This is a genomic window from Streptomyces sp. WZ-12 (assembly GCF_028898845.1).
Lineage (GTDB): Bacteria > Actinomycetota > Actinomycetes > Streptomycetales > Streptomycetaceae > Streptomyces.
This window is the reverse complement of the sequence record NZ_CP118574.1, coordinates 741,766-1,199,876: the sequence shown is the minus strand read 5'-3', so window position 1 is coordinate 1,199,876 and position 458,111 is coordinate 741,766. Positions and strand designations below refer to the sequence as shown.

General features: G+C 71.5%; 409 protein-coding genes, 8 pseudogenes and 3 riboswitches (2 of these 420 only partly in view). Of the genes and pseudogenes, 215 read left to right on the top strand and 202 right to left on the bottom strand.

Annotated elements, in window-relative coordinates; translation table 11 throughout:
- Positions 1–2 carry a 2-nt sliver of a nitrilase-related carbon-nitrogen hydrolase gene (locus PV796_RS04890; RefSeq protein WP_274911665.1) on the top strand. Its footprint begins 1,537 nt before the window's first position, so only 2 of the gene's 1,539 nt are visible here; the start codon falls outside the window, past its left edge; the stop codon is cut by the window's left edge — 2 of its three bases fall inside, at positions 1–2.
- A 6-nt stretch (positions 3–8) separates the two neighbouring features.
- Here the strand turns inward: PV796_RS04890 and grpE are convergent, their stop codons facing one another.
- Together grpE and dnaK are read right to left on the bottom strand one after the other, a co-directional pair.
- Entirely contained in the window at positions 9–671 is a 663-nt protein-coding gene (gene grpE, locus PV796_RS04885) for a nucleotide exchange factor GrpE (RefSeq protein ID WP_274911664.1), read from the bottom strand.
- Positions 668–2,557 (bottom strand): molecular chaperone DnaK, encoded by a 1,890-nt coding sequence (gene dnaK / locus PV796_RS04880; protein WP_274911663.1) that lies wholly within the window; start codon positions 2,555–2,557, stop codon positions 668–670. Before dnaK ends, grpE begins: the two co-directional genes overlap by 4 nt.
- 460 nt (positions 2,558–3,017) lie before the next feature.
- On the opposite strand from dnaK, the gene PV796_RS04875 reads away from it, so the two are divergent.
- From PV796_RS04875 to PV796_RS04860, 4 genes are all read left to right on the top strand, one after another.
- The gene (locus PV796_RS04875; RefSeq protein WP_274911662.1) at positions 3,018–4,310 is read left to right on the top strand and encodes an erythromycin esterase family protein; all 1,293 of its coding nucleotides are present in this window, start codon (positions 3,018–3,020) and stop codon (positions 4,308–4,310) included.
- A 124-nt stretch (positions 4,311–4,434) separates the two neighbouring features.
- Positions 4,435–5,196, top strand: a complete 762-nt coding sequence (locus PV796_RS04870; RefSeq protein WP_274911661.1) for a DUF72 domain-containing protein — start codon at positions 4,435–4,437, stop codon at positions 5,194–5,196.
- A gap of 120 nt (positions 5,197–5,316) precedes the next feature.
- The gene (locus tag PV796_RS04865) at positions 5,317–6,270 is read left to right on the top strand and encodes an IS481 family transposase (RefSeq protein WP_274911660.1); all 954 of its coding nucleotides are present in this window, start codon (positions 5,317–5,319) and stop codon (positions 6,268–6,270) included.
- A 94-nt stretch (positions 6,271–6,364) separates the two neighbouring features.
- Positions 6,365–7,351, top strand: a complete 987-nt coding sequence (locus tag PV796_RS04860) for an LLM class flavin-dependent oxidoreductase (protein ID WP_274911659.1) — start codon at positions 6,365–6,367, stop codon at positions 7,349–7,351.
- A 48-nt stretch (positions 7,352–7,399) separates the two neighbouring features.
- Here PV796_RS04860 and PV796_RS04855 read toward each other — a convergent pair whose 3' ends face one another.
- Positions 7,400–7,723 (bottom strand): putative quinol monooxygenase, encoded by a 324-nt coding sequence (locus tag PV796_RS04855; protein WP_274911658.1) that lies wholly within the window; start codon positions 7,721–7,723, stop codon positions 7,400–7,402.
- Between the two features lie 202 nt (positions 7,724–7,925).
- On the opposite strand from PV796_RS04855, the gene PV796_RS04850 reads away from it, so the two are divergent.
- The gene (locus tag PV796_RS04850) at positions 7,926–9,614 is read left to right on the top strand and encodes a CocE/NonD family hydrolase (RefSeq protein ID WP_274911657.1); all 1,689 of its coding nucleotides are present in this window, start codon (positions 7,926–7,928) and stop codon (positions 9,612–9,614) included.
- A 21-nt stretch (positions 9,615–9,635) separates the two neighbouring features.
- Here PV796_RS04850 and PV796_RS04845 read toward each other — a convergent pair whose 3' ends face one another.
- From PV796_RS04845 to PV796_RS04835, 3 genes are all read right to left on the bottom strand, one after another.
- Positions 9,636–10,376, bottom strand: coding sequence for an FAD:protein FMN transferase (locus tag PV796_RS04845; RefSeq protein ID WP_274918863.1), 741 nt, complete (start codon positions 10,374–10,376; stop codon positions 9,636–9,638).
- Between the two features lie 64 nt (positions 10,377–10,440).
- Positions 10,441–10,863 carry an FMN-binding protein gene (locus tag PV796_RS04840; protein WP_274911656.1) on the bottom strand — a complete coding sequence of 141 codons (423 nt, stop codon included), beginning with the start codon at positions 10,861–10,863 and terminating at the stop codon, positions 10,441–10,443.
- Between the two features lie 46 nt (positions 10,864–10,909).
- Complete coding sequence (locus tag PV796_RS04835; RefSeq protein WP_274911655.1) at positions 10,910–12,271, bottom strand: ferredoxin reductase family protein; 1,362 nt, start codon at positions 12,269–12,271, stop codon at positions 10,910–10,912.
- A 144-nt stretch (positions 12,272–12,415) separates the two neighbouring features.
- Between PV796_RS04835 and PV796_RS04830 the strand changes: the two genes are divergently transcribed.
- From PV796_RS04830 to PV796_RS04795, 8 genes are all read left to right on the top strand, one after another.
- Entirely contained in the window at positions 12,416–13,153 is a 738-nt protein-coding gene (locus PV796_RS04830) for a response regulator transcription factor (RefSeq protein ID WP_274911654.1), read from the top strand.
- A complete protein-coding gene (locus PV796_RS04825; RefSeq protein ID WP_274911653.1) occupies positions 13,150–14,616 on the top strand; it encodes a sensor histidine kinase in 1,467 nt (488 codons plus the stop codon). The genes PV796_RS04830 and PV796_RS04825 overlap by 4 nt, the downstream gene beginning before the upstream one ends.
- Before the next feature lie 153 nt (positions 14,617–14,769).
- Positions 14,770–15,645, top strand: a complete 876-nt coding sequence (locus PV796_RS04820; RefSeq protein ID WP_274911652.1) for a universal stress protein — start codon at positions 14,770–14,772, stop codon at positions 15,643–15,645.
- Between the two features lie 148 nt (positions 15,646–15,793).
- Positions 15,794–16,456, top strand: a complete 663-nt coding sequence (locus PV796_RS04815) for a CBS domain-containing protein (RefSeq protein WP_274911651.1) — start codon at positions 15,794–15,796, stop codon at positions 16,454–16,456.
- A gap of 150 nt (positions 16,457–16,606) precedes the next feature.
- Positions 16,607–18,097 (top strand): ATP-binding protein, encoded by a 1,491-nt coding sequence (locus tag PV796_RS04810; RefSeq protein WP_274911650.1) that lies wholly within the window; start codon positions 16,607–16,609, stop codon positions 18,095–18,097.
- Positions 18,098–18,114: 17 nt separating this feature from the next.
- A complete protein-coding gene (locus tag PV796_RS04805) occupies positions 18,115–18,519 on the top strand; it encodes an Hsp20/alpha crystallin family protein (RefSeq protein WP_274911649.1) in 405 nt (134 codons plus the stop codon).
- A 186-nt stretch (positions 18,520–18,705) separates the two neighbouring features.
- Positions 18,706–18,933: a DUF1918 domain-containing protein gene (locus tag PV796_RS04800; protein ID WP_274911648.1), complete on the top strand. Its 228-nt coding sequence runs from the start codon at positions 18,706–18,708 to the stop codon at positions 18,931–18,933.
- An 816-nt stretch (positions 18,934–19,749) separates the two neighbouring features.
- Positions 19,750–20,556 carry an ArsR/SmtB family transcription factor gene (locus PV796_RS04795; protein ID WP_274911647.1) on the top strand — a complete coding sequence of 269 codons (807 nt, stop codon included), beginning with the start codon at positions 19,750–19,752 and terminating at the stop codon, positions 20,554–20,556.
- A 41-nt stretch (positions 20,557–20,597) separates the two neighbouring features.
- On the opposite strand, the gene thiI is transcribed toward PV796_RS04795, so the two are convergent.
- The 12 genes from thiI to PV796_RS04735 all read right to left on the bottom strand — a co-directional run bounded on the left by thiI (position 20,598) and on the right by PV796_RS04735 (position 37,247).
- Entirely contained in the window at positions 20,598–21,926 is a 1,329-nt protein-coding gene (gene thiI, locus PV796_RS04790; protein ID WP_274911646.1) for a tRNA uracil 4-sulfurtransferase ThiI, read from the bottom strand.
- 211 nt (positions 21,927–22,137) lie between these two features.
- Positions 22,138–23,040 carry a glycosyltransferase family 2 protein gene (locus PV796_RS04785; protein WP_274911645.1) on the bottom strand — a complete coding sequence of 301 codons (903 nt, stop codon included), beginning with the start codon at positions 23,038–23,040 and terminating at the stop codon, positions 22,138–22,140.
- Between the two features lie 526 nt (positions 23,041–23,566).
- Positions 23,567–25,186: an ABC-F family ATP-binding cassette domain-containing protein gene (locus PV796_RS04780; protein ID WP_274911644.1), complete on the bottom strand. Its 1,620-nt coding sequence runs from the start codon at positions 25,184–25,186 to the stop codon at positions 23,567–23,569.
- 182 nt (positions 25,187–25,368) lie between these two features.
- Positions 25,369–26,118: a class I SAM-dependent DNA methyltransferase gene (locus PV796_RS04775; protein ID WP_274911643.1), complete on the bottom strand. Its 750-nt coding sequence runs from the start codon at positions 26,116–26,118 to the stop codon at positions 25,369–25,371.
- A gap of 122 nt (positions 26,119–26,240) precedes the next feature.
- On the bottom strand, positions 26,241–27,185 hold the full coding sequence (locus tag PV796_RS04770; protein WP_274911642.1) for a GNAT family N-acetyltransferase: 945 nt from the start codon (positions 27,183–27,185) through the stop codon (positions 26,241–26,243).
- Between the two features lie 400 nt (positions 27,186–27,585).
- Positions 27,586–28,608: an LppY/LpqO family protein gene (locus PV796_RS04765; RefSeq protein ID WP_274911641.1), complete on the bottom strand. Its 1,023-nt coding sequence runs from the start codon at positions 28,606–28,608 to the stop codon at positions 27,586–27,588.
- Between the two features lie 259 nt (positions 28,609–28,867).
- On the bottom strand, positions 28,868–29,296 hold the full coding sequence (locus PV796_RS04760; RefSeq protein ID WP_274911640.1) for a MarR family winged helix-turn-helix transcriptional regulator: 429 nt from the start codon (positions 29,294–29,296) through the stop codon (positions 28,868–28,870).
- Between the two features lie 63 nt (positions 29,297–29,359).
- A complete protein-coding gene (gene asnB, locus PV796_RS04755) occupies positions 29,360–31,204 on the bottom strand; it encodes an asparagine synthase (glutamine-hydrolyzing) (protein ID WP_274911638.1) in 1,845 nt (614 codons plus the stop codon).
- A 449-nt stretch (positions 31,205–31,653) separates the two neighbouring features.
- Positions 31,654–33,915 carry an FUSC family protein gene (locus tag PV796_RS04750; RefSeq protein ID WP_274911637.1) on the bottom strand — a complete coding sequence of 754 codons (2,262 nt, stop codon included), beginning with the start codon at positions 33,913–33,915 and terminating at the stop codon, positions 31,654–31,656.
- Between the two features lie 105 nt (positions 33,916–34,020).
- Positions 34,021–34,965: an ornithine cyclodeaminase family protein gene (locus tag PV796_RS04745; protein ID WP_274911635.1), complete on the bottom strand. Its 945-nt coding sequence runs from the start codon at positions 34,963–34,965 to the stop codon at positions 34,021–34,023.
- 114 nt (positions 34,966–35,079) lie between these two features.
- Positions 35,080–36,324, bottom strand: coding sequence for a chitinase (locus PV796_RS04740; RefSeq protein WP_274911633.1), 1,245 nt, complete (start codon positions 36,322–36,324; stop codon positions 35,080–35,082).
- Positions 36,325–36,482: 158 nt separating this feature from the next.
- A complete protein-coding gene (locus PV796_RS04735; protein ID WP_274911631.1) occupies positions 36,483–37,247 on the bottom strand; it encodes a trypsin-like peptidase domain-containing protein in 765 nt (254 codons plus the stop codon).
- Between the two features lie 233 nt (positions 37,248–37,480).
- Between PV796_RS04735 and PV796_RS04730 the strand changes: the two genes are divergently transcribed.
- From PV796_RS04730 to PV796_RS04715, 4 genes are all read left to right on the top strand, one after another.
- A complete protein-coding gene (locus tag PV796_RS04730; RefSeq protein WP_274918861.1) occupies positions 37,481–38,329 on the top strand; it encodes an endo alpha-1,4 polygalactosaminidase in 849 nt (282 codons plus the stop codon).
- 76 nt (positions 38,330–38,405) lie between these two features.
- Positions 38,406–39,026, top strand: coding sequence for an L-threonylcarbamoyladenylate synthase (locus PV796_RS04725; RefSeq protein WP_274911629.1), 621 nt, complete (start codon positions 38,406–38,408; stop codon positions 39,024–39,026).
- 14 nt (positions 39,027–39,040) lie between these two features.
- Positions 39,041–39,592, top strand: a complete 552-nt coding sequence (locus tag PV796_RS04720) for a hypothetical protein (protein ID WP_274911627.1) — start codon at positions 39,041–39,043, stop codon at positions 39,590–39,592.
- 235 nt (positions 39,593–39,827) lie between these two features.
- Complete coding sequence (locus PV796_RS04715; protein ID WP_274911626.1) at positions 39,828–41,630, top strand: coagulation factor 5/8 type domain-containing protein; 1,803 nt, start codon at positions 39,828–39,830, stop codon at positions 41,628–41,630.
- Between the two features lie 144 nt (positions 41,631–41,774).
- Here the strand turns inward: PV796_RS04715 and PV796_RS04710 are convergent.
- From PV796_RS04710 to PV796_RS04695, 4 genes and pseudogenes are all read right to left on the bottom strand, one after another.
- A pseudogene (locus PV796_RS04710) lies at positions 41,775–41,873 on the bottom strand (winged helix-turn-helix transcriptional regulator); the annotation flags it as partial.
- Positions 41,874–41,891: 18 nt separating this feature from the next.
- The gene (gene xylB / locus PV796_RS04705) at positions 41,892–43,292 is read right to left on the bottom strand and encodes a xylulokinase (protein ID WP_274911625.1); all 1,401 of its coding nucleotides are present in this window, start codon (positions 43,290–43,292) and stop codon (positions 41,892–41,894) included.
- Between the two features lie 43 nt (positions 43,293–43,335).
- Complete coding sequence (locus tag PV796_RS04700) at positions 43,336–44,334, bottom strand: zinc-dependent alcohol dehydrogenase family protein (RefSeq protein ID WP_274911624.1); 999 nt, start codon at positions 44,332–44,334, stop codon at positions 43,336–43,338.
- Positions 44,335–44,393: 59 nt separating this feature from the next.
- Positions 44,394–45,191 carry a DeoR/GlpR family DNA-binding transcription regulator gene (locus tag PV796_RS04695; RefSeq protein ID WP_274911623.1) on the bottom strand — a complete coding sequence of 266 codons (798 nt, stop codon included), beginning with the start codon at positions 45,189–45,191 and terminating at the stop codon, positions 44,394–44,396.
- 209 nt (positions 45,192–45,400) lie between these two features.
- Between PV796_RS04695 and PV796_RS04690 the strand changes: the two genes are divergently transcribed.
- The gene (locus tag PV796_RS04690) at positions 45,401–46,774 is read left to right on the top strand and encodes a cryptochrome/photolyase family protein (RefSeq protein WP_274911622.1); all 1,374 of its coding nucleotides are present in this window, start codon (positions 45,401–45,403) and stop codon (positions 46,772–46,774) included.
- Between the two features lie 12 nt (positions 46,775–46,786).
- On the opposite strand, the gene PV796_RS04685 is transcribed toward PV796_RS04690, so the two are convergent.
- The gene (locus PV796_RS04685; protein ID WP_274911621.1) at positions 46,787–47,686 is read right to left on the bottom strand and encodes an RNA polymerase sigma factor SigF; all 900 of its coding nucleotides are present in this window, start codon (positions 47,684–47,686) and stop codon (positions 46,787–46,789) included.
- Between the two features lie 180 nt (positions 47,687–47,866).
- Positions 47,867–48,316, bottom strand: a complete 450-nt coding sequence (locus PV796_RS04680; protein WP_274911620.1) for an SRPBCC family protein — start codon at positions 48,314–48,316, stop codon at positions 47,867–47,869.
- Between the two features lie 228 nt (positions 48,317–48,544).
- On the opposite strand from PV796_RS04680, the gene PV796_RS04675 reads away from it, so the two are divergent.
- Entirely contained in the window at positions 48,545–50,683 is a 2,139-nt protein-coding gene (locus PV796_RS04675; RefSeq protein WP_274911618.1) for an ArnT family glycosyltransferase, read from the top strand.
- 109 nt (positions 50,684–50,792) lie between these two features.
- Here the strand turns inward: PV796_RS04675 and PV796_RS04670 are convergent, their stop codons facing one another.
- A complete protein-coding gene (locus PV796_RS04670) occupies positions 50,793–51,638 on the bottom strand; it encodes an alpha/beta fold hydrolase (protein WP_274911616.1) in 846 nt (281 codons plus the stop codon).
- A gap of 215 nt (positions 51,639–51,853) precedes the next feature.
- On the opposite strand from PV796_RS04670, the gene PV796_RS04665 reads away from it, so the two are divergent.
- Positions 51,854–54,649, top strand: coding sequence for a sensor histidine kinase (locus tag PV796_RS04665; RefSeq protein ID WP_274911615.1), 2,796 nt, complete (start codon positions 51,854–51,856; stop codon positions 54,647–54,649).
- Between the two features lie 32 nt (positions 54,650–54,681).
- On the opposite strand, the gene PV796_RS04660 is transcribed toward PV796_RS04665, so the two are convergent.
- The 3 genes from PV796_RS04660 to PV796_RS04650 all read right to left on the bottom strand — a co-directional run bounded on the left by PV796_RS04660 (position 54,682) and on the right by PV796_RS04650 (position 58,535).
- Entirely contained in the window at positions 54,682–55,728 is a 1,047-nt protein-coding gene (locus PV796_RS04660) for a methyltransferase (protein WP_274911614.1), read from the bottom strand.
- Positions 55,729–56,048: 320 nt separating this feature from the next.
- A complete protein-coding gene (locus tag PV796_RS04655) occupies positions 56,049–56,696 on the bottom strand; it encodes an RraA family protein (RefSeq protein WP_274911613.1) in 648 nt (215 codons plus the stop codon).
- Between the two features lie 147 nt (positions 56,697–56,843).
- Positions 56,844–58,535 carry an alpha-keto acid decarboxylase family protein gene (locus tag PV796_RS04650; protein WP_274911611.1) on the bottom strand — a complete coding sequence of 564 codons (1,692 nt, stop codon included), beginning with the start codon at positions 58,533–58,535 and terminating at the stop codon, positions 56,844–56,846.
- Positions 58,536–58,663: 128 nt separating this feature from the next.
- Here PV796_RS04650 and PV796_RS04645 point away from each other — a divergent pair, with 128 nt between their 5' ends.
- Complete coding sequence (locus PV796_RS04645) at positions 58,664–59,176, top strand: MarR family winged helix-turn-helix transcriptional regulator (RefSeq protein WP_274911609.1); 513 nt, start codon at positions 58,664–58,666, stop codon at positions 59,174–59,176.
- Here the strand turns inward: PV796_RS04645 and PV796_RS04640 are convergent.
- Positions 59,106–59,597 carry a helix-turn-helix domain-containing protein gene (locus PV796_RS04640; RefSeq protein ID WP_274911608.1) on the bottom strand — a complete coding sequence of 164 codons (492 nt, stop codon included), beginning with the start codon at positions 59,595–59,597 and terminating at the stop codon, positions 59,106–59,108. The two genes, PV796_RS04645 and PV796_RS04640, sit on opposite strands and share 71 nt — an antisense overlap.
- Before the next feature lie 81 nt (positions 59,598–59,678).
- On the opposite strand from PV796_RS04640, the gene PV796_RS04635 reads away from it, so the two are divergent.
- Complete coding sequence (locus tag PV796_RS04635; RefSeq protein ID WP_274911607.1) at positions 59,679–61,292, top strand: FAD-dependent monooxygenase; 1,614 nt, start codon at positions 59,679–59,681, stop codon at positions 61,290–61,292.
- Between the two features lie 64 nt (positions 61,293–61,356).
- Here the strand turns inward: PV796_RS04635 and PV796_RS04630 are convergent, their stop codons facing one another.
- Both PV796_RS04630 and PV796_RS04625 read right to left on the bottom strand, forming a co-directional pair.
- Positions 61,357–62,985 carry a multicopper oxidase family protein gene (locus tag PV796_RS04630; protein WP_274911606.1) on the bottom strand — a complete coding sequence of 543 codons (1,629 nt, stop codon included), beginning with the start codon at positions 62,983–62,985 and terminating at the stop codon, positions 61,357–61,359.
- 108 nt (positions 62,986–63,093) lie between these two features.
- On the bottom strand, positions 63,094–63,591 hold the full coding sequence (locus PV796_RS04625; RefSeq protein ID WP_274911604.1) for a hypothetical protein: 498 nt from the start codon (positions 63,589–63,591) through the stop codon (positions 63,094–63,096).
- Between the two features lie 320 nt (positions 63,592–63,911).
- Here PV796_RS04625 and PV796_RS04620 point away from each other — a divergent pair, with 320 nt between their 5' ends.
- Positions 63,912–65,045 (top strand): hypothetical protein, encoded by a 1,134-nt coding sequence (locus PV796_RS04620; RefSeq protein ID WP_274911603.1) that lies wholly within the window; start codon positions 63,912–63,914, stop codon positions 65,043–65,045.
- An 18-nt stretch (positions 65,046–65,063) separates the two neighbouring features.
- On the opposite strand, the gene PV796_RS04615 is transcribed toward PV796_RS04620, so the two are convergent.
- Positions 65,064–65,837 carry an N-acetyltransferase gene (locus PV796_RS04615; RefSeq protein WP_274911602.1) on the bottom strand — a complete coding sequence of 258 codons (774 nt, stop codon included), beginning with the start codon at positions 65,835–65,837 and terminating at the stop codon, positions 65,064–65,066.
- Entirely contained in the window at positions 65,834–66,706 is an 873-nt protein-coding gene (locus PV796_RS04610; protein WP_274911601.1) for a class I SAM-dependent methyltransferase, read from the bottom strand. Before PV796_RS04610 ends, PV796_RS04615 begins: the two co-directional genes overlap by 4 nt.
- Before the next feature lie 147 nt (positions 66,707–66,853).
- Between PV796_RS04610 and PV796_RS04605 the strand changes: the two genes are divergently transcribed.
- Positions 66,854–68,335 carry a N,N-dimethylformamidase beta subunit family domain-containing protein gene (locus PV796_RS04605; protein ID WP_342456882.1) on the top strand — a complete coding sequence of 494 codons (1,482 nt, stop codon included), beginning with the start codon at positions 66,854–66,856 and terminating at the stop codon, positions 68,333–68,335.
- On the opposite strand, the gene PV796_RS04600 is transcribed toward PV796_RS04605, so the two are convergent.
- Both PV796_RS04600 and PV796_RS04595 read right to left on the bottom strand, forming a co-directional pair.
- Entirely contained in the window at positions 68,319–69,050 is a 732-nt protein-coding gene (locus tag PV796_RS04600; RefSeq protein ID WP_274911599.1) for an HAD family hydrolase, read from the bottom strand. The two genes, PV796_RS04605 and PV796_RS04600, sit on opposite strands and share 17 nt — an antisense overlap.
- 6 nt (positions 69,051–69,056) lie before the next feature.
- The gene (locus tag PV796_RS04595) at positions 69,057–70,220 is read right to left on the bottom strand and encodes a serine/threonine protein kinase (RefSeq protein WP_274911598.1); all 1,164 of its coding nucleotides are present in this window, start codon (positions 70,218–70,220) and stop codon (positions 69,057–69,059) included.
- Positions 70,221–70,515: 295 nt separating this feature from the next.
- On the opposite strand from PV796_RS04595, the gene PV796_RS04590 reads away from it, so the two are divergent.
- From PV796_RS04590 to PV796_RS04575, 4 genes are all read left to right on the top strand, one after another.
- Positions 70,516–71,808: an extracellular solute-binding protein gene (locus PV796_RS04590; protein ID WP_274911597.1), complete on the top strand. Its 1,293-nt coding sequence runs from the start codon at positions 70,516–70,518 to the stop codon at positions 71,806–71,808.
- Positions 71,809–71,822: 14 nt separating this feature from the next.
- On the top strand, positions 71,823–72,767 hold the full coding sequence (locus PV796_RS04585) for a carbohydrate ABC transporter permease (protein ID WP_446750674.1): 945 nt from the start codon (positions 71,823–71,825) through the stop codon (positions 72,765–72,767).
- The gene (locus tag PV796_RS04580) at positions 72,764–73,612 is read left to right on the top strand and encodes a carbohydrate ABC transporter permease (RefSeq protein WP_274911595.1); all 849 of its coding nucleotides are present in this window, start codon (positions 72,764–72,766) and stop codon (positions 73,610–73,612) included. Before PV796_RS04585 ends, PV796_RS04580 begins: the two co-directional genes overlap by 4 nt.
- A 157-nt stretch (positions 73,613–73,769) precedes the next feature.
- Entirely contained in the window at positions 73,770–74,882 is a 1,113-nt protein-coding gene (locus PV796_RS04575) for a radical SAM protein (RefSeq protein WP_274911594.1), read from the top strand.
- Here PV796_RS04575 and PV796_RS04570 read toward each other — a convergent pair.
- Together PV796_RS04570 and PV796_RS04565 are read right to left on the bottom strand one after the other, a co-directional pair.
- Entirely contained in the window at positions 74,875–75,930 is a 1,056-nt protein-coding gene (locus PV796_RS04570) for a mevalonate kinase family protein (protein WP_274911593.1), read from the bottom strand. The two genes, PV796_RS04575 and PV796_RS04570, sit on opposite strands and share 8 nt — an antisense overlap.
- A gap of 135 nt (positions 75,931–76,065) precedes the next feature.
- Positions 76,066–77,103: an NAD-dependent epimerase/dehydratase family protein gene (locus PV796_RS04565; protein WP_274911591.1), complete on the bottom strand. Its 1,038-nt coding sequence runs from the start codon at positions 77,101–77,103 to the stop codon at positions 76,066–76,068.
- Positions 77,104–77,437: 334 nt separating this feature from the next.
- On the opposite strand from PV796_RS04565, the gene PV796_RS04560 reads away from it, so the two are divergent.
- Positions 77,438–79,216, top strand: a complete 1,779-nt coding sequence (locus PV796_RS04560) for a hypothetical protein (RefSeq protein WP_274911590.1) — start codon at positions 77,438–77,440, stop codon at positions 79,214–79,216.
- 36 nt (positions 79,217–79,252) lie between these two features.
- On the opposite strand, the gene PV796_RS04555 is transcribed toward PV796_RS04560, so the two are convergent.
- Positions 79,253–80,125, bottom strand: coding sequence for a MaoC/PaaZ C-terminal domain-containing protein (locus PV796_RS04555; RefSeq protein WP_274911589.1), 873 nt, complete (start codon positions 80,123–80,125; stop codon positions 79,253–79,255).
- 161 nt (positions 80,126–80,286) lie between these two features.
- Here PV796_RS04555 and PV796_RS04550 point away from each other — a divergent pair, with 161 nt between their 5' ends.
- Together PV796_RS04550 and PV796_RS04545 are read left to right on the top strand one after the other, a co-directional pair.
- Positions 80,287–81,453, top strand: coding sequence for an acyl-CoA dehydrogenase family protein (locus PV796_RS04550; RefSeq protein ID WP_274911587.1), 1,167 nt, complete (start codon positions 80,287–80,289; stop codon positions 81,451–81,453).
- Between the two features lie 254 nt (positions 81,454–81,707).
- A complete protein-coding gene (locus PV796_RS04545) occupies positions 81,708–82,637 on the top strand; it encodes an ATP-grasp domain-containing protein (protein WP_274911586.1) in 930 nt (309 codons plus the stop codon).
- A 58-nt stretch (positions 82,638–82,695) separates the two neighbouring features.
- On the opposite strand, the gene PV796_RS04540 is transcribed toward PV796_RS04545, so the two are convergent.
- Positions 82,696–83,487, bottom strand: a complete 792-nt coding sequence (locus tag PV796_RS04540; RefSeq protein ID WP_274911585.1) for an SDR family NAD(P)-dependent oxidoreductase — start codon at positions 83,485–83,487, stop codon at positions 82,696–82,698.
- Positions 83,488–84,016: 529 nt separating this feature from the next.
- On the opposite strand from PV796_RS04540, the gene PV796_RS04535 reads away from it, so the two are divergent.
- On the top strand, positions 84,017–85,198 hold the full coding sequence (locus PV796_RS04535; protein WP_274911584.1) for a serine hydrolase domain-containing protein: 1,182 nt from the start codon (positions 84,017–84,019) through the stop codon (positions 85,196–85,198).
- A 60-nt stretch (positions 85,199–85,258) separates the two neighbouring features.
- On the opposite strand, the gene PV796_RS04530 is transcribed toward PV796_RS04535, so the two are convergent.
- Entirely contained in the window at positions 85,259–88,021 is a 2,763-nt protein-coding gene (locus PV796_RS04530; RefSeq protein WP_274911583.1) for a SpoIIE family protein phosphatase, read from the bottom strand.
- Positions 88,022–88,428: 407 nt separating this feature from the next.
- A riboswitch (M-box (ykoK) riboswitch) is annotated at positions 88,429–88,602 on the top strand.
- Positions 88,603–88,902: 300 nt separating this feature from the next.
- On the opposite strand from PV796_RS04530, the gene PV796_RS04525 reads away from it, so the two are divergent.
- The 5 genes from PV796_RS04525 to PV796_RS04505 all read left to right on the top strand — a co-directional run bounded on the left by PV796_RS04525 (position 88,903) and on the right by PV796_RS04505 (position 92,568).
- Positions 88,903–90,552 (top strand): NRAMP family divalent metal transporter, encoded by a 1,650-nt coding sequence (locus tag PV796_RS04525; RefSeq protein WP_274911582.1) that lies wholly within the window; start codon positions 88,903–88,905, stop codon positions 90,550–90,552.
- A gap of 128 nt (positions 90,553–90,680) precedes the next feature.
- Complete coding sequence (locus PV796_RS04520) at positions 90,681–91,019, top strand: hypothetical protein (RefSeq protein WP_274911581.1); 339 nt, start codon at positions 90,681–90,683, stop codon at positions 91,017–91,019.
- Positions 91,020–91,172: 153 nt separating this feature from the next.
- Complete coding sequence (locus tag PV796_RS04515; RefSeq protein WP_274911580.1) at positions 91,173–91,448, top strand: hypothetical protein; 276 nt, start codon at positions 91,173–91,175, stop codon at positions 91,446–91,448.
- A gap of 56 nt (positions 91,449–91,504) precedes the next feature.
- Positions 91,505–91,978 carry a winged helix-turn-helix domain-containing protein gene (locus PV796_RS04510; RefSeq protein WP_446750556.1) on the top strand — a complete coding sequence of 158 codons (474 nt, stop codon included), beginning with the start codon at positions 91,505–91,507 and terminating at the stop codon, positions 91,976–91,978.
- Between the two features lie 170 nt (positions 91,979–92,148).
- Positions 92,149–92,568, top strand: a complete 420-nt coding sequence (locus PV796_RS04505; RefSeq protein ID WP_274911578.1) for an ArsR/SmtB family transcription factor — start codon at positions 92,149–92,151, stop codon at positions 92,566–92,568.
- 9 nt (positions 92,569–92,577) lie between these two features.
- Here PV796_RS04505 and PV796_RS04500 read toward each other — a convergent pair whose 3' ends face one another.
- Positions 92,578–93,969 (bottom strand): ABC transporter ATP-binding protein, encoded by a 1,392-nt coding sequence (locus PV796_RS04500; protein WP_274911577.1) that lies wholly within the window; start codon positions 93,967–93,969, stop codon positions 92,578–92,580.
- Positions 93,970–94,012: 43 nt separating this feature from the next.
- Complete coding sequence (locus PV796_RS04495; RefSeq protein WP_342456955.1) at positions 94,013–95,746, bottom strand: ABC transporter permease; 1,734 nt, start codon at positions 95,744–95,746, stop codon at positions 94,013–94,015.
- A gap of 478 nt (positions 95,747–96,224) precedes the next feature.
- Between PV796_RS04495 and PV796_RS04490 the strand changes: the two genes are divergently transcribed.
- From PV796_RS04490 to PV796_RS04480, 3 genes are all read left to right on the top strand, one after another.
- Positions 96,225–97,556 (top strand): magnesium transporter MgtE N-terminal domain-containing protein, encoded by a 1,332-nt coding sequence (locus tag PV796_RS04490; protein ID WP_274911576.1) that lies wholly within the window; start codon positions 96,225–96,227, stop codon positions 97,554–97,556.
- A gap of 287 nt (positions 97,557–97,843) precedes the next feature.
- Positions 97,844–99,397: an NRAMP family divalent metal transporter gene (locus PV796_RS04485; RefSeq protein ID WP_446750673.1), complete on the top strand. Its 1,554-nt coding sequence runs from the start codon at positions 97,844–97,846 to the stop codon at positions 99,395–99,397.
- A gap of 5 nt (positions 99,398–99,402) precedes the next feature.
- Positions 99,403–99,927: a hypothetical protein gene (locus PV796_RS04480; RefSeq protein ID WP_274911574.1), complete on the top strand. Its 525-nt coding sequence runs from the start codon at positions 99,403–99,405 to the stop codon at positions 99,925–99,927.
- A gap of 90 nt (positions 99,928–100,017) precedes the next feature.
- Here PV796_RS04480 and PV796_RS04475 read toward each other — a convergent pair whose 3' ends face one another.
- Entirely contained in the window at positions 100,018–101,556 is a 1,539-nt protein-coding gene (locus PV796_RS04475; protein ID WP_274911572.1) for a glycoside hydrolase family 3 N-terminal domain-containing protein, read from the bottom strand.
- A 515-nt stretch (positions 101,557–102,071) separates the two neighbouring features.
- On the opposite strand from PV796_RS04475, the gene PV796_RS04470 reads away from it, so the two are divergent.
- From PV796_RS04470 to PV796_RS04450, 5 genes are read left to right on the top strand one after another with little or no spacing between them, the layout of a single operon-like run.
- Complete coding sequence (locus tag PV796_RS04470) at positions 102,072–103,136, top strand: phytanoyl-CoA dioxygenase family protein (RefSeq protein ID WP_274911571.1); 1,065 nt, start codon at positions 102,072–102,074, stop codon at positions 103,134–103,136.
- Positions 103,118–104,449, top strand: coding sequence for a DUF6271 family protein (locus PV796_RS04465; protein ID WP_274911570.1), 1,332 nt, complete (start codon positions 103,118–103,120; stop codon positions 104,447–104,449). Before PV796_RS04470 ends, PV796_RS04465 begins: the two co-directional genes overlap by 19 nt.
- Positions 104,446–105,690, top strand: coding sequence for a type III PLP-dependent enzyme (locus PV796_RS04460; protein ID WP_274911569.1), 1,245 nt, complete (start codon positions 104,446–104,448; stop codon positions 105,688–105,690). The genes PV796_RS04465 and PV796_RS04460 overlap by 4 nt, the downstream gene beginning before the upstream one ends.
- Positions 105,681–106,292 carry a GNAT family N-acetyltransferase gene (locus PV796_RS04455; protein ID WP_274911568.1) on the top strand — a complete coding sequence of 204 codons (612 nt, stop codon included), beginning with the start codon at positions 105,681–105,683 and terminating at the stop codon, positions 106,290–106,292. Before PV796_RS04460 ends, PV796_RS04455 begins: the two co-directional genes overlap by 10 nt.
- Positions 106,292–107,506: an MFS transporter gene (locus tag PV796_RS04450; RefSeq protein ID WP_274918858.1), complete on the top strand. Its 1,215-nt coding sequence runs from the start codon at positions 106,292–106,294 to the stop codon at positions 107,504–107,506. Before PV796_RS04455 ends, PV796_RS04450 begins: the two co-directional genes overlap by 1 nt.
- 75 nt (positions 107,507–107,581) lie before the next feature.
- On the opposite strand, the pseudogene PV796_RS04445 reads toward PV796_RS04450, so the two are convergent.
- Positions 107,582–108,628, bottom strand: a pseudogene (locus tag PV796_RS04445) (chitinase); the annotation flags it as partial.
- Between the two features lie 258 nt (positions 108,629–108,886).
- Positions 108,887–109,084, bottom strand: coding sequence for an antitoxin (locus tag PV796_RS04440; protein WP_274911567.1), 198 nt, complete (start codon positions 109,082–109,084; stop codon positions 108,887–108,889).
- Positions 109,085–109,616: 532 nt separating this feature from the next.
- Between PV796_RS04440 and PV796_RS04435 the strand changes: the two genes are divergently transcribed.
- On the top strand, positions 109,617–110,324 hold the full coding sequence (locus PV796_RS04435) for a hypothetical protein (RefSeq protein WP_274911566.1): 708 nt from the start codon (positions 109,617–109,619) through the stop codon (positions 110,322–110,324).
- Positions 110,325–110,445: 121 nt separating this feature from the next.
- Here the strand turns inward: PV796_RS04435 and PV796_RS04430 are convergent, their stop codons facing one another.
- Positions 110,446–110,691: a hypothetical protein gene (locus PV796_RS04430; protein WP_274911565.1), complete on the bottom strand. Its 246-nt coding sequence runs from the start codon at positions 110,689–110,691 to the stop codon at positions 110,446–110,448.
- A gap of 64 nt (positions 110,692–110,755) precedes the next feature.
- Positions 110,756–111,520, bottom strand: a complete 765-nt coding sequence (locus PV796_RS04425) for a MerR family transcriptional regulator (RefSeq protein ID WP_274911564.1) — start codon at positions 111,518–111,520, stop codon at positions 110,756–110,758.
- Between the two features lie 155 nt (positions 111,521–111,675).
- Here PV796_RS04425 and PV796_RS04420 point away from each other — a divergent pair, with 155 nt between their 5' ends.
- Together PV796_RS04420 and PV796_RS04415 are read left to right on the top strand one after the other, a co-directional pair.
- Positions 111,676–112,194: a GNAT family N-acetyltransferase gene (locus PV796_RS04420; protein WP_274911562.1), complete on the top strand. Its 519-nt coding sequence runs from the start codon at positions 111,676–111,678 to the stop codon at positions 112,192–112,194.
- Between the two features lie 124 nt (positions 112,195–112,318).
- Positions 112,319–112,666 carry a DUF1330 domain-containing protein gene (locus tag PV796_RS04415; RefSeq protein WP_274911561.1) on the top strand — a complete coding sequence of 116 codons (348 nt, stop codon included), beginning with the start codon at positions 112,319–112,321 and terminating at the stop codon, positions 112,664–112,666.
- Positions 112,667–112,740: 74 nt separating this feature from the next.
- On the opposite strand, the gene PV796_RS04410 is transcribed toward PV796_RS04415, so the two are convergent.
- The 3 genes from PV796_RS04410 to PV796_RS04400 are packed head-to-tail and all read right to left on the bottom strand — an operon-like array spanning position 112,741 to position 117,196.
- Positions 112,741–113,769 (bottom strand): S66 family peptidase, encoded by a 1,029-nt coding sequence (locus PV796_RS04410; RefSeq protein WP_274911560.1) that lies wholly within the window; start codon positions 113,767–113,769, stop codon positions 112,741–112,743.
- Between the two features lie 41 nt (positions 113,770–113,810).
- The gene (locus PV796_RS04405) at positions 113,811–115,250 is read right to left on the bottom strand and encodes an MFS transporter (protein WP_274911559.1); all 1,440 of its coding nucleotides are present in this window, start codon (positions 115,248–115,250) and stop codon (positions 113,811–113,813) included.
- A gap of 5 nt (positions 115,251–115,255) precedes the next feature.
- The gene (locus PV796_RS04400) at positions 115,256–117,196 is read right to left on the bottom strand and encodes an MmyB family transcriptional regulator (protein ID WP_274911558.1); all 1,941 of its coding nucleotides are present in this window, start codon (positions 117,194–117,196) and stop codon (positions 115,256–115,258) included.
- A 152-nt stretch (positions 117,197–117,348) separates the two neighbouring features.
- Between PV796_RS04400 and PV796_RS04395 the strand changes: the two genes are divergently transcribed.
- A complete protein-coding gene (locus tag PV796_RS04395) occupies positions 117,349–118,062 on the top strand; it encodes a helix-turn-helix transcriptional regulator (protein WP_274911557.1) in 714 nt (237 codons plus the stop codon).
- A gap of 215 nt (positions 118,063–118,277) precedes the next feature.
- On the opposite strand, the gene PV796_RS04390 is transcribed toward PV796_RS04395, so the two are convergent.
- Positions 118,278–118,988 (bottom strand): SDR family oxidoreductase, encoded by a 711-nt coding sequence (locus tag PV796_RS04390; RefSeq protein WP_274911555.1) that lies wholly within the window; start codon positions 118,986–118,988, stop codon positions 118,278–118,280.
- A gap of 586 nt (positions 118,989–119,574) precedes the next feature.
- On the opposite strand from PV796_RS04390, the gene PV796_RS04385 reads away from it, so the two are divergent.
- Entirely contained in the window at positions 119,575–120,792 is a 1,218-nt protein-coding gene (locus tag PV796_RS04385; protein ID WP_274911554.1) for a cytochrome P450 family protein, read from the top strand.
- Between the two features lie 280 nt (positions 120,793–121,072).
- Positions 121,073–121,699 (top strand): ScbR family autoregulator-binding transcription factor, encoded by a 627-nt coding sequence (locus PV796_RS04380; RefSeq protein ID WP_274911553.1) that lies wholly within the window; start codon positions 121,073–121,075, stop codon positions 121,697–121,699.
- A 65-nt stretch (positions 121,700–121,764) separates the two neighbouring features.
- Here the strand turns inward: PV796_RS04380 and PV796_RS04375 are convergent, their stop codons facing one another.
- Positions 121,765–122,529, bottom strand: a complete 765-nt coding sequence (locus PV796_RS04375) for a helix-turn-helix domain-containing protein (RefSeq protein ID WP_274911552.1) — start codon at positions 122,527–122,529, stop codon at positions 121,765–121,767.
- Between the two features lie 585 nt (positions 122,530–123,114).
- Between PV796_RS04375 and PV796_RS04370 the strand changes: the two genes are divergently transcribed.
- From PV796_RS04370 to PV796_RS04360, 3 genes are all read left to right on the top strand, one after another.
- The gene (locus tag PV796_RS04370) at positions 123,115–123,525 is read left to right on the top strand and encodes an MmyB family transcriptional regulator (protein WP_274911550.1); all 411 of its coding nucleotides are present in this window, start codon (positions 123,115–123,117) and stop codon (positions 123,523–123,525) included.
- A gap of 919 nt (positions 123,526–124,444) precedes the next feature.
- A complete protein-coding gene (locus tag PV796_RS04365) occupies positions 124,445–125,176 on the top strand; it encodes a ScbR family autoregulator-binding transcription factor (protein WP_274911549.1) in 732 nt (243 codons plus the stop codon).
- Between the two features lie 272 nt (positions 125,177–125,448).
- Positions 125,449–126,105 (top strand): DUF4328 domain-containing protein, encoded by a 657-nt coding sequence (locus PV796_RS04360; protein ID WP_274911547.1) that lies wholly within the window; start codon positions 125,449–125,451, stop codon positions 126,103–126,105.
- On the opposite strand, the gene PV796_RS04355 is transcribed toward PV796_RS04360, so the two are convergent.
- Positions 126,095–126,955, bottom strand: coding sequence for a hypothetical protein (locus PV796_RS04355; protein WP_274911546.1), 861 nt, complete (start codon positions 126,953–126,955; stop codon positions 126,095–126,097). The two genes, PV796_RS04360 and PV796_RS04355, sit on opposite strands and share 11 nt — an antisense overlap.
- Positions 126,956–127,306: 351 nt before the next feature.
- Here PV796_RS04355 and PV796_RS04350 point away from each other — a divergent pair, with 351 nt between their 5' ends.
- From PV796_RS04350 to PV796_RS04335, 4 genes are read left to right on the top strand one after another with little or no spacing between them, the layout of a single operon-like run.
- Positions 127,307–128,362 (top strand): ABC transporter permease subunit, encoded by a 1,056-nt coding sequence (locus tag PV796_RS04350; RefSeq protein WP_274911545.1) that lies wholly within the window; start codon positions 127,307–127,309, stop codon positions 128,360–128,362.
- Positions 128,363–128,421: 59 nt separating this feature from the next.
- Entirely contained in the window at positions 128,422–130,200 is a 1,779-nt protein-coding gene (locus PV796_RS04345; RefSeq protein ID WP_274911544.1) for an ABC transporter substrate-binding protein, read from the top strand.
- Positions 130,201–130,209: 9 nt separating this feature from the next.
- Complete coding sequence (locus PV796_RS04340) at positions 130,210–131,202, top strand: ABC transporter permease (RefSeq protein WP_274911543.1); 993 nt, start codon at positions 130,210–130,212, stop codon at positions 131,200–131,202.
- A gap of 8 nt (positions 131,203–131,210) precedes the next feature.
- Complete coding sequence (locus PV796_RS04335) at positions 131,211–133,013, top strand: dipeptide ABC transporter ATP-binding protein (RefSeq protein WP_274911542.1); 1,803 nt, start codon at positions 131,211–131,213, stop codon at positions 133,011–133,013.
- A 79-nt stretch (positions 133,014–133,092) separates the two neighbouring features.
- Here PV796_RS04335 and PV796_RS04330 read toward each other — a convergent pair whose 3' ends face one another.
- The gene (locus PV796_RS04330; protein WP_274911541.1) at positions 133,093–134,508 is read right to left on the bottom strand and encodes a carboxylesterase/lipase family protein; all 1,416 of its coding nucleotides are present in this window, start codon (positions 134,506–134,508) and stop codon (positions 133,093–133,095) included.
- A 68-nt stretch (positions 134,509–134,576) separates the two neighbouring features.
- Positions 134,577–135,242 carry a class I SAM-dependent methyltransferase gene (locus PV796_RS04325; RefSeq protein WP_274911540.1) on the bottom strand — a complete coding sequence of 222 codons (666 nt, stop codon included), beginning with the start codon at positions 135,240–135,242 and terminating at the stop codon, positions 134,577–134,579.
- Between the two features lie 238 nt (positions 135,243–135,480).
- Here PV796_RS04325 and PV796_RS04320 point away from each other — a divergent pair, with 238 nt between their 5' ends.
- The 4 genes from PV796_RS04320 (at position 135,481) to PV796_RS04305 (ending at position 137,591) form a co-directional block, all read left to right on the top strand.
- Positions 135,481–135,792, top strand: a complete 312-nt coding sequence (locus PV796_RS04320; protein WP_274911539.1) for a hypothetical protein — start codon at positions 135,481–135,483, stop codon at positions 135,790–135,792.
- Positions 135,793–135,869: 77 nt separating this feature from the next.
- On the top strand, positions 135,870–136,028 hold the full coding sequence (locus PV796_RS04315) for a hypothetical protein (protein WP_274911538.1): 159 nt from the start codon (positions 135,870–135,872) through the stop codon (positions 136,026–136,028).
- Between the two features lie 237 nt (positions 136,029–136,265).
- Entirely contained in the window at positions 136,266–136,823 is a 558-nt protein-coding gene (locus tag PV796_RS04310) for a Uma2 family endonuclease (RefSeq protein WP_274911537.1), read from the top strand.
- 174 nt (positions 136,824–136,997) lie between these two features.
- Positions 136,998–137,591 (top strand): glycoside hydrolase family 30 beta sandwich domain-containing protein, encoded by a 594-nt coding sequence (locus PV796_RS04305; RefSeq protein WP_274911536.1) that lies wholly within the window; start codon positions 136,998–137,000, stop codon positions 137,589–137,591.
- Between the two features lie 91 nt (positions 137,592–137,682).
- Here PV796_RS04305 and PV796_RS04300 read toward each other — a convergent pair whose 3' ends face one another.
- Positions 137,683–139,182 carry an EF-hand domain-containing protein gene (locus PV796_RS04300; protein WP_274911535.1) on the bottom strand — a complete coding sequence of 500 codons (1,500 nt, stop codon included), beginning with the start codon at positions 139,180–139,182 and terminating at the stop codon, positions 137,683–137,685.
- Between the two features lie 161 nt (positions 139,183–139,343).
- Positions 139,344–140,234, bottom strand: coding sequence for a transcriptional regulator CynR (cynR, locus tag PV796_RS04295; RefSeq protein ID WP_274911533.1), 891 nt, complete (start codon positions 140,232–140,234; stop codon positions 139,344–139,346).
- A gap of 216 nt (positions 140,235–140,450) precedes the next feature.
- Here cynR and PV796_RS04290 point away from each other — a divergent pair, with 216 nt between their 5' ends.
- Positions 140,451–142,004 carry an MFS transporter gene (locus PV796_RS04290; protein ID WP_274911532.1) on the top strand — a complete coding sequence of 518 codons (1,554 nt, stop codon included), beginning with the start codon at positions 140,451–140,453 and terminating at the stop codon, positions 142,002–142,004.
- Between the two features lie 73 nt (positions 142,005–142,077).
- Here the strand turns inward: PV796_RS04290 and PV796_RS04285 are convergent, their stop codons facing one another.
- A complete protein-coding gene (locus PV796_RS04285; protein ID WP_274911531.1) occupies positions 142,078–142,740 on the bottom strand; it encodes a class I SAM-dependent methyltransferase in 663 nt (220 codons plus the stop codon).
- A 777-nt stretch (positions 142,741–143,517) separates the two neighbouring features.
- On the opposite strand from PV796_RS04285, the gene PV796_RS04280 reads away from it, so the two are divergent.
- Genes PV796_RS04280 through PV796_RS04265 form a run of 4 tightly spaced genes read left to right on the top strand, consistent with a single transcriptional unit; the run spans position 143,518 to position 147,091 of the window.
- Positions 143,518–144,609 (top strand): 50S ribosomal protein L11 methyltransferase, encoded by a 1,092-nt coding sequence (locus PV796_RS04280; protein WP_274911530.1) that lies wholly within the window; start codon positions 143,518–143,520, stop codon positions 144,607–144,609.
- A 50-nt stretch (positions 144,610–144,659) separates the two neighbouring features.
- Positions 144,660–146,078, top strand: a complete 1,419-nt coding sequence (locus PV796_RS04275; RefSeq protein ID WP_274911529.1) for an iron-containing redox enzyme family protein — start codon at positions 144,660–144,662, stop codon at positions 146,076–146,078.
- Complete coding sequence (locus PV796_RS04270) at positions 146,069–146,407, top strand: Rieske 2Fe-2S domain-containing protein (RefSeq protein ID WP_274911527.1); 339 nt, start codon at positions 146,069–146,071, stop codon at positions 146,405–146,407. Before PV796_RS04275 ends, PV796_RS04270 begins: the two co-directional genes overlap by 10 nt.
- 21 nt (positions 146,408–146,428) lie before the next feature.
- Positions 146,429–147,091, top strand: a complete 663-nt coding sequence (locus PV796_RS04265; protein ID WP_274911526.1) for a LysE family translocator — start codon at positions 146,429–146,431, stop codon at positions 147,089–147,091.
- Here the strand turns inward: PV796_RS04265 and PV796_RS04260 are convergent.
- From PV796_RS04260 to PV796_RS04215, 10 genes are all read right to left on the bottom strand, one after another.
- Positions 147,054–147,656 (bottom strand): methylated-DNA--[protein]-cysteine S-methyltransferase, encoded by a 603-nt coding sequence (locus PV796_RS04260; protein ID WP_274911524.1) that lies wholly within the window; start codon positions 147,654–147,656, stop codon positions 147,054–147,056. The genes PV796_RS04265 and PV796_RS04260 overlap by 38 nt on opposite strands.
- Positions 147,657–147,700: 44 nt before the next feature.
- Positions 147,701–148,528, bottom strand: a complete 828-nt coding sequence (locus tag PV796_RS04255; protein ID WP_274911523.1) for an MGMT family protein — start codon at positions 148,526–148,528, stop codon at positions 147,701–147,703.
- Positions 148,525–149,112 carry an RNA polymerase sigma factor gene (locus PV796_RS04250; RefSeq protein ID WP_274911522.1) on the bottom strand — a complete coding sequence of 196 codons (588 nt, stop codon included), beginning with the start codon at positions 149,110–149,112 and terminating at the stop codon, positions 148,525–148,527. Before PV796_RS04250 ends, PV796_RS04255 begins: the two co-directional genes overlap by 4 nt.
- Positions 149,113–149,114: 2 nt before the next feature.
- Positions 149,115–150,623: an MFS transporter gene (locus PV796_RS04245; RefSeq protein WP_274911521.1), complete on the bottom strand. Its 1,509-nt coding sequence runs from the start codon at positions 150,621–150,623 to the stop codon at positions 149,115–149,117.
- Positions 150,624–150,648: 25 nt separating this feature from the next.
- Positions 150,649–151,323: an HAD family hydrolase gene (locus PV796_RS04240; protein WP_274911520.1), complete on the bottom strand. Its 675-nt coding sequence runs from the start codon at positions 151,321–151,323 to the stop codon at positions 150,649–150,651.
- 184 nt (positions 151,324–151,507) lie between these two features.
- Positions 151,508–152,983 (bottom strand): amidase, encoded by a 1,476-nt coding sequence (locus tag PV796_RS04235; protein WP_274911519.1) that lies wholly within the window; start codon positions 152,981–152,983, stop codon positions 151,508–151,510.
- A gap of 64 nt (positions 152,984–153,047) precedes the next feature.
- Positions 153,048–154,382 carry an ATP-grasp domain-containing protein gene (locus PV796_RS04230; protein WP_274911518.1) on the bottom strand — a complete coding sequence of 445 codons (1,335 nt, stop codon included), beginning with the start codon at positions 154,380–154,382 and terminating at the stop codon, positions 153,048–153,050.
- 219 nt (positions 154,383–154,601) lie between these two features.
- Positions 154,602–154,844, bottom strand: a complete 243-nt coding sequence (locus tag PV796_RS04225; protein WP_274911516.1) for a hypothetical protein — start codon at positions 154,842–154,844, stop codon at positions 154,602–154,604.
- 1 nt (position 154,845) lies between these two features.
- A complete protein-coding gene (locus PV796_RS04220) occupies positions 154,846–155,121 on the bottom strand; it encodes a hypothetical protein (protein ID WP_274911515.1) in 276 nt (91 codons plus the stop codon).
- Between the two features lie 123 nt (positions 155,122–155,244).
- Positions 155,245–156,333, bottom strand: coding sequence for a YncE family protein (locus tag PV796_RS04215; protein WP_274911514.1), 1,089 nt, complete (start codon positions 156,331–156,333; stop codon positions 155,245–155,247).
- A 130-nt stretch (positions 156,334–156,463) separates the two neighbouring features.
- On the opposite strand from PV796_RS04215, the gene PV796_RS04210 reads away from it, so the two are divergent.
- The 3 genes from PV796_RS04210 to PV796_RS04200 all read left to right on the top strand — a co-directional run bounded on the left by PV796_RS04210 (position 156,464) and on the right by PV796_RS04200 (position 160,149).
- A complete protein-coding gene (locus PV796_RS04210; protein ID WP_274911513.1) occupies positions 156,464–157,375 on the top strand; it encodes a LysR family transcriptional regulator in 912 nt (303 codons plus the stop codon).
- Between the two features lie 246 nt (positions 157,376–157,621).
- Complete coding sequence (gene pepE / locus PV796_RS04205; protein ID WP_274918857.1) at positions 157,622–158,353, top strand: dipeptidase PepE; 732 nt, start codon at positions 157,622–157,624, stop codon at positions 158,351–158,353.
- Positions 158,354–158,526: 173 nt separating this feature from the next.
- The gene (locus tag PV796_RS04200) at positions 158,527–160,149 is read left to right on the top strand and encodes a peptide-N4-asparagine amidase (protein ID WP_274911512.1); all 1,623 of its coding nucleotides are present in this window, start codon (positions 158,527–158,529) and stop codon (positions 160,147–160,149) included.
- Positions 160,150–160,161: 12 nt separating this feature from the next.
- Here PV796_RS04200 and PV796_RS04195 read toward each other — a convergent pair whose 3' ends face one another.
- The 6 genes from PV796_RS04195 to PV796_RS04170 form a co-directional block, all read right to left on the bottom strand.
- The gene (locus PV796_RS04195; protein WP_274911511.1) at positions 160,162–160,464 is read right to left on the bottom strand and encodes a hypothetical protein; all 303 of its coding nucleotides are present in this window, start codon (positions 160,462–160,464) and stop codon (positions 160,162–160,164) included.
- A 208-nt stretch (positions 160,465–160,672) separates the two neighbouring features.
- A complete protein-coding gene (locus PV796_RS04190) occupies positions 160,673–161,896 on the bottom strand; it encodes an alginate lyase family protein (protein WP_274911510.1) in 1,224 nt (407 codons plus the stop codon).
- Positions 161,897–162,102: 206 nt separating this feature from the next.
- Entirely contained in the window at positions 162,103–164,493 is a 2,391-nt protein-coding gene (locus PV796_RS04185) for an excinuclease ABC subunit UvrA (RefSeq protein WP_274911508.1), read from the bottom strand.
- A 247-nt stretch (positions 164,494–164,740) separates the two neighbouring features.
- Entirely contained in the window at positions 164,741–165,160 is a 420-nt protein-coding gene (locus tag PV796_RS04180; protein WP_274911507.1) for a VOC family protein, read from the bottom strand.
- A 118-nt stretch (positions 165,161–165,278) separates the two neighbouring features.
- On the bottom strand, positions 165,279–166,337 hold the full coding sequence (locus PV796_RS04175) for a zinc-binding dehydrogenase (RefSeq protein WP_274911506.1): 1,059 nt from the start codon (positions 166,335–166,337) through the stop codon (positions 165,279–165,281).
- A gap of 135 nt (positions 166,338–166,472) precedes the next feature.
- Positions 166,473–167,189 (bottom strand): SDR family oxidoreductase, encoded by a 717-nt coding sequence (locus PV796_RS04170; RefSeq protein WP_274911504.1) that lies wholly within the window; start codon positions 167,187–167,189, stop codon positions 166,473–166,475.
- 100 nt (positions 167,190–167,289) lie between these two features.
- Between PV796_RS04170 and PV796_RS04165 the strand changes: the two genes are divergently transcribed.
- Entirely contained in the window at positions 167,290–168,108 is an 819-nt protein-coding gene (locus PV796_RS04165; protein ID WP_274911503.1) for a helix-turn-helix transcriptional regulator, read from the top strand.
- Positions 168,109–168,192: 84 nt separating this feature from the next.
- On the opposite strand, the gene PV796_RS04160 is transcribed toward PV796_RS04165, so the two are convergent.
- On the bottom strand, positions 168,193–168,984 hold the full coding sequence (locus tag PV796_RS04160; RefSeq protein ID WP_274911502.1) for an AraC family transcriptional regulator: 792 nt from the start codon (positions 168,982–168,984) through the stop codon (positions 168,193–168,195).
- A gap of 120 nt (positions 168,985–169,104) precedes the next feature.
- Here PV796_RS04160 and PV796_RS04155 point away from each other — a divergent pair, with 120 nt between their 5' ends.
- The 3 genes from PV796_RS04155 to PV796_RS04145 all read left to right on the top strand — a co-directional run bounded on the left by PV796_RS04155 (position 169,105) and on the right by PV796_RS04145 (position 172,293).
- Positions 169,105–169,908, top strand: coding sequence for a sulfite exporter TauE/SafE family protein (locus PV796_RS04155; RefSeq protein ID WP_274911500.1), 804 nt, complete (start codon positions 169,105–169,107; stop codon positions 169,906–169,908).
- 361 nt (positions 169,909–170,269) lie between these two features.
- Complete coding sequence (locus PV796_RS04150) at positions 170,270–170,683, top strand: hypothetical protein (protein ID WP_274911499.1); 414 nt, start codon at positions 170,270–170,272, stop codon at positions 170,681–170,683.
- A gap of 188 nt (positions 170,684–170,871) precedes the next feature.
- Entirely contained in the window at positions 170,872–172,293 is a 1,422-nt protein-coding gene (locus PV796_RS04145) for an amino acid permease (RefSeq protein ID WP_274911497.1), read from the top strand.
- Between the two features lie 104 nt (positions 172,294–172,397).
- On the opposite strand, the gene PV796_RS04140 is transcribed toward PV796_RS04145, so the two are convergent.
- Positions 172,398–173,846 carry a short-chain fatty acyl-CoA regulator family protein gene (locus PV796_RS04140; RefSeq protein ID WP_274911496.1) on the bottom strand — a complete coding sequence of 483 codons (1,449 nt, stop codon included), beginning with the start codon at positions 173,844–173,846 and terminating at the stop codon, positions 172,398–172,400.
- 218 nt (positions 173,847–174,064) lie between these two features.
- Here PV796_RS04140 and PV796_RS04135 point away from each other — a divergent pair, with 218 nt between their 5' ends.
- Genes PV796_RS04135 through PV796_RS04120 form a run of 4 tightly spaced genes read left to right on the top strand, consistent with a single transcriptional unit; the run spans position 174,065 to position 177,867 of the window.
- Positions 174,065–175,573: an MmgE/PrpD family protein gene (locus PV796_RS04135; RefSeq protein WP_274911494.1), complete on the top strand. Its 1,509-nt coding sequence runs from the start codon at positions 174,065–174,067 to the stop codon at positions 175,571–175,573.
- A complete protein-coding gene (gene prpB / locus PV796_RS04130; protein WP_274911493.1) occupies positions 175,573–176,481 on the top strand; it encodes a methylisocitrate lyase in 909 nt (302 codons plus the stop codon). Before PV796_RS04135 ends, prpB begins: the two co-directional genes overlap by 1 nt.
- Before the next feature lie 16 nt (positions 176,482–176,497).
- Positions 176,498–177,628 (top strand): bifunctional 2-methylcitrate synthase/citrate synthase, encoded by a 1,131-nt coding sequence (locus PV796_RS04125; protein ID WP_274911491.1) that lies wholly within the window; start codon positions 176,498–176,500, stop codon positions 177,626–177,628.
- Positions 177,629–177,681: 53 nt separating this feature from the next.
- Positions 177,682–177,867 (top strand): DUF1272 domain-containing protein, encoded by a 186-nt coding sequence (locus PV796_RS04120; RefSeq protein WP_274911490.1) that lies wholly within the window; start codon positions 177,682–177,684, stop codon positions 177,865–177,867.
- Between the two features lie 28 nt (positions 177,868–177,895).
- On the opposite strand, the gene PV796_RS04115 is transcribed toward PV796_RS04120, so the two are convergent.
- The 4 genes from PV796_RS04115 to PV796_RS04100 form a co-directional block, all read right to left on the bottom strand.
- Positions 177,896–178,813, bottom strand: coding sequence for a ketopantoate reductase family protein (locus PV796_RS04115; protein ID WP_274911489.1), 918 nt, complete (start codon positions 178,811–178,813; stop codon positions 177,896–177,898).
- A 17-nt stretch (positions 178,814–178,830) separates the two neighbouring features.
- Entirely contained in the window at positions 178,831–179,322 is a 492-nt protein-coding gene (locus PV796_RS04110) for a GNAT family N-acetyltransferase (RefSeq protein ID WP_274911488.1), read from the bottom strand.
- 16 nt (positions 179,323–179,338) lie between these two features.
- A complete protein-coding gene (locus tag PV796_RS04105) occupies positions 179,339–179,857 on the bottom strand; it encodes a hypothetical protein (protein WP_274911487.1) in 519 nt (172 codons plus the stop codon).
- A 260-nt stretch (positions 179,858–180,117) separates the two neighbouring features.
- A complete protein-coding gene (locus PV796_RS04100; RefSeq protein WP_274911486.1) occupies positions 180,118–180,579 on the bottom strand; it encodes an Lrp/AsnC family transcriptional regulator in 462 nt (153 codons plus the stop codon).
- Between the two features lie 490 nt (positions 180,580–181,069).
- Between PV796_RS04100 and PV796_RS04095 the strand changes: the two genes are divergently transcribed.
- From PV796_RS04095 to ectB, 8 genes are all read left to right on the top strand, one after another.
- A complete protein-coding gene (locus PV796_RS04095) occupies positions 181,070–182,392 on the top strand; it encodes a SidA/IucD/PvdA family monooxygenase (RefSeq protein ID WP_274911485.1) in 1,323 nt (440 codons plus the stop codon).
- Between the two features lie 38 nt (positions 182,393–182,430).
- Positions 182,431–183,759, top strand: a complete 1,329-nt coding sequence (locus PV796_RS04090) for a SidA/IucD/PvdA family monooxygenase (RefSeq protein WP_274911484.1) — start codon at positions 182,431–182,433, stop codon at positions 183,757–183,759.
- Positions 183,760–183,796: 37 nt separating this feature from the next.
- Entirely contained in the window at positions 183,797–184,207 is a 411-nt protein-coding gene (locus PV796_RS04085) for a cupin domain-containing protein (RefSeq protein ID WP_274911483.1), read from the top strand.
- Positions 184,204–185,406: an NAD(P)/FAD-dependent oxidoreductase gene (locus PV796_RS04080; protein ID WP_274911482.1), complete on the top strand. Its 1,203-nt coding sequence runs from the start codon at positions 184,204–184,206 to the stop codon at positions 185,404–185,406. The genes PV796_RS04085 and PV796_RS04080 overlap by 4 nt, the downstream gene beginning before the upstream one ends.
- The gene (gene epsC, locus PV796_RS04075; RefSeq protein WP_274911480.1) at positions 185,393–185,998 is read left to right on the top strand and encodes a serine O-acetyltransferase EpsC; all 606 of its coding nucleotides are present in this window, start codon (positions 185,393–185,395) and stop codon (positions 185,996–185,998) included. Before PV796_RS04080 ends, epsC begins: the two co-directional genes overlap by 14 nt.
- Entirely contained in the window at positions 185,995–187,638 is a 1,644-nt protein-coding gene (locus PV796_RS04070) for a methionine--tRNA ligase (protein WP_274911479.1), read from the top strand. The genes epsC and PV796_RS04070 overlap by 4 nt, the downstream gene beginning before the upstream one ends.
- A gap of 11 nt (positions 187,639–187,649) precedes the next feature.
- On the top strand, positions 187,650–188,654 hold the full coding sequence (locus PV796_RS04065; RefSeq protein WP_274911478.1) for a hypothetical protein: 1,005 nt from the start codon (positions 187,650–187,652) through the stop codon (positions 188,652–188,654).
- Positions 188,655–188,719: 65 nt separating this feature from the next.
- Complete coding sequence (ectB, locus tag PV796_RS04060; protein WP_274911477.1) at positions 188,720–189,988, top strand: diaminobutyrate--2-oxoglutarate transaminase; 1,269 nt, start codon at positions 188,720–188,722, stop codon at positions 189,986–189,988.
- Between the two features lie 138 nt (positions 189,989–190,126).
- Here the strand turns inward: ectB and PV796_RS04055 are convergent, their stop codons facing one another.
- The gene (locus PV796_RS04055; RefSeq protein WP_274911476.1) at positions 190,127–190,636 is read right to left on the bottom strand and encodes an Lrp/AsnC family transcriptional regulator; all 510 of its coding nucleotides are present in this window, start codon (positions 190,634–190,636) and stop codon (positions 190,127–190,129) included.
- A 112-nt stretch (positions 190,637–190,748) separates the two neighbouring features.
- On the opposite strand from PV796_RS04055, the gene PV796_RS04050 reads away from it, so the two are divergent.
- Both PV796_RS04050 and PV796_RS04045 read left to right on the top strand, forming a co-directional pair.
- A complete protein-coding gene (locus PV796_RS04050; RefSeq protein ID WP_274911475.1) occupies positions 190,749–192,062 on the top strand; it encodes an APC family permease in 1,314 nt (437 codons plus the stop codon).
- Between the two features lie 295 nt (positions 192,063–192,357).
- A complete protein-coding gene (locus PV796_RS04045) occupies positions 192,358–192,879 on the top strand; it encodes a DinB family protein (protein ID WP_274911474.1) in 522 nt (173 codons plus the stop codon).
- A 341-nt stretch (positions 192,880–193,220) separates the two neighbouring features.
- On the opposite strand, the gene PV796_RS04040 is transcribed toward PV796_RS04045, so the two are convergent.
- The 3 genes and pseudogenes from PV796_RS04040 to PV796_RS04030 form a co-directional block, all read right to left on the bottom strand.
- A complete protein-coding gene (locus PV796_RS04040; RefSeq protein ID WP_274911472.1) occupies positions 193,221–193,697 on the bottom strand; it encodes a (2Fe-2S)-binding protein in 477 nt (158 codons plus the stop codon).
- A 39-nt stretch (positions 193,698–193,736) separates the two neighbouring features.
- On the bottom strand, positions 193,737–196,022 hold the full coding sequence (locus tag PV796_RS04035; RefSeq protein ID WP_446750672.1) for a molybdopterin cofactor-binding domain-containing protein: 2,286 nt from the start codon (positions 196,020–196,022) through the stop codon (positions 193,737–193,739).
- A 283-nt stretch (positions 196,023–196,305) separates the two neighbouring features.
- Positions 196,306–196,791 (bottom strand): annotated as a pseudogene (locus PV796_RS04030) (class I SAM-dependent methyltransferase); the annotation flags it as partial.
- 115 nt (positions 196,792–196,906) lie between these two features.
- Between PV796_RS04030 and PV796_RS04025 the strand changes: the two are divergent.
- Positions 196,907–198,367 (top strand): alpha/beta hydrolase, encoded by a 1,461-nt coding sequence (locus tag PV796_RS04025; protein ID WP_274911470.1) that lies wholly within the window; start codon positions 196,907–196,909, stop codon positions 198,365–198,367.
- A 90-nt stretch (positions 198,368–198,457) separates the two neighbouring features.
- Here the strand turns inward: PV796_RS04025 and PV796_RS04020 are convergent, their stop codons facing one another.
- Positions 198,458–200,665 carry an ArnT family glycosyltransferase gene (locus tag PV796_RS04020; RefSeq protein WP_274911469.1) on the bottom strand — a complete coding sequence of 736 codons (2,208 nt, stop codon included), beginning with the start codon at positions 200,663–200,665 and terminating at the stop codon, positions 198,458–198,460.
- A 204-nt stretch (positions 200,666–200,869) separates the two neighbouring features.
- Between PV796_RS04020 and PV796_RS04015 the strand changes: the two genes are divergently transcribed.
- Positions 200,870–201,730: an alpha/beta fold hydrolase gene (locus PV796_RS04015; RefSeq protein WP_274911468.1), complete on the top strand. Its 861-nt coding sequence runs from the start codon at positions 200,870–200,872 to the stop codon at positions 201,728–201,730.
- Positions 201,731–201,838: 108 nt separating this feature from the next.
- On the opposite strand, the gene argG is transcribed toward PV796_RS04015, so the two are convergent.
- From argG to PV796_RS03980, 7 genes are all read right to left on the bottom strand, one after another.
- The gene (argG, locus tag PV796_RS04010) at positions 201,839–203,284 is read right to left on the bottom strand and encodes an argininosuccinate synthase (RefSeq protein ID WP_274911467.1); all 1,446 of its coding nucleotides are present in this window, start codon (positions 203,282–203,284) and stop codon (positions 201,839–201,841) included.
- Positions 203,285–203,453: 169 nt separating this feature from the next.
- On the bottom strand, positions 203,454–204,893 hold the full coding sequence (locus tag PV796_RS04005; RefSeq protein ID WP_274911466.1) for an amidase: 1,440 nt from the start codon (positions 204,891–204,893) through the stop codon (positions 203,454–203,456).
- Between the two features lie 124 nt (positions 204,894–205,017).
- Entirely contained in the window at positions 205,018–205,722 is a 705-nt protein-coding gene (locus PV796_RS04000; RefSeq protein ID WP_274911465.1) for a class I SAM-dependent methyltransferase, read from the bottom strand.
- 149 nt (positions 205,723–205,871) lie between these two features.
- Positions 205,872–206,339 carry a hypothetical protein gene (locus PV796_RS03995; RefSeq protein ID WP_274911464.1) on the bottom strand — a complete coding sequence of 156 codons (468 nt, stop codon included), beginning with the start codon at positions 206,337–206,339 and terminating at the stop codon, positions 205,872–205,874.
- A 115-nt stretch (positions 206,340–206,454) separates the two neighbouring features.
- Positions 206,455–207,414: an aminoglycoside phosphotransferase family protein gene (locus PV796_RS03990; RefSeq protein ID WP_376562915.1), complete on the bottom strand. Its 960-nt coding sequence runs from the start codon at positions 207,412–207,414 to the stop codon at positions 206,455–206,457.
- 215 nt (positions 207,415–207,629) lie between these two features.
- The gene (locus tag PV796_RS03985) at positions 207,630–209,168 is read right to left on the bottom strand and encodes a cellulase family glycosylhydrolase (protein ID WP_274911462.1); all 1,539 of its coding nucleotides are present in this window, start codon (positions 209,166–209,168) and stop codon (positions 207,630–207,632) included.
- A gap of 169 nt (positions 209,169–209,337) precedes the next feature.
- On the bottom strand, positions 209,338–209,676 hold the full coding sequence (locus PV796_RS03980) for a putative quinol monooxygenase (protein ID WP_274911461.1): 339 nt from the start codon (positions 209,674–209,676) through the stop codon (positions 209,338–209,340).
- Positions 209,677–209,786: 110 nt separating this feature from the next.
- Here PV796_RS03980 and PV796_RS03975 point away from each other — a divergent pair, with 110 nt between their 5' ends.
- Positions 209,787–210,125, top strand: coding sequence for an ArsR/SmtB family transcription factor (locus tag PV796_RS03975; protein ID WP_274911460.1), 339 nt, complete (start codon positions 209,787–209,789; stop codon positions 210,123–210,125).
- A gap of 183 nt (positions 210,126–210,308) precedes the next feature.
- On the opposite strand, the gene PV796_RS03970 is transcribed toward PV796_RS03975, so the two are convergent.
- Both PV796_RS03970 and PV796_RS03965 read right to left on the bottom strand, forming a co-directional pair.
- Complete coding sequence (locus PV796_RS03970) at positions 210,309–211,349, bottom strand: NAD(P)-dependent alcohol dehydrogenase (RefSeq protein ID WP_274911459.1); 1,041 nt, start codon at positions 211,347–211,349, stop codon at positions 210,309–210,311.
- Between the two features lie 54 nt (positions 211,350–211,403).
- The gene (locus PV796_RS03965) at positions 211,404–212,012 is read right to left on the bottom strand and encodes a TetR/AcrR family transcriptional regulator (protein WP_274911458.1); all 609 of its coding nucleotides are present in this window, start codon (positions 212,010–212,012) and stop codon (positions 211,404–211,406) included.
- A 344-nt stretch (positions 212,013–212,356) separates the two neighbouring features.
- On the opposite strand from PV796_RS03965, the gene PV796_RS03960 reads away from it, so the two are divergent.
- From PV796_RS03960 to PV796_RS03950, 3 genes are all read left to right on the top strand, one after another.
- A complete protein-coding gene (locus PV796_RS03960; protein ID WP_274911457.1) occupies positions 212,357–213,007 on the top strand; it encodes an SDR family NAD(P)-dependent oxidoreductase in 651 nt (216 codons plus the stop codon).
- A gap of 100 nt (positions 213,008–213,107) precedes the next feature.
- Positions 213,108–213,989: an alpha/beta fold hydrolase gene (locus PV796_RS03955; protein ID WP_274911456.1), complete on the top strand. Its 882-nt coding sequence runs from the start codon at positions 213,108–213,110 to the stop codon at positions 213,987–213,989.
- A 201-nt stretch (positions 213,990–214,190) separates the two neighbouring features.
- Positions 214,191–214,958: a GNAT family N-acetyltransferase gene (locus PV796_RS03950; RefSeq protein ID WP_274918856.1), complete on the top strand. Its 768-nt coding sequence runs from the start codon at positions 214,191–214,193 to the stop codon at positions 214,956–214,958.
- A 57-nt stretch (positions 214,959–215,015) separates the two neighbouring features.
- On the opposite strand, the gene PV796_RS03945 is transcribed toward PV796_RS03950, so the two are convergent.
- Entirely contained in the window at positions 215,016–215,708 is a 693-nt protein-coding gene (locus tag PV796_RS03945) for a nitroreductase (RefSeq protein WP_274911455.1), read from the bottom strand.
- A 125-nt stretch (positions 215,709–215,833) separates the two neighbouring features.
- Between PV796_RS03945 and PV796_RS03940 the strand changes: the two genes are divergently transcribed.
- The gene (locus PV796_RS03940; protein WP_274911454.1) at positions 215,834–216,439 is read left to right on the top strand and encodes a TetR/AcrR family transcriptional regulator; all 606 of its coding nucleotides are present in this window, start codon (positions 215,834–215,836) and stop codon (positions 216,437–216,439) included.
- 29 nt (positions 216,440–216,468) lie between these two features.
- Here PV796_RS03940 and proS read toward each other — a convergent pair whose 3' ends face one another.
- From proS to PV796_RS03925, 3 genes are all read right to left on the bottom strand, one after another.
- Positions 216,469–217,881, bottom strand: a complete 1,413-nt coding sequence (gene proS / locus PV796_RS03935; RefSeq protein ID WP_274911453.1) for a proline--tRNA ligase — start codon at positions 217,879–217,881, stop codon at positions 216,469–216,471.
- A 102-nt stretch (positions 217,882–217,983) separates the two neighbouring features.
- Entirely contained in the window at positions 217,984–218,889 is a 906-nt protein-coding gene (locus tag PV796_RS03930) for a polysaccharide deacetylase family protein (protein WP_274911452.1), read from the bottom strand.
- Between the two features lie 73 nt (positions 218,890–218,962).
- Positions 218,963–219,121: a hypothetical protein gene (locus tag PV796_RS03925; protein WP_274911450.1), complete on the bottom strand. Its 159-nt coding sequence runs from the start codon at positions 219,119–219,121 to the stop codon at positions 218,963–218,965.
- A 255-nt stretch (positions 219,122–219,376) separates the two neighbouring features.
- Here PV796_RS03925 and PV796_RS03920 point away from each other — a divergent pair, with 255 nt between their 5' ends.
- Together PV796_RS03920 and PV796_RS03915 are read left to right on the top strand one after the other, a co-directional pair.
- The gene (locus PV796_RS03920) at positions 219,377–220,063 is read left to right on the top strand and encodes a GntR family transcriptional regulator (RefSeq protein WP_274911449.1); all 687 of its coding nucleotides are present in this window, start codon (positions 219,377–219,379) and stop codon (positions 220,061–220,063) included.
- A 132-nt stretch (positions 220,064–220,195) separates the two neighbouring features.
- The gene (locus tag PV796_RS03915) at positions 220,196–220,633 is read left to right on the top strand and encodes a VOC family protein (protein ID WP_274911448.1); all 438 of its coding nucleotides are present in this window, start codon (positions 220,196–220,198) and stop codon (positions 220,631–220,633) included.
- A gap of 63 nt (positions 220,634–220,696) precedes the next feature.
- Here PV796_RS03915 and PV796_RS03910 read toward each other — a convergent pair whose 3' ends face one another.
- On the bottom strand, positions 220,697–221,623 hold the full coding sequence (locus PV796_RS03910) for a VOC family protein (protein WP_274911447.1): 927 nt from the start codon (positions 221,621–221,623) through the stop codon (positions 220,697–220,699).
- A gap of 404 nt (positions 221,624–222,027) precedes the next feature.
- On the opposite strand from PV796_RS03910, the gene PV796_RS03905 reads away from it, so the two are divergent.
- Positions 222,028–223,323, top strand: a complete 1,296-nt coding sequence (locus tag PV796_RS03905; protein ID WP_274911446.1) for a C2 family cysteine protease — start codon at positions 222,028–222,030, stop codon at positions 223,321–223,323.
- A 115-nt stretch (positions 223,324–223,438) separates the two neighbouring features.
- On the opposite strand, the gene PV796_RS03900 is transcribed toward PV796_RS03905, so the two are convergent.
- Entirely contained in the window at positions 223,439–225,310 is a 1,872-nt protein-coding gene (locus tag PV796_RS03900) for a transketolase (RefSeq protein ID WP_274911444.1), read from the bottom strand.
- Between the two features lie 291 nt (positions 225,311–225,601).
- Here PV796_RS03900 and PV796_RS03895 point away from each other — a divergent pair, with 291 nt between their 5' ends.
- Entirely contained in the window at positions 225,602–226,729 is a 1,128-nt protein-coding gene (locus tag PV796_RS03895; RefSeq protein ID WP_274911443.1) for an NADH:flavin oxidoreductase, read from the top strand.
- 51 nt (positions 226,730–226,780) lie between these two features.
- Here the strand turns inward: PV796_RS03895 and PV796_RS03890 are convergent, their stop codons facing one another.
- A complete protein-coding gene (locus PV796_RS03890) occupies positions 226,781–227,938 on the bottom strand; it encodes a hypothetical protein (protein ID WP_274911442.1) in 1,158 nt (385 codons plus the stop codon).
- Positions 227,939–228,226: 288 nt separating this feature from the next.
- On the opposite strand from PV796_RS03890, the gene PV796_RS03885 reads away from it, so the two are divergent.
- The 4 genes from PV796_RS03885 to PV796_RS03870 all read left to right on the top strand — a co-directional run bounded on the left by PV796_RS03885 (position 228,227) and on the right by PV796_RS03870 (position 232,396).
- The gene (locus PV796_RS03885) at positions 228,227–229,276 is read left to right on the top strand and encodes an alpha/beta hydrolase (RefSeq protein WP_274911441.1); all 1,050 of its coding nucleotides are present in this window, start codon (positions 228,227–228,229) and stop codon (positions 229,274–229,276) included.
- Between the two features lie 93 nt (positions 229,277–229,369).
- Positions 229,370–230,494, top strand: coding sequence for a serine hydrolase domain-containing protein (locus PV796_RS03880; RefSeq protein ID WP_274911440.1), 1,125 nt, complete (start codon positions 229,370–229,372; stop codon positions 230,492–230,494).
- Positions 230,495–230,703: 209 nt separating this feature from the next.
- The gene (locus PV796_RS03875) at positions 230,704–231,537 is read left to right on the top strand and encodes an alpha/beta fold hydrolase (protein ID WP_274911439.1); all 834 of its coding nucleotides are present in this window, start codon (positions 230,704–230,706) and stop codon (positions 231,535–231,537) included.
- A 142-nt stretch (positions 231,538–231,679) separates the two neighbouring features.
- Entirely contained in the window at positions 231,680–232,396 is a 717-nt protein-coding gene (locus PV796_RS03870) for a GntR family transcriptional regulator (RefSeq protein WP_274911438.1), read from the top strand.
- Positions 232,397–232,729: 333 nt separating this feature from the next.
- On the opposite strand, the gene PV796_RS03865 is transcribed toward PV796_RS03870, so the two are convergent.
- Complete coding sequence (locus tag PV796_RS03865) at positions 232,730–233,122, bottom strand: nuclear transport factor 2 family protein (protein WP_274911437.1); 393 nt, start codon at positions 233,120–233,122, stop codon at positions 232,730–232,732.
- A gap of 117 nt (positions 233,123–233,239) precedes the next feature.
- Here PV796_RS03865 and PV796_RS03860 point away from each other — a divergent pair, with 117 nt between their 5' ends.
- The 3 genes from PV796_RS03860 (at position 233,240) to PV796_RS03850 (ending at position 235,138) form a co-directional block, all read left to right on the top strand.
- On the top strand, positions 233,240–233,707 hold the full coding sequence (locus tag PV796_RS03860; protein WP_274911435.1) for a MarR family winged helix-turn-helix transcriptional regulator: 468 nt from the start codon (positions 233,240–233,242) through the stop codon (positions 233,705–233,707).
- Positions 233,708–233,922: 215 nt separating this feature from the next.
- Positions 233,923–234,153, top strand: a complete 231-nt coding sequence (locus PV796_RS03855) for a hypothetical protein (RefSeq protein ID WP_274911434.1) — start codon at positions 233,923–233,925, stop codon at positions 234,151–234,153.
- Between the two features lie 139 nt (positions 234,154–234,292).
- A complete protein-coding gene (locus PV796_RS03850) occupies positions 234,293–235,138 on the top strand; it encodes an LLM class flavin-dependent oxidoreductase (RefSeq protein ID WP_274911432.1) in 846 nt (281 codons plus the stop codon).
- A gap of 73 nt (positions 235,139–235,211) precedes the next feature.
- On the opposite strand, the gene PV796_RS03845 is transcribed toward PV796_RS03850, so the two are convergent.
- On the bottom strand, positions 235,212–236,147 hold the full coding sequence (locus PV796_RS03845) for a serine hydrolase (RefSeq protein WP_274911431.1): 936 nt from the start codon (positions 236,145–236,147) through the stop codon (positions 235,212–235,214).
- Positions 236,144–237,181 (bottom strand): LysR family transcriptional regulator, encoded by a 1,038-nt coding sequence (locus PV796_RS03840; RefSeq protein ID WP_274911430.1) that lies wholly within the window; start codon positions 237,179–237,181, stop codon positions 236,144–236,146. The genes PV796_RS03845 and PV796_RS03840 overlap by 4 nt, the downstream gene beginning before the upstream one ends.
- A gap of 153 nt (positions 237,182–237,334) precedes the next feature.
- On the opposite strand from PV796_RS03840, the gene bla reads away from it, so the two are divergent.
- Positions 237,335–238,273 carry a class A beta-lactamase gene (bla, locus tag PV796_RS03835; RefSeq protein WP_274911429.1) on the top strand — a complete coding sequence of 313 codons (939 nt, stop codon included), beginning with the start codon at positions 237,335–237,337 and terminating at the stop codon, positions 238,271–238,273.
- A gap of 357 nt (positions 238,274–238,630) precedes the next feature.
- On the opposite strand, the gene PV796_RS03830 is transcribed toward bla, so the two are convergent.
- On the bottom strand, positions 238,631–240,499 hold the full coding sequence (locus PV796_RS03830; RefSeq protein WP_274918855.1) for an ABC transporter ATP-binding protein: 1,869 nt from the start codon (positions 240,497–240,499) through the stop codon (positions 238,631–238,633).
- Positions 240,500–241,054: 555 nt separating this feature from the next.
- On the opposite strand from PV796_RS03830, the gene PV796_RS03825 reads away from it, so the two are divergent.
- Positions 241,055–242,431: a lanthionine synthetase LanC family protein gene (locus tag PV796_RS03825; protein WP_274911428.1), complete on the top strand. Its 1,377-nt coding sequence runs from the start codon at positions 241,055–241,057 to the stop codon at positions 242,429–242,431.
- On the opposite strand, the gene PV796_RS03820 is transcribed toward PV796_RS03825, so the two are convergent.
- Positions 242,388–243,371: an alpha/beta fold hydrolase gene (locus PV796_RS03820; protein WP_274911427.1), complete on the bottom strand. Its 984-nt coding sequence runs from the start codon at positions 243,369–243,371 to the stop codon at positions 242,388–242,390. The genes PV796_RS03825 and PV796_RS03820 overlap by 44 nt on opposite strands.
- 250 nt (positions 243,372–243,621) lie before the next feature.
- On the opposite strand from PV796_RS03820, the gene PV796_RS03815 reads away from it, so the two are divergent.
- Complete coding sequence (locus PV796_RS03815; RefSeq protein ID WP_274911426.1) at positions 243,622–245,202, top strand: TIGR03086 family metal-binding protein; 1,581 nt, start codon at positions 243,622–243,624, stop codon at positions 245,200–245,202.
- Here PV796_RS03815 and PV796_RS03810 read toward each other — a convergent pair.
- From PV796_RS03810 to PV796_RS03800, 3 genes are all read right to left on the bottom strand, one after another.
- A complete protein-coding gene (locus PV796_RS03810; RefSeq protein WP_274911425.1) occupies positions 245,189–245,506 on the bottom strand; it encodes a hypothetical protein in 318 nt (105 codons plus the stop codon). The genes PV796_RS03815 and PV796_RS03810 overlap by 14 nt on opposite strands.
- A 251-nt stretch (positions 245,507–245,757) precedes the next feature.
- Positions 245,758–246,864 carry a hypothetical protein gene (locus tag PV796_RS03805; RefSeq protein ID WP_274911424.1) on the bottom strand — a complete coding sequence of 369 codons (1,107 nt, stop codon included), beginning with the start codon at positions 246,862–246,864 and terminating at the stop codon, positions 245,758–245,760.
- A gap of 182 nt (positions 246,865–247,046) precedes the next feature.
- The gene (locus PV796_RS03800) at positions 247,047–247,733 is read right to left on the bottom strand and encodes a TetR/AcrR family transcriptional regulator (RefSeq protein ID WP_274911423.1); all 687 of its coding nucleotides are present in this window, start codon (positions 247,731–247,733) and stop codon (positions 247,047–247,049) included.
- A gap of 309 nt (positions 247,734–248,042) precedes the next feature.
- On the opposite strand from PV796_RS03800, the gene PV796_RS03795 reads away from it, so the two are divergent.
- The 4 genes from PV796_RS03795 to PV796_RS03780 all read left to right on the top strand — a co-directional run bounded on the left by PV796_RS03795 (position 248,043) and on the right by PV796_RS03780 (position 254,220).
- Positions 248,043–249,341, top strand: coding sequence for a UDP-glucose dehydrogenase family protein (locus PV796_RS03795; protein WP_274911422.1), 1,299 nt, complete (start codon positions 248,043–248,045; stop codon positions 249,339–249,341).
- A 103-nt stretch (positions 249,342–249,444) separates the two neighbouring features.
- Positions 249,445–250,656 carry a glycosyltransferase gene (locus PV796_RS03790; RefSeq protein WP_274911421.1) on the top strand — a complete coding sequence of 404 codons (1,212 nt, stop codon included), beginning with the start codon at positions 249,445–249,447 and terminating at the stop codon, positions 250,654–250,656.
- 92 nt (positions 250,657–250,748) lie between these two features.
- Positions 250,749–252,365, top strand: coding sequence for an MDR family MFS transporter (locus PV796_RS03785; protein ID WP_274911420.1), 1,617 nt, complete (start codon positions 250,749–250,751; stop codon positions 252,363–252,365).
- Between the two features lie 427 nt (positions 252,366–252,792).
- A complete protein-coding gene (locus tag PV796_RS03780) occupies positions 252,793–254,220 on the top strand; it encodes an MFS transporter (RefSeq protein WP_274911419.1) in 1,428 nt (475 codons plus the stop codon).
- Between the two features lie 32 nt (positions 254,221–254,252).
- Here PV796_RS03780 and PV796_RS03775 read toward each other — a convergent pair whose 3' ends face one another.
- From PV796_RS03775 to PV796_RS03765, 3 genes are read right to left on the bottom strand one after another with little or no spacing between them, the layout of a single operon-like run.
- Positions 254,253–255,143 carry an MBL fold metallo-hydrolase gene (locus PV796_RS03775; RefSeq protein ID WP_274911418.1) on the bottom strand — a complete coding sequence of 297 codons (891 nt, stop codon included), beginning with the start codon at positions 255,141–255,143 and terminating at the stop codon, positions 254,253–254,255.
- Positions 255,144–255,151: 8 nt separating this feature from the next.
- On the bottom strand, positions 255,152–255,328 hold the full coding sequence (locus PV796_RS03770) for a hypothetical protein (protein ID WP_274911417.1): 177 nt from the start codon (positions 255,326–255,328) through the stop codon (positions 255,152–255,154).
- Between the two features lie 60 nt (positions 255,329–255,388).
- Complete coding sequence (locus PV796_RS03765; RefSeq protein ID WP_274911416.1) at positions 255,389–256,729, bottom strand: DUF2254 domain-containing protein; 1,341 nt, start codon at positions 256,727–256,729, stop codon at positions 255,389–255,391.
- 35 nt (positions 256,730–256,764) lie between these two features.
- Between PV796_RS03765 and PV796_RS03760 the strand changes: the two genes are divergently transcribed.
- Positions 256,765–257,628: an NmrA family NAD(P)-binding protein gene (locus PV796_RS03760; protein ID WP_342456954.1), complete on the top strand. Its 864-nt coding sequence runs from the start codon at positions 256,765–256,767 to the stop codon at positions 257,626–257,628.
- Here PV796_RS03760 and PV796_RS03755 read toward each other — a convergent pair.
- Positions 257,621–259,261, bottom strand: coding sequence for an FUSC family protein (locus PV796_RS03755; protein WP_274911415.1), 1,641 nt, complete (start codon positions 259,259–259,261; stop codon positions 257,621–257,623). The genes PV796_RS03760 and PV796_RS03755 overlap by 8 nt on opposite strands.
- 87 nt (positions 259,262–259,348) lie before the next feature.
- Here PV796_RS03755 and PV796_RS03750 point away from each other — a divergent pair, with 87 nt between their 5' ends.
- The gene (locus PV796_RS03750) at positions 259,349–259,810 is read left to right on the top strand and encodes a MarR family winged helix-turn-helix transcriptional regulator (RefSeq protein ID WP_274911414.1); all 462 of its coding nucleotides are present in this window, start codon (positions 259,349–259,351) and stop codon (positions 259,808–259,810) included.
- A 156-nt stretch (positions 259,811–259,966) separates the two neighbouring features.
- Here PV796_RS03750 and PV796_RS03745 read toward each other — a convergent pair whose 3' ends face one another.
- A complete protein-coding gene (locus PV796_RS03745; RefSeq protein ID WP_274911412.1) occupies positions 259,967–261,031 on the bottom strand; it encodes an RICIN domain-containing protein in 1,065 nt (354 codons plus the stop codon).
- Between the two features lie 366 nt (positions 261,032–261,397).
- On the opposite strand from PV796_RS03745, the gene PV796_RS03740 reads away from it, so the two are divergent.
- Together PV796_RS03740 and PV796_RS03735 are read left to right on the top strand one after the other, a co-directional pair.
- A complete protein-coding gene (locus tag PV796_RS03740; RefSeq protein WP_274911411.1) occupies positions 261,398–261,805 on the top strand; it encodes a hypothetical protein in 408 nt (135 codons plus the stop codon).
- Positions 261,806–261,890: 85 nt separating this feature from the next.
- Positions 261,891–262,310 carry a hypothetical protein gene (locus PV796_RS03735; RefSeq protein WP_274911410.1) on the top strand — a complete coding sequence of 140 codons (420 nt, stop codon included), beginning with the start codon at positions 261,891–261,893 and terminating at the stop codon, positions 262,308–262,310.
- A 66-nt stretch (positions 262,311–262,376) separates the two neighbouring features.
- On the opposite strand, the gene PV796_RS03730 is transcribed toward PV796_RS03735, so the two are convergent.
- Both PV796_RS03730 and PV796_RS03725 read right to left on the bottom strand, forming a co-directional pair.
- Complete coding sequence (locus PV796_RS03730) at positions 262,377–263,573, bottom strand: winged helix DNA-binding domain-containing protein (RefSeq protein ID WP_274911409.1); 1,197 nt, start codon at positions 263,571–263,573, stop codon at positions 262,377–262,379.
- Between the two features lie 67 nt (positions 263,574–263,640).
- Positions 263,641–264,360 carry an NADPH-dependent F420 reductase gene (locus tag PV796_RS03725; protein ID WP_274911408.1) on the bottom strand — a complete coding sequence of 240 codons (720 nt, stop codon included), beginning with the start codon at positions 264,358–264,360 and terminating at the stop codon, positions 263,641–263,643.
- 145 nt (positions 264,361–264,505) lie between these two features.
- On the opposite strand from PV796_RS03725, the gene PV796_RS03720 reads away from it, so the two are divergent.
- Together PV796_RS03720 and PV796_RS03715 are read left to right on the top strand one after the other, a co-directional pair.
- Positions 264,506–265,465, top strand: a complete 960-nt coding sequence (locus tag PV796_RS03720) for a helix-turn-helix transcriptional regulator (RefSeq protein WP_274911406.1) — start codon at positions 264,506–264,508, stop codon at positions 265,463–265,465.
- 185 nt (positions 265,466–265,650) lie between these two features.
- Positions 265,651–266,118: a GNAT family N-acetyltransferase gene (locus PV796_RS03715; protein WP_274911405.1), complete on the top strand. Its 468-nt coding sequence runs from the start codon at positions 265,651–265,653 to the stop codon at positions 266,116–266,118.
- Positions 266,119–266,611: 493 nt separating this feature from the next.
- On the opposite strand, the gene PV796_RS03710 is transcribed toward PV796_RS03715, so the two are convergent.
- From PV796_RS03710 to PV796_RS03700, 3 genes are read right to left on the bottom strand one after another with little or no spacing between them, the layout of a single operon-like run.
- Positions 266,612–267,040, bottom strand: a complete 429-nt coding sequence (locus tag PV796_RS03710; RefSeq protein ID WP_274911404.1) for an arsenate reductase ArsC — start codon at positions 267,038–267,040, stop codon at positions 266,612–266,614.
- Positions 267,033–268,151 (bottom strand): ACR3 family arsenite efflux transporter, encoded by a 1,119-nt coding sequence (gene arsB, locus PV796_RS03705; protein WP_274911403.1) that lies wholly within the window; start codon positions 268,149–268,151, stop codon positions 267,033–267,035. The genes PV796_RS03710 and arsB overlap by 8 nt, the downstream gene beginning before the upstream one ends.
- Positions 268,148–268,549, bottom strand: coding sequence for an ArsR/SmtB family transcription factor (locus PV796_RS03700; protein ID WP_274911402.1), 402 nt, complete (start codon positions 268,547–268,549; stop codon positions 268,148–268,150). The genes arsB and PV796_RS03700 overlap by 4 nt, the downstream gene beginning before the upstream one ends.
- 84 nt (positions 268,550–268,633) lie before the next feature.
- Here PV796_RS03700 and PV796_RS03695 point away from each other — a divergent pair, with 84 nt between their 5' ends.
- The gene (locus PV796_RS03695; RefSeq protein ID WP_274911400.1) at positions 268,634–269,071 is read left to right on the top strand and encodes an ArsI/CadI family heavy metal resistance metalloenzyme; all 438 of its coding nucleotides are present in this window, start codon (positions 268,634–268,636) and stop codon (positions 269,069–269,071) included.
- Between the two features lie 499 nt (positions 269,072–269,570).
- Here the strand turns inward: PV796_RS03695 and PV796_RS03690 are convergent, their stop codons facing one another.
- On the bottom strand, positions 269,571–270,011 hold the full coding sequence (locus tag PV796_RS03690; protein WP_274911399.1) for an ATP-binding protein: 441 nt from the start codon (positions 270,009–270,011) through the stop codon (positions 269,571–269,573).
- A gap of 367 nt (positions 270,012–270,378) precedes the next feature.
- Here PV796_RS03690 and PV796_RS03685 point away from each other — a divergent pair, with 367 nt between their 5' ends.
- Genes PV796_RS03685 through PV796_RS03675 form a run of 3 tightly spaced genes read left to right on the top strand, consistent with a single transcriptional unit; the run spans position 270,379 to position 271,687 of the window.
- Complete coding sequence (locus PV796_RS03685; RefSeq protein ID WP_274911398.1) at positions 270,379–270,720, top strand: ArsR/SmtB family transcription factor; 342 nt, start codon at positions 270,379–270,381, stop codon at positions 270,718–270,720.
- Between the two features lie 58 nt (positions 270,721–270,778).
- On the top strand, positions 270,779–271,207 hold the full coding sequence (locus PV796_RS03680; RefSeq protein WP_274911397.1) for an ATP-binding protein: 429 nt from the start codon (positions 270,779–270,781) through the stop codon (positions 271,205–271,207).
- Positions 271,208–271,252: 45 nt separating this feature from the next.
- Positions 271,253–271,687 (top strand): anti-sigma factor antagonist, encoded by a 435-nt coding sequence (locus PV796_RS03675; RefSeq protein ID WP_274911396.1) that lies wholly within the window; start codon positions 271,253–271,255, stop codon positions 271,685–271,687.
- A 72-nt stretch (positions 271,688–271,759) separates the two neighbouring features.
- Here PV796_RS03675 and PV796_RS03670 read toward each other — a convergent pair whose 3' ends face one another.
- Positions 271,760–272,800 carry a D-alanine--D-alanine ligase family protein gene (locus PV796_RS03670; RefSeq protein WP_274911395.1) on the bottom strand — a complete coding sequence of 347 codons (1,041 nt, stop codon included), beginning with the start codon at positions 272,798–272,800 and terminating at the stop codon, positions 271,760–271,762.
- Positions 272,801–273,141: 341 nt separating this feature from the next.
- On the opposite strand from PV796_RS03670, the gene PV796_RS03665 reads away from it, so the two are divergent.
- A complete protein-coding gene (locus PV796_RS03665) occupies positions 273,142–273,492 on the top strand; it encodes an ArsR/SmtB family transcription factor (protein WP_274911394.1) in 351 nt (116 codons plus the stop codon).
- A 115-nt stretch (positions 273,493–273,607) separates the two neighbouring features.
- Here the strand turns inward: PV796_RS03665 and PV796_RS03660 are convergent, their stop codons facing one another.
- Entirely contained in the window at positions 273,608–275,218 is a 1,611-nt protein-coding gene (locus PV796_RS03660; protein ID WP_274911393.1) for a carboxylesterase/lipase family protein, read from the bottom strand.
- Between the two features lie 254 nt (positions 275,219–275,472).
- On the opposite strand from PV796_RS03660, the gene PV796_RS03655 reads away from it, so the two are divergent.
- From PV796_RS03655 to PV796_RS03605, 11 genes are all read left to right on the top strand, one after another.
- Entirely contained in the window at positions 275,473–275,982 is a 510-nt protein-coding gene (locus tag PV796_RS03655; RefSeq protein ID WP_274911391.1) for an SRPBCC family protein, read from the top strand.
- Between the two features lie 69 nt (positions 275,983–276,051).
- Entirely contained in the window at positions 276,052–277,011 is a 960-nt protein-coding gene (locus tag PV796_RS03650; protein WP_274911389.1) for a LysR substrate-binding domain-containing protein, read from the top strand.
- A 160-nt stretch (positions 277,012–277,171) separates the two neighbouring features.
- Entirely contained in the window at positions 277,172–279,154 is a 1,983-nt protein-coding gene (locus PV796_RS03645) for a collagenase (RefSeq protein WP_274911388.1), read from the top strand.
- Between the two features lie 301 nt (positions 279,155–279,455).
- Positions 279,456–279,649, top strand: a riboswitch (cobalamin riboswitch).
- A gap of 33 nt (positions 279,650–279,682) precedes the next feature.
- Positions 279,683–280,855 carry a HoxN/HupN/NixA family nickel/cobalt transporter gene (locus PV796_RS03640; RefSeq protein ID WP_274911386.1) on the top strand — a complete coding sequence of 391 codons (1,173 nt, stop codon included), beginning with the start codon at positions 279,683–279,685 and terminating at the stop codon, positions 280,853–280,855.
- Positions 280,856–281,248: 393 nt separating this feature from the next.
- Positions 281,249–281,878 (top strand): DUF3159 domain-containing protein, encoded by a 630-nt coding sequence (locus PV796_RS03635; RefSeq protein WP_274911385.1) that lies wholly within the window; start codon positions 281,249–281,251, stop codon positions 281,876–281,878.
- Complete coding sequence (locus PV796_RS03630; RefSeq protein ID WP_274911383.1) at positions 281,875–283,074, top strand: cytochrome P450; 1,200 nt, start codon at positions 281,875–281,877, stop codon at positions 283,072–283,074. Before PV796_RS03635 ends, PV796_RS03630 begins: the two co-directional genes overlap by 4 nt.
- 154 nt (positions 283,075–283,228) lie before the next feature.
- A complete protein-coding gene (locus tag PV796_RS03625; RefSeq protein ID WP_274911381.1) occupies positions 283,229–283,423 on the top strand; it encodes a ferredoxin in 195 nt (64 codons plus the stop codon).
- 128 nt (positions 283,424–283,551) lie between these two features.
- Positions 283,552–284,754 (top strand): sensor histidine kinase, encoded by a 1,203-nt coding sequence (locus PV796_RS03620; protein ID WP_274911380.1) that lies wholly within the window; start codon positions 283,552–283,554, stop codon positions 284,752–284,754.
- Positions 284,751–285,413 carry a response regulator gene (locus PV796_RS03615; protein WP_274911378.1) on the top strand — a complete coding sequence of 221 codons (663 nt, stop codon included), beginning with the start codon at positions 284,751–284,753 and terminating at the stop codon, positions 285,411–285,413. The genes PV796_RS03620 and PV796_RS03615 overlap by 4 nt, the downstream gene beginning before the upstream one ends.
- A gap of 126 nt (positions 285,414–285,539) precedes the next feature.
- Positions 285,540–287,351 (top strand): sensor histidine kinase, encoded by a 1,812-nt coding sequence (locus PV796_RS03610; protein WP_342456953.1) that lies wholly within the window; start codon positions 285,540–285,542, stop codon positions 287,349–287,351.
- 109 nt (positions 287,352–287,460) lie between these two features.
- The gene (locus PV796_RS03605) at positions 287,461–288,111 is read left to right on the top strand and encodes a response regulator (RefSeq protein WP_274911377.1); all 651 of its coding nucleotides are present in this window, start codon (positions 287,461–287,463) and stop codon (positions 288,109–288,111) included.
- A gap of 63 nt (positions 288,112–288,174) precedes the next feature.
- Here the strand turns inward: PV796_RS03605 and PV796_RS03600 are convergent, their stop codons facing one another.
- Positions 288,175–289,023, bottom strand: a complete 849-nt coding sequence (locus PV796_RS03600) for an oxidoreductase (protein ID WP_274911376.1) — start codon at positions 289,021–289,023, stop codon at positions 288,175–288,177.
- A gap of 80 nt (positions 289,024–289,103) precedes the next feature.
- Positions 289,104–289,994 (bottom strand): helix-turn-helix transcriptional regulator, encoded by an 891-nt coding sequence (locus tag PV796_RS03595; protein WP_274911374.1) that lies wholly within the window; start codon positions 289,992–289,994, stop codon positions 289,104–289,106.
- Between the two features lie 128 nt (positions 289,995–290,122).
- Between PV796_RS03595 and PV796_RS03590 the strand changes: the two genes are divergently transcribed.
- Positions 290,123–290,926 carry an SDR family oxidoreductase gene (locus tag PV796_RS03590; protein ID WP_274911373.1) on the top strand — a complete coding sequence of 268 codons (804 nt, stop codon included), beginning with the start codon at positions 290,123–290,125 and terminating at the stop codon, positions 290,924–290,926.
- Positions 290,927–291,019: 93 nt separating this feature from the next.
- On the opposite strand, the gene PV796_RS03585 is transcribed toward PV796_RS03590, so the two are convergent.
- Genes PV796_RS03585 through PV796_RS03570 form a run of 4 tightly spaced genes read right to left on the bottom strand, consistent with a single transcriptional unit; the run spans position 291,020 to position 294,880 of the window.
- Positions 291,020–292,003 (bottom strand): hypothetical protein, encoded by a 984-nt coding sequence (locus tag PV796_RS03585; protein ID WP_274911371.1) that lies wholly within the window; start codon positions 292,001–292,003, stop codon positions 291,020–291,022.
- On the bottom strand, positions 292,000–292,491 hold the full coding sequence (locus PV796_RS03580) for a MaoC/PaaZ C-terminal domain-containing protein (RefSeq protein WP_274911370.1): 492 nt from the start codon (positions 292,489–292,491) through the stop codon (positions 292,000–292,002). Before PV796_RS03580 ends, PV796_RS03585 begins: the two co-directional genes overlap by 4 nt.
- Complete coding sequence (locus tag PV796_RS03575; protein WP_274911369.1) at positions 292,428–293,906, bottom strand: class II 3-deoxy-7-phosphoheptulonate synthase; 1,479 nt, start codon at positions 293,904–293,906, stop codon at positions 292,428–292,430. Before PV796_RS03575 ends, PV796_RS03580 begins: the two co-directional genes overlap by 64 nt.
- Positions 293,906–294,880 carry a prephenate dehydratase domain-containing protein gene (locus tag PV796_RS03570; protein ID WP_274918850.1) on the bottom strand — a complete coding sequence of 325 codons (975 nt, stop codon included), beginning with the start codon at positions 294,878–294,880 and terminating at the stop codon, positions 293,906–293,908. The genes PV796_RS03575 and PV796_RS03570 overlap by 1 nt, the downstream gene beginning before the upstream one ends.
- Positions 294,881–295,049: 169 nt before the next feature.
- On the opposite strand from PV796_RS03570, the gene PV796_RS03565 reads away from it, so the two are divergent.
- The 4 genes from PV796_RS03565 to PV796_RS03550 are packed head-to-tail and all read left to right on the top strand — an operon-like array spanning position 295,050 to position 297,255.
- On the top strand, positions 295,050–295,808 hold the full coding sequence (locus tag PV796_RS03565) for an AfsA-related hotdog domain-containing protein (protein WP_274911367.1): 759 nt from the start codon (positions 295,050–295,052) through the stop codon (positions 295,806–295,808).
- Positions 295,801–296,178 carry a chorismate mutase gene (locus tag PV796_RS03560; protein ID WP_274911365.1) on the top strand — a complete coding sequence of 126 codons (378 nt, stop codon included), beginning with the start codon at positions 295,801–295,803 and terminating at the stop codon, positions 296,176–296,178. The genes PV796_RS03565 and PV796_RS03560 overlap by 8 nt, the downstream gene beginning before the upstream one ends.
- Entirely contained in the window at positions 296,162–296,833 is a 672-nt protein-coding gene (locus tag PV796_RS03555) for an acyltransferase (protein WP_274911364.1), read from the top strand. The genes PV796_RS03560 and PV796_RS03555 overlap by 17 nt, the downstream gene beginning before the upstream one ends.
- Entirely contained in the window at positions 296,830–297,255 is a 426-nt protein-coding gene (locus PV796_RS03550) for a cupin domain-containing protein (RefSeq protein ID WP_274911362.1), read from the top strand. The genes PV796_RS03555 and PV796_RS03550 overlap by 4 nt, the downstream gene beginning before the upstream one ends.
- Positions 297,256–297,404: 149 nt before the next feature.
- On the opposite strand, the gene PV796_RS03545 is transcribed toward PV796_RS03550, so the two are convergent.
- The gene (locus PV796_RS03545; RefSeq protein ID WP_274911361.1) at positions 297,405–298,001 is read right to left on the bottom strand and encodes a CGNR zinc finger domain-containing protein; all 597 of its coding nucleotides are present in this window, start codon (positions 297,999–298,001) and stop codon (positions 297,405–297,407) included.
- 164 nt (positions 298,002–298,165) lie between these two features.
- Between PV796_RS03545 and PV796_RS03540 the strand changes: the two genes are divergently transcribed.
- Positions 298,166–298,453: a response regulator transcription factor gene (locus tag PV796_RS03540; RefSeq protein WP_274911359.1), complete on the top strand. Its 288-nt coding sequence runs from the start codon at positions 298,166–298,168 to the stop codon at positions 298,451–298,453.
- Positions 298,454–298,599: 146 nt separating this feature from the next.
- Here the strand turns inward: PV796_RS03540 and PV796_RS03535 are convergent, their stop codons facing one another.
- Positions 298,600–300,126 carry an MFS transporter gene (locus PV796_RS03535; protein ID WP_274911358.1) on the bottom strand — a complete coding sequence of 509 codons (1,527 nt, stop codon included), beginning with the start codon at positions 300,124–300,126 and terminating at the stop codon, positions 298,600–298,602.
- Positions 300,127–300,314: 188 nt separating this feature from the next.
- Here PV796_RS03535 and PV796_RS03530 point away from each other — a divergent pair, with 188 nt between their 5' ends.
- Entirely contained in the window at positions 300,315–301,199 is an 885-nt protein-coding gene (locus PV796_RS03530) for a LysR family transcriptional regulator (protein ID WP_274911357.1), read from the top strand.
- A 60-nt stretch (positions 301,200–301,259) separates the two neighbouring features.
- Here PV796_RS03530 and PV796_RS03525 read toward each other — a convergent pair whose 3' ends face one another.
- Positions 301,260–301,553: a response regulator transcription factor gene (locus PV796_RS03525; RefSeq protein ID WP_274911355.1), complete on the bottom strand. Its 294-nt coding sequence runs from the start codon at positions 301,551–301,553 to the stop codon at positions 301,260–301,262.
- Between the two features lie 598 nt (positions 301,554–302,151).
- Positions 302,152–303,051 (bottom strand): Vgb family protein, encoded by a 900-nt coding sequence (locus tag PV796_RS03520; RefSeq protein WP_274911354.1) that lies wholly within the window; start codon positions 303,049–303,051, stop codon positions 302,152–302,154.
- A 264-nt stretch (positions 303,052–303,315) separates the two neighbouring features.
- Here PV796_RS03520 and PV796_RS03515 point away from each other — a divergent pair, with 264 nt between their 5' ends.
- Positions 303,316–304,026, top strand: coding sequence for an SDR family oxidoreductase (locus tag PV796_RS03515; RefSeq protein WP_274911353.1), 711 nt, complete (start codon positions 303,316–303,318; stop codon positions 304,024–304,026).
- Positions 304,027–304,039: 13 nt separating this feature from the next.
- On the opposite strand, the gene PV796_RS03510 is transcribed toward PV796_RS03515, so the two are convergent.
- Positions 304,040–305,209 (bottom strand): anhydro-N-acetylmuramic acid kinase, encoded by a 1,170-nt coding sequence (locus PV796_RS03510; protein WP_274911351.1) that lies wholly within the window; start codon positions 305,207–305,209, stop codon positions 304,040–304,042.
- A gap of 170 nt (positions 305,210–305,379) precedes the next feature.
- On the opposite strand from PV796_RS03510, the gene PV796_RS03505 reads away from it, so the two are divergent.
- The 4 genes from PV796_RS03505 to PV796_RS03490 all read left to right on the top strand — a co-directional run bounded on the left by PV796_RS03505 (position 305,380) and on the right by PV796_RS03490 (position 309,524).
- Complete coding sequence (locus PV796_RS03505; RefSeq protein ID WP_274911350.1) at positions 305,380–306,627, top strand: acyltransferase family protein; 1,248 nt, start codon at positions 305,380–305,382, stop codon at positions 306,625–306,627.
- A gap of 10 nt (positions 306,628–306,637) precedes the next feature.
- Positions 306,638–307,474, top strand: a complete 837-nt coding sequence (locus tag PV796_RS03500) for a maleylpyruvate isomerase family mycothiol-dependent enzyme (protein ID WP_274911348.1) — start codon at positions 306,638–306,640, stop codon at positions 307,472–307,474.
- A 263-nt stretch (positions 307,475–307,737) separates the two neighbouring features.
- Complete coding sequence (locus tag PV796_RS03495; RefSeq protein ID WP_274911347.1) at positions 307,738–308,004, top strand: hypothetical protein; 267 nt, start codon at positions 307,738–307,740, stop codon at positions 308,002–308,004.
- Between the two features lie 575 nt (positions 308,005–308,579).
- Complete coding sequence (locus tag PV796_RS03490) at positions 308,580–309,524, top strand: NmrA family NAD(P)-binding protein (RefSeq protein ID WP_274911346.1); 945 nt, start codon at positions 308,580–308,582, stop codon at positions 309,522–309,524.
- A 51-nt stretch (positions 309,525–309,575) separates the two neighbouring features.
- On the opposite strand, the gene PV796_RS03485 is transcribed toward PV796_RS03490, so the two are convergent.
- The gene (locus PV796_RS03485) at positions 309,576–310,058 is read right to left on the bottom strand and encodes a hypothetical protein (RefSeq protein ID WP_274911345.1); all 483 of its coding nucleotides are present in this window, start codon (positions 310,056–310,058) and stop codon (positions 309,576–309,578) included.
- Between the two features lie 179 nt (positions 310,059–310,237).
- Between PV796_RS03485 and PV796_RS03480 the strand changes: the two genes are divergently transcribed.
- Entirely contained in the window at positions 310,238–311,482 is a 1,245-nt protein-coding gene (locus PV796_RS03480) for a sensor histidine kinase (protein ID WP_274911344.1), read from the top strand.
- Complete coding sequence (locus tag PV796_RS03475; RefSeq protein ID WP_274918848.1) at positions 311,479–312,117, top strand: response regulator; 639 nt, start codon at positions 311,479–311,481, stop codon at positions 312,115–312,117. Before PV796_RS03480 ends, PV796_RS03475 begins: the two co-directional genes overlap by 4 nt.
- A 65-nt stretch (positions 312,118–312,182) precedes the next feature.
- On the opposite strand, the gene PV796_RS03470 is transcribed toward PV796_RS03475, so the two are convergent.
- The 3 genes from PV796_RS03470 to PV796_RS03460 all read right to left on the bottom strand — a co-directional run bounded on the left by PV796_RS03470 (position 312,183) and on the right by PV796_RS03460 (position 314,380).
- A complete protein-coding gene (locus PV796_RS03470) occupies positions 312,183–312,644 on the bottom strand; it encodes an ankyrin repeat domain-containing protein (protein WP_274911343.1) in 462 nt (153 codons plus the stop codon).
- A 96-nt stretch (positions 312,645–312,740) separates the two neighbouring features.
- A complete protein-coding gene (locus PV796_RS03465; protein WP_342456952.1) occupies positions 312,741–312,941 on the bottom strand; it encodes a WD40 repeat domain-containing protein in 201 nt (66 codons plus the stop codon).
- Between the two features lie 230 nt (positions 312,942–313,171).
- Positions 313,172–314,380: an alpha/beta hydrolase family protein gene (locus PV796_RS03460; RefSeq protein ID WP_274911340.1), complete on the bottom strand. Its 1,209-nt coding sequence runs from the start codon at positions 314,378–314,380 to the stop codon at positions 313,172–313,174.
- Between the two features lie 586 nt (positions 314,381–314,966).
- On the opposite strand from PV796_RS03460, the gene PV796_RS03455 reads away from it, so the two are divergent.
- The 3 genes from PV796_RS03455 (at position 314,967) to PV796_RS03445 (ending at position 317,649) form a co-directional block, all read left to right on the top strand.
- Positions 314,967–315,725, top strand: a complete 759-nt coding sequence (locus PV796_RS03455) for a class I SAM-dependent methyltransferase (protein ID WP_274911339.1) — start codon at positions 314,967–314,969, stop codon at positions 315,723–315,725.
- On the top strand, positions 315,700–315,945 hold the full coding sequence (locus PV796_RS03450) for a DUF6332 family protein (protein WP_274911338.1): 246 nt from the start codon (positions 315,700–315,702) through the stop codon (positions 315,943–315,945). The genes PV796_RS03455 and PV796_RS03450 overlap by 26 nt, the downstream gene beginning before the upstream one ends.
- Positions 315,946–316,563: 618 nt before the next feature.
- Complete coding sequence (locus PV796_RS03445; RefSeq protein WP_274911336.1) at positions 316,564–317,649, top strand: protein kinase family protein; 1,086 nt, start codon at positions 316,564–316,566, stop codon at positions 317,647–317,649.
- On the opposite strand, the pseudogene PV796_RS03440 reads toward PV796_RS03445, so the two are convergent.
- From PV796_RS03440 to PV796_RS03425, 4 genes and pseudogenes are all read right to left on the bottom strand, one after another.
- Positions 317,648–318,076, bottom strand: a pseudogene (locus tag PV796_RS03440) (adenosylcobinamide amidohydrolase); the annotation flags it as partial. The gene PV796_RS03445 and the pseudogene PV796_RS03440 overlap by 2 nt on opposite strands.
- A gap of 92 nt (positions 318,077–318,168) precedes the next feature.
- Entirely contained in the window at positions 318,169–319,095 is a 927-nt protein-coding gene (locus PV796_RS03435; protein ID WP_274911335.1) for a LysR family transcriptional regulator, read from the bottom strand.
- A 24-nt stretch (positions 319,096–319,119) separates the two neighbouring features.
- A complete protein-coding gene (gene fdhD / locus PV796_RS03430) occupies positions 319,120–319,944 on the bottom strand; it encodes a formate dehydrogenase accessory sulfurtransferase FdhD (RefSeq protein WP_274911334.1) in 825 nt (274 codons plus the stop codon).
- Positions 319,945–320,017: 73 nt separating this feature from the next.
- Positions 320,018–322,318, bottom strand: coding sequence for an FdhF/YdeP family oxidoreductase (locus PV796_RS03425; protein ID WP_274911333.1), 2,301 nt, complete (start codon positions 322,316–322,318; stop codon positions 320,018–320,020).
- A gap of 510 nt (positions 322,319–322,828) precedes the next feature.
- Here PV796_RS03425 and PV796_RS03420 point away from each other — a divergent pair.
- Positions 322,829–323,872: a methyltransferase gene (locus PV796_RS03420; protein WP_274918845.1), complete on the top strand. Its 1,044-nt coding sequence runs from the start codon at positions 322,829–322,831 to the stop codon at positions 323,870–323,872.
- A 347-nt stretch (positions 323,873–324,219) separates the two neighbouring features.
- On the opposite strand, the gene PV796_RS03415 is transcribed toward PV796_RS03420, so the two are convergent.
- Positions 324,220–325,410, bottom strand: coding sequence for a hypothetical protein (locus PV796_RS03415; protein WP_274911331.1), 1,191 nt, complete (start codon positions 325,408–325,410; stop codon positions 324,220–324,222).
- 533 nt (positions 325,411–325,943) lie between these two features.
- Between PV796_RS03415 and PV796_RS03410 the strand changes: the two are divergent.
- The 7 genes and pseudogenes from PV796_RS03410 to PV796_RS03380 all read left to right on the top strand — a co-directional run.
- Positions 325,944–328,106 (top strand): annotated as a pseudogene (locus PV796_RS03410) (virulence factor); the annotation flags it as partial.
- A gap of 283 nt (positions 328,107–328,389) precedes the next feature.
- Positions 328,390–328,536 carry a hypothetical protein gene (locus PV796_RS03405; RefSeq protein ID WP_274911330.1) on the top strand — a complete coding sequence of 49 codons (147 nt, stop codon included), beginning with the start codon at positions 328,390–328,392 and terminating at the stop codon, positions 328,534–328,536.
- Complete coding sequence (locus PV796_RS03400; RefSeq protein ID WP_274911329.1) at positions 328,533–329,276, top strand: hypothetical protein; 744 nt, start codon at positions 328,533–328,535, stop codon at positions 329,274–329,276. Before PV796_RS03405 ends, PV796_RS03400 begins: the two co-directional genes overlap by 4 nt.
- A 49-nt stretch (positions 329,277–329,325) precedes the next feature.
- Positions 329,326–330,102 (top strand): annotated as a pseudogene (locus tag PV796_RS03395) (amino acid--tRNA ligase-related protein); the annotation flags it as partial.
- A gap of 1,291 nt (positions 330,103–331,393) precedes the next feature.
- Positions 331,394–331,753 (top strand): WXG100 family type VII secretion target, encoded by a 360-nt coding sequence (locus PV796_RS03390; RefSeq protein ID WP_274911327.1) that lies wholly within the window; start codon positions 331,394–331,396, stop codon positions 331,751–331,753.
- Complete coding sequence (locus tag PV796_RS03385; protein ID WP_274911326.1) at positions 331,753–333,063, top strand: WXG100-like domain-containing protein; 1,311 nt, start codon at positions 331,753–331,755, stop codon at positions 333,061–333,063. The genes PV796_RS03390 and PV796_RS03385 overlap by 1 nt, the downstream gene beginning before the upstream one ends.
- On the top strand, positions 333,060–333,971 hold the full coding sequence (locus PV796_RS03380) for a hypothetical protein (protein ID WP_274911325.1): 912 nt from the start codon (positions 333,060–333,062) through the stop codon (positions 333,969–333,971). The genes PV796_RS03385 and PV796_RS03380 overlap by 4 nt, the downstream gene beginning before the upstream one ends.
- A 10-nt stretch (positions 333,972–333,981) precedes the next feature.
- Here the strand turns inward: PV796_RS03380 and PV796_RS03375 are convergent, their stop codons facing one another.
- The 12 genes from PV796_RS03375 to PV796_RS03320 form a co-directional block, all read right to left on the bottom strand.
- Positions 333,982–335,037 carry a bile acid:sodium symporter family protein gene (locus PV796_RS03375; protein WP_274911324.1) on the bottom strand — a complete coding sequence of 352 codons (1,056 nt, stop codon included), beginning with the start codon at positions 335,035–335,037 and terminating at the stop codon, positions 333,982–333,984.
- Between the two features lie 146 nt (positions 335,038–335,183).
- Positions 335,184–336,047 (bottom strand): isocitrate lyase/PEP mutase family protein, encoded by an 864-nt coding sequence (locus PV796_RS03370; RefSeq protein ID WP_274911323.1) that lies wholly within the window; start codon positions 336,045–336,047, stop codon positions 335,184–335,186.
- A 363-nt stretch (positions 336,048–336,410) separates the two neighbouring features.
- A complete protein-coding gene (locus tag PV796_RS03365; RefSeq protein ID WP_274911322.1) occupies positions 336,411–337,583 on the bottom strand; it encodes an FAD-dependent oxidoreductase in 1,173 nt (390 codons plus the stop codon).
- Positions 337,584–337,711: 128 nt separating this feature from the next.
- Positions 337,712–338,464 carry an SDR family NAD(P)-dependent oxidoreductase gene (locus tag PV796_RS03360; protein ID WP_274911321.1) on the bottom strand — a complete coding sequence of 251 codons (753 nt, stop codon included), beginning with the start codon at positions 338,462–338,464 and terminating at the stop codon, positions 337,712–337,714.
- Positions 338,465–338,765: 301 nt separating this feature from the next.
- The gene (locus PV796_RS03355; protein WP_446750671.1) at positions 338,766–339,827 is read right to left on the bottom strand and encodes a S53 family peptidase; all 1,062 of its coding nucleotides are present in this window, start codon (positions 339,825–339,827) and stop codon (positions 338,766–338,768) included.
- 991 nt (positions 339,828–340,818) lie between these two features.
- Entirely contained in the window at positions 340,819–341,742 is a 924-nt protein-coding gene (locus PV796_RS03350) for a phospholipase D-like domain-containing protein (RefSeq protein ID WP_274911318.1), read from the bottom strand.
- Between the two features lie 848 nt (positions 341,743–342,590).
- Positions 342,591–345,155, bottom strand: coding sequence for an ABC transporter permease (locus PV796_RS03345; RefSeq protein ID WP_274911317.1), 2,565 nt, complete (start codon positions 345,153–345,155; stop codon positions 342,591–342,593).
- Between the two features lie 113 nt (positions 345,156–345,268).
- A complete protein-coding gene (locus tag PV796_RS03340) occupies positions 345,269–346,045 on the bottom strand; it encodes an ABC transporter ATP-binding protein (protein ID WP_274911316.1) in 777 nt (258 codons plus the stop codon).
- Between the two features lie 287 nt (positions 346,046–346,332).
- On the bottom strand, positions 346,333–347,007 hold the full coding sequence (locus PV796_RS03335; protein WP_274911315.1) for a response regulator: 675 nt from the start codon (positions 347,005–347,007) through the stop codon (positions 346,333–346,335).
- Positions 347,004–348,683 carry a sensor histidine kinase gene (locus tag PV796_RS03330; RefSeq protein ID WP_274911314.1) on the bottom strand — a complete coding sequence of 560 codons (1,680 nt, stop codon included), beginning with the start codon at positions 348,681–348,683 and terminating at the stop codon, positions 347,004–347,006. The genes PV796_RS03335 and PV796_RS03330 overlap by 4 nt, the downstream gene beginning before the upstream one ends.
- Positions 348,684–348,797: 114 nt before the next feature.
- On the bottom strand, positions 348,798–349,406 hold the full coding sequence (locus tag PV796_RS03325; protein ID WP_274911313.1) for a GNAT family N-acetyltransferase: 609 nt from the start codon (positions 349,404–349,406) through the stop codon (positions 348,798–348,800).
- A 175-nt stretch (positions 349,407–349,581) separates the two neighbouring features.
- Positions 349,582–350,220 carry a DUF1707 SHOCT-like domain-containing protein gene (locus PV796_RS03320; protein WP_274911311.1) on the bottom strand — a complete coding sequence of 213 codons (639 nt, stop codon included), beginning with the start codon at positions 350,218–350,220 and terminating at the stop codon, positions 349,582–349,584.
- Between the two features lie 196 nt (positions 350,221–350,416).
- Here PV796_RS03320 and PV796_RS03315 point away from each other — a divergent pair, with 196 nt between their 5' ends.
- The 3 genes from PV796_RS03315 (at position 350,417) to PV796_RS03305 (ending at position 351,978) form a co-directional block, all read left to right on the top strand.
- Positions 350,417–350,860: a helix-turn-helix transcriptional regulator gene (locus PV796_RS03315; RefSeq protein WP_274911310.1), complete on the top strand. Its 444-nt coding sequence runs from the start codon at positions 350,417–350,419 to the stop codon at positions 350,858–350,860.
- Positions 350,861–350,870: 10 nt separating this feature from the next.
- Positions 350,871–351,281 carry a VOC family protein gene (locus PV796_RS03310; protein WP_274911308.1) on the top strand — a complete coding sequence of 137 codons (411 nt, stop codon included), beginning with the start codon at positions 350,871–350,873 and terminating at the stop codon, positions 351,279–351,281.
- A gap of 139 nt (positions 351,282–351,420) precedes the next feature.
- On the top strand, positions 351,421–351,978 hold the full coding sequence (locus PV796_RS03305; RefSeq protein ID WP_274911306.1) for a cysteine hydrolase family protein: 558 nt from the start codon (positions 351,421–351,423) through the stop codon (positions 351,976–351,978).
- 11 nt (positions 351,979–351,989) lie between these two features.
- Here PV796_RS03305 and PV796_RS03300 read toward each other — a convergent pair whose 3' ends face one another.
- From PV796_RS03300 to PV796_RS03285, 4 genes are read right to left on the bottom strand one after another with little or no spacing between them, the layout of a single operon-like run.
- Positions 351,990–353,780 carry an ABC transporter ATP-binding protein gene (locus PV796_RS03300; RefSeq protein WP_274911305.1) on the bottom strand — a complete coding sequence of 597 codons (1,791 nt, stop codon included), beginning with the start codon at positions 353,778–353,780 and terminating at the stop codon, positions 351,990–351,992.
- 34 nt (positions 353,781–353,814) lie between these two features.
- Entirely contained in the window at positions 353,815–354,075 is a 261-nt protein-coding gene (locus PV796_RS03295) for a lasso peptide biosynthesis PqqD family chaperone (RefSeq protein ID WP_274911304.1), read from the bottom strand.
- 27 nt (positions 354,076–354,102) lie between these two features.
- On the bottom strand, positions 354,103–354,540 hold the full coding sequence (locus PV796_RS03290) for a lasso peptide biosynthesis B2 protein (protein ID WP_274911303.1): 438 nt from the start codon (positions 354,538–354,540) through the stop codon (positions 354,103–354,105).
- Positions 354,537–356,429 carry an asparagine synthase-related protein gene (locus tag PV796_RS03285; RefSeq protein ID WP_274911302.1) on the bottom strand — a complete coding sequence of 631 codons (1,893 nt, stop codon included), beginning with the start codon at positions 356,427–356,429 and terminating at the stop codon, positions 354,537–354,539. Before PV796_RS03285 ends, PV796_RS03290 begins: the two co-directional genes overlap by 4 nt.
- Positions 356,430–356,860: 431 nt before the next feature.
- Between PV796_RS03285 and PV796_RS03280 the strand changes: the two genes are divergently transcribed.
- The 6 genes from PV796_RS03280 (at position 356,861) to PV796_RS03255 (ending at position 362,530) form a co-directional block, all read left to right on the top strand.
- The gene (locus PV796_RS03280) at positions 356,861–356,995 is read left to right on the top strand and encodes a hypothetical protein (protein ID WP_274911301.1); all 135 of its coding nucleotides are present in this window, start codon (positions 356,861–356,863) and stop codon (positions 356,993–356,995) included.
- 1,116 nt (positions 356,996–358,111) lie between these two features.
- Positions 358,112–359,056, top strand: coding sequence for a heavy metal-binding domain-containing protein (locus PV796_RS03275; protein WP_274911300.1), 945 nt, complete (start codon positions 358,112–358,114; stop codon positions 359,054–359,056).
- A gap of 141 nt (positions 359,057–359,197) precedes the next feature.
- Positions 359,198–360,034 carry a heavy metal-binding domain-containing protein gene (locus tag PV796_RS03270; protein WP_274911299.1) on the top strand — a complete coding sequence of 279 codons (837 nt, stop codon included), beginning with the start codon at positions 359,198–359,200 and terminating at the stop codon, positions 360,032–360,034.
- Between the two features lie 80 nt (positions 360,035–360,114).
- Complete coding sequence (locus PV796_RS03265) at positions 360,115–360,549, top strand: hypothetical protein (RefSeq protein WP_274911297.1); 435 nt, start codon at positions 360,115–360,117, stop codon at positions 360,547–360,549.
- 254 nt (positions 360,550–360,803) lie between these two features.
- The gene (locus tag PV796_RS03260; RefSeq protein ID WP_274918843.1) at positions 360,804–361,805 is read left to right on the top strand and encodes a LacI family DNA-binding transcriptional regulator; all 1,002 of its coding nucleotides are present in this window, start codon (positions 360,804–360,806) and stop codon (positions 361,803–361,805) included.
- A gap of 98 nt (positions 361,806–361,903) precedes the next feature.
- A complete protein-coding gene (locus PV796_RS03255) occupies positions 361,904–362,530 on the top strand; it encodes a histidine phosphatase family protein (protein ID WP_274911296.1) in 627 nt (208 codons plus the stop codon).
- Positions 362,531–362,640: 110 nt separating this feature from the next.
- On the opposite strand, the gene PV796_RS03250 is transcribed toward PV796_RS03255, so the two are convergent.
- The 6 genes and pseudogenes from PV796_RS03250 to PV796_RS03225 form a co-directional block, all read right to left on the bottom strand.
- Positions 362,641–363,393, bottom strand: a complete 753-nt coding sequence (locus PV796_RS03250; RefSeq protein WP_274911294.1) for a CbtA family protein — start codon at positions 363,391–363,393, stop codon at positions 362,641–362,643.
- Between the two features lie 21 nt (positions 363,394–363,414).
- Positions 363,415–363,636: a CbtB domain-containing protein gene (locus tag PV796_RS03245; RefSeq protein ID WP_274911293.1), complete on the bottom strand. Its 222-nt coding sequence runs from the start codon at positions 363,634–363,636 to the stop codon at positions 363,415–363,417.
- A 36-nt stretch (positions 363,637–363,672) separates the two neighbouring features.
- Positions 363,673–363,828: riboswitch (cobalamin riboswitch) on the bottom strand.
- 103 nt (positions 363,829–363,931) lie between these two features.
- A complete protein-coding gene (gene alaS / locus PV796_RS03240) occupies positions 363,932–366,577 on the bottom strand; it encodes an alanine--tRNA ligase (protein ID WP_274911292.1) in 2,646 nt (881 codons plus the stop codon).
- Between the two features lie 18 nt (positions 366,578–366,595).
- Entirely contained in the window at positions 366,596–367,657 is a 1,062-nt protein-coding gene (gene tsaD / locus PV796_RS03235; RefSeq protein WP_274911291.1) for a tRNA (adenosine(37)-N6)-threonylcarbamoyltransferase complex transferase subunit TsaD, read from the bottom strand.
- Between the two features lie 105 nt (positions 367,658–367,762).
- Positions 367,763–368,553 (bottom strand): annotated as a pseudogene (cobF, locus tag PV796_RS03230) (precorrin-6A synthase (deacetylating)).
- Positions 368,554–368,654: 101 nt separating this feature from the next.
- The gene (locus PV796_RS03225) at positions 368,655–370,061 is read right to left on the bottom strand and encodes a short-chain fatty acyl-CoA regulator family protein (protein ID WP_274911290.1); all 1,407 of its coding nucleotides are present in this window, start codon (positions 370,059–370,061) and stop codon (positions 368,655–368,657) included.
- Positions 370,062–370,451: 390 nt separating this feature from the next.
- On the opposite strand from PV796_RS03225, the gene aceA reads away from it, so the two are divergent.
- The 5 genes from aceA (at position 370,452) to PV796_RS03200 (ending at position 377,536) form a co-directional block, all read left to right on the top strand.
- Positions 370,452–371,735: an isocitrate lyase gene (gene aceA / locus PV796_RS03220; RefSeq protein ID WP_274911288.1), complete on the top strand. Its 1,284-nt coding sequence runs from the start codon at positions 370,452–370,454 to the stop codon at positions 371,733–371,735.
- Positions 371,736–371,827: 92 nt separating this feature from the next.
- Positions 371,828–373,435, top strand: a complete 1,608-nt coding sequence (gene aceB, locus PV796_RS03215) for a malate synthase A (RefSeq protein ID WP_274911286.1) — start codon at positions 371,828–371,830, stop codon at positions 373,433–373,435.
- Positions 373,436–373,709: 274 nt separating this feature from the next.
- Positions 373,710–374,081: an OsmC family protein gene (locus tag PV796_RS03210; RefSeq protein ID WP_274911285.1), complete on the top strand. Its 372-nt coding sequence runs from the start codon at positions 373,710–373,712 to the stop codon at positions 374,079–374,081.
- Between the two features lie 537 nt (positions 374,082–374,618).
- Positions 374,619–375,911 (top strand): polyprenyl synthetase family protein, encoded by a 1,293-nt coding sequence (locus PV796_RS03205; protein WP_274911284.1) that lies wholly within the window; start codon positions 374,619–374,621, stop codon positions 375,909–375,911.
- A gap of 134 nt (positions 375,912–376,045) precedes the next feature.
- The gene (locus PV796_RS03200; RefSeq protein ID WP_342456951.1) at positions 376,046–377,536 is read left to right on the top strand and encodes an MFS transporter; all 1,491 of its coding nucleotides are present in this window, start codon (positions 376,046–376,048) and stop codon (positions 377,534–377,536) included.
- 114 nt (positions 377,537–377,650) lie between these two features.
- On the opposite strand, the gene PV796_RS03195 is transcribed toward PV796_RS03200, so the two are convergent.
- Entirely contained in the window at positions 377,651–378,148 is a 498-nt protein-coding gene (locus PV796_RS03195; RefSeq protein ID WP_274911280.1) for a MarR family winged helix-turn-helix transcriptional regulator, read from the bottom strand.
- A gap of 117 nt (positions 378,149–378,265) precedes the next feature.
- Here PV796_RS03195 and lgt point away from each other — a divergent pair, with 117 nt between their 5' ends.
- Positions 378,266–379,099 (top strand): prolipoprotein diacylglyceryl transferase, encoded by an 834-nt coding sequence (gene lgt, locus PV796_RS03190; protein WP_274911279.1) that lies wholly within the window; start codon positions 378,266–378,268, stop codon positions 379,097–379,099.
- Between the two features lie 124 nt (positions 379,100–379,223).
- On the opposite strand, the gene PV796_RS03185 is transcribed toward lgt, so the two are convergent.
- The 3 genes from PV796_RS03185 to PV796_RS03175 form a co-directional block, all read right to left on the bottom strand.
- A complete protein-coding gene (locus PV796_RS03185) occupies positions 379,224–379,937 on the bottom strand; it encodes a DJ-1/PfpI family protein (RefSeq protein WP_274911278.1) in 714 nt (237 codons plus the stop codon).
- Positions 379,934–380,905 carry a GlxA family transcriptional regulator gene (locus PV796_RS03180; protein ID WP_446750670.1) on the bottom strand — a complete coding sequence of 324 codons (972 nt, stop codon included), beginning with the start codon at positions 380,903–380,905 and terminating at the stop codon, positions 379,934–379,936. The genes PV796_RS03185 and PV796_RS03180 overlap by 4 nt, the downstream gene beginning before the upstream one ends.
- Before the next feature lie 568 nt (positions 380,906–381,473).
- On the bottom strand, positions 381,474–382,391 hold the full coding sequence (locus tag PV796_RS03175; RefSeq protein ID WP_274911275.1) for a LysR family transcriptional regulator: 918 nt from the start codon (positions 382,389–382,391) through the stop codon (positions 381,474–381,476).
- 1,276 nt (positions 382,392–383,667) lie between these two features.
- On the opposite strand from PV796_RS03175, the gene PV796_RS03170 reads away from it, so the two are divergent.
- From PV796_RS03170 to sbnA, 3 genes are all read left to right on the top strand, one after another.
- Positions 383,668–386,298, top strand: a complete 2,631-nt coding sequence (locus PV796_RS03170; RefSeq protein WP_446750555.1) for a Pls/PosA family non-ribosomal peptide synthetase — start codon at positions 383,668–383,670, stop codon at positions 386,296–386,298.
- A 111-nt stretch (positions 386,299–386,409) separates the two neighbouring features.
- On the top strand, positions 386,410–386,706 hold the full coding sequence (locus PV796_RS03165; protein WP_274911274.1) for a hypothetical protein: 297 nt from the start codon (positions 386,410–386,412) through the stop codon (positions 386,704–386,706).
- Positions 386,707–386,916: 210 nt separating this feature from the next.
- Positions 386,917–387,912 carry a 2,3-diaminopropionate biosynthesis protein SbnA gene (sbnA, locus tag PV796_RS03160; RefSeq protein WP_274911273.1) on the top strand — a complete coding sequence of 332 codons (996 nt, stop codon included), beginning with the start codon at positions 386,917–386,919 and terminating at the stop codon, positions 387,910–387,912.
- Positions 387,913–388,303: 391 nt separating this feature from the next.
- Here the strand turns inward: sbnA and PV796_RS03155 are convergent, their stop codons facing one another.
- Both PV796_RS03155 and PV796_RS03150 read right to left on the bottom strand, forming a co-directional pair.
- Positions 388,304–389,629 carry a TrmH family RNA methyltransferase gene (locus tag PV796_RS03155; protein WP_274911272.1) on the bottom strand — a complete coding sequence of 442 codons (1,326 nt, stop codon included), beginning with the start codon at positions 389,627–389,629 and terminating at the stop codon, positions 388,304–388,306.
- Between the two features lie 31 nt (positions 389,630–389,660).
- Positions 389,661–391,628 (bottom strand): protein kinase domain-containing protein, encoded by a 1,968-nt coding sequence (locus tag PV796_RS03150; protein WP_274911271.1) that lies wholly within the window; start codon positions 391,626–391,628, stop codon positions 389,661–389,663.
- Between the two features lie 266 nt (positions 391,629–391,894).
- Here PV796_RS03150 and PV796_RS03145 point away from each other — a divergent pair, with 266 nt between their 5' ends.
- The gene (locus PV796_RS03145) at positions 391,895–392,713 is read left to right on the top strand and encodes a methyltransferase domain-containing protein (protein WP_274911270.1); all 819 of its coding nucleotides are present in this window, start codon (positions 391,895–391,897) and stop codon (positions 392,711–392,713) included.
- Positions 392,714–393,065: 352 nt separating this feature from the next.
- The gene (locus PV796_RS03140; RefSeq protein WP_274911269.1) at positions 393,066–393,770 is read left to right on the top strand and encodes a DUF2470 domain-containing protein; all 705 of its coding nucleotides are present in this window, start codon (positions 393,066–393,068) and stop codon (positions 393,768–393,770) included.
- Positions 393,771–393,871: 101 nt separating this feature from the next.
- Here the strand turns inward: PV796_RS03140 and PV796_RS03135 are convergent, their stop codons facing one another.
- The 3 genes from PV796_RS03135 to PV796_RS03125 all read right to left on the bottom strand — a co-directional run bounded on the left by PV796_RS03135 (position 393,872) and on the right by PV796_RS03125 (position 396,228).
- Entirely contained in the window at positions 393,872–394,060 is a 189-nt protein-coding gene (locus PV796_RS03135) for a hypothetical protein (RefSeq protein WP_274911267.1), read from the bottom strand.
- A 475-nt stretch (positions 394,061–394,535) separates the two neighbouring features.
- The gene (locus PV796_RS03130) at positions 394,536–395,249 is read right to left on the bottom strand and encodes a B3/B4 domain-containing protein (protein ID WP_274911266.1); all 714 of its coding nucleotides are present in this window, start codon (positions 395,247–395,249) and stop codon (positions 394,536–394,538) included.
- 142 nt (positions 395,250–395,391) lie between these two features.
- Positions 395,392–396,228: an EamA family transporter gene (locus PV796_RS03125; protein ID WP_274911265.1), complete on the bottom strand. Its 837-nt coding sequence runs from the start codon at positions 396,226–396,228 to the stop codon at positions 395,392–395,394.
- 118 nt (positions 396,229–396,346) lie between these two features.
- On the opposite strand from PV796_RS03125, the gene PV796_RS03120 reads away from it, so the two are divergent.
- Both PV796_RS03120 and PV796_RS03115 read left to right on the top strand, forming a co-directional pair.
- Positions 396,347–396,931: a helix-turn-helix domain-containing protein gene (locus PV796_RS03120; protein ID WP_274911264.1), complete on the top strand. Its 585-nt coding sequence runs from the start codon at positions 396,347–396,349 to the stop codon at positions 396,929–396,931.
- A 90-nt stretch (positions 396,932–397,021) separates the two neighbouring features.
- Positions 397,022–397,483, top strand: coding sequence for a VOC family protein (locus PV796_RS03115; RefSeq protein ID WP_274911263.1), 462 nt, complete (start codon positions 397,022–397,024; stop codon positions 397,481–397,483).
- A 68-nt stretch (positions 397,484–397,551) separates the two neighbouring features.
- On the opposite strand, the gene PV796_RS03110 is transcribed toward PV796_RS03115, so the two are convergent.
- Positions 397,552–398,025, bottom strand: a complete 474-nt coding sequence (locus PV796_RS03110) for a flavodoxin family protein (RefSeq protein WP_274911262.1) — start codon at positions 398,023–398,025, stop codon at positions 397,552–397,554.
- Positions 398,026–398,183: 158 nt separating this feature from the next.
- Complete coding sequence (locus PV796_RS03105; protein ID WP_274911261.1) at positions 398,184–399,368, bottom strand: NAD(P)/FAD-dependent oxidoreductase; 1,185 nt, start codon at positions 399,366–399,368, stop codon at positions 398,184–398,186.
- 259 nt (positions 399,369–399,627) lie between these two features.
- Here PV796_RS03105 and PV796_RS03100 point away from each other — a divergent pair, with 259 nt between their 5' ends.
- Complete coding sequence (locus PV796_RS03100; RefSeq protein WP_274911260.1) at positions 399,628–400,149, top strand: hypothetical protein; 522 nt, start codon at positions 399,628–399,630, stop codon at positions 400,147–400,149.
- Between the two features lie 69 nt (positions 400,150–400,218).
- On the opposite strand, the gene PV796_RS03095 is transcribed toward PV796_RS03100, so the two are convergent.
- Positions 400,219–400,776, bottom strand: a complete 558-nt coding sequence (locus PV796_RS03095) for a DinB family protein (RefSeq protein WP_274911259.1) — start codon at positions 400,774–400,776, stop codon at positions 400,219–400,221.
- A gap of 347 nt (positions 400,777–401,123) precedes the next feature.
- Here PV796_RS03095 and PV796_RS03090 point away from each other — a divergent pair, with 347 nt between their 5' ends.
- Positions 401,124–402,377 carry an MFS transporter gene (locus PV796_RS03090; protein WP_274911258.1) on the top strand — a complete coding sequence of 418 codons (1,254 nt, stop codon included), beginning with the start codon at positions 401,124–401,126 and terminating at the stop codon, positions 402,375–402,377.
- Positions 402,378–402,463: 86 nt separating this feature from the next.
- Here PV796_RS03090 and PV796_RS03085 read toward each other — a convergent pair whose 3' ends face one another.
- Positions 402,464–403,645 carry an FAD-dependent monooxygenase gene (locus tag PV796_RS03085; RefSeq protein WP_274911257.1) on the bottom strand — a complete coding sequence of 394 codons (1,182 nt, stop codon included), beginning with the start codon at positions 403,643–403,645 and terminating at the stop codon, positions 402,464–402,466.
- Positions 403,646–403,976: 331 nt separating this feature from the next.
- On the opposite strand from PV796_RS03085, the gene PV796_RS03080 reads away from it, so the two are divergent.
- Entirely contained in the window at positions 403,977–404,993 is a 1,017-nt protein-coding gene (locus PV796_RS03080; RefSeq protein WP_274918839.1) for an alpha/beta hydrolase, read from the top strand.
- Positions 404,994–405,147: 154 nt separating this feature from the next.
- Here PV796_RS03080 and PV796_RS03075 read toward each other — a convergent pair whose 3' ends face one another.
- The 3 genes from PV796_RS03075 to PV796_RS03065 form a co-directional block, all read right to left on the bottom strand.
- Positions 405,148–405,987, bottom strand: coding sequence for a class I SAM-dependent methyltransferase (locus tag PV796_RS03075; protein WP_274911256.1), 840 nt, complete (start codon positions 405,985–405,987; stop codon positions 405,148–405,150).
- 223 nt (positions 405,988–406,210) lie between these two features.
- Complete coding sequence (locus PV796_RS03070; protein ID WP_274911255.1) at positions 406,211–407,032, bottom strand: class I SAM-dependent methyltransferase; 822 nt, start codon at positions 407,030–407,032, stop codon at positions 406,211–406,213.
- Positions 407,033–407,139: 107 nt separating this feature from the next.
- Positions 407,140–407,742, bottom strand: a complete 603-nt coding sequence (locus tag PV796_RS03065) for a TetR/AcrR family transcriptional regulator (protein WP_274911254.1) — start codon at positions 407,740–407,742, stop codon at positions 407,140–407,142.
- A 142-nt stretch (positions 407,743–407,884) separates the two neighbouring features.
- On the opposite strand from PV796_RS03065, the gene PV796_RS03060 reads away from it, so the two are divergent.
- From PV796_RS03060 to PV796_RS03045, 4 genes are all read left to right on the top strand, one after another.
- A complete protein-coding gene (locus PV796_RS03060; protein ID WP_274911252.1) occupies positions 407,885–408,733 on the top strand; it encodes an alpha/beta fold hydrolase in 849 nt (282 codons plus the stop codon).
- 181 nt (positions 408,734–408,914) lie between these two features.
- Positions 408,915–409,436, top strand: coding sequence for a DUF4232 domain-containing protein (locus tag PV796_RS03055; protein WP_274911251.1), 522 nt, complete (start codon positions 408,915–408,917; stop codon positions 409,434–409,436).
- Positions 409,437–409,486: 50 nt separating this feature from the next.
- Complete coding sequence (locus PV796_RS03050; protein ID WP_274911250.1) at positions 409,487–409,870, top strand: VOC family protein; 384 nt, start codon at positions 409,487–409,489, stop codon at positions 409,868–409,870.
- 83 nt (positions 409,871–409,953) lie between these two features.
- Entirely contained in the window at positions 409,954–411,165 is a 1,212-nt protein-coding gene (locus PV796_RS03045) for a cytochrome P450 family protein (protein ID WP_274911248.1), read from the top strand.
- Positions 411,166–411,192: 27 nt separating this feature from the next.
- On the opposite strand, the gene PV796_RS03040 is transcribed toward PV796_RS03045, so the two are convergent.
- The 4 genes from PV796_RS03040 to PV796_RS03025 form a co-directional block, all read right to left on the bottom strand.
- Positions 411,193–412,230 carry a LysR substrate-binding domain-containing protein gene (locus PV796_RS03040; RefSeq protein ID WP_274911246.1) on the bottom strand — a complete coding sequence of 346 codons (1,038 nt, stop codon included), beginning with the start codon at positions 412,228–412,230 and terminating at the stop codon, positions 411,193–411,195.
- A gap of 146 nt (positions 412,231–412,376) precedes the next feature.
- Positions 412,377–412,610, bottom strand: coding sequence for a cold-shock protein (locus tag PV796_RS03035; protein ID WP_274911245.1), 234 nt, complete (start codon positions 412,608–412,610; stop codon positions 412,377–412,379).
- A 263-nt stretch (positions 412,611–412,873) separates the two neighbouring features.
- Positions 412,874–414,076 (bottom strand): DUF418 domain-containing protein, encoded by a 1,203-nt coding sequence (locus PV796_RS03030; RefSeq protein WP_446750554.1) that lies wholly within the window; start codon positions 414,074–414,076, stop codon positions 412,874–412,876.
- A 344-nt stretch (positions 414,077–414,420) separates the two neighbouring features.
- Positions 414,421–415,176 (bottom strand): TioE family transcriptional regulator, encoded by a 756-nt coding sequence (locus PV796_RS03025; RefSeq protein WP_274911244.1) that lies wholly within the window; start codon positions 415,174–415,176, stop codon positions 414,421–414,423.
- Positions 415,177–415,234: 58 nt separating this feature from the next.
- On the opposite strand from PV796_RS03025, the gene PV796_RS03020 reads away from it, so the two are divergent.
- Positions 415,235–416,437 (top strand): erythromycin esterase family protein, encoded by a 1,203-nt coding sequence (locus PV796_RS03020; protein WP_274911243.1) that lies wholly within the window; start codon positions 415,235–415,237, stop codon positions 416,435–416,437.
- Positions 416,438–416,546: 109 nt separating this feature from the next.
- On the opposite strand, the gene PV796_RS03015 is transcribed toward PV796_RS03020, so the two are convergent.
- The 3 genes from PV796_RS03015 to PV796_RS03005 all read right to left on the bottom strand — a co-directional run bounded on the left by PV796_RS03015 (position 416,547) and on the right by PV796_RS03005 (position 420,583).
- Entirely contained in the window at positions 416,547–417,752 is a 1,206-nt protein-coding gene (locus PV796_RS03015; RefSeq protein ID WP_446750669.1) for a cytochrome P450, read from the bottom strand.
- Positions 417,753–418,080: 328 nt separating this feature from the next.
- Positions 418,081–419,481: a peptidoglycan-binding protein gene (locus PV796_RS03010; protein WP_274911242.1), complete on the bottom strand. Its 1,401-nt coding sequence runs from the start codon at positions 419,479–419,481 to the stop codon at positions 418,081–418,083.
- 517 nt (positions 419,482–419,998) lie between these two features.
- A complete protein-coding gene (locus PV796_RS03005; protein WP_274911241.1) occupies positions 419,999–420,583 on the bottom strand; it encodes a TetR/AcrR family transcriptional regulator in 585 nt (194 codons plus the stop codon).
- An 84-nt stretch (positions 420,584–420,667) separates the two neighbouring features.
- On the opposite strand from PV796_RS03005, the gene PV796_RS03000 reads away from it, so the two are divergent.
- On the top strand, positions 420,668–421,423 hold the full coding sequence (locus PV796_RS03000) for a class I SAM-dependent methyltransferase (RefSeq protein ID WP_274911240.1): 756 nt from the start codon (positions 420,668–420,670) through the stop codon (positions 421,421–421,423).
- 163 nt (positions 421,424–421,586) lie between these two features.
- Here the strand turns inward: PV796_RS03000 and pip are convergent, their stop codons facing one another.
- The gene (gene pip, locus PV796_RS02995) at positions 421,587–422,558 is read right to left on the bottom strand and encodes a prolyl aminopeptidase (protein ID WP_274918834.1); all 972 of its coding nucleotides are present in this window, start codon (positions 422,556–422,558) and stop codon (positions 421,587–421,589) included.
- A 283-nt stretch (positions 422,559–422,841) separates the two neighbouring features.
- On the opposite strand from pip, the gene PV796_RS02990 reads away from it, so the two are divergent.
- Complete coding sequence (locus tag PV796_RS02990; protein WP_274911239.1) at positions 422,842–423,408, top strand: methyltransferase family protein; 567 nt, start codon at positions 422,842–422,844, stop codon at positions 423,406–423,408.
- A gap of 96 nt (positions 423,409–423,504) precedes the next feature.
- Here PV796_RS02990 and PV796_RS02985 read toward each other — a convergent pair whose 3' ends face one another.
- From PV796_RS02985 to PV796_RS02975, 3 genes are all read right to left on the bottom strand, one after another.
- Positions 423,505–424,323, bottom strand: a complete 819-nt coding sequence (locus tag PV796_RS02985; RefSeq protein WP_274911238.1) for an SAM-dependent methyltransferase — start codon at positions 424,321–424,323, stop codon at positions 423,505–423,507.
- Between the two features lie 154 nt (positions 424,324–424,477).
- Complete coding sequence (locus tag PV796_RS02980; protein ID WP_274911237.1) at positions 424,478–424,876, bottom strand: GNAT family N-acetyltransferase; 399 nt, start codon at positions 424,874–424,876, stop codon at positions 424,478–424,480.
- A gap of 199 nt (positions 424,877–425,075) precedes the next feature.
- Positions 425,076–425,939, bottom strand: coding sequence for an LLM class flavin-dependent oxidoreductase (locus PV796_RS02975; RefSeq protein WP_274911236.1), 864 nt, complete (start codon positions 425,937–425,939; stop codon positions 425,076–425,078).
- A gap of 501 nt (positions 425,940–426,440) precedes the next feature.
- On the opposite strand from PV796_RS02975, the gene PV796_RS02970 reads away from it, so the two are divergent.
- A complete protein-coding gene (locus tag PV796_RS02970) occupies positions 426,441–426,809 on the top strand; it encodes a hypothetical protein (RefSeq protein WP_274911235.1) in 369 nt (122 codons plus the stop codon).
- Positions 426,810–427,184: 375 nt separating this feature from the next.
- The gene (locus PV796_RS02965; RefSeq protein ID WP_274911234.1) at positions 427,185–427,655 is read left to right on the top strand and encodes an SRPBCC family protein; all 471 of its coding nucleotides are present in this window, start codon (positions 427,185–427,187) and stop codon (positions 427,653–427,655) included.
- Positions 427,656–427,733: 78 nt separating this feature from the next.
- Here the strand turns inward: PV796_RS02965 and PV796_RS02960 are convergent, their stop codons facing one another.
- Positions 427,734–429,089: an aspartate aminotransferase family protein gene (locus PV796_RS02960; protein ID WP_274911233.1), complete on the bottom strand. Its 1,356-nt coding sequence runs from the start codon at positions 429,087–429,089 to the stop codon at positions 427,734–427,736.
- A gap of 549 nt (positions 429,090–429,638) precedes the next feature.
- On the opposite strand from PV796_RS02960, the gene PV796_RS02955 reads away from it, so the two are divergent.
- From PV796_RS02955 to PV796_RS02910, 10 genes are all read left to right on the top strand, one after another.
- The gene (locus PV796_RS02955; protein ID WP_274911232.1) at positions 429,639–430,556 is read left to right on the top strand and encodes a class I SAM-dependent methyltransferase; all 918 of its coding nucleotides are present in this window, start codon (positions 429,639–429,641) and stop codon (positions 430,554–430,556) included.
- Between the two features lie 103 nt (positions 430,557–430,659).
- On the top strand, positions 430,660–431,589 hold the full coding sequence (locus PV796_RS02950; RefSeq protein ID WP_274911231.1) for an alpha/beta hydrolase: 930 nt from the start codon (positions 430,660–430,662) through the stop codon (positions 431,587–431,589).
- Between the two features lie 22 nt (positions 431,590–431,611).
- Positions 431,612–432,397: a class I SAM-dependent methyltransferase gene (locus tag PV796_RS02945; RefSeq protein ID WP_274911230.1), complete on the top strand. Its 786-nt coding sequence runs from the start codon at positions 431,612–431,614 to the stop codon at positions 432,395–432,397.
- 20 nt (positions 432,398–432,417) lie between these two features.
- Entirely contained in the window at positions 432,418–433,218 is an 801-nt protein-coding gene (locus PV796_RS02940) for a class I SAM-dependent DNA methyltransferase (protein WP_274911229.1), read from the top strand.
- Positions 433,219–433,222: 4 nt separating this feature from the next.
- Positions 433,223–434,890: a carbamoyltransferase N-terminal domain-containing protein gene (locus tag PV796_RS02935; protein WP_274911228.1), complete on the top strand. Its 1,668-nt coding sequence runs from the start codon at positions 433,223–433,225 to the stop codon at positions 434,888–434,890.
- Entirely contained in the window at positions 434,887–435,456 is a 570-nt protein-coding gene (locus tag PV796_RS02930) for a GNAT family N-acetyltransferase (RefSeq protein WP_274911227.1), read from the top strand. The genes PV796_RS02935 and PV796_RS02930 overlap by 4 nt, the downstream gene beginning before the upstream one ends.
- The gene (locus PV796_RS02925; protein ID WP_274911226.1) at positions 435,419–436,624 is read left to right on the top strand and encodes a hypothetical protein; all 1,206 of its coding nucleotides are present in this window, start codon (positions 435,419–435,421) and stop codon (positions 436,622–436,624) included. Before PV796_RS02930 ends, PV796_RS02925 begins: the two co-directional genes overlap by 38 nt.
- A complete protein-coding gene (locus tag PV796_RS02920) occupies positions 436,621–438,102 on the top strand; it encodes a pyridoxal phosphate-dependent decarboxylase family protein (protein ID WP_274911224.1) in 1,482 nt (493 codons plus the stop codon). The genes PV796_RS02925 and PV796_RS02920 overlap by 4 nt, the downstream gene beginning before the upstream one ends.
- Positions 438,103–438,317: 215 nt before the next feature.
- Complete coding sequence (locus PV796_RS02915) at positions 438,318–439,112, top strand: SDR family oxidoreductase (RefSeq protein WP_274918833.1); 795 nt, start codon at positions 438,318–438,320, stop codon at positions 439,110–439,112.
- A 54-nt stretch (positions 439,113–439,166) separates the two neighbouring features.
- Entirely contained in the window at positions 439,167–439,718 is a 552-nt protein-coding gene (locus PV796_RS02910; RefSeq protein WP_274911223.1) for an IS5 family transposase, read from the top strand.
- 21 nt (positions 439,719–439,739) lie between these two features.
- On the opposite strand, the gene PV796_RS02905 is transcribed toward PV796_RS02910, so the two are convergent.
- Positions 439,740–440,432: an alpha/beta fold hydrolase gene (locus PV796_RS02905; RefSeq protein ID WP_274911222.1), complete on the bottom strand. Its 693-nt coding sequence runs from the start codon at positions 440,430–440,432 to the stop codon at positions 439,740–439,742.
- Between the two features lie 429 nt (positions 440,433–440,861).
- Here PV796_RS02905 and PV796_RS02900 point away from each other — a divergent pair, with 429 nt between their 5' ends.
- Positions 440,862–441,926, top strand: a complete 1,065-nt coding sequence (locus tag PV796_RS02900; RefSeq protein ID WP_274911220.1) for a chitinase — start codon at positions 440,862–440,864, stop codon at positions 441,924–441,926.
- Between the two features lie 69 nt (positions 441,927–441,995).
- On the opposite strand, the gene PV796_RS02895 is transcribed toward PV796_RS02900, so the two are convergent.
- The 4 genes and pseudogenes from PV796_RS02895 to PV796_RS02880 all read right to left on the bottom strand — a co-directional run.
- A complete protein-coding gene (locus tag PV796_RS02895) occupies positions 441,996–442,928 on the bottom strand; it encodes a D-alanyl-D-alanine carboxypeptidase family protein (protein WP_274911218.1) in 933 nt (310 codons plus the stop codon).
- A 58-nt stretch (positions 442,929–442,986) separates the two neighbouring features.
- Positions 442,987–443,247: a hypothetical protein gene (locus PV796_RS02890; RefSeq protein ID WP_274911217.1), complete on the bottom strand. Its 261-nt coding sequence runs from the start codon at positions 443,245–443,247 to the stop codon at positions 442,987–442,989.
- 586 nt (positions 443,248–443,833) lie between these two features.
- Positions 443,834–444,610 carry a hypothetical protein gene (locus tag PV796_RS02885; RefSeq protein ID WP_274911216.1) on the bottom strand — a complete coding sequence of 259 codons (777 nt, stop codon included), beginning with the start codon at positions 444,608–444,610 and terminating at the stop codon, positions 443,834–443,836.
- Positions 444,611–444,745: 135 nt separating this feature from the next.
- Positions 444,746–445,009, bottom strand: a pseudogene (locus PV796_RS02880) (transposase family protein); the annotation flags it as partial.
- Between the two features lie 229 nt (positions 445,010–445,238).
- On the opposite strand from PV796_RS02880, the gene PV796_RS02875 reads away from it, so the two are divergent.
- Together PV796_RS02875 and PV796_RS02870 are read left to right on the top strand one after the other, a co-directional pair.
- Positions 445,239–445,442 carry a hypothetical protein gene (locus tag PV796_RS02875; protein WP_274911215.1) on the top strand — a complete coding sequence of 68 codons (204 nt, stop codon included), beginning with the start codon at positions 445,239–445,241 and terminating at the stop codon, positions 445,440–445,442.
- The gene (locus PV796_RS02870) at positions 445,439–445,636 is read left to right on the top strand and encodes a hypothetical protein (RefSeq protein WP_274911214.1); all 198 of its coding nucleotides are present in this window, start codon (positions 445,439–445,441) and stop codon (positions 445,634–445,636) included. The genes PV796_RS02875 and PV796_RS02870 overlap by 4 nt, the downstream gene beginning before the upstream one ends.
- Before the next feature lie 907 nt (positions 445,637–446,543).
- Here PV796_RS02870 and PV796_RS02860 read toward each other — a convergent pair.
- Positions 446,544–447,422 (bottom strand): RICIN domain-containing protein, encoded by an 879-nt coding sequence (locus PV796_RS02860; RefSeq protein WP_274911213.1) that lies wholly within the window; start codon positions 447,420–447,422, stop codon positions 446,544–446,546.
- A 663-nt stretch (positions 447,423–448,085) separates the two neighbouring features.
- Here PV796_RS02860 and PV796_RS02855 point away from each other — a divergent pair.
- The 5 genes from PV796_RS02855 to PV796_RS02835 are packed head-to-tail and all read left to right on the top strand — an operon-like array spanning position 448,086 to position 453,127.
- The gene (locus PV796_RS02855; protein ID WP_342456881.1) at positions 448,086–449,855 is read left to right on the top strand and encodes an amino acid adenylation domain-containing protein; all 1,770 of its coding nucleotides are present in this window, start codon (positions 448,086–448,088) and stop codon (positions 449,853–449,855) included.
- A complete protein-coding gene (locus PV796_RS02850; RefSeq protein WP_274911211.1) occupies positions 449,849–450,154 on the top strand; it encodes an acyl carrier protein in 306 nt (101 codons plus the stop codon). The genes PV796_RS02855 and PV796_RS02850 overlap by 7 nt, the downstream gene beginning before the upstream one ends.
- A gap of 14 nt (positions 450,155–450,168) precedes the next feature.
- A complete protein-coding gene (locus tag PV796_RS02845; RefSeq protein ID WP_274911210.1) occupies positions 450,169–450,921 on the top strand; it encodes a thioesterase II family protein in 753 nt (250 codons plus the stop codon).
- Entirely contained in the window at positions 450,918–452,120 is a 1,203-nt protein-coding gene (locus PV796_RS02840) for a cytochrome P450 (protein WP_274911208.1), read from the top strand. The genes PV796_RS02845 and PV796_RS02840 overlap by 4 nt, the downstream gene beginning before the upstream one ends.
- A gap of 29 nt (positions 452,121–452,149) precedes the next feature.
- Positions 452,150–453,127 (top strand): TauD/TfdA dioxygenase family protein, encoded by a 978-nt coding sequence (locus tag PV796_RS02835; protein ID WP_274911207.1) that lies wholly within the window; start codon positions 452,150–452,152, stop codon positions 453,125–453,127.
- 490 nt (positions 453,128–453,617) lie between these two features.
- Here PV796_RS02835 and PV796_RS02830 read toward each other — a convergent pair whose 3' ends face one another.
- Complete coding sequence (locus PV796_RS02830) at positions 453,618–453,926, bottom strand: MiAMP1 family antimicrobial peptide (protein ID WP_274911205.1); 309 nt, start codon at positions 453,924–453,926, stop codon at positions 453,618–453,620.
- Positions 453,927–454,369: 443 nt separating this feature from the next.
- Between PV796_RS02830 and PV796_RS02825 the strand changes: the two genes are divergently transcribed.
- Entirely contained in the window at positions 454,370–455,242 is an 873-nt protein-coding gene (locus PV796_RS02825; RefSeq protein ID WP_274911204.1) for a serine hydrolase, read from the top strand.
- A 148-nt stretch (positions 455,243–455,390) separates the two neighbouring features.
- On the opposite strand, the gene PV796_RS02820 is transcribed toward PV796_RS02825, so the two are convergent.
- A complete protein-coding gene (locus PV796_RS02820; RefSeq protein ID WP_274911202.1) occupies positions 455,391–455,777 on the bottom strand; it encodes a hypothetical protein in 387 nt (128 codons plus the stop codon).
- 428 nt (positions 455,778–456,205) lie between these two features.
- On the bottom strand, positions 456,206–457,087 hold the full coding sequence (locus PV796_RS02810) for an SDR family oxidoreductase (RefSeq protein ID WP_274911200.1): 882 nt from the start codon (positions 457,085–457,087) through the stop codon (positions 456,206–456,208).
- 88 nt (positions 457,088–457,175) lie between these two features.
- On the opposite strand from PV796_RS02810, the gene PV796_RS02805 reads away from it, so the two are divergent.
- A complete protein-coding gene (locus tag PV796_RS02805) occupies positions 457,176–457,754 on the top strand; it encodes a TetR/AcrR family transcriptional regulator (RefSeq protein WP_274911198.1) in 579 nt (192 codons plus the stop codon).
- A 222-nt stretch (positions 457,755–457,976) separates the two neighbouring features.
- Here the strand turns inward: PV796_RS02805 and PV796_RS02800 are convergent, their stop codons facing one another.
- A protein-coding gene (locus PV796_RS02800; protein WP_274911197.1) for an alkaline phosphatase family protein crosses the window boundary here: on the bottom strand, positions 457,977–458,111 show its 3' portion. Its footprint extends 1,371 nt past the window's final position; 135 of the gene's 1,506 nt are visible here — the last part of the coding sequence; the start codon falls outside the window, past its right edge; it ends in the stop codon at positions 457,977–457,979.

The window sequence follows — 458,111 nt, the reverse complement described above, 5'->3', positions numbered from 1 at the left end:
GACCGTCGTCAACGCCGCCTATTCTTCGGGGCGTTGGCCGACGGGGCGCCGGCCACGGCCACCTGGGCGGGGCGCAGCAGGCGGTCGCCCACCCGGAAGCCCCGGCGGAGCACCTCGGCGCAGACCGGGCGTTCGCCGGCCGCGGGGCGCGCGCCCGGTCCGGCGGGGTGGTAGGTCACCGCCTCGTGGACGTTCGGGTCGAAGGGCTCGCCCGGGGTGCCGAAGGGCGCGAGCCCCAGGGAGGCCAGCTCCGTGTCCAGGAGGTCGGCGACCCGCCGGAAGCCGCCGGTCACCTCGCCCTGCTCGGTGGCCTCGGCGATCGCGTCGAGCACCGGCAGCAGCCGTTCCACCACGTTGACCACGGCGATCTGGCCCACCGCCAGCCGGTCCCGGTGGACCCGGCGCCGGTAGTTGTCGAACTCCGCCTTGAGCCGCTGGAGATCGGCCGTGCGCTCCCGCACCTCGGCCGCCAGCCGCTCGGCGTCCGACTGTCGGGCGCCGGGGCCGGGCGGCGCGGTGTCGCGCCGGGCGGTGCGGCCGGCGTCCTGGCCCGGCCGCACCCGGTCCGACTCCGGCCGGGGCGGCGACGCCGGCCCCCGCTCCGGCCCGGTGCGCCCGACGAGCGCCAGCGGCGGGCGGGGGAGCCGACCGGCATCGGTCGGACGGTTCATCGTCCGCCTCCTTCCCGCTTGTCGTCGTCCACGATCTCCGCGTCGACGACCTCGTCTTCGCCCGTGGCCTGCTGGCCCGAGTGCCCGCCGGCACCGTCCGGGCCGGCCGCCGACTGGGCGGACTGGGCCTCGGCGTACATGGCCTGGCCCAGCTTCTGGGAGACCGTCGCGAGCCGCTCCGACGCGGTGCGGATGGCGGCCGTGTTGTCGCCGCCGGCCGACTCGCCCTTGAGCTTCTCCTTGAGCTCGCCGACGGCGGTCTCGACCTCGGTCTTGACCTCGGCGGGCACCTTGTCCTCGTTGTCCTTGAGGAACTTCTCGGTCTGGTAGACCAGTTGCTCGCCCTGGTTGCGGGTCTCGGCGGACTCCCGCTTCTGGCGGTCGTCCTCGGCGTACTGCTCGGCGTCGCGGACCATCCGGTCGATGTCGTCCTTCGGCAGCGAGGAGCCGCCGGTGACGGTCATCTTCTGCTCCTTGCCGGTGCCCAGGTCCTTGGCGGTCACGTGCATGATGCCGTTGGCGTCGATGTCGAAGGAGACCTCGATCTGCGGGACGCCGCGCGGGGCCGGCGGCAGGCCGGTGAGTTGGAACATCCCCAGCTTCTTGTTGTACGCCGCGATCTCCCGTTCGCCCTGGAACACCTGGATCTGCACGGAGGGTTGGTTGTCCTCGGCGGTGGTGAAGGTCTCCGAGCGCTTGGTGGGGATGGTGGTGTTGCGCTCGATCAGCTTGGTCATGATGCCGCCCTTGGTCTCGATGCCGAGGGACAGCGGGGTGACGTCGAGCAGCAGGACGTCCTTGACCTCGCCCTTGAGGACGCCGGCCTGGAGGCAGGCGCCGATCGCGACCACCTCGTCCGGGTTGACGCCCTTGTGCGGGTCCTTGCCGGTCAGTTGCCGGACCAGGTCCGTCACCGCCGGCATCCGGGTCGAACCGCCCACCAGGATCACGTGGTTGATGTCGGCGACCTTGATGCCCGCGTCGTCGATCGCGTTGTGGAACGGCGCCTTGCAGCGCTCCAGCAGGTCCGCGGTCAGCTGCTCGAACTGGGCGCGGGTCAGCTTCTCGTCCAGGTGCAGCGGGCCCTCGGGCGAGGCGCTCAAGTACGGCAGGTTGACCGTGGTCTCGCTGGCCGCGGACAGCTCGATCTTGGCCTTCTCGGCGGCCTCGCGCAGCCGTTGGGTGGCCATCTTGTCCTTGGCCAGGTCGATGCCGTACGCGCTGTTGAACCGCTTGGTCAGGTGGTCGACGATCCGCTGGTCCCAGTCGTCGCCGCCCAGGCGGGTGTCGCCGTTGGTGGCCTTGACCTCGACGACGCCGTCGCCGATCTCCAGCAGGGAGACGTCGAAGGTACCGCCGCCGAGGTCGAAGACCAGGATCGTCTGGTCGTTCTCCTTGTCCAGGCCGTAGGCCAGGGCGGCGGCGGTGGGCTCGTTGACGATCCGCAGCACCTTCAGCCCGGCGATCTCGCCGGCCTCCTTGGTCGCGGTGCGCTGGGCGTCGTTGAAGTAGGCGGGGACGGTGACGACGGCGTCGGTGACGTCCTCGCCGAGGTAGTTCTCGGCGTCCCGCTTGAGCTTCTGGAGCACCCGCGCCGAGATCTCCTGCGCGGTGTAGCGCTTGCCGTCGATGTCGCCGCTCTCCGGGAAGTGCCACTGCGCGTCGCCCATGTGGCGCTTGACCGAGCGGCAGGTGCGGTCGACGTTGGTCACGGCCTGGCGCTTGGCGATCTCACCGACCAGGACGTCGCCGCCCTTGGCGAAGGCGACCACCGAGGGGGTGGTCCGGGCGCCCTCGGCATTGGCGATCACCGTGGGCTCGCCGCCCTCCAACACGCTGACCACCGAGTTCGTCGTCCCGAGGTCGATACCGACTGCTCGTGCCATGGTCTTCTCCTCGTCTTGCGGCCCGATCCGGGGCGACGGCGCGGCGGAGGCTGTCCCGAGGGGCGGCGCCCGGCCGTATCCCTCGCGACCCTTCTCACCTGCCGATATCGCGGCCGAGCCGGCTACATCATCTGCATAGAACGTGCCCCGACGACTGTCAAGGTGCACCTTTTGCCGAGAATGTTCCCCATGGTGGAGCGTGGCCGCGGCCGGGCCGGCGGAAATTCGGGTGCGGCGCGGTGACGGCGGCGGCTACGGTCGTCCGCATGCCGATACACACTCACTTCCTCTGATCGCCGTCCGCGACGGGCGCGACGCACCGCTGGCCGGACGGCCCGGTGCCGGCCGCGCCTGCGCGCTCGCGTCCCGCGGCCCCGCCGGCCCACGGACGCGCGACCGTCCCGGATTTCCGTACGCGGAGCAGAGACCTCCGTACGCAGAGCAGAAGTGAGATACCCCCATGCCTGACCAGACCGCCCCGCACGCCCCGCTCGCCCCCTGGTTCCGCGCGCACGCCACGGAACTGACCACGCTCGACCCGCACGCGCCCCTCGACGACCTCCAGGCGCTCCAGGAGATCGCCGACGGCGCCCGGGTCGTCGCCGTGGGCGAGGGCGCCCACTTCGTCGAGGAGTTCTGGCTCGCCCGCCAGCGGGTGGTGCGGTTCCTCGCCGAACGGTGCGGATTCACCGTCCTCGCCCTCGAATTCGGCTTCAGCGAAGCCTTCGCCGTGGACCGCTGGGTGCAGGGAGAGGGCGACGACGAGGGCCTGGCGGAGGTGAGCCGGGCGGCCGCCGAGTGGGGCGCCGGCGGCTTCCTGCGCTGGCTGCGCGGGCACCAACGCGCCGGCGGCCACCCGCTGCGGTTCGCCGGCCTCGACCTCCCCGAGGCCGGCGGCGCGCTGCGGCCCGCTCTGGAGCCGGTCGGCGACTACCTCCGCGCGGCCGACCCCGACGCCCTGCCCCTCCTGGAGACCGCGCTGGAGATCAGCGACCGCTTCTGCGGCGGCTCCGGCATGACGGCCGCACCGGCCTGGGCCCGCCTCGCCCCCGCCGACCAGGACGCGCTGACCGCCGCCCTCGCCCGGCTCCGGCTCCGGCTGCGGGCCACCGAACCGCAGTGCGTGGCGCACGGCGGCCAGGAGCGCTACGACATCGCCCTGCGCCGGGTGGAGGCCGCCACCCACGCCGACTACCTGTTCCAGGCGATGCACGCCCTCCAGTCCGGCCGCGGCAGCGGCAGCGACCTCGCGGTCCGCGAGGTCTACCTCGCCGAGTCGGTCCGCTGGCACCTGGAGCACAGCGCCCCCGGGACCCGCATCGTCCTCCTCGCGCACAACAACCACATCCAGAAGACCGAGATCTCGTTCGGCGGCGCCTTCAGCGCGCTGCCCATGGGCGGGCACCTGGCGCGCACCCTCGGTGACGCCTACCGCACCGTGGCCCTGACCCACACCGCCGACCACGTCCCCGAGATGCTCCCGGACGCGCACAGCCCGGTCGGCTTCACCCTCGCGGACACGCCCCTGGCGCCCCCGGAGCCCGGCAGCGTCGAGGGCGCCCTCCTGGACGCCGGGCTCGGCGAGCGGACCACCCTCACCGACCTCCGCCGGTCCCCGCGCGGCGCCGACGGGACGCCGCTGCTCGACCGGATCCGCACCCAGAGCGCCAGCGTCGTCACCCGGGTCCCCGCGGCGATCGACGCGGTCCTGTCCGTCCCGACGGTGACCCGGGACCCGTCGGTCCGCTTCTGAGCCCGCGGGAGGTGCCGTCCCACCGGGGCGGCACCCGTTGAGGCGGAGACCCCCGGGACGGGCCTCCGCCTCAACGGACCGCCGCCCCGGTACACCGGACACCGGACCGGGGACACATCCCGGCATGACCCTCCACCTCGGCACCTCCGGCTGGCAGTACCGCGACTGGCGCGGCGTCCTCTACCCGCCCGAACTGCCGCAGCGACGCTGGCTGGAGGAGTACGCCCGGCACTTCGCCACGGTGGAGAGCAACGCCGCCTTCTACCGGCTACCCGAGGCCCGGACCTTCGCCGAGTGGCGGGACCGGACGCCGCCCGACTTCGTCATCGCCGTCAAGGCCAGCCGCTACCTCACCCACATCAAACGGCTCCGCGACCCAGGGGAACCGGTCCGCCGGCTGCTGTCCCGCGCCGGACACCTCGGCCCCCGGCTCGGCCCCGTCCTGCTCCAACTGCCGCCCACGCTGCCCGCGGACGCCGGACTGCTCGACACCTGCCTGGGCTGCTTCCCCGCCGGCATCCGGGTCGCCGTCGAACCGCGCCACGCCTCCTGGTGGACCGACCCGATCCGCGCCGTACTGGAGCGCCGCGGCGCCGCCCTGTGCTGGGCGGACCGCGACTCCCGGCCCGTGACGCCGCTGTGGCGCACCACCGACTGGGGCTACCTCCGCCTCCACGCGGGCCGCGCCGCCCCCTGGCCGCACTACGGCCGGCAGGCCCTGGACACCTGGGCGCACCGGATCGCCGACACCTGGCCCGAACGGGCCGACGTCTACGCCTACTTCAACAACGACCCCGGCGGCGCCGCCGTCCTCGACGCCGCCCGCTTCGCCCGCGCCGTCACCGCCGCGGGTCGGGCGGTGACCCGTACCCCGCCGGAGTGCTAGGTGTTCTGTCCCGGGAGGTTGTGGACGGGTGATGCAGGTCTCGGTTGCGGGATCTTGAACGGGTGAGGGCCTTCCGGGTTCGGTGTGGATTGCGACGTCTACACCGACCGAAAGGCCCTCGTGCCCCACCGTAATGCACCCCTGACCGAGACCGGCCGGCTGCGTCTGGCCCGCTGCGTCGTCGAGGACGGCTGGACCCTACGGCGGGCCGCCGAACGCTTCCAGGTCTCCCCGACCACGGCCCAACGATGGGCCGGCCGCTACCGAGTCCTGGGCGAGGCCGGCATGACCGACCGCTCCTCCCGCCCCCACCACAGCCCACGCCGGACACCGACCCGCACCGAACGCCGGATCATCAAGCTCCGCATCCTGCGCCGCTGGGGGCCAGCCCGCATCGCCGGCCTGCTCGGCCTGGTCCCCTCAACGGTGCATCGAGTGCTGACCCGCTACCAGCTGGCCCGGCTCACGCACCTGGACCGCGCGACCAGCCGAGCCATACGCCGCTACGAACGCGAACGGCCCGGCGAGCTGGTGCACGTGGACATCAAGAAACTCGGCAACATCCCCGACGGCGGCGGACACAAGGTGCTGGGCCGCCACGCCGGCCGCAAAACCCGTTCCGGCACCGGCTACAGCTACATCCACACCGCCGTCGACGACCACTCCCGCCTCGCCTACAGCGAGATCCTGACCGACGAGAAGAAGGAGACCGCGACCGCCTTCTGGACCCGGGCCCAGGAGTTCTTCACCTCGTGCGGGATCACTGTCGAGCGGGTCCTGACCGACAACGGCTCCTGCTACAAGTCCCACCTGTGGCGCGATGCCTTGGCCGCCGCAGGCATCGCCCACAAGCGCACCCGACCCTACCGGCCCCAGACCAACGGCAAAGTCGAGCGCCTGAACCGCACCCTGCTCGACGAATGGGCCTACGCCAAGCCCTACCGCACCGAGCAGGAACGACGCGACGCCTACCCCGCCTGGCTGCACACCTACAATCACCACCGCGGACACACCGCGCTGAAAGGTCAGCCACCCGCCAGCCGCGTCCCCAACCTCACGGGTCAATACAGCTAGGGCGCTCACCAGCGGGCAGGGATACCCCGCCGACACCTGCCGCACCCCGCGGGCGCTCCGCCACCTGGCCGCCCGCGCCGAACGAGAGGACCGGATGACCGCACAACCACCGCTCCGCCTGGGCGTGTTCACCCGTCTCGTGGACGACGCGCCGCCGACCGCGCTCTATGCGCAGGCGCTGGAGCTGCTCACCGCGGCGGAGGAACGGGGCTTCGCCAGCGGCTGGGTCGCCCAGCACCACGCCCGCCAGGACGGCGGACTGCCCTCGCCGCTGGTCTTCCTCGCCGCCGCGGCGGCCCGTACCCGACTGCTCCGGCTCGGCACCGGCATCATCACCCTGCCGCTGGAGGACCCGCTGCGGCTCGCCGAGGACGCCGCGGTGCTCGACACGCTCAGCGGCGGACGCCTGGAACTCGGCCTCGGCACCGGGGGCGGCGCGCTCGTCTCCGGCCTCTTCGGCCGCTCCCCGGCGGACCGCCGGGCCGCCTACGCCGACGGTCTGCGGGTGGTGCGCGACGCCCTGGCCGGCGCGGAGTTGGCGCCCGGCGGGCCCGCGTTGTTCCCGCCGGCGCCCGGGCTGGCCGACCGGCTGTGGGAGGCCACGTTCGGCGTGCCCGGCGCGGTGCGGGCGGCGGAGCACGGCAGCGGGCTGCTGCTGGCCCGCACCTCGGTCAGCCCCGTCCCGGGTGGCCGCTCGGCGCCGCCCGGCACTCCGCTCGATGAGGCCCAACTCCCGCTCGTAGAGGCATACTTGGCGCACTGGAAGCATCCGGACTCCGCCCCGCGGATCGGGCTGTCCCGCTCCGTCTACGTCGCGCCCACCCGCGCCGGGGCGTGGGCCGACGCCGAGGCCGGATTCGCCCGCCTCGCCGCGCGGACCGGCCCGGAAGCCGCCCGCGGCGCCCGCAACGACAGTTGCGTCGGCACTCCGGACGAGGTCCTCGCCGCGCTGCGCGCCGACCGCCTGCTGCCCCTCGCCACCGACCTGATCATCCAGGTGCACCCGGTCGACCCCGGCCCGGGCCGGACCCTGCGCTCGCTCCACCTCTTCGCGTCCGAGGTCGCCCCCGGGCTCCGCTGAACCACCGCGCGCCCGCGCCTCACCGCAGGCGAACCGCCGCGCGGGTGTTCAGCCGATGGCCAGCTCGCCCATCGCGCTCCAGCCCTCGGCGCCCGGGATCGTGGTGCTCACGATGTCGGGAGTGCGGCGCAGCAGCGGACGCATCGCCTCCAGGCCGGCGCGGAAGTGGTCGGAGTTGACGTGCGCCTCGCCGGCGTCGTCCTGGAACGCCTCGACCAGCACGAAGGTGTTCGGGTCCTCGATGCTGCGCGACCACTCGAACCACAGGTTGCCGGGCTCCTCCCGGGTGGCGCGGGTGAACGCGGCGACCTTCTCGGGCCACTCCTCGACGTGCTCGGGCTTCACGGGAAACTTCACAACGATAAAGATCATCCGGGTACCCTAAACCATTTGCCGTATCCCACGCATATCGCCTCGCACTGGCCCCCAAGTGGCCGCCGGTAGCGGTGCATTACCCGTCGGTAATTTGGCTGATCATGATCTCGTCCGGGGGCGTCGGGCGGCCCTACGCTCCCGATCACCGCACCCTACGGACGCCATTGTGGCGCCGTGGTCAGACCCCCCTGGAGCACCGATGGCGCGACCCCGCCGTACCGCAGGCAACCCCCTCGGCCGACGACGACGCACGGCAACGTCCCTGTGCGCGGCGGCAGTTGCCCTCGCCCTGGCCGTCGGCGTGCCCGCCGGTCCCGCGGCGGCGACCGGCGGGGAACGGCCCGCGTCCGCCACCGCCGGCGCGTCCGCCGCCCCGGCCTTCCGCCTGGTCGACATCCCGATGAAGGACGGCACCGTCCTCAAGGCCGATGTCTTCACCCCCGCGCCCGGCACCCCCGGCGCCGACCGCAACGGCCACTACCCGCTGGTCGTCCAGCCGGCCAGTTGGGGGCAGAACGACCTGGAGTACGTGGCCCAGGGCAGGGCGTTGGCCGCCGACGGCTACGTCGCCGTGACGTACACCGTGCGCGGCTTCTGGGCCTCCGGCGGGAAGATCGACGTCGCGGGCCCCAAGGACGTGGGCGACATCTCCTCGGTGATCGACTGGTCCCTCGCCCACACCCCGTCCGACCGCGGCCGCATCGGCATGGTCGGCCTCTCGCTGGGCGGCGGCCTGACGCTGATGGGCGCGGCCTTTGACCCGCGGGTCAAGGCGGTCGCCTCGCTCAGCGGTTGGGCGGACCTGACCGACGCGCTCTACAGCGGCCGCACCCGGCACCTCCAGGCCGCCGGCCTGCTCGCCGCCATCCAGATCCCCACCGGCCGCCGCGGCCCCGAGTTCTCCCGGACGCTGTCCGACCTCTTCGCCGACCGCGACATGCCCCGCGTCGTCCAGTGGGCGCACACCCGCTCCCCGGCCACCTACGTGGACCGCATCAACGCCCACGGCACCGCGGTCTTCCTCGCCAACGCCTGGGGCGACAGCATCTTCAACCCCGGCCAGATGACCGCCTTCTACCAGCGGCTGACCGTGCCCAAGCGGCTCGAACTGCGCCCCGGTGACCACGCCACGCAGGAGTTGACCAGCCTGCTCGGCCTGCCCAACGCCACCTGGACCAGCGCCCGCCACTGGCTCGACCGCCACCTCAAGGGCGCCGCCCCGACCCCCGCCACGCGCGAAGGGGTGCAGCTCCAGGTCCGACCGACCGGCGTCCAGGAGGACTACCCCAACTGGCAGTCCGTCAACTCCCGTACGGAACACCTGTCGTTGGGCCGACCCGACTCCCACGGGACCGGCACGCTCGCCACCGGCGCCGCCCCGACCGGCTGGACGCGGCAGGTGGCCGGCGGCACCGACTCGGGCGCCGACGGCGGCATCGCCGAGCTCTCCGGCGCCCTCGACCAGGTCGTCGGCCTGCCGCCCACCGTCGCCGTCCCGCTGCTGTCCCGCCGCTCCGCCGCGGTCTGGCAGTCTTCGCCCTACGCGACGACCCAACACCTGCGCGGCGCCGCCCACTTGCGCACCACCGTCACCGCCTCCGCCCCCCAGGGCACCGCCTTCGCCTACCTCTACGACGTCAACGCGCTCGGCATCGGCAAGCTGATCTCCCACGCCCCCCAGAGCTGGACCGACACCCGGCCCGGCCGCCCCGTCCCCCTCGACGTCAGCCTCTTCCCCACCGCCTACGACATCCCCGCCGGCCACCACCTGGCCCTGGTCCTGGACACCGCGGACCCGCTCTACGGGGGGCGCACCCCGCGCGGCAGCACTGTGGCCTTCGGCTCCCCGGCGAACGCCCCGGCCGAGCTGACGGTGCCGCTGCGGTGAGCACCGCCGCCCGCGCCGTGGTCAGGAGCCGGCGACCAGCGGCGTGCCCCAGTGGGGGAAGCCCGCGGTGTGCCACGACCCGCCGTCCCGGGTGACCGCCAACGCCTCGTGACCGGGCAGGGATTCCAACCAGTCGGCTGCCTTCGCGTCCATCGCGAAGGCAGCCGTGGCGTAGGCGTCGGTCGTGGTCAGCCGGCGGCCGACGACGGTCACGGCGGCGGGCCCGCGGGCCGGAGCCCGGGTGTGCGGGTCCAGGATGTGCGGGCCGCGCTCGGCGGTGCCGGAGGTGGCCACGGCCAGGTCGTAGCCGGTGACGACCGCGCACAGGGCGTCCGCGCGCAACGGATGGGCGAGGCCGATCCGCCAGGGCATCCCGGGCGCCGAGCCGCCGAAGCACTGCAGGTCGCCGCCTCCGTTGACGCACACGTGCCGCGCGCCCGCGGCCCGGAGCCGTTCCGCGGCCCGCTCCACCGCCCACCCCTTGACCAGGCCCGACGGGTCGAGGGTGCCGCCGGCGACCGGGCTGAACCAGCCGCCCGTGGCGCGCCGGGCCGCCTCGCACCGGGCGAGGACCTCGCGCACCTCCGCCGAGCAGTCCTCGGGCCGCGCGGCGCCGCGGGCCAGGCGGCTCACCACGCTGTCCGGGCGGTAGGGGGAGAAGACCCGGTCGACGTGGTGCAGCCAGGCCACCGCGTCCTCCAACGCGGCCGCCACGCCCGGCAATACGGGAGCGCGGACGTCGAAGGAGAACACCGTCCCCATCACGTGCTCGACGTGCCGCAGCCCGGTGTCCCGCTGCTCCGGCGCCCGTCCGGGCCGGGCGCGGTCAGGCACCGGCCCGGTCCAACGCGCTCTGGAGCGACCGGACATAGCCCGCGCTGGTGTAGCTGGCACCGGACACCGCGTCGATCGCGGCCCCGTGGACGCTCAGCGCCTCCTGGGTCAGACGGGGCACCGCGTAGGCGGCGATCTCCTGGTCACGCCCGCTTTCGGAGGGCACCTGGAGCACCTTCACGGCCGTCAGCCGGCCGCCCTTGACCGTGGCGGCGACCTGCACGGTCCCGTAGCGGGTGGGGACCGGTGCGCCGGTGTAGGTGCCGTCGGTGGGCCGGCCACCGGGGTGCCGGGTACCGGCCGGCGACGGGGCCGCGGCGACCGCCGGCAGGCCGGGCGGCTGGTGCGGTTTGAGCGACAGCAGCAGGACGACCAGCGCACCGGTGGACGCGGTGGTGAGGATGGCTCGGCGCACGCGGGGCTCCTTGCGGACGGGGATCGGGACGGGACGCACGGAGGCGTCAGAAGTCGAAGGACTCGTGGTGGATGCGGCGCCGCGGCACGCCGGCGGCCCGCAGGGCGCGGCGCGCGGCCTCGGTCATGCCGGGCGGCCCGCAGACGTAGACGTCGTGCGCCGTCAGGTCCGGCACCAGCCGACCGAGGGCGCGGGCCGTCAACGGCCAGGAGGCGCCGGCGGGTTGACTGACGGAGTAGTGCACCACCGCGCCGCGGGCGGCGGCGATCGCGTCGAGCTCCCCGCGCAGCGCGAGGTCCTCGGGGCGGCGGGCCCGATAGAGCAGGGTGACCTCGCCGGGGAGGGTCTCGAAGAGCGCGCGCAGCGGGGTGATGCCGACGCCGCCCGCCAGCAGCAGCACCTTCGGGGCGCTGCGCCGGGCCGCGGTGAACGCCCCGTAGGGACCCTCCGCCCAGACCCGGGTACCGGGCCGGAGCCGAGCCAGCGCCGCGCTGTGGCCGCCGGCCGCCTTCACCGTGATCCGCAGCCGGTCGGGGTGCGGGGGCGCCGACAGGGAGTAGGGCGTGGCGGTCCACCACAGCCCGGGTGCCAGGAACCGCCAGCGGAAGAACTGGCCGGGCTCGGCCCCCAGGTCCAACAGGCGCCGCCCCGTGACGTGCACCGAGAACACCCCCGGCGCCTCCGGACGGACCTGCGCCACCCGGAGCCGGTGGCGTAGCGCCCGCCGCAGCGGGAGCAGGAAGCGGTACCACGCCACCAGGGCCGCCACCGTGAGGTACAGCGCGTACCAGGCCAACTGCGCGGCCCGATTGCCCACGAAGTCCGCGCCGTTGGAGAGCTGGTGCCCGAAGGTGAGGAACAGCGCCGCGTAGGTGAGGCAGTGCAGGTAGTGCCAGGTTTCGTAGCTCAGCCGGCGGCGGGCGGCGCGCGCGGAGAGCACACCGGTGCCGACCAGCAGCAGGAACCCGGCGGTGGCCTTGAGCATGTCCGGGTAGTGCAGCACCAGGGTGGCGGTCTCCTGGACCACCGGGCTGTGCACGGTGAGCGAGGACCCCCAGACGATCAGCAGGGTGTGGGCCAGCGCCAGGCCGACGGCGTACCGCCCGCCCCTCGCGTGCCAACGGGCCAGCCGGTCGGTACCGACGGTGTGGTCCAGCAGCGGCACCCGCGCCATCAGCGCGACCAGCACCGCGCAGACGTATCCGGCCAGCAGTCCGGTGATCCGGCCGGCGCCGGTCACCCAGCCCGCCGGCCCGGTCACCGACGCGGTGTCCGCCCACCACAGGCCCAGGACGCCGGCCGCGCCCGCCCAGACGGCGAGCTGCGCCAGCACCGGGGCCACGACGGCCGGCGGGCGCCCGGACCGGCGCTTCGGGACGTCGGTGCGGGGAGGGGCGAGGACACTCATGGGGCTCCGTTTCCGAGGGGCCGCCAGCGTGCCAGCGGAACTTCTGAGGAACCTCTGAGCGGCGGCCCGGCCCCCGGATTCACAGGAAACTCAGAGGCCCCCGGGCACCAGGTGCACAGTGGAGCGGGGGATGCTGGACGCACGATGACGAACCACCGCACCACCCCCGCCCGCCTCAACACCGCCGACGGCACGCCGGTCCGGGTCCTGGTGATCGACGACGAACCGGACCTGACCGAGGTCCTCGCCGGCGCCCTGGCGGACGAGGGCTGGGAGGTCCGTACCGCACCCGACGGCGGCACCGCGCTCGCCACCGCCCGGTCCTTCCGCCCGCACGCCGTCGTCCTCGACTGGATGCTGCCGGACACCGACGGCCTCCAACTCCTGCACCTGCTGCGCCGGGAAGTGGAGACCGTCTGCGTGCTCTTCCTGACCGCCCGGGACTCCGTAGAGGACCGGATCGCCGGCATCACCGCAGGCGGCGACGACTACGTCACCAAGCCGTTCAGCCTGGAAGAGGTCATCGCCCGGCTGCGCGGACTGCTGCGCCGGGCCGGCATGGCCCGGGAGCCGGCCGGGGACCGGCTGGTCGTCGGGGACCTCGTCATGGACGAGGAGGCCCGGGAGGTGTTCCGCGGCGCCGACCTCGTCGAGCTGTCCCGCACCGAGTTCGAACTGCTCCGCTTCCTGATGCGCAACCCGCGGCGGGTGCTCTCCAAGGCCCAGATCCTCGACCGGGTCTGGTCCTACGACTTCGGCGGCCGGGCCCATGTCGTCGAGCTCTACATCAGCTACCTGCGGAAGAAGGTCGACGCCGGCCGACCACCCATGATCCACACCGTGCGCGGCGTCGGCTACGTCCTCAAGCCCGACCCCGCATGAGGTCGCCGCTCCCGCGCAGCCTGCGCGGCCAGCTCACCGCCGGGCTCGTCGCGCTCCTCGCGCTCGCCTGCGCGGCCGTCGGCGTCACCACCGTGCTCGCCCTCCGGGGGTTCCTCGTGGGGCGCCTGGACCAGCAACTGTCCGCCTCCGCCGGCCGGTTCGCCGCCAGCCTGGAGCACGAGGCGAAGCCCGACGCCGACAACCAGCCCGACACCCGCGGCCAGGCGAACGGCACCTTCGGGGCGCGGCTGCTGCGCGGCGCCCCCACGCAGGCCGCCGTCGTGCGGCAGACCAACGACGCCCGGGTGCCGCTCACCGCCCACGACCTCGGCGCACTGGCCGCACTGCCGACCGACGGCACCGGGCGCACCGTCCACCTCTCCGCGGTCGGCGCCTACCGGCTCAACGCGGTGTCCGGGGACGACGGCGACATCCTGGTCACCGGGCTGCCGATGCACCCGGTGGAGGAGACCGTGCACCGGCTGGAAGCGGTGGAGGCGGCCGTCTTCGGCGGGGCACTCCTGGCCACGGGCGTCGTCGGGGCGCTGTGGGTGCGACTGTCCCTGCGCCCCCTGCGGCGGGTGACCGCCACCGCGGCCGGAGTGGCGGAACTGCCGCTCGCCAGTGGGGAGGTGGCCATGCCGGCGCCGGTGCCGGTGGTCGACCCGCGGACCGAGGTCGGCCGGGTCGGCACCGCCCTGAACCGGATGCTCGGCCACGTCGGCAACGCCCTGGAACGCCGCCAGGCCAGCGAGGAGCGGCTGCGCCAGTTCGCCGCCGACGCCAGCCACGAACTGCGCACCCCGGTGGCCAACGTCCGCGGCCACGCCGAACTCGCCCTCCGCCACCGCGGCCCGGTGCCCGGCGAGGTCCGGCACGCGCTGGAGCGCATCAACGCGGAATCGGAACGGATGAGCCGCCTCGTCGACGACCTGCTGTTGCTCGCCCGGCTCGACGCCGGCCGCGCCCTGGAGCAGACGCCCGTCGACCTGACCCGCCTGGTCCTGGTCGCGACGGACGACGCCCGGGCGGCCGGCCCCGACCACCGCTGGCTGCTGGACCTGCCCGAGACGGCGGTGACGGTCATCGGCGACGAGCACCGGCTGCACCAGGTCCTCGGCAACCTCCTGGCCAACGCCCGGACCCACACCCCCGCCGGAACCGCCGTCACGGTACGGCTGAGGGCCGCCTCCGGGACCGTACGACTGACCGTCGCGGACGACGGCCCGGGGGTCCCGGACGAGCTCCGGCCCGAGGTCTTCGGCCGGTTCGTCCGCGCCGACCACGGCCGCTCCCGCGCCGCCGGCGGCACCGGACTGGGCCTGGCCATCGTGCACGCGGTGGTCACCGCGCACCGCGGCACGGTCGCCCTGGCCAGCCGACCCGGGCGGACGGCGTTCACGGTCACCCTGCCAAAGAGCGCTCCGGCCGACGGGCCGCAGGGGGCTCCGGCCGAGGGATGACGGCCCCCGTAGACCCGGGGCATGCGGCCCCCACCTGGTGACCTTCGGCCCACTGGCCATGCCGGGCGCGGGCGCGCAGGCTCGATAGCGCGGGGCCGGTGCCCCGGCCCGCGGGGCGAGGGCGTCGCCCACCGTTCGTGTCGAGGGACAGCCATGGAGCCGGAGATCATCACCGTCGGGCTCGACGGCTCGGCGGAGAGCCTGGCCGCGGCGCGGTGGGCCGCCGACGAGGCCCACCGACGGGGAGCCGTGCTGCGGCTGTTGCACGCCTGGATCCTGCTGGCCGCCCAGGCGCCGGACACCGCCCCCGAGCGGGACCAGAACGTCTACGCCCGCCAGGTCGTCCGCGCCGCCACGGACGCGGTCCGGGCCCGCCACCCGCACCTGCGGATCATCGAGGACCTCGTCGGGGACGAGCCGGAGCCGGCGCTGCTGCGGGCCGCCGAGGAGTCCCGACTGCTGGTCCTGGGCTCCCGGGCCCTGTCGGCCTGGAAGAGCTTCGTCCTCGGTGACATCAGCCTGAGCGTGGTGGCGCGGGCCGCGGGCCCGGTCGTCCTCGTCCGGGCCGATGCGCCGGGGACGCCGGCGGAGACGGCGGTCTCCGGGCCGCGGGTCGTGGTCGGGGTCAGCCTCAGCGGGCCGGCCCCGCGGCTACTGGCGTTCGCCTTCGACGCGGCGGCCGGCCGCGGGGTCCTGCTCCAGGTGGTGCACGGCCGCCCGTTCCCGGTGCGGGTCTACACCCCCTGGGGCGTCGACCCGGACGCCGCGGCCGAGGTGACCACGGCCGCGGAGAACGAGCTGCGGGTGGCGCTCGACCCCTGGCGGGCGCGGTTCCCCGACGTGCCGGTGCAGCCGACCCTGCTGTCGGACAGCCCGGCCAGGGCCGTCGTCGAGGCCGCGGACGGGGCCGGGCTCCTGGTGGTCGGCCGCCGGCGGCATGGGCGACGGCTCGCACCCCGCATCGGCCCCGTCGTCCATGCCGCCGTCCACCACGTGACCTGCCCCGTCGCCGTCGTCCCGGACGACTAGCCGGGCCGCCGCCGCGGCACCGCTGCGTCGTCGCACCCGGATCCCGTGCGCCGTTCGGCGGCCCGACGCGGGATCATGAAGATGAGGACTCCGGTCGAAACCGGCCGGGGCCGACCGAACCAGGCACATCCGGAGGTAGTGGCCCACCATGAGGCACCGCAGAGTGGCCGACCTGATGACCCCCAACGCCGTCACCGTCCAGCGCGGCACCCTCTTCCGGGAGATCGCGCGGCTGCTCGACGAGTACGACATCACCGCCGTACCGGTCGTCGACGACGACGGGCGACCGGTGGGCGTGGTCTCCGAAGCCGACCTGCTGCGCCGGCAGCTCTCCAAGGCCGGCGCCGCCACCGCCGAGGCGATCATGACCAGCCCGGCCGTGGTGGCGCGGCCGGAGTGGAGCGTGGTCGAGGCGGCCCGGACGATGGAGCAGCGCAAGGTCAAGCGGCTCCCCGTCGTCGACGACGCCGAGCGGCTCATCGGCGTGATCAGCCGCAGCGACCTCGTCCAGCTCTTCCTGCGCCGGGACCGGGCGATCCAGGAGGAGATCCTGGAGGAGGTGCTGACCCGCACGCTCGGCGTCTCACCGTCCGCGGTCACCGTCGACGTCGCCGACGGCACCGTGACCCTCACCGGCACCCTGGAGCGCAAGAGCCTGCTCCCGATCGCGGTCCGGCTCTGCGAGAACGTGGACGGCGTCATCGAGGTGGTCGACCGGCTCACGTACGCGCGCGACGACGCCACCGGGTACGGCGGCGTGCCCGACGCCACCCCCGCCCGCCCCGGACAGCCGGCCCCCGAACCGAGCTGATCGGCGGCCCCCGAGCGCGGTGCCCCGTACGGCCCACCGGGGCGGACAGCGGCCGGACGCCGGAGGTGTACTTGACCCACAGCGACCCGTACGGACAGCAAGGCCGGCCGCCGGCCGCCGCCGGCGGCCCGTAACGAGGGGAGCGGGCCCGTGTCGCCATCGGATGCCACGACCCTGCCGGTCCGGCCCGACCGGATCTTCGACCGCGCGGAAGAGTGGACGGACCTCGCGCGCTTCGCCTGCGACGACCGCCCCGGGACCACCCTCGCGCTGGTCTCGGGGCAGCGCCGCCAGGGCAAGACCGTCCTGCTGGAGGCGCTCAGCCGGGCCACCGGCGGCTTCTACTTCGACGGGCAGGCGGCGGCTGAGGCGGAGTCCCTGCGGCGCCTGGCGGAGCGGCTCGCCGAGCACACCGGGGCCGACCGGCCGCCGCACTGGCACCGCTGGGACGAGGCCGCCGAGGCACTGCTCGCGCTGGGCGACGAGCGCCCCGCCGTGGTGATCATCGACGACTTCCCCGAACTCGTCGGACACAGCCCCGCGCTCTCCTCGCTCCTGCACTGCGCCTTCCTCCGCGTGCACCAGGAGCGCCCGCACAACCGCACCCGCCTGATCCTCAGCGGCGCCAGCCCCGCCGTCATCCGCCGGCTGTTCGGCGGCCCCTCCTCGCTGCACGGCCTGGCCTCCCTGGAGGTGGCGGTGCGGCCGTTCGGCTTCCGCAAGGCGGCCCGCTTCTGGGGCATCCGGGCGCCCCGGCTCGCCGTGCAGGTGCACGCCGTCGTCGGCGGCACCCCCGCCTACCGCGGCGACCTGGTCTGTGACGACGCCCCCGCCGGCCCGGACGACTTCGACGCCTGGCTCTGCCGGACCGTCCTCAACCCCCGGGTGCCGCTGTTCTGGGAGGCCCGCCACCTGCTGGAGCAGGAGGGCGACTACGCGGACCGCGCGCTGTGCCACTCCGTCCTGGTCGCCATCGCCGGCGGCCGCTCCACCCCCGGCGGGATCGCCGACCGCCTCGGCGCCTCGCTCCACGACGTCTCCCACGTCCTGGCCGCGATGCGCCACCACGGACTGCTGCACGACGAGGCCGACGCGTTCCGGCCCGGGCTGACCCGCTACCGCATCGCCGAACCGCTGCTCGCCTTCGAGCACGCCATCGCCTGGCCGCACCGCGCGGCACTGGAGCAGGAGGAGACGGCCCAGGTGTGGCGCCGGATCCGCCCGGACTTCGACGCCACGGTGGCCGCCCCACACTTCGCCCAGCTCTGCCGGGAGTGGGTCACCCAGTACGCCGCCTGGGACACCTTCGGCGGCGCGGTGCACACGGCCGTCCGCGGCACCGTCCCCGACCCGGAGGGGAACGCCCGGCTCGACGCCGAGGTCGTCGTCCGGGGCACCGCCGACGGGCGGCCCGGCGCGCTGCTCTCGGTCGGACTGGCCCGCTGGAACGAGGCCATGGACGTCCCGCACCTGGACCGGCTGCGCCGGATCCTCGCCCTGGTCACCGCGGCCGGGGAGGACACCGGCCGGACCGTGCTCACCTGTTACAGCGGCGTCGGCTTCGGCCCGGAGCTGCGCGCCGCCGAGGCCAAGGGCGAGGTCCTGCTGGTCGGCGCGGACCGGCTCTACCACGGCGAGTGAGCCCCCGCTCCTGACCGATGGCCGAGTTCCAGGAACTGCTCGACCGGATGAACCACTCCCTGGAGTCCGCCGCGTTCACCCCGCCGCTGGCCGAGGCGCCGGCCTTCGCCCCGCCGGCCGACCTGCCCGAGACCGACGAGGCGTACGTCGTCGAGTGCGAACCGCCCGGCATCCGGCGCGCGGACCTCGACGTCGAGGTCGGCGAGCACGAGGTGAGCATCTCCGGGGAGCTCAGAAAGTCCGAGCGGGCCGGTGCGCTGCGCCACCGCGGCCGCCCCACCGGGCAGTTCGAGTACCGGGCGCCGCTCCCGGTGGACGTGCGGTCCGGTGACGTGACCGCCTCGCTCACGGACGGCATCCTCACCGTGACGATCCCGAAGGCGCAGGCCACCAAGCCGCGCCACATCGAGATCCGGGGCTGAACCGGGCCGGCGGCGCCGTGCTCGCCGCCGCCGGTCGCCGCCGCGGACCGGCACCGCGCCCGCCCGGCGGCCGGCCACCGCCCCCGTGCGGTGCGCGGCGACGCACGCACACTGGAAGGAGGCGCGGCGCACGCCCGAAACGGCGTGCGCGGACAGTCACGGCAGTGCAGGGAAGGGTGAGTGGCGATGCAGGCGCACAAGGGAGACGTACTGCGCATCACCGGACGCGCGGTGGGCAGCCCGGAGCACCGGGCCACGGTGGTCGAGGTGCTCGGCCGCAACGGCGAACCCCCGTACCGGGTGCGCTACGAGGACGGCCACGAGACGGAGATCTTCCCCGGCCCGGGCTGCGTCACCGAAGGCACCGCCGGGGCGCGCCCCGCGCGGAGCGACGCGCCCCGGCACACGGTGTAGCCCCATGGGACGCCGAGCGGCGGCGCGCCGGCAGCGCGCGGGGGCCGCGGGAGTCGGACAGTCGGGGCGGGTCGGGAAGCCCGGCCGGGGCGGCGGGAACCCGGGTCGTGTCGGTGGGCCGGACGCCACCGGCAACTCGCCCAACAGCGCCGGGAGTTCCGGACGTTCCGGGAGTGCGTCGAGTGGCGTCGACCAGCCCCCGCGGGCCGATGAGCTGCCGGGCGGTCGACTGCCGCCGCGCCAGGAGCCGAAGCCCAAGCGGCCGGTGCGGACGATCCGGGTGCCCGGGCTCTTCGGCTGAGGTGGCGCCCCGTCCACAACCTCCCCGGACAGAACACCCAGGTCGGCGAGGCCGAACTGACCGGCGTTCGGCGCGCGGGCGTCGGCGTCGAGATCGGCGACCGGGAACTGCGCATCACCGGCGCGTACCAGGAGTGCGGGAGCGGGGGCGTGCTGCGCCGGACGACCCGCAGGACCGGCCGGTTCGCGTACCGGTCGCGTCTGACCGACGGGGTGCCGACCGCGACCGCCCCGAAGGACGAGCCCGCGCCCCCGCCGGATCGAGATCGCGGACCGAGCCGGCGGTCGGCGCGCGGAGGCTGCTCACTGGCTTGTTGGGCGGCGACCAACTCACTTGTACAGAAGGCGTGTTGTCGCTGTCGCACGCTCCGCCGGGGCTGCCTGCCCGCTCGGGTTCGGTGGCCGTCCCCGCCCTGGGGTGCCACCGCCCCGATTGACATGCAGCCAAATGGCTGCCTATCTTTTTTATGCAGCCAACCGGTTGCATAAAGGGGTGGGGCAGGAGAGACACGGGCCATGGACGAGGTCTTCAGGGCGCTGGCCGACGCGGGGCGCCGCCGGTTGCTGGACAGCCTCAACGCCCGCAACGGACAGAGCCTGCGGGAGCTGTGCGCGGAGCTGGAGATGACCCGGCAGTCGGTGAGCAAGCACCTGGCCGTGCTGGAGGCGGCCAACCTGATCACCACGCTCCGGCGCGGGCGGGAGAAGCTGCACTACCTCAACGCCGAGCCGATCAACGCCCTTGCTGACCGTTGGCTCAGCCACTACGACCGCGACCGGGCACGCGCCCTCGCCGACCTCACACGCGCACTGGAGACGCCACCCATGGACAGCAACGCGTTCGTCTACACCACCTACATCCGGACCACGCCGGAGCGGCTCTGGCAGGCCCTCACCGACCCGGCCTTCACCAGTCGCTACTGGGGCGTGGAGTTCGACACGGACTGGCGCGCCGGGTCGGCCATGACCTGGAACGAGGGCGGCGCCGCCACGGCCCACCCCGAGCAGGTCGTCCTGGAGTCCAGCCCGCACCGGAGACTGTCCTACACCTGGCACACCTTCACGCCGGAGTGGGCCCGGCGCATGGGCGTCGCCGAGGGCGTCCAGGCCGAGTTGGCGGCCGAGCCGCGCTCCAAGGTGACGTTCGAGATCGAGCCGCTCGGCGACATGGTGAAGCTCACCGTGGTCCACGACGGGTTCGCCGCCGACTCCACGGCCCGCGGCATGATCCAGAACGGTTGGCCCGCCCTGTTGTCCAACCTCAAGACCCTGTTGGAGACGGGCGAACTGCTCCAGGAGCCCGAGCCGCAGGCCCGGTCCTGACCCACGTCCCGACGGGCCCTCGCCAAGTCGGGGGAGCGCCCTCAGACCGTTGCCGACGCCCGCGCCGCGCGCGTCGAGGCGTCACCGGGAGCAGTGGACCCACTCCCGACCCGGGCCCCCGCGCCGCCGGCGCCGTCTCCGCCCTCCCCGCCCTCCGCCTCCGGCCGCATGAGCTGGGCGCCGGCCAGCAGTTCCGCGATCAGCTCGTCGAGGTCCAGGCGGCTTTCCAGCGCGTGCAGTTGGGGCAGTGTGGCCCGGGTGCTGACCTGGGGCGGGGCGAGCAGCCGGCAGCAGTCCTCGTCCGGGAGCACGGAGACGTCCGCGGTGCCGATGGCGCGGGCCTCGTCGATGATCTCCTGCTTCTCCCAGCCGACCAGGGGCCGGACGACGGGGAGCGCGGCGGCCTCGTCCACGGCCACGAGGTTCGCCAGCGTCTGGCTGGCCACCTGACCCAGGCTGTCCCCGGTGACCAGTGCCTGCGCCCGGATCCGGACGGCCAGCGCCGAGGCGGCCCGCACCATCAGCCGCCGCTGGGCGACCACCTGGAGCCGGCCGGCGCCGACCACCGCCAACTGCCGCTGCGCCCGCCCGAGGGCGATGACGTACAGCCGGCCCGGCGGCTGGTAACGGTTGAGTTCCCGGGCCAGCGCGTACGCCTTGTACGTCGAGGACGCGTTGGTGTACGGGGCGCCCGTGAAGTGGACGAAGTCGCAGGCCAGACCGCGGCGCATGGCGCGGTAGGCGGCCACCGGCGAGTCGTAGCCGCCCGACAGCAGCACCAGGGCCCGGCCGCTGGTCCCGACCGGCAGCCCGCCCTGGCCCGGATACCGGGCCCAGGACAGATAGGTCTCCTTGTGGTCGATCTCGACGGCCAGCCGGAGGCCGGGGTGGGAGAGGTCCACCGGCAGCCCGTCCAGGGCCTCCTGGATCCGGGCCCCCAGGTGGGCCGCCAGCCGTGACGACGTCATCGGGAACGCCTTGTCCCGGCGCTTGACCCGCACCGCGAAGCTGGCCACCGGCCGTTGGGCGGCCACCTCGGCGAGCGTCCGCACCGCCGCCGCGGTGATGGCGTCCAGGGAGCTGTCCACCCGGATCGCCGGCTGGACGGAGTTGAAGCCGATCACCCGGCGGGCCCGTTCGACCAGTGCCTCCTGCGGCACCTGGCCGCCCAGCACGGTGACGTTCTGCGCGATCTTGATCCAGGTCGATCCGCCGACACCGCGCAGCGCCACCCGGAGGTTGTCGTGCAACCGCTCGGTGAACAGCCGGCGGTTGCGCCCCTTGAGGAAGATCTCGCCGTGCTTGAGCAGGACGCAGGAACGGTCCGGGTCGCGCGTCCCGGTGGTGGGGAGGGATGGTGCGCCGGACACGACTCTCCTTCGGGTGGCGTCGTGCGGCCCGGAGCGCGGGCCCGTTGGGCTCTCGTCCGATGCCCCGCCCGTAGGACCGGGGAGGACCGCCGCACATCCAGAGTAGACACGCCGAGCGGCCCTCCCCTGGGAGCGAGGCGGGGGAACCCGCCGGTGTGCCGGGCGCCGCGTGGCCCGCGCCGGGAGCGGCCCGGGGCGGCGGCGGCCTCGGTCAGCCCGTCGGGGCGGGCCGCAGGCGGCCGGCGAGCGCGCGGGCGGCGAGTTCGAAGCGGAGCGCGCACTCGTGCCGGCCCCAGCCCGGGCCGGTCGGGTCGACGACCGGTTCGAAGACCCGCTGGAGCAGCACCACCACGTCGTCGTGCACGCTCGCGAAGTGGGCGAGATTGCGCCGCCATTCGCCGTGCCGGGCCGCGGGGGGCGACTCCCGGTGCAGGTGGTAGACGGCCGGCTCGGTGGCGTACCGCAGGCGCAGGCCGCGGCGGGTGAGCCGGTAGCCCAGCTCCGCGTCCTCCAACCCCCAGCCGACGAACGCCTCGTCGAAGCCGCCGGCCGCCACCAGATGACCGCGCCGCACCGAGGCGTTGCAGGCCCACACGTAGTGCCAGGCGGTCTCCAGCCCGGCCAGCTCGCAGTCGAACGCCTCCAGCACCGGCTCCCGTTCGTCGCCGCGCACCACCGGCGGCAGCGCCTCGAAACTGAACTCGTACCGCAGTCGCTCCCGGTCGACCGGGCCGTCCCCCAACTGGAACCGCCGGCCGACGACCACCAGGTCATCGCCCTCGGCATGGGCCCGGGCGTGCTCGGCGAGGAACGTCGGCGCCACCACCTGGTCCGCGTCGAGCAGCACGACGAGGTCGCCCGTCGCGTGCGCCAGCCCGAGGTTGCGGGCCCGCGCCCGCCCGGACGCGGGGGAGCGCGGCTCGTAGACGTAGCGGACGTCGAGGCCGGCCGGCAGCGCGGCCACCATCCGGTCCGTGCCGTCCGCGGAGCCGTCGTCCACCACGATCACCTCGGCCGCGTGCGCGGTGTCGAGCGATTGGCGGGCCAGGGCCAGCAGACACAACTCCAGCGCGTCCCGGGCGCGGTAGGCGGGGACGACGACGCTTATCCTCATGCGACGGTGATCCTCACGCTCCGATGGGCCTCGATCCTCGACGGGCGGCAGCCTGTTGAAGGACATGCGTGACCACAGCTCACCCGGAGCCGTGGCGCTGCCCGCGGATTCCGACGGACCCGGTGATCCCTTTCCGGCCTCCGGGTCGCGGGCGCGGAGCGGCGCCGGGTGACGCGGGAAGTCAATCACCGCGTCAAGACAAGGGTCAACTGCCCACTTTCGGGCCCGAATTCACCACCTTGACGGGAATGTTCCGGTGCAGTAGAGCGCCGACCCGGCGTTCCACCGGCCGCGCACCACCCCTGGCGGCGACAGAGTTGGGGATGCTGGGGCGGGTGCGCGGCTCTGGGGCGGATGCGCGCAGGAGCGGACCCGGGGCGTCGAACGTCCTTCTGTCCGCGCCCTGTTCGGCCGGTCCCCGGCGGCCCGAACGGCGCATCGGAAACCGGTCCGAACACGGCCGAGAGTCCGCCCCGAGGGTGGCGGCGGATTTCCCCTCCCGTGCCGCGTGCGCTAGGAGAACCCCCTAGCGACGGCGCTCCACCCGTCCCTCGTCCCACACCGGCTCCGGCACCTCCCGGACCCGGCCGTCCTGACCGAAGACCAGGAACCGGTCGAACGACCGGGCGAACCAGCGGTCGTGCGTGACCACCAGCGCCGTCCCCTCGTACGCCTCCAGCCCCTTCTGGAGCGCCTCGGCCGACTCCAGGTCCAGGTTGTCGGTCGGCTCGTCCAACAGCAGCGCGGTGGCGCCACCGGTCTCCAACAGCAGGATCTGGAACCGGGCCTGCTGCCCGCCGGACAGCTTCTCGAACGGCTTGTCCCCGTGCTGGTCCAGCTCGTAACGGCGCAGCGCGCTCATCGCCGGCCCCCGGCTCTTCGCATGCTCGGTCCACAGGATGTCGCACAGCGTGCGCCCCATCAGCTCGGGGTGTGCGTGGGTCTGTGCGAAGTGCCCCGGCGCCACCCGGGCGCCCAGCTTCCACTGCCCCGTGTGCGCCACGTCCTCGCCCGCCAGCAGCCGCAGGAAGTGCGACTTCCCCGACCCGTTGGAGCCCAGCACCGCGACCCGCTCGCCGTAGAAGACCTCCAGGTCGAACGGCTTCATCAGCCCGGTCAGTGCCAGCCGTTGGCAGGTGACCGCGCGCACCCCGGTGCGGCCGCCCTTGAGCCGCATGGTGATCTTCTGCGGCCGCGGCGGCTCCGGTGGCGGGCCGATCTCCTCGAACTTCTGGAGCCGGGTCTGCGCCGCGTGGTACCGCGACGCCATCTCGTCGCTGCGCGAGGCGTACTGCCGCATGTCCACGACCAGCCTCTTCAACTGGGCGTGCTTCTCGTCCCACCGCCGCCGCAACTCCTCGAAGCGCTCGAACCGCTCCGCCCGCGCCGCGTGGTACGTCGCGAAGCCGCCGCCGTGCACCCACACGTCGCTGCCGGCCGGCCCGGGCTCCACGCTCACGATCCGCCGCGCGGACCGCGCCAGCAACTCCCGGTCGTGCGAGACGAACAGCACCGTCTTGCGGGTCTCCCGCAACTGCTCCTCAAGCCACTGCTTCCCCGGCACGTCCAGGTAGTTGTCCGGCTCGTCGAGCAACAGCACCCCGTCGGGCCCGCGCAGCAACGCCTCCAGCACCAGCCGCTTCTGCTCACCGCCGGACAGCGTCCGCACCGCCCGCCACTGCGCCTTCTCGTACGGGATGCCCAGCGCCGACGTGGTGCACATGTCCCACACCGTCTCGGCCTCGTAGCCGCGCGCCTCCGCCCAGTCGCTCAGCGCCTGGGCGTAACCCATCTGGGCCGCCTCGTCGTCCCGCTCCATGAGGGCGAGTTCGGCCTCGTCGACGGCGTGCGCCGCGTGCCGGATCCGCTCCGGTGCGACCGCCACGAGCAGGTCGCGCACCGTCCGCTCGTCCCGCACCGAGCCGACGAACTGCGGCATCACCCCAAGGCCCCCGCTGACCGTCACCGATCCGCCGTGCGGCTTCAACTCGCCCGAGATCAGCCGCAACAGCGTGGTCTTGCCCGCGCCGTTCGCCCCGACGAGCGCGGCGACGGCCCCCTCGCCCACCCGGAAGGAGGCGTCATCGAGCAACACCCGCCCGTCCGGCAGGTAGTACTCCACGTGCGCGACTTCTACATGCCCCATGAATCGGCCCAAACTGAGGAATCGTTGCGAAAATTGCGGAACCCGGCACCCGATCGCAACGCGACGAGCGGCGCCCCCGCACACTCTTCCTGGTCCGGGCCCCGCCGGCCAATCGGTTTTCGCGCCGGTCGCGTCTCCCGGCCGGCTCGGGGCGCACGAGGGAGACGACCGGTCAACTTCCCTTACCCATCGGCGCGGACGGGCTTCTCCCAGACGGACACGTGCCGTTGGCTCTCGCCCGTGAACAGCTCCTCTGCCCATCCGCCCCACCGCTCGCGCAGCCGCAACCCGGCGAGCTGCGCCATCAGATCGAGCTCCGCCGGCCAGACGTACCGGAAGGGCGTCGAGGAGAAGCTGCCGCGGCCGTCGACCACGTCGACGTAGTGGGAGCTCATCGCCTGCGTCGCCACGTCGTAGACGTCGTACGCCCAGCGCGTCGGGCCGGTCTGGAACGGGACGGCCTGCGCCCCGGGCGGCAGCTTGCGCAGCTCGGGGACCATCACCTCGACGACGAAGGCGCCACCCCGTTCGAGGTGGTCAGCGACGTTGCGGAAGCAGTCGACCTGCGCCTGTTGGGACGTCAGATTCATGACGGTGTTGAAGACCAGATAGGCGACGGAGAAGCGCCCGGCCACCCGCGTCGTCGCGAAGTCGCCGATGCTCACGCCGATGTCGTCGCCGCCCGGCTTGGCCCGCAGCCGGGCGACCATCGCCCGGGACAGGTCGATGCCGTGCACCGGGACCCCGCGGCGGGCCAGCGGCAGCGCGATCCGCCCCGTGCCGACGCCCAGCTCCAACGCCCGGCCCCGCCCGGCCAGTTGGGCCAGCAGCGTCACCGCCGGATCCACCGCCTCCGCCGCGAACATCTCCGCACAGTCCGCGTCGTACCTGGCCGCGACGCCCTCTCCGAAGTACCCGTCCTCGTCCACCATGCCCGGACCGTACTGCGCCGGCCGGGTCCGCCGCCCGGTATTTTCCGGCGGGCTCGGGCGCCCGCGGCCCGGAGCACCGCGCCGCCTGCGCACTGCCGGCACGGCCCCCGGGCCCGCCCCGCTCACTCCCACACCATGGTGATCTCGCGGCCGATGTTGACGTAGCCGGCGCGCTGGAAGGCGGCTGCCATGGGGGAGTTGCCGAGGTCCGTGGACGCCCGGATGCGGGGGACGTCCTGTGCGGCGAGGACGCGGGTGCCCTCGGCGAGCAGGTCGTCGATGTAGCCGTTGCCGCGGTGCTCGGGCAGCACGGCGATATAGGCGACGACGGCGTTGTAGCCGTTGTGGGCGGGGAGGACGAAGCCCACCGGAGCGCCGCCGGGGAGGGTGGCGACGCGCCACCAGTCCCTGGGGCTGGTGTAGTTGGCGAGCTCGCCGTCGTAGTGCTCGACGGCCGCCGCGCGCGGGGACATCCGGGTCAGGTCGGCGCGGCTGTGCGCGTCCAGGGTGCCGGCGAGCGCCCCGGTCATCAGGGCGAGCAGCGGCTCCGGGTCCGGTGCCGGGGTGAAGGAGAGGCGTCCGGTCGGCGTGGGGACCGGCGTCCCCGGGCGCCACTCCAGGCGCAGCCGCTCGACGAACGGCCGGGCGCCGGCGCGCTCCAGGACCGTCATCCGGTCCCGGACGACCTGCCGGGCGGCCGGGGTGTCGCGCCAGTCGGGCGGGACGAAGCGGCCGTACTCGGGCGGGGTGGCGCCGCGCGGGAGGGTGGCGGCCAGGGCGGTGCGCAACAGGCGGACGCCGACGTCGATCCGCTCGTGGCCCGGGAGTTCGTCGTCGAGGTCGAGGAGGTCCAGCAGGGCCGGGGCGTCGTTTCCCGGTCGGGTCCACCAGGCGAGCCTGGCCAGCGGCCGGTCGCCGCGGAGCGCCAGCCACATCCACTCCGGCCGTCGACGGCCCTGGGCGAGGTCGTCCGCCAGCTCGTCGTTGAGGAGGTAGGGCAGGCGGTTGAAGAGGTCGAGCTCGTGCGGTCCGGCGAGCGGACGCAGCGTCAGTTCGGGTGTTTCCACGGTCGGGGGCACTCCCTTGAAGGTGCCCGTCCGCCTCCGGGGTTCAGCTCTGGTCGGAACCCCGGGAGGGGACGGGCGAGATGGTCATGGTGGTCATCGACCCGTCCCTCCTCTCGTTGTGTCGTCGTGGCCCGGCGGCGCGTGGTGGCCGGGGCTCGGAGGTTAGAGGTAATCCCCTCTCGGCGCACCGTGCAACTCCTTTTCGTGGGCGGGAGTGGGAACGGCGGGTCGACCGGGTCAGCACGGCACGGCCCCTCGGTGCGGCGAAGCGGGGCGTGCCGGGGGAACCGGCCGACTGCGCGGGGGAGCCGGTGCGGAGGATGTCGGCCCGGCGCCGGGCCGACAACTGCCGTCCGCCCGGCGGTCGTCGGCCCGTCGCCCGTGGTCGCCCGGCGTCGGATCAGCCGGCCGGGACGACGTTGGTGGCGTCCAGCGCGGGACGCAGCGCGCGGGCGAGCCGGACCGCGTCGCCGACCACCCAGAAGTGCACGAAGAACAGCCGGGGGTGGTCGGTCAGCCCGTGGTTGTGGAGCTCCACCAGCTTGGCGCCGGCCCGTCGCAGCGCCCGGAGCACGTGCTGGACCTCGTCGGCGACCATGCAGCAGTCCGCGCTGATCGCGGCCCGTCCGTGGCCCAGCGGTTGGAAGTTGAGGGCACTGGTCGAGCCCAGGCCCGGCGGGAGCACCATATGGCCGTCGGTGATCTTCTCGCGGCGGACGAAGACGCACTTGTAGATCCCGTCGTCCACGGAACCCTTGGCGCCCAGGGCGCGGGCGATCCCGGCGGTGTCCAGGTCGACCTCCTCGTCCGGGTCGGAGGTCGCCGGCGGCGGGGTCCCGGTGCCGGCGAACGCGGCGCGCAACCCGCGCGCCACCGCCACCGGGTGGTGGCCGTGCGCGTGCACATGGACCCACCAGACGTTGGGGCGCTGGGCCAGCAGGTGCTTGTGCAGGGCGGTCAGCCGGATCCGGTGTTCCTGCAACGTGTCGATGAAGTCCTGCAGTTCGTGCTCGGTGACCACGATGTCGCCCATCAGCAGGGTGCTGTGGTCGGTGTACCGGACGAAGGAGCAGTGCGAGCCCAGGGCGAGGGCCGATCGGACCCGGACGCGGTGGGAGACCACCCGGAGGTCCCGGCGGGGGAGCCCGATGTGGAACATCACGTTGCGCTTCACGTCGCCGCCGCGGCCCATCGCCTTGGCGACGGCCTTCCAGTCGTCGGGGGTGGTGTGGACGGGGGTGATCAGCTTCCGCCCGTGCGCCGCGGTCGACTCGGCGGGGCCGGCGGTGGGGCCGGCGGCGGGGCGGGCGGGTGCGGGGGTGGGCGTCGCGGCGAACACGGGGACGAGCGCCGCCGCGGCCAGCACGCGCCGCCGCGGGGACCCCACGCGCGGATCGGTGGTCTGCTGTCGGTCTTCAGCCATTACCTGAGCACCTCCACGAGGACCTCCATGAGGAGTGGCAGCATGGCTGACCTGATGCCCCGTCATCCCGCAACGAGGGGCCAGGTGGACTAAGCGGTCCAGCGGGATGGGTGAACGGGCGGGCGAAAAACGCGGGTACGGCGCATGCCCGTTCCCGTGAGGGCGGGCATGGCAGCGCGGCCGCCGCCCGGCGACCAGCGGGCAACGTGCCGCAGGGGAGGCGCTGTTGGGCCACCGTCACCAGTGGGCGCGCTGCGCGTCAGTCCCCCGCCTCGGCGAGTCGGCGGAGCACCGGCTCCACCTCGGCCAGCAGTTGGACCTCCTCCGGGCGGAGCACGCTCAGGCGGCGGGCGAGGACCTGGGCCTCGCCGCGGGCCACCTCCGCCAGCGCCGCCGAGCCCCGCTCGGTGAGCAGGACCCGGCTGGCGCGCCGGTCGTCGGGGTCCGCCTCCCGGCGCACCAGGCCGGCGGACTCCAGGCCGAGGACGGCCGCGGTGGCGGTGGGTTGGGAGCACGGCACCCACTGCGCGATCTCCCCGATCCGGGACGGTCCGCGCTGGGTCAACAGCGCCAGCACCGCGGTGTGCGTGAGCTGGATGCTGCCCGCCGTGGCGGACCTGCGCAGGCTCCGGGTGAGCCGGTGCAGCGAAACCACCAACTGCAGCGCCGCGTCGTCACCGATCGTCATCGCTCACCCATCGCCTGCCGTACCGGACTCGGGTCCGAGGGGCCCGTGCGGCCCCGCCGTGGATCAGGAGAGCGTAATGGTGGGGGAGTACATCTCCAACCAGAGCGCCAGGTCCAGGGTGCGTTCGAGGCCGCGCCGGGACGCCTGGGTGATCTGCGGCGCGCTGTGGTCCGCCGCGCGTTGGAGCCAGTTGCGGTCCACGATGTCGAAGATCTGGTGCGAGGGGCGCGCCAACAGGTCCTTGGCGTGCTGCTGGAGCGCGACCGCGTACCGCGGGTCCTGCGTGGACGGGTACGGGCTCTTCACCCGGTCGTACACCGAGCGCGGCAGCACATCGGCGGTGGCCTCGCGCAGCAGGCTCTTCTCCCGGCCGTCGAAGGACTTCAGCGACCAGGGGGTGTTGTAGACGTACTCCACCAGGCGGTGGTCGCAGAACGGGACCCGCACCTCCAGCCCGACGGCCATGCTCGCCCGGTCCTTGCGGTCCAGCAGGATCCGCACGAAGCGGGTCAGGTGCAGATAGCAGATCTTCCGCATCCGGTACTCGAAGTCGCTCTCCCCGTCGAGCCGTTCGACGTCCTTGATGGCGCGGTCGTAGTTGTCCTGGACGTAGGAGGGCAGGTCCAGGGCGCCGTTGAGGTCGGAGGTGAGGATGTGGTCGTCGTCGCCGAAGTGCTGGATGAAGCCCACCAGCCAGGGGAAGGTGTTGGCCTTCCGGGCGTTCTCGTCGAAGAACTGCTTGTACCCGCCGAAGACCTCGTCGGCCGACTCGCCGGACAGCGCCACCGTCGAGTGCTGCCGGATCGACTTGAACAGCAGGTACAGCGAGGAGTCCATGTCGCCCAGGCCCATGGGTATGTCGCGGGCCCGGATCATCTTGGCGCGGACGTCGAGGTCGGCCAGGGTGGCGGAGTCCAGCACGATGTCCTGGTGCTCGGTGCGGGCGAGCCGCGCCACGTCGTGCACGAAGGGGGTGTCGGGGGTGGCGCGGAGGTCGTCGGCGATGAAGTTCTCGGTCTGGCCGACGAAGTCGACGGCGAAGCTGCGCACCGTCTCGCCCACCTCGCCGAGTTGACGGGCCGCCAGCGCGGTCATCGCCGAGGAGTCCAGCCCGCCCGACAGCAGGGTGCAGCGCGGCACGTCGGAGACCAACTGGCGGCGGACGATGTCGTCGAGCAGGGTCCGGACGTGGCCGATGGAGGTCTCGCGGTCGTCCTGGTGGGCCCGGGTCCGCAGTGCCCAGTAGGCGTGCCGGCGCAGCCCGTCGCGGTCGACGGTGACCACGGTGCCGGGCTCGACCTCCCGCATGCCCTCCCACACCGCGTGCCCCGGCGTCTTGACGAAGGCGAACATCTCGCGCAGCCCGTCCAGGCCGACCCGCCGCTCGGCGAGCGGGTTGGCCAGGATCGCCTTCGGCTCGGAGCCGAACAGCACGCCGTCGGCGGTGGGGTAGTAGTAGAACGGCTTGATGCCCATCCGGTCGCGGATCATCACCAGCCGCTGGCGCTGCTCGTCCCAGACCGCGAACGCGAACATCCCGTTGAGGCGTTCGGCGACCGCCTCGCCCCACTCCAGGTAGGCGTGCAGCACGACCTCGGTGTCGGAATCGGTGGTGAACCGGTGTCCCTTGTCGAGCAGTTCGCTGCGCAGCTCGCCGTAGTTGTAGGTCTCACCGGAGTACACGAGGACGACCTTGGTGCCGTCGGCGCGCTCGGCGATCATCGGCTGCCGCCCGCCGGGCAGGTCGATGATGGCCAGGCGCCGGTGGCCCAGTGCCGCGGGTCCCTGTACCCAGGTGCCGCGGTCGTCGGGCCCGCGGCAGGCCATCGTCTCGGTCATCGCGTCCACGGTCGCCTGCTCGGCGCGCAGTTCGCGGTCGAAGGAAATCCAGCCGGTGATGCCGCACATGCCTTGTCCTCCTCCTCCGAGCCCTGGGGGCCGCCGGCGCCGCGGAACCGCGGGACGGGCCGCGGCGGACCGGGGGTCGGGAGGGGGCGGGCAACGCCGAGGAACGGTCGCCCGACCCGTCTCGCCAGAGTCAGTTGTATCGAGCACCTATGTAACGAGAGTGTTCCTCGGAAGCCGGTCGCGTCAACCAGGGCGTCATACGGGACGGCGCGCGCCGGGGCCCGCCGGGGCGCGGGTGACGGCCCGGCGACCGGCCGGTGCGACGGTGCTGAACTGCGGGTTCGGCGAGGGGACGGGCGCCGGGCGGCGCCGGCGGGGGAGCGGGCGCCCTACGGGAACGAGGGAAAGTTTTACCGGGAAGTGACGGACCGGAGTGGCTTCGGAGCCCTGGGGAACGGGAGCGGGCCGGCCGCGCGGAGATCCGCACGGCCGGCCCGGTGGGTCCCGCGTCAGACGCTCTTCTTCCGGCCCGCCCGCCCGGCGACCGGCACGTCCAGGGCGCGGGCGATACCCACCACGCCCTCGTCGAGGCGCTGGAGGTGCCGCAGCACCCGGAAGGTGACGGTGTGCGACGGCGGCACCGGCGAACCGTCGGCCTCCAGCAGCGAGGCGATGCTGGCGCCCGCCTCCACCTCGCCGTCGACGGGCTCGTCGTTCACCCGGGCGGCAATCAGCTCGATGTTGCGCGCGATCCGCCGGCCGGCGCGGGCGAGCCGGGGATCGGCCGCCACCGACCGGCTGGCCGGCAGGAGTTCGGCCGTCGCCGCCAGCGAACGCGCGTGGTAGGCGCAGGTCTCCAGCAGCGCCACCAGATAGCGCGCGGTCTGCCGGCGCACCCGCAGCGGGGTGATGGGGTGCACCAGCGGCTGGGTGGAGCCGCGCAGGTCGCTGAGGGCGGTGTCCAGATCGCGGGCCCGGGTCAGCAGGTCCTCCGCGGGGCCGCCGGAGAGCTGGGTCACCGCCGCCGACACCGCGTCCCGGAGCCGGTCCAGGACCGTGCCCAGGTGCTCGTCGGTGCGCCGGTCGGTGTGCACCGGGAGCACCAGCACCGCGGCGATGATGCCGCACGCCGCGCCCAGCGCGGTCTCCTCGATGCGCAGCACCAGCGTCGCGACGCTGTAGGTGTTGAGGAGGGTGTAGAGCAGGCCGAGCATCGCGGTGACGAAGAAGGACATCAGCGCGTACGACAGCGGCGCGGTGAAGAACATCCCGAAGACGCAGAGCAGCACCAGCGCGAACGCCGTCCAGGTGTGGTTGCCCACCAACCCGGCCAGCGCCACACCGGCGATCACGCCGAGGACCGTGCCCAGCAGTCGGCGGTAGCCCTTGACCAGGATCTCGCCCGTGGAGGCGGTGTTGAGGAACACCACCCAGCAGGTCAGGACCGCCCAGTACCAGCGCTGGGTGGACAGGAACTCCCCGCCGACGATGGCCAGTGCGGAGCCCGCCGCGACCTGGAACGCGGCCCGGGTGGTGGGCCGTTGGAGTCCGGTGCGCTCGTCCTCCTCGTCCTCCTCCGCGCCGACGATCGACAGGTCCTCGGCGTCGAGTTCCTCCCGCGAGCGGGCGGTCGCCGAGGTGTCGTCGGACTCGTCCTGCGGTCCGTCCAGCGCGATCCGCAGGCCCAGCACGGCCCGGGCGGCCTCGCCGAGCGCACGGAACGCGTCCTGCACCGCCGCGGAGCCGCGCGGCAGTTCGTCCTCGTCGCGGTAGCCGAGCAGTCGGTTGCGGACGTGGGCCAGCGCGGTGCCGCGGTCGCCGGGGGAGCGGTGGGCCACCAACAGCCCGAGCGCTTCGAGGTCCCGGCGCAGGGTGGGCACGGCGTTGCCCTCGGACTGCAGGGGTTTGGAGCCGGCCGGCACCGGGGCGTGTGGCAGATGCAGGGTGAGGGTGTCGGTGCGTTCCGCGCTGCGGGCGTTGAGCAGCGTCATGCCCAGGCGTTCGGCGGCGATCTCGGCGTCCGCGATGCGGCGTTGGAGCAGTGCCGCGGTGGCCGCGTCCCGGGTGCCCTCCTCCAGGCGGCCCTGGATCATCAGCGCCGTCTCGTGCAGCCGGGCGGTGTGCCGCCGCAGGTCGTCCAGGACGCCGTCCAACTCCTCGGGGTCGGCGTCCACCAACTTCCGCTGGGTGGCGACCAACTGGGCCAGGCGGGCTCGGAACGCCTCCCGCAGCCGGCCCAGCGTGTGCTCGGGGGTGTCCCGGACGACCGCGAACCGGATCACCGCGCTGCACGCGAACGCGACGGCCAGGGTCAGATACAGCTCCGGCAGCATCGCCACCTTGGCGTGCACGAAGAGCGAGATGAAGTAGACCTGAAAGCCGATCAGGCCCAGCGCCGTGCCGCGGTCGCCGAACCGGCGGGCGTAGGCGGCGCCGAAGATCAGCGCGATGAAGAACAGGTCACCGGTGATCACCTGGTTGTGCAGCAGCGCCCCCAGCGACACCGCGGCCAGCGCCGTCGGCAGCCCGAGGCCGAGGGTGACGGCCTGGCCGCGCACCTCCTTCTCCCGGATGGCGAACGTGGCGACCATCGCCGTCATCGCGCCGGCGACCATCAGCGAGACGCTGGTGCCGAGCAGCGCCAGGGCGACGAGGGCCAGCACGATCGCCCCCACCGTCCGCAACCCCGCCATCAGCCGCAGCAGTCCCGGGTCGGACGCCGCGAAGCGGTCCCAGATGCCGGTACTGGTCCGTCGTATCGCTGCCTTCACGCTGCCGTACGCTCCCCATCCTTGGCATCGGCCGAGGTCACATGCCGTCGGCCGGGCGTCCCCAGCATTGCACGAGGACCGGGAAAGCGGACGAGATCCGTCCCGTCAGGTGGCCTCGTAGGCGGCGCCGGCCACCGCGAGGTCCTCCCAGGCCATGCCGACGCTCTTGAAGAGGCGCGGCCGGTCCGGGTCGGCGGTGGCGGCTCCGGTGGCCAAACCGGCGAGCGTCAGCATCGATGCGGGCGCGAGCCGGCCGCTCTCCAACTCCGGGATCAGGTCGCCGGCCTCGCGGGCCGCGGCGGCCCGCGACTCGACCACGACCGTGCTGTCCAGGACGGTGGTGCCGTCCACCTCGCGGCTGCCGCGCTCGTGGGAGCCGACCGCGGTCACCGTGGCGTGCGGCGGGAGCAGCGCTCCGTCGAACAGCGGGGTGCGGGCGGTGGTGCAGCAGGCGACGAGGTCGGCGGCGGCGACCGTGGTCGGGTCGCCGGCCTCGACGGTCAGGCCGGTGTCCCGGCGGACGTCGGCGACGAAGCGCTCGACGTTGGCGGGGGTGCGGCCCACGACGGTGACGCGACGCAGCGGGCGCACCGCGCGGAACGCGTCGAGGTGGCCGCGGGCCTGCGGGCCGGTGCCGAACACCACCAGGTGGGCGGCGTCGGGGGTGGCGAGCAGATCGACGGCGAGGGCGGAGACCGCCGAGGTGCGCACGGTGGTCAGCGCGATCCCGTCGAGCAGGGCGACCGGGGCGAGGGTCGCGGCGTCGAAGAGGAGGTACTGGCCCTGGACGCGGGGGAGTCCGGCGGCCGGGTTGTCGGGGGCGACGGTGGCGACCTTGACGCCCGCGTACCGGCTGCGGTGCGCGGGCATCAGCAGCAACTGGCCGTGCTCTACGGGCACGATGGTGCGCGGCGGATCGGCCTCCGGGTCCGGGCCGTCGCGCAGCGCGGCGCGCAGCGCGTCGACGGCCGCGGCCATCGGGAGGGCGTGCAGCAGACGGGTCTCGTCGATGGTCCGCGGCAGGTGGGGGACCGGGGGTGTGGTGCTCATACCGCCGAGTCTGCCCCGGACCGGCGCCCGGATGCGTGATCCACCACGCACCGGGGGGAGGGTGCGGAGGGGAGGGGCGTCGATGTCCGGTCGGGTGCCCCTCCCCTCCGCGGCTCAGCAGGCGCCGAGGTCCTGCCAGACCCCGGAGCCGCCGGTGGAGGGCGCCTCGCCCTGCGTCCACCACCGGGCCTTCCAGGAGTGGCCGTTGAAGGAGACGGTGTCGCCGCCCACGTACACGGTGCCCGCGGCGTAGGGGCTGGCGGCGCAGTTGCCGCCCGGGGGCGTGGTGGGCGGCGCGGTGGTGGGCGGCGTGGTGGGCGGGGTGGCGCCGGCGAACTTCACCGAGAACTTGGTGAAGTCCCAGTCGCCCTGCGGCACGCTGCTACAGGTCCCCGACGTGCGGCCGTTGTTGTCCGGCGGGGTGCACTGCCGGTCCCGGTTGACCGACCAGTTGGTGAGCCGCGCCATGTGGTGGGAGGTGGCGAAGTCCAGCACGGTCTGGAAGTCGGCCTGGGTGAAGAACTCCCCGGTGTCGCTGCGGCCGTTCATCTGGGAGATGCCCTCGTGGGCGTAGGCGGTGGCCTCGTCCCAACCGAAGGTGGACCGCAGCACGGCGTTGAAGTTGGTGAGCGCGGAGGTCTGGGCGGCGGCGCCGTTGAAACCGCCGTCGAACGGCATGATGGAGAAGTTGTCCGGGGTGAAGGACTGGGACTTGGCCTCGTTCAGCATCTGCTTGCCGAACCAGCCGGTGCCGTCGGCGGTGCCGGCGGTGGTGACGGAGAGGTAGAGGCCGGGGTTCTTCTGCTGGAGGATCTTGGCGGCGCCGATCTCGTTGTGGATCGCCGCGGTGTTCTCGTACTCCGGCTCCTCCAGGTCGAAGTCGAGGGCCTTCAGGCCGTACTTGTCGATGACCTGTTGGTAGGCGGCGGCGGTGGCCTCGGGGGTGCCGCACGCCTGGCCCAGCTTGGTGCCGTTGTAGCCGCCGATGGAGGCGGAGACGTCGCCGCCCTTGGCGCGGATCGCGGAGATCACCTTGGCCACCGCGGTGTCCGCGTCCACCGGGTGGAGGCCGTCCCAAGTCGGCGCGCAGCCGCCGCCGTTGGGCGCGAGGACGAAGGCGAGTTGGAACGCCTTGATGCCGGTGGCGTCCATCACCGCGCCGGCGTCCGGTGGGTCGTTGTCGAGCGGCATGAGGTACGGCGCCGCCGCGTACCAGTTGCCGCCCAGCGCCGTGGGGGCGGTCACCGGGGCCGGTGGGGCGGCGTGGTGACCGGTGGCGAGCGCCGTGCCGGCGGCGGCGAGCGCGAGCGCGGCCGCCGAGACGGCCGTGGCGAGGGTCCTGAGTTGACGAGGTGGCACATGCCCTCCAGCGAGGCCGACGGGGGGATCCAGGGGGGTGGTCCAGACCAATCGACCACAGCGTGGACCCTCGGCGTGGGCACGTCAACACTTTGGACTGGACCACTACGCGCGAGCGCCGCCCGAGGGGTCCCGGGCGGCGCGGAGGGTGCGCGGACTCAGTCGGCCAGGTGGAAACCCGCGCCGACGCCGCCGTGCGCGTTCAGCTCGTCGATGATGCTCAGGATCGGTGAACTGTGCTGCGCGCCCCAGGCGTTGCCGACCAGCGTCTGGCCGTTGACCACCGGCGAACCGGAGTCACCGCCGTTGGTCCAGATCAGGTGGGTGAACCAGATGCCGTGGGTGCCCAGCTTGATGCCGCAGGTCAGGCCGGTCCGGTGGCCCTCCTTGCACATCCGGGTCCCGTTGGCCGGCGGCGCGCCGATCGACGTGATGGTCACCCCGCCGACCGTACTCGTGGGCCTGACCCGCTTCTCGTCCAGACGGATCACCGTGTAGTCCAGGCCCTTGGGGCCGGTGTTGAGCAGGTTGTTGGGCGTGCTGACGTACGTCACCGTGCCGATCTGGCCGGTCTTCAGGTCGGGGGTGCTCTTCGTGAGCGGGGCGGGCGCGGCCGCCGTCCCCGCGGGCGAGGCGTCCAGATAGACCGGCGCGCCGACCAGCTTGTTGCCCTTCTCGTCGATGAAGCAGTGGGCGTTGGTCAGGCCCACCAGATTGCCGGCCCGGTCCCGGCCGACCGCCGTGAGGGTGCAGACGTAGAAGTTCTTGTGCTGCTCGGGATCGGGCAGCATCCGGAAGATGATGCCGCTGCCGCCGCCGACGGGCGTGCGCGCATCGGCGCTCGCGCTCGCGGCCGGCGCCGCCGAGAGGGACAGGGCCGCCAGCAGGACGGCGGCGCCCAGCGCGCGTAAGGCGCGGAACATGCGATCACTCCCCGTGTGGTGGTGCTCAGTTGGTCGAAGGTCTGACCCGACCAGCTAAGCGCGGGCGGGGGTGTCCGCGCGACACATAATCCATTCTGGACTATGTGAGGTGCGTCACCTTGCGGTGGGTTGAACTCCTTTGTGGCTCAGTGGAGTTGGGCCGGCTGACGGGTTGGGGCTGATGGTGGCCGTGCGGGCGCATAGGGTGGCGTGTCGTGTCGCACATGTCCCGCATGCCCGTGCCGCTGCGCCGTGCCGTCGGCGCCCTGGCGCTCGCCGTCCTGCCGCTCGCCGGCTGCTCCCCGGCCGCTCCGGCGGAGGCGGGGCACCCGTCCCCGACGGCGCACGCCCGGCACGGCGTCGAACTGCCCGCCGCGGGCGCCGCGTTCGACTACCAGATCGGCGGCCCGTACCCCCCGGCCGACGGCGTCGAGGTCGTCTCCCGCGACCGCACCGCCCGGCCCGCGCCCGGCCACTACACCATCTGCTACGTCAACGCCTTCCAGGCGCAGCCCGGTACCGAGGCCCGACGCTGGTGGCAGCGGCACCACCCCGACCTGCTGTTGCGCGACCGGGACGGCGGCCCGGTCATCGACGAGGACTGGCACGAGCCGCTGCTCGACATCTCCACGGCCGCCAAGCGCACGGCCCTGCTCGACGTCGTCGGACGCTGGATCGACGGCTGCGCCACGGCCGGCTTCGACGCGGTCGAACCGGACAACCTCGACTCCTACGAGCGCTCCGAGGGCCTGCTCACCAAGGACCACGCGCTGGCCTTCGCCGCCCTGCTGACCCGACGGGCCCACGACCGGGGCCTGGCCGCCGCGCAGAAGAACACCGCCGACCTCCTCCCCGAAGCCCGCCGCGCCGGCTTCGACTTCGCCGTCACCGAGGAGTGCGCCCGCTACCGGGAGTGCCCCGCCTACGCCAAGACCTACGACGACCGGGTCTTCGACATCGAGTACCGCCGACCGGACCTCGCCACCGCCTGCCGCGCCTGGGGCGAGCGGCTCTCCTTCGTGCTGCGCGACCGCGACGTCGGCCGGCCCGGCGACGACGGCTACCTCCGCCGCACCTGCTGACCCGCCGTCCGTACCCGCCGGGCCCCGCCCGCGCCGGCGCCGCTGACCGGCCCGACCATCACCTAGACTCGCGAAAATGGCCAAGTACTTCGACGTCCATCCGGACAACCCCCAGCGCCGCACCATCGGGACGGTCGCCGAAACGATCCGCTCCGGCGGGCTCGTCGCCTACCCGACCGACTCCTGCTTCGCCCTCGGCTGCCAGCTCGGCAGCCGCGACGGCATCGACCGCATCCGGTCGATCCGGAACCTCGACGACCGCCACCACTTCACCCTGGTGTGCCAGAACTTCGCGCAGCTCGGCCAGTTCGTGCAGATCGACAACGACGTCTTCCGCGCGATCAAGGCCGCGACCCCCGGCCGCTACACCTTCATCCTCCCCGCGACGAAGGAGGTCCCGCGCCAGCTCCTGCACCCGAAGAAGAAGACCGTCGGCGTCCGCATCCCGGACCACACCGTCACCCAGGCGCTCCTCGCCGAGCTCGGCGAGCCGCTGCTCTCCAGCACCCTGCTGCTGCCCGACGAGGAGGAGCCGCTGACCCAGGGCTGGGAGATCAAGGAGCGCCTCGACCACGTCATCGACGCGGTGGTCGACTCCGGCGACTGCGGGACCGAGCCCACCACCGTCGTCGACTTCTCGGGCGACACGGTGGAGATCGTCCGGCGGGGCGCCGGCGACCCGGCCCGGTTCGAGTGAGGGGCGGCGCAACGATGGCACGCGGACGAGGCGGCGTGATACCGGTGGCCGCCGCGCTGTTGGCGGTCCAAGTCGGCGCGGTCGGGGCGGTGTTGGCCCAGGCGGGGCCGGCGGTGGCGAGCGCCCCCGCCGCGTCCCCGGCGACCGCGCTGCGGATCACCGAGGGCCAGGTCGGCGAGGTCGGGCCCGGCGGCACCCTCTTCTACCCCGCGGTGACCAGTTGTCTGACGGTCACCGTCCGGCTGGCGGACGGCGGGCTGATCGGCGCGCACGCGAGCCTGTTCCAGGTGCCGGGGGAGTACCGGTCCGACCGGATCCTCGCCGCCGTCAAGCAGCGGATCGGCGCCAGGGCGGTGCGGGCCGTGGAGGTGCGGGGCGCGGTCGGTGCCTGGCATCCCAGCTACTTCAGCCGGGCGATCGAGAGTTACCCGGAGGGCGCGCAGGTGCCGGTGCCCACCGCGCCCGACCCGGACGGACTGGCCCGGGCGGTGGCGGACGGGCTCGGCCAGCCGCGCGCCGGGGTCACCGTCCAGGACCTCCCCGACGGCGACCAGACGGTGAAGTGAGCCACCCCGACCGGTCACCTCTTGAACGCGGCGGGTATGCCCTGGGCGCACCGCGCCGAAGTGCATAGCGGCATCAACTCCGTTTAACGGCACGTACGTTGACGGTGGCTCGGTGGCCGGTCGGTGAAGTCGGGTAGGCCCTCTTGACGCACCCTTCACGAAGCTGAAGCATGCGACGGCGGGAGCGCGCTCCCCTCCCCCCACGGCTTCACTTCCTGAATCAGGAGGGTCGTCCATGACCCCTGCCTCCGAGGAACCCCCCACCCCGCAACGGCCCGCCGTCGGCCGCCGGGCCGTCCTCGGTGCCGCCGCCGCGGCCGCCGCGGCGCCCACCCTGCTCGGCCCCCTCAGGACGGCCGCCGCCGAAACCCCCCACCGGCCCCCGCGCGCCCTGCCCGGCGGCGGCGACCTCGGGCCCAACGTCCTGGTCTTCGACCCCGCCACGCCGGGCATCCAGGCCAAGCTGGACGAGGTCTTCCACCAGCAGGAGAAGGCCCAGTTCGACCAGGGGCGCTACGCCCTGCTGTTCAAGCCCGGCAACTACCACGGCCTCAACGCCCAACTCGGCTTCTACACCTCCATAGCCGGCCTGGGGCTGTCCCCGGACGACACCACCATCAACGGCGACGTCACCGTCGACGCCGGCTGGTTCAACGGCAACGCCACCCAGAACTTCTGGCGCTCCGCGGAGAACCTCGCCCTCGTCCCCGCCAACGGCACCAACCGCTGGGCCGTCGCCCAGGCCGCCCCGTTCCGCCGGATGCACGTCCGCGGCGGCCTCAACCTCGCGCCCGCCGGGGACGGTTGGGCCAGCGGCGGCTACCTCGCCGACTGCCGCATCGACGGCACCGTCGAGCCGCGCTCCCAACAGCAGTGGTACAGCCGCGACAGCGCCGTCGGCGGCTGGTCCAACGGCGTCTGGAACATGGTGTTCTCGGGCGTCGAGGGCGCCCCCGCGCAGACCTTCCCCACACCGCCCTACACCGTCCTGGACACCACCCCCGCCTCCCGCGAGAAGCCCTTCCTCCACCTCCACGGCGACGAATACCGGGTCTTCCTACCGGAGTTGCGCACCGCCGCCCGCGGCGTCACCTGGGGCAACGGCACCCCGCGCGGCACCGCGCTCCCGCTGTCGCGGTTCTACGTCGCCAAGCCCGGGGTCAGCGCCGCCACCCTCAACCAGGCGCTCGCCCAGGGACTCCACCTGCTGTTCACCCCCGGCATCTACCGCCTCGACCGGCCGCTCCAGGTGACCGCGCCCAACACCGTGGTGCTGGGCCTCGGTTACGCCACCCTGATCCCCGACAACGGTGTCACCGCCCTGAAGACCGCCGACGTCGACGGCATCCGACTGGCCGGCCTGCTGATCGACGCCGGACCGGTCAACTCCGCCACCCTGCTGGAAATCGGCCCGCCCGGCGCCTCGGCCGACCACGCCGCCAACCCGACCACCGTCCAGGACGTCTTCGTCCGGATCGGCGGCGCGGGCCCCGGCAAGGCCACCACCAGCATGGTGATCAACAGTCGGCACACCCTCGTCGACCACACCTGGGTCTGGCGCGCCGACCACGGCGACGGGGTGGGTTGGGAGACCAACCGCGCCGACTACGGCATCCGCGTCAACGGCGACGACGTCCTGGCCACCGGCCTGTTCGTGGAGCACTTCAACAAGCACGACGTGCAGTGGTACGGCCAACGGGGCCGCACCGTCTTCCTCCAGAACGAGAAGGCGTACGACGCCCCCAACCAGGCGGCCGTCCAGGACGGCAACGTCAAGGGCTACGCCGCCTACAAGGTCGCCGACTCGGTCACCACCCACGAGGCGTGGGGACTGGGCAGCTACTGCTACTACAACGTCGACCCCGGCATCGTCCAACACCACGGCTTCGCCGCCCCCAACACCCCCGGGGTGAAGTTCCACGACCTGCTGGTCGTCTCGCTCGGCGGCAAGGGCCAGTACGAACGCGTCATCAACGACAGCGGCGCCCCGACCTCGGGCGGCTCGACCACCCCCTCGACCGTGGTCGCCTACCCCTGACGGGACAGCGGTGACGGGCCACGCGATACCCACTTCTCTGTGGGTACTTGGCCAGCGGCCCGCCACCGGGAGAAGCTGATCACCGGCGGCCACCGGGGCCGCCGACCCGGCGGGAACGGAGGGGAGCGCAAGAATGACGCCACGTCAGGAAGCGCTCCGCGCCAGGCGGCGGTGCCCCCAGGCGTCGAGGGGCGCCAGGACCTCGGCGAGCTCGCGCCCGAAGTCGGTCAGGGAGTACTCGGTGCCGCGCCCGCGGCCCGCTCAGTACAGCGCCGCCCGGGTCGCCGCGTACGTCGCGCGGATCCGGTGCCCCGGCGAGGGGTCGGCCGGGGCGGGCACCTCGCGGGCGGCGGCGACCGGCCAGGGCGGCGGTTCGGCGGTGCCGGCCAGCGCCCAGGCGGCCTGGCGGGCGGCGCCGAGGGCCACGTACTCCTCGGGTTCGGGCACGGTCACCGGCATGCCGAAGATCCCGGCGGCGATCTCGCCGACCACCGGCGACCTGGCCGCCCCGCCGATGATCAGGACCCGGCGGGCCTCGACGTCCTGGGCGCGGAGTTGGTCCAGCGCCTCGGCCATGTTGCCGAGCATCCCCTCGACGGCCGCGCGGGCGAGGTTCGGCGGGGTCGCGTTGTCGTGCCGCAGCCCCTGCAGACTCCCGGCCGCCTCGGGCAGGTTGGGGGTGCGTTCGCCGCCGAAGTAGGGGAGCAGTACCAGGCCGCCGGAGCCCGGTTCGGCGGCCCGGGCCAGACGGTCCAGGTCGTCGAGGCCGACGCCGAGCATCCGGGCCGTGGAGCCCAGCACCCGGGCGGCGTTGAGGGTGCACACCAGGGGCAGGAAGTGGCCGGTGGCGTCCGCGTAACCGGCGACGGCGCCGGTGGGGTCGGCGGTGGGCCGCGCGGAGCGGCCGAACGCGGTGCCGCTGGTGCCCAGGGAGACCACCACATCGCCCGGCCCGAGGCCCAGGCCCAGGGCGGCCCCCATGTTGTCGCCGGTCCCGGCCGCCACCAGGGCGCCGTGCGGGGTGCGGCCGGCCGTCTCGTACGGGCCCAGGACGCGCGGGAGTTGGGGGGTGTGGCCGCCGAGGGCGAGGGCGAGCAGGTCGCGCCGGTAGTCGCCGTCGGCCGGGGACCAGTAGCCGGTGCCGGAGGCGTCGCCGCGGTCGGTGACCGGTTCGGTGTCGCTGCCGGGCCCGCCGCACAGTCGCCAGGTCAGCCAGTCGTGGGGCAGCAACACCCGTGCGGTGCGGGCCGCGTGGCGCGGTTCGTGTTCGGCCAGCCAGCGCAGCTTGGCGACCGTCAGCGCGGCGACCGGCACGGTGCCGACCGCCGTGGCCCACGCCTGCGGCCCGCCGAGCTCCGCGACGAGGTCCGCGGCTGCCCGTGCCGAGCGGGTGTCGTTCCACAGCAGCGCGTCGCGCACCGGCCGGCCGTCGGTGTCCAGGGCCACCAGCCCGTGCTGCTGGCCCGCCACCGCGACCGCGTCCACCTGCTCCAACAGGCCCCCGCCCGCGGCCCGAAGCGCCCGCCACCATGCCTCGGGCGGGACCTCGGTGCCCTCGGGGTGGGCGGCGCGCCCCCGGTGGAGCACCTTCCCGGTGTCGGCGTCGCAGACGACGACCTTGCAGGACTGGGTGGAGGAGTCCACCCCGGCAACGGTGGGCATGACGGTGTCGCCTCCGGGCAACGGGAGGGGGAGGGAGGGGAGTTCAGCGCTGCGGGCGGAGCTGGATCTTGCGCCCGGAGCCGCTGCGGAACGTCTCCAGGGCGGCGCCGAACTCGGCCAGGTCATAGCTGTGGGTGAGCATCGTGTCGGCGTCGATGACGCCCTTCGCCATCAGGTCCACGGCCCGCCCGAAGGTGTGCAGCACGGCCATCGACCCGACGATGGTGATCTCGTCGTTGTAGACGCGGAACGGCGAGAAGGACGCGGTCGCGGCGGACGGCGCGACGCCGAACTGCTGGAAGGTTCCGCCGCGCCGGACCCGGCCGAGCCCGTCCTCGATGACCGGGATGACGCCGGTGCAGTCGATGACGGTCTCCCAGCCCTGCGGACGGTCCAGTTCCGCGGCGCTGACCGCGGTGGCGTCCGCGCCCAGCCGCTCGGCGATCCGCAGCCGGTCGGTGTTGAGGTCGACGACGGAGAGGGACGCCGCGCCGGCGGCCCGGGCGAGTTGGAGCATCATCAGGCCCATGGTGCCGGCCCCGTAGATGAGGTAGTGGTCGCCGAGCCGGCGCGGCAGCACGTCGAAGCCGCGCACCGCGCAGGACAGCGGCTCGATCAGGGTGCCCTGCGCGAGGTCGACGCCCTCCGGCAGCCGGTAGCAGTTGGCGGCCGGGACCTTGACGTACTCGGCCATCGCGCCGTCCACGGTGTCGCCGATCGCGCCCCAGTTCTCGCACAGGTTGCCGCGGCCGTTGGCACAGTAGTGACAGGCGCCGCAGAACAGCGACGGGTCGACGGCCACCCGCTCCCCGGTGCGCACTGCGGTCACCCCGGCCCCCAGTGCCACGACCTCACCGGTGAACTCGTGGCCGGGCACGATCGGATACGGCGTGGGCGCGAACTCCCCCTCGACGATGTGCACATCGGTCCCGCAGATCCCGACCGCGGCGGGCGCGACGACGACCTCGCCCGGGCCCGGGACCGGGTCGGGGACGGTGGTGACCTCGTAGTGCCCGGGGGTGTGGATGACGACGGCACGCATGGGAGGGGGCCTTTCTCGGGGAAGGTGGGGCCTGGGGCTGGGTCGGGGTGGTGCCCGGCTCAGGCGCGGGGGGCGGGGGTCACCGTGCGGACCTCGACGCCGAGGTCCCGGACGGCCCGGAGCTCCGCCGCCGGGGTCGCGGTGTCCGTGACCATCAGGTCGTAGCCGCCGGCGTCGCCGTACGGATGCGTTGCCGTGCGGCCGAACTTGCTGTGGTCGACGGCGAGTACGGCCCGGTCGGCGGCCCGGAGGTAGGCGTGCTTGGACTCGGCGTAGGCGCGCACCGGGTGGAACAGCCGGCCGTGGCGGACCGACGTGGCGGTGACGAAGGCGACGTCGGCGCGCAGGTCGTGGAGCTGGCGCCGGGCCTGCGGGCCGGCGCAGGAGGCGAAGTCCTCGTAGTAGCGGTCGCCGAGCACCGTGACCTCGACCGGAGTGCCGGCCAACAGGGCGGTGATCCGCAGCGAGTTGGTGATCACCCGGACCCCGTCGACGGCGGCGAGCCGGCGGGCCAGCGGGAAGAGCGTGGAGCCGCAGTCGAGCAGCACCGTGTCGCCCGGCGACACCTCGGCCACCAGGGCGTCCGCCAGCGCGGCCTTGATGTCGGCGTTGGCGTGCTCCCGGAAGCGCAGCGCGCTCTCCATGGTGACGTCGGGGAAGGCGGTGGCCACCCCCCGGCCCTTCCGCAGCAGTTGCCGCTGGTGGAGGCTGTCCAGGTCGCGGTGCATGGTCATCAGACTGACCCGCATCCGCTCGGCGAGCGCGGCGATGCGGATCTCGCCCTCCCGCGCCACCAGGCGCAGCACCGCCTGCCGACGCTCCTCCACCTCGGCCTCGGAGCCACGGCTCGTCCCCATCGCGGGTGCACCCCTTTTCGTCTCCCGGCGCCCGTCGCGCAGTGCGCTCACCCTAGAACATCACACACTTTGTGTGAAGTCCTGGGGTTCTGGAGTGCGGGCCCGGCGGCGTGGCGCGGCCGAGCGGGCCCGCGGAGCCGCTGTGATGGGTGCGGGGGTGGCCCGGCGGCGTGCGCAGCGACGCCACTACTGAGCAAGGGAGTTGACGCATGACCGTCGCCGTCGTCCTCTACACCTCCGACCTGCGGCTGCACGACCATCCACCGCTGCGCGCGGCCCTGCGTTCCGCCGACGCGGTGGTCCCGCTGTTCGTCCTCGACGAGGGCATCGCCGCGGCCGGGTTCGCCGCGCCCAACCGCCGGGCGTTCCTCGCCGATTGCCTGACGCAGCTCGACGCCGGGCTGCGCGACCGCGGCGGCCGCCTGGTGGTCCGGGCCGGGGACGTCGTCGACCAGGTGTGCCGGGTCGCCACCGAGGCGGACGCCGTCGAGGTGCATCTGGCGGCCGGCGTCAGCGGTTACGCCGCGCACCGCGAGGAGCGGCTGCGCCGCGCGCTGACGGCCGAGGGGCGCCGGCTCCGCGTCCACGACGCGGTACTCACCGTGGTCCCGCCCGGCGCGCTCACCCCGGCGGCCTCGGACCACTTCGCGGTCTTCACGCCCTACTTCCGGCACTGGTCCCGGCAGCGGCTGCGCGACGTCCTGGCGGCGCCCCGCGACGTTCCGGTCCCCGCACACCTCGGCTCCCGGGACATCCCGACGTCCCGAGGGGTGTCCGGGGTCTCGGCGGGGCTGGCGGCAGGCGGCGAGGCGGCGGGCCGGAAGCGACTGACCGCCTGGCTGCGCGGTGGGGCGGCGGACTACGCCGACCGCCACGACGACCTCGCCGGCGACGCCACCTCGCGGCTCTCCCCGCACCTGCACTTCGGCACCCTCTCGCCCGTCGAACTGGTCCATCGGGCGCGCGAGCGCGGCGGCCCCGGCGCCGAGGCGTTCGTCCGGCAGCTCGCCTGGCGGGACTTCCACCACCAGGTCCTGGCCGCCCGCCCCGACGCGTCCACCGCCGACTACCGCACCCGGCACGACCACTGGCGCACCGCGGAATCGGCCGCCGACGACATCGCCGACTGGGAGGCGGGACGCACCGGTTATCCGGTGGTCGACGCGGCCATGCGCCAACTGCGGTACGAGGGCTGGATGCACAACCGCGGCCGGCTGCTCACCGCCAGCTTCCTCACCAAGACCCTCTACGTGGACTGGCGGGTGGGCGCCCGGCACTTCCTCGACCTGCTGGTGGACGGCGACCTCGCCAACAACCAGCTCAACTGGCAGTGGGTGGCCGGCACCGGCACCGACACCCGACCCAACCGCGTGCTCAACCCGCTCCTCCAGGCCAGGCGGTACGACCCGGACGGCGCGTACGTCCGCCGCTGGGTCCCCGAGCTCGCCGGGCTCGCCGCACCCGCCGTCCACGAGCCGTGGCGGCTGCCAGAGCATGAGCGCGCCGGCTACGACTACCCCGCGCCCCTGGTCCAACTGGCCGACGGGCTGGCCAGGTTCAAGCGGGCCCGCGGCCGGGCCTGACGGTCGGCGGCGTCAGGGCTGGTCGACCAGCCCCGTCCGCAGTTTGGCCAGGATCCGGGCGAGCAGGCGCGAGACGTGCATCTGGGAGACGCCGAGCTCCTGGCCGATCTCCGACTGGGTCTTCTCCTGAACGAACCGCAGGGCCAGGATCCGGCGGTCGCGGCGGTCCAGCTTCTGCACCAGGGGCGTCAACGCATGGAGATCCTCGGCGAGTTGGAGCCGCGGGTCCTCGTCGCCCAGGGCATCGGCGAGGGAGTGGGTCGCCTCGTCCTCGGCCGGGTCGGTGGGCTGGTCCAGCGAGCCCGCGGTGTAGCCGTTGCCGGCGATCAGGCCGTCGATCACCTCCTCCTCGGAGCGCCCGAGGTGTGCGGCGAGCTCGGCGACGGTGGGGTCCCGGTCGAGGCGGGCGAACAGGCGCTCCTTGGCCTGTGCGATCTCGATCCGCAACTCCTGTAAACGGCGCGGCACATGGACCGCCCAGGTGGCGTCCCGGAAGAACCGCTTGATCTCGCCCACGATGTACGGCACCGCGAAGGTGGTGAACTCGACCTCGCGGGACGGGTCGAAGCGGTCGATGGCCTTGATCAACCCGATGGTGCCGACCTGGACGATGTCCTCCATCTCCCCGGGGTCCCCGCCGCGGTTGCGGAACCGCGCGGCGGAGTACCGGACCAGGGAGAGGTTCATCTCGACGAGGGTGTTGCGCACGTACTGGTACTCGTGGGTGCCCTCCTCCAGCGCCGCCATCCGCGCGAAGAACGGCCGCGACAGCGCCTTGGCGTCCTTCGGTGCGACCTTGGACGCGTCCGGGACGTGCGGCAGTCCGCCGGTACCGGAGCGGACGGTCCGGTGTCCCTGGGGGCGACCCTGGCCATGTCGCGTTCCGGGGTGCGTGGTCACTGCCGTCGCCATAACTGCCCTCCCATAATTTGGATCATGGTCTGGTAAGGCGCGCCTGCCCTTCGTTCGCGAGTCAAAACGTCGGATCCGTCTTCGGATCCTTCTTTTGGCGTCCTGGATCTTGACTTGGCGTCAACTGGTGTGGTGCGCGAACGATTTCGGCCAGCGGGTCGATCGACGGCCCGGGCCGGATCAGGGCGCGGTGCGCCGGTCGAGCTGCTCCAGGACGTGCGGCCACGCCTGCTGGTGCCGGTCGCGCGCCGCCTCGTCGGCGAAACCGGCGTGCGAGAGCCGCAGTCGGGTCCCGGTGCCCTCGGCGGCGAGCTCGACGGTGACCACGGTCTCCGCGCCCCGCGTGCCGCCGTCGCCCGTGACCCAGGTGAGCTGCACCAGCCGGTCCGGATCGAGCCGCAGGAAACGGCCGTAGTGCGGGTGGCGGTTCCCCTCGTGTTCGGTCTCGAAGAAGAACGGCGTGTTCACCCGGCCCGTCATCAACACCGAGCCGGGGGCCGCGAACCACCCGTCGAACCGCTCGGTCCAGGCCCGGTACAGCGCGGCGGGCGGCGCGCTCATCAGGCGGTCGACGGAGAGCTGGTGCGGACGGGCGGCGAGGTCGGGGAAGCGCAGCGGTTCGTTGGTCATGGGGGGAATGTAGTGGAAGGGGAGAGAAGGGCGGCAAGGGGCGTTTTGTCCGGCTGGGGGAGTTGGGGCGCCGGGCCCGTCGGACCGCGGGGTGAACCGCGGGCTGAGGAGTTGAACGGGCGGCCCGCGAGCTGAACGTCCGCTGAACAGTCGGCGGCGGGCGGAGCCGCGCCGGCCGGACGGTCATCTGGCACACCGACCGGTGAGTTCCACCAGGGAGGACCGTCCATGGCCAGCACCACCTCAGCGAGGAGCGCACCCCCGGCGATAGCCGCGCCGACCGGGCCCGCGGGCGCCGGCCGGCTGCTGGCGCGGGCCAGGGCGGCGCGGCCGGCCCCGGAGCCGCGGCCGGCGCACGCCAGGCCGGTGCTGCTGGCGATCCTCGTGGTGGCCGCGGTGCTGTTCGCCTGGGACATCCAACACAGCGCGTTCCACGCGTTCTACTCCGAGACCGCCCGCAGCATGTCGGAGAGCTGGTGGGGATTCCTCTTCGGCTCCTTCGACCCCGGCAACTCCATCACCATCGACAAACTGCCGGGCTTCCTGTGGCCGCAGGCGCTCTCCGTGCGGATCTTCGGCTTCCACCCCTGGGCGTTGACCCTCCCGCAGGTGATCGAGGGCGTGCTCAGCGTCGCGATCCTGCACCGCGCGGTCCGGCGCTGGGCGGGCGAGAACGCGGCGCTGCTGGCGGCGGGCGCCTTCGCGCTCACCCCGGCGGTCGCCGGCCTGTTCCGCACCGAGGTCGAGGACCCGGCGTTCACCCTCTGCGTCCTGCTGGCCGCCGAGGCCGCACTGCGCGCGGCCCGCGAGGCGCGGCTGCGTCCGCTGCTGGCGGCCGGTGCCTGGGTCGGCCTGGGCTTCCAGGCGAAGATGTTGGAGGCGTGGGCGGTGCTGCCGGCGCTATGCCTGCTCTACCTGCTCTCCGCGCCGGCCACGCTCCGGCGGCGGCTGGCGCACCTGTCCGCGGCGGGCGCGCTGTGCCTGGCGGCGTCCGCGTCGTGGGTGTTGCTGGTGACGTTCACCCCCGCCCAGGACCGCCCGTTCGTCGACGGGACGACCAACAACTCGGCGGTCAGCCAGGTCGTCGGCTACAACTTCGTCAACCGCTTCTCCAACCTCCACGTCAACGCCGCGGACACCGGGAGCGTCGCGGTGTCGACCATGGCCGGCACCGCCCCGGCGCCACCGACCGGCCACACCCGGCCGACCGCCGCGCAGTGGGTCAAGATGTTCGCCCCGTCGATCGTTTCGCAGATCGGCTGGCTCTACCCGACCGCGGCGCTCGCCACCGTGTGCGGGCTGGTGTGGCGGCGGGGCCGGCCGCGGACGGATCCGCTGCGGGCCGGCTTCGTGCTGTGGGGGGTGTGGCTGGTCACGTACTTCCTGGTGTTCAGCGCCGGGGCGATCGGCGGCCATACCTACTATCTGGGCGTGCTGGCCGTCCCGTTGGCGGCGCTGTTCGGCGCCGGGACGGTGCAGTTCTGGCGCGGCTGGCTGCGCGGCGGCCGGTCGCGGGCCTGGGCGTTGCCGACCGCCGTGGTGGGCACGGTGGCCTGGTCGGCGGCGATAGCGGAGCTGTTCCCGGACTTCCTGCCGTGGCTGGCGCCGGCGGCGGTCGCCCTGGCGGTGGCCGCCCTGGCACTGTTGGCGCGGGGGCGCTCGGCCGCCCGTTCGCGGGTGGCCGTCGACGGCGGACCGGCCGCTGGGTCCGGGGCAACGGCCGGCTCCGGGGCGGCCGTTGACGCCGGGCCCGTCGCCCGCACCGGCGGCCGAACGGCCCGGCGGCGGACGGCGCTCGTCGGTCTCGGCGCCGGGCTGGTGGCCATGCTCCTGCCGTCCGCCGCCTGGGCGTCGTCGGTCCTCGACCCCGCCTACGGCCACTCCGGCATGGGCTCCACCGGGCCCGTGGTCAACCGGCACCGCGCCGTGGCCCATCACCCGAAGCCGTCCGGCAAGAGCGGCCACAAGGGTCACCAGGCCGCCGACCGGGCCTACGACGGGACGGCGCTCAGCCCCGCCCAGCGGCGGCTCCTCGACTACGCCCGCGCCCACCGGGACGGCGCCGCCTTCCTGTTCGCCACGACCAGTTGGCGCACCGCCTCCCCGTACATCCTGCACGCCGGCGCCCCGGTGCTCCCCATGGGCGGCTTCACCGGCACCGCGCCCACGCCCACCGCCGCCGGCTTCCGACACCTCGTCGCCACCGGGCAACTGCGGTACGTCGTCCTCGGCGGCCCGGCGACCGACCCGGGCCGCGCCATCGGCCCCTGGGTGCGCGGGCATTGCACCCCCGTCCCGGGGCAGGCGTACCGGCTCTACCGGTGTACGCCGGCGTCCGCCGGGGCGGGACCGGGCGCGCGGGGCTGACCGGCCGCTCCGCGTCGACCGGACGTCCCGCGAGACCCGTAGTCGGCCGGTCCGGACCGGCGCGACCAGGCACCAGGCACCCGGCACCCCGCCACCCGCGGACGGGTGCCTACCCGCCGACCGGTTCGTCCACCAGCGAGGCGGCATAGGCGGGTTGCTCGTCCAGCAGCAGGTGGCCGGCGTCCGGGAGGACCTCCAGGTCCGTGTCGAGGGCGATGCGCACCGCGGGGCCGAGGCGGCGCGGCGGGAGGAAGGTGTCGTGCGCGCCGGTGACGACCCGGCGCGGCACCGGGCGCGCGGGCAGGGTGGCCAGGCCCGGCGCGCCGCCGGAGCGGGTGTGCCGGGCCACCAGGGTCATCCACTCCACCAGTTCCGGGCGCGGGCGGTGGCCGGGCGCGTGCATGGTGCGCAGCAGCCGGTCGCTGTGCCGGGGCGCGGGGCGGAAGAACCAGGCGGCGGAGGCGGCCAACACGCCGGGCGTCAGGCGCAGTCGGGTCAGCCCACCGGGGGAGAGCAGCACGAGTTGGTCGACGGACCAGGAGGCGGCGGACAGCGCGATGGCGGCGCCGAAGGAGTGGCCCAGCACCGTCACCGGGCCGGCGGCGAGCTCGTCGAGCGTCTCGTCCAGCCAGGCGCCGTACCACGCCAACCGGCCGCCGGCGAGCCCCCGTTCGCCCGTGCTCAGACCGGGTTGCCCCGGGACGTCGAGGAGGATGACCCGGTGGCCCGCCGATACCAGGGCCGTGGCCAGCGGCAGGCACGCGGCGGCGCAGAAGTTGGTGCCCGGCACGCACACCACCGTCGTGGCGCCGGAGCCGGCCGTCACCACGTGGGTCAGGGCTCCCCGGGCGGTGACCGTCGTCCGCTCGTGCGGCACCGGCCAGGCATCCAGTTGGTCCAGGCACCAGCGCCGGACGCGCTCCCGGCCCGATGCGCTGCGGTAGAGGGAGGTCATCCGTCGAGTATCGCCCGCCGGTCCGATCTTCCGCCGTCCCGCCGGGTCAGAGTTGCGTCAACGTCCGGGCCGCGCGGCGTGGTTCGCGCGGGCGGGCGGTGACGATGCTCGCAGGACCCGGAAGAAGAGGTCCGCGCGCCGGCCGGTGACAGACCGCGGGGAGGCACTTCCCGCGGCGCCGCCCGGCGCGCTGTCGTACCGGAAGGGAGTGCGTCATGAAGTGGGGCAGCGAGGGGACCAGGGGGCCGGGGCGGCGGTGTCCCGGCCGGCTGAAGGTCTTTCTCGGGGCCGCCCCCGGGGTGGGCAAGACCTACCGGATGTTGGACGAGGGACGTCGGCGGACCGTGCGCGGCACGGACGTGGTGGTGGCCTTCGCCGAGAGCCACGGCCGGCCCGCCACCGAGGCGATGCTCCAGGGGCTGACCCTGCTGCCGCGGACGGTCCGCCGGCACCGCGGTGTGGAGTTCACCGAACTCGACCTGGACCAGGTGCTCAAGCGGCGCCCCGAGGTGGTGCTCATCGACGAACTGGCCCACACCAACCCGCCCGGCTGCCGGAACACCAAGCGCTGGCAGGACATCGAGGAGTTGCTCGGCGCCGGCATCGACGTGGTGGCCACCCTCAACATCCAACACCTGGAGTCACTCACCGACGTCGTGGAGAAGATCACCGGAGTGCCGCAGTACGAGACCGTGCCCGACGAAGTGGTGCGCCGCGCCGACCAGATCGAGCTGGTCGACCTGCCGGCCGAGGGCCTGCGGCGCCGGATGGCGCACGGCAACATCTACCCGCCGGAGAAGGTCGACGCCGCGCTCTCGCACTACTTCCGGCTGGGAAACCTCAGCGCCCTGCGGGAGTTGGCGCTGCTGTGGGTCGCGGGCCGGGTGGACGAGGCGCTGCGGAAGTATCGCAACGAGCACCGGATCGGGCCGGTGTGGGAGACCCGCGAGCGGGTGGTGGTGGCGCTCACCGGCGGGCCGGAGGGCACCACCCTGATCCGCCGCGCCGCCCGGATCGTGGACCGCTCCGCCGGCGACCTGCTGGCCGTCCACATCACCCGCAGCGACGGCCTGGCCGGCGCCTCGCCCGCCGCGCTGGCCGGCCAACGGCGGCTCACCGAGAGCCTGGGCGGCACCTACCACGCGGTGGTCGGCGACGACGTCCCGGCCGCGCTGCTGGACTTCGCCAGCGCCCAGAACGCCACCCAACTCGTCGTCGGCGCCAGCCGCCGCGGCCGGCTGCGGCGGCTGTTGGCCCCGCGCGGCGTGGGGGAGACCGTCGTCGAACGGTCCGGGGAGATCGATGTCCACACCGTCAGTCACGAGTACGTCGGCCACGGCCGCACCTGGGTCATCCCCGGCAGCGGCCTGCCGCGCACCCGCCGGGTGGCCGGCCCGATCGTCGGACTCGTGCTGCCCGTCCTGCTGACGCTGGTGCTGCGCGGCGTCTCGGCCCCGCTGTCGCTCAACCTCACCAGCGAGGCGCTGCTGTTCCTGCTGACGGTGCTGGGCGTGGCCTGCATCGGCGGGGTGGTCTCCGCGCTGCTCGCCTCGGTGACGACGTCGCTGTTGCTGAACTACTACTTCATCCCGCCGATCGGCGAGTTCACCTTCGCCGAGGCCAACATCGTGGTCGCGCAGGCCGCGTTCACCACCGTCGCGGTGACCGTCGCCGCCATCGTGGACCGTTCGCTGCGCCTGGGGCGGCGGGCGGCCCGGGCGACCGCGGAGGCCGAGACGCTGACCTCGTTGGCCGGCGGCATCCTGCGCGGGGACCGGGCGGTGCCCGAGCTGTTGGAGCGCACCCGCGAGACCTTCGGCATGGACCGCATCGAACTGCGGCCGCGCGCGGACGCGTCGGAGCCGTGGCGGCCGGTGGCGGACGGGGACGGCGCCGGCGGGGGCGTCGGCGCGGTGGTGCATGCCGTGGGCGCCGCCGGCGACCCGGGTGTGGACCATCGGACCGAGGTCCCCATAGGGAACGACAGTGTGCTGGTGCTGATCGGGCGCCGCCTGCCGGCCTCCGAACACCGGGTGCTCACCGCCTTCGCCGCGCATCTGACCGCGGCCGTCGAGCGGGCCCGGCTCGCCGAGGCCGCCGCCGAGGTCGAACCGGTCAAGGCCGCCAACCGGATGCGCACCGCGCTGCTCGCCGCGGTGGGCCACGACCTGCGCACACCGCTGGCCGGAAGCTGGGCGGCGATCAGCTCGTTGCGCAGCCGCGAGGTGGACTTCTCGCCGGAGGACCGCGAGGAACTCCTCGCCACCGCCGAGGAATCCCTCGCCAAGCTCAGCCGCCTGGTCGACAACCTGCTGGACCTGAGCAGACTCCAGGCCGGGGCGCTGACCCTGCACCTGGAACCCGTCGCGTTCACCGAGGTGCTGCCCGTCGCGCTGGACACCCTGCCCGGATCGCCGCCGCAGGCGCCCGGGCGGGTGGTGTCCCACGGGCTGGAGCGCGCCCCCGATGTGCTTGCGGATCCGCCCCTGTTGGAGCGGGTCATCGCCAACCTGGTGTCCAACGCGGTCCGTCACTCGCCCGCCGGCCGGCCGGTCACGATCGGCGCCAGCACGCTCGCCGGCCGCGTCGAGCTGCGGATCATCGACCGCGGGCCCGGCATCCAACTCGACGACCGGGAGCGGGCGTTCGAGCCGTTCCAGCGGCTCGGCGACACCGACAACACCACCGGCCTCGGGCTCGGCCTGGCGCTCTCCCGTGGTCTCACGGAGGCGATGGGCGGCACACTGACCCCGGAGGAGACCCCCGGCGGCGGGCTCACCATGGTCGTCTCCCTGCCGGCGGCCCCGGAAGTGGACGTTCCGGAGGCGGGCGTGGGGGAGGCGGGCGTCGTTGAGGGGGCTGTCGTCGAGACGGGCGTTGCCGATGCGGGCGTTCCGGTTCCGGCGGGCCCCGGGACGCCCGGGGCGGTGGCACCGCGGTCGGTGCCACCTCCGTCGGTGGCGGCGGCACCCGTGGCGGGGGTGAACGGGGGCGAGGCGGGCGGCCGTTAGGGCCGGTCCGACGGATCGGGGTCGGACCGGCGCTAGGCCGCGACCGCCTCCACTATCGAGGCGAAGGTGGGCGTCGGCAGGATCCGGGAGCGGCGCAGACCGGCCCGCGCGAAGAGGACGTCCAGGTCCTTCGGTCCGCGCGCCCTGCCGGTCACCAGCGTCATCATCGCCACGTCCAGGGTCTTGCCCGGGTGCGGGTCGTTGCCCGGCTCCGGCACCGAGTCGACGATCAGGACCCTGCCCTCGGGGGCCAGGCCGCGCCGGCAGGCGCTCAGGATGCGCACCGCCGCCCCGTCGTCCCAGTCGTGCAGCACGTGCTTGAGGACGTAGACGTCGCCGCCGTCCGGCACGGCCGTGAAGAAGTCCCCCGGCTCGGCGCGCCACCGCCCGGCCAACTCGACGCCCTCCAGGACGTGTTCGCGCAGCGCGGGGGCCTGGTCGAAGAGCACCCCTGACAGGCCCGGGTGCCGCAGCAGGACGCGCCGCAGCAGACCGCCCCGCCCGCCGCCGACGTCGACCACGATGCCGTGCTCGGGGAACGGGTAGGCGCCCGCCACCAGGTCGTCGAGCGGCTCGGAGAAGGCGGCCATGCCGGTGTCGAAGAGCGCCCGGGTGGTGTCGTCGCCCCGGAGGTACTCGAAGAACGGGGCGCCGAAGACCTTCGGGAAGGCGGGCGCGCCGGTCCGCACGGTCTCGTCGAGCGCCCCCGACGAGCGCACGAAGATGTCGTCGGTGAGCATCAGCACCGCGTCGCGCAGCGAGCCGGGCACCCCGGTGCGCAGGAACTGCCCGGACGGTGTGAGGTGGAAGGCCCCGTTGTCGTCCTCGCGGAAGATCCCGCGGGTGGCGAGGTAACGCAGCGTGCGCCGGAGGGCGCCGGCGTCGGTGCCGGTGCGGCGGGCGAGTTCGCTGGCGGTGCGGGGGCCGCCCGCCACATGGTCGGCCAGGTGATGGAGGACGGCCGTCCGCAATGCCGCGGAGTACAAGTGCCCCAGCGACTGTTCGATCAGGTGGGCCGCCGCCGCGTGGGCCGCGGCGTCGGACAGGTCGGGGTGGTCGATCGGGTTCTGGGTGTCCACCGTCAGCCTCCGGGCAGTTCAGTCAGTGGGTCGGACGGATGCCCCACCCACTCTTGCCGCGCCGTCCCACCGCAGGTACCGCCCGTGAACGGATCTTCGTGTCGGCCTTCCGGCCTAGGGCTTCCCGACGCGCCGGCCCGGGCTCCGCGGCGGGAGCCGTGTGCGCGGTCGGCGGCGGCGTCCAGGAGGCAGGACCGCCCCCGTCAGCAACGGGGATTCGAGAATGTCGCAGAGCGTGGCCCCCGGCAAGACCCGGTCGCGCCATGGGCGTTGGGATCGGCCCGGCCTGCGGCCCCGCGGTGCCCGGCCGGCCCGCCCGTTCACCCCTCGTAACCGCCCTCGCGCAGGGCCGCGTCGATGCGGGCGCGGTGCGCCGCCGCCCAGTCATCAAGGGACTCGCGGTCCTCCTTGGCCTGTTTCGCACGGGCCGCGCCCAGCACCTCGTCCCGCCGGTCCCCTGGCACCACGACGATGCCCTCCTCGTCCGCCACCACCACGTCCCCGGCGGACACCGGCACGCCACCGCACTGTATGGGGACGTTGAGTGGCCCAACGGCCTTCTTGCCGCCGGGTATCGGGATGACCCCGCGGGCGAAGACCGGGAAGCCGCTCGCGCGGACCTCGGCGAGGTCGCGGATCAGTCCGTCGGCCACGAAGGCGGCGATGCCCCGGCGTTGGGCCACGGCGCAGACATTGCCGCCGGCCAGCGCGTAGTTGAGGTCGCCCGAGTCGACGACGATCACCGAGCCCGGTGCCGCGCGGTGGATCGCGGCGTGCAGCATGAGGTTGTCGCCGGGCGGGCAGTGCACCGTGAACGCGGGCCCGGCGACCCGCGGTATCGACGGCCACAGGGGGCGGATGCCGATGTCCATCACCTGCGCGCGGCCCAGCACGTCCGCGAGGGTGGTCGGCGAGAACTCCCCGAAGGGGTGCGGTGCTTGGGCCGGGGAGCCGGTGGCTTCGGACATCTCTCCTCCTCCGATCGTCGAGCTGTGACGCACGCTAGCACCGGCCACTGACAGCGGGTTGCGGGGTGGTGAGGCGGCGGACGACGGACCCGCGGACCGGCGGGCGGGGGCCGGTGACGACCTCCGGCCCCCGTCCCCGCCTCCGGCTCACTCCCCGTAGTCGTTCTGCGCCGCGAACCGGCCGGCCAGGGCGGTGAGCAGCTCGGGGGCGTCGTCGCGCGGCAGCACGGCCTCGATCAGCACCATCCGGTCCGGGGCGGCGGCGGCCAGACGGAACGCGTCGAGCAGCTCCGCTGGGGTCGTGACCCGTCGGGTGACGCAGTGGTCACCGGCGCCGAACGCGGCCGGCAGCGCGGTGTAGTTCCAGGCGGCGATGTCGTTGTACGGAGCGGTGGCGCCGTGGATGGCGCGCTCGACGGTGTAGCCGTCGTTGTTGATGACGACCACCACCGGTGCCAGGCCGTAGCGGGCCATCGACCCCAGTTCCTGGGCGGTCAGTTGGAGCGATCCGTCGCCGATGACCAGGACCGACCGCCGGTCGGGGGCGGCGAGTTGGGTGCCGAGGGTGGCCGGGAGGGTGTAGCCGATCGAGCCCCACATCGGCTGGCCGACGAACCGGGCGTCGCGCGGCAGCGGGAGCTCCTGGGCGCCGAAGAACGCGGTGCCCTGCTCGGCCACGAGCACGCCGCCGGCCGGCAGGAAGTCCCCCACGGCGGCCCAGAGCGCGTCCTGGGTGAGCGGGCCGTCCGCCGGGCCGCGGTCCGGCCGCGCCGCGGTGGGCACGGGGGGCTCGCCGTAGCCCGCGGGCTCGGGCAGGTCCAGGCCGCGGACCAGTTCGGTGAGGGCCGCGAGCGCATCGGTCATCGTCACGCCGGCGAACTCCGCGCCGCCCACGGTGGCCCGGCCGGGCCGCAGTTCGATGGTGCGGCCGGCGGGGAAGTGGTGGCTGAAACCGCCGGTCACGGTGTCGGTGACCGGGGCGCCGGCCAGGACCAGGCAGTCGGCGTCCTCCACCGCCACCCGCGCCGGCTTGGCGCTGAACTCGCCGGTGTAGACGCCCGCGAAGCCCGGCGCGCCCTCGTCCACCAGGCCCTTGCCGGTGGAGTAGACGGCGGCGCGCACCGGTGCGGCCGCCAGCAGGCCGGCGAGCGGCGCGCGCAGCCCGTACCGGTCCGCCTCGTGGCCCGCGAGCACCGTCACGGTCCGGGCGTCGTCGAGCAGTCGCGCGGCGGCGTCGCGGAAGGCGCGCAGCAGCGCGGGGTCGGTCGGGGCGTCGGCGGCGGGCAGCGGCGCGGCGGGCGCGGGGACGTTGGCCAGCACCACGTCGGTGGGGAGGTTGAGGTGGACGGGCTTGCGGTGCCGGCGCAGGGCGGTCAGCACCCGGTCGATCTCGGCCGGCGCGTTCTGGGCGGTGAGCGTGGCGCGGGCCACGGTGACCTCCGCGAACATCCGGCCGAAGTGGTCGTACTCGCCGTCCATGAGGGTGTGGTGCACGGGCGTGCCGGCCGCCGCCACCGCGGTCGCGGGCATCCCCGTGATCGCCAGGACGGGGACGGACTCGGCGTAGGAGCCCGCTATCGCGTTGACGGCGGAGAGCTCGCCGACGCCGAAGGTGGTCACCACGGCGGCCGCGCCGCGGAGCCGGCCGTAGCCGTCGGCCGCGTAGCCGGCGTCGAGTTCGTTGCAGGTGCCGATCCACTCCAGCCCGGGGAAGTCGACGACCAGGTCCAGGAAGCCGAGGTTGTAGTCGCCCGGCACGCCGAAGACGTGCTCGATGTCCAGCTCGCGCAGACGGCGGAGGAGGTATGCGCCAACGGTGATGTCCGACACCGCGGTCACCGGCCTTTCTTGCGTTCAGCGATGCGCCGGGAGCGCCGATCGGGGCCCGGCCGCACTACGAATCGAAAATAGGTCAAGGTCATTGACCTTAGTGGCGAGCGTAACGGGGCGCCGGGTAATATGTCAACATGCTTGACCCATCTCGCCCGGACGCCTTCGACCGCGACTTCACGCTCTTCTACTTCGCCTACCGCGCCTTCACCGGCGCCGCCGACGAGGCCCTCGCCGAGCACGGCATGGGCCGCGCCCACCACCGCATCCTCACGTTCCTCGCCTACGCGCCCGGCATGAGCGTCGGTGAACTCTGCGACACCCTCGACCTCACCAAGCAGGCCATCAACACCCCGCTCCGCCGGCTGATCGCCGAGGACCTGGTCCGCGTCGCCCCCGGCGCCCACGACCGCCGCCGCAAGGAACTCCACCTCACCGACCGCGGCGCCGCCCTCGAACGCACCCTGCACGCCCGACAGCGCGACCTGTTCCACGCCGCCCTCCAACAGGCCGGACCGGCCGCCGCCGACGGCTGGCGCGCCGTCCTCGCCCCGTTGGCCGGCGCCAACTGGTCGGCGTTCACCGCGGCGGTCGCGGAGCGCGAAGGGGAGGCGCCACGCGAGGGGACGGGCGGCCGTCGGGCCCACTGAGCCCCGCCAACCCCTCCGCCACGTCCCGGTCGAGCTCCGCCCGCAGCGGCGCGCACTCCCGGACCGGATCGGCCTTCGGGCAGGTCAGCAGGTGTTCCAACAGACCCTGGGCGGCCTGGAGATGCGCGATCCGGTCCTTGATCACCGCGATCGAAGCGGTCAACACCTCGCGCCCCGAGGGCTGGTCATCGGCCGGGCCGTCGCTGACCAGCACCGCGGTGTCGGCCAGGCTCACCAGGCCCCGGTGGTGCAGCCGTTGGACGAGGGCGAGGCGGCGCAGCTCCCTGCGACCGTAGTACCGCACGTTCCCCCGCCGCCCGGCCGCCGGCAGCACTCCCAACTCGTCGTAGTACCGCAACGTGGACACCGGCAAGCCGAAGCAACGGGCGGCCTGACTGATCGAGTAGAGCGCGTCTGTCATGGCTCCATGTTGCGCTCAAGTCGACTTGAGCGGGGAGCGTGGTGGGCGCCGATCGTCGAGAAGTCGCGAAGGGAGCGTGCCATGGGCACACGACGTGCGGAACGAGGAGTGCGGGGGATACCCGGCGGGGTGCGGGAGCGGGGGGCGCGCCCCGGTGGCGAGGGCCCGGACGTTCCGGTGTTGGTGGTGGGAGCCGGGCCGGTCGGACTGTCGACGGGAATGTTCCTCGCCCATTGGGGAGTTGAGGCCCTGGTCATCGACAAGCGGGACCCCATGGTGACGGTGCCGCGGGCGAGTACCACTCTGCGCACCCTGGAACTGTTCCGGGCGGTGGGCCTGGGGCCCGCCACGGAGCGCGAGGGGTGGAACGGGGGCGAGCCGGTGCGCTGGGTGTTCAAGGACAGCGGGCTGGGCGCCACCCGGCACCACGGGGGACTGCCGCCGCGGTACGCCGCCTGGTTGGCGAACTGCACGCCGGTGCCGGTGCGCCGCGTGCTGACGCACGATCAGGTGCAGCGCCTGGCGCGGGCGGAACTGACCGGGCGGGGCGGGCGCGCCCGCTTCGGGCTGCGGTTGGTCGGCCTGACGGCCGAGCGCGATCGGGTGCGCGCCCGGCTCGTCGATGTCGAGACCGGCGAGGAACGGGAGATCACCGCGAGCTATCTCATCGGCGCCGACGGCGCGAAGAGCGAGGTGCGCCGACTGCTGGGCATCGACATGCCCGACCGGGCGCCCATCGCCCATCTCAACACCGCCTTCTTCCGGGCCGACTTGGGGACCGCCATGGAGGAGTGGGGCACCCATCTGTGCTTCGTCCGCAACGACGCCGTGCACGCCACCCTGATGTCGAAGAACGGCCGCGACCAGTGGTCCTCGCACCTCATGGGCTACCCCGGCAAACCCGCCGAGGGGCCGGCCGAGTTGACGCCCGACGCCACCGTCGCGCTGCTGCGCGCCGCCATCGGCGACCCGGCGATCCCGATCCAACTCCACGCCGTGAACGCCTGGGAGGCCGCCACCGGACTCGCCTCCGCGTTCCGCCGCGGCCGGGTCTTCCTCGCCGGCGACGCCGCCCACGTCCAGAGCTCGGCCGGCGGCCTGGGCATGAACACCGGCATCCAGGACGGCCACAACCTCGCCTGGAAGCTGGCCGCCGTCCTGCACGGGGCTTGCGCACCGGGGCTGTTGGACACCTACGAGCCCGAACGCCGGGCCGCCGCCCAGGCGTCCCTGGCCGTCTCCCGCGGCCTGCACCAGGGCTACCAGTCCCTGTCCGGCGACCCCAACGCCCTCTACGACCGGCTCGCCGTCGACTACCTGCGCGGCATGGTGTGCTACGGCTATCCGCCGCACGCCACCGAGGGGGAGCTGCCCGACCCGTTGGACGACACCGTCCGGCTCGGCCACCGCTTCCCGCACCGCTGGCTGAACTCCCCCGACGGCGGCCGTCGTTCCACGCTGGACCTGATCGGCTCGCGGTGGACGCTGTTCACCGCGGCGGACGGCGCGCGGTGGCGGGCGACGGCGACCGCGGGCCCGGGCCCGACCCCGCGCGTGCGGGAGCTCGGCGACGCGCCCGCCCGCGAACTCGGCCTGGCGGGCGACGCCGTGTTGGTGCGCCCCGACGGCTTCGTGGCCTGGCGCGGCACCGCCGGCGCCGGGCGGTCGCTGCGCGCTGCGCTGCACGCCACCTGACCGGCGGCCCGTACGGGGCGGGACCCGCGGTGGGGCGGCACGGCTTCCCGCGCCGCCCGCCGGGTCAGCCGCGGTAGCCGACCAGCCCCATCATGCCGCTCTCACCGTGGTACGCGTTGTGGCAGTGCAGCAGCCACCGGCCCGGATTGTCCGCGTCGAAGTCGCAGTTGACCGTGGCGCCGGGGAGGACGATCACGGTGTCCTTCCGCGGGCCGGACGCGCCGAGTTGATAGGTGTGCCCGTGCACGTGCATGGGGTGCCACATGTCGGTCGTGTTGCGGAACTGGAGGCGGACCCGCTGGCCGGACTCCACCGCGTAGGGGTGGGCGTCCGCGTGGTTCATGTCGAACGGCCGGCCGTTGAGCGCCCAGTCGTACCTCGCCATCGAGCCGGTCAGGTCGATGCGGTGGGTGATGTCCGGCGTGCGGGACGCCAACCGGACGTCGTCGGCCGCGCGCAGCGAAGTCGCGGTCGGTATCCGGCCGTTGAGCTCCTTGGGGCGGACGTCGGCGGAGGGGACGTCGCCGGATCCGGTGCGCACCAGGGCCAGGCCGGCCGCGCCCTTGCCCTCGGCCACGGCGACCAGCGGGAAGACGCCGTCTTCGAGCGTGACCAGCGCGTCGTAGCGCTCGCCGGGGCCGAGCAACAGGGCGTCGGCCGGCTGGTGCGCGATCGGGTAGCCGTCGGTGTGGGTGACCGTCAGCCGGTGGCCGCCGAGCGCGACCCGGAACGCGGTGTCGCCACCGGCGTTGATGATCCGCAGCCGCAGTTTCCGGCCGGGCTTGCCGCGGTACGTGGCCGGCGCGGCCGGGACCCGCCCGTTGACCAGATAGTGCGGGTACTTCACGTCGCCGGCGTCGCCGCCCAGCAGCTTGCTGGTCGCCCCCATGAGCATGAACGGGTCGTCCATGGACATGCCGCCCCCGCCCGAGCCCTTGTCGCCCATGTCCATGTCGCCGCCCATGTCCATGCCGGGCATGCCCTCCATGCCACCGTGCGCGCCCTTGTCGTCCCCGCCGCCGTGGCCCTGGTCGCCGTGCGACGGGGAACCGCCCATGCCCCGGCGCAGGGTGGCGAGTGCCTGGTCCGGGGTGCCGGTGACGCCGTCGAGCCAGTCGTCGAGCACCACGACCCACTCGTCGTCGTAGCGCAGCGGCTCGTGCGGGTCCTCGACGATCAACGGGCCGTACAGGCCGCGGTCCAACTGGACGCCGACGTGCGGGTGGAACCAGTAGGTGCCCGGGGTGTCGGTGATGAACCGGTAGGTGAACGAGCCGCCGGGGGCCACGGCGCGCTGGGTGACCGGCGGCACGCCGTCCATGTCGTTGCGCAGGGCGAGGCCGTGCCAGTGGACCGAGGTGCTCGTCGGCAGGTGGTTGGCGAGGTCGGCGACCAGGGTGTCGCCGGCGGTCAGGCGGATCTCCTTGCCGGGCAGTTGTCCGTCGAAGCTCCAGGTCCGGACCGTCTTGTCGGCGCCGAGGTCCACGGTGCCGGCGGTCGCGGTGAGCCGGACCCGGCGTTCCTTGCCGCCGGTGCGCCGGCGCTTCTTCTCGGCCTCGGCCACCGCCGGGGCGGACGGGCTGAGCAGGGTGGGGCCGGCGGCCCGGGGGGCGTCGGAGCAGGCCGCGAGCAGGCCGGCGCCTGCCGCGCCCAGTCCGGCCAGCAGGACGGAGCGTCGGTTGAGCGGATGCATGGGGAGGTGTCCTTACGCAGGGGTGCGCGGCGCGGCGTGCGCGCGCCGGAGGGCGCGACGCCCGTGCACCGCGGGGGGGGGAATGGGCCGTGGGGGAGGGCCGACGGCCTATATGCGCAGGACGGAGAGGGATGTCGGGTCGGGCGGGGAGAGCCCGCTGGTCTGGTGGGGCCCGGGCGGTGTGCCGGTCGCGCACTGGGGCGCGCGGGCGTGGCCGAGGAGCGGAGGCGGGGGGACGAACTGCTCGGACCGGACGTCGTAGGACGAGCAGTGGGCGCCGCCGTGGTCGGCGTGCTCGGACTGCGCGTCGCTGATCCGGGGGTGGTGCCCGGGGTGCGCGTGGTCGGGTCCGGGGTCGGTGTGATCGAGTCGGGGCGCGGCGGCCATCGGCTGCGCCGCTGCCTGGCCCACGGCCGAGGGGTGGGACATGGCCGACGCCATCCGCGGGGTGGTGCCGGGCAGGCTGTGGTGCGAGACCACGGCGACGACCAGCCACAGCAGGGCGAGCAGGACCGCGGGTCGGCGGTGGCCCGACGGGGACCGGCGCGAGCGCGCGGCGCGGCGTCGCGTTCCGCCCCGCGTCCCCCGCGGCAACGGCATGCTCACCTCGCTCCCCTCCCTTCCGCGCAGGTCGGCGCGGTGCTCCCGGCGCCTCCTCGCGAGCCGACCATACCCCCTGGGGCTATGGGCGACGCCACCGGCCTCCCGTGCCCCTCGCGTACCGTGCGCGCCTACGGGACGGCCGGTCGGCCGGCGCGCGCACGGCGGCGCTGCGCGAGGTCCTGGTGGCGGTGGCCGGGCGGACTCCCGCCGCGGGCGTAGGGATTCGGCCACTCTCCGCGGGCGGGCCGGGCGGGCCGCGGCGATCTGCCACGATGAGGCGGCCCGACGGCGATGACCGCGCGACATGAGGAGTGGGTGGCCCGGTGAGCACCACGTCCCTGAGTTCGGCCGTGATGACGCACCCGGTGCGCGAGGCCCAAGCGGCGGCGCTGGCCGCCCGGTTGGGCCTCGACGGGCTGGCGCGCGACCCGGACCCGGACGGGCCGCCGTCGGCGCTGCGCACCGCGTTGGTGGCCTGGGCGGCCCGGGCGGCGGGCGCCGATCACCACCTGGTCGTCCAGGACGACGTGGCCGGGCCGCCGGAACTGCTGGCGCTGGTGGCCGGATCGGTGGCGCGGTTCCCGGACGAGGCGCTGGTCTTCTACACGAACTGGCACGCCCGGAACGGCGCCGCGGCCCGCCTGGCGGCGCTGGCCGGCGCCGGCTGGGTGCGCGCGGTGCCGGAGGAGTTCGCGCCGACGCTGGCGATCTGCCTGCCGGTGGGCACGGCGGACGCGTTCCGGTCGTTCGCCGCGGAGACCGGCGAGCGCCACGACGACGAGGTGATGGCCGCGTTCCTGCGCACCACCGGGCGGTCCGCGCTGCTGGCGGTGCCGAGCGTGGTCGAACACATCGGGACGAGCAGCATCAACGGCCATGCGGCGCAGGGGATTCGGCTCGCGGTGTGCCCGGTCGGGGTCGCGGACGCCCGCCCGCTGCTGGAGCGCGGCTGGGTGCTGGAGGAGGTGGACTGGCTGCCGTACATGCGGTACGGCGAGGGCTATCTGCGGCCGGTGGGGCACGAGCGCGACGCCGATCCGCGCCGGCACCCGCGGTGGACCGAGGCGCTGCCGGACACCGGCCTGACCGAGGGCCGGGTGCGGGACGTGGCGCGACGGCACCGGCCCGGGGGCGCCGCGGCGGAGGTGGGCCGGCTGTTCGGCACCGCCTTCGCGGACGAACTGTGGATCCACTGCCTGCTGTTGGGCCGCCAGGCCGAGGACGCCGCCCGCCGGCACCAGGCGCCGCCACCGGGTTCCGGGCCGGCCGGCGCGGCCGCGGCCCGGGTCCGGACCGCCGCGCTGTCCACGGTCGGCCCGGCCGGACTCCCGCCCGAGCGCCGGCCCGAGGTGACCCCGGAACACACCGCGCTGCTGACCGCGTACGCCGACAGCGCGGTGCGGCGGGGCGGCCTGCTGCTCGGCCCGGTCCCGCGGACCCGGGCCGGGACGCGCTAGGACCCGGGTCGGGACGCCCTAAGTCCCGGCCGCCGCCGGTGGGTTGGACCGGACGTCGTGGGTGATCCAGACGCAGGGTTCCCAGTACGCGCCGCGGTCGCTGGCGCGGTCGATGTCGAGCGGGGCGAGGCCGCCGGGGAAGACGTAGCGGCCGTCGTCGGGGAAGGACATCCCGGTCCACGCCTCCCACTCGGCGAGGGTGCCGGTGATGCGGGACGACTCGGCCACCGCCGCGGCGACGGTGCCGCCCTGGCGCACCTGGGCGCGGATCCACGGGTCGAACGGGGCGCCGTCGGCACGGGCCCAGGTGGCGTAGCGGTCGATGGGGACGAGCGGGTAGCGGTCCTTCCAGGTGGGGCGGACCGGGACGATCACATGGGAGAGGCCGGCCGCGCGGGCCATGTCGGCCATGTGCGCCAGGAGCCGGGCGGAGTGCCCGCAGCCCTGGTGGGCGGGGGCGATCTCGATGCCCAGGGCGCACAGGGCGTCGGGCGCGGCCCCGGCGTCGTGGTCGCGGAAGGCCGCCTCGATGGAGGCGTCGAGGCCGGTGCCCAGACCCTCGGGGGTGCCGTCCCAGGTGCGGGGCAGGGTGCGGCCGGTGCCCAGGACGGTGTCCGTGGCGGTGTCGTGGAGCAGGAACTGATGGTCGGGGAAGTCGCTGAACAGCCGCTCCCAGAAACCGGCGTTGATGTCGCCGTGCAGGTTGTATTCGGGGACCACTCCGGCGAATTCCCCGGTGATCCGGTCCCACAATTCCGGGCGCTCGGAATGGTGCACGAAACGCAGGGTCATACGGCGCGCTCCCGGTCGGTTCCGGCAGGCTTCTCGACGTCCCAGACGACCACCAACGGCATTCCGTCCCAGGCGGCCCGGGCGGCGTCCGCGATGGCCTCCTCGTAACCTCCCGGTGCCAACCGGCCGTTGAAGACCGGTTCGCGGCATTCCCGCACGGTCAGCCCGGCGGCCCGGAAGCCGTCGAGATAACTGCTGGGCAGATGGACGTGATTGCGGACGAAGGCCAACCGTTCGCTGCCGTCGACGAACACGCATTGCCCCTGGAGGGCGATCACGAACGGATGCAGGTCGGAGACGATGATCCGGCCACCAGGGCGCACCACCCGGGCCAGTTCGGCAATCCCGCGGGAGACGTCCGGAAGGTGGGTCAGGGCCAGCGAGCAGAGCGCCAGATCGACGCTTTCGTCGTCGAGCGGAAGGCTTTCCAGACGACCGCGCCGGAATTCCGCCCCGGGCACCTTGTCGGCGGCCCGGGCCAGCATTTCCGGCGACTGGTCGACGCCGATGGTGTGGTACCCGCGGGCGGCCAGCGCGGCGCTCTGCCGCCCGGTGCCGCAGGCCGCGTCCAGCGCGGTGCCCACCGGGCCGCGGTCCAACAGCCCGTGCACGAGCGGCTCTTCGACCTCGATGTACGCGCTGGGCAGCGAGTCGTAGCGGGCCGCCCAGGAGGCGTAGCCGGCCGCCGCGTCCAACTCGCCGACCGCCGTCCCGCCGTCCGGCAGCGACATCCCCTCGCCGGACACGAGGGCCGTGATCTCCGCCAGGCGGGCCTTGAGGAAATCCTCGTCGGCGTCCAACGCATGGCGCAGCAGCGCCAACCCCTCGATGCCCAGCATGAGTTCGCGCACCCGGAATTCCCTGTCCATCTTTCCCTCTCCTTCCGCGACCACGCGGCCAGCGGCTGCGTGGCAATGTGGTTACCCGGCTACTTCGCTGCTCTGCTCCTCGACCACTCGCCCCCTTGGCCGGAAGATCGGTTGTCGGGTTCTCGTTCCCCTGCCTAGCCTGGCGCGGTGATCGAGGGATATCTGGATCGTGAGAGCGTGACAGTTGGTCGGCGTCTGACCTTTCATGTGTCGACGGACGCCGCGGAATTCCGGGTCCGTTTCTACCGTTTGGGACGGGAACTGTCGTTCATGGCGGAGACCGGTCCCTATCCGGGGAAACGGGCCGCCGCGCCGCCGCACCCGGACGGCGTCCCGGACCATGCCTGTCCGGCCGTGGACTGGAGTTGGCCGCCCCACCACCACACCCTGCCCGGCGATTGGCCGCCGGGAATCTACCTCGCCCATTTCGTCGAGGGCGACGGCCGACACGTCCCGCTGCTGGGCGACTCCGAAATCGAGGGTTTCGAGCGGGAGTTCTTCGTCGCCCGGCCGGCCCGGCCCGGCGCGACCGGCGCCCACATCCTCTACAAGAAATCGACCTACACCCGGCACGCCTACAACCGCGCCGACCGGGCCGACGTCCAACGGGCCGGCAGCCTCTACGACAACCCCGTCTACCAGCAGGCCGGCCCCCAGGGCCCGCGCGGCCACCGCCTCAGCCTGCACCGCCCCGGCGGCGTCATCGACCTCGCCTACTGGGACGCCCCGTTCATCGCCTGGCTGGAACGCAGCGGCTACCACGTCGACTACTGCACCGACCTCGACCTCCACGAGGACCCCGAACTCCTCGCCCCCTACCGGCTGTTGCTCAGCGTCGGGCACGACGAATACTGGAGCGCGGCGATGCGCGAGAACGTCGCGGGGTTCGTCGCCGGCGGCGGCAACGTGGCCTTCCTCAGCGCCAACACCTGCTGGTGGCGCGTCCACCCAGTGGACGACAACGCCGCGTTCGTCTCCGACACCGACCACCACGTCGGCACGGAGTACCCGCACCTCCCGGCGACCGACCAGTGGTGGCCCGCGCCGCCCGACGGCGTCGGGGAGCCCGAGAACGCCCTCACCGGCGTCAGCTTCCGCAACGGCGGGATGTGGCCGGGCGATTGGCCCGGCGACCGGCCGCGCGACGGCTACCAGGTCCAGCACGCCGAGCACTGGGTGTACGAGGGCACCGGGCTGCGCGACGGCGCCGACGGCGGGCCGGCCGACGCCCTGGGCGCCGGCACACCGCTGATCGGCTACGAGTGCGATGGCGCGGCCTTCGCCCGGGACGCGGCCGGCGTGGCGCACGCCACCGGCGTGGACGGCACGCCGGAGTCCTTCCTCATCCTGGGGATCTACCTCCTCGATCCGGTGCACGACGACTTCCACCACCTGAAATGGGGGCACTGGAACTGCCCGGCGCGCGAGGCGGCGATCACCAGCCCGCGCGCGGCGACCATGGGGCTCTACACCGCCGGCGGCACGGTCTTCACGGCCGGGACCACCGACTGGCCGGTGGTCTGCGGCCGGGAACTGGACGCCGGCGTCGTCCGAGTCACCCGCAACGTCCTGGACCGGCTCTCCGCCGCCGGCCCCGCCACCCCCGCTCCCGTCACAGCAGCGCGCTGAGCGCGGCCAGCGAGGGGATGCGCGCGGCCCCGTCCGGCAACGGCGGGGCCGCGCCCACCACGACCCGGTCCGGCCGCCACAGGTGCACCGCGCGCATCCCGTGGGCCAGCGGCCCCGCCACGTCCGGTTCCCACATGTCCCCGACGAACAGGGCCTGTTCGGGCCGGAGCCCGCAGCGCTCCAACACCGTCCGGTAGATCAGCGGGTGCGGTTTGCGGGCGCCGGCCCGGGCCGAGGTGACCGCGACATCGACCAGTCCGGCCAGTCCGACGTCCGCCAGGGCGCCGTCCAGGTCCCAGTACCAGTTGGAACAGACCGCCACCGTCAGGCCCCGGGCGCGCAGCCCGGCCAGCGCCGCCGGGACGTCGCCGAACGGCGCCAGGCGCAGGTCCTTCATCGCCCGGTCCAGCTCGACGGCGAGCGGGCCGGCCACGGACGCGGGGACGCCGCAGGACAGCGCCCGGCTCCGCAGTCGCTCCAACTCCCAGGAATGGTAGGTCTGTTGGCTGACGGAGTGGGCGGCGTGCTCCTCGCCCTCCCGGGGGCCGACGGCCCACTGGTCGCCCCACTTGTCGGCGGCCTCGGCCAGGCCCCGCCTCAGGAACAGCGACCGGTGACTGGGCGGCAGCGGTTCGATCAGCCGCACCAGCGTCCCGTAGAAGTCGAGGATCACGCCCCGGACGGCCCTCCGGCCGGGGGGAGTGGGGGCCGACACCGGGCCTCAGTACCGTCCGTAGCGGTGCGGGAAGTAGTCCTCCAGTTCCCCGTCCCGTTCGATGTCGAAGGTGGCGCAGTGCAGTCCGCCGCCGAACGGGCCCACCGCGCGGAACGGCACCGGCACGATCTCGAAGCCGTAGCCGGCCAGTTGGTCGGCGAGCGCGACCTCCTTCTCCTCGACGCACAGGGTGTTCTGGTCGAGGTTGAGCATGTTGCCCGCCAGCCACGGGCTGCAGAACGACAGCTTCGGCGGGTGGTCCCAACTGGCCGGCTGCACCGCCTCGATGATCTCCCAGTCGTTGCGCCGGAAGAACTCCATCAGTTCGGGGTCCGCGAGCCGCTCGCCGCAGTGCAGCACCAGTCCGGGACGGAGCGGCACCCAGGTGGCGTCGATGTGCAGCGGGTGGGTGTTGGTGGAGGTCACCGCGTGCACCCGGTGGTCGGGGAAGTGGCGCCGGAGCCACTGGTAGCCGCTGCGGTTGGTGACGAACGACAGTTGGACGAAGAGGTCCTTGCCGAAGCGCGCGATGTCGGCCGCGTCGAACAGCGGCTCCTCCTCGGTCAGCACCAGGTCGTAGTCGCGCACCCGGGCCAACTGCACCTCGGTGGGCAGGGTGTTGTAGGTGTCCCAGAACCCGGCGTGGTAGGAGGCGTCGGTCAGCCGGGGCTTGGGGGCGGCCTCCCAGCGCATCCGCGGGTCGGCGCGGAAGAGCTCCTGGAGGAGCGGCCGGTAGCAGAGGTACTCGAACCAGCGGCTGCGGTAGGACATGGTGGCTTCGAGGATCTCGTTGCCGACGGTCAGCAGCAGGTCCCGGGGCGGCATGCAGCCGGACATGGACTCCTGGGTCCAGTCCGGGGTGCTCACGCGCTGGTTGAAGTCGACGGGCGCGGGCCGGTCCACGCGGATGCCGCGGCGCCGCAACAGCTCGGCGAAGCCGTCGAGTTGCTCGTTGGCCTCGGCGGTCATGTCGGCCGGCATCGGACCGTAGGTGCCGAGCGGGAAGCCGTCCTCGGGGAAGTCCCGCCGGATCGCGGGTTCGGGAGCCTGCACCACCGCGTTGTCGGCGCGTCCGACGACGACGTGCCGCAGCGGATCCCAGCCGTTCCAGGAATTGACCTTCACCGGGCGGGTGGCCTGATCTGCGGTCGTCGTGCCGTACTCAGTCACGTGCAAACCCTTCGATAGGGGACGTGGGAGACACCCGAGCAAAACTGAGGCAGTGGGGGCGGCACCGTCAAGAGCCGATCATTGGCGGAGCGCGCCTTTTGCGTCAAACCGGTGTCGGCTTTCCCGACGCCAACTCAAGATCGGTATATGGTCCGGCCTGCCGGGTGGTCGTTCGCGGATTCCGCCATGACTCACTTCCGGCCGCCGGAATTTCTGGCCGGAAAGGGTTCCCGGGGTGAAAGCCGAGGTGCCCGGGGTAGATACAGCCGGTTCCGACAACCCGACGGAGGAGATCATGGCCGAACGCATCTCCCGGATAACGGCGGGCCTGGGGGCAATAGCCGTGCTCGGCGCGGTGACCGGCTGTGGCGGCGGCACACCGGTCGCGGCCACGAACCGGACGGGCGAGCTCACGGTCTGGCTGACCGTGGACGCCCAGGAGAGCTGGCCCGATCTGGTGTCCGAGGTCAACGCCCGCTTCCGGAAGGCCTATCCGAAGATCAAGGTCACGGTGCAGTACCAGCAGTGGACGACCAAGAACCAGAAGATCGACGCCGCGCTGGCCGGCCGGAAAGTGCCCGATGTAGTCGAAATGGGCAACAGCGAGACCACCAATTACATTGTCAACGGGGCCTTCAGCGCCGTGGATCCAGGAAAATTCGACCATTCCAAGGAATGGCTCCCGGCCCTCCGCGACGCCTGTCAGGACGGCGGCAAAACGTACTGCGTGCCCTATTACGTGGGCGCTCGCGTCGGAATCTACCGCACCGACCTCCTCGCCCAGGTCGGCGTGCACCAACCACCGCGCAGCTATCCCGAACTCCGCACCGACCTCGACAAATTGAAGGCCACGTTCGGCAGCGCCGACAAGAATTTCTCCGCCTTCTACATGCCGGGCCGCTACTGGTACGCGGCGATGGCCTTCGTCAAGGACGCCGGCGGCGACATCGCGGTGCGCAAGGACGGCCGCTGGCACGGCGCGCTCTCCGCCCCCCGCTCCGTCGCCGGGCTGACGCAGTGGAAGGACCTCCTGGACGCCTACTACACGGGCGACCGCTCCAAGGACAACGGCGACGAGCCCGCCGTCGTCGGCCAGGGCAAGGTCGGCATGTTCTACGGCAACACCTGGGAGGCCAAGGCCGCCACCGACAGCACTTCGGGCGGAAACCCCGCGCTGCGCGGGAAGTTCGCCACGTTCGCCTTCCCCGGCCCCTCCGGCAAACCGCTGCCGCCGTTCCTGGGCGGCTCCACCCTGGCCATCCCCGCCAAGTCCGGCAACCAGGACCTGGCCCAGGACTGGATCAGGCTCTTCACCGACCGCACCTCGCAGCGCCGCCTGATCGCCGCCGACACCCTGCCCAACAACACCGCCCAGCTCCACGAGGTGGCCGCCGGCGGCATCAACGGCCCGGCCGCGCGGGCCGCCGAACACGGCTGGGTGACCCCAACCGCCCCCGGTTGGGGCGCCGTTGAGAAGTCCAACGTCCTGCCGGAGGTGCTCCAGGACATCGCCACCGGTAAGCAGTCGGTGGCGGACGCCGCGCGGGCCGCGGACCGCCGCATCGACGCCGTGATCAACGAGCACTGACCGCCGTGCTGATCGTGCAGAACCCGGGCCCACCGGGGCCCGGCCGGGCACCCCGCGGGCGGCGCGCCCTCCGGCGGCGGGCGCTCCCGTACCTGCTGATCGCCCCGACCGTGCTGGCCCTCGCCGCGGTCCTCGGCTACCCGCTCGTCGACCTGGTGCTGCTGTCCTTCCGGGACATGACCCGCCGCGAGTTGTTCTCCGGGGCCGCACCCCCCTGGGCCGGGCTCGCCAACTACCGCTCGATCCTCTCCGACGGCTTCTTCTGGACCGTCGTCGGCCGCACCGCCCTGTTCACCGTCGCCTGCGTGATGGCCACCATGGCGCTGTCGCTGCTGGTGGCCCTCCTGATGCGGCGGGTGGCGCCCTGGGTGCGGACGACGATGACCGGTGTCCTGGTGGCCGTCTGGGCCATGCCCGTCATGGTGGCCGCGTCCATCTTCCGCTGGCTGTCCGACGCCGACTACGGCGTCGTCAACTGGCTGCTCAGCCTGGTGCCGGGGCTGGACTTCAGCAAGCACAACTGGTTCGACGACCCCTGGCAGGGCTTCGCGGTGATCACCGGCGTGGTGGTGTGGGGCGCCGTCCCGTTCGCCGCCCTCACCCTGCACGCCGCGCTCAGCCAGGTCCCCGCCGAACTGGAGGAGGCGGCACTGGTCGACGGCGCCCGCCCCGGCCAGCTCTTCCGGTACGTCACCTGGCCGGTGATCAAACCGACCGCAGTCCTGGTCACCACGCTCAGCGCCATCTGGGACTTCGGGGTCTTCAACCAGATCTGGCTGATGCGCGGCGGCCAACCCGAGAAGGACTACTACCTGTTGGGCGTCTACTCGTTCATCGAGTCCTTCGCCGTCAACCGCTACAGCGTCGGCGCCGCCATCGCCGTCCTCACCGTCCTGATGCTGCTGGTCGGCGCCGTCGTCTACGTCCGCCAACTCCTCCACCTGGGAGCGGCCGAATGACCACCGCCCCCGGCACCGGGACCCCGCGCCGCCACCGCGCGGCCGCCAACGCCCTCGGGCTCGTCGTCAGCGCACTGCTGGCCTTCCCGCTCTACTGGATGCTGCTCACCGCCTTCCGCCCGGCCACCGAGATCCACGCCGACCCCCCGCACTTCTGGCCCGACCACCTCACCCTCGAACACTTCCGCCGGGCCCTGGCCACCCCCACGTTCTGGTCCAACGTCCGCGCCAGCGTGCTGATCGGCGCCGGCACCGTGCTGATTTCCCTGCTCATCGGCACGCTCGCGGCGTTCGCGCTGGCCCGCTTCGCCTTCGCCGGCCGCAAGGCCCTGGTCCTGGTCATCCTCGGCGTCCAGATGATCCCGCTCGCCGGCCTGATCATCCCCGTCTACCTGCTGCTCAGCGACGCCGGCCTCACCGACAGCCTGGCCGGCGTGATCCTCACCTACCTCGTCTTCACGCTGCCGTTCACGGTCTGGCTGCTGCGCGGCTTCATCGCCGCCGTCCCGGTCGAGTTGGAGGAGGCCGCGATGACCGACGGCTGCACCCGCCTGGGCGCCTTCCGCCGGGTCGTGCTGCCGCTGCTCGCGCCTGGCCTGGTGGCGACCTCCATCTACGCGCTGGTCCAGGCGTGGAACGAGTACGTCCTGGCCTACGTCCTGCTGTCCAGCAACGACAAACAGACCCTCAGCATCTGGCTGATGTCCTTCCAGACCAGCTTCGGCACCGACTACGGGGGCCTGATGGCCGGCGCCACCCTCACCGCGCTCCCGGTGGCGGTCTTCTTCGCCCTGGTCCAACGGCGCATCGCCGCCGGCCTGACCACCGGCGCGGTCAAGGGATGAGTCGCCGAAGACCGGCGGTCGGCCGCCGTTGAGGCGCGCCCGGCCGCCGCCCGATCCCCCCTCCACGGGCCCGCCGCCCACAGCCATGTCGCACGCGCTCGACCCGCGGACCGACGTCCCGCCGGGATACGGAACCTCCGACCAAGCAGGAGAACACGTGACGTTCGACCGTCTCGACCTGGTGTCCAAGCTGTACCAGCCGTCCGGCTGGCCCCGGATCCTCGAAGCCGCCACCGGCACCCGCTCCAGCGGCCCCCTGGTCGTCGACCTGGACCCGACCACGTTCTGCGATCTGGCCTGCCCGGAGTGCATCAGCGGAAAGCTGCTCAACCAGGGCCGCTTCACCCCGGAACGGCTCGCCGAACTCGCCGCCGAACTGGTGGAGATGGAGGTCCGGGCGGTGGTCCTGATAGGCGGCGGGGAACCGCTCGCCCACCGGGGCACCCGCCAGGTCCTCCGCATCCTCGGCGAGGCCGGCATCGCGATCGGCGTGGTCACCAACGGCACCCTGATCAAGCAGAACCTGACCGAACTCGCCGCCTACGCCTCCTGGGTGCGGGTCTCCGTGGACGCCGGCACCAGCGCCACGTACCGCCGCTTCCGCCCCGACCGCAAGGGCCGCAGCGTCTTCGACAAGGTCATCGGCAACATGCGGCTGCTTGCCGAGGCCAAGCGCGGCGCGCTGGGCTACTCGTTCCTCGTCATGACCCGCCAGGAGCCGGACGGCACCGTCGTCAGCAACCACCACGAGGTCCTGCGGGCCGCCGAACTCGCCCACGACATCGGCTGCGACTACTTCGAGACCAAGGCGATGTTCGACGACGGACACCACATCATCCAGGTGCCGGACGACCTCCTCGCCTCCGTGGAGGAGCAGCTCGGGAAGGCCGCCGCGCTCGCCGGCGACGGCTTCGAGATCGTCAACTCCTCGACGCTGACGTCCCTGCGCAACCGCGTCGGGCCCGTCCAGGAGAAGGACTACCACCGCTGCCGGGTCGCCGAGTTGCGCACCCTGGTGACCCCGTCGGGCGTGTACGTCTGCTCGTACCACCGGGGCAACGCCGGGGCCCGGATCGGTGACGCGGTGACCGAGCGCCTCCCGGAGATCTGGCGCACCTCCGACCGCGGCATCGTGGACCCGAGCCGGGACTGCCGCTTCCACTGCGCCCGCCACCGCTCCAACCTCGCACTCGACGGCATCGGGGCCGGAGCGGCGGCGGGCACCGTGTCCGAGCCGGAGCCCGGCACGGACTACGACCCGTTCATCTAGGCGCGGGGGCGGGCCTCTTGGGGACCGGTGCCGCGGCGAGCGCAGGAGCCAGGCCCGCCGCGGCCCGGGCCCCGATGACCCGGGCCGCGGGGTGCACCGGGCCGAGCGCCCGCCGCAGCCGCGCCACCACCTCGGCCCGCTCGACGGCCGGACAGACGCCGACCAGCGCCCCGCCCCCGCCGGCCCCGCTCAACTTCAGCGGCAGGCCGGCGGAGCGCAGCGCCAGCGACCGCAGCTCCTCCAACAGCGGCGTGGACATCCGTTGCAGGTCCCGCATCGCGCTGTGCGCCTCGCTCATCGCCGCGCCCAGGGCGGCCAGGTCCCGGCCCCGCACCGCCTCCCACACGGCGCCGGACGCGGCGTCGGTCCGCTTCCGGTACGCGGCCAGGCGGGCGTCCCCGGTGGCGAGTTGAGCGCGGACGGACCGGATGTGGTCGCGGGTGTCCTTCCGGGTGCCCGAGTCGAGCACCACGACGGACCACTCCGCGGGGAAGTCGACCCGGTGCCGGATCTCCGGCAGGCCGGTGGTCCGCCCGTCGAGCAGCAGCAACCCGCCCGCGATGACCGCGAGATGGTCCATGCCCCCGCCGTTGAAGCGCGCGAACTCGAACTCGTACGCCCACTGGGCCAGCGTCCGCGCGGGGACCGGCCAGCCACCGGGGTCACCGTCGGCCGGCAGCGCGGCCTGGGTGAACGCCCGGAACAGCGCCACGATCAGCGCCGTCGACGACGACAGGCCGCTGGCCGCCGGCGCCCGGCTGTCCGTGGAGACCGCCGGCGGTCGCGGCCCCAGCCCGGGCAGCCGGCGGCGCAGGAACGCCCACACCTCGCCCGCCCAGTCCCCGGCACCGCCGCCGCCCGGCCCGGCGGCGCCGGGCGGGTGGACCGTCACCGACGTCGGCAGGTCCAGCGCCAGACTGACCGACCGGCCGCCCAACCAGTCCAGGTCCTCCCCGGACAGACAGGCCCGGCACGGCACTACCGCCTGCCCCGCGGCCGGCACCGCCGTAGTGCCCTGTGCCCCCGACACCCTCGTCGCTCCGCTCATCGGGCCTGGAACCTTCCGGTCGAGCTGCACTCCCGGAACATCTCCGGGACCACAGCGGTGGGCGGATGCAGCGGATCACCGAGCGCCCGGAACCGCACCTCCCAGAGGTGCGAGCCGACATGACTCACCCGCACGTCACCCTTCGCTCAGCCAACCAGGCACCGCGTGCGGGGTCCTCGTCAGCCAGCGCACATACCGCTCCACGCCCGCCCGCACGTCGATCCCCGGTGTCCAACGCAGCAGTTCGCGGCACTGCTCGGTGTCCGCGTAGCCGCCCAGCGGGTCGCCCTCCGGCAGTGGCGTGGTGAGGAAGTGCACCCGCGGGAAGTGCCGGGCGATCAACTGCCCGACCTCGCGGACCGAAGTCGGCACGCCCGTACCGACGTTGACGGTCGCCCCCGCCATCCCCTCCTCCACCAGGGCCAGCGCGGTGGCCGCCGCCACGTCCTCGACGTGGACCAGGTCCCGCACCTGCACCCCGCCGCCGTTGAGCCGCATCGGACGCCCCAGCCGGGCCTGCATCGACAGCCAGGCGACCATCCACGAGTGGCTGCCCGGCTTGGGCACCTGCGGATCGCCGTAGACGGAGAAGTACCGCAACACCGCGTACTCCGGGGAGCCCGCGCCGCTCAGCAGCAACCGGGTCTGGTGCTCCGCCCACAGCTTGGAGTTGGCGTACACCGAAACCGGCAGCAGCCGCTGGTCCTCCCGGAACACCTGCGGCCCCCGTACACCGGGTTCGCCGTTCCCGTACACCGCCGCCGACGAGATCAGCACCAGCCGCCGCACGTCGGAGGCCGCGACCTCCTCCAACACCACCTGGGTGCCCTCGACGTTCGCCCGGAAGGCGATGTCGGGCCGGCGGGTGCAGGCGGCGACATCGGCATAGGCGGCGGCGTGCACCACGTAGTCGGCGCCGGCCAGCACCCGGCGCACCGCGGCCCGGTCGCAGATGTCCCCGACCACCAGATCCGCCCCGAGGCCGTCGACCCCGAACAGCGTGGCGTGCGCATCGTCCGGATAGGCGTCCAGCCGGTCCAGTATCGTCACCTCGGCCTCCGCCCGGCGCAACAGCCGCACCAGCCGGCTGCCGACGAGCCCGGCGCCGCCGGTCACCACCACCCGGGAATCCCGGAGTTTCTCCAGCCGCGCCGATACCGATTCCGTCAACACCCCGGGCACCGGACTCCCCGCACCGGCACCCGCATTACCGCTCGCATTGCCGTTCCCCCCGACGTTCCTGTTTCCGTTCAGCGTTCCGGGCATCGATCCCTCTCTTCGCATAACGGAGCACGAGCCGACCGCACATGGGCCGGCGGTCAGCATGTCCGGCGCCAATCGGCAGGGCCAGAGCGCCATTTCGGCAGTCTTGCGGGGCGTGTGCGGGCCGCCGTACTGTCCGGATTCACGTGGCCGGATCGACCGGCTGCGACGCAAAAGACCGACGGGCCGGAAAAGCGGAGAACCGGAGGAATTGATGACGCGTTATCGGTTGAGCGGGGCCGTGATGACCCATCCCAAACGCCGCACGGCCGCGGAACGGCTCGCCAGTTCCGCCCCACCGGGCGCCCTGCGCGTCGTCATGGACCCCGACCCGGCCGGTAAACCGTCCGTATTGCGGACCGCGCTGTGCGCATGGGAGGCGATCGAGGAGAGCGCCACCCACCAACTCGTCGTCCAGGACGACATGATCCTCTCGGATGGCTTCTTCGCCCGCGCCCGGCAGGCGATTTCCGCGATGCCCGACGCCGCCCTCGCGCTCTTCGCGCTCTGGGACTCCCGGAACGGCGCCGCGGTGCGATTCGGCGCCATGGCCGGGGCCCGGTGGGTCGGCGCGGTCAATGAGTACTTTCCCTGTGTGGCCATCATTCTCCCCAGGGAAGTCGCCGCCGGATTCGCCGCTTTCGGCCGCCGCCATCTCGACGGCTGGCCCGACGACATCCTCATGAACCGCTACTTACGGGCACAGAAAATCCCGGCGTACGTTTCGGTGCCCAGCCTCGCCGAACACGAGGACCACGGCAGCATCTCCGGCAATGCCTTCCGCGGGCCGCGCCGTTCGGTGTGCTTTCTGCCGCACGACGCCCCCGGCCGCGAGGCGGCCCGGCTCACCGGGCTGCGGGTCCTCCCGTTCTTCAAGCAGGGCGTGGCGCAGTGCGCGGTACGCGTCGACGACCCGTCGAACGGGGCCGCGCTCCAAGGGACTTGGGGGGCCGGTTCCGGCCACTGGCTCCACCTCGACTGCGCGCAGTACCTGGAGGGCTCCGGCATCCGCGTGGAAAGACGGCAACCGGCCATCGTGCGGATGGCCGAAGCCACCACCCCCGAGGCGGCCGAGGGCGCCTGGCTCACCGCCTTCACGATGGGCTTCGTCCACCGCAGGGACGGCCTCCGCTGCGATCCGGCCCCCGGGGACGACGCCGCCCCGGACCCCGCGCCGGACCCCGCCGTGCTCGCCGAGGCGCTCGCCACCGTCGGCCCCGGAGGCATCAGTCACGCCCAGGGCGAGGACCGGATCGCCGCACAGCGGGACGAGTTGGCCCGGATCACCGCGGCCGGGCTGGAGGCGGGCCACGAGGCGGCCGGGCGCCTCCGCCGGCCCCGCCGGGCCGCCGCGCCCGCGGCCGACCCCCGCCCGACCGACCCCCCTCGCACCGACCACCCCCACGTCGCCGTCCTGGGCGCCGGCACCCCGCTCGGCGAACACCTGGTCCGCGGCCTGCGGGACGCCGGACACCCCGTCACCCTCCTCACCCACCTCCCGCCCGACCGCCCCGCCACCGCCCTCCTGGACCTCACCGCCCTCGACCAACCCTCCACCCTCACCCTGCACATCCCGGGCAGCGCAACGGACTTCACCCTCCGCCTCGGCGACCTCTACGGTCCCGGCTGCCCGCCCGACTCGCGCATCGGCCGCCTGGTCTGGGACGCCCTGCGCAGCCACCCGCTGACCCTCGACGACCCCACCGGGACGCTGCGCCCCCTGCACACCCGCGACCTGGTCACCGCCCTGTCCACGCTGCTCCGCACCCCGCCCACGGACCCGGTGACCGGAGTGGCGGACGCCCCCCTGACCGCCACCGAACTGGCCGAGGCGGTCCGCGCCGCCGTCCGCCCGGTCCCCCTTACCCCACCGGAACCGACCACCCCCCGCACCACGCCCGACCCCCTCAACTGGCCCGCGCCCCCGCCCGGTTGGAAACCCACCACCGACCTCCGCTACGGGCTGCACACCCACGCCCAATGGCTCGCCTACGAGGGCATCCACTTCGCCCTGGAGGTATGAGCGGCCGGGGCCGGCCCGTCGGCCGGCCCCGGCCGCTCAGTCGAACGTCACCTCGCCGGTCGCGTGGCCCGTCTCCCGGTGGGTGGCGATGCGCAGGCCGGCCCGCCCGCCCGAGGCGGTACCGGCGGCCAGCAGGCGCTCGCCCGCGAACACCGGGCGCCGCAGTCGGTACGCCAGTGCGCGCACCCGGCGTTCGGGGGCGTTGCGGCGGACGAGTTCGAGCATCAGCAGGGCCAGCAGCGGGCCGTGCACGACCAGGCCCGGATACCCCTCCGCGGCGCGGCAGTAGGGCGCGTCGTAGTGGATGCGATGGGTGTTGGCGGTGAGCGCGCTGAAGCGGAACAGCAGCGTCGGGTCGGGTTGGAGGGGCAGTTGCCAGGGGTCCTCGGCCGTGGGGGCGCCCCGCGCGTCGAGCGTGGTGGGGAGTCCCGGGTCGGCGGTGCGGCCCGAGCGGTAGACGTAGTCCTGCTCCTCGACCAGGCAGCGGCGCCCGTCCTGGCGGTACTCCCGGCGCTCGGTGACGAACAGCATCTCGCCGGTGCGGCCCCGCTTGGGCGTCACCGCGCCCAGACTGCCGACGCAGGTGGCGGGCCGGCCCAGGCGCAGCGGCTCGACGAACTCGCAGCGCCCGCCGGCGAACATCCGCTGCCGGTCCGGGACGGGCGGCAGGAAGCGCTCGTCGTGCGGGTGCCCGTCGGCGCTGAGCGCACGCTGGGCGGGCCAGTGCAGGAAGTAGAACCACTGCCACAGCGGCGGCAGCGGACCGCCGGTGGCGGCGGCCGGTTCGGGCAGGTCGAGGAGTGCCGACACCGCCTCGACCGGCCCGGGCGGCAGCGGGTCCTCGGTGGTGACGGGCTCCGGCCGCCAGGCATCCAGGGCGGGGCCGAACGGGGACTGGGCAGTGGGCATCGTTGCGTCCTTCCACAGGGCACGGCACGCTGGTGATCAACCGGACGGGGCGGACCACCGACCCGACCACCACCCACCCTCCACCATCCGCCCCGTGCCCGGCGACGCCCCGCCCCCGCCCCAACACCCGTTGCCCACCGCCCGTTGACGAGGAGCACCCCATGAGCACGCTCGACGCACTCCCCGAGGACGAGCGGTCCGTCGTCCGCACGGTGCGCGACTTCGTCACCAAGGACGTCAAGCCCGTCGTCCGGGAACTGGAGCACACCAACACCTACCCAGAGGCCCTGATCGAGCGGATGAAGCGGCTCGGCGTCTTCGGCCTGGCCGTCCCCGAGGAGTACGGCGGCACCCCGGTCTCCACCCCCTGCTACGTCCTGGTCACCGAGGAACTCGCCCGCGGATGGATGAGTTTGGCCGGCGCGATGGGCGGCCACACCGTCGTCGCCAAGCTGCTGCTGCACTACGGCACCGAGCGGCAACGGCGCCGCTATCTGCCGCGGATGGCCACCGGCGAGATCCGCGCGACCATGGCCCTGACCGAACCGGGCGGCGGCTCCGACCTCCAGGCCCTCCGCACCGTCGCCCGCAAGGACGGCGACGCCTACCTGGTCAACGGGGTGAAGACCTGGATCACCAACTCCCGGCACTCCCAACTCATCGCCCTTCTCTGCAAGACCGACCCGCGCGCCCAGCCCGCGCACCGCGGCATCTCCGTCCTCCTCGGCGAACCCGGCCCCGGTCTCACCGTCTCCCGCGACCTGCCCAAGCTGGGCTACAAGGGGGTGGAGAGCTGCGAGCTGGCCTTCGAGGACTACCGGGCGCCGGCCGACGCCGTGTTGGGCGGCGTCGAGGGGGAGGGGTTCGGGCAGATGATGAAGGGACTGGAGACCGGCCGGCTCCAGGTCGCCGCCCGCGCGCTCGGCGTCGGTCGGGCGGCGCTGGAGGACGCCCTCGCCTACGCCCAGCGGCGGGAGTCGTTCGGCAAACCGATCTGGCAGCACCAGTCCATCGGCAACTACCTCGCCGACATGGCCACTTCGCTGACCGCCGCCCGCCAGCTCACCCTGTACGCGGCCCGCGAGGCCGACGCCGGCCGGCGGGTGGACATGGAGGCCGGGATGGCCAAGCTGTTCGCCTCCGAAACGGCCCTGGAGATCGCCGTCAACGCGGTGCGCATCCACGGTGGTTACGGCTACTCCACCGAGTTCGACGTGGAGCGCTACTTCCGCGACGCCCCCCTGATGATCGTGGGTGAGGGCACCAACGAAATCCAACGCAACGTCATCGCCCGTCAGTTGGTGCGCCGCGGCGGCCTGGACGCCTGACGTCCCCCGGCCCGGATGCCTGGCACAGACACCCGCGCCCCGGCGGCCCTCCTCGGTGCCGCTTTCCGAGGCCCTCACCGCGCCGGCCGATCCGACCCGCCGGGCGGGCGTGCGGGCGCTGCTTCGACGAGGCTCCCCGGCCTGTTGCGGACCGTCCCCGGCTGCACGTGGGCGCCTGACCGCGCCCCGGCGAACCCTCTAGGATCGCCAGGGCGTCGGAGCGCCGGCGCTGAGGCCGGGGAGAGGAGCCTGGGATGTCGTCGGCGATCGAAGCGCCCGCCGAGGTGTGGGTGTTGGTACGGGAGCACCCGGTGCCCCTGATGAAGGCCACCCGCGTGCTGGCCGCGGCGCTGCAGCGGGCGTACGGCCCGCGCTTCGCCGTCTGGCACTCCAACGAACTCCTCTTCGGCGTGCGGGACGGCCGCTTGGTGCTCCAGACCCTCGGGGGCCTGGACGTCCCGCCGCCCAAGGTCGTCCTGGTGCGACAGACACCAGGCACCATGACGCAGCACCGCGAGTTCACCCTGCTCCGGCACTTGGAACGGATGGGCGCGGTACTGGTCAACTCGGCCGACTCCCACCAGCGGTGCGGCAACAAGATGTGGCAGTTGCAGGAACTGGCCGCGGCCGGACTGCCGGTGCCCGACTCCCTGTCGTACGCCACGGCGCCGTTCGCCGGCGTGGTGCGCAGCCCCGAGGTGGTGGCCCCGTGCGTGGTGAAGTCGGTCAACGGGCGCAACGGAAGAGGGGTGTTCCTGGCCCCGAACACCGACCTGCTGCGGGCGGTGGCGGGCAGCCTGGCCGAGGAGGTGCCGCTGATCCTCCAGGAATACGTCGCCCCCTCCCACGGGCGGGACCTACGGGTGTTCATCGTGGACGGCGAGCCGGTCGCGGCCCAGATCCGCAGCTCGCGCGACGGCTCCCTGGCCTCCAACCTCGCCCGGGGTGCCACCGCGGAACTCTGCCTGGGCCGCTACCCGGAGGCGGAGGCCCTGGCGGTCCGCGCCGCCGCGGCGCTCGGCCTGAGCATCGCCGGGGTCGACCTGCTCTTCACCGCCGACGGTGGCCACACCCTCTGCGAGGTCAACGCCGTCCCCGGCTGGCGCCCCCGCATGACCACGGTGCTGCCCGCCCTCACCGCCTACGTCGACAGGCTGCTGGCCGGCATCAACGCCGAGGCGTAGGACGGCGGTTCAGGTGCCTGGTCCCCGGTGGGATATCGGGCGCCCACCGCCCGCACCGTCACCGACGCCACACGTACCGCCCGAGAGCCCGCTTGAGCGGCGGCGGGGTGAAGGAGAGCAGCACGCTCGCGAGCTTGTAGGGGAACCCGGGCACGCAGCGCCGACTGCCGGCCGCGACCGCCTTCAAACCGGCGGCGGCCACCTGGTCCGCGCCCAACCACAGGAATTTCGGCATCGGCGCGGGCCCGAAGTCGTTCGCGGCGAAGTAGTCGGTCTTGGTCAGGCCCGGCACCAGCGCGGTGACATGGACCCCCGAGCCGCGGTTCTCGATGGCGAGGTTCTGCGAGAAGTGGGTGAGGAACGCCTCGGTCGCGGCGGAGGTGGCGAGCGAGGGCGAGGGCAACTGGCCGCTCATGGACGAGACGTTGAGGATGCCGCCGCGGCCCGCCATGCGCAGGCGCGGCAGGACGGCCCGGGTGAGCCGCACCGGAGCCTGGCTGTTGAGCCGCACCGTGGCCTCCTCGCCGTCCACCGGGAGGTGGGCGAAGACCCCGGCCGCGCCGGAACCGGCGTTGTTGACCAGGAGTTCGATCGGCTTGTCCGGGTCGGTGAGGCGGGCCTCCACCCGTCGGAGCTGCTCGGGGTCGGTCAGGTCCGCGGGCAGCGCCTCCACTTCGACGCCGTGCGCGCGGTGCAGCTCCTCCGCGAGCTCCCGCAGGCGCGCCGCCCGCCGGGCGACGAGCACCAGGGAGACGCCCTGGGCCGCCAGGCGCCGGGCCAGGGCCGCGCCGATGCCGCTGGAGGCGCCGGTGATCAGCGCGGTGCGGTACGGATAGGGTCGGTCAGCCAAGGTGATCTCCCCTCATCTCCCCGTAGAGAAAGCACAGTTGGTCGCCGCGGTCCGCCCAGCGCCCCGTGTCGAGACCCGGTCGCAGCTCGCGCGCACGGATCCGCCGCCCTCCCGGGGCGAACTCCTGAACCGGGCTCCCGAGGCGGAACTCCTGCGACCCCGTGAGTTGCCGTGCGTAACGAAACGTACCCGCCGCGACAGCGGGCCTAAACGGGGCGCATGGACTCACGAGGGAACCGTGGTCGTGCGCCCCACGGAGGAGCCGGGGCTCCTCCACGGTTCCCCGACGGTCCCGTTGGGTGGGTCAACGCGGACGGACCGGCGAGGGGAGGGGACGCACACGCGTGTGCGGGAGGGATGACCGGGCGGGGCGGCCTTGGGGGCGGGGGAGTCGGTTCGCGGTCGCGGGGTGTGGTTAGCCCCACCTCGGATGTGCCGGCTGCCCGGATGGGGCGGCGGGGCCGTAGCGCGCAGTCTGGGAGGGTCCGGATGTCTGCCGTGGTTGCCGAGCGCGCCAGGAGGGTTTGCCATGACCGAGCGTTCTCATCGAGCCGTGCGCCGTGGAGTTGCGCCCACGACGGGGTGTCGGCTGGGGGTGATGGTCGCGGTGCTGGCCGCCTCCCTGGCCGTGAGCGCCGTGCGGCCCGCGACCGCGGTGCAGGAGCACGGCACCGGTGACACCGTGCGGCAGGGGCTCCAACACCTGGTGCACGACGACCGGTTCCCCGCCGCGCTGGCCGCCACCACGGACCGGGACGGGCGCACCCACCACTACGCCGCCGGCGTCGCCGACCTGCGGACCGGGGCGAGGGTGCCCCTCGACGGGCAGGTGCGGGCGGGCAGCAACACCAAGCCGTTCACCGCCACGGTCGTGCTCCAACTCGTCGGCGAGGGCAAGATCGCACTGGACGCGCCCGTCGAGCGCTATCTGCCGGGACTGGTACGGGGCAAGGGCAACGACGGGCGCCGCATCACCGTGCGCCAGTTGCTCCAACACACCAGCGGACTGCCCAACTACACGGAGTTCCTGGGCGACATCCCCGCCCACCGGCACCGCTATGTCCAACCCCGCACGCTGCTCGACCTGGCGCTGGCGCACCAGCCGCTCTTCGCCCCCGGGACCAACTGGTCGTACAGCAACACCAACTACGTGCTGGCCGGCCTGCTCGTCGAGAAGGTCACCGGCCGCCCGCTGGCCGAGCAGATCACCCGCCGGGTCATCGACCGCATCGGGCTGCGCCACACCTACTTCCCGGGCGTCGGAGACGAGCGGCTCCGCGCGCCCCATCCCGAGGGCTACTTCCCGGTCCGGCCCGGCGGGTCGTTGACGGACGTCACGGAGCTGGACCCCGGCTGGGCGTGGGCCGCGGGTCAACTCGTGTCCACCCCGGGCGACTTGAACCGGTTCTTCCGCGCGCTGTTCGGCGGTGAACTGCTGGCCCCCGCGCAGCTCGCCCAGATGCGCACCACGGTCCCGGCCGCCTCCGGCCTGTGGCCCGGCGCCCGGTACGGACTCGGCGTGATCAGCACGCCGCTGAGCTGCGGCGGCCGGATGTGGGGCCACGGCGGCGACATCCCCGGCTACCGCACCCGCTCGGGCGTCACCGACGACGGCCGTGCCCTCACCGTCGCCGTCACCGCCGACCCCACACCCACCAAGGACGCCCCCGACCACGCCCAGGCACTCCTGGACACCGCCTTGTGCCGGTGAGCGCCGACGCTCCGACGTCCGGTACGGATGGCTGCGGGATGGCGTGCCGCACGCCGCGCGTCAGGGCCTGTCCGGTGCCGCACCGGCACCCTCGTCGTCGGCCGCGTCAGCCGCGTCAGCCGCGTCAGCCGCGTCGGACGTCTCGGTCGCCGGCGGCAGCGGCTGTTCGGCCCAGATGACCTTGCCCTGGGGGGTGTAGCGGGTGCCCCAGCGCTCGGTGAGCTGGGCCACCAGGAACAGGCCGCGGCCGCCCTCGTCGGTGATCGCCGCGTACCGCAGGTGCGGCGAGGTGTTGCTGCCGTCGGCCACCTCGCAGACCAGGCTGCGGTCCCGCAGCAGCCGCGCCGTCACCGGCGGCGAGCCGTAGCGGATCGCGTTGGTGATCAGTTCGCTGACCACCAACTCCATGGCGAAGACGGCCTCGGCGAGGTCCCACTCGGTCAGCTTGTCGGAGATGTGGGAGCGCATCTCCGCGACCGCCGCGGGGTCGAACGGCACCTCCCACGCGGCGACCCGGTCCGGGCCGAGCACCCGGGTGCGGGCGATCAGCAGCGCCACGTCGTCCCGCGGGCGGTTCGGGAGCAGACGGGCCAGCACCGCCCGGCAGTTCTCCTCCGGGGACCGGCCCGGATGGGACAGTGCCCCGCGCAGCAGCTCCATGCCCTCGTCGAAGTCCCGGCTGCGCTCCTCGACCAGCCCGTCGGTGTAGAGCACGATCTGGGTGCCCTCGGGCAGCCGCAGCTCCGCGGTCTCGAAGGGCACGCCGCCCAGTCCCAGGGGCGGGCAGGCCGGCAGGTTGGGGAACTCCACGGTGCCGTCTGGGTGGACGAGCGCCGGCGGCGGGTGCCCGGCCCGGGCCATGTCGCAGCGCCGGGTGACCGGATCGTAGATCGCGTACAGGCAGGTGGCGCCGGTGATCCCGGTGCCGCTGCCGGTGTCCGCCTCCTCCTGGTCGATCTGCTCGACGAGGTCGTTGACGTGGCCCAGCAGCTCGTCGGGGGTGAGGTCGAGGGTGGAGAAGGTGTGCACCGCCGTGCGCAGCCGGCCCATGGTGGCCGCGGCGTGCAACCCGTGGCCGACGACATCGCCGACCACCAGCGCCACCCGGCTCCCGGACAGCGGGATCAGATCGAACCAGTCACCGCTCACCCCCGACTGGGCGGGCAGGTAGCGGTGCGCCACCTCCATCGCGCTCTGTTCGGGCAGGGTGCGCGGCAGCAGACTGCGTTGCAGGGTCACCGCCAGCGCGTGCTCCCGGGTGTACCGCCGGGCGTTGTCGATGCTCAGCGCGGCCCTCGCGACCAGTTCCTCGGCCAGCGACCGGTCCTCGTCGTCGAACGGCTCCGGCCGTTCCGAGCGCCAGAAGCTGGCCACGCCCAGGATGTTGCCGCGGGCCTTGAGCGACGTGGCGATCAGCGAGTGGACGCCGTACGCCACGATGCGGTCGCCCTGCTCCGGGTCCTGCAAATGCCAGTCGCGGGTCGTCGACAGATCGGGCACGACCTCGGAGTGTCCGCCGACCATGCCGCGCGCCTGCGGAGTGCCGCCCACCAACGTGATCGAGGTGCCGGAGGGGCGGAAGGGGTGGTCGGCGCGGATGCCGTGCGTCGCGGTGCGCAGCATCTGGTAGGCGCCGCCGGCGGCCGGCTCGTCGCCGTGCAGGACGGGTGCCGCCAGGTCGACGGTCACGAAGTCGGCGAAGCCCGGCACCGCGACCTCCGCCAGCTCCTCGGCGGTGCGCGCGACGTCCAGGGTGGTGCCGACGCTCACCCCGGCCTCGTACAGCAGCCGCAGCCGTTCGTGGGCGACCTCGGCCCGGCCCGAGAGCAGCCGCAGCTCCGTGGAGTCGCGGATGGTGGCGACCGTCCCCGTGCCGGCGGCGTAGCGGTCGGTGGGCCGCTGGTTCACCGCCAGGAGCCGGCCGCCGGCCTGGTGGATCTCGTCGGTGGCCGCGCGGCCGGAGGACAGCAGCTCGGCCAGCCCCGGGGCGAGGTCCGGCAGCCGGGCCACCTCCTGTCCCTCGGCGTCCTCGGGCAGTGCCAGCAGCCGTCTGGCCTCGTCGTTGGCCAGCAGCAGCCGCCCGTCGCCGCTGACGATGACCACGCCCTCCCGGACGGCGTGCAGTACCGCCTCGTGGTGCTCGTACATGCGGCCCATCTCGACGGACCCCAGCCCGCGGGTCTGACGTCGCAGCCTGGTGGTGATCACCCAGGTGGCGGCGGTGGCGAGCACCAGCGCCGCGGCGCTGATGCCGAAGATCGCCGGGAGGTGGGCGGCGATGGCGCGGCTGACGCTCGCCACCTTCATCCCCGCGGACACCAGGCCCACCACCGAGCCGTGGGCGTCGGTGACCGGGACCACGGCCTGCACCTCGTGTCCGAGCGGGCCGTTCACGCTCTCCACCGCCACCTTGCCGGCCAGCGAGGGCTTGATGTCGCCGACGAAGCGCTTGCCGATCTCCGCGGGCTCGGGGTGGGTGTAGCGGATGCCGTGGGTGTTCATCACGACGATGAAGTCGACCCGCGCGCGGTTCCGGGCGGCCTCGGTGAGGGGTTGCAGCGTCTTCGTCGGGTCGGGGGAACGGAGCGCGGCCGGCAGCCCGGGGGAGTGCGCGAAGGTCTCCGCGACGGCCACCGAGCGGTTGCGCGCCTCCTGCTCGGCGTCGTGCCGGGAGGTCAGCAGCAGCGCCCCCAGTACGCCCAGGACCACCAGGAGACCGACGACGAGTTGGAGCAGGAAGACCTGCCCCGCGACGCTCTGCGGGCGTCGTTCGGTCAGTGACCGTACCGTTGCGCGCCGATATCGGCCGGACCCTGCGGCCATGCTGCTATTTCTAACACTCCCGGGGCAGGGCTGCCCATGGATGCGCGGCGATCCGTTACGGAACGTGATCGAGGGGGCGGCTTGCGCACTCCCCGGCGTTGGTGCGGGATGGCGTCTCGACCGAGGAGCGCGGGTCCGGGCGGTCGGGCCTGATGGGTGGGAGTAGCGGGAGGGACCGGTGGATGGTGTCTGGTGGGCGCAGCCGCGGGCACCGTCTGGGGCTTCCCGTTCGCGGAGTCCGCGGCGCCGTCCAACTCGGCCCGAGCGGCGCGCAGTTGCCCTGTTCGTCACCCCAACCGCTGGGTGGCCGTGCCGGGTTCGCCGACGCGTCCGCCGTCAAGGTTCGGTCAAGTAGTTGCGTCCATGTGCAAGTAGACCGGTATGCTGCTGGGCATTCGAGGAAATCGAAGGCACCTCGTTCGGTGAGGCGTCTGCACGGACACAGGCCACTGACCCCACGACGTCGAGAGACGCCCAGGTTCAGGACAGGTCTCCCCGGGTTAAGGGGTGACCCCAAGTGGCTGCCCCGGCAAGGGGATTACGCCGTGGAGTGCCAAAGCTCTGACGAGTAGGGGTGAGCCGGCCCGTGCGCCGGTCCGCTCCTTGCCGTGCCCGTGATGGCGCCCCGGGCGCCCCGGCCGGGAGGAGGCGAGGGACATGGACGGCCATTGCAGTAGTCCGGGCCACAGTTGGCCCCGCACCCGTATGTCCTCGTTGACCTCCGGCACGCGGTAACACCCCTCCTCTCCACGCCCGCTTCCGCCCGTCCGCGGCCCCACCGGCACGGCTCCCCGCCGTCCCGGCACCCGGGCTGCCCACTCGCGGAACGGTGCCGCCGCGTGCCCCCGAACCTCCCCCGGACGGGGGACCGGGAGGCCGTCATGACCGAACTGTCCACCACCGCACCGCCCACCCCGACGCCGTCCTCCGCGGTCCTCGACGACGCGCACACCGGCGACATCCGGGGCGCGCTCGGCACCATCCGGCAGGGCGACACCGCCCCGCGCCGGGGCCTGTCCGCCAAGCTCAAGACCCTGTTGGCGATCGTCGGCCCGGGCCTGATCGTGATGGTCGGCGACAACGACGCCGGCGCCTTCGGCACCTACACACAGGCCGGCCAGAACTACGGCACCAGCCTGCTGTGGACCCTGCTGCTGCTCGTCCCCGTGCTCTACGTCAACCAGGAGATGGTGCTCCGGCTCGGCGCCGTCACCGGGGTCGGGCACGCCCGGCTCATCCTGGAGCGGTTCGGGAAGTTCTGGGGCGCGTTCTCGGTCATCGACCTCTTCCTGCTCAACGCCCTCACCCTCGTCACCGAGTTCATCGGCATCACCCTCGCGGTCGGCTACCTCGGGCTGCCGAAGGTGCCGAGCGTGCTGGTGGCGGCGGCGATCGTGGTGATGGCCGCGTCGACCGGCTCGTTCCGCCGGTTCGAGCGCACCGCGATAGCCCTGTGCGCGGGGTCGCTGCTGCTGGTGCCGATCTACTTCATCGTGCACCCGCCGGCGGCGCAGATGGCGCACGACTTCGTCGTCCCGGGCCTGCCGCACCACTCCCAACTGTCGGACGTGATGCTGCTGATCATCGCCATCGTGGGGACCACCGTCGCCCCCTGGCAGCTCTTCTTCCAGCAGTCCTACGTCATCGACAAGCGCATCACCCCGCGCTTCATGCGCTACGAGAAGGCCGACCTGTGGATCGGCATCGCCGTCGTGGTCGTCGGCGCCGCCGCGATGATGGGGTTCTGCGCGGCCGCGTTCGCCGGGCACGGCGAGTTCGGCAACTTCACCGACGCCGAGGACGTGGCCGCCGGCCTGACGAAGTACGCCGGCCGGACCGCCGGCGTGCTGTTCGCCATCGCCCTGCTGGACGCCTCCATCATCGGCGCCTCGGCCGTCTCGCTCTCCACCGCCTACGCCATCGGCGACGTGCTGGGCCTGAAGCACTCGCTGCACCGCGGCGTGCGCAGCGCCAAGGGCTTCTACGCGGTCTTCGCCGGGCTCATCCTGGCCGCCGCGGTCATCGTGGTCATCCCCGGCTCCCCGCTCGGGCTGCTCACCGAGGGCGTGCAGACCCTCGCCGGGGTGCTGCTGCCCTCCGCCTCGGTCTTCCTGCTGCTGCTCTGCAACGACAAGGCCGTGCTCGGACCGTGGGTCAACGGGCGGGCGATGAACGTCTTCACGTCCTTCGTCGTCGCCGTCCTGGTCGCCCTCTCCATCATCCTGACCGCCGCCGTGCTGTTCCCGCACATCAGCTCGGACGCGATCCTCGACATCATGGGCGTCTGCGGCGTCGCCGGCATCCTCGCCCTCGGCTACGCCGAGGCTCGCCGGCGCCGCAAGGGCTGGGCACTGGCCGCGCGCGTGGACCGCACGGGCAAGGAGGAGTGGCGGATGCCGCCGCTCGACCACCTGCCCACGCCGATCATCTCCACCGGCCGCAAGGTGGGCCTCACCGCCCTGCGGGCCTATCTGCTGGCCGCGATGGTCCTGGTCGCCGTCCGCATCGTGCAACTCGCCCTGGGGCACTGAGCGTTGTCACGCGCGTAGTCCGGGATGGCGTGTCCGCCGTTTCACCGTCCCGGGGCCGGCCAGTCACCCGCACTCCTGCCGGCCGGCAAGCCCACACCGCACCGAACAGAGAGGGGAGGGCAGCAGTCATGCGCCTCCTGAACCAACTGAACCAACTGGACCGACTCCCGCGTCCCCGTACCGGTTCCGATCGGCGCCGCGATCGGCAGGCCGTCCCCGACCACCGCTGCCCGCGGGTCCGACTGGCCCTGCACGACGGGGCCGAGCGCACCTACCTGTTGGAAACGCCGGACAACTGCACGCTCTGCCCGGGCCCGCAGACGTCCTACGAGCCGCGGGTCCACCTGGCCTACCTCCTCGCCCGGCAGGGCCACGATGCCCACTGGTTGGCCGACTTCGCCGATCTTCCGCTCCCCGCGGCCGATCGCCTCACCGAGGCGGCGGCCACGCCGCGGGGTCGCGCCTGACGTTGCGGGAGCACGGGGCCGGTCCCTGAGCCGGCCCCCAGGGGCCCGGCTCGCGGATCCAGACAACTCCCTTACGGCTTAAGCAACTTGCCCCTCTCCTCTTCCCTCCTTTCCCTTCCCCTTTTCCGCCATCCGCACGGAGGCGAGTGCGCCATGTCCGTTCTGTCCGTGATCCACATCCGTCCGCTGCGCTCGCCCGCGGCCCCGACCGCCCCGTCCGCCCACGCCGTCAGGACCGTCCTGCGCGGTGTCGTCGAGCGGCTCGCCCGAGGTGCCGTCGACAGCCCCGTCCTGCACGTGTTGGAGCCGCCGGCCACTCGGCGGCCGTCGGCGGACCGCACCCGCCGGCGCCCGCGCGCCCACTGGCGCTCCGTCGCCGACCCCGATGGCCGTCGTCGACTGGAAGCCCACTGGCGGCCCGAGGCGTGACCGCGACCCACCAGACACCCCCTCCCCAACCGTCGCCCGGAAGGTCAGAAACCGCCATGTGCCTGCGTTACGCACGCCTCCACCATGCCCACGGGAACTGCAGGTTCGGGATACCGGACGCCGGACCCCCGCAGGCCCCGGACCGCGGGTCCGTCGCCGCCGGCGCGGGCCCCGCCCCCAGCGGGCCGCGCCACCGGGTGGCCGGCCTGATGGTGGACACCGAACAGCGCACCGCCCGCGCGGGCGGGCGCGATCTCGTCCTGACCTTCATGGAGTTCGAGCTGCTGGCCCATCTCGTCGCGCACCCCCGGCGGGTGCACTCCCGGCGTCACCTGCTGACGACGCTGTGGGGGCACACGGCGGTCAGCGGCACCCGCACCGTCGACGTCCACGTGGCCCGGTTGCGGCGCAAGCTGGGGCCCGGCTACCAGGCGATCATCAGGACCGTGCGGCAGGTCGGCTACGCCCTCGACCCGACGGCGGTCCCCGCCACCCGCAGTGACGTGCTCGGCCCGGGCGGCGCGGCATGAGGCTGCTGCCCCGTGGCCAGGTGCCCGCGCCCCGGCCCTGGCCGGCGTCGGGCCGGGCTCCCCGTCCCGGAACGCCCCGGTGGCCCGGCGGAGTTGCGCGGCCCGCTCCGGCCGGTGCGGGGCGCATTCGGTTCGTGCCGTCCGGCGGCGCCAGTCGTTAGACTCCCTTCATGGATGCGCAAGCCCCACCCGATGCCGACCCGAGATTCGAGCAGGCCGTTGCCGTGTTGAAGGCAGTGGCCGACACCACGCGTTTCCAGGTGCTCTGGGCGCTGACGCAACGCGAGCACGCCGTGGGGCAGTTGGCCGAGCTGGTCGGCGCGCACGTCGCGGCGGTGTCGCAGCATCTGGCGCGGCTGCGGGCGGCGGGACTGGTGGTGTCGCGCCGGGAGGGCACCAGGATCTTCTACCGCGTCGCGGGCGACCATGTGCGCACGCTGCTGGAGGGCGCCGTGGTGGCGTCCCAGGCACCGCCGGCTGGCGCGACGGACCAGGCTCCGGCGACGGCTGCCGCGGCGGCCGGCGAGGCGGCGGTGGCGCGCGGCGCGGCGCGCGGCCGGCTCCGCGCGCGGCCGGCGCCGGGAGCCTGAGCGGGCCGGTCAGCCGGTGGGCGGGTACGCGCCGGGCCGTCGGACGTCGAGGCCGGTGCCGCCCTCGTCGAGGGTGTACTGCTCCGGGCCGGCGTCGTAGCCGAACAGCGCGGCGTAGCGGCCCCAGTCGGTGGCGGTCTCCAACTGTCGGGCGATCTGCTCGCCGGTGAAGTGGTGGGCGAGCAGGTCGCGGAAGAACCCGGCGCGCAGGGTGCCGTCCCGGCGCTGGAGACTGGTGACGATCAGGCGGACCAGGGGCGCCGAGTCGAGCACCGCGCGGGCGAAGATCTTCTTGGAGTCCTGGACGTCCGCGCCGGCGAACCCGCTGCCCTCGCCGGTGAGTTGGAGCTCCCCGCCGTGGACGACGGCGAAGCCGAGGAGGTCCAGGGCGTCGACCATGGGCAGCAAGTCGTCGACCTCCAGCCCGAGTTCGTCGGCGAGGTCGGCCAGATCGCAGCGGTCGCCGCGCCGGGCCAGGATCTCGGCGAGGCCGGCCATTCCGTCGACGCTGGCTTGCGGCAGCGGGGTGTTGGCCGGGGTGCGGCGCCCGGGGTCGCACGTCTCGGGGCGGCCGAGCCGGGCGGGCCCCGGTTCCTTGTCGCGGCCGGTCATCACCCGGTACAGCCGGTCGACCAGGGCGTCGAACTCGGGGGCGCCGCGGTCGCGGGGGCGCGCCAGCGGTATGTCGAAGGCGGCCTTGAGGGTGCCGGGCCGGGTGTCGAGGACGACCACGCGGTCGGCCATCAACACCGCCTCCTCGATGTTGTGGGTGACCAGGACGACGGCGCGGGTGGGGAACTGGCCCGACTCCCACAGCTCCAGCAGCTCGCCGCGGAGGTTCTCGGCGGTGAGCACGTCGAGGGCGGAGAACGGCTCGTCCATCATCAGCACATCGGGCTCGACGACCAGCGCACGGGCGAAGCCGACGCGCTGCCGCATCCCGCCGGACAGCTCCTTGGGGTAGGCGGACGCGAAGCCGTCCAGCCCGATCAGGTCGATCGCCTGGAGGGCCGCTGCGGTCCGTTCGGCGCGCCGCAACCCCCTTGCCTCCAGGCCGAGTTCGACGTTCTGTTGCACCGTCAGCCACGGCAGCAGGGCGAACGTCTGGAAGACCATGGCGCTGCCCGGGTTGGCGCCGGCCAGCGGTTCGCCCCGGTAGACCACGCTGCCGGAGCTGGGTGGGATCAGGCCGGCCAGGCAGCGCAGCAGGGTCGACTTGCCGGAGCCGGAGCGGCCGAGCAGCGCGACGATCTCGCCGGTGCGGATCTCCAGGTCGATGCCGGCCAGGACGGGGAGTTCGCCGCCGGCACCGGCGTAGGACTTGGTGAGGGCGCGGGCGGCGAGGAGGACCTCGTCGTCGGTCGGGCGGACGGGTGCGTCCCGGAGGGCGCTGGGGTCCACGGCGCGGCTCCTTTCGTCGGGCGGGTGTCTCGTCGGGCGGGGGTCAGAGCGCGTAGCGGGCCTCGGCGAGGCGGTAGAGCCTGCGCCACAGCAGCCGGTTGAGGGCGACGACATAGGCGGCCATCACCGCGACGCCGGCGAGCAGATGCGGGTAGTTGCCCTCGGCGGTGGCCCGGAAGACGTAGGCGCCCAGGCCGGTGGCGGAGAGCGAGGTGCCGCCGAAGGTGACGACCTCGGAGACGATCGAGGCGTTCCAGGCGCCGCCGGAGGCGGTGAGCGCGCCGGTGACGTACGAGGGGAAGATGCCCGGGATGATCAGGCGGCGCCAGCGCTGCCAGCCGCGGACGCCGAGGTCGTCCATGGCCTCGCGGAGGTCGGCGGGGATGGCGGCGGCGCCCGCGATGGTGTTGAAGAGGATGTACCACTGGGCGCCCAGCGCCATCAGCAGCACCCCGCCGACGTTCAGGGACAGCCCGGTCCGCAGGAAGAACCAGGTCGCCAGCGGGAAGAGGAAGTTGGCGGGGAAGCTGGCCAGCAGTTGGACCAGCGGTTGGGCGATCCGGGCCAGTCGCGGCGAGAAGCCGATCTTCACGCCGATCGGTACCCACACCACCGTGGCCACCGCGACCAGCAGCACCACGCGGGCCAGCGTGGCCAGCCCCAGCAGCAGCGGCTCGACGAAGACGCCGAGGCCGGTGCGGTGGTGGAGGTAGCCCAGCAGATCGGCCAGCCCCCAGACGATCAGCCCACCGGCCGCCACCGCGAAGACCAGGTCGCCGGTGCGCCGTTGGGCCCGGCGGCCCGCCAGCGGCGGATCGTCGGTGCCCAGGATGCGCCCCGCCCGGCCCAGCAACTCGCCCAACGGGCGCAGCAGTCGGCCCCACCGGCGCGGCCAGGGCGAGCGGCGCAGCAGGTTCAGCACCAGCGAGCGGTGCACGTCGGTGGCCTCGGACTGCTCGTTCTTGAACCGCTCCGCCCAGGCGGTCAGCGGGCGCCAGAAGACGAGGTTCACCGCCGTCACCATGACCGCCATGGTGGCCACCGCCCAGCCGACCTTGCCCAGGTCCCCGTCGGCGATGGCGGTGCCGGCGAACGAGCCCACGCCGGGCAGCGGGTAGCTGTGGCCGGCGACGCTGATGCCCTCGGAGGCGACCAGGAAGAACCAGCCGCCACCGAAGCTCATCATGCCGTTCCACACCAGGCCGATCGCGCCGGCCGGCAGCTCGATCCGCCAGAACCGCATCCAGCGGGTGAAGCGGAGCGAGCGGGAGACCTCGTCCAACTCGCGCGGCAGCGTGATCAGTGCGTGGTAGAAGCCGAAGGCCATGTTCCACGCCTGCGACGTGAAGATCGCGAAGACCGAGGCGCACTCCAGGCCGAGGGTCGAGCCGGGGAAGAGCGAGACGAATCCGGCCACCGCCACCGTCAGGAAGCCGAGCACCGGTATGGACTGGAGGATGTCCAACGCCGGGATCAACACCCGCTCCAGCCGCCGGCTGCGCGCCGCGGCATAGGCGTACCCCACGGCGAAGGTGACCGCGGCCGCCAGCGCGGCGAACATCCGCAGCAGGCTCCGCGCCGCGTAGTACGGCAGCTTCGCGGGATCGGTGTCCACCGCGACGACATGGGACGGGTCGAACGACACCGGCGTCCCCGTGCCGCCGGCCCGCAGCAACAGATACATCCCCACCAGCACCGCCGCGGCCACCGCCACGTCCATCCACGGCATGCGGGCCAGCCGCCCGGCCACCCGGGCGGGCAACGAGGCGCGGGACACGGCGGACAACGACGGAAACGTCACGGGACACCCCCCGGTGCACGACGGTCTGCGGACCGACGATGGCACAGCCGGACCACGACAGAACGGTCACCGGCGCGCGCGAGAACGTCGGCGCCGGCAACGAGGACGAAGAGTTGGGGAAGGGGACAGGGAGGTCAGGCGCTGCCCGGAAGACAGCCGGGACTATGAGGTTCGCCGCTCACGGCCGCCTCCCTTCCTCGTGTGCGTGCCGCGGAAATACCGCGCAAAGTCTGCCGCTTGTTGCATTCGTATGCAAATAAACGCAGGGAGTTACCGGGAAACCAGCGGGGAGTCACCGTCGCACGCCGCTCCGTGCACGCCGCAGCGGCCCGGCGCCGAGAGGTCTCGCGCCGGGCCCGGACACCTCGCAAGATGGAGGGGGAGGCGTCGTGGTGTGCCGTTGACGCGACGGCGGCGACGCCGCCCCGACCGCACCCCAGGGCAGGGCAGAGCCATGGCCGTCAGCCCCCTTTCCTCCGGGCCGCCCGCCGAGCAACGGCCGGCGCCGCTGCGTCTCTCCGCGCTGGTTCGGCGCCCCGTCGCCGACCGCCGGGGGCGGACGCTCGGGCGGCTGGCCGATGTCATCGTGCGGCTGCGCGGCACGGACTACCCGGAGGTGACCGGGCTGGTGGTCCGGGTCGGCCGCCGCGAGCTGTTCGTCCCCGTCGAGCAGTTGACGTCGTTCGACGGGGGCGGCCAGGTCCGGCTGGAGAGCGCCAAGTTGGACCTGCGGCCGTTCCGCCGCCGCGAGGGGGAGGTGTTGTTGCGCGCCGATGTGCTCGGCCACCGGCTGATCGACGTGGCCAAGGCCCGGCTGGTGCGCGCCTCCGACGTCGAACTGGCCCGCCGCAACGGCCGCTGGCTGCTCTCCGGGCTCGACACCCGCCGCCCCCGCGGCCCGTTGCGGCGCCTGGCCGGCCACCGCCGCGAGAACCGCTGCCGGGACTGGAAGGGCTTCGAGCCGCTGATCGGACACCGCGGCAGCGTCCTTGCCCGCCGCCCGACGACGCGGATGCGCGGCCTGCGTCCCGCGGAGATCGCCGATCTGCTCGAAGACGCCTCCAAGGACGAGGAGCGCGAGATCCTCGGCCGCGTCCACCAGGACCCGGAGCTGGAGGCGGACGTCTTCGAGGAGTTGGAGGAGGAGCGGGCCACCCGGCTCCTCGGCACCCGCAGCGACCAGGAGATCGCCGCGGTGCTCGGCCGGATGCGGGCCGACGACGCCGCCGATGCGCTGGAGGACCTGCCGCAGCCCCGCCGGCGCCGCGTGTTGGACCTGCTGCCGCCGGCCCAGCGCAGCAAGGTCAAGACCCTGCTCGGCTTCAACCCCGACACCGCGGGCGGGCTGATGGCGATGGACTTCCTGGCGCTGCCCGCCGGGACCCGCATCGCCGCGGCCGTCACCGCGCTGCACCACTCCCGCCACCTCCAACCCGAGGCCCTGACCAGTGCCTACGCGACGGACGACGAGGGACGGCTGGTCGCCGCGGTGCGCCTGGTGGAGCTGCTCCAGGCCGATCCGCAGGCGACGTTGGGCGAGGTGAGCGAGCCGGACCCGGTCCGGGTGCGGCCCGACACCGACCTGGTGGACGTCGCGCTGCTGATGGCCGACTACAACCTGACCACCCTGCCCGTCGTGGACGAGAGCGAGGTCCTGCTGGGCCTGATCACCGTCGACGACGTGCTGGAAGCGATGCTGCCGGAGGACTGGCGGCGTCGGGAGCCGGCGCCGGCACCGGCCGTGCACCGCACCGCGATCGCGCCCCAGCAGCGGGAACGGCCGTGACGGGCGGAGCACCGCGGCGGCCTGAGCGGCCACCGCGCCCCACGGGACCGGCCCCACGGCCCGGACCGCGCCGAACGCCCGAACCACCCCCGCCCCCCAACCCGCAGGCCCCACCGCCCGAACGCGGCGCCGGCCCCGCCACCCCGCCCGCGGGCCCGCACCCCGGCCGCCCCACTCCGGCGCCCGGGGCCCGCCCACCGCCGACGCGGACCAGGGCCGACGCGTCCCGACGGCCGCGCTCGCCCACCGGCCCCGCGCGCGCTCCGCGCACCACCCGCGACGACGACATCGAAGGCGCCCTCGGTCGCATCCGCGCCGACGACGCCGACCTCGGGCGCAGCCTCAAGCGCCGCCTGCTCACCTTCCTGGCGATCGTCGGCCCCGGACTGGTGGTGATGGTCGGCGACAACGACGCGGGCGGCGTCGCCACTTACGCCCAGGCCGGCCAGAACCACGGGTACAGCCTGCTGTGGGTCCTGCTGCTGCTCGTCCCCGTGCTGATCGTCAACCAGGAGATGGTGGTGCGGCTCGGCGCCGTCACCGGGGTCGGTCACGCGCGGCTGATCCTGGAGCGGTTCGGCAGGTTCTGGGGCTGGTTCAGCGTCGTCGACCTGTTCGTGCTGAACGTCCTCACCATCGTCACCGAGTTCATCGGAGTCTCCCTGGCCCTCGGCTACTTCGGCATCAGCAAGTACGTCGCGGTGCCGGTCTCCGCCTGCCTCCTGGTGGGGATCACCGCGACCGGCAGCTTCCGCCGCTGGGAACGGGCGATGCTGGCCTTCATCACCGTCAGCCTGCTGCTGGTGCCGCTGGCCCTGCTGTCCCACCCGCGCTTCGGGGACGCCGCCTACCACCTGGTGGTGCCCGGCGTCCAGGGCGGCTTCACCCCGCTCGCGGTCCTGTTGATCATCGCGATCGTCGGCACCACGGTGGCCCCCTGGCAACTGTTCTTCCAGCAGTCCAACATCATCGACAAGCGCATCACGCCGCGGTTCATCGGCCACGAGCGCGCCGACACGGTCCTCGGTTCCCTCTTCGTGGTCGGCGGTGCCATCGCCATCGTCATCGTCGCCGACTACGCGGTCCGCGGGACCGGCGCGGCCGGCCACTTCACCGACGCGCTCGGCGTCGCCGACGCCCTGGGCGCGCACAGCCGCGTCCTGGGCGCGTTGTTCGCCATCGTGCTGCTGGACGCCTCGATCATCGGCGCGGCCGCCGTCACGCTGGCCACCAGCTACGCCTTCGGCGACGTCTTCAACCGCAGCCACTCCCTGCACCGCAGCTTCCGCGAGGCCAAGGGGTTCTACGCCAGCTACACCGGCATGGTGCTGGTCGCCGCCGCCGTCGTGCTGCTGCCCGGCGCGCCCCTGGGCCTGATCACCACCGCCGTCCAGGCCCTGGCCGGACTGCTGCTGCCCTCGGCCAGCACCTTCCTGCTGCTGCTCTGCAACGACCGCGCCGTGCTGGGCCCGTGGACCAACCCGCGCTGGCTCAACGCGGTGGCCGCCCTGATCATCGTGGTTCTGCTGGCGCTCTCCGGCATCCTCGTCGCCACCACCCTCTTCCCGTCCCTGAACGCCCTGAAGGTCGGCCTGTGGGCGGCCGGCGCCCTCGGCGTCGGGCTCCTCGGCGCCACCGCCTGGCTCCGCCTCGCCCGCCGGGGGCGGCCGCCCACCGCCGTGGTCTCCCGCGCCGACCGCGAGAGTTGGCGGATGCCGCCGCTCGCCCTCCTCGAACCCGTCGTCTGGTCGCCGGGCCTGAAGCTGGGCATGGGACTGCTCCGCGGCTATCTGGTGATCGCCGCCCTGCTGCTCTTGGTCAAGGCCATTCAGATCGGATGAGCGACATGCCCGCACCCCGCCTCCGCCACCGCCCCGGCAACGCCGAGGGACACCACCCCGCGCGCACCGCGCCGAACCAGCGGGAGGCGCCGCGTCGTTGGAGCCCCGAGCTCACCGCGGTGCTGGTCGTCATCGCCGGGGGTGCGGCCGTGGTCACCGTGCTGCGCGTGGCGCCGCCCCATGTGCAACCGGCCCTCAGCGGCGCGCTCGTCGCCGTCGTGGTCGTGGTGCTCGTGCTGTTCCGGGCGATCTGGAAGCTGCGGCACGCCCCTAGCCACGAGGTCCACCACCCCGCGCCCCCAAGGGCGGGGCCCGAGGGCTGGTTCGACGCCAAAGCCCTGGAGGGCTTCCCGCTCCAGGAACTCCGCCCCCTGCTCGCCGCCCCCGGCGCCCCCGACCTGGAGCAACTGCACACCGCCTGGATCCTGTTGGATCACGGCCGCGACCCCGCCTGGGTCGGTCACCACCTGGGCCTGCCCCCGGCCGTCCTCAGGACCCTCACCGAGGCCGCCCAACGGCGCGACGCCTGAACCGGCGAACGGGCCCCGGGCGGCGGCCGGTTGGGCGCTTTGCGCGCCGAGGCCGTCGGGCGCCGCCCACGACGACGGTGCCGGTGCGCCCTAGCCGGAGACCGCCGCGGCCCGTCCCGGGCGGCCGCCCGCCAGCACCTCCGCCGCGGCGACGCCGGAGGCGGCCGTCGCGCCGTGCGTGAGGACCTGCACGGCTCCGGGAAGCGAGCCGCCCGGCAGGCCCATCTCGACCACGACGGCATCCGGGCGGGCCGCGGTGAGCTCGACCAGCGCGCGGCCCATCCACGCGTGCCGGGCGGCGTCCCGGACGACGACGACCAGCGGGCGCCCGGCGGCGGGGGCCAGCGCGTGGTCGGCCAACACCGCCGGCCGGTCGGCGAGTTGCTGATGCGGGACCCGGACGAAGGTGGTGCCGGGCAGCCGTTCCCGCAGCGGTGCGCCGACGCCCCACGGCGTCTCCTTGCCGATGGCGAGGTTGGTCGAGGGCACCAGCTCCACCACGTGCGGGGGAGCGGCCAGGGGGAGGGCGGCGGCCGCGGCGCCGCGCAGCCGGATGGCGCGGCGGGCGGCGACGAAGCCGATGTCCCGGTTGACGGGGTCCACCGGGGCGCTGCGACCCAGCGCCCGGGACCACGCGGCGAACGCCCGGACCCGTTCGGCGGCCTCTTCGAGGCGCTCCGCGGCGCGTTCGCCGCCGGACGAGGCGGTGGTGAGCGCCTCGACCAGGCGGGCCACGGTGGCCTCGTCGGCGTTCTCCCCGCCGACGCAGACCGCATCCGCGCCGGCGGCGACGGCCCGGACCGCGGCGCCTCCGATGCCGTAGCGGTCCGCGACGGCGCCCATCTCGATGGCGTCGGTGACGATCAGCCCCTCGAAGCCGAGTTCCTTGCGGAGCAGGTCGTTGAGGAGTCGGGGGCTCAGGGTGGCCGGGAGGTCGGCGTCGTGGGCGGGCACCAGGAGGTGGCCGCTCATCACCGCGCCCACGCCCGCCGCCACCGCCGCCCGGAAGGGCGGCAGCGCCTGCGCGGCGATCTCGTCCGGGCTCGCGTCGTAACGGGGCAGGCCGTGGTGGGAGTCGACGGCGACGTCCCCGTGCCCGGGGAAGTGCTTGGCGCAGGCGGCCACGCCGGCCGACTGTAGGCCCCGGATCCAGGCCGTGGCGTGGCGGGAGACCCGCGCGGGATCGGCGCCGAACGAGCGGACGCCGATGATGGGGTTGTCGGGGTTGGAGTTGACGTCCACGCTGGGCGCGTAGTCCAGGCTCACGCCGGCGGCGCGCAGTTGGTGCCCCAGGTCGCGGGCGACGGCCTCGGTCAGCTCCGGGTCGTCCACGGTGCCGAGGGCGAGGTTGCCGGGCCGGGTGGCGCCGGTCGCGGATTCCAGCCGGGTGACGTCCCCGGCCTCCTCGTCGATCGCGATGATCAATGCCGGGTTCTCGGCGCGGAGTTGAGCGGCCAGTCGGGCGACCTGCTCGGCCGAGGCGATGTTCCGGGCGAAGAGCACGACGGATGACAGTCCGTCACCGATGGCGCGCAGGACCCAGTCCGGCGCCTCGGTGCCCACGAAGCCCGGCTGGAGGACGGAGAGAGCGAGTCGTCGCAACTCCTTGCTGTGCGTGGTGGAGGACATCGACGGGGCCTTCCGTTGTGGGGCGAGGCATCGATCAGAGGTTGTTGGTACAGACCAGCGGATATTGGCCTAGTCCAATCCGCACTGTCAAGGGATCGGGCAATCGCCCCCCGACTCCCCGGCCATGAGCCCCAGTTGACGCGGAGGGCATCGACGGGGGTGGGCGAGGGGTGCTCGGCGGCCGGCCTCACCCCCTCTCGCGATCGCCGCAACCGCACCCTTCTCCCAACTCCGCTCTTGACAGCACGAGTTGGTCTAGTCCACTTTGTTGGTGAGCGAGTGAAGCAAGGGGCGTGAGTTGCGTACGGGGCGGGTCTGATCGCCCCCGGCGGACGAGCGAGCCCGCCGGCCCCTGCTGCACACCCCGCTCACCTTCGGCAAACACCGCCGAGCGGATCGCCCTCCCCGCGACGTCCCGAGCAGCCCGACGGCCCAACGGCGCGCCCCCGTGGCCCGGTGCCCCGCCCGAGAGGGATCCGCACGGCCCGCAATCCATCGAAACCTTGGAGCGCTGCATGCCGGCGACCGACGCATACCTGTACCGAGCCGCCTCCGACATCCCCTACTTCAGCGCGGACGGCGAGACCTACCTGGCCCGCACCGCGCTGCACGAACTGCGCAAGACGCACGAGCTGCGGGTGCTGTCCGAGGCGGACTTCGCCTTCTGGCAGACCTACGGCTTCGTCGTGGTCAAGGAGGCCATCCCGCCCTCCGCCGCCAGGCGCCTGCTGGACTTCGCCTGGGACTTCCAGGGACTCGACCCGGCCCGCCCCGACACCTGGTACCAGGACCGGCCGTTCCGCTCGGACCTCGACCGGGAACTGCACATCTACGGATTCGTCGAGGCGTACCACCACCAGTACCTCTGGGACAGCCGCCAGACGCAACGGGTCTACGACGCGTTCGTCGATGTCTGGGACTGCCCGGAACTGTGGGTCACCCTGGACCGGCTCAACCTCAACCCGCCCAACATCAACAACCGCGACCGCGCGCTCATCGCGCCGACCGAGCGCGGCTTCGACATCGAACTCCACTGGGACATCGACACCACCCTCGGGGTGCTGCCGCAGCGCGTCCAGGGCATCATCGCGCTGGACGACACCCGGCCGGACTGCGGCGGATTCCAGTGCGCGCCCGAACTGTTCCGCCGGTTCGACCAGTGGAAGGCGCGCCAACCGGCCGACCGGGACCCGCTCCGTCCCGCCTTCGACCCCAACGAACTCCCCGTCATCCGGCCCGAGTTGGCCGCCGGCGACCTACTGATCTGGAACGGCCTGCTGGCGCACGGCGTCGCCGCCAACACCTCCCGGGACGACGTCCGCGCCGTCCAGTACCTCTCCATGATGCCGGCCCTCGAAGAACACCGCGCCCTGCGCGCCTCCCGGGTCGACTCCTGGCGGCACCGGCGGACGCCGGACTGGAACGCCACCCTGGTCGGCGACGCCCGGCGCCACGAATCCCTCCGCTACGGCCCGGCGGTGCTCGACGAACTGGGCGCCAGGCTCCTCGGCCTCGACTCCTGGACCGGGCAGGACGCCGCCGAACCCACGGGAGCGGGCGCATGCGCACAATCTGCCTGACCCTGCCCACCAACCGGCCCTGCGCCCCGGCGATCAGGGCCCTCGGCGAGGAGGCCGCCTACGCCGCCGAACACTTCGACGTCGCGGTCCACCTGCTGGTCCTGGACTCCTGCGACGGCGAGGCGTTAGCCGCACACGCCCGGGCCGTGCGGGAGACCCCCCGCCCGCCGAACGTCATCGCACACCACCTCGGCGAACGCGCCCAACGCGGCTTCCTGCGGCGGGTGATCCGGGACTCCGGCGTCGCCAAGCCCGACCTGATGCTGGACCTCATGCTCCCGACGGAGCCCTCCTACGGCGCCTGCACCAACCGGGCGTTCCTGATCGCCGCCGCCCTCGGCTGCCAGTCCGTCCACCGCCGGGACTCGGACAGCCGCTACCAGACCAGCAACGGCACCCCGGTCTTCCCGATCCACCACGAGCTCCGCGCCCTCGGACGGCCCGCCGGCGACGCGGCGCGCCACGTCTACGCGACCACCCTGGACCCGCGGCACGCGCCCAAGCCCGTGACGATGGTGGGCAGTTCCTTCATCGGCGAACTCTCCGTGGACATCGCCGAGATCCACCGCCTGGACCCGAACGTCTACGCCGACGTGGTCGGCCTGTGGGCGCCAGGGCACTGGTCGGAGCAGGCCAAGCGGGAGCTCGCCGCCGAGTCGTTCCGGGGCGGCGGCACGGCCCCGTTCACCCGCGACCACTCCGTCCTGGGCCTGATCGACCCCATGCGGGTGGACATGTGCAACATCAGCTTCCACCGCGTGCACGAACGCGTCCCGCTGCCGCCCGCCACCAACACCATCGGCAGCGACTACTTCCTCATCCACCTGGTGCACGACGCCGGCCTGCCGGGCGTCCTCCACAACCGCAACATCGTGAACTTCTACACCGGCGAACGCCGCACCGGCCCCGGATTCCCCGCCTACCAGACCCGGTTCGCCAAGTTCTTCCTCTCCATGCTCTACCTCAACTTCCTCTACGACCGGATGGCCGCCGCGGGCGACGCGCTCCTCGACGACCAACACCAGGTACGCGCCCCCGCGATCGCCGCGCTGGTCCGCGAGAGCACCGCACTGGACCGCACCGAGAACGTCCGACGACTGGACGTCCTCGACGCCTCCTACCGTCAACTGGGCGGAAAATACGCGGCGTTCGCCGACACCCTCGCCCCGCGCCGGGAACGCCTGCTCCATGAGGCCGGGCAGGACATGGCGGACTTCGCCCTGCTCATCGAGGCATGGGCGGCGCTGATCGACGCGAGCCGCGCCACCGGCCCGCACCCGTTCCCCCACCAGCCGGACCGGGACCGCCGATGATCACCGACAACCCCGCCCTGCGCGCCGCCCTGGCGGCCGCGGACCACGACCAGATCGTCTACGACCTGGCCGGCATCGCCGAGAGCCACGCCACCCTGCAACGCGAACTGCCCGGCGCCGCCGTCCGCTTCGCCATGAAGTCCTGCCCGATGGACGCCGTCCTCGCCTGCCTGGCGCGCCGGGGCGCGGGCGCCGACGCGGCCAGTCCCCGCGAGATCGCCCAGGCACTCCGCGCCGGTATCCCGCTCGACCGGATCCACTACGGCAACACCGTCAAGTCCGACCGGGACATCGCCGAGGCGCACCGGCTCGGCGTGCGGGACTTCGCCACGGACAGCCTGGAGGACGTCGCGGCCCTCGCCGCCCACGCCCCCGGCGCCCGGGTGTTCTGCCGCCTGGCCACCGACGGCGACGGCGCGCTGTGGGGACTGACCCACAAGCACGGCTGCTCCTCCGCCGACGCGGTCCGCGTCCTGGCCGCGGCCCAGGACGCCGGACTGACCCCGTCCGGGCTCTCCTTCCACGTCGGTTCCCAACAGATGACGGCCGACGCCTGGCGCCGCGCCCTCGACCTCGCCGCGGGGACCCTGACCGCCCTGCACCGGCGCGGCATCCGCGTGGACCACGTCAACCTCGGCGGCGGCCTGCCGGCCCTCGGCTACGCCGACGTACGCGGCGGACCCCTCGCCCCGCCCGTGGACAAGATCTTCACCGTCATCCGGGAGGGCATGGCGCGCCTCACCGACACCTGCGGACACCCCCTCGACTTCCGTATCGAACCGGGCCGTTACCTCGTCGCGGACCACGGAGCCATCCGGGCCCACGTGACCCGCCTCACCACCCGCCGACAGCCCAACGGCGAGCGGCAGCGCTGGCTGTACCTCAGCGTCGGCAAGTTCAACGGCCTGTATGAAATGGACCAGTTGACGTACCGGATGGCCTTCCCCACGCACCCCGCCGGCCCGACCCTCCCCGCCTTCGTGGCCGGCCCCACCTGCGACAGCGACGACGCCTTCGCGCCCGAACGCGGCCCCGTCCAGGTGCCCGCGGGCCTCGCCTCCGGCGACCCGGTCTGGCTGCTCTCCTGCGGCGCCTACGCCCTCTCCTATCTGACCCGGGGCTTCAACGGCTTCCACCCGCCCCCGTACACCTGGATCCACGGCACGGGCACCAGACACCACGCCCCACCGCACCGCCCACAGGCACAACCGGTCGCGGAGGTGTGCTGCGGATGCCGATGAACCGCGACACCACCAACGCCCGCGACACCAGCCCCCGCATCCGCCCCCTCACGACGGACGACTGGGACGCCATCACCGCCCTGGAGTCCCGCGCCTACGCCGCCCTCGGACTGTCCGAGGAGCCCGCCGCCCTCGCCTCCCGCGCCCACGCCTCACCGGACACCTGCTTCGCCCTCGACCTCCACCGGCGGCTGGCGGGCTACCTGTTGGCCCTGCCCTACCCGGCGTTCCACTACCCGGACCTGACCCGCCCGGAACGCCCCTCGCCCCCCTCCCGCAACCTCCACCTGCACGACCTGGTCATCGCCGAACCGCTCCGCCGCCGGGGACTGGCCAGGCACCTCCTGCACCACCTCACGACCACGGCGACGCGCGACGGCTACCAGCAGATCTCCCTGATCGCCGTCGCCGGCAGCGAACCCTTCTGGGCGGCCAACGGATTCCACTCCCACCCCGGAGTGGTCTCCCCGGACGAGTACGGCCCGCACGCCGTCTACATGTCCCGGCCGCTGCCGACACCGGCGGCACCACACCACCAACGCGTCAACGCATGCGACGACAACAGATCCGGCCACAAGGCCAACCTCCGAGAAGGGGCATGATGCCGGCGTTCCGCATATCCGATCCGTTCCTCCGGACGCTGTTGGCGATCGCGGCCCTGTTCTTCACCCTGGGGTTCCAGTACGCCACCTGGGCCTCCCGGATCCCCGCCATCAAGGCCCAACTCGGCTTGTCCGCGGCGGAAGTTGGCGTGCTGCTGATGGCCGCCGGCGTCGGCGCGGCGGCCTCGTTCCCCCTGGTGACGCTGTTGATGAACCGGCTGGGCGCCAGGCGCCTGGCGCTGTGGTCGGCGCTCTGCCTGACCCTGTTGCTGTTCGCGCTGGCCGCGGCGCCCAACTACCCGACCGCGCTGGTGGTGATGTGCGGCGACGGCCTGCTCGTGGGCTGCCTGAACGTCGCCATGAACGCCCAGGGCGCCGCCCTGGAATCCAGACACGGGCGCAACGCCATGTCCAAGCTGCACGCAACGTTCAGCGCCGGGTCGTTGGCCGCGGCCGTACTGGCCTCCGGCGTGACCGCGCTGACCGCGACCGTCGTCGTGCACTTCGCGGCGGCCGCCGCGGTGCTCCTGCTGTTGCTCGGCTGCGCCCGGCCCGGGCTGCTCACCGACGAGCGGCCCGCGGCGGGCCGGGAACGGCAACACGCCGGCCGTCGCTGGGCGTTGCCCTCCCGCCTGACGCTGTGGATGTGCTGCGCCATGGCGTTCGGCACGGTGACCGAGGGCGCCATGAACGACTGGTCGGCCCTCTACCTCAAGGACGTCGCCAGGGCGTCCGCGGAACTGGCGCCCATGGGCATCGCCGTCGTCTCCGGCGTGATGGTGCTGTCCCGCCTGTTCGCCGATGGTTGGCGGAGCCGCTGGGGCGACGGGAGGATCGTCCGCGTCGGCAGCGCACTGGCCGGAGTCGGCCTGGCGCTCGCCCTGTTGAGCGGCGGCGTGCTGCCGGCCCTGATCGGCTTCGCCTGCGTCGGTCTGGGCATCGCGGCCGTCACCCCCTGCGTCTACGTGGCCGCGGCCGGACAGGGTCCCCAGGCACTCACGCTGGTCGCCGCCATGGGCACCACCGGCCTGCTCGCCGGTCCGCCCGTCATCGGCTTCATCGCCAACGCCGCCGGACTGGTCTGGGGCATGGCCGCCGTCGCCGCCTCCGCGCTGGTGGTCTCGCTGTGCGGCACACGCATCCGCTGGACACCACCGGCGGCCCCGGCCGACGCCGACCAACCGGCGCACGACGGGGCCCGGACCGCGCCATAGGGACCGCCGGCGCCACCGCGCGGCTGCACACCTGCGGGCGTGCGGCCGCGGCGGTCACCGGGAGGCCGTCGGCCCCGCGGTCCCGCCGCCGGTGAACGGCGCGAAGACATGGGTGAAGTCCCAGGTCTGCTGCGGGATGCTGGAGCAGTTGTCGGCCGACGCGCCGCCGGGACAGCTCCCGTTGTCCCGCTGGAGGGCCCAGAACGACAGGGTGTTGATGCCCTTGTCCACCGCCCACTTGTAGACCTGGTTGGCGTTGTCGAGGCTGAACGTCTCGGCCGGCCCGAAGTCGTCGACGCCGGGCATCTCGATGATGCCGACCATCGCCCACAACTGGGCCGGCGCCTTGTCCGGGTAGAGCTGATTGAGCTGGTCGTACAGGCCCTGGGCCGCGGTCTGGGTGTCGTTGGCCATGTTGTGGGTGGCGTTGTCGTAGTAGTCGAACGTCATGATGTTGACGACGTCCACCCGCGCGCCGTTGCTGACCGCGTTCTGCAACAGGGCGGTTCCGCTGTCGGCCGGGCCCTGGGTCGTCGTCGGGAGGGTGTAGGAGATCTCCACCTTCCGCCCGTTGGTCGCCGCCCAGTCCTCGACCAGCTTGATGGCCTTGTTCCGCCGGTCGACCGCGGCCGAGTCGTCCAGCGAGTCGGCCTCGATGTCCATGTCGAGCCGCGACACGTCGTAGGTCGTGATCACCTTCTCGTACGCGGCGGCGATCTTCTGGACGTCGGTACAACTGTCCGCGATCTCGGTGCCGGTGGTGTCCGCGGTGTAGCCGCCGAAGGAGGGGATGACATCGCCCCCCTTGCCCTGGATGGTCTTGATGTCGTCACCGAAGGAGGACGCGGAGACCGGCGTCTCGGTACTCCCGTTCCAATAGGGCGTGCAGGAGCCCTTGGACTCGGTCTGGAGGAACGCCATCGTCAGGTGCTTGGCACCGGACTGGGCGGAGAGCGCGGCGGGGCTCTCGCCCGTCCACGACTCGAAGTACGGCGCGAACACATGGGTCGGGAGCGGGGTCGCCGCGTGGGCGGCGCCACCGCCCAGGGCGGTCAGGCCGGCCGTGGCGACGGCGGTGACGGTAGCGGTGAGGGCGGTGCGGAGGGAGCGCCTGCGTCTCATGTCAGTCCCAGATGTCGGAGGTGGGCCGCCAATTCCCCTTGTACGCAGCGGTATTGACTCTGGGATAACCCTGACGTCAGGAGCATGTCAATGGACTGGACCAAGTCAGGACTAGACCAATTCGCGACGCGGTCGACCATGCCGCTGTCCAGCGCGCCCGCGGCGCGATGGACCACTCGCCCGCCCTCCGGCGCGCACCCGCCCGCGATCCGGACCCCGACGCACTGCGGTGCCCGGACCGCTCGCCCGTCCGCGCGTTCAGGACTTCTTGTCGCCCAGCTTCTCGACGAAGCCCTGGGCCTTGTCGACGGCGGTGTCGATCTTGTCGCTGTGCTTGTGCTCGGTCCGGTCGTCGATGAACCCGCCGACCTTCTCCAGCCCGTCGGAGATCTTGTCGCCGTGTGCCTCGGCGATCTCCTCGGCCTTCTCCTTGAGGTTCTTCAGGGCGTCAAACATCCGGACTCGTCTCCTTCGGTGTCTTGCCTTGCGGTGAAATCGCCTGGTCAGGACATGATCCCATGGGCGACGAGCGGCGACGACGGCCTGTGGACGCGCCCCCGACGCACGGAACGCCACCGGCGCGCGCAACGGGGGTGATGGGTGTGGGGGTGCGCCGCCCCGCGTGGGATGGGGGGCGCCCGTTTCGGCGGGAGCGCCGGCGCGGAGGGACTGTGGGCGGCCACGGCCACCAACCCCCCGCACAGGGGCATGAGTTGCTCTCCGAGTGGCAGTCGGCCACGGGCCACCAACCAGGTACCGGCCCCGACGCCCACGACGCTTGCCCCACCTGCACCCCCCCGGTTCACCCGACTGACCGCGGCCAATCCCTCCGGCGGTGAACCGCACGCCGTAGAACTGACGCTATGTCACCCAACGTATCCGTCGACGGCCGGAGCGCACCGCCGTCACCGCCGTCACTGTCGTCAGCGCAGCCACACCGGACTCCGCTCCGCTCCGCACCGCCCGCCCGGTGCGCGGACGGTGGCGCGTGAGGCGCCCGGTCGACCGGCCCGCGGACCGGACGGTGCGGATGCCGCGCGCCGCGGCGGCGGCCGGCGTCATCTCCGCACTGCTGCTGGGCGCCGCCTTCCTGCTGGTGCACCTCGCGGTACCCGAGCACCCCCAGGACGCCGCCGACTGGACCCGGCAGACCTCCCAGCGCGACGCGCTGCACGCGGCGCTGGCCCTGTTGCCGTTCGCCGGGATCTTCTTCCTGTGGTTCATGGGCGCCGTCCGGGACTACGTCGGCACGGTCGAGGACCGGTTCTTCGCCACGCTCTTCCTCGGCAGCGGGGTGCTCTTCGTGGCGATGCTGTTCGTCCTGGCGGCAACGGCCGGCAGCCTGCTGTCCGTTACGGACGTGTCCGCCGCCGCCTCCGCGGGACAGCGGGGGCTCTGGCAGTTCGGCCGCCATCTGGTCCTGGAGCTGCTGACCAACTACGCCACGCGGATGGCCGCGGTGTTCGTGGTGTCGACCACCACCATCGGGCACCGACTGGGTGTCTTCCCGCGCTGGCTGGCCTGGCTAGGCTATCTGGTGGGACTGGTGCTGCTGTTCGCGGTCGGCTCCACGAGCCATCTCGAACTCGTCTTCCCGCTCTGGATGTTGGCCGTCAGCAGTCATGTCTTCGTGGTCACCCTGCGCCGTCGCCGCGCGGACGGGGGGCAGCACGGGACCGCGGAAGCCAGCCCCTGATCCGGCCCGCGGCCCCCGGAGGTGACGGGTACAGGTACCGGATCGGATTCGGGGGAGAGCGGGGCTCTCCCGCCACGCCGATCGCGCCCCCTCATCGGCACCGCCCGGCGCGCGGTATCCGTCAACTCCGGCCCCCAAGGCCGACGGTGTCGCCGGAGCCGCCGGTGATGGCCATGGTGCCCGCCGGGATGCGGCCGAGGCGGACGAACGTGATGAGCGCATGGACGGCCAGCGCGACCACCACCGAGGGGACGACCGTCCAGGTCACCAGGCCGGCGATCGCCAACGCGGAGAGGATGACCAGGGCCGGTACGAGGGTGGGCAGGGCGGCTGACCGGGCGATGCGGAGTCGGACGGCGCGGGGCATGACTGGTCCTCGGGAAGGCTCGGAGGGGAACGGTGGGAAACGGCGGGACGGGTGGGGGAGTTGGTCAGGAGGCGGCGCGGGCGCGATCGAGGTAGGCGGTCAGATGCTGCCAGGCATCGGCCGGCGCGGCCGGGTCGCCGGACATCGCGGCCGGCTCCCGCTGCCAGGCACCCTTGACCGCGGTCGAGAGCGTCTCCTCGCCGCCGCTGAACAGTGCGCCGAGCTCGTCCATGCGGGCCACGATCCGCTGCACCTGCGGCGCGCCCGGATCCGTCCCGGCCGCGCGGAGCGCCTCCGCCCGGCGGTACAGCTCCGGCCACTCGATCTCCAACAGGTAGGGGGCGGCGGGCCCGAGGGCCCGTGCCCGGTCCTCCAGGACCCGGATGTGGTCCTCGTCGACATGGCGGCGCAGAGCCTGGTCGGCGGCCGGGCCGGTGCCCCGCATTGCCTGGAGCGCACCGATCAACGTGGCGGCCTCCGGCGGCCGGGCCGCGGTGAGTTCCCCGTGGATATGAGTCAACCGCTGCCGCAGCGCCTCCAGGGAAGCGAGGGCGGCCTCGACGTCGGACAGTTGCTCGGCCACCAACCGCACCGGATCCACGCCGACGTCCAGACACGTGGCGATAGTCCCCAACCCCAACCCCAGGCGGCGCAGGGCGAGCACCTGGTAGAGGCGGACCACGTCCTGCTCGGTGTACTCGCGGTGCCCGGAGACCGTACGGCGGGACGGGCTCAACAGTCCGATCCGGTCCCAATGGTGCAGGGTGCGGACGGTCACCCCGCTCGCCGAGGCGAGCGCCCCGATCTTCCAGGTCTGTTCGAAGCTCATGCCCTCACGATGCCTCCTGACGCCGCGTGAGGTGCAAGTCCGCCTGACACTGGCCGCGCGCCGGCCGATCCGCGCGGGATGCCGTTATCCAGCGGCCCCAGCCATCCCCTAATCTCCTTGCGCGCGGTGTGCTGGCCGGGCCAAGGTCTGGACCCATGGGAATGCTCTCTGTGCGGCCCTTCGAAGTCGGTGACTGGGCCCTCTACCGTGCCGTTCGTCTGGCGGCCCTGGCCGATGCGCCCGACGCGTTCGGTTCCACGCTGGAGCGGGAGCAAGCCTTCACGGAGGAGAGGTGGCGAGAACGCCTGGCCGGGCGTGACCAGTTCCTCGCCGAGGACAGCGGCCAGGCATGCGGACTGATCGGCATCGTCCCCACCGGACCCCGCACCGCCGACCTGGTGTCCATGTGGGTCGCCCCCGCCGCCCGCGGCCGCGGGGCCGCGGACCTGCTGGTGGGGGAGGCCCTGCGAGCGGCGGACGCCGGCGGCATCGCCTGCGTGGAACTGTGGGTCACCCAGGGCAACGACCGCGCGGAGCGCCTCTACGCCCGACACGGTTTCCACCGCACCGGACGCGTGCAACCCGTACGTGAGGGCGAAAGCAGACTGGAATTCGCCATGAAGCGCCGGGCAGCCACGGACGGCAGCAAGGCAACGACACAACTCCCCCATTGACGAACGGAGTTCGCCGCCCTCTCATCCCCTTACCCGGCAGGTAATCGCCTCCCACATCCCCGCCTGTCAGGATCACAGGCGTACGGGGAACTTCCCCAAACCCGATCGACCGGAAGGACGCGCCATGCCCGCCTACGCCATGGCCCATCTCCGGGATGCCGCCCCGCACCCGGAGATCGCCGAGTACATCGAGCGCATCACCGGCACCTTCGAGCCCTACGGTGGCCGCTTCCTCGTCCACGCCACGCAACACGAGGTGAAGGAGGGCAGTTGGCCCGGGAACGTCGTGGTGATCGGCTTCCCCACCATCACCCAGGCACGGACCTGGTGGGACTCACCCGAGTACCAGCAGATCGCCCCGCTGCGCTCGCGCCACATCGACGGCGACATCATCCTGGTCGCCGGCGTCCCCGACGCCTACGACCCCAACACCACCGCCCGCACCCTCCGCGACTCCCTCCCCGTCGAATAGCCCGACGGGTCCCCATCCGCCGACGAACACGCGCGACGAGCCCCCCGCGCCCGATGCCTGCGCACCGCCGTCCATCAGTCCAACCACTGCACCACCTCCTGCCGTTCCGCGCTGTGGAGGACCCGTGCGCGGGCGCCGTTGACCAGGGGGAGGTGGGGTGGGACGTGGCCGCATTCGACGTCGGCGAGGAGGGGGATGCCGAGGGGGCCGAGGGCGTCGAGCACGGCCTCGTGCTGCGTCAGGGAGTCTCGGTCGGGCGCCGTGGTGCGGCCGATGAGCACGGCGTTGGCGGCGTCGAAGAAGCCGGCCAGGCGCATCCCGTGCAGATTGCGGCAGATGGTGAACGCGTTGTCCTCGCACGCCTCCACGTAGACGAGCAGTCCCTCGGGGGCATGCGCGCGGGCGAACGTGGCGACGTCGCCGTAGGGCGTTCCCGCCACGTTGCAGAGCGTTTCGATGCAGCCGCCGATCAGGCGCCCCTCGACGTCCACGTCGCCGTCGGCATCCAGGCGGGTCCAGGTGCCGACGCCGTCCAACTCGTAGGTGGTGACGTCCGGGAAGGCGCGGAAGTCGGCCCAGCCGCCGGCCCGATGGCGGCCCGGCGGGGTCTGGGCGATGCGGCCCCCCTCCGGCACGCCCACCACGTCCAGCCACGACAACAGGCCCTCGGGCACCTGGTAGGGCGTGTCCATCAGGTTGGAGCCGTGCAGGGTCGCGAGGCCCGTCAGGAGGGTGAGCGGGGTGAGGAGCGTGGAGATGTCGGAGTACCCCACCAGCCAGGTTGGTTCGGCGGTGCGGAGCCGGTCCCAGTCGAGCAGCGGCAGCAGGTCGATGGCGGTCTCCCCGCCCCACGGCGGCACGATCGCCTTGACGGCGGGGTCCGTCAGCATCGCGGTCAGCTCGGCCGCGCGCTCCGCCGCGGGGGCGCTGAGGTGTCCCGTCCCGTCCATGCAGCGACCGACCACCACCTCGTAGCCACGGGCCCGTACCGACTCGATCGCCACTTCCAGACGCGCCCGCATCTCCGGGTCGACGCCGCTCGAAGGGGACGTGACGGCCACGCGGTCACCCGGACGCAGGGGTTGCGGATAGCGGATCGACATGGGGGGAGTGTGGCATGCTGTGGGCGCCAACGTCCTTGGAATTACGGCGTGTTGGGTGGTTGTGCGAGGGGGAGTGGGGCCGGTGGCGGGGGTTGGCTGGACTCTTCGTGCAGCGTTCTGTGGTGGGCGTCGGCCCGCACGGTCGTCAGGGCCAGGGCGCCCAGGCCGCAGGTGACCATGACGTAGTAGGCGGGGACATCCGGGTCGCCGGTGCGGCGGATCAACTCCGTGATGAGCAGGCCCGCGCAGCCGGAGAAGACCGCGTTCGCCAGCGCGTAGGCCACGCCCAGGCCGGTGTGGCGCACCGCCGTGGGGAACATCTCGGCCAGCATCGCCGGCCCCGGGCCGGCCAACAGGCCCACCAGGGCGCCCGCGAGCGCCACCGCGCCGTACGCCAACCACGCCGGGGAGTGCCGGTCCTGCACCACGTGGAGCAGGGGCAGCGCCGACACCGCGATCAGCGCCGCCCCAGCGACCGTCACCGTCCGCCGGCCCAGCCGGTCGCTGAGCGCGCCGGCCGGGAGGATGGTGGCGGCGAAGCCCAGGTTGGCGATGACCGTGGCCAGCAGTGCCTGTTGCGGGCTGGCACCCACCGTGTTCTGGAGGTAGGACGGCAGGACCACGAGGAAGGTGTAGCCGGCCGCCGCCCAGGCCATCAGCCGTCCGCACCCGACGATGACGGCCCACGGTGTCTGCGTCTGTGTCTGCGTCCGCGTTGGTGTCTGCGCCTGCCTGGTCGTCGGCGGGGGCGATGCAGTGTCCTTGCCTGGGGCGAAGGGCTCCTGTCCCCGTGACTCCTGTGCGCGGCGGAACGCCGGGGACTCCTCCAGGCGCAGGCGCAGCCACAGGGCGACCGCGCCCATGGGCAGCGCGGCCAGGAAGGGCAACCGCCAGCCCCATGAGGCGACTTGAGGTGTCGTCAGTAGGGTCGTCACCAGAGTTGCCGCCGCGGCACCGGCGAGCAGTCCGAAGGCCACGGTGAGGGACTGCCAGGCGCCGTACCGTCCCCGCTTGCCGGGCGGCGCGCTCTCCGTCATCAAGGCGACCGCACCGCCGAACTCCCCGCCGGCGGACAGGCCCTGCACGATCCGCAGTGCCGTGAGCAGCCACGGTGCCGCGGCACCCACCATGGCGTACGTCGGTAGCACACCGATCAGTGCCGTCGCGCAACTCATCGTCGTCACCGCGGCCAACAACACCGGCCGCCGCCCGAAGCGGTCGCCCGCCCGGCCGAGGAGGAACGCGCCGACGGGCCGGAAGAAGAACGCCAACGCGAACGACGCATACGTCTTGACCAGCGCCTCCGCGGTGCTGCCGCCGTGCGGAGTGAAGAAGTCGGCCGCGATGACGGTGGCGAAGTAGGCGTAGACGCCGAACTCGTACCACTCGATGAAGTTGCCGATCGCGCCCGCGGCCACGGCCCGGGGCACCGAAAGGCGTCGGCGCGCGGCCTGGCGCGAGGCGTCAGTGGAGGTCGTCATGCCACTCAGCATTTCCCCGGCCGCGCCCCGCGGAACGGTGTCGGACCACCGTCGTGCGTCGCATCCGGCGTGCGCCGGCCGGCCTCAGCGTGCGGTCTACCGGGTCCCGGGGTCGGGTCGCCGTACGGTCGCAGGCAGGCGAAGTTGTATCCGTACGACAGGCCGTGCAGCGGTATTCCGGAGGTCAGGCGGATGGCTTGGTACACCCGGTGCGCGGGGTCACCGTCGGGTCCCGGGAGCCAGAGGCCCCGGCCGTCGCCGTCGCCCTCGAAACGGATCGCCCGGCCCCTGCCCTGGAGTTCGCGACGGACCGGTCCCGTATAGGCGTCCCACAACTCCGGATATGCCTCGACCTCTTCCAGGAGGGCGGCGTGCTCGGCGTGCAGCCGATCGTGGTGGCGCAGCAGCGTGGCCCCGAATTCGACCATCCACGGGATCATCCACTCCTCGTACCAGCCGGCGAGGGTTTCCCTGGCGTCCGGATGGAACATGACGTAGCGGAACCCGTTGGTGGCCGGGTGGTTGGGGTCGGGTTCCGGGAGATGGCCGAAGAGCCGTCGATAGGCGTTGTTGCAGGCGATGACGTCCCAGGCGCCGTCCATGAGGGCGATGGGCGACGGCTGCCGGCGATCGTCGACGTGTTCCCGCGCCCATCGCCGGGAACGGGCGGCGATCGCCGGACCGCCTCGAATGCCGGAAGTCGGTGGATCGCCCTTGGTGATGAGGAAATGCAGGAGCCCCTTCACCGCATCGGGCATGTGCAGCGCGGCCGCCAGGGCCGGGAGGTATTTCTTGCGCGGAAGACTCCGCCCGGTCTCCCAATCGCGGTAGGTGCGCGGCGATACCGGAAAGGACGGCCGGCGCGAGAGGACCTCCTGGGACATACCGAGGCGGGACCGGTAGCGGAACAGTAAATCGCCGACGGTTTGGACGCGTTCCGCCGCTGGTTGGATGGCTTCCTCGATGGCGGTCGCCGGACCGGTGGCGCCGAGCGTCTGCGTCGGTGGGGTCGTGCCGACGGTGTTGCGATCCCCGGAGGGTCTGTGGCGTACTTCCGGATGCGGATGCGGATGCGGATGCGGATGCGGATGCGAATGCCGTTGCCGTAAGGCGTCGTTACGCACCGGGGTCAGGGTCAACATCTGATACCCGTACTCACGGCCGTGCCAGGGAACGACGATCGTGAACAGAACGGTCTGCCGGCGGCCGCCGACGCGCAACGCCCGTTCCTCCACGTCCCGCTCGATGACGCAGCCCACCCCGCGCTCGGTGAACTCCTCGCGCACGCGGTTCCGATAGACCTCGCTGAGGTAGGGATCGGCGGCGATCCGCCGTCGGATCTCCAGCAGTTGTTGGTTCTGCGGATATAACTGGAAATGGTGCACGAATTGGCACATCGCCGTGACCAGCCAGCTCTCCTCGTAGTCGAGGAGCATGCGGGAGGCCGCCGGGTGAAAGAGGCAGAATCTCATGGGGTTGTTGAGCGGGTGATCGAGGTGATGCGCTGCCCGCTCGCCCATCTCATCCGCTTCGCTGAAGAGCTCCGCCCACGCGTCGTTGAAACGGACGGCGTTCCAGCCGCCGTCCAGCAATACCGCGGGAGCGTCCTGGACGGCGAGGTGGGAATCGCACCAGTTCGCGGTGGTGGGGTCCACGCCCGATGAGACGTTCAGGCCCTTGAGGGACGGTGCGTCGCCGGTCACCAATCGAAAGAACTGCGCCCGCGCCTGCGGCCCCATCCGGAGGGCGTCCCGAAGCGCACGCATATGGCTCAGGCTGACCTTCCCGCCGTTCTCCATTTCGTTGTACGCGCGGATCGAGAAGCCGTGTTGGAGGGCGAACACCTCCTGGGTGTAGCCGAGGAGTTCACGGTGGTGACGCAACAGGTCGGACGTCGTGATCGGCGCCGTACCACTGCGACGTGCCGCGTCATGGGGTGCGGTCATGGGCTCCTCCGCTTTCTGTCAGGACTGGCGGACCGTGAAATGCCCGGGCTGCTCGGGGAGAAGGGAATTGCGGCATTTTGCCTCGTCGGGAGAATGCTGAGCGGTCGTTACCATGATGTTCGAGTCGTCGAGCGAAGTGAGCGTGGGTGCCGATGAGTTCGGCTGAAATGGACCGCCAGGAGGCGTGCCGGTCCCTCTTTTCGGCGCTGCGGAAGTCCGTTGACGTCTCGCAGCTCGGCGCTCGACGGCACGAGCTGAGGGACGGCCTCTGGACGGACTTCCTGTACGCCAAGAAGTCGCTGAGCCAGTCCGACATGGCGTATCTGCTCGGCGTTTCGAGCGGCACTTACGAAGGGGTCGAACGGGGCCTGAAGGCGCCGTCGGTGGAGTTGTTGCTCGCGTTCGGACGAATATGCGGCATTCGCGATGCCGCCACCCTGGACCGGTTGTGGAAGGTCAGCCTGGGGCGTCCCTTTCCGCGCGCCTCGGACCTGGTCGGCCTGCGCCTCCCGGACGAGCTGCGTGCCCTCGCTCTCGCCGACGGGGGAGGGGGCGGATCGCCCGACGCGGTACCCGCGTTGCAGGCCGCCGCGCTGCGCGCGGTCAGCGCCCTGCTGGGGGGCGACCCCGCCGCGGACGCCAATCCGCACACGGGCCGACTCACCGCGCGCTGTCTGGCGTCGGCCTTCTCCGCGGTGCCCTTGGGGGCCGGAGCCGAGGAGCTGGTGCGCGCGCTGAGCACGGTCGAGGCGGGGCTGCGGGCACCCTGCCGGGACTGGGTGGTCTGGGAGCTCCGGCGACTGGGCCACGTCGAGAGCGCTCGCCGGCTCGTGGAGCGGGGCTTCCGGGCAGATGACGGTGCGTAGGGCATTGGTAGCGGTCTGCGAGATGACGAGGGGTTAAGTCACCGCCAGGCGCGGAACGTTGGCGATCGCCCGTCCCGTCCCCTCGCGCCGGGTCGTCAACGACATCGGCAGTGCCGCATACCGGGCGCTCGCCGGCCCGACCGAAGCCGGTGAGTCCCCCGGTCCCCCGTCCGTCAGCGACCGTCCGTCAGCGACCGCACGCCGGCATCCGCACGTCAGGGTGCCGCGATGCCCCCCAAGGCGCCGCCGTCGACCGTGAGGACCGTGCCGTTGACGAAGCTGGCGTCCGACGAGCGGAGGAAGGCGACCGCGCCGGCGATCTCCTCGGGGGTTCCGGTGCGACCGAGCGGCACCTTCGAGACCACGGCCGCGCGCTGTTCCTCGCTCAGCTCGTAGAACATGTCGGTGTGGATCGGGCCGGGCATCACGGCGTTGGCGCGGATGCCGCGGTCGGCGAACTCCCGCATCAGCGACCTGGTGAGGGAGACCAGCGCGCCCTTGGAGGCCGCGTAGTTGGCCTGGCCGTAGGCGCCGAAGGGGGCGATGGCCGAGGAGATCACGATGATGGAACCGTCGTTGGGCATGGTCCGGCGGGCCCGGCGCGCCGCCGCGAAGGCGCCGAAGACGTTGGTGTCCATGACCTGGCGGAACTGATCGTCGGTCATGTCCAGCAGCAGGTTGTCACTGGTCGTACCGGCGTTGGCGATCAGGACCTCGACCGGGCCGAGCTCCCGCTCCACCTCGTCGAAGGCCGCGTCGACCTGGTGACTGTCCGTCACATCGCACCGCACGGCGTAGGCGCCGGGTATCTCCGGGTCGTCCTTGCGGAAGGTGATCGCGACGCGGTCGCCCTCCTTCATCAGGCGTTCGGCTATGGCTCTGCCGATGCCTCGGTTTCCCCCGGTCACCAGAACGGTTCGGGACATGGGTGCGCTCCTTGGTGTGGATGTCTCGGTTGTGGTGCGGCCGACGTGCGTCGCCGGTTGCCTGGCGGCGCGGCCGCTCGTGGTGACGCGAGCCCATGACTGCCGACTGCCCCGCGGGTCCCCGCCGTTGCGGCAGCGTGAGGGTGCGGACGGCGGCCCATCGGCGGCGGTCACGGTAGATACTTTCAGGCCAACTATGGCGGATGCGTCGCGGGGCTGGTTGTTCCCCGGATGCGGGGGAGGAGCGGGGGAAAGAATGAGGAAGGCGAGCGTGTGAGGGGTGGGGCCCTGGATGGGGCACTGAGCCGAGGGGAGCGGGGCAACGAGAGGTTGGCTGGCCGGTTTTCCCCGGCCGTGCCTGGTCCTCGGCCATCGACCAGCGCGTGTCACGGGGTGGCGCGGGCGCGGCGTGGGGATGCGTCATGCCCCTTCATCCCCCTCCTGCGCGCGGGCGTCCAGCGACCCGGACGACCCCCGACCTCTCCCAAGGCGCGAGCCGTGAAGCCGCCGGACGGACAGCGCGGACGGATGGATGGGCGGGCCGACGGATGGACGGACGGAGTGCACGGATGTGGAGGAGCGACAGATGACTGGTGTGCACCGGCCGGCCTTCGCACTCGATCCCACCGGGGCGGACCACCACGGGGAGGACGCCAGACTGCGGGCCGCCGGGCCCGTCGTCCGGGTCCAACTCCCCGACGGTGTCGTCGGCTGGGTCGTCACTCACCAGGGCCTCGTCACCGACCTCCTGGTCAACCAGGCCCAACAGCTCAGCAAGGACCCGGCGGACTGGCGGGTCGAACTCCCCGAAGGCTGGCCGCTGCGGGGCATGGTGGAGGTCACCAACATGGTGACGGCGGACGGCCCGGAGCATCAGCGCCTGCGCCGCCCAGTCACGCGCTTCCTCACGCCGGGGCGCGTGCTGCGGATGCGGCCGCGCATCGAAGCGATCGTCGGCGCGTTGTTGGACGAGCTGCCCGCGCACGCGGACTCCGCCGGCACGGTCGATCTTCGGGCGCACCTCGCCGGCCCGCTGCCGCTCCGGGTGATCTGTGAACTGGTCGGCGCGCCCGAGGAGTTGCGCGGCCGGTTGACGGAGATGACCGGCAGCATCTTCGACCACACGGCGACGCCCGACGAGGTGCGGGCCACCCAGGACGCCATAGGTCCGCTGATGGGGGCCCTGGTGGCACACCGGCGCGCGCACCCCGGCGAAGACCTCACCACCGCCCTGATCCACCGCCACCGGTGCGGGGAGCTCACCGAGGACGAGCTGCGGCACACCCTGTGGCTGCTGCTCACCGCGGGCTTCGAGACCACCTGCGGCCTGCTCGTCAACGCGGTCGGGGCGCTGCTCACGCACGACGCCCAACGCGCGCTCGCGGTCGGCGGCGACGCGGCGACCTGGCGGGCGGTGGTGGAGGAGACGCTGCGGTGGGACTCGCCGGTCGCGAAGTTCCTGGCGCGCTACGCCCGCACCGACCTGGTGATCGCGGGCACCACCGTCCCCGCCGGCGACGCCATCATCGTCCCCTACACCGCCCTGGGCCGTTGCCCGTCCACGCACGGTCCCGACGCCGGGCGGTTCGACATCGGGCGCACGACGCCCCATCGGTCCTTCGGGGCGGGGCCGCATGTCTGTCCGGGGGCCGCGCTGGCTCGTCTACAGGCATCCGTTGCGCTGCCCGCGCTGTTTTGCCGTTACCCGCGCCTGGCGCTGGCCGTGCCGGAGTCGGCGCTGCGGCCCAACCCGTCCCTCGTCTCGAATTCCAAGCGTGAGTTGCCCGTCGTGCTCGGCCGTTGAACGACCGTAGGGGCGCGGACGGCGCGGCTGTCTTGGGCGGATGCGGCCGGCTGCCGCAGGCCGGGACGCCCTGCCGATGACCGGGATCGTCCCATCCGTAGCACCAGCTCACCGCAGCCCCGTTCATCACCGGCGGCTCGACCTGGATACGATTCAAACCAGCCGGTATTTTTTCGGATTCGTTCGATACGGGCTCGGTATGCGCGGTGAGCGCGCGTGGTGACTGTTTGTCTCTGTCGGCTCACGTAGCGCGACGATCGGTAGGGAAGGGAGGTCGGCTGTGGGGGAACAGGAACGGGCGAAGCGGACCAAGTACAAGATCATTGAAGCGGCCGCCCAAGTCTTCTTCGAGCACGGCTACGACGGGGCGAAGATCGAGCAGATCCTGACGGCGGCCGGCGTCACCAAGGGCGCGTTGTACCACCACTACAGGTCCAAGCAGGAGATCGCCGACGCCCTGCTCCAACAACACGTCGGCGACATCGCCGTCGAGCCCCAGGACGTCAAGCTCCTCGAACTCGTCGTGAAGGGTCAGCGACTGGTCGAGGGGTTGCAGCGCGACGCGGTGCAGCGCGCGGCGGCCCGCCTCACGCTGGAGGAGGGCTCCAACCAACTCGACCGCAAGCAGGCGATGTCCCTGTGGGCCGAGTACGTCGAGGCGCTGCTGGTCGAGGCCGGCCGACGGCACGAGCTGCTGGCGTCGGTCAACAACCCCGAGCGCATCCGCAAGGTCGCCGAGATGTACGTCGGCGCGTTCGCCGGCATCCAGTTGCTCGCCGATGTCACCTCGGAGGGTCACAACCGGGCGGGCTTGCAGCACCAGTTGACGGTCTTCTTCGAGCACACGCTGCCGACCATCGCGGCCCCGCACGTCCTCCCGCACCTCCGCCGCCAGATCGGCGGCTGAGCCAGGGGGGCGAGTGAGGGGCGCGATGCCCCGCAGCGGCCGTTGAGGGGGGCGCGCGTCCGCGGTCAGGCGACCCGGGTGAGGGCCCGGCGCGTGAGGTGGTTGCTCATGGCGCCGGCGGTCTCCATGACCGCGCTCACGAAGCGCGCGCGCTCGCGCGGCGACCGCATCTGGGTGCGCAGTGGCATCAGCGCCACCGCGCCGGCCACCGCCGGCCCGCGCCAGACCGGGGCGGCGATCGTGTCGTACCGGTCCCCGCCGAACGCGGCGGGACCGACGGCGTATCCGAGCTCACGGACGCGCCGCAGCTCGCCCGCCCGAGGGTCGCCCGCCAGGCGGTCGTGCAGCGCCGCGGCGATCACCAACCCCGGGCCGTCGGCGCCGAGCGGGGCGGGGTCCAGGGCCTCGTGGAGGGGGTCGTGGACGCCCCAGACCTGGTCCGTGCAGATGCGCTGCGGGGTTTCGCCGAGGTGGTAGGGCGCGTAGAGGAGCGCGATCTGCCCGGTGCGGCTGCCGAGCCGGACCAGGCGCGCCCGGACCCACGGCGAGGGGACGGCCGGCCGGCGGTCCGTCGGTGTGGGCGGTCGGTCCAGCCAGTAGGTGCCGCGCGGACCGTCCGACGGCCGGCCCACGATGCCGGTCTTCTCCAGGGACTGTAGATAGCGGCAGGCGGTGGCACTGGCCAGGCCGGTCTCCGCGGCGACCTCCCGCAGGTACACCGGGCGCCCCAACTCGCCCTGCAACCGCTCCAACGCCCGCAGCACGTCGACGACGCGACGCACGACCTTGCCGCTTTTGTCCGACGCTACGTCAGGACCGTTGTCGAGCACGTGGATCCCCCTTGAGGTTGCCGGACGGGCGCTCCCGCAGCGCTGCGCGTCCGAGCTCCGATTCTCGTGCGAAGGTCGGACGATGACCATGCAGAAAAATTTCCCAACCGGTATTTGGGGATGCGAAACGCATCGCCTACATTCATCCGCGGCCAGTCGCCCAGCCCACAGGGAAGGCCGTTCGCCATGGACCACATAGACCGGATTGACCGCATGGACCGGACGGAGTGCATAGACCGAAAGTCGTTGCTCAAGGCCCTACTTCGGGCTCATCGCGCGCTCGGGGACCGCACGGAATTCGGCTGGCGGCCGCAGGAGCGCAGAGACGGGAGAGGGAGACCCGTCACCGGAATCGATCAGGGGACCATGGCGCGACTCTTCGGCCGGGAGAGCCTGTGGTATCGGCAGCGCGAGAACGGGGTAAAACCCTTCACCATAGGCGAACTTGACCGCATCGCAGATCGGCTCGGAATGACCTGGCGGGCCCGCGTGGCCCTCTTCCGACGGGCCTTGGGGTGCGACCCGCACCCCGTTGCCGGTCCGGCGTCCCCCAACTCGCCGCGCACGAACGCCTGGTGGACGAAGATGCTGAAACCGCACGCCGCGTGCCTCACCGACGCCGCGTTCAACCTCCTCGACCACAATGCGGAATTCGCCACGATGCTAGGCCCGTTGACGGTCGATCAGTCGTCCCGTACGAACGTGATGCGACTGCTGCTACTCGACGCATCCGCGCCAACTGCCCATCGCTCAAAGGAGGCGTGGCACGCTCCCCTGGCCGCGGAACTCATCGAGGCCGTCGCCCTGCACGCGAACGATCCCGACCTCCGGCAACTGCACGCGGACGCGCTGCGGAACCCGACCGTCGGCCCCCTCTACCGCGGCTCCGCCGCCTACACATTTCCGGACCAGAACAGCAGAATCCTGGTCGCCACCCTCCACCCCGGTGTCCGGCGGGTCGCGTTCCTCCGCTCCGGTGACGCCGCCTCCCGTTGAAGCGGACGGCGCGCGCATTCCACCCTGCGAAACGCCCGGGACCGTCATTCCACGCTGTGCAATCCGCCTGGTCCCCGGGCCGGTTCGAGGTTGCCTCGGGCGCGCTCTTGGGCTGCACTTCCGTCGACGGTGCGACGCACCCCGAGCGGAGCGCCTACCCGGGCCGGGTCGGAAGCGTGCGGTCGGAGCCCGGGTTCGAGCGGGGTACAACGGCGTGCCGCGCGGCTGGCCGGGTGTTGCCCTCCCCTTTTGTGGCACCCGGTCAGCGGTCTTTCGGCCAATCCGCGCCCGCTCCGACTGGCGACAACCCCGAGAGCGAAAAGGAACATTCGAGCAGGGCAAGGAGCAACCGGGAACATACTGATCTCCTTCATGGTTGTGTCAGCCGCGCGCGGTGCCGTGAGGATGCCGCCTTCGGAAACGGCAAAACGGTGAAACGGAGAGGGAAACGACGAAACGGCGAGGCGTGTCGTTGCCCCGATGCCCGTGGAAGATTCGCTGGAGCGATGCGTGAGGGAGTGGCGTGTGGCGGAGTGGCATGTGACAGATGGATATGTGACGGGGCGACTTGTGAGAGACGTCCGAATTCGCGGCCGGCGGCGAGTCCTGCACCATATGTCGGGCGGGGAGTTCCGTCGGTCCCCCATGGATCTCAACGTGTGCCTGGCAGAAGGGCGTTCGGGTGGGCATGTGCCACCTGCCCGGCGAAGCGGGCGAGGCGCAGCCGCAGCGCCCCTCCCGACACGCTTCGCCCCGCTGTCGGAAATGGGCGGGTTCTTGTCCCCTTTCGCTCTAACGTCACGGGGAACTCGCCCGCGTTCGGTAAATTCATCATTCAACTGCTCTGATTCGGGCCGTCGCAGCCCGCAGGGCACCGCCAACGTGGAACTGCTGACGAGCAAGAAGGAAGCCACACCGGATGACACAGCTCAAGCAAGACCGTGCACGAAAAACCCGTCAGCAGGTCCTCGAAGCGGCCGCCGCCGCGTTCGACGAACGCGGCTACTCGGCCTCCATCGACGACGTCGTCAGCAAGTCACAACTCACCAAGGGTGGCGTCTACTACCACTTCGAGAACAAAGATGCACTTGTGCAAGGAGTTCTCGATGCGACCAAACCGGGCCTTACCGGGGCGGTCGAGCCCCAGGAGTTGAAGCTGCAGGAGTGGATCGACACCGGGATGGTCCTCGCCTACCGGTTACCCCGTGACACGCTGCTGCGTGCGGCGCTGCGCCTCTCCATGGAGCCCGTGGTGCAGCAGAGCCTCAGGACCCCCTGGCCGGCCTGGATCCAGCACACCACCCGGCAACTGGCCGTCGCCCGCACCCAGAAGGAACTCCTCCCCGGCGTCAAGATCGAGGACTACGGCAGAATGGTCGCCCAGGCATGGGCCGGCATCGCGGCGCTCAGCCCGGCACTGGACGGAGGCGCCACCCGCGACGGCGGCCGCGCCGACGACGAGAGCCACGCCAACATGGAGCGATGGACGGCGCACATGTACGCCTCCTGGCTGCCCTCGCTCGCCATCAGCGGCATCATCCCCCTGCTGAACACCAGGCCCGATCGCGGACGCCAGGTCTGGGAGGCCCGGCAGCGCAGACAATCGCAGCAGGTCACGGTCCTCTCCGTCGTTCACCGCCTGGCCGGTTGACCCGCCGGGCCGCTCGTCGGCCAACATCCAACAGGGCCCCGGGTGGTTGACCGGTGCAGGGTCCGTGATCGGTGTCGATCGCGATCCGGCCATGGTCGACGCGGCGCGGGCCCGCGCCGCCGACCAGCCCGTCGTGGACGTCCAGTTGGGCGACGTCCGTAAGGAGGTTGGCGTCGGGACCGGGGCGGCGTCGACGTGGGGGCTGGTACGGCCTGGGGACCGCGCGGTACCGCGACTGGCGCCCGTGGCCCGTGACCGGACAGGATGGCGAGGTGAATGCGCTCACCCCCACAGCAACTTCGTCCCCGCAGCCGGTCCGCACCGCGGCCCGCTGCGCCATCGTCACGCTCGCTCTCGCAGGCATCGCCTGGGTGGTCCGGGCGATATGGGAAATCCGACTCTCGGTGGCCGGGATGCCGGCCTCGGGACCACCGGCCCAAGGCAACGGCCAGCACCGCCCGTTGACCGCACTGGAAGACTCGTACCACATCGTCAGCGCGCTCGGCGACGCGTGCGTGGTGCTCTGCGCGATCGCGTTCCTGATGTGGTTGTTCCGGGTCCGGGACAACGCCCAGATCCTCTCCGGCCGGCCGCCGCAGCTTGCCTGGCCGTGGGTCTACCTGGGGTGGATCATCCCCATCGTGAACCTGTGGATGCCCCGGGGCATCGTCGCCGATGTCCATCACGCGAGCGCGCCGGGGGAGCGGCTGGCGCGCGCCGTGAACTGGTGGTGGGGCCTGTGGCTCGTCGCGTTCTGGTGCGGGGCCGGACAGGCGGTCAGCGGGTCGCGGGACGACGCCATCGACCGCGCCTACACGGGCGCCAGGTGGCTGCTCGCCGGCGACGCGGCCACCGTGGCGGCCGCAGTGGCCGGCATCTTCGTCGTCCGCGCCCTCACCGACGCGCAGCAACGGCGCATCAACCACTGAGCAGTTGACCCTTCCGTCGCCCCGCCGTGCGCCGGCGGGGCGCCGCGTACCAGGTCAGCAGCGGGGCGAGCAGCAGGCCCCCGAGCACGACGATGCCGACCTGCTGCAACGTGTCGGCCACCGGGTCGCCCTGCATGGCGATCGCCCCGGTGCTCACCGCGACGAGCACCAGTACCGTCGGCGGGAGGGTGCCGGGGAGCAGGACGTCGCGCGGGGGATTGTCCGGGGCGTAGCGGCGCGCCAGGCACCCGAACCACAGCAGGGCCGGCCCGCCGAAGGCGAGTCCCAGTCCCCAGGCCAGCGGCAGCGCGTGGGCGGTGCGCGGGTTGGCGTCGGTGAAGAGCGTCCGGATGGTGCCGCCGGTGTCGCGGGTCCCGGCGACGGGGTAGTTGATGTGCCTGACCTCGCCGCGCCAACTGACCAGTCGCACTTGGGCTCCCGCGGGCGGCGCATCCGCGTGCGTGCCGCGGTCCAGCCGCAACTCCTGGCGGGTGCCGTCCTCGCGCCGGAACTCCAGGTAATGGCGGACGGGTCTGGAACCCCGGGTCCAGGAGCGCTGCACGGTCGCGTCGACCCCGCGCAAGCAGTCGTCCGACGCGGCTTCGGTGAACTCGGCTTCGCTCGGCCCGGCTTCGTCCGATGCGGCCTCGCCGGACGGTGCCCGGTGCGGGCAGCCGATCGCGGCGTCGTACGCCCGGGCCGCGGCCATGGCCTTGGGGAACGGGATCACCAGGAGCCAGACACCCACCACCATCGCCATGGCGCCCAGTCCGATGGGCAGCGTGGTCGATGCCCAGTTGGTGGCGTATCTGGTGGCCTTCTTAGCTCTTGTGGTTCTCGCGGCGCTCACGCTCTCCAAGAATGCCCGATACGGGCGGTTTCCGCGGCCGCCGGCCCAGTTCGAGCCTTGCCTGCCTGGTGTGATCTACCTCTCCGGTGGGGTTTGAGGTGACGGACCGATCCCCTGCGTGACCGAATTGACCGCATAAGTGCCGCCCTTGCGTTGCGGGAGTATGAACGCGGCAACAATGTGGAAATCATGACTGTATGCGCCCGTGAGCCTTCGAATATTAGGCATTGCGGGGGATTGAATCTCTGTATCTAATGTCTTCCGTCCGGGGTGGCGATCCTGCCCCAGGGCGGTCTGGGCTGCTGCTCCTCGATCGAGGGTGCGGCCGAAGTGACTTGGGAGCAGAGCGAAATGGCAGCACCTTTGCCAGTGGAACCACCGGGGCCGAAGCCCGTTGCGGAGCCGGAGCTGGAGTCGGTACCGGTACCGGAGCCGGAGCCCGCGTCGGAGTCGGACGACGCACGGCATCGCGGCCCGCTCGCCGCGCCGTTGCGGGCGCTGTGCCGCGACCGGATCAGCCTGGTCGCGCTCGGTGTGGTCTGCCTGTACGTGTTCCTGGCGCTGGCCGCGCCCGTGCTCACGTCCCTCTACGGGAAGAACGCCACCGAGCACTACGGGCAGAACGCGCCCGGGCTGCTGAGCCCGGAAGGGCTGCCGGTGCTGGCCAACGGCGGGATCTCCGCCGACCACTGGTTCGGCATCGAGCCCGGGCTCGGCCGGGACGTGCTGGCCCAACTGCTCTCCGGCATGCGGACGTCGCTGCTGATCGCGTGCGCGTCGGCGGCCGTGATCGCGGTCGTCGGAGTGGTGGTCGGCGTCACCGTCGGGTACCTCAGCGGCGTCGTCGACCGGGCCTTCACCTTCGTCTGCAACGTCCTCCTGGCCTTCCCGACGCTGCTGTTGCTGCTGGCGCTGAGCCCGATCATCCAGACCCGCTTCGTGGGGTCGGGGCAGAACGAGCCCGCCTGGATGCAGTTCACGGTGCTCATCCTGGTGTTCTCGGCCTTCGGTTGGGTGCCGCTGGCCATGGTGCTGCGCACCGCCGTCCGTTCGTTGCGGGAGCGGGAGTTCGTCGAGGCGGCGCGGGCGATGGGCGCGAGCCGAGCGCACATCGTCTTCCGGGAGTTGCTGCCCAATGTCTGGGCGCCGGTCCTGGTGCACCTCACCCTCGCCGTGCCGGGCCTCGTCACCGCCGAGGCCGCGCTCTCGTTCCTGGGCGTCGGCATCAACGAGCCGATTCCGGACTGGGGCCGCATGATCTCCCGCGGTGCCGAGGTCTTCTACGACGACCCCACTTACATGGTCTTCCCCGGAGTGGCGATCCTCCTCTTCGTCCTCGCCTTCAACATCCTCGGCGACGGGGTGCGGGACGCCCTCGACCCCCGGGCCCTCCGCAACCTCCGCTGATCCGGCCCGCCCTTCTCCACCCCCTTCCCCATCCCTCCCCATCCACGTTGGAGTTCGCCATGCCCGGAATTCCCCCGCGCGCCGCCGCCCTGCCCGTCCTCGCCACCGTCACCGCCCTGTTGCTGTGCTCCTGCTCCGCGGGCGCGGGAGCCGGCGCGCGGGACGGGAAGGAGAGCACGGCGGCGAAGAGCGGCAAGCGCCTGACCGCGTCCCTGGGGACCGCGAAGGACAGCGCGGGGCCGGCGCCCGCGGTGCCCGGCGCCAGGACGGGCGGCACCGTGACCGTCGCCAACGCCACCGACTACCCGCACCTGGACCCCCAGAAGATCTACACGGGAGAGAGCTACAGCACCTCACTGCTCTGGGGCAGACAGTTGACGCAGTATCAAGTCGTCAACGGCAAACCGACGTTGGTGGGCGACCTGGCCACCGACACCGGTACCTCCGCCGACGGCGGCCGCACCTGGACCTACCACCTCAAGGACGGCATTGCCTGGGAAGACGGCAAGCCGATCACCGCCGCGCAGGTCAAGTACGGGATCGAGCGCACCTTCGCCCCGGGCTTCGAGGCCGGCCCCACCTACTGGCCGGAGTGGCTCACCGGGTCGAAGGACCGCAGCGCGGCCGTGAAGAAGTACCGGGGGCCCGCGGACGGCGACCTCGACGCCATCGAGACGCCGGACGACAAGACCCTCGTCTTCCACTTCCCCGAGCCACAGGCCGATGTCCCGTACATGGCCGCCCAGTCATCCTCCTCGCCGGTCCGCAAGGACAAGGACACCGGAACCGGTTACGACGTCACACCGTTCGCCAGCGGCCCGTACCGGATCGTCGAGCACAAGCAGAACCAGCGCCTCACGCTGGAGCGCAACCCGCACTGGAAGGCGGAGACCGACCCGATCCGCCACCAGTACCCGGACCGCTTCGTGTTCACCTTCGGCAAGCAGGCCCTCAACACCGCCCAGGAGGTGTTCAACGGGCGCGGCGACGGCCCGACCACGGTCAGTACCAAGGGCGAGGTGCCGCCGGAACTGCTCGCGACGGCCGAACGCGACCCGGCCAAGCGGAAGTTGATCGTGTCCGGCAGCCGCGGCGCCTACACCCAGGACCTCTACATCAAGAACAGCCGGGTCACCGATCCCGAGGTCCGCAAGGCCATCCACTACCTCTTCCCCCGGGCCCAGGCCCGCCAGGTCCTCGGCGGTTCCCACGTCGGCGACTTCGCCACCACCCTCTCCTCGCCGGCCGTCGTCGGCTGGCGGAAGTACGACCCGTACCCGGTCGCGCCCACCGGCGACCTCGCCAAGGCCAGGGAACACCTCGCCAAGGCCAGGACCAAGGTCACCCACCTCACCTACGCCTACGCGGCGGACAGTCCGCAGGACGACCGGCTCGCCCAGGTACTCAGCGACGCCTTCGGCAAGGCCGGCATCACGCTCGTCGTCAAGCGCCTGGAACCGGCCGCCTTCCACAGCGAGGTCTTCCGCGGACCGGCCCCCTACGACCTGTGGCTGTCCACCAACTCCGTTGACTGGCCCACCCCTTCGACGCTGCTGCCGGACAGCTTCGACAGCCGACTGGACAGCCTCTCCAACTCCATCCGCTACGCCAACCCCGCCGTGGACCGGGAACTGGAGCGGATCGCCGCGATCGGCGACGCCCAGCAGAAGGCCAAGGCACTGATCGACCTGGAGGAAGTGGTGATGAAGGACGTCCCCCTCGTGCCGTTCCTCTACAGCAGCGTCTCCCAGTTCCGCGGCGCACGCGTCGGTGGGGCCGCCATCCACCCGATCTACGGCTCCATCGCCGCCGCGGACCTGTTCGTCAAGACACCCTGACCGAAGGCCATGACCAGCTACCTCCTCAGGCGCGCCCTGCAAGCCGCCGCCGTGCTGTTGGCGATCGCCGCCGCGGCCTTCGGGCTCTTCTACGCCGCCCCCTCCGACCCGGCCCTGATCGCCTGCGGCCCCAAGTGCGACACCGCACAGGTCGAGGCCGTCCGCACCAGCATGGGACTCGACCAACCCCTGGTCGCCCAGTTCCTGGACTACCTCGGCGGCCTCGTCACCGGCCGCACCATCGCCGACGTCGACGGCACCCCCCTCCACTGCCCCGCCCCCTGCCTGGGCTACTCCTACGCCCTCCACCAACCCGTCCTCGACGCCATCGGGGACCGCCTGCCGGTGACCGTCTCGCTCGCCGGCGGCGCCCTCGTGGTGATCCTCGTCCTCGGCGTCGGCGCGGGCCTGGTCGCCGCGCTGCGCCGCGGCACCGCGACCGACCGGCTGCTGTCGGGCTTCAACCTGATCGGCGCCAGCGTCCAGATCTACTTCCTCGGCTACCTGCTGCAACTCCTCCTGGTCTACGGCACCGGGCTGCTGCCCATGCCGCAGTACGTCCCGCTGGCCGACCACCCCGGCCGATGGGCCGCGGGCCTGCTGCTGCCCTGGCTGGTGCTCGGCTTCGTCAACGCCGCGGTCTTCGCCCGTCTGACGCGCTCGCAAATGCTGGAGACCATGCCCGAAGGGTTCGTACGCACCGCCCGGGCCAAAGGACTTGGCGCCCTGCGTGCGCACCTGAAGTACACCGCGCGCGGGGCGGCCGGGCCGCTGGTCCAACTGCTCGGGCTGGAGATCGGTGCGTTGTTCGGCGGCGCGTTCATCACCGAGACCGTCTTCGGGCTCGGCGGCGTCGGCAAGCTGGCCGTCGACGCGGTCACCGGCAACGACCTGCCCACCGTCGTCGGCACGGTGCTGCTCGCCGCCTTCTTCGTCGTCGTCTTCGTGGCCCTCGCCGACCTGGTGGTGGCCTGGCTCGATCCCCGTGTGAGGCTGACATGAAAGCGGACGTGAAAGCGGACCCGAAAACCGAGCGGGAACTGGGCGCCGTGCTGAGTGTGCGCGATCTGAGCGTGGCGTTCGCGAGCCCGCGCGGTCCCGTTACCGCGGTCGCGGGCGTCTCCTTCGAGCTGGCGCCCGGCGAGACGTTGGGACTGGTCGGCGAGTCCGGTTCGGGCAAGTCCAGCATCGGGCTGGCCACGATGGGGCTGCACGATCCTGGCCGCACCCGGATCGGCGGGAGCGTGCGCATCGGCGGCGGCGTCCGGGGCGGTAGCAGTGGTTCGGCCCGTGACGTGGGCGGGCGTTCGGCCGGTGGGCAAGGCCCAGGCACCACGCCGGAAGCCGGCGTTGAGGTGGTGGGTGCCCCCGAGGCCCGGCTCAAGACCCTGCGCGGCGCCCGCCTCGCCATGGTCTTCCAGGACGCGCTCGACGCCCTCTCCCCGTACCACACCGTGGGCGCGCAACTCGCCGAGGCGTACCGCATCCACCACCGCCGGGCCAGTCGCCGCCAGGCACGGGAACGCGCCGCCGCCATGTTGGAGCGGGTGGGCATCCCCGCCCGGCGCGCCGGGGACCATCCACACCAACTGTCGGGCGGGATGCGGCAACGCGTGGTGATCGCGATGGCGTTGATCAACGAACCGGACGTGCTGATCGCGGACGAGCCGACCACCGCGCTCGACTCCCAGGTGCAGCGCCAGGTCCTCGACCTGCTGCGCGACCTCCAGGCCGAGGCGGGCACCGCGATGCTGCTCATCACGCACGACGTGGGCGTGGTCGCCGCGACCTGCGACCGGATGCTGGTCATGCGCGCCGGCCGGGTCGTCGAACAGGGCCCTACCGAACGGCTCCGCACCGCCCCCGACCACCCCTACACCCGCGCCCTCATCGGCGCCGCACCCACCCTGGACACCGTTCCCGGAACCCGACTGCCCACCGTCGACGAGCCGGAACCGGCACCGGATCGGGTACGGCACCCTGTCTCCGCCTCGGTGCCGGCTCCGCGCCCCGCCGATCTGCCCCACCGCCCCGCACTCGCCGAACTCGCCGACGTACGGGTGGAGTTCCCCGCGCGACGGGAGTCACTGCTGCGGCGCGGGCGGCCGGTCGCCGCGGTGCGCGGGGTGTCCCTGCACGTCGCGCGCGGCGAGACGGTGGGGCTGGTCGGCGAGTCCGGCTCGGGCAAGTCCACCCTCGCCAGGGTCCTCGCCGGCCTGCGCCAACCCACCGCCGGGGCGGTCCGGTTCGACGGGCGGGACATCACCCGCGCGGCGAGGGACACCCCGCTGCGCCGCGAGCTGAGCCGCGAGGTGCAACTGGTCTTCCAGGACCCCTACGCCTCCCTCAACCCGCGCCGCACGGTCGAGGAGCTCGTCACCACGCCCCTGCGCATCCACACCACACTGGACGCCCGGGCCCGCCGGCTCCGGGCCGTCGAACTCCTCGACCAGGTCGGCCTGTCCTCCTCCCAACTGTCCGGTTATCCGCATGAGTTCTCCGGCGGGCAGCGCCAACGGATCGGCATCGCCCGTGCGTTGGCCCTGCGCCCCCGCCTGATCATCGCCGACGAGCCGGTGTCCGCGCTCGACGTGTCCGTCCAGGCACAGGTCCTCAACCTGCTGATGGACCTGCGCGCGGAACTGGGCCTGTCGCTGCTGTTCATCTCCCACGACCTGGCGGTGGTACGGCACTTCTGCGACCGCATCGCCGTACTGAGGGACGGCGAGCTCGTCGAGACCGGAACCCGTGACGCCGTCTTCGCCGCACCCCGCGCCCCCTACACCCGGGAGCTGCTCGACGCCGTCCTGTGATCCACCGTCCACCGCCGAGCGATGAGGGGGCTCCCGTCAGCGTCCCGTCCTCCCGCTCCCGCCCTGCCACCGCGAACGGTCAACTGCGGGCCGCGTGGCGTTGCCAGATGCGCCGGGAGGCGTCCAGTGGATAGGGGGCGTCGGTGGGGGGCGTGTCCCAGATCCGGGTGGTGGGGCGGTCGGGGTGGAAGCGCGGCCACCCCGGGTCGCCGGTTGCCGCGAAGGAGGTCCAGGCCGCGCGCAGGTCCGCGGAGAGCGCGGCGGCATCGGCCGGCGGTGGGGAGCCGAGGAAACGGGCGGCCGGGCGGGTGGTGGCGGTGCCGAAGACGAGGGGGACGTCGATGCCGTGGGCGGCACCCAACGTGGGCCCGCGCCAGGCGAAGTCGTAGAGCCACGTCCGCCCGCCCGCAGCGGCATGCGCCTCGGCCACCCACGTGGTGGGCATCCGGACGACGGCGTCGGAGAGCATCACCGTGCACAACTCCGCGTCGTCTAGGGTCGGTTGGCTGCGGCGATAGGCGGCAGCCGCGGCCCGGTCCAGTCCGAACGCCTCAGCGACGGCCGCCACGTCGACCCCCGGCGGCGCCGGCGGGCCCTGGCCCCGGTATTCCTCGTGGGTGAACCCGCAAACGAGGTCGACACCGCGCCCCGCGCCCGCCCGGAACGCCGTCCAGGGCGGCCCGGTCACCAGGTCACCGTCGATGACGGGGGCGAACGCGGTGGGCCCGGCCATGGTGCGTAGCGGCGCGTCCTGGACGGCGAGCAGCGCCTCGGGCGGCAGGGCGGCCAACGCCTCGGCGGTCGGCGGCACTTCGGCCGCCGCCGCGATCGCCGCCGTGACGGCCTCGGCCTCGTCGGGGGTGCGGGCGCCGGCGGGAATGCTCTGGGCGATCGCGCGCCGGAACAGGCCCGCGGCGGCCGGCGCGGTCGCGAGCAGGGCCGTGGCGGCCGCACCGGCGGACTGGCCGAAGACCGTCACCCGGTCGGGGTCGCCGCCGAACCCGGCGATGTTCTCCCGCACCCACTCCAGGGCGGCGAGCTGGTCGCGCAGCCCGCGGTTGTCCTCGACGCCGGGCAGCTGCCCGAACCCCTCGAACCCCACACGGTAGTTGAAGGTCACCACCACGACCCCGGAGCCGGCCAGCGCGGCGCCGTCGTAGTGGGGCATGCTCGCCGCGCCGTACTTCCACAGGCCGCCGTAGATCCACACCATGACCGGCAACCGCGCCGCGCCCGCCTGCGGGGTCCACACGTTCACGGTCAGGCAGTCCAGTCCGTCGCCCGGCCGCCAGGCCGCCGGCGCTCCCGGCCCCGGCGCCAACTGCGGGGGAGCCGAGCCGAACGCGGTGGCGTCCCTGACCCCGTCCCAGCCGGGCGCGGGCGCGGGCGGCCGGAAGCGCAACGGCCCCTCGGGCGCGGCGGCGTAGGGAATGCCGAGGAAACCCGCGATCCCGTCCCGGGCCACCCCTCTGACCTGGCCGGCGGACGTCGCCACGACCGGTTCCATCGGTTCCTCCGACTTCGTCGATTCCTCTGTACCGTCCTCAGCGGCAGGTCAGCAGCTCAGTCGGGCACCGTCTGCGTGATCCGCCACAGCCGGCGGGGGAGGCCACCCTCCTCGAAGGCGTGGACGTCGGCGAGCCGCCAGCCCGCGGCGAGTGCGTCGACGAGGTGCCGGGGGAAGAAGTGGACGGCGAAGCCGCCGTGTTCGTAGATGTCGTCCCCGTGGGCGGTGCCGGCGCCGTAGTGGACGTCGCCGGTGTGCCGGACCGTGTAGACGAAGACGCCTCCGGGGCGCAGCACCCGGCGGACCTCGTTGACCAGGGACCGGATCTCCTGTGTGGACAGGGCCATGCACAGCACCATGTGCGCGAAGACCGCGTCCGCCGAGCCGTCCGCCAGCGGCAGCGGCTCACGGACGTCGTGCACGGTGGTGGCGATGCGGTCGCCGAGGCCCTGCGCCCGCGCGGTGGCGGAGAGCTGGTCCAGGGCGGTGCGGCTGAAGTCGGTCGCGTGGACGGCGAACCCCTCGCGGGCGAAGTGCAGGGCGTCGCGGCCGTGGCCGGCGCCCAGCTCCAGCACCCGCGCGGCACCGGCGGCGCGGAACGCCTCCGCCGCGTAACGGGCCGCCGCGGACGGCTCGTCGCCGTACATGCCGGGGTGCACGGAGTAGGTCTCCTGCCAGTGCCGCCGCTGCTCGGACGCCAGCTCCGGTCCGCCCTCCGTCATGGCTCGTTCCCCAGCTCGTTCGGTAGGTGGTGCAGGTGGTGCACCTACCACCCTAGTGCTGACGTTCGCACGATGGCGGGTCGGCTCCGAGGGGCGTCCTCCGCCCGCCTACGGGTGCCCCGGCGTACTCGGCAACGCCGTCACCATCGGTAACCGAACGGGCGGGCCCGCGCGGGAGCTCGGGGTTCGCTACCGTGGCAGCACGCATCCGCGCCAGCAGTGTCGTGAGGAGGACCCGATGAACAGCTCCGGTCGGCCGTGGACCGTCGACGGCATCGCGCACGCCCTTCCACACTCGGAACTCCGGGCGACGTTCATGCAGGAGGTCAGCTTCACCGATGTCCGCGAGCTGCCGGCCATTCTGGACCGTTGGATGAGGTTCATCGAGACCTTCGAGGCCGACCGCGAGCGGGTCGAGGGGCTGCGCACCACCCTGAGCGGGGCCGGGAACCTGCCGGCCAACTACCGTGCCGGCCTGGTCGATGTCACCACCGAGGAACTGCGCTCCGCCGCCGGCGATTCGGGCCCCCGGGGACGAGGCGCCGCGTGACCTACCGGCTCCACCTCGACCCCGCCCTCCACGCCACCTACAAGTCCCTGCCCGATGAGGCCCGTAGGGATTTATCAGTGCTGATGCTGGACGCGCTGGTCGACCCCTTGGCCTACTCCGAGCCCTACGGCGCCGACGACCGGATGATGCGGACCATCGCCCGCAGCCACGTCGCCGGGGTCATCCTCATCGGCGACACCGAAATCACCCTCGTCCAGCTCACCTACGTGGGCTGAGGGTGCGGGGCGCGGCGGGGATCGGTTATGATCTTGGTGCAACTCCGGTTCTTCGGGCGGGAGTCGCGCGTCTGTGGTCCAAGGCAAGACGTCCACCAACCGGTGGGAGATGCAGGTGCAAGGCCGGCCAGGCGCTCCACACGAAGGGCCCCATCCGTCAGGGTGGGGCCCTTCGTCGTCCCGGCCGGCGACGCGATCGGGTGCCCGTGCCGCCCCCGCCCCCAGGAGACGATCCCGGTGAGTGAAGTCCCCGCCGCCGACCACCGCGGCATATCCTCCGAACACGCCCTGAAACGCGCCATCCAGTACCTCAAGGACGACCGAGCGGAAATCATCGAAGGGGTCATCGAGACCGTGCCGCCCAGTTGGGACCACGAAGCCGCCGCCGACGCCCTCCGCGAGCAGATCCGCGCCCGGGCACGGGAATTGGGCTGTGTGATCGGCTCCGGCAACCTCGACCTCCCCGGCTCGCCGAACTGGTACGTCCCCGACCTCGCCGTCGTCCCGGCCGACGTGGCGAAGGGCGCGGCGGCGCTGCTGCCGTCCGACACCCTCCTCGTCGTCGAGGTCACCTCGGAGTCGAACGCGGACACCGACCGGGTGGTGAAGCGGAAGCGGTACGCCCAATACGGCGCGCCACTCTACCTCTTGATCGATCGACAGGAGCGCGCCGTGACGCTCTACTCGGGACCGGGGCGGCTCGGCTACACGCGGGCCGACGGCCCGCACCCCTACGGCGCCGTCCTCCACATCCCGGAGCCGTTCGGCATCGCCCTCGACACCGGCGCCCTCTGAGCCGCCGTCTCGCCCGGGCGAGACGGCAAGGGCAGGGGCTTCCCCGCACCCCGCGTATGACATCTGTCATGACGGACTCGTGACGCCGGGCCCTGCCGCCGGCGCCCGCGCCGCGAGACGCTGATCTTGCAGCGTCATAGGGCGCGCACCGTCGAACTGCGAGAGGAAGGCACCATGGTGAAGCGCGTCACCGCCCTGGCCGTCGCCGCGGTGGCCCTGACCGGGCTGGCCACGGCGCCGGGCGCGGCGGCCGCCCAGGCGGCACCGACCGGCACGGACGTCGCGGTCGGGAGCACCGTCGCCCACACCGTGGCACCCACGGCCATCGGTGCCAACACCCCTTTCTGGAACCCCCTCTTGACCCGGCCGGACACCCCCGCGCTCATCAGGAAGGCCGGCATCCGCACCCTCTCCTTCAACGCCGGCGGCGCCAGCGACCTCTACCACACCCTCCAGATGCTCACCACCGCACTCAAGGGCGGCGGCAGCCTGCTGACCACCACGACTTCCGGCAGCGCCACGCTCTCGGCCCACGCGGTCCGCCGGGCCGACGGCACACTGGCCGTCGTGGTGGTGAACAAGGACCCGCGGCACGCCGAGCACATACGCCTCACGGTGCCGCGCGGCTACCACGCCGTCCGCACCCTCACCTGGCACCGGGGCGACGCGGCCGCCCCGGTCGCGCACCCCGCCCGAGCCGCCCGTACCAGCCGGGCGCCGGAGTCGCTCGCGCCGTACTCGGCGACCGTCGTGCTGTACGAGCGGTAGCGGGGGCGGGGCGGGGCGGGCGAGGACGGGAAGGGGCGGCCGCCGGCCGTGCCCGTTCGTCGGCAGCTCACTGGCCCCAGGACCGGTCGGCTCAGGGTCGGCCCAGGAGTTGGGCGCCGGCCGTGGTGTCGGTGCGGGCGGTGAAGTAGTCGGTGAAGGCGCGGAGGAATTCGTCCTCGGTGATCTGGCCGTCGCCGTCGGCGTCGAGTTGTCGGAAGCCGTGGTTGAGCTCGGCGGGATGGACGCGGGAGCCGCCGAAGAGGACGCGGTACTCATCGGCCGTCAGATACCCGCTGCCGTCCGTGTCCGCGGCCCGGAACAGCGCGCGCAGGGCGACGTGCAGGCCGTTGCGGAGGTAGTCGGGGTCGCGGTCGACGCCGGCGAGCACGGCGGTGGTGAACTCGGCGAGGGAGACCCGGCCGTCGCCGTCGGTGTCCATGGTGGCGCGGATGTGCTGCCACCAGGTGTCGAAGCCGGCATACACCCGGGCTTCCTGCTCCTCGCTGAGTTCCAACTGCCAGCAGACGTTGTGGGCCATCGCCTGAAGGTCGGCGGCGGTGATGAATCCGTCGCCGGTCTGGTCCACCACCTGCCGGAAGAACGCCTCCACGCGTACCTGGCGCGCACTGCGACGCCCAGAACGGCGCGGCCGCGGCAGAGGCAGACGAAGGGCCCGCAGGGTGCCGAGGGGACTCTTGCCGTTGCCGCCGTTACCGTTGCCGCCGCTGTTGCTGCCGGCGTTGGCGTTGGCGTTGGGTGTGGCGGTGGGGTGCTCCGTGGCTGACGGCGGCGTGGCGCCGGAGCGGTAGCGCAGGTGGTCGGGGAGGAGGGCCATGGCGTGGCGCATGCCGTGGTGCAGGGTCCAGGACAGCGCGGCGGCGCCGCGGCTGCGGCGCAGGTCGAAGCGCTCGCGGAAGGCCGGGGGAAGATCCGCGACGGTCAGGGCCGTCAGCAGGTGGGCGATGACCGGGCGCAGGAGCGGCCAGGCCGGGCGGAGCCGGCCCAGGCGGCGCGGGGACGGGGCCTGCCGCAGCATCTGGAACAGCAGGTCGTGCGCGGCCTCGGTGTACTCCAGGCGCTCGCGGATGGTGCGGTCCATATAGGCGGGGACGTCCGCGGCGGTCGCCGGAAAGAGCTCCCCCGGCAGGTCGAACGCGGCGCACACGGTGCGGAACTCGCCGTAGAGCAGGTCGCGTTGGCCGGCGCTGAGCGGGGCGCCGGACAGCTCGCACATCGCCGTCATCGACTCGTACAGCGTCACCAGCACCCACACCCGCACCGCCGGATCCAGCGCGGTGAACGCACGGCCCTGGCCGTCGGTGCCTTGGATGCGGCGGTGCGTGCGCTCCAGGCGGGCGATTTCCCGTTGCAGCCCCTCGCGGTCCGAGAAGAACAGCCGCTGGCCGCTGTCCATGGTGTGTTCCACCCGTCGCCAGGGATGGGCCCGGTAGGTCGAGAAGTGCGCGAGGCCGGCGGCGACGGCCGGATCGGAGTTCTGGAGCACCAGCAACCGCCAGGCGACCAGGGCGATGCGCCGCTCGCCGAGGGTGCGGCGCAGCAGGGAACGAGAGTCGGGCAGGACAGTGGACACGGGCGTCTCCCCACGGCAACACGGCGCGGTGCCGGGGCCGTTCGCGCCACCGGCAGTGACGTACAAGTAGCCGCTGTACAGGGGCGTTTGGGAGGGATCCGGGGCGCAAACCACACGACCGGGGGCGATCTCGTGCGCCGTGATGACGGGCCCCCGACCGGTTACGGGATGCGGTAGCGCTCCCTCAGCAGGTTGCCGAAGGCCCGGGCGGCGTTGGTCTCGTGGGCCGCCGCCCGGCGCAGCAGCGTGGCGGTGCGGGTGGGGAGGGCGGGGGTGAGCGGGACGGTGCGCAGGCCGGGGTATTCCTGGGTGACGCGGTCCGGCAACACGGTGACCAGGGTGGTGCGTTGGACGATGTCGATGAGGCCGACGATGGAGTTGATCTCCACCGTGAGGGGCGGTCGGGCACCGTGCTGGACGAAGTGGTCGTCGATCTGGGCGCGGGTGGCGAAGCCCCCGGTGAACAGGGCGAGTTGGTGCCCGTCGAGGGCCCGGACGGGGAGCGGTCGGGGGCGGTCGGCCAGCGGATGGCCGGTGCCGACGACCAGCCCGAGGCGTTCGGTGAAGAGGGGGTCGCCGGTGATGCCCGGCAGGTGGTCGCAGCGGAACGCGATGCCCAGGTCGAGTTCGTCCGCGAGCAGTCCCGCTTCCATCGCCTCCTGCGTCAACTCCCTTATCTCCAGGGTGACTCCCGGCCAGCGGTCGTGGAAGTGCTGGACCAACGGCCCGACCAGATACGTGGTGAACGTGGGGGTGACGGCCAGCCGCAGGCTGCCGTGCGCGAGGTCCTGCACGTCCCCTACGGCGCGTGCGCCGGCGTCCAGCTCCTTGAGCGCGGTGCGGGCGTGGCGGAGGTACTGGGCGCCGGTGTCGGTCGGCCGCACGGTGCGGCCGGAGCGGTCCAGGAGTCGGGTGCCCAGGGCGCGCTCCAATTGCCTGATCTGTTGGGAGAGGGCCGGCTGGGAGAGGTGCAGGGCCTCCGCGGCGCGGGTGAAGCTGCCGTGTTCGGCGATGGCGAGCAGGGAGCGCAGGTGGCGGAGTTCGAGGGCCATGGGGCGACTATAGGGCCACTATAAGCAGGGTCAATGACGATCATGAGTCATCGGTCTTGGACGTTATCGCTCCATGTCACGCAAGGTGGAGGGCGATGCCGGTCGGTGTGCCCGACCCGGCCAGGCGACCCCACCCCGAGGAATCCCGTGTCCCCGAGCCCCGTCCCGTCCCCCTGCCCTGCTGAGCCCGCTCCCGGGTCCGGAACCGCTGCCGCGGTGTCGCCAACCGGGGCCCGGCGGTTGCTCGTTCTGGCCGTCTGCTGTTCGAGCCTGTTCCTGGTCAGCCTGGACAACACCGCCTTGAACGTGGCACTGCCGGCGATGCAGCGCGACCTGCGGACGTCGGTGACCGGCCTCCAGTGGACGATCGACGCCTATCTGATCGTGTTGGCCGCCCTGTTGCTGTTCTCCGGCGCGCTCGGCGACCGCCTCGGGCACCGCCGGGTCTTCCGCACCGGCCTGGCCCTGTTCACGGCCTCCTCCGTGCTCTGCTCCCTGGCGCCGGACGCCGGTTGGCTGATCGTCTTCCGGACGATGCAGGCGGTCGGCGGCTCGATGCTCAACCCGGCGGCGATGGCGCTGCTGACGAACGTGTTCACCGGGCGCCGCGAACGGGCCCGGGCGATCGGGGTGTGGAGCACCGTCCAGGGCGTGACGATGGCGGTCGGCCCGCTGATCGGCGGGCTGCTCACGGACGCCGCCGGGTGGCGCTGGATCTTCCTGCTCAACGTGCCGGTCGGGGTGCTGGCGCTCGCCCTCACCGGCCGGGTGCCGGAGGCCCGCGCCGGGCACCCGCGCCGGCCGGATCCCGTCGGGCAGTTGCTGGTGATCGTGCTCCTCGCCACGCTGGTCTACGTCATCATCCAGGCACCGGTCAGCGGCTGGACCGCGGCGCCCGTAGTGGCCTGTGCCGGCGCGGTGTTGCTGGCCCTGCCCGCGCTGCTCCGCGTCGAGAGCAGCCGGCGCGAACCCCTCATCGAGCTCCGCTTCTTCCGCCAACCGGCGTTCACCGCCGCGGTGCTCAGCGCGATCCTGGCCTTCGCCGCGATGGGCGGCTTCCTCTTCCTCGCCGCCCTGTACTGGCAGAACATCCGGCATCTGGCCGCCTGGGAGGCCGGGGTCCGGCTGCTCCCCATGGCGGTGATGACGATCGTCTGCCCGCCGCTCGCCGGCCGGCTCACCGCCACCCGCGGGCCACGCCCGCCACTGATCGCCTCCGGCGCCGCCACCGCCCTGAGCGGACTGCTCTGCACGGTCCTCGACGCACCTCACCACAGCGTCCTCCTCCTCACCGCCTACGCCCTCTTCGGCATCGGCTTCGGCCTGATCAACGCGCCGATCACGGACACCGCGGTCTCCGGCATGCCCCGCGCACAGGTCGGCGTCGCCTCGGCGATCACCGCCACCAGCCGTCAGGTCGGCAACGCCCTCGGCGTCGCGGTCATCGGTGCCGTCCTCGCGGTGGACGCCCACGCCGACACGACGGCGACGTTCCTCCGGGCCGCCCGTCCCGCCTGGTGGATCATCACCGTCTGCGGCGCGGGCGTCCTGGCCCTGGCGGCGCTCCTGGTGCCGTCGCAGCGGCGCGACCGTCCCCGCCCGGCGTCCGGCAGCGCGCCCGGGCGCGGCTCCGGCCGTCGGTCGCGCGCTGTCTGGATCATCACCGCGGGCGGCGCGACGGTGGTCGGCACCACCGACGACCCCACGCCCCACGCCCGGCCGCTCCCCGACGACGCCACCCACCCCGTCATCCGCGTCACGCCCCACTGACGCGCGCACGCGGTGCGGCTCAGGGTCCTTCCCCCGTTCAACGCCCCTGACTGCGCCGCCTGTTGCCGCGCCCTCAGCCGTGCTGCCACACGAGCGTGTAGCGCCAGAACAGCCGGCGCCGCAAGCGCGCGCCGGGCAGGGCGTGTTGGGCCTCGCGGACGAGGTCGGCGAAGCTCAGTTCCGCCGGGTGGGTCCGGGCCGTCATCGACACCGGGCGGGGCGCCGGGCGGCCCCCGTTCTTGAGCCAGCCGGTGGCGGCGTTGAGCGGGGCGGCGGCCAGGTTGAGCAGGTGGTCGGTGGCGGTCCGCGCGCGGTACAGGCCGACGACCACCAGGGTCCCGCCGGGCGCCAGGCGTCGGCGGAAGGCGGCGAGGGCTTCGGCGAACGGCAGGTGGTGGACGGTGGCGACGCAGGTGATGACGTCGTAGGAGGCGGCAGGGATGCCGGTGAGGGCGTCCGCGGTGGTGAAGGTGATGCCCAAGTGTCCGATGTCTGGCGTGAGGTGGCGCGCCTTTGCGGTGATCTCCGGATCGGCGTCGACTCCGTGCACCGCCTCGGCGCGGGTGGCCAGCAGTCTGGCCAGATCGCCGCTGCCCGAGCCGACGTCGAGCGCCCGGGCGCAGCGCGCGGGGAGCTGCCGCAGGATCCACCGGTGGTAGTGGGCGTTGTGGTCCCAGGGATGGGCGGCGTTGAACCGGTCGAGCGCCCGGAGGATGCGGTGCGTTGGTGCGGTCATTCCGCCAGTGCATCAAGTTCCCGATGGTTGTCGCATCCCGAGAGGTGAACAGTGCGCTGTGGTACTGGAGTTGACGATCACTCGGGCGGGGGCGAGGGCGGGGCGGGCGCGTACGGACCGGGGGCGCTCGTCCGTGTGGCCTTCCGCTCATGTCGGCGTGTGGCCGCTCTTGGCGGGTATACGGTCTCAAGATCGTGGCCGATCCGATCGACGGGCCGACTCACGGGGCGTGGCGCCGCACGGCGGGCCGGACCCCCGAGGCTCTCAACACGGGCCCCAATGACGGTATTTCTCGCATTCTTCGCGCAGCGCCCACCGGGAGCAATTCTCGGCCATGAGCGAATCGGTTGGCCGAAGAGATCCTCCGGTCCGGTACGGGCCGTTGATCGATTCCCGGTCCCGTGCTGCTGTGGTACGAACACCGGCCCCGCCCGACGGGTTGCACGGTCGCATTTCGCGATGGCTCCTTCCCGTCGAATTCGCCTGGTCGATGCCGAAGTGCACTTGCCTGCAGCACCATTGGTTGTCATGCTTCACAGAGCCGCACGTGGGGTAGACCAATGCGGTAGCGGAGGCTGACGAGGTCTGCGTGTGGTCTGCGGTGTATTGATTTTCGGTTTCAGGCGCATGTCGGCGGGGGCCTCGCCTGCCGGTGTTCCGTTTCCCCCAGCTATCCGTAGGTCCACCCCTGCTGCGACGGCGCAACGGTGACCCCGATCGCGTCGTATCGCTGAATCATGAATTCCCCGGAACGGCCGAAAGGGTGTACAGGAATCCATGACTACCGGAATCGCACATGCGCAGGAGAAGGTCGATCTGGCCGCCTTGCGCGACTCGACGGTGGCGGGGACTGACGCCGCCTCAGGCGTGCGCCTGGCGATATCTGCCCTGCACGCCCAGGCGCAGGAGATCACCCGGCTCCTCGGTGAGACGGTCGCCACGCTGTCGAATTCCCAGGCCCTCTTCGAGCCGGAAATGCAGTCCACTGTGCTCGCGCAGGTCGCCCGGAACACCATCCCCCGTTGGCACTTCGCGATGCTCAACGACGAGGAGCGGAACGCCGCGCTCAGTGCGGCGCTTGAGGCATGCGTACCGCCCGGCGCGGTGGTGCTCGACATCGGCACCGGGACCGGCCTGCTGGCGATGGGTGCCGTGAAGGCCGGCGCCTCGCACGTCTACACCTGCGAGGCGAACCCGCTACTGACGGAGATGGCCCGGCAGAACATCGCCGGACACGGCATGGCGGACCGCGTCACCGTGCTCAACACCTGGTCGACGGGGCTGGAGGTGGGCCGGGAACTGCCGCACCGGGTCGACGTCCTGGTTTCCGAGATCGTCGACTGCGGGCTGATCGGGGAGGGCCTGCTGCCGTCCGTACGGCACGCCCGGGAGCGCCTGTTGGCCCCCGACGGCGTGATGATGCCGTTCGCCGCCCGGCTGCGCGGGCAGTTGGTGAACAGTCAGGCGATGATCAATCTCAACCATGTCCAGTACGCCAGCGGATTCGATGTGTCTTTGATCAACAAGGCCGCCACGCAAGGGCACTTCCCGGTGCGACTCGAAACCTGGCCGCACCGGACGCTCTCCGATCCGGTGGAGCTCGCCGCATTCGATCTGCATGCGGGCGAGTTGGGCCCTGGCACCCGCACCCTGACGGTGCCGACGACCGACAGCGGCGAGGCGCACGGACTCGTGGCGTGGTTCGAGTTGGAGCTGAGCGACGGCATCGTGCTCAGCAATGCCCCGGCGAATGTCGGGTCGCACTGGATGCAGGCGATGATTCCCTTGGAAAAGCCCGTCCCGGTGGTTGCGGGCGAAACCTGCCGTGTCGAGTTCGGTTGGAGCGACTTCCACCTCAGCGTGTCCTGAGAAGACATCGAGAGCCGGCCCGAAACCTCGTCAGAAAGGTCACCAGGTACATGAGCTACGCACCCCCGCCGTACACCCCGTTCGAGCTGCATGGTGACGAACTGCGTAACGCGATCCTGCGGTACGCGAGCAATCCTCTCTACCTCGACAACGAGGAGTGGGAGAACGACGACAACCCCTATCGACGCCAATTGCGGCCACAGGTGTTACGGCACCTCGATTTCGACCGGGTGCCGGGGCGCGACCGCATCCTGGAGTACAGCAGCCTGGCCGCGCAGCGCCTGCTCACCACGGTCTACGAGGCCGACTTGGTCTTCCTGCCGAAGGGCGGCCTGAAGGGGCAGTGGGAGGACTTCCGCCAGTTCTACAGCCCCACCAACCGGGCGCTCGGGGAGGCGATACGCCCCGCGCTGGAGCGGTTCGCGTTCGGGTTCCTGGACCAGGAGGTCGAGGTCTCCGGCAGGTGGACGCTTCAGAGCTTCCGGGAGTACGTCGAGTCCCTGGACGCCACGGCGGCCGGGCCGGTCTCGCGGTCGGAGCAGGCGATCCGGGACTCGTCCGACCGCGAACGGGCGGCCCGCATGTGGCTGATCCAGTTCGCGCCGGACTTCCTGTCCGAGGCGTCGCCGATGATCCGCAACGTCCTCGGCCACTACGGGGCACCGCAGTCGGAGTGGTTCAAGATCATCATCGATGAGTACGGCTACGGCGTGCACGACACCAAGCACAGCCAACTCTTCGAACGGACCCTGGAGTCCGCCGGACTGGCGTCGGACGTCCACCACTACTGGCAGTACTACCTCGTCAGCAGCCTGATGATGAACAACTACTTCCACTACCTCGGGAAGAACCACGAACTGTTCTTCCGCTACGTGGGAGCGCTGTACTACACCGAGGCCACCCTGGTGGACTTCTGCCGCCGGGCGACCGACCTGCTCACCGACGTCTTCGACGGCCGGGCCGACGTGCGGTACTTCACCGAGCACGTGCACATCGACCAACACCACGGCCGGATGGCGCTGGAGAAGCTGGTCTTCCCGCTCATCGAGGCCCACGGCGAGGAGATCATCCCCGAGATCGTCCGCGGCATCGAGGAGTACCGCGTCGTCCAGGACCTCGCCGACGAGGACTTCGCCGCGCAGATCCGCTGGATGGACAAGGGCCCGGAGTACAAGAAGCTGCACGCCCCGGTCTGGGACGCGATCTCCAGCGGGCGGGTCACCGCACCGGTCGCCGACATCGTCGAGCCGTACGGCGAACTCTCCAACACCCACAGCCACGAGGGCGATGAGCTGTGCCACATCGTCTCCGGCACGATGAAGTTCGTCAGCGGCTTCGACTCCCACCAGATCCTGCGCGCGGGGGAGGGCACGGTCATCGAGCAGAACCGCCTGCACGGCGCGATCATCGAATCCGAGGAGTGCGTCTACCAGATCCACTCGATTGGGGACCACACCACGTGCCTGTAGTGACGTTCTCGACGGCGGGCCGCGGCAACTGCGTCGTCGTGGCCGGCGTGCCCTACGTGTACGCGCGGACGCCCGACGGGGGGTTCGTGATGCCCGCGCAGTGCCCGCACCGCGGCGGGCCCCTGCACCTCGGCCGCCTCGCCCCCAACGGCAAGCGGCTGGTGTGCCCTTGGCACGGGGGCGGCAGTTCGCTGACCCGGCTGCGCCGCCAGGTCCCGGCGGTCCGCAGCGGCGACCGGGTCACCGCGGTCCTGACGGACCCGGACGGCGCGGCGGCGCGGGAGCCGCGCACGGAGTACCGGCCGCTCTCCGCGGACCTGTCCGCCTGACCACGGCCGGCGGGGTTGGCGATGATCAGCGGCCTGTTCCTTGCCACGTCCCTGGCGGTGATCGCCACACCCGGCCCGGACGCCGCGCTGGCCGCGCAGTTAGTGTTCCGGACCGGGTCGTGGCGGCCGGCCGCGGCCGCCGCGGTGGGCATGATCGCCGCCGGCGCCTGCCACGCGGCGGCGGCGCTGACCGGCGTCTCGCTGCTGCTGCGCACCGTGCCCGCCGTCTTCACGGCGCTGGTCTGGGCCGGGGCGGCCTTCCTGGCGCTGCTCGGGATCAGGGCGCTGTGCGCGGCGGCCCGCCGGCCGCGGACACCGGACGACGCCGGCCCGCCCGGCCCGTTCCGCACGGACCCGCCCCGCTCGGCCTGGCGGTGCGTCGGCCTCGGCCTGCTGTCCACCGGCAGCAACCCCAAGGTCGGCCTGTTCTTCCTGGCCTACCTCCCGCAGTTCCTCCCCACCGGGGGCGCACCCGGCCCCGGCATCGTCGTCCTGGCCGCCGTCTACCTCGGACTCGCCGCGCTGTGGCTCTGCCTCCTCATCACCGTCGCCTACCGCCTGCACGGCTGGCTGGCCGGGCGCGGCCCCGCGCGCTCCGCCCGCCGGGGGGTGGGGCGCGCGGTGGAGGCCCTGGCCGGCGCGGTGTTCATCGCGCTGGCCGTCCGCCTGGTGTGGCAGGGGTGAGCAGCAGCTCCTCCGGGGTGGCCGACACGGAGTTCTCCAGGTCCAGCAGGAACCGCTTGACGGTCAGGCCGCCCGCGTAACCGGTCAGTCCCCGGCTGCCGTTGACCCGGTGGCACGGCAGGATCAGGCAGAGCGGATTGGCCCCCAACGCCGTGCCGACCGCCCGGGCCGCCGTCGGCCGTTGCAGATCCCGCGCCAGGGCCGCGTACGTCGTCGTGCGCCCGTACGGCACCAACTCCTCCAAGGACAGCACCACTTCCTTGCAGAAGGGCGTCGCCAGCCGCAGATCGAGCCGCACGGTGAAGAACGACCGCTCGCGCCGCAGATAGCTGTCGATCTCGGCCCGCGCCTGGGCGAGCAGCCGGGCCTGTGCGGCCGAGAACAGCCCGGGCTCCTCGACGCACCTCCGGGCGGCCCGGCCGATCCGCGCACGCGCGTCCTCCAAGGGAGCGGGCACGCAGTACAACAGGGCCTCCTCGGAAGCCCCGAGGGCCAGCGGGCCGAAGGCGGTCCGGTGGACTGCCAGGGCCACCGAGTCGACCGGTGGCAGGTTCTTGGCGGTCAAGCGGTCACTTTCCTCTCACGACGGACGGGGCGCACCGGCCCGCCTCATGCGGCGGCCGGCCGGCAGCTCTTGCACGGCCGGTAACCGGCCCGACGGGCGGAGCCGGCGGAGCTGAACGGAACTTGGTGCGGCGGGGTGATCCGGCGCGCGTGCGCGCACGTCGGATGGCAGTAGATCCGGGTGGTGCCGCTGCCCAGATACCGCGTGTGCCGACTCGCCAGGCCGTGCAGCAGGCCCCGTTGGAGCCCCTCGGCGGCCCGCAGCGCATCGCCCGTCTCCGGGCCGTAGGCGGCGTCGCAGGGCAGGCCGTTGTCGTAGGCGACCCGGTGACAGGGCACGAGCAGGTGCAGCGGGTTCGTGAGGACGGCGGTCAGCACCACGGCGGGGTCGGTGAGTTCGGCCTCCCGCGCGATCCAGGAGACCGGGCGCATCTGGCCGCGCGGGATGCTGCGCACCGCGGTCAGCGCGGACCGCTCCGCCGCCCGGAGGGCCGACAGGTCCAGGCGCAGCCGCCTCGCCTGACCGGTGCGCAGCGCCGTCCGCACGCCCGGCGGCGGCGCCGTCGTCCGCACCGCGGTACGCCCCGTGGCGGCCAGGTAGTGCGCCTCGAACTCCTCGGACGTGGGCGCCACGGCCCGGAGCACCGCGCGCGTCAACGCGTCCGCGCGCCGGGCCACATACAGTCCGCCGGCCGGGCCGTCCAGCACGGCGTAGGTGTCGTAGGCGCCGTGCGGCAGCCCGATGTGCCGCAGTATGCCGAGGGCGAGGTCCGCGGCGGGCCGCTCGGCCGGGGTGGGCCCCGCGACGGCGGCGAGGGCGCGGGCCAGGGACGCCTCGCCGCCCCCCATGGGCCGGTCGTACTCCTCGCTCACATCGCCACCTCCTTCACCAGTCGACCCTCCTCCGCCAGCAGGCCGCGGAGGTGGCAAAGCCCCCGGGAAACCTGGGCCTTGACCGTGCCGACGGGGCAGCGCTGCACCTCGGCGATCTCCGCGTAACTCATACCCACCACGTGCCGCAGCACGACGACCACGCGGTACTGCTCCGGCAGCGCGGTGAGGGCGTCGATCAGCACCCGGCGGTCGGCCGCGGTCAGCGCGCACTCGTCCGGCCCGGGCCGCTCGTCCGGCCAGGCGTCGCCGGTGTCCTCCACCCGCCCGACGGACACCGGGCGCCGGCTCTTGGCGCGCACGTCGTTGCGCCACACGTTGGTGGCGATGCTCATCAGCCAGGGCCGCGGGCGCAGGGCCCGGCGGCGCGCCGTCGAGTACCCCTGGAGCGCGACGTAGGCGCGCAGGAAGGTGTCTTGGGTCAGGTCCTCCGCCTCTGCGGGCAGACCGGTCAGCCGGAGCAGGTAGATGCGCAGCGCGGCGGCATGGACCTGGACCAGGCCGGCGAAGCCCTGGTCCAGGTCCGCTGCGAGACGCTCGGGGAGCGACCTCTCCACTCCGTCCATCGCTACTGGAACACCGGAGCCCCGTCATCGGTTGCCCTGGTCCGCCGCGCCAGGGTGGCCGCCACCGCGGCGAACACCGACAGCGCCACCGAAGTCCCCAACACCGCCTGCAGCGCCAGGGCCGACGGCGCTGCCGTCCCATCGCCGGCCAGGAACAGGTAGCCGCCGCCGAGCGCCGCGACGCCCAGGGCGCCGCACAGTTGCGCGTTGGTGCTGATGACCCCGGACAGGTCGGCGGCGTAGCGGTCCGGCAGCGTGAACGTCATCTGCCCTATCAGGGAGTTGGAGCTGAGGCCCAGGCCGAGACCGCCGATGCCCAGCAGGACGAAGAGCAGCGGTCCGGTGCGGTGCCCCGTGGCCAGGTAGAGCCACACCGCGGCGTAGCCCGAGGCGAGGATCAGACAGCCCAGCGGGGGCATCGCCGCCCGGCGCCGCTCGGGCGCCCGCGCCAACAACGGGCCGGCGACGCCGAACGCGGCCACCCAGGAGACCATTGCCAACCCCGCGTAGGCAGGCCCCCGGCCCAGCCCTTCCTGGAGGTAGATCGCCAGGACGAAGAGCAGCGCGAAGTACGTCAACGTGGTGATGCCGTGGGCCGCCAACAGCCAGCGGATGGCGGGCGTGCGCACCACCTCCTGGGCGATCAGCGGCCGACCGCCACGGGCCGCGCGCCGGCGCTGGCTGCGCACGAACGCCCCCGCCACCGGCACGCTCGACGCCAGGCTGACCCAGGTCCAGGCCGGCCAGCCGGCGTCGGTGCCCAACAGCAGCGGCACGATCACCAGCAGGACGGCGGCCGACAGCAGCAACATCCCCCGCACGTCCACCTGTTGGACGTCCTCGGGCTCCCGGTCCGCGGGCATGGTCCGCCGGCCCGCCCACATCAGCAGCAGTCCGACCGGGACGTTGATCAGGAAGATCGGGCGCCAACTGGTGCCGAACAGGTCCGCCGCGATCAGCACGCCCCCCAGTGCCTGGCCCGCCACGGCCCCGCCGGACAGGGCGATCGCGTAGTACCCCAGAGCCTTGAGCCGTTCCCGGCCGCTGAAGTGGAGTTGGATGCCGCTCAACACCTGCGGCACCATCAGCGCCGCCCCCGCGCCCTGGAGGATCCGGGCCGCGATCAGCACGGACGGGACCGGCGCCAGCGCACAGGCCAGGGAGGCGGCGGTGAAGACCGCCATGCCGATCAGGAAGACCCGGCGGTGGCCGTGACTGGCGCCCAGCCGGGCGCCCGCGACCAACAGCACGGCGTAGGCCGCCACATAGCCGGAGATCACCAGTCCCGTTTCACCGCCGGAGGCGCCCAGGTCGTGCCGGATGGCGGGCGCGGCGATGTTGGCGATCGCGGTGTCCACGTTGGCCATGAACTGGGCGGCCAACAGCACCGCGAGCAGCCGCCAGCGGTGCCCGACCCCGACCGTGGCCCCGCCCTCCTCGACGGCGGACGGCGGGGCGGTGGGCCGCTCGGGACCGGAGGCGCTGCCCGGTTCGCGGGGGTGGGGGTGCATGGCGGGGTCCGTTCGCGAGGAGTGGTCAGACGGCGGTCGTGGGCAACGGCGGCCAGCCGATCCCCGAGAGGTCGGCCGCGATCAGGTCCGCCGCCGCCAACTCCTGGGCCGCATGGGTCGTGGTCAGGGCCACGCACGCCAACCCCGCCGCCTTGGCCGCGGCGATCCCGGCCGGCGCGTCCTCGAACGCCACCGCCTGTTCCGGGGCCACCCCCAGCGCCGCGCACCCGGCCAGGAAGCCCTCGGGGTCCGGCTTGCCCCGTTGCACGTCCTCGGCCGTGACCATCGTGGTGAACAGGTCCGCCCCGCCGACGTGGGCCAGCAGCGCCCCGGCGTGCTCGCGCAGACCGGAGGTGACCACCGCCATCGGCACCCCGTCGGCGTGCAGCTTCTTCACCAGCACCTCGGCGCCCGGCACCGGGTAAGGCGGCGGAATGTCGGGGCCGTTGAGGTAGCCGACCGCCTCGTCGAAGAGCTCCTCGACGGTGCGGCCGGGGAAGCGGTGCACATGGTCGGCCAGCGCCTCCTGGCCGCGCCGCCCGACGAAGGTGGCCAACAGCGCGTCGTCCACCGCCAGTCCGTGGGTCCGGAACAGCCGGGTCCAGGCGGCCCGGCTGCGGTGTTCGGTGGCGATCAACGTGCCGTCGAGGTCGAAGAGGGCGGCGCGGAAGGGCTCGGTGCGAACGGTGATGTCACGCATCGGGAGTGGTCCTTGCTCGTGTGGGTGCGTGCTGTGCGGGGTGTTGCGTGTGAGGTGTGGGGCATGGCGCGCGGAGCGCTCTGTCTGTCGTGTCCGGTACGTCATGTTCTGTACCAGAGCGTGCGGTGCGGAGCGCTCCGCTGTGCGGGGGCGCGGGGTGCGCCCCCTCAAGCGGCGGTCGGACTCAGCGCGCATCGAGCGCCGGATCGAGGTTCTGGTAGAGGTGCCGCCAGGGCAGGTGCTTCTGACAGGCGGTCGCACCGCGCACCACGGCCGCGTCGTTGTGCCGGCGCGCCGCGAGCTGCATGCCGATGGGCACGCCGTTGGCCGCCCGGCCGACCGGCACGGTGGCCGCGGGGCTGCCGATCAGGTTGAACGGGCTGGTCATCGACCACCCGACGAACCGGTCGACCTCCTGCCCGTCGACCCGATCGGGCCCGACGGTGGTGCGGTTGGCGTCGTTGGGAATCCCGGCTATGCAGTTCACCGGGCTGACGACGAGGTCGAAGCCGTCGAAGAGGTCCTCGAAGGCGTCCAGCACCTGCGTCCGCACCAGGTCACCGAGGCGGAAGTCCACCGCGCTCAGGGCCGCGCCGGTCCGCACGCTGTCCAGGTACGCGGGGTCGACCACCCGGCCCTGCTCGCCCAGCAGATCGATGCCCTGGCGACGGCTGACCTCCGCGGACTCCGCGTGGCACAGCGACAGGTACCGGCGCCACATCGTGGTGAGCTCGGCGTGCGGCAGCGGCAGCGTGAAGTTCACCTCCACCACCTCCGCACCGGCCTCCTTGAGCGCCGGCAGCGCGGCCCGCACGACGGACTCGACCTCGCCCTCCACCGGATAGCCGCCGAGGTCGGGCGAGTAGGCGACCCGCATGCCGGCCAACGACGGCGTCATCGCATCGGCCAACGCGTCGCTCACCGGGAAGGAATAGGGGTCCCGCGGGTGCGGCCCGGACATCAGGTCCAACCCCAGGACCGCATCGCCCACGGTCCGGGCGAGCGGCGCGTAACAGACCATCGGGTTCAGCCGCCGGAAGGCGTTGGGCCGGGCTGGCACCGCGACCCGGCCGAACGTCGTCATCATCGTGAAGACGCCGCAGAAGGAGCCGGGCACCCGCAGCGAACCGCCGGCGTCCGAACCCTGAGCCAGCGGCACCATGCCGGTGGCGACCGCCGCCGCGCTCCCGCCGGACGAACCGCCGGCGTTCATCGCCAGGTTGAACGGCGTGGCGGTCGGCCCGAGCAGTGCGTTGTCCGTGGTGGCCTTGAACCCGAACTCCGGGGTGTTGGTCTTGCCCACCACGATCGCCCCGGCGTCCACGAGCCGTTGGACGCAACTGATGGTCTCCTGCGCGATGTCGTGGGCGAACACCAACGAGCCGCGGGTGGTCCGCACCCCCACCGCCGGGTCGAGGTCCTTCACGCCGATCGGCACCCCGTGCAGCGGGCCCAGCTCGGCCCCCGACATCACCGCCCGCTCGGCCTTCTTGGCCGCGTCCAACGCCTCGTCCGCACAGACCGTGACGAACGCGTTCACCGCGGGGTTGAGCCGCTCGATGCGCGCCAGGCTGTCCTGCACCGCCTCCACCGGCGAGACGGCCCGACTGCGGATCACCTGACTGAGCTGCACCGCCGTTAACGACGCGAGATCGTCCATGCCCCTCGTCCTCCTTGTGAAGACATCCTTGTCAAGACTGCGCATCCGCCGGGTACCGCGCCCGTCAGTCGCCGTCCACCTGCAACTGCCGCTCCATGCGCCGCACCTCCGCGTAATCGGCCCACAGTTGCTCCCGGTCCTCGTGCGCCAGCACCACGAACCCGAGGGAGAGCGTGTGGAGCAGGTCCCGGGTGACCTCCAACACCTGGCCGTTGCGGACCTGGACGGCCACATGGTGCAACGACGCCAGCTTCGCCAGGCCGTCGAAGACCTCGGCATTGCGCACCACGCCGGTGGAGTGGCTGATCAGGAACACCACGAGCATGTTCCGCAGCAGCGTGTAGCTCTCCGGGACCGGTCCGGCGCCGCCGTGCTGGACGGCCCGCACCGTGCGGTCGATCTGACTGTCGCCGGTGGCGTGCCGGCAGAACCGCGGCTGACCGCCGCCGTGCGGCCGCGCGTTGAGCTCGACCAGCCGCGGCCCGTCGGCCGTCAGCATGATCTCCACATGGGCCGCCCCGAAGCGCATGCCCACCGCGTCCAACACCCCGACGGTGTACTCCACCAACCCGGCCACCAGCGGGTCGTCGGGCGCCAACCACTCCATGGCGTCGTAGACCGCCATGTGCCGGCCGTTGTCGATCTTCTGATACCGGGTGACGTCGGTGACGGTGTGCCGGCCGCGGGAGCTGAAGGTGTCCACGACGAACTCCGTGCCGGTGGCGTACTCCATCACCAGCATCCGGTCGTTGACCACTCCCCATTGGTTGGGGTGTCCCAACTGAGCCGCGAACTCCTCCCGCCAGCCCACCCCTTGGGGGATTCGGACCACCCCGTCCGTGCTGGCGCTCTTCGGCGGCTTGACCACCAGGTCCCGGCCGACCAGGTCCTCCCGCACCAGCCAGGCGGCGACCTCCTCCGCCCGGTCCGTGCAGATCTGCCGGATGACCGGCAGGCCGGCGGCGGCCACCGCCGCCGCCATCTCACCCTTGTCCCGACGGGCCGCCGTCAGGGCCGGCACATTGGCCAACTCCGGGGTGAGCTCGGCCGCGAGCACATCGGCGAGCTCCACCCCCGGATCCGACCCCGCGACCACACACCGCACGTCCAACGCCCGCAGGCGCTCGACGACGGGGAGCAGATCGCCTTCGTAGGGGATCACCTCGTCGAAGTCCTCGGGGTGCCAACTGTCGGCGTAGGTCGTGAGCACCTCGGCCCGGGACAGCACGGCGACCGCCGGGATTCCGGCAGCCCGGAACGACGGTGCGAAGAACGTCCCGGAGGAGTACGGGTCAACGATCGCCGCGGGGCGGCCGGCCGCCCGACGCGCTGCGGCCTGCGGGGGCACGGAGGTGGCGGGCGTCCCCGCGTCCGTGCCCGGCGTACGGGCGTGGGTCATGACGGGGAAACACCGGAGCCGGCAGCGCGGTTGCCGCCGCGCGCACGCGCGGCGGCACCGCTGACACGGGGACCAGTCATGCGGGAAAGCTCCTGCCTTCCGGAGGGGACGTTTGCCCTGATCACACCAGTCCGCGCCACCGCCTGTCTGGCGGGATTCGGTCATCGAGTTCGGGCCCCGCCCGCACCCGGGTTCGCGCGGGCGGGGACGGCCCGGGCCTCAGACGTGGACGGCCCGCACGACGGTCACCGTCGCCACCGTGGCACTGACGTAGTAGCGCACCACGACCCCGCTGGCGGCCGCCTCGCGCCGGTCCGCGTCGGCCCGCACCGGCGTCGAGCCGTGACCGTACGGATCGGCCGCCAGTCGGGCCATCCCCGCGTCGAAGGCGCCCCGCAACGCGCGCGGCATCGCACGCCGGATCTCGTCCGCCGGCGGGGCGTACTGCAACCGGTAGGGCACGCTACCGCCGCCCGCCCGAGCCCGGATCGGCGTCGACGGCGCCGATGTCCTCGCCCCTGGCCAGGCGCTCGAAGAGGGCCTCGTCCTCGTCGTCGGCGCCCGCCCCGGCCAACGCCCAACGCACCAGCGCGGCCGGCAACTCGGCCGCCGGCAGGTGCTCGATCTCCCGGTCGAACGCGGCGGCCCGGTCGGCGGTCATGCTGGCGCGGAGCGCGGCGATGGTGCCCGGCAGCTCGACGAGCTCCCCGTCGATGACGGTCTTGAGGGTGGCGTCCATGGGGCCTCCTTCCGCCGGTACGCTACGCCCCGCGACGCGGCGGTGTCCCGCCCCGGACGCGACCGACGCCCAACTCGGCGTCGGCCGCCGGGACCCCGGCCCCGCGCCGGCCGGCCGCGGGCCTCAGACCGGCCGCGGAACGTACGCCAGGCCGTGGGCGCCCGGCGCGTCGCGCTTGGCGATGTCCAACCGGGCCAGGCGCCGCAGCGTCTCCAGGTCGACGACGTCGACGGTGGACGAGATGACGCAGGCCACATACCCGAGCCGGCCGTCGGGCGACGAGGTGATCGTCAACGGGAGCCGCCCGACCTCCAGTTGGCCCAACCGCCGGTGGGTCCCGGCGTCGAAGACGGTGAGGAGCCCCGGTACCGGGCGACCGATCGGCGACGACGGGTCGGGCTCGGTGCGCGTCTCGCCCACCAACAGCCTGCCGGTGGAGGTGAGGTGGACCGCGAGGACGACATCGTCCGTGGGCAGGGTGTCCACGACGGACGCCGTCCGGCCGTCGAGGACCCGGATGCCGCTCTCCGGCCGCTGGCCCGCGGCGGCGGAGAAGGAGTCGGCGTAGGGCGCGGCGACGAAGGCGCGACCGTCGGCGGCGACCGCGAGCCCCTCGCTGCCCGGCACCTCGATCTTCGCGGTGAGGACGTCCCGTTCGAGGTCGACGACCGACACGAACGGTGCCTCCTTGTTGGTGGCGTAACCCGTCCTGCCTGTTGGGTCGATGGCGAACCAGTGCGGGCCGGGCGCGTCCGTGTCGATGCGGCCCAGCGGCCGACGGGTGGCGGTGTCGACCACCACGACGCCGCCTGGACGGTCCTCCGAACCCTCCACGCTGACGTACAGCCGCTGGCGCGCCGGGTCCAACGCCAGCCCGTGCGGGCCGTGTTCGGGGGCGAGGTCGAGGACGTCGACGACGCGGCGGGTGTCGGGGTCGATGGCGGTCAGCTCGGTGCGCCGGCCGGTGTTCGCGTGGTAGTAGCCCGAGTAGTAGGGGTGAGTGCACCACAGCAGTCGCTGCGCGGGATCGAAGCACAACTCGTGGGGTTCGGCGGCCACTTCGACGGTTCCGACGTGCTGGTCGGTGGCGGCGTCGAAGAACGAGACGGTCGGCCCGCTCTGGCTGACCACGGCCAGCAGATCGCCTTCGCGGCCCGCCCGGGGGGAGGCGGAGGGCGACTCGGGGGATGGCGGCATGGGTGACTTCGGCATGGGGACTCCTTGTGGACGCCTCTTCGTGGACGCCTTCACTCTCCGTCCGCGCGGGGGGCAGCAGCAATGCAAAGATTGGCACCCTGTTCTTGTCTCAGGCGTAAAAATGCAGCTCAGGAGCGTGAAGTCGATGGATCTCAATCTGCTGCGGGTGCTGGACGCCCTGCTCCAAGAGAACAGCGTGACCCGCGCCGCGGAGCTTCTCGGCACGTCTCCCGCGGCGGTCAGCCGCACGCTGGCCAGGCTCCGCCGGGCCGTCGGTGACCCGCTGCTGGTCCGCGCCGGCCAGGGCATGGTGCCCACCCCGCGGGCCCTGGAACTCCGGGAAGAAGTAGGCGCGTTGCTGCGCCGCTTCGACGACGTCCTGCGGCCCGGGACCGGTTTCGACGCCGTGCACCTCCAACGCACCTTCACCGTGCAGGCGTCCGACCTGCTGCTGACGGGACTGGCGGGCACCCTGACCGAGCGGATCCGCGCGCAGGCCCCGCACGTGGACGTGGTCTTCGTGCCGGAGGCGGTCGAGGGCGGCCCTGGTCTGCGGCAGGGCTGGGTGGACGTCGAACTGGGGGTGCTGGGACACCTGGACCCGGAGATCCGCACCCAACGGCTCGCCCGGATTCCGCTGCTCGGCGTCGCCCGCAGCGGCCATCCGCTCTTCCGGGGGCGGATCGACGCCCGCCGGTTCGCCGCGGCCGACCACATCGGCATCTCCCGGCTCGGCAAGCGGCTCGGGCCCATCGACGAGGCGCTCGCCGAACGCGGTCTGCGGCGCCGCATCGCGGTCGTCGTGCCCAGTCACACCGCCGCGATGATGCTCGCCCGGAACAACGACCTGATCGCCCTCACCCTGTCCGGCTGGCTCCCCGACACCACCGCCGCGCTCGGCCTGCGCACCTTCCCCATCCCCCTCGACCTGGCCCCGCTCGACCTCGGCATGGCCTGGCACCCCCGCAACGCGACCGACCCGGCGCACCGTTGGTTCCGCGACCGCCTGGCGGCCGCGGCCCTGGCGCCGTTGGGGGCGGAGGGCGAGGGCTCCTGAAAGGGAGGGCTCCCGACCGTGCCCGAGTGGACGCCCCTCTGGCCGGTGCTGACGCCCAGGGCGGAGGGGACGCGGCGGGGGTTGGCGCCGCAGGCACGGTGAGGGTGACTGGGGCCGCCGCCCAGGCACCCGTTTCCCGCCGTCGGGGATAGGGTCGCGTTCGGCGCCGCTGTGTGGAGCCCCGCCAACCAGTCAACCCGCCGACCACCACGCCGAGGAACCGCCCTGATGCCCACGCCCACCGCCATGCGACTGCTGCTGCCCTCCAACTCCTCCGCGCCCGGCCACGGCTACCTCGAACACGCCCGCGAGGCGATCACCCACCACCTGGACGGCGTGACGGAGCTGCTCTTCGTCCCCTTCGCACTGGCCGACCACGACGCCTACACCGCCAAGGCCGCCGCCTTCTTCACGAAGCTGGGCGTGCGGGTGCGCGGCGCACACACCGCCGCCGATCCGCGCGAGCTCGTCGCCTCCGCGCAAGCGGTGTTCACCGGCGGCGGCAACAGCTTCCGGTTGCTCAAGACGCTGCACGAACGCGGCCTGGTGGACGCCCTCGCCGAGCGGGTCCGCGCGGGCCTGCCCTACATGGGTTCCAGCGCCGGCACCAACATGGCCTGCCCGACGCTGCGCACCACGAACGACATGCCGATCGTCCAGCCGCCGTCCTTCACCACGCTCGGCCTGGTGCCCTTCCAGATCAACCCGCACTACCTGGACCCGGACCCGGCGAGCGCGCACATGGGCGAGACCCGTGAGGAGCGGATCACCCAGTTCCTGGAGGAGAACGACGTCCCGGTGCTGGGCCTGCGCGAGGGCACCTGGTTGCAGCGCACCGGCGACCGCCTGACCCTGCACGGACTGCCCGCCGGCGCCCGTCTGTTCCGCCGCGGCGCCGCCCCCGTCGAACACGCCCCGGGCGCCGACCTGAGCGCCCTCCTCGCCACCCGCGCGCAGTTCGACCACCGGGTCGGCTAGGGCGGGTCCCACAGCGACGCGGCCGGGCCGGTGCCTGGGGGTAGCGGGGGAAGGTGGAGGGGGTTCCAGGGCCGGCTGCCGGGCGCGACGGACCCGCGATTTCCGTGCCCCGCCGCGGATCGGGCCAAAGGAGCACTGGCGCACCGGAGTTCGAGGCGCTTCACTCCTGACCCATGAGACGACTGTTCCTCACGTTGTGCGCCGCTGCCGCCGGCCTGGTGCTGGGCGTGAGCCCGGCGACCGCCTCGGCGCCGCCCGCCGAGTTCGGCACCCACTGGCACGACCCGGTCACCGCCGGCCCACCGGTGCCCGTCCCCAACACCCCGTCCTGCCGAGTGACGGTCGCCGACACCGAGTTCCGCGACTTCACGCCGTACCGGGGCACCTACACGCCACCGGACACCTGCGGCCGGGGACACCGTTGGAACAAGGTCGTCCTCCGGCTCCAAGGCTCCGTGGCCGGGCGGCAGTTCGACCGCCTCGGCTATCTGCACATCGGCGGCGTGGAGGTCCTGCGCACCTCGACGCCCGAGCCCTCGCCGCAGGGCATCACCTGGAGGGTGGAGAAGGACGTCACGCGGTACGCCCCCACACTGCGCGCCCGGCAGCCCGTCGAGATGCTGATCGGCAACACTGTGGACGGCACCTACACCGGCGTCATCAAGGTCAAGGTGACGCTGACCTTCTACCTGGCGCAGGGCCGGGCGAAGCCGGCCAGCACTCCCGATCAGGTCCTCACCCTGCGCGGCGCCCACACCGAAGGCGGGGTGTACCAGGGGCAGTTGACCACCCCGCGCAACAGCGAGCGCATCGTCGCCGAGGTGTACGCCACCGGGTCGGGCGGCGGCTGCGAGGAGTTCTGGTACCTGACGGTGCCGGACGCGGCGCCGTACTCGTGCAAGGCCAAGGACGGCCCGTACCGCGAGGTGCAGGTGTCGGTGGACGGCAAACTGGCCGGCATCGCGGCGCCGTATCCGACCGTCTGGACGGGCGGTTGGTCCAACCCCTTCCTGTGGTACGTGATCCCCGGCCCGCGGGCCTTCGACGTCCGCCCGGTGGAGTACGATCTCACGCCCTTCGCCGGCCAGTTGAACGACGGGCGCCCGCACCGGATCGCCGTTTCGGTCGTCGGCGTGCCCGCGGGGCAGAGCGGCTGGAGCACCCCCGCCAACGTCCTGGTCTGGCAGGACGCCAAGGCCGCCCGGGTGACCGGGGCGCTGCTCACGAGCCGCGCGGGCGACCTCGTCAACAAGACGGCGTACCAGCCGGGCACCGAGCGCCGGCTGACGGCCGACGGCGGGCACTCCCTCACGGTCTCCGGATACCTCAACACCTCGCACGGGCGGGTCACCACGACCATCACCCGGAAACTGTCCGGGAGTTCGACGCACCGCTGGAACGCCGACGAATCGCTGGACGCGCTCCGGGCGCGCTGGCACGACGACGAAACGGTGACCGTCCGCGGCCGGGGGCCCGCGACCACCACCCGCGACCAGCGCACCCACACCATGGACGGCGCCACCACCATCGACGGCAACAACCGCCTGCGCACCACCATGACCATGGGCGACCGCGCCGACGGCGCGACCCTGCGCGGCGGACGGCGCACCGACTGGTCGCGGCTGGACGACACCTACACCGGCGACGCCGCCTACACCCAGAACGTGCCCCGCGACCAGCGCCACGCCACCGGCGTCTCCCGCGAGCGCTACCGCCTCCACGGCCCGGGCGCCTGCTACGACCACACCCTGGCCACGGCGCAGGGCGAGTTGACGGCGGACCGGCATGGCTGCTGAGCGGGGCGGCGGTCAGTCGTCGTCCGCTCCGCCCGCGAGGCGGCGCGCCGCGCGCCGGCCCGCGTAGCGCTCCCTGCGGTTGCCGATCCTGGCGAGCTCCTGTCGTTCCCGGCGGCAGGAGCGCACCCGGCAGCCCGCGCAGCAGGTGAAGCCGAACAGCAGCGCGCCCGGTACCCATCGGCAGCGGGTGTCGGCCTCCTCCCGGGTGGGGCTCGGCGGCAGATCGCAGGCGCCGTGCCGGTGATCGTGGACCGGCCGGGGGCGGTGCTCCGCGTAGCGCACCCACAGCGGTTTGGTCCTGTCCGTTCGGGACATCGCGTTCCTTCCGGAACCGCCGCCCGTTCTCCCGGACGTTCCGGGCGGGCGGCTAGGTTCGGGAGGTCCTCACTGTCACGAGGGCGGGCTCCTTCCTTGCGGGGGAAAACCGTTCAGGGTACCGGTGGGTGGCCGCGCCGCACAACGGCATTCAACGGCGGGCTCGTTGGCGCCCCGGAGGGTGTCGGGGCTCAGGGCGAGTGGACGCTCACGGGGCGTTGGTGTGGGTCAGGGTTTCCCAGCCGATGAAGTAGTTGGCCCCGAACGGGCTGTGCGCGGCCACGTACATCTGGGTCCGGGGCATCGGGAGGCCCTCCCGCACGTGGTACTCGTTGTAGGCGAGTTGGACCGTGGGTCCGAGGCCGGTCTTGAGCGTGCCGTTGCACAGCCAGTCCGGCACGCGCGCGCCGTTGGCGTACCCGGCGTGGAACTCCAGGGCCCGGACCAGGCGGTCGCGGCCCTCGGCCCACAGGTCCAGGCCCTGGAGCCGGGCGGTCTCGGCGGTCTGGGCGGCCGCCTCCAGCCCCCAGCCGGTGTGCCCGAGGTCGCGGCAGGTCTCCTGCGCGAGCCCGTTGCGGAAGGTCGACTGGCCCTGCCAGTACTTCACCAGTGCGGCCTTCCCGCTGATGCCCGCGCGCGGGGGCGGCACCGGAAGCGCGCCGTCCGACGTCAAGTAGACGTAGGCGGGCAGGCGTTGGCGCCACATGGTCGCGGCCCGGTCGAAGGTCTTGTGGTCGTCGAGGAAGACCGCGATGCCCATCAGCGCGTCGGTCTCGATCAGTTCCCAGTTGCCGTTCTTGCGCGGGCTGCCCGGCACCAGTTCGGGCAGGTAGGCGGTGCGCAGCATCGTGGCGAAGCGTTCGACGGAGGCGGCCGGCCAGCCCGCCCCGGTGTGCCGGATCAGCTCGCCGGCGCGGGCCCAGTTGTTGCCCGACCAGCCGGTCTGGAGCGGGGCGTTGGAGTTGGTGTGCCCCTTGATCGTTGCCGACCAGGCATCCATGATCTCGATCGCCTTGTCGGCGTACCGCCGGTCGTGGGTGAGGGCCCACTGGAGCGCGTCGGTGTACGCGGCCATCGAGTCGTCGCGCTCGTCGGAACAGCCGTGGTTGGGGTGCGAGCCGGAGCCGCACTCGACGGTGGCACGCGGTGTGGGCCGCCAGTCGAGGGCGGCGTAACGGCTGGCCCGTAGCTGCGCGTAGGCGGACCTCCACGGCTCGGCGCCGGCCGCCAGTCGCGAGCGGACGAAGGCCAACTGCCGGTCGCCGACGAGGACTCCGGGGTGCTGGAACGGCTTGGCCGTGGTCGCAGCCGCGGGCGCGGTGGGGCGGGCCGGGGTGGCGCCGGCGGGCGCGGTGGTGAGCGGGAGTAGCAGGGCGATGAGCGCGGCGCCGGCCAGGGAGGCCGTCACCGCCGTCGTGGTCCTTCGGCCCATCGGGGACCGTCCTCTCGGGAGCGGAGGGAGGGCGAGCGGGCGCCACGGAGCTGTTAGGAAACCTTCCTAACGCTCGCGACGAGGCGCATTGAAGCACCAACATGAGGGCATGCCAAGGGGGTTGGGTGGATCCATACCCAACCCCCTTGGCGGTGCGGCAGGTCGCCCACTCCCACTCGAACGCCCCCTGTGCGAGGGGGTGTTGATCAGGCGCCGACGTATGCGGCCAGATGCTCGCCCGTGAGGGTCTTGCGGGCCGCGACGAGGTCGGCCGGGGTGCCCTCGAAGACGACCCGGCCGCCGTCGTGGCCGGCGCCGGGGCCGAGGTCGATGATCCAGTCGGCGTGCGCCATCACCGCCTGGTGGTGCTCGACGACGATGACCGACTTGCCGGCGTCGACCAGCCGGTCGAGCAGGCCGAGCAGGTGCTCGACGTCGGCGAGGTGCAGGCCGGTCGTCGGCTCGTCCAGGACGTAGACGCCGCCCTTCTCGGCCATGTGCGTGGCCAGCTTCAGGCGTTGACGTTCGCCGCCGGAGAGCGTGGTCAGCGGCTGGCCGAGGGTGAGGTAGCCGAGGCCGACGTCGGCCATCCGCTGGAGGATCTTGTGGGCGGCCGGGATGCGCGCCTCGCCCGCGCCGAAGAACTCCTCCGCCTCGGCCACCGACATCGCCAACACCTCGGCGATGTCCCGCCCGCCGAGGGTGTACTCCAACACCGACGCGTCGAACCGCTTGCCCCCGCAGTCCTCGCAGGTGGTGGCGACGCCGGCCATCATCGCCAGGTCGGTGTAGAGGACGCCGGCGCCGTTGCACGTGGGGCAGGCGCCCTCGGAGTTGGCGCTGAACAGCGCCGGCTTGACGCCGTTGGCCTTGGCGAACGCCTTGCGGATCGGCTCCAGCAGCCCGGTGTAGGTGGCCGGGTTGCTGCGCCGGGAGCCGCGGATCGGGCTCTGGTCGATCGACACGACATCGGCGCCGGCCGGCACCGAGCCGTGCACCAGCGAGCTCTTGCCGGAGCCCGCGACGCCGGTGACCACGCACAGCACACCGAGCGGGAGGTCGACGTCCACGTCCTTTAGGTTGTGCGTCGCCGCGCCGCGGATCGGCAGCCGGCCGGTCGGCTTGCGGACGGCGTCCCGCACGGTGGCCCGGTCGTCCAGGTGGCGGCCGGTGCGGGTGCCGCTGGCGCGCAACCCCTCCACCGTGCCCTCGAAGCAGACCGTGCCGCCCTCCGTGCCGGCGCCGGGGCCGAGGTCCACGACGTGGTCGGCGATCGCGATGACCTCCGGCTTGTGCTCCACCACGAGAACGGTGTTGCCCTTGTCGCGCAGCCGCAACAGCAGGTCGTTCATGCGCTGGATGTCGTGCGGGTGCAGACCGGTGGTCGGCTCGTCGAAGACGTACGTCACGTCGGTCAGGGACGATCCCAGGTGGCGGATCATCTTCACGCGCTGCGCCTCGCCGCCGGACAGCGTGCCCGCGGGCCGGTCCAGCGAGAGGTAGCCGAGGCCGATCTCCACGAACGAGTCGAGGGTGTGCCGCAGCGAGCCCAGCAGCGGCGCCACCGACGGCTCGTCCAACGAGCGCACCCAGTCGGCCAGATCGCTGATCTGCATCGCGCAGGCGTCCGCGATGCTGACGCCCGCGACCTTCGAGGCGCGGGCCGCCGCGGTGAGCCGGGTGCCCTCGCACTCCGGACACACGGTGAAGGTGACCGCCCGGTCCACGAAGGCCCGGATGTGCGGCTGCATGCCCTCCCTGTCCTTGGCGAGCATCGACTTCTGGATCCGCGGGATCAGTCCCTCGTAGGTCATGTTGATGCCCGCGATCTTCATCCGGGTCGGCTCGCGATACAGGAAGTCCTGGAGCTCCTTCTTGGTGTACTTGCGGATCGGCTTGTCGGGGTCGACCAGGCCGGACTCGGTGTAGAGGCGGTAGTTCCAGCCGCCGGACTTGTAGCCGGGGACGGTCAGTGCGCCCTCGTTGAGGGAGAGCGAGTCGTCGTAGAGCTGGCTGAGGTCGAGGTCGGAGACCGCGCCCCGGCCCTCGCAGCGCGGGCACATGCCGCCGGTGATGCTGAAGCTGCGCCGCTCCTTCACCTTTTGCCCGCCGCGCTCCACGGTGACCGCGCCGGCGCCGCTGATCGAGGCCACGTTGAAGGAGTACGCCTTGGGCGAGCCGAGGTGCGGCGTGCCGAGCCGGCTGAAGAGGATGCGCAGCATGGCGTTGGCGTCGGTGGCGGTGCCGACGGTGGACCGCGGGTCGGCGCCCATCCGCTGCTGGTCGACGGTGATCACGGTGGTCAGTCCGTCGAGGACGTCGACCTCGGGGCGCGCCAGGTTCGGCATGAAGCCCTGCACGAAGGCGCTGTAGGTCTCGTTGATCAGCCGCTGCGACTCGGCGGCGACCGTGTCGAAGACCAGCGAGCTCTTGCCCGAGCCGGAGACCCCGGTGAACACCGTCAGCCGGCGCTTGGGGATCTCGATGCTGACGTCCTTGAGGTTGTTCTCGCGCGCGCCGTGCACGCGGATCATGTCGTGGCTGTCGGCGGCGTGCGGCGCGGACGCCGGGGCGTCCGTCCTCAAGGACGTGCTCATGCTGTCTCCAGGTGTGGGCGGGCCGCCTGTGCGACCTCCATCGACGACGCCAGTAGTGGTCTGTTCTGGTTCGGGCGCTATGTCGGATTCTGCTTGATGGGTGCGGTCTCGCGGCAACGGTAGCCGCGGTCCGGGCCCGCGGTGCCGGGTGGGGCGGGGTCGGCCCCCGCCTGGCACCGGTTGGTGATCGGCGCGGGCTCCCGCGCCGCGCCGTCCGCGCAGGTCGCGGCCGTGATCGCCGGACGGCTCAGCGGAGTTCGGCGACCTCGTTGATCCGGACCAGATTGCCCGCGGGGTCCCGGAAGGCGCAGTCGCGCACCCCGTACGGCTGCTCGATCGGCTCCTGGACGACCTCGGCGCCGCTGGCCTGGACCCGGGCGAAGGTGTCGTCGAGGTCGGCGGTGGCCAGGATGATGCGGGCGTAGCTGCCCTTGGCCATCAGCTCGGTGATGGTGCGGCGCTCGTCGTCGGTGAGGCCCGGGTCGACGGCCGGCGGCTCCAGGACGACGGACGTGCCGGGCTGGTCGGCGGGGCCGACCGTGATCCAGCGCATCGGGCCCTGCCCGACGTCCTTGCGGACCTCGAAGCCGAGGATGTCGCGGTAGAAGGCCAGGGAGGCGTCCGGATCGGTGTGCGGGAGGAAGGACGAGTGCAGCGTGATGTTCATGGTCGTCACGCTAGCCACGGCCCGGTCGACGGGGCTTCTCGAAAACTGATCGGTGGACGGGCGCCTCGTGGATGCGGGAAATGGGAGGTTTTGCGGCTTAAGTCGGAGATATTCCGTTTCACGGTACGAGGACGACGACCCCCAACCCCCGCGAGCGGGACGCCGCGGCCAGCGCGCCCGCGGGGTCGTCCAGGCCGACCGTCGTGACATCGAGCACCGAGAGGTCGAGGACGCCGCTGCGGATCATCGACCACAGCGCGAGCACCGTCGCCTTGCGGTACATCCACGACCCCCGCAGCGTCAGCCGTCGGTGCATGAAGTCGCCGTACGGGAGGGGCAGTTCCTGTCGCACCCCGCCGACCAGGACCCAGGTGCCGTCGGGGCGCACCGCGTCGTACCCGGCCATCGTCGGATCCGGGCTCGGCACCGCGCCCAGGGTGTCGATGACCGCGTCGACCGGTCCGGCGGCGGCCGCGATCGCCCGCCCGTCGGCCCCGCGGTCGCCGGTGAGCGGCACGGTCACCACGCGCCGGTCGAGGGCCGCCAACGCGTCCAGCGCGCCGCGGTTGCGACCGACCGCGACCACCGCCGCGGCGCCGCGGGCGAGCGCCACCAACACCGCCGCGGCCCCGAGTTGACCGGTCGCACCGACCACGGCGACGACCTGCCCGGCGCCCACCCCCGCCCGTTCGACGGCCTCGCCCGCGACCCCGAGCCACCCCAGGAACGCGAGCCGCTCCGGCGCCGGATAGGTCTCCGCCCCGGGCAGCGCGACCAGGGCCCGCTCCGGCTGCACCGCGCGCTCGGCGTACAGCCCGTCCCGCCACACCGCGCGGATGCGGTCGGTGGTCGGGGTGGCGCGCCCCTCGCCCCCGATCCCGGTCCACCCCAGCAGCGCCTCCTCCGGCCGGGCCGTCCGCCCGGACCGGAACAGCCCGTTGGCGATGACGACATCGCCCGGCCGCACCCCGAACACGTCGTCCGCCGTCGCCGTCACCCGCCCGATCCCGCCGGGCCCCAACACGATCGGCGTCGGGAACCCGCCGCGGCCGCCGGCCACCAGGGACTCGGTGTACGCGGGGAGCTGCGCGGCGAGCACGTCGAGCGTGGCGCCGCCGCCGCGCAGCGCGGGGTCGGGCAACTCCGCGAGCCGCAGCCCGCTTTCGGGTGTGGTCATCTGCCATGCCTTCATGGCCATCAGTGCACCGGACCCGGCGAGCGTCATCCAGAGGCGCCCGATCCTGGGACCGGGAGCACCAGGAGTGCCGGGAGCCCGGGAGGGGAAACGGCAGGACCAGAACTGGTCAACTCCTCACCAGGGCACGGGTGTTCCATCCCAGGAGAAGAACCCGCCCGTGGGCCCGTCGTCCGCCAGCAGCGCCAGGCGGACGGCGCCCCGGGCGGCCTCCGCCGGGTCCCCGTCGGACGCGGCGGCCCGTGGATTGAGGTCGGTGGCCCGGAGGCCGGGCGCGAGCGCGTTGACCTTGAAGCCCTCCGCCGCCAGCGTCTGCGCGTAGCAGACGGTCAGCGCGTTGAGGGCGGTCTTGGACGAACGGTAGGCGGCGGCCCCGCCACTGCCGGGCGCGAACTGCGGGTTGGGGTGCGTGCTCCAGGTCAACGAGCCGGTGCCGCTGGAGACGTTGACGATCCGCGGGTGCGGGGAGCGGCGCAGCACGGGCAGGAACGCGTTGGTCACCGCGACGACGGCGAACACATTGGTCTCGTACGTGCGCCGGAACTCCTCGACGGTGGCCCCGGTCGGCGGGACCAGCGTGGGAGCGATGCCCGCGTTGTTGACCAGCACGTCCAGCCGTTCCACCCGCGCCGCGGCCCGGGCGACGCTGTCGGCGTCCGTCACGTCGAGCACCAACAGGCGGGCGCCGCCGCCGACTTCCTCGACGGCCCGTTGCCCGCGTTCGGCGTCCCGGGACCCGACGTACACGGTGAGGCCCTCCGCGGCGAGTTGGCCGGCGATGTGGCGGCCGATGCCCTTGTTGGCTCCGGTGATCAGTGCGGTGCGCTCGTTCATGCCCGCTACGCTCCTCTGGCACGGATCGCCCTGCCAGGGACAACCTGTACCAGGCAGGGGGAGGGACCGCGGACGGCGATCGGCAGTCAGGAGGCGCGGTATGGCGCGACAGGAGCTGGCCCGCTTCCTACGGGACCGCCGGGCGGACCTGCAACCGCACGCGCTCGGCCTGCCGACCGACGCCCGTCGCCGGACACCGGGCCTGCGACGCGAGGAGGTCGCGGAGCTGGCCCACCTGTCCGTCGACTACTACACGCGGTTGGAACAGGCCCGCGGCCCCAGGCCGTCGCCCCGGATCCTGGACGGACTGGCCCGGGCGCTGCGACTGACCCCGGCCGAGCGCAGTCACCTGTTCCGCCTGGCCGGCACGCCCGCACCGCCGGGCACCAGCGCGCAGCGACGGGTCCGCCCGCACGTGTCCGGCCTGCTCCGACGCCTGCCGGAGACCGCCGCCCTGGTCACCGACGCGACCTACGGCGTCGTCGCCTGGAACCCGTTGGCCCAGGCACTGTTCGGCAACGACCTGGGGCGCGGCACCACGAACCTGGCCCGGCGCCGCTTCCTCGGACAGGGACCCGGCGTCGAGAGCTCCGGTGCCGAGGAGTTCGGACACCTCGTCGTGGCGCGGCTGCGCCGGGCCGCGGACCGCTATCCGCAGGACGCCCGACTCGCCGCGCTGCTTACCGAACTCCGGTCCGGCAGCGAGGAGTTCCGCCGGATCTGGGAAGCCCGCCCGATCCACGCACCCGGGCACCGCACCAAGACCCTGGCCCATCCCGTCGCGGGCACCCTGCGGTTGAACTGTGACGTCCTGCTCGTACCGGAGGACGACCAGGAGGTCGTCCTGGTCACGGCCGACCCCGGATCACCGTCCGCACGGGCCCTGCGCGGGCTCGCCAGGCACCTGCCCGCGCGCTGACCGGACGCGGGCGGCGCGGGGTGCCAGACACGGACGGCCACGCGGCCACGCAGTCGGGCAACGGGCCGCGCCGTCAGAAGCGCCCTAGGACTGGCGGCCGAGGTCGGGACCACGGCCGCGCGCGGTGAAGCGGGACGGCGGCAGCCCGAAGGCGCGGGTGAAGGCGGCGGTGAACGCGGCGGGCGAGGCGTAGCCGAGGCGCCCGGCGACCTCGCTGACGGTGCCGTCGCGCAGCCAGGGGACGGCCGCCAACAGGCGGGCACGGGCCCGCCAGACGGCCGGGCTGTCGCCGGTCTCCGAGCGGAAGCGCCGGGTGAAGGCCCGTTCGCTCATGGCCGTCCGCGCGGCCCAGGCGGCGTTGGTGACGGCGACATCGGGTGTGGCCAGGTACGCGCGGCAGAGCCCTGCCAGGTCGGGGGAGGGGGGAAGGGCGACGTGGAACGGCAGGGGGGCGCGCGCCGCGATCTCGTGGAGCAGGAGCGCGGCGATGCAGCCCTCTCGCCCGGAGGGGCCGTAGTCGACCTCGAACTCGACGGCGCTCAGCAGGAGTTCGCGGAGCAACGGCGGCACGTCCACCACCGTGCAGGTGGCCGGCCACCACGGCACGGCGTCCGGCTCGATGTAGAGGCTCCGGGTGCTCACCCCCAGCATCCGGACCCGGTGTGGGGTCGCCGCCGGAATCAGCACGGCCCGCTCGGGCGGGACGGTCCAGGTGCCCTCGGCGGTGTCGACCACCATCACCCCGGTGGCGCCGTAGAGGAATTGGGCGCGGCGGTGTTGGTGCCAGTCCAGGAGGTGGCCGGGTGGGTAATCGGTGCCGATCGGCAGGACGACCCGGTCGACGTGGTCGATGTCGTCCAGGGAGACGTTCTTCACCGGGCAACCGTACTGGCCGCGTACGGAGACGCGGGCCGGGTCGCGCGTTGGCCGGGACGCGCAAGAACCGTGCTGGTCTTCGCATGCGGGCACGGGGTCGGGACTGGTGGGGTGGGTTCCGTGGACGTTGTGGCATTGCTAGGGATCGGGCTCCTGACCGGAGTCACGACGGTGTTGTTCGGGTTCGGCGGAGGGTTCGTCGCGGTCCCGGTCGTGGTGTGGGCGGACGCCGCGCTCGGCGGGGACGCGATGCGGGTGGCGACGGCCACCTCGGCGCTGGTGATGGTGGTCAACGCGGGCTTCGCGACGGCCGTCACACCGCGGCGGGTGCTCGCCACCCTCCGCGGCAGTCGGGCGCTGCTCCTGCTGCTGGCGGTCGGCGCCGCCGTCGGCGCCCTCGCCACCCGCCTCGCCCCGGCCGATCTGGTCCGTTGGGCGTTCGTCGGGTACATCGCCCTCACCATCGTCGACCTGCTCCTGCGCCCGGGCTTCCTGCGCCCGCCCGCCCGGGTCGAGGCGGCCGACGGCGCGCCGCGGCCGATGCCGGCCGTCCTCGGCGCGCCGGTCGGAGCGGTCGCCGCCTTCCTGGGCGTCGGCGGCAGCGTCATGACCGTGCCCGCGCTGCGGCGGGCCGGGCACACGATGCGGGTGGCGACCACGTTGGCCAACCCCCTCACGCTCGCCATCGCGCTCCCGGCCACCGTGGTCTCGCTCGCCGGCGCCACGGTCACCACCGCTGCCGATGCGCATCGACATCTGGTGGGCCTCGTCGACCCGCTCTCCGCCGCGGCGTTGCTGCTGGGGGCGCTACCGGTGATCGCGGTGCTGCGCCGCCGCCCGCCGCGCATCCCGGACCGCCTCTATGCCTGGGCGTACATCGGCCTGTTGGCCGTGGTGGCGGTGGCGATGCTGCTGGCGGGCTGACGCGGACCGGCCAGGCAGTGGGTGGCTGCCGGTGCCTGGCGGTCCGGCCGTCGAGTCGCCGGTGCACCCCTGCACTCACCCGCACACCCGTCAATTCCCCGATTACACCGACTTCTCCGGTTTTTTGACGCGCTGCTGACGTTCTTTCAGCGGCAACCGGGCATGGAGGCGCCGGGGAAGGCTGCCGAGAGCCGGCAATGACGGGCCGCGGTCCGCGCGACGATGATGGTGCACCGGGGGATGCGGAGGACGGCCCCGGTGCCGGATGTCGGCAGTCATGCTGAGCGCCGGGCCCGTCTCCTCAACTGCCGTGTAACCGCGGCGGGATGGGAAGCGCACGGTGCGACGCGGGAAGGCCGACATGGGAACGTTGATGTCGGCCGCCGCTGCCTTCCCCACCCTCTTCTTCACCTCGGCCCTCCTGGTGGCGGTGGCGTTCTGGCTGCTGGTCGCCGTGGGACTGGTGGACTCCGGCAGCTTCGACGCGGACCTGGACGCCGTGGCCTGGGGCGTGGGCGGGGTTCCGGTCGCGGCCGCGTGCACGGTGCTGGCCGTGCTGGCCTGGGGCGTATGCCTGGCCGGGACGGTGTTGTTGGTGCCGCGGGTCCCGCCGGGGGCCAGTCAGATGCTGGTGCGCCTGGGCGTGTTGGTCGTCGCGGTGCTCGCCGCCTGGCCCGGAACCCGGCTGCTGCTACGGCCGTTCCGCGCGCCCGTGCCCGGTCGGCCCGGTGCCGAGCCCGCCGCTCGGACAGTCACCGGGTCGCACCGTCAGTAGCCGCATGCCTGGCGGGCCGCGGGTCGGCCGTCCCGGTCGACGGGGAGCGACGGAGCGTCACCCAACACAGTCGCACCCCCACTCTCCGTGAACGCAATGTCCGAATAACGGGCGTTCACACCGTGCCTGTACCGCGCACCGCACACTCGGGAGGCTCAATGATCGTCAAGCAATGAACAGGCACGTCCATGACCCGGACCCTCGCCCAGTCACCCCAGGGCTCCCCACCGGCTGTGCAGGACGACGCTGCGCCCGTGCTGTCGCACGGCCTCAAGCAGCGCCATCTGTCGATGATCGCGCTCGGTGGCGTCATCGGAGCCGGACTCTTCGTCGGCTCCGGCGTAGGCATCGCGGCGGCCGGTCCGGCCATCGTCCTGCTCTTCGCGGGGACCGGCGCGCTGGTCATGCTGATCATGCGGATGCTCGGCGAGATGTCCGCGGCCCGGCCCTCCACCGGGTCGTTCTCCGTGCACGCCGAGGAGGAGCTCGGCTCCTGGGCCGGGACCACCTCCGGCTGGATGTACTGGCTGATGCTGACCGCCGGCGTGGCGGCCGAGGCCACCGCGGCCGGTTCGATCATGCACAACTGGGTGCCGTCCATCCCGGCCTACGGCTGGGTGGCGATCTTCATGGTGTTCTTCTGCGCCAGCAACCTGACCGCGGTCAAGAACTTCGGTGAGTTCGAGTTCTGGTTCTCCGCGATCAAGGTCACCGTGATCGTCGCCTTCCTGGTGTTGGGTGTGCTGGCCATCCTCGGGGTCTTCGGCACCCCGCCCGGCGCCCAACACCTCGTCGGCCACGGCGGCTTCTTCCCGACCGGCGCCGCCGGTCTCGCCGCCGGACTGCTGACCACCATCTCCGGCTTCGCCGGCCTGGAGACCGTCACCATCGCGGCCGCGGAGTCCGACAACCCGAGCCGGAACGTGGCCCGCGCCGTCCGCACGGCCGTCTGGCGCATCGCCGTCTTCTACATCGGCTCGATGGCCGTGGTCGTCACCCTGGTGCCCTGGAACGACCCGAAGGTCGCCGCCGACGGTCCCTACGTCACCGTGCTCGACCGGCTCGGCATCCCGGCGGCCGGCACGATCATGCAGATCGTGGTGCTGATCGCGCTGCTCTCGGCGATGAACGCCAACATCTACGGCGCGTCGCGGATGGCGTACTCCCTGGTCAGCCGCGGGAAGGGGCCGCGGTTCCTGAACCGGGTCACCCGGGGCGTGCCGGCGGCCGCGGTCCTGGCGTCCTGCCTGTTCGGCTTCGTGGCCGTGGTCGCCGGGATCATCTGGCCGAGCACCGTGTTCGCCTGGCTGCTGAACATCGCCGGCTGCTCGGTGCTGGTCGTCTGGACCGTCGTCTGCCTCACCCAGCTCAAGATGCGCCGCCGCCTGGAGCGCGAGCAGCCCGAGCTGCTGATGGTGCGGATGTGGGCCTTCCCCTACCTGACCTGGGTGGCGCTGGCCGCCATCCTCGGCATCTTCGCGGTGATGGCCGCCGGCTCGGACGGCCGGCACCAACTGATCGGCACGGCCGTCGTGGTGGCGGCGCTGATCGCCGCGGACCGCCTCAAGCGGCGCCGCCAGCAACGGGCCGTCGACGGCGCGCAGGTGTGAGTCCTTGACCGCTCTCGTGCCTGGCACGAGGGAGAGGTGGCCGGGGCCCGGACGGAAATCCGTCCGGGCCCCGGCCACCTCGCGTTTCCCGCCGGGCCGCTCGATCAGGGCGCCGTGGTGCGCGTCTCCACCGGATACGGCACATAGGTCCGCCGGTCGGGATCGATGGCCAGGCGCCCGCCGGCCGGGGGCCGGGCGCGTTGCGCGCAGTCGCGGCGCTCGCAGATCCGGCAGCCCAGGCCGATGGGGGTGGCGGCCCGGGGGTCGTCCAGGGCGACGCCGCCGGCGTAGACCAGCCGGTGGGCGTGGCGCAGCTCGCAGCCGAGCGCGACGGCGAACTCGGCGCGCGGCGCGTGGTGGCCGAAGCCGCCCCGGGTGAGGGTGCGGGCGATCCAGAAGTACCGCTTGCCGTCCGGCATCTCGGCGACCTGGGTCAGTATCCGGCCGGGCGCGGAGAACGCCTCGTACACCGTCCACAGCGGGCAGGTGCCGCCCAGGCGGGAGAAGTGGAAGTCGGTCGCGGACTGGCGCTTGGAGATGTTGCCGGCCCGGTCGACCCGCAGGAACGAGAAGGGGACGCCGCGGCGGCCGGTGCGCTGGAGGGTGCTCAGGCGGTGGCAGACGGTCTCGAAGCCGACGCCGAAGCGCGCGGACAGCAACTCGATGTCGTAGCGCACCTCCTCGGCCGTGGCCAGGAAGGCGGCGTACGGCATGAGCAGGGCGCCGGCGAAGTAGTTGGCCAGGCCGATGCGGGCCAGCGCCACCGACTCCGGTGAGGTCAACTCGTGGGCGCTGCCGGAGAGTTGGTCGAGCAGCGGGCCGTGCTCCAGGAGCGCCAACTGGGTGGCGAGTTGGAAGGCGCGCTGGCCGTCGCTGAGCCAGGGGGACAGGAACAGCACCCCGGCGGCCGGGTCGAAGCGGCGGGCGTCGGCGGAGCGGCCCGGCGCGGTCTGGACCACGGTGACGCCGTGCTGCTCGGCGAGCCGGGCGGTGAGCGGGTCGGCGGCCCGGCCCGGCCGCAGCGCCATCGCCGCGGCGCTCCGCTCCGCCGCGGAGTCCAGCGGTTCGAAGTGGTTGTGGTGGGCGTAGAAGAAGTCCCGCACCTCGTCGTGCGGTTCGCCCGGGGGCAACAGGGAGTCGCCGGAGCCCGGTGCGGCCAGGGCCGCGGCCTGTTCAGCGGTGTCGCGGTAGCGGCGGTGGAGGGCGACCAGGGCCCGGGCCACCTCCGGGTGGTCGCGGGCGGCCTCGGCGATCTCCTCGGCGGCGGGCGGCGTCGCCCCGCACGCCTCGTCGGCGAGCGCGGTCCGCAGGTCGGCGGCGAGCCGGTCCTCCCCGGCGCCGGAGAAGAACTCCGCGTCCACGCCGAAGACCTCCGCGATGCGCAGCAGTACGGGGGCGGTCAGCGGGCGCTGGCTCTGCTCGATCTGGTTGGCGTAGCTGGTGGAGAGGCCCAGAGCGCGGGCCATCTCGACCTGGTTCATGCCGTGTTCGCGGCGCAGTCGGCGCAGCTTCGCATGGGCGTAGACCTTGCGGTCGGCCGGTCGTCCGGCCATGGCACACCTCCTCGTCGCGGCCCTTCGCCGGCCCGCGCGCCTCGGGCGGCGGGCGCCGGGCCGTTGCGAACATAGCATCCGCAAGATTCGCAGCATCCGCAGATTCGCAGCCCGGGACGGTAGGGAATCCGCACCCTGGAGCGGTGGCCCGGCGGGCGTCCAACGGGCAGGCTCCTCCCATCAGCACCCGTCAGGACCGACCCGCCGCGAGGAGCCCCGTGATCGAGCACCACGTCCGTGTCCACCCCAGCGCCGACCGCCTGCCGCGCGAGGACCAACTCGCCTGGAAACTGGCGACGGTGGCCACCGGCACCGAGGAGTTGGACGCCGACAGCGCCGCCATGGCCGTCAACCGCGTCATCGACAACGCCTCGGTCGCCGTCGCCTCCCTGTTGCGCCGCCCCGTCGCGGTGGCCCGCGCCCAGGCCACCGCGCACCGCGGCACCGCCCCCGGCGCCTCGGTCTTCGGCACCGCCACCAGGGTCTCCCCGGAGTGGGCCGCCTGGGCCAACGGCACCGCGGTGCGCGAGCTGGACTTCCACGACACCTACCTCGCCGCCGACTACTCCCACCCCGGCGACAACATCCCGCCCCTGCTCGCCGTCGCCCAGCACACCGGCCGCACCGGCGCCGACCTGCTGCGCGCCACCGTCGCCGCCTACGAGATCCACGTCGCCCTGGTCAAGGGCATCTGCCTGCACGCCCACCGCATCGACCACGTCGCCCACCTCAGCGCGGCCACCGCCGGCGGCCTGGGCGCCCTGCTGCGACTGCCGACGGAGACGGTATACCAAGCGGTTCAGCAGGCGGTGCACACCACCACCGCGACCCGCCAGTCCCGCAAGGGCGAGATCTCCAGTTGGAAGGCGTACGCGCCGGCCTTCGCCGGCAAGGCCGCCATCGAGGCCGTCGACCGGGCGATGCGCGGCGAGACCTCCCCGTCCCCGATCTACGAGGGCGAAGACGGCTTCCTGGCCTGGATGTTGGACGGTCCCGCGGCCGACTACACCGTCGCGCTCCCCGCGGCGGGCGAGCCGCGCCGCGCGATCCTCGACACCTACACCAAGGAGCACTCCGCCGAGTACCAGGCCCAGGCGATCATCGACCTGGCCCGCCGACTGCGCGAGAAGGCCGGCCCGTTGGACCGCGTGCGCTCGATCGTCCTGCACACCAGTCACCACACCCACCACGTCATCGGCTCCGGCGCCAACGACCCGCAGAAGTACGACCCCACGGCCAGCCGCGAGACCCTCGACCACTCCGTGCCGTACATCTTCGCCGTCGCCCTGGAGGACGGCACCTGGCACCACGCACGCTCCTACGCCCCCGAGCGCGCCCGCCGCCCGGAGACCGTCGCACTGTGGCGGAGGATCAGCACGGTCGAGGACCCGGAGTGGACCCGCCGCTACCACGACCCCGACCCGCAGCGCCGCGCCTTCGGCGGCCGCGCCGTGCTCACCCTGGACGACGGCTCGGTCATCGAGGACGAACTGGCCGTCGCCGACGCCCACCCGGCAGGCGCCCGCCCCTTCGACCGCCCCGCCTACGCCCGCAAGTTCCGCACCCTCGCCGACGGCATCGTCACCCCGGCCGCCCAGGACCGCTTCCTGACCGCCGCCGAGCACCTCGCCGAACTGCGCGCCCCCGACCTCGACGGCCTCTTCCCGGCCGTCGTCCCGGAGGCCGTGGCCGCCCGCGACGCGAGCCTGCCGAAGGGCCTGTTCTGATGCTGCTGCACACCCGCACCACCCCCGCCGAACGCCGCCGCGCCTTCCGTGAACAACTGGCCACCGGCCGCCTGTTGCGCATGCCCGGCGCCGTGAACCCGCTCTCCGCCCGCCTCATCCAGGAGCACGGCTTCGAGGCCGCCTACCTCTCCGGCGCCGTCCTCGCCGCCGACCTGGGCCTGCCCGACATCGGTCTGACCACCGCCACCGAGATCGCCGCCCGCGCCCAGCAGACCACCCGGGTCACCGACCTGCCCGTCCTGATCGACGCCGACACCGGCTTCGGCGAACCGCTGAACGCCGCCCGCACCGTCCAGTTGATGGAGGACGCCGGACTGGCCGGCCTCCACCTGGAGGACCAGGTCAACCCCAAGCGCTGCGGCCACCTCGACGGCAAGTCCGTCGTCCCCCGCGAGGAGATGACCCGCCGCGTCCGGGCCGCCGTCGACGCCCGCCGCGACCCCGACTTCCTGCTGATGGCCCGCACCGACGCCCGCTCCGTCGAGGGCCTGGACGCGGCCATCGACCGCGCCAAGGCATACGTCGACGCGGGCGCCGACGCGCTCTTCCCCGAAGCCCTCGCCGACGAGGCCGAGTTCGCGGCGTTCCGCGCGGCCGTCGACGTCCCCCTCCTCGCCAACATGACCGAGTTCGGCAAGTCCCGCCTCCTGGACGCGCGGACGCTTCAGGACCTCGGCTACAACATCGCGCTCTACCCCGTCACCCTGCTGCGCCTGGCCATGGGCGCCGTCGAGGACGGTCTGCGCACCCTGGCCGCCGAGGGCACCCAGGAGTCCCTGCTGCCCCGCATGCAGACCCGCTCCCGCCTCTACGAACTCCTCGGCTACCAGGACTACACGGCCTTCGACGCGGCCGTCTTCGACTTCACCCTCCCGCCCGGGACCTGACGCACCGGAGGAACCCATGCCCGCCACCGCGCCCGAAATCCACCGCGGCCTCGCCGGTGTCGTCGTCGACACCACCGAGATCTCCACCGTCATCCAGGAGACCAACTCCCTGACCTACTGCGGTTATCCGGTCCAGGACCTGGCCGCGCACCGCTCCTTCGAGGAGGTCGCCCACCTGCTCTGGCACGGCGAGCTCCCCGACGCCGGCCAACTCCGCGCGTTCCGCGCCCGCGAGCGCGCGCTGCGCCCCGTGGACCGCACCACGTCCGAACTGCTGACCCGACTCCCCGAGACCTGCCACCCGATGGACGTGCTGCGCACCGCCGTCAGCTTCTTCGGCGCAGAGGACCCCACCGAGGACGACGGCAGCCCGGCCGCCAACCGCGCCAAGTCCCTGACCCTGCTGGCCAAACTGCCCACCATCGTCGCCGCCGACCAGCGCCGCCGGCGCGGCCTGGACCCGATCCCGCCCGACCCCGAGCTCGGCTACGCGGAGAACTTCTTCCACATGTGCTTCGGCGCCGTGCCCGAGCCGGAGGTGGTCCGCTGCTTCGAGGTCTCCCTGATCCTCTACGCCGAACACAGCTTCAACGCCTCGACGTTCACCGCCCGTGTGGTCACCTCCACCCTCTCCGACCTCTACAGCGCGGTCACCGCCGCCATCGGCGCCCTCAAGGGCCCCCTGCACGGCGGCGCCAACGAGGCCGTGATGCACATGCTGCAGGAGATCGGCGACCCGCAACGCGCCGAGCGGTGGCTCGACGAGGCCCTGGCCGCCCGGCGGAAGATCATGGGCTTCGGCCACCGCGTCTACCAGCACGGCGACTCCCGCGTCCCGATCATGCAGGCCGCGCTCGACCACCTGGTGGCCCGCGCCGCCGACCCCGAGGCGACCCGCCTGGCCGCGCTCCACGAGGCCCTGCGCCAGGCCGTGTTCACCCGCAAGGGCATCCATCCCAACCTGGACTACCCCGCCGGCCTCGCCTACCACCTGATGGGCTTCGACACCCCCACCTTCACCCCGATCTTCGTGCTGAGCCGCATCACCGGCTGGACCGCCCACATCACCGAACAACTCGCCCACAACGCCCTCATCAGACCGCTGGCCTCGTACGCGGGGCCGGAGCAGCGGGCGGTGCCGGCGTAGGGGGGAGGTAGGGGGATTGGGCCGGGCCGTTGGCGGGTGAGAGGCTGGGGCGCATGGCATTGGAAATGCGTGAGCTGTGCGAGCGGTGCACCACCGCCGTCCTGGTTCCCGACGGCCCGGCCCGGATCTGCTCCTACGAATGCAGCTTCTGCGTCGCGTGCAGCCAGGAGATGGGAGACACGTGCCCGAACTGCGGCGGGGAGTTGGTGCCCCGCCCGCGCCGTCGGGCACGTTCCTGAAACGGCCGGTCCCCCGGAGGGGAACGGGTCAGGCCCGACCGGCGGTGGCGTGGATCTCGTCCACGAGCCGCGTGAGGTGCGGCACCGCCACTCCGGCCGCCCGCGCGGCGCGGAGCACCGCGCCGCCGATCGCGTCGAGCTCCAACTCCCGGCCGGCCTCGGCGTCGCGCTGCATGGAGGAGCGCGAAGCGGGCGGCGCACCGGTCAGAAAGCCCACCACGGCCTCCGTGTCGATCGGTGCGCCGGTGGCGCCCGCCACGGCCGCGACCTCGCCGACGGTGGCCCGGAGGTGGTCCGGGTGGTGGCTGCAGACCTCGCCGAGGGGGACGCCGTACCGGGTGGTGAGCAGCGCCATCGGGGCGAGGAAGGCGATCTTCTCCCACATCATGGCGTTCTCGTCGGTGCGCACCCGGGTCGCGAACCCGGCGTCCCCCAGCACGGCCGCCACGTCGTCGAGCCGGGCCCTGGGGACGGCGTCGGCCGCGAGGTCGATGCGGGCGAACGGGCTGTAGTGCTCGATGCGGCCGGGGGCGGTGCGGGCGGACACCACGCTGATGGTGGCGGCCACGACGCGGTCGTCGCCGTAGCGCGCGCGGAGCGGAACGAGGTGTTCCAAGCCGTTGAGGAGCGGTATCAACACCCCGCGTTCGCCCAGCACGTGGCCCGGTACGCGCTCCAGTGCCGAGGCCAGCGCGGTCTGCTTGACCCCGACCAGGCACAGGTCCACGGGGGTCCGCAGTTGGGTATCGGCCTCGACGGGGACGCTGAAGTCCCCGAACGCGCCGCTGGTGATGTGCAGGCCCCGGCTCCGCAAGACCCGTACGGTCTCGTCGCCGGCCAGGCAGATCACCCGGTGCCCGGCGCGGGCCAACAGGGCCGCGGCGAGCCCGCCGACCCCGCCGGGGCCGAGCACGGCGACCGTCCGAGGAGCGGTGGTGGCGTTCATCTGTGAGTTCCCCTCCATCAATGACCCCGCTGCGCGGGGTGGTTGGCGCCGGGCACCGGCAGGGTGTAGCGGTACTTCTCGTTGGCGTGTGCGCCGAGCCGGTCGTAGAAGCGGGCGGCGTCCGCGTTCCAACTCGGCGTCTGCCACTGGACCTCGGCGAGCCCGAGCCCGCGTGCCTCACCGGCCACCGCGGCCATCAGCAGCGCGCCGACGCCCAGGCTCCGATGGCCGGAGCGGACGAAGAGACAGTCCATGTGGAGGTACTCGCGCGCCTGCCAGGTGGACATCTCGGGCGAGCAGGTGGCGTAGCCGATGAGGCCACCGTCGGCCAACTCCGCCACCAGGCAGCGCAGTCGGGGCACCGGGGCGCCGAAGAGCAGCATCGCGAGCCGCTCCGCGAGGTCGGGCACCGGCGGTGCGGCCCGCTCGTACGCGGCGTGCTCGACGGCCAGTTGGGCCACCTGCGGGAGATCGGACACCCGCGCGGGTCTGACCCGTGCCGACGTCATGGGGCACCGACCTCCCTCACCGCACCTTCCCTTCCAGGACGTCCGCTGCCCATGCGGTCAGCCGGTCGGCCAGCGGGCCGTCGCCGTCGAGGACATGGCGGGTGAAGGCGTCGCGCTCGTGGGCCAGCACGGCGGCCTCCCAGACACAGGGCGCCAGACCCGCCCGCCCGGGGCGCAGTTGGTCCGGCCGCCCGGCAGGTCCGACGAACACCGCCAGATCGGACATGTAGCCCTCGATCCAGGTCGAGACGAGGACGTAGTCGCCGTCGCCGCCCGCGTGCAGCATCACCACGGCGAGTCCCAGTGACCCACGGGCGGGCCCGAGGCCCAGGTGCGCTCCGGCGATCCGCAGCGCGGCCGCCTCGTCCTCCTCCGTCACGGTGCGGCCCGACGCCTCGATGACATACGCCTTCACCAGGTGGCCGGCGGCCTCACGGGGGGCCAACGCCCGCACCGCGCGGGCGTGATGGCCCTCGGCCAGGGCGAGCAGCGCTTCCGCATCCACCGCGGTCGGCAGTTCCTCACGATCGCTCATGGAGACATCATGCAGCCTGTGGCCCCGTTCGTGCGCGAGATGGTACGGGTCCGGCTCAATGTGGCGGCCAGACCACGTCGGTGGCGCTCGTTCGGCTCAACTGCAGGAAGGGGCACGGTATTTGGGTCGGGGGACTCGCCGGCGCGGTGCCGGTCGGCACCAGGCGGCGCCGCATCGCTGCGGCGCCGTCGGTATGCCCGAAAGGTGGTTTCAGCCTCTGTCGTCTCGCCAGCGGCGGCTGGCGACCCGCGACATGGGGATCACTCCAGCCCTGCGAGGAATCCCCGGTGCGCCTTGACCTCTTTCATCGTCATGTGCGAGGTGAGCTTGTTGATCCCGGGTAGGGCGCACAACACCTCGGTGTAGAAGCGCTCGTAGGCGGCGATGTCGGCGACCGCGATGCGCAGCAGGTAGTCGGGGTCACCGAACAGGCGGTGGGTCTCGATCACTTGGGGGAGCTCGGTGATCCGGGACTCGAACTCGGTCATAGTGGCGCGATTGTCGTGCTTCATCGCTACTGTGGCGAATGCGTGGAATCCGCTGTCCAAGAAGTTACCGTCGAGTTCCGCACGGTAACCACGTATGGCGCCGATCTTTTCTAAGTTCCGGACCCGGCGGAGGCACGGGGTGGGCGTAAGCCCTACCTTGGTGGCTAGATCGGCGTTGGCCATGCGCCCGTCCCGCTGTAGCTCGCGCAGGATCATGCGATCAATTTTGTCCATAGCAGGCGATCATGCTACAGGCCCCTCTCCTGAGGCAAGGATTTAGCATCGACTGCTACAGCCTTTGAACTAATGTAGCTTCAGCGGCCACTGAACCGGGAGTCGCTGGTTATCAGCACGTCCGGTGCCAGTAATGACTGACACCCGAGATCACCTGCTATCGGTTTCACTCAAGGGCTACCAGCGTCGGAGGTCATAGGTGCCCTAGCCGGTCACTCAACAGACAGCCGATGCCCGCCCACGGTGCCCACCCCCACCCGGGTCACCCGATTCCCGCGCTGCCCAGTAACTCGCGGAATTTTGCCGCCATCCACCACTACGACGCGGTCAAGTGCCTTGCGTAGTCGCAGCTACGCGATGAGCCAGGGCCGTCGGCCGCGATCTGTGTCGGCGCTGCGACCAGTGCTGGCACGGTAATTCCCGTTTGTGCGCCCCGCCAGAACCATGCCTGAACTCAACGCGATTTAGGAGAATACCCTTGTCTTTTCCCGTGCGCGTTCACGATGTTCTCGGTGTAGGCTTCGGTCCCGCCAACCTCGCCCTGGCAATAGCCATCGAGGAGAAGTACCCCGGTCTGGACGCCCGGTTTCTGGAAGCCCGTCCCACCCCCGATTGGCAGCCCGGGATGCTGCTGAACGGATCGGATATCCAGAACCATCCCAGTCGCGATCTGGTAACCCTGAGGAACCCCCGCAGTCGCTACTCGTTCCTCAATTTCCTGCATGAGCAGGGCCGTTTGGTACGCCATCTCAACCTCCCGGTCGAGTTCCCCCTCCGCAAGGAATACGCCGGGTACATCCGCTGGGCCGCGGATTTCTTCTCCCACCAAGTGGACTGCGGCCAACGCGCCGTCGGTATACAAGCGATCGACCACGACGGCGAACGCGTCTGGGAGGTGGCCACCCAGACCGGCGACCGCTACCTCGGCCGCACCCTGGTCATGGCACCAGGACGCACGCCGTACATCCCGGCGCCCTACGACGCCGTGGACAGCCCCCGCGTCTTCCACCTGACCCAGTACCTGCCGCGGTTGAAGCAGCTCACCGCCGACGGGGCCCCCAAGGCCGTCGCGGTGATCGGCGGCAGCCAGAGCGCCGTCGAGCTCACCCTTGACCTGCACCGGCAGTTCCCCGGCACCCGCGTGGTCACCTACCCGCGCTCCTACTCGCTGCGGCTGAAGGACACCAGCCCGTTCAGCGAGGAGGGGTACTTCCCGGAGTTCACCGAGTACTACTTCCGCGCCTCACGGGACAGCCGGCGCGCCCTCGACGCCTACATGCAGCCGACCAACTACTCCTCGGCCGACGGAGACGTCCTCAAAGAGCTGTATGTGGCGATCTACGAGCAGCAGCTCGACGGCGACCAGCGGGTGTTCGTCCGCGGCAGCCACGAGGCCACCGCCCTCTCGGCGACCGACCGGAGCGTCACCATCGACTTCCAGGAACTGCACACCGGCGAACGCGTCCGCGACGAGGTCGACTTCGTCGTCCTGGCCACCGGCTTCCGCAACCTGGGCCCCGCCCCCCACGAGGAGCTCTGCCCGCCGATGCTGGCCCCCGTCGCGGACCACTTCGCGCGGGAGGAGGACGGCCGGCTGGACGTCGACAGCGACTACGCGCTGACCCCGCGCGAGGACATGGACGAGGTGCCGCCGCTCTTCCTCAACGGCCTGTGCGAATCGAGCCACGGCATCGGCGACGCCGGCTCCTTCAGCCTGTTGTCGCTGCGCACCGGCACCCTGGCGGACGCCCTCGCCGACCGCCTCGGCAACCGGCCGGAAAGCCTGCCGGAATCCGTTCAGTTCGCCCTCTGACCTCGCAGGTCGTGACCCCCGACGGGAGGCATTCCCACATGCAGATCCACGACGTGGTGGTGGCCGGCTTCGGCCCCTCCGGCATCGCGCTGGCCGCGGCCATCGAGGACCACGACGACGCGCACCCTGGAGCCCGGCCCGCGGACGCGGCCTACCTGGAGCGCGCCGCGACCTCGGCCTGGCAGCCCAACCAGGTGCTGCCGGGCACCGACATCCAGCACCACTTCCTCCGCGACCTCGCCACCCCGCGCGACCCCCGCTCCCGCTTCGGCTTCACCAACTTCCTTTTGCAGAGCGGTCGTTTCTATCCATTCACGCTCCTGGGTGGATATGTGAGTCGGCTGGAGTGGTCCGAGTACGTTCAATGGGCCGCGGCACAGGTGCGACAACCGGCCGAATATCACCGGGAGGTCTTGCGCGTCGAGCCGGTCACCGATTCCGACGGGACGGTGCGCACCGCCCGGGTGGTCAGTCGCGATCCGCGGGACGGCGCCGTGCACGAACACCTGGGCCGCAACGTGGTGTTGGCAACCGGTCATGTCCCCTATATCCCGGAGGTCTTCCGGGAGGATCTGGGCGAACGTGTATTCCATGCCGGCGAGTTCCTGCCCCGGATGAACGCGCTGCGTGAGAAGACCGGCCAATCTCTGCGATTCGCGGTCATCGGCGGCGGCCAGACCGCGGGCGAGATCATTCTCTATCTGGCCGGAGAACTCCCCGACGCCCGGATCCATTCGCTGGTGCGGCACGGCGGGTTCAAGATGTACGAACTCGGCCACTTCAGCAACGAGGCGTACTTTCCCACCGAGACGGACTACGTGTACGGACTCGAAGGGCCGGCGCGCGAACAGGCCCTGGCCCACGCCCGCGCCACCAACTACGCGGCCCTGGACCCCGATGTGTCCACGGCGCTCTACCAGGCCGCCTACCAGGACCGGCTGACCGGCACCAACCGCCTGCACCTGCACCGCCGCATCGAGGTCACCGACGTCGCGGTCGCCGGCGACGGGGTCCGGCTGACCACCAACGAGGTCTACACGGGCGAGGCCGGCAGCATCGACGCCGACGCGGTCATCCTCTGCACCGGGTACGAGGAGCCCAAGTTCCCCGAGTCGCTGGAGCCGTTCGCGCCGTACCTGTCCTACGACGCCGACGGACGCCTCGACGTCACCCGGGAGTACCGCGCCCGCACCGTCGACCACTGCACGGTGGGCCTCTACCTCGACGGCATCACCGAGTGGCGGCACGGCATCGCCAGCGCCACGTCCTTCAGCCAGATGGCGGCCAAGGCGGAAACCGTCCACAACGACCTGCGCGCCACGCTCGCCCGGCAGTTGCAGTCCCACCCCGCGACGCTCGTCAGCTGAGCGCGACGGAGTCTCCACGCCCACGAGAGGAACCCCTGTGCACATTTTCCACACGGCTCCGGAGGACATGGTCTTCGAGGAGGCTTACAACGTCAGCGGTCGGCGCATCTTCCCGTGGAACGAGGCCGTCAAGGAACCGTTCTGGGGCGGGGCCTGGGTCGACGTGGCGCCCGGCGAGACCTCCACGGCCCACTCGCACGACGAGAACGAGATGTTCTTCATCACCGAGGGCAGCGGCGTCATGCGGATCGGTGAGGAGGAGCGCCGGGTGAACGCCGGCGACACCGTCTTCATCACCCCGTTCAAGGACCACGACCTGACCAACGACGGGACCACCCGGATACGGTTCGTCACCATCTGGTGGGGCGGTTCCGAGGCCGTGGCCGCCGAACGCGCCAAGTGGGCCGCGGAGTTCGGGATCAGCGACACCGCGGAGCCGAATCGGTGAACCGCAACCGAACCGCGGACGCCATCGTCGTCGGGGGCGGCGTCATCGGTGCGGCGATCGCCCACCGGCTCGCCCTCGCCGGGCTCGGCCGCATCGTCCTGTGCGACCAGGGCAGGGTCGCCGCGCAGGGCGCGACGGCCCGCTCGGGTGGGCTGCTGCGCCTGCACCACACCGCGGCCCCCGACACCCTGCTGACCGCCCGCAGCCTCCCCGTCTTCGAGCAGTGGACGGAGCGGATCGGCGGTGACTGCGGCTACCGGCGCACCGGATTCCTGATGCTGGTGGGTCCTGACCACGTCGAGACGCTGAGGGCCAACGGCGCCGTCGCCGCCGACGCGTTGCGCTACGAACGGGCGGAGATCCTCGCCCCCGACGAGATCCGGTCGCTCTACCCCGGGCTGAGCACCGAGGGCGTCGCCGCCGCCGCGTACGAGCCGGCGGGCGGGTACGCCGACCCGGCGGCCACCGCCGTCTCGCTGGTCGCCTCGGCCCGCCGCCTCGGGGTGATCGCCTCCGAGGGCACCCGGGTCGAGCGGGTGTGGGAGCGCAACGGCTCGGTCGCGGGCGTCCACACGGGGACGGGACGCATCGAGGCGCCGCTGGTCGTCCTGGCCAGCGGTGCCTGGGGAGACCCGCCGGCCGCCCACCTGGGCGTGCACCTCCCCGTCGTGCCGCGGCGGATCGGGCTGGCCCAGGCCCGACTTCCCGGTGCCGGCCGCCGCGGGTCCGACGCGTCCGTGCCGACCTGTATCGACGACACCATCGGCTGCTACTTCCGTCCGGAAGCGCTGGACCAGCTCTACTTCGGCGTGCCGAGCAACCCGGAAGTCGACCTGGGACAGGATGTCGCCCCGCTCACCGACGACGAGGTGGGCGCGGCCGTCCAGGCGGTCTCCCGACGGGTACCCGCGGTGGCCACCGCGGAACTGGTCGGCACCCGCGCGGGTTACGACGGATACACCCCGGACAAGCGGCCCGCGATCGGACCGGCCGGGCCCGACGGACTGTACCTCGCCCTCGGATTCAGCGGCGGCGGCTTCAAAATGGCGCCGGCCGTCGCCGAGTTGGCCGCTCAGGAGATCTGCGAAGGGGGCGCCGTCCTGGGCAAGGCCGTCCAGCCTCTTCTGGAGCCCTACCGGCCACAGCGGTTCGAGAGCGGCAACTTGATCACGCCGGAGGCTTCCTATGCCCACATGTAAACAGGTACTGAACATGCTGCGCGAGGACCTCGCGACGGTGCGAGCCAAGGACCCGGCGGCACGCAGCAACCGGGAAGTGCTCCTGTACCCGCACATCCACGCGCTGTGGACCTACCGGTTCTCCCACCGCCTGTGGAAACGCGGCCGTCGCACCAGCGCCCGCGCGCTCTCCCTCCTGGCCCGGGCCGTCAGCGGCATCGAGATCCACCCGGGCGCGACCATCGGCCGCCGCTTCTTCATCGACCACGGCACCGGGGTGGTGATCGGCGAGACCGTCCGCATCGGCGACGACGTGATGCTGTACCACCAGGTCACCCTGGGCTCGGTGGGATGGTGGAAGGACCTGCGCCGGCCCACCCACTCCCGCCGCCACCCCGTGGTGGAGGACGGCGTCATCATCTGCACCGGTGCCAGCGTGCTGGGGCCGGTCTGCATCGGGGCCAACACCCGGATCGGCGCCCACGCGGTGATCCTGCACGACCTCCCGCCCGACGCCCGGGTCGCGGCCGGCACCGCGCATACCTCCGCCTCGCACCACCTCGTGCCCGATGTCCCCACGCTTCGTATCGCGGAAGGAAGCAGCACCCAGTGAACACCTACGTCGTCACCAGTGCGCCGCCCAACCCCAACGGCGATCTGCACGTGGGACACCTGTCCGGCCCCTTCCTCGGCGCCGATGTGCAGGCCCGCCACCTCCGACAGCGCGGGCACGAGGTGCGCTACGTCGGCTACTCCGACGAGCACTCCTGCTACGTGCCGCGCCGCGCCGCCGAGATCGGGTCCACCGCTCACCAGACCGCGTTGACCTTCGGCGCCAGGATGGAGGAGACGCTGTCGCTGGGTGCCATGCACCACGACTGGTTCACCCGGCCGTTGACCACGCCGAAGCACACCGAGATCGTCCAGGAGTTCTTCACCACCCTCTGGGAGGCGGGGAAGCTGGAGGTCAAGGAGCTTCCGGTGTTCTACTGCACGGGCTGCGCACGGTACTTGTACGAGGCCGAGGTGCGCGGCGAGTGCCAGTTCTGCAGCGCCCCCTCCGACGGCATCTACTGCGAGGCGTGCGGGCTGGCGCAGGAGTCCGGCGGCCTGGGAGCGGCGAAGTGCACCGCCTGCTGGGAGGCGCCCGAGCTGCGGACGCTGCGGCGCATCGTCTTCCCGTTGGAGGAGTACCGCGCGCAACTCCTGGCCTACTACGAGAAGGCGGGCGAGCGGTGGCGGCCGCGGCTGCGCAGCTATCTCGACGGTCTGCTGGCGAACGAGCTGCCGCTCACGCCGATCAGCCGGGAGGCCGACTACGGCATCCCCGTCCCGCTGGACGGTTGGGACGGGCACATCCTCGACACCTGGTTCAGCGGGATCTGCGGATATCTGGCCGCGACCGCCTGCCTCACCGAGGCCCAGGGGCAGCCCGAACTGTGGCGGCAGCAGTGGCGCGACCCGGACACCCGCATCGTCAACTTCCTCGGTTTCGACTGCTCGTTCTCGCACGCCGTGCTGTGGCCGGCGCTCCTGATGGCGCACGGCGAGTACACCTTGCCGAGCCAGATCGTCACCAACGAGTTCTACCGACTGGAAGGCGACAAGTTCTCCACCAGCCGCGGGCACGCCATCTGGGGCGGGGACATCCTGCGCCAGGTCTCCGCGGACGCGTTGCGGTTCCACCTGTGCCTGACGGGGCCCGAGCGGGAGCAGGGCAACTTCGCGATGAAGGAGCTCGCTTCCACGGTGGAGTCCGTGCTCGTGGCGGGCCTCCAACGGTGGGCGCAGACCCTCCTGCCCCTCCTCGCCGAGGACTTCGGCTCCACCGTCCCGGCCGGCGAGGGCTACGCCGGGCCGCTCACCGCGTCGCTGGTGGACCTGCCCAAGCGGATCGCCGCCGCGCTGGCCCCGGACTCCTTCTCGCCCCAACGGGCCGCCGCGTTCCTGGCGTCGACGATCGAGCGGGCGGTGAACGACCTCCCCGAGCTCACCGCGGCCCGCCAGGCCGGGGCGGGGACGCAGGAGTACGCCCGGCGTCTGGTCACGCACCTGGAGGCGCTCGCCCTGGTCTCCGTGCTGGCCACCCCGCTGATGCCCGGCTGGGCCCGGCACATCGCCAAGCACCTGGACATTCCCCTCGATGTGCTGACCCAGATGCCCCGTTGGCCCGAGGCGGCGGACCTGCCGTTGGTGCCCGAGGGCCGCCGGCTCGGCGCGACCGTGCCCGCCTACTTCCACAACCTGGGCTGAGCCGGGGCGACATGAGTGCCTTACGCACCGCGCTCGGCATCATGAACGCCGTGCTGGGCGCGGGGACCCTGCTGCTGCCGGTGGCCCTGGCGCCGTTGGCGCACAGCGGCGCGGTGTCCCTCGTCGTCGCCGGGGCGTTGCTGGTCTGGTCCCTGCTCATCGGCGCCGCCGGTGGGACGCGGGGCAGCGGACCGGCCGGCTTCGTCCGCGCCCGACTCGGGCCCCGCACGACGAACGTGGTGCACGGGCTGTACTTCGGTGGATTCGCGGTGGGGCAGGCCGTCGTGGTCGGCGCCGCCGGGCAGTTCGTCGCCGACGGGCCGGCGGCCGTCGCCCTGGGGGTGGTCCTCCTGTGCCTGGCCGCCGGACTGGCCGCCGCCGGGGCGAACCTGTCGCCGGCGGTGCGCACGGCGCGGCTGGTCGCCACCCTCGCCCTGGCCCTGGTGTGGTGGCTCTTCCCCGGGACGTTCGGGCTGGACCCGGGCCGGTCGCCCTTCGGGGCCGCCGCGCTGATCGCGGTGCCGGTGCTGTTCGCCTGGGTCGGACTGGAGGGATCGCTACCCGCCCTGCGGTCCCCCCGCGCCGCCACCACGCTGGGCGTCGTCCTGGGCCTGGTCGGTGCCGCGGCGCTCTACGGGGTGCTGCTGAATCCGCCGGGCTCCGCGGCGCTCGGCCCGCCCGCGGTCCGGTCCGCGCTCGCCTGGGCCGCGGCCGTGGTGCTGGGCACGTACTGCCTGACCAACCTCCGGGCCGTCGGGGCCCGTTGGAACACCTTCCGCTCCGGCCCGGGGGAGGCCGGGGCCGCCCGCGGTCCCGGCCGGCCGGGGATCGTCGTGGCGGTCGCCCTCGCGGGCACGGCCCTCGGCCTGGCCGCCGCCTTCCACTGGAGCATCGCCGTGCTGCTGCTCGGCCCGGGCACCGCCACGGCCGCCATCTACGCCGTGCTGGCCGTCGCGGCCCTCCGCCGAGGGCGGTCCCGCCCCGGTGCCACCGGGCCCGCGGTGCCCGGCTCGTAGACAAGCCGTTTTCCCCACCCTCCTGCATTCCTTCGACGCTTCTCGCCTGCCCTATGGAGGACGCCATGTCGATCACCGCTCCTGATCTGAGTGTTTTCGAAACCCTGGAGTCGGAGGTGCGCAGCTACTGCCGTGGCTGGCCCACCGTCTTCGACCGCGCGCAGGGCAGCCGGATGTTCGACGAGGACGGCCACACCTACGTCGACTTCTTCGCCGGCGCCGGAACGCTGAACTACGGACACAACAACCCGGTCATCAAACGGGCGTTGCTGGACTACCTGGAGCGGGACGGCGTCACGCACGGCTTGGACATGTCCACCACGGCCAAGCGGGCGTTCCTGGAGTCGTTCCAGAACCTGATCCTGCGCCCCCGTGACCTCTGCTACAAGGTCATGTTCCCGGGCCCGACGGGGACCAACTCCGTTGAGGCCGCGCTGAAGTTGGCCCGTAAGGTCAAGGGCCGGGAGTCGATCGTCTCCTTCACCAACGCCTTCCACGGCATGTCGCTGGGCGCGCTCGCGGTGACCGGCAACTCGATGAAGCGGGCCGGCGCCGGCATCCCGCTGGTGCACGGCACCCCGATGCCGTTCGACAACTACTTCGACGGTCAGGTCCCGGACTTCCTGTGGTTCGAGCGGCTGTTGGAGGACCAGGGCTCCGGTCTCAACTACCCGGCGGCGGTCATCGTCGAGACGGTCCAGGGCGAGGGCGGCATCAATGTGGCCCGAGTGGAATGGCTGCGGAAACTGGCCGATCTCTGCAAGCGCCGCGACATGCTGCTGATCGTCGACGACATCCAGATGGGCTGCGGCCGCACCGGCGCCTTCTTCTCCTTCGAGGAGGCGGGCATCGTGCCGGACATCGTCACCGTTTCGAAGTCCATCAGCGGCTACGGGCTGCCGATGGCGCTGACCCTGTTCAAGCCGGAGTTGGACATCTGGGAGCCGGGCGAGCACAACGGCACCTTCCGCGGCAACAACCCGGCCTTCGTCACCGCCGCCGCGACGTTGGACGCCTACTGGGCCGACGAGCAAATGGAGAAGCAGACCCTGGCCCGCGGCGAACTGGTGGCGTCCCACCTGGCCGCCATGGCCGCGGAACACCCGCACGACATCGCCGAATTCCGCGGCCGCGGACTGGTATGGGGCATCGAATTCCACGACGAGAACCGTGCCACCAAGGTGTGCGCCCGCGCCTTCGAACTCGGGCTGCTGGTCGAGACGTCCGGCCCGCGCAGCGAGGTGGTGAAACTGCTGCCGGCGCTGACCATCCCGACGGAGCTGCTGGACGAGGGACTGTGCGTCCTCGCCCGGGCGGTCCGCGAGACGGCCTGAACCGGCCCCGGGCATCGGCGGCCGCCCACCGTCGATGCCCACCGCGGAGGCCCACCGCCCGGCTCCACCTGCGGAGCGGGCCGGTGTGGCGGGGCGCCGTGGAGGGGAGGGCGTGAGTGGATGGCGGCGGAGGCGTCGTCAGGACGCCTGTTCACACTCAAGTCGGGGGTGCGCGGCGAGGGGTTCGGCCATCTCGCGGGTGATCACGCGGTCGCTCACGCTGGTCGAGTACACGATCGTCGTCGCGATGGAACCGATCTTCGTGATCCGCGCGGTGACCTCTTCGAGATGGCTCATCGAGCGGGCCGCCACCTTGGCGATGAAGCAGTCGCTTCCGGTCACATGGTGGCACTCCAGAATCTCCGGGCAGTCTTTGAAGATGCGCACGTAGTCCTGGTAGTTGCCGCCGGGAAACACGATGTTGACAAAAGCCAGGATCGAGAGCCCGAGTCCGGGCAGATTGACCCGAGTCCGATACCCCTCGATGATCCCGCACTGCTCCATACGCCTGACCCGCTCGGCGACCGCCGGTGGTGTCAGTGCGACACGTCGGCCCAGTTCACTGAAGGTAATGCGAGCGTTGGCCTGTAACTCGCTGAGGATCCGCCAGTCGGTCGCATCAAGCGCCGCTTTCAAATCATTAGCCATTGACCAATGATACGTGATTTTCGATAACCGCGGCCCGCGAACGCTTACAAGTTCCCCTGTGGAACAGTCAGTTCGGCGCAATAGGGTCGAGGGCGTACTTCAAGGAGGACGGATGGCGCGTACCACACAGGCCGTACAGGCCAACGACGACCGTCAGGGCTCGGTCCCCGCCGGGCGGCTCAACTTCGCGCAGGGCACCGCCCTGTATGTGGGGGCGGTGTTGGGGACCGGGGTCCTCGCGCTCCCCGGCCTGACCGCGAAACAGGCCGGTCCGGCGTCGTTGGTGGCCTGGTTCGCACTCATCGTGATGTCCATTCCGCTCGCCGCCACCTTCGCGGCGCTGGCCGCACGGCAACCCGACTCGGGCGGGGTGTCGACGTACGTGCGTCGGGCGTTCGGCAACCGCGCCGCCACGGTTGTCGGTTGGTGGTTCTACCTGGGCGCCCCAGTGGGCATTCCGGCGCTGGCCTTCTTCGGCGCGTCCTATCTGGAACGGACCACCGGCGGCGGTTGGACGGCCACGGCCAGCTACGCCGCGGGCCTGCTCGTCGTGGGCTTCCTGGCCAACGTCTTCGGTGTCCGGGTATCGGGACGGGTCCAGCTCATCCTCTCCGGCTCCCTGGCCCTCCTGCTCGTCGTGGGCATCCTGGTGGCCCTGCCGCACGCGGACCCGGCGAACCTGCAACCGTTCGCCCCGCACGGGTGGTCGGCGATCGGCCCCGCCGCGGCGCTCCTCGTGTGGTCGTTCACGGGGTGGGAGACGGTCACCCACCTGTCCGCGGAGTTCGCCCACCCGGAGCGCGACATCAAGCGGTCGACCATCGGGGCGCTGCTCGCCATCGGCGTGTTGTACCTGGGCCTGGCGACCATCACGGTGCTGGCGCTCGGCAGCACCTCCGGAACGACGGCCACCTCCCTGGCCTCCCTGCTGGAGCTCGGCTTCGGGGCGTTCGGCAAGATCCTCGCCAGCGTGATCGCGATCCTCACCACGCTCGGCACCATGAACGCCTACATCGCCAGCACCGCCAAGTTGGGCGCCGCCCTGTCCCGCGACGGAGCGCTGCCCCGCGGGCTCGGCAGCGGCGCCGAGGCGGGCGGCGTCCCCCGCCGCAGCCTGGCGATCGTCGGGGTGATCTCGGGGACCGTCTTCGTCTACGCCGCCCTGACGAAGTCGGACGTGCAGCCCTTGGTGCTGTGCACCACGGCGTGCCTCGGAGCCGTCTACGCCCTCGGCTCGGCCGCCGGCGCCAAACTGCTGCGGGACAGCACCCGATGGGGCACGTCCGCCGCCATCGCGTCCCTCGTCATCATCGTCATCCTGCTGGTGCTGACGGGGTGGTACATGATCTGGCCGCTGATCCTCACCGCCGCCGCGCTCGTCTGGTGCGCCCGGCACCCGCAGGAACCGGCGGCACCAGCGCACTAGGACCCGCCCGATGGGTCACCGCCGGGGCCGCGATGCCTGGCACGGCACTTCGTGGTGTTGCCGAATCGCCCCAGTAGCCCCGCTATCAGGACGCTCCGGCGCCTTGCGACGCACCGCACCAGACGCCCCGGCCTGTCCGACCCTGACCCATCGGACAGGCTCTGGGGCCTGCCCGACGCATCAGGTTCGGACAGGCCCTGGCAGACCAGGCGGAGTGCCCCGTTCCACGGGCCGAGGCCGAACCCCCGCAGGCGACGCACGCCTGCGGGTTCACCACCAGACCGCGAGGAGACACATGTCGCTACAGGTCCCAGTCGCCCTCGGCACCGAGGGACGCAAGATCCCCGCTCACCAACTGGGCGAAAAGGAAATGCTCTGGGCCTTTCTCAAATTCGCCAGGGCGACCGCCATCGCAAAGGTGGCCGGACTGGGAGAAGAAGACCTGAGGCGCGCCCACACCACATCCGGTATCTCTTTGGGCGGCATCCTCAAGCACCTGGTGACCGGTGAGAACCACTGGTTCGCCAACGTACTCGGCGGCCTGGAACTCCCCATGCCGTTCAGCAAGGAGGACCCCGACGGCGACTGGCGGGTCACCGACGACGAGGGGCCGGAGCGCCTCATCGCCGCCTACCAGGCCGCCTGCCACACCAGCGACAAGGTCATCGCGTCGCTGGACCTGGAGAGCACCGGCGAACAGGTCGACGGCGACTACACGTTGCGCTGGGCGCTGTGCCACCAGGTCGCGGAGACGAACCGGCATGCCGGCCATGCCGATCTGCTGCGCGAACTGACCGACGGCGCCCGGGGTTGGTGACCCCGCCCGCACTCCCGGGCACCACCGCCCCGCGCCGGAAGCCGTCCGCAAGGTGATCCTGCCGGTGCAGGATCGACGCAAGGGTGACCGCTGCTTCGCAGGAAGCGGCGGTCTTGTCGTATCCGGACGCGAAGCCGGCCGCCTCGTGCGCTCCCCGCTCCCGGACGCCGCGCCCCGGATCGTGCACAACTACCTGACGACGGCCAAGGATCGCGCCGGCATCGTCGCCGGGATCCGGATCGCCCTGGAGATCGCGGCGCAACCGGCGATGGCCGACCTCATCACCGGGCCGTACCGCGAAGCGCCGGCCTCGGACTCCGATGCGGAGTTGCCGCGAGACGTCAGAAGTGCTTCGCCCCCTCGACGATGGCCTCGCGGATGCGGTGGTAGGTGCCGCAGCGGCAGACGTTGCGGATCTCGTCCAGGTCGGTCTCGGTGATCTCGTGCCCGTTGGCGCGGGCCTGCTTGACCTTGGCGACCGCGGCCATGATCTGGCCCGGCTGGCAGTAGCCGCACTGCGCCACGTCCCGCTCCAACCAGGCTTCCTGCATGGGGTGCAGCTCCTTGCCCACGGTGGCCGGCAGGCCCTCGATGGTGGTGACCTCGTCGTTCGGCCGGACGTTCTTGACCGGCACGGAACAGGGGTTGAACGCCTTGCCGTTGAGGTGACTGGTGCATGCCTGGCAGACCCCGAGGCCGCAGCCGTACTTCGGCCCGGTGACGCCCAGGACGTCGCGCAGCACCCACAGCAGCCGCACATCGTCCTCGACGTCCACCGTGACGGCCTTGCCGTTGAGGATGAAGGTGTGTTCGGGCACGGTCGCTCCTTGCGCTCTGGTAGGCCCTTGCCAACGGGTCTAGTAGGCGCGGTTCAGGCCGTCGGTCGGCGATTGCGGGATCGGGGGGACGGTCGGCAGCGGCTCGAAGCCGAGCGGGCCGGAGTGGTTGAGGGGGAAGGTGGTGGGCATCGTGCCGGTGGCCGCCCCGTACGCGCAGGCGACCGCGGCCGCGGCGGCGCCGACGGCCAGTTCCCCCGCGCCGCCGGGCTTGTCGCCGGTCGGCGGCATGACCACGATCTCCAGCTCGGGCGGGGTGTTCCACTGGCGGGTGTAGAAGTAGTTGTCCCAACTGCCCTCCAGGAACGCCCCGTCCTTGAGGTGCAGGCCCGAGGAGAGGGTGACCGCGATGCCGTCCATGATGCCGCCCATCATCTGGGCTTCGAGGCCCTTGGGATTGACGGCCAGGCCGACGTCGACGGCGCAGACGACCTTGGTGACGCGCGGTCCGGTGTAGGCGTCGGGGACGTGCCGGCCGGTGGTCTCCGGGCGGCAGTCGATCTCGGCGAGCACCGCGACGACCCCGTGGTACTCGGGGTGCACGGCGATGCCCTGCGCGATGCCGGCCGGCAACTTCCGTCCCCAGTCACCGACTTCCGCGACCTTGTCCAGCACGGCCCTGGCCCGGTCGGTCTTGATGAGGTCCCGCCGCAGTTGCAGGCGGTCCTTGCCCATCTCGTCCGCGAGCCGGTCGATGATCAGCTCCTGTGCGCACCGGACGTTCGGGGAGTAGATGTTGCGCATGCTGCCGGTGTTGAAGCCCTTGTCCACCTCGTTGAGGAGCTGGGTGGTGAGCCCGAGGCGGTACGGCGTCTGCTGGGTGAGGGTGAAGATGGTCTCGGAGAAGGTCAGGTCGCCGACCGGCAGCTTGGCGGCCGTGGCGGTGATGATCTCGCCCAGCCCGTGGCCGAAGTCGGTGGACACCGAGGTGTGCCGGTGCTCGTAGGTGAGCACCCTGCCCCCGACGTGCGTGGCGCGGATGCGGGAGGTGGCCATCGGGTGGGTGCGGCCCTGCCGGAACTCGTCGGTGCGGTGCCACATGAGCTTGACCGGCTTGCCCATCGCCTTGGAGACCTCGGCGGCCTCCAACGCGGCGTCGAAGAACAGCTTGCGGCCGAACGAGCCGCCGCCCTCGGTGACATGCACCGTGACCGCGCTCGGCAACAGTCCCAACTTCGCCGCGATCTTCCCCTGCGCGACGATCGGTGACTTGAGCGCGCCCCAGATCTCGGCCCGGTCCGGTCGCACGTCGGCCACCGCGCAGTTGGGTTCCAACGCGCTGTTGCTGGCGAAGTGGAAGGTGAAGGAACCCTCGACGGTCTTGGCCAGCACGTTCAACTTCGGTACGACCAGCGGTATTTCGGCCGCCCTGAGCTCCCGCAGTACGGTGTCGTCGGACGCCCGCTCGGCCGTCCCCGGGCCCCAGTCGACCTTGAGCGCGCGCACCGCGTCGATGCACTGCCCGAAGGTCCGGGCGCGCACCGCCACGCCGGTGGGGATGGTCACGACATCGGTGACGCCGGGCATCGCCCGCACGGCCGCGAGGTTCTGCACGGCCCGCACCGTGCCGTTGACCGTGGGCGGCCGGCACACCATGGTCGGGGCGGCGCCAGGCACCTTCAGGTCCATGGCGAACTGCTTGCGGCCGGTCACGCTCGCCAGCGCGTCGACGCGGTTGCGGGAGGTGCCGATGACCGAGAACTCGGAGCGCGGCTTGAGGTCGGTGGCCACCCGCACGGTCTTCAGGCTCGCGGCCTTCTCGGCGAGCGAACCGTAGGTGGCGCTCCGGCCGTTGGGGGCGGTGATCACCCCCGCCTTGCTGGTCAGCGTGGATATCTCGGCGCCGAGCAGCTCGCCGGCGGCCGCCAGGAGGCGCTTCCTGGCGATCGCGGCGGCGACGCGGATCGGCGTGTAGGTGGAGATGGTGGTGTTGGAACCGCCGGTGAGCTGGTTGAAGAGCAACTCCGGGCGGGCGTCCGCGAGTGTGACGCGGACCTTCTCCAGCGGCAGGTCCAACTCCTCGGCAACCAGCATCGCGGTGGAGGTGGTGATGCCCTGGCCCACCTCGGCGCGCGGCAGGGCGAACGAGGCCGTGCCGTCGGTGTGCAGGTGGATGGTGATGAGGCCGGAGGTGGGCAGCGCCGCGGTCGTGAGCATGTCGTTGAGGTCGAAGATCTCGGTCAGCTCGGGGAGCGAGGGGGCCGCGGCGTGCGCCGGGGTGGGCCCGGCCGCGGCCTCGCCGAGTTGCGCGGCCACCGCCAGCGTCGGCGCCGCAAGGACGTAGCCGAGGAACCTCCGACGGCCCATCCCGGAACGGGTGTCCGGGGTGTCCGGGGTGTTGGGGATGGCCTGGACGTCGAGGGTGCCTGGCGCGGTGGTGTGGTCGTGCTCCCGTGGCAGACGATCCTGAGTGTCCATCATCTGTCCCTCCGCGGAGCATCGTTGATCGAACTACCGGATGGTAGCGAAACCATGCGCACGACAGAACACGGGGCGGGCAGGTCTGCCCAGGGCCTTCACACGACCACACCGACCGGGCCGACGGACTTTCGTCAACCACCCTGCTTCGAAAGGCCGTTGCCTGTCCCCGTCACTCGCCCTTGCGCAGCAACAGATGTCCCCGACGGAACCGCTCGCCCTCGTTCGGCTCCCGCGGCATCCAGCCGACCTCGACGAAGCCCGCCCCGCGGGCCAGTCCCGCGAGCTCGTCGATCGGCCACCGGTACGCCGTCGTCACCCGGTGGTCGTACGCCGTGACCGGCCCGCCCTCCGACTCGAAGAACCCGAGCAACAGATGCCCGTCGGGCCCGAGCACCCGCCGGAACTCGTCGAAGTACGGGGGCAGCTCCGGCGGCGGGGTGTGGATGACCGAGTACCAGGACACGACGCCCCGCAGCCCGCCGTCCGGCAGGTCCAGGGCGTCCATGGAACCGACCTCGAACCGCAGTTCCGGGTACGCCTCCCGGGCGAGCCCGATCATCACCGGCGACAGATCGATGCCGAAGGCGTCCAACCCCAGGCCCCGCAGACGCGCGGTCACCATTCCCGGACCGCATCCCAACTCGGCGACCGGCCCGGGGCGACCCCTTAAGGGAATTCTCACCGCTTCCTCATTCGGTGCCTATTGTGGGCGCTCGTCGATCAGCGCACGCTGCTTGTTCGTGTACCTCTCTGCTCCCCCGCACGGAAACGTGCCCACGTCTGCCTGGCATTCCGGCACTTCGCTCCTGGACGGCTGGCTGCCGCTGACGCTCCAGATCGTCGCCGGCGTACTGCTCGTCCTCGTCATCGGTTGGCGCACCCGGCGCTGGCGGCTGGTCTGGCTGCCCGTCGCCGGCGCCGTCGGACTCCTCGCCGCGCTCCTGGCCATGTGGTACGTGAACGCCAACGCGCTCGCCACCGACCCGGCGCCCACCTCGCTGTGGGTGTGGATCGGGATCACCGCGGCGGCACTGGCGGTCGCCGTGTTGGGTTGGCGCAGCGCACGGTGGTGGCGGCGCCTGTTGTCGGTGCCGGTGATCCCGATGGGCCTGCTGTGCACGGGACTGGTGCTGAACCAGTGGGTGGGCTACTTCCCGACCGTGCAGGAGGCGTGGTCGCAGATCAGCGCCGGACCGCTGCCCGACCAGGTCGACGCCGCACAGTTGAGCTCCCTGCAGAACAAGGGCGGCACGATGACCACCGGTCGCGTGGTGGGGGTCAACGTCCCCGACACCGCCAGTCACTTCACGCACCGCGAGGAGTACGTGTACCTGCCGCCCGCCTGGTTCGAGGGGGCGCACCACCCGCGGCTGCCCGTGCTGATGATGGTCGGCGGCGAGTTCAACACGCCCGCTGACTGGATCCGCACCGGGGGCGCGATCTCCACCATCGACGCCTACGCCAAGGCCCACCACGGCCAGGCACCCATCCTGGTGTTCGCCGACTCCGGGGGCAGCTTCAACAACGACACCGAGTGCGTCAACGGCCCGCGCGGCAACGCGGCCGACCACCTCACCAAGGACGTCCGGCCCTATGTCGTCTCGCACTTCGGCGCCTCGCCCGCCGCGGCCGACTGGGGCGTCGTCGGCTTCTCCATGGGCGGTACCTGCGCGGTCGATCTCGCGGTCATGCATCCGGAGCTGTTCGGCAGCTTCGAGGACATCGCGGGGGACGAGGGGCCCATCGTCGGCACCAAGCAACTGACCATCAAGGAGCTGTACGGCGGCAGCACGGCGGCCTGGGCGCGGTTCGACCCGCTGACCGTGTTGGCGCACCACCCGCGCTACGCCGACACCGCGGGCTGGTTCGACAACAGCAGCTCCGGCGGCCCCGGCGGACGGGGCGGCTGGGGCGGCAACGGCCCGGGCGGACACGGCGGTAACGGCGGTCGGCAGGGCGGCCACCCAGGGCACCCGCACGGGCACGGCGGCAGCATGACCCGCCCGGGACCGGTGGGCTTCGGCGGGCGCGACATCCCCGGCGACGGCATGGGCAATCAGACGGCCGACGCGCAGAAGCTCTGCGCCGCCGCCGCCAAGAAGGGCATCGCCTGCACGCTGCACGCCCAACCCGGCGGCCACACCTGGCAGTTGGCCTCGGCCGCCTTCTCGGACGCGCTGCCCTGGCTCGCCGAGCGCGTCCACACCCCGACCGCGTCCGCCCGTACCTGACCGACCCGGTAGGCCCACCGCGGACAACGCGACACCGCCCCCGACCCGTGAGCACACGGGCGGGGGCGGTTGTCTGTCGGCGTCCGCCGGCTAGCGCACCGGGGCGCACCGGTAGAGCGTCTGGGCGCCGCCGCCCTCCCGGGCAGTGGCGGCCGCCGGTGCCTGCGCGCCGCCGTACGCCGCGGCCGGGACGCGGGTGCAGGCGGACCGCACCCAGTCGGTGATCCGGCTGGTCGACGTCGTGCCGTTGCCGCCCCCGCCGCCGAACGCCGCGCCCGTGCCGCGGCCTTGGCCCAGCAGGACGTAGCGGACCTGGCCCGCGTTGACCAGTTGCCGGAAGCCGGCCTCGGTGGGGAACGGCACCTGGCCGCTGAAGCCGCCCAGGGCGAGGACGTGGGTGCCCGCGGCGAGGATGTACGGGGACGCGTTGCTCCAGCCGTTGGTGGCGAAGGCGTAGGCGGCCGATCCCTGGTGGGCGGTGGTGTAGTCGAGCAACTTGCGCTGAGCTGCGGTGAGTTGGCCGTCGGACTCGCCGAATCCACCCTTCGGGTGCCCGCCGCGCGGTGCCTTCCCCGTCCCGTGGGCGCCGCCGCGCATGCCGGACGGGCCGACCGCGCCCATCCCGGAGGTGCCGTACGTCGGGTTGAAGACCTGCACCGCCCAGGCGCTCGGCGCGAGCAGCACCGCGACGAGCGACGCGCCGAGCCCGGCCAGGGCCAGCCGACCGCCGCGCCGGGGGCCGCCGGGCCGGGCGAGGACCAGCAGGGCGACGGCGGCCAGTCCCAACGTGCCCATCGCCGGCGCCAACCACGGTAGGAACGACGGGAATGCGCCGGTCAGGTACGCGCCCCACGCCACCGTCGCGGCGACCGCACCGGGCAGCGCCCAGGCACGCCGTCCGCCGGTCCGGTACGCCCGCCACAGCATGGTCAGGCCGCCGCCGGTCAGCGCGGCGAGCGGCACCGCGATCACGCCCATGTAGTACGTGTGCCCGCCGACGCTGCCCGCGCTGAAGACCAGGAAGTACGTGGCCAGCCAGGTGCCCCAGAGGACGAAGCCGGCCCGGAGCCGGTCCGTGCGCGGCCGGCCGCGGCGCCAGAGGAGGACGCAGCCGAGGGCGACGGCGGCGAACGGGTAGAGCCAGCCGGTCTGTGACGCGAGCGAGGGGCCGAACATCTTCGACCAACCGTCCTGGCTCCGGCCGCCTCCGAAGCCGTTGGGGTCGCCGGCGCTGCCGTGGTCATGAGTCCCGAAGTGCGGTGCAGCGTCAGGCAGTTGGGCGGTGCCTGGCGTCATGGCGGCGGGCGACGGCGCGCCACCACCCCGCCCCTGCCCCTTGCCGTGGCCCTCGGCGCGACCGTCGCCGGGGCCCTGGTCATGGCCTCCGTGCTGGCCGCCACCGCCCCGGGTCGCGCTGATGCTGCCGGTGGAGGCGGCGCTGATGCCCAGCGACGAGAAGCGGTTGAGGAAGTTGTAGCCGACCACCATGCTGAACGCAGAGTTGTTGGTGGTGCCGTCGACGTAGGGACGGTCCTTGGCCGGGGTGAGGGCGACGACCACCATCCACGAGGCGGAGACGGCGAACATCACCACCGCGGAGATCCCGAGCCGCGCCAGTCGCTTGCGCAGCGGGACCGGCGCCGAGAGCAGGTACACCACGGCGAGCGCGGGAAGGACCGCCCACGCCTCCAGCATCTTCGACTGGAAGCCGATGCCGACCCAGACACCGGCCATCACCAGTGGTCGCAACCGGCCGGATTCCGCCGCCCGTTGGGTGGCTTCGGCCGCGAGCAGCACGCACAGCGTGAACAGCGGGTCCTCGACGGAGGTGCGGAACAACCCCACCGCCACCGGCGTCAACAGGAACGCGACGGCCGCGAGCAACGCCGCCTTCTCGCCGGCCCAGCGGCGCACCACCCGGTACAGCACCAGCAGGCTCGCCACCCCCTCCAGCACCTGAGGGAGCGTCACCGCCCAGGGGTGGAAGCCGAATATCCGGGCCGAAATGGCCTGCGGCCAAAGGAATCCCGGGAGTTTATCGAGGGTGATGGAATTGCCCGGGTCGAAGGAACCGTAGAAGAACGCCCGCCAGCTCTCCGTCATACTGCGCACGGCGTTGGCGTAGAAGGTGTGGTAATGGCTGTGATTGATCCCCCACGCGTAGAGCACGGCGGCAAGCACGGCGATGACCAGCAGCGCCGGGCGCGCGTACGCGGGCTGACCCACCGGTGATCGCCAGGGCGCGCGGCGGTCGGTGCCGCCGGTGGGGGCAGTTCTGTCGAGGATTGTGGTAGCCATGCGCAGAAGTCTTCGGCATGTTCGTGGCCCCCTAGGCCGCAGCCGGCCTTTTCAAGGAATTTCTCACCGGATGCGGGGAAACCCTTTACCGACCTGATTCCGTCTTTAATCCGCGCGGCGCGATTCATTACCCGTGCCCAGGTCCGTCGGACTCATCGCGCACTTCGGCCCCTTGGGACCCGTGCGTTCCCCTACCGTGGGGCCATGACGCTGCTGCATATTCGCGATCACGGGGGCGACGGCCCGGAGTTGGTGCTGTTGCACGGTGCGGGCCGGTCGCACGCGGACTGGGACGCCGTCGCCGGGGAGCTCACCGCGGGGCACCGGGTCCTCGCCCTCGACCTTCCCGGGCACGGCCGTTCCCCGGATCTCTCCCCGTGGACGATGCCCGCCGCGGTGCGCGGCATCGCCGGGACCCTGGCGGCGCACGGCGTCACGGCGCCGGTCATGGTGGGGACTTCGCTCGGCGGGCTGGCCGCGGTCGAGTACGCACGGGCCCATGACGACGTCGTCCGCGCCGCCGTGAATCTGGACGGCTTCTGGTGGGGCCGGCCCGGCGAGTACCCCGGCGCCGAACGGGTCGGGGAACTGCTCAGGGCTGCCACCGGAGTTGTGGCCCCGCCCGAGTACATCGAGGACGAGGTCGCCCACGCCGCCCGGTACGGGATTCCCGCGGACCGCGCGGAGGCCGCCGCCCGCGCGGCCGCGCGACCGATTCCCGGCGGCGGTTGGCAGACGCTGCCGGAACGGCCGGCGGCGCAGCAGATGTTCGACGAACTGGACCGGCTCGGTGCGCTCGGCGTCACGTCCTGGCTGGCGGGGGTGACCCGCCCGCTGCTGCTGGTGCAGGCCGGTCGGCCGCACGGGCCGATGCCGGTGGCGGGGTGGTTCGCCGAACTGGCCGAACGCTTCGCGCGCGGGCTCGCCGCGGAACTGGCCGAACTGGCCCGCGTCCGGCCGACGATCAGCGTCGCCCGGGTCGAGGCCGGCCACGCCATGGTCCTGGAGACCCCGGAAGCGGTGGCGACGTTGATCGCCGGCTTCGTCCGCGACCTGCCCGCCTGATCCGGCCGGTGCCGGGGAACGCCACCACCGGCACCGCAGCGGGACACGGCAACGGGCCGGCCCGACACCCTCGGTGTCGAGCCGGCCCATGGGGGAGCGGGGAGCGGGTCAGTCCGTCCCGGACTCCATCGCGGCGCGGTCCAGCAGCTCGTCGGCGTCGGACGCCGCACCGCGGGAGGCGATCGCCTGGGCGCCGCCCTCCGGCATGGTGCCGATCAACCCGGTCGCGGCCGCCTGGGCGGCGCCGATCGCGGGGTTGGCGGTGCCGATCAGGCCGATGCCGGCGTACTGCTCCAACTTGGCGCGCGAGTCGGCGATGTCGAGGTTGCGCATGGTGAGCTGGCCGATCCGGTCCACCGGGCCGAACGCCGAGTCCTCGGTGCGCTCCATGGACAGCTTGTCCGGGTGGTAGCTGAACGCGGGACCGGTGGTGTCGAGGATCGAGTAGTCCTCGCCGCGCCGCAGCCGCAGCGTGACCTCGCCGGTGACGGCCGCGCCGACCCAGCGCTGGAGCGACTCGCGGACCATCAGGGCCTGCGGGTCCAGCCACCGGCCCTCGTACATCAGCCGACCCAGGCGCCGCCCCTCGTTGTGGTACTGGGCGAGGGTGTCCTCGTTGTGGATCGCGTTGACCAGGCGCTCGTAGGCCGCGTGCAGCAGGGCCATGCCGGGCGCCTCGTAGATACCGCGGCTCTTGGCCTCGATGATCCGGTTCTCGATCTGGTCCGACATGCCCATGCCGTGCCGACCGCCGATGGCGTTGGCCTCCATGACCAGGTCGACGGCGGAGGCGAACTCCTTGCCGTTGATCGTCACCGGGCGGCCCTGGTCGAAGCCGATCGTCACGTCCTCGGGGAGGATCTCGACCTCGGGGTCCCAGAACCGCACGCCCATGATCGGCTCGACGGTCTCCACGCCGGTGTCCAGGTGCTCCAGCGTCTTGGCCTCGTGGGTGGCGCCCCAGATGTTGGCATCGGTGGAGTACGCCTTCTCCGTGCTGTCGCGGTAGGGCAGGTCGTGGGCGAGCAGCCACTCCGACATTTCCTTGCGGCCGCCGAGCTCGGTCACGAAGTCCGCGTCGAGCCAGGGCTTGTAGATCCGCAGCTTGGGGTTGGCGAGCAGACCGTAGCGGTAGAACCGCTCGATGTCATTGCCCTTGAAGGTCGAGCCGTCGCCCCAGATCTGCACGTTGTCCTCAAGCATCGCCCGCACCAGGAGCGTGCCGGTGACCGCGCGGCCGAGGGGCGTGGTGTTGAAGTACACCCGGCCGCCCGAGCGGATGTGGAACGCCCCGCAGGTGAGCGCCGCCAGACCCTCCTCGACCAGCGCCGCGCGGCAGTCGACCAGGCGCGCGATCTCGGCGCCGTAGGTCTTCGCACGGCCGGGCACCGAGGCGATGTCGGGCTCGTCGTACTGGCCGATGTCGGCGGTGTAGGTGCACGGGATGGCGCCCTTGTCGCGCATCCACGCGACGGCCACCGAGGTGTCGAGGCCGCCCGAGAAGGCGATTCCGACGCGCTCGCCGCCGGGGAGAGAGGTGAGGACCTTAGACATGGGAAGAGTATGCATCATCTCGCATGGTCATGCAATGCGGGGGTGGGTGCGGTGTCTGGGCGGTGTCTGTAGGGGAGTCTGTGCGGCGTCGCGTGGCGCCTGTCGGCGTGCCGGAGCGGCGGCTCGGGTCGCGGGTCGGGGGCGTGCTGCCGGTCGGCCTCCTGCGTGGTCAGTCGGTCTCCGGGGGCGTCAGCGCGGCGAATGCCGGCCTACGGGTCCCGTGCCCGGTTGCCCGCTCGTAGGCGTGGCCGACCCGCAGCACCTGGAGGTCGGCCCGGTGGCGGCCGACGATCTGCAGGCCCACCGGCAGCCCGCCGGCGGTGAAGCCGGCCGGCACCGACAGCGCGGGATTGCCGGCCGCGCTCACGAAGTAGCAGGACCGCATCCAGTCCAGATAGGTCTCCTGCGCGACCCCGTCGATCTTTGCCGGGTACTCCGCCGACGCGTCGAACGGCGCGACCTGGCTGACCGGGAGCAGCAGCACGTCATAGCGCGTGAAGAACTCCCGCACCCGGTGGTACAGCGCGGTGTGCAGCGCCTCGGCCCGCCCGATGTCCGGGCCGGAGAGCCGCCGTCCGCACTCCACGTTCCACCGCAGCGCCGGCTTGACCAGTTCCGGACTTCGGTCCACGAGCCCGCCCAGCGCCCGTTCGAACTGCCAGGCGCGCAGCGTGCGGAACACCTCCTCCGCGCCGGCGAAGTCCGGACAGTCCTCCTCGACCCGGCAGCCGAGCCGTTCGAACACCGGCACCTGGGCGGCCACCGCCGCCCGCACCTCGGGGTCGACCGGCACCGCGCCGCCGAGGTCCGGCGACCAGGCGACCCGCAGCCCGGTGACGTCGCCCGACAGCGGCCCGGCGAACGAGGAACCCGGCTCGGACAGCGCGATCGGGCTGCGGTCGTCCGGGCCCGCCAGCACCGACAGGGCCAGCGCCGCGTCCGCCACGGTGCGCCCCATCGGCCCCTGCACGGTCAGCGTCGACCAGGCCGCCTCGCCCGGCCAGCTCGGCACCCGGCCCGGCGAGGGGCGCAGCCCGACGACGTTGCAGAACGCGGCCGGATTGCGCAGCGAGCCACCCATGTCGCTGCCGTCGGCCAGGGATTGGAGACCGCAGGCCAGCGCCGCGGCCGCGCCCCCGCTGCTGCCGCCCGCGGAGCGCGTCGGGTCGTAGGGGTTGCGGGTGGCCCCGAAAACGGGGTTGAAGGTGTGCGAACCGCCCCCGAACTCCGGGACGTTGGTCTTGCCGAGGGTGATCGCGCCGGCCGCCCGCAGCCGTTCGACCACCAGGTCGTCGACGTCCGGTACGTGCTCGGCCAGCGCCGGGGAGCCGAAGGTGGTGCGGATGCCGGCCGTGAGGTGGGTGTCCTTGTGCGCCATCGGCAGCCCGTGCAGCGGACCGACCTCCTCCCCGCGGGCCAGTCGCTCGTCGGCCGCCTTCGCCTCCGCCATGGCCCGGTCCGGCACCAATGTGACGATCGCGTTGACCACCGGGTTGAGCCGTTCGATCCGGTCCAGGTGCGCCCGGAGCAGCTCCCGGGCGCTGACGTCCCCGCGCCGCAGGGCCGCGGCCTGCTCCAGCGCGCTCAACAGACAGAGTTCTTCGGTCACATGGGGTCCATGCCCGGGGCCTGGGGGTTCGACACGGAATCCGGTGCACCCGGTAACGATCGCCCCCCGGTCCGCTCCAACGCCTTCAACGGCATCGACGTCCTGAAGGGGCTGCCTGCGGCGGTCACGTTGGCCCGACCGGCATCCGTCCGGCCTGCTCTCCCCGCTCCGGCTTCCGCGCCAGGCACGTACCGACCCTCCGCCCACCGCCGCCACCGCCCGCGTCACCGACGGTCTGCTCCAGTCGCGCGGTGACGACGAGCCCGGCCCGCCCCAGCAGTTCCGCGATCCGTTCCAACGGCAGTCGATGGGACTCGTAGGACACCGGATGGCCGCCGTACGCATGCGTCGGACGACGACGCTCGCGGTTCCCCACCTGACCGGCCAACATCATCTGACCGCCGGGCGCCAGGGCGCGATGGAACTCGGCGAACACCGTCGGTAGCGCCTCCGGCGGTGTGTGGTGGGTCGAGTAGTACGCCAGGATGCCGCCCAGTCCGTCGTCCGGGAGCGGCAGCGCGGTCATCGACCCCACGGTGAACCCCACGCCCGGGTGGGCCCGCCGCGCCAACTCGACCATCCTCGCCGACAGATCGATGCCGAACGCGGGCACCCCCAACTCCACCAGATGCGCGGTCACATGCCCCGGCCCGCACCCCAGATCCGCGACCGGACCACGCTCGCCCACCCGCACGAACTCGGCGAACGCGCCCAACACGGCGCGCGACACCGGGTCCAACTCCACTGGTTTCTTGACCACTTCGGCATAAGCGCCGGCAATGCTGTCGTACGACTCCCGGACCGCGGCGAGATAGTCAGGCTCAACCATGCCGGCGACTTTAGGCGACGCCGCGTGATTCCGAGGGAGGCCGGCGGCGAATCAGGCCCAGCCGAGCCGAATCAAGTCCAGCCGATCCGGATCAAGTCCAGTCGAATCGAGTCCGGTCGAATCGAGTCTCCGCACGCGTGCGCCCGCACTCAGCGGGGCCACTTCTCCGGCGTGCTGCTGGTCTTCACCTGACAGACCGCGGGACGACCGGGGGCGGGGGAGCGGCCCTCGGCCACGACCCTGACGCCGTCGAGCAGGATCCGACACGTGGCGACCGTGTCCCCCTCGGGCTCGACCTCCACCCGCGCCAACTCCCCGGTGGTGACCAGCGCCTGCTTGCTCCACGGCAGCGGAGTGCGGCCGACCCGCTCGATGCGATGGTTCCGCTCGTACCTGTCCGGGTTGACGCGGTAGCGCACGGTGGTGGCGTGACCACCGCCGCCGACGGCTGCGGCCTGGTACGTCAGGCTCCAGGCATTCCCGCCGCGCATCCGCTTGAGCCAGGTGGTGTTGTTCTGGGCCCACACCCCGCCGCCGATCATCAGGCAGGCCACGACGAGCCCGCCGAGCACGAGGTAGGCGGTGCCGTGGGAGGTGCGACGCGGCTGAGAGGGCATGGCTGCCGGGCTTTCTGTCGTGCTGGCTCGTATCGATGCGTGCGGACTGCTGGTTGGCGGGTTGCTGTTGTCGACCAAGACGCGAGGGCCACCGGCGCGGTTGATGTGGCGCGCCTCACACGCCTGGGAGCTGGGGCGGGTGCGCGGGCCGCGTGCGGGCCCGGGGTGTCGACCCGACCTCTCCCAGCACTTCCCGGATCACGTGCCGGGCGTTCTGCGCCATCGTGGGGTTGGTCGTCCGGTAGTACGGTAGCGCGTTCAGCGCCTGGGACAGCGTCCGCGCCCGGCCGCGCAGCCAGGTCGCGCCGTCCAGGCCCAGTGCACCGCGGAAGGTGTCCCTGCCGTCACCCACCGGCAGCAGATTCCACGCCGGGAACAGGTCACAGGCCGGATCGCCCGCTCCCAGGCACCCGAAGTCGATCACCGCACCCAGCCCGCCGCCGTCCACCAGCAGATTGCCCGGCATCAGATCGGCGTGCAGCCACACCGGCGGCCCGTCCCAGTCCGGGGCGCGCACCGCCTCGTCCCAGACGGCCAGCGCGGCATCGCAGTCGATGTTCTCCCGCGGGATCCCGCGAAGCTCCTCGATCGCCGCGCGGGTCGACGCATCGAGCGAGACGAGCGGCCCGCCGCGGTGCGCCGCCGGCGCCCCGGGCAGGGCAACGCTCCCCATCGCCCTCACGAACGCGGCCAACTCCCCGCCCAACCGCGCGGGCTCAACCAGTGCCCCCACCCGAGGAGCCTCCCCGGCCAACCACCGGTACACCGACCACGGCCACGGATACCCCTCCGCGGGCTCCCCGGCCCCCCGCACCTCCGGGACCGCCACCGGCAGCAGGGGCGCCAGGCGCGGCAACCACTCCCGCTCCCGCAACACGTCCCCGATGCCGCCCCGCACCAGCGGCAGCCGCACGACCAGATCGTCGCCCAGCCGGTACATGGCATTGACCGTGCCCCCGGACGGAAACCGCTGCACCGCCAGCCCCGCCCACTGCGGGAACTGCCCGGCGATCAACCGCCGTACGAGCCCGGCGTCGATCGGAAACATGCCGGGATGCATCTGTGCTCCACTCATGGAGCGCCATCCGACCGACAACCGCCCCAGGCGTCAACCCCATTTCCGCGCCCCGCCCCGACCCTCGCGACCATCCCCACGCAATGACGTGCCGGGGCTCGACCCCCGGAGCTACGACGTCGCCACCGGGCTCCCTGTGACGGTCCCCGTGCGCCCGCTTTGCCAGGCACCTGGAGCCCCACCCGGGACACCCGCCCCCGCGCGCACGTGCCTGGCTACCGAACGGCGGTAGCCGTCGCCACCACCCGAACCACCGCTCCCGGACGGGCCGTTGGGAGGAGCAACCTGGCGTGCCCCGGGCCGTCGGCCGTCACGATCACCCTCGTCCCGGCCCCGGTAACGGTGATTCGGGCGCCGCGGGGGAAGACGCTGGTCGGCAGCGAAAGGCGGGTCCAGGCGCGGCGCGTGGTGCGGTTGGCGGTCAGGGTGAGGGTGTAGGTCCGGCCGGCCGGGGCGTAGGACTCGGTGCCCGGCACGCCCGCCACGGACGGCGCGTACGGGGCGAAGGCCGGCTCCTTTCCGGGGGCGGGGTGGCCGTTGGCGTCGTAGGCGCAGTAGCCGCCGCCGTCCGCGGAGCGGCAGTCGTACCACAGCGCCCAGCCGGTGGAAAAGCCCTCCATGGAGGTCACTTGACGTTGTATCAGTTCGGCGTTTCCGGGGGTGTGGGCCTGCGGCGGCCCCCATTCGCCGACCAGCACGGGCATCCGGTGGGCGGTCGGGTAGTCGCCGATGGCGGCCTCGTAGTTCTCGATGAAGCGGCCCGACGGGTTCCAGTCGGCGCCCGACTCGACGGCGGTGTCGTAGTAGTGCGGGGCGTAGCCCAGGCGGGCCGCGCCGTGCCGCGGATCGGCGAAGCCGGGCAGGCTGGTGGGGACGCCCTGGCCGACCAGGACGGTGGGTTCGACGAAGAGCCAGGCATCGGGGTCGGCGGAGCGGACGGCGCCGATCAACCGCCGGTACATGTCGGCCAGTCGGCCGCGTTCCAGGGCGGCGGAGGCGTCGATCTGGTCGTCGGGGTTGGTCGGATCCCCGGGAACCGGCCCGAACGGCTCGTTGAACAGGTCGTACCCCAGCAGGGACCGGTGCCCGCGCAACACCGTCGCCACCTTGGCGTACGCGGCGGCCTGGGCCGCGCGCAGATCGCGGTCGTCGTAGAGGTGGGTGAAGGCGGCCTGCACGGCGGGTTGGAAGTACTCCGCGAACCAGTCACCGGGGTTGGGCCTGAAGGGCAGCCCATCGGTGCGGGTGGCCCAGGCGGGCATGCCGTTGTGCCCGAACGCCGGCCCGAAGACGTCCTGGTGCCAGTCGATCAGCACCAGCACCCGATGACGGTCGGCCCAACCCAACACCCGCCCCAGATAGCGCAGATAGCCGGCGTCGTACCGCCCCCGGCGCGGTTCGACCCGCTCCCACCCGATGTTGAGCCGCACCAGCCCGAACCCGTCCCGCGCTAGTTGGGCGAGGTGCGTCTCCGTCACCGTGTCGGTCTTGCCGAGGTTGAGGCCCCGTAACCGCAGCACGCGCCCGTGCCGGTCGGTGAAGAGCGTGCGGCCGTCGGGCGCGGTGACGCTGCCGGTGGGCACGGACCAGTCCGCCGCCCGGCCGTGCGCCGCAGTGACCGCCCCGGTGGCCGTCCGCGCCGCCGCGTCCGCTGTCGTGGCCGCCGTCCGCCCCGCGGCCGGGGCGCCCGCCGGTACGGCCGCGACCAGCGCCGCACCGAGCGCGACGGACATGACGGCGCGACGCATGCGCATAACTGCCTCCCGGTGCCGCCGATGTGATGACCCATCCGCTCGGTGGTCGGCTCTCCGCCGCTCGGATTGTGCGCCACGGAAGCCGCAGAAGGAAGCCATGCGAAGGGCCTGAAGGAGGGAGGCTGGCCGTCAACGGTGGTGTGGCGCTGGTCAGTTGACCGGCATGTCGCTAAGCCGCCCGCGTCTCCGCCTGCCCCCGTCGCGCCTCATACGGGCTGTGCATCGCGAGGTACCGGATCTCCAAGTCCCTCTCCAGGTAGTCCATCCGCCGCTCCCAGAAGTCCCGCAGGTGGGGGAGGGTCAGGTGGGCGTCGAGGTCCTCCTTGCTGCGCCATGCCTCATAGAAGACGAACACGCCCGGCTCGTCCCGGTCCTCGTGAAAGTGGTACTCCAGACAGCCGGGCTCCTGTCGCGTCGGCTCGACGAACGAGAGCAGGAGCCGTCGCAGGTCCGCCGCCCGCTCGGGCTTGGGCCGGGCGATCCCGACGAGGGTGAACGGCTGGTCCATGGTGGCCTCCAGTGGCATAGACATCCATAGGTACGACGGAGTTCGTACCTTTCCGGTGACGCTAGCGATCGCCGAGGTATGATGCAAGCCGTACCTGGGAGGTGAGGGCGATGCCCGACGACGAGGGGCACCCCGGCCTCGCGGAGATGGAACTCGGCAAGGTGCTCTCCGCGCTGGCCGACCCGTTGCGGCGGCGCGTCGTACGGGAGTTGGCGGCCGGGCCGGACGGCGAGGCGCGTACCTGCAGTTCCTTCGCGCTGCCGGTCAGCAAGGCGACGGTCACCCATCACTTCCGTGCGCTGCGCGAATCCGGCCTGATCCGCCAGGTCGACCGCGGCAACAGCCGGATGGCCACCCTCCGCCGGGCCGACATCGAGCGGCGGTTCCCCGGCCTGCTGGCACTCCTCGCCGCCGAGGAAACCACGGCGTCAGCCACCGACCCCGGATAAGGGGACGTCGGCCAGCCGAGCCGCCCGGCGGGCTGTCCGCGTCACCGCGCCGAGCGCTGGTAGACCCCCGGTGTGACGCCAACTCGCTGTGCGCCACCCTCGTCCTGGGGGAGTCCTTCGACTGGCCCCAGGGGACCGGGGCGGCGCCGCGCGCCGTGCGAACGCCGCCTCGCCCCGGCGCCGTCAGCCGTTCGGCAGGATCACCGCGCGTCCGTTGATGGTGCCGGCGTGCAGTCGTTCGTAGGCGAGCGGCGCCTCGTCCAGGGGGAACGTCTCCGTGTGGACGGAGACCGCGCCGGTGCGGGCCAGCGCCAGCACCTCCAGCAACTCGCCGCGGCTGCCCCAGTACGGCGCGCTGACCGACGCCTCGTGGGGCAGGCGGCCGAAGCCGACCGGCAGGGCGCCCCCGCCGATGCCGACGATGCTGATGTCCGCCTCGACCGCGGCGAGTGCCCCGGCCGTCGTCACGGTGGGCGCCGCCCCGACGAAGTCGAAGACCGCCTCCGCCCCGTTCCCGCCGGTGAGTTCGCGCACCGCGCCCGCGGCCCCGGCATCGGACCGGACGGCCTCGTGCGCGCCGACCTCGCGGGCCAGCCGCAGCTTCTCGTCGCTCACGTCGAGCGCGATGACGCGGGCCGGGGTCAGGGCGCGCAGCAGTTGGATCGCGACGTGCCCGAGGCCGCCGGCGCCGATGACCACCGCGGTGGAACCCGGCACCAGCTTCGGCAGCGCGCGCTTGATCGCGTGGTACGGCGTGAGCCCCGCATCGGTCAGCGGAACCGCCGCGACGGGGTCGAGCCCGTCGAGCGGTACCAGATGCCGCGGATCGTCCACGAGCAGGTACTCCGCGATCGCGCCCGGCGCGCCGAGCCCCGGCGAACGGATGCCGAGCGCGTGGGCGCACAGGCAGTAATTCTCCTTACCCTCCGCGCACTTGGCGCAGCTGCCGCAGCCCCACGGGCCGTACACGGCGACCGCTTCGCCCTCCTGCACCGCCGTCACGCCCGCGCCGACGGCGGCGACCGTCCCGACGCCCTCGTGGCCCAGCGTGAGTGGGAGGTCGAAGGGAAGTCCCCCGGCGGGTCGGTTCATCACGGCGAAGTCGGAGTGGCACACACCGGCGGCGGTGACCTTGAGCAGGACCTGACCGGGCCCGGGCTCGGGGTCGGGCACGTGCACCACCTCGGGCGGCGCGCCGACGGTGCGGAACTGGAGGGCCTTCATGCGGGCTGCCTTTCTCGTGCGGAGGGGAGGAGCCGCGGCGGGTGGGCCGGTTCCTCAGGGGGAGCCGGTAGCGCGGACGGCCGCCGCCCTGGTGGCCACCGTGCCGCAGGCGATCCGGGCCACGGCGGACAGCTCCGCCGGCGAGGTGCCGGCACGGCTCAGCACGGCGAGCGACTGGTTGACGCCGACCAGATACAGGGCGAGGTCATCGAGCTCCGCGCCGCCGACCCCGGGGAGCGGCGCCAACGCGGCACGCACCCGCTCCCGCTGCGCACCGAGCAGCGCCCGGATCCGCCCCTGGCTCTCCGCGTCCAACGTCGCTGACTGGGCGGCGGATTGGGCGAGCAGGCAGCTATCGGGCACCGAGGCGTCGGCGATGCGCTCCAACGTGACGTCGAAGAACGCCCGCATCGCGCGGACCGGGTCGCCGGGGTGGGTCGCCAGCGCCCGCTCGTAACGCTCCCCGTACGTCGCGCCGTAGCGGTCCAGGCACTTCCGGAACAGGGTGTCCTTGCTGCCGAAGGTGCCGTAGAGCGACCCGCGGCCCAGTCCCGTGGCCGAACCGAGCAGGTCGAGCGAGGTGTCCGCGTACCCACGCTCCCAGAAGACCCGCATCGAGCGCTCCAGTGCCTCATCGACGTCGAACTGCTTCCTGCCTGCCATGGTGCACCTCTCCGTCCGGCGACTGCCTCCGCTGATCCCGCTGTCCAGGCTGTCCCCGCCTTCTCCGCAGGGTGACTGCGGCAATCACGGTCGCCACTCCGTCATCACCTTAACCCTTTCTTGGACTGATCGGTCAAGGAAGGGGGCGAGGGCCCAGGCTCGGTTTCCGGCGCGTCGCACCTGCCGCCGGGCTTCGCTGACACCCTCAGCAGTCGCTACGTGGACGTCGACGGGCTGCGCAGGCTTGCCGTCGTCGGCGGCGACGGGAGGCGGAACAAGAAGTGGATCAGCCGGGTTCCCCCTGCGATCGCCGTTCGGCGAGAGCGAAGGGGAGCGGACTGACCATGGCTGGAACGTTCGTGATCGGCGCGGGACCCGGCATCGGTCAGGCGGTGGCCCGCCGATTCGCTCAGGAAGGCCCGCCGATCGCGGTGTTGGCGCGCTCCCGGGCCACCGTCGACGGGGCCGTCGCGGCGGTCGAGGGGGCCGGGGGCAAGGCCCTCGGCCTGCTGGCGGACGCGGCTGACGAGGCGTCACTGCGCGCCGGCCTCGATGCCGCCGTCGAACGGCTCGGCGTCCCGGACGTGTTGGTCTACAACGCCGCCTGGGTCCGCTACGACCGCCCCGGCGAACTGTCCGCCGCCGAACTGACGGCGACGCTGCGGGTCAACGTGGTCGGCGCGGTGAGCGCGGTGACGCACCTGGCTCCGCGCATGGCGGCGGCCGGCGGCGGCACCGCCCTGCTCACCTCGGGCATGCCGACCGCGCGCGTCGCGGGCACCAGCCTGTCCATCGGCAAGGCCGGGCTGCGCGCGGCCCGCGCGGTCCTCGCCGGGAGTTCGGGCCGCGGGGCGTGCACCTCGCCACCGTCACCGTCGCCGGCCCGGTCTCCCCGGGTTCCCCGCTCGATCCCGACCGGATCGCCGAACAGTACGTACGGCTTGCCAGGCAGCCCGCCGAGCAGTGGGAGGACGACGTGCTGTTCGACGGCGTGACCGTGAAGTAGGGAGGCGGGGAGCCAAGGAGGCGGGTGAGCGGGTGGGCGAAGTGTCTGCGGTGGGCCCGGGCTGCGGCCGGAACTGGGAGGATCCAGGCATGCCACTCGTTGACGTCTCACCCGGAATGTCCCTCGCCTACGACACGTTCGGCGACCCGTCCGACCCGCCGGTCCTGCTCGTGATGGGGTTCGGCTCCCAGCTGATCGCCTGGCACGAGGACTTCTGCCGCGCGTTGGCCGACCGTGGCCGCCATGTGATCCGCTACGACAACCGCGACTGCGGGCTGTCCACCACGTTCGACGACCGCCCCGTCGACGTGGGCCGGTTCATCGCCGCCGTGGGCTCGGGCGACCTCGCCGCGGCCCGCGCGATGGTGCCGTACACGCTGGCGGACATGGCCACCGACGGCCTCAACCTGCTGACCGCGCTCGGCATCGACCGCGCGCACGTGGTCGGGTCCTCGATGGGCGGAATGATCGCCCAACGGATGGCCCTCGCCCAGCCGGCCCGGGTGCTGACCCTGACGTCCATGATGTCCGCGACCGGCGAACCGGAGTACGGCGGGACCAGTCCCGAGTCCCAGGCGGTGCTCCTGGGGCCGAGGCCGAGCGACCGGGAGGGGTACATCGCCTCGGCGGAGCGCGAACTGGTGTGGTCCTCCAAGCGCTATGGCGACCCCGCGCTGCTTCGCGCGTTGGCCGCCGCCAGCTACGACCGCGCCTACTACCCGGCCGGGGTCGGGCGTCAACTCGGAGCGATGATCCTTGACGGCTCGCGCGCCGAGGCGCTCCGGGCGCTACGGGTGCCGACCCTGGTGATCCACGGCCTGGACGACACGCTGATCGCCCCGAGCGGCGGCGAACGCACCGCGGAACTGGTGCCCGGAGCGCGGCTCATGCTGGTCCCCGACATGGGACACGACCGTCCGCGCGAACTCTGGCCCCAGCTCCTCGACGCCCTACAGGCACACACCGACTGAGCCGACCGACCTCAACTTGGCGCATCCATGGGCTAGTTGAGGTGCAGCAGACAGGTGCAACGGAGCGCCCCGGCGCGTTGCCGTCGGCGGGCGCAAAAATCAGGAGCCTGGCGGCCGACGGGCGTGATGGGATGTCTCACCATGCGACCGATGCAGCACCCGTTCCCCGACGGAAGCGATGACCGCGATCTGCTGGCCAGGATGGAGCGGAACCTGGCCGAACACGCCTGCCATCTGCACCGGGAGACGGCCGGTGCGACCGTCACGGAGACCGACGACCTGTTGGTCGCCGACAGCGGCCTCGACGACGACACCTTCAACGTCGTCGCCGGGGCCCGCTTCACCTCCGGCGATGCCCAGGCGCGGATCGACCGCACCCTCCGGACCGTGGCCGCCACCGGCCGCCGCTTTTCCTGGTGGGTGGGGCCCGCCTCCGCGCCGGAGGACCTGGCCGACCGTCTGGCGGCCGCCGGCCTGCCGCCTGCCGAACGCGAGACGGCCATGTGGGCCGCATTGGCGGACGCGCTACCGCAGCCCGCGGCCGACGGGTTGGAGATCCGCCCGGCGACCACGCCGGACGAACTCGCCGACTTCGCCACGGTCCTGGCCGCCAACTGGGACCCGCCCGCGGTCACCGTCCGCCGCTTCTTCGCCCGCGCCGCACCCCAGGCACTGGCCGCCGACTGCCCGGCCCGCTATCTGGTCGGCTACGTGGCGGGCCGCCCGGTCTGCTCGGCCGAGGTCTTCCTGCACGCCCAAGTCGCCGGGATCTACAACATCTGCACCCTGACCGCTCACCGTCGACGCGGTTACGGCGGGGCCGTCACCCTCGCCGCCCTCCACACCGCCCGCAGTCAGGGCCACCGCATCGCGGTGCTCCAGGCGTCCGAGGACGGCGAACCGCTCTACCGCCGCCTGGGGTTCCACCCCTGCGGCCAGTTCACCGAACACGCCATCAGCACCGCCTGAGACCCCACGCCCTCCCCAAGGTGGCGCTGACTTCCGTACCCATATCCGGACCGCCTGCTACCGGTCATGGAACGTCGTGGTCGTCTCCAGCGCCGCGCGCGGGGTGGAGATCCGGTTCACCGGTGCGGCCTCGTCGGCGTGGCCGAAGGAGACACCGACGAGCAACTTGCCCTCGTTGACGCCCAGTTCGCGGCGTACCGTGTCGGCGTAGAAGCTCAGCAACCCCTGCGGGCAACTGTCCACGCCGTACGCGGTCATGGCCAGCAGCAGCGTCTGGAGGTAGCCGCCGACGTCCGCCGCCAGGCGTGCGTCGGCGTGGTCCGAGACGAAGAGGAAGGCGACGTGCGGGGCGCCGTAGAACCCCAGGCTCTCGGCGTCATAGGCCGCGCGCGCCGCGTGGTCGTCGCGGTCGATGCCCAGTGCGCCGTAGAGCCGGCCGCCGAACTCGCTGCGTCGTTCCCGCTGCACCGGCAGGTACAGGGCGTCGTCGTACGGGAAGTCGACGGAGGTGCGGTGCGCGGCGTGGGCGGCCTGGAGCGCATCCGCCAGGCGATCGCGCGGCGCGCCGCTGACCACCTCCACCCGCCACGGCTGCGTGTTGGAGTTGGACGGTGCGGCACCGGCCAACGAGAAGACCGCCCGCAGCGTTTCGTGGGGCACGGGGTCCGGGCGGAATGCGCGTACGGCGCGCCGCCCACGTATCAAATCCTCCGCATGGCCGGTCAGTTGGTCGTGGCCGGACGGTCTCATGGGGTGCTCCTCGACGGCGTGAAGGGCGGGGAAAGGCATCGGTAAACGGGAGCGTTTACCGCTGGTGCAGGTGCGACTCTAGCCGTCCACCGTGTCGGAAGTAAACGCCGTCGTATACTTGGGGCATGGGTGCGGAGGCAGGGACGGAGAAGGGGACGACGCAACGGCGGGCGCAGGGGGCGCGGGAGCGCATCCTGACTGCCGCCGCGCGGTTGTTCGCGGAGCAGGGGATCACCGCGACCGGCATGGAGCAGGTCGCGACGGAGGCGCCGGTCTCCAAGCGCACCCTCTACCTTCACTTCCGGACCAAGAGCGATCTCGTGCTGGCTCATCTGCGGGCGCTCGCCGAGTCGGGGAGCACGCTGGAGGGCGTGCTCACCCTTGAGGACCTCGACCCGCGGGAGCGGATCCTCCGGCTCTTCGATCCGCCCGCTGCGGACGCGGCCGTGGCGCGCGGGTGCCCGTTCATCGATGCCGCGGCCGAGTTCCCCGACCCGGAGAGCCCGATCCACGCCTACGCCCGGGAACAGAAGCTGCTGATGGTGCGTCTGCTCGCGGCTCTGGTAAGGGAGTTGGGATGCGAAGAGCCCGATGCGCTCGCCGAGCAACTGGTCACCCTCGCTGACGGGGCGGCCAGTCGCGCCATGGTGCTGAACGAGGCGGACTACGGTCGGCATGCGCGCGCGGCCGCGAAGACCCTCCTCGCGCACGCCTTGCCGGGAACGGCGTGACCGCATCCGCCCCGCGCGGATCAGGCGGATCAGTAGGCGCGCGCCACCACCGCGACATTGCCCGGCTGGTCATCGCGCTCGGGGACGGACCCGTCCGCGGCGACCAAACACCGCACGGACACTCCCTGCTCGGCCAGTTCCGCCTCACCCTCCGGGCCCAGTGCGGCCCAGGGGATGCGCGCCCACCCCGTGCTCGCGGCCGCCACCGCCTCCGCGATCGTCGACACCTCGACGGTCCGCCGCTCGCGGCGCTCGCGTGACTGGGCCAGCAGCAACGCCTGGTCGTCCGCGAGGACTTGGGGCAGCAGCCCGGGCAGCGCCTCGACCGCCGTCGGCTCCTTGCGGCCCGCGATGCGGCGGACCAACACGGCAGTGCCGCTCGCCACATCGCGCGGCCCGACCTCGATCCGTACCGGTACGCCCTTGAGCTCCCAGTCGACCGCCCGCCGGCCGAACGGCAGGTCGGCGCGGTCGTCGACATGGACGCGGACGCCGGCCGCGGTCAACCGGCGGCCGATCTCGCGGACCTCGGCCAACACCGCGTCGTCGCCCTTGACGGCGACCACCACCGCCTGGACCGGCGCCAGACGGGGCGGGATGCGCAGACCGTCGTCGTCGCCGTGCATCATCACCAACGCGCCGATCATGCGCGTGGTCGAGCCCCAGGAGGTCTGCCAGACATACTCCTGCCGGCCGTCCCGCGACAGGTACTGGGTGTGGAACGCCCTGGCGAAGTTCTGGCCCAGCTCGTGACTGGTGCCCAGTTGCAGGGCCTTGCCGTCGCCCATCATGCCTTCAAGGGTGAGCGTGTTGATCGCGCCGGCGAACCGCTCCCGGGCCGTCTTGCGTCCCGGTAGGACGTCCATGGCGAGGACGTTCGTCATGAAGTCCGCATACACGTCCCGGTGGATGTGCGCGGCGTAGCGCCGGGCGTCCTCGCGGGTGGCGTGCGCGGTGTGGCCCTCCTGCCACAGGAATTCCGTCGTGCGGAGGAAGACCCGCGGGCGCAGCTCCCAACGCACCACGTTCGCCCACTGGTTGATGAGCAGCGGCAGGTCGCGGTAGCTCTGCACCCACTTGGCGAAGTAGTCGTTGACGATCGTCTCGGAGGTGGGGCGGACGACGACGGGCTCCTCCAACTCCTTGCCGCCGCCGTGCGTGACGACGGCGAGCTCCGGCGCGAAGCCCTCGACGTGCTCGGCCTCCTTCGTCAGATACGACTGGGGGATGAGGAGCGGGAAGTACGCGTTGGCGGCGCCCGCGGCCTTGATCCGGGAGTCCAGCTCCTGCTGCATCCGCTCCCACAGGCCGTACCCGTACGGTCGGATGACCATGGTGCCGCGCACCGGCCCGTTCTCGGCCAGTTCGGCCTTGTTGATCAGGTCCTGGTACCAGCGCGGGAAGTCGTCCGCCCGGGGGGTGAGCACGGGAGTCTTTGCCATGGCGGGCAGAGTAGGGGCCGGGCCCGGCCGGTGCGAGCCAATTACTCCGGTGGGCGGCACCGCCGTTGCCCGGCCCCTCCGCCCCGATGTCGGGGGCGCGGCTCAGCGCATATCGGCCGGGCGTTCCTTGCCGGCGAACGGGAAACGGCGACGGAAGTCGTCGGCGGCGTCCTCAAGGGTGCAGAAGGTGACGCCGTCGTGGCCGCCGGCGTAGTCGATGAACCGTTCCAGCATGAGCAGGACCTGCGGACGTCCGCTGACGTCGGGATGGAGGGTGACGGGGACGACGGCGTAGTCGAGCTCGCGGTGCACCCAGTCGAACTGGTCGCGCCAGGTCTGCTCCAACTCGCGCGGGCTGACGAAGCCGTGACTGTTGTGGGCGTGCTTGTTGAACATCATCGGCGGGAGGTCGTCCACGTACCAGTTGCCGCAGAACTCCACCAGATCGACCTCAGCGCCGTGCACCAGCGGCTTCATCCAGTCCTTGGCGTCCCGCGAGTAGTCGATCTTCGTCCAACTGTCGCCGACACGGGCGTAGAAGGGCGTGAAGTCCCGGTAGTTCTGGCTGTGGTCGTAGGAGAAGCCGTACTTGTGCAGCAGATCCGCGGTGTGCGGGGACATCTCCCACCACGGCGCCACATACCCGCGCGGCCGGCGGCCGGTGTACTCCTCGATCAACTCGACGCACTTGGCCAGGACGTCCTCCTCCTGACGGGGCGTCATCGCGATTGGGTTCTCGTGCGAGTAGCCGTGCGCGCCGACCTCGTGGCCCGCCTCGACGATCATCCGGGTCTGCTCGGGGAAGGTCTCTATCGAGTGACCCGGGACGAACCAACTGGTGCGGATGCCATAGCGCCTGAAGAGCGTCAGCACGCGGGGGATGCCGATCTCGCCGGCGAAGACACCGCGCTGGATGTCGTTGGGGGAGTCCGCGCCGCCGTACGAGCCGAGCCAGCCGGCGACGGCATCGACGTCGACGCCCAGGCAGATCTTGATGTCCTTGGTCATGCGGGGTCCTTTCGGTGGCGGCTTCAACAGCCTCTCTGGGAGGGTGAGTTGAGGAACGATGGACGGACTGGGGTCAGGGGGCGGCGTCGAGGGTGGTGTGGACCCGGGTGGTGGCGGCCGCGAGGGCGGCGGTGTCGTCGGCGGTCCAGTCGCGCCCGGTGAGGCTGTGGACGGACAGCCAGCCGGTCATGGCACCGTCCCGGACGACCGGGCCGAGCATCTGGGCGTGCACGCCGTAGTCGTCGATGAGTGCCTGCGGCGGGCGCGGCAGCGAAGTCGTGCGGTGCGGTGCCGGTGGCGACCTTTCTGGCCGTGAACATACTCACGCCAAGCCTCGATTCGCCTGGTCAGCAGGGGAGTTGCCCGTGCAGCGGGAGCGGATCCTTGTTTGGTATACCAAAGAATGAGGGTGTCCCCGGGCCTCGTCAAGCGTTTGGTATACCGTGAGGCTTCCCGAGCGCGGAGGCGTCGCAGACCTGGAGGGAACATGGACCGGACCGAATCGGACGCGCGGAAGACGGACGCCGCTCCCACCCACTCGTCGTGGCTGCGCGATCAGGTCCTGGACGGGCTGCGCGACCGGATCGCCACCGGGCGGCTCAAGCCCGGGGACCGGCTGGTGGAGCGCGATCTGGCCGAGGACTTCGGGGTCTCCCGCGTCCCGGTCCGCGAGGCGATCCGCATCCTGCTCAACGAGGGCGTCCTGGAGGCCCTTTCGCCGCGCCGCATCGCCGTCAAGGAGATGTCCCGGCGCGACGTGGAGAACCTCTTCGACATGCGCGAGGCGCTGGAGGTGCTGGCCACCCGCCGCGCCGCCGAACGCGCCACCCAGGAGGGGCTCGACGAACTCGCCCGCCTCCTGGAGGACGCCCGCCTGGCCACCCTGACCGGCCGCGCCGAGCGCATCAGCCGGGCCAACCTCGCCTACCACCACCGGATCGTGGAACTCGCCGACAACGAGTTGCTCGGCGCCACACTGGAGTCCCTTGAGGGACGGCTGCGTTGGCTCTTCCAACAGATCGACGACCCGGTCGCCCTGCACGAGGAGCACCGCGCCCTGACCCTCGCCATCGCCTCGCGCGACACCGAGGCGGCGGCCGACGCCTCGCTGCGCCACGTCCGCCACTACCGGGCGGTTGCCCTGCGCCTGCTGTTCGGGGAGGGCGAGGAGTAGGGGAGGCGTGGGCGACGGGGGAGTGCGGGACGAGTCGACGGGTGTGGAGGGGCCGGGGAGTTCGGGGGGGGATGCCGGGTCGACGGCGAGTGTCTGCGCCGCTCCGGCGGCCGCCCGCGGCACAGTTGTGGCATGAGTGCAGACGACAGGCAGACGTTGGCCCAGGGGCGCGTGGCGACCAGGCTTCCGGCACAGGATCTGGCGCGGGCGCGGCGCTTCTACTCCGAGCGGCTCGGACTGGAGCCCGTCGACGAACGGCCCGGTGGGCTGCTCTACCGCTGCGGCGGGACGGAGTTCGTGGTGTTCCGCTCGGCCGGCGCGTCCCCCGGCACCTTCACCCAGATGAGTTGGGAGGTCGACGACCTCGACCGCGTGGTGTCCGAACTCGGGCGGCGCGGGGTGGTGTTCGAGGACGTCGAGCTGCCCGGGATGCTGGGCGGCGGGCGCACGCGGGACGGCATCGCCGAGGTCGAGGGGAACTACCCGAGCAAGGGGGCGCGGGGCGAGCGCGGTGCCTGGTTCCGCGACAGCGAGGGGAACATGCTGGGCATCGGACAGCCGGTCCTCTGAACCGGTGGGTCGTCCCGCCCAGTCACCCGTGGGGCCGCTGTCTTGGTGCGACGCCCCGTCAAGTCACCCCGTCGGGCCGTGCGTTCCCGTCATCAGGGCGGCGAGGTCGTCGGGGGCGAGGAAGGACGGTGGGGGCGGTGGCCCCCACGTCAGCAACCCCTTGGCCCCCTCCAGGACTTCGGGCGTCCACAGCTGGTCGTCGACGATGCAGTCCATGTCGGAGTAGAACTCGCTGAAGTTGCCGGCCGGGTCTTTGAGGTACCAGAAGAAGTTGGAACCGGCGTAGTGCCGGCCCATGCCCCAGACATGCCGTTCGGGGTGGTCCGCCAACAGCGCGGCGGCGCCCCGGCCGACCTCGTCGAGGTCGTCGACCTGCCAGGAGGTGTGGTGCAGGAAGGCGACCGGGGCGGCCAGCACGAGGATGTTGTGGTGGTCGGTGGAGCAGCGCAGGAACACCCCGCGGTCCTTGAGGTAGTCCGACGCCTTGAGGCCGAGCCCGTCACGGAAGAACGCGGTCGTGCCGTCGAAGTCGGCGGTGCCGAGGACCGCATGGCCCAGTTTGCGCGGCCGGACCGGGCCGGTGCGCCGCACGGCGGGGGCTCGGGTGCCGAGGCGCTCGTCGCGGCCGGGGCCGTTGTAGCCGGTGGCCGGCACGGGCGGCTGTGCCAGTCGCCCGGTGACCTCAAGGACGGCGCGCAGGCCGGTCGCCGCGTCGTGGGCGGTCAGGGTGGCGCCCTCGGCGTGACTGGCGATGCCCAGGCGGCGCAGCCGGGAGGCGGCCGAGGCCAGGTCGTCGGGGGTGTCCGCGCCGATCCGGACCTCGACGAGGCGCCGGGTCGGCGCCGGCACGATGCGCAACTGGCGGCCGGCATCCCGGGTGGCGAACCAGCCGTCGCCCTCGGGGGAGAGGCCGAACTCGGCGTAGTAGGCGGCCGTCTCGGCGACGTTGGGGACCCCCATGGTGACGGAGATCAGACGGTGCAGTGCCATGCGCACTCCTCCTACAGGTGCGGCTGGTCAGGCCGTGCGGGCCGACGCGTCCCGCGGCTGCCCCGATCGCGCCGCCGAGCCCACGCCTCGGGCCGGCCGGTGCTACGGGTTGTCATCCAGCCTCACATCGGCGGCGGCGCGGGTAAAGGGGGCCTCGCCGACACCGGCGCGGCGAATCGCGCGGCGGCCGGAGAACGCGTCCATCTGGAGACCGTCCGCCAACTCGCCTGACTGGCCGCCGAGGTGATGAACCGTCTCCTCCTGCGCGGCGGGCCGGGTGACCGCACGCGGTGGTTCCGCCGGCAACGGATGCGGGCCGGCCGAACGCCAGGGGCCGGGTACCGAACCGCCGCCTCCGCCGCGTACGCTCGTCGGTCGGGTGGCGGACGTACGGGGGAGTACACATGGGATACCACCGCAACAACTGGCGCCAGGTCGCCGACCTGGCCGCGCCGTTCATCCCCGGCGGTCGCGAGCTGATGAGCGCCGTGGACGCGGTGCACGGGATCAGCGACAGCGTCGGCCGGGACCGGCTCCACTACGTCCAGGGCGGCCACCCGGTGGTCGAACTGCCCTGGCAGCCGCCCGGCCCGCTCCCCAACCACCAGCGCGCCGACGAGATCGGCCGCCAGGCATGGAACGCGCTGTTCGCCGACGAACAACGCTACGGCGCCCGTTCACTGCTCGACCAGGTCGGCAACCTGCTGGTGCCCCTGCCGCCCACCGAACTCGACCTGGTCATCCGCCGGTTCGGCACCCAGGGCCTGGACCGTTGGGACTCCCTCGCCCACGTCGAGGACGAGCACGGCCGGCCCGCCTATGACTGGCGGCGCCAGCAGGAGCTCTTCACCTGGCTGCTGCGCTCGGTCAGCCCGTACGCCGCGATGCTGATCGGCACCGGCATGCCGTGCAGTCAACCCGACTACGACGCCGGGTGTGACTGCGCGGACCACGGTTGGGTCCTGCCGGAGGGCCCGTTCGCGCAGGTGGACGGCGCCTACGTCACCGAGAACTGGCAGTGGGTCTCGGCCGCGACCGAGGCGATGTCCTGGCAGGACATGGACCAGGGCCGCTTCGGCACCTGCTGGCTGTTGACCAGCATGCAGGCCGTGCTCCAGGCCAACCCGCAGTACGCCCCGCGCCACCTCTGCCTGGAGGCCAACGGCACCGTCACCGTCACCCTCTACGACCAGGGCAGCTCGGTCGCCCTCACCGTGGTGCCGGACCTGCCGTACGGCCACGGTGGCCTCTGGGGCGCCAAGGGCCATACCGCGGACGCCCGTTACGCGGAGACCTGGCCGGGCTACTTCGAGAAGGCCGCCGCCCAACTGTTCGGCAACTATCCCGACATCGCCCGGGGCGGCCCCGTCGACGTCGCGCTCGCCACGCTCACCGGCCGCCAGGTACAGGAACTGGACCTCGCCTCGCCCTGGCTCGCCCGGGAGATCGCCGACCGGAAGGCGCGCGGCCAGGCACTCGTCGCCGCCACCTACGGCACCAGCGACCGCGACCAGATCGCCGGCGGTCGACTGGCCGCCAACCACGCCTACTTCATCAAGGACGCGGACCCGACGGGCGGCCGGATCTGTCTGGGAAACCCGTGGGGCGACGGTGCCACCAGGCAGATGTGGGAGTGCTGGCTGACGCTGCCGGAGGTCGGCTCCCACGTGGCGCTCATCAACGCCGTCGACACCTGGTGACCCCCGCCGGGCGCCCGCACCGGAGCCGACCGCCCGCCCGGCGGACCGCCCTCCCGATCGGGTGCGCGGTCCGCCGCTTCGCCAGGCACCCCGGCCCCACCGCCGGACGACGCCGCTAACGCTGGATCAGCGCGCGGGCCGCCTGGACGATGTGGGACCGGGAAATGCCGGCCGCGTCGAGGAGTTCGCCGGTGGTGCCGGAGCCCGGGAGGTTGGTGACGGCGAGGTGGGTGAAGGCCGGATGGTTGCCGCTGGAGGCGAGCGCCGACAGCACGGCCTCTCCGACGCCGCCCTCGGGGTGGTGGTCCTCGACGACGACGAGCGCGCCGGTGTCCTGGGCGGCCCGGGCGAGGGCGGCGACGTCGAGCGGCTTGATCGAGTACAGGTCGATGACGCGGGCCTGGATGCCGTCGCCGGCGAGGTGTTCGGCGGCCGCCAGGCATTCGTGCAGGGTCACGCCGGCGCCGATCAGGGTGACTTGGTCGTGCTCGCCCTCGCGCAGGGTCTTGGAACCGCCGACCGGGAAGGCTTCGTCGCCGTCGTAGAGGACGGGGTAGCCGCCGCGGGTGGCGCGCAGGTAGGAGATGCCGTCGAGCTCGGCCATGGCGGCGGTCAGGGCGGCCGCGGAGTTGGCGTCGCTGGGGTAGAGGACGGTGGAGCCGTGCACGGCGCGCATCATCGACAGGTCCTCCAGGCCCATTTGGGAGGGCCCGTCGGCGCCGATCTCGACGCCGCAGTGGGTTCCGCACAGCGCCATGGTGATCTGGGAGACGGCGGCCATGCGGATGAAGTCGTGGGCGCGGGTGAGGAAGGCGGCGAAGGTGGTGGCGTAGGGGCGGTAGCCGCGGACGGCCATGCCGACGGCACTGGCGATCATCTGCTGTTCGGCGATGTAGGTCTGGAAGTACCGCTCGGGGTGGACCTTTTCGAAGTCCTCGGCGTGCGTGGAGTTGCCGACCTCGGCGTCCAGGGCGACGACATCGGGGCGGGCGCCGAGGGCGGCCAGGGCGTGCCCGAAGGCGACGCGGGTGGCGACCTTGTCGCCGACGTCGAAGCGGGGCAGTTCCACTGGGCCGGCGTCCGGGACGGGGACGGGCGCGGCGGCGGGCGGCTGGGGGCCGCGCACGCGCAGGTGCCGGACGCCGCCCAGTTCGGCGACGGCCCGGTCGGCCAGGTCCTCGGGCAGTGCCTTGCCGTGCCAACCCTCCTTGTCGGCCACCTCGGAGACGCCGCGGCCCTTGACGGTCCTGGCGATGATGACGGTGGGCGCCCGGCCGTCGGCGGCAGTGGTCAGCGCCTCGTCGATCGCCGGCAGGTCATGCCCGTCGATCACGAGCGCGCGGCAGCCGAACGCCTCGACGCGGCGGGCGTAGGCGGCGGTGTCCCACTCCAACTCGGTGGGGCCGCGCTGTCCCAGGCGGTTGACGTCGATGACGACGGTGAAGTTGGTGAGCTCGTTGTGGCCGGCCTTGTCGAGGGCCTCCCACACCGACCCCTCGGCCATCTCGCTGTCCCCGCACAGCACCCACACCCGGTAGGGCTGCTTGTCCAGGTCCCGCCCGGCCAGCGCGATGCCGACGCCGTAGCCGATGCCCTGGCCCAGCGAGCCGGTGGCCACGTCCACCCAGGGCAGCACGGGGGTGGGGTGGCCCTGGAGGCGGTGGTCGAAGCGGCGGTAGGTCGTCATCAACTCCTCGTCGCTGACCGCGCCGACCGCCTTGAACATCGCGTACAGCAGGGGAGAGGCGTGTCCCTTGGAGAAGACCAGGTGGTCGCCGGCGGGGTTGTCGGGCGCGTCCCAGTCGTAGTGCAGGTGGCGGGTCATCAGGACCGCCATCAGATCGGCCGCGGACAGGCTCGACGTGGGGTGCCCGGAACCCGCCGCGGTGCTGGCGCGCACCGAGTCCACGCGCAGTTGCTGCGCGAGTTCGAAGACCTGGGGCAGGTCGCTTTCGGGCCCGAGCGTGATGGTCTGCGCTGCGGTCATGATGGTGGGGGCCTTTCGTGGACGGTGGGTTGGGGCGCCGGGTGGGGCCGCCGGTTCTCTGGCTGGCCGAGCACCGCCGGGAAGGCTATCCGCCCATTTGTCCGGTAATGGGGAGTGTGGCGGCCGTGGGCGATGCGTTCGAACGCGGCGGCGACCGTCCCGCCCGGGCGCGTGGTCAGGATCACATCGGGGTGCTCCGGGCGGTCGGAATGCCCGGGCCGCCAGTCAGGTTGGCTTCTACACGCAACCCATGCGTGCACCCTTATTGACTGGTATCCACGAGGAGTCCCCGTGACCGTCCCCGCGTCCCCCGCCTCCCGCGCGGCCGAGATCCTGTCCCGCCCCGTCGCGCTCAACGGCCTGACCGTCCCGAACCGCATCGCGATGGCGCCGATGACGCGCATGTTCTCCCCGGACGGCATCGCCGGCGAGGACGTGCGGTCGTACTACGCCCGCCGCGCCGCCGCGGGCGTGGGACTGATCATCACCGAGGGGACCTACGTCGGCCACGAGTCGGCCGGGAACAGCGACCGGGTGCCGCGCTTCCACGGCGACGAGCAGCTCGCCGGCTGGGCGAAGGTCGTCCAGGCCGTCCACGAGGCGGGCGGCACGATCGTGCCGCAACTCTGGCACATCGGCACGGTCCGCAAGGAGGGCGAGCCGCCCTTCGCCGCCGCCCCCTCCGTCAGCCCCTCCGGCCTCCGCGTCGACGGCACCGAGGGCGCCGGCAAGGCGATGACCCAGCGCGACCTGGACGACGTCATCGGCGCCTTCGCCGAGGCCGCCGCGGCCGCCGAGCGCATCGGCTTCGACGGCATCGAACTGCACGGCGCCCACGGCTACCTCATCGACCAGTTCCTCTGGGCCGGCACCAACCGCCGCACCGACGCCTACGGCGGCGACCCGGTGGCCCGCACGAAGTTCGCGGCCGAGATCGTGGCCGCGGTCCGCGAGTCCGTCTCGCCCGACTTCCCGGTGATCTTCCGCTACTCGCAGTGGAAGCAGGAGGTCTACGACGCCAAGCTGGCCGACACCCCGGAGGAGTTGGAGGCGATCCTGACCCCGCTGGCCGCCGCCGGCGTCGACGCCTTCCACGCCTCCACCCGCCGCTACTGGCTCCCCGAGTTCGAGGGCTCGGACCTCAACCTCGCGGGCTGGACCAAGAAGCTCACCGGCCGGCCCACCATCACCGTCGGCTCGGTCGGCCTCGACGGCGACTTCCTCCGCTCCTTCCAGGGCGACGGGGCCCCGGTCCAGGGCATCGACAACCTCCTCGACCGCCTGGAGCGCGACGAGTTCGACCTGGTCGCCGTCGGCCGGGCCCTCCTCCAGGACCCGGAGTGGGCCGCCAAGATCCTGGCCGACCGCTTCGCGGAGCTCAAGCCCTACGACGTGGCCGCGCTCAAGACGCTGAGCTGAGGCGTACGGGCTGACCGGGGCGTCGCGCCAACCGGGCGGCGCCCCACGGCCCTACGGGTGGGTGGGCTCCGGGCCGTCCGGCGCGGCGCCGGCGACCTCCGCGCGGCCCCTCACCACCCGCAGCGTCACCGCGGCCGCAACGCCCGCCACCAGTCCCCAGACCAGCGCGGCCGGGACACCCGCGGCGAAGCCGCTCAGGAGGCGCAGCGGATCGCCGGGCAACTCCACCGCGCCGCGGACCATCCGCAGCAACTCGCCCGCCAGCAGCCCGAGCACGGTCGCGCAGACCCCACCCATCGCCATCGCCGGCACGGTGGCCCGGGTGAGCAGCCCGGGTAGCCGCCGCAGCGCCCACCACACCACGACGAGCAGCAGCACGTCCGCCCCGCGGTCCAACAGCCAGGCACCGAACGCCGCGTTGCCCGGCCCCGACCACGCGCCGAACAGCAGCCACTGGCGCAGCAGATCGCCCGGTTCCGACAACACCCCGACGCTCGGCGAAACCGACTGGAGCGCGGCGGCGACCGACAGCCGGGAGACGACCAGCACGGCCACCGCGACCACCGCGGTCCCGACGGTCGCTGACAGGCGCGCGGCGCGCGTCGGAACGACCTCCCGCGGCAACGGACCGGCCCCGTTGACCGTCAGCCGCGCCACGAGGACGGTCGCCACCGCGACGACCAGCGCGGTCCCCACCAGAACCTCCCGCCCGGAGGCGATCACCCCCGCCAGGTGCGGCAGGAAACGGAAACTGCCGCGGCCCCCTGAGGCGATCCACCACGGCGCGGACACCGTCACCGCCAGCGTTCCGGCCGCCAGGCCCCAGGCCCACAACGCCAACAGCGCCGCCGGCATCCGACCGCGCTCCGGCGGCAGCCTGCGGAGCAGGAACAGCGCCCCCGACGAGAAGAAGACCAGGACCGCGCCGAACCGGATCTGCTGCCCGGTCGCCTCCAGCGCCGTATAGCTCGCACCGTCGGTCCCGACCGCGTCCCCACCCACCATCGCGCTGCCGAACCGAGCCGCGCCGAGCGGGTCGTACGCCCAGGGCAGGAGCCAGCTCCGGAGTTCCGCGACGGTCTGGCCGTCGAGCACACGGGTGGTGCCTGGCAGTTCCAACGCGTGCACGCTCGCCCCCGCCCACCACAACAGCGCCGTGAGCAGTAGCCCACCGGCCACCGCCGGTATCGCCGTACGTCGATACGTCATGAACTGGCCCCCGCGTTGTTCGCGTATGTCTTGAACATTGCCCAGAGGGACATTACGGGACGCCGATCACATACGGATCACGACCGATGCCGACCCGTACCCGCCACGGCAGTGAGGGCGCCGCTCGCCGACACCACCCCTCAACGACCGCTGGACCCGGCCGCGTTCAAGGCCCCCACCTGTGACCTTCCTCCCTCCGCGACCTTCGCCGAGCGGCGGTCGCCGCCGCCCGACGGGTGGTTGACTACGCGACATGAACATCGCGCGAGCGCTCCCGGACGGCAGGCCATGACGGTTGATGACGCGCCCTTGGCGCCCCGTTCCCAGCAGCCCACCGGCGCGGCACCGCCGCTCGACCCCGAACTGAGCGCCGTGCTGGCGGAGTTGGGTGACCGGGTGAGGGCTCCGGTCACCCCGGAGAACCTCGCCGCCAGGCAGCGGCAGGACGCCGCGGCCCGCCCCAGGCCGACCGTCCGGGACCTCCGGGCCGACGGCCGCTTCGAGGTGGCGGAGCTGCGCGTGCCGGGAGCGCCGGGCGACCCGGACCTCACACTGGTCAGCGCGCGGCCCGCCGGGATCGCCGGTCCGCTGCCGGCGCTGTACTACATGCACGGCGGCGGAATGATCAGCGGCAACGCCTGGTCCGTCCTCCCACGGCTGTTGCGCAACGTGGCGCTCCCGCTCGAACTGGCCGTCCTCTCCGTCGAGTACAGGTTGGCGCCGCAGACGCGGTACCCCGGACCGGTGGAGGACTGCTACGCGGGACTTGCCTGGGCCGCCTCGCACGCGACGCGCCTGGGCATCGACGCCCACCGCATCATCGTCGGCGGCAAGAGCGCCGGTGGCGGACTGGCCGCGGCGCTCGCCCTGCTCACCCGCGACCGGGGCGGCCCCACACCGCTCGGCCAGCTCCTCGTCTGCCCGATGCTCGACGACCGCAACGCCACCTACTCCAGTCACCAGATGGCCGGAACCGATCTGTGGGACCGCACCTCCAACGCCACCGCCTGGCAGGCACTGTTGGGCGACCGGTACGGCGCCGCTGACCTCCCGCCCTACGCCGCGCCCGCCCGCGCCACCGACCTGTCCGGGCTGCCCCCGACCTACATCGAGGTCGGATCGGCCGAGACCTTCCGGGACGAGGGCGTGGCCTACGCCAACGCCCTCTGGCGGGCCGGTGGCCAGGCCGAACTGCATGTCTGGCCCGGAGCCTGCCACGGCTACGACACCCTCGCCCCAGGGGCGGCCCTCAGTCGGGACGCCCAGCACGCCCGCACCCGCTGGCTCCGCCGCCTCCTCACCCCCTCCGACGCCAACGGGCCACGCACGTCCCCGTAGTTGGCCGAAGCCCCCCTCAACAGGGCACCCCCGGATACACGAGGATGCCGGTCATTGCTGCGTGTACACCCGTAAATCCATTAAGGAGCTTCCATGGCTGGAAACTTAGGCAAGGGGAGACTTGCGGCCGCGCTCAGTGTGCTCGCCACGACCGCCCTGTTCCTGCCGTCCCCCGCACAGGCCGCGACCGACGGCGGACACCAGGCCGCCCAGGCATCGCTCAACGCCCTCCAGGCAATCGGCGGCCCGGGTGCCGGACTCTACGCCGGGGACCCGTCCGGCTCCTGGAGTCTCACCGCGGGCACCGGCACCACCGACGCCAACCGGCCCGTCCAGCCCACCGACCACTACCGCGTCGGCAGCCAGACCAAGACCTTCACCGCCGTCGCGGTGTTGCAACTGGTGGACGACGGCAAGGTCGATCTCGACACGGCGATCGAGCGGTACCTGCCCGGCGTGGTCGACGGCAACGGCTACGACGGCAACACCATCACCGTCCGCCAACTCCTCCAACACACCAGCGGCATCCCGACCAACGTCCCCAACCCCCGGGCCAATCCGGACGGCACCTACACCCTGGCCGCGCTGGTGCGCGACGGACTGAGCCATCGCCCGGCCTTCCCGCCGGGCACCTCCTTCCAGTACAGCAACACCAACTTCCAGATCCTCGGCATGCTCATCGAGAAGATCACCGGCACGCCGGTGGGCCAGGCGATCAGGAGCCGGATCATCGAACCGCTCGGCCTGACCGACACCCGCTTCCCCGAACCAGGCGACCGCACCCTGGCCGACCCCTACGTACACGGCTACCGCGGCATCCGCGTCGGGCCGTTCTTCTACTGGCAGGACGCCACCACCACCCTGGAGCCGTCGCTCTTCCACAGCGCGGGCGCGATGACCTCCACCGAGCGGGACATGGCCACCTTCTTCCAGGCACTCGTCGACGGCAAGCTCCTCTCCCGGGCCAGCCTGGCGCAGATGGAGACCCCGGGCGCCCACGCCCCGTACGGCCTGGGACTGGACCGACTGCCCCTGCCCTGCGGCGGGGTGGCCTTCGGACACAACGGTGGCGTGCCCGGCTACCTGTCGTTCTCCGCGGCCACCCCCGACGGCCGGCACGTGGCGGTGATGACCAACTCGATGGTCCAACTCAACGCCCAGGCGGCGATCGAGAAGATGACCGCCGCGGCGTCCGCGGCCCTCTGCGAGCACCGCTGACGTTGGCCTACGGGCCGGGGCGCTGAGGGCGGCCCGGCCCCTCGGGCGGCAGCTCCGCCGGGCGCCACAGCCGCACGAGGCGAGGAGTTGCAGACTGGGCACACTGAGATCTCAGTTTGCTCTACGGGGATCTTAGATGTCTTAATGCTGGCAGTGAGCCGCTGCCATGCGGCCGAAAATCCCCGCTACGACCATCAAGGAGTGCAGCGATGACGCTCTTCGAACCGATCACGGGCCGCTATGTCGCGGTCAACGGTGCGCGCACCTACTTCGACGAGGCCGGCGAAGGCGTCCCGATCGTGTGCATTCACCCGGGGGCCACGGACTCCCGGATCTACCGACACCTTCTGCCGTTGCTCGCCGAACGCGGATACCGCGCGATCGCGCCCGATCTTCCCGGGCACTGCCGTTCCTACCCGGCACAGTGGCAGCCGGGGACCTCGATCCACGACCACGCCGAGTTCGTGCACGCGTTTGTGCGCGCCGTGCTGCCTGGAACCTCCCCCTTTGTGCTCGGCGTCTCCGTCGGAGGTCTGACGGCACTGGATCTCGTCGCGCACCACGGAGAGAGCTATCGAGGCGTCATCGCGATGCAGGCAGCGTCGTGGACACCGCTGTCGGCCGAGGCTGCCGCGTTGCTGGCAGGTCGGACCAGTGCGCCCGATGCGGGCTGGACGGATCACCTTGAGTATGCGGCGGTGACCTCGGCGAGCAAGATGCTGACCGCCGAGCAGGAAACCGAGTTGAGGTGGCTTCAGCGCAGCACCTCCCAGCAGGCCGGTCAGTTCGACGGCCAGGCATGGGCCTCCCACGATCTGCGCGGCCGACTCGGCGATGTGCGGTGCCCGGTCCTGCTCGTGCAGGGCACCGACGACTTCTTCGTGCAGGATGAGTTGGTCGATGACACGGTCGCCGAACTGGGCCCGGCGGCGCAGTTGTTGAGGGTGCCTGACATCGGGCATTACCCGCCGCTTGAGAATCCGGAGTGGGTTGCGCGGGTCGCAGACACCTTCGTGAAGCCGTTGACGGCAACGGTGGACTGATCGTCTGCCCTGACCCCCTGTTTCGCCACGCTCGGGCCGACGGGTTCGACTGCGCCCCCGCGAGGTCCGGCGAGAAGACCTGCACCCACCACCTGAGATCCACGAACGTCTCACTGGGATACCAAGTCTCTAGGATGGGTGCGTGAAGTACCTGCCCGCCATCCTCAGCACGGACCACCCCAGCCTGAGCGCCACCGAGCGCGCATATCTCGCGATCAAGCGGCGGATCATCGAGCTCGACCTGGCGCCCGGCGCCCATGTCACCAAGACGGATCTGACGCGGTTGACCGACACCGGCATCATGCCGGTGAGAGAGGCGCTGACCCGGCTGCAGCGCGACGGACTGGTCGAAGCGCTCCCGCGCTCGGGATACCGGATCCTGCCTGTGACCTTGAAGGGGGCGCGTGAACTGTGCGCCTTCCGCCGGCTTCTGGAGACCGAGGCCGCCGCCCTCGCGGCGGAGCGCGGCTGCCCGCAGGATGACCTCGCCCGCATGGAAGAACTTCTCGGCCAGTCCTACGAGCCAGGCGATTCGGAGAGCATCGAGGCATTCCTCCGCGCCGTTCTCGAGTTTGATGCGATCATCGCCGACAACTGCGGTAACGACAGGCTGGCCCGGTCGGTCATCCAGGTCTTCGACGAGTTGGAACGCGTGCTGCGGATCACCTTGGGATCGCTTCCGTTCTCGGCATCAGCCGCGCATCAACGACGTGCGGTCTGGGAAGCGGTCCGTGACCGTGATCCGGTCCTGGCCCGAGCCGCCATGGACGACCGCACGCGAACCTCTCAGCAGCAGATCATCGACGCGCTCACTGCCAGCCCGTCGATCGCCGAGGCCAGCATCACCATCTCCCGATGAGGTGTCTCTCCACTGCCGGACGTGGTGGTGGACCGTCGACCAGGCACCGAACTCCGTCGACACCCCCCCACCATGAACCGCCGGAGCACGCCCTCGAACTGCTGCCGCAGTCGCTCGGGACACGGGCCGTACCCGCCGATCGACAGGTACGGCCCGATGAACTCCCGCTCCGGATGCGTCAGTTGCGCTCGCGTCACCTAACGCGGCCTATCGGACCAGGCCGCGCCACGAAGGGCCGCGAGGTAACTGGCGGGGGTCTTGCCGTGGGCGTTGACCGCGCGAGGCGTGGTCCTGCCGGGCCGTGACCGCGCTGCCCGGCTTCGTGGTGGCTGCTCAGCGAGCACTGCCGAGATTGCGGTCGTCCCCGGCGCCTTCGAGCATGAGCGTGGTCTCCTCGATCCGGCGGAAGCGCCCGTCGGGCGCGAACTCCGCGAAGAGGTAGACCTCCATGCGAACGGTGGCTCCGTCGTTCTTGGTGACGTTCACCGTGTGCCGATCGGCGTACCGGTCCCCGGCTGTGAGTTCGTCGTGCACCTGGACCGAGCCGCCCGCCACGACCTGGCGCAGGTGGGAGATGTGCGCCAGGAACTCCTGCCGATCGTCCCACCGGCCGTCGGTGCGCTGACGGTAGTCAGGGGCGAAGTGGCGGTCGGCTGCCGCCTCCAGGCTCAGCCCCGGGGTGAAGAGCAGATCCGTGAGAGCCGTGCTGATGTCGGTGCGAGACATGGGTCTTCCTTTGGTTGTTGTGGCGGTCGACGCGATGTGCCGAACACGTAATGCGTGCCTGAAGCACGCATCTACAGTAGCGCAAGAAGCGTGCTCCGCGCACGCTAATCTGGAGGGGTGACGAACGGAACCGGAAATGAGATCGCCGACGCGCTGGGACTGCTCCTACGGCGGAGCACCCGCGACCACCTCTACGCACGACTGACCGAGGGCCTGGGAGAGGCGGTCGACGACTTCACCTACCCGGTGCTCAGCGGTCTGGCTCGCGCCGGTGCCTGTAGCGCCGCCGACCTCGGCCGCGAGATCGGACTCGACCGCACCACCGTCACCCGGCGGGCCGACCGGTTGGAGCAAGCCGGCCTACTGCGCCGCGAACCGGACCCCGCGGACGGCCGCGCGACCCTGCTCGCTCTCACCGACGCGGGCCACGGTGCCGTGCGCACCACCAGGCAACGACTGGCCTCCCGCATCGAGGACTCGCTCGCCTCCTGGCCTCGCGAGGATGCCCGCACCTTCGCCCGTTGGCTGCGACGATTCGTCGACGAGGGCCCCTTCACTCCCGGCAACACGCGCGAGGCCGACTGACCGTCACCTCCGCCTGGCGCACCCGCGAAACCCGCACCCGACTCGACGAACCGCTTGGTCGCTCTGCGGGGTTCAGCCTCGCGGTCGAGCCTGAACCGGTGGACCGTCATGGGTGATTCGCGTGCAACTGGGCAACGCTGAGCGGGAGTTCACCGATCCGTACCTGCCGATGGTTGCGGAGAGTTCGTCCGGGCTGAGTTGAGCCAGATCGTGCCTTGGCGGTAGGAGACCGGGCCCGGGACCGGGTCCGTGCCGGGACGGGCCAGCGGCACCCTGCCGAGCCGGCCGGACGCCAACGGCGTTGGGCGGACGGGGTGTTGGACGGCCGCTTCGAGGAGGCCGACTCGGGACAGTTCATCCAGGCCGAGCGGCCGGAGAGCGTCGCGGAGCGGATCGGACGCCTTCTCGACCGTGGGCCGGACGGACGGCCAGGGGCGCCGGCCTGACGCGCCCGCGCCCGCCCGCCGGGTAGCGTGAGGGCGATCGACCGTAGGCGTCACGGGCCGCGTACCGGCAGGCGGGCGGCCCGTTCCACTCATGACGGGGTGGGGGCGTTCGGCCCCGGCCCGGGAGGAGCGCGGCACCATGGACATCGGCATCGGACTCCCCGTTCTGCGCTCCGACCCGGGCCTGTCCATCGTGGACTGGGCCCGGCGCGCCGAGGAACGCGGCTTCGCCTCGCTCGGCTCCACCGACCGCCTGGTCTACGACAACTACGAGCCGCTGACCGCACTGGCCGTCGCCGCCGGAGCCACCACCCGCGTGCGCCTGATCACCACCATCCTGCTCGCCCCGCAGCGCGCAAACCACGCGCTGTTCGCCAAGTCCGCCGCCACGCTGGACCGATTGTCCGGCGGCCGGCTGGTGTTGGGCCTGGCGCCGGGCGCCCGGGAGGACGACTACCGCACGGGCGGCGTCGACTTCCCACGCCGCGGCAGGCTCTTCGACGCCCTGTTGGAAACGGCCACCCGGCAGTGGCAGGACGGCGGGGACATCGGACCGCGGCCGAGCACGCCAGGCGGCCCACCCCTGCTGTTCGGCGGGTTCACCCGACCCACCCTGCGGCGCATGGTCACCCACGGCCAGGGCTGGATCGGCGGGGCGCAGGGCGTGGAGAAATTCCGCTCCCTCGTCCCGGCGGTCCGACAGGCATGGCGGGACGCGGGTCGGGCGGGCGCACCCCGCCTGGTGGGGACCGCCCACTTCGCACTGGGCCTGGACGCGCCGCAACGCCTCCACGACAGCCTTACCAGCTACTACACCTCGGGCACCTTCACCACGGAGAGCATCGAGGCGGGCCTGGCCAGTCCCGAGGCGGTGGCCAACGAGGTCGCCGCCTATGCCGAGTCGGGCTGCGACGAACTCATCCTCTTCCCGCACGGCGGCGGCCTGGAACAGGTGGAGCTGCTGGCGGACGCGGTGGGTTGGTGAGCCGTGGCAATCGGCGGCTCAGCGGCGTAGCGCCCGTCGACGGACGTCGTGCCTTTCAGCGGCGCCGCGCCGGTCAGTGACGTAGCGCTTCGAAGGCGTCCCGTGCCGCGGCCCCGATGGCCAGGTCGATGTCCGGAGCCAGGCTGGCCCGGCGATCGGAGCGGGTGAGCGCGACCATCGCGACCCGGTGGCCGGACTCGGCCTCCACCACGCCGATCTCGTGCCGCAGATGGAGGAATGTCCCCGTCTTGCCGCTGACGTGGAGGGTGTCCGTGCGCAGCTCGCTCGACAGGCGCTGGGTGAAGACCTGAAGGCCCATCATCCGGCGCAGTTCGGCGGTCGCGTCGGGGTGCGCGATCTCGTCCCGCCATACGCGTTGCAGCAGGTCGGCGAGGGCCGTGGCGGTGCCCAGGTTGGCGTGGGCCGGATCGAGGGTCTCGATGGTGTGGTGGCCCGAGCGGTCGTCGCGGATGGCCAGTTCCAGGGCGAGGGAGAAGTCGTTGCCGGCGGCGCCGGCGGCGCACTCGTACATGCGGTTGAGCCGGTGCCGGACATGGATGTCCGCACACCCCCAGGCACGCAGCCGGGCGTCGACGTCCGCCACCGGCACCAGCCCGAACAACGCGTCGGCGCTGGCGCTGTCGCTCACCGACAGCATCATGAACAACAGGTCGCCGACGGCCGCGGTGACCGGGTGCCGGAACGCCGCCAGGCCGGTGGGCCCGACGCTGCTGGTGGTCGGATCGATGGTGAGCGGCCGGGCCGCGTCGAGTTCCCCGGTCGCGATCCGGTCCAGGGCCACCAGGGCCAGCGGCACCTTGACCACCGAGGCGAGCGGCACCGGCGCGTCGACGTCGAAGCCGAGATGCGCGCCGGTGTCGATGTCCCGGGCCAGGAACGACCCGCGGACGCCCAGGCTTTCCCAGTCCGCGGCGATCGCCTCGGCGACGTCGCGGAGCCAACCACCGCTGGCGACGCACGCCGCCCGCTCCACCGCGTCGGCGCTCATCCGCGCGCCGCCAGGAGCGCCGGGGCGTGCTCGCCCACCGCCGTGGTGCGCACCCCGGCCGGGCCGGGCGGCGCGGCGCCGACCGCGTCCGCCAACTGCGCGACCAGCCAGCCGGGCACCTCGGCGGCATCCGCCCGCCGCCGTGCGGCCCCCGGATCGTAGCCGCGGTGCAGCGACGCATCGCCCAACGGCGCCCACTCCGCGCCGTGTTGACGCGCGAACGGTTCGGTGCACAGCAGCGTCGCCCGCCCGGCGAGCGTCTCGGCCAGCGCGGTCGCCAGCGATCCGGCCGGGCGGATCAACCCCTCCGGCAGCCCGGCCCGCGCGGCCGCCCGACCCAACCGGTCCCGTAGGTAGGGGACGTGATCCTCCGCCGTGGTGAGGATCGGCACCGAGGCCGGTCGTTCGCCCGCAGCGCGACGGTCGCGCGCGGGGCGCAGGTCCTCCAGGTGGATCACCCGCCGACGGGCCTGAACCCCAGCCGCTGCCTGGCCGGGGATGGGCCCCGCCAAGGCACCCGAAGACGCACCCGACGACGCATCCGACGGCGGTGCGGAGGCCAGGCCGAGCGGCACCCGAAGGGCCGCGTTCCCCGGGGGAACCCGCAACAGCGCGTACGCCAGGGTCCCGTCGGCCAGGCCCGACACCCGCTCGTCCGGCGGGAGTTCGTGGACACCGAGCGGAAGGTCGTGCTCGGTGCCGGCGCGGATGACCCGCGCCAGGGCCGCCGGTCCGCAGTCCGCGGGCACGCCGACCGCGCGGATCGCCGACCGCGTGGCCGACCGGGCGACCTGCTGCAGTCGTTGCGCCCGGTCCAGCACGTCCTTGGCGTACGGCAGCAGGAGCAGGCCGAAGTCGGTGACGGCGACCTGCCGCCGCGAGCGGTCGAACAGCAGGTCGCCGAAGTGGGTCTCCAACGTCTTGATGCGACGGCTCAGGAGCGGTTGGGCGATGCCGAGCCGGTCGGCCGCGCGCGAGAAGCTGGCCTCGTCGACGGCCGCCACATACGCCTCAAGGTGTGCGAGCAGGTCCATCCAGCAGTCATATCAATATGTTCTGAGGCGTTCAATATTCACTCTTGGACATGAGCGGTGGGTGACTGTTTCGCTGACTCCCGTCACAGTCGGTCCGGGCACGCTCGCCGGGCCGGCCCGCCTGACGACGACGATCACGGGAGAACTCTGCGCATGTCCAACGCCACCCCTCTGCCCCGCCGCGGCCTCCTCAAGGCCGGCCTCGCGGCGTCCGCCGCCGTCCTCGCCACCACCGCCACCGCCTCCGCCGCACCCGCGACGGCCGCCTCGGCAACCACCGCACCAGGCAGTCAACTGCCAGGCACCACCCGCGAATTGCGTGCGCTTGAGCGCAAGTACGGCGCACGCCTGGGCGTGTACGCCCGCAACATCAGCACCGGACAGGCCGTGTCCCACCGGGCGCAGGAGCGGTTCGCCATGTGCTCGACGTTCAAGGCGTTCGCCGCGGCGGCGGTGCTGCGCGATCACGGCCACTGCGCCCCGTTGGACAAGATGATCCACTACCCGCCGGCCGACATCCTGCCGCACTCCCCGATCACCGAACAGCACGTCGACACCGGCATGACGGTCGGCGACCTGTGCGCGGCAACGATCCGGTACAGCGACAACGCGGCCGGCAACCTCCTGCTCCGCCAACTCGGCGGCCCGCCCGGCCTCACCCGGTTCTTCCGCTCGCTGGGCGACCCGACGAGCCGCCTGGACCGTTGGGAACCCGAGCTCAACACCGCCATTCCCGGCGACCTCCGCGACACCACCACACCGGAGGCGTACGGCAACGGCTTCGCGCGCCTGGCCGTGGGCCGGGCCCTGAACGACGCCCAACGCGACCGGTTCATCGGCTGGTTGAAGGGCAACACCACCGGCGACGAGCGGATCCGCGCCGGAGTGCCGGACGGCTGGGTCGTCGCGGACAAGACGGGCACCGGCTCCTACGGGGTCGCCAACGACATCGGCGTAGTCTGGACGACGAAGCGGACGCCCCTGGTGCTGATCGTGCTGACGTCGAAGACCACTCAGGACGCACCGCCGAGCGACGGGCTGATCGCCGACGCGGCGCGCATCCTCGCCCGAACCCTCGCCCCGGGCGAGTAGCGCCCCGGCCCTGCACACGAACCCTGCTGACGGCCGCGGCCCGCCCCGCCACCCGCCGGATGCGGTGGGTGGCGGGGCGGCGAGCGGTGACGTGCGCGCGCCCGCCTGGCAGCCCGCCCTACCCGCGACGGGCGTCGCGCATGCCACGGTGCTACATGTGGCAACCGCCCGCGGGCAGTTCCGCGATCGCCGAGCGGGCGGCGTGCGGGATGCCCCAGTGAGTGTGGGCGAGGTGGGCCGCCAGTCTTGCCTGGCGGTGCTCCTCTTCGCCCCAGCCGTGGACTCGGTGGGGCGTTGAGTGCGCGGAAGGCGAGCCGCGGGCGGGGCGGGGCGCCCGGTTTGGCGTACGGGTCTCGGTCACGGGGAGAGCTCCTTGGTGTCGGTGCCTTCGTCGGTGCCGGATGTGACCTGGTACGACAGCAGTTGCTGGAACAGGCCAGGTTCGTGGGCGAGTTGCTGGTAGGTGCCCTCCTGCACGACGTTGCCCTCGTCGAGGACCACGATCCGGTCGGCCACGGCCACGTTGGTGATGCGGTGGGTCACCAGCAGCACCACGCGGTCCTGCGCCAGGTCCCGCAGCCGTTGGAAGATGCGGTACTCGGCCCGGGGGTCCAGGTTGGCGGTCGGCTCGTCCAGTACCAACAAGCCTGCCTGGCGGAAGAACGCCCGCCCGAGGGCGATGCGTTGCCACTGGCCGCCACTGAGCTCCTCCCCGTTGAGCCACTCGCGGGCCAGGAGGGTGTCCAGGCCGGCTCCCAGCTTGTCGACGACCTCGTCGGCTCCGGCGGCCGCGCACGCCTCGCGCACCGCGACGTCGCCGCGGGGCGAGGGCTGCCCGAGGGTGATGTTCTCCCGGACCGTCAGCGGCCAGTGCGCGTAGTCCTGTGGCACCAGGGCGACTTGTTGCCACAGGGCCTGCGGGTCGGCGTCGCCGGTGGGGACGCCGTCCCACAGCACCTGACCTTCTGTCGGCAAGTACAGACCGCTGGCCAGCTTCGACAGCGTTGACTTGCCCGATCCGTTGAAGCCGACCAGGGCGGTGACCTCGCCCCGGCGCAGGGTGAGCGAGACGCCGGACAGCGCGTCGCGGCCCTTGCCGGCGTAGCGGTGGGAGACGGCCCTGAGCTCGATCTCCCGTGGCGGCCGGGGCCGGACCGCGCCGCGGGACATGCGGAACCCGCCCGCCTTGTCCAAGAAGCCGCTCCAGTCATCCATGTACAGGCCCGTGCGCACGGCACGTGCCCCGATGGCGACCAGTCCGCGGACCGACTGTCCCACCGTCTGGAGGGCGAAGACCGCCGTCCCCGCGTGCCCTACGCTGATGTGCCCGGTCGCGAGCAGCCACACAACTGCCGCCCACACCAGGGCCGATCCCAGGCCGCCGCAGAGCGAGCCGGTCAGGGACATGCGGGCGCTCTTGTCGGCCGCGGCCCGGTCCTCGCGGTTGATCCGGGCGACCGTCTGCCGGTACCGGTCGGACAGGAAGCCGGCCATGGTGCCGGCACGGATCTGGTCGGCGGCCTCCCGCGTGAAGATGTGCCACCGCAGCACCGACAGCATGCGGGCATCGCCGTTGCTGCGCAGGTTGGCCAGGTACCGCACCCGCGCGGCGCTGACCTGCGCCACGGCCTGCGGCAGACTGGCCGCCACCAGGAGCGGCAGCAGCGCCCAGTGCACCCCGGCCAGCACGACCGCCCCGGCGAGGAACGACGCCGCCGAGGCGATCAGGTCCTGCCCCTCGTTGATCAGGTCCCCGGTGACCTGCGCCCCGCGGTCGGCGGCCTCCCGGTCGCGGTTGAAGTCGGGCTCGTCGTAGGCGGACAGCTCCACCTCCGCGCAGCCGGTGAGCAGCATCTGCTCGGCCTCGCGCGACATCAGCGGGCCGAGCCGGGAGGAGAGCCAGGTGACGGTGATCCCCAACAGCGCACGCACTCCGGCAGCACCGGCGAGGAGGACCACCGACGGCCAGGCATGCAGCAGTCGTTGGTAGATGTCCCCGCTGGTCAACAGCGCGGTCAGGGTGCCGCTGATCGCGACCAGTCCCAGGGCCTGCATCACACCGGTGGCTCCTTGGCACAGCAGCAGCCCGACGGTCGCCGCGCGGTCGACCCGCCAGGCGAGCGCCAACGACCGGCGCACCAACTGCGGTAGCCGTTTGGCCATGTCGCTCATCCGGATGGCGCGGCCGGCCGCCTCCCGACTGCCGGTCAGGTCCACGTACCGCATCTCCGCCCCCGAACCTGCCGTCACCGCAGCGGTGTTGGGCGGAGCGGCGACATGAGGTCGGTTGCCTGACGCGCCGTTGGCGGGGCTCGACGGCGGCGAAGTGGTGCGCGGCTTGGGGACGTTGCCGGTGGACGGGTCGGTGGGTTCGCTCATGCCGACCACCCCGTATCCGGCAGTGCCGAGCGGAACGCGCCGGCGGCGCGATGGGTGCGCGGAGGAACGGTGCCTCGGCCCTGGCAGGGCGCGTGCTGATCCGAGGCGGCAGGTAGAGGAGTGGTCGCACAAGGGGGGAGCGGGTACACGGCGGCCTCCGGTCGCGGGAGTTGGGGGGTGTCGGTATGCCCAACGAGTGGACCGGGAATTTCGAACTCACGTATTTCGGACGCGGTGCGAGCCCCACAAGGAAGCGAAAAGACGTTCGTTCCGGGTGCATCGACCCTTACGGGCAGCGGGTCGCTGCGGGGGCGTCCATGGCCGAAACGCCGGCGTTCGCCGTTCGGGTCTCGGCGCGTTCGCCGTCTGGGCGGGTTCCGTGTCGCGTGCCAGAGTGGGGACATGACGGCGGCGGGCGGGGCGCGGGCAGCGGTGGACGAGGCCGAGGCGTTGGCGGCGGATGCCCTGCGGTGGTTGTTGCGGTGCGCGCGGCAGGTCGACGGCGACGGACTGGCCTGGGCCGGCACCCCTTCCGGGGACGAGCCCGACCCCGCCCTCTACGGCGGCACGGCCGGAATTGTTCCCGTACTCCTGGAAGCGCGGCGGCACTTCGGCGACGACCGCTACGGTGACGCCGCCCTGCGCGCCGCCCGCAGCGTGTCCGCCGCGGTGGAGGACTGCGCGAACAGCTCCCTGTACGGCGGGCTGGCGGGGCTGGCGTTCGTGTTGCGGGCGGTCGATGACGAACTGGGCGCTCCGGACGCCGCCGGTGCCGCGGATCGGGCGCTTGCGTCGGTGCGCGCCCGGTTCGACGGGACGCGCTGGGGTGACTGGTTCGATCTGATCGGCGGCAACGCCGGCATCGGCCTGGGCGCGCTCGCGGCCGGCGACCTCGACCTGGCCGTGCTCGCGGTGGAGCCCTATCTGCGCACGGCCGAACGGAGTTCGGGGAACGCGGCCGGTGTGCAGTGGGAGTCGCGCACGGGGTGGTCCTGGCGGTACCACCACATGTCACACGGCACGCTCGGCATCGCCTACGCGCTGGTCCGCATCGGCCGGGTCGCCGGCCGCACCGACATGATCGAGCTGGCGCGGGAGGGCATGGCCGGCGTCGTAGCGCGCAACGACGCCGGCCCGGCCGGCTTCCTCGTCCCGCACTCCGATCCGCGGCAACGCCACGAGCTCATCGAACGCTACAGCTACGGCTGGTGCCACGGCCCGGCCGGCGACGCCCAGGTCTTCCGGCTGCTCCGGGACGCGCTCGACGAGACCGGCTGGCAGGGCCTGGCCGACCGCTGCTGGCACACCCTCACCCACTCCGGCCTGCCGCGCCGGCTGCGGCCCGGCTTCTGGGACAACAACGGTCGGTGCTGCGGCACCGCCGGCGTCCTGGCGTTGGCCTGCGACCGGATGGTGGAGCAGGGTGACCGCCCGCACTTCGCGCGCCGACTGGTCACGGACCTCGTCTCCCGCGCGACCCGGGACGCGGACGGCGTCCGGTGGTCGAACCTCGACCCCCGGTCCACCCCGAACTCCCTTGAACCCAGGACCGGTTGGGCGGCTGGCAACGCCGGCATCGTGCGCGAACTGCTGCGCTTCGTCCGGATCAGCCGCGGCGGTGATCCGGCTTACGCGGTGACCTGGCCGGACCAGCCGGCGGTGAGCCAGGCAGGGTGGAACCGGACGTTGCCCGGCCAGGCACCGCGGGCGGGTGCGGCCGTCCGCCAGGCAGGCGTCAGGCGGGCAGGCGGGCCAGCCAGTCGAGCAGGATCCGGTTGAGCTCCTCCGGGCGTTCCTGTTGGATCCAGTGGCCGCAGCCGTCGAGGACGTGCGATGACATCAGGCCGGGCATCGTGGTGGGGAACGCCTCGATGGCGTCGGCCAGCCAGGTGGTGGAGGCGTCCGCGCCGCCGCCGACGAAGAGCGACGGTTGGGTGATCGGGGCGCCGTCGTAGGCGGCCAGTTCCTCCCAGTCGCGGTCCATGTTGCGGTAGCGGTTCAGGGCTCCGGTCAGGCCGGTCCGCTCGAACTCGGCGGCGTAGGCGTCGAGTTCGGCCTCGTCCAGCCAGGACGGCAGTCGATCGGTCGGGAAGCGGTCGCGCATCCTTCCCCCGGGGCTCACGAAGTGGGGGTCGGGCGCGCCCGGCGCCGGCATGGTGTCGCCGGACAGCGCGGCGTAGAGGCCCGCGAGCCAGCCGCGCACATCGGGCTCGATCTCGGACTCGGCGCGGCCCGGCTGCTGGAAGTAGGAGACGTAGAACTCCTCCTCGCCGCCGAGCCGTTCGAAGACCTCGCTGGGGCGCGGTCCGCCGCGCGGGGCGTAGGGCACGCTGAGCAGGCCGACCGCGTGGAAGACCTCGGGCCTGACCAGCGCGGCGGTCGCGGCGATGTTGGCGCCCCAGTCGTGGCCGACGATCGCCGCGGTCCGCTCGCCCAGGGCGTCCACCACCGCGGCGCTGTCCGCGACCAGATCGAGCATCCGGTACGCGTCCACCGCCGCGGGCCGGGAGGAGCGCCCGTAGCCGCGGACGTCGATGGCCACCGCGCGGTAGCCGGCCGCGGCCAGGGCGGGGAGTTGGTGGCGCCAGGAGTACCAGGACTCCGGGAACCCGTGCACGAGGATGACCAATGGTCCGGTTCCCTGTTCCACCAGGTGGGTCCGGCCGGCGGGGGTGGACACCAGGCGGTGGGTGAGGTCGGCGGTGGGTGTCTGTGACATGGGTCCTCCCGTGTGCGGTTCGTCCGGCGGCGATCGTCCGACGGACGGCACCCCGATCGCGAATGTTGTTGCCGATCTGGCAACTTCAACGACAACCAGTTTCAGCAGCAACCGATTCCAGCAACGACCGATTGGCAGTGCATCACTGCGGCGACGGCCCGGCCGCATCAACTGGGCCGCGCCCGGCGTGCCTCCCAGCCGCCGGTTGCTGGTTGACTCTCCCACGATGGGAGAGTCGAAGGTGGGGCGCATGCACGTCGACGACGGGGTGTCGTGGAACATCGGGGAGATCGCGCGGAGGACCGGACTGTCGGTGAAGCTCATCCGGCACTGGTCCGACGTGGGGGTGGTGCCGCCCGCCGGGCGGACCGCCGCCGGGTACCGCGTCTACGACTCCGCGTCGCTGGCCCGCCTGGAACTGGCCCGGACCCTACGGGATCTCGGACTGGGACTGGCGCAGATCCGCGAGGTCCTCGACCGCGAGCACAGCCTGACGGAGGTGGCCGCGGCCCATGTCGACGCGCTGGAAGCGCAGATCCGCGCGCTGCGCAGGCAGCAGGCGGTGCTGCGCTCCGTCACCCGCCGAACCACCACCGCCGAAGGACTCGCCGTCATGACCCGAGCCGCCCGCCTGTCCGCCGCCGAACGCCGCACGCTCATCGAGGAGTTCGTGACCGAAACGCTCAGGGACCTGGACGTACCGACCTACCGCCGCGGGCTGCTGGCCGCCACCCCGGACCTGCCCGACAACCCCACCGACGCCCAGGTCGATGCCTGGATCGAACTCGGCGAACTGGTCGCGGATCCGGACCTGCGGGCCGGAATGCGGCGCATGGCCCGCTACGCCGCCGAGCACGCCCCGGGCGAGCACGACGAACGCACGTTGAGCGACGCCCGGCAGCTCGCCGATGACTGGACGCGGCGGGTGAACACCGCGATACGGGACGGGATCGCGCCGGACTCGCCCGCCGCCGACCCGGTGGTCGCCGACATCGTCACCGCCTGGATCCCCACCCAGGCAGGCACCCGCCACAACGTGCACGGCGACGACGCATCCGCCCGTCGGGTGTTGTGGGAGCAGTTGGAGACCGTCTCGGATCCCAAGGTCGAGCGGTACTGGCAGTTGATGTGCGTCATCAACGGCTGGCCGGCCCGACCGGGGATGGCGGCGCCCGGCGACTGGCTGAGGACCGCGCTGCGCGCCAACCCCGCGCCCGGCGCCCGGGCCGAGGAGCTCGGCACCCTGTACGACGCCGGTGCCGATGCCTGGCGCCCTGCCGGCGTGCTCGACGCGTGCGAACGGACGTTGGGTGCCGTGGCGGAGCTCGTCCGCGCGGTCGGTCCGGACCAGTTGGACCTGCCGACGCCCTGTGCGGACTGGGACGTGCGCGCCCTGCTCGCTCACCTGGTCTGGGAGAACCTGATGTGGGCCGGGCTGGCCGACGGCGCCCCGCGCTCCGACGCCGGCGCCGACCACCTCGGCGAGGACCACCTCGCGGCGTTCCAGGCCGCCGCGCACAGTGCGCTGGCCGCCTTCCGCCGCCCCGGGATGCTCGACCAGCGCTACGGCCCGGCGCCCGGCCGGCGGCTCGTCGAGCAACTGGTCATCGAAATGCTGGTGCACGGCTGGGACTTGGCCGCGGCCGTCGGACGGCCGCGGGACCTCGTTCCGGACCTCGCCCGGGCGGCCCTGCCGGTGGTGCGGGAGGTCTGCGACGGGCTGCCGCGGACGGCGGGTGGGTCCTTCGCCCCGTCCCGGCCGGTGGCCGACGGCGCGCCCGCCCTCGACCACCTCGCCGGCCACCTCGGACGCGACGTCAGTCGCTGGTGACCCAGCCCCGCTGCACCTCGGTCCCCGCCGGGCAGTACACGTACACCTCGCGGAAGTTGGTGAAGGGGCCCGCGTTGTGGGAACTGCCGTCCGAGCAGGCGACGTTGGCGTACCACGTTGCCTGGCCTATCACGCCGCACTGCACGTGGTAGAAGGGCTGGCCGTTGTTGGCGCCGATGTAGGCGTTGACGCAGTTGAGGGAGCCGGTCGCGGCCGGGGCGGTGGCTGCCTGGGCGGTGCCGGTGCCCGCCGCGAACAGGGCGGCGACGGCGAGGGCGACGGTGGGCAGGAGGGCACGACGCATCGGGGCATCCGTTCTCTGTGGAGGAGTTGGGAGTGACCCTGGCAGGGCGGGCGAGTCAGGACAAGTCAGGTTTCGGGCAAGCCTGTCCGTCTGGCCGTCTCAGTCGCCGGGCTTCCGGAGCGTGTATCGAGGGTCCACTCCGGCCGTGGGTCACCACAACTGCCTGAAGAGCAACCGAATTTCGGGTGGTGCCCAAGGGTTTCGGACGGGTTTCGATGGGCGACCGCCATCGAAACCCGTCGCCGTCCGGCTCAGCAGGCGATGCTGCCCCTGCGCAGTGCGTGACCGTCGTCGTTGCTGTCGTCGGCCCAGTACACCGGCTTGGAACCGTCGACGCAGGCGTCGGATCCGGCCACCGCGAAGCCCTCGTTGTTGAGGTCGGGCATGCCGCTGGGGCGGTCGTAGACGGCGGTGGTGGCGAAGGCGCCGGACGCGTCGACCCGCATCGTCCGGTGCTGGCCGTGACAGGTGTCGTCGCAGACCACCCACAGACGCGAAGCCTGCGGCTCCCACTGGAGTTCCATCACGCCGGCCATGCCGGTCTTGACGGACGCGACGCGGGTGTGGGCGCCCGAGTCCTCAAGGACGTAGCCGTAGACCATGCCGGTGCCCTCGACGCCGACGAAGAACACGCCGCCGGTGTGGGCGCCGTACCGCTTCGGGTCGTAGGCCGCGCCGGTCGACTCGTCCTTGAAGCCGGATGCGGTCAGGGAGGCGTCGGGGACCCAAGTGATGCCCTCGAAGCCGAGGTTGGCGCCCACGCGCGGCAGGTCGGGGGTGAGGTTCCATTCCTTGGCGGCGGCCAGCGTGCCGCCCGAACCGCCGATGTCGTACTTCAGCACGGACAGGCGGCTCGTCTTGGACGCGTCGGCGTTGCGCTCGCTCGCGACGAACGCGCCGCCCGCGGCACCCGCGCCGGTGAGCGTGACGCCCTCGCTGTCCGGGCTGCCGGAGCCGCCGGGGAAGCGGAGCGCCTTGCCGGAGGTCCACCCGTTGGCGGTGTCCGGCCGCCAGCCGCCGGAACCATCGGGAACCAGCCGCCAGAGCTTGCCGGAGTTCTGCGCACCCCACAGCACGCCGCGCTCTTGGTAGAGGCCGCTGAGGTCCTCACCGAAGACGTCGGCGGCATCGGCGGTGGTGACGGAACCGCTGCCGGGCCAAGTCGCCGGTGTGGGGCCGCCGTTGCCGACCCGGGCGGCGGCGCCGGTGGCCACCGCCCCGCTGTTCCGCGGGCCGTTCGCCGGGGTGGCGTGCGCGGAGGGAGCCAGCAGCGCGCCGACGACCAGCGTCGGGACGACGGCGGCGGTGCGGCGGAGGGCGAGGCGGCGTCGCCGCCGGGCAGCGCGTACTTCGGGCACGGTGTCCGTCCTCTGGAGTGTGGGGGCAGGGCGATGACAGAGCGCCGCGAGACTGCCGGGCCCTGCCGAACGGCCGCCGGCGGGTGGGTTGGTGGGCGGTGAACACATGCCGAATTGCGCCGTGTTGTGGGGCGTCGCAGGAGCCGTGGGGCGGCGCTCGGGGGCGCCCGACAACTGCCCGATCAGCCCCGGCGGATCGGGCAGTTGTCGGGGCAGTGGAGGGCGAGGTCGCGGTCGGCGCCCTCGGTGTCGGCCGATCCGTGCTCGTCGCACTCCGGGGCCGGATCCATCAAGACCTCGATGCCGGCCCGGAGATACCGCTCCAGCGTGGCGTCCGGCACCGAGGCCAGGGCGGGGGAGCGGATCTCCGTGCGCATCAGGCTGGTGCCGAGCATCCAGGCCGACAGGAGTTCCGCGCGCAGATCGGCGTCGGCGCCGCCGAGGCGGGCGGCCAGTCGCTTGGAGAACACCTCGGTCAGATCGGCGCGCAGCCGCCCCACCGCCTCGTCGCGCCCCGAGGACCGCAGCACGGACAGCACCGGGTGCGGGAAGTCGCCCTCCTTCGGCTGCCCCAGCAACATCGCACAGAACCAGTCGGGGATCGTTTCGACCGGCTCCTGGAGCAGCGGCTCAAACATCTTGCCGGTGCACGCCACGTCGTTGAACAGCGCCTCCTTCGAGCCGAAGTAGCGGTAGACGAGGGCGGCGTCCACGCCCACGTCGCCGGCGATGTCCCGCACGCTGGTGCCCTCGTAGCCGTACTTGCCGAAGCGGAAGGACGCGGCGGCCCTGAGCGCGGTACGCGTGGCCGAGGCCGAGCGCCTACGGACCACTTCCTTCGACGCCTCGCCGTTCTGCACTCCCGTCACGTCACCGCACCTCCGTCGTCCGCGGCCCTTCCGCCACCGCCCATATTCCCGGCTGCGGCGACTGTCTCAAAGTCACCGGCCTGATGTCATCGAACGTTGACCTGAGTTCGCGCCACATGTCATACCTAAGTCAGTTCAACGATTGATGACTTGAGTGCTCGCCATGTAAGGGCGGGACCGCGGCGCCCATTCCCGGTCCGCCCGCACGGCACGGCGGCCGCGCGCCCGCGCGCACCGCCGCAGTCGTCGCAGACGGGCACCCCCATGACCGGAAAGTGGTGATCTCCTGTGCCTGCGCAACGCGTTGCCGTGATCGGAACCGGTTACGTCGGATTGACCACCGGTGCCTGCCTCGCCTCCCTCGGCCACCACGTGGTGTGCGCCGACGCCGACCTGCACAAGGTCGCGCGGCTGCGCGAGGCCACGGTGGACATCCTGGAACCGGACCTGCCCGAGGTCGTTCAAGACGGCCTGAACGCCGGCCGGTTGGAATTCACCGGGGACACCGCGGCCGCCGTGACCGGGGCCGAGGTGGTGTTCCTGTGCCTGCCCACGCCCATGGGTGCGGGCGGGGCGGCCGACCTCGCCGCCGTGGAGGCCGTCGCCGACCAGATCCGCGAGGTGCTGCCGTCCGGCTGCGTCGTGGTCAACAAGTCGACCGTGCCGGTCGGTACGAGCGAGCGGGTCGCCGCGCTGCTCGGCCGGGCGGACGTGGCCGTGGTGAGCAACCCCGAGTTCCTGCGCGAGGGGCGCGCCGTCCACGACTTCCAGCATCCCGACCGCATCGTGATCGGCGCCGCAGACCCGGACGCCGGCCGGCGCGTGGCCGATCTGTACGCAGACCTGGACGCGCCGCTGGTGCTCACCGACCCCGCCAGCGCCGAACTGACCAAGTACGCGGCGAACTTCTTCCTCGCGATGAAACTGTCCTTCGCCAACAACCTGGCCACCGTCTGCGAGCGCTTCGGTGCCGACATCGACGACGTCACCGAGGGCATCGGGCGCGACCCGCGGATCGGCTCCGCGTTCCTGCGGCCGGGGCCCGGCTGGGGCGGCTCCTGCCTGCCCAAGGACACCCACGCCCTGCTGACCGCGTGCGACCAGGCCGGCGTCGACTTCCCGCTGTTGAGCGCCACCATCGAGACCAACGTCAGCCACCAGCGCCAGCTCGTCGAGCGCCTCGCCGCCGCCTGCGGCCGCGCCGACGGTTCACTGCACGGCGTGCGGCTGACCCTGTACGGCCTGACCTTCAAGGCCGGCACCTCCGACCTGCGCGACTCGCCCGCGCTCGCCGTCGCCCGGCTGCTGCGCGAGCGCGGCGCCGAACTCACCGCGTACGACCCGGCGTTGCGCGAGGAGCAGCCCGACCTGAGCGATCTGGTCGACCTCGTCGACGACCCGGTGCGAGCCGCGGAGGGGGCCGCGGCCTGCGTGGTCCTCACCGAGTGGCCGGAGCTGCGCGAGCTGGACTGGGCGACGATCGGCGCCCGCATGTCCGGCCACGAGGTCCATGACTTCCGCAACCTGCTGGACGCCGACCGGCTCGCGCGGGCCGGGCTGAGCTGGCAGGGGCTCGGACGCGCGGCGGCACCGGCGCGGGTGGCCTGACGTGCGGGGCGCCTGGCACCCCGCCGGCGCACCCGCGACTGCCCAGGCTTCCCGCTCCTCTTACCGGAACCACCGAAGAACCCCCTGACGAAAGGCTTTCGACATGCGAGTCCTGTGCACCACCCACGGCAGTCCCTCCCACGGGCGGGCCCAACTCCCCCTGCTGCGCGCCCTCGCCAAGGCCGGGCACGAGGTGCAGGTGGTCACCAACGACGACCTCGTCCACGTCTTCGCCGCCGACGACGTCCAGGTGACCCCCGCGCTACCGGAGTTCGACCCGACCTCCAGGCTGGGGCCGTACATCGCCGAGATCCAGCAGATCGACGACATGAACGAGCGGATGGCGGAGCTCAGCCGGCTGATGCAGCGGACCCTGGCCGGGCCGAGCATCAAGCCGACCCTGGACATCCTGCTGCCCCTGGCCCGTGACTTCCGCCCCGATGTGATCCTGCGCGACGGCATGGACATGGCCGCGGTGCTCACCGCCGAAGTGCTGGGCGTACCGCAGCTTCCCACGCCCTCCGGGTTCAGCAACATGATGGACCCCGCCCAGGTGCTCCCCGAGCTCAACAACCGGCGTGCGGAGCTCGGCCTGGCCGTGCACGAGGACCCGCTGTCGATCGTCCCGCACGGCCGCGTCGACTACGTGCCCTCCGCCTTCTCCTTCGCCCAGCACCTGCCCAAGTCGTGGGCCTACCGGCAGACCGTGGACGTCGAGCGCCGCACGGTGCTGCCCGAGTGGGCGGCCGAACTGCCCACGGACCGGCCCCTGGTGTACGCCGCGATAGGCACCGCCCTGCCGATGCTGCACCACCGCAAGTCCGACCAGCCCGCCGCGCCGCTGCCGATGGAGTTCCCGGACCCCACCGAGAGCCTGGGCGCGATTCTCGGGGCGGTGGCGGAGCTGGACGACTGCACCGTGGTCGTCTCGACGTCCGGGATCCCGGTCGACACCGAGGGCGTACCGGCCCACGTCCGCGTCGTCGAGCGGGTGCCGCAGCCGCTGCTGCTGGAGTCCGTCGACCTCTTCGTCACCCACGGCGGCTTCAACAGCATCCGCGAGGCGATGCGTACCGGCACGCCGCTCGCGGTGCTGCCGCACTTCGGCGACCAGCACGGCAACGCGGACCGGGTGGAGGCGCTGGGCCTGGGCCGCCACGTCACCGACCGCAGCGCGGCCGGCATCGCCGCCGCCTGCCGGGAGCTCCTCGCCGACCCGGCACCGCGGGCGCGGGCCCGGGCGGCCCAGTTGGCGATGTTGACGCTGCCGGAGATCGAGCACGCCGTGAGCGACCTCGAAGGGATCGCCGGCTGACCGATCGGCCACCGGGCCGGGGCGGTACGGGAGTCACCTCCCGCCGCCCCGGCTCTCCCGTTTCCGCCACCCGCCACCCTTGAGGACGACACGTGACCTTCTCCGAGACCCAACAACAGGGCGCGGCCGGGGACGCGCCCGCGCGGCTCACCCACCGGCAGATCACCACCGTCATGTCCGGGCTGGCCCTCAGCATGTTCCTGGGGGCACTGGACCAGACGGTGGTCGCCTCCGCGCTCCGGACCATCGCCGACGACCTGCACGGACTGACCGCTCAGGCATGGGTGACCACCGCCTACCTCATCACCGGCACCCTCGCCACCCCGCTGTACGGCAAGCTCTCCGACATCCACGGCCGCCGGCCCGTCTACCTCGTCGCGATCGGCCTGTTCACGGTCGGCTCGCTGCTGTGCGGGGCCGCCGGATCGATCTACGAACTCGCCGCGTTCCGCGCCGTGCAGGGACTCGGCGGCGGTGGCTTGATATCCCTGGCGATGACCATCGTCGCCGACATCACCACCCCGCGCGAACGCGGCCGCTACCAGGGCTACTTCATGGCGGTGTTCGGCGGCGCCAGCATCGTCGGCCCGCTGGTGGGCGGCGCGTTCGCGGACCGGGCCAGCATCTTCGGCGTCGACGGCTGGCGCTGGATCTTCCTGATCAACGTGCCGCTCGCCGCCGCGGCGGCCGTGGCCCTGGTCCGCGTGCTGCGCTTCCCGCACCGGAGGGTGCGGCACCGGCTCGACTACCTCGGCGCGCTCACCCTGGCCGTCGGGCTGGTGCCGCTGCTGACCGTCGCCGAGCAGGGTCGTGCCTGGGGTTGGGGCTCCCCCCAGGCACTGTTGGCCTATGCGATCGGCGCGGTGGGCCTGACCGCGTTCGTCGTGGTGGAGCGGCGGATGGGCGAGGCCGCGCTGCTGCCGCAACGGCTGTTCCGGATCCGCACCTTTCGCATCGGCGTCGGGCTGAACTTCGTCTTCGGCATTGGCATGTTCGGCGCGATGACGACCCTGCCGCTCTACCTCCAACTCATCCGCGGCATGAGCCCGATGGGCGCCGGCCTGGCCACCCTGCCCACCGTCGCCGCGAACCTCGTCGTCACGCTGTTGGTGGGCCGACTGGTCGCCCGCACCGGCCGCTTCAAGCTCCCGCTCGTGGCCGGCTTCGCCTCGTTGGCCGCCGCGTTGCTGGTCTTCGCCACGCTCCGGGTGGACAGCCCGCTGTGGCACGCGATGGTCGGCATGGCCCTGATGGGCGCGGGGCTCGGCGCGGCGATGCAGAACCTCACCGCCCTCTCGCAGTCCGAGATACCCCGCACGGAGATGGGCTCGGCCACGGCGACGATCAACTTCTTCCGTTCCAACGGCGGCACGGTCGGCACCGCCGCCTTCCTGTCACTGCTGTTCGCCACGGCCGCCGGCCAGATCACCGACCGACTGGCCACGGCCGGCCACGACGCGGGCTTCCGCCACCTGCTGTCCCAACCCGGCAACGCGCACGCCCTGGTGGGCGTCCTGCGCCCCGGCGGTGGCGTCAACCTGGAGGACTCCGCGTTCCTGCACACCCTCGACCCCGGCGCGGCGCTGCCCTTCCTGGAGGGATACGTCGCCTCGATGCGCATCGTCTTCCTCGCCGGCGCCGCGGTGACCCTGGCCGCCTTCCTGCTCGCGCTCTGGCGGGTGCCGAACTCCACGCTCTCCGACGAGTAGCGGCTCCGGCGTCGAGGACCAGGCACCGACGGCGACGGTCGGGTGCGACTGTTGTTTGCCTGCGCACGGGTGCATCCAATCCGCGTTCGGCACACGGGCGTTGCGGTGCGCCGCACCCGATCACAGTCAGGTTGGCGCCGGGCCGGGGAGTTAAACCGACGAGTGTGATGGGCTTTTCGAGGCGGCCGGCGGGAAGGCCCCGCCGTAGCCACCACTGATCTTCAAAACCCTGTCTGTCCAGGGGTGTTACCGATCCGCACGGCGTCGCTCCGGCGCTGCACCGGCGCACTCACACAGCGCAATCGTGTCGCCCGGGAGTGCGGTGTTGTCGGCGCGCCGGGTTTCACCACCCGGGCGTTGGCAATGCCTTCGACGCCGCGCGGACCGGTCCGCAACCACCGCCGGTTGCGAATCCCCCTGGAGTGCCATGAGCACGGTTGTTGCCCGCCGGGTGTCCGTGTCCGTTCCCTCAGCCCTGATCGCCCCCCTCCTCGTCTTCGTCCTGCTCGACGGGTTCATCCAAGGCAGCGTGGTCTCCCTCCTGCCGGTCATCCGCGACACGTTGCACACCGACACCGCCCAGGCAATGTGGATCACCGCGGCGCAGTTCCTCTCCGCCGCCGTCTGCGTGCCGGCCTTCGGGCGCCTGGGAGACCTGCACGGCCACCGCCTGATGCTGCGCGTCGCGCTCGCCTCGATCACCCTCGGCACCGTGCTGTGTGCCCTCGCGCCGACGCTCCCGGTCTTCCTCGCCGGCCGCGTCCTGTGCGGACCGCTCAGCTCCATGCTCCCGCTCTCCGTCGGACTGGTACGGGACCGACTCGACACCGCGGGCAGCCGTCGCGCGGTCAGCCTCCTCGCCGCCGCGCTCATCCTCGGAGCCACCACCGGCACCGCCACCGCCGGGCCGCTGTCGTCCCTCTCCGGGGGCGGACGCGCGGTGTTGTGGAACCTGGCCGTACTGGCCGTCGCCGGCCTGGGGCTCGCCCTGACCCCGCTCATCGCACGGACCGAGAGACGGGCGAGCGGGCGGATGGACTGGACCGGCGCCGTACTGCTCGGCGTCGGCCTCACCCTGCTGCTCGGCTCCATCGCCCAGGGCACCACGCTGGGTTGGCTCTCCCCGACGGTGGTGGGCGGCCTGCTGCTCGCACCGGTGGCCCTCGGCCTGTGGGTGCGCTCCTCCCTGCGCAGCCCCCAACCCCTCATCGACGTCCGCGCGATGGCGAGCCGCGCCATCGCGCCGGCCTTCGCCTGCGGTTTCGCCGCGGGCGTCGTGGTCCTCGGCGGCCAGGGCGTCACCATCGCCTTCCTCGACGCCGTCCCCGAGAAGGCCGGGTACGGCTTCGGCCTGCCGCACTGGCAGATCGGCCTGTGGATCGCCGTCCCGGCCCTCGTCAGCTTCTGCACCGCGGGCGTATCCGCTGCCATCGGCAGGCGGTTGGGCTACCGCACCATGCTCTCCCTCGCCTTCCTCCTCCTGGCCGCCGGTTTCGCGGTGAAGATGGTGGGATACGGCGTCCTGCCCCTGTGGTACGCCGGCCACATGATCTCGGACGCCGGCGTCGGCCTCGCGATCAGCGGCCTCCCCACCGTCATCAGCGAGTGGAGCCCGCGCGACCGGGCGGCGACGTCGACCGCCGTCTACTACAACCTCAAGGAGGCCGGCGGCAGCATCGCCGGCGCCGCCGTGGCGGCGGTCTTCAGCGGCCTGCTCACCCAGTCCACACAGCAACCCTCGCTCACCGCCTACCTGTTGCTGTGGGGGATGTGCGGCATCGTCGCGCTGGTCTCGGCCGTCCTGATCCGCCTCACACCGCCCCACCATCCCCCGGTGGAGCAGGTCACCGGCTGATCCGGCGCGGAACCCGGAGCCGGGGCGGGGCGCTACGCCGCGCGGAACCGCCCCTGCTCCACCTCCGCGACCAACCCGCCGCCCAGCAACCGGTCCAGGTGCTGCACGGCCGTCCTCCGCTCCACCGGCCGCACGTGCGGCCCCTCGACGTGGGGCCGGTAGACCAGCCGGTGGTCGACGATCTCCTCGACGGTCCGCGGCTCACCGAGGAACGCGAGGAGCGTCGCGTCCCGCCTCTCCACCACGCCGACGTAGGCGTCGAGCCGACGCCGGAACTCCGCGGCCCCCTCGACCACGCCCTTCTGGTGGAACGTGCCGTACCAGCGCGCGTCGATCTCCCGGCACCGCCGCATCGACGCCTCGAAGTCCACCAGGCTGCTGCCGACGTCGCCGTAGTAGGGACCGAACGAGGTCAGATCGATGTCCGCCACGAACAGGAAACCGTCCGGCTCGATCAGGAAGCCGCTGTGGCCCGCGGTGTGGCCAGGGAGGTGCACGACGGTCACGGTGCGCCCGCCGAGGTCGAACACGGCTCCGTCCCCGAACCCCAACGCGTCCGGGCGGCCCCGCACATGGAAGTCGTCCCGCACGCTCTCGTCGAAGGCGTCGACCACGTCGGACGGCAGGCCGTACCCGGCGACCAGGGCCGTGCGGTCGCGCAGCGCGTCGAGGTCGCGGTCATGGATGTGGACCGGCACCTGGTACCCGCCGAGACCGGCGATGTGGTCCTCGTGGGCGTGACTGACCAGGACGACGTCGGCGGGCGGCGCGGCCCGGACGAGCGACAGCGACGGATCGACGACCAGTATCTGGTCCGTGCCGCGCACGAGCAGCGAGTTGCCGTACGGGTAGGCACCCGAGTTGGCACCGACGAGGACGCTGACCGCGCCGTATGCGACTGTGGTGTATCCCATGGTGTGCATGGCCACGACTATCGCACCCCCTGGTCCGGCAACCGGTGCCGCACGTCCAGGCGCTCCCGGAAGCCGCCGTTGAACTCCGCCCCGTCCAACTCCACCAGGCGCGGCACTCGGTGGGCGGCGATCGCGGAGCGTCCGACTCGGCCGCCGGGGACGGGCCCGGCACGTTGGTGGGAACGGGGCATCATCCATCGGGTCACCAAAGAGCGGGAGTTGGGGCACCGGGACGGGTGCCGTCCGACGTCGTGTCACACCCCGCGGTACAGGCCGTTCCCGGTGTCGCCGCTCTCCGTGCCCAGGCCCTGGGAGTCGGGGAGGTGGGCCAGGCGGCTGTCGAGGTCCTGGGGCCACTGGGTGCCGGCCTCGGCGTCCATCGTCGTCAGTCGGGAGCGCAGCGGCGGGACCTGTTCGGGGGCGCAGGCCCCGGCGACCGTGGCGTACAGGGCGCGCAGCCGTCGTTGGACCTGCATCGAGGCGTGGCCGAAGTGGCGGATCTCGTCGGTGGCGATGCAGACGTAGTCGGCCCAGGAGCGGGTGCGGCGGTGGAACGCGCCCGGTGCGGCCGACGGTTGGCGGGCGGTGAGCCGGGGCGCGATCATCACCAACAGGTCCTCGATGTGGTCCAGGCACTGCACCGCGCGCCCGGGGTCGTTGACGGCGGGGGAGAGGGCCTTGAGTGCGATGTCGACGAGCGCGCGCAGGGCCCCGGCCGGGTCGCTGCCCGCGCTGAGGGTGGTGCTGAAGAGCAGATGGCGGGTCAGGTTCCGGCGGCGCCACGGCTTCGCGCCCGGGTGCACCAGGAAAAGGGGCGCCTCCTGGGCCACGAAGTCGCCGGTCACCGGGACGAGTTGGATGCGTGCCCCGGTGCGCCGGGCGAGCCGTTCCAGGCCGTGGTCGTCGCAGGCGATGAGCGTCTGGCCGCGCCCGGGCGGGGTGCCGAGCCGGATCACCACGGGAGTGGCGTCGGGTTGGGGGTGTGTCTGGGGAGCGGGCGCGGCGGGTCCGTGCTCGGGGTGCGTGCGGTTCACGGCCCGCCGGCCCTCGGTGGCCAGGTAGTGCAGCAACTGCCCCGAGTTCAGTACCCGCGTGACGCGGGTGACGAGCACGAAGAACAGCACGGCGCACACCACGGCGAGCAGCATCGCGAAGAACATGGAGATGACCGGCCGGTAGTTGGCCTGGCTGACGGCGAGCCGCACCGAGATCATCAGGGTGTAGACGAACGTCGCCATGAACGTGCCCATCGCCCAGCGCATCACGGCGTCCTGCTGGAGGATCGGCACCACCCGCACCGACAGTTGCGAGGCGCCGAACTGCATGGCCAGCGTGATCGCGGTGAAGACGAGACCGGTCAGGGTGATCATGCCGCCCGCGACGGCGGAGAGCAGCGAGGACATCGAGCCGCTGTCCAGGTGCGCGAAGAAGTTCTCGCCGACCTCGTTCCCGTAGAGGGTGACCTCGCGGTCGATCAGCGGGAACAGCCAGGACAGGAACAGGCCCGCGCCCAGCAGGGTGACCGGCAGCGCCCAGAACCGGGGAGCGCGCAGCCGTTGGCGCGTGAGGTACCACTTCCAGCGACTGCGAACCATGCGAGGAATGTACCGATCCGTGGCGGTTCGCTGCGCTGTGCCGCACCGGGTGGGCCCGGGTCGGTCAGCTCGCCGACTGGCCAACCGGTCGCCAACTGGTCAACCGGTCGGCTCCGGTGAGTGGGAGGGCCCTGGTGCGCAACACCTCCCGCGTGCCGCGGGACGGAAGCTGGCGCGGCGTGGAGATCGCCGTGGGCGACTTCGACCGGCCGGACACCCTGGACGGGGCGATGCTCGCCGTCGACACCCTGTTGCTCATCAGCCCCTCGGTCCCCGGCCAGGAGATCGCCGCCATCGACAGTGCCGCCCGGCAGGGCGTGCGACACGTCGTCAAGATCACGAATCACCGGGCCACCGAAGACTCCCCGGTCGACCGCCGCCGCGACCATGCGCGCATCGAGGCCCACCTCAAGGCGAGCGGAGTCGGGTACACGCTGCTCGCACCGAACCTCCTCCTGCAGAACCTGTTCGCCGTGGCCCCGATGATCCAACAGACGCGCGGGTTCGTGATGTCGGCCGGCGACGGGCAGTTCGGCGCGATCGATGCGCGCGATGTGTCCGCTGCCGCGGCGGCCGTGGCCTGCGCTCCCGCCGAACACGCGGGCCGCACCTACTTGTTGACCGGTCCGGAGCTCGTCACCTACGCCGACGTGGCCGCCGAACTGACCCGCGCCCTGGGCCGGCAGATCCAGTACCACCGGATCACACCCGATCAGCACCGGGAGGCCATGATCCAGGCGGGACTTCCCGAGTCGGTCGCCACCTCCAACGCCCAGGTCTTCGGCCTGATCGCGGAGGGAGACGCCGGGTGGCTGTCCGACGACGTCGCCGCTCTCACGGGGCACCGCCCCCGCAGCCTGCGCACCTTCGTCACCGACCACGTCGACGTCTTCAAGTAGCCCTCGCCCTCGTTCCGGGCGCGTGGCTCTCCGCCGTATCGACAGCCGTGTTGACGCTCGCATCGACGGCCGCACCGGCTTCGACGGACGGGAAGACCTCCGCCATCCGTTCAACTGCCGTGCCGACGGCCCGGAGCGCGGCGGAGGCAGGGTCCTCGCCGCCTGGGGGCGCGGGTGGCAGCGGCCGGTGGCCGTCGCCCGGCCTGTGTCCCAGGGCGCGGCGCAGCTCCGTGACGTTGGAGGCGACCGCGGCGCGGAGGCGGAGGTGGTGCGGACCGGCCGTCGCACCGGACCCGTCCGCGGCAGGGGCGGCCAGTACCCGGACCGGTTCGGCCAGGGTGCGTAGGGCGTCCACGGCATCGGCCGGGTGCGCGGCGCGGGCCGTGCGGGCCCTTCGGCGCAGCAGCATCCGGTGCAACTCGGCCGTGCGCGCCACCTGTTCCAACAGGGCCAGGTCGCTGGCGAACCGCGCGCCGTGCTCCGCGCACCGCTCGGGCTCGTGGCGCACCGCCCGCAACAGATCGGCCAGCGCGGCGAGCACCGCGCCGAGGCGCTTGCGGAACACGTCCGCGGAGCGCACCGGAAGCACGAACCAGTGTGCGGCCGCGGCGAGCACCGCCCCGGTCGCGATCGCCGCGAGCCGCACGCCCAGCAGTTCCGTGCCGCCGGTCTCCCCGAAGTAGGAGTACAGCAGCGCCAGTACCCCGGTGACGCAGCCCGCCCAGTAGGCGTAGGTGAACTGGCGGAGCGCGGTGCCGATGCCGAGCAGCACGAAGATGGCCACCACGTCGGCGGTGGCGTGCCTGGGGAGGAACGAGGCGAGTACCGTGACCGCGATGGTGCCGGCGCTCGCCCCGGCGAACCGCAACGCGGCCTTGTGCAGCACGTCGCCGCGCCCGCGGTTGCCGGCGGACACGACGTACGCGGTGATCACCAGCCAGGGCCAGTGCCGCCCGAAGAGCAGGCCGCCCACCAGGAACGCCGCCGCCAGCGACAGACCCATCTGCACCGCCATCCGCGTACTGGCCGACAGGCCGCGCCAGCCCGCCTTCCGCGGCGCGTCCCGCCGTCGCGGCTCCGGCGCGGGGCGCGGCGGGGGAGTGGTGTCGAGGAGGCCGAGGTACCGCGCGGCGGTCTGGAGCAGGGCCACCCACCCCCAGGCCAGCACGGCGATCGGCGCGGACCACAACACCGTCCAGGCACCAACCGGTCCCGGGACAGGGGTCACCAGCACCGCGATGAACGGCATGGCCACCCAGGCACCCGCCCGCGCGGCCACCGGCCCGAAGCGGCGCAGCCAGATGGGACCGGACAACGCCAGTGTGAACACCGCCTTGCCGACGGTCGGTAGGTGCACCATCAACTCACCGACGCCGCCCGCGACGACGGCGAGCACCGGCATCGTCACCAGCCCGGCGAGCCGACGGCGGCGCGAGGCGGTCCGCTCCGTCCGGGCCGCCGTCAGCGACAGCGCCACCGCCAGCACCAACACCCCCACGCCCAACCGGAACGCGTGCTCCAGCGCCATCGCGGAGTAGAAGGTCGCGACGACGGCCGCCATGGCGACGGCCGCATGCACGCCCTCCACGCGGAGCCGAGCCGAGAAACTATTACGCACCGCGTAGGAACTCATGCGCCCCACTCTTGCATCTTCGGTGTTGTAGGCTGGAATTGATCGTCGACAGTCGAAGCCTAGCGTGGAAATAGTAAGAGAGTGCGCATGAAGAAGGTGAAGGGTTTTCCGTCCGACGGCACGGCGTCCGCGGTGCCGGACTCCGCCGTGGCCGAGCTGCGCGGCGCGGTGATGGCACTGGCCCGACGCATGCGCACCGAGCGCGGTGACGGCGCGCTGCCCGCCACCAAGCTGCTCGTGCTGTCCCGCCTCGGCCGGCACGGCCCGGCGACCCCCGGGCGCCTCGCCGCGGCGGAGCGGCTCCAGCCGCAGTCCCTCACCCGCACCCTCGCCGACCTCGCCGAGCAGGGACTCATCGTCCGCACCCGCAGCACGGGCGACCGCCGCCAGCAGACCATCGCGATCACGGACGCCGGCCTCGCCGTCCTGCACGCCGATGTCGCCGACCGGGATGCCTGGCTCGCCGGTGCCCTGGAGCAACTCAACGAGACGGAGGCCGGGGTCCTGCTCCTCGCCGCGGGTTTGATGCGCCGCCTGGCCGAGGGTTAGCGGACGTTGACGGCGAAGCGATGGTGAGCGGGGGCGCAACCGACGAAGGGCCCGCTCGGCGCGCGAGCGGGCCCCGGGCTGTTGCTGAGCGCCAGCGCTCGCAGCAGTCAGCAGTCAGCGTCAGTAGTCAGCGTTCTTCGTTCGACTGGGGCGGCCTCAGCCGTTGCAACTGGTGAAGTCCGGGCTGGTCTTGGCCATGTAGATGCTGGACCGGCCCTGGTCGTCGTTCTTCAGCGGAACGGTGACGGTGTCCTTGGCCTTCCACGGGAACCCGTTCACATCGAAGGTCCACTCGCCGGTCACCTTCGTCGCCAGCGTCGACAGTGCCACCCAACCGTACTGGCGCGACGGAACCTCGATGGTCAGGCTGTTGCCGAGGTCCTTCTTCAGGTCGTAGCTGACTTGGCCGTTGAGGGTCAGGCTGACGCTTGCCTGGACGGGGCTCTCCGGGCCGGTCCCGATGCCCGAGGTGAAGGTGACGCCGAGCAGGCTCGACCAGCCGGAGGAGGTGTTCAGCGAGAACGTCCAAGGCACCGGCGATTCGGTGCCGTTGTACCAGACGGGGGAGACGCACTGCTTGGGCAGCGGCTCGGCCGGTGCCTGGGTGCCCTTCGTCCAGAAGCAGGTGGCGCCGTTCTTCTGGCAGCGGGTGGACGCGTAGTCGACCGCGGCCTTCAGCGCCGCGTCCCGGGCGGTGCCGGGGAGCTTCCACTGCTGGGCCTTGCTGCCGTTGCAGCCGTAGGTCTGGGTCCAGGCATCGTTGTACTGCGCGCCGAGGACCACGTCGATGCACTTGTTGTCCCCGGCATTACGGATCATGAACGTGTCCGTGGTGCCGTCGACGGGCTGGAAGTACCAACGCTGTGCGGACGATCCGGAGCAGGTCCGCTGCTTGAGCGGGAGCCCGACCTCGATGCACTTGCCGGTGTCCTCGTTGGCGAGGGTGAAGGACGAGTCCGGACCCTGGAGACGGGCCTGCCACTTCTGGTGGTAGCCCGGCGCGGAGTTGGTGACGATGAAGACGCCGTCGCCGCCGTTGCCGTTCTGCACGTCCAGGTTCCGGCCGTTGTTGGCGGAGGTGAACGTCAGGCAGGACAGGCCCGTGCAGTCGTCCGCGGCCTGTGCGGCACCGGCCTGGGTGGTCAGGCCCAGGGTGATGCCGAGAACGGCTATCAGGACGGTTAACGCTCTGTGGAAGACCGGTGGTCTGTGCGGTTTCACGCCAGAACAACCCCCTCTTGTCTGGTTCGGAGTGTCGGTGGTGCAATCCACCGTGTTGAGGAGAGTATCCGCAACTGACGATCTTGAGGAGAGGGTTGTCCGTCACAGTCGGGTGGTTGGCGGGTTCGGATGGTGGGGACCGCGCTGCCTGCGCACGAGTCGAGCGCCGCTCCGCATCGATTCGCTTCGCCCGTCGCTCTCCCGCCCGCACCGCCGCACACAAATCCGGGACAATGGCGAGGGCGGTCCGGGGAGTCCGGAAACCAGGAAAATCGAGAGCCTCCCGCCTCCGGTGGCCGATTGGATTCAACTCCCCTATTTCTACTAGAATTTGGGGTGCACCAAACGAGAAAGGGGCGCGCCGATATGGCTGTCAAGGAAACCATCCAGGTTGATGAGTCGCAGAAGGATGAGCCGGGTGTTCAGGAGGTAGTAACCCCCGTTCCGGTCGGAAGTCAGATCGTCAAGAAGGCGACTTACTGGCGTTCGGTTCTCCAGGACGACCTCAACCCCGAGGTGACGGACGGCGTCGCGACGGTCAAGTTCGCCGTGCCCGCGATGGTCGACGAGGAGTACGAGACCGGCGAGGTGAACGAGGACGGCACCAAGGAGATCGGCATCCGTCAGGTGCTCGACCTCAAGTGGTACGAGGCCGACCTCGGCGCCGAGAACGTGGCCAAGCTCCAGGAGGCCGTCAAGTCCTTCGTGGCCGTGGCCCGCGACTCCGAGGCCCCCGCTTCGAAGCCGGCGCGCAAGAAGCGCACGGCCAAGTAAAGCAAAGATCGCCAAGAACGCCCCCTCCCCGAGGGGGCGTTGCCTTTCTTACGCCGTCGTGCCTCTTGGCGGTGGAAATGCGAGTGTGACGAGCGTACTGAAGCGACTCCTGTCAATTGGCTTTCTTGCCTTCTCTGTTCTGCTCACCGGTTGTGATGTCGTCGGCGATGCCCGCCCCTCGGGCCCGCCGACCACCACGGCGACCCCTTCCCGGTCCGGCACGGAACTGGCCGCACGCTATCGCCAGGCAGGCGGCGACGCGGACATCTATGGCATCCGGCACGCGAAGGGCGAAAAGGGCTTCCCCGTGCTGAGCGTGTGGACCCACAAGAAGGGCGGATATCAGAACTTCGACGACATCGCGAACTCGCTCACCCTCTTCCTTTCCAAGGAAGGCGTCCGCCTCGACCGGGGCTACCTCCTCAACGCGTACGCCCCTGACGGCACCCGCCTGCACAGCCTTGACACCGTTCCGGAGCACAACTGGCCGCAGTCGAGCGGGTGATCGGCGCGCGGCCCAGTCGGGCGTCCTGCCGTGCCTGTCGTGCCTGGCCGGCACGGTAGAGCTCGGTCATGCGGCGGCGAGGTGGCGTTCGAGGGGCGTGCGGTAGCAGGGGGTGACCCGGGCGCCGTCGAGGAAGGCGGTCAGACGGTCGATCTCGTTGCGGATGGCGGTGTGGGCTGCGCGGCCGGGGTCGGTGAGGAGCCGGTGGTTGAGGTGGCCTTCGGGGTGTTGGGCCCAGGCACCGACGATGCGGCCGTTCCACCAGACGGTCGGGCCGATGTTGCCGTTGCGGTCGAAGAGGGCCTTGGCGTGGTCGGGTTCGAGGTACCAGTCACGGTGGCGCCAACCCATCGCCGTGGGGTCCAGGCCGGGGAGGAGGGCGACCGCCGGTTCGGGCGCGGTGGGGGCGTCGAGGTCCTCGGGGAGGAGGTAGCCGGTGCCGTGGTCGTCGAGGGCGACGGCCTGGGCGCCGGCGGCGGCCAGTGCCTTGCGGGCGTCGGTGAGGCCCCAACCCGTCCACCACTTCAGGTCGTCCACGGTGATCGGGCCGAACGCCTTGAGGTAGTGGCGGGCCAGTGTGGTCTTGGCCTCGACCACCGGTATCGGTGGCAGGGGTTGGGCCGGCGCCCACCGGAACTGCGCGGAGGTCCACGAACCGGCCGGTCGGGCCCGACGGATGCGGCCCTCGGCGGCGAGCACCCCCAGGACGGCGCTGCTGACGCGCTGCCGGGACTCGTACGGCTTGCCGGGAGAGGTGACGAGCTGTTCGCGCAACGCCGGTACGTCCGCGGCGAGTTGGGTAGCGGTGGCCGCGCCGCGGGCCACGAGGGCGGCGAGCGTGGCCTGTTCGGCGGCCGCGTAACGGCGCTCGTCCCAACCGACCGCGTCGCGCAGTCTCGCGAGGGTGTCGGCGCGGTGCCGATGGGTGTCGCGGACGGTCGCGGACCGGACGGCCGGGGCCAGGCATGCGGGGAGGACGAACATGGTGCGGCGCATGCACCGGATGCGCTCCAACGTCGGCGTTCCGTTGGTGCCCGCGGTGGCGTCGTCGGCGTAGAGCGCACGCTCGATGGTGGCGACGGTGGGCCGGTGCATGCGGGCGGCCGTGGCGAGGAAGACGGTGGCGGGGTCGGTGGCGTGCAGGCCGACCAGCGCCTCGGCGACCGCCTCGGGCGTCCGCACCCGGCCGGCGGGCGCGAGGAGTTGACGGTGCATGAGGCGGGTGCGGCGCTGGCCGGCGGTGATGCGGGGCAGGACGGTCATGGTCGCTCGCGGTGGTGAGAGGGGGTGGGACGGTGGGAGGGGCGGTCTGGCGCGCCGCGCTCGGCGGTCAGCGGACGACCTTGATGCCGAAGTGGCCGCCGAACTGTTGCCCCAGGCCGAAGCCGATGGCCGAGTGCAGGTGTGCGTACATCTCCATGCCGCGGGCGCACACCAGCGGGCCGAGGTCGAGGACGTCCCGCCAGCCGTAGGACGTCAGCAACCCGGTCGTCTGCTGCTTCGCGTCGGCGTGGTCACCGGCGACGAACATGGTGTGGTTCCCGTCGCCGACCGTCTGCGGGTCCACCACGGTGGCCTGCTCCTGGGTGACGAAGGACTTCACCACCTTGGTGTCGGGCAGGGCGCGTTGGATCCGCTCGCCGAGGCTGTCGGTGTCGCACGGGTCCAGTTTGGGCATCACGCCCCACGGCGTCGGCCAGGGGTGTTCGCTGTTGTGCTGGTAGACGAACGGCACGGCGTAGTCGATCAGGGTCTTGTCCCTGAGGACGTCGGCGAGGGGGGTGAGGGCGGCGACCGCGTTGTGGCCGTCGATGCCGTTGACGACCAGCCCGTCGGCGGCGGCCGCGGCCTCGCCGAAGGTCAGCAGCGTGACGCCGGGGTGCTCGGCGAGGAACTGCTGGAAGGGCGGGTTGCCCATCATGTCTGGCTCGGTGCGGGCCAGCGTGGCCTGCGGATCGCGGGTGCCGACGGCCACCTCGTGGCCCAGCTCCAGCAGCTTGGCGATGTGGGAGCGGGCGCCGCCACCGGTGCCGAGAACAGCGATCTTCATGAGAAATCCCTCCGGATGCAAAGCGTGTTGTTCCGTTGCGCTGCGTCATGTCATGCCATGTCGCGTGATGTCCCGTGCGGACTCCGCCCACGGTAGGAGGGATTCCGGACAGCCCCTGTCCTTTGACGCCGGCATCATGGAATTCATGACGAGCGACATGACCGGCCGCATGCTGCGGCTGCTGTCCCTGCTCCAGACGCGGAGAGAGTGGTCCGGCCTCGACCTCGCCGAGCGACTGTCGGTGACCGTGCGTACCGTCCGCCGCGACATCGACCGGCTGCGCGCGCTCGGCTACCCCGTCGACAGCGCCCGCGGGCACGCCGGCGGTTACCGCCTGGCCTCCGGCAGCGACCTGCCTCCCCTGCTGTTGGACGACGAGGAGGCGGTCGCCATCGCCGTCGCCCTGCGCACCGCCGCCGGCGGGCTGACGGGGATCGAAGAGACCGCCCTGCGTGCCTTGGCCAAACTGGAACAGGTGCTACCCCGTCGCCTGCGCGGCCAAGTCACCGCCCTCCAGTCATCCGTTGCGGGCATCGCGTGGGAGTCCCGCGGGCCACGCGCCGACCCGGGCCTGCTCGCGACCCTCGCCGTGGCCTGTCGCGATCACGAGGTCGTCACCTTCGACTACCGCACCCGCCACGGCGGCGCGGCCCGGCGCCGGGTGGAGCCCTGTCATCTGGTGGCGTCGGGCGACCTCTGGTACCTCCTCGCGCACGACCTCGACAAGAAGGACTGGCGTCTCTTCCGCCTCGACCGCATCGCCGACGCCACGCCAACCGGGCGGCGCGTTCCGCCGCGCCCCGTCCCCGGTGGCGACCCCGCCGCCTACGTCGCGAGCCGACTGTCCGCCGCCCCCACCCGCTACCGTGCCGTCGCCACCGTGCACGCCCCCGCCGCACACGTCCGCGCCCACACCCGCGGCCTGGCCACCCGCATCCGGGCCGTCGACGAGCGCACCTGCCGCGTCGACGCCTCCGACGACACCCTGCCGCGCATCGCCCAGACCCTCGCCTGCCTGGACTCCCCGTACACCCTGGACGCCGACCCCGAAGTCCTCGCCCATCTGCGTGACGTCGCCCACCGCACCCTGCGCGCCACGGGTTAACTGGCCCATGGGTCAGGGGTGTTGGCGGTGCAGGGATACGCGACTCCAGTGTTCGCGACCCAACTCGGCCTGTGCAAGTGAGGGTTGGGGGTGGTGGGCTGATCGTCGGCTCCGCCCTTGGTGACGGCGAGGCTCGGAAGCGCAAATGCGTTGGCTCCTCCGGTCGGCTTCCCTACGCTTCCGGCATGGCAACCGCGCTCCGCTTGGCGGAGATCACCCCCGACAACTTCGACGCCGCCATCGCCCTGGAAGTGCGCCCTGGCCAGGGGCACTTGGTCGCCCCGGTTGTCAAGTCCCTCGCCGAGGCGTATCCGCATCCCGGCGTTGCCTGGCCCCGGTTGATCTTCGACGGTGACCGGCTCGTCGGCTTCCTGATGGCCTTCTTCGACATCGACTTCGCCGGCGATGGCACCACCGACATCCGCTCCGGGCTGTGGCGCCTGAACATCGCGGCCGGCGAACAGGGCCGCGGCTACGGCCGGTTCGCCGTCCGCGCGGTGGCCGCCGAGATCAAGCGCCGTGGCGGCGGCCGCCTGACGGCCAGTTGGCATCCCGGCGACGACGGCCCCGAGGACTTCTACCTCCGCCTGGGATTCCGGCTGACCGGGGAGATGAGCGGAGACCAACGCGTCGGCGAACTGGAGCTTGCCTGACCTCGCCCGGGCCGGGAGACGACCGGAGCCTGGACCTCTCACCCGGCAGCAGCAGGTATGGAGAAGGCCGTTCCTCGGCCCCGGCGTTGGCCTGGATGTGGATGTGGCGCTCGTCGAGGCCGCACAGGATCGCGTCGTGGCCGGCCTCGCGGAGGTGAGGAGCCGGTTCCCGTCGGCCTGTCGAAGAACGTTCACAGCCCGTCGAGGTCGCTGGGCCCTTAGTTGAACCTGTCAGCGAAGATGAGCGGTCGGTGGCTGCGGCGGCGGCCGTCGGTGGCGAGGTAGACGTGGGCGGTGCCGGGTGGCGGTGTGGTCCTCCACCGCTGGACGGCGCAATCGAGGTGGGAGGTCTCGGCGTCACCGGCCGCCGAGTCGCGGTGGTACCGCCGTACGGGGTCGCGGAGCCCGGCACGGACGGACCCGGGACGTCGCCTCCTGGAGGCCACTGCGGAGGGCATCCCGGTGGTCGTGCAGGGGGCGTTGCCGCCTTGGCTTACCGCGCCTGCGGGCGTGGCGGAATGCCGAGGTCGTCCAGTAGGGCACGAACGCGGCGTTCGATCTCCTCGCGGATGGGTCGGACGGCGTCAACTCCCCGGCCGGCGGGGTCGTCGAGCTGCCAGTCCAGGTACTTCTTACCGGGGAAGACGGGGCAGGCGTCGCCGCACCCCATGGTGATCACCGCGTCGGCGGCTTGCACCGCCTCGGTGGTCAGTACCTTCGGGACCTGAGCGGACAGGTCGATCCCCTTCTCGGCCATCGCCTCGACCACGGCCGGGTTGACGGTGTCGGCGGGAGCGGAACCGGCGGAGCGGACCTCGACCCGGTCGCCGCCGAGGTGGGTGAGGAAGGCGGCGGCCATCTGGGAGCGTCCGGCGTTGTGGACGCAGACGAACAGCACCGACGGCTTGCGGGAGTTAGTCACGTGCGGGCTCTTTCAGGCCGGCCGGCTCGGCGGCCGGGTGGAGGGCGTTGTCGGGGAAGAAGCGGCGGGCGGCCAGCGCGACGTAGACCAGGCCGATCAGGACCGGGACCTCGATGAGGGGGCCGACGACGCCGGCCAGGGCCTGGCCGGAGGTCGCGCCGAAGGTGGCGATGGCGACGGCGATGGCGAGTTCGAAGTTGTTGCCGGCCGCGGTGAACGACAGCGTCGTCGCCCGCGGGTAGTCCAGGCCGACGGCCTTGCCCAGGGCCATCGACCCGGCCCACATCAGGGCGAAGTACACCAGCAGCGGCAGCGCGATCCGCGCGACGTCCAGCGGGCGGGAGGTGATCGCGTCCCCCTGGAGGGCGAAGAGCACGACGATCGTGAACAACAGCCCCCACAGGGCGAACGGGCCGATCCGGGGGACCAGTTGCGTCTCGTACCAGGTGCGGTCCTTGGCCTTCTCGCCCAGGCGCCGGGTGAGGAACCCCGCGAGCAGGGGGATGCCGAGGAAGATCAGTACGCTGCGGGCGATCTCCCACACCGAGACGTTCAGCCCGGTCTGTTCCAGGCCGAGCCAGCCGGGCAGGACCGAGAGGTAGAACCAACCCAGCAGGCTGAACGCCAGGACCTGGAAGACGGAGTTGAGCGCGACGAGGACGGCGGCGGCCTCGCGGTCGCCGCAGGCCAGGTCGTTCCAGATGATGACCATGGCGATGCAGCGGGCCAGGCCGACGATGATCAACCCGGTCCGGTACTCCGGCAGATCGGGCAGGAAGAGCCAGGCGAGGGCGAACATCACGGCCGGGCCGACGAGCCAGTTGATCGCCAGTGAGGGGATCAACAGGCGGCGGTCGCGGGTGACGGTGTCCAGGCGGTCGTAGCGGACCTTGGCCAGCACCGGGTACATCATCACCAGCAGCCCGAGCGCGATCGGCAGCGAGACGCCGGTGACGGTCACCTTCGCCAGCGCGTCCCCCAGCCCCGGCACCAGGCGTCCAAGGCCGAGGCCGGCGGCCATGGCCAGCAGGATCCACACGGCCAAGAAGCGGTCCAGGAACGACATCTGGGCCGCGACCGGTCCGGCCACCGTTGTGTTCCTCCCGGTCATGAGGTGGCTCCCGCGGGCTTCTGGTCGGTCTTCGGCAGGGGCTGCCCGGTCGGGCGGGTCAGGATGCCGGCGAGGCGGTCGGTCATCTCGGGCAGCAGCCAGTAGTAGACCCACGTCCCACGGCGTTCGCAGTCGATCAGCCCGGCCTGCCGCAGCAGCTTGAGGTGGTGGGAGATCGTCGGCTGCGACAGGTCGAACGCCGGCGTCAGATCGCAGACGCACACCTCGCCGCCGGCCCGGGAGGCGATCATCGACAGCAGCCGCAGCCGCACCGGATCGCCCAGCGCCTTGAAGACCTTCGCCAGCTCGATGGCCTGGCCCTCGTCCATGGGCGCGGTCAGCAGCCCGGGACAGCACTCCTGGGCCTGGCCCAGCACCTCAAGCTCTTGATTCGACATTCCTCTATGTTGACGAACTTCGATCCAAGATGCAAGGTTGCATCGACAAGCATCAATGCAATGTCATGCGATGAGGAGGGCGTCATGTCCCGCGTCCAGCTCGCCCTGAACGTCCCCGATCTTGAGGCGTCGGTGGCGTTCTACTCCAAGCTCTTCGGCGTCGAACCGACCAAGCGCCGCCCCGGCTACGCCAACTTCGCCGTCACCGAGCCGCCGTTGAAGCTCGTCCTGATCGAGGGCGAGCCCGACCAGGAGACCCGCCTGGACCACCTCGGCGTCGAGGTCGCCTCCACCGATCTGGTCACCGCCGCCATCGACCGGCTCAAGGAAGCCGGCCTGGCCACCTTCGAGGAGAACGACACCTCCTGCTGCTACGCCCTCCAGGACAAGGTCTGGGTCCACGGCCCGGGCCGGGAACCCTGGGAGGTCTACGTCGTCAAGGCCGACGCCGACCAGATGGGCAAGGCCCCCGCCCTGGAAGGCGACAACGCCTGCTGCACCGACGGTCAGCCCGCCACCTGAGCCCCACCCGTCCACCACTCCGACGACAACCACCAACCGGCAGCGGCGGGCTGCGGTGAGTCCGAGGGAGGCCAGGGAGTTGTGGGGATCTCGTGCTCAGCCCAGGCCGTCCGCGCCCACTGCGGTGGCCGATTCGTCGAGGACGGGGGCGGTGACGGGCTGGGGTTGCCGTCGAGTTCGAGGACCGGGGCGGCCTCCTTGTACCAGGACCCGATCACGGCGTTGCCCCAGAAGTCACGACGGCCTCCTCGCCAAGGAACGCGCCCCCTACGACGGCCGCGCGGTGTTCCCGGAACTCACCGGGACCGGCCGCGCGGCGATCGGCGCCGCGTTCCGCGCGCACAACGCACGCGAGGGTGCCTGGGCCGGCTCCCTCAGCGAGACGGAACAGCACACCCTCATCGAGCTGCTGGACAAGCTGACCGCCCACTCGCCCCACTTCGACGCCCGGTACCGCGCCCGACGGGGCACGCCTCGAAGGTCCCAACGCGCCCCAGCGCTACGGGACATCGTCCTCCGTGACGACGAAACTGGCCAGGATCCGCTTGCCCTGGCCGGTCCAGTCGGGCTCCACGCTGAGCGCCCCGTCGTACCAGGCGGCCAGCTCCCGCACGGTGCCCAACCCCGTGCCCGGTGTTGCGGATTCCATGGCCGGAAGCCGGGGGTCATGGTCGGCCACCGCCACGACCAGATGTCCGACCCCCCGCTCCACCGTGACCTCCGCCGTGGGTGACTTCTCCGCGGCGTGCCGCAGGACGTTGGCCACCAACTCGCTCACCACCAGCAGCGCCGCGTCCGACAGTGACGATCCGGTGGCTATCCCGCACCGGGCCAGTCGCGTTGCCGTCCCCTCCCGGGCGCGGAGCACCGCCCCGGGTCCGGTGAGCAGCGTGAACGTGTCCTGCCGCTGCGACGGCCGGGCGTCCTGACCGTCGGTCACCGGGGCGTCGTGCGGGCTGCCCCACGGCGGAAACCAGTCTGCGTGAATCACGAAGCCCTCGTCGGCGTGGGCCCCGCGGTGCCGTGCCGCGTCAGAGGGGCGGCGTGCCCGACGAGCATCGTGTCTCCTCCACTCATGGGTGATGGCGCTTCATGGCAACCGGTGACTTGCAGAACCCTGCAAGTGTATGGGGGGTGGGAGCCGCCCTGTATTGGCCGGATGAGGAATTGCAAAATTTCGCAATCAGTTGGATGCTGTTCGGCCTGGAGATACCGAAATGCCGTGTCGCCGTGCCCGTAGGCAGCCGCGGGCGCGGCCTTGCCGAGTGACGTCCCCAACGGGCGTCATGGGGGAAACCCGAGGAGCCATGTCCGTTCCGCTGTACCAGGCCAAGGCCGAGTTCTTCCGGATGCTCGGCCATCCCGTGCGGATACGGGTGTTGGAGCTGTTGCAGGACGGGCCGAAGCCGGTGCGGGACCTGCTCGCCGAGATCGAGGTGGAACCCTCGGGCCTCTCCCAGCAGTTGGCGGTGCTGCGCCGCTCCGGGATCGTCACCGCGACGCGGGAGGGCCCGACGGTCGTCTACGAACTGGCCGGCGGGGACGTCGCGGACCTGATGAGGGCGGCGCGCCGGATCCTGACCGAAATGCTGGCCGGCCGGAACGCGTTGCTGACCGAGCTGCGGGACGCCGGTAGCGCGACGCGATGACGACATCCCGGACCGGCCGGTCGATCACCGGCCGCCAACCCGCCGGCGCGGAGGCGTGATGCTCACACCCCTGGCAACGCTGCCCTACCGGCACGTGCTCACGCTGCCCACCGAGCCGTCCGCCGTGCGGATAGCCCGCGAAACCGCCGAGCTGACCCTGAACGGATGGGGCATCGGCCTGCAACACCCCTCGATCGACCCGGCGTTGCTGATCCTGAGCGAGCTGGTCACCAACAGCATCCGGCACGCCGCCGCACACTCCCCGCAGGTCACGGTGATCTACGGGGCCGGCCGGGACCGCCTGGTCCTCGCCGTCCATGACACCCATCCCTACCGGCCGCCCTTGGACGGGACCGTTGCCAGCACCCGCGCCGGCGGCGGACTGGCCACGGTCATGGAACTCGTCCTCGGCCTCGGCGGCACGGCGGTCGTCCGTGCGGACGTCATGGTCGGCGGCAAGAGCATCTGGATCACCCTGCCCCTCTGACCCCGCCCCTCTACTCCGACAGGCCGCCCGCGCAAGGGAGTTCACATGACCATCGAATGGCGCTACACCGTCGAGGAGGACCTCGGCGTGCTGTCCGTCGCCGGGTACCTGGGCCCGGACGCGGCCCGTCGCTTCACCGGTGCGATCGGCTGGGTGCTGGCCCGCGGCACCGGTCCGGTCATCGTCGACCTGGGCGAACTGCGCAGTTGCTCCAGCGAGGGGCAGTTGGCCATCGCCGAGGCCGCCCGCCAGCTTGCCGCGGCGGGCCGCGCCCTGGAACTGGCCGCGATCCCCGCCGACGGCTCCCTCGTCCCGGCCGGCGACGGCTCGCCCCTCCCGATCCATGCCGACCTGGCCGCCGCGCGCGCGGCCCACGATGCGCCGCAGCGCGACGAGCCCGAGGCGGAGCGCGCAGCACGCCGGGAACGTCACGAGTGGCGCACCACCGGGTGGCCCGCCCCGAAGGACCGGCCGGCGTAGCCCCGACGGCGAGCGGTGCGCGGCAGCCACGGCCCGGCCCCTTTCCCGTCCGGCTTGCCGCGAGGCGGCCGGTCATCGCGCCGACGGCCGCGCCAAGTCCGCGATGCGCTGTATCAGTTCGGGATAGGCCCAGCCGGCCCCGGTGGCGGCGAGCGGCAGCAGGCTCGTCGCCGTCAGGCCGGGAAGCGCGTTGACTTCGATGCACATCGGCGCGCCGTGACCGTCGCAGCGGACGTCGGTGCGCGAGTACGCATCGGCGCCGAAGCCCAGGGCCCGGTGCGCGCGGACGGCCATGTCCTGTAGCCGGCGCGCGAAGCCGTCCGGCACCCGGGCCGGGCACACCTCGCTGACCCCACCCGGCTGGTACTTCGCCGCGTAGTCGAACAGGGGAGTCGTCAGCTCGATCTCGACCACGGGGAGCGCCCGGCTGCCGATGACGCCCACGGTGAACTCCCGCCCCGGGAGGAACGGTTCCACCATGAGCTCCTCGCCGGCGTGCGCGTCGGCGAGGAGCTCCAGTTCGGGGAGCGAGTCGACCCGGTGGACCGACACGCTCGAACCGCCCGCCACCGGCTTGACCACCACCGGTCCGGCGGCCACCAGTTCCCGTGCGGCCCGCGGCACCTCCCGCGTCCCGGGCCGCCACGGCACCCGGTTGGCCACCGGCAGACCGGCCGCGTCCAACACCGCCTGCGCCCGCGCCTTGTGCCAGGCCGCGGCGCAGGCGGCGCTGTCGGCACCGGTGAACGGCAGCCGCGCCCTCTCCAGCAGCGCCTGCACATGCCCGTCCTCGCCCCAGCCGCCGTGCAGCGCCAGGAACACCAGCTCCGCACCGCGCAGCAGTTCCAGGACCGGACCGCCGGTCAGGGCCGCGTGCATGCGGTGCTGCAACCGTTGCCGGTCGGCCGGGGACGGTGGTTCCTTCCCGACCGCGATCTCCTCGACGGCGGCGCCGGGTTGCAGCGGCCCGGCGAGTACCGGTACGCCGGCGGCCGGATCGACGAGCGTCACCTCGTGCCCCCGGTCCAGCAACGCCCGGGCCACCGACCGGCCCGAAGCGTGGGAGACGTCTCGCTCCGCGCTCTCTCCGCCGCACAGGATCACCACACGCATGTCTGAGTCCGCCGCTCCGTTCCGTCCCGACTGCTGCCTCGTCAGCCGAGTTCCTGACCCGCCATCACGGCAGGCATCGTAGGCACAGCGCCTTGGGTTTTCCAAGCTTGCACTTGGAAAACCCAAGGCGTGGGGGGTGTGTCGACCCATTGCTAGGGTTTGCCACCGCTGAGGTCTTCGTCGCTGAAGCCGGCGGCTCGACGCGGCGCGGCCCGGCCGGCTTCGATCCTGCCGCTTCCGCGTACGAGGATGGACTGCATGACCTTCACGAGTGGGTGGGCGCGTAGCCTCGCGGCCCGATGGGCGGGACCGTGCGGGTGTGCCGAGGGAGTGACGGCGCGATGAGCACACCGCTGTACCGGCTGAAGGCCGAGTTCTTCAAGACGCTCGGCCACCCCGTGCGCATCCGCGTCCTGGAGCTGCTGAGTCAGCGCGAGCACGCGGTGGCCGAGATGCTGCCGGAAGTGGGCGTCGAACCCGCGAACCTCTCCCAGCAGTTGGCGGTCCTGCGCAGGATGAACCTGGTCACGACCCGCAAGGAGGGCTCGACCGTCTACTACTCGCTGACCAGCCCGCACGTTGCCGAGCTGCTGCGGGTGGCGCGGACGATCCTGTCCGGGGTGCTGGCCGGGCAGGCGGAGCTGCTGGCCGACCTCCAGGGCGGGCAGGGCGAGCCGTCGTCCCGGCGGTAGGCGGCCAGGAGGTCAGCGGGCCAGCTCCTTGGTGATGCGGTCGAGCATGAACGCCGAGGAGTCGTGGGCACGTTCCTCCCGGGCGAAGACGCAGGCCCCAGCTCAAGCCTCGCGCTTAACCCTGTGACCAGAGCCGGCAGTGGTGGTCGGTGAGGAAGTCCGCGCGGTGGATGCCGCCCGGCCCGGTGTTGAACTGCTGGACGTAGGGGGCGGTGTCGCCGGTCGACATCCGCGGCCAGCGCGGCAGGTCCCGGGCGTTCGGCGCGCCGGTGTGCGCGAAGGCCGTCCAGTAGTCGACCATCTGCCCGGCCAGTGCGTCCTGCGCGGCGGTGAAGCGGGCGTGCCGGCCGCCGAGGTCGAAGAGGTAGGGGAGCTCGGTGGCGTGCGCGGCGCCCAACGGGAGTTGCGGCGACTCGGGGTAGCCGACGTTGGGTGCCTGACGGTCCGCGAACTCGTAGGCGTAGGTGGGGGTTTGACGGGCCAGTAGCCGGTCGGTGGCGAGGGTCGGGCAGGCGAAGACCCGGTCGGTGTTGAGCGCCGCCCAGGCCAGTGCGGGGGTGCCGTAGGTGGCGGGGGAGTAGACCGTCGCCCACTGCCGGGCGCGGTCGCCGAAGGTGTCCCGCAGCAGGGCGCGGTAGGAGTCGGCGGTGATCGGCTGCTGGTGTTGCAGGGTGGCGACGAAGGCCCGCATCTCGTCGCGGGTGTGGCCCTGGAGGACGGGGACCTTGTGGAACCGGCCCTGGCGCAGCGCGGTCACCGGGCGCTGCGGCACCAGCGGGGTGCCGTAGGAGACCTGTTGGAAGTCCGTGTTGGCGCTCAGGAGGGCGGCGGCGGGCTTGCCGCGCAGGCACGACAGGGCCCGGGCAGGTTGTGCGCAACCCAGCTTGGCGGCGTCCTGACGGCCCGCGGACTGGAGATCCGCCGATGAGATCCAGGGGGAGAAGTGATCGACCCCCGGATAGACGGCGTTCTTGCCGAAATCGACCGCGCAGGCGCCGCTTTGGACGATCGCCTTGGCGAACAACCCGGCCGCGCTCGGCGACGTGAGCTGGGTGCAGGTGCTCATTCCGCCGGCCGATTCCCCGGCGAGGGTGACATTGTGCCGGTCGCCGCCGAAGGAGCCGGCGTTGCGCTGCACCCAGCGCAGCGCCGCCTGTTGATCGGCCAGTCCGAAGTCGCCCGAGCCGGGCAGGCCCGGATAGCCGAAGTTGCCGAAGATCCCCAGCCGGTAGTTGACCGTCACCACGACGACCTGGCCGCGCACGGCCATCCGGTGCGCGTCATAGCTGCTGCCGGTGCCGGTGAGGAATCCGCCGCCGTGCAGCCAGACCACGACCGGCAGCGGACGGTGTCGATCGGTGCGCGGGACGGTCACGTTCAGATACAGACAGTCCTCGTTCGTACTGCCGCCGCGGACCTCCCCGTTGGGCGTCTGCGGGCAGGCGCTGCCGAGGCGATCGGCGTCCCGCACGCCCGACCACGGTCGGACCGGGGCGGGCGACCGCCACCGCAGCGGGCCCACGGGCGGCGCGGCATACGGGACCCCGGCGAACGTCCGGTAGTCCCCGTGGTCGACGCCGCGCACCGAGCCCGCATCGGTGGCCACGACCGGCCGCTCCGGCGGGCCCGGGGGCGCCGCCGCGACGGCGGACGATCCCAGGCAGGTGGCCCCGGCCAGCCCGGCGGCAAGTACGAACGGAACGAGGCGACGCGAGGTGAACCTCATTTCTCCTCCGTTGAGTCGAGTAGTGGCCGACCCTTTTCGAACTCCGTCGGCCGCTGGTGTTTCCCTGCGAAGTGCTCACGTCCCAGCCTCGCCGCCCGGCCGAACTCCCGGTAGGGCCAAGCCTCATCGACCTCGGCATGACATTTGTCCCGGGTGCGCGGTGCGGGCGGCGTCCCGAAGCCGCCGCGACAGTCTTGTACGGCCGTCTCCTCCGCTGATGTAATCGCCGACGACATCAGCGGAGGAGAAGCCCGATGCACATACCCCGGTTCCCGGAGCCCGCCGCCACCGGCACCGTCGCGATCCGCGCCAGCCCGGCCGAGGCGTACGCGGTCATCGGCGATCCGACCGTCATGGTCCGCTTCGCCGAAGAGGCGTACCGCGCCCGCTGGTTGGACGGCGCCACCGGTCCCACCGTGGGCGCGCGCTTCCAGGGCTGGAACCGCAACGGCCTGCGCCGATGGGCCACCCGCTGCCGCGTCACCGACGCCGAACCGGCCCAGCGCTTCGCCTACGAGGTGACGGCGACGCCGCTCGCCCTGCCCATCTCGCGCTGGCAGTACGACATCGAGCCAACCGGGGACGGCTGCACGGTCACCGAGACCAACTGGATGCGGGTGCCGCTGTGGTTCATCCCCGCCGCCGTCCTCATCACCGGCGTGCTCGACCGCAGGTCGGCCAACGGCACCCACATCGGCACCACGCTCGAACGCCTCAAGACCCATCTGGAGTCGGTGCCGAGCCCGCGCCCAACAGCCCCGTGACGCACCGACGTTGGCGTCGGCATCGGTGCCGGCGTCGGGACGCCCCGGTCGAGCGGAAGGAGCGTGCGCATGGAGCTGGAGCTTCGGCACCTGAGGGTGCTGTGTGCGATCGCCGACGTCGGGAGCGTGGGGCGGGCCGCGGTGGAGCTGGGCTACTCACAGCCGGCGATGAGCACCCAACTCCGACGCATCGAGCGGCACTTCGGGGCGCCGCTGTTCGAGCGGAACGCGTCGGGCGTGGAGCTGACCCCGTACGGTACGGAGGTCCTGGCGCAGGCCCGCGACGTACTGGCCCGGGCGGACGCCATCGGGCGCCGGCCGGGCGGGAACGCGGCCGGATCGCGCCGGCTGCTCCGCCTGGCGGCGACCAACTCACCGGTCCTGTCCGGGATGGTGGCCCGGCTGCGGAGCCGCCTGCCCGATGTCGCGCTCACGGTGAGCAGCGTGTACGCGTCGTCGGAGATCGTCCGGCTGCTGGAGGACGGGGCGGTGGACGCGGCGATCGCGGCCGACTACCCGGGGTTGGAACTGCGCCACTCGGCCGCGGTGGCGCACCGCGGCATCGTCACCGAGCCGTCCTTCCTCGCGCTGTCGGCGCGGCACCGGCTCAGGCACCGGGTGGAGGTGGGGCTCGCGGAGCTGGCCGACAGTGCCTGGTTCGTGACGCCGGACGACGGGGCGGGCTGGCCCGGGGTGTTCTACGCGGCCTGCGAGTCGGCCGGGTTCGCCCCGGCCGCGGTGCACGAATTCCTCGGCGATCAGCTCCAGTTGCAGAGCATGATCGCGGAGAGTCTCGGGGTGGCGGTCGTGCAGGCGACGCTCCGGCCGATTCCCGGCGTCGTCGTCAAGCCACTGATCGGTACGCCGCTGTGGTGCCGCTATGTGTTGGCCTGGCGACGGGAGAGCCTGGCCGACGAGTGCGCCGACACCCTGGTCGGCGCGGCCTCCGCGGCGTACCGCGCGCTGATCGCACAGTCACCGCACCTGCGGAGCTGGGCGTCCCGGACCTGGAGCCTGGCCAGGCCGTAGGGGCGACGGACGGGCCCGGGGCGCCGTCCCACGGGCTGTTATGGCCAGGCGGTCCCGGGTGCTATGCCACGCGTCGTTGTCGGCGGGAGGAGTGTCTTGAGAAGGTGACGATCACGCCTCGGCCTCTTCCGGGGCGCCTGTCGTCCACGAAGGAGCAGGGATGCGCTCTCGCTTCACCTGGCCCAGATGTGTGATCGGCGGCCTGGCCGCCTGCGCGACGATCGCCGGTTTCACGGCGACGCCGGCGCTCGCCACGCCCTCGCCCACGACCGACTCCAAGTCCGTTGCGCAGCAGGGTACTTATCGCACCGTGCCGCACTTCCCCCCGTCCCCGAAAGCCCCCTCGCCCACCGGTCCGGCCCTTGGCTCCGGTGAACGTTCCGTGGTCCAGGGCCGGCCGGTCGGCTCCGCCCGGCTCCGCCCGCTCAGCGCGAAGAATCCCCCCACTTCTTCGACTTCGGCGGCGGAGCACAAGGGCGGCCATCGCCCCGCCCCGGCCTCGTGCAGCCCGGGCGACTTCGGCGGCCGCACCGGAGCCGACCTGGTCACCGCGGTCAAGGCCGCGACCACGGAGTGCGTCAACTCGCTCTTCTCGCTCACCGGCAAGGACGCGCACGACGTGTTCCGCGAGGAGCAGATGGTCACCCTCGCCAACGCCTTCAAGGACGGGGCGTCGTCGTACGCCGGCGACAACTCCACCAACGTGTGGCAAGTCGTGCTCTTCCTGCGCGCCGGCTACTACGTGCAGTACAACCACCCCTCCGACGTGGGCCCGTACGGCCAGAACCTGGCCGCGGCCACCCAGGGCGGGCTGGACGCCTTCTTCGCCAACTCCCACTCGGCGGACGTCTCTTCGGGGAACGGCGACGTGCTCGGTGAGGCCCTGGTCCTGTCCGACAGCGCCAACGAACAGGGCCGCTACCTGAGCGTCTACCAGCGGATGCTCAAGGGCTACAACAGCTCCTACGACGCCATCCCCAGCATGCTGGCGGCCGTCAACGACACCTACACCCCGCTCTGGCGCGGAAACTGGAACGAGGCGTACGTCAAGGCGGTGACGGCCGACCCGAGCATCGTCGACACGCTCAACTCCTTCGCGCTGGACCACCGCGACCTGCTGGGCACCGACAAGTCCTACCTGGACTCCAACGCCGGTATGAACGTGGGGCGTTACGTGGAACACCAGCCGCTCCAGGCCAAGGTCCGGCCGCTCATCAAGGGCCTGTTGGACGCCTCGAAGATCACCGGTCCGACGGCGTCCCTGTGGGTCACGGTCGCCAGCCAGGTCGACGCCTACGACAAGGCCGACTGCGCCTCCTACGGAGTGTGCGACCTGCCCGGCCAACTCACCAAGGCGGCACTCCCGATCACCCACCCCTGCGACCAGACGCACACCATCAAGGCGCAGGCCCTGACCGCCGCCGACCTCGACGCCGCCTGCACCAGTCTGCTGCGCCAGGACCCGTACTTCCACCAACTGGTGAGGGACAACGGCCCGATACCCGACCAACACGAGTCGACCGTCCAACTCGTCGTCTTCGGCAGCCGCAACGACTACCAGACCTACGCCGGGGCGATCTACGGCGTCGATACCAACAACGGCGGTATCACCCTGGTCGGCGACCCGACCAAAGCCGACAACCAGCCGATGTCGATCATGTACCAGAGGGACACCGACAACGGCTTCCCCGCCCGGATCTGGAACCTCAACCACGAGTACACCCACTACCTCGACGCCCGCGACGACATGAAGGGCGACTTCAACCAGCAGACCACGGTCCCGGACGTCTGGTGGATCGAGGGGCTCGCCGAGTACGTCTCGTACGGCTACCGGGGCGTCACCGACGACGAGGCGGTGCGCCAGGCCGGCCAACACGCCTACAAACTCAGCACGTTGTTCCAGACCACCTACGCCAACAGCAACGAGACCCGCACCTACCCGTGGGGCTACCTCGCGGTCCGCTACATGTTCGAGAAGCACCCGCAGGACGTCGCCACCATGCTGGGGCACTTCAGGACCGGCGACTACGCGGGCGGCTACGCCGTCTACAACCGCGACATCGGCACCCGTTACGACGCCGACTTCGACGCCTGGCTGACGGCCTGCGCGTCCGGCGGTTGCACCGCCAAACAGGCACGCTGACGATCGACGGCGACGCGCCCCGCTGACCGGGACCCGACCGCCCGTCGCGCCGTACCTCGTGACCGTCGCACCACCCTCCGCCCCCGCACCGGCCGCGCGCCGATGCGGGGGCGGAGGTGCGCGGGGCGCCAACGGCAGCCGGTTGGACCCCGGCAGGCGCAGGAGCGCCCTCGCATACACCGGCGTCCCAGCCGCCACGTCGCACAGCCGGCTCAAAAGTGCGCCCTCCCGTGCACACACGCGCCCCCTCTTTGCACGGATTGCGCAACTGCGCAAGATTGTCGAGGGGCGATTACCGGCCTACTGTTGCTGCCGCCGTGGTGCTCGGGAAGACCGGTGTGAGACCGGAGCGGCCCTCGCCACTGTGATCGGGAAGTCCTCGCGTCATCCCCGCCGGGAACGGCGGGTGCCACTGGGCAGCTCATTGCCCGGGAAGGCGGCCGCGCGGACATTGGACCCGTAAGCCAGGAGACCGGCCACGGCACCGCACAACGACCCATCCACGAGGTGCTGGAGAGGCTGCCTGATATGCCCCTGTTGCAAAATTCCCCCACGCCATCCACCACCGCATCCACCCTCCCGCAGCGCTGGCAGCGGCAGGACTGGATACGCACCGGTGTCCTGTTCGCGGTGATCGCCGCCATGCACCTGGTGGCCTTCGTCATCCTGGCCGCCATGGTGGCGCCGCACCACTACACCGTCGGCAAGCAGGTCTTCGGCGTCGGACTCGGCATCACCGCCTACACGTTGGGGATGCGGCACGCGTTCGACGCCGACCACATCGCCGCCATCGACAACACCACCCGCAAGCTGATGGCCGACGGCCAGCGCCCCGTCTCGGTGGGCTTCTGGTTCGCCATCGGCCACTCCACCATCGTGCTGGTCCTGGCGGGCCTGATCGCCGCCGGCGCGAAGGTCGCCGGTACCCTCGCGAACGACAACTCCGGTACCCGCGTCACCCTCGGTGCCATCAGCACCACCGTCTCCGGCGCCTTCCTCTACCTGATCGCCGCCCTCAACCTCGTCGCGCTGGCCGGGATTTACCGGGTATTCAAGGCCATGCGCGCCGGGCAGTTCGAGGAGCACGAGTTGGAGAAGCACCTCGCCAGCCGCGGCTTCATGAACCGCATCCTGGGCCGGCTGACCAGGTCCATCCGACGCCCCGGCCAGATGTATCCGGTCGGCGTGCTGTTCGGCCTCGGCTTCGACACCGCGACCGAGGTCACCCTGATGGTCATGGCCGGTTCCGGCGCCGCCGCAGGGCTGCCCTGGTACGCGATCCTCTGCCTGCCGCTGCTGTTCGCGGCCGGAATGAGCCTCTTCGACACGCTCGACGGCACCTTCATGAACTTCGCCTACCACTGGGCGTTCACCAACCCGGTGCGCAAGGTCTACTACAACCTCACCATCACCGGCCTGTCCATCGCCGTCGCCTTCCTCATCGGCACCATCGAGCTGGTCGGCGTGTTGCACGACAACCTCGGCTGGCGGGACGGGCTCACCGACTGGATCTCCTCCATCGACCTCAACAACGTCGGCTACCTCATCGTCGGACTGTTCGTCGTCGTCTGGGCCTGCGCCCTGACCTACTGGCGCCTGGCCAAGCTGGAACACCGCTGGGGCCAGAAGGCGGACGGGGCCGACAGGATCGGCGGAGCCGACGACCCGAACGAAGCCGCCCCGGCCAACGAGACCGGCTGACCGCCGGCGCGGCCCGCCTTGTCCCCGCCGGATCCTGTCCGGCGCCCGAGCCCGCACCCCCGGCCGCACGTCGCCGGCATCCCAACCCCTTCTACCAGTCGGCACGTTGACGACCATCGGAGCCCGTGACCGGGAAACGGTCACGGGCTCCGGCCTGTTCCGGGGCGCCCGGCGTGGCCTGCGTTCGCAGCAGACGCCGCCCGCGCCCTACTGCGTCCGCAGCAGATCAAGAGTCTGCGGACGGGCGACGACAGGCCGGACGTGACGCGGCACGGTGGTGACTGTCCGAGCGGCCGAACGACCGGCATCCGTTGAGGGGTTGAAACCACCGTGCACCCTGGAGAACACCGTGCGGACGCCGTCGGAACCGCCGTCCGGCGTCGGCTGCGGGGCGTGGCGATCGACATCGCCCCGGTCTTCGGATTCACCGTGAGCTTCGCCGTCACGCATCGGTTGGTGGTCGCGCTGGCACTGGCCGTGGCGGCCGCTGCCGGGATCTGCGCCTACCGGATCGCGCGTGCGGAATCCGTGCGGCGCGCGCTCGCCGCGCTCTGCCTGATCTGCGTCGGGGGTGTGCTCGCCGCCCGCACCGGCCAGGCAACGGACTTCTTCCTCCCCGGCCTGGTGCTGCACAGCGTGATGGCCTTGGTGACGCCGGCGCTGCTGCTGTGGGGTTGGCCGCCGATGGGCCTGATGGTCGGGCTGATCACGGGGGAGCGGACCCGATGGCGGCGCTGTGCGGTGCGTCGGCGGGCCTTCACCCGGGGCAACCTGGTGATGTACGCCGGCCACCTGGTGATGTTGGCGATCCAACTCCCGCTGTTCTTCACCGGCCAGACGATCGCGCTCGGCTCGGTCGACGCGTTCGGACCGGTCGTCCTCGCGCTCGGCGCGCTGGTGGGATGGCGCGTCTACCGGCGCTGCGTCGGATCGCACCGCTGCGGCACCCCCGACCCCCTGAGCGCCGAGCCGTTCCCCCACACCCCAACCTCCCACCCCGTGGAAAGGACCTCCCAGCCATGACCGCAACACGACCCGACGTGATGACCCAACCGACCGCGCGGACCTGCCCGTTCGACCCGCCGCCGGAGTACCGCACGCTGCGGGAACAGCGGCCCGTCGCGGAGGCGACCCTGCCCGACGGCATCGCCGGCTGGCTGGTCACCGGGTACGAGGAGGCGCGGGCGGTGCTGGCCGATCCGCGGATGAGCTCCCGGCGCCGTCGCCTGCGGACCGGGAGCGGGCCCGTGGACGACGCCGAGCTGCCGGTGCCCACGCCGGGGAACTTCCTGATGATGGACCCGCCGGAGCACACCCGGCTCCGCCGGCTGCTCACCGGCCAGTTCACCGTGCGGCGGATGCGGCAACTGACCCCCGCGGTGGAGAAGATCGTCGCCGAGCGGTTGGACGCGATGGCCGCCGCCGGGGGCCCGATCGACCTCGTGCAGGCCTTCGCGCTGCCCGTGCCCTCGTTGGTGATCTGCGAACTGCTCGGCGTGCCCTACGCCGACCGGGAGGACTTCCAGCGGGATTCCGCCACCCTCATCCGGCTCGACGCCAGTCTCGACGACGTCCAGCGGGCCCACCAGGCACTGACCGGCTTCCTCGGCCGACTCGTGCGCGCCAAGCGGGCCGAGCCCGGCGACGACATCCTCAGCGGCCTGGTGCGGACCGGCGAACTGACCGACGAGGAACTGGCCGGCGTCGGGGTGCTGTTGCTGCTCGCCGGGCACGAGACGACGGCCAACATGATCGCGCTCAGCACCATGTGCCTGTTGCGCCACCCCGACCAGTGGGAGGCGCTTCGCAACGACCCGGCGCTGATGGACACGGCCGTCGAGGAGCTGCTGCGCTATCTGAGCGTCATTCAGTACGGGGTGCGCCGCACGGCCCTGGAGGACGTGGAGTTGGGCGGCCACCGGATACCGGCCGGCTCGACGGTGGTGGCCAGTCTGCCGTCCGGAAACCGCGATGCGGCACACTTCACCGGCGACCCCGACCAGTTGGACGTCGGCCGGCCGTACCGCCCCCACCTGGCCTTCGGTCACGGCATTCACCAGTGCCTGGGACAGCAACTGGCCCGGGTGGAGCTGAAGGCGGCCCTCTCCGCGCTGCTCGACCGCTTCCCCGACCTGCGCCTGGCGCTGCCGGCGGAACAGGTCCCGATGCGCCACGACATGCTCGTCTACGGCGTCCACGAGCTCCCGGTGACCTGGTAACCCGCGTCGATCGCGCCGGACAACCACGTCAGACAACCACGTCAGCAGCCACGCCGGAAGTCATGCCAGGCAAGCCAGTTGACCCTTCCGAACCGGTCCGGCAATCCGGCCACGCCACCGCCCACCGCACCGACGACACGACGAGGAAGCCCCGATGAAGATCACCATTGACCAGGACAAGTGCGTGGGCGCCGGGCAGTGCGTGCTGGCCGCCGCCGAGCTCTTCGACCAGCGCGACGAGGACGGCATCGTCGTCCTGCTCGACCCCGCCCCGCCGCAGGAGGCGCTGGCCGAGGTCGAGGACGCCGCCGGCCGCTGCCCCGCGCTGGCCATCGCGGTGCAGCCGTAGGGCCCGCCTCCCACCGCCACGCCCGTGACCTGGTAGCCCACCGGACCCGGTCCGTGGGGCGAGGGCCGCGGATCCGCACCCGGGCCCGACCCCGGGTGCGGAGGGGTGCGTACGGTGAAGGAGTGCACATGATCGACCTGCTCAGAGGATGGTTGCGGGCCCGGCCGCGGGCGGCCGACCTCGCCGCCGCGTTGACCTGCTTCGCCCTGTCCTCCCCGGTGGCGGCCACCACCGCCTACCGACACCACAGCCCGATCGCCTGGACCATCGGCGGCCTGGCGCTCGCCTGCGTGCCGCTGATCGCCCGCACCCGCCGGCCGGTCCCGACCGTCGCGGCGACCCTGGTCGTCAACGTCGCCCAGATCCTCCTGCTGGCCTTCCCCGGCGCCTCGCCCATCGCCACCGGAGTCGCGGTGCACGCGGTGGCCGTGCGGACCGACCGGCGGCGCGCCTGGCGCATCGCCGGATGCGCGGCCGCGGTGCTGCTGGCCGTCTCCGTCGTCCGCGAGCCGGGCCTGGACAACCTCTGGCAGCACCTGGCCGTCATCGCCGGAATGTGCCTGGCTGCGGCCAGCGGCGACGCCGTCCGCAGCCACCACCGACTCCTGGCCTCCGCACTGGAACGCGCCGAACGGGCCGAACACACCAGGGAAGCCGAGGCCCGGCGGCGCGTCACCGAGGAACGCCTGCGCATCGCCAGGGAACTCCACGACGTCGTCGCCCACCACATCACCCTGGTCAACGCCCAGGCGGGCGTCGCCCACCACCTGATGCGCACCGACCCCGACCACGCCTACCAGGCACTGGCACGCATCCGCGACACCAGTCGCACCGCACTGGACGAACTGCGCACCACGGTGGGCCTGCTCCGGTACCGCGACGACCCGGCCGCCCCGCGCGAACCCGCCCCCGGCCTGTCGCACCTCGACGGCCTGCTGGACTCCTTCCACCACGGCGGCCTCCACCTCACCGTCGAACGGGTCGGCCGGCCAACGGAGTTGCCGCCGATCACCGATCTCGCGGCCTACCGCATCATCCAAGAAGCCCTCACCAACACCCGCAAGCACGCGGGCCCCGTCCCCGTCCGGGTCCAACTCCACCACCGCCCCGACGCGCTGCGGATCACCGTCGAGGACGACGGCCGCACCACACCGGAGGCCGGCGACGAGGGCGCCGATTCGGTCCCCGGCACCGGCCACGGCATGATCGGGATGCGCGAGCGCGCCAAGGCCGCCGGCGGCACCCTCACCGCCGGCCCGCGCCCCACCGGCGGCTTCCGCATCCACACCGAACTGCCGCTGCGCGTCGACCGAAAGGCCCCGACCCCATGACGATCCGCGTCCTGCTCGCCGACGACCAGGCACTGTTGCGCGGCACGTTCCGCCTGCTCATCGACTCCACCCCCGACATGGAAGTCGTCGCCGAGGCCGCCACCGGACGCCAGGCCGTCGAACTGGCCCGCAGCCACCGCGTCGACCTCGTCCTGATGGACATCCGCATGCCCGACCTCGACGGCCTCGCCGCAACCAAGCTCATCAGCGACGACGACGACCTCGCGGGCGTGAAGATCCTGGTCCTGACCACCTTCGAGAACGACGAGTACGTCGCCGAGGCGCTCCGCGCCGGCGCCAGCGGCTTCCTCGGCAAGGGCATCAACCCCGACGAACTCCTCAGCGCGATCCGGGTGGTGGCCGCGGGCGACGCCCTGCTCTCCCCGACCGCCACCAAGTCCCTGATCGCCCGCTTCCTGGCGCAACCCGCCCCGCTCGCCCGCGACATCCCCCCGGGCCTGGCCACCCTCACCCCGCGGGAGCGCGAGGCGGTCACCCTGGTCGCCGCCGGCCTGTCCAACGACGAGATGGCCCAACGCCTCTACGTCACCCCGCTCACCGCGAAGACCCACGTCAACCGCGCCATGGCCAAACTCGGCGCCAGGGACCGCGCCCAGCTCGTGGTCATCGCCTACCAGACCGGACTGGCCCGCCCCTGACACCCGACCGCACACCGGGCGGACTGCCGGCCCGCCCGACAGACACCCGGAACGACTTTCGTCGCGGCCCGCCGCGACCAAGGGTGACTGCGGGGCCGACCGACGACGCTCTACCGTGGGCCCGTGATGCGCACAGAACGTACGACCCCCTCGGTACCGACGCGCCTGGCGGCCTGGTTGAGCGCGGTGCCCGGCCGGCTGACGTCCGTGGCCAGGGAGTTCCTCGCCCCCGGCATGTGGAGCCCCTGGCGCATCGTGGGCGAGTCGTTGCTGAGCGTCACGCTCGGCCTCCTGGCCGCGCTGACCCAGGCGCTGCAGGGGCCGTTGAACAACACCGCCTGGATGATCACGGCCGGACTGGCCACCGCGCTGCTGTCCCTGCTGCGCCGGGTGCTGCCCGCCACGACGCTCCTGGCCACCGCCGTCGGCATGGCCGCGTTCTCCGGCCTGGCCCCGCTGCTGCTGATCGCGTCCTGGTCGGCGGGCCGGTGCATCACCTCGGTCGGCAAGGCGGTCGGCACCTTCGCCGCCGCCTACGCCCTGGGCCTCGGGCTGTTCCTGGCACAGGGGACCATCCCGCTCCCGCTGGCCCTGGCCACCGTGGCACCGCTGCTGCTGGTGACGTTGGTCATCCCCGGCCTGATCAGCCGCTACTGGTCGCAGCACCGCACCCTGGCGGACACCCTGCACGAGTACAACGCCCAGATGTTGCGCGAGCGCATGATGATCGCCGGACAGGCGCGGATGCGCGAGCGGCAGCGCATCGCCCAGGACATGCACGACAGCCTCGGCCACCAGCTCACCCTGATCTCCGTCCACGCCGGCGCGCTGGAGGTGGACCGCACGCTGTCCGGGCAGCAGCGGGAGGCCGTCGGCGTGCTGCGCGGGGCATCGGTGGCCGCGCTGCACGAACTGCGCGAAGTGGTGGGGCTGCTGCGCGACCGCGCGGAGAGCGCCGGCCACCCCACCGCTCCCGGCGGCAGCGCGGCCACCGCGGACGAGCACGCCACGGTGCCGTCCCGCGGAGTGGCCGGCATCGACGCCCTGGTGGAGGCGTCCCGGAGTGCGTCGGCGACCGTGGACCTGCGGCGCTCCGGCATGCCTGGCCCGCTCACCCCGGCCGCCGACCACGCGGCGTACCGCATCGTCCAGGAGGGCCTGACCAACGCCCACAAGCACGCGCCGGGCGCCCCGATCACCGTGGAGCTGCGGTACGAGCCGGACGCGCTGATCGTCGAGGTCGCCAACGCCGCGGCACCCGAACCGCCGGCCAACCACCACGACGTGGTGAGCGGCGGCCAGGGACTGACCGGACTGCGGGAACGGACCCGGCTCATCGGCGGCATGGTGCACGCCGGGCCCGCGCCGAACGGCGGCTTCCGACTGGCCGGCGTGCTGCCCTACACCTCCCCGGAAGGCGACGCCCCGCCCCTCTCGCCGGGGGACACCGAGCCGCCCTCCGCCGCCGACTTCCCGGGACGGCTCCCGACAGGCACGGCCGGCGGCGACGTTCCGACCGCCGACGACAGCGGTCTGCCGAAGGAACTGGCCAAGGTCATGGGCCGCAGCACCACCCGCAGTTGCCTGGCCATCGGCTGCGGAGGTCTGGTCCTGGTCCTGCTGCTCCTGGGGGTCGCCGGGGTCCTCGGCGTCGTCTTCCTGGCGGGCGAGACGGGCAAGGCACTCATCGATCGAGAGAAGTACGACGCGTTGAAGGTGGGCCAACCCGAGGCGACGGTCCGGGCCGAGCTGCCGTCCGGCACCTCGATCCTGACGACCGGACTGACCAAGGGCGCACCGCCGGTACCCCAGGGGGCCACGTGCGCCACGTTCATGTCGTCCGAGGACAGCACCAGTTGGAACTCCGATCCGGTCTTCCGGTTCTGCTTCCGGGACGGCAAGCTGATCGAGAAGAAGTCCTTCGACGTCACGCGCTGAGGGCCCGGCCGGGAGCCGCACGGGCCCCGCTCTCTCCTGCGCGGTCGCCGGTCAGGCATGATGCCAGGATGGCCGCAGCGAACAACGCTCCCAACCGCGCAGGAGAGCCGTGATCAGGGTCCTTGTCACCGACGACGAGCAGCTCATCCGGGCAGGCATCAGGATGATCCTGACCTCGGCCGACGACATCGACGTGGTCGCCGAGGCCGCCAACGGTCGCGAGGCGATCGAACTGGCCCGCTCCCAACGGATCGACGTGGCCCTGCTCGACATCCAGATGCCGGTCATGGACGGGCTCACCGCCCTCGCCGAACTGCGCCGGACGGTCCCCGACACCCGCGTCCTGATCCTCACCACCTTCGGCGCGCAGGACAACGTGCTGAACGCGCTGACCGAGGGCAGCGCGGGCTTCCTCCTGAAGGACTCGGCGCCCACGGAACTCATCCGCGCGGTGCGCGCCGCCGCGGCCGGCGAGGCGTACCTCTCGCCCGGCGCCACCCGCCACGTCGTGGACTCACTCGCCACCGGCCGGACGGCCCGCACGAACCAGGCCCGCCGCCGACTGGAAACCCTCACCCCACGCGAACTGGAGGTCCTGTCACTGCTGGGCATGGGCCTGTCCAACGCCGACGCCGGCCAACGTCTCCACATGAGCGAGGCGACGGTCAAGACCTATGTGAGCCGCATCCTCGCCAAGCTGGGGTGCGAGAACCGCGTCCAGGCCGCCCTACTGGCCCGCGACGCGGGCATCGGCGACTGACCCGCAACGCGCCCCGGTTGTCCGTCGGACAGCAACCGGCCCGTGTCGATCGTCCGAGGAGCCTCACCCCTCGGGGTAGTCGGTACCGACCGTGAGGTGACGCCAGGCATCCATCGTGTCCCTGAGGGAATCGAGCCGGGCCGTCATGACATCGAGGGCGACTCTCCCCAACAGCAGCCGCAGCGGCGGCTCTTCGGCCTCGACGACGCGCAGGACCGCCTCGGCCGCGCGGGCCGGGTCGCCGGGCTGGTGGCCGTACGTGGCCAGGGTGCTGGCGCGCCGCGCGCCGGCGGTCGCGGCGTAGTCGTCGATGTGCTGCGCGGACTGCCGCATGGACGGGCCGGACCAGTTGGTGCGGAAGGCGGCCGGCTCGACCAGGGTGACCTTGATGCCCAGTGGCCCGACCTCGGCGGCGAGGGACTCGGAGAGCCCTTCCACGGCGAACTTGGTGGCGTGGTAGTAGCCGGTGGCGCCGAAGGCGACCAGACCGCCGAGCGAGGAGATGTTGACGATGTGGCCGGCGCGGCTGGCGCGCATGCCCGGGAGCACGGCGCGGGTGACGTCGACCAGGCCGAAGACGTTGGTGTCGAACAGCTCGCGGATCTGCTCGTCCTCGCCCTCCTCGACGGCGGCGAGGTACCCGTAACCGGCGTTGTTGACCAGCACGTCGATGCGCCCGAACGCCGCCTCCGCCTGCTCGACCGCCGCTCGGACCTGGTCGGGTCGGGTGACGTCGAGCGCCAACGACAGGGCCCGGTCGGCGTGTTCGGCGACGATGTCGGAGACCGTTTCGGGGTCGCGGGCGGTGACGACGGCCCGGTGGCCGCGGGCGAGAACGGCGGTGGCCAGTGCCCGGCCCAGACCGGTGGAGCAGCCGGTGATGAACCAGACGGGAGACTGGGGGACAGTCATGTAGCGGACTCCTGGGGGGATGGGTATGTGCGGATGGCTTGATCGCTGCGGGGCCTGCCGGGAGGCTGGGAGCTGCCGCCTCACCGATCGCGGGGAGGAGCTGCGTTCTCGGACGGTGTCGGCTCCGGATGCGGATCCGGGGTCGGCGCGTTGGCGGCGGCCAGGCTTCCCAGCAGGGCGAGGGCCTGTTCCGAGGGGCTGTCCGGGGCTGCCTGGTAGATGACCAGTTGCTGGCCGGGCGCGCGGTTGACGGTCAACGACTCGTATTCCAGGGTCAGTTCGCCCACCAGCGGATGCCGGAAGCGTTTGGTCTCGTGGGTCTTCTGGCGGATGTCGTGACGGGCCCACAGGCGACTGAACTCCACGCTGTGCAGGGACAGTTCGCCCACCGTCCGGACCAACTCCGGGTCGTCTTCCGCGGCGCCCGCTGCCCCGCGCAGCCCCGCCACGGTGTTGACGGCCACCCGTTCCCAGTCCGGATAGAACGTCCGCGCGTCGGGGTCGAGGAACACCAGGCGCACCAGATCGTCGCTGTAGGTGTGGCCGGCGAACAGCGCACGCCCCAGGGGGTTGTGGGCCAGTACGGTCAGACGGCTTCCCAGGACCACGGCCGGCGTGTGGTGCCACCCCTCCATCATCCGCAGCAGAGCCGGGCTGACCCGGTCCGACCGTTGCCGGGAGCGGCCCCGGGCCCGGATCGGTCGCGCCAGTTGGTGCAGATGCGCCATCGCGTCGTCATCCAGGCGCAGTGCCTCGCCGAGCGCGTCGACCACCTGAGCGGACGGGTTGCGTTCGCGTCCCTGTTCCAACCGCACGTAGTAGTCGATGCTGACCCCGGCCAGCATCGCCACCTCCTCCCGGCGCAGGCCCGCCACCCGGCGCCGGCCGGTGGCCGACAGCCCTGAGTCCCCGGGGCTGACCAGTGCGCGACGGGCACGCAGAAACTCCCCGAGCGGGTTCGCTTTCTCCATGACCGCAACCCTGACATGCCCGAACGGCCCGGGACAGCCCGGAAGGTGGCCGTGGGACTCCTACGATCCCGCCTCTCGGGAGAGACATTGCCTGGCGGCCCCGCGGCCCCTGCCGCACCCTCGACGACATGACTTCACCCTCATCCCACACCGCGACCAGCAACGGCCACCACGCCCCTCACCTCACCGATCGGATCGCGGTCGTCACGGGCGCCTCCAGCGGCATCGGCGCCGCCACCGCCCGTCGACTGGCCGCGGCCGGCGCCTCCGTCGCCCTGCTCGGGCGTCGCGAAGCCCGCCTGACAGCCCTGGCCGAACGGCTCCGCCCCACCACCCCCGGTGCCGTCCTGCCGGTGGCCGTCGACCTCGCGGACCCCGAGGCCACCGCCGCGGCCGCCCGTACCATCACCACGACCCTGGGCCCCGTCGACCTCGTCGTGGCCAACGCCGGAGTGATGCTCGGCGCCCCCTTCGAGGCCGGCCGCACCGACGAATGGGACCGCATGATCGACATCAACCTGCGCGGCCTGCTGCACACGGCGCGCGCCTTCACCGACGACCTCCTCGCCGCCGCGGCCCGGGGCCGCCCCGCGGACTTGGTGCACGTCGGCTCCGTCGCCGGCCACGCCCTCTACCCCAACTGGTCGGTCTACTGCGCCACCAAGTCCGCCGTGGCCCAACTGACCCGCAACCTGCGCGCCGAACTGGGACCGCGCGGCGTCCGCGTGCGCAACGTCGAACCGGGCGTCACCGCAACGGAGTTGGGCTCGGACATGCAGGACCCCGACATGCGGACGGCCCTCACGCGCATGCGGACCGACCTGCACCCCCTGTCGGCCGACGACATCGCCGAGACCATCGCCTTCTCGGTCTCCGCACCCCCACACGTCAACATCGCCGAACTGGTCGTCGTCCCGGTACGACAGGGCTGACCCACCACGGGGCGTGTAGTCGGGGATCGATCCGCTGCGCGGAGAGGTAACTGCGCAGGCGCCGCCGATGACGTGTACGTCGGGGCGGGACGTTCATCGGCGGAGGACGTTGACGCGTTCGCCGCCCAGCAGGGGGGCGCCGAGGGGGCCTCGGACGTGTGGGGATACCCAAACGGGGCGGTGTCCCTGACGGGAGGGTAGCCATTGGTTGCGCCAGTGTCCGCGGACGAGCCACCGGTGGTGGTAGTTCCGTCGACGGTCCGGGACGGGGGGCGGCTGGGGATCGCTTGTGGCGTGCCGGAGTTGGACGTAGCGAATGCTGGTGGGGGTGGTCGGGTCGTGGCGTCTGATGCGGCGTAGCGCCGAGCGGGGCGCCTGGGCGGGCGATTCGCGGGTGAGGGTCTGTCCCATCAACAGCCAGGTGGCCATGAGAGTGCGTTCCACGCCGGCATGCCACTGGTGGCCCCGGGAGTCTTCCCATTCCGTTGCGGCGAGCCAGTGGGGGAGCCGGCCGTAGGGGAGGAAGCTGGAGGCTATCCGTTCGAGCGCGGGGAGTTGGGCGCGCAGGTGGTTCGCGGGGGTGTCGGAGAGACGTTCCTGCTCGCTGACGCGTTCGTCCGTCAGCCCCCAGTGGATGACTTCGGTGCCTGGTCCGTGGGGCGACCAGGACACGGCACGGACCGGCACGCGCAGCGGTCCCACCTCGTACACGGAGCACGGGACTTCCCAGACCAGCAGGCCGCACTCGGCGGGGAGTTCGTGGTGGTGCAGCCGGTAGGCGGGGAGCTTTCGGCCGGCGGCTACGGCCAACTCGGTCAGGTCTGCGGCCACGTAGTACATCTCGGCGGCGCGTAGTCCCATGGCCGCGCGGTGCGCGAGGGCGGCGGCACTGCCGTACGGGTCGGCGGAGTATTCCCGGGGCAGTCCGGCGGTGCCGAGGCCGACGAAGCTCCGGCCCCAGTGGGCCGCCCCCTCCTCGGCGAGCCAGGCAGCCAGTTCGGCCCGGATTTCAGGTACGTCGCAGGCGCGTGGGCGGGTGCTGTTGCCTGTGCGCGGAGCGGTGCTGCCGCCCGTCATGCGGTCACTTCCCGGCCACCGTCGGCGGCGCGGCTGGTGGCGGTGGTGCCATTCCGGGCGAAGAGCAGGCGGGTGCGCATGCGGAAGACCGGCGTGTGATCCTGGTTGGTGGCGGTGAGGAGAAAGCCGACCACGCCGAGGTGCGGCTTCCTGGCGTGGGGTTGGGCCGATTCCACCTCGGCACGGGCGGACAGGCCGTCGCCGGGGCGCACGGGGTGCAGGAACCGCACCGCGTCCACGCCGTACGAGCCCTGGCAGGCGGAGTGCGCCAGTAAGGTGCGTACGAAACGCCCCAGGACCACCGCTCCGGTGTGCCAGCCACTGGCGACGAGTCCGCCGAAGGGGGACTGGTGTGCCGCGGCTTCGTCGAGGTGGAAGGGCATGGGGTCGTACCGGCGGGCGTAGTCGGTGATGTCGGCGGCGGTCAGGAGCTCGTGGCCGAGGTCGTAAGCGGTACCGGCGGGGAAGTCCTCGAAGTGGTAGTGCATGTGTCCTCCTGCCGGGACTGCGTGGGGAGTTGGTGGTTGGGCTGGACGGGCCCGGGCCGGGTGTTCTGGCGGTAGAGCTGGGCCACGTGGAAGGCGAGATCCATTGACTGGTTGTGGTTGAGGCGGGGGTCGCAGGAGGTTTCGTACCGTTCCGACAGGTCGTGGGGTGCCAGGGCGTCCCCGCCGCCCAGGCATTCGGTGACGGCGCTGCCGGTGAGTTCGATGTGCAGGCCGCCGGGGTGGGTGCCCAGGGTGCGGTGGACGTCGAAGAAGCCGGTCACCTCGTCGAGGATGTCGTCGAGGTGGCGGGTCTTGTGGCCGGTGGGGGCTTGGAAGGTGTTGCCGTGCATGGGGTCGCACAGCCAGGCGACCAGGGCGCCGCTTCGGGTGACCGCTTCGACAACGGGCGGGAGCACCTCGCGGATCCGTTCCTTGCCCATGCGAGTGATGAAGGTCAGCCGTCCCGGTTCGCGGGCCGCGTCCAGGCGTTGGACAAGGGCAAGGGCGTCCTGCGGGGTGGTGGTGGGGCCGAGTTTGACGGCGAGGGGATTGGCGATCTCGGCGGCGAAGGCGATGTGCGCGCCCTCAAGGGCGCGGGTGCGTTCGCCGATCCAGAGCAGGTGGGCGGATCCCGCGTAGCGGCGGCCGGTGCGGGGGTCGGCGGTGGTCAGGGCCGATTCGTAGTCCAGCAGGAGGGCCTCGTGACTGACGTAGAACTCCGTCGGTCGGATGCCCGGGCCGGGGTGTTGGGGACCGCACGTGCGGAGGAAGGCGAGTGCGGTCTCGATCTCACCGAGCAGGTGCTCATAGCGTTTCCCGAGGGGCGAACGGAGAACGAACTCGCGGTTCCAGGCGTGTACTTGGTCCAGTCCGGCGTGTCCCGCGGCGGTCAGGGCGCGGATGAGGTTCAGGGTGGCGGCCGACCGCTGGTACATCGTGTTGAGCCGTCGGGGGTCCGGTGTGCGGGCCTGGGCGGTGAACTCCCTGGCGTTGATGCAGTCACCGCGGTACGAGGGCAGAGTGACTCCACCGCGGGTTTCGGTCGGTGCGGAGCGTGGCTTGGCGTACTGGCCGGCGATGCGCCCGACGGTGGTGACCGGGGTCGAGGCCGCGTAGCCGAGGACGGCCGCCATCTGCCGGAGCGTGGCGAGGACGCCGGCGGCCGCCTGGGCGGTGGCGTCCTTGAACGACTCGGCGCAGTCGCCTCCTTGGAGCAGGAAGGCGTTGCCGCGGGCGACCTCGGCGAGGCGTTCGCGGAGCGTGTCGCATTCGTGCGCGAGGACCAGTGGGGGAAGCGTGTGGAGCTGGGCCAGGACCGCTTCCAACGCGACGGGATCGGGCCACGAGGGCTGCTGGGCGGCGGGCAGGCCGCGCCAGGCAGTGGTGCTGGGCCGGTGGTTGGACCAGGTGTTCATCAGTGTGGGAGCCCCTCATCTGCCGGTGTTGCCGTGGGTGGGGGAGCGATGGGAGTGCCGGTGGGATACGAGCCGAGGGCTCGCAGTTCGGGGATGCACAGCCGCAGGTGCCTGGCCACCAGGCGTACAGGGGCATCGTCGAGGTGCCCGCCGAGGTCGATCAACACGGCCGCGGGGCGGGCCGGGAGACCCGGAACAACGCCGACGCGGTGTTGTGGGACGTCCACGCCCGCGGTGCGCAGGGCATCGTCGATCCGAGCGCGCACGCGCGGAAGGTGCCCCGGGACACAGCCGAGCAGAGACGTGCGGGTGGAACGAGGGCGCGGACGGGTCCCGCCTCCGCGCCGGTCCCGTGTCGGCCCGCTGACCAGCACGAAGCGGGTGGTGGCCGTCGCGTCATCGCGGATGCCGCTGGCCAGCGGAAGGAGTCCGTAGTGAGCGGCCGCGGTCCGGGGAGCGAGGGCCGCGTCCCAGTGTCCCAGGGCGACCTGGTGGGCACCGGCCGCGTTCGACGACACCGGCACACGGTGTGCGTGCGGCAGGTGGGTCGCCAACCAGTCGCGCACCTGGGGGAAGGCATGCGGATGTCCGGCAACGGTACCGATCCGCTCGGCCGTTGTGCCGGGGCGGACGAGCAGGCAGAACGCGATGGCCAGGTGCACCTCGCGCTCGATGGTCAGTCCAGGTAGCGGCGCCAGGGCCTGGAGCGTGGCGCCCACCAGGCCGCTGACGGAGTTCTCCAGCGGCAGCATCGCCGCGGCGGCCGCCCCCTTCGTCACCGCAGCCACCGCCTCGTCGGCCGAACGGACGGGGACGAGCCGCGCGTCCGTGTGCTCGGGAAGGGCACGCAGGGCGAGTTCGGTGAAGGTGCCCTCGGGGCCGAGGTAGCACAGGCGTCGAACCGTCGCACCGCGCGTGGCAGGGGCGCCGCGCACCTCGTCCGGCGCCGTGGGAGTGGGGTGCAGGGTGTCCATGGCGATCACGGACTCCAATGTGCGGTGTCGGCACCCGGCGCGACAGTCGCCTCCTCGTTCTAGGCCGCTTGTACTAGGCGGATCGCCATAGGCCATTCGATCAACTACCGGCCCTTCGCCCGCCAGTTGATGCTGGGGTCACCGGCACCTCGTATCTTCGGGAGGCAGCATGCCAGCAGAGTCGGCCCGCTCACTGCTCGTCGTCGGCGACCGCTTTGCGGACTTCGCCCACGCGGTCGGCGCCACCACCTTCTCGGCCTTCGTCCACGCCCTCGACAGCGGGGACTTCGACAGCCCGCGGGAGGAACTGACCGTCCACACCGGACAGGGCATCGGCGCCTACGAATTGGGTTATCTGCGCGAGGCCGCCACGCGGCGCGGCCTGGCGACACTGATCCGCCTGGCGGACCAACCCGCGGAACCGGTCGGCCGCCAGCACGTGCACAAGGCGCGGGCTGACAACGTCCTGGTCGCCGGCCTGGCACAGACCGGCGAGGCGGACTTCGAGGCCGAACTGCGGCTGCACGACCACAACGAGTTGCTCGTCGACGTCCAGGACCGGGTGCATGTCCAAGGCATGGTCGCCATCGAGGCGAGCCGGCAGATGTTCCTGGCCGTCACCGAGGGCCACATCCTCTCCCGCTGGCCGCAGCAGCGCTACTACATCGTCATCAACGACATGAACACCAAGTTCGAGAACTTCCTCTTCCCGGTGCGCGCCAGGTTGCGCCTGCACATCGACAGCATCGATCTGAGCGACCCGGGCAAGGTGCCTCTGCGGGTAACGGTCACGGTCGAGCAGGCCGGACGCAGCGCCGCCACGACGGCGGTGGACATGATCGCCTTCGCGCCCGGCGTGGTGGACGCCAAGGAACTGCGCCGTGCCAAGCACGCGGCGGCGGCCGTCACGGAGCCGGTCGGTGTCTGACGGCAACATCCCCACCGCCCAGGCACCCGCCGCACCTGACCTGGACCAGGAGATCGACCGCCACCGCCGACGCATCGACGAACTCGACGCCCAACTCGCGACCCTGTTCCACCAGCGCCGCGCACACTCCCGACGCATACAGGACCTGCGGACGGACGCCGCCCGCGACCGTCTCGACGGCCGCCGGGAGGAGCGGGTGCGCGCCCGCTACCGGGCGGCGCTCGGCGCGGACGGCGATCAACTGGCCGCGGCGATCCTGTGGTTGTGCCGGGGCGGCGAGCCGGGGGATTGGACGCGACCAGGTGCGGCCGGCAAGGAGCGCACGGCGCACGCGAACGGACCGGAGGTGAAGAGTGGCCCGCATCTATGAGATCGACGGCGTGGCGCCGCGCGTGCACCCTCTGGCCTACGTCCACCCGGACGCCGTCCTGATCGGGGACGTCACCATCGGGCCCGATGCCTATATCGCCCCGCTGGCCAGCCTCCGGGGCGACTTCGGGGCGATCCGCATTGGCGCCGGCGCCAACGTCCAGGACGGTTGCGTACTGCACTGCTTCCCCGACACCACAACCATCGTGGAGGAGGACGGGCACATCGGGCACGGCACCGTGCTGCACGGTTGCCGGATCGGGGCCGGTGCCCTGATCGGCATGAACTCCGTGATCATGGACGGCGCGGTGGTCGGCGAGCGGTCCTTCGTCGCCGCGAACAGCTTCGTCAAGTCCGGCTTCGAGGTGCCCGCCCGCCATCTGGCCCTGGGCAGCCCGGCCCGCACGGCGCGCGAGCTCACCGACGACGAGATGGCCTGGAAGGCCAACGGCACGCGTCTGTACCAGGAGTTGGGGAGGCGCAGCGTCAAGACCCTGCGCCCGGTCCCCGACGACGCCCACCATGCCTGGCCCGCCCTCACCGGCGACGGCGGACAGCGCGTCCAGACCCCACCGGACGGACGCACCGCCGCTGCACACGTACCGCTGAACCAGTACCGCGCCGCGGCCAACGCGGCGCGCGAGGAGGAAAGATGACGGAGCCTCAGCCGACCTTCCGGGTCATCCGGGCCAATGAGACCTCGCTTGACACGCAGCAGTCGCCCGGCGCCCAGCGGATGGCCGCGGTGAGCGCGACGACGACGGACGCCAAGCGGATCTGGTTCGGCCGGGTGACCAATGAGCCCGGCATGAGGTCCGTGCCGCACCACCACGGCGAGGCCGAGACCGCGGGCTATGTCGTCAACGGGCGGATGCGTATCTACCACGGCGAGGGCTTCAAGGAGTATGTCGACCTGGACGAGGGCGACTTCGTCTACCTCCCACCGTACTTCCCGCACATCGAGGCCAATCTCAGTGACACCGCCGAGCTGGTGCTGCTCGCCGCACGCACCCCGGACAACATCGTGGAGAACCTCGACGACCCCGACCAGTTGGACCACTGGCACCCCACGCAGTGACCACCGGCTCCACCTGGCCACTGACCGCCTGATCCGCAGGCAACTTCGCGCGCTCATGCGCATCCGGCAGTCGTGGGCCGCCCGTGATACCCCTCACGGGCGGCCCACGTGCATGCCCGCTCCCGCTGCCCCTCTCAACTCGCCTGGCCTCAGCCCTTGTTGATCCTCTCCTTCCGTCTGAAGCTGGCTTTCTTGTCCCGATTGCCGCACAGGTCCATCGAGCACCACCGCCTGTTGTTCGTTCGGGATTGGTCCAGGAAGATCACCGTGCAGGTCGGCCCCGCACACTCGCGCAGCCGCAGCGCGTCAACGCCCGTGAGCAGCTCCACCGCGTCCCGGGCCAGGGATGCCAGCATGCCCAGTACCGATTCCGTGCCGGCCCAGTCCAGACCGCGACCATCGGCGCTGAGCGCCAGCGGTAGCGGTGCGCGGCGCGCCCATCGGTTGACCGTGGCGGTGTCCTCGGGATGAGGGGCGGTGCCGGCCATCTTGGCGCGGACGGCACGGTAGATGGATTCGCGCAGCGCACGTGCCTGGCGTGCGGTGTGTTCGGTGACCGGCACGGGCGCACCGTCCGGCGGCAACAGGCCGGCCTCGACCCCCCACCGCTTCACGTGGTCGCCGGTCGCGATGCGCTCGATGTCATGGTGTCCGCGTCGCCCCATCGTGCCCGCGAAGTCCAGGCACGGTCGCCCCGAATGGAACGGGAAGTCCAACCGGCGGTCATACAGGTCTGCTTCACCCATGGCCTGCCCTTTCGCTGTGGTTCACACGATGCTGACGCCCCCGACATGCCCGTTCGGACGAGGCTCACACCCTCGCCATGGAACCATCTTAGTAGGTTCCATCTGGTACAGTTTCGTTGGCCAGTGATTCGGCGGCGGACCCGGCCCAGGAGGTCGCAGGGAGCATGTCTATCAATGGAACCCCCTACGTCTTAGCCAGACCCCCGGTCGGCGCATGTGACCCACCATGCGCCCAACCAAGCGATTCTCGACCGAAGTTGACGGAACGTGAGATCCAGGTTCTCACGGCGATCGTCAAAGGGATGTCAAACCGTCGGATCGGGCGCGAGTTGCGGATCTCCGAGCACACCGTCAAGGCCCACATCCGATCGATCTTCCACAAGCTCCGGGTGGTCTCGCGCACCCAGGCCGCCATCATCGGCCTCCAGGCAGGTGTCGTCCCACCGGCCTGATCCCCTACCCGACGCATCCCGAACGCCCGGACCCATCCAGCGGAGCTCCAACTGCCCCCGCTCCTCGGGTCTTTGTCGTCCTGCCGGGCCGGTTCCCCTCTCCAGGGAGCCGGCCCGCTCGGCATTGCCGTCAGGCCACGCCGGCCTTACGTGGCCGCACCCGTCGCCCCGCCCCGACGCGGGCGGAACCAGACCATCACCAACACCGCACCCGCCAACACCACGACGCCCACGGCCCGGTAGCCGTCGCCCATTGCCTGGGTGAAGGCATCGATGACCCGCCCGTGCTCCGTCGCGCTCAGCCGCGACGCGGCGTTCAGCGCCGCCCCCACCGAACCGTGCCCGTGACCGGCCCCTTCACCGCCCTCGACGGACTTCGGCAGACGGCTGGCGAACCGCACGTTCATCACCGTTCCCAGCACGGCCACCCCCAGTGCACTGCCCAGTTCACGGGTGGCGCTGTTGAGCCCGGAGCCCAGGCCTGCCCGATGCGGCGGCAGTGACGAGAGGATCCCAGTGGACATCGGCGGCACGGCCACGCCAGCACCCGCGGCGAAGACCAACAGGTAACACGCATACAGCCAGTACGGCGTGCCGGCACTCGCCGTGGAGAGCAACACCAACGCGAGGACCGTCAGCACCAACCCCGCCGACACCACCACGCGCCTGCCCAGCCGCTCGGTCAGCCGCACGCTGTTGCGCGAGGCCACGAACGTACCGATGGCGTACGGCAGTACCGCAACCCCGGTCAGCAGCGCGGAGAACCCCTTGGCGTACTGCAGGTACTGGGCGTTGGTGTAGAACAGCGCGAACACCGCCACGAACACCACCGTCACCCCGAGCGTCCCTGCGCGCAGCTCACGCAGGGCGAACACCCGCGGGTCCAACATCGGCTCCCGGTGGCGCAGTTCCCACCCGGCGAACCCGACCAGCAGCACCACGGCCGCCACCGCCGAGGACAGCACCGGAGCGGACGTCCAACCCCGCTCCGGTCCCTCGATGATCGCGTACAGCAGCCCGAGCAGCGTCAGGGCCAGCAGCAGCGCGCCCACCGGATCCAACACCATCGGACGTCCCGGGGTACGCGGCGCCCCACGCGCCGCCAGCACCGCAAGGCCGCAGGCCACCACCGCCAACAGCCCGAACAACGCTGGCCACGGGAGGAATTGCAGCACGATCCCACTGCCGAGGTTGCCGGCGACCCCGCCGACCGAGGCCATCGCCGTCCACGTGGCCACCGCCTTGGCGCGGCCCTCCTGGGGGATGACGGCCAACAGCAACGCCAGAGTGGTTGGCAGCACGAAGGCTGCGCCGGCGCCGGTGAGCGCCCTGGCGCCCAGCAGTACGCTCGTGCCCGGCGCCAAGGCCGAGGCCAACGCGCCGATGGCGAACACCACCAGACCGCTGATCAGCGTCCGCTTGCGCCCGAAGCGGTCGCCGACCACCCCGGCCGGGATGAGCAGACAGGCGAAGACGATGGCGTAGGCGTCGACGATCCACAACATGGCCGTTGGTGAGGGGTGCAGGGCACTCGCCGAGAGGCTGGGCAACGCGAGGTTGACGGCGTTGATCGTCGCGAACACCAACACGACCGACCCGTACACGGCCACCGCCAACTGGCGCGAACGGCCGCCGACGCCCCCGCCCGTGGACCGGGCCGAGTCGCCCGACACCGCGGAACCGGTGGCAACGCCCGGCGTGGAGGCGGCGGGTGGCGGTGAGGAACGTTCTGCACCTAAGGGGCTGGCGGGACCGGAAGAACGCCGAAAGGGAAGAGCCGCTGAAGACATGTCTCCATGGTCGAGACGCCGCAGAAGTAAGTCCAGTGACAGAAATGCCCAGGGGTATTAAGCTCAGCTAAATGCTGGATTTTCGTCGCCTCCACGTCCTACACGCCGTAGCGCGAGAGGGCTCCATGACCCGGGCTGCCAAGGCACTCGCCTTCACGCCCTCGGCGGTCTCCCAGCACATCAGCTCCCTGGAACACCAAGCCGGCACCCCCCTCCTGATCCGCCTCAAGCGCGGCGTCCAACTCACGGACGCCGGCCGGCTCTTGGTCGAGCACACCGAGGCCATGCTGCAACGCCTGGCCACCGCCCAACACGAGCTCGACGACCTCATCCACCTACGAGCCGGCCGGCTGCGGATGGCGACGTTCCCCTCCGCCGGAGCGCGCCTCCTCCCAGCGGCCATCACCGCGTTCCGCCGCAGCCACCCCGACGTCGAGCTGACCCTGCACAGCCACTCCTCCGATCGCAGCGTCGAGCTCCTGCGCAGCGGTCAACTCGACCTGGCCGTGCTCTACACCTACGACTTCGCCGACCTCGTCGACCTCACCGGCATCAACGCCGTACCGCTCCTCCAGGACACCATGCACGTCGCACTACCGGCCGGTCATCCGCTCTCCGACCGCAGCGAGGTCAGCGCCGCACAACTACGCGGCGAAGCCTGGATCCAGAACCACGACCCGATGTGCTCACGCATGCTCTCCCACATCTGCGGCCTGGCGGGATTCGCCCCCAAGGTGGTGTTCGACAGCGACGACTACGCCACGGTCAGCCGACTCGTCGAGGCCGGGCTCGGTGTCGCAGCCGTCCCCAGCCTTGCCGTCGACCAGATGACGCACGGGGTTTCGGTCAAGCCGTTCGCCCCACGCACGGCCCGTCAGGTCTACGCCACCACGACCGCCGAGCCGACCCCGGCCGTCCACGCCATGCTCGACATCCTCACCGGCCTGCCGCAGTAACCCGCACCGACGCGACCTGATCCACCCTCACCCATCGGCTTCCAGACCGGTTTCGGGCGCTCATGCCTCATCGGGTGCGGCGGGCGGCATCGCAATGTGCCCTTCGCGCAGCGCCCGTACCGCGGCTTCGGTGCGCGAGGACACATCCATCTTGATGAATATCGACCGGACGTGCACTTTTACCGTCCGCTCGGATATTCCCAACTGGCGACCGATTCCGCGATTCGAAAGCCCCGCAGCAATCCCCTGCGCGACCTCGGCTTCACGTCGGGTCAACTGTGCTGCCGGCGGCCGCCGTTCCTCGGAATTGCCGTCGTCGTCCGCGCCGTCCCAACGTAACGTGCCGCAACTCATAGCAGGATCCCCCATCTGTGCGTCGTCTCCTCCGACCAGCCGGGGTCCCGCCGACACGACACATGGATTCACCCCGCGAAACAATCACCGTACGAAGGCAGCACACGACGAACAATGCTCTGCGCTCGTTCTTAATGCAGAAGTAACAAGTAAACAACGGCAAACCAACCTTCGTGAGCCCCGGGCTTGAGCCGAGCAGCGCGGAGGTCTCTGCGTTGCTGTGACTGGCCGGCCCGGCGTGGCACGACTGGCCGGCCTCATTGTGTACACCCACTGAATTCCCGGAATCCAGAAGCGGAATCAGGAGTAGAAGTAGATACACAAGTGGATTGCGACGGGGGCCTCGGGCGCCAGTTGGCGGCCGAAATGACGTCGTGTTCGTGGCGAAGGTCTTGGCCGCTGAGATCGCCTCGCGCAGCAGGCGGCGTGCCGTTTCCCATTCCGCGGCGCGCCGGTCGGGGACGCTCTGCTCGCCGCATTCGCGACAGCACTCGGCGGCCTGCGCTGGATGCAGGCCGCCGAACTCGTCCGCAACGCGCCGAGCAGGTACCTGGAACTGTCCACGGTCCCTCTCATCTTCGCCGTGCGCGACCGCGGATCAGACGGTGGTGAGGCGTGCGAGCGTGCCGATTTCGAGGGCGGTCCACATGGCGCCGTCCGGTCCTTGGGTGATGCCGTGGGGTTCCGAGGACGGGGTGGGGAGGGGGTGTTCGTCGATGTGGCCGTCGGGGGTGATGCGGCCGATGCGGTTGGCTCCCCACTCGGTGAACCAGCAGGTGCCGTCGGCGTCGGTGGCGATGGCATGGGGGCGTGACCCGCTGTCCGGCAGGGCGAATTCGTCGAGCTTTCCGTCCGGCGCGATCCGGCCGATCCGACCGGCACCGATCTCGACGAACCACATGGCGCCATCGGCGCCCGCGGTGATGCCGACGGGGGCGCTCGCCGGGGTGGGGAGCGGGTGGACGGTGACATCGCCGTCGAGCCCGATGGCGCCGATCGCGTTCGCCTGGTTCATCGTGAACCAGAGGCGGTCGTCCGGGCCGGTGGCGATGGCTGACGGGAAGGCTCCGGTGAGGGGGAGGGGGAACTCGGTGACGTTCCCGTCGGGCGTGATGCGGCCGATCCGGTCGGCGTTGGTTTCGGTGAACCACAGCGCGCCGTCGGGGCCCGTAGTGATCCCGAACGGCCCGGCGTCCGGGGTTGGTAGCGGGAACGAGGTGATGTCTCCGGACGTGGTGATGCGGCCGATCCGGTGGGCGCGGAACTCGGTGAACCACAGGGCGTCGTCCGGCCCCGCGGTGATGAGCGAGGGTCCGCTCGACGCCGATGCGAGTGGGTAGGAGGTGACGGCGCCGTCGGGCGCGAGCCGGCCGATCCGGCCGTGATGGACCAGGGTGAACCACAGGGCGCCGTCTGCTCCGGCGGCGATTCCGTAGGGGCCGGCCGCACCGTCGGAGACGGCGAATTCGGAGATCGAAACGGTCGAGTGATGTGGCATGGGCGGCTTCCTTGAGGGGGGATCGGCGGACACCGGAGGGGCGGCTTCGGGCGTGACTGTGGATGGGGATGCGGATGTGGATGTGGATGTGGATGTGGATGTTATCCGGGCTTGGTGTTGGGGCCTGTTGAATTTCCGGCTCGGTGGCGCGGGGTGACATGGCACGATTGCCTGCGCGGCCGCGTCCGAAGGCGACAGACGGCAGACGGGACGTGCGATCGGGCGGGCAACGGCCGGGAAACAACGGATGGTTGGAGGAGCATCATGAACGACGTGCTGATCACCGGTGCCACCAAGGGCATCGGGTTGGCGATCTCCCAGCGGTTGGCGAAGGCCGGGTACGGAGTCATCGGCATCGCCCGGAGCGCGCCCGACGAGGAGTTCCCCGGGACCTTCCTCCAGTGCGACCTCGCCGATGTCGACGACACCGCCCGCATGGTGGAGGAGGCCACCCGCGGGCGCGCCATCTGTCGGGTCGTCAACAATGCGGGTATCGCCGAGCCCCAGCCCATCGAGGATCTCGACCTGGCGACGTTACAGCGGGTGGTGGACCTGAGCCTGCGCGCTTCGGTCCAGATCGTTCAGGGCCTGGTGCCGGGCATGCGGGCGGAGCGCTTCGGACGGATCGTCAACATCGCCTCGCGGGCGGTGTACGGCGCCAAGGACCGTACGTCCTACGCGGCGGCCAAGAGCGCGCTCGTCGGCTGCACCCGTTCCTGGGCCTTGGAGTTGGCCGCGGACGGCATCACGTCCAACGCGGTGTCGCCCGGCCCCGTCGCGACCGAGTTGTTCCGTCGCGCGCGGCCCGTCGGCAGCGAGGGGGAGCGGAAGGCGATCGCCTCGATCCCGATGGGGCGCCTGGGAACTCCCGAAGACGTCGCCGCGGCCGTCGAGTTCCTGCTGTCCGACGACGCGGGATTCGTCACCGGCCACGTCCTCGACGTCGACGGCGGGAGCAGCCTCGGCGGGCGCTAGCCGACCGTTTCGCTCACGCGGTGATGCGCAGCATGCGTGGGGGATGAGGCGCCGGTTCGGGTAGCCGCAGCGGAGAGCGGCCCGGTGTGATGCTCCCCAGGAGGGTGGCCTGACGGGCGCCCGTGCTGGAGGGGAGGGCGCCGGGCAGCCCGTTGAACGTGAGGAATCCCAGGACGGCGAAGGCCAGGGCCTCCTTGGCGTCGGAGGGGAGGCCGAGGTCGTCGCTGGGGCGGAGTGGTACGGCGGGGAGTTCGCTCGCGAGCATCCGCAGGAGGGTGGGGTTGCGGGTTCCGCCGCCGGAGACGATGAGTTCGGTGACGTGGTGGGCGCGGCAGGCGTCGGCGACGGTGACCGCGGTGAGGCGGGTCAGGGTGGCCAGTACGTCGTCGGGGGTGAGTCCCGGCGTCGCCTGCAGTGCCTGTTGTAGGTAGGGCAGATGGAAGTGTTCCTTGCCGGTGGTCTTGGGGGCGGGCCGGCGGTAGTACGGATCGGACAGGAGGAGGCGGAGCAGGTCGGGGTTGGTCCGGCCGGCGGCGGCCCGGCGTCCGTCCTCGTCGTAGTGCGCCGCGCCGCCGGTGAAGTGGCGGACGGCGGCGTCCAGGAGGGCGTTGGCGGGGCCAGTGTCGAAGGCCAGCGGTTCGGTGTCGGCGGCGACGACGGTGATGTTGGCGATGCCGCCGAGGTTGAGCGCCGCCGGTGTGCCGGGGAGCGCGCGCAGCAGCAGGGTGTCCGTCATGCTGACCAGCGGGGCGCCCTGCCCGCCGGCGGCGACGTCCTTGCTGCGCAGGTCGGAGACGACGGGGAGCCCGGTTCGCTGGGCGATCCAGGCGGGTTGGCCGAGTTGGAGCGTGCCGCGGACGGCCCCGTTCTCCACCCAGTGGTACAGGGTCTGGCCGTGTGAGACGACGAGGTCGGCGGCGTTGGCGCACAGCTCTTGCGAGGCGCGTGCCGCGGCGGACGCGAAGGCGTGTCCCACGCCGGTGTCCAAGGCGCAGATGGTCTGTGCGGTTGTGGGGGCCGGCGGCAGTGTCGCGGCGATGAGGTTCCGCAGGTCGTCCGGGTAGGGGACGGAGAGGTGCCCGCGCGGTCGCAGGCGCAGGATGTCGCCGTCGAGGGTGAGGTCCCCGGCGGCCGCCTCGATGGCGTCGTAGGAGGTGCCTGACATCAGGCCGATTACGCGCATGGCGCCATCGATACACCTTGGGGATTCCGGTTGTCACGGTGCCGCCGACTGCCGTTGCTGCTGATGCCGTGGGCCCGACTACCCTCCCTCTATTCTTTCCATGTATACATGCAAAGTATAGTTGGGGACGTTGCCCGGCGACCCTCGCCATCCGCTCTGGAGAACCCACCGTGCACAAAGGCAGTTTGACGCTTCCGGTCCGGCAGAGAACCGGACTCGACGACGTTCCCGAGGGCCGGAGGGACGAGCGGGATTCGACGAGTGGGCCGGCCACGGGCGCGCGGCTGGCCGCCATCGACGGGCTGCGCCTGGTGGCCGCCCTCGCGGTGGCCGCGTTCCACTACGTGGGCACGACCACCCCGCACTTCTGGGGCGAGAACGACCCCAGGCAGTTCGCTCCGGCGCTGCACGAGATCAGCCGCTACGGCTGGTTGGGCGTCGAGTTCTTCTTCCTGATCAGCGGCTTCGTCATCTGCATGAGTTGCTGGGGACGCACGCCCGTGCAGTTCGCCGTGTCCCGCATCTCCCGGCTGTTCCCGTCGTATTGGTGCGTCGTGCTGATGGTCGTCGGCCTGGTCCTGATCGCCCGGCTCGCTCGTCTCCAGGCTGCCACGCCGATCGACCCCCGGACGATACTGGGAAACCTGACGATGGTCCCGGGGCCGCTGGGGCTCCAGTTGATCGAGGGGGTTGCCTGGACGCTCTGGGTGGAGGCCCGCTTCTACCTGCTCATGGCGGTCATGCTGTTCTTCGGGCTCACCTATCGCCGCATGATCGCCTTCTGCGGCGCCTGGCTCACCCTCGCGGTCGTCGCCCGCGAACTCGACTCGGCCGTACTCGACGAGTTCGCCCTCAGCCAGTACGCGGGCCTCTTCGTCACAGGCATCGCGCTCTACCTGATGCACCGGTTCGGGCAGAACCTGGTGCTGTGGCTGCTGGCCGGTTTCGCCTGGTGCTACCAACTCACCGTGCTCAACGACCGGGTGACGGCGCACGCGGTGCGGCCCGCCGAAGGGGGCGCGCTCTCCTGGGCCGTCTGCGCCGCGGTGCTGACCGCCTTCCTCGCGCTCCTCGCGCTCGCCGGCGTCGGCCCGCTCGCCCGCTGCCGGTCGCGGTGGTTGGTGACCGCCGGCGCGCTGACCTACCCCTTCTACCTGGTGCACCAGAGCATCGGCATACCCGTGGCCAAGGGGCTGTTGCAGAAGGTGCCTGGACTTGGCGTCCTCCCGTCGATGGCCGTGGCGGCCGCGTTCGCCCTGCTGCTCTCGGCCGTCATCCACCGCGTGGTCGACGGTCCCCTCGGGCGCGTGATGCGGCGCCGACTGATGCGTGGGATGAGCCCTCGGAGCCGGCCGGCCGATCCGGAGGGGCGACGCGGCCGCACAATTGGGAGGCCGGGGTGGGGAGTTGGGCAGTAGCGTGTGGCGCATGACTGCTCAGGAAACGCACGCGACCCCGCCCGGCCCGCTCCAGGGGGCCCTCGACCACGAACGCTACTGCGCGGAACTGCTCGCCGAGACCGAACGCCTCCGCGCCGCGCTGCGCGGCGCGGACTTGACCGCGAACGTGCCCACCTGTCCCGACTGGACCCTGGCCGAACTCGCCCGACACATCGGCGGAGCGCACCGCTGGGCCGGGGAACTGGTCGCGTCCCGTGCCACCGACTTCATCTCCTCGGCCGACATGCCTGGCGCTGCCGGGCCGGACGATGACAGTCCCGAGGCGCTCGATGCCTGGCTGGCCGAGGGTGCGGAGCGCACCGTGGCGGCGCTTCGCGAGGCCGGTCCCGACGCTGCCGTCTGGTCCTGGTCCCCGGACCACCGGGCCGGGTTCTGGGCCCGTCGGATGGCTCACGAGACGGTGATCCACCGCGCCGACGCCGCGCTCACCTCCGGTGCCGACTACGTGGTCCCGCCGGAGCTCGCCGCCGACTGCCTGGACGAATGGCTCCAGTTGTGCGCCCTTCCGGAGGCGGCCGGGCGCTGGGTGGAGCACGCCGACGGCGTGTTCGGCCCCGGCCGGACGATCCACCTGCACGCCACCGATGCCCCGGCCGGCCTGCACGCCGAGTGGGTCCTGGACCTGACGGGCGATCGGCTGACCCACCGCCGCGCCCACGAGAAGGCCGCGGTCGCCCTGCGCGGCCCGCTCACCGAGCTGCTGCTGGCCCTGTACCGCCGGCGGTCCGTGGACGACGCCGGGATCGAGGTGCTGGGCGACCGTTCGGTGTTCGACGCCTGGCTGGACTACGCGTCCTTCTCCTGAACCCGGTTGCTGCGAGCCGGAGTTACGTTCTGCCGGCCCGGCTCGCGGCAACACTCGTCGCAACTCGCCTCACGGGGAAGCCAGTTGGCGATAGCGAGCCAGGTGGTGGATTCGGTCAGCCGCGGCGAGAACTCACGCACCGCAAGAACCGGCCCCCGGCAAGATCTCACTGGTGTTGCACGGGCGGGCAGTAACCGGTCTTCGCGCCGATGGTGTTGATCTCGGCGTTGGACCGAGGGTCGCCCGCGTAGTTGATCCGGTCCGTGCACTTCGCCCCGCTCTTCTTGTGGACGCCCGACGCCGCGGTCCTGGCGGAGCCATGGGTCGTCTTCGCCGTGGAGGCCGAGGACTGCGAGGCGTTCGCGGCGGCGGTGCTGGATGAGGTCGAGGACGAGGGCGAGGAGGAGGAAGGCGCGGACGAGGCGTTGCTGTTGCCGCTGGTGCCCTGGCAGGCGGTGAGGCCGAACGCTGCGATGGCGATCACCGTGGCGGCGGCGGCCTTGCGGGCGTGGTGGAGCGTGGTGCGGTGAGACATGCGCTTCCCCCGTTCTCTCGACGTGGTGTGGCGGGTGGGTGAGCACCAGATTGCCGGCCGCTGTTGGTGATCCACCGTTGTCCGGCTAACGCCCCACTAACGTCGGTGGCGGGTCGTTCCGGTCGGCGACACCGTGCGCACCATGTTCACGTCCGTACCGTCCCCACGTGTTGCGTGAACTCGGCGTTCCCTACGGGTATCCAGCACGACTGGCCCGACGAGGACTGCCTGCGCATCCTGCACCACCCTCCGCCGGTCCATGGCGCCCGGCACCCGACTCCTGGTCATCGACGCGGTCCCGCCCGCCGACCGCGCCCCGCACTTGGCGATCGCCCCGGCCGTCGTCATGCTGATGGTCCTCAAGGGCCGGGAACGCACCGCCGCCGAGTGCGGAGGTGCCTGGCGCGGGAGCGCCACCTGCCCGCGCACCCGGCGCGTGTCCGTCACGGGTCGGGTGCGCGCCGGTACGGCGGGAGGCTCGTGCGGTAGGGGAAGTGTTGAAGGGAATGCTGTAGAAGAACAGAGGGGGAAGAGAACCGGTTGGTCCGCAGAGCAGGAGGCGAGGAGCGCATGTCGGATGTTCAGCCCGTGTTGGTGACCGGCGTCGGAGGTGGCGTGGGTGGAGTCGGCCGAACGGTCCTCGATCGGCTGCGTGCCGCGGGGGTGCCTGTCCGGGCGTTGTTGCATCACGACGACGAGCGGGCCGAGGCCCTGCGGGCCATGGAGGGCGTGGACGTGGTCGTCGGCGATCTCGCCCGGGGCGCCGACGTCGTGGCGGCGCTCGACGGTTGCCGCCGGGCCTACTTCGGGATGAGCGTCTCGCCCGCGTACCTGGAGGCCACGGCGACGGTGGCCGCGGCGGCACGCGAGAGCGATCGCCTCGACCTGCTGGTGAACATCTCCCAGATGACGGTCTCTCAGATGGACCTCGGCAGCGTCACCGAGTCCCGTCAGCAGCGCCTGCACTGGCTCGCCGAACAGGTCCTCAACTGGTCGGGAGTCCCCGTCATCCACGTCCGCCCCACCGTGTTCATGGAGAACCCGCTCTTCGCGCGGATCGCCCTCAGTTCGATCCGGCGGGACGGCACGATCCGCCTGCCGTTCGGCTCCGCCCGCACCTCCCCGGTCGCCGCGCGCGACGTGGCGGAGGTCATCGCCCACCTGCTGCTCGATCCCCACCCACCCGTCGGCCGGGTCCTCGAACTGACCGGCGCGCGGTCCCGCGACATGACCGCCATCGCGGCCGAGTTCTCCGCGGCCCTGGGGCGCCCCGTGACCTACGTCGACGTGCCCTACGAGGAGTGGGTGGCACACGACCTCGGCCAACTCGACCTGCCCTCGCATGTGTTCGAGCACATCGCCACGATGGCCCGGCTGCACCGGGAGAACCGCTACGACCGCGTGACGGACGACGTCACCGAACTGCTCGGCCGACCCCCACTGGGCTTCGAGGACGTCCTCCAGGCAACCGAGGATTCGGCCGCTCAGGGCCCGACCGATCAGCAGCACGCCTGACACGTGCCTTGGATGTCGGCGACGAACGTTCATCGAACGGGTCGAATCGCCCTACGACGACCGGGCGTCCCGAGTGCCCGCGCCCCCGCTCGGTTGGGTGGCGAGCCAGGCGCACAGGGCGGTCAAGGGCAGTTCGACCGCGGCGGCCATGAGGACGGCGGTGGCGAGCGCGGGACCGGGGGCGGCGGTGGACAGGTCGAGGTAGACGTCGGCGAGGAGGAGGATTGCCGCGATGGTGGTGGGGGCGGTGTGGCGGGGGTCGGCGCGCCTCAGGCGGGTTCCGGCGGTGAGGAGGGCGGCGGCCTCCAGGGCGTCCAGGGCGATCCAGGGGGCTGCCTGGGCGGGCGGCAGGGTGCCGGCGAGGTAGCCGAGCCAGGGCAGGAGGGCGAGGCCGGCGGCCGTCAGTATGCGGCCCTGCCAGCGGCGGGCCCGCCGGCGGCGCGCGGTGTCGAGGTGCTCTGGCCCGTCGTGCCTGGCGGCGTTGACCGTGCAACTGCCGCTGCTGATAGGTGAGCTGAGGGCTACGAGGGCCATGGTGGGGAAGACGCCTTCCTGACTGAGGGGCCCGACCGTCGGGCTCCCCGACAAGACTGGGTTCCGCGCCGGGCGCAGTCAGTAGCGTGACCGTCAGACGTGGGGTGGCACTAGCTACACCCTCGTTGCGGAAGTTGGCGTGATGGAAGCCGCTGAGCTGGGCGTTTACCGTCGTAGTCATGAACCGATCCGACGGGCGGCCGCGCCGCCTGGCCCGCATACGAACGCAGCTCGCCTTCCTGTGCACGGGCATCCTGCTGCACAGTGCCGCCTTCTTGTTGTGGGTGTGGTTCAGCCTCACCGCCGCCTTCGCTCCCCGCGGGGCCCTGGTCCCGTTGGTCTTCGCCGTCGCGGCCACCACGGGCGTCACCTGGCTCCAGCGCCGCCGCTTCGCCGCGTACGCGGACACCGAGATCCCCCGCACCGCGCCCGTGCAGGGACGCAACGAACTGGAGCGCGCCAGGCACCGACTGGGCACCAGCGCGTACTGGCGCCAGCTCGGCTACCACCAGCTCGCCGGGCCGGTGTTGGGCCTGGTGGAGGCCGTGCTGCTGGCCCTGTGGCTGGGCAGCATCGGCGGCATCTCCTTCTATGCCTGGTACTGGGTGCTGCCGAGGGACTGGTCGTTCACGCAGTGGGCGGACGTCGACGGCTGGCTCTTCGCCGTCGCCGGACTGGCCGTACTGCCCTGGCTGTCGTCGCTGACCGGCGCCGTGATCCGCCTGGAGTCGGTCAGCGCCGTCCGGCTGCTCGGGCCCAGTCGGGCCGAGGAGTTGGAACGGCGGGTGGCGGACCTGGCCGAACGGCGGGCCGAGGCGCTGGCCGCCGCGGACGCCGAGCGCCGGCGCATCGAGCGTGACTTGCACGACGGCGCCCAACAGCGGCTGGTGTCGATGGCGGTCAACCTGGGCCTGGCCCGGACCACCCTCACCGATCTGCCGCCCGAGGCCCGTGCCGTCATCGACGAGGCCCACCGCGCGGCGAAGGAGGCCCTGGACGAGCTCAACCACCTGGTGCGCGGCCTGCACCCGCACGTCCTGGACGACCGCGGCCTGGACGCCGCCCTCTCCGGCATCGCCGCCCGCGCGCCCCTACCCGTCCACGTCACCGTGGACGTCGCCGAGCGCGCCGCGCCCGCGGTGGAGGCGGTGGCCTATTTCGTCGTCTCCGAGGCGTTGACCAACGTCGCCAAGCACGCCCGGGCCAGTCACGCCGAGGTGGTGGCGGAACGGGCCGGTGACACCTTGCGGGTACGCGTCACCGATGATGGTGGGGGAGGGGCCGAACCCTCCGGGGGGACCGGCCTGACCGGGCTCGCGCGGCGCGTGGCCTCGGTGGACGGCACCCTCGCCATCGACAGCCCCCCAGGGGGCCCGACCGTCATCACCGTGGAGTTGCCGTGCACGCTGCCCAGCGCGCTGTGATAGCCGAGGATTCCGTTCTGCTCCGGATCGGACTGGTCAGGGTCCTGGAGACGGCCGGATTCGAGGTGGTCGCCGAGGCCGGCGACGCGGACGGGCTGTTGCGGGCGGTGGAGGAGCACCGCCCGGACATCGCCGTCGTGGACGTCCGTATGCCGCCCGGCTTCACTGACGAGGGAGTGCGGGCGGCCCTGGTCATTCGCCAACAGTGCCCGGACACCGCCGTGTTGATGCTGTCGCAGTACGTCGAGGAACGCTACGCGGCCGAACTGCTCGCGGCCCACACCAGCGGCGTCGGCTACCTCCTCAAGCAACGGGTCGCCGACGTCGAGGAGTTCATCGAGGCGCTCCGCCGGGTCGCGGCGGGCGGCACGGCCCTGGACCCGCAGGTGGTCGCGCAGTTGCTGGTGCGGCGCCCGAGCGACCCGATGGAACGGCTGACCGAGCGCGAGCGCGAGGTACTGGCGCTGATGGCCGAGGGCCGCTCCAACGCCGGGATCGCCGCCCAACTGGTGGTCAGCGAGAGCGCGGTGGCCAAGCACATCAACAACATCCTGGCCAAGCTGGACCTGCCCAAGGCCGACGGCGACCACCGACGGGTGCTCGCCGTGTTGCGCTTCCTGGGAGTGGGCGCGTAGCGACGAACGGGCCGCCTCAGGTCCGAGGACGCGCAGGACTGCCAGTATCCGTCGCTGCTGGTCGCTCAGGGCACTCGCCCGGCCCCGAGGTTTTCCGTATCGGTGCGGGCGCCCGCCGCGGTCAGCAGGGCGGCGGTTTCGTGGTGGGGTCCGTGCGGGCCGTCGTTGGCCCAGGCCAGGGGGGAACGGCCGGTGCCGTGGTCTTCGCGCTGGTTGGGGTCGGCGCCGTGGGCCAGTAGCGTGCGGACCGTCTCGGTGTGGCCCCAGCACGCGGCTGCGCACAGCGGTGTGCCCTCCGCGCCGGGGCCGGCGCTCTCGGTGTCGGGGGAGGCGCCGGCCGCCAGGAGCAGGGCTGCGATCGCGGCCCGGCCGCTCACGGACGCCTCGTAGAGCGGGGTGGTTCCCTCGCTGTTGCGACGGTCCGGGGCGGCGCCAGCCCGCAGTGCCGCCTTGGCGGCGCCGGTGTCGCCGTGCCATATCGCTTGGAAGAGGCGCCGGGATTGCTTCTTCTGGTGTCTGTGGTTCATCAGGGGCGACGTTACTGAACGGGTGTTGGGTGGGGCGAACTGTTTGTATGGATCTGCGCGTTGTTGATGGGTTGTGAGGGGCAGGGCGGGCGTTGTCTAGCGGCACACTCCGGCCGCCGATAGGTCCGGGAGGAGGCGGGACCAGCGTTGGGTGTCGATCACGGTGCAGGTGCGGCGGGCGACGCCGGAGGCGTCGATGTCCCATAGGTGGGCGGTGCGGTCGCTGTTGACGGTGGCCAGGGTGCGGCCGTCGGGGGAGAACCAGGCGCCCATGACGGGGATCGTCGAGCTGGTCAGGACGCCGGCGGGGCGTTGGGAGCGGACGTCCCACAGGCGCGCGGTGTGGTCGGCGGCGGTGGTTACTAGACCGGCCGGGTGGCTCTGCCACGGGGGGAGAGCCGCCCGGCCTCACGATCACGCCGGTCACCTGGCAGTGGACGAGGGCGCCCCGGCGGACCGCCAACAGGCGGGCCGGACCGGGGCGTTGTGTTGCTCGCACCGCTAACTCGCCGTTCCGCAGGGGGGGGTCAGACACCGCCATGGGGCAGCTCGAACCGGACTTCCGGGTTGGCCTTCGAGGGGCCGTCGAGCAACGGTTCCCGAATACCGCGCAGATGCCGGTCGAAGAAGGCGCCGGCGTAGCGCCGCGTGATCTGCGCCGCGCGCCGCCCCGACAGCGACGCGGCAGGATCGTGCACCCCGAGCTGGGCCGCCAGGACGGGCAGGTCGAGGAAGCTGACGTGGTGGGCGCCGGAGACGGTCAACCACCGCTTCCAACCGTCCAGCCGGGCCCACCCCTCGTCCCACGTGCCGTCCTGGCCGGGCCGGTGTTCGGCGTTGCCCAGCAACATGAAGGGCTTGCCCCGAAGCCCGGCGGCAGGGATGGGTACATTGAACGCGCCGTCCATGTTCATGCCCGCCCGCACCCGGCCGTCGGAGGCCATGGTGCGCGCGGTGCTGTCCCCGCCGATGGAGTGCCCCGCCATGCCGATGCGCCTCGGATCGATCAACCACCCGTATTTCCAGGCAGGATGGCGTCCCGTCAGCTCATCGATCACGAAGGACAGGTCCTTGGCCCGGCTCGCGGTGACGATGCCGAGCTGATCCGGCTTGACCGTGTCACAGGCGGTACAGGTGAGCGTGCGCCCGCCGGGGAAGGACGTGCCGACCGCTTCGTAGGCGTGGTCGACGGTCGCGACCACGTACCCATGACTGGCCAGATCCTCGGCGAGCAGGGTGAGGGTGGTGCGCGGCAGCCCGAAGCCGGGCGAGAGCACGACCAGCGGATACCTGCCGGACGCGGGTCGCGCATCGGTACGCGCGTAGGTGCGGGTAGCGCTCAGCGTCCGGGCGGGCACCGTCTTCTCCAAGTGCTGGCTCGCCAGGATCAGTTGGGCCTCCTCGGTGGTCATGTAGGCAGAGGGGTGGCCGCTTCCCCGGTGTGCCGGGTAGTACACGGAGAGCATCAGCTTCCGCGCCCCCGATGAGGGAACCCAGGGATCACGGCGGCTCTTGTCGACGAGGGGCACGACGCTGCGTCCCACCGCATGCGGACCGGTGGGGCGGGGGAGCGCGAGCTGGACGGCCTGCGCGGGCCGGACGGATGGCGGCGCAGCGGCGGTCGTGGCGAAGGCCGTACGGGAGGCGGTATCTGAGGCGGCGGCCGACAGGGGCAGGGACAGGGGCAGGGAGAGGGCGAGCAGTGCGGTCGCCGCGGCACGGTGGAGTTTCCTCATGGAGGCACGATAGGGCGGCGTCTGAGCTGATGGGCCGGCTGGAGCGGGCCCAACTCCCCACTGCGTAGGGGCAGGGCGGCAGGTCTCACCCGGATTCTGGCCAAGACCCCTGCGTAGAGCCGGGAGCCCGCCCGCGCCCCGTTCTCCCGCGGGTACCGAAGACGGACGTGCTTGCCTGGCGGCCTGCCTGGCCAACGCCTAGCGTCGGAGCAGGCCCGTCGGGAATGGACGGACGGGAAGAGGCTGGGCGCACTGCCCTTCGCACGTCGGTGCGCCCAGCCGCCCGCCCCGGGTGCCATGTCATGGCCGGCCCCGTCCGCCTCTCCTCCACCTCCCCGCCGCGGAATCTGTCGCACCGCACGCTTCGCATGTCGAGATGCGCCAACTCCGGCCCGGCGGATGTCCCGCCCGCTCCGGCCGGAGCAAGGTCACGGTGACAACCACAGGCAGTCGTGACACTTGGCAGCCACGGGCGGCAGTCAGAAGCGCCGTCACAAGGGGGAAGGGAAGCCGCCGGCGGAAGCCCTAACCTGGGACTGACTACCGTGGGACTGACCATGTGGACGGTGACGGGCGGGGAGGGACCTTGAACTACCGTGCATCAACTGGGACTTCGGCGGGGCGTCGTGGGGCGTACGGCATCGACGCCCCCTACATTCCGGCGCTGTACGGGGTGGTGGGCGTCGGACTGTTGGGTTGGGGCGTGGTCTCCCTGGCCGTCGATGGCCTCGCCCCCGCGCCCTGGGCGGTCCTCGCCGGCTGCCTGGTACTCGCCGCCGCGGGGTTGTTCCTGTACGTGACCCGGCGCGGCAAGTTCCTCGTCTGGGAGAAGCTCCTCGACGAACTGGCGCTCCGTGGCGACGAAGAGATCCTCGACCTGGGCTGTGGGCGGGGAGCGGTGCTCCTGGCGGCCGCCCGCCGCGTTCCCGACGGCCGGGCCTACGGCGTCGACCTGTGGCGCAGTCAGGACCAAAGCGGCAACCATCCCGCCGTCACCGAACGCAACGCACGGGCGGAAGGCGTCGCCGACCGCGTCGAGCTCCACACGGCCGACATGACCCAACTCCCCTTCGAGGAAGGACGATTCGACGTCGTGATCAGCAGCCTGGCGATCCACAACATCTCCGATCCCACCGGCCGCGCCTCGGCGATCGAGGAGGCGGTACGCGTGCTCAGGCCCGGCGGCCGCCTCGTCATCGCCGATCTCCGCAACACCCGCCAGTACGGCGCCCATCTGCAACGACTCGGATGCTCCGACGTGACCCGCCGCGGCGCGGGGGCACGAATGTGGTGGAGCGGTCCTTGGGTGCCCACCGTGGTTGTCTCCGCCACCAAGCCGAGTTGAGCGCTGCCGATCGCGGGAGTGCTCGGGGCCGCTGACGGCTGCGGCATGGGCGGCGGCCGTCTTCGCCGTGGCGCTGGTCCCTGCGTTGGCTGTTGGCGTTGCCGAGCCGGCGGGTAAGGGCCTGCTGGCGGCCGGTGGTGTGCTGGCCGCAACTGCCGCGGTCTGGCGTCTGGTGCGGGTGTTGCGCCGCTTCGACCTCTCCCGCCGCCAGGGGCGCTGAACTACAACTACCCCGCTCCGGTGCTTCTTGGCGGGAGGCCCGTATCCCTCTTGCCGGATGTCTTCCTCGTGGGCGCGAGTCCGAAAATCACCATCAGGGTGAGTGCGGCGATCCAGCAGAGTGCGGGTTGGAAGTGGGCGGTCGTTGCCAGCAAGACGAGAGCGGCTGACAGTGCCGGAAGAATCCTCCAGGCCAGTCGCCGAGAATGCCGTGTCATGCGCTCCCCCTTCTGTTGGCATGGGCGGTCGTTGTCATGGCGACGCTGGCACGGTGCGCCATCGTTGGTTCAGCCAAAACAGGCCAATTCTTGAGCTTCACGATTGATTCCGCATGAGGCGGAATATTGGTCAGTGCCTGGAGAAAGCGTGAAATTGGCTGGTGCGATGGCTGCCGGGGGCATGTGCGCTGAGATGCTGGTGTACTTTCCGGCAGGGCTCTGTGTCCGGCCGGTGGGACCAGTCCGGTCGGTCCGGCCAGCGCGGCCAGTCCGGCCACCACCCGGTCAGTTCGACCTCGTCGCGCCGAGTTCGCCCAACTGCGTTGAAATGATGGCCAGTTCGTGGCGCGGTGGCATGATGCGACGTCAAGGGTTGTGCGGCAGTCACCTTGGAGTTCCCGATGAACGAAGCCGAGTCGCGGCGCGCGGCGCGCCGGTCCGCCTATGCGATGGTGGGGACCCGGCTGTCCCAGTTCGGTGACCAACGGCTCCGCGACGCGATCGCCGCGGCCCCGTCCCTGGGGGTGGGGATCGGCGGCCGAGCCGCGCAGTTGGACGTCGAAGGGGTGCGCGTCTTCGTCAAACGCATCCCGCTGACCGACCTCGAACTGCGCCCGGAACACCTGCGCTCGACCGCCAACCTCTTTGATCTGCCGCTCTGTTACCAGTACGGGATCGGCTCCGCCGGGTTCGGTGCCTGGCGCGAGCTGGCCGCACACCTGCTGACCACCGGATGGGTCCTGGCGGGCGCGCACGCCGGCTTTCCCCTGCTGTACCACTGGCGGGTGCTGCCCGATGGCCCGCCGGAAGGCTTCGTCGACGAGTTCGGCGGCATCGACGGGGCGGTCGCCCACTGGGAGGGGGAACCCGCCGTGCGCCGCCGGCTGGAGGCCATCGGCCGGGCCTCCGCCAGTCTGGTGCTCTTCCTGGAACACCTGCCGCAGTCCCTCGCCGCCTGGCTCGCCGCCGCCCGCACCGCGGCCCGCACCCCGTCGGAGGCCGGCGCGCACTACCAGTGGGTGGAGGACGAACTGGCCCGGGGGACGGCCTTCATGAGCTCCCGCGGACTGGTGCACTTCGACGCGCACTTCCGCAACCTGCTGACCGACGGCCGGCAGGTGTACTTCGCGGACTTCGGCCTGGCGTTGAGCCGCGACTTCGCGCTCTCGCCCCAGGAGGCCGGGTTCCTGACGGAGCACCTCGACTACGACCGCTACTACGCCCCCTGGCACCTCCTGCGCCACCACGTCCTCCCCGATGTGTGGCAGGGCGGTGCGGGCGAGTGCGCCCTCGGCCCCGAAGTCTTCCTGCGTGCCTGGCTGGCCGGCCGTCGCCCTGGCGTGCCCCCGCGGATCGCCGCCCTGCTCGACCGGCACGCCCGGTCGGCGCTCCTCCTCGACGACTTCCACCGCCGGCTGCTCACCGGGAGCAAGCGGACCCCGTTCCCGGCGGCGGACCTGCGGTGGGCCGTGGGTCAGTGGCGGTAGCGGTCGGCCGGATCGTGCCCGGCGCGGCCGGCAACGGCGCGCCCGCTTCGGGCGCGGCGGCCCAACCACGCACGGAGATGCCCGAGGTGGCGACCGCCTCGACGCCGCCGTCCTGGGCCTGGGCGTACCGCGAGACGTCGGCGGCCGTCATCAGCCCGACGCCCTCGCCCCGCACGCCCGCGTCCCGGCCCAGCTCGGACAGGTGCCGCGCGGGGTCGGTGCGTCGATAGCCGTGGGAGACCTGCGCGTTGAGGACCCAGGCGCGGGCGCCGATGCCCCCGCCGAGGACGGCGGAGCTGATCATCCGCCAGCCGGGGCCCGCGGACCACAGCAGAGCGTTCAGCTCCTCGCCGGCCTCGGTGTACGGAAGTTGGCGCACCGTCAGCAAACGGACGGCCGCGCGCGGCGGCGGGACGACGGCGGACACCAGGCAGGGCTCCTCACGGGACGGACCGGTCGATCGTACGCACTGCCGGTGCGCCCGCTCGCGGCGGGGCGGCGCGGTCCGGGCGTGGGGCATCAGAGCGGGGGATGGCCCGGCAGGGTGTCCAGGACCGCGGCGACGTCGGTGCGGCGGGCGGTCTCCAACAGGGCGCGGGCCATGGCCGAACCGGGCTCCCGGGCGGTGATCACCAGCCCTATCGGAGTGGTGTGGACGGGCTCCACCAAAGGGACCGCCCGCATGCCGTGCGGGACGCCGAAGACATGCAGCCAGGCATGCGGCACGATGCTGGCCCACCGCCCGGTCCTGACATGGGCGAACAGCGAGGCCACCGAGTCCGTCACGACCCTGGGAACCGGTTGCAGACCGCCGTCGGCGAACACCTCGTCCAGCACCCGCCGCCCCTGCATTCGCCTGGTCAACAGGCACAAAGGCAGGCGGGACGCCTCGGCCCAGGTCGCGGTCGAGCGCCGGGCGAGGTCGTCGGCGACGCCGGTCAGCAGCACATACCGCTCGTCGTAGAGGGCGACCGTGTGGAACTGGTCGGACGCCTCCTCGGGCAGGTAGGTGATCCCGGCGTCGATCTCGAAGTTCTGCAGTTGATGGAGGATGTCCTCCGCGCGCAGGTCCGCCACCACGTCCACGGTGGCCAGCGGGTGCGCCGCGCAGAACGGCGCGGTGAGCAGCGAGACGGCGCCCGAGGCGGTCGGCACCGAGCCGATCCGCAGGCGCCCGCTCAGGCCCGTGCGCAGGGCGTCCACCTCGTCCTTGAGGGCGTCCCGGTCGGCCAGGATGCGCTGTGCCCACCGCACGATGCGCTCGCCCTCGGGGGTGAGGCCCTCGTAGGTCCGGCCGCGCCGGACCAGCAACACGTCCAGTTCCTCCTCCAGTTTGCGCAGCGCCTCGGACAGGGCGGGCTGGGAGACGAAGCAGGACTGGGCGGCGCGGGCGAAGTGCCGCTCCCGGGCGAGTGCCACCAGGTATTCGAGTTGGCGGAACAACATCACTCTCTCCCGGGAGTCAGGGGGTCAACGGAGCCGCTCGGCCCCCGTGTAGACGTTCATCGACTGGCCCCGGAGAAAGCCTACGAGAGTCAGTCCGCTCTCCTCGGCGAGGTCGACGGCGAGCGAGGAGGGCGCGGAGACGGCGGCCAGCAGCGGGATACCCGCCATCACGGCCTTCTGGACCAGCTCGAACGAGGCCCGTCCGCTCACCATCAACACGGTCCCGCGCAACGGGAGCAGGCCGGCCCGCAGGGCATGACCGACGACCTTGTCCACCGCGTTGTGCCGGCCCACGTCCTCGCGCAGGCACAACAGCTCGCCGTCGGCCCCGAACAACCCGGCGGCGTGCAGGCCGCCCGTCCGGTCGAACACCCGCTGTGCCGCGCGCAGTTGATCGGGCAGCGCCGCCAACGCCGCCGGCGAGGTGCGCAGCGGGTCCCCACCCACCGACCACGGTGCCGTGGTGCGCACCGCGTCCAGACTGGCCTTGCCGCACAGCCCGCACGAAGAGGTGGTGTAGAAGTTGCGCTCCAGCGACGCGTCCGGAGCGGTCACGCCGGGGGAGAGGACGACGTCGACGGTGTTGTAGGTGTTGCCGCCGCCGTCGGCGGTGGCGCCGGCGCAGTAGCGGATGCCCGCCACGTCGGCGGCCCGGTGCACCACGCCCTCGCTCACCAGGAACCCGGCCGCGAGATCGAAGTCGTCGCCGGGGGTGCGCATGGTCACGGTCAGCGGCCGCCCGCCGACCCGGATCTCCATCGGCTCCTCGGCGGCCAGGGTGTCCGGGCGCCGGGTGGGCACCCCCTCCCGCACCCGCAACACCCGCCGTCGTACCGTCACTCGCCCCATGGTCGGCTCCTCCTCCTGTCGTGCGGCGTGCGCCGTCGGTGGCCGTGCGGAATCGGCCCGCGGGCCGGGACGTTCAGGCCGCCCCGACGCGTTCCAGGCGGACCAGCACGCTCTTCGAGGTGGGCGTGTTGCTGAAGTCGGCCACGCTGTCGAGGGGGACCAGGACGTTGGTCTCGGGGTAGTAGGCGGCGGCCGAGCCGCGGGTGGTGGGGTAGGAAACCGCCACGAACCGCTCCGCCCGCCGCTCCACACCGTCGCGCCAGACACTCACCAGGTCCACCACGTCCCGGTCGGCCAGGCCGAGCGCCGCCAGGTCGTCCGGGTTGACGAGCACGACCCGGCGGGCGTTGTGGATGCCGCGGTAGCGGTCGTTCATCGCGTACGGGACGGTGTTCCACTGGTCGTGGGAGCGCAGCGTCTGCAACAGCAGATGCCCCTCGGGGATCTCGGGCATGGTGAACGCGTTGTGGGTGAAGACCGCCTTGCCGCTCGGGGTGCGGAAGACCCGTTCGTTGACGGGGTTGGGCAGGCGGAAGCCGCCGGGCCGGGCCACCCGGGCGTTGAAGTCCTCGAAGCCGGGTATGACGCGGGCGATCCGGTCGCGGACGGTGCCGTAGTCGGCCTCGAACTCCTCCCAGGGGATGGCGGGTTCGGACCCCAACGTCCGGCGCGCCAGCCGGGAGACGATGGCGACCTCGCTGAGCAGGTGCGGTGCGGCGGGCGGCAGCTTGCCGCGGGAGGCGTGCACCTCGCTCATCGAGTCCTCGACCGTGTAGAACTGCTCGCCGGTCGCCTGGACGTCCCGGTCGCTGCGGCCCAACGTGGGCAGGATCAGCGCGGTCTCGCCGCACACCGCGTGCGAGCGGTTGAGCTTGGTGGAGATGTGCGCGGTGAGCCGGCACCGTCGCATCGCGTCCTCGGTGACGGCGCTGTCCGGGGTGGCCCGCACGAAGTTGCCGGCGACGCCGAGGAAGACCGTGGCCCCGCCGTCGCGCATGGCCCGGATGGCGTCCACCGAGTCCAGGCCGTGCCGCTCCGGCGGGGTGAAGCCGAACTCCCGCCCGAGGGCGTCCAGGAACTCCTTCGGCATCCGCTCCCACACGCCCATCGTGCGGTCGCCCTGCACATTGCTGTGGCCACGGACCGGGCACACCCCCGCGCCCGGCCTGCCCACGTTGCCGCGCAGCAGGAGGAAGTTGACGATCTCGCGGATGGTGGGCACGCCGTGCTTGTGTTGGGTCAGGCCCATCGCCCAACACACGATGACCTTCCCGCTCGCCAGGACCTGCTCGTGCACCCGCTCGATCTTCTCGCGGGACAGCCCGGTGGCGGTGCGGACGTCATCCCAGGAGACCGTCCGTGCCTGGGCCGCGAAGTCGGCGTAACCGGTGGTGTGGGCGTCGATGAACGCCCGGTCGAGAACGGTGCCCGGCGCCGCGTCCTCCGCCTCCAACAACAACCGGTTGAGCGCCTGGAACAGGGCCAGGTCACCGCCGGCGCGGATGTGCAGGAACTGGTCGGCGATAGCGGTGCCCCGACCGACCACGCCCCGCGCCTTCTGCGGGTGCTTGAACCGGATCAGGCCGGCCTCGGGAAGCGTGTTGACCGCGATGACCCGGCCGCCGTTGCGCTTGGTCTCCTCCAGCGCGGAGAGCATCCGCGGGTGGTTGGTGCCGGGGTTCTGCCCCACGACGAAGACCAGGTCGGCGGTGTGGATGTCGTCCAACGAGACGCTGCCCTTGCCGATGCCCAACGTCTCCTGGAGCGCGAACCCGCTGGACTCGTGGCACATGTTGGAACAGTCGGGCAGGTTGTTGGTGCCGTAGGCGCGGGCGAACAACTGCAACAGGAACGCGGCCTCGTTGTTGAGCCGCCCCGAGGTGTAGAACAGCGCCTGGTCGGGGGAGTCGAGCCCGCGCAGCTCGTCGGCGAGCAGACCGAGCGCCTCGTCCCAGTCGATCGGCTCGTAGTGGCTCGCACCGGGCCGCTTGACCATCGGCTCGGTCAGGCGCCCCTGTTGGTTGAGCCAGTAGTCCGACGCGCGCCCCAACTCCGCGATCGAGTGCTCGCGGAAGAAGTCCGCGCTGACGCGCCGCCCGGTGGCCTCGTCGTTGATGTGCTTGGCGCCGTTCTCGCAGTACTCGTTGAAGTGCCGCTTCCCCGGACCCGGTTCCGGCCAGGCACAGCCCGGGCAGTCGAAGCCCTTGGCCTGATTGATGTTCAGCAGCGTCAGCGCGGTGCGGCGTACCGATGTCTGGGACAGCGAGTACTGCAGCGCGTGGGTGACCGCGGGCATGCCGGTCGCCCACGTCTTGGGCGAAGTCACCGACAGGTCGTCGACCGGGTCGTCTATCGGGCCCTCATTGCTGCTCATGGTCTGCTCCGTCCCCTTCTGCTGTTCTCCGCGCACGCGGGCACAACCGGGCCGATGAACCATGCCGGGACGCCCCCGAGTTGGGCACCGAAGTCGCGCGCCGGACCGCCGCGCCTGGATTCGTGCCGGGACGTCGACGCTGCCTGGCCGGCCCTGATGAGTCTCCAAGCGCCCGCGGGAGAAGTCAAAGAGGTGTTTCTTGTGAGCTGATAAATCGCGCCTATCGACGTTTCCGTTGAATCCGCGGGGCGAACGGAACGCGATGTGCGGGGGCGGAAGTCTGGCCCGAATCCATCGTCGGCCCCGCGCCGGTGGGTGATGTTGGTGCATCGGTACGGACCTCGCGGGGCATCCTCACCGACGGGCGGGAAGCCGCGCGGGACCGGCCGCCCGGGCACGACGCCTGGTTCCGTCACAGACCCCGCAGGCGGCGGGGCGACCGAGGAGGAGAACGGCGTGCAGCAGGACGCGGGCAACGTCAACGGCAACGGCGAGGAGGAGCGAGCGGTGGTGCCAGGCGGGAGGACCGGCCGGGGCGCCGACACCGACACCCGCTTCCGGCGCTCCGCCGCCTTCCTCGCCGATGAGGCCCTCGGGTTCCTCTACCCCGCGGCCCTCCGCGCGGCGGCCGACGTGGGAGTCGCCGACCACCTCGCCGACGGCCCCCGCACTCCGCCCGAACTCGCCGCCACCACCGGCACGGACGCCCGCAACCTCTACCGGGTACTCCGCCTCCTCGCCACCAGGGGCGTGGTGGCGGAGGACGAACGGGGCCGGTTCGCGTTGACCGAGGCCGGTCAGGCACTCCGCAGCGACGCCCCGCACTCCGCCCGCGCCGCGATCCTGATGCTCACCGACCGCACGATGTGGCTGCCGGGCAACGAGATGAGCCGCTGCCTCACCGACGGCAGCTCCGCGTTCGACGACATCTTCGGCATGCCCTTCTTCGACTACTTCGCCCAGGACGACCGGACCGCCGCCGTCTTCCATGACGGCATGGCCGCGATGTCCGACACGGAGAACGCCCCGCTCGCCGACGCCTACGACTTCCCGACGGCCGGCACGGTCGTTGACGTGGGCGGCGGCCACGGCGGCCTGCTCATGGAAGTGCTGCGCCGCCACCCCGGGTTGGACGGCGTCCTCTACGACCAGCCGCACGTCCTGGCCGGGCACCGCCTGGGCACCGAGGAGGCGATCGCCGGACGGTGGACGCTGGCGGACGGCGACTTCTTCGCCGCCGTGCCCCCGGCCGACGTCCATCTGATCAAGCGCATCCTGCATGACTGGGACGACGAGCGCAGCGCACTCATCCTCGACCACTGCCGCCGCGCGCTGCGCCCGGGCGGCCGGATCCTGGTCCTGGACGCCGTGGTGCCGTCGGGCAACGCGCCCCACCAGGCCAAGGCGTTGGACCTGATGATGATGGCATCGCTCACCGGTCGGGAGCGCACCGAGGCGGACTTCGCCGCGCTCTTCGAGGCGGCCGGCCTGCGCCTGTCCCGCGTGGTGCCCACGCCCACGGTGCTCTCCGTGGTGGAGGCGGTACCGGCCTGACCGACCGGAGCCCGCCCCAACCTCAGGCTCCGCGGGCCTCACTACAGTTAAGGCGCATACACAACGAAATCTCGACCGCACGTTTCACAGTCACCATCCGCTGAGACGGACGGCCCGCGCAGCCGAGACTTGACCAACCCGGCGAACCCCTTCGTCCAACGCGCGACCAGTGCGGTGTGCTCGGCGACGTGTCCGGGAGCAGGCTGCAGAACACGGTGCCCCGGTCCAGGCGGAGCCCGTCGTCCTCGGGGCGTCTGACGGTCGCGGGCCGCCCAGGCACGACAGCGCGGACGCACCGCCCATCGGCAGTGCGTCCGCGTTCAGACCCGTCCGATCTATCAGACCTGTCAGACCTGCTGCCGCGCTTCCGCGCTGCGCGCCATTTCGAGCAGGTCCTCCATCTGCTTGCGGAGCTTCGTCATCTCCGGGGAGGGGTTCTCCCGTTCCAGCTTGCGCATCTTCTCCAACTGCCGCTCGATCTCGGCGGAACTGCCGCCGGCCGAGGCCGAGTCCTCGCCCTCACCGGCCTCGCGCCGCTTGGCCGACTGCAGATCGCTGACGGCCCGCTCCAGGTCCTTGGGCCTGACCATCTTGGCACCAGACGGAGCTTCGAACGCGGGGGCCTCGCCCTTGAGCTTGATGGACAGCGGCAGCTCCCCGTCGACCCTCTTGTCGTCATCGGCGAACTGGGCCAGGTTCAGGGTCAGTTCGGAGACAGTGCCGTCCTGGATGGCGATGTCGAGCGTGATGTCCTTCTCGGGGACGTCCTCGACGCTGTCCTTCAGGGAGCCCAAGGACGGGTTCTTCTCCGCGAGCGGTTCCAACCCCTCGGCCAGGGCCGTCATGGCCTTCTTCGCCGGCACGGTGGCCGTCACGTGATCCGCGCCGCCCTTGCTGCCAGCATCCTTGAGGTCGGCGTTGTCGATGAACGCCTTCTCAAAGGCGTCCATCACCTTCTTCTGGTCCTCGACCTTGAGTTGGGTAGCGGGGCCAGTGCCGGGACCGGGCTGCTTCTTCTTCGCGAACTCCTCGAAGTCCTTGACGTCGTACGCCACCCACTGCCCGCTCATCATCTCCTTGAGGGGTGACGGCAACTTGTCCAGCTCGCCCTGCTGGCGCGTGAGGTTCGCGCTGCCCTGAGGGGTCAGCTTGGCGAGGCGCTGGAAGTCCATGCGCTGGTACATCGTCTTGCCGTCGGAGCGGACGTCCACGACGGGCTGCCCACCATCCACCGCGAACGCGTATCCGCCCGGAACGTGGGCGTTGGCCTCCGGGGCCTTGAAGGCGTCCTTGACCGGCTTGTCTGGGGCCGTCCACACGGAGAGTCGGAGGCCGGCCATGATCTTGGCGTAGTCGCGCTGGAAGCCCTTGGTGCTCTTCAGCGCGGACCAGATCTGCTGCTCGTTCGCCGAGATCCGGAACTCCGCGGTGAGCGCCTTCCGTTCACCCAGTTTCTGGAATCCCTGCTGGACCTTGGTGCCTGCGCTGATCTTCTCGAACGGGCCGCATGCGGCGACCGCGGTGGATATCAGGGCCACACAGCCGATGGCGGCCAAGCCCTGGCGGTTGATGGAGATGCTTCTGCTCCTGTTCGGTGCGATTGGTACCGGTAGAGGAGACCAGAGTGGAAGCAGAAAGGTTGTACGCGCCAGCGAATTTTGTCCGGCGCGCGGCGCACTGCACTGGCGCTGCCCCGACGCACGTTGAACTCCCCCCGTATCGACGCGATCATCCGCAGGCACCTACCGCCCCCACATGCGCATGCCTGGCACCTCGATCGGGTTCGCCCACTGGCCGGTGCCACTGCGGCCAAGCAGTGCTTTCCGTACGCGGTCCGCCTGTCACTCGGCTTGATCGGTACGCCGGTCTCTTCTGGCAGCAAGAGGACACGTTCTACGACGACCCCACGGCGTCCGCCGACAATGCCACGAGGAACGCGGTGGCGGCCCAGGGCGGCCCGCTGTACGCCAACGACCCGGACCCGAGCCTGCCACGGGATGAGTGGAACCGTGCCCTGGCCGAGCACGACGCGTACGACTACCTGCTGAACCAGACGGTAGAGCCGATGGGCGCCGACAACGCCCGGATCTTCCTGGAATCGGGAGGCTTCCCCAAGTCGGCGCCGGAGCCGGACACTGCCGAGTTCCGCATCGCCGTCGAGAACCTCAAGAACCGCTTCGCCGCGTGTACATGGCGCGATCCGATCGACCCCGACAAGGTCCTCGGCAACGAGGTGGGCACCGCGGCCGAGGAGTGGCAGCAGGAGATCACCTCACAGGCCGCACAGCGCAACCAGATTCTGGACGCCAACACCAACGCGACCAAGGCTCTTGCTTCCGGAGCCAAGACCCTCGGCAACATGCTGGGCAACTCCTGGGTGGCCGACCATGTCGCCAGATGGCAGTCCTACTGGTCACCCGACGGGGCCGGCAGCAACAAGCCCACCAAGCCCGACGCGCCGCAGTTCGACAAGGCCAAGAAGAGCCTGGCCAATGCCCAGTCGGTGACGAAGTCTCAGCTGATCCTGTTGAAGCAACAGGCAGCCGCGGCAAAGCGGGCCGTCACCACCACCGACACCGCCGAACAGGCCGCCTACTCCATCGCCGACACCAACGGAGCCCCGCGCGGCCGTGGGTTGCTGGTAGCCCAGCAAAAGGCACAGGTCACCCATGGCACGGCCGCCGCGCTGGACGCCATGGTCATCGCCGCGCAGACCGCCGAGGCGGCCACGCACGCTTCGGCCTCCGACAGCGCGACGATCGCGCAGCGCGCGCTGGCACAAGCCGCCCGGTCGAAGGCGGAGTTCCGCAAAGAGGCAGCGCAGTTCGCCGAGCAGCAGGCGAAAGCCTCCGCCGCCTCCGCCAAGGAACACCGCGACAACGCGAAAAAGGACAAAGAGACCGCCGAAAGCAAGCTGCAAGAGGCACTCAAGGCCGAGGCCGACGCCAAGGCCGCCGCGGCCGATGCACACGCCAAGCGGCTGACAGCGGAGGCCGAAGAAAAGACCGCCAAGGCACAGAAGGAGAGAGCCGACGCGAAGAAGGCGGAAGCCGCCGAGCACAAACGCAACGCCCAGGGCTACCAGTCCACGGCGGAAGAAGCCAAGAAGAAGGCTGATGCTGCGGCAACCACCGCCTCTCAAAAACGTGAAGCAGCGAAGGCAGCCCGCGACAATGCCAAGGCCAAGCGGGATGACGCCTGGGACGCCGAACAGAAGGCGGATGCCGCACGCGCCAAAGCGGACGCCAAGGATGCCTACGCCGACGCGCACGACGCCGACGACAACGCCACCGACACCCGCGCCGCAGCCGACGCCGCAGACCGCGCAGCCGACACCGCCGAATCAGCGGCCAAGCCGGCACGCAGTGAAGCCAACGCGGCCACGCAGGCCGCAGCGGACGCGGATGCCGCAGCCACTCGTGCCGAAGCCGCCGCAACCAGGGCCCGAGCTGCTTCCGACGCGGCCCAGGCCGACAAGCTCAAGGCCGACGCCGCGGTAAGGACGGCCACCAGCGCCGCCGCGGACGCCATCACCGCATCCCAGCACGCCGCCGCCGAGGCCAACGCCGCCGTCAAGGACGCCGACGAGGCCGAGCAGCACGCCAAAGACGCCAAGTCCCATGCTGACGAGGCGCAGAAGGAGACCAACAGGGCCAGGGCAGCAGCGGCAGAGGCCGCCGGCTTCGCTTATGCCACCGCCCAGGCAGCCGCCGACGCCCGCCAGGCGGCTGTGCAGGTCGCCAAGCCGGCCAACGACGCCATCCAACTGGGCTCGCCCTACGCCACCACCGACTCCGCGGCCCCGCTGGTGGTGCTCTCCGGCCAGGGTTCGAAGACCATCGCCGAGCAACAGGCCGCAGTGGCAGAGGCACACGCCAAGAACGCCAAGAAGGAAGCGGTCCTCGCCCAGAGCCTTGCCGACAAGGCCGCCCAAGACACCAAGACCGCCTACCAAAGTGCCGCCAACGCCGCCAACTACGCGTCAGAAGCCCGTGGTTACGCCAACGAAGCACTCAACTACTCGGCCGACGCCGCTGACGCCGCGTCCAAGGCCGCGCAGTCACTGACGCGCACGATCGCATACGACCGGCAGGCCACCGAGGACGCCGCGGCGGCCGACGCAGCAGCCAGCCGGGCGGAGGGCTACGCCAAGGACGCCCGCGACTCCGCCGACGAAGCGGCCCGCGACGCCGAAGCAGCCCGCCGGGCCGCTGACGCGGCGGAACGGGCCGCCAACAAGCGCGGCGGGCCTGGGGCTGCGTATCGCGGCCGGTGTGGCGGAGCGAGCCAAGATCGCCCGGGGCGCTCTCGACCCCAAGCTGCTGGACAAGCTCCAGAACGCCGGAACGAACTTCAGCAGGGCGGACACGATCTGGATCGCCGAGTTCTCCAAGCCCGGTGTGCCCCTTGCCTGGTTGGAGAAGGGCGACGTTCACACCGGGCTGATCCACATCATGTTCCGGCACGCTGGAGAGTTCGCGACCGCGGGGGTCAGAGTTGAGGACATCCCGGCCCTCGTGAAGACGGCACTGACCGAGGGCACGCGGGTCGGTACCCAGGGAGCCGGCAGGACGATCTACGAGGTCACCTTCCAGGGCAAGACCCAGCGTCTGGCCATTAGCGTGGGCGACAACGGATATGTGATCGGAGCCAATCCCGTATGACAGCCGAACAACCGCGCCCCGTGCTCGTGCAGGCCCAGGGCGAGCCGTCCCCGCTGTACGAGCCCGAGGACCCCGCCGCTTACGACGACCTCGGCGCCTACACCCGCACCGTCCCGCTGGACGACGAGCGGCTGGCCCTCCCGGCTGACTTGGCGGACGCACTGCGTACCTGGTCGCTACGCCGCCCGGCGGGGGGTTTCACCTCTCGCCCGGACCTGCGCAAGCACGTCAAGCAGGGGCTGGCGACCGCCCAGCGGCTAGCCCGGCGACTCGGGTCGAACTGGTCCGTGCGCTACTGGGACGAGCGCCACCAGACCGCGAAGTGGCTGTGCTGGGGCTGCGACCGACTGCACTGGGAGCGCGACGACCACGACACGCCCCCTCATCCAGTCGACGTCACGGTCGAGGGCGAGTATGCGTTCGGTCCGCTGCGAGCCGAAGGATTCGGGGACTTCTTCCCGGACGACCCCGCTGCCGCGCTGGACCTGTCCGACAACCTCATCGCCGACCTGTACACGTGGGCGAAGAGCATCGACACCACACTGAACCTGGACCTGCGGGACCGGGAGGAGGGCAAGTACGACGCCGAGTGGGAGCGGCTGTTCCAGGAGGGGATGGACCTGGCGAAGCGGCTCGCACACGAACTGGGTCCCGCCCGGACCGTGACCTACAAGGGCCTGGCCAATGGAGGCCTGGCCGCACTGACGTCGGTCACTTGGCAGGGGGACCGGCAACTGTAACGCTCGCGCTCCGTGCACCATGGGTCCCGCACTCACCTGAGTGCGGGACCGCTCCGCCTTCCTGGCGCAGTCGCCGCAGTTCTACAAGCAGATGGCGATCTCGGCCGGCATCGAGAAGGTCTTCGAGGTCGGCCCGGTCTTCCGCGCCGAGCCGTCGTTCACCTCCCGGCACGCGACCGAGTTCACCGGGGTCGACGTCGAACTGGCCTGGATCGACGGCGTCGAGGACGTGATGGCGTTCGAGGAGCAGATGCTCGCCCACGCCATCGCCAAGGTCGCCGACGTACATGGTGAGGCGATCGCCGAGCACTTCGGCGTCGAGGTCACCGTCCCCACGACACCTTTTCCGCGCATCACCATGGCCGAGGCGCACGAGATCCTGCGCAAGGGCGGCTGGGACCCGGCGGGAATCAAGGAGGACCTGGACCCGGAGGGCGAGCGGAGCATCTCGGCTCACATCCGGCAGGCCACCGGGCACGAGTTCGTGTTCATCACCCACTACCCGGTGGGAATCCGGCCCTTCTACCACATGCGGCCCGCCGACGACCCGAGCGTGACCTTGAGCTTCGACCTTCTGTGGAAAGGGCTGGAGGTCACCACCGTCGCGCAGCGTGAGCACCGGTACGAGGTGCTGCTCAAGTAGGCCGCCGAGAAGGACATGAGCCCCGAGCCGATGCAGGACTACCTGAACGCGTTCCGCTTCGGCTGCCCGCCACTCGGTGGGCTCGGCATGGGACTGGGGCGGGTGCTGATGGTGCTGCTCGGCCTGGACTCCATTCGCGAGGCCACGTTCCTCTTCCGCGGCCCGAACCGGCTCACTCCGTAGTCGGCCGTGGAGTGCGTCCCACGACACGGGCGAGCGCCTCGTGTCGTGGGACGACGTCTCAGTAGCGGACGCGGCGCAGGTCATGCGTCCACGTCTCGTCGGAATGCTTGTCCCAGTAGGTCCGTCACACCAACTCCCGTTCGGAGAAGCGTCCTTGGTGGCCAGGCCGCCGTGGGAGAGGGTGACGCTCATGGCGAGGGCCGACACGGTGGTGACCCGGTGGGACGTTAGCGCGTGACTCCATAATTGACCTCTCGGCCCCATGGTGACGGGCTACCGGTCGACCAGCGCATGCTTGGGGGCCTCGCCGGTGGTCTCGCCGATGACTGCCGCAACGACGTCGATGGCTGCCGGCGGCCCCCGCTGGCGCGGATAACGAGGTGCCGGCAGCTCGCGACCGACCCGGAGCGGAACACCCCTGTGTCGGCGGGGGGAACGAAACCTGGATCAACTTGCACCGCCAGTACGACGGATCCCCCCCCCGCGATCGCGGGAGGATCCGGTAACGACGAGTGTCGCGGGTTCGAGTGTGCGGACCGGTGAAGGGCTTCTGGCCTCCGCCGCCCGGGATACGCAGACGTCGGTAGCCTTCCAGGCGGATGTCCGGGTTCTTGACATCGTGGACGATCCGGAACGACTCCCTGCAACGTCCCTTGCGCTTGAACCTCGGGAGCCCATGGGAGGGCGTCTCCCAGCCAGGCAGTCCAACCAGTTCTTCCACGCGGTGTCGGCGTCTTCGAAAGCGGTGTAGTACGCCCGGTTGTTGACGCTCTCCCACCAGGGATAAGGAGCTTTGCGTCTCTCGCCTTTGCGGAGCGGACCGATGAAGCCGGTTCCCTTGGTCTCCCGGAAGAACGCCTGTGTCCTGATCCGGGTCGGGATGCTCACCTTCGGCGCCTTCTTATTCGCTTCGGTCTTGGGCATGTCGGCCGAGACCAGGGCGTCGCGGCCGGCATGCCACTGCTGGAAGACGGTCACCTTCATCCCCAGCGCGAAGTTGAACCCGCACCGGGACGGTTGGCATGCCGCTCAAGGACAGCAGCCTGGTCGGGAGTTGGATCGAGAGCGAACCGATGGGCTCGAACGATTTCCATGGACATCTGACATCGTCTCGTAGGCCACTGACAATCGCCTTTGGTTGATGAGCGGGCAGTCGCAACCACGGCAGTCACAACCGTTGGTGACGCTGACGACCTGAGGGACGCCGAGTGGCCGGATAGCGCCCACCGGCAAGATCGGCTGTCAGTGCCGTGTGTCATCGTCGCCACCTGTGAGCCGGTCAGGACTGTTAGTGGCTCGCGACGTGATGGAGAACAAGGCCGAGGGGGCGCGCATGGCTGGCGACGGCTTCGACGTAGACACCGACCAACTCAAGTCCGCAGCGCCGACGTTCCACCACGAGTCCGCTGCACTGGAGCGAGCGACGACCAAGCTTCGGCACGCGCTGGACGGGTTGGGGGAGCCGTGGGGTGGTGACGAGCAGGGCAAGAAGTTCGAGCACGTCTACGCGCCGCATCGGGCGCAGATTGAGAAGGCCGCCGGGGCGCTGGTGAAGGGGCTGTCGAGCATCACCAAGGCCATGAACGACATGGCGGCCAACCACGAGGAGGTGGACCGGTCGGCCAAGTCCGGTTTCAAGGAGGGTGCTTGATGGGGGCTGCGGACAAGGCGAAGGAGATCGTCCAGGACTTAACCGGGATGTGGTTTCCGGAGGGAGACGAGGACGAACTCAGAGAGGCTGCCCGCGCCTGGCGGACCTTCGCCGACGAGGTCGAGGACTGCACGTCTGCCTGCCACAAGAAGGCCCAGGACGTCATCGACAACAACAAGGGCGCCGGCATTGAGGTGTTCGGTGCGTTCTGGAAGAAGTATCACGGCGGCGGGAAGGGCTACCTCGATGATGTCGCCACGGCCGCACGGGACATGGCCAAGGCGCTGGACAAGTTCGCCGACCAGACCGCCGAGGCGAAGAAGAAGATCGAGCACGAGTTGGAGATTGCCGGGGCGGTCTTGGTCGCCGGTACGGCGCTGGCCGTCTTCACCGGTGGCATCAGCGAAGTCGCCGCCGCGGGAGCCACCGCGACGCTTGAGGCGGCTGCGGCTGCTGCGGGCGTTGCCGTTTCAGCCACCATTACCGAGATCGCCGGTACCGTCCTGGCCACCGCGGCGATCGGTGGTATCGAGGCCATCACGGTGGACGTGGTCGTCGCCCAAGGTGGTAGGAACCTGCTCGGTGACCAACACGGCATCAACCTCGCTGAGATCAAGGACGCTGGTGTCACCGGTGTACTCCTGGGCGGAGCCCTCGGAGGGGCTGCTCGCGGCGCCAAAGCCGTGGCCGAGGGCGGTGGCGTCAAGAATGTCCTGGGCGGGATGAAGCTGGAGGACTTGGGCAACCTCAACATCCCGCTGGCTGGCCCGCGTGTGGTGATGGCAGGTGAAGGGCCCGTCGGTCCGACAGGGCAGCCCTTGTTGAGGAACGCCCAAGGTGGCACTGGCGGTTCGCAAAGTTCCACCGGAGAATGGGCGGCGAACGCCAACCTGAAGGGGGCTGCGGCAGGAAAGACCATCAGGCGGCCGAACTCGCGGCACAGTCCCGGTGGGGCTGCACGCGGCGAGATCAAACCTAAGAACACGGTCATTCTCCGCGGTTACGAAAAGGAAGTGGACAGAGACCTTGCAGGCATCGCCGATGGCAAGGCGGACCTCGTAGGGAATGGGAATGAGTACGAGATTAACGGCCGTAGGTACGGCATCGAAGCTAACGGCACATCGTTCCCGATCTCCGGCCCCGGGTTCGTTGAGCTTGATCGAAACGAGTACGCTGCACTTCAGCAGATAGCGAAAGCTAAAGGTGACCTAGGTGCTGCCCCTCAGTTGACCAAGGCTCCTCGCTTCGTGAACAATCCCGAATCCGTCCAGAAGGCACTCAAAATCTACAACGGGGAATACGCGCCGTGACCTACAACCTCTTGACCGTCAACCAGCTCCTTCCAGGAGAGATTGCGGAGGCCCTGGCAACTTGCTTCAGGGTGCCCGTGGAATCCGTGGACGTAGCCGATGCAGACGGAGACCAGGACGCCAGGAACTGGGACGCAGCCGTGCTGTGTGACTACTCCCAACTGCGCGGGGATCTCGCCCTTTCCCTGGACATCGATATCCAGAACTGGGTGCCGGAGCGGCCCGCAGAAGCGGACCTTGCGCTTGCGCTGTCCATCAAGTCAGGGTCTGTTGTGCTCTACCCCGCGGAGGAAAAAATCCCGAGCGCGTACTGGGCCGTGACACCCGAACCTTTGGTTACGCGTGCTCGCCTGGTCCAGTCTGACGAGGAAGTTGTGCACTTTAGGGTCGATGCGGTCGAGGAGCCAGTCGCAGGGCTCCCCAACGCGCAGGTAATGCAACTCCCGGAGATCCTTGCGGCGCAGACCATCCCGACGCCCGCCACGGGCCAGTTCGTGGCTGTCGTAGAAAAGCTCCGTGAATCTCACGACGCTGAAGCGAGCGGCCAGCTCGAAGACAAGCCAGGAACCCTCATCTATGAGGTCCGCACATCGCTCTTCCTCTGGGAAAGGATGGTGCGGCGCATGGAGTCCGGGTGGCGACCAGGTGGAAAGTACCCAATCGACTTGTATCGCAAAGACCTTGCCCTTCGCGATGAGTTGGCCCAACTGGTCAAGATCGCCCCACCGGTGACCAGGGAAGCTCTGGCAGATTCAATTCAGAAGCTGGACGATGTTCTCGCACGTTGCACCGTCCAAGACGAAGACGGACTCGTCATCGGCCGCCCCTCTGGAGCACATACGGAACAGGCTGAACGTGGATGGTGGTGGCGCCGCCGGCCTGACCCGATGCCCTGGGCAGCCGGATAGCGCCACGCGGCTACCGACCGCACGTTGAAGCGGCGGAGCGCGGACAATCTGACAACGCCGGTGTGGGCGTCGGTGTGGGCCAGCGGCGGGCCAGGTAGGCGCAGAGCACGAGTTGGAGGGTGTGGTAGAGCATCAGGGGGAGCACGGTGATGCCGATCCGGTCCGGCGGGAACAGCACGGTGGCCATCGGCAACCCGCTGGCCAGGCTCTTGTTGGAGCCGCAGAAGACGGCGGTGACCCGGTCGGCGCGGGGCAGGCCGATCAGGCGGGCGGTGCCGTGGGCGGCGGAGAGCGCGAAGGCGAGCAGCAGCGCGCAGACCACGGCCAGGAGCAGCAGTTGGGGCGGCGGAACGCGGTGCCAGATTCCGGACGTGACGCCCCGGCTGAATGCGGAGTAGACCACGAGCAGGATCGAGCCGCGGTCGCAGAGGGTGGTCAGCATCCGGTGCCTGCCGAGCCAGTCGGCGATCCAGCGGCGCGCTGCCTGGCCGGCCAGGAAGGGCAGGAGGAGTTGGACGGCGATGTCGGTGAGTTGGGACGGCGTGATGGGGGCGTCGCCGGGGCTGGCGCCGGTCTGTCGGAGCAGGGTGACGGCGAGCAACGGGGTCAGGATGACGCCGAGGACGGTGGAGAAGGACGCCGAGCAGATGGCGGCGGCCACATTGCCGCGGGCCATCGAGGTGAAGGCGATGGAGGACTGGACCGTGGAGGGGAGCACGGTCAAGAACAGGACGGCGGCGGCCAGTTCGGGGCCGAGCACGGCGTGCGGTAGCAGCCCGGCCGCCAGACCGACGGCCGGGAACGCGACGAAGGTGAGGGCCAGGACGGGGAGGTGCAGTCGCCAGTGCCGCACGCCGTCGAGGGCGGCCTGTGGGGAGAGCCGGGCGCCGTAGAGGAAGAAGAGCAGTCCGACCGCCAGGCGGGCGGCGAGCGAGACGCCGTCGGCGGCCGCGCCGTCGGCCGGGACGAGGGCGGCCAGGCCGATGACGCAGAACAGCGCGACGATGTACCAGTCGACGCGGCGCAGGACCCGGCGGGTGGGGTGGTCGGGAGCGGGACGCGGCACGGTTCCTCCGGCAGAAGGGGAGGGGAGCGGTGCGGGGCAGGCAGGGGAAGGGGCAGGGGCCGTGTCGGGTGACCGGTTCCGATACCGACCGGTACCGGGGGAGCGACACGGCCCCTGCGCAGGTGCTGCGGTGCTGCCGTCGGGCGTCAGTGTGCGGCGTTCGCCGGGACCCGGTCGTGATGACGGCTGATGTTCTGCTCCAGCAGCGCCAGGCACTCGTTGACGCCGACCGCGCCCGAACGGTGCTCCGGCAGTCGGCCGTCAGCCTGCTTCAGATCGCCCAGTGCCTGGTCGATGGCGGTCTGCGCGGCGAAGAGGCAAGGAGTGCTGTAGATGGCGACGTCGACGCCGAGTTGGTCGAGCTCGGTGAGCGACAGTCGCGGTGACTTGCCGCCGGCGATCTGGTTGAACAGCAGTGGCTTGTCGCCGATGACGCGGCGTACCTTGTGGATCCAGTCGACGCTGCGGACGCCGTCCACCAGGATCACATCCGCTTCGGTCGCGGCCAATGCCTTGGCCCGGCGCAGGATTTCCTCCTCCTCGGTGGCGTCGGTGCGGGCGACGACGAGCAGGTCCCGCCGTGCCTGGAGGACCATGTCGAGCTTGGCCAGGTACTCCTCCAACGGTAGGACCTGTTTGCCGTCGACGTGGCCGCAGCGACGGGGACGCTGCTGGTCCTCCAGGATCACGCCGGAGGCGCCGGCGGCCTCCAACTGCTGGACGACGTGGCACGCGGTCTCCGGGTCGACGTAGCCGTCGTCGATGTCGACCAGCAAGTGCTGTTGGGGGAAGGCCAGTCGGAGCCGTTGTACGAAGGCGACGATGTCGGGCCAGGCGATGAAGCCGATGTCCGGTAGGCCGTAGTGGGACGCGGCGAAGCCGAAGCCGGAGATGAACATCCCGTCGTAGTGACGCGCCGCCAAAGACGCGGAGAACATGTCGAAGACGCCGATCAGCGGGGTGGTGCCGTCCGCCTGGATCGCGGCTCTTAACCGGTTGGGGTGGTTCACGGTACCCTCCGATGTGTGGTCGCGTGGGTTGCGCGTCGCGCCTGACCCGTTGCCTGCCAGAGCTGGTGGTCGATGCGATGCGTCACGGGCCGAACCGACCGGGGGCATGCTGGAGCAGCATGCCCCCGGTTCTGTGATGTCTGGGCCGGCTCGTGCGGAGTGCGGTTGTTGCGCCCCGCGAGAGCAGGCTAGGAAAAGAAAAGGTCATGTGACAACCATGGATTGGTAATACTCCCTGGTAGGCGTCGCTTTTGAGCCGTTCCTCGCGCAGCCGTTCGCCCGGTCCGAACTGCCCTGAACGGCAGGGCCGTTGGAGCCCGACAGGGCGCCGACGAGCCGCGACGCCCGGCCCGGGCCCAGGCGTCAGCCCACTCCGTCGCACACCGTGCGCAGGTCAACGTCCCACGCCAGTTGGCTGACCAACGTGTCGTCGCCCGGGCGTGGGGAACTCGGTGCCTGGCCGGTGCGGGCCGGATTGCGGGTGCCGCGGGAGATCTGCCCGCTGACCGTGATGTTGTGCTCCACGCGCGGGCGGCGGCACGCCTCGTAGAGGGCGAACGCGCCGTCCGAATCGGGCGCGTCCCGCAGGGACTTGGCGAGGATGACGGCGTCCTCCAACGCCATCGAGGCCCCCTGACCCGTCGCCGGCGAGGCCGCGTGCGCGGCGTCACCGATGAGCAGCGTCCGTCCGGAGCGCCAACGGGTGCCCGGCGGCAGCTCGGTGGCGTTGGTGGCCATGATGGCGTCGGTCGAGGCCGCGACGATCTCCGTGGCGGGCGAGGCGTCCTTCCGCAGCACGTCGAGGAGTTGCGCGCGCCAACGGGACGGGGTGGGGTGCGCCAGTTCCCCGGCGGGGATCGCCTCGCCGGCGACCCGGGCGAACCAGTAGGTCTCCCCGTCCGGCGAGACCGCGTAACCGAAGGTGCCGACGCTGTTCCGCACCATGGTGATGTGGCCGGTGTCCTCCGCCACCGGGGCGTTGCGCGTGTAGCCGTAGAAGACGCACTGCCCCGCGTAGGCGGGCTCCGCGCCGGGGGCGAGGGAACGCCGGACGGTCGAGCTGAGGCCGTCCGCGCCGATGAGCAGATCTCCTGTCGCGGCGCTGCCGTCGGTGAACCGCGCGGTCACCTCGTCGGGGCCGTCCGCCACGGACACCAGTCGCGCGCCGTGCCGGACCTCGATGCCCCGGCGGACCACCTCGCCCTGCAGGGCGGCGTTCAACTCGCCGCGGCGCAGACACCGGTACTGGAGCAGCGCGTCGCCGGCCTGGCCCATGGGCGCCTGCGCCACCTCGGTGCCCCGGTCGTCGAGCAGGCGCATCGAGGACAGCGGGAAGCCGATCCCGGTGACCGCATCCGAGGCGTCGAGCTGTGCCACGGCGCGCATCCCGTTGCTCGCCAGGGTCAGGAACGCCCCGATGTCCTCGGCGGAGTTGGGATGCGCCTCGTGCACGCTGACGTCGAAGCCCGCCTTGTGCAGGGCCAACGCCGTCGCCGAACCGGCGATCCCGCCACCGATGACCACTATGCGTGTCACGTTCCACTCCGCTCGTCTGCCTGGGTCCCGTCGGGCGACCTACCGGATCAATGATGGACCCTGGCCCGCCCGGGCCGGACGGATCGGACGCGGACGGGACGCATGCGCCCGCCTCCTCTGGCCCGGGCTCAGACGGCGGTGCGGCCGCCGTCCACGGGCAGTACCGCACCCTGGACGAAGCCGGCCGCGTCGCTGGCCAAGTAGGCGATCGCCTCGGCGATTTCCTCCGGCGCGGCCGGACGCCCGGCCGGGGCCTGCGCGGCCAGGGCGTCGAGGGCCTCGCCCATGCCGACGGTGCTCTCCGTACGGGTCGGCCCCGGCTCCACGGCGTTGACCCGCACGCCGTGGGGGCCGAACTCGGCGGCCCACGCCTTGGTCAACAGGTTCAGTGCGGCCTTGCTCGACCCGTACAGCGCCATCCCCACGACGCCGTACTCGGCAACCATGGTGCTGACGTTCACGACCGCCCCGTGCCCCCGCTCCGTCATCGCCGGGGCAAGGGCCGCCATCAGGTGGAACGGTGCCTTCACGTTCAGGTCGTAGACGGTGTCCACATCGGACTGCGACGCCTCCGCCGTGGGCCCGAACGGATAGACACCGGCGTTGTTGACGAGGATGTCCACCCGGCCATCGCCCAGGGCGAGGGCCTGCCCGGCCAACTGCCGTACCGCCTCCGCGGTGCGCAGGTCGGCGGCGACGAAGTCCGCCCTGCCGCCGCGGTCACGGATGCCGGCGACCACGGCGTCGCCGCGGGCCCGGTCCCGGCCCGCGACCAGCACGTGAGCACCCCGCTCGGCGAGCAGCGCGGCGGTGGCGGCACCGATGCCGCTGGTCGCCCCGGTCACCAGGGCCACGCGTCCGACGAGTTCGAAAGAAGTCATGAGTGTCGTTCTCCGTTGAGAGGATGGAGTTGCGGGGTTGGCGGGGAAGGAGCGGGGAGCCGCGTCCGGCGCCTCCGCCACCCCAGCCCGTCCATCCATCCCATCGGTGGTTCCTCGGGCGTCCATGAGGGAGAGACACACCGGGAGGCGCACCGCAGACCGTCACAGTCCGGCTCCTCGGAAGGGGCCGGACTGTGACGATCGGTCGCACTGTGCCGTTGGGTTGTCATGCGGTGGACGGCCGTCTGACGGCTACGGCGTCACCGGGTCCTCACCATGTCGCACGCGGTTCCGCGGCGTCCTACTTGGTGAAGGCCGCGGTGCCGTTGGGGGTGCCGAGGCCGGTCGGGCCGTCGTAGCCGGTGCCCGCCGTGCAGAGGTACGACGGGGAGCAGGTGCCGTTGGCGCCGCTGGTGACGTCGTTCAGTGCGGAGGCGTGGCTGTAGGGGTACGAGGCCGGGGTGTCGCCCGAACCCGGCGTGCCGGCGAGGGCGTAGACGCCGGCGATGAACGGGGAGGACGCGCTGGTGCCGCCGTAGACGTTCCAGCCGGTGGCCTGGTAGCTGTCGTAGACCGCGAGGCCGGTGGCCGGGTCGGCGACCGACGCGACGTCGGCGACGGTGCGGTTGGCGCAGCCGGTGTCCTGCTGCCAGGCCGGCTTGGCGTCGTACTGGGAGCAGCCGGAGCCGGCGCCGTTGCCGCCCGCGCTGGAGCCCCACACGCTCTCGCTCCACCCGCGGGAGCTGCTGTCCTGCTGGAGCGAGGTGCCGCCGACGGCGGTGACGTACTTGGAGGCCGCCGGGTACTCGACGCCGTAGCCGCTGTCACCGGAGCTGACCGTGATGGCGACGCCGGGGTGGTTGAAGTACTGCTCGTCGGAGGAGGTGTCCGTGGAGTCCTCGCCGCCGCCGTAGCTGTTGGAGACGAACTTGGCGCCCATGGTGACGGCGCGGTTCACCGCGGTGCCCAGGTCGCTCATGTTGGCGCTGTTGGCCTCGACGAGCAGGATGTGGCAGGAGGGGCAGGCCGCGCTGACCATGTCGACGTCGAGGGAGATCTCGCCGGCCCAACCGGAGTCCGCCGCGGGGTAGTTGGTGCCGCCGTTCTGGTCGACCTTCTGGAAGCAGCCGTTGGCGGTGCTGCACTCGGGCAGGCCGTACTGGGAGCGGTAGGTCGCCAGGTCCTGCTCGGCGTTGGGGTCGTCGTTGGCGTCGACGATGGCCACGGTCTGGCCGGAGCCGCCTGACTGGGGAAGGTTGTACGCGCTCTGCAGGTCACTGGGCCCGAAGCCGGAGGGCGCGGCGTCCGGGCGCAGGGAGAGCTGCGGCTTGATGTCCGTGCGGGCCACCGCGTTGCAGGCCATGTATCCGGGCTTCGTCGGATGCGCACACAGCCGGTGGGTGGGGACCTTGGCGTGGGGCGCCGCCACGGTGGGCGACGCGTGGGCCGCGGGCGCCGCGGTGGCGGCGTTGGACGGGGCGGCGGCGATCATGCCGCCGATGACGAGGGTTGCTGCCGACAGCAGGACCGGGACGGCGCGGTGCGCCAGTCCCTGCGTGCCTGCGGATCTGCCCTTTCGTAGCGAACGCAAGGGAATGACCTCCGTGGGGAAGGGACCGGCAGTCAGTGCCTGGGGACGGGGACGCCTTCGTGGTCCTGCTCCGCATGCTCTTCACAGGAGGGGGCTGTCAAGCACATGACATATCGACAAGGGGCGTCGACATGGCACATCGATATGACACGGCGTGAAGCGCTTGCGGATCGTGCGGATGTGGCGTCCTGTCAGGGGTGCACCGGCCTGCCGGTGATGAGTTGCGCACGTGCACTCAGCGATGCCACCCCAGTGAGTGGTGGCGTATGTGAAAAATAATGAACTCTGCGTCAAGGAGACACCGAGCTACGGCAAAGGCTTTCCCTCGGTACGGCGAACGGCCAGTGGGCTGACGGGGGTTGACCCACTGGCCGCCTCGCCGGTTGTCTCACTCGGGGGCGGATGGCGGCCGCGGGCGGCCCGCGGAGAGGGAACGGGCGGGGGGAGGCGCCCTCCGGAGCGCGCGCTCGCGTCGGGGACTCACTCCGCGGTGCCTGGGCCGGCGGCTCCGATCCGGATGATCACCGTCCGCGCTGTCGCTCACTCCCCGGTGCGAGTCACTAACAGGTCGCCGTCCGGTTGTTCATCAAGTCGCTGCCAGTCAATTCCGCATATTGGGGCCGTAATGAGCGCCGAAAGGCCCGAAGTCACTGCGGATACCGTGCATTTCGCGGTTTCCGTAGGTGGCCTCGGGCCTCTGGTGTATCGGCGCCGGGTCAGGCGTGGGCGAGGCGGCCGCCGGAGGAGGGCGGACCGGGATTCGTCAGGCCCGGCCGGAGCCCTTCTCGAAGTCGGCGGTGAATGCCTTTTCGATGCCGTTGATGACCGCGGTGTCGCTGACGATGAGGCCGAGTTCGCGGTTGTGGTTGAGGGAGTTGGAGGAGAAGTTCTCCGAGCCGGCGAACACCTTGGCGGCGGAGGTGCCGTAGTCGGAGACGATGGCCTTGGCGTGGATGTAGTAGCCGGTGGAGCTCGAATACGTCTTCACCTTGCCGCCCGCTGCGGTGACTTTCTTGAGCTGCTTGCTGTACTTCGAGCGCTGGTTCTCCGCGACGACGCGAACGGTGACGCCGCGCTTCGCGTCCGCGACGACGGCTTTCACCAATGCGGCGTCGCCGAACTCCTCCTGCTGGACGTCGAGGGAGTGCTTCGCTCCCTTGATGAGGGCCAGTAGATGGCTTTGCGAGTCGGTGGGCGACCAGACCAGGTCGGTGCCGTCGGACGGGGTGACGGAGGTCTTCGCGAAGTCGGCGTCGAAGACCTTCTCGATCGCATTGACGTCGGCCTTGTCGGTGTCGAAGACACCGTAGTCACGCGAGGTCGCGTAGTACTTCGTGTCGAAATTGCCGGTGCTGATGTACGACTTGACGCCGTCGACGGTGATCGTCTTCTGGTGCGTGTAGACGTAGTCCGAGGAGGAGTACGTCACCCCGGCGCCGGCCGCGGACAGCGCCTTGTAGGCGGCGCCGTCGATGGACGCGTGCTGGGAGTCGAACACCACGCGGACCTTGACGCCCGCTTTCTGCTTCTTGACGAGGTCGTTGACGAGCGTGGTGTCACGAAGCTCGTAGATGGTCACGTCGATCGACTTCTTCGCCGAGTTGACGAAGTCGTAGATCGGGCCTTCCTTTTGGTCCGGGAGGATCACCAAGGAGAACGGGCTCGCGGCGTGGGCGGTGGCGGGCACGAAGGCACCTACCGCGGCCAAGGCGCCTGCGCACAGGACGGGTATGAAACGGCGGGTGGGGCTCACCGGATTCTCCTCTGACGTAGTGGGGGGGCGCGCAACGCGCGTAGCGCACCCCAGTAAGGCACAGCCCCGAGACCCGCTGAAGCCCAGTTAGGTGAAGAGAAGGGAAGTGTTGTGCAAAGCGTTGCGTGTTCGAATGTGGAGCAACTGCCATAAAATTTCGGGGGTTTAAAGATCGTCTTTCATTTGCGCTGGTGCGGGGTCCGGATTTGCGGAGGTCGTGTCCTCTCGCGAGTTCAGTGATGATTCACCGTCAGTTTGCCTATCTGGTCCCCTTGTCGCGCTCTTGCCCGTTCGCCCGTGTGCCGCCGCGGAGTGTGTCGTGGAGCCGGCGGCTCGGGTGTGGCCGCGGGTGGCAGTCGATCTGGGCGGGGTGGCGTCGGAGCATGACCGGCTTAGAGAAAGACGTTTGAGGCGATCGCGCGACTGGAGCGGGAGCGGTTTGTGGCGGTCATCGCGCGGAATGTTGACGCTCTGTCAGAAATATGTCATCCGGAGTTGCTCTCCACCCACACCAATGGTGCTACCGACACCTACGCGTCGTATCTGCGCACACTGCGTGAGTCCCCTCGACGGGGCCTCCCGGCGGATCGGGGTGCGACGTCAACCCTGGCGCCGGGAGGCCCTGTTGCCGGCAGGTGGACGAGGGGGCGGCGCCAGCGTTGGATGGCGATCACTTCGAGGACGAGTCCCGGCGCCCCCGGTAAAGAAGGCATGACCCGGCCGCAGCTCCCCGGAGCGGGGGGAGCAACGGCCGGGTCGGGGCGCGTCGTTGGGCGGGGCGGTTACCGTTCCGCGGTGGCTTCCAGGGGGCTCAGGGTGGCTGCTCGACGGGCGGGGAGGGCCGCGGCGACCGCTCCGATGGCCAGGGAGAGCAGGCACACCAGGGCCAGGGTTCCCGAGGGGAGCGCGAGCGAGTACGTCGTGAGCGCGCCGTTGGCCAGGGCGCCGACCGCCCAGGCGCCGAACACCCCGCCGACCAGGCCGAGCAGCGTGCCGAACGCGGCGACGGTGACCGCCTCAATGCGGATCATCCGTCGGATGCCGACGCGGTCCATGCCGATGGCGCGCAGCACGCCGATCTCGCGGGTGCGCTCCGACACCGACATGGCCAGGGTGTTGATGATGCCGAGCGTGGCGATCACGGCGCCGATGGCGAGCAGCCCGTACATCAGGGTGAGCAGGTTGCCCACGGTGCCGGCGGCCTCGTGGACGAGCTGGTTCCGGTCCTGGACCTTCAGCAGCGGGTTGTTGCCGACGGCGGTGCGCAGCCGGCCCTCCATCTCCTTGGACACCGTGCCGTGGTCGGTGCGGACCAGGACGCGCTGGACGGAGTCGGGCACGAAGCTGTGGGCCTGGACCTCCGCGCGGTAGCCGAGCGCGGCGCCGGCGACCGGGTTGTCGTCGTAGACGCCGGTCACGGTGTACGGCTTGACGTTCTCGCTGCGGCCGATGCTCGCGTTGAGCCGGCTGCCCGCGCTCAGGCCGTTGTGCTCGGCGAGGGTGCGGGACACGGCGATGCGGCCCGGTCCGAGGTCCTTCGCGGAACCGCTGACGAAGCGGAGCCTCAGGACGTCGGCCACGGCGGCCGGGTCGACGCCGGAGATCGGCTGGGTCATGCCGCCGAGGAACAGGGTGGAGTCCGCGATCGCGGTGGCGGTGCGCACCCCGGAGGCGTCGGTGAGCCGTCGCGCGGCGGCCGCGTCGATGGTGGTCGTGGTGGCGCCGGCGCTGATCACGTAGTCGGCGCCGAGGCCGGAGGCGGCCTGGCGGTCGAGGGCCTGCCCGGTGGAGTTGCCGATGACGGCGAGGCCGGAGACCAGAGCGGTGGTGACCAGCAGGGCGGAGGCGGTGGCCGCGGTGCGTCGCGGGTCGCGCAGCGCGTTCTCCCGTGCGAGGCGGCCGACGATGCCGAAGCGGCCGGTCAGCCGTCCCAGGAGGCGGATCACCGGGACGGCCAGCAGTGGCGCCAGCACGATCAGGGCGGCGCCGAGGAGCGCGCAACCGAGGAGCGCGTCCTGGAGGTTGCTCTCGGAGGCGTCCTTCGCCCCGGTGAGCGACACCAACAGGCCCGCGCCGAGCGCCAACAGGACGAGCCCCACCAGGCCGCGTATCCGGGAGCGGGCGGCGGAGGGCGGCTGCTCGGCCGTGCGCAGTGCCTCGACCGGCGCGATCCTGGCCGCCTGACGGGACGGCAGCCACGCGGCGAGCACGGTGACGCCGACGCCCACGGCGAGCGCGGCGGCGATCGGTTGGAAGCCGATGACCAGCGGGCCGCTGGGCAGCGGGCCGGCCGAGGCGCTCAGGACATGTGGCAGCGCCATGGCGATGCCCAGGCCGAGCACGAACCCGACCACCGATGCGGCGAGGCCGACCAGGGCGGCCTCCCACAGGACGGAGCGGACCACCTGGCGGCGGGACGCGCCGATCGCCCGCAGCAGCGCGATCTCACGGGTGCGCCGGTTCACCAGCATCGTGAAGGTGTTGACGATCAGGAACGAGCCGATGAACAGCGAGACCCCGGCGAAGATCATCGGCATCTTCTGGTAGCCCCGGGTCAACCGGTCGACGTTGGTGGCCTGTTGGGCCGCCTGGGCGGTGGCGGTGGTGGCCTCGGCGCGGTCGGCCGGCAGCACGGTCGTGACCCGTTGGGAGAGCTCGGCCTGACTGGTGCCGGGCGCGGCCGACAGGTCGATGCCCGTGTAGTGGCCGGGGGAGGCGAACAGCCGCTGGGCGGTCGCCTTGTCGAACAGGGTGAGGGTCCCGCCGGCGGTCACCCGCGGGTCCTTGGTGGAGACGATGCCGACGAGCCGCTTGGACAGCACCGGGCCGTCGGTGGCGAACCTGACCCTGTCGCCGATGCCGAACCCACCAGTGGCGGCGGTGCCGGCGTCCATGGCCAACTCGTCGCCGCTGCGCGGGGCGTGGCCCTTCAGCAGCGGATAGCGGTCGTCCTTGCCGTCCGCGCCGGGCACGTAGGCCGCGGCCAGGTTCGACCAGGTCCTGCCAGCCCGCAACGGGCTGCCGTCCTTGGCGGACAGGGTGGCGGAGCCGTCGGCCAACGGGCGCACGGTGTTGACGCCCGGCACCTTGGCCAACTTCCGTACCAGCGCGTCGTCCAGGGCGGTGGTGCGTTGGTCGGTCGCGTTGCTCGACGGGGCGAACTTCGGGTCCACGCTGACCGCGATGTCGGCGAAGTTCTTGGAGGCGGCGGCGCGGAACGCGGCGGCGGAGGAGTCGGCGAAGACGAGGGTGCCGGAGACGAAGGCGACGCCGAGGCAGACCGCGAGCACGGTCATCAGCAGACGGGCTTTGTGCGCAAGGACGTTGCGCAGGGCTGTTCGCAGCATGGAGGCAGTTCCAGGGGCGTTGGGGAGAGGGAGAGGGGGCGGGTGGGGCCGGGGCCCGTCGCGCCGGCGGCGGTGCGCGGCGCGGGGCGAACGACCGGCGGCACCCGGTCGGTTCAGCGAGTGCGGCCCTGGGCCTCGAACCGGAGCATCCGGTCGAGCACCGCGTCCGCGGTCGGTTCGAGCAACTCGTCCACGAGCCGGCCGTCCGCCAGGAACACCACCCGGTCCGCGTGCGCGGCGGCCACCGGATCGTGGGTGACCATCACCACCGTCTGCCCCAACTCCCGTACGGAGTCGCGCAGGAAGCCCAGGATCTCGGCGCCGGACCGGGAGTCGAGGTTGCCGGTCGGCTCGTCGGCGAACACGATCTCGGGGCGCGAGACCAGGGCCCGGGCCACCGCGACCCGCTGCTGCTGGCCGCCGGAGAGCTCGCTGGGGCGGTGGGTGAGGCGACCGGCCAGGCCCACCGTGTTGACGACCGCCTCCAACCAGGCGCCCTCCGGCTGGCGACCGGCGAGCAACAGCGGCAGCAGGATGTTCTCCCGCGCGGTGAGGGTGGGCAGCAGGTTGAAGCCCTGGAAGACGAACCCCACCTTGTCCCGCCGCAGCGCGGTCAGTTGCTTGTCCGAGAGGGCGCCGAGCTCGGTGCCGCCGATCCGCGTCGAGCCCGTGCTGATCTTGTCCAGACCGGCCATGCAGTGCATCAGCGTGGACTTGCCGGAGCCGGAGGGGCCCATCACGGCGGTGAACCGGCCCCGTGCGAACTCGACGGACACCGAGTCCAGCGCGGTCACCTCCGTCTCACCCCTCCCGTACACCTTGGTCAGGCCCGTGGCGCGGGCGGCCGGTTCGGTGGCGTGGGAGCCGGGGGTGGGGAACGTCTGTGACATGAGAACTCCGCCTGGGTGTGACGGTCCGCCGAGGGTGCGGCGGACCGGAGGAACACCACCATCCTCACCGCTTTCACCTGCACAAACATCGCTCTGGAGGCGGGAGTTGGGCTCTGCCGGAGGGGAGAGGCGGCGGGCTTTTCCCTGCCCTTGGACAGACCTCGTGGGGGAGGCGTCTCTGCCGTTGGACAGAGACGGCCCGCCAACGGGCCGTCAACGGCAACGGGTCGCCAACGGGCGCCGGGCGAGCACGACGAGTCGGCCGCGGGGCGAGGCCAGCCCCGGCCTCAGGAGGTCAGGCCCGCCCGGTGGGCGAGGACCGCCGCCTGCACCCGGCTCGTCGAACCGGTCTTCTCCAGGATCGCGCCGACGTGCGTCTTCACGGTGCCGACCCCGATCCCGAGCCGCTGGGCGATGTCCTGGTTGGACAGGCCCTCGCCGAGCATCGCGAGGACCTCCCGCTCCCGGGAGGTGAGCCGGTCGATCCGGTCGTCCCCGGCCGTGGGGGCGACGGTCCCGGCCCCGCCGCGCAGCATCCGCGCGATCACCGAGCCGGTGACGCCGGGGGAGAGCACGGCATCGCCTGCAGCGGCCGCCCGCACCGCGCGGATCAGCTCCTGCGGGCCCTCGTCCTTCAGCAGGAAACCCGAGGCGCCGGCCCCCAGCGCCCGGACCACGTTGTCCTCGTCGCCGAAGGTCGTCAACATCACCACGCGCGGCGCCGGTTCCAGGGCCAGCAGCGGCTCGATCGCGCTCAGCCCGTCGCACACCGGCATCCGGATGTCCACCAGCGCCACATCGGGGCGCTGCGCGGCGGCCTCCGCCACGGCCTGCTGCCCGTCGGCGGCCTCGGCGACGACGTCGATGTCGTCGGCGTGCCGGAGGATCAGCCGGACGCCGTGCCGGACCATCTCCTCGTCGTCGGCGAGCAGGACACGGATCGGCCGGGCGGGCTCGGTCATCGGGGGGTCTCCCAGGGGGCGGCGTCCCGAACCGACGGGACGGTGAAGCGGTCGATGGCGATGAGGCGGTGCGCGGCGTCGAAGCAGTAGCGGGTCACCGGGAAGCCGCCGGGGCGGGCCCCGTGGGCGTCGCCGAGCGGGTAGATGCAGCCGACCGTGCCGGCCGGGCGGGGCGGTTCGTGGCCGGTGGCCGCGGCCCGAATGGCGGGGAAGTCCGCCACGCCCTGCTTGGCCAGGTCCTGGAACGGCATTCCTACGTAGGGCGGTTGGGGAGGCGAGGGCACGCCCCGGGGGTGGCCGACGAAGACGAACCCGATCCCGAGGACCATCAGCACCCCCAGTCCGGCCAGCCCGAAGACGAGCGTCAGCGCCTCGGCGGTCCGGCGGGCGCGCTGCACGGAGTCGTCGCGCGCGTCGGCACCGGGCGCGGGCGCGGCGGGCGCGGCGCCGGGCCGTTCACCGGCGACGATCTCGCCGGGCTCGGCCGGCACGACGGCCGCCACCTCGAACCCGCCGGACGGTAGGGCGGTGGCGTCGAACTCGCCGCCGAGCAGTTCCACCCGCTCCCGCAGGCCCGCCAGGCCGCGACCGGTGCCCACGTCCCCGGCGGCGACCGACGGCGCAGGGGGAGCGCCGTTGCGGACCGTCACCCGCACCGTCTCGGCATCGTGCACGACCCGGACGGTGACATGCGCGGTGGCCGCGTACCGGTGCACATTGGTCAGCGCCTCCCGCACCACCCGGTGCACCGCTCGCCGGACCCGCTGCGGGCGGTCCGCGAGATCGGCGCCCTGCCAGGCGAGTTGGACGGCGATGCCCCCGTCGCGGGACTCCGCGACCAGTGCCTCGATGCCCGCGCGGGTACCGGTCGCGTCGGTGAGCGCGTCCGGCCCGGTGTCCCGGCCGAGCGGCCCGAGCACCCCGAGCGCCTGCCGCAACTCGCGCATCGCGTCCCCGGTCGTGCGGCGCACCAGGACCGCTTCCTCGCGCAGTTCCGGATCGGCCTTCTCCAAGGCCAGCTCCAGCCCGCCGGCGTGCAGCGAGACCAGGCTGAGCCGGTGGCCCACCATGTCGTGCATCTCGGCGGCGATCCGGGACCGTTCCTGGACCCGGGCCTCGCTGTCGACCAGCCGCCTGGCCCGTTCCGCCGCGTCGCCGCGCTCCCGCAACGCCCGGACCAGCCGGCTCTGCTGCCCGTACACGGTGCCGACCAGGCCCGGCACGATCACCGCGGTGACCGCCAGGACCAGGCCCAGCGCCACCCCGTACGGGATCGAACCGGGGCCCAGCCAGGGCGCCGTCGCCGTCGCGGCGACCACGGAGAGCAGACCGGTGGCACCGAGGAGGCGGGTCCGCCGGCGGGTCCGGACGGTGCGGCGGGTCACGCTGTACGCGGCCGCCGCGGTGACCGGGCCCAGGCACGGCAGCGCCCCGGTCAGCGCCGCGAGCGCCAGCAGCGCGGTGCCCGGGAAGCGACGGCGCAACGGGAAGAGCACGGCCCCGGCGGGGACCGCCAGCAGGTGGTAGCCGGGGTGCGGCAGGTAGTCGAGACGCGCCACCACCGCGAACAGCGCCAGCGCCCCCAGCGCCGCACCCACCGACTCCACCGCGGGCCCGCGCGAGAACGCGGCGGACCGGTGACCGGCGAAACGGCGGAAACGACTGGTGAGCGACACGCTCTCCAGTATCGGCGCCCCCTGACCACGCCGCCGTGAACCCCACGGCCGATCCCGGCTCTACCGAAAGACAGAGGCGCGCCGGCCACTCCCGGATCTCTTCCGGGGTTCCCGCTAGGCCCCGGCCGGGCGGCGCGGATCGCGGCGCATCGCCCACAACACCGGCCCGCCCTCCGGCAGGTGCAGCTCCGCACGCACCGTGAAGCCGAAGTGCTCGTAGAAGGACAGGTTGTCCGGCTTGGAGGACTCCAGATAGGCGGGCAGGCCCTCCGCGTCGGCCTTGGCCAGCCCCGAGCGGAGCAGGGCGGCCCCGTGGCCCCGGCCCTGGGCGGCCGGGTCGGCACCGATCACCGCCAGGTACCAGTGCGGTTCCTGGGGCGCGTGTGCGGCGGCCGCCTCGACGGTGTCCCGGAACAGCGGCGCCCGGTCGCCGAGGAGCTCCACCAGCTCCGCGATGGTCTCCGCGTCCGGAACGGCCTTGGCCCGCGCCTCCGGCGGGACCCAGAAGGCGGCCGCCGCCGCGGTCCGCTCGCACACGCAGTGCCGGAGGTACTGCCGGGTGAAGAGGGTGGTGAAGTAGCGGCCCAGGTTCGTCGCGCGCGAGGCGTCGTCGGTGAAGAACCACCGCATCATCGGGTCGTCGTCGAAGGCGCGGGCCAAGGTGCGACCGATCAGCGGAGCGTCGTCGATCGTCGCCGCCGTCGGGGTGTTCGTTGTCGACATACAGGTGATTCTGTACCCGGGTGATCTTCGATGGCGCGGCGGGGTCCGCTCCGCGTGCGGGCCATCGGGCTTGCTGGTGGCGGGAGTTGGGGGTGAACGCGGCGGCGGGGTCGGCGGCGGACCGTGGCGATGGGCCCGGCGGAGCCCGCGGTGACCGGCCGCCCGGCGCTGCGCCTCAGACGGAGCCGCGGTGCCGCCACCGCCGGAAGGGGTGGCGCGGAACCCGCACCGCGACCCGGCTGAAGTCCATCTGGCCGGCCAGCTCCACGTGCAGGACGGTCGACTCCGTCGGGCCGGCCCGGCGCGGAATGGTGACCTTGCCGTAGCGCACCGCGAGGGCGTCGGCGTGCACGGCGATTTCCGGGCGCGTCACCAGGCGCAGGAGTCCGCCGCGCATGTCCATGTCGATGCGCAGGGTGTCCCGCGTGAGTACGGCCTCGGTGAAGTCGAGCGTCACCTCCGACCAGGACGACAGGATCTCCACCCGTCGCGGCACCGTCCAGCGGCTGTCGCGGCGGAAGGAGCCGCCCTCCTGGTCGATGCGGAGCACGTCCGCCAGGTCCGCCGCGCCGTCGTCGAGTGCGGTGCCCTTCGTGGCCGGCAGGTCGGTCGTGAGCGCGGCGAGCTCACCGAGCGTCCGCGCGCCCAACGCGGATTCCAGGCGCTCGTCCAGCTCGACGGCGGTCAGCCGGCCGTCGCCCGCCGCGATGCGCAGGAGGTCCACGGTGCGGTCCCGGTCCGCGTGCGAGGCCCGCAACGCGGGCGCCGCGCTCGGGCGTTGGGGCCGACCCGTGGTCGAGGTCTCACCCGGCATGTCTCTCTCCCTGATCGGTGAGGTGTGATCCGTGATGCGCGATCTGTGGTGCGGGATCTGTGGCGCGTCATCCGTTGTTCGCGGACTTACGTTATATCGCGTTGCAGTCGCGAGCCAAGACGGCTGACGCCTTTCGGCCGGAGGCGGAGAGTCGGTGGTCTTGGGCGGCGACCAGCCCCGTGGCACGATCGGGCGGGTGACCAGCAGACCCACCACGGCGCAGCACCTGAGCGATCTCGCGCGCCTGCGCCGAGTCCGTGACCGGATCGACCGGGAGTACGACCGCCCGCTGAACGTCGAGGCGCTCGCCCGCGGCGTGCACATGTCGGCCGGGCACCTCAGCCGCCAATTCCGGCTCGCCTACGGTGAGTCGCCGTACTCCTACCTCATGACGCGGCGCATCGAGCGCGCGATGGCGCTGCTGCGGCGCGGTGATCTCAGCGTCACCGAGGTCTGCTTCGCGGTCGGCTGTGCGTCGTTGGGCACCTTCAGCACCCGCTTCACCGAGCTCGTCGGGATACCGCCCAGCACCTACCGGCGCCGGGCGGCGCAGACCACGGAGGGCCTCCCGCCGTGCGTGGCGAGGCAGGTGACCAGGCCGATCAGGAACCGGGAGGCACCGGCCGCCGACCCCGATTAGCGTGATTGCCATGAACATCACCATCGACACGAGCGTCCTCCCGCACACCGACCCGGACGCCTCGCTGGCCTTCTACCGCGACGTCCTCGGCTTCGAGGTCCGCAGCGACGTCGGACGGGGCCCGATGCGTTGGATCACGGTCGGCCCCGCCGGCCAGCCCGACACCTGCCTCCTCCTCGCGCCGCCGGCCGCCGACCCCGGCGTCACCGACGAGGAGCGCCGCACGATCGCCGAGATGATGGCCAAGGGCACCTACGGCTGGATCCTCCTGGCCACCAAAGACCTCGACGGCCTCTTCGAGCGCCTCCAGGCCAGCGACGCCGAGGTCATCCAGGAACCGACCGACCAGCCCTACGGCGTCCGCGACTGCGCCTTCCGCGACCCGGCCGGCAACCAGATCCGCATCAAGGAAGTGCGCTGAGTCCCACGAGTTGCCCAACTTCCCCGAGCGTCCCGAGCCCTCTGGGCCTCCTGAGTCCCCTGAATCAAGTGGCGCGTGGCGAGAGCGGGCGGGCAGACTCCTGTCCGTAGTGAACAAGGGACAGGGACAGGGGCGGGACATGGCGAACAGCGCACTCCTCGTGATGGACGTTCAGCGGGACATCGTGGACGCCGTCGACGACGGCTCCGGGTATCTGCCGCGGTTGCGCAAGGCGATCGACGGCGCCCGGTCCGCCAACCTCCCCGTGATCTACGTGGTGATCGGGCTGCGTCCGGACAGCCCGGAGGTCAGCCCGCGCAACCGGGTGCTCACCGCCATAGCCCGGGACGGTCTGTACCGGGAGGGGGACCCCGGCACCGAGATCCATGACGCCGTCGCGCCCCGGGAGGGCGACGTCGTGGTCACCAAGAGGCGGGCGAGCGCGTTCTCGGGAAGCGATCTCGACCTGGTCCTCAGGGGGCGCGGCATCGACAGTCTGGTGCTCACCGGCCTGGCCACCAGCGGCGTGGTGCTGCACACCCTGTGCCAGGCCGCCGACCTGGACTTCGGCCTCACCGTGCTGACGGATGCCTGTCTCGACACCGACCCCGAGCTGCATCGGGCCCTCACCGACAAGCTGTTCCCGCGGTGGGCGGATGTCGTGACCGTCGATGACTGGTTGCGGGGCATCGCGTGAGGCGGCGCGGCTCAGACGGTGGGGTGGTCGGGGACAACCACCGGTCCCTGGTCGAGAGTTGGCGGTAGTCGCGTTCCGCCGGCGACGTGTCGTTGGAACCCGGCGTCGGTGCGCAGGAGTTCGGCGTACGTTCCGGTGGCGTGGGCCGTTCCGCCGTCGAGCATGACGATGGAGTCGGCCGTCTCGATGGTGGTCATCCGGTGCGCGATGACGAGCAGGGCGCACTCCCGCCGGAGGTTGTGCAGGGTGACCGTCAGGGCGGCCTCGTTGGCGGGGTCGAGGTGGGCGGTGGGCTCGTCCATCAGCAGCAGTCGGGGGCGGGCCAGGATCGCCCGGGCGATGGCGAGCCGTTGGCGTTCGCCGCTCGACAGGCGCGCGCCCCGTTCGCCGATCCCGGTGTCCAACCCGGCCGGGAGGTGGCGGACCCGCTGGGCGAGGTTGACGAGGTCGAGGACCCGCCACAGGGCGTCGTCGTCGGTGGTGACGTCGGGCGCGGCGTAGCAGAGGTTCTCCCGCAACGTGCCGTGCAGCATCGGACAGTCCTGCTCGACCCAGCCGATCCGCGAGCGCCAGGCGTCGAGCCCGAGGTCCGCGACCGCGTGCCCGTCGATGCGGAGGTCGCCGCTCCACGGCTCGTAGAACCGGTTGACGAGCGCGAAGGTGGTGGACTTGCCGGCTCCGGACGGGCCGACCAGGGCGACGAGGGCGTGCGGCGGGACGGTCAGCGACAGCCCCTGGAGCACCGGAGTGTCGGGGGTGTATCCGAACCGCAGGTCGCGGAGCTCCAACGCCGGGGCCGCGGGGGCGTGGTGGGACGGTTGCCGACGCGGCGTGCCGCGGCCCGCCGGCGCGAGGGCGCGGTCCTCGGTGGGGAACGAGTAGACCTCCTCGATGCGTTCGATGGCGCCCTTCGCCCTGCTCACCGAGGCGACGCCCTCGATCAACTCGGTGACGGGGCCACCGAGTTGATTGGCGTAGAGCAGGATCGCCACCAACGCGCCGAGCGAGAGCGCCCCCTCGTCCACGCGGGCCGCGCCGACCAACAGGACCAGGACGAAGGCCGCGTTGATGGCCATCTGGGCCACGGGCGCGATCGTCGCGGTGAGCCTGGCGCTGTGCAGCGCCTCCTCGTAGGCGTGTTGGGCCAGCCCGGTCAGGTGGTCGATCTCGCGCCGTTCGGCGCGGTTGGCACGGACCGTGCGCAGGCCCGACAGGGCGCGTTCCAACCCCGCCGAGATCGCCCCGACGGCGGTCTGGAGCCGCATCGACACCCGACCGATCCGCGTCGACAGCACCTTGATCACGATGCTGCCGACGAGCAGCACGCTCAGGATGAGCAACATCAGTACCGGATCGATCACGAACATCGCGCCGACACTGCCCAGCGCGATGCAGAGGTTGGTGGCGAGTTGGACGGAGACGTGCGTCAGCGCCTCCCGCAGGACGACCACGTCCGTGGAGGCGCGCGCCATGAGGTCGCCCACGCGCAGCCGGTCGAAGGCGTCCATCCGAATCCGCAACAGGCGCTCGAACAGCCTGGTGCGGGTGTCCAACACGAACCGCTCGCCGGCCCGTTCCAACAGGAAGGCGGCGCCGGAACCGATCAGTGCCTGGCACAGCAACAGCAGGACCAGGCACGCCACCGGCAGGAACAGCGGCCGGTGCGCGGTGAGGGCGTCAACCACCCCCTTGGCGGCCAGTGGTTGGGCGACGCCGACCGCGGCCGCGACCAGGGTGAGGAGCAGGGCGGCGCTCAACGAACGGCGCTGCCCCCGGGTCAACGTCCACAGTTGTCGAAGCATCGAGCGCACCGCTCCCTCTCCGGACCGACCGGGCTCAGGACGCCTCCACCAGTCCGGACGACCGGAGTTGGTCGGTCATCGCCGTCAGGTCCTCGCGTGCCTGGTCCAACCCGATGCCGAACCGTTCCGCGAACTCCTCGGCCACCTGGTCGGTGGTGCGGCCGTCGAGCAGGCGTTGGAGCGCATAGGCGCCGGTCTGGTTGAGCTGCCAGTAGTGTCCGGTGCGCTGGCTCATCAGCACCGCGCCGTCGTCGGTGTCGGTGGCGAGCGTGTGGCTGGTCAGGCTGAGCTTCATGGGGCGACGTTCCTCCGTGAGATGGCCCTAGCGGGCCGCGTGCTTGGGAATCGTGGGGGCGACGGTGAGCAGCGGCCGGTAGTAGCCGTCGGGGTACGGTTCGTCGATCACCTGGCCGTCCGCCTCGATCCAGGCGTGGGCGGCGAACGGCGTGGTGCGCACGCCGGTCTGCCAGGTGGGCCACGTCCCCTTGACGCGGCACAACACGGCCGCGGCGATGGACCGTTGGAGACAGTTGTGGACCGCGCAGCGCAGGCTCACCGCGACCACCGCGGCGCGGGCCGCGGAAGCCTGCGCGGCACTGCTCGGACGGGCACCGACGCGCAAGCCCTGGAGCACGACGCGCAGATAGCGGGGCGGCAGCGCGGCCAGCGGCCGGGCGAGGGCCACCGCGGCCAGCGGCAACACCCGCCGATGCAGGGGCAGTTGGACGCGCGGCGGCAGCGCGCACGGGGGGCTGGTCACAGGGTCTCCTCGGGATCGGACACACGGGGACGAGGGGTGGCGCCGCTGTGGGCGAGGCCGGCGGTCGCCGACGACCGGCCACCGGAGCGGGCCGCGATCTCCCGCAACCACAGCTCGGCGCCCAGCGTCGCTTCCAACTGTGCGGACCAGACATCGGAGCTGCGCGGCGGCGTGCCCAAGGTGGTCCGGAACTTCGCCACGTCGATCAGCCCGCGGCGCGCCAACTGCGAGTCCGCGAACAGCTCCAACAGGTCCGGCACGTGGTCCTGCATGGCGCGGTCGACGGACTCCTCGCAGTACCCCTTGGTGGACCGGTCGAGGACCACATCGGGCACCAGACCCCGCATCGCCTCGGCCAACACCGGCTTGTACCGCCAGGGGGTGTAGCGCTCGTGGGGCTGGATCGACAGCACCGCCTCCACCACCCGGTCATCCAGGTACGGCAGTTCCAGGCGCAACCCCTCGACCGCGTACTCGCGGCACAGCAACCGCAACACGGGCCCGGCGCTGCGCAGCGCGGTGAGCGCCTCGTGCTGCCCGCGGTCCGGGGCCAGGGGGGCGATCCCCGCCGCCACGCCGTGGAAGAGCCGCTGCGTGGTCCGCACCGCGTCCCCGGTGGCCCATGGCGTCGCCGGCAGCCGCGCCCCCCACCCCAGGGCCGGGACCGGACTGTCCGGCGCGGGGCGCGCGAGCTGATCGGCACACCGCCGCCACCACGTGCCGAGGTCCTCCCCGCGCAACAGCTCGGACAGGCTGGCCCCCAACGGCCAGCGGGACAGCGCCCGGTGGGCGCGCAGTTGACGCCAGGCGGTCACCGGGCTGCGCCGCAACAGCGTGTGCAGATAGGCGGCGCTGCCGGTGAACAACTCGTCGGCGCCGTGCCCGGCCAGATGCCATGTGGCACCGTGCTCGACCAACAGTCGGATACCGGTGCGGACGGCGTTCATCCCCCGGGTGGTGGCCCGCGGCGCCTCCGTGTCGGAAGTCCAGTACGGCGGGGAGAACACCGGCGGCGCGCTGCTCTCCGGCATGGTCAGGTGCTCGGCGTGCTCCAGGGAGCGCGCGGCCCGCTCCGCGTAGAACGGGTCGTCGTTGATCGCGCTGCCGCCGGTCCACCGGAAGGTCAACAGGTCGGGGCGGTGCTCGGCGGCCAGGAAGCACAGCGACGTGGAGTCCATGCCGCCCGACAGGTCCGCCGACAGCCTGCCCTGTCGGGGCTGCCGCAGGGCCACCGCCTCCCGCAGTCGCTCGCGCACCTGATCGACGCCCTCGGTCAGGGACAGGTGCGGCTCCGGCGGCTGCCACCAACGCACCGTGCGCGTCGAGCCGTTGCCGGGCAGCACGAGATAGGAGTCCGCCGGCACCTGTTCCACGCCGCGCCACCAACTGCGTTCGCTCAACGGTGCGAAGAACATGCCGGAGGTCACGCTCGCCGCGAGCAGCTCCTCGTCCGGCTCCGCGCCGATGATCCCGGCCAACACGTCGGCCCGGTCACCGGCGATCGGCACCTCGTCCAGACAGGCGGTGAACACGCAACGGGACCCGGTGACGGTCCCCTGGAACCGCACCTGGCCGTCGACCGACGCCAGCAGGTGTGCGCTGCCGGGCAGTTGACGGGCCAGTCGGTCCAGGTCCGGCAGGGTGCGCACCTGGGAGATGAGCGTGGACAGGCGCTCCGACGTGACGGAGACCGTGCCGAACACCGCAACGCGCGCTGGGCCCGCGTCCGCCACCACCAGGTCCGCCGGGTCCCACGAGCCGGCCAACCACGGTCGCCCGGAAGCATGGGTCACCATCTGCGGTGCCGCGGACTCGACTTGGCGATGGGCCCAGGCTCCGCCCGGGGAGTCCGGGAAGACCACGAGGTTGTTGTCGTTGGGGGATTGCAATGCCTCACCACCAGGTATCAGGGCGACTTCCGCGCCGCCGGCGCGGCCGCCGGAGCACCGTCCATCACTGACGGAGATCGCGCAACTGCACACAGTTGAGATCACGCCATGACTGGCGTGACGGAACGGATCGACCGGCGCTCGCTCCGATGCCCTTCAGGCCGGGCGACTTGGCGCCGGCGGCGCACCCCCTACGCCACCCCTATATGCCAAGTCCGTGCTGCGTACAGGGAGATATTGAGCCGCGCGTTCTGCCGCGCCCCGCCATCCCTCCGAACGAAGGCGGTCGCGACCCGCGGTGACTCTTACCGCAGGTAAGAAAGCGTCTTGTATTGGCTTGAGTTGCTATACGTGAGTAGACACTCTGGTGGGAACCCGCTTACATGAATCGGCGCCACTTCGGAATCCACCGAGATGGATAGGAGAAAGTCATGTCCAAGAAGCAGCTTCCCGAGCGTTACATGCCGCCGGCTGCCGCCAAGGTCGGCCAGTTCAACAAGGACACCGACGGCACGATCCACACGAAGAAGGACGCCACGACCATCGGCTTCAAGAAGGCCCAGTAGTCGCGGTAGTGGCCTCTGGCTGATTGCCGGAAAAGAGATCGTACCCGGCCCTGCATCGGACCATTCCCTCGCATTCTTGTGCGACGGAGCGGGACGGCTGAAGCCCCCGGCGCGGGGCCGGGCATCGCTCGACAACTCTCCCTCCCTTGGGTTCTTTATAGGGCGGAAGTGAACGCGGCCTTCAACTCCCGGACGCGTGCGGCACGGTGACGTGCCGCGCCACCGCCGGGAGCGGGAGGCCGCCCTTCCGTGCGCCTATCGTGGCCTCCGTCCCAGGTCAATGCCCCGTTGAAGGCGGGGCGGTGCTGGCCGCCGGCCCGATGTCGGCCCTCCTCTCTCGTTAACTTCCCCGCCCGCGCGCATGTTCCGGCCGAGCGGCCGAAAACCCCTATCCAATCCGACAGTTGACCGAAGAGTCGGATTTCCTTCCGCTCCTCTGTCGGGGGCGCCTCGGCTCGGTCGATGCCTCCCGTGGCGCCCCGAAGGGGTCGCAGAATTCACCGGAGCGTAATGGTTTCGTTGGCCCCGGACTGCCGGAGGCGAACTCGCGGGATCCGGTTAAGGGGGCGATATCTTCAAGGGTGGGCGAGGCGAAACGTGCGGATTTCGTTGGGGGTTCATCGAAAACGCGGCGGGTGTGCAACTCGAAAATGCCCCCGCGCTCGAACGCCGCCCGTGGTCTTTGCGCCACGCGCGGGCGCGAACCCGTTGTTTCGGGCCGGCACTTGTCTCGCTCGGCCGTTCGTGCAAAGCGCTTCGAAGGGCGCGTTCTGCGGGACTGGTCGCGGGTGCGCCGGTCGTCTCATCGGACGCTTTTGCTAGTTCGAATAATTGGGCATCGCACGGGCGATTGGGTGCAGGTGTTTGACGTGGATACCGTGCCGTAACCGTCCTTCGCGGACGCCAGGCAACGCATGGGCCGCGCGCCTGAGCCCTGCCACGGCCGAGCCGGCACCGCGCCGGGTTGATACCGCACTGCCTGGTACCGCACCGGGTTGCCTGGCAACTGACGCTCCCCGTCCGTGCGTTCCTCCCTCCCCGCACCCTCCGTTGTCGGACCCTCGCTCTAGACTCGCTCTCCTAGGGCTCGTTCCCGGGGAGTTGGAGGGGGTGTCCATGAGCGGGGAGTGGTCTGCCGGCGGTGGGTTGCCACCGGTGGCTGCGGCGCGTACGGCCGAGGCGCGGCGCAGCGGGACGTGGTCCTCGGCGCTGTCGACGGGTGAGTTCGCCGCGCTCAGATCGGTGGGCTTCGAGCCGGTCGGGCAGGTGCTGGGCTCGGCCGTGTACCGCGTGGCGGGCGGCGGGACCAACTGGCGCTACTACGACTGCGGCTACGGGTCAGCGGGGTGGTCCGGGCGCGGTTCCGGGCCGGCGCCGGTCGCCGTATCGGGGCAGGGCGCCGCCTCCAAGGCGCTGGTCGACGTGCTGATGGCGGCGCGCCATGCGGCGCTCGCGCGGATGACGGCGGAGTGCACGGCGTTGGGCGGGGACGGTGTGGTGGCCGCGGACCTGACGATGGCCCCGTTCCCCTCGGCGCCCCACTGCTTCGAATTCCAGGTGATCGGCACCGCCGTCCGGGCACAGGGGGACGTGCGGCCGAAGCGCCCCTTCACCACGCACCTGGACGGCCAGGGGTTCGCCAAGCTGATCGACGCGGGGTGGGTGCCGGTCGACCTCCTGGTGGGGCTCGCCATCGGCTCCCGGCACGACGACTGGACCACCCGGCGGCAGAACTGGTTCGCGGCCGGCAATCAGGAGGTCACCGGCTGGAGCCAGTTGGTCGCGCTGACCCGTCATGACGCCCGCCAACGGATCGGCGAGCAGGCATGGCACGCCGGAGCGGACGGCGTGGTGCTGGGCGACAACCGACTGCGGGTCTGGCACGAGGACTGCGTCCGGGCGCGCCGGCGCAACAAGGACTCCGACCAGAAGGACCACGTCGCCGAGGCCACCCTGATAGGCACCTCGGTGGCCGCCTTCACCGTGCGCCGGGAGGCGCAGCCGCGCACCCTGACCGTGATGCCACTGGATCCCGACCGGCGCCGTGCGCGTTCCACGTGACGGCGATCCGCGTGACGAGCTGCCCGCCAACGCAAGGGCCGCCCCCGTCCGCCGCCGTGACCAGTCACCCGGCACCCTTCGCTCCACACCAACCGCCCATCATCACCTCACCACCAGACACTTTCCCGAGGGGGACCGCTGATGACCGCCACCGACCCGACCGCCCAGGGCGTACCGGCCGATGCGATGCGGCGGCTGGCCGAACTCCAGCCCGGCCGGCCGGGGGGCTCGCTCTTCACCAGTGACCTGACGGTCAACGAGTTCCTGCTCGTGCGGGAGGCGGGGTTCCGACCGCTCGGCCTGGTCCTGGGCAGTTCGATCTACCACGTGGGCATCCAGCTCGGCCGTTGGGGAAAGAACCAGGAGCTCACCACGTTGAGCCAGGCCATGTATCACGCCCGGGAGTTGGCCATGACCCGGATGGAGGCCGAGGCGGCACAGCTCGGCGCCGACGGCATCGTGGGCGTGCGGCTCTCCGTCGAGGCGCGGGAGTTCGGCAACGACATCGCCGAGTTCATCGCGATCGGCACCGCGGTCAAGGCGGACGCGCCCGCGCCCGGCGGCAACGGGAGCTGGCGCAACGCCAAGGGGCAGCCGTTCACCTCGGACCTGAGCGGACAGGACTTCTGGACCCTGGTCCGGGCCGGATACGCCCCACTGGGCATGGTGATGGGCACCTGCGTGTACCACATCGCCCACCAGAAGATCGGTTCGATGTTCTCCAACATCGGCAAGAACGTGGAGATCGAGCCGTTCACCCAAGCGCTCTACGACGCCCGGGAGTTGGCGATGGAGCGGATGCAGCGGGAGGCGGAGGAACTGCACGCCGAGGGCATCGTGGGGGTGCAGCTCAACTCCCACAACCACCGCTGGGGCGGGCACACCACCGAGTTCTTCGCCATCGGCACGGCCGTGCGGCCGCTGCGCGACGACCACGTCATCGAACGCCCGACGATGGTGCTGAGCCTGGACGGGTAGGTCCGGTCCGCCCCTGACCCGTCGGACAGGCCGCAGCACGCGATCCGTTGGACCCAGACCGAAACGAAAGGCCGCTGTCGATGTCCTCCCACCTCCCCGTGCCGCCCGAGCCCGGCGGCGAACCCGCCTCGGTCGAGCTGCTCGCCGCCGCACTGCGCCGGGACGCCGCCGATCTGGAGGTGTACGCCCAGGTGCTCACCGGGACGCTGGCGGACGCGCTGCCGCCAGGTTCGGTGGCGATCGAGCGCAAGCGCGGCATGGCCGACCGACTGGCCGGCCGGGAAGGCAAGGTGGTGTGCCTGGACGTCGCGCTGGGCGAGCAGCGTCTGGTGCTGAATCTCACCGGCGGCCGCCCGAGCGGCGAGGTGTGCCGGGAGGTGCGGGGGGTGATCCTCTCCCGGCGCCCGGTGGCGCTGGACGAGTGGGTGCGGGAGCTGGCCGAGGCCATCGCCGCCCGCGCCGAGTCCGACGCCCGGGCCCGGGCGGCGCTGGAGCGGCTGCTGTTGGGCGGGTGACACCCACCGCGGGCACACCGGCGCAGGGGGCGGGCCGAGCCACCCCGATGCCCGGGCCGACCCCGTTGGCCAGGCGTCGACTGTGGCGGCGACACCTGACCAAGTGGCATGTCGACCGCCTGCCTTGTTGGCGTGCGCTGGCTTGTCGGCCTGCGCCGACGGCTCGTTGACGGGAGGTCTCGTGACGGCCCGTAGGGTGGGCGTCGTCGAAGGGGGGTGCACAGGTGGACGGATCGGGCGGGCGGCGGCCCACGATGGCGGACGTCGCGCAGCGGGCGGGGGTGTCACGGGCGCTCGTGTCGATCGTCTTCCGCGACCAGCCGGGAGCGAGCGAGGAGACCCGCCGGCGGGTGCTGCGGGTCGCCGACGAGATCGGCTACCGGCCCGACAGCGCCGCCCGGTTGCTGGCGCGCGGGAGCAGCCGCACGCTCGGCGTGATGTTCACCGTGCACCAGACCTTCCACACCGACCTCATCGAGGGCATCTACCCGGAGGCCGAGCGGCTGGGCTACGACGTGCTGCTGTCCGCCGCCACCGAGGAGCGGAGCCAGGCCAAGGCCGTCGAGGCCCTGCTCGGCCACCGTTGCGAGGGCCTGATCCTGCTCGGTCCGGATGCCGAACCCACCTACCTCGGCGGAGTCGGAGGGCACACCGCCACCGTCTCGATCGGCCACCGGACGCCCCACGCGCGCGTCGACGTCGTGCGCAGCGCCGAGGAGAGCGGCGTGCGCCAGGCCATGGACCACCTGGTGGCGTTGGGGCACCGGCGGATCGTGCACATCGACGGCGGCCGTGGCCCCGGCGCGTCCGAACGCAAAAGCTCCTACCGGGACGCGATGGGCCACCACGGGCTGGCGGCCGAACTCCGGATCATCCCCGGTGAGCACACCGAGCGTTCGGGCGTCGAGGCCGGTCGGCTGCTGCTGAACGAGCGCGACGACGGACGGCCGCTGCCGACCGCCGTCCTCGCCGGCAACGACCGTTGCGCCATGGGCTTGTTGATGGCGCTGACGCGGGCGGGTCTCGCGGTCCCGCGGGACATCTCGATCGTCGGCTACGACGACAGTCACCTCTCCCACCTGATGCCGGTCGGCCTCACCACCGTCCGCCAGGACGCCCGACGGCTGGCCGGGCACGCGGTGCGCTGCGCCGTGCAGCGGCTGGTGGGGCCGGAGTCGGCGCCGCGCGAGGCGGTGGTGGAACCGCGGCTGGTGGTCCGCGAGACCAGCGGACCCGCCCCTCAACCGCCGCGCTGAGCCCGGCAGTCGAGCGGCCCCACGACGCCCGCCGCAGCCACGAAACCCCGTACCGCACACCACACCCCGCATACCGCAACCCAGCCGGAGGCAGCCCCGTGAGCAGTCGCGTCACCCTCATCACGCCCGCGATGAGCCGGTCACTGCGGCAGGCCCGTTTTGGCGACGGCGAGGACGGTGACGCGATCGACGACAGTGCGGCCGCCAGGGCCCGTTCGGCCGCCGGATCGCTGCCCCGGGCCGCCCGGGTGCGCACCTCCCCGAGCGCGCGCTGTCACCAGACGGCCGCCGCGCTCGGTCTCGACGGTACGGACGCGGCCGAGTTGAGCGGTCTCAACGTGGGGCGTTGGACGGGCCGGACCCTCGACGAGGTGGGGGCCGCCGAACCGGAGGCCGTGGGCCGTTGGCTCGCCGACCCGGCGTGCGCGCCGCACGGTGGCGAGTCGGTGCGGGAGCTGTGCGGACGCGTCGCGCGCTGGCTGGACGCGCTGCCCGCGGCCGGCCGGACGCTCGCCGTCGTCGAGCCGGAGGTGGTGCGGGCGGCGGTCGTACACGTCCTCGGCCTGCCCGGGCCGGCCTTCTGGCGGCTGGACGTGCCCCCGTTGACGGCCACGGAACTCAGCGGTCGGGCCGGCCGCTGGAACCTGCGGCTCGGCCAGGCCCTGCCCGCGTCATCGTCCCCGTCATCACCTCCGCGCCCGCCGGACACCGCGGCGGAGCGCTGAGCGTCCCGGCCGGTCCGTCCCCGTACCGCACACGCCCGAGAGGGCCCACGGAAATTCCGGGGCCCTCTGGGGCGTCTGCGGTACGGGCGTCAGTTCTCTTGGCGCGGGCGTTAGTTCTCCACGGGGACCGCTCGGCCGGCGGTGACGGCCTCGGCCCGCGGATGCAGCAGCCGCTCGGCCAACTCGCCGAAGAGGAGGCCGAATCCACCCCACAGCACGGCCTGGATGGCCAGTGCGGAGAGCCGGAACCGCCACAGCAGGGTGGCCGGGAAGTCCGTCGGCACCTCGTTGACGGCCGGCAGGACGGCGTAGGCCACCCCGATCACGACGGCGAAGGCCACCACCGCGACGACGGTCGCGTACCAGGTACCCAACCTCGGTGCCAGGCGCCTGCCCAGGATGCTGGCCGCGAGCGCCAGCAACACGCCGAGCAGCATCATCAGGAAGTACAGGGCGGTGCGTTTGCCGATGGTGTCGGGTTCGCCGACGGACGGCGGATTGGCCGGGTACTTCAGGAACGGCACCACGTACACGGCGAGCAGTGCGCAGCCGGACAGCAGCAGCGCGGTCGCCCGGGGGCCGAAGCGGCCGACGCGGCCGAGCGCGAAGGAGAAGGCGAGGGCGGCGATGCCGCCGAAGGCGACCCCGTAGACCAGTACGCCCGTGGCGAGGCCGGCGGTGGACTGGAGGGAGCGGGAGACGACTGCCATCTCGTGCTCGTGGGAGTGGGCGGCCTCGAACCGGATCGCGCTGTCGACGTTGGGCTCACCGAGGAGATAGGCGACGAGCAGCGCGAGCACGCCGGCTGCGAGGCCGGCGAGCATGCCACGGACGAGGAGGTTTCGGACCGTTGTGGAGTTCATGGGCGTGCGGCGTCCCTCGTGTCAGTGGCAGGGGAAGCCGAGCAGGTGGCGGCCGTCGTGCACCCACTCGTGGATGTCCGTGCCGTTGAAGACGGAGGTGGCGCCCTGCTCGGCGCCGACGAAGTAGAGCAGGACGAGCATCAGGATGCCGAAGAAGATCGCCCAGGGGGCTATCGCCTTGAGCGGCAGTTTGGTGGGTACCGCGGGGGAACCGGCGGTCGGCTGGGCGACGGACTGCGCCATGGCAGGGCCTCCTCTGGGAGTTCGCGTCCCATCTCGGTGGTGCACAGGTCGACGGCTGCGGGTCTGACTCACGGGACGCCCAACGCGTTGGACCGTCCCGCTCACAGTGGCGCGACCGTGCCGGATTCCCACCGGCTTCCGCATGCCGTCGTCAACAATCGCGCCGACGATACCGCGTGGCAGGTGCATGGCCAAGATGCGGGTAACCCGACGTGATCTTCCTCTCGCGCAGGGCTACCGGCCGGCTGGCGGGCGGGTAACTCCTGGCCAGTCCGGCACTGTCACCCGCCGCCGCTCACCCCCGCCCGACGATCCGCGGCAGCTCCGCCAGGAGGTGGCGCAGCCGCTCGACGGGCACCCCGCCGCCCTGCGCGACCTCCTTGGAGCCGCCACCACGGCCGTCCAACACCCGCTTGACGAGAGTGGACGCGTTCAACCCGGCGGCCGTGGCGGCGCCGTTGAGGGCGAGTACGAGGGCGCCGTCGTCGCCGGCTACCGCCGCCAGGCCGGGGCGGTCCGTCGGGAGCCGGTCGCGGACGGCCAGGGCCAGGGCGCGCGCATCGGCGGCCGGGCCCGCCGCGGTGGCGGTGACGACCAGGGTGCCGTTGGCGTCCACGCCGGTGGCGGCCAGCTCCGCGGCCCGCGCCGCGGTGGCCACGGCCTTCAGCCGGGCGTTCTCGCGGTCGGCGGCCTTCAACCGGTCCAGCAGGCCGCCGATCTTCTCCGGCAACTCCGCGCGCGGTGACCCCAGTTGCTCGGCGATCCGGGAGACCAGATCGCGTTCGCGGGCCAGGTAGTCGAAGCCCTCGATGCCCACCGCCGCCTCCAGCCGCCGCATGCCGGCGCCGACCGAGGACTCGCCGGTCAGGGCGACCGTGCCGATCTGCGCGGCGTGCTCGACGTGGGTGCCGCCGCACAGTTCGCGCGACCAGGCGCCGCCGATCTCGACCACCCGCACCTGCTCCCCGTACGTCTCGTCGAACAGGGCGAGCGCGCCGATCTCCTTGGCCTCGGGCAGCGTCATCCACCGCACGCCCACCGGCAGGTCCCTGCGCAGCGCCCGGTTGGCGGCCTCCTCGATCTCGCTGCGGACGGTGGGGGAGAGGGCGCCGCGCCAGGGGAAGTCCAGGCGCAGATAGCCGGGCCGGTTGTAGGAGCCGGACTGCAGGGCCGTCGGGCCGAGGATCTCGCGCAGTGCCGCATGCAGGACGTGGGTGCCGGAGTGGGCCTGTCGGGCGCCCAGCCGCCACTCGGGATCGACCGCGGCGACCACCTCGTCGCCGACGGCCAACTCGCCTGCGGTGACCCGGATTTGATGGGCGATCAGCCCCGCCAGCGGCCGCTGCACGTCGAGGACCTCGGCCTCGGCGGAGGCGCCGGAGAGGCGGCCGGCGTCGCTGTCCTGGCCGCCGGACTCGGCGTAGAAGGGGGAGCGGTCCAGGACGACGGTGACGATCTCGCCCTCGCGGGCGACCGGGACCGGGCCGCCCGCGCCGACCACGCCCAGGACCCGGGCCTCGGCGGTCAGGGATTCCCACGCCCGCCAGTCGGTGGGACCGTGCGCGTCCAGCAGCGAGCGGAGCGCCGAAGTGTCAGCCGTGCCACCGGACTTGCGGGCCCGGGCGTCGGCGCGGGCCCGCTCGCGCTGCTCGTTCATCAGGGTGGTGAAGCCCTCGCGGTCGACCTCGACGCCCTGTTCGGCCGCCATCTCCAGGGTGAGGTCGATGGGGAACCCGTAGGTGTCGTGCAGCAGGAACGCCTGCCCGCCCGGCAGGGTGCGCCCGCCCTCCTCCCGTACCCGGGCGACGGCGGTGTCCAGGACGGCGGTGCCCTGCCGCAACGTGGCGCGGAAGGCGTCCTCCTCCCCGCACGCCTGGTCGGAGATCCGCGCATAGGCGTCCGCGACCTCCGGATAGCTGGGGGCCATGCAGTCCCGCGCCACCGCCAGCAGTTCGGGCAGGGCCGGGTCCTGGTAGCCGAGTTGGCGCATCGAGCGGACGGCTCGGCGGAGGATGCGGCGCAGGACGTAGCCGCGGCCCTCGTTGCCGGGCGCGGTGCCGTCGGCGAGCAGCATCAACGCGGTGCGGACGTGGTCGGCGACCACCCGCAGCCGGACGTCCGTCTGGTGCGCCGCGCCGTAGCGGACCCCGGCGAGTTCCGCGGCGCGGTCGAGGACGGGCCGGGTCTCGTCGATCTCGTAGAGGTTGTCCTTGCCCTGGAGGAGGGTGGCCATCCGCTCCAGGCCCATGCCGGTGTCGATGTTGGGGCGGGGCAGCCGGCCGAGGATCGGGTAGCCGGACTTGCCGGCGCCCTCGCCGCGTTCGTCCTGCATGAACACCAGGTTCCAGAACTCCATGTAGCGGTCCTCGTCGACCGCCGGGCCGCCCGCGCGGCCGAGCGCCGGACCCCGGTCGTAGTACAGCTCCGAACACGGACCGCACGGGCCGGGCACGCCCATCGACCAGAAGTTGTCCTCGTCGCCCCGGGCCACGATCCGCTCGTCGGGCAGCCCCGCGAGCGTGCGCCACAGGCCGCGCGCCTCGTCGTCGGAGTGGTGGACGGTCACCCAGATCTTCTCCGGGTCCAGGCCGTAACCCCCGTCCGCGACCGGGGAGGTGGACAGCTCCCAGGCGAAGGCGATGGCCTGCTCCTTGAAGTAGTCCCCGAAGGAGAAGTTCCCGTTCATCTGGAAGAACGAGCCGTGCCGGGTGGTCTTCCCGACCTCCTCGATGTCGAGCGTGCGCACGCACTTCTGCACGCTGGTCGCCCGCGGCCACGGCGGCTCCTGCTCGCCGGTCAGATAGGGCTTGAACGGGACCATGCCGGCGTTGACGAACAGCAGGGTGGGGTCCGGTGTGGGCAGCGGGGCGCTGGGCACCACGGTGTGCCCGCGGTCGGCGAAGAACGTGAGGAAACGGGAACGGATCTCGGCGGTGCGCACGGTGTGCTCCGAATCGACTCAGGCGGGAACGAGGGCGGGATGCAGCGCGGCGTACTCCAACGGCGCGGACGGGTCGATGGACACGCTCAGTTGGGCCGGGGCGGCGCCCGCGCGCACCAGCAGGTCGCCGACCGCGGCGATCATCGCGCCGTTGTCGGTGCACAACGTCAGCGGCGGCACCCGCAGTTCCACCCCCGCCGCCGCGCACCGCTCCTCCGCGAGCGCCCGGACCCGGGAGTTGGCGGCCACCCCGCCCACCACGACCAGCGTCCCCACCTCGTACTCCCGGCAGGCGGCCAGCGCCTTACGGGTCAACACGTCCGCGACCGCCTCCTGGAGCGAGGCGGCGCCGTCGGCCAACGGGAGCTCCGCGCCGCGGAGTCGGTACGACTCGGCCCAGCGCGCCGCGGCCGTCTTCAGGCCGGAGAACGAGAACGCGTACGGGTCGCCCTTCCCGCTCGTCAGCGGGCGGGGGAAGGCGACGGCGCAGGGGTTTCCGTCCCGGGCCGCCCGGTCGATCGCCGGGCCCCCGGGGTAGGGCAGACCGAAGATCCGGGCCGCCTTGTCGAAGCACTCGCCGGCGGCGTCGTCGATGGTGTCGCCCAGGTGCAGGATCGGATCGCGGACGAGGTCCCGCACCAGCAACAGCGAGGTGTGGCCACCGGAAACGATCAGGACCAGGCACGGATCGGGCAGCGGGCCGTGCTCCAGGGTGTCGGCCGCGACATGGCCCGCCAGGTGATGGACCCCGTAGAGGGGCACCCCGGCCGCGTACGCCAGGCTCTTCGCGCCCGCGAGCCCCACCTGGAGGGCCCCCGACAGGCCGGGGCCGGTGGTGACGGCGACGGCGTCGAGGTCGCTCAGCCGCAGCCCCGCCTGATCCAGGGCCTCCCGCACCACCGGCGTGAAGGAGTGCAGATGGGCGCGGGCGGCGATCTCCGGCACCACCCCGCCGAACCGGGCGTGCTCGGCCATGCTCGACGCCACCGCGTGCGCGAGCAGCCGCCCGTCCGACACGATCCCGGCCCCGGTCTCATCGCACGACGACTCGATACCGAGCACGATCCGGCCCTGCGGCATGGCCACTCCCTCACGACACCCACTCATTGCTCACCCATAGTAATTGCAAGCCATGTGCAATAAGTGTCCGGTCTCCGTGCCCTCACCTCGTCCCGCGCCCGTCCGTCACTCCTCGCGGTCCTCGTCGACCAGGCGCAGCAGATAGGTGTCCATGATCCAGCCGTGCCGGGCCCGTGCCGCACTCCGCAGCCGCCTGATCCGGTCCGCGACCTTGCGCACGGGGCCCGCGACCAGGAGCTCATCGGGCGTGCCGAGAGAGGCGCCCCAGTAGATCCAGACGTCGTCCGTCTCGAACCGGCGGAACGACTCGTGGGCGTCGAGCATGACGACGACGTCCCCGTCGTCGTTGGGGGAGAGCTCCGCGAGCCTGCGGGCGGGGGTGATGTGCACCGGGCGACCGACCTGGTTCACCGTGATGTGGTGGCGGGCGGCCAACGCGGAGACGCTGCTGATGCCGGGGACCACCTCGACCGTGAACGACACCGTGTCCCGCGCCTCGATCTCGTCGAGGATGCCGAGCGTGCTGTCGTACAGGGCCGGATCGCCCCACACCAGGAACGCGCCGGTCCGTCCGGGGGTGAGCTCGTCGGTCACCAGCCGCTCGTAGACGTCCGCGCGGCGGCCGCGCCAGTCATGGACGGCGGCCGTGTAACCGGGGCGGTCCGCGCGGGTGCGGTCGCGCCAGGGGTCGTCCGCCGCCACGACCCGGTAGGGAGCGCGTGCGTGCTCCGCCACCATGTGCTGGCGCAGATCGGTCAGTTGGGCCTTCTGTGGCCCCTTGCCCACGAGGAAGAAGACGTCCGTGCGGGCCATGGCCTTCACCGCGGCCAGGGTCAGGTAGTCGGGTCACCGGCTCCGATGCCGATGACGAGGAGGTGCCGTCGTTCCGTGCTCATGGCACCAGCTTCGCCGTAGCGCGGGGTGCGCCCCGCCCGGGCTCATCGGGAATGGCCGGAAAGCGCGGTTGCGCAGGGCGCTACCGGTCAGACACCCGCGCTCACGCCCCGTCTCCCGACACCGGGTACGGGACGAAGGTGCTGGTGTGCTCGTCGATGTGCAGCGGGCGGCCCAGGGGTGGTGCGGCGCGTTGCGGGCAGTCGAGGCGTTCGCAGACCCGGCAACCCATGCCGATCGGGGTGGCGGTGGCGCCACTGTCGAGGTCCAGGCCGTCGGAGTAGACGAGGCGGTGCGCGTGCCGGATCTCGCAGCCGAGGCCGACGGCGAAGGTCTTGCCCGGTTCGCCCCAGCCGCCGCGGTGCCGGGTGATCGCCCGGGCGGTCCACAAGTACCGCTGCCCGTCCGGCATTTCGGCGATCTGGACGTGGATGCGGCCGGGCGCGGCGAACGCCTCGTAGACGTTCCACAGCGGGCAGGTGCCGCCGGCCCGGGAGAAGTGGAAGCCGGTCGCGGACTGGCGCTTGGACATGTTGCCGGCGCGGTCGACGCGGACGAAGGAGAACGGCACACCGCGCAGGCGCGGGCGTTGCAGGGTGCTCAGGCGGTGGCAGACGGTCTCGTAGCCGAGGCCGTAGCGGTCGGTGAGGCGCTCGATGTCGTACCGCGCCTGCTCCGCCGCGGCGTGGAAGCCGGTGTACGGCAGGACCAGGGCGGCGGCGAAGTAGTTGGCGATGCCGATGCGGGCCAGGGCGTGCGCGGGTGAGCCGGGCGGGAAGTCCTCGGCGGCCTGGGCGTCGAGCCCGTCGCGGTATTCCAGCAGGGCGAGTTGGGTGGCCATCCGGAAGGCGCGCTGGCCGGGCCGCAGGCGGGCCGACAGGTGCAGGGTCCGGGTCGCGTCGTCGTAGTGGTGCAGCCGGTCGTCGGCGTCGTTGGACAGGCGGACGCCGTGACGGTCGGCCAGCCGCGCGGTCAGGACCCGCAGCACGTCACCGGGCCGGATGCCGATCTCCGCGGCCAGGCGCTCGGCCTCGTGGTCGGGCTCGTCCAGGTAGTTCTGCCGGCGGTAGAAGAAGTCCCGGATCTCCTCGTGCGGCGAGATCGGCGCCTCCTGACCGTTGCCGCGGCCACCCTCGCCGCCGACCAGCCGCTCGGCCAGGCGGTGGTTGCGGCGGCCGAGATCGAGCAGGACATGGGCGATCGCCGGCATCCGCGCGGCGAGTTCGGTCAGATCGGCGGTGGCGACCCGGGCCTCGGCGAGCTCGCCGGCCAGCGCCTCGCGCAGGTCCGCGACCAGCCGGGTGGTGTCGCGCTCGGAGAAGAACGTCGGGTCGACGCCGAAGGCTTCGGACAGCCGCAACAGCACCGGGACGGTGAGCGGGCGCGAATCGTGCTCCATCTGGTTCAGATAGCTGCGCGAGATGCCCAACACGCGGGCCAGTTCCGCCTGGTTCATCCGGCGCTCCTCGCGCAGCCGCCGCAGGCGCGCCCCCGCGTACGTCTTGCTCACCGCGTCTCCTCCGCTGTCCAGGTCCCGGTCAGCGTAGGCGAACAGGCCCTCGATGGACGTGTCGCAACGTTGGCAATCGGCCACTGGAAGATTCGCAGAAGTTGGCAAGCATCCACGGTTGTTGGCACTCAGTGTCAGTGTCAGAGTCTGAGTGCGGCCCGCCGGACACCGGCCGGCACCGCCCGGAATCGGGGCCCGATACACCGCCCTGACGTCGGAGATCCCGATGACGGCGGTGCCCCATACCGGCAACATTGCTCAGTTCCGCTACCCGGCAGAACGGCGGGCCGCACCCCAGCAAAGCGAGAAGGCGACACACAGTGCCACGCCAGTTGCCCCCGAAGGCAGCGACGTTGGCATCCCATCCAGACCGAGGAGACGGTGACAGTCATGGCAGACGCGAGGAAGCAGGCGGCCGAGGAACTGGCGCGGCGCTGGGCCACCGACCCCCGGTGGCGGGGCATCGAGCGCACCTACAGTGCCGAGGACGTGATCCGGCTCTCCGGCAGCGTCCGCGAGGAACACACCCTGGCCCGGCGCGGCGCGGAGCGCCTGTGGCGCCAACTGCACGAGCGGGACTACCTCCACGCGCTGGGCGCCCTGACCGGCGGACAGGCCGTGCAGCAGGTCAAGGCCGGACTCCAGGCCATCTACCTCTCCGGCTGGCAGGTCGCCGCCGACGCCAACCAGGCCGGCCACACCTACCCCGACCAGAGCCTGTACCCGGCCAACTCCGTGCCGCAGGTGGTCCGTCGGATCAACAACGCGCTGCTGCGCGCCGACCAGATCGCCACCGCCGAGGACGCCGGCGACACCACCGACTGGCTCGCGCCGATCGTCGCCGACGCGGAGGCGGGCTTCGGCGGCCCGCTCAACGCCTTCGAACTCACCAAGGCGATGATCGCGGCCGGCGCCGCCGGCATCCACTACGAGGACCAGCTCGCCTCCGAGAAGAAGTGCGGCCACCTCGGCGGCAAGGTCCTGGTGCCCACCTCCCAGCACATCCGCACCCTCAACGCGGCCCGCCTGGCCGCCGACCTCGCCGACGTGCCGACCCTCATCGTCGCCCGCACCGACGCCCTCGCCGCCAACCTGCTGACCAGCGACGTCGACGAGCGCGACGCCGAGTTCGTCACCGGAGAGCGCACCGCCGAGGGCTTCTACCGGGTCCGCAACGGCATGGCCCCGGTCATCGCCCGCGGCCTGGCCTACGCCCCCTACGCCGACCTCATCTGGGTCGAGACCGGCACCCCCGACCTGGCGCAGGCCCGCGACTTCGCCGAGGCCGTCCACGCCCGCTACCCGGACCAGATGCTCGCCTACAACTGCTCGCCCTCCTTCAACTGGAAGGCCGCGCTGGACGACGACCAGATCGCCAAGTTCCAGCGCGAACTGGGCGCGATGGGCTACAAGTTCCAGTTCATCACCCTCGCCGGCTTCCACTCCCTCAACCACGGCATGTTCGACCTGGCCCACGGCTACGCCGAGCGCGGCATGACCGCCTACGTCGACCTCCAGGAGAAGGAGTTCGCCGCCCAGGCCGACGGCTTCACCGCCGTCAAGCACCAGCGCGAGGTCGGCACCGGCTACTTCGACCTGGTCTCCACCGCCGTCAACCCCGCCTCCTCCACCACCGCCCTGAGCGGCTCCACGGAGGAGGAGCAGTTCCACTAGGACCGCCCCCGACTCCTCTGGTCCACCTCGGCCGAGCGGGGCGGACGCCTGCCCCGTCCGCCCCGCTCCCCACCCTCCCTCAGGAGAACCCGATGTCCCTCAGCGCACCGCCCCGATCCGTCCGTGTGCTCGCCGCCCCGGGGGCGCGCCACGACGAGGTCCTCACGCCCGAGGCACTGGATTTCGTAGGCCGGCTGACGGCGGCGTTCGCCGAGCGGCGGCGGGACCTGATGAAGGAACGCCGCCGGCAGGCCCTGCGCCTGGCCACCGGTTCCCCGCTCGACTTCCCCCTCGTCACCACCGCCGTCCGCGCCGACCCGACCTGGCGGGTGGCCCCGCCCGCCCCCGGCCTGACCGACCGCCGGGTGGAGATCACCGGACCGCCGGACCGCCGCATGGCCATCAACGCCCTCAACTCCGGCGCCCGCGTGTGGATGGCGGACTTCGAGGACGCCACCGCCCCCACCTGGGACAACGTCATCAACGGGCAGCTGAACCTGCGCGACGCCCTCGACCGCCGGATCGACTTCACCAGCCCCGACGGCAAGGAATACCGGCTCGGCGCCCCCGATCGGCTCGCCACCATCGTCGTCCGCCCGCGCGGCTGGCACCTCGACGAGGAGCACCTTCAGTTCGACGGTGCCCCGGTCCCCGCGGCCCTCGTCGACTTCGGCCTCTACCTCTTCCACTGCGGCCAGCGCCAGATCGACGCCGGCCACGGCCCGTACTTCTACCTGCCGAAGCTGGAGAACCGCTACGAGGCCCGGCTCTGGAACGACATCTTCGTCACCGCCCAGGACCTGCTCGGCATCCCCCGAGGCACCATCCGCGCCACCGTCCTCATCGAGACGATCACCGCCGCGTTCGAGATGGAGGAGATCCTCCACGAACTGCGCGCGCACAGCTCCGGGTTGAACGCGGGCCGCTGGGACTACCTGTTCAGCATGATCAAGACCTTCGGCCACCGCACCGACTTCCAACTGCCGGACCGCGCCAAGGTGACCATGACCGCCCCCTTCATGCGGGCATACACCGAACGGCTCGTCCAGACCTGCCACCGGCGCGGCGCCCACGCCATCGGCGGCATGGCCGCACAGGTGCCGAGCAAGGACCCGGACGCCCACCAGGCCGCGCTCGCCAAGGTCCGACTGGACAAGGAGCGCGAGGCCGAGGACGGCTTCGACGGCTCCTGGGTCGCCCACCCCGGCCTCGTGCCCGTCTGCCGCGAGGTCTTCGACGGAGTCCTCGGGGACCGGCCGCACCAGATCGAGCGGACCCGCGACGACGTGGAGGTCAGCGCGCGGGACCTGCTCTCGGTGCGCCGGATCAGCGGCCCGCCCACCCCGGAGGGGCTGCGCACCAACATCGCCGTCGCGGTGCGCTACTTCGATGCCTGGCTCCGCGGCAGCGGCGCCGTCGCCCTCAACGGCCTGATGGAGGACGCCGCGACCGCCGAGATCGCCCGCGCCCAGGTCTGGCAGTGGCTGCGACACCGCGTCGTCGACCGGGAGACGGTGCTGCACATGCTCGACGAGGAGATCGCCTCCCTCGGCGCCGAGTACCCCTGGGCGTCCTGCGAAGAGGTCCGGGAACTCTTCCAACGCACCGCCCTGACCGCCGAGTTGCCCGCCTTCTTCACGACGGACGCCTACCCCCGCCACCTCGTCCAGCGGGAACTGCCCACCGACGACCGGGGCTGAGGGGCCCGGGTTCGCCGCAGGGGTTGAGGGACCCCGCGCGGCTGCTGTGGAACGGGGCGCGGAGCAGGCCGACAACCTGCCCCGCGCCCCGTCGCGTTCGACGAACGGCCCGCCCCGCCGCGCGGCCCGAACCATCACCCATCCCACCATCCGGATACCCCTTCTCGCGCCTCAAGCCACTCGCTACGCTCCCCTGAGCTGACGTGAGCCAACTTGGGCCGGGCCCGGGTGACTTGAGTCGTTCCGCAGCGGTTTCCGGCAGGGAGGCAGAACGGTGATCGAGGCGGCGGCGCTACCGACGCCCTGGCAGGTCAGGTTCCGCGCGGGTGACAACGAGGGCCTGGCCGACACGCTCAAGGCGGGTGTCGGCGGCACCACCGGCATGCGCCCCCATGAACTGCTGGAGGCGTCCCTGGCCACCTGCATGACCATCTCGGCGTGGATGGCGCTGGCCGAACTGGGCGCCGCCGAGGCCGAGGTGAGCGTCCGGGTCCGCCTGGAGCGCGAGGAGACCGCGACCCGCTTCCACTACGAACTCCTCCTCGCCCCGGAGCTTGAGGCGCACCGCCCCGCGGTCCTCGAACGCCTCGCCTGCTCACCGGTCCGCACGACCCTGAGCAAGCCGCTGTCCTTCGACCCGTCCTGACCCGCGACCGCGCGGCCCGCGTCGACCACGGCCCTCACGACGGCCGCCTCGCACGCCATCCGGCAATCCCCCGCTGCTGACGAACTCCTTGACCACATTGCGCATTTCTCTCGGCATTACTCCTCCGCGGACGGATGTGGGTGGATGCGGTCGGAGCTGAAATGACGTTTCCGGAAAGTGGCAAGGGTGAGCGGCCCTATTGTTTCGCCCCCGATGTTTCGCCCCCGATCCGAGAAGAGGTCGGCGCCGGCGAGCACGAACTCGCCGAACCGTTAAGTCGTATGGAAGTACGGGCCGACCTGCGGCGTATCACTCTCACACCTTGCGTCAGCCCGAAACAAGACGATTCCCCCGAATTTGCTCTCCTGTGATACGGATTTCGCTGATACGCTCCACAGCGTCCAGCCGCCCCGAACGGTTGGCGCAGCCGGCGACCAGGTCCAGCAACCCGCGGACAAAGGGCTTCCGGGTACCGGTCGCCGGGGCCAATTGGCCAGTATTCCGGCACGATTTCCCTCGCAACGGAGCGAGCATTCCATGCCCGATGAAATGTCCTCCCTACCTGGCCCCCGGCTCGGCGCCGCGCGGGTCGGCGGGCCTCAGCCGCTCTCCGCGGGCGTACGGGACACAGCGGACCTCCCGCGGCACGACGGGCCGCACCCGCCCGCCGCATCAGCCGAACCCCCCAGGCGCGACGGCCCCGTTGACGTCGGCGCGGCGCGCACCGCTGCCATGGTCGAGGCGACCGCCGCGCTGCACGAGGGGCTCGGGCGGCTGTGCCCGGACACCCCGGGCCCGGCACTCAGCGCCGAACTGATGGGCCGGGAGGGGGGTGTTCCCCCCGACGACGCCGACTCCACGCAACGCGACCTCCGGCTACACGCGGCCCTGATCTCACCGGTGCGCCACCTCCTCGACGCCGGTGGCAAGCGTTGGCGCGCCCATCTCATGGCCCGCGTCCTGGAGATCTACGGCGTCAGCCCGCACCACTACGCCGAACTCATCGCGGCCTGCGAAATGGGGCACGCCGGTTCGCTGATGGTCGACGACGTGGAGGACACCTCACCGGTCCGGCGCGGAAGTCCGGCGGCCCACATGCTCTTCGGCGAGGCCACCGCCATCAACGCGGGAACCGCGGCCTACTTCAGCGTCGACCGGGCCATCCGGCGCTGCTTCCCCGGCGACGCCGAACTCCGCCTGGCGGTCTACGAGACCTACCTCGCCAACCTGCGCGCCACCCACGCCGGGCAGGCCCTGGACATCCAAGGCCACCAAAAGGAGATGACCGCGGCGCTGGCCACCGGCGACCCGGAGCCGCTGCTGAACATGCTGACGCTCACCCACCGGCTGAAGACCGGCGCCCAGGTCCGTGCGGTGTGCGAGATCGCCTCCCTCGCCGGGCGTGCCACCCCCCAACAGCGTTCCGCGCTGGGGGAGTTCGGCGAGGCCGTCGGTCTCGCCTACCAGATCACCGACGACGTGAGCGACCTGCGCGGTGTGATACATCGCGACCGGGCCACCAAGCGCGTGGCCGAGGACCTGCACAACGCCAAGGTCACCTTCCCGCTGGCCCACACGGTGACGCTGCTGCCGCGCGACGAGGCGGAAACCCTCTGGCGCACCTTGCAGGCCGAGCCGGACGAGCGCGCCGTACGCCGCGCGGCCCGGACGATCGACGCCAGCGGAGCCGTCCAACGGTGCGAGGAGCAGGCAACCGCACTGCTGGACCAGGCATGGACCGCCGTGCGGCCGTACCTCCCCGACTCCCCACACACCGCCGCACTCGCCGAGGCGGCCACCGCCGTCGTCCACCGCACGTGGAACACCTGACACGGATACCTCCGCACGGCCCGCGCCCGGGGTGCGACTAGCCCGACGGTAACAAAATAGTTCGGATGCCGATACAATTGAGGGGTGGGAGAGCCTCAAGCCGTGGAGCAGGGGGAAGCGTGACCGATCAGCCGATGCCTCGATCCCGCTCCGCGCTACAGGCACTGTCCCGCGAGCGGCCGCGACCGCAGCGCATCCGCGCCTACCCCCATGCTTGGTGGCTGGCGGTGGCGACGGTCTGTTTCGGGGCCTTCATGGGGCAACTCGACGCCAGCATCGTGACGCTGACCTACGGCAGCCTGCGGGCCGAGTTCGGCGCCTCGTTGGCCGCGGTGGAGTGGGTGTCTCTGGCGTACCTGCTGACATTGGTCGCGCTGCTCGTACCGATGGGCCGGCTGTCGGACGCCCACGGCCGCAAGCTGATGTACCTCTACGGATTCGTGGTCTTCACGGTGGCATCAGCCGCCTGCGGCCTGGCCCCCGGGCTCGGCGCACTGGTGGGCTTCCGGGTCCTCCAGGCAGCCGGGGCGGCACTGATGCAGGCCAACAGCGTGGCCCTGGTGGCCACGAGCGCACCACCGAACCGCATGCGGACCGCGCTGGGCGTCCAGGCCGCGGCGCAGGCGCTCGGCCTGGCACTGGGCCCGACCGTGGGCGGCGCCCTGGTCTCGACGTTGGGTTGGCGCTGGGTGTTCGGCGTCAACGTGCCCATAGGGCTGGTGGCCCTGATCGCCGGGCACTACCTGCTGCCCAGGACGCGCGCCCACCACCGCACCCCGGGGTTCGACTGGGCGGGGTTGGGACTGTTGGCCCTGGCGACGACCTCCGCACTGTTGGGGGTCTCGGCCGCCTCCGGGCTCCCGGTGCCTGGCTGGGGCGTCGCCCTGCTGTTCGTCGTGGCCGGCGCAGCGGGATGGGCCTTCGTCGTCCGGCAGCGCCGCGCCGCCGCTCCGCTGTTGGACCTGGCGCTGCTGCGGGTGCGGACGGTCTCGGCCGGGTTGGTCGGTGCGCTGTGCGGCTACCTGGTCCTCTTCGGCCCGCTGGTCCTGGTGCCGATCGCACTGACGACGGGCGGCACGCCGGAACTGGTCGCCGGACTGGTGCTGACGGCACTGCCCGCCGGCTTCGCCCTGGGCGCGACCGCCGCCGACCGCCTGTTGCCCACCGGCATGTCCGACCGCGGTCGCTGCCTCCTCGGCGCGCTGGTGTGCGTCGGCGCGCTGGCCGCGATGCTCGCCGTCCCGATGGCGCCCGGGACCCTGCCCCCCGTCCTCGTCCTGCTGGGCCTGGGGCTCGGCACGTTCACGCCGGCCAACAACGCGCTGATCATGGGCGCGATTCCGACCGGCTCCTCGGGCACCGGCGGGGGCCTGGTGAACATGGCCCGCGGCCTGGGCACCGCGCTCGGCGTCGCGCTGGTCACCCTCGCCCTGCACGTGGCTCCGCTCGGCGCCACCGGCCTGAACGGTGCGCGCTGGGCGTTGCTGGTCCTGCTGGCCGCGGCGGTGCTCTCCGCTGTCGCCGCCGCACTGGGCCCCCGGAACGCCCGACAGTCCGCCGCCGAGCCGCACCGCCAGGCCGGCCGCACCGCCAACCACGGCGAACGGCATCCGGACCGCAGCTGAGCGGCGGGGTGAGCCGGTCATCTCGCCGTCGAGGGAGGGCTGTTGACCTCTGGGCGCCCCAACGAGGAGTAGCAGGGCAGGCCCAACCCACGCACGGCGCACCCGGAGCTCCGGCTACGTGCCGGCCTCGTCGCCTTCGAGATGCCCGGCGATGCGGAGCAGGGCGGGCAGGGCGGCGCGGACGGCTGCGCGATCCGCCTCGCCGAGCGCGCCCAGCGCGTCGTCGAGGCGGCGTTCATGAGCGTCGGTCCAGGCAGTGAGCTGGGTCCGGCCGGCCTCGGTGAGGGTGACGACGGAGGCCCGGCGATCGGACGGATTGACGCCCCGGGCCACCAGCCCGGAATTGATCATCTGGCCGATCAGCCCGCTGACGGTGCTGGCGGCGAGGCGCTGACGGGCGGCGAGATCGCTCACCCGGGCCGGGGAGTGCTCCGCGAGGACCTGGAGCAACTCGACCTGGGCCATGGGGAGTTGCTCCCACGGATAGTCCGTGCGGATGGAGGCGCGCAGCGCGCGACGCAGTCGGGTCACGGCCTCGGTGAGCAGACGGGCATCCGTGGAACCCTCGGAGGGCGAGGCCGGTGGGCAATCGGGGCGGGACTGACGTGGCATGGGAGGACTTTAACCGCGGAGTCCGGTGCGACGACCAAGAGCTTCGGTGCCCGATGTATTGTCGAGCGGTCCCGCACCGGAACATTTCCGGGTCTGACGTCGAGAGTGGTCGAGTTGATGGTTCTGGCATATCTGCCGAGTCCTTCGCAGGGGGTCTGGCACCTGGGTCCGGTGCCGATCAGGGCCTACGCGCTCTGCATCATCGCGGGGATCTTCGCGGCGGTGTGGCTCACCCGCCGCCGATGGGCCGCGCGCGGCGGCGTCGCCGATGACATCGCCGATATCGCCGTGTGGGCCGTGCCGTTCGGCCTGCTCGGCGGGCGTCTCTACCACGTCATCACCGACCCGGAGCTGTACTTCGGCGCCGGTCGCGAGCCCATCCGCGCCCTGTACGTCTGGGACGGCGGCCTGGGCATCCCTGGGGCCGTCGCACTCGGGGCGTTCGGTGCCTGGCTGGGCTGCCGTCGACGCGGCATCAAAATGGCGGACTTCGCCGACGCCGCCGCGCCCGGCCTGGTGCTGGCCCAGGCAATGGGCCGGTGGGGCAACTACTTCAACCAGGAACTCTTCGGCGGCCCCACCTCACTGCCGTGGAAGCTGCTCATCGACCCCGCGCACCGACCGCCCGGCTACGAGAACGTCGCGTTCTACCACCCCACGTTCCTGTACGAGTCGTTGTGGGACGTCGGCGTGATGGCCCTGCTGCTCTGGCTCGACCGCCGCTACCGGCTCCGCAACGGCCGGTTGTTCGCCTGCTACGTCCTGGCCTACACGGCCGGCCGGGCCTGGATCGAGGCGCTGCGCATCGACCACGCCAACCACTTCCTCGGCCTGCGCCTCAACGACTGGGTCTCCCTCGCGCTCTTCCTCGCGGCGGCGGTCTACCTGATCGCCACCCGGCGCCGGCAGCGCGACGCGTCCGAGAAGACGGCCGGGGGCGACGACGCGTGACCCCATGAGGCGCGCCGCGCCGGGCGTTTGCGGATCGGCGTTGGCGTTGGTTGTCGGATGGGACAGTGGCGGTCGACTTGCAGTCGGCCGCCACGTTGGCTTTCCCCCCCGACTGTCCCCTCGCTCAGGCGGTCGTCGGCTGTTCCGAGTCGGCCGGCCCGCTCGTCCTGGCCATCCCGGCCATCCCGGCCGGCTCGTTTGGCTCGTCGGCGAGGTAGGGCGGGGCGGGCTCGTACTGGATGTAGCGGCGCACGGCACGGGCGTGGTCGCGGCCGTGCAGCCGGCCGATCAGCCACAGCGCCATGTCGATTCCGGCGGACACGCCCTGGCTGGTGGCCAGTTGGCCGTCGACGACGTAGCGCGCGTCGCGGACCACGGTGATGTCTCCGCGCGCTTGAAGGGCGTCCTCGAACGCATGGTGCGTGGCCACCCGGCGGCCACGGGCCGGGCCCGCCTCGTGCAGCAGCAGAGCACCGGTGCACACACTGGTGGTCCAGGCAGACCGGGCGGAGGTCCGGCGGATCCACTCGATGAGCGCGGGGTTGGACACCTGGGTGCGGGTGCCGTTCCCACCGGGCACGAGCAGCACGTCGAGCGGCGGATGATCGTCGAAGGTGCGGTCGGGCAACACCCGCAGACCCTTGTTGCAGCGGACGGTGCCTGGCCGTTCGGCGATCAGCACAGCGGTGTCCCGCTGCGCGCCGCCCTGTTGCTCGCGGAGCATGGCGGAGGAGGTGAAGACCTCCCAGGGGCCGACGAAGTCCAGTTCCTCGGCTCCGTCGAACACCAACAGCCCGTAGGTCGTGCCGTGCGCGCCAGGCGCCCTGCGCGTCGTCATGCGTACTCCTTGATGGTTCGGAATCTATCCCGGTATGCGGACGGCGCGACGCCGACCTGTCGGTGGAAGGAACGCCGCAGCGTCTCCGCGGTGCCGAAGCCGCAGCGACGCGCGATGACCTCGACCGACTCCTCGCCGTCGACCAGGGCCCGACGCGCGGCCTCCACGCGCACCCGTTCCACGAACGCCGCGGGAGGGATGCCGAGTTCGGCGGCGAAGCGGCGCTGTAGGTGACGAGGGCTCAGGCCCGCGTGCCCGGCGAGATCGGCGATCCCGTGCCGAGCCCCGGGATCCGCATGGATCGCCGAGACCACGGCCCGGACCGGATCGCTGGACGGCTGGCGCGACCACAGCGGCACGCTGAACTGTGACTGGCCGCCGGGCCGACGCAGGAAGAGCACCAGTTCCTGGGCGACGGCATGGGCGATGTCCCGGCCCACGTCCTCCTCCACCAGGGCCAGCGCGAGATCCATGCCGGCCGTCACGCCGGCCGAGGTCCACACCCGCCCGTCCCTGATGAAGATCGGGTCGCAGTCCACCCGCAGTTGCGGGTACTGCCGGGCGAGTTGGTCGGCCCGGGACCAATGGGTGGTGACCCGGCGCCCCTCGACGAGCCCGGCGGCCGCCAACAGGAACACCCCGCTGCACACCGACGTCACGCGGCGGGCCGAGGCCCCGGCCGCGGCGACCCACTCGACCAGCGCGCCGTCCCGCACCGCGCGGTCCACGCCGTGGCCGCCCGTGACCACCAGGGTGTCGATGCCACGCGGGTCGAGAGCGTCCACACCGTATCCGGCGTGGACGGACAGTCCGCTGGACGGCCGCACCGGCCCGGCGCCGGGCGCCAGGACTTGGCAGTCATAACCACCCACCAGCGTCCCCGCGTACTGGAACACCTCATGCGGGCCCACCAGATCCAATGCCTGGAACCCGTCGAAAATCACAAACACGATGCGGCGTTGGTGCACGTCCTCAGCCTGCTCGCCCCGATCAACGGCGTCAACGACAGGCATCCCACGATTCGCGCCATCGCGCGCCTCACCCTCTCGACAACACCCGAGTCCTCTCGACAACGTCCAAGGACCAGGGACCACTTCGCGACGGGGCCCTGGCGCAAGGGCCGACGCGGAGGCCGTACACAACGCGCTTCCAGCAGCGGAATCGCTGAGTGATGTCCGCAGGTGTGTCGGAAGATGAGGGGGAATTGGCCCGAGTGTTGGAGCCAGGCGGCGCCCGCCGGTCGGGGAGCTCGGAGGAACACGGAGACCGGGGCGTCGTCAGGTCGTTTGAGGGGACGTCCACAGGCGACTGGCGGCCGCGGTGGCCCTGTCGTTCGCGATGTTCTTCGTGCTGCTGATCGCCGAGTTGGTCTTCTGAGGCCGGCGTGCGGGAGAAGGGGAACGGTGCTGCGTGTGGTGGGGGAGGCGCCGCACGCCGGAGCCTGGCTAAGGTCCGGTTGTAGCCCCGCTCGTTGGGCGCGCACCGCTGGCGGGCGACGCGGCCCAAGTGAGCAGGTTTCAGGCCCGTGTTGACGGACTACTCGGCCATGCGGCGGCTGATGAGTTCCAAGAGGCGGAGGACCGCCGCGTCCGCCTCGGGGCGGCGCACGGCGACCACGGTGGTCTCCAGGCGCCGTGACGCGCCGTGGAGCATGACGAAGGAGACGCCGGGGACGGCGAAGTCCCGCAGGCGTTCGGGCAACAGGGCGATGCACAGTCCGGAGGCCACATAGCTGAACAGGCCGGTGAGGTCGTCGGCCACCGCGCGGCCCCGGGGCGTGAACCCGGCTTCGCTACAGGCGAGTTGAATCTGCTGGGCCAGCACCGGGAGCTGTGTGGCGTCCGGCAGGACGAAGTCCTCGTTGCCCAACGAGCCCAGGTTGATCTCGTCGGCGTCGGCCAGCGGGTGGTCGTGCGGCACCGCGGCGATGATCCGCTCGACGGCGAAGTCGTGCCTGGTGAGCTCGTCTGACAGGCGTGAGGGGTCGCGCAGGAACCCGAGGTCCAGGGTGCCGGAGCGGACCATCTCGGCGACGGCGGCGGAGGAGTCCTGATGCAGATGGATGCGAAGTCCTGGCAACTCCTCGGCCGCGGCGCGCAGGAGTCCCGGAAGGTAGTGGTGACTGAGGATGCTCACGTACCCCACCCGGACGTCTCCCGCCAGGCCGCTCGCGATGCGTCGGGCCCGCCCGATGGCCGCGGACTGTGCGTCGAGGAGTCGCCGGGCGTCCACGGCGAAGGCTTCCCCCGCCGCGGTGAGACGGACGCCGCCCGGGCTGCGCTCGAACAGCCGCACGGCCAGGCCGCGTTCCAGGCGCTGGATCGACTGGCTCAGCGGCGGTTGGCTCATGGAAAGCCGCTCCGCGGCACGACCGAAGTGCTTCTCCTCGGCCACCACCAAAAACTGCTCCAGCAACCGTTTCGTCAGGCTGATATCGTCCATCATATCGGTCATGGCTGGATCATATAGTTGGCAGACATAGTCGTGGTCGGGCGCTCATGATGGTGCCGGTGTCGGATTGCTGGACTGGGGTTGGCCCGCCCGCGGATCCCGTGACCAGGGCGCTTTGTCGGCAGGGGCGAATGTGGATCTACTTCTCACCCGGGCCGCACCTCGGCTAGTGGAAAGAATGCCAAAAGGACGCGATAAGCGTATTTTCCGAGCGGCCTGGTGGTGAGTTTACCGGGGCGGGTGTGCCGTTACCGGAGCTGGGGCGAATCTTTATTCACGATACCTGCCGCTTCGGCTGCTTTGCGCCAGTCCGGGCGAGCGTTTATGGGCGCACCACTCAAGCCTAGAGTTCTTGATTGTGTGCATTGATAAGTATTCATTGATTTGAGCTAGCTATGTCCCAATAGTTGCTTTTGTCTTACTTTGCGGGAGTGGATGGTGTGGTGGACTTCCGGGCTTTGGTGAGTTCGGGAGGGCGCGGAAGGGCAGGTGGTGGACGCTGTGTCATGTTGCGTCATGTCGTGGCCAAACCTTTTTGGTGGCGCGAGTTTGATCGTTTTCTATTCTGCGTAAGTGTGCAATTTTGGTTGGCCTGCACCTGGCTGGCTTGCCAACGGTATAGACCCTACGTTCTTCAACGATCGCGTTCAGTTGGATCAGAAAGGGGGAGGCTGTGTGCGGGAAACTTGGTCCGGCGCCCGACTTCTGTCGGAACTGATCCGAGATGAATGTTCGAGGTCGTGCGATGGGTCGCGGATGGGTCGTCGTGCGGTTTCCTCGGTTGCGTCGTCGGCTGGTCGGTGAAAGCTGGGAGCGCAGTGTTCCCGTGGGTGCGGGGGAGTTGCTGTGTCCTCGTGTGAGGATTTCCGGCCTCGGTTAGGGGCGGGGGGCCGGGCGTCTTCGCCGTGCGGGGAGAGTGGCCCCGGAAAACGGTGAGCGGCTCCATCGACGGCTGCGCGGGGCAGGCGCGAGGTGTCGATGCGGCGCATCGTCGGGGTGGTCCACGGTCGGTGCGACCTGGTGCGATGCGGATGAGCCCGCCGATCGGGCCGTCGGTGCCCGGTGTGCTGCCGGCGACCGTGCAGGGGAGACCCGGGGCATTCCTGCTCGGACGTGACGCCGGCGCACGGCCTAATGATCGGGCCGGATTCGCGCACGCCAACTCGCCGTGCCACGGCGCGATTTCTGCCGACCGCGTCGCCATGACGCATTGCGGTCGCGTGCTTCGTGAATCGAATTCAGCCCGCAGGTACGGGCATTAGGTGCTCAAGGAGCTCAGGTGGGTAGAGAATCCGCTGATGTCGCGAGAGGTGCGTCGACCGAAACCACGTCGACAGCAAGTGGCGGCAACGGAACGACGGTTGACCTGGAGAAAGACTTTTCCGCGCTACTGGTCGAAGTCATGCGCGTCGAACAAGTGTCGGTCGACGGTCATTTCTTTGACGATCTGGGCGCGGACTCGCTGGTGATGGCACATTTCTGTGCCCGCGTCAGAAAACGCGACGACCTGCCATCGGTATCGATGAAGGACGTCTACAAGCACTCCACGATCCGAAGCCTGGCGGCGGCATTGGCCGATGCCATCCCCGAGCCCGCAGCCGTGTCCACCGCTCATGCGGAGATCCCGGTAGAAGCGCCGCGCCCCGGAAGTACGGTCCGCTATGTGGCGTGTGGCGCCGCGCAGTTGGCGTTCTTCCTGGGGTATTCCTACCTCATCGCGCTCGCCACCACGAGGGGCTACACCTGGGTTTCCAGAGGTTCGGGACCGGTCGGAGTCTACGGGCGGGCCATCGCCTTCGGCAGCGCCGAATTCGTCGGCCTGTGCTCGTTTCCGGTCATGGTCAAGTGGATCCTCATCGGGCGGTGGACGCCCCGCGAGTTCCCGGTCTGGGGAGTGACGTATCTGCGCTTCTGGATCGTGAAGGTGTTGGTGCACGCCAACCCGATAGTGCTGCTCATCGGCAGCCCCGCCTATGTGCTCTATCTCCGGGCCCTCGGCGCGAAGATCGGCAAGCACGTCACGATCCTCTCCCACCATGTCCCCGTCTGCACCGACCTGCTCACCATCGGCACCGGCAGCGTGCTCCGCAAGGACTCGTTCTTCCTCTGCTACCGGGCCCACGCCGGGCGGATCCAGACCGGCACAGTCACCCTCGGCCGCACCGTCTTCATCGGCGAGCGGACCGTGTTGGACATCGACACCGCGATGGGCGACGGGGCCCAACTCGGCCACACCTCCACTCTCCAACGCGGTGAGACCGTGCCGGCCGGCCGACGGTGGCACGGCTCGCCGGCGCAGCCCACGGAGCTCAACTACGTCCGGGTCGCACCGGCCCAGTGCGGCACCCTTCGACGAGCCGCCTTCGGTGTGATCACCCTCGCCAAGACCCTGCTGATCACCGTGCCGTTGACCATCTCGCTCTTCTCCCTGCTCTGGAGCGGCGTGCCCGTGCTGGGAGGCCAGGGCGACCTGGACGAACAGCCTCTCACCTCACCGGTGTTCTACCTCAACGCCCTACTGCTCTCCCTCGTGCTGTTCTTCGGCTTCGTCCTCGTCGGACTGGCGGTGCTGACCACCGTCCCACGCGTGATGCACCGGGTCATCAAGCCCGGCGTGGTGTATCCGCTGTACGGCTTCCGCTACGCGGTGCACCGTTCGGTCGCGCGGATGACCAACCTGAAGTTCTTCATCTGGCTGTTCGGCGACAGTTCCTACATCGTCCACTACCTGCGGAGCCTGGGGTACGACCTCTCCCACGTCGAGCAGACCGGCTCGAACTTCGGTAGCGCCGTACAACACGAGTCACCGTTCTCCAACAGCGTCGGCAGCGGCACGATGGTCGCCGACGGACTGTCCATCATGAACGCCGAGTTCTCCGGCACGTCCTTCAGTGTCGTGCCCACCACGATCGGCAAGCAGAACTTCCTCGGCAACTTCATCGCCTATCCGCCCGGCGGTCGGACCGGCGACAACTGCCTGTTGGCCACCAAGGTGATGGTGCCGCTCGACGGCGAAATCCGGGAGGGCGTGGGGCTGTTGGGCTCGCCGCCCTTTGAGATCCCGCGGACGGTGGAGCGCGACAGCCGCTTCGACCACCTGCGCAGCGGCGACGAACTGCGCAGCCGCCTGGCCGCCAAGAACCGGTACAACCTCCGCACCATGGGCCTGGTCCTACTCATCCGCTGGGTGCACTTCTTCGGCCTGACCGTGCTGAGCGTGGCGACCGCCAGCCGCGAGGACTGGCTCGGCAACGTGCTGGACGCCGGGTTCCTGGTGAGCGCCATGGTCTTCACCGCCGGCTACTACGCCCTGGTCGAACGGTGCCTGACACGGTTCCGCCCGCTACAACCACAGGTGCGCTCCATCTACGACCCGCACTTCTGGCACCAAGAGCGACTGTGGAAGGTGCCCGACACCCACTTCAACGCGTTCAACGGCACCCCGTTCAAGAACGTCCTGTGGCGGATGTTGGGCGTCCGGCTCGGCCGTCGGGTCTTCGACGACGGCTGCTACCTCACCGAACGAACCCTCGCCACCATCGGCGACGACTGCACCCTGAACGCCGGCAGCAAGATCCAGTGCCACTCTCAGGAGGACGGCACCTTCAAGTCCGACCACAGCACGCTCGGCGCCGGATGCACCGTCGGGGTCGGCGCGCTGGTGCACTACGGCGTGACGATGGAAGAGGGCGCCGTACTGGCTGCCGACTCCTTCCTGATGAAGGGCGAAGAGGTACCCCGGAACGCCCGGTGGGCGGGGAACCCCGCCGTGCAGACGCAGGGCAACCGCAGCCAGCGCACGGCACCCACAGACACCGCACCGGCGCCCGGTCCGACGAACGGCAGCCGACCGCCGTTGCGGAACGCCCAACCCCACGGCGCGGCCGTCACCGAGTCCACACCGAGCTGACGGGCACCCCGGACACCGGTCACTCACCCAGCACGACACCCGTCACCATCGCCTCGCCACGGCCGACACGCACGCAGCGCCGCCACGGCACGAACCAACGGAGGAAACGCGATGACCGAGTCCATGGACGACGCACACGAAGTGCCTCTGAACGTCTTGCTGTTGGCCTCCTATACCAAGGTGCTCGCCGCACTCTCCGGAGAGGCGGAGGTCACCACCGGGTACCTCGTCGGCGATGGTGGGCCCGCGGGGCCCAGTTGCTCGGCGCCGCCGCCCAGCGGCGCGCCGCCGCGGAGGCACTGCTGGCGGATTCCCCCGCACCCGCCCCGCCGACGCGGCCCGGGCCGTCCTGGCCACCACCACGGCGCCGACCCCTTCGTGAACCTGAACCACACCACATCGCGGTGAGGGAGGACCCGAGAAGACCACAGCAGACCACGGTGGCACCACACCACCCCTCAGGCACCCATCAGTCGACAACCCGAGAAAGGCATCCGCATGGCCTCGCCCCCTTCAACGATTCCGCTCGACGTGTCCTTGCAAGTCGACGACTTCTTCCACGAACTACGCCGCCATGGCTGACCGGCCGAGACCACTGCCGCCACTGAGGGGGGCATCATGACGGTCATCTCCGTCCCCACGGACTTCAACGTCGAGGACCTCTACGTCGACCTGCGGTCGATGGTGGGGCACGCCCTGTTCCTCAAGTGCGAGGGATTCAACTTCGCCGGCTCGATCAAGCTCAAGGCCGCGACCGAAATGGTGGCGGCCGCCGAGTGGAGCGGCCTTCTCAAGCCGGGTTCGATCCTGGTCGAGTCCTCGTCCGGGAACCTGGGCGTGGCCCTGAGCATCATCGCCGCCAGCAAGGGATACGGCTTCGTCTGCGTGACGGACGCGCGCTGCAACCTCTCGGCGCGTCGGTTCATGGAGGCGATGGGCGGCCAGGTGCACATCATCGCCGAACCGGCCGCCTCCGGTGGGCTGCTCGGCGCGCGGATCGCCCATGTCCAGGCACTGTGCGCCTCCGACGACCGGTACATATGGCTCAACCAATACACCAACGCCGACAACTGGCGGGCCCACTACCGCACCACCGCGCCGACCATCGCCCGTCACTTCCCGCGCCTGGACGTGTTGTTCATCGGCGCGGGCACCACGGGCACGTTGATGGGATGCGCGCGCTATTTCCGGGAGTTGCACCGGCAGGTGAAGATCGTGGCGGTGGACAGCGTCGGCTCGGTGACCTTCGGCGGTGAGCCGGGTCGCCGGATGATCCCCGGCCTGGGCACCAGCGTCCGCCCCGCGCTGCTGGACGAGTCGTTCGTGGACGACGTGATCCGCGTCGAGGAGGCCGACACCGTCCGGGCCTGTCACCGCCTGGCCCGGCGCGGGTTCCTCTTCGGGGGCTCGACCGGCACCGTCGTCAGCGGCGCCCAGGAGTGGTTGGCCAGGCAGTCCGACCCGGACCTCACGGCGGTGGCCATCGCCCCGGATCTCGGCGAGCGCTACCTCGACACCATCTACCAGACCAACTGGCTGCACGCCCTCTACGGTGAGGAGGTGCTCAGCCCCGACACACCGGACACGCTCGCCGCGGACCTCAGATCGGCCTGAGACCTCAGCCGCCGACCCGAGGGGAGCATCGCCGCAGACCCGGTGCCGGCGCCCGGTCCGGTCTCCACACCGGCCGACACGTCAAGACACCGCACCCGCACCGAGTGCTACCCGGCCCCGATCCAACCCAACCCGCCCGTTCGATCCATCCCATCCATCCCGCCCAACTCCATTGCACACGGGCGGTATTACGCGCGGATTTCCCGCTCGTGAAGACCCGGTACATGGAGTGACCGCCCACCCGACGGCAGCCCGTTCACCGCGGAGCGGTCCCACCACGCCGGTCACGGCCGAACTGGCCGCGGCCGGCGCGAACCGTGTCGGGGCCACCCACCGTGACGCGTTCGGCCTGCCGCTGCCTCAGCTCACTACGACACCGTCCGCCTCCGGCTCAACTGCCCATGATGCGGGTGGCGTTCGCCCGAACCCTCCCGAGCAGATCCTGGAGCACCTGCCGCTCATCTGCACTCAGCCCCGTCAACAGTTGCTGCTCGACCTGCTGTTGGACGGGCCACAGGGCGGCAAGCGCCTGCTCGCCCGCCGGGGTGCGGACGTAGGTGTTCTCCTGCCGTTCCAGCCAGCCGCGTTCCGTCAACGGGGCCGTCAGTTCGTCGAGTTCACGGTCGCCCACGCCCAGATCGCGGCGGAGTTCGTCCCCGGGTGTGCGTCGTTCGGCCGTGACCACCATCAACGCGATGACCTGGGCCGAGGAGAGCCCGGCCGCCTCTCGCGCGGCCCGGTCGAGGGCGTCCCGGATGAAGCGCCCGGTGAGCGTGACGTCACGGCCCAGGCTGTTGCGGATGCGTTCGGTCAGCACGGCGAGCACCCTCTTCGTCCGTAGTTCGTACAGGGAAATGCCGGCGGCCACACCGACGTTGAGCGATTCCACCGCCCCGGCCATCGGGATGGCGACCAGCAGGTCCGCCGCTTCGATGACTTCCTGGCTGACCCCCGAGGTCTCGCCCCCGACGACCAGGGCCACCGGGCGCCCGTCGAGCGCGGCCAACGCCTGGAGCTGGCGGCCGCGGGGGCTGGTCGCCACGATCTGGAATCCGGCAGACCGCAGCGCCGCGACGGCCTCGGAAGGCGATGCGAAGCGTCGCGTGCGGGTGGTGAGCACCGTGCCGCGCGAGGCGTCGAGGACCCGGCGGGACGTCACGTCCGTCGTGGGGTTGGTCAGGACCACGTCCTCGATGCCGAGTGCCCGCCCGCTGCGGACGAGCGTGCCCAGGTTGCCCGGATCGGCGACCCCGTCACAGACCAGCGCGAAGTCGCCCCAGGGCGCGGTCACTTCGGCATCCGGCGGGAGCGCCGCGAGCGCCAACCACGCCACCGGGCGCGCGGTGCCGGCCACCTGCCGCAGCACCCCGTCCCGGACCCGGTGCACGGCCACGCCCCGGTCCTGCAACCGCCCGGCCAACCGCTCGTCCTCGGCACTGGAGGCGCCCTCGGCGCGCAACACCTCCCGCAGCGGCGTACCGGCGGCGAGCACCTGCTCGATCAGCGACCGCCCCTCCAACGCGCATGCGCCGGCCGCCGCGCGCCCCGCCCGAGTGCCCAACGTCCGTGCCACGGCGAGCCGTTCGTCCTTGACCGAGGTCGCGACGGGACCCGTACCCCCACTACCGACATCGCCCTCGGACTGGCCGCCGCGCCCCAAGTGTTCCGCGTCTTCACCGTGCCTGTTGGCCCCGGTCCTGTTCCTGGCCCTGCTCACGCTGCGATGCTCTCACAGGGGCCGGCCGGGCCTAATTCAATTCCGCGACCTGGTCCGGGGTTAGGGCCCGGTCGAAGACCTGAACGTTCTTGATGCCGCCGGAGAAGAAGTCGACGGGTCGGCCGTCGAAGGTGGCACGGCCGATGATGAGCGGGCCCGGGGCGGTGTTGGGGTTCGAATCGGTGGCGGTGCCCTGCTGCACGCCGTTGACGTAGAGGTGGAGCCGGTGGGTCGTGGCGTCGCAGACCCCGACCAGATGGGTCCAGGCGTTGAGGGCGGGCGGCTTGCTCGCGAGCGTGCGGACGCCCAGTCGGGAGAACGCCCACCGGTGGTCGGCGCCCGAGTACTGCAGGTAGAACGCGCTGCCGCCGGTGGTGCCTTGACTGACGACGGTGGCGAAGCCGTTGGCGCTGGTGAGGTACGCCCAGGCGGAGATCGTGAAGCTGTGCCCCGGAGTGGTGTCGAGCACCTGGTCGCGCGTGATGATCTGGCTGCTGACGCCGTTGAAGAGCGCGGCACCGCTGTTGCCCACGCCCCAGCGGACGTCGGACGCGGTGCCGTTGTGAGCGCCCGCGGAGTCCGCGGCGGTGGTGCCGGAGCCTTCGTCAAGTCGCCATGCGCCGACGGGTTTTGGGTCGGCGGGCCGGGGCGGGGCCGGGGCCGGTGCGGAGTTCTGTGTGGTGTCGTTGCTGTGGGTCAGAGTCAGGGCCGTGGGGACGCCCACCGCGGCGACGGCGGCCGCGGCGGCAGCCGAGATCAGGAGCACACGGCGACTGGGGCCGCGTCGGGCTGCGGCGCCGGTTGGGCTGGGCTGCGTCGTTGCCGTTCCCGGCGGGGGAGTGAGGAACCCGTAGTGGGAAGCGGTGGGCGTGGGGCCCGTCGTCGGAGTGACGGGAACCGGAGCCGGCGGGGTCGGGGTCCCAAAGCTGGCCGGTGGTGGGGGTTGCGGGGCGATCGGCGGCGGCGTTGCCCCGTCGGTCGGCCGTTGGCCCAGGTAGGCCGTTTCGGTCCGGGCGCCGGGGGTTACCGTGCCGCCGGGGACGGCGCCGTGGGCACCACCCGCTCCCGGTGAGTGCGACGGGTTGCCGGTGTCAACACCCCCGCCTTGGGCGGGAGTTCGGCCGGAGGGTGCCGTGCCGTGCGGCGCCCCGTGTCCGCCGTCGGTCGCGTGCGGTGCGACCGGCGCGGCCGCCCCCGCACCCGCTCCGCACCGGGTCAGTAGCTCCCGGGGCGTGGGCCGTTGGGCGGGGTCCTTGGCCAGGCAGGCGGCGATGAGGGCGCGCAACGCGGGGTCGGCGATCGCGTCGAGTTCGGGGGTGTCGTGGGCGACCCGGTAGAGGAGGGAGGCCAAGTGACCGTTGCCGAACGGGTTTCCGCCGGTGGCTGCGTATGCCAGGACCGTCCCGAGGGAGAAGACGTCGCTGGCCGGACCGATCTCCTCGCCGTTCACCTGCTCCGGCGACATGAATCCCGGCGAGCCGAGCGCGTACCCGGTCACGGTGAGGGAGCTGCCCTCGACGGCGCGGGCGATGCCGAAGTCGATGACCCGCGGGCCGTCTTCGGCCAGCAGCACGTTGGAGGGCTTGAGGTCGCGGTGGATGAGATGGGCGCTGTGGATGGACACCAGCGCCTCGGCGAGCCCGGCGCCCAGGGCGAACACACGGGGCGCGGGCATTGGTCCCCGGTTGGCGACTTCCTTTTCCAGCGAAGGGCCGGCGATGTAACTGGTCACCAGCCAGGGCTTGGCCGCGTCCGGATCGGCGTCGATGACCGGTGCGGTGAACGCCCCGCTGACCGCGCGGGCGGCCTGCACTTCCCTGCGGAACCGTGAGCGGAAGTCCGGCTGGTCGACCAGGGCGGCGTGCACCACCTTGACCGCGACCCGCCGGCCACCGGGCGAGCGCCCGAGGAAGACCCGCCCCATGCCGCCGACGCCCAGCCGCTCCAGCAACTGGTATCCGCCGATGGAACGCGGGTCGTCCGGATCCAGCGCTGCCACAAAACCCTCCCGCGTCGTCGACCCGGTCAGTCTCGGCCGGGCGGCCTCCAGCATAGGGGGCCGCCGCCGCGCCGGGCCGGGCGACCTCTGCCGGTTCGCACGCCTGACCAGGCGTCACGGGCGGCGCGGCGGAACACCGGTACGGCGAACCGGCGGCGTACCGACCCGGGTGGCAGGGCGGGGTCGGCGACGGCCGGCCGCGCGCCGGGTTTCGCGCCGGGTTTCTCTCCGTGCATCGGCTCGTCGAGCGACTTGATGTTCGGGCGGTGACGGACCATGAAGCGGCCGGAGCCCGCGGCAAGGGGTATCTGCTCGACAACCGGCAGGTCGAGGCGGGGGAGCGGTTTGCGGCCCTGTCGGAGTTGTTCGATCCGGTGACGTTCCGGCGGCTGCGGGCGCTGGGGGTTGCGGACGAGTGGAACTGCTGGGAGGTCGGGGCCGGCGGTCCGAGCGTCCCCGCGTGGCTGGCCGAGCGGGTCGGCGCGAACGGCCGGGTACTGGCCACCGATCTCGACACGTCGTGGATGCCGCAGGCCGGGGCGCCGTACGAGGTGGCTCGGCACGACGTGGGTGCCGACGAGGCGCCGGAAGGGCCGTTCGACCTGGTGCACGCCCGGCTCGTCCTGGTACATGTGCCGCAGCGCGAGGCCGCGTTGCGGGCCATGGCGCGGGCCCTGCGGCCCGGCGGATGGCTGCTGGTCGAGGACGCCGATCCGGCGCTGCAACCGCTTGCCTGCCCCGACGAGTACGGCCCTGAGCAGGAGCTCGCGAACCGGATCCGGCGCGGCTTTCGCGCGTTGCTGGCGGAGCGGGGCGCGCAACTCGCCTTCGGACGGACGCTGCCCCGGCTGCTGCGTACGGCCGGATTGGTCGATGTCGAGGCCGATGCGTACTTCCCGATCACGTCGCCGATCGGGAGCGCGCTGGAGGCCGCGACCGTACGGCAGATCCGCGGGCGGCTGATCGAGGCCGGGTTGGCGACGGCCGAGGAGATCGAGGAGCACCTGGCGAACATCGCGTCGGGACATCTCGACACCGCGACGGCGCCGTTGATCTCCGCGTGGGGCCGGAAGCCGGTCGGCTAGCACCGCCGTCCCGTCGCCTCTTTCCGCTGCGCAGGGTGCGGGTCGTTCGTCCCCCGGGGCTTTGCCTCGGGGGATTTTTCGTTCTTGGGGTGGTTGGGGCGAATGCGGCGATAGCGGTGAATGCGGATGCGTGCGTGTGCGGGAACGGGCCTTGGCGGCCGCTGAGTTCCCTCGGCAACGAGGCGGAGCTCGAACGAAAACCGCTCCGTCCGAAACCGCTCCGTCCAAAACGGCTCCGGCCGAAAGTGAACGTCACGTGGGTCGTCACGGGAGGGGGTGCTCGCGCTCCGAACTGCAGTGGGTTAGGTTAGGCAAACCTAAGTAGCCCACTGCTCGCTCTGGGAGAAGCCGGATGCCTTCATCTCGTGCCCGCGCCATCACGCCGACCGCCGCCGAGCGCGTCCGCTCGATCCTGACCGTCTCCCACTCCATGACCGTGGTGAGCGACGGGCTCCGCAGCGAAGTCCACCGTCTCAACGGTGCTGGGAGCACGGGCCTGTTCCACCTGCACGCCCCGGGCGAGGGCTCCGACGCCGCCTCGACCGGACGTGTCCCGGTCCGCTTGGAACTCACCGACATCGCCCCCACCCCCGTGCGCGACCGGCTGCGTGCCCGGGTCACGCTGGCCGGGCTCCTGGCGGCCCCGTACGACCCCCAGTCCGAGCAGAGCGCGTGCCTGGAGTTCGGCCAGGCCGTCCTGGAAGACGCGGCGGGACGCAGCTACGTCACGCTCCAGGAACTGGAGCGCACCGAACCCGACCCGCTGGCGAAGGCCGAGGCGGAGATGCTGACCCACCTCGTCGACGCACACGCCGAACTCGTCCCGCTCCTGCTCCGGCTCGTCCGCCCGGTCCCCAACGACGGTGTGCAGCGCGCGCTTCCGGTGGCCATGGACCGCTACGGGATCACCCTCCGCCTCGAATACCCCAGCTCCCACCGCGACGTCCGCCTGCCCTTCACCACTCCGGTGACCCGCATCGAACAGGTCGGTCCCCAGATCCACGCCCTCTCGGCCACGGCCCGCCGCATTTCCCACACCAGTCACCTCCTGGCGTGAGCGCGCGCAGCGTCGGCCGCCTTGGGCCGGGCTGCACCGCAAGGGGAGTCGCCGGGCGTTCCGTCCGACTCGGGCCGCGGGCAGCGGTGGAGTCAACGGGCCTAAGGAATCCAGGGGTTGACGCTGGCGGCCGCCTCGGCGCTGCGCTTGACGGGCGCTAGGTGGGCGGCGGCCACGGCGGTGGTGAGTCGAGCGGCCCGGGGCGCGCGGAACGGGGCCGTGCACGCTTCCTCGTTGCCTGTCGCGCTGCTGCGGGCAGTGTCCTGCGGTGTGGTGCCGTATTCCGCCATGATCTTTGACCTTTCTGGCGTCCGATTGTCGCCGGCCCACATCCTGCAACGATCACCGATACGTTGACCGGAAAATCAGCCAAGTTCCCTCCTACGGGGGTGGGTTGGCGTGAAACGGGCCCCGGCGTGGCCTGGGACGTTCTTGCGCCGTGTGCACGGAAGGTGACGGTTTCCTGGCACGATGGCGGCCCAGTGGGGCACGGCGTGCAAAGCGGCCTTCTGGCGCGCGGGCCGTTGCCTCGGATCGCGGCGCCGCGCCGTCCACGGAATGCATACGCATACGCATGCGACCGCGCTCGAAAGACTTGTCCGGCGGCCATGACGTTCGCCGGACCGGCCCCGTTTCCGCGTCGGGAAAGGCCGGAACTGAGGCACCGAACACGGTTGATCGGAGCACCCATTGGCCAAGGAGTCAGCCGCCGTCGCGCTGCTCGTCGGCACCCCGCGGGCGTCGGGTGGCCGGCCCCGGGCGTGGTCAGGCCGTTGTAGTTGCCCGGGGTTGGGTCGACGTCAGGTAGGAGACGGCCACCTGTTCGGCGTGCGGGGCGAGCAGGGCCCGGAGTTCGTCGGCCGCGGTCTTGACGAGGTGCCCGTCGCGGTCGGCGTGGAGGGTTTCGAGGACGAAGACGACGTGGGCGGAGTCCTCGGTGACGCGGGTGCGGTGGGAGTCGCGGTGGTTCCAGTGGCGGGTGAGGACGTCGGTGGTGTCCGCGTAGATGACCTCGCCTGGCTTGGGGTGCTCGACGGTGTCCGGCTCGCCGAGCGGGGTGAAGGACTCGGTGCCGTGCGCGGGGCGGATCTCGATGTCGCCGGTCACCCGGTCGAGGTCGAAGGCGCCGGCGGGCAGGCCGTGCCGGACGGAGACGGCGTTGTAGGAGTCGACGGCCGGGTTGATGCGCGGCAGCGCGCCCTTCTTGGCGAGGCGGCGGCCGAGTGCGTCGACGCTGGGACGGATGCGGCGGGGGTTGGTACCGAAGGAGCGGTAGGCGGTGTGCCATGCCTGGATTCGGGGATCCGCCTCGTCGGCCGGCTGCCAGGCACCATCGGCGAGCTGCCGCTCCAGGTGCTCCAGGGCGGCGGCGGTGTCGGGCCAGGCATCGTGGCCGCGCAGGCCGCTCGCGGTGACCAGGGCGATGAGGGTGTCGGGGAAGGCTTCTGCGACGGCGGGGGCAATGCGGACGGCGGGCATCGACGAACTCCGTTTCCGTTGGGGTGTCTTGAGCGGGTGGGAAGACTTGAGGGCTTGAAGGCTTGGGGACTTGAGGGACGGGGCTTTTGGTGGCCGTTCCCATAACGGGGCCGTGCCGGGCTAGTTGGGCCGTGGAGCCCGCTCACGTCAGGGCGAGGAGGCCGACGGCGACGGCGGCGGTGCCCAGGCCGATGAGTTGGCCGCGGTGGATGCGTTCGGCGAGTACGCCGCGGGCGAGCAGGACCGTGCCGGCCGGGTAGAGGGCGGTGATCACGGCGACGACGGTCAGGTCCCCGCTGCGGGCGGCGAGCAGGAAGAGCAGGTTCGCGAGGGAGTCCAACACGCCGGCGGTCGCCGACACCGCGTACGCGGGCCGTTCGGCGCCCAGTCTGCGGCGCATCAGTCCCGCCGCGGTCAGGGTGACGGCCGAGGAGACCGCCCTGCCGACGATCAGCGGCGCCACTCCGCTGTCGGACGGTGCCTGGTGCAGGCAGACGAGTTGGAGGGCGATGGCGGCACCCGCGCCGAAGGCCAGCAGCAATGCCGTGCGCGAGGGGCGCGCCGAGCCGGCGCCGTGTCCGGCGCTGATCAACACCACCGCCATCAGCGCCAGCGGCAGTCCCACCAGTCCGGCGATGGCCAGGCGCTCACCCTGCACCAGGCCGACGGTGACGGGCAGCGCGGCGGACACCAGCGCGGTCACCGGCGAGAGCACGTTCATCGGGCCGATCGCCAGGGTGCGGTAGAGCAGGGCGAACGCGGCGGCGGAGGCGACGCCTGACGCCGCGCCCCAGGCGAGAGCCGCGGTGCTGAACGAGGCGCCGAGCACGGGCCACAGCAGCAGTTCGACCGCGAGACTGGCCGGAGCGGCGATCATCACGGTGCGCAGCACATGCGCCTTGCGGGCGCCGAGCCCACCGAGGAAGTCAGCGCACCCGTAGGCGAGTGAGCTACCGAGGGCCAGCAGCAGAGCGATCACAGCACATTCCCTTACCGTTCAGCGGAGCGACCACACCGTACAATGGAACGACCGGCCGATGTCAACCAAACGACCGGGCGGTACATTGAAATGGTCAAACGGTGAGGATGGTGATCAGGTGGCCGAGACAGCCGCCGCCCTGCGGACGGTCGCGCACAACGTCAAGGCGGCCCGGGCCCGTGCGGGACTGTCCCTGGACGAGCTCAGCCGGCGCGCTCAGGTCAGCAAGGGGGCTCTGGTGGGACTGGAGAAGGCCCAGGGCAATCCCAACCTGGCCACCCTGGTCAGGCTGGCCGACACCCTCGGCATCTCGGTGTCCGCCCTGATGCAGGGACCGCCCGAGGGGCACATCCGGATCGTGGCCGCGGACAACGTGGCGCCACTGTGGACCGGCAGACAGGGCAGCCAGGCCCGGCTCATGCTCACCACCTCGGGCCCGGCCCCCGTCGAGGTCTGGCGCTGGCAACTCGAACCGGACGAGGAATACCCCAGTCACCCCCACCAGCCCGGAGTCGTGGAGTCCGTCAGCGTCACCGCCGGCCGGATGACCCTGGTCGTCGACGGCACCGAGCACACCGTCGAAGCCGGCCAGACCGCCACGTTCGACGGCGACGCCCCCCACGCCTACCGAGGCGCGGGCACCGGAACCTGCCACCTGATCATGACGGTCCACCTGCCGCCCGGCCCGAATCCCACAGGCTGACAACCGAGTTGCGGACCCGCGTTGCGATCCTCGTCCCGCAACTGGCCCTGTGGTTGCGGCGGAGCTCATGCAACGCATACAACCAGTCACATGACATTGAGTTGGAAACTGGTCATCGACAGCACGAACGCGCCTGCGCTCGCGGACTTCTGGGCCGCGGCGCTGGGCTACGAGGTGGAGGACCCCGGCGCCCTGATCGAGCAGTTGCTGGCCGCCGGGCACATCGGCGAGGAGGCGATCGCCGAGCACCGCGGCCGCAAGACCTTCCGTGGCTACGCGGCCGTCCGCCACCCCGAGGACCCGTTCGACGCGACCAGCGGCGTCGGCCGCGGGCGCCGACTGCTCTTCCAGGAAGTGCCCGAGGGCAAGATCGGTAAGAACCGCCTGCACATCGACGTCCACAGCGAGCCCGGTGCGTCCGGCGGCCGCGACGAGTTGGTGGCACGACTGGAGGGACTGGGCGCGACCCGCGTCCGCGAGGTGAACCAGGGCCCGGCCGGTCACTGGTGGATCATGCAGGACCCGGAAGGCAACGAGTTCTGCGTCTCGTAGGGCCGATGGCCGTCGCGGCCGGGGGTGTTCGGACGCAGTCCGGTCCGCCGTTCCCGGCCGCGCGCCAGTCAGGACGCCGCGTGGACCTGTGCCCGTAGCCCTTGGGCGTATGCCTGCGCGGCCTCCAGGTCGACGGTGTTGGGGCGCCCCTTGTTGATGCCACCGACGATCTTGAACGGCAGCCAGGTGTCGTAGGCGCGGCACGAGAAGCTGCTGCTCACCTCGAACCCCTTCTGTTCGAGAAGCCGGACGAGGGGGCGGGTGAAGGGCCGGAACGGCAGTTCGGGCAGGCCGCTGGTGGCGAACACAAAAGCCTTGCCCCGCGCGGCTGTTGGCAGTGTCTGGACGAATTGGCGCAGTCGGGGATGGAACTGCATGGAGAAGATCCCCGAGCCGAATCCCACCAGGTCGTAGGTGGCGAGTTCGGCCACATCGACCTCATCGGGGTCGACGACGGGGGCTTGCAGGATCTGCCCCATGACGTCGGCGACCCGCTTCGTGTTGCCGTGGGACACGGAGGTGCACACGATGATGGCCTTCACGATGATGCTCCTTCGGTTGCGCGACGTGGCGTCGCGCCGGATGATCCGCGGTCTTGGCGTTGCGTCGATTTGGCGATGCCGGTGGTGCGTTCGTCAAGGGGGGCGAGGGGTTTGTCTTCCCCAACGAGGCGCCCGCGCCCACCGGGTGACGGTTGCGGCTACGACTGTGCCTGTGACTGTGTCTGTGCTTGTGTGCGCGAGGCCGCGGGTGCGGGTGCGGGCGTGGTCGGTGTCGGGCCGGAGAGCCACCGGTAGGTGCCCGCATGCCGCATCGACGCCACGGTGAACCGACAGACGCGTTCCTTGAGCACGGCCGCGGCCCGCCCCGAGAAGGCGAGGTCCCGAGGGGTGTCGTCCCGGTGCGCGGCCTGGATGAACCCGTCGCGCCGCCCGAGGCTGATCCCCTGCCCGACCATGCCGATCGAGAGCGGAGCCGGCCGTTCGCCCCGTATCAGCGCCAGGACGGTGTCGGCGCCGTGGGCGCCCATGGGCATCGCTGCCTGGCAGCTCATCCGGAGGTGACTGCCGACGCCCTCGGGCGGCGCAACCGCGTCGCCGGCACCGACGATCCGCTCATGGCCGACGCAGACCAGGGCGTCGTCCGTGCGCAGGCGCCCGTCGGCGGTCACCGGCAGGCCACTGCGCAACGCCAGGTCCGGCACCTCGAACGAGCCGGCCCAGACCGTGCACTCACTCGGCACCCAACCGGCGTCGGTCTGCACGCCGTCGGGGCGGACACCAGTCACCCGTACCCCGGTGCGCAGCACGACCCCGGCGTTGACCAACTTGCGCTGGATGCGGGCCCGGCTCGATGCCGGCAACCACGCGGCAACCGACGGCGAGACCAACTCGACCGTCAACGACGGGTAGGAATAGGCGATTTCGGCGGCGCTCTCGATCCCGGTCAGTCCGCCACCGACGATCACCACGCGTGCCCCGGCAGCCAGGCTCCGCAGTCGTGTGCGCAGCGCCTCGGCGCCGTCGAGGTCGGCGATACCGTACGCGTGCTCCCGCCCGGCCGTGCCGTGGGCCGTCGTGCTGCCCACCGCGTACAGCAGATAGTCGAATTCGAGCGCGTCACCGTCGTCGAGCCGGACCGATCGCTCGGCGACCGTCTCCACCGTCGCCACCCGCAGCCGCACCCCACCGCGCAGCAGCTCGCGGAGCGGCCGCACCGCTTCAGACACACCCGCCGCGTGCTCGTGCAGCCGGACGCGTTCCACGAACTCCGGCCGCGGATTGACCACCGTCACCGTCACGCCCTGCCGCCCCGCGGCCGCGAGGCGGTTCGCGGCCACCACACCTGCGTAGCCCGCGCCGACAACCACTACTCGTGCCAACACCCACACCTCCGATCGTGTCGAGCTCACGCCGGGTGGACGCCGCAGGGTCGGCGACTGTGACATCGGAGCGGTGTGGCTCCGGTCACAGGCGTTCCGTAGCCGTTCGTTCCGTAGCCGTTTCGCTCGGAGGGGACGGCGACGACGTCGGGTCCGACGGCATCGGCAGGGCTGTCGCGCCGCCCAGCGCACTGGACTTGGACCTGGCGGGCTTGGTGGACCTGGTGGACCTTGCGGATCGGATCCGGGATCATTGCCAGGCATGGGGACCCCACCACAACCACCGCCCATACCGCCGAGCTTCCCACCGCGCGGCTTCCCACCCGGCACACCAGCCCCCACACCACCCCAACAGCCCGGTAGGGGACGGGTCACCCCGTTGATCGTGGTCGGGGTCGCGGTGCTGTCGGCGCTCACCGTCGCGGGCGTGGCGTTGGCGATATGGGCCCCGTGGTCGGAGGGCAGGACGCCCGCCGCCGCGCGGCCCGCCCCCACCGCGCAGGCCGGGAACTCCACGAGGACGGTCGTGGTCCTCGTCACGCAGACCGCCACTCCGGAGCAGACGGACGCGCTCCGGGCCGGCCTCCAGGCCACGCGCGGAGTCCTGTCCGTGCAGTTCATCTCGCCGCAGCAGTGGGCAAGTTGCGCTCACTACCTCCCACCCGCGTCGCAGTCCCAGCAGCCGAGCGCCTGCCTGGTGACGCGGGTGAGCAATGACGTGAGCACCGCCGCGCTGAGCCGCGCAGTCAGCCGCATGCCGGGCGTACGGCAGGTGACTGACTGAGCCGGCCGCCGAGGTGGCTGCTGCGGGGGAAGGAGCCGATGCCTGGCTTCGCAGGCACCCGCACCCGGCCTACCCCATGCTCTTGGCGCCGTCCAGGGCCTCGCGGATGATGTCGGCATGGCCGGCGTGCTGAGCGGTCTCGGCGATGATGTGCATCAACACCCGGCGGGCCGACCACTGCGCGTCGGACCCGAACCACGGGGCCTTCGGCAGCGGCCACGCGACGCCGAGGTCGGGCAGCGTCGCGACCAGGTCGTCGGTCCGGCGAGCCACCTCCGCGTACGCGGCCAACACGCCGGCCAACGTCTCGTCCTCCAACAACCGGAACTCGTCTGCCCGGCGGGCCCAGTCGGACTCCGCCAGCGCGGTGAAGTCCGGCATCGCCGAGGGGCCGTGCAGGATGAACTCCGCCCAGAGTCGTTCGGCCGAGGTGACGTGCTTGATCAGACCGCCCAGACACATCTCGCTGGCGGTGGTCCGCAGCCTGGCCTGCTCGTCGGTGAGATCGCGGGTGGTGAAGCGCAGGAAGTTCCGGTGCTTGGCCAGTGCCTCAAGCCATTCGGCGCGCTCACCGGTGACGGCCGGAGCCTCGGTCTCAGCGTGCGTGGTCGACTCGTTGCCAGTCATGGTCTCCGCCTTTCGGTTCGGTGTTCCTCGTCCGTCGGTGCACACCACGTTAGAGATGATCGAGGTCAGGATGTGTCCTATATGCAGGGCGGAGGGGCACAGCCCCAACTTGGCTGGCAGCCCTGAGACCAGTCCGTAGGGCAGTCGGAAGGTAGCCGGCCGGAAGGCCGCCCCCGCGGATCGGCTCGTAAGCGGGTCCAGGCCCCAGGTGCCGACCAGTTCAGGCAGGCCCGCACAACGCACGGTTGTGGTTCCGGGCGGGTCGGTTGTTTGCTCTGGGCGGCCGTCAGTGGCTTGGATGCCGTGGTCGGTGGCGGCTGTTCGAACTGGTGAGAGTTGCGTGGGGCATGGCAGGTAGGCGGGCGCTGGGGCGGCGCTTCGGGTGGTTGTGGTCGGCGTATGCGGTCAGCGCGTACGGCACCGGGTTCGGATTCGGCGCGCTTCCGCTGATCGCGGTCCTCGTGCTGCACTCGGGGCCGACCCAGGTGGCGGCGCTGGCCGCCGCGGGACGCGCCGTGGGGGCCGTGGCGGCGCTGCCGTTGGCGCCGTGGGTGGAGTTCCACCGCAAGCGACCGGTCATGGTGGCCGCCGACCTGGCCCGCTTCGCGGCATTGATGAGCATTCCCGCCACGTACGCGCTCGGGTGGCTCAGCTTTGCCCAACTCCTCGTCGTCTCCGTCCTCGTCGCGACGGCCAACATCGCGTTCAAGGCGGCCAGCGGTGCGTATCTGAAGGCGTTGGTGCCGCCGGAGGACCTGCTCGTCGCGAACGGCCGGTTCGAGTCCACGACATGGACCGCGACGGTCGTCGGACCGCCGCTCGGCGGCGCCGCGATCGGGCTGTTCGGCCCGGTCACGACGGTGGTGGCCGATGCGGTCAGCTATCTGCTCTCGGCCCTGGGCATCCGCGCCATCGGCGGGAGCGAGCCGCGCCCGACGCGGACCGGCCCGCTCAGGCTGCGCCCGGGTGACGTGTTGGAGGGCTGGCGCCACATCCTCCGCCACCCCACGCTGCGCCCCCTGCTCCTCAACGCGGTCCTGGTCAACGGCCTCATCATGGCGGCCGAGCCGCTGCTCGCGGTGCTCCTGCTCGGCCGCCTCGGCTTCGCGCCGTGGCAGTACGGCCTCGCCTTCGCGGCCCCCTGCGTCGGCGGCCTCATCGGCTCACGCCTGGCACACCGACTCGTGGCCCGGTACGGGCAGCACAAGGTGTTGCGAACCGTCGGGGCACTGCGCGCATGCTGGCCGATCGGATTGGCGTTCGTCCGGCCCGGCGTCCCCGGCATCGCCCTGATCATCGTCGTCCAACTCGGCCTGGTGACCTGCTGCGGCATCTTCAACCCCGTGCTGGCCACCTGCCGACTCGACCACACCGCCCCCGACCGGATCGCCCGCACCCTGTCCGCATGGTCGATCAGTACCAGCATCAGCATCTCGGTCATGACCGCCGCGTGGGGGCTGCTCGCCGCTGTGACCAGCCCCCGCATCGCGATCGCCCTCGCCGGAGTCCTCCTCCTGGCCACCCCGCTACTGCTCCCGCGCCGTGCGAACGCGCCCCAGGCGGTGGGAGGAGCGGGGGAGCGGGCCGCGGGCCTCACGTGACGCCCTCGCCGCCCCACGACTCCAGGCGAGCCCGGCTCATGGCGTGCTCCCGCGCCCTGCGGCTTGCGCGCCACCGCCGCTCCTGCTCAGTACTCCTTCAACTCAAGGGAGTTGATGAACTCGTAGAACGCCCGCATGTCGCGGTCGCCGATCGCCTGCGCCGCCTCCTCCTGGTCCCGCGTGGCGGCGGCCATCGCGTCCTCCCTGCGCTTCTGGTTGTCCAGCGCGAACTGCTGGGTGCCCGCGACGTGTTCGCGGAGCTCCCTCTCGTAGGCGGCGAACGCAGCCACGTGGTCGCCGCGTGCGGCCTTCAGCTCGCCTGCCAGTACGTAGGCGCCGATCAGCGCCAGGCTCGTGCCCTGCCCCGTCATGGGGGAGCCGCAGTAGCCCGCGTCGCCGAGCAACACCACCCGGCCCCGCGACCAACTGTCCATACGGATCTGACTCATTGAGTCGAAGTGGAAGTCCGGCGCGTCCCACATGTACGTCAGCGCGCGCGGGAGCTCCCACCCCGCGCCGGCGAAACGATCGGCGAGCAGCCGCTTCTGCGCGGCGGTGTCGCGGTAGTCGTACGCCAACGGCTCCTGCTGCTGGAAGCCCAGATACACCCGGCACTCGGCGTTGTTCCGGGCGCTCATGACCAGGCCGCCCACTTCGTTGCTCTGGTGGTAGGTCTGCCAGCGGTCGAGGGCGAGGAAGTTGGGGGTGGTGAACAGACCGATGTAGCTGCCGAGGTGGTGGAGGTAGTCGGATTCCGGGCCGAAGGCCAGCCGGCGCACAGGGGAATGCAACCCGTCGGCGCCCACGACGAGATCGAACGTGCGGGGTGCGCCGCGCTCGAAGGTGACATGGACCTCCCGGTCATCCTGGGTGAGGGTGGTGATGGAGTCGTCGAACAGGTAGTCCACGTGCTCCGCGGTGATCTGATGGATGAGGTGACACAGGTCGTCGCGCATGATCTCGACGTCGGCGTTGTCGATCTCGCCGCCCGTGAAGGTGCGCTCGGTGCTGCGGTACAGCTCCGCACCGGACGCATCAACGACCGACATGCCGCGTATGTCGGTGGCGAGTTGGCGCATCTCGGACAGGATGCCCATGCGCTCGGCGACGCCCAGCGCCGGCCCCCGCACATCGATCGCCTGCCCACCCGGGCGCAGTCCCGGGGACCGCTCCACCACCGTGACCTGGCACCCGTAGCGGCTCAGCCAGTACGCCAGAGCCGGACCGGCGACGCTGGCGCCGGAGATGAGGACACGTGCATTCTCCATGTGGGGATTCCTCCGCATCAGTTGGACCTGTCCGATTGGACGCGAATCGCACGCATCAAGGTTCCTTGACCGACGTCATCCCAGCGTCGGCAAGCACGGGCACGGGAGCCCCAACGCGCACACATCCGTTCGGGATTGACATGTGACTTCCCCGCGCGATGTCATCGGGATTTCACCACAGGTGGTCACACTCTGCGCAGCGCAGTCGCGGTCTCGGGCCGGTGCCGCCAAGGAGCCTGCCCTTTCTTGAGCTCAAGGGACTTACGGGGCCACTGCTGAACGTCCCGTGGTGATCGGACTCAAGTACGGACAACTCCCCTTCCAGGAGGTCATGTTGAGTGAGCAGAAGCACCCCACGCGCCGGGGTGTCCTGAAGGCCGTCGGTGGGATTTCCGCGGCGGTGGCCCTGGGGGCGGGGGGAACCCTCGCGTCGGCGTCGCCGGCCAGTGCCGCCGGCGACGGCTCCGGGCTGCACATCGTGGAGCGCGGCGAGTCCGATCCCCGCATGTGGTACTACCGCTTCCAGACCGCCGAGGTCGGCGGGTGGAACCCGGCCGTCAACGTCCTGCTGCCCGACGGCTACCTCACCAGCGGTCGCACCTACCCGGTCCTCTACCTGCTCCACGGCGGTGGCGACGGCCAGGACTTCATCGCCTTCGACCGCCCGCCCGTGACGGACATCCGAGCCTGGACCGCCGGCAAGCCGCTCATCGTGGTGATGCCCGACGGCGGGCACGCCGGCTGGTACTCCAACCCGGTCAGCACCAACGTCGGCGCCCGGAACTGGGAGAACTTCCACATCAACCAGTTGATCCCGTGGATCGACGCGAACTTCCGGACCTACAGCTCCCCTGACGGGCGCGCGGTGTCCGGATTCTCGATGGGCGGCTTCGGTGCGCTGAAGTACACGGCCAAGTACTGGGGCCACTTCTCCTCGGTGAGCGCCCACTCCGGCCCCGCCAGCCTGCGCGGGACCGTCGCGGGAGTCCCCGGCGCGGTCGTCCACTGGGCCAACGTCTCGTCCGCGGCCATCGAACTGGGCGGCGGCACGGTCTACGGCGTGCCCTGGGACGAGAACCGCGTCAACATGGACAACCCGTGCCAGCGCATCGAGAGCTACCGCAACAAGCGGATCTTCATGGTCGCCGGCACCAGTCCCGACCCGATCAACTGGTTCGACACGTTCAACGAGGTCGGCGTGCTCACCACCCAGCGCGAGTTCAAGGGACTCCTCGACAGGGCCGGCATCCCGCACGATTCGCACGAGGTAGGCGGCGGCCACTTCGTCCGCGGCGACATGATGGTCCGCGACATCGACGGCATCATCGCCCACCTCCGCAAGGCCTGAGCGCACCCGGAACGTCCGCGGACGCGTGGCCACTTCGGCCCCGCGTTTGCCGACGCTGCCGTCAACGAACGGTCCGGCTGCCGCGTACGAGAGACAACGCGGCAGCCGAGAGGCCGCGCCACCCTCAGGATTCGCTCACCGCCCACCGACACCGTCACATGCGCTCGGCGGCAACGATCAAGAAGTTGGGCAGGTGCACATAGCTTTCGATGCCTGGCGTGGTGGCCTGCGCCTCATGCGCCGCCTGGGGATCGAGCCCCGGCTCGGCGACTTCGCGCAGTCGGCAGCCGAGGGCGGCGAGCTCGTTGAGGTAGGCCGAGAGCGGGCGGTGGAAGTCGGAGGCGTGGGTCTGTGGGATCGGATACTCCTCCAGGTAGCGGTGCACGCGGTAGTCGCCGTGCTCGCGCCATGTCGACAGGAGCTGTTCGAACGCCGGATGGTTGACGGAGAAGACGAACAGGCCCCCCGGGCGCAACGCCTCAACGCAGGCCCGCATCGCCGGCATCCAGTCGGGAATCGCCGCCAACACCATGCTGCAGACCACGGAGTCGAACGGCCCCCCGAGGTCCGGCAGTTGGGTCAGGTCGGCCTGCACGTACTCGATGCCCTGGCGGCGGGTGCGCTCCTTTTCCGCCGCGTAGCCGAACATCCGGTCGGTGGGTTCGACGCCGGTGACGCGGGCTCCGCGGGAGGCGAGCATGCGGCTGAAGTAGCCGTGTCCGCACCCCGCGTCCAGGACGCGGCGTCCACTCACCTCGCCGAGCATGCGCAGCAGCACCGGGTTGATCAGATGGCGTTTGGCGAAGTCGCCGTAAGGTTCCATCGCCTCCAACGCCTCACGGGGAATGCTGTTCCAGTCTCGAATGGCCGCTTCGTTCGTCGGATTCGTCGGGTTCATCGGATTCTTCGAGTTCGTCGGGTTCGTTGATTCTGTTGTCACTCGCGGGAGCGTAGCCGAGCCGCCACGGCCTATCACGACGTCCGTATTGGTCATTTGACGTAGCATCAATATCTGCTGCAACGACGGATGTTGACCACGGAGATCGGGGGCACACCAGCGCTGATCGAGCAGACGTCAAGAGTCCCGGCGCAACGTTGCCCCTCCCCGGAGCGCCTTCCGGTTCCGTCGAGCCGTGGTCGTGGCCCCGGCCCTGGCTGTGGCCGCAGGCACCGCCCTGGCCGTTGCCGACACGGAAGGCAACCGGCCGGCGAGCCCCCTAACGCAGCCGCGCCGTCGCTACGTGCATCGCGACCGCGCAGGGGACCCGCCCGCCCGGCGTCGTCATATCCATCACCTCGGCGAAGAAGGCTTCGCGCAGGCGCTCCACAGTCGCCCGATCGAGGGGACCGAGGTCGTACATGCCGGAGACCGCCGTCCATACCTGCCCCACCCGCCCGCTCAGATCCAGGTGAATGGTCTCCCAGTCCACCGCGCTGAAGCCCGCCGGGCCGAGAACGCTGTCCAGCCCGTCGCGGCTGCGCGTCCTGCCATCGCCCAACGCCGGAATGCGCTGCGCGGCAGGCAGATTCGTGACCGTGGACCGCAACAGCCCGAGGAACCGTGCATACGCCTCGCCACCGACGGCCCCACCGCCCATCACGCACGCCAAGACCCCGCCGGGCGACAGCACCCGGGCAACCTCGGCTGCGACCTGCTCGATCTCGCCCATCAGCATCAGCGCCAGGTGGGCAGCGCAGGCGTCGAAGCTGTCGTCGGCGAAGGGGAGTTCCTGAGCTCTGCCCTGTTCCAACCTGGCGCCGGACAGCGCCGGTCGACGCCGCGCCAGCGCCAACGATTCCGCGGACAGATCCACTCCCGCGAGCTGTCTGTCGTCCTCCCGGGCCAGGCACTCAAGCAGCAGGCCATCACCACAACCGAGGTCCAGCACCCGCCGGCTTCCTGCTACCCGATCGCACAAGATCTCGTAGCTGGACCGACCGTCCAACGCACGCCCACGGCCGAATACTTCCGCGGTCACTGACGGATGCTCAGCGTGGAACGCCTGCAGGAACGCCTCCTGTGATGCGGTAGTCGCCATCCGCCCAACGTACGGTGCCGGGCGCGCCCGCGGCACCCCTGAGAGTCGTCGATCGAAGTCCGGCCCCACCAGCGCACCGACTCCCCATCCCAACAAGGCCAGTCCAGTCACTCACCGGCCAACGCAGCGCGCACGATGGCCGCGGCCGCCTTGCCAGCCGTGAGCACCGGGGCGGTACTGCGCGCGGCGCGGCCCAGCATGAAGGCCCCCTCCAACAGCGCGATCACTGCGCTCGCGGTCTCGCGCGCGTCGGGCTGCGGGATGCCGCCCCCCGCGTAGTAGGCGGCGAGACCGTCGATCCAACTGTCGAAGACCTCCGAAGTGGCCTGCCGCAGCGCTTCGTTGGTGCTCGCCACCTCCATCGCCACGGTGGCGATCGGGCACGGGTCGGCGAAGTCGAGCTCGCTCAGGGTGTCGGCCGCGGCGGCGAAGGCGTCGCGGGTGGCGGCCACCCTGTCCTCGTACGGTTCCATGAGCGCGGCGACCAGGCCGAGATAGACGGCTCCCGACGTGCGGATCACCTCCTCGCCGAGCTGTGCCTTGCCCCCGGGGAAGAAGTGGTAGATCGACCCGAACGGGGCGCCGGCGGCCTCGGCGATCTGCTTCATGCCGGTCCCGGTGTAGCCCCGGCGGCGGAACAACTCGGTGCCCGCGGTGACGATGCGCTGCTTGGTGTCCGGCGTGCTGCCGGTGTCCTTGCCCTTGCTCACGATGGAGCCTCCCGGTGGCGCCTGTTGTCGGTGGCCGAGGTCTTCCCTTATTCTGTCACTAGAACGATCTATCTAGTGGGTGCGTAACCAAGATCAGGACCAACACCGACCCCAAGGCCGACACCAAGGCGGAGGCAGTGACATGCCCGAGATCGAGCTGAGCGCAGGGACCATCGACTACGACGACACGGGCGGCGACGGCCCGGTGGTGGTCCTGGCGCACGGCCTCGGATTCGACGAATCGGTCTGGGGCGAGGTCGTCGCCGCCCTCCGCCCAGACTTCCGCGTGCTGGTTCCCGTGCTGCCGATCGGCAGTCACCGGCGTCCCATGCGGCCGGACGCGGACCTGTCCGCGCACGGCGTCGCAGCCGTGCTCGCCGAGTTCATGGACCGCCTGGACCTCCGCGACGTCACTCTCGTCCAGAACGACGCCGGAACGGCCCAACTCCTCATCGGCGTACGGGACGAGCGCATCGCCCGGCTGGTCCTCACCCCGTGCGAGGCGCTGGACAACTACCCGCCAGGCATCCAGGGCAGGACGCTCCGCCGCGCCAGCAGGATTCCCGGCGGCCTGTTCCTCCTCATCCAGTCCTTCCGCTACCCGCTCCTGGCCCGCATGCCGATGTCGCTCGGCGGCATGGCGAAGAAGCGACTCCCGAAGGAGTCCATCGCCCGTTGGTACCGCCCCTTGTTGACCAATCGTCAAATCCGCCGTGACTTCGGCAAGTTCTGCCACGGTCTGGACCTGAACTGCTACCTGAAGGCGGCCGAGAACCTGCCCTCCTTCACCCGCCCCGCGCTGGTCGCCTGGGGCGCCGAGGATCGCATGATGCCCCTCACCACGGGTCGCCGCCTCGCTGAACTGCTACCGAACGCGCGCTACGTGGAGATCCCCAACGCCCGCACCCTGGTCCAGATCGACAACCCGGCCGCCCTCACCGACGAGATCCGCCACTTCATCAAAGAACACCCACTACCCGCCGAGAACTGACCACAGCCGCCAGAGCCGAACCCGACCACGTCGCCCGCACGCTGCGGCCAGGGGAACGGGTGTTTGATGTGCTTGTGACGGTCTTATGACATTCGTCGGGCTGGTTGTGGGGGAGGAGTGGAGGTGGCCCGGATCCCGGGCGCAACGCCGTGGACTGCCAAGCAGGAATGGAGTGTTCGTGATGCGAACCATCCGGAAGATCGCCGTCATCGCTGCCGCGACCGTGTTGGCGGGCGCGACGGGAGGGGGAGCGGCGCTGGCCTCGTCACCGACCGCCCCGAGCACGGCGGTCGGCGGCCCGGCTCCTTCCGCATGCCGCCCGGCGAATCACCTCGCCAAGATCAAGGAGGGGCCTGCCACTTCGGGCCACCGCCACTACCGGGTCACCATGACAGCGGCGCCCGGGTACGAACCGTGCCGACTTGCCGGGTCGCCGACCGACGTGCGCTTCTACCACCACGGCTCCCTGGACGGGGTCAGCGCCGGCCGCTACGGCTCGCAGAAGACGGTGGTCAACTTCGGCCCCGGCCACCCGATTCACTTCGACATCCAGGTTCCCAACAGCGCCGGCGGCGCCCCCGCCGACGAGATGGCCTTCACCCTCAGGACTCCGGACGGGGTGATCCCCGGCGAGTCCACCGCCTACGGCCCGCTGACCGTCGACGCAGGCACCGCGATCGGCCCGGTCCGGCCCGGCGCCTGACCTCCTCGGCCGACGATCGACCTCCCGGTCGTTTACGTACACTGGCCGACATGGCATGCCGCATCAGTGAGTTGGTCATCGACGCCGCCGACGCCGATCGGCTCGCCGCGTTCTGGAGCGAGGTCCTCGGCTACGTCGAACTCGGCCGGGAGGACGACGGAAGCATCGAGATCGGGCCACCCGGCGTCGGCTTCGGCGGCCCGCAGCCCACCCTCGTCCTCAGCCCAAGCAGCGATCCGCGGCCGGCGAAGCTGCGAGTGCACATCGACGTCAACGCCACCGACCGCGACCAAGGCGCCGAGTTGGAGCGACTGCTCGCGCTCGGCGCCAGGCCCGTCGACGTCAGCCAGACCGGCACCGAGAGTTGGCACGTCCTTGCTGCCCCGGAAGGCAACGAATTCTGCCTCCTGCACGCCCGGCTCCAGCCCCTCTGACCAGGCGCGCCGCGCCACCAAGCGCCCGGCGAACGACCGGGCGGCGCGCCTATGTGCCTCCCCGAACGAGCCAAGGACAACGCATGACCCAACAGGCCCCGGCTGCCGCATTACCCATGCCATTCGACGGCGCGTACTTCACCGACCCTTACCCGATCTACGCCCGGCTGCGTGAAGAGGGCCCGGTACACCGCATCGCAACCCCGGACGGATCCCCAATATGGCTCGTGACCCGCGAAGTTGACGTGCGCGCGGGGCTGACGGACCCCAGGCTGTCGGTCAACAAGGTCGACTCCGGCATCGGTTACAAGGGCTTTTCGCTTCCCCCTGCCCTGGACGCCAATCTGCTCAACATCGACCCGGCCGACCACCTCCGGCTACGCCGCCTGGTCTCCAAGGCCTTCACGCCGCGTCGTATCGAGGGCATGCGCGCCCTCATCCACGACGCGGCGGAAAGCCTCGCCGACGCGCTTGCCGCGGAAGGCGCCACGGACCTCATCGCCGGCTTCGCCAACCCGCTGCCGCTCGTCGTCATCGGTGGCCTGCTGGACGTGCCGCAAGGCGACCGGCGTCGTTTCTCCCGTTGGGTCGGCGCGATGTTCGACCCCGCCCATCCCGGCGAAGTCGCCGAATCGGTGGGGCATATCCATCAGTTCCTCCTCCACCTCGTCGCCGAACGTCGAACCGCTCCCGGCGACGACCTGCTGTCGGGAATGATCGCGGCGCGGGACGAGGACGACCGGCTCAGCGAAAACGAACTCGTCTCGCTCGCCTTCATGATTCTCTTCGCCGGCACCGAGAACGCCCAACACCTCATCAGCAGCGGGGTGTTGACCCTCATCCAACACCCCGATCAGCTCGCCGCACTCCGTGCCGACCCGAGCCTGTTGCCCAACGCGGTCGAGGAGATACTCCGCTTCGCGCACCCCAACCAGCTCGCCGTACGGCGTTTCCCCACCGAGGACATCGAGATCGGAGGCGTACGCATCCCGGCCGGCGACACCGTCATGCTGGGCATCTGCTCGGCCGACCGCGACCCCGCCCGCCACACGGACCCGGACCGCTTCGACATCCACCGCGACGATGCGCAACACCTCGCGTTCGGGCACGGCCTGCACTACTGCCTTGGGGCCGCACTCGCGCGCCTGGAGATCCAGATCGGGCTGGGCACACTGTTGCGCCGCTTCCCTCATCTGGAATTGGCGGTCCCGGCCGAAGAGCTCCAGTGGCGCGCCTCGTTCAGGTCCCATGCCCTTCGCCGGCTGCCCATCAGGGTCACTCCCGCCGCTGCCTGAGGCCGCGGTGGGGGAGCGCTCGGGCGGCTACGCCCTCCGGTCCTCGGTAGGATTCCCTGCCCCCTCCACGTCCTGAGATGCCGATGCAAGTTCCGGTGCTTCAGTCGCTGCTTGTGCTTGTGCTGGTTCTGGTGTTGGTGTCTCCGTGCGCGTCGCGTTCGGGCCCTCGATTTCCGGGCGGTGACGTTGCATCAGTTTCAGCAGCGTGGTGACCGCCGGGTCGGCTGCCGGTCGGCTGAGCGCCGCCACCGTGGTCACCAGTCGGTCGGCGTCACCTTCGAGCGGGACGAAGCGGACCAAGGGGTGGCCGAGCGCCGCGACGCGCTCCGGAACGAAGCTGACGCACATCCCGGCCGCCGTGTAACCCAGCATGCTGGTCAAGTCCTCGGCCTGGGCGCGGCTGCGCGGTGCGAAGCCGGCCTCCCGGCAGGCATCCTGGATCATCTGCCGCAGTTCGGATATGGCCCGCGGGGAGGCGGTGACGAACTCCTCGTCACGAAGTCGGGAGAGCGGTATCGAGGCGGCTCCGGCGAGTGGATGGCCGAGCGGCACGGCCAACACGGTGCGCTCCTTGGCGACTTCCCGCACTTCCACACCCGCGAGATCCGCGACCGGCATCCGGACCAGGGCCAGATCCACCGCACCCTCCCGGACCCGCTCGGCCAGTTCGACCGAGGCCAGTTGACGGACGCTCAGTCGGATGCCCGGCATCTCCCGGGCGGCCACCGCGAGTAGTTGCGGCAGGTGCCAGTGCCCGAGGCTGCTCACGTAACCGAGCCGGATGGTGCCCTCGACGCCCCGGGATATCCGGCGGACCCGTTCCATCGCCGCGTTCTGCGCCTCCAGCAGCCGCTTGGCGTCGGCCGCGAAGGCGGCGCCGGCTGCCGTCAACTTCACGCCCCGGCCGGTACGTTCCAGCAGCGACGCGCCAAGGCCGCGCTCCAGGCGTTGGATCGCCTGGCTCAGCGGTGGCTGACTCATGGACAGGCGGCGCGCTGCATGGCCGAAGTGCTTCTCCTCGGCGAGCACCACGAACTGCTCCAGCAGGCGCGAGGTGAGCTCCATGCGCGTCACCATATGGCGGGATTCGGGAGTGGATCAAGAATGTGTGCGCAGCCGACGGATGCCACGGTGCCGCCAAGCCGCGCGTCGACCACCGTCGAGGGGTGAACGGCTCGTCCGTCCACCCCCGAGGTTGCCAGTCGTACGGATCACGCGTGGTCGGCGGATCCCGAGGAGTGTTTGGCGATGTTCAGGTGTTCCGCGTGCCAGCCGTTCTCGTCCTCCACGGGCACGTAGCTGACCCGGAGACCTTCGACGACGAAGGTCCCGTCTTCGATGGCGCGGCTGTCCACCCTCACTTCGCGGCCGTCGTTCCCGTCGATATACCCCATGCCGCGGGCTTGGTTGTACCACCGGACCACGCCACTGACCCTGTCAGCCATCGGTTCCCCTCCAACTTCAGTAATTGCGCAACTAATTGACTGTTGTGTGAGGTCATTCCCTTTCTGGCGGCCTCGCCACCCTGACTCGGTGTATTAACTTCGCTACAGTCGCCCGCCGGGGTCCGCGGCTCCGCGCCGCCACCCGCCGCTTCGACGTCCGTCCGGATAGCGGTCACCGCTGTCGCGCGCTGTCTCGTCGATGAGATGGGAAGGGGCTGGAAGAGGCGGGAAGGGGGGCGGCCCTGAGGTCCCGCGGGCCTGCCTCATCGTCCTACGGGTACGTACCGGGCGAGATCGGTCGTTCTGCTCATCAACCATTCGAGCGGCCCGCGCCGGGAGAACCACGACCAGGCAGTGGCGAGAACCATCGCGACGGCGACGAAGCCGAGCAGAACGTGCAGCGGTGATCCCGGCACCTGCTCGATGCCCAAGAGCCTGATCGCGACGAGGTGGAGGACGTAAGCCGTCAGCGACATGGATCCCACCGTGATCACCGGCCGGGCCAGGGCGAGGAGGCGCGGACTGGTGTCCACGGCGATGAGACAGGTGGCCAGGACGGTGAGTGCCACCCCGGTATTGCCGATGATCGACAACGTCGTCTGGCTGTGCGGAGAGGCCGCCAAGAGCCAGGCGGGGGTGTGGTAGGTCGGGTAGCCGGCGATGTCGGACCACCATGCACTCACCGCGCCCGGTCCGGCCGCGCTGATGAGGGCGTGGGCTGCGCCGGGGACGAGCCGCAACGCCAGCCAGGAACCCCCGTAGCCAGTCACGGCGAGACAGACACCGACGAGGGCGAGGCGCGCACGGACCGTGGCGCAGGTCAGCTCAAGGCGGGCAACGGCCATGCCCGCGATCACGAACGGAATCCACGTGATGGCCGGGTAACTGCCGCTGACAAGGAGGGAGAACAGATCGTCCACTCCCGTCTGGCTCCCGTACCCGCGCCCACCCGCCGCGTGCGCCACGACATACAGCACCTGAGGAAAGACGAGGGCGGTCCCCGCCGCGATCCACGCCAACGGCCCGGCGCCGAGCCGGTACAGCGGCAGCACGAGCAAGAAGTACACACCGTAGAAGGCCAGGATGACGTCGACGGGGGTGTCGGTGACGGTGACTGCGGAACCGACAACTACCAGTACCGCAGCCCGGATTGCCACCTTGACGACGGCCTCACGGCCGGCGACACCCCTCTTCGGCGTGTTCCGCCCGGTGATGAGGACGACGGTGAATCCCGCCAACAAGGCGAAGAGCGCCGAGGATCTCCCGTGCGCCAACTCCATCGCAAAGCCGATCGCGCCACCCCGGTCCGGAGAAGGACCCACATGGGCTGCGTACATCCCGAACACCGCAAAGCCGCGGGCCAGATCGACGCCGAACAGCCGCACCGCCGACGTGCTTTGAGCCCTGCCGGCCGGGGCCGTTGTGCCGACCGTCGGCAGACCCTGTTTCTTCCGCACGGTGCCCATGGTGCGCACCGCCGTCGCACCGGCCGTCGAATACGACCCGGACCAGGCCCACTTCCCCTGTGCTGTCTCTCCCCACCGCATGCGTGCCTTAACGATCACGGCGGGATACGGTCACTCGATCCGCCGGGCGTTCGCCGGAGCGTCAACAGGACTTTGAACGCTCGCAATTGGCAAGCGACATAACCGGCGGAGGTCGAGCTGCTGTCCGATTCCGATGTCGACGTTGACATCGGAATCGATGCCGTCGCCGTCTCCGTCGCCGAAAGGTCTCCGGTGCCGCGGAGTTCCGGGGCTCTGATTCGAGCCCGCGAGGCGTGGCGGTCCTGGCGCATTCCCCGATGCCCTCATCCCCGCTCGCGGAGGTACGTCTCCAGCTCGGCCGCTCCGGTCAGCATCGCCCGTCCGCGGGCGGACAGTCGGCCGTGCCAGTCGTGCAGCGCGGCTTCCAACGGCTCCAGCCCGCCGGCCGCCCGCACCTGGGTGATCAGGGGTGCGATCTGTTCCAACAGGTAGCCGCCGCGCCGGAGTTGGTGGGTGAGCTGGACATCGCGCACATCGGCCTCACCGTAGAGACGGTATCCGGTGCCTGGGGCGCGGCGCGGGCGCACCAGTCCGGCGCGCTCCCACTTGCGCAGCGTCGCGGGCCGGATGCCGAGCCTGTCCGCCAGCGGTCCGATGAACGTGTCGGCGGTGCCGGACAGTGGGGATGGCGAGGCGGGCTCCGCACCCGGCTCGGATCTGGTGGCGGTGGGCTCCAGGTCGCGAAGGGCTCGTTCCACGGCCTGGAGCGTTCGGCGGTCGTCGAGGAGTTGGGCGTGACTCTCATCGATGAGTCGGAACGCCTCGTCGGCCGCGTCCTGATGCACCGCCCGCATGATCGACGTCGCTGTCTGGTGGCCGTGGCCAGGCACCAGGGCCAGGAACGCGCGCAGAGCCGCCGCGTGCAACGGCGTATAGGCGCGGTAGCCGTGGGGCGTGCGCTCGGCGACCGGCAGGATGCCGGCCTCCTCGTAGTTCCTGATCGCCTGGGTGGACAGGCCGTGTCCACGCGCCAGATCCACCGGCCTGAGTCGCCCACGACTTTGAAGGTTTTCCCCCACTGTTCCGCCGATCTCGCAGCAAAGTTTCAACCGAAGGTTCAACGATACCGTTGAGGTCATGGCTCCTGACCTCCAAGACACCACCCATGCCGTAGCGGCCGGCGCTGTCATGCGGCTGCTGTCATCCCGGCCGCAGTTGCTCGCCCTGGGCGAGCCCACCCACGGCGAGGACACCCTGCTCGATCTGCGCAACGACCTCTTCCGGCAGCTCGTCGAGCAGGAGGGCTACCGCACGATTGCGATCGAGAGCGACTGCCTGCGGGGCCTTGTCGTGAACGACTACGTCACCTCGGGCACGGGCTCCCTTGACGGCGTCATGGAGCGCGGATTCAGCCACGGGTTCGGCGCGTCCGCCGCCAACCGCGAACTCGTGCGCTGGATGCGCGCCTACAACGAGGGTCGCCCCGCCTCCGAAAGGCTCCACTTCGCCGGTTTCGACGGCCCGTTGGAGATCACCGACGCCGCGAGCCCCCGCCAGCCCCTCACCGCACTCCACGCCTACCTCTCGGCACACGTGGACGCGGACCTGCTCCCGTGCACCGCGGACTCGCTCGACCGCCTGCTCGGCACCGACGGCCGATGGAGCAACCCCGCCGCCATGATGGACCCGACCCAGTCCGTAGGACAGTCACCCGACGCCGCCCAACTGCGCCTGCTCGCGGATGACTTGACCTCTCTGCTCGACGAGCAGTCACCGCACCTCGTCACGGAGACCTCGCGGGCGGACTGGGACCGGGCGCGCCTCTACGCGCGCACCGCCACCGGCCTGCTGCGCTACCACTTCCGGATGGCCGACACCTCGCCGGGCCGCATGACGCGCCTGGTCGGCATACGCGATCAGATGATGGCCGACAACCTCCTCGCCCTCGCGGAACGGCGACCGACACTGGTCTTCGCCCACAACCTCCATCTCCAGCGGCACAAGAGCACCATGCGGATGGGCGAGCTGCCGTTGGAATGGTGGGGTGCCGGTGCGCTCGTCAATGCCCGCCTGGGCGAGGAGTACGCCTTCCTGGCCACCGCCCTCGGCACCATCCGGCACCAGGGGGTGGACACCCCGCCCACAGACACCGTCGAAGGCCGCCTGTACGCGCTCCCGGAAGACCGCTACGTCATCGATGCTCCCCGGCTGGCCACCGCCCTCGCGGAAACGCACCCCGCCCCTCGGGTGTCCCCCTGGTTCGGCTACTTCCCCCTCGACCCGGCCCACTTGGCAGGCAGCGACGCCATCGTCTACGTCAAGGACGTTCCGCAGACGTGACGCGGCCGTCGTGCCACGGCGCTCGGGCACGCCACGGCGCCCGGGCGCCCGGGGCGGCTGTTCGCTCCTGCCGCGCACGGCAGCATCCGCCCCGTTCGCCGTCGGCGGGTCAAGGAGCGGTGTCGACCTCCACGACGCAGTGGCGCAGTTCGTAGCTTCCGATGCCGTCGATGAAGCTGATCGTGGGTGGCGTCGCCATGCGCAGTCCCGGAAGGGCGAACAGGCTGCTGAGGAAGACGTCCGTCTCCAGGAGAGCGATGTGCATTCCGGGGCACTTGTGCGGGCCGTCGCCGAAGGACAGGGCGGGAGAACCGGTGCCCTCGCTCATGGCGCGCCCGGGACAGATGCGTTGCGGTTGTCGGCCCACGGCCCGTTCGTCGAGGTTGGTGCGGTCGACGAGGATGTCGATGCGCTCTCCGGTCGGTACGGTCAGGGCCGCATCGCCGTTGCCGGACAGGTCGAGAGGCTCGATGGTGCGGCGGCTGAGGCGGCCGATGACCGGGTCGAGGCGAAGGATCTCGGTGAGGACCGCGATCCTGCCGGCTTCGTGAGCCGTCTGATAGTGCGTCAACAGTGCGGCGTCGGAGAACAGATGCCAGGCGGCCGCGCTGATGAACTCGCGGGTGGTCACCATGCCCGCCGCGGCGAAGGTGAGGCACTCACCGAGGATCTCGTTGGTCGAGCACCCCTCGTCGAGCAGGTGGGAGATGAGATCGTCGCGGCGACCGCGGCGCCTGGCCCGCACGGCGGGCCGTACGTCGCCCAGGTAGACACGCAGCCAGTTGGTGCACTGCCGCATCATCCAGTAGATGCCGTGCAGGCTCGTCAGCCCGGGCGTTCCGAACCTCTCGGGGAAGAAGCGTTCCAGGCGCCGCTTGATGCCGGGCCGGCTCTCGGTCAGTCCGATGACCGCGCAGGCCACTTCGATCGCCACGTTGAAGGTCAGTTCGGAGAGCAACGCCCGTCCTGTGGACGTGAGTTGGTTCAACTGGGCCCGCGTGGCGCGGTCCATGACGTCGCGGTAGTGCTCGTCGACGCGGCGCGGTGTGAAGAAGCGGGCGGTCTGTCGACGGTGCTCGCGATGTTCCGGACCGTCTCGGTAGAGCACCGGCCGCCGGATACGGGAGGGGAGGTTCTCGACGGTCTCGATACCGAGGCCGGCCTGCACGGTGGCGGTGCTGCGCAGCACGGTGCGGGCTTCGTCGTACCCGCGCACCTGCCAACTGCCGTCGTCCGCACGCGAGACGGGGCAATCGGCCGCCGTCGTCTCGCGCTCGATCCTGCGGTGTCCGTAACTGCTGCCCTCGCCGTCCACGAGCGGCACCTCCGATTCCCGAAGCCGATCTGACGCCGCGTCGAGTGCGCCGCTGAACCGACGCGACTCCACGGTGCTCCCGTGCCTGCGTGTGCTCCTGCGTGCCTGTCCCGCACCTCGACATCGCCTCGACATCAGCTCGGCATCGCGTTGGCGTCACCTTGACCCGTCGGGTCGGGCCGTTGGGCGGGCCTCGTGAGTCCTTCCCCTGAGGGCCTTCCCCTATCCCCGCGTGCGGTTGTGCCCGGCATGCCTGCTGCGCACGTGCGCAGCAGGCATGCCGGGCACAGGGTTGCCGTCGCCGTTGGATCGGTGTCCGGCCGTGGGATCAGCGGCGTGCGGACTCCGTCGCGCGGCGGTCGTGGAGCTGCTGGTCGTAGAGGCTGTCGGGCATGACGTGCTTGCCGTTGGACTGCACCTGGCCGTCGCTGCCCTTCATGAGGGTGCCGGTGCACCCGATGGCCCAGTTGTGGGCGGTCGGGGGCTCTTGGACCATGTACTGCTGCGGGGCGCAGTTGTAGGCGGTGCTGTTGGCGTCGGACCAGCCGTGGCCGCTGCCCCGGCTGCCGTTGTTGACGAGGAGCAGCGAACCGTCGAGGGTGACGTCGTCGTAGAGGGTTCCGCTGCCCCAGCGTTCGTGGCCGCCGGCGTCGTAGGTCTTGTCCACCAGGGTCGCCTTGCAGCGGGAGAAGACGTTGGGGCCGGACTGGCGGCCGTAGGTGGAGAAGGCATGGATCTTGGCCGCGGTCACCGCACAGTCCTGGACGAGGTTCTGCTGGCCCTGGAGGAGGTATGCCTCCGAACGGGCCGAGGAGTCGGTGGTGTTGAAGTCCAGTGCCTGGGTGTGCAGGACGGAGATGCGGCGGCTCTGCGGGCCGAGGAAGGTCTGGCCGGTGCCCCCGAAGTGCTGCCAGACGACGTTGGTGATCCAGGAGTCCTGGACCGCGTTGAACTCCCAAGGTGCCGCGTTGTAGAAGGACTTCGCGTAGTCCGGGTCACCGCTCATCGCCTGGCCGTCGAGGGAGAGGTCCTCCATGCCGACGTGGTCGATGCGGGGGAAGGCGTACCGGTAAACGGTGGCTTGGGTGTACTGCTTCTCCAGTGCCGTCGTCAGCGGAACGTCGAAAGTCACCTTGCCGCCGTGGATCGCGGTGATCTTCCGCTCTGAGCGCAGGCTCCAGTTCGGTGACCAGGCACCGGTCATGCCCAGGGCGTCGATCCATGCCTGGGTGGTGGGGCGCTCGACGACGACCTCGTCGCCGACGTTCAACCCGGTGGTGTTGCCGAGGGTGAGGGTGGTGGAGCCGACAGGCACGTACTCGTCGGTGACGTTGTGCGCGGTTCCGACCGTGGCGTAGCGGGACTTCTCACCGAAGGTCACCAGCGTCCGTACCGACGGCCGGTCGGCCACCAGCACCGTGGAGCCGGTGCCTGCGCCGCGCAGGACCACCCCGCTTGCGGAGAGGTGCAGTTGCCCCGCGATGTGGTACCTGCCGGCCGCGAGCTGGACCGCACCCCGGATCCCGGTCCCGTCCTGTGGGAGGGCCGCGACCTTGTCGATCGCCGCCTGTACCGTTGCCGTCTCGTCCGCCTGGCCCGGTGCCGGGACCGTCACCTTCACGGGCGCCTTTGGCAGGGCCACCCCGCCGCCTCCGTAGCCCGCGGCGGAATAGTCAGGGATCCGGTTGCCCTGCGCGTCCTGGCCGTAGGCCAGACGTCCACCTTTCATGCTCAGCCAGTCGACGTGTGAGGACGCGACAGGGGAGGCGGCGGATCCGACCGATCCGTGCGAGGTCCCCTGGGTGCAGAGCTGCGTCGCGGTCAACGCTGCCGCGGCACAAACGGCGGCCGTGACCGCGTACGCCCTCCGGCGCTTCCGCATCCGACTTCCGACCGATATCACGGGCATCTTCCTCTTCTTCCGCGGGCCCCGCGGTGGCACGGTGCCGCCGCGAGCGGAGCCCGTCTGACGTCTTACTCACGCAATCAACCAGGGTGATGGTTGCCAAAAGGTGGACGGAATCCGGTGAGAACCTGTCCGGGGGATGGGGGCTGAACGCCCTGCCGGGCGTCGAGCGCCGCGTATCGGGTGTCGCGTATCGGGTGTCGCGCTTCGAGCTCGGCCCCGTTGCCATGACCCGTGGTCAGGCGTGTGCGCTGGCTGGCGGTTTCGTGCCCGGGTGTACCCCGTCCCGGTGCCTACCGGATCCCAGTGGCTTGGCTTCCGGTCAACCGCATCTCCGCGCCTACGGCGTGGTTGTTCCTTGGAGCACGGTATCGAGGATGAGGTCGATCTCCTGCGGGCCGGGTGGCTGACCGGTGAGCAGGTACGTCTGCAGTATCAGGGCGGGGCCGGTGCGGGCGGCCATTGGGTGCAGGGCGTCGGGGCCGAACTCGCCGCCCTGCACGCCCTCGTGCAGGATCGACTCGATGTGTTCGAGGCGTGGAGCGACGATCTGGTCGGCGAACAGGGCACGCAGTTCCGGCTCGCGCAACACGTCGACGATGAACTCGATGCCCGGCACGAGAGTCCTGCCCGCCAGGACGTCGCTGAAGGCGCTGAGGGCCTGGGCGAGGTTCTCCCGGGTCGAGCGCTCCGGGTCCGGTTCGGGGAGCGGGGGCAGGGCGTAGCGGAGGGTGTCCAGAACCAGGGGCTGTTTGCCTGGCCAACGCCGGTAGAGCGCGGCCTTGCCGGTGCCGGCGCGGGCGGCGATGCCCTCCATGCTGAGTCGGCCGTAGCCGTTCGCGGCCAGCTCGTCCAGCGTTGCGACGTAGATCGCGTGCTCCAGTTCCGCACCTCGGCGCCGTCCGGGGTTCGCGCTCTCTGCCATGGGCCAACAGTAGACGCTGGTGTTCCTTCCTGCCTACACTCTTCTTAAGGAACGACCCCGTCTACTAGAAGAGGTGAGGGTTGGATGGCCGATTCGCATGACGTGCGCGACCAGCAAGGCGGCCGGGAGCCGGTGTTGGACTTCGAGGCGGCGTACCAAGGGCGTGGGACCGCCTATGTGACGGACGCCTCTCGGTCGGACCTCATTCCGTGGCAACTGGACGCGCCCCAGCCGTTGATCATGGAACTGGAGGCGGCCGGCGAAATCACCGGCCCGGTGTTGGAATCCGGCTGCGGACTCGGGGACAACGCCCTGTTCCTGGCCGACCGCGGCTATGACGTGACCGCCTTCGACGCCGCACCCTCCGCAATCGAGCGCAGCCGGGCCAAGGCCAGCGCCGCCGGAAGCCCGGTGACCTTCACGGTCGCCGACGCGACGGAGTTGCACGGCATCGCGACCCCCGGCGGCTTCCGTACGGTCGTCGACAGCGCCATGTTGCACTGCCTGGACGCCGATCAGCGACGGGCGTATCTGGCCGGACTGCGCCGCGTGTGCGCGCCTGATGCGAGGCTTCATGTCCTCTGCTTCCGCGGCGAGTTGGCCGCCCGCCTGAAGATGCCGGCCAAGACGGACGAACGCAGCCTGCGCGAGGCTCTCCGCGATGACTGGACGATCCGGCGCATGGAGCCCCGCCGCTACACCACCGGCTTGACCTGGCAGGAATGGCAGAGCCTGATGCCCGCCGTATCGGAAGCCGCGGAGCCGGACGATGCCGTGTCTGTTGACCAACACGGCAAGGTTCTCCTGCCGTTCTGGCAGATCACGGCCGAGCTGACCTGATCGGCAGCGGCCGAACAGCGGGGATTCCCTCGGCATGCCCGCCGGCGTGCCTGAGGGATCCCCGATGCCGGCACGCGATCCACCAGGCACCGCTCCCCGGGGGGACGAGCGATTGGCGTCAAGCTTGAGGAATTTCCCTGGAGCTGGGGCTGGAGCCAGCAGATTACCGGTGCTTGAACTCCTCGATGCCCGCCCGACTCGTCCGCTGCATCGCCTCGCTTCCGGCGTGGCCGGAGTCCTCGATGATGTGGAGTCGCGCGTCCGGCCACGCCTTTGCCAACTCCCACACCGTCTGGACCGGGCACCCCATGTCGTGCCGGCCGTGGACCAGCACTCCCGGAATTCCAGCCAACTTATGGGCGTTGCGCAGGAGTTGGTCCTCCGTCAGCCAGGCTCCGTTGCTGAAGAAGTGCGCACAGATGCGTACGAACGCGATCCGTGCATCGACCTCTCGGTTGCTGTACATGTTGGGCACGCCGTTGGGCTCGTTCGAGATGACGGCGTCCTCCCAGGCGAGCCAGTCGGCGGCGGCCTTTTCCCGAATCGCCCGGTCCGGGTTCTCCATGAGCCGCGCGTAGGCTGCCAGCAGGTCACCGTCCCGCTCGTCCTCGGGGACGCCGTCACGGAACCGGTCCCACGCCTCGGGGTAGAAGCGTCCGGCGCCCCGGTAGAGCCAGTCGATCTCGTTGCGGCTCGCCGTCGTCACCGCCGCGAGGGAGATCTCGGTGACCCGCTCGGGATGCTGTTGCGCATAGGCCAGGATGAGCGTCGAGCCCCAGGAGCCGCCGGCCAGCAACCACCTTTCGATACCCAGGTGTTCGCGCAGTCGCTCCATGTCGTCGATCAGGTGCTGCGTGGTGTTCAGGGTCATGTCTACCGTCGGATCGCTGGCGTGCGGGGTGCTACGGCCGCAGTTGCGCTGGTCGAAACGGATGAGGCGGTAGCACTCGGGGTCCCAGACACGTACCGGCCGCTGTGGCGCACCGGCCCCCGGGCCGCCGTGGACACTCAGTGCGGGTTTGCCTTGGGGGTTGCCGAGCTGTTCGTAGTAGATGCGGTTGCCGTCTCCGGTGTCGAGAAAACCGTTGTCGTAGGGGTTGGTCGGAGGGTATAGCTCAACCGAGTTCTCCAGCATTTTCTCAACCACATTCCCGACCGTGTTTTTGACCATGGCCGTCGATCTTACGGAAGATCGTGGTTCGGGCGGGTGGAATTTTCTCAACCTGGTGTGCTGATCTGGGTGTTGAACCGGACGGAGTTACGGGCGTGGCCAGGGCGATGTGGCCCGTTTCTCCACCCGGGCTCCACCCATGAGTTGAGCCGCTCCACCTGGGTTCGGTGCGATGGTGAGATGGTGCGAATCCCTGGCGGGGTACGGAAGTTTGGAACGGTTGGGGGGTACTGCGATGCACCACGTGATGAACACCGCACTCATCATCACCATCTGGCTCTGGGCGGCGGCCGAAGTCCTGCTCCAAATACGGCAGCGCGTCCGCAGCGAACGAACCGAGCGAACGGAGTGGATCAGCCTTCTGGTCTTCGTGGTGCTGATCGGCGGTGGGGTCGTGTTGGCGGCGCCGATCCGGCACGCGTTGCCCGGTCTGTCGTACTCAACGCGCGCACTGGGTGTGGAGATGGCGGTGCTGCTCGTGGCCTGGGCCGCGTTGGGGTTCCGGTTGTGGGCCATCGTCACGCTGGGGCGTTTCTTCCGCGGCACCGTGCACATCCAGCAGGACCATCAGGTCGTCACCACGGGCCCGTACCGATGGGTGCGGCATCCCGCCTACACCGGGATCCTGATCGCCGGCATGGATCTCGCACTTCTGACGGACAACGTGGCGTCCGCGCTGGTGATCGCCGCATGTTGTCTGCTCGCACTGGGATACCGGATACGCGTCGAGGAACGGATGTTGCTCGACGCGCTGGGCGAGGAGTACGGGGCGTACGCCGCCCGGACCCGCAGGCTTGTGCCCGGTGTGTGGTGAGGCCGGCCATGCCACGTGGCTCATGGCCCGCGGACCGTGTGCCGTCGACGGGCGCTCGACGGACTGCGCACCTGCGCCCGGCGCGTCCTGCCTCGCTTACGGCTTGCGGGCCAGGCCCCCTACGATCAGCCGCTCCCAGACCGTCAGGTCGCGCTCTGCCGGTCCGATGCGGGTGACTCCCTCCGCCGTGTCCGGCCGCCACAGGGAGCTGGGGACGATCCCCGGTTGCAGGACTTCCAGGTCGCCGAAGAGGTCGCGGATCTCCTGGTCGGTGCGCCACCGGCCGCGGCCGAAGGTGGCCTGGAGCACCGCCTCGGCCTCGGCGGTCTCGGGGTTGCCGCCGCTGCGGAAGTGGGAGATGAAGAAGTAGCTGTCGGACGGGACCTGCCGCTGCCAGTAGTTGACGATGGAGCGGGGGTCCTCGTCGTCGTTGATGTGGTGCAGGATGGCGCTGTGGATCACCGCCACGGGCCGGTCGAAGTCGATCAGGTCGATGGTGTCCGGGTGTTCCCGGATGCTGTGTGGGTCGCGGACGTCGGCCTGGATGACGCGGGTGTGTTGGTTGTCCTCAAGCAGGGCGCGGCCGTGGGCCAGGACGATGGGGTCGTTGTCGATGTAGACCACGCGGGCGTCGGGGACGTGGCGCTGGGCGACCTGGTGGACGTTGTCCGCCGTCGGCAGCCCGCTGCCCATGTCGATGAACTGCTCGATGCCCGCCAACGCGAGCTCCCGCACGGCACGGACGAGGTTCTGCCGGTTGGCGTGCGCGATGGCCACCGAACCGGGCAGGTCGCGGGTGAACTTGTCTCCTATGACGCGGTCCACGTCGTAGTTGTCCTTGCCGCCCAGGAGATAGTCGTAGACCCGGGCGATGCTCGGCTTCGACTGGTCCACGCCGGAAAAGCCCTCGGTCATGACAACTACCTTCCTGCCAGCGGAGATTCTGGCGGACATCGTAGGGGAGAGGCAGTGTCTTGAGCGATTCGTGTGGATGCCGGGGTCTCTGTGGCTCTGCGAAGCTCAACGTTGTGGTGACCCTGCCGGCGCTGGGAGACGCCGGGAAATGCCTTCAACGCAGGGCGATGAGTCCCGCGTTGGTGGAAGTGAAGCCGCAGGCGGTGAAGTAGAAGGGGCGTAGGTGCTCCTCGAAGTCGACGTGGAGCCATGCGCAGTCCGCCGCGCGGGCGTTGCGGGCCGCGGTCGCCACGAGTTCGGTTCCGACACCGGCCTTGCGCAGGTCCCGGGCGACCATCGCGTCGAGGACGAAGGCATGGACGCCGCCGTCCCAGGCGACGTTGACGAATCCCACGAGCCTGTCGCCTTCTCGGGCGCAGACCCAACCGAGGCTGTGACGGTGTAGTTGTGTCTGCCAGTCGATCGGTGTCGGAGCGTGGCCGAAAGCCTCCCCGTGGAGCGCGTTGACGGCCTCGTTGTCGAAATCGCCGCGCCATGCGTACGTGAGTGCCATGGCCGCATCGTAGGTCCAGGAGGGGCTGCGCCAGCGAGTGTCCTCGTCCAGCACGTCCAGCACGTCCAACCTGTCCAACCTGTCCAACTCTCCGAGTAGGGATGGGACTTCGGGCTGGTATCGGCCCGATGCGGCCCGACTCGACTCGACACGGCTCGACTCGGCCCGGCGCGTGCCAACGGGGGTGGCGAACGACGATTCAGAGCGCAGGCGGCCCTGCCTCGATGCGGCGTAGCACTGGGGGGAGGCGGTCCAGGTCGGGGCCGGTCTGGATCTGGCGTTCGTCCCACCAGGTGGCGCCGGCCTCGTGTAGCGGACCGATCACATCCCTGGCCTTGGCCGCGTCCGAGGGGGTGGCGCCGCCGATCACGAACTCGAAGGGGCGCTCGGCCGTGGCCGGGCGGCACTTGCGCACGTAGTCGACCAGTTCACGTACCTCCGCCACGTCGGGCACGTGCCCGTGTCGGGCCGTCTCGAACAGTGGCACCGCGCCGTCCCACCGTGCCGCACGCCGCATGGGCGCGCGATGCGGCCAGAATCCGCCAATCCACACGGGGGGATGGGGCTGCTGCGCGGTCGCAGGCAGCAGCGTCACGTCATGGACCTCGTAGTGCCGACCGCGGTGGTTCACCGGATCGCCGGTCCAGAAGCTCCGCAGTAGGTCCAGTCCCTCGTCCAACCGCTCGGCGAGGAGGCGCGGTGCGGCGGTGTCGCCGAAGCTGCGGTATTCGTCGTCGATGGGACCGCCCAGGCCGGCGGCGAAGGTCGCCCGGCCGTGGCTGAGTTGGTCCAACGTAGCTACCTGACGGGCGAGTTGCTGCGGATGGTAGCGGGGGACGGGCGTCAGCAGTGTGCCGAGCCGGATACGGGAGGTCGCCAGCGCGGCTGCGGTCAGCAGCATCCAGGGATCTCCGAAAGGGCGACCTTGGTGCTGCCGGTGCAGTACGTGGTCCCAGACGAAGAGCCCGTCCCAGCCGGCTTGTTCGGCGGCGGCCGCAACGGTCGCGACGTTGCGGGGGTCGGCGAAGTCGCCGAAGTTGGGGATGTTGATGGAGAAGTGCATGCCAGCAAGGATGCGCAAATGGCCGGGCAAGGGCAATGGGGCGCGACCGCCCTCGACTTGAGGGTGGTTGAACGGGAATGACGTGACCACAACCCCACCAACGGCGCGTTCGTCCACGGGCGCCTCAGGACTTTGGGGCGGGAGCGAGATGCCGAGCCTGGCGCAGAGTGGCCCGGCGTCAGGCTGGTCGCGCGCTCCGAAGGCCGCGAATTCGTCGCCGCGGTCAGGGAGTTGGGCTGGTCTCGACGTCGAGGCGGCGTTGCGTAGGCCGAGGGTGGAGTGGGTGAAGTGTGGGGGTGGGGTCCGTACTGTCGCGGTTGTCGCGGTGCATAGGGCATTACATCGGGCATGCCGGGAACGCCAGAAGTCTCGCCAGAAGGACAGACTTGCGGCAGTAATGTCTGATTCCGCACTGGGGGAGGCGGGGCCGTTCCACGATGCTGAGGAGCCAGCCGGCCGAGCGATCGACGCTCGGTCGGCGCCACCAGGGAGGGGACTTTCATGCGAACCATGCTTCGACGCGCCGCTGCCCTCGCGGCCGGCACCGCCGCGGCGGCCGTGCTCACGATCGGTGCAGCCAGTGCCGCACCCGCCAGTTCCTGGGCCGGATGCCCGGACGGCGCGGTCTGCGTCTACCCGCAGGGTGAGGACCCGGCTGTCGCGCCGAGCCTGACCTTCTGGAGTTACGGCGCGCACAACCTCAACAACCAGTACGGGTACCACTGGGTCCTCAACAACCAGTACGGCGGCGCCCACGCCAAGCTGTGCACGGGCTACAACGGCACCGGCAACTGCTACAGCGACATGGCACCGCAGAACGGCTGGTGGGCCGACCTCACCCCGGTCAACTCGATCGTGCTGTACCAGTGAGTCACCCCTCTTCCCGGGCCTGCGTGGGCCCGGGAAGAGGCATGAATGGGTGCTCGTGAGAGCGGGCCGTCGAGGCGAGTGCACTGGGCGCTACCTGGCTGACGAGCCGGCACCGGAACCCCGTGCGTTCGGCGTCGTACGACTCATGGACGACAGCATGCGGGTACGAGAGGCAACGGCAGAGGACGCGGCAGTTGGTAAGGGGTTTGGCCCACGGGGGAGTTGGGGGTGCGGTGGCGTACGTCACAGTCGTCCGGGGTGGTGTCACGGTTGTGGGGGCTGCGGCGTCTGGTTGGCGAACACGGGCGGCATGCCGGTGCTCTGGGCGCGGTGGTTGTTCCGCGCCGGCTGGCCAGTAGGAGGGACGGGAACGGCATGGATACCTTGACCGTGCGACGGGTTGTCGCAGCGCCGATCGCAGAGGTGTTCAGTTGGTGCGCCACGACGACCAACTACGCCCGCACACCGTTCGTCCTCAAGGCGCGGTTGGCGCGGCCGGGCCAGGGTGCGCCCTATGGGGTGGGCGCGGTGCGGGTGCACACGTGGTTGATCGGTTGGTTCCGCGAGCGGATCACCGTCTACCACCCGCCGTACGACTTCGACTACGTCGTCGAACGCAGCTTTCCGCCGGCCCGGCACGAGCTGGGCCGGATGACCTTCACCGAAGTGCCCGGCGGCACTCTCGTCGTCTGGACCACCGCCTTTGAGGTCCCTCTTCCCGTCGTCGGCGCCGCGCTGACCCGCGTCCTGGCCAAGCCGGTCGTCGCCCATGTCTTCGGCAAGATCCTCGATGCCGCGGACGCCGCACTCACGTCACCTGGAGCGAAAGGCGCCAACAACGGGTAGATATTGGTGTGTTGAGCCTCGTCCGCTGCCTACCGCACACCACCTACCGCACACCGGAACTGCAAGGCGCCGATGTGCTCACAAGGCGGCGCAGGCGTCGCCGATCGCCTGGTCCAGGATGTTCAGGCCGAGCGACAGCTCCTCCTCGGTGGCGGTCAGTGGCGGTGCGATCCGGAAGACCCCGCCCATGCCGGGCAGTTGGACGATGTTCATGTGCAGACCGAGTTCGAGGCAGCGCTGAGTGACTTGTGCACCCAGTTCGTCCCAGCTCTGCTTCGTCTCCCGGTCCACGACGAGTTCGATGCCGGCCAGCAGGCCCCGGCCGCGGATGTCGCCGACGACGGTGTGTCGGTCGGCGATGTCGGTCAGACCCTGGCGGAGGAACGCGCCGAGCGACCGCGCCCGTTCGTCGAGCTCGTCGTCGATCAGAACGTCGAGGACGGCGTTGCCGACCGCCGCCACCAGCGGGTCGGCGACGTGCGTGGTGAAGAACAGGAACCCGCGGTCATGCGCCGCCTGTTCGATCTCGGCGCTGGTGATCACGGCCGCCAGGGGAAGTCCGGCGCCGAGCGTCTTGGACACCGTGAGGAGGTCGGGGACGACGCCGTCACGCTCGAACGCGTACCAGGTGCCGGTGCGGCACAGGCCGGTCTGGGCCTCGTCGAAGATCAGCAGCATGCCGCGTTGCCGGCACTTCTCCTTCAGTGCCGCGAAGTACCCCTCCGGCGGCTCGATGATCCCGCCCGAGCTGAGGATCGGTTCGACCAGGCACGCGGCCAGGCTGCCGGTCGACTGCGCGTCTATCAGGTCGAAGGCGAAGTCCAGTTGGCGGCGCCAGTCCAGGGTGCCGTCGGGTGTGGTGAAGTCGGGGCGGTACGCGTTCGGCACCGGGATGGCGAAGTTGCCCGGCGCGGTCGGGCCGTAGCCCTTGCGGCCCGTGCTGTAGGTGGCGGACGCGGCGGCCTGCGTCATGCCGTGCCAGGACCGCGCGAACGAGACGATCTCGTGTCGGCCGGTGACCAACTTGGCCATCCGGAGGGCGGCCTCATTGGACTCGGCGCCGGTCGTCAGCAGCAACGCCTTGTCCAACGGGGCCGGCAGCGTGGCGGTCAGTCGGCGGGCGAGGTCGACCACCGGTCGGCTGAGCATGCCGCTGTAGAGGTGGTCGAGGGTGGCGATCTGGCGTTGCACGGTCTCGACGATCTTCGGGTGCGAGTGGCCCAGGATCGCGCTCATCTGGCCGGAGGTGAAGTCGAGGATCCTCCGGCCGTCCGCGGTGTAGAGGAAACTCCCGGCGGCGCGGTCGATGATCTCGCGGGTGAACGGGCTGCCATAGCGCACCAGATGACGGTCGGCGTCCGCCCAGAAAGCCTCAGCGGACGCGGTTGCGGTTGAGGTTGCGTTCGGGGCGGGGGCGGGAGTCGAAGTAGCCATGCTGCCGACGGTAAGCCGCGCCGGAGCGATACGCCACGCCCGTCTCGCGCATCGTGTTGCGCCTCGGGCGAGGTCGGTCGGCGATGAACCGGCAGGCATGCGGTGTCCTGCCATCCCGGTGTCCCGCTCATGGCGTGGTGCACGAAGCCGGGTGGCGTTCGTTGGGCGTTGAGAAGCGACTTCGGCCAGTTCTGCGGATTCTCTCGTCTGCGGCCGCAACGACTTCACGCCACGTCGGGCCGATGCCGGAAGGGCGTGAGGCCCCGTCAACTAGCCGTCCGGACACGGATGTTGCGGAGATGGTTGAGGACTCCACGTTCTTCGGTGTGGCCACAAAAAGCCCCGTGCGGGCGCGCAAAAGAAGCCAATGGGTCTCGGGACTGCATGGCGCCCCGAGGGACGGGAGAAGCATGCTGTTGCCCCTCGGGCCCGCCGAATGTGACATCGGAATTTCAGGGAAGGGACGGCATGGCCGCCAGCGCAACGCGTCGCCTTTATGAGACTTTTCCATTCCCCTCGCCAGGGGTTGAGAGGCCGCTGATCGATGTCGTGGGGAGCGAGCTTCCACTGGTCATCGAGGGTGGCCTGGCCGACGGTTGGTCGGTGCTCGATGCGGGGTGTGGCACCGGGCACACCCTGATCGGGCTGGCGCGCGCATATCCCAACGTGCGCTTTGTGGGGCTCGAACCGTGCGACGCCTCACGCGAAATCGCGCAACGGCTGGCCCGGCGGCATGGGGTCGGTAATGTGGAATTCATCGACGGCGCGATATCGGGCCCCGCGCTGGCTGACCGTTTTGAATTCATCTATAGCTACGGCGTCGTCCATCACCTTCCGGACCCCCGGGCCGGGCTCCAGTGGCTCGGCGACCACCTGGCCGACGACGGGTTGCTGCACGTATGGCTGTACAACGCCATCGGCGAGGCGCAACGCATGCGCGACCGCGAACTGGTCCGTCTGATGGGCGCCCACGAGGACGCCACGGGACTGGACGTCGTCAGGGCGCTGGGGCTCTCCCTCTCGCTCGACGCCTACGGCATGCCCGGTGCCTGGGCCGGCACCGCGCTGGACCAGGCCGAGCAGGACGTCTTCGACGCGGACGCCTACCTCAATCCCGTGGTGCACACCCTGCGGTTCGGTGATCTGCCGCGACTGTTGGACGGAGCGGCCGACTGGGTGGCCGCCGATCGCATTTACGGGCCGCACGGCGCTCCCTACCTGGACCTGGCCGGCGCGGGTGGATTCCCGGCACAGGGGCCCGAACTGCTGCGCCCCGAGGGCCTCTTCGGTGCCTCCGAGCTGCGGGCCCGGATCGGTGAGCTCGACAACCTAGACCGGCTGCGAGCGGTGGAACTGCTCCAACAGCCCACCGGATTCCGTGCGTTAGCCGGTCGGGGCGACGCCCTGGACCGGTGCACCCGGCGCATCGCCGGCAACCTCCTGACCCGCGCATCCCACCTGGACTAATCCTCAACTCGCCATTCCAGCAGAGCAGTTACGGGCGATCCGGCCGACTCAACGGCGAGGCCGAGGGCGTCCGTGCCGTTCACGAGGAAAGGGCCCGCTCCCCGTGCTCGACCCCCGCATCAAAGAACGCTTCCTCGACGTGCTCAACGCGACTGAGGTTCCGCAGCCGATGACCCCCGATACCCTGCGTACCGCGGTCGAGGGCATGGTCGCCTTCTGCGCCCCGCCGCCCGCCGTCGCCCGGGTGACCGACGGTACGGCCGTGCACGGCACGAGTGAGGTGCCGTACCGGCTCTACCATCCGCGGCCAGGCACCCGACTCCCGCTCGTCGTGTACTTCCACGGTGGCGGTTGGACGGCCGGCAGCATCGCCTACATGGATCCGCCGCTGCGGGCCCTGGCGGTGGAGGCCGGGGTGGCGGTGCTCAACGTCGACTACCGGCTCTCGCCCGAACACCCCTTCCCGGCAGGGCTGGACGACGCCCGGGCCGTCACCGCCTGGGCCCACGAGAACGCCGCCGTGCTCGGGTGCGACCCCGCCCGGTTGGCGGTCGCCGGGGACAGCGCGGGAGGGGCCCTCGCCGCCGCCGTCGCCCTGGAAGCCCGCGGTTCGGTGGCGTCCCCCGCCCACCAACTCCTGATCAATCCGGCGCTGGACCCGCGGCGGAACGCCCCGTCGTACCGGGAGTTCGCCACCGGTTACCAGAACACCGCGGCGATGATGGAGGCGTGCTGGCGCACGTACCTGGGCCGGCCCGAAGGCCCGTTGGACGACGCGCCGTGGCGGGCCGCCCCGGCCCTCGCCCCGGACCTCGCCGGGCTGCCGCCGGCCACCGTCCTCACCGTCGAGTACGACCCGCTGCGCGACGAGGGCGAGGCATACGCGGCGCGGATGGCCGCCGCCGGCGTGCCGACCACCCTCGTGCGGTGTCCGGGACTCGTCCACTGCGCACTCCACCTGGACGGCGTGGCCCCCCGCGCCGCCGCCCTACGGCAGCACGCGGTACGGGCGTTGACCGCCGCGTTCGCCTGACCCACACAGCAAAGGACCCCGCATGGCAACCGATGCGCATGCCCCGATGTACCGGGCCATCGCCGAAATCTACGACCGACTGGACGACTGGATCATCGCGAACTGGCACGAGAAGCCGGTCCCCGAACGGGTCGCGTTCCTCCGCGAGCAGTGGGCGCGGCGCGACGGCGACGTGCGGGACGTGGTGGACCTGTGCTGCGGCACCGGCAGCGTGCTGCACGACCTCGCCCGGGCCGGCTACGCGGTCACCGGGCTCGACCAGTCCCCGCAGATGCTCGCCCTCGCCCGACAGCGCCTCGGCAAGCACATCCCGCTCATCCAGGCGCAGTTGCCCGATCTCCCGCTGCCCGAGGCGTCCGTCGACGCGGTGAGTTCCACCGGTTCGGGGTTGAGCTACACCGCCGGCGAGGAGGAGCTGACCGAGGTCTTCCGGGCCGTGCACCGCGTCCTGCGCCCCGGCGGCGTCTTCGTCTTCGACGTGCTGTCCCGCCACATGGTCACCGAACACGCGGGGCATCGCGTATGGGCCGCGGACCAGGGCGACTTCGCCTTCATCTGGGAGTTCACCAACTCCGACGAGCGCTACAGCGACGCCTTCTACACCCAGTTCCTGCGCCGTGGTGAGGGTGCGGGTGCCACCTACGCGCGAACGAGCGAGAAGCACCGCCTGTACGTCCTGGACCACCCGCTGGTGCGGCGCAGCGCCGAGCGGGCCGGCTTCGCCCGCGCCGAGGTGTTCGACAACTACACCAACGCCCCCGCCCACGCGACCACGCTCTACGACACCTGGGCCCTCACCCGCAACTGACGGAAGGACAGACACCGCACATGATGCAGGGACAGCCACACCAGGACGCCGGCACGCCCGAGCCCTACGCGGCGACCGCCGACGTGTACGACCGGCTCGTCGACTACGCGATAGCCCAGTGGGGAGAGTCGCCCCGGACGCGGATGGCGGACTTCATCGAACGCCTCTGGGCCGCCCGCGGACAGCGCGTGCACCGGGTGCTGGAACTGTGCTGCGGCACCGGGCTGATGACCGAACAACTGGTGGGCCGCGGCTACGAGGTCATCGCCCTGGACCGCTCCGAGACCATGCTGGCGCTGGCGAAGAACCGGGTCGGTCGGGCCGCCGACTTCCGGCGGTTGGAACTGCCCGCACGGCTGCCGACCGCCGCGGACGCCGTGGTGTGCACCGCGGCCGCCCTCAACTACCAGCCCGACGCACGGTCGTTGGGCGAGACCCTGCGCTCCGTCGCCGAGATACTGCCGCTAGGCGCGACGTTCGTCTTCGACATCGAGACCGCCGCACTGCTCAAGGGGCACTGGGGCAACCGCAAGTGGGCCGCCGATCAGGATGACCTGGCCTTCATCTGGAACTTCACCAGCGAACCCGACACCCCCTACTGCGATCTGCACTACACCCAGTTCACCCGCCACGGCGCGGCGGACACCTACGCCGGCACCCGCGAGGTGCACCGGTTGTACGCGTTCGACCACGACACCGTCCGCGCCCAGGCACGCGCCGCAGGCTTCGCCCGGGCAGAGGTGTTCGACAACTACACCGAGCGCCCCACCACCGACGCCACCCACTACGAGACCTGGGTCCTGACCCGGGGCGAAGGCTAGGGACATGCTGATCTGCGGACTGAAACTCACCCACGACGGCGGACTGGCCCTCGTCGAGGACGGCAGGCTCCGCTTCTCCGTGGAGATGGAGAAGCTGGACAACAGTCGGCGATTCCAACCGCTGGACCGACTGGAGCGGGCCGAGGACGTCCTCGCCAGGGAAGGGGTCGCCCTCGGCGACATCGACCGGTTCGTGGTGGACGGCTGGTTCGCCCCGCAGGGCCAGGACCAGCGGAATCCGCTGCTGCACGTCTCCCACCAGGGGCGCCCCGTGGTACTGCCGGTGGCCGCCTACCAGGACCTGCCCGGCGCCGAGGTACTGGCCCGGCGCGACTTCATCGGGCTCCCGCTCGGCTCCGCCAGGCACGCCTACAGCGGCTACCACCACAGCACCCAACACCTGATGGGTTCCTACACCACCAGCCCCTTCGCCCGGCGCGGACAGGACGCACTGGTCCTGGTGTGGGACGGCGGCATGACTCCCGTCCTGTACCGGGTGGAACCCCAACCCCTCCGCGTCACGCGCCTGGGGGAGCTGTTCCCCTTGTACGGCAGCATCTTCGCGGACTTCTGCGCCGCCCTCCCACCGTTCCGCGGCTCCCACCAACCCGCCGCCCAAGACCCGCAGTTGATGCCCCGTAACCTCGACGTGGCCGGTAAGGCCATGGCGTACGCCGCCCTCGGCACGGACGACCCGGGCTTCGACACCGTCCTCACCGAGCAACTCGACGCCATGGAACTGTCGTTCACGATGGGGGACGACCTCGCCCACGCGCTCAAGCACGGCGACGCATCCCCCTGGCCCGACGCCACGGACGCGGACCTCATCGCCACCTTCCAGGGCTATGTGGGCCGTCGACTGCACGCCGCCCTCGGCGCCGCCGTGCGCGGCCGTGACCTGCCGCCCCGCCTGTGCCTGGCCGGCGGCTGCGCACTGAACATCAAGTGGAACAACCTGCTGCGCTCCTCCGGCCTGTTCGAGGAGGTGTGGGTGCCACCGTTCCCCAACGACTCCGGGGCCGCCCTCGGAGCCGCCGCCACCGAATGGGCGCGGACCAGCGGCCGAGCCGTCCTCGACTGGTCGGTCTACCAGGGCCCCCGCCTACGGCCGGCGCTGGACGACCCGCCGGGATGGACCTCAACCGCCTGCGACGTCAACGGACTTGCCCGCGAACTCCATGACACCGGCGCGCCCGTCGTCGTGCTCACCGGCCGGGCCGAGCTGGGCCCGCGCGCCCTGGGGCACCGCAGCATCTTCGCCCCGGCCACCGACGCCGGCATGAAGGAACACCTCAACCGCATCAAGGACCGTGAGGAGTACCGGCCGGTCGCCCCGGTATGCCTGGAACACCGGGCGCCGGAACTGTTCGCCCCGGGCACGCCCGACCCCCACATGCTCTTCGACCACGACACCCGGGTCGGCTGGGAGGCCAAGGTCCCCGCCGTCGTACACCTCGACGGCACCGCGCGCCTCCAGACCGTCAACGATCGCCAATCGCCCTTCGTGCACGAGCTGTTGACCGCCTACGAGAAGCTCTCGGGCATCCCGCTGCTCTGCAACACCAGCGCCAACCACAAGGGCCGCGGCTTCTTCCCCGACGTGGCCTCGGCCGCGGCGTGGGGGCGCGTACCCGCCATCTGGTCCGAGGGCCGTCTGTACCGCCGCACATGACCGCCTTCCGGACCGCCACGGCCCGCGACCTCCCCGAGGTCGCCGCCATCCTCGCCGAGGCGTTCGCCGCCGATCCGCCGACCCAGTGGGTCTTCCCGGACGGAACGGCAGCCCTCACCCGCTTCTTCTCGGGCGTCGCCGGCCGCGTCCACGCGGCCGGCGGGATCGTCGAACTGTCCCCGGGCACCGCCGCGATGCTCGCCCTGCCTCCGAACGCCCAACTCTCCGACGACCCCGCCCGCGGCCGGGAGGGCGAGATGCGCAACCGACTGGACGAACACCATCCGCACGCCCCCCACTACTACCTGCTGTTCTACGGCGTGCGCAGCGCCCACCAGGACTCCGGCCTGGGCGGACGGATGCTCTCCCGCCTCACCGCGCTGGCTGACCGCGACCGCGTCGGCACCTACGCCGAGGCCAGTACCTGGCGCGGCGCACGCTTGATGCTCCGTCACGGATTCCGCAACACCCGGACGCTGCACCTTCCCGACGGCCCACCCATGTTCCCCGTATGGAGAAACCCCATCGATGACGACCCCGACCGACCACGCGGAACGGGCAGTTGACGCCTGGCTCCAGCGCATCCGCAAGGGCCCACCCGGACCGTTCCCGCACCGCCCGGTCACCCGCGTCATACGGGCTCACGGCACCACGGCGCTGCCCGGCGGACTTCAGTCGCGGCTCCTCGACGCCTGGGACTGGGCCCGCAGCCGCCCCCTCGAACCAGGCACCTTGGAATGGGCCACCACGGCCTGGCTGACCTGCCTGACCAGCTCCCTGCGCAAGGCACCCTCCTACGGCGCCTACACCATGACCGCCCTGTTCGGCCAGTGGTCCCGCCTGGGCGACTTTCCCCAACGCGCCGCCCAACTGTCCGCACTGCTCACCGCGGACCTGGTCCGGCACGAACTGCGACGGGCCGCCCGCGAGGAACGCCTCGGCGAACGCCGCTTCCGCTCCACCGCGGCCACCCACCTCGCGCGCCACCTGGACGCACACCACGGCTGGGCGGACGCCGACACCAGGCCCCGGCACACCGGCATCGCACAGGCCATGCACCGCTGCAACCGACTGCTGTCCGCGGGCGGCGCCGGACTCCCGGAACCGCTGGAGCTGCTGGTGGAGTCGTCCCTGCCGGTGGCGACGGCACAGCCGGACGAGCCCCTGTTCCTGCGCAGCGTGCAGATCATGGAACTCCTCGCCGAACAGGCCGCGTTCCACACCGCCCAGGCCCACCAACAGGCCCTGGTCCCCACCCCCGACACCGCTGCCCTGACCGCGTCGCTGCACGCCACCGCCGCCAACCTCGCCCGCGCCCAGCACGTCTTCCGCCTGGTCGCCATCATCGACCCCGCCCAGTTCGCCGCGATCCGCGCGGCCACCACAGGCACCGGTGCCCTCCAGTCACCCGGCTTCGCGCGCCTGGAGCGACGCTGCCGCGGCGAGGCCGCCCTCCGCCCCGAACCCCTGGCCGCGGTCGACCTGGAGACGGCCCCGCCCCACACCCCCTCGCTTTCCACCGCGCTCGCCCGCGCCACCGACCGCCTGGAGACGCACGACCGGGCCGCGGCCGAGGACGTACGCCTGGCCGTCGACGCGGTCAACGGCCAGTGGGCGCGGTGGAAACGTACCCACCTCGGCGTCGCGAAGAAGACCATCGGCGATGTGCCCGGCACCGGCGGCACCGACGGCATCCGCTACCTGGCCCGCCACCTGAAGGAGCCGCTGCTGTGAAGCCCACCGACGCGCAGTCCCCCCACACCACCCACACCCCTCACATGGACCATGACACCTTCCGCGCCCTGGGCCACCAGACCATCGACTGGATCGCCGACTACTGGCAACACCTGGAGGACCTACCGGTCGCTCCACCCGTCGAACCGGGCAGCATCCGGGCCCAACTACCGGCGACCCCGCCCGAGCACGGCGAGGGCTTCCCGGCACTCCTCGCCGACCTCGAACGGATCGTGCTCCCGGGCCTGATGCACTGGCAACACCCCCGATTCTTCGGCTACTTCCCCGCCAACGCCTCCGGCCCCGCCGTCCTGGCCGAACTGCTCTCCGCCGGTCTGGGCGTCCAAGGCATGAACTGGAGCACCAGCCCCGCCTGCACCGAGGTCGAACAGCAGATGCTGGACTGGTTCGTGCACCTGCTCGGACTGCCCGACGGCTTCCGCGGCAAGGGCGTCATCCAGGACACCGCCTCCAGCGCCGTACTGGTCGCGCTGCTCACCGCCCTGCACCGCGCCAGTGCGGGCCGCACCCGCGAGAACGGCACCAGCGAACGCCGCTACCGCGTCTACTTGACCCGCCAGACACACTCCGCGGCCGCCAAGGCAGCCGTCATCGCCGGACTGGGACTGCGCGCCGTCTGCGAGGTGGCCACCGACGCCAACGGCGCCATGGACCACGCCGACCTGGAATCCCGCATCCGGTCCGACCTGGCCGCCGGTCTCACCCCGCTCATGGTGGTCGCCACCCGTGGCACCACCTCCCACCTCTCCTTCGACCCCCTGGAGGACATCGGCCCGATCTGCCGCGGCTACGGGGTCTGGCTCCACGTCGACGCCGCCTACGCCGGCGTGGCCGCGGTCTGCGACGAGCTGCGCTGGGTCAACGACGGTGTGCATTACGCCGATTCGTACTGCACCAACCCGCACAAGTGGCTGCTGACCAACTTCGATTGCGACCTGCTGTGGGTGACCGACCCCGAAGCCCTCGTCGGCGCCCTGAGCGTGCTCCCCGAATACCTGCGCAACGCCGCCTCGGAATCGGGCCGGGTGACCGACTACCGGCACTGGCAGATCCCCCTGGGCCGTCGCTTCCGCGCGCTGAAACTCTGGTCCGTGGTCCGCTGGTACGGAGCCGAAGGACTGCGCACCCACATCCGCACCGGCGTCCGCCACGCCCAACTCTTCGCCGAACTGCTCGGCGCCGACGACCGCTTCACCCTGCTCGCCCCACCCACCCTGGGCCTGGTGACCTTCCGCCTCAACGGCTCCGAAGCCGACAACCGCAACCTCCTCCAGACCATCAACGCCAACGGCACCACCTTCCTCACCCACTCCGAACACAACGGCGTCATCTTCCTCCGCCTCGCCACCGGAGGCACCCGCACCCAAGACCACCACATACACGAGGCGTGGCACGCCGTCCGCGGTGCGGCCCCACCACACATCGCCGCAGAAGCGGCCAAGGCAGAGGTGAGGTGATGGTGAGCCGATGACGAGTTGAGACGACCGACCGTTGGGGGAGGTGCGACCGCATGCTGAGCTCGGAATCGCCTACGGCGGTTGCGCACGCGGTCCGTCGGGAGACCCTGATCCGCTTGCTTGGAGTGCACTCCAAGGCCATAGCGTTGAGACAGCTGAACCGAACACCCAACGCGTCGACGCATCATCCCGCACGACCAACTGGAAAGCGGCAAGTGGTAGACAACCAATTCTCAACGCATGCAGAACTTTTCGATCTGCGCGGAAAGCGCGCGCTCGTCACCGGTGGTACCCGAGGCATCGGAATGATGATCGCGCGTGGCCTTCTCCAGGCGGGCGTCCGCGTGGTCATCAGCTCACGCAACGCAGAAGCGTGCGCTCAGGCGCAGGAACAGCTGTCCAAATTCGGTGAGGTGCGGGCCATCTCCGCCGACCTGTCCCGCCACGACGAGTGTCGGCGACTGTCCGACCTCGTCACCGCCGACTCGGAGCATCTCGACATCCTCGTCAACAACGCGGGCGCCATGTGGGACGAGCCGCTGGCGACGTTCCCAGACGCGGCCTGGGACACGGTCGTCGACCTCAACTTGAAGTCGCCGTTCTGGCTGGTCCAGGCGCTGCTGCCCGCACTTCGCAGGGCGGGCACCGCCGACGATCCCGCGCGGATCATCAACATCGGCAGCATCGCCGCCATCCACATCCCCCAGCGGCCCAACTACTCGTACTCCAGCAGCAAGGCCGCACTGCATCAACTCACCAGAGTGCTCGCCAGGGAACTAGGACCGCAGCACGTCACCGTGAACGCCGTGGCGCCGGGACCGTTCCCGTCGACGATGATGGCGGCAACCCTCGATGAGTTCGGCGAGGCGATCGCGGCGTCGGCCCCACTGCGCCGGATCGGCCGCGACGACGACATGGCGGGTGTCGCCGTGTTCCTCGCCAGCCGGGCAGGCGCATACCTAACAGGCGCCGTGATCCCCGTCGACGGCGGCATCGCCACAACCGCGTAGGTCGACCAGGGTCTGTTTGCGAAAGTTGATCTTTATCGTTGAGGATCGCGTCCTGTGGGACGTGGGGATCTGACGAGCGGCCAGTGGGCCCGACTTGAGCCGCTGTTGCCACGGGGCATCAAGTCGGGCCGTCCGCCGGTATGGACGCGGCGGCAGCTGATAGACGGCATACGGTGGCGGACCCGGACGGGTGCTCCCTGGCGTGACGTGCCGGAACGCTACGGGCCGTGGGACCGGGTCTATGACCTGTTTCGGCGCTGGCAGCGCGATTGCACTTGGGCCCGGATCGTCACTCAGCTGCAGGCCGAGGCGGATGCCAAGGGCCTGATCACCTGGGACGTGAACATCGACTCCACGGTCTGCCGGGCCCACCAACACGCGGCTGGGGCGGCGAAAAGGGGGATCTCCAGATGGAACCGCCCGGCGGGCTCATCGCGAGGCGGACGGCCGCCCAAGTTCGACAAGGACGACTACAAGCAGCGGCACGCGGTCGAGTGCGGGATCAACCGCCTCAAGCGCCACCAGGCTGTAGCCACGAGGTATGACAAGCTCGCGGTCCGCCACGAGACGACCGTGCTGGTCGCAGTCCTCAACGAGTGGCTGTGACCAGCACTTTCACGACGGACCCTAACGGCGAGGCGTCTTCGCGGGCAACATCCGGGTGATGGCGGTGGCTACTGCCTCGTGGTGGGTGAGGGGGGAGAGGTGGCTGGTGGGGAGTTCGGTGCGGGTGGCTTGGGTACGGGTGGCGAACCATTGTTGGAGGCCAGGGTCGAGCATGCGGTCGTCGGTCGAGAGGACGTAGCCGCAGGGGAGGGCGTGCCAGGCGGCCGGGGGTGCCGGGGTCGCCAGGCAGGTTCCGTGGGTGGGCTTCTGGACGGCGGCGAGGGTTCGGGCTACGCGGGGCGGCAGGTCGTGCGCGAGTGCGTTGCCGAACTGCTCGGGGTTGAGGGTTGACCAGCCGTCCGGGTCGAAGTGGATGGCCGTGCGGCCGGGCATCTTGGCGCCCTTGTCGCTGAGCATGGGGATGGTCTCGCCCTCGTCGGGCGCGTAGCCGGCCACGAAGACCAGCGAGCTGATCCGGGGATCGTCGTACGCCGCGCCGGAGATGACGGTGCCGCCGTAGGAGTGGCCGACCAGCGTGACCGGGCCGGTCAGCGCATCGATGTGCCTGCGGGTCCAGGCGATGTCGTCCGCGAGCGAGGTCATCGGCAGTTGGACGGCCAGCACGTGATGTCCCCGGTCGTGCAGGTCGCCGACGACCTCCCGCCAGATCGAGCCGTCGCTCCACGCTCCGTGGACCAGCAGCACGTTGCCCATGCGCGTTTCCTTCCTTCGTTCGGCGTGATCGCCTTGGCGGGACGCTCTCGGCGCAGCGGTGGACCGCCGAGTTCCGTTGGGTTCTGGTGAGTTCCGCCGGGTTCCGGTGGGTTCCTCGGCATGAGATCAGGGCGCGGTGCCGTCGCCTAGGCAGCGGGTGCGGCTCGCAGGTTCTCGACATCCGGCGGGTGTTGGCGACGGAATTCGACGGGGACATCGCACCGTGTGGGTTGGGAGATCGTGTGCGGTGGGATGCCTGATGGGCCGGCAGGCTGGATGGCAAGGCGGGCTTCAGGAGCGGCCCAAGAAGGTTCAAAGACAGGGCGGTTGGGGACCGCTGGGCTCTTGACGGCGGCCTTGGTCTAGTCCAACTGTTGTCGGTGAACGGTCATGCTCTTCCCCCTCCCCCCACGGAAGGACCGGACGCTGATGAGGAAGTCGACCCGCATTGCCCTGGCCGCGGCCGCCGCCGGAGCCTTGTGCGCGGTAGGAATCACCGCCGCCAGCGCGAGCACCGCGCACCCGCAGCCGCTCCGACCGGTGACCCGCCTCGACGCGGCGGGGCAGTTCGCCCCGTACGTGGACATGAGCAACTCCGGCGTAGGCAAGCTCGACGCGGCCATCACGGATCACGGCGTGAAGACCTACACCGCCGCGTTCACCATCGGCACCGGTTGCAACAATGTCTGGGGTGACACGCTCCCCGTCGGTAGCGATCCGAACGTCGACCCCGTGATCGCCAAGGCCAAGAGCGAGGGTGCCAGCGTCATCATCTCCTCCGGGGGAGCGGGCGGTGAGCCGCTGGCGTTCACCTGCACCGACCAGGGGAAGATCGACGAGGGCTACCAGCAGGAGATCACCGCCTACGGCGCCAACTCCCTGGATTTCGACATCGAGGGTGCGGCCGTCGCGGACACCGCGGGCGTGGCCCGGCAGATGACCGCCATCAAGGACCTGAAGGCGAAGAACTCCGGGCTGACCGTCTCGGTGACGCTGCCGGTGTTGCCCGACGGGCTGACCGGCGACGGCGTCAACGTGCTGAAGGCCGCCAACGCGGCCGGCGTGAAGCTGGACAACGTCAACGTCATGACGATGGATTACGGGCAGGGCACCGGCGCAGACATGGGCGCGGCCGCGATCAGTGCGGGCAAGGCCACCCTGGCGCAGATGCAGTCCGTGGACCCCAGCTACACCTACGCCAACCTCGGCATCACGCCGATGATCGGTGTGAACGACGACGGCTCCACCTTCAGCCTGGACAACGCCGCATCGGTGGCGAGTTGGGCGGCGAGCAACGGGGTCGGGCGGATGTCCTACTGGTCCGTGAGCCGCGACCAGGCATGTACCGCGGCCGCCAAGGCACCGGATGCCGCGGCTCCGTCGGCCAAGGCGGGCATGGCGGCCGCGCGGAGCATGAAGCCGGCGTCCTCGCCGGTGTGCAGCGGTGTCTCGCAGTCGCCGTACGCGTTCACGGACACCCTCGGCAAGGGCTGAGGCGCAGGCTGACTTGGAGCGTGCGGCCGCCGTGGTGGTGGCCGCACGCCCTGCGGCGTCGTGGCCGGATCAGTCGCGCTGAGCGTTCGCCGGGAGGGCGCGCGGCTTCGTGCCCTTCGCGGAGCTCGAACCGAATCCGTAGTCCAGCAGCTTCGTCGCGTCGGCGTAGCGGTCGGTGCTGTTCAGCACGGTGCCGACGAGGGTCTTGCCGCCGCGAGTGGCCGCGAAGACCAGGCAGTCGCCGGCCGGGGTGGTGGTACCGGTCTTGATGCCGATGGCGCCGTCGTAGGAGTCGAGGAGGCGGTTGGTGTTGGTCCAGGTGTAGTAGCGGGTGCGGCCGTTGGCAGCGGGCGCTTCGCCCTTGTACTGCTTGGTCTTGACCACGGTGCGGAAGATGTCGTTCTTCATCGCGTGCTGGGCCAACTCGGCCAGCTCGGTGGGGGTGCTGGAGTCGGAGCCGCCTCCGTCGAAGGAGGTGAACTTCGTGTGGGGCAGGTGGAGTTCACCGGCCTTCGTGTTCATCTTCGCGATGAACGATGTGGTGCGCTCGGCGCTGGTGGCGCCGGTGCCGAAGGCGTCGGCGAGCGCGTAGGCGGCGTCGGCGCCCGAGGGGAGGAGGGTCGCGTACAGCAGTTGACGCACCGTCATCTTGTCACCGGTCTGCAGGTCCGCGGTGCTGGAGCCGTGCTCGGTGACGTAGTCCCGGTACTCCTGCTTCACGGGGACCTGGCGGTCGAGGTCGGCGCCCGCGGTGTCGAGCACCAGGGATGCGGCCATGATCTTCGCCGTGCTGGCTATCGGGCGGACCGCGTCCGCGTCCTTGCCGAAGAGCGTGTCGCCGCTGGTGTCGTCCACCAACGTCGCGCCCTTGGCGGCGAGGGCCGGCTGCGGTTCGGGCTGGGCGGGCGCGGGTGTCGCGGCCTGAGCGGTGAGGGGGGAGAGGGCGAGCAGGGTGCCACCCGCGAGGGCGACCGCGCGCTTGGTGAGAGTTCCGACAGTCAACGAAAACGCTCCATATCTGTACTGCTTCTGCCGGAATAGTATGCCTAACGAGGCCGTCTCAATTGGCCGGTCTGCGGCAGCAGATGAGGGTGCGGGCGATGCTGGTGAAGACGGGCAAGCGCTCGGCTTTGCGCTGTAGCGGCGGTGCCGTCGACGTCCGCATGTTCACCGAGCCGATCGCGCAGCGGGCCCCGTCAAACTCGCCACTGGCGCCGAGGGTTGGTGCCACGGCCCGACCGGCGGCGTTCAAGTCTTGCGGCCGCTCCGGGACGTCCTCGACGACCCTGCCTGGCAGGCGCTCGCCGATCGCTGTTGACACACCGTGACCCACTCCGGCCTACCGCGTCGCCTGCGGCTCGGCTTCGGGGACAACAACAGCCAGCCAATGCTGCGACACCGCTGGCGTGCTGGCGCTGGCCTGTGACCGGATGGCCGAGCAGGGCGACCGCGCGGACTTCGCGCGCCTCCTCGTCCGGGGCCGCGCCTCCCGCGCGACCCGGAATGCCGACGGCGCGCGTTGGTCGAACCTCGAACACCGCGCCGCCCCCAACACCCTGGAACCCCATACCGGTTGGGCGATGGATAATGCGGGCATCGTGCGGGAACTGCTGCGCGCCGTACGGTTGAGCCGGGGAGCGGACCGACATAGCCGGTTGCCTGCCCGGACCAGCTGGCGGTGCGCCGGTCCGCGGCCTCCTCATCGGCCCCGACCTCGACGGGTCCGGCCCATCGCCTGTTCCTGTCCCTGCCTGCGTCCCCGTCCCCGGCCCTGGAGGGTTGGGGTGTGGTCAACGCCCGTTCCATTGGCGGGGGATGAGCCTGGTGGCAGTACCAAGTTGTGTGCCGAGCCAGGCACCGTGGGGCCGGGGCCGGGGCTGGGGCGCGGCTACCGGGAGGGGGCGCCGTTACTTCCCGCGCGGGACGGTGAAGTACTCGGACGCGGAGGAGCCCCAGCCTCCGAGGTTGAGGGAGAGGATGGTGCCGTAGCGGGTCCGGGCGGCCGTCAGGCTCGTCGGGGACTCCGGGTGTGTGGTGCAGCGCTGGTGGATCTCGCCGAGGTCGATGGTGGGGCACGGGGTGGGTTCGTTGACCCGGTGGGGGAGTGGAGTGTCGGGCGAGTCCCAGTCGAGTTGGAGCCCGGGAGCCTTGAGCGTCGGTGCTGGCATCGTCCTGCCGTCCGGGTGGCGGCCGTGACGGCGCAGGTAGTCGAGCGCGTAGGTCACGGTGCCTGCCGCGTGCGGTACGTCCCGCCCCGCGCTGTCCTGCGGTCCCCAGGCGGCGATGTCGGCCGCTCGGATGCGGCGCAACACGTCGGCGATGTCCCCCTGAACACCGAAGTAGGCGACGGCCTGCATGTCGCACCGGAGGACGTGCGGGGATCGGTTGTTCTCGAAGATCGAGCCGTTGTAGGGCCGGGTGCAGGAGTCGGTGAAGTGTGTGAGCACGTGCTCCAGGCCCGGGACGGCGGCCAGGCGCGCGATCAGGGCGCGCATCTTCCGTTCCTCCTCCGCCCTGCGGGACTCCGCCGCCGGCGACATGGCCCGCGCGTGCAGTGCCTTCTTCGACGGCTCGCGGGAGCACGCCATGGTCAGCCCCACCAACGCGAACGCCAGTAGCAACCCGCCTGCTCGGCCGCACTTCCCACGGACCCGGCGCCACCGGGCCCGCACGGTTTCCGTCATCTGCGAACCTCCGCAGCCAGCTTGCGCTGCGACGGGGGCCGGCCGCATGAGTGCGCGTACTCAGATTCCCGCCGACCGAGTGCCATGTGCGTGCCTGCCTGCAGGTGCGAAGGCATGCCGGAAGGCACCCTTGTGGGAGGCCAGGATCTCGACGGCCTCGACGATGTACCTGTAGGCAGTGGTAGTGCCGACGCCGGAGCCGGCTGCGAGCTGGGCATATGCATGGCCGAGGCGCGGGTGCGCGAGGGCGAGCAGCGCCTGCCGTCCGGCGGGCAGCCGGCGCCATCGAGTGCCGCGTTCCCGGCGGCAGTTCTGCAGACGAGCCGACAGGTAGCGCAGGCTCGCGGTGGCGGTCCCCGGCCAACGCGTTGCTTTGCTGGACGAGCGTGCCGTGCTTATGTGCAGTAATTTGCGAAATATGAACCGAGTGCGCGACGGTAGCGGCCACGACAACGGGGAAGCCGACCAGGGCGGAGTACCTCCTGTATCGGCTCCACAGACCCCGTCCGAGCCCACTGGCCTTCAGGGCCCCGCCGCGTCGGATCGCCCGCCCTCAGGAAATGTGAGGCCACGTCGGCAGGGACTACACGCCTATTTCGCTCTTCCTACGCTCAGCACCCACCAGCTGATGCTGCTTTCGACGGCCGCCTCGCTGCTCATGGCTGGCATCTCGGTTTTCCAGGCGCTGGAAAACCGCCGCAATACGGTCATCGGCCACTACGTGGCACCTCCGTACAACCCGAATCAGAGCGCCGGGATCCCCAGTGGCCAGGCCCCGAACTGGTCGCGTCCCCCCGCCACCCCTTCCTCCGCAGCAAAGGACCACTGGTGAGCACCCAGCCCCCGAAACCGTCCGCGGCCCCAGCACCCGACCCGGCACTCACTCTTGAGGCAGAAGACCTCGAACGGCGCCGCCAGAACACCATGGTTCTCGCCGTCGGCGGACTCGCCGTTGCGGGCCTGGGCGTGGCGCTGCTGTCGATGCTGACGAACAGGCAGAACGGCATGATCGTCGTCCGCATGTAGGACGGCGCCTGGGACAGGCGGGCAGTGTCACGATCGTGGCGGCCCTTGCTCTCTGAGCACCGATACCTGACCTGTAGTAGACGGCATGAACAGGCGGGCGCAATCGGCGTTTCCCCGGAAAGCGTCATGTGGGGCCGCCGGGGCCCGGGCCTTGGCGTCATGCCGCCCAGTCGTCGCGTGGCGCATTGCGTCCTGGGGGCGGCGGGCGAAGCCGTTGGCCGGGGCGCCGCTCGTTTCCGGCGGGGGTGTTCGGAGTGGCTCCGCCTGAGTGCTGGTCGGCCGTGCTTCAGCGCACCGGAGCCCCCAGACACGCCGTCCAGGGGCTCCAGTTGACCCTTTCTAGCCGCAGCTCCCACCGCACTGGCAGGGGCCGCCCTGCTGGCAGCCACAGCTACAACCGGGGCCGCACTCGCAGCCGTTGGCAACGGTTCCTTCGTTGGTCGTCATGGTGCCTCGCTTTCACGTGTCCTGGGGTCAGTGGACGTTGCACTGTGGCACGTGTCGGGGCGGCCCGACCACCAGTCTCGGCACGGTGCGGGCATCAGACTGAAATTCGCCTCATTGACAGGGAGTTCTCCCGAGGTGTCGCCATCGATGCGAGCTGTGTGTCTCTCTGGCTGAGGGCCGAGCCCGCCGTGTCCGGGCCGGTGGCCTCCGACCGACCTTCTCCCGGCTGATCGACATGCTGGCTGCGGCCAGGCCGCACGCTCTTGCGGCCATCCAGCGGGCATGGGTTGAAGTCCGCGAGCGAATAGATTCGCGCGCCGGTGGGTGACAGTCCTTCCTCGGATTCTCATGGGGCACGCGGGGCATCACGGCGAGGGTGTGACGTGCCTGTGATGGCTGGCAGGCCCTGCGGTGTGCAGGGCCTGCTTGGGGTTCCTGAGGGGCCTTCAGGCCGCGGCCGTCAGATGCGCTCCAGGCGCCATTTCTGTGCGTCGGTGTCGTTGAAGGTGTACTGCTGCACGTTCGCGCTGTTGTCCATCGACATGCCGGCGACGTCCACGGTCTTGCCGCTGGGAACGTTGCTGATCACGAAGACGCCGTCGCCGAGGGGGGTGACCCACCAGCGCTGGTTGGTGCTGCCGTTCCTCGTCCACTGCTGGATGTTGGCGGTGTCCTGTAGGCCGGCCTTGTCGACGTCGAGGGACATACCGCTGGCCTTGGAGGTGATTTCGTACTCGCCGGTGACGTCCCACGGGGACTGGCGGCCGGCGCGCCGTACGGCCTTGAACGTCCACTGCTGGTTGGGGCCGCCGTGCCGGGTGTACTGGCCGACGTTCGCCCCGCTCTCGTTCTCCTTGCCCAGGATGTCCAACACCTTGCCGCTGCCGATATTGGCGAGGATGTAGGTGCCTTCCTCGACGGGCAGCCTGTTCCCTTGCACCTGTGCGGCGTCCGAGCCGTGCGGGAAGAGACGGATGGAGGCCGTCCCGTTCCTCAACACCGGGCCCAGGGTGGTGCGGGAGGCGCCCACGATGGCGCCGAGGTCGTCGATCTCCCGCGTGTCCTTCTCCGCGAGGGACCCAAGCTCGTCACGGGGTCCTACCTGGGCGGCGAAGCCCTTGAAGCCGGCCTCGACGTGCAGGGCCAGGCTCTGTTCGGTGTGGTTCACCACTGACAGGACACGGCCGTCAAAGCCGAACGCCCGCACATCACCCAGTGTTTGGTCGGCCAGTAGGACGCGACCGCGCTCCTTGGCGTTGAAGTCCTCGTGCTCGTAGACCGCGTACCAGCCCTTCGGGCACACCTCGACGCCGCTGCCCTCGAAGATCTTGACCGTCACCCTCGTCCGTCCTTCTCTGCATCACATTCCCGCGCACCGCGGGCCAGACAATGACCCTACGGTCCCAGCCCGATTACCAATAGTGATCAAATTCGGTCACTGGCCTGCCAGTTCACGGGCCTGCTTGCCGGCTTGAGGCGAGCGCCTTGTTCAGTCTTGAGGCGAGCGCCTTGTTCAGCCAGTCGGTGTTCCGGGCATGCTGAGCCGGCCCGGTTCCGGGCGGGTGGGGGATCGACCAAGAGGAGTGTGGCGTAGCGGGACTGCGTGAACTCCTTGATGACGCCGCGGAGTCGGGTCGCGGGTTGGGGAAACCACTCCGCCGCGGGCTGTTGACGAACCGTCCGGTCCGCTGCCGATGGCGGCAGCCTGTAGAGGCGCCCGCAGACTGAGAGCGGTTTCAACACGTTCACGAACCTACTGGGTGGTAATCGTTTCGCTCAGGTCCTGGTTCTGGCGGACTGGGGGCATGGCCGGTGGGCGGCTCGTCGGACGACGGGGTGCCTGGGGCCGGCGACATCGGTTGCCCGTGAGGAGGCGTGTGTCGGATTGGCGCTGGTTGGCAGGTGCTGGAGCCGCTCATGACGTTGGTGGGCCTGTGCGGCGTTCGCAGGCCCAATGGGATCAGATCTCACTGCGGTTGCATCGGGCTTGAGCTAAGGGGACATGATGCAGGACACGACGTCGCTGGTCCACGAGGTGGTGAGCCGCGGTCCGCGGTCCATTGGTGAGTACTTCCTGCACGCCGGACTGGTCCGGCCCGACCAGGTGGCGGTGCTGCGCGAGGACGAGTGCCTGACGTACGAGGAGTTGGCGCTCGGTGCCGAGCGCCTGGCCGCGGAACTGGCGGAGCGCGGGATCGGCCATGGCGACAGGGTGTTGGTCGAATGCGATCCGGTCCCGCAGGCGGTGGTGGTGTTGGTGGCGTGTTCGCTGCTCGGTGCAATCTACGTGCCCGTCGCTCCGGACGTTCCCCAGGCGCGCAAGGCGGCGATCGCCGCGGCGGCACGGCCGACCGCTCGTGCCGTGGTCGAGGAGCAGCCGGCGGTTGCCGAAATCCCGGTGTGCATACGGTTGTTGCGCGATGGTGTGGCGGTTTCGGGTGGTGTCCCCGGTTCTTCGGAGCGGGTCCGTGGCGGGGCGGCGGAGCACGACGTCGCGTACTTGATCTTCACCTCGGGCACCACTGGGCGACCCAAGGGCATCACGATGACACATCGGGCCGCGCTGGCCTTCTTCCGGGGGATGGCTCGGCAGGTGCCGGCTTCGCCGCACCACCGCGTCGCGTCGTTCGCCCCGCTGAACTTCGACTTCTCGCTGCTCGACCTGGGTTGGGCAACGGGCGCTGGCGGGACGCTGGTTCAGGTTCCGCGGATGCTGCTGCGTCACCCTCGGCGTTTCGTGGAGTACTTGGCGCGGATGGACGTGAGCCATGTGAGCGGCGTTCCCTCCATCTGGCCGCCGGTGTTGCGGCATGCCACACAGGAGTTGTCCGCGTGCACCTCGCTACGGGGGCTGCTGATGGGCGGCGAGGCGTACTCCGTCGAGCTGTTGCGGGCGTTGCGCAAGGCGCTGCCCGGGGTGCAGTTGGTGAACGCCTTCGGGCAGTCGGAGTCCATTGCCTGTTCCTTCCTGGAGCTTGCCGACCCGCTCCCGGATGATCTGCGGCAGGTGCCGATCGGCCCCGCCCACCCCGGAGCCGAGATGCTCGTGTTCGACGACGCGGGTCACGAAGTCGGCGTGGGCGAGACTGGTGAACTCTTCCTGCGGAGCGCCGCGTTGTTCTCCGGGTACTGGTTGGACCCCGACGCCACCAGTCGCGCGCTGGTCGCGCCGCCGGGATGCCCGGACAGCCATGAACGCGTCCTGCGCACCGGCGACTTGCTGCGCAGAGAGCGGGACGGGCTGTTCACCTTCGCCGGCCGCAAGGACCTGCAGGTCAAGATCCATGGAAATCGGGTGGAGGTGGAGGAGGTCGAGACGCACCTGGCCGCACATCCTGCGGTGGTCGAAGCCCTCGTGGTCACGGTGAAGGGCGACCTGGGTAGCCGCTTGGCGGCCCTCGTCGCCGTGGTCACCGGCGGGGAGGAACAGGACTGTGTGGAAGAGGAGTTGCGCGCCTGGTGCAGCATGCGCCTGCCGCACTACATGCAGCCCGCCTACGTGCTGGTTGTGCCCGCGCTGCCACGAACCGCAGGGGGAAAGCTCGACCGGCACGCGGCACAGGCAACGGCACTGCGCATGATCGCAGCGGCTCCAGGCGGCGCCCCAGGCACTCCCACGCACCCCGCAGCGGCCGACCCCCGTGGGCCGTGTGACCACCCGACAGCCAGGCAACCGCTCCCCGAGCCCCCGGGGCAACCCGGGACCGCACACGACCGGGATACCCCGACCGGGACTGGGACAGGGACAGGGACAGGGAAAGAGCCATGCTGAGTCAACCAGAACTCGAAGCGCGCTTGCGCACGTTCCTCTCGGCCATTCGCCCCGACGCCGACGTGGCGGCCATCACCCCCCACTCCAACCTGTTCGAGTTGGGGATCCTGGATTCGCTCGCCGTCGTGGAACTCATCGTCTTCCTGGAACGCCTCATCGGCACGGAGATCGTGGTCGAGAACTACCAACTGGAGTCCTTCCACACCCTCGCAGGGATCCATGAGGTCGTGGTCGACTCCACACCGCCCGGCCCTACCGTCAGGGGCGCTGACGGGACGTCAACATCGAGAACACCGTGACGGGCAGGTGGACCATGTCACCGAGCACGGACTGGATCCGTCTGGGACCCGAGCCGGTTCTCCCACGGCTGCACCTGCTGTGCTTCCCGCATGCAGGCGGCTCGGCGGCCGGCTGCCTGAACTGGGCCGCCGCGGCTCCCCCCGGTGTGCGGATGGCCGCAGTGCAGCCGCCCGGCAGGGACAGCCGCGTCGCCGAGCCGCCGCTGCGCAGCGCGCGGGCCGTTGCGGAGGCGCTCGGTCCCGCCCTGGCAGACCGTGGCGACACCGTTCCGTGGGCCTTCTTCGGGCACAGTCTGGGTGCGCTGCTGGCATTCGAGACCGCGCACTGGCTCCTCCAGCGCGGACTCCCCGGCCCCCGCATCCTCATCGTCGCCTCCGCCGCCGCGCCCCATCTGCCCCACAGCTCACCACCGCTGCACCACCTGCCCGGACCCGACCTGCTCAAGGCCCTGGATCACCTGGGAGGGCTGCCCCCGTCCCTGGCGAACAACCCGCGGCTGGCAGGGTTGTGGCTGCCGCGCATCCGTACGGACCTGGAGATCTACGACACGTACGTGCCCCGCCGACGTGCCCCGCTCCCGTGCCCGATCACCGCGTTCGCCGCCACCGAGGACCGCCTGGTGCCAGTACCGGAGGTCGCCCAGTGGCACCACCACACCGCCGGCCACTGGAGCCTGCGGATCTCGCCGGGCGATCACTTCTTCGTCCACGCCGACCCCGCCCCCGTCCTGGCAGCGGCGGTGCCCGAGGAAACGAGACCACGATGACCGGCCCAGACTCGCACGCCACCGCGTCCCGGCCTTGCGCGCAGGCATCGCTCCCACCGCTCGGATCCCCCGATCCCTGGCCGGGTTACGCCGCCTTGCTGGCTTGTCCGGGGCTCCATTACGAACGGGTCGAGCACACGTACTACGCGGCCCGTCACAGCGATGTCCACCACGGCCTGCGGCACCCGGACCTGGCCGTCGGCTTCCCCTTCAGGGCGACCCGCCAACTGTTCGGCCCCACCGCGATCGACCTGGACGCCCCCCGACACCGACCGGCCCGCCAACAGGTCTCCTGGTTCACCACCCGCCACATGCCCACCTGGACCCAGAGCGCCGTCATCCCCGTGATTGATGACCTGATCGAGCGGGCCGTCACCGACACACCCGTCGACGTGATCAAGACCTTCGCCCAACCCCTGCCGACCCGCGTCATCTGCCGCATCCTGGGTCTGCCGGACCATGAATGGCCGTGGATCTGGCGACAACTCAGGCCCGTCATCGGCCACATCGCCGACCAGACAACCGGCATGCAAGCGGCACTGGCCTCCCGGGACATCCTCGCGGACCGGCTCCGGCACGCGGTCCGTACCGGAGTACCGCACGGCTCGCTGCTGCAACGCCTGTGCGCCGACGTCCCGCCCGACTCCGCCGTCGACCGCTCGGCCGAACCCATCCGCACCGCCCTCCTGCTCCTGGCCGCCGGCACGGAGACGACAGCCGCCGCCATCGGCAACCTGCTCTGGTGCCTGCAGCAGCACCCGCATACCTGGGACGAGGTGGCGAACGGCACGATCCCCGCCGACGCGGTCGTCACCGAAAGCCTCCGGCTCCACCCGCCGCTGCACAGCACGGTCCGCTTCGCCCGCCGCGCTCTCACACTGGGCGACACCGCGATCCCCAAGGGCGCCCGAGTACAGCTGCTGCTCGCCGCGGCCAACCGCGACCCCGCACGCATCGGCGCACCGCCGTCCTGGAACCCGCACCGCTCCCCACAAGCCCACCACGCCTTCGGCGGCGGACCGCACGCCTGCGTGGGCGCTCAACTCGCCCTCACAGAACTGCAGTTCCTGCTGACCGCGCTGGCCAGGCGCTTCGAACTCGCGGGCCCCACCCACCCGGCCAGCCACTTCCGAGCGGGCCCCTTCCACTATCCCACCGAGCTCCCCGTGCGACTCATCCCACGAACCACCCCCGCCTGACGGCACCCCATCGGAGGGAACAGCCCGCCATGACCCCACTCTCTGCCAAGGATCTGGACATCGTCAGGATCACCGGCAACATCGGCGCCGAGATCCGCGGCATCGACCTCGCCTCGGACCTGCCACAGGACACCATCACCGCGATTCGCACCGCCCTCGTCACACACAAGGTCGTCTTCTTCCGAGGCCAACACGGACTGGACGGCCCGACCCAAGAGCGCCTGGCCCGGCGCTTCGGCACCCCCACCACCGCATACCCCACCCTGCCGTCCCTCGACGGCGCCCCCGCCATCCTCGACCTCGACTACCAGAACTCCCCGCTCCGCGCCGACTTCTGGCACGCCGACGTCACCTTCATCCACCGCCCGCCCCTCGGCTCCATCCTCCGCGCGGTCTCCCTCCCGCCCTACGGCGGCGACACCGTATGGGCCAACACCGCCACTGCCTACACCGCACTGCCCAAGGAACTGCGCACCCTCGCCGACAACTTGTGGGCTGTCCACGCCAACACCCCCGACAACGCGCCGACACGGAGTTCCGACGACAGCGCGGAGGCCCGCACGATGCGTGAGACGTTCACCGCACGCAGCTTCATCACCGAACACCCCGTCGTCCGCGTCCACCCCGAAACAGGCGAACGACTGCTGCTGCTCAGCAAGTTCATCCGCCGCTTCGTCGGCTGGACACCCGAAGACTCCCAGCCCCTGCTCAAACTGCTCCGGACCTACATCCCCGTCCCCGAACACGCCGTACGGTGGCGCTGGACCCAAGGAGACGTGGCCTTCTGGGACAACCGCTCCACCGAGCACTACGCCGTGCGCGACTACGACCCGCACCCCCGCCGGATGCAACGCATCACCCTCGCCGGCGACATCCCCGTCTCAGTACAGGGACAACACAGCCGCGTCGTAGCAGGCGACGACACCGACTACACCACCTCACTCGCCCACCCCCACGACGGCAAACCGTCAGATCGTGACCACCTCGCCAGCCCACCGGCCTCATAACGGCCCCGCACGCAACGCAGTTGGCGGGCAGTGGTGGAAGGTGGCACCCGAGCGAATCCCGCAGGTTGCGACCGGCGGTTTCGGAGCGTGGTCGGTCTCCGGCAAGCAGCCGGAGCATGTGGGGTGGTAGGGCTCCTCGGACTGATGGCCGAAGACCCTCAGCAGTGGAAAGATCACGCCACGAACCGTCAGAGCCCGGAGCGCCAAGTGCCGCGGCCGCATGGGAGCATCGTTGATGCCCCGGCGGTCGCTCTGGCCGATGCTGCCTCGCCGGGGCGCCCCTGAGCTCGGCTGTGATCCCGAACCTGCCTGCGTACTCGTCGAGGTGACCTGCTGCGTAGCTCCGCTGCCACCCGGCGCCACCCGGCTAGGGAGGCTGGCAGCAGCGCATCCGTGCCGTCACCAGACCGTGGCGCTGGCTCGGCGCGCCAGGGCACGCGATTGACGTGGGGTCCGGGAGCGGGCCCGGACCCCACGCCCAACGGGGCGTTCAGCAGATGATGCTGATGCTCTGCCAGCCGAAGCCTGTGCCCTGTTCCGAGTTGTGGTTGCTGGGGAGGGCGAAGACGGTGGGGCCGCCGAACACGTTTGACATGTCTCCGGTCTGCCCCGTCCCGTACCACTTGTACGAACCGTGGAAGTTGATCCTTTGCGGTCCCCAGCAGGCGGTGATGACCTGCTGCCGCCCGGTGAAGTACGGCCCCTCGTACGCAACGAACGTCGAGGCGAAAGCGGCTCCTGTACTGAGCCCGAGCGCTGCGACCGTGGTGGCCACCACGGCGGCGAGTCGGCGTTTCACGTGCACCCCCTGAATGCCGGAAGACGAATGACGCGTCATGCAACCACGGGGCCAACGGGCGTAGGAGGCATCGCACGGCCAGCGGTGGGGCATTTTTGGACATTGGGTTAGTTTATGACGTTTGTGCGAATGGGCGTTTCGGCCAACAGCGGAGCGCTACCGGCGGAGCTCGTTCATGACGGCCGAGCGGTCAACTGGCCGCGGGATTAAGCTAGTTCGCGCCTGCCTGCCCCGCGGCCGTAGCCCGATCTATCCCTATTTTCTGTTGAGCGAATATCGCGTGCAATCTCTCTTCTCGCATCGGGCAATGGGATCGCATTCTTTCGGAGTGTCCGCTTCCGAGTGCGGGGCGTCGCTTGATAGCCGTACCGGTGAAATGCCGGGCGATTCCCTCTCGGGAGCCGGGCCGGAGAACGCACACCGCGACAGGACACACCGCCTTCATGTACAGATCACCCATCGCACTCCGCGGGCTGGCCGCACTGATGGCCACCGGCGTGGCGGTCACGGCTCTAAGCGCGGCGAGCCCCACCTCGAAGACCACCGGCAGCGCCCTGGTGGGCCACGCCGAGGTGGTCTGCACCTCGAAGCAGGAGGGTCTGGCCCCCACCCTGTCCCACGACATCGCCGACGCGCTCAAGGGGCGCCGGGGCTCTTCGGCGCTCGCCCTCTACGACCGCGGCTCCGGGACGAGTTGCGAGTTCCGGGCCGGCACCCCCTTCGACTCCGCGAGCGTGGTCAAGGTCACCGTCCTCGGAGCGCTGCTCAGGCAGGCCGAGGAGGCACATCGTGCGCTGACGCCGAACGAGGTCAAGCTGACCACCGCCATGATCACCAAATCGGACAACGCCTCGACCAATGCCCTGTGGCACCAGGTCGGCCCGGCCGGGATGCAGCACTTCCTGAACCTGGCGGGCATGCCGGACACCGTGCCCGGCACCCACGGTTCCTGGGGCCTCACCCAGATCACCGCCGCCGACCAACTCACCCTGATGCGGCTGCTGACGACGGACGGCACGGTGCTCAGCCCCAAGTCCCGGGAGTACGCGCTTGACCTCATGCGGCACGTCGCCTCCGACCAACGGTGGGGCGTACCGGCGGGGGCGCCCGCCTCGGCGACCGTCCACGTCAAGAACGGTTGGCTACCGCGTACGGGTCGGGGCTGGCGGGTGCACAGCGTCGGCTCGTTCACCGACAGCGGCAACGACTACGCGATGGCCGTCCTCTCCAGCGGCAGCGACACCATGGGCTACGGGGTGGCCACCGTGGAGGCCGCCGCCCGCGTCATCCACCGGGACCTGGCCGGTAGCCGGTAGCCGGTAGCGGGTACCGGTACCAAGCCGCCGGCAGACTGGTGACGCCGCCGACTCGGCATGCGTCGGACGTTGCGGTGGAACTCGACCCACGCCGACGCCGGCACGTGACGCTCGCCTCGGCAGACGTACGGCACCACCCGACACATCACTACTCGTTGTCGCAGCCCTTGATGTCGTCGGCGCAGTCCTCGATCTGCTCCTTGCTGATGGTGTTCAGCCGCCAGTGGATGATGCCGGTGGTCTTGCTGTCGAGGGTAGGGATGGCGGCAGTGAACGGGCGGCTCGTAGCAGGGATGTTGAAGCGGTCCGCCTCCCGGTCGTTGCAGGTCACCGCCCAATCCTGTGCCGCATCGCCGCGCTGGAGACGAAGGGTGAGTTCTTCGCCCGCTCCGGGTGCGTCACAGCTGATGTCGAGGCGGTAGGGCCGGTTGCCAGGGGTGCGGAAGGTCCGGTGGAGGCCCTCCGTGAGGTACGGGTAGCCGTCATCGACGAGTTCGGCATCCTGGTCGTGGACGGCGCGGGCCAGACGCTTCATGGCCTTTTCGTAATCTCCCTTGCCCCACTCGGTAGTTGAGGCGGGAGGGCTGGACACGTCAGTCGACGGGTTTGCCGCCGAGGGCACTCCGCCGCTGTGTGCGCTGTGACCTGGCGAGGAGTTGCACCCACTGATCACGGCAACACCAAGGAGGACGGCGGCGACGGAGGATATGCGCATACTGGTCATGGTATGTGCCGCCGGGGCGCGCCTTCCGGCCGCGCCCCGGCGCAACGGCTCATCGCGAACGCCGAGTCGACGCCGTACGACGAACTCGCCCACGAGGTCGTGTGCGAGCCGATCGGGAGCGCGCTGTCCGCGCGGCTGGAATGGCTGCGCAGGGCTGCCCGATGCCCCGGTCATTCCTGTGCCGCGGGCGGCACGGCGTCCCGGGTGCGGGCATTGTGAGCGAGCCTCCAAGTCGCCGGTCAGGGCTGGATGTTCTCCAGGTCCTCCAGGAGGCCGGGGTGCTTCGGTTTCCAGCCGAGGGTCTGCTGGGTGTGGGTGCTGGACGAGGGCTGGTCGGTCGCGAAGATCGGGCCGAGAGGGCCGTAGGTCTGTGGCGGTACCGACTCGACCGGCAGGCCCAGCCGTCGGCCGATGACCGCGGCGATGTCCCGCACCCGGTCTCCCTCGTCGGCCACGGCGTGCCAGACGCTGCCGGCTTCCGCCTGTTCCAGGGCGAGCCGGAAGAGGACCGCGGCGTCGAGCGCGTGGACGGCCGGCCAGCGCTGTGTGCCGTCGCCCGGGTAGCCGGACACGCCGGTTCGGCGCGCGATGTCGGTCAGCAGGCCGGCGAACCCGCCCAGGCCCCGGTTGTGGACCGTGCGCGGCAGGCGTACGGCCGTGCTTCGGACACCGCGCGCGGCGAGGTCCAGGACCGCTGTGACTGCGCGGCCGCGACCGCCGACCGGTCCGTCGGTCGGCACCGGGTCGGCCTCGGTGGAGGCGCGCCCCGGGGCCTGGGGCGTACCCGAGACGGTCACGAACGGGCGGTCGCTGCCGACGAGTTCCTCGCCGAGGGTCGCGAGGGCGGCGCTCTCCTCGGCGATGTTCTTCGCGAGGGCCTCGGGGCTGCTGAAGTCATTGCCGAACGCCAGGTGGACGACCCCGTCGGCCTGAGCGACGCCGGCCCGGAGGGCGTCCAGATCGGCGAGGGCTCCCCGGAGCGGCTCGGCGCCGGCCGCCTCTGCGGCGAGCGCGGACGCGTCGGAGCGGGCGAGTGCGAGGACGGTGTGGCCGTTGCCGAGCAGTTCGGCGACGACGGTGGACCCGATCAGACCGGTGGCACCGGTGACGAAGACACGCATGGAGATCCTCTCCCAAGTGATGGGACTCTTGTCCCGTCACACGGTACCAGGTGACGGGACAAGAGTCCCATCACGTATGCTGGCTCCCATGGGTAGGTGGGAACCAGGCGCACGCGAACGCCTCGTCGTGGCCGCATGCGACCTGTTCACCGAGCAGGGGTACGACGCCACGACGGTCACGCAGATCGCCGAGCGTGCCGGCGTCACCAAGAGCACCTTCTTCCGGCACTTCCCCGACAAGCGCGAGCTGTTGGTGGCCGGACAGGAGACGCTGAGCCGGCTGCTGACCGAGGGGATCGCCGAGGCCCCCGACCGCGCCACCCCGCTGGAGGCGGTCGCCGCCGGCCTTGAGCGCGCGTCGAGCGCGATGGGACCCATGAACCGCGAGCTCGCCCCGCGCCTGAAGGCCGCCGTCGCCGCCAGCGCCGAGCTGCAAGAGCGCGACGCCCTCAAGATCGTCAGCCTCGCCGCCGCGATGACGGCCGCCCTGGTCGCCCGCGGCCTACCCGACCCCACCGCGGCCCTCGCGAGCGAGCTGGGCATCCTCGCCTTCAAGCGCGGGTTCGCCGAATGGTCCGAGGGCGACCGCGACGGCGAGGACGAACTCGCCGGATACGTCCTGGCAGCCCTGGACGAACTGCGCGCAGCGAGCGCATCGCTGGGCTGATCGGACAGCTCCACGATCGCCTCTGGGCGCGCGAATAGTCGCACACTCTGAAGTGTTGGGGCCGTCAGCGAACCGCTCTGGTCGTCACACCGTCCTCTGCTTGCGCGACAGAGCCCGCTGGGCCTGCACCAACCTCTGTGCCCTGGCGCGCGGTGGCTTCGGCGTCCCGCCGGCGACGAGTTCGTCAACTGGGGCCCGTAACTGCTCGCGGGCCTGCCTTCGTTACTGGCCTGTCTGTTCGGGGCTGTGGGGTCGGGGGCCGGGTTCCTGGTGCGGCACGGTTTGGATGATCGGCACGGTCGGTGGCGGAAGGGTGGCTACTTCCTGCTGTTCGAGTGTGAGGAGCGGCGCTGGATC

Excerpts from the sequence above, each read along its gene's own strand:
- grpE (WP_274911664.1), bottom strand. The coding sequence starts at position 671 with ATGAACCGTCCGACCGATGCCGGTCGGCTCCCCCGCCCGCCGCTGGCG.
- dnaK (WP_274911663.1), bottom strand. The coding sequence starts at position 2,557 with ATGGCACGAGCAGTCGGTATCGACCTCGGGACGACGAACTCGGTGGTC.
- PV796_RS04875 (WP_274911662.1), top strand. The coding sequence starts at position 3,018 with ATGCCTGACCAGACCGCCCCGCACGCCCCGCTCGCCCCCTGGTTCCGC.
- PV796_RS04870 (WP_274911661.1), top strand. The coding sequence starts at position 4,435 with ATGACCCTCCACCTCGGCACCTCCGGCTGGCAGTACCGCGACTGGCGC.
- PV796_RS04860 (WP_274911659.1), top strand. The coding sequence starts at position 6,365 with ATGACCGCACAACCACCGCTCCGCCTGGGCGTGTTCACCCGTCTCGTG.
- PV796_RS04855 (WP_274911658.1), bottom strand. The coding sequence starts at position 7,723 with ATGATCTTTATCGTTGTGAAGTTTCCCGTGAAGCCCGAGCACGTCGAG.
- PV796_RS04850 (WP_274911657.1), top strand. The coding sequence starts at position 7,926 with ATGGCGCGACCCCGCCGTACCGCAGGCAACCCCCTCGGCCGACGACGA.
- PV796_RS04845 (WP_274918863.1), bottom strand. The coding sequence starts at position 10,376 with ATGGGGACGGTGTTCTCCTTCGACGTCCGCGCTCCCGTATTGCCGGGC.
- PV796_RS04835 (WP_274911655.1), bottom strand. The coding sequence starts at position 12,271 with ATGAGTGTCCTCGCCCCTCCCCGCACCGACGTCCCGAAGCGCCGGTCC.
- PV796_RS04830 (WP_274911654.1), top strand. The coding sequence starts at position 12,416 with ATGACGAACCACCGCACCACCCCCGCCCGCCTCAACACCGCCGACGGC.
- PV796_RS04825 (WP_274911653.1), top strand. The coding sequence starts at position 13,150 with ATGAGGTCGCCGCTCCCGCGCAGCCTGCGCGGCCAGCTCACCGCCGGG.
- PV796_RS04820 (WP_274911652.1), top strand. The coding sequence starts at position 14,770 with ATGGAGCCGGAGATCATCACCGTCGGGCTCGACGGCTCGGCGGAGAGC.
- PV796_RS04815 (WP_274911651.1), top strand. The coding sequence starts at position 15,794 with ATGAGGCACCGCAGAGTGGCCGACCTGATGACCCCCAACGCCGTCACC.
- PV796_RS04805 (WP_274911649.1), top strand. The coding sequence starts at position 18,115 with ATGGCCGAGTTCCAGGAACTGCTCGACCGGATGAACCACTCCCTGGAG.
- PV796_RS04800 (WP_274911648.1), top strand. The coding sequence starts at position 18,706 with ATGCAGGCGCACAAGGGAGACGTACTGCGCATCACCGGACGCGCGGTG.
- PV796_RS04795 (WP_274911647.1), top strand. The coding sequence starts at position 19,750 with ATGGACGAGGTCTTCAGGGCGCTGGCCGACGCGGGGCGCCGCCGGTTG.
- PV796_RS04785 (WP_274911645.1), bottom strand. The coding sequence starts at position 23,040 with ATGAGGATAAGCGTCGTCGTCCCCGCCTACCGCGCCCGGGACGCGCTG.
- PV796_RS04780 (WP_274911644.1), bottom strand. The coding sequence starts at position 25,186 with ATGGGGCATGTAGAAGTCGCGCACGTGGAGTACTACCTGCCGGACGGG.
- PV796_RS04775 (WP_274911643.1), bottom strand. The coding sequence starts at position 26,118 with ATGGTGGACGAGGACGGGTACTTCGGAGAGGGCGTCGCGGCCAGGTAC.
- PV796_RS04765 (WP_274911641.1), bottom strand. The coding sequence starts at position 28,608 with ATGGCTGAAGACCGACAGCAGACCACCGATCCGCGCGTGGGGTCCCCG.
- PV796_RS04760 (WP_274911640.1), bottom strand. The coding sequence starts at position 29,296 with ATGACGATCGGTGACGACGCGGCGCTGCAGTTGGTGGTTTCGCTGCAC.
- asnB (WP_274911638.1), bottom strand. The coding sequence starts at position 31,204 with ATGTGCGGCATCACCGGCTGGATTTCCTTCGACCGCGAACTGCGCGCC.
- PV796_RS04745 (WP_274911635.1), bottom strand. The coding sequence starts at position 34,965 with ATGAGCACCACACCCCCGGTCCCCCACCTGCCGCGGACCATCGACGAG.
- PV796_RS04735 (WP_274911631.1), bottom strand. The coding sequence starts at position 37,247 with ATGTTCCGCGCCTTACGCGCGCTGGGCGCCGCCGTCCTGCTGGCGGCC.
- PV796_RS04730 (WP_274918861.1), top strand. The coding sequence starts at position 37,481 with ATGCCCGTGCCGCTGCGCCGTGCCGTCGGCGCCCTGGCGCTCGCCGTC.
- PV796_RS04725 (WP_274911629.1), top strand. The coding sequence starts at position 38,406 with ATGGCCAAGTACTTCGACGTCCATCCGGACAACCCCCAGCGCCGCACC.
- PV796_RS04720 (WP_274911627.1), top strand. The coding sequence starts at position 39,041 with ATGGCACGCGGACGAGGCGGCGTGATACCGGTGGCCGCCGCGCTGTTG.
- PV796_RS04715 (WP_274911626.1), top strand. The coding sequence starts at position 39,828 with ATGACCCCTGCCTCCGAGGAACCCCCCACCCCGCAACGGCCCGCCGTC.
- xylB (WP_274911625.1), bottom strand. The coding sequence starts at position 43,292 with ATGCCCACCGTTGCCGGGGTGGACTCCTCCACCCAGTCCTGCAAGGTC.
- PV796_RS04700 (WP_274911624.1), bottom strand. The coding sequence starts at position 44,334 with ATGCGTGCCGTCGTCATCCACACCCCCGGGCACTACGAGGTCACCACC.
- PV796_RS04695 (WP_274911623.1), bottom strand. The coding sequence starts at position 45,191 with ATGGGGACGAGCCGTGGCTCCGAGGCCGAGGTGGAGGAGCGTCGGCAG.
- PV796_RS04690 (WP_274911622.1), top strand. The coding sequence starts at position 45,401 with ATGACCGTCGCCGTCGTCCTCTACACCTCCGACCTGCGGCTGCACGAC.
- PV796_RS04685 (WP_274911621.1), bottom strand. The coding sequence starts at position 47,686 with ATGGCGACGGCAGTGACCACGCACCCCGGAACGCGACATGGCCAGGGT.
- PV796_RS04680 (WP_274911620.1), bottom strand. The coding sequence starts at position 48,316 with ATGACCAACGAACCGCTGCGCTTCCCCGACCTCGCCGCCCGTCCGCAC.
- PV796_RS04675 (WP_274911618.1), top strand. The coding sequence starts at position 48,545 with ATGGCCAGCACCACCTCAGCGAGGAGCGCACCCCCGGCGATAGCCGCG.
- PV796_RS04670 (WP_274911616.1), bottom strand. The coding sequence starts at position 51,638 with ATGACCTCCCTCTACCGCAGCGCATCGGGCCGGGAGCGCGTCCGGCGC.
- PV796_RS04665 (WP_274911615.1), top strand. The coding sequence starts at position 51,854 with ATGAAGTGGGGCAGCGAGGGGACCAGGGGGCCGGGGCGGCGGTGTCCC.
- PV796_RS04655 (WP_274911613.1), bottom strand. The coding sequence starts at position 56,696 with ATGTCCGAAGCCACCGGCTCCCCGGCCCAAGCACCGCACCCCTTCGGG.
- PV796_RS04645 (WP_274911609.1), top strand. The coding sequence starts at position 58,664 with ATGCTTGACCCATCTCGCCCGGACGCCTTCGACCGCGACTTCACGCTC.
- PV796_RS04640 (WP_274911608.1), bottom strand. The coding sequence starts at position 59,597 with ATGACAGACGCGCTCTACTCGATCAGTCAGGCCGCCCGTTGCTTCGGC.
- PV796_RS04635 (WP_274911607.1), top strand. The coding sequence starts at position 59,679 with ATGGGCACACGACGTGCGGAACGAGGAGTGCGGGGGATACCCGGCGGG.
- PV796_RS04630 (WP_274911606.1), bottom strand. The coding sequence starts at position 62,985 with ATGCATCCGCTCAACCGACGCTCCGTCCTGCTGGCCGGACTGGGCGCG.
- PV796_RS04615 (WP_274911602.1), bottom strand. The coding sequence starts at position 65,837 with ATGACCCTGCGTTTCGTGCACCATTCCGAGCGCCCGGAATTGTGGGAC.
- PV796_RS04610 (WP_274911601.1), bottom strand. The coding sequence starts at position 66,706 with ATGGACAGGGAATTCCGGGTGCGCGAACTCATGCTGGGCATCGAGGGG.
- PV796_RS04590 (WP_274911597.1), top strand. The coding sequence starts at position 70,516 with ATGGCCGAACGCATCTCCCGGATAACGGCGGGCCTGGGGGCAATAGCC.
- PV796_RS04580 (WP_274911595.1), top strand. The coding sequence starts at position 72,764 with ATGACCACCGCCCCCGGCACCGGGACCCCGCGCCGCCACCGCGCGGCC.
- PV796_RS04570 (WP_274911593.1), bottom strand. The coding sequence starts at position 75,930 with ATGAGCGGAGCGACGAGGGTGTCGGGGGCACAGGGCACTACGGCGGTG.
- PV796_RS04560 (WP_274911590.1), top strand. The coding sequence starts at position 77,438 with ATGACCCATCCCAAACGCCGCACGGCCGCGGAACGGCTCGCCAGTTCC.
- PV796_RS04555 (WP_274911589.1), bottom strand. The coding sequence starts at position 80,125 with ATGCCCACTGCCCAGTCCCCGTTCGGCCCCGCCCTGGATGCCTGGCGG.
- PV796_RS04550 (WP_274911587.1), top strand. The coding sequence starts at position 80,287 with ATGAGCACGCTCGACGCACTCCCCGAGGACGAGCGGTCCGTCGTCCGC.
- PV796_RS04545 (WP_274911586.1), top strand. The coding sequence starts at position 81,708 with ATGTCGTCGGCGATCGAAGCGCCCGCCGAGGTGTGGGTGTTGGTACGG.
- PV796_RS04535 (WP_274911584.1), top strand. The coding sequence starts at position 84,017 with ATGACCGAGCGTTCTCATCGAGCCGTGCGCCGTGGAGTTGCGCCCACG.
- PV796_RS04530 (WP_274911583.1), bottom strand. The coding sequence starts at position 88,021 with ATGGCCGCAGGGTCCGGCCGATATCGGCGCGCAACGGTACGGTCACTG.
- PV796_RS04525 (WP_274911582.1), top strand. The coding sequence starts at position 88,903 with ATGACCGAACTGTCCACCACCGCACCGCCCACCCCGACGCCGTCCTCC.
- PV796_RS04520 (WP_274911581.1), top strand. The coding sequence starts at position 90,681 with ATGCGCCTCCTGAACCAACTGAACCAACTGGACCGACTCCCGCGTCCC.
- PV796_RS04515 (WP_274911580.1), top strand. The coding sequence starts at position 91,173 with ATGTCCGTTCTGTCCGTGATCCACATCCGTCCGCTGCGCTCGCCCGCG.
- PV796_RS04510 (WP_446750556.1), top strand. The coding sequence starts at position 91,505 with ATGTGCCTGCGTTACGCACGCCTCCACCATGCCCACGGGAACTGCAGG.
- PV796_RS04505 (WP_274911578.1), top strand. The coding sequence starts at position 92,149 with ATGGATGCGCAAGCCCCACCCGATGCCGACCCGAGATTCGAGCAGGCC.
- PV796_RS04490 (WP_274911576.1), top strand. The coding sequence starts at position 96,225 with ATGGCCGTCAGCCCCCTTTCCTCCGGGCCGCCCGCCGAGCAACGGCCG.
- PV796_RS04480 (WP_274911574.1), top strand. The coding sequence starts at position 99,403 with ATGCCCGCACCCCGCCTCCGCCACCGCCCCGGCAACGCCGAGGGACAC.
- PV796_RS04475 (WP_274911572.1), bottom strand. The coding sequence starts at position 101,556 with ATGTCCTCCACCACGCACAGCAAGGAGTTGCGACGACTCGCTCTCTCC.
- PV796_RS04470 (WP_274911571.1), top strand. The coding sequence starts at position 102,072 with ATGCCGGCGACCGACGCATACCTGTACCGAGCCGCCTCCGACATCCCC.
- PV796_RS04465 (WP_274911570.1), top strand. The coding sequence starts at position 103,118 with ATGCGCACAATCTGCCTGACCCTGCCCACCAACCGGCCCTGCGCCCCG.
- PV796_RS04460 (WP_274911569.1), top strand. The coding sequence starts at position 104,446 with ATGATCACCGACAACCCCGCCCTGCGCGCCGCCCTGGCGGCCGCGGAC.
- PV796_RS04455 (WP_274911568.1), top strand. The coding sequence starts at position 105,681 with ATGCCGATGAACCGCGACACCACCAACGCCCGCGACACCAGCCCCCGC.
- PV796_RS04450 (WP_274918858.1), top strand. The coding sequence starts at position 106,292 with ATGCCGGCGTTCCGCATATCCGATCCGTTCCTCCGGACGCTGTTGGCG.
- PV796_RS04440 (WP_274911567.1), bottom strand. The coding sequence starts at position 109,084 with ATGTTTGACGCCCTGAAGAACCTCAAGGAGAAGGCCGAGGAGATCGCC.
- PV796_RS04430 (WP_274911565.1), bottom strand. The coding sequence starts at position 110,691 with ATGCCCCGCGCCGTCCGACTCCGCATCGCCCGGTCAGCCGCCCTGCCC.
- PV796_RS04425 (WP_274911564.1), bottom strand. The coding sequence starts at position 111,520 with ATGAGCTTCGAACAGACCTGGAAGATCGGGGCGCTCGCCTCGGCGAGC.
- PV796_RS04420 (WP_274911562.1), top strand. The coding sequence starts at position 111,676 with ATGGGAATGCTCTCTGTGCGGCCCTTCGAAGTCGGTGACTGGGCCCTC.
- PV796_RS04415 (WP_274911561.1), top strand. The coding sequence starts at position 112,319 with ATGCCCGCCTACGCCATGGCCCATCTCCGGGATGCCGCCCCGCACCCG.
- PV796_RS04410 (WP_274911560.1), bottom strand. The coding sequence starts at position 113,769 with ATGTCGATCCGCTATCCGCAACCCCTGCGTCCGGGTGACCGCGTGGCC.
- PV796_RS04405 (WP_274911559.1), bottom strand. The coding sequence starts at position 115,250 with ATGACGACCTCCACTGACGCCTCGCGCCAGGCCGCGCGCCGACGCCTT.
- PV796_RS04400 (WP_274911558.1), bottom strand. The coding sequence starts at position 117,196 with ATGACCGCACCCCATGACGCGGCACGTCGCAGTGGTACGGCGCCGATC.
- PV796_RS04395 (WP_274911557.1), top strand. The coding sequence starts at position 117,349 with ATGAGTTCGGCTGAAATGGACCGCCAGGAGGCGTGCCGGTCCCTCTTT.
- PV796_RS04390 (WP_274911555.1), bottom strand. The coding sequence starts at position 118,988 with ATGTCCCGAACCGTTCTGGTGACCGGGGGAAACCGAGGCATCGGCAGA.
- PV796_RS04385 (WP_274911554.1), top strand. The coding sequence starts at position 119,575 with ATGACTGGTGTGCACCGGCCGGCCTTCGCACTCGATCCCACCGGGGCG.
- PV796_RS04370 (WP_274911550.1), top strand. The coding sequence starts at position 123,115 with ATGCTGAAACCGCACGCCGCGTGCCTCACCGACGCCGCGTTCAACCTC.
- PV796_RS04365 (WP_274911549.1), top strand. The coding sequence starts at position 124,445 with ATGACACAGCTCAAGCAAGACCGTGCACGAAAAACCCGTCAGCAGGTC.
- PV796_RS04350 (WP_274911545.1), top strand. The coding sequence starts at position 127,307 with ATGGCAGCACCTTTGCCAGTGGAACCACCGGGGCCGAAGCCCGTTGCG.
- PV796_RS04345 (WP_274911544.1), top strand. The coding sequence starts at position 128,422 with ATGCCCGGAATTCCCCCGCGCGCCGCCGCCCTGCCCGTCCTCGCCACC.
- PV796_RS04340 (WP_274911543.1), top strand. The coding sequence starts at position 130,210 with ATGACCAGCTACCTCCTCAGGCGCGCCCTGCAAGCCGCCGCCGTGCTG.
- PV796_RS04325 (WP_274911540.1), bottom strand. The coding sequence starts at position 135,242 with ATGACGGAGGGCGGACCGGAGCTGGCGTCCGAGCAGCGGCGGCACTGG.
- PV796_RS04320 (WP_274911539.1), top strand. The coding sequence starts at position 135,481 with ATGAACAGCTCCGGTCGGCCGTGGACCGTCGACGGCATCGCGCACGCC.
- PV796_RS04305 (WP_274911536.1), top strand. The coding sequence starts at position 136,998 with ATGGTGAAGCGCGTCACCGCCCTGGCCGTCGCCGCGGTGGCCCTGACC.
- cynR (WP_274911533.1), bottom strand. The coding sequence starts at position 140,234 with ATGGCCCTCGAACTCCGCCACCTGCGCTCCCTGCTCGCCATCGCCGAA.
- PV796_RS04285 (WP_274911531.1), bottom strand. The coding sequence starts at position 142,740 with ATGACCGCACCAACGCACCGCATCCTCCGGGCGCTCGACCGGTTCAAC.
- PV796_RS04280 (WP_274911530.1), top strand. The coding sequence starts at position 143,518 with ATGACTACCGGAATCGCACATGCGCAGGAGAAGGTCGATCTGGCCGCC.
- PV796_RS04275 (WP_274911529.1), top strand. The coding sequence starts at position 144,660 with ATGAGCTACGCACCCCCGCCGTACACCCCGTTCGAGCTGCATGGTGAC.
- PV796_RS04265 (WP_274911526.1), top strand. The coding sequence starts at position 146,429 with ATGATCAGCGGCCTGTTCCTTGCCACGTCCCTGGCGGTGATCGCCACA.
- PV796_RS04250 (WP_274911522.1), bottom strand. The coding sequence starts at position 149,112 with ATGGACGGAGTGGAGAGGTCGCTCCCCGAGCGTCTCGCAGCGGACCTG.
- PV796_RS04245 (WP_274911521.1), bottom strand. The coding sequence starts at position 150,623 with ATGCACCCCCACCCCCGCGAACCGGGCAGCGCCTCCGGTCCCGAGCGG.
- PV796_RS04240 (WP_274911520.1), bottom strand. The coding sequence starts at position 151,323 with ATGCGTGACATCACCGTTCGCACCGAGCCCTTCCGCGCCGCCCTCTTC.
- PV796_RS04235 (WP_274911519.1), bottom strand. The coding sequence starts at position 152,983 with ATGGACGATCTCGCGTCGTTAACGGCGGTGCAGCTCAGTCAGGTGATC.
- PV796_RS04230 (WP_274911518.1), bottom strand. The coding sequence starts at position 154,382 with ATGACCCACGCCCGTACGCCGGGCACGGACGCGGGGACGCCCGCCACC.
- PV796_RS04220 (WP_274911515.1), bottom strand. The coding sequence starts at position 155,121 with ATGGACGCCACCCTCAAGACCGTCATCGACGGGGAGCTCGTCGAGCTG.
- PV796_RS04215 (WP_274911514.1), bottom strand. The coding sequence starts at position 156,333 with ATGCCGAAGTCACCCATGCCGCCATCCCCCGAGTCGCCCTCCGCCTCC.
- PV796_RS04210 (WP_274911513.1), top strand. The coding sequence starts at position 156,464 with ATGGATCTCAATCTGCTGCGGGTGCTGGACGCCCTGCTCCAAGAGAAC.
- pepE (WP_274918857.1), top strand. The coding sequence starts at position 157,622 with ATGCGACTGCTGCTGCCCTCCAACTCCTCCGCGCCCGGCCACGGCTAC.
- PV796_RS04200 (WP_274911512.1), top strand. The coding sequence starts at position 158,527 with ATGAGACGACTGTTCCTCACGTTGTGCGCCGCTGCCGCCGGCCTGGTG.
- PV796_RS04195 (WP_274911511.1), bottom strand. The coding sequence starts at position 160,464 with ATGTCCCGAACGGACAGGACCAAACCGCTGTGGGTGCGCTACGCGGAG.
- PV796_RS04190 (WP_274911510.1), bottom strand. The coding sequence starts at position 161,896 with ATGGGCCGAAGGACCACGACGGCGGTGACGGCCTCCCTGGCCGGCGCC.
- PV796_RS04185 (WP_274911508.1), bottom strand. The coding sequence starts at position 164,493 with ATGAGCACGTCCTTGAGGACGGACGCCCCGGCGTCCGCGCCGCACGCC.
- PV796_RS04180 (WP_274911507.1), bottom strand. The coding sequence starts at position 165,160 with ATGAACATCACGCTGCACTCGTCCTTCCTCCCGCACACCGATCCGGAC.
- PV796_RS04175 (WP_274911506.1), bottom strand. The coding sequence starts at position 166,337 with ATGACCACACCCGAAAGCGGGCTGCGGCTCGCGGAGTTGCCCGACCCC.
- PV796_RS04170 (WP_274911504.1), bottom strand. The coding sequence starts at position 167,189 with ATGAACGAGCGCACCGCACTGATCACCGGAGCCAACAAGGGCATCGGC.
- PV796_RS04165 (WP_274911503.1), top strand. The coding sequence starts at position 167,290 with ATGGCGCGACAGGAGCTGGCCCGCTTCCTACGGGACCGCCGGGCGGAC.
- PV796_RS04150 (WP_274911499.1), top strand. The coding sequence starts at position 170,270 with ATGGGAACGTTGATGTCGGCCGCCGCTGCCTTCCCCACCCTCTTCTTC.
- PV796_RS04145 (WP_274911497.1), top strand. The coding sequence starts at position 170,872 with ATGACCCGGACCCTCGCCCAGTCACCCCAGGGCTCCCCACCGGCTGTG.
- PV796_RS04140 (WP_274911496.1), bottom strand. The coding sequence starts at position 173,846 with ATGGCCGGACGACCGGCCGACCGCAAGGTCTACGCCCATGCGAAGCTG.
- prpB (WP_274911493.1), top strand. The coding sequence starts at position 175,573 with ATGCTGCTGCACACCCGCACCACCCCCGCCGAACGCCGCCGCGCCTTC.
- PV796_RS04125 (WP_274911491.1), top strand. The coding sequence starts at position 176,498 with ATGCCCGCCACCGCGCCCGAAATCCACCGCGGCCTCGCCGGTGTCGTC.
- PV796_RS04120 (WP_274911490.1), top strand. The coding sequence starts at position 177,682 with ATGGCATTGGAAATGCGTGAGCTGTGCGAGCGGTGCACCACCGCCGTC.
- PV796_RS04115 (WP_274911489.1), bottom strand. The coding sequence starts at position 178,813 with ATGAACGCCACCACCGCTCCTCGGACGGTCGCCGTGCTCGGCCCCGGC.
- PV796_RS04110 (WP_274911488.1), bottom strand. The coding sequence starts at position 179,322 with ATGACGTCGGCACGGGTCAGACCCGCGCGGGTGTCCGATCTCCCGCAG.
- PV796_RS04105 (WP_274911487.1), bottom strand. The coding sequence starts at position 179,857 with ATGAGCGATCGTGAGGAACTGCCGACCGCGGTGGATGCGGAAGCGCTG.
- PV796_RS04100 (WP_274911486.1), bottom strand. The coding sequence starts at position 180,579 with ATGGACAAAATTGATCGCATGATCCTGCGCGAGCTACAGCGGGACGGG.
- PV796_RS04090 (WP_274911484.1), top strand. The coding sequence starts at position 182,431 with ATGCAGATCCACGACGTGGTGGTGGCCGGCTTCGGCCCCTCCGGCATC.
- epsC (WP_274911480.1), top strand. The coding sequence starts at position 185,393 with ATGCCCACATGTAAACAGGTACTGAACATGCTGCGCGAGGACCTCGCG.
- PV796_RS04065 (WP_274911478.1), top strand. The coding sequence starts at position 187,650 with ATGAGTGCCTTACGCACCGCGCTCGGCATCATGAACGCCGTGCTGGGC.
- ectB (WP_274911477.1), top strand. The coding sequence starts at position 188,720 with ATGTCGATCACCGCTCCTGATCTGAGTGTTTTCGAAACCCTGGAGTCG.
- PV796_RS04055 (WP_274911476.1), bottom strand. The coding sequence starts at position 190,636 with ATGGCTAATGATTTGAAAGCGGCGCTTGATGCGACCGACTGGCGGATC.
- PV796_RS04050 (WP_274911475.1), top strand. The coding sequence starts at position 190,749 with ATGGCGCGTACCACACAGGCCGTACAGGCCAACGACGACCGTCAGGGC.
- PV796_RS04045 (WP_274911474.1), top strand. The coding sequence starts at position 192,358 with ATGTCGCTACAGGTCCCAGTCGCCCTCGGCACCGAGGGACGCAAGATC.
- PV796_RS04035 (WP_446750672.1), bottom strand. The coding sequence starts at position 196,022 with ATGGGCCGTCGGAGGTTCCTCGGCTACGTCCTTGCGGCGCCGACGCTG.
- PV796_RS04020 (WP_274911469.1), bottom strand. The coding sequence starts at position 200,665 with ATGGCTACCACAATCCTCGACAGAACTGCCCCCACCGGCGGCACCGAC.
- PV796_RS04015 (WP_274911468.1), top strand. The coding sequence starts at position 200,870 with ATGACGCTGCTGCATATTCGCGATCACGGGGGCGACGGCCCGGAGTTG.
- argG (WP_274911467.1), bottom strand. The coding sequence starts at position 203,284 with ATGTCTAAGGTCCTCACCTCTCTCCCCGGCGGCGAGCGCGTCGGAATC.
- PV796_RS04000 (WP_274911465.1), bottom strand. The coding sequence starts at position 205,722 with ATGGTTGAGCCTGACTATCTCGCCGCGGTCCGGGAGTCGTACGACAGC.
- PV796_RS03995 (WP_274911464.1), bottom strand. The coding sequence starts at position 206,339 with ATGCCCTCTCAGCCGCGTCGCACCTCCCACGGCACCGCCTACCTCGTG.
- PV796_RS03990 (WP_376562915.1), bottom strand. The coding sequence starts at position 207,414 with ATGAGTGGAGCACAGATGCATCCCGGCATGTTTCCGATCGACGCCGGG.
- PV796_RS03985 (WP_274911462.1), bottom strand. The coding sequence starts at position 209,168 with ATGCGCATGCGTCGCGCCGTCATGTCCGTCGCGCTCGGTGCGGCGCTG.
- PV796_RS03980 (WP_274911461.1), bottom strand. The coding sequence starts at position 209,676 with ATGGACCAGCCGTTCACCCTCGTCGGGATCGCCCGGCCCAAGCCCGAG.
- PV796_RS03975 (WP_274911460.1), top strand. The coding sequence starts at position 209,787 with ATGCCCGACGACGAGGGGCACCCCGGCCTCGCGGAGATGGAACTCGGC.
- PV796_RS03970 (WP_274911459.1), bottom strand. The coding sequence starts at position 211,349 with ATGAAGGCCCTCCAGTTCCGCACCGTCGGCGCGCCGCCCGAGGTGGTG.
- PV796_RS03965 (WP_274911458.1), bottom strand. The coding sequence starts at position 212,012 with ATGGCAGGCAGGAAGCAGTTCGACGTCGATGAGGCACTGGAGCGCTCG.
- PV796_RS03960 (WP_274911457.1), top strand. The coding sequence starts at position 212,357 with ATGGCTGGAACGTTCGTGATCGGCGCGGGACCCGGCATCGGTCAGGCG.
- PV796_RS03955 (WP_274911456.1), top strand. The coding sequence starts at position 213,108 with ATGCCACTCGTTGACGTCTCACCCGGAATGTCCCTCGCCTACGACACG.
- PV796_RS03950 (WP_274918856.1), top strand. The coding sequence starts at position 214,191 with ATGGAGCGGAACCTGGCCGAACACGCCTGCCATCTGCACCGGGAGACG.
- PV796_RS03945 (WP_274911455.1), bottom strand. The coding sequence starts at position 215,708 with ATGAGACCGTCCGGCCACGACCAACTGACCGGCCATGCGGAGGATTTG.
- PV796_RS03940 (WP_274911454.1), top strand. The coding sequence starts at position 215,834 with ATGGGTGCGGAGGCAGGGACGGAGAAGGGGACGACGCAACGGCGGGCG.
- proS (WP_274911453.1), bottom strand. The coding sequence starts at position 217,881 with ATGGCAAAGACTCCCGTGCTCACCCCCCGGGCGGACGACTTCCCGCGC.
- PV796_RS03930 (WP_274911452.1), bottom strand. The coding sequence starts at position 218,889 with ATGACCAAGGACATCAAGATCTGCCTGGGCGTCGACGTCGATGCCGTC.
- PV796_RS03920 (WP_274911449.1), top strand. The coding sequence starts at position 219,377 with ATGGACCGGACCGAATCGGACGCGCGGAAGACGGACGCCGCTCCCACC.
- PV796_RS03915 (WP_274911448.1), top strand. The coding sequence starts at position 220,196 with ATGAGTGCAGACGACAGGCAGACGTTGGCCCAGGGGCGCGTGGCGACC.
- PV796_RS03910 (WP_274911447.1), bottom strand. The coding sequence starts at position 221,623 with ATGGCACTGCACCGTCTGATCTCCGTCACCATGGGGGTCCCCAACGTC.
- PV796_RS03905 (WP_274911446.1), top strand. The coding sequence starts at position 222,028 with ATGGGATACCACCGCAACAACTGGCGCCAGGTCGCCGACCTGGCCGCG.
- PV796_RS03900 (WP_274911444.1), bottom strand. The coding sequence starts at position 225,310 with ATGACCGCAGCGCAGACCATCACGCTCGGGCCCGAAAGCGACCTGCCC.
- PV796_RS03890 (WP_274911442.1), bottom strand. The coding sequence starts at position 227,938 with ATGACGTATCGACGTACGGCGATACCGGCGGTGGCCGGTGGGCTACTG.
- PV796_RS03885 (WP_274911441.1), top strand. The coding sequence starts at position 228,227 with ATGACGGTTGATGACGCGCCCTTGGCGCCCCGTTCCCAGCAGCCCACC.
- PV796_RS03880 (WP_274911440.1), top strand. The coding sequence starts at position 229,370 with ATGGCTGGAAACTTAGGCAAGGGGAGACTTGCGGCCGCGCTCAGTGTG.
- PV796_RS03875 (WP_274911439.1), top strand. The coding sequence starts at position 230,704 with ATGACGCTCTTCGAACCGATCACGGGCCGCTATGTCGCGGTCAACGGT.
- PV796_RS03865 (WP_274911437.1), bottom strand. The coding sequence starts at position 233,122 with ATGTCTCGCACCGACATCAGCACGGCTCTCACGGATCTGCTCTTCACC.
- PV796_RS03850 (WP_274911432.1), top strand. The coding sequence starts at position 234,293 with ATGGACATCGGCATCGGACTCCCCGTTCTGCGCTCCGACCCGGGCCTG.
- PV796_RS03845 (WP_274911431.1), bottom strand. The coding sequence starts at position 236,147 with ATGAGCGCCGACGCGGTGGAGCGGGCGGCGTGCGTCGCCAGCGGTGGT.
- PV796_RS03840 (WP_274911430.1), bottom strand. The coding sequence starts at position 237,181 with ATGGACCTGCTCGCACACCTTGAGGCGTATGTGGCGGCCGTCGACGAG.
- bla (WP_274911429.1), top strand. The coding sequence starts at position 237,335 with ATGTCCAACGCCACCCCTCTGCCCCGCCGCGGCCTCCTCAAGGCCGGC.
- PV796_RS03830 (WP_274918855.1), bottom strand. The coding sequence starts at position 240,499 with ATGCGGTACGTGGACCTGACCGGCAGTCGGGAGGCGGCCGGCCGCGCC.
- PV796_RS03825 (WP_274911428.1), top strand. The coding sequence starts at position 241,055 with ATGACGGCGGCGGGCGGGGCGCGGGCAGCGGTGGACGAGGCCGAGGCG.
- PV796_RS03820 (WP_274911427.1), bottom strand. The coding sequence starts at position 243,371 with ATGTCACAGACACCCACCGCCGACCTCACCCACCGCCTGGTGTCCACC.
- PV796_RS03815 (WP_274911426.1), top strand. The coding sequence starts at position 243,622 with ATGCACGTCGACGACGGGGTGTCGTGGAACATCGGGGAGATCGCGCGG.
- PV796_RS03810 (WP_274911425.1), bottom strand. The coding sequence starts at position 245,506 with ATGCGTCGTGCCCTCCTGCCCACCGTCGCCCTCGCCGTCGCCGCCCTG.
- PV796_RS03790 (WP_274911421.1), top strand. The coding sequence starts at position 249,445 with ATGCGAGTCCTGTGCACCACCCACGGCAGTCCCTCCCACGGGCGGGCC.
- PV796_RS03780 (WP_274911419.1), top strand. The coding sequence starts at position 252,793 with ATGAGCACGGTTGTTGCCCGCCGGGTGTCCGTGTCCGTTCCCTCAGCC.
- PV796_RS03775 (WP_274911418.1), bottom strand. The coding sequence starts at position 255,143 with ATGCACACCATGGGATACACCACAGTCGCATACGGCGCGGTCAGCGTC.
- PV796_RS03770 (WP_274911417.1), bottom strand. The coding sequence starts at position 255,328 with ATGATGCCCCGTTCCCACCAACGTGCCGGGCCCGTCCCCGGCGGCCGA.
- PV796_RS03765 (WP_274911416.1), bottom strand. The coding sequence starts at position 256,729 with ATGGTTCGCAGTCGCTGGAAGTGGTACCTCACGCGCCAACGGCTGCGC.
- PV796_RS03755 (WP_274911415.1), bottom strand. The coding sequence starts at position 259,261 with ATGAGTTCCTACGCGGTGCGTAATAGTTTCTCGGCTCGGCTCCGCGTG.
- PV796_RS03750 (WP_274911414.1), top strand. The coding sequence starts at position 259,349 with ATGAAGAAGGTGAAGGGTTTTCCGTCCGACGGCACGGCGTCCGCGGTG.
- PV796_RS03740 (WP_274911411.1), top strand. The coding sequence starts at position 261,398 with ATGGCTGTCAAGGAAACCATCCAGGTTGATGAGTCGCAGAAGGATGAG.
- PV796_RS03730 (WP_274911409.1), bottom strand. The coding sequence starts at position 263,573 with ATGACCGTCCTGCCCCGCATCACCGCCGGCCAGCGCCGCACCCGCCTC.
- PV796_RS03725 (WP_274911408.1), bottom strand. The coding sequence starts at position 264,360 with ATGAAGATCGCTGTTCTCGGCACCGGTGGCGGCGCCCGCTCCCACATC.
- PV796_RS03720 (WP_274911406.1), top strand. The coding sequence starts at position 264,506 with ATGACGAGCGACATGACCGGCCGCATGCTGCGGCTGCTGTCCCTGCTC.
- PV796_RS03715 (WP_274911405.1), top strand. The coding sequence starts at position 265,651 with ATGGCAACCGCGCTCCGCTTGGCGGAGATCACCCCCGACAACTTCGAC.
- arsB (WP_274911403.1), bottom strand. The coding sequence starts at position 268,151 with ATGACCGGGAGGAACACAACGGTGGCCGGACCGGTCGCGGCCCAGATG.
- PV796_RS03700 (WP_274911402.1), bottom strand. The coding sequence starts at position 268,549 with ATGTCGAATCAAGAGCTTGAGGTGCTGGGCCAGGCCCAGGAGTGCTGT.
- PV796_RS03695 (WP_274911400.1), top strand. The coding sequence starts at position 268,634 with ATGTCCCGCGTCCAGCTCGCCCTGAACGTCCCCGATCTTGAGGCGTCG.
- PV796_RS03685 (WP_274911398.1), top strand. The coding sequence starts at position 270,379 with ATGTCCGTTCCGCTGTACCAGGCCAAGGCCGAGTTCTTCCGGATGCTC.
- PV796_RS03680 (WP_274911397.1), top strand. The coding sequence starts at position 270,779 with ATGCTCACACCCCTGGCAACGCTGCCCTACCGGCACGTGCTCACGCTG.
- PV796_RS03675 (WP_274911396.1), top strand. The coding sequence starts at position 271,253 with ATGACCATCGAATGGCGCTACACCGTCGAGGAGGACCTCGGCGTGCTG.
- PV796_RS03670 (WP_274911395.1), bottom strand. The coding sequence starts at position 272,800 with ATGCGTGTGGTGATCCTGTGCGGCGGAGAGAGCGCGGAGCGAGACGTC.
- PV796_RS03665 (WP_274911394.1), top strand. The coding sequence starts at position 273,142 with ATGAGCACACCGCTGTACCGGCTGAAGGCCGAGTTCTTCAAGACGCTC.
- PV796_RS03660 (WP_274911393.1), bottom strand. The coding sequence starts at position 275,218 with ATGAGGTTCACCTCGCGTCGCCTCGTTCCGTTCGTACTTGCCGCCGGG.
- PV796_RS03655 (WP_274911391.1), top strand. The coding sequence starts at position 275,473 with ATGCACATACCCCGGTTCCCGGAGCCCGCCGCCACCGGCACCGTCGCG.
- PV796_RS03650 (WP_274911389.1), top strand. The coding sequence starts at position 276,052 with ATGGAGCTGGAGCTTCGGCACCTGAGGGTGCTGTGTGCGATCGCCGAC.
- PV796_RS03645 (WP_274911388.1), top strand. The coding sequence starts at position 277,172 with ATGCGCTCTCGCTTCACCTGGCCCAGATGTGTGATCGGCGGCCTGGCC.
- PV796_RS03640 (WP_274911386.1), top strand. The coding sequence starts at position 279,683 with ATGCCCCTGTTGCAAAATTCCCCCACGCCATCCACCACCGCATCCACC.
- PV796_RS03630 (WP_274911383.1), top strand. The coding sequence starts at position 281,875 with ATGACCGCAACACGACCCGACGTGATGACCCAACCGACCGCGCGGACC.
- PV796_RS03625 (WP_274911381.1), top strand. The coding sequence starts at position 283,229 with ATGAAGATCACCATTGACCAGGACAAGTGCGTGGGCGCCGGGCAGTGC.
- PV796_RS03620 (WP_274911380.1), top strand. The coding sequence starts at position 283,552 with ATGATCGACCTGCTCAGAGGATGGTTGCGGGCCCGGCCGCGGGCGGCC.
- PV796_RS03615 (WP_274911378.1), top strand. The coding sequence starts at position 284,751 with ATGACGATCCGCGTCCTGCTCGCCGACGACCAGGCACTGTTGCGCGGC.
- PV796_RS03610 (WP_342456953.1), top strand. The coding sequence starts at position 285,540 with ATGCGCACAGAACGTACGACCCCCTCGGTACCGACGCGCCTGGCGGCC.
- PV796_RS03600 (WP_274911376.1), bottom strand. The coding sequence starts at position 289,023 with ATGACTGTCCCCCAGTCTCCCGTCTGGTTCATCACCGGCTGCTCCACC.
- PV796_RS03595 (WP_274911374.1), bottom strand. The coding sequence starts at position 289,994 with ATGGAGAAAGCGAACCCGCTCGGGGAGTTTCTGCGTGCCCGTCGCGCA.
- PV796_RS03590 (WP_274911373.1), top strand. The coding sequence starts at position 290,123 with ATGACTTCACCCTCATCCCACACCGCGACCAGCAACGGCCACCACGCC.
- PV796_RS03585 (WP_274911371.1), bottom strand. The coding sequence starts at position 292,003 with ATGACGGGCGGCAGCACCGCTCCGCGCACAGGCAACAGCACCCGCCCA.
- PV796_RS03580 (WP_274911370.1), bottom strand. The coding sequence starts at position 292,491 with ATGCACTACCACTTCGAGGACTTCCCCGCCGGTACCGCTTACGACCTC.
- PV796_RS03575 (WP_274911369.1), bottom strand. The coding sequence starts at position 293,906 with ATGAACACCTGGTCCAACCACCGGCCCAGCACCACTGCCTGGCGCGGC.
- PV796_RS03570 (WP_274918850.1), bottom strand. The coding sequence starts at position 294,880 with ATGGACACCCTGCACCCCACTCCCACGGCGCCGGACGAGGTGCGCGGC.
- PV796_RS03565 (WP_274911367.1), top strand. The coding sequence starts at position 295,050 with ATGCCAGCAGAGTCGGCCCGCTCACTGCTCGTCGTCGGCGACCGCTTT.
- PV796_RS03550 (WP_274911362.1), top strand. The coding sequence starts at position 296,830 with ATGACGGAGCCTCAGCCGACCTTCCGGGTCATCCGGGCCAATGAGACC.
- PV796_RS03545 (WP_274911361.1), bottom strand. The coding sequence starts at position 298,001 with ATGGGTGAAGCAGACCTGTATGACCGCCGGTTGGACTTCCCGTTCCAT.
- PV796_RS03540 (WP_274911359.1), top strand. The coding sequence starts at position 298,166 with ATGTCTATCAATGGAACCCCCTACGTCTTAGCCAGACCCCCGGTCGGC.
- PV796_RS03530 (WP_274911357.1), top strand. The coding sequence starts at position 300,315 with ATGCTGGATTTTCGTCGCCTCCACGTCCTACACGCCGTAGCGCGAGAG.
- PV796_RS03525 (WP_274911355.1), bottom strand. The coding sequence starts at position 301,553 with ATGAGTTGCGGCACGTTACGTTGGGACGGCGCGGACGACGACGGCAAT.
- PV796_RS03520 (WP_274911354.1), bottom strand. The coding sequence starts at position 303,051 with ATGCCACATCACTCGACCGTTTCGATCTCCGAATTCGCCGTCTCCGAC.
- PV796_RS03515 (WP_274911353.1), top strand. The coding sequence starts at position 303,316 with ATGAACGACGTGCTGATCACCGGTGCCACCAAGGGCATCGGGTTGGCG.
- PV796_RS03510 (WP_274911351.1), bottom strand. The coding sequence starts at position 305,209 with ATGCGCGTAATCGGCCTGATGTCAGGCACCTCCTACGACGCCATCGAG.
- PV796_RS03500 (WP_274911348.1), top strand. The coding sequence starts at position 306,638 with ATGACTGCTCAGGAAACGCACGCGACCCCGCCCGGCCCGCTCCAGGGG.
- PV796_RS03490 (WP_274911346.1), top strand. The coding sequence starts at position 308,580 with ATGTCGGATGTTCAGCCCGTGTTGGTGACCGGCGTCGGAGGTGGCGTG.
- PV796_RS03485 (WP_274911345.1), bottom strand. The coding sequence starts at position 310,058 with ATGGCCCTCGTAGCCCTCAGCTCACCTATCAGCAGCGGCAGTTGCACG.
- PV796_RS03480 (WP_274911344.1), top strand. The coding sequence starts at position 310,238 with ATGAACCGATCCGACGGGCGGCCGCGCCGCCTGGCCCGCATACGAACG.
- PV796_RS03470 (WP_274911343.1), bottom strand. The coding sequence starts at position 312,644 with ATGAACCACAGACACCAGAAGAAGCAATCCCGGCGCCTCTTCCAAGCG.
- PV796_RS03460 (WP_274911340.1), bottom strand. The coding sequence starts at position 314,380 with ATGAGGAAACTCCACCGTGCCGCGGCGACCGCACTGCTCGCCCTCTCC.
- PV796_RS03445 (WP_274911336.1), top strand. The coding sequence starts at position 316,564 with ATGAACGAAGCCGAGTCGCGGCGCGCGGCGCGCCGGTCCGCCTATGCG.
- PV796_RS03435 (WP_274911335.1), bottom strand. The coding sequence starts at position 319,095 with ATGTTGTTCCGCCAACTCGAATACCTGGTGGCACTCGCCCGGGAGCGG.
- fdhD (WP_274911334.1), bottom strand. The coding sequence starts at position 319,944 with ATGGGGCGAGTGACGGTACGACGGCGGGTGTTGCGGGTGCGGGAGGGG.
- PV796_RS03425 (WP_274911333.1), bottom strand. The coding sequence starts at position 322,318 with ATGAGCAGCAATGAGGGCCCGATAGACGACCCGGTCGACGACCTGTCG.
- PV796_RS03400 (WP_274911329.1), top strand. The coding sequence starts at position 328,533 with ATGACAGCCGAACAACCGCGCCCCGTGCTCGTGCAGGCCCAGGGCGAG.
- PV796_RS03385 (WP_274911326.1), top strand. The coding sequence starts at position 331,753 with ATGGGGGCTGCGGACAAGGCGAAGGAGATCGTCCAGGACTTAACCGGG.
- PV796_RS03360 (WP_274911321.1), bottom strand. The coding sequence starts at position 338,464 with ATGACTTCTTTCGAACTCGTCGGACGCGTGGCCCTGGTGACCGGGGCG.
- PV796_RS03355 (WP_446750671.1), bottom strand. The coding sequence starts at position 339,827 with ATGGCCTGCAACGCGGTGGCCCGCACGGACATCAAGCCGCAGCTCTCC.
- PV796_RS03345 (WP_274911317.1), bottom strand. The coding sequence starts at position 345,155 with ATGCTGCGAACAGCCCTGCGCAACGTCCTTGCGCACAAAGCCCGTCTG.
- PV796_RS03340 (WP_274911316.1), bottom strand. The coding sequence starts at position 346,045 with ATGTCACAGACGTTCCCCACCCCCGGCTCCCACGCCACCGAACCGGCC.
- PV796_RS03335 (WP_274911315.1), bottom strand. The coding sequence starts at position 347,007 with ATGACCGAGCCCGCCCGGCCGATCCGTGTCCTGCTCGCCGACGACGAG.
- PV796_RS03325 (WP_274911313.1), bottom strand. The coding sequence starts at position 349,406 with ATGTCGACAACGAACACCCCGACGGCGGCGACGATCGACGACGCTCCG.
- PV796_RS03320 (WP_274911311.1), bottom strand. The coding sequence starts at position 350,220 with ATGCCGGGTGAGACCTCGACCACGGGTCGGCCCCAACGCCCGAGCGCG.
- PV796_RS03310 (WP_274911308.1), top strand. The coding sequence starts at position 350,871 with ATGAACATCACCATCGACACGAGCGTCCTCCCGCACACCGACCCGGAC.
- PV796_RS03305 (WP_274911306.1), top strand. The coding sequence starts at position 351,421 with ATGGCGAACAGCGCACTCCTCGTGATGGACGTTCAGCGGGACATCGTG.
- PV796_RS03300 (WP_274911305.1), bottom strand. The coding sequence starts at position 353,780 with ATGCTTCGACAACTGTGGACGTTGACCCGGGGGCAGCGCCGTTCGTTG.
- PV796_RS03295 (WP_274911304.1), bottom strand. The coding sequence starts at position 354,075 with ATGAAGCTCAGCCTGACCAGCCACACGCTCGCCACCGACACCGACGAC.
- PV796_RS03280 (WP_274911301.1), top strand. The coding sequence starts at position 356,861 with ATGTCCAAGAAGCAGCTTCCCGAGCGTTACATGCCGCCGGCTGCCGCC.
- PV796_RS03275 (WP_274911300.1), top strand. The coding sequence starts at position 358,112 with ATGAGCGGGGAGTGGTCTGCCGGCGGTGGGTTGCCACCGGTGGCTGCG.
- PV796_RS03270 (WP_274911299.1), top strand. The coding sequence starts at position 359,198 with ATGACCGCCACCGACCCGACCGCCCAGGGCGTACCGGCCGATGCGATG.
- PV796_RS03265 (WP_274911297.1), top strand. The coding sequence starts at position 360,115 with ATGTCCTCCCACCTCCCCGTGCCGCCCGAGCCCGGCGGCGAACCCGCC.
- PV796_RS03260 (WP_274918843.1), top strand. The coding sequence starts at position 360,804 with ATGGCGGACGTCGCGCAGCGGGCGGGGGTGTCACGGGCGCTCGTGTCG.
- PV796_RS03250 (WP_274911294.1), bottom strand. The coding sequence starts at position 363,393 with ATGAACTCCACAACGGTCCGAAACCTCCTCGTCCGTGGCATGCTCGCC.
- PV796_RS03245 (WP_274911293.1), bottom strand. The coding sequence starts at position 363,636 with ATGGCGCAGTCCGTCGCCCAGCCGACCGCCGGTTCCCCCGCGGTACCC.
- tsaD (WP_274911291.1), bottom strand. The coding sequence starts at position 367,657 with ATGCCGCAGGGCCGGATCGTGCTCGGTATCGAGTCGTCGTGCGATGAG.
- aceA (WP_274911288.1), top strand. The coding sequence starts at position 370,452 with ATGGCAGACGCGAGGAAGCAGGCGGCCGAGGAACTGGCGCGGCGCTGG.
- aceB (WP_274911286.1), top strand. The coding sequence starts at position 371,828 with ATGTCCCTCAGCGCACCGCCCCGATCCGTCCGTGTGCTCGCCGCCCCG.
- PV796_RS03205 (WP_274911284.1), top strand. The coding sequence starts at position 374,619 with ATGCCCGATGAAATGTCCTCCCTACCTGGCCCCCGGCTCGGCGCCGCG.
- PV796_RS03200 (WP_342456951.1), top strand. The coding sequence starts at position 376,046 with ATGCCTCGATCCCGCTCCGCGCTACAGGCACTGTCCCGCGAGCGGCCG.
- PV796_RS03195 (WP_274911280.1), bottom strand. The coding sequence starts at position 378,148 with ATGCCACGTCAGTCCCGCCCCGATTGCCCACCGGCCTCGCCCTCCGAG.
- lgt (WP_274911279.1), top strand. The coding sequence starts at position 378,266 with ATGGTTCTGGCATATCTGCCGAGTCCTTCGCAGGGGGTCTGGCACCTG.
- PV796_RS03185 (WP_274911278.1), bottom strand. The coding sequence starts at position 379,937 with ATGACGACGCGCAGGGCGCCTGGCGCGCACGGCACGACCTACGGGCTG.
- PV796_RS03175 (WP_274911275.1), bottom strand. The coding sequence starts at position 382,391 with ATGACCGATATGATGGACGATATCAGCCTGACGAAACGGTTGCTGGAG.
- PV796_RS03165 (WP_274911274.1), top strand. The coding sequence starts at position 386,410 with ATGACCGAGTCCATGGACGACGCACACGAAGTGCCTCTGAACGTCTTG.
- sbnA (WP_274911273.1), top strand. The coding sequence starts at position 386,917 with ATGACGGTCATCTCCGTCCCCACGGACTTCAACGTCGAGGACCTCTAC.
- PV796_RS03140 (WP_274911269.1), top strand. The coding sequence starts at position 393,066 with ATGCCTTCATCTCGTGCCCGCGCCATCACGCCGACCGCCGCCGAGCGC.
- PV796_RS03135 (WP_274911267.1), bottom strand. The coding sequence starts at position 394,060 with ATGGCGGAATACGGCACCACACCGCAGGACACTGCCCGCAGCAGCGCG.
- PV796_RS03130 (WP_274911266.1), bottom strand. The coding sequence starts at position 395,249 with ATGCCCGCCGTCCGCATTGCCCCCGCCGTCGCAGAAGCCTTCCCCGAC.
- PV796_RS03115 (WP_274911263.1), top strand. The coding sequence starts at position 397,022 with ATGACATTGAGTTGGAAACTGGTCATCGACAGCACGAACGCGCCTGCG.
- PV796_RS03100 (WP_274911260.1), top strand. The coding sequence starts at position 399,628 with ATGGGGACCCCACCACAACCACCGCCCATACCGCCGAGCTTCCCACCG.
- PV796_RS03095 (WP_274911259.1), bottom strand. The coding sequence starts at position 400,776 with ATGACTGGCAACGAGTCGACCACGCACGCTGAGACCGAGGCTCCGGCC.
- PV796_RS03090 (WP_274911258.1), top strand. The coding sequence starts at position 401,124 with ATGGCAGGTAGGCGGGCGCTGGGGCGGCGCTTCGGGTGGTTGTGGTCG.
- PV796_RS03085 (WP_274911257.1), bottom strand. The coding sequence starts at position 403,645 with ATGGAGAATGCACGTGTCCTCATCTCCGGCGCCAGCGTCGCCGGTCCG.
- PV796_RS03080 (WP_274918839.1), top strand. The coding sequence starts at position 403,977 with ATGTTGAGTGAGCAGAAGCACCCCACGCGCCGGGGTGTCCTGAAGGCC.
- PV796_RS03075 (WP_274911256.1), bottom strand. The coding sequence starts at position 405,987 with ATGACCAATACGGACGTCGTGATAGGCCGTGGCGGCTCGGCTACGCTC.
- PV796_RS03070 (WP_274911255.1), bottom strand. The coding sequence starts at position 407,032 with ATGGCGACTACCGCATCACAGGAGGCGTTCCTGCAGGCGTTCCACGCT.
- PV796_RS03060 (WP_274911252.1), top strand. The coding sequence starts at position 407,885 with ATGCCCGAGATCGAGCTGAGCGCAGGGACCATCGACTACGACGACACG.
- PV796_RS03055 (WP_274911251.1), top strand. The coding sequence starts at position 408,915 with ATGCGAACCATCCGGAAGATCGCCGTCATCGCTGCCGCGACCGTGTTG.
- PV796_RS03050 (WP_274911250.1), top strand. The coding sequence starts at position 409,487 with ATGGCATGCCGCATCAGTGAGTTGGTCATCGACGCCGCCGACGCCGAT.
- PV796_RS03045 (WP_274911248.1), top strand. The coding sequence starts at position 409,954 with ATGACCCAACAGGCCCCGGCTGCCGCATTACCCATGCCATTCGACGGC.
- PV796_RS03040 (WP_274911246.1), bottom strand. The coding sequence starts at position 412,230 with ATGGAGCTCACCTCGCGCCTGCTGGAGCAGTTCGTGGTGCTCGCCGAG.
- PV796_RS03035 (WP_274911245.1), bottom strand. The coding sequence starts at position 412,610 with ATGGCTGACAGGGTCAGTGGCGTGGTCCGGTGGTACAACCAAGCCCGC.
- PV796_RS03030 (WP_446750554.1), bottom strand. The coding sequence starts at position 414,076 with ATGGGCACCGTGCGGAAGAAACAGGGTCTGCCGACGGTCGGCACAACG.
- PV796_RS03020 (WP_274911243.1), top strand. The coding sequence starts at position 415,235 with ATGGCTCCTGACCTCCAAGACACCACCCATGCCGTAGCGGCCGGCGCT.
- PV796_RS03010 (WP_274911242.1), bottom strand. The coding sequence starts at position 419,481 with ATGAAAGGTGGACGTCTGGCCTACGGCCAGGACGCGCAGGGCAACCGG.
- PV796_RS03005 (WP_274911241.1), bottom strand. The coding sequence starts at position 420,583 with ATGGCAGAGAGCGCGAACCCCGGACGGCGCCGAGGTGCGGAACTGGAG.
- PV796_RS03000 (WP_274911240.1), top strand. The coding sequence starts at position 420,668 with ATGGCCGATTCGCATGACGTGCGCGACCAGCAAGGCGGCCGGGAGCCG.
- pip (WP_274918834.1), bottom strand. The coding sequence starts at position 422,558 with ATGCTGGAGAACTCGGTTGAGCTATACCCTCCGACCAACCCCTACGAC.
- PV796_RS02990 (WP_274911239.1), top strand. The coding sequence starts at position 422,842 with ATGAACACCGCACTCATCATCACCATCTGGCTCTGGGCGGCGGCCGAA.
- PV796_RS02985 (WP_274911238.1), bottom strand. The coding sequence starts at position 424,323 with ATGACCGAGGGCTTTTCCGGCGTGGACCAGTCGAAGCCGAGCATCGCC.
- PV796_RS02980 (WP_274911237.1), bottom strand. The coding sequence starts at position 424,876 with ATGGCACTCACGTACGCATGGCGCGGCGATTTCGACAACGAGGCCGTC.
- PV796_RS02975 (WP_274911236.1), bottom strand. The coding sequence starts at position 425,939 with ATGCACTTCTCCATCAACATCCCCAACTTCGGCGACTTCGCCGACCCC.
- PV796_RS02970 (WP_274911235.1), top strand. The coding sequence starts at position 426,441 with ATGCGAACCATGCTTCGACGCGCCGCTGCCCTCGCGGCCGGCACCGCC.
- PV796_RS02965 (WP_274911234.1), top strand. The coding sequence starts at position 427,185 with ATGGATACCTTGACCGTGCGACGGGTTGTCGCAGCGCCGATCGCAGAG.
- PV796_RS02960 (WP_274911233.1), bottom strand. The coding sequence starts at position 429,089 with ATGGCTACTTCGACTCCCGCCCCCGCCCCGAACGCAACCTCAACCGCA.
- PV796_RS02945 (WP_274911230.1), top strand. The coding sequence starts at position 431,612 with ATGGCAACCGATGCGCATGCCCCGATGTACCGGGCCATCGCCGAAATC.
- PV796_RS02940 (WP_274911229.1), top strand. The coding sequence starts at position 432,418 with ATGATGCAGGGACAGCCACACCAGGACGCCGGCACGCCCGAGCCCTAC.
- PV796_RS02935 (WP_274911228.1), top strand. The coding sequence starts at position 433,223 with ATGCTGATCTGCGGACTGAAACTCACCCACGACGGCGGACTGGCCCTC.
- PV796_RS02930 (WP_274911227.1), top strand. The coding sequence starts at position 434,887 with ATGACCGCCTTCCGGACCGCCACGGCCCGCGACCTCCCCGAGGTCGCC.
- PV796_RS02925 (WP_274911226.1), top strand. The coding sequence starts at position 435,419 with ATGACGACCCCGACCGACCACGCGGAACGGGCAGTTGACGCCTGGCTC.
- PV796_RS02905 (WP_274911222.1), bottom strand. The coding sequence starts at position 440,432 with ATGGGCAACGTGCTGCTGGTCCACGGAGCGTGGAGCGACGGCTCGATC.
- PV796_RS02900 (WP_274911220.1), top strand. The coding sequence starts at position 440,862 with ATGAGGAAGTCGACCCGCATTGCCCTGGCCGCGGCCGCCGCCGGAGCC.
- PV796_RS02885 (WP_274911216.1), bottom strand. The coding sequence starts at position 444,610 with ATGACGGAAACCGTGCGGGCCCGGTGGCGCCGGGTCCGTGGGAAGTGC.
- PV796_RS02875 (WP_274911215.1), top strand. The coding sequence starts at position 445,239 with ATGCTGCTTTCGACGGCCGCCTCGCTGCTCATGGCTGGCATCTCGGTT.
- PV796_RS02855 (WP_342456881.1), top strand. The coding sequence starts at position 448,086 with ATGATGCAGGACACGACGTCGCTGGTCCACGAGGTGGTGAGCCGCGGT.
- PV796_RS02850 (WP_274911211.1), top strand. The coding sequence starts at position 449,849 with ATGCTGAGTCAACCAGAACTCGAAGCGCGCTTGCGCACGTTCCTCTCG.
- PV796_RS02845 (WP_274911210.1), top strand. The coding sequence starts at position 450,169 with ATGTCACCGAGCACGGACTGGATCCGTCTGGGACCCGAGCCGGTTCTC.
- PV796_RS02840 (WP_274911208.1), top strand. The coding sequence starts at position 450,918 with ATGACCGGCCCAGACTCGCACGCCACCGCGTCCCGGCCTTGCGCGCAG.
- PV796_RS02835 (WP_274911207.1), top strand. The coding sequence starts at position 452,150 with ATGACCCCACTCTCTGCCAAGGATCTGGACATCGTCAGGATCACCGGC.
- PV796_RS02825 (WP_274911204.1), top strand. The coding sequence starts at position 454,370 with ATGTACAGATCACCCATCGCACTCCGCGGGCTGGCCGCACTGATGGCC.
- PV796_RS02820 (WP_274911202.1), bottom strand. The coding sequence starts at position 455,777 with ATGAAGCGTCTGGCCCGCGCCGTCCACGACCAGGATGCCGAACTCGTC.
- PV796_RS02810 (WP_274911200.1), bottom strand. The coding sequence starts at position 457,087 with ATGCGTGTCTTCGTCACCGGTGCCACCGGTCTGATCGGGTCCACCGTC.
- PV796_RS02805 (WP_274911198.1), top strand. The coding sequence starts at position 457,176 with ATGGGTAGGTGGGAACCAGGCGCACGCGAACGCCTCGTCGTGGCCGCA.